Origin of the sequence: Collimonas sp. PA-H2, assembly GCF_002564105.1 — a bacterium.
GTDB lineage: Bacteria > Pseudomonadota > Gammaproteobacteria > Burkholderiales > Burkholderiaceae_D > Collimonas.
This window is the reverse complement of sequence record NZ_PDBX01000001.1, coordinates 800883-1262255: the sequence shown is the minus strand read 5'-3', so window position 1 is coordinate 1262255 and position 461373 is coordinate 800883. Positions and strand designations below refer to the sequence as shown.

At 58.9% G+C, this 461373-nt stretch carries 422 protein-coding genes, 7 tRNA genes, 8 pseudogenes and 2 riboswitches; of the genes and pseudogenes, 251 read left to right on the top strand and 186 right to left on the bottom strand.

The annotated features are described in order from the left end of the window. The first annotated feature begins 372 nt into the window (after window positions 1-372). Together BCF11_RS05730 and BCF11_RS05725 are read left to right on the top strand one after the other, a co-directional pair. Window positions 373-1458 carry a hypothetical protein gene (locus BCF11_RS05730; protein WP_143751262.1) on the top strand — a complete coding sequence of 362 codons (1086 nt, stop codon included), beginning with the start codon at window positions 373-375 and terminating at the stop codon, window positions 1456-1458. After that, entirely contained in the window at window positions 1455-2012 is a 558-nt protein-coding gene (locus BCF11_RS05725; protein WP_098493892.1) for a hypothetical protein, read from the top strand. The genes BCF11_RS05730 and BCF11_RS05725 overlap by 4 nt, the downstream gene beginning before the upstream one ends. Window positions 2013-2035: 23 nt before the next feature. Here BCF11_RS05725 and BCF11_RS05720 read toward each other — a convergent pair whose 3' ends face one another. Further along, window positions 2036-3061 (bottom strand): CDP-6-deoxy-delta-3,4-glucoseen reductase, encoded by a 1026-nt coding sequence (locus BCF11_RS05720; protein WP_098493891.1) that lies wholly within the window; start codon window positions 3059-3061, stop codon window positions 2036-2038. 11 nt (window positions 3062-3072) lie between these two features. Between BCF11_RS05720 and BCF11_RS05715 the strand changes: the two genes are divergently transcribed. From BCF11_RS05715 to BCF11_RS05680, 8 genes are all read left to right on the top strand, one after another. After that, a complete protein-coding gene (locus BCF11_RS05715) occupies window positions 3073-3999 on the top strand; it encodes a sugar nucleotide-binding protein (RefSeq protein ID WP_098493890.1) in 927 nt (308 codons plus the stop codon). Window positions 4000-4152: 153 nt separating this feature from the next. Continuing rightward, window positions 4153-4926: an ABC transporter ATP-binding protein gene (locus tag BCF11_RS05710; RefSeq protein ID WP_098497338.1), complete on the top strand. Its 774-nt coding sequence runs from the start codon at window positions 4153-4155 to the stop codon at window positions 4924-4926. After that, window positions 4923-5954 carry an ABC transporter substrate-binding protein gene (locus BCF11_RS05705; protein ID WP_233212384.1) on the top strand — a complete coding sequence of 344 codons (1032 nt, stop codon included), beginning with the start codon at window positions 4923-4925 and terminating at the stop codon, window positions 5952-5954. The genes BCF11_RS05710 and BCF11_RS05705 overlap by 4 nt, the downstream gene beginning before the upstream one ends. Window positions 5955-6009: 55 nt before the next feature. Then, window positions 6010-6768 carry an ABC transporter permease gene (locus BCF11_RS05700; RefSeq protein ID WP_098493888.1) on the top strand — a complete coding sequence of 253 codons (759 nt, stop codon included), beginning with the start codon at window positions 6010-6012 and terminating at the stop codon, window positions 6766-6768. Window positions 6769-6787: 19 nt separating this feature from the next. Beyond that, the gene (locus tag BCF11_RS05695; protein ID WP_098493887.1) at window positions 6788-7609 is read left to right on the top strand and encodes a transporter substrate-binding domain-containing protein; all 822 of its coding nucleotides are present in this window, start codon (window positions 6788-6790) and stop codon (window positions 7607-7609) included. Window positions 7610-7881: 272 nt separating this feature from the next. Beyond that, window positions 7882-8988, top strand: a complete 1107-nt coding sequence (locus BCF11_RS05690) for a branched-chain amino acid ABC transporter substrate-binding protein (RefSeq protein WP_233212383.1) — start codon at window positions 7882-7884, stop codon at window positions 8986-8988. 105 nt (window positions 8989-9093) lie between these two features. Next, window positions 9094-10104 carry a trans-3-hydroxy-L-proline dehydratase gene (gene lhpH, locus BCF11_RS05685; protein WP_098493885.1) on the top strand — a complete coding sequence of 337 codons (1011 nt, stop codon included), beginning with the start codon at window positions 9094-9096 and terminating at the stop codon, window positions 10102-10104. A 112-nt stretch (window positions 10105-10216) separates the two neighbouring features. Further along, complete coding sequence (locus BCF11_RS05680; RefSeq protein ID WP_098493884.1) at window positions 10217-11134, top strand: delta(1)-pyrroline-2-carboxylate reductase family protein; 918 nt, start codon at window positions 10217-10219, stop codon at window positions 11132-11134. Between the two features lie 18 nt (window positions 11135-11152). Here the strand turns inward: BCF11_RS05680 and BCF11_RS05675 are convergent, their stop codons facing one another. Continuing rightward, window positions 11153-11392, bottom strand: a complete 240-nt coding sequence (locus BCF11_RS05675; protein ID WP_098493883.1) for a hypothetical protein — start codon at window positions 11390-11392, stop codon at window positions 11153-11155. Between the two features lie 9 nt (window positions 11393-11401). After that, the gene (locus BCF11_RS05670) at window positions 11402-11632 is read right to left on the bottom strand and encodes a DoxX family protein (protein WP_098493882.1); all 231 of its coding nucleotides are present in this window, start codon (window positions 11630-11632) and stop codon (window positions 11402-11404) included. A 150-nt stretch (window positions 11633-11782) separates the two neighbouring features. Between BCF11_RS05670 and BCF11_RS05665 the strand changes: the two genes are divergently transcribed. After that, a complete protein-coding gene (locus tag BCF11_RS05665; protein ID WP_158229149.1) occupies window positions 11783-12277 on the top strand; it encodes a GNAT family N-acetyltransferase in 495 nt (164 codons plus the stop codon). Window positions 12278-12463: 186 nt separating this feature from the next. Here BCF11_RS05665 and BCF11_RS05660 read toward each other — a convergent pair whose 3' ends face one another. Further along, window positions 12464-12928 (bottom strand): rhodanese-like domain-containing protein, encoded by a 465-nt coding sequence (locus tag BCF11_RS05660; protein WP_098493880.1) that lies wholly within the window; start codon window positions 12926-12928, stop codon window positions 12464-12466. A 426-nt stretch (window positions 12929-13354) separates the two neighbouring features. Here BCF11_RS05660 and glnA point away from each other — a divergent pair, with 426 nt between their 5' ends. The 4 genes from glnA to ntrC all read left to right on the top strand — a co-directional run bounded on the left by glnA (window position 13355) and on the right by ntrC (window position 18467). After that, window positions 13355-14770: a type I glutamate--ammonia ligase gene (gene glnA, locus BCF11_RS05655; protein ID WP_092353756.1), complete on the top strand. Its 1416-nt coding sequence runs from the start codon at window positions 13355-13357 to the stop codon at window positions 14768-14770. Window positions 14771-14972: 202 nt separating this feature from the next. After that, window positions 14973-15491, top strand: a complete 519-nt coding sequence (locus BCF11_RS05650) for a DUF3450 domain-containing protein (RefSeq protein ID WP_233212382.1) — start codon at window positions 14973-14975, stop codon at window positions 15489-15491. 285 nt (window positions 15492-15776) lie between these two features. Further along, complete coding sequence (gene glnL, locus BCF11_RS05645; protein WP_098493878.1) at window positions 15777-16859, top strand: nitrogen regulation protein NR(II); 1083 nt, start codon at window positions 15777-15779, stop codon at window positions 16857-16859. Window positions 16860-16940: 81 nt separating this feature from the next. Next, window positions 16941-18467 carry a nitrogen regulation protein NR(I) gene (gene ntrC, locus BCF11_RS05640; protein ID WP_098493877.1) on the top strand — a complete coding sequence of 509 codons (1527 nt, stop codon included), beginning with the start codon at window positions 16941-16943 and terminating at the stop codon, window positions 18465-18467. Between the two features lie 32 nt (window positions 18468-18499). On the opposite strand, the gene BCF11_RS05635 is transcribed toward ntrC, so the two are convergent. Next, on the bottom strand, window positions 18500-18817 hold the full coding sequence (locus BCF11_RS05635) for a helix-turn-helix domain-containing protein (protein ID WP_098493876.1): 318 nt from the start codon (window positions 18815-18817) through the stop codon (window positions 18500-18502). Further along, window positions 18814-19155: a type II toxin-antitoxin system RelE/ParE family toxin gene (locus BCF11_RS05630; protein WP_098493875.1), complete on the bottom strand. Its 342-nt coding sequence runs from the start codon at window positions 19153-19155 to the stop codon at window positions 18814-18816. Before BCF11_RS05630 ends, BCF11_RS05635 begins: the two co-directional genes overlap by 4 nt. 467 nt (window positions 19156-19622) lie before the next feature. Here BCF11_RS05630 and BCF11_RS05625 point away from each other — a divergent pair, with 467 nt between their 5' ends. From BCF11_RS05625 to BCF11_RS05595, 7 genes are all read left to right on the top strand, one after another. Next, on the top strand, window positions 19623-20018 hold the full coding sequence (locus BCF11_RS05625) for a hypothetical protein (RefSeq protein WP_098493874.1): 396 nt from the start codon (window positions 19623-19625) through the stop codon (window positions 20016-20018). A 93-nt stretch (window positions 20019-20111) separates the two neighbouring features. Continuing rightward, entirely contained in the window at window positions 20112-21563 is a 1452-nt protein-coding gene (locus tag BCF11_RS05620; protein ID WP_098493873.1) for a bifunctional 2-methylcitrate dehydratase/aconitate hydratase, read from the top strand. A gap of 159 nt (window positions 21564-21722) precedes the next feature. Further along, complete coding sequence (locus BCF11_RS05615) at window positions 21723-23615, top strand: propionate--CoA ligase (protein WP_098493872.1); 1893 nt, start codon at window positions 21723-21725, stop codon at window positions 23613-23615. 115 nt (window positions 23616-23730) lie between these two features. Continuing rightward, complete coding sequence (locus BCF11_RS05610; RefSeq protein WP_199110762.1) at window positions 23731-24225, top strand: arsinothricin resistance N-acetyltransferase ArsN1 family B; 495 nt, start codon at window positions 23731-23733, stop codon at window positions 24223-24225. After that, window positions 24222-25118, top strand: coding sequence for an RluA family pseudouridine synthase (locus BCF11_RS05605; RefSeq protein ID WP_098493871.1), 897 nt, complete (start codon window positions 24222-24224; stop codon window positions 25116-25118). The genes BCF11_RS05610 and BCF11_RS05605 overlap by 4 nt, the downstream gene beginning before the upstream one ends. A gap of 48 nt (window positions 25119-25166) precedes the next feature. Next, the gene (locus tag BCF11_RS05600; protein ID WP_098493870.1) at window positions 25167-25424 is read left to right on the top strand and encodes a hypothetical protein; all 258 of its coding nucleotides are present in this window, start codon (window positions 25167-25169) and stop codon (window positions 25422-25424) included. A 7-nt stretch (window positions 25425-25431) separates the two neighbouring features. Next, window positions 25432-26061 (top strand): triacylglycerol lipase, encoded by a 630-nt coding sequence (locus BCF11_RS05595; protein WP_098493869.1) that lies wholly within the window; start codon window positions 25432-25434, stop codon window positions 26059-26061. A 3-nt stretch (window positions 26062-26064) separates the two neighbouring features. Here the strand turns inward: BCF11_RS05595 and BCF11_RS05590 are convergent, their stop codons facing one another. From BCF11_RS05590 to BCF11_RS05580, 3 genes are all read right to left on the bottom strand, one after another. After that, complete coding sequence (locus BCF11_RS05590) at window positions 26065-27372, bottom strand: MFS transporter (protein WP_098493868.1); 1308 nt, start codon at window positions 27370-27372, stop codon at window positions 26065-26067. Further along, window positions 27369-27818 carry a MarR family winged helix-turn-helix transcriptional regulator gene (locus BCF11_RS05585; RefSeq protein ID WP_098493867.1) on the bottom strand — a complete coding sequence of 150 codons (450 nt, stop codon included), beginning with the start codon at window positions 27816-27818 and terminating at the stop codon, window positions 27369-27371. Before BCF11_RS05585 ends, BCF11_RS05590 begins: the two co-directional genes overlap by 4 nt. A 388-nt stretch (window positions 27819-28206) precedes the next feature. Beyond that, window positions 28207-28821 (bottom strand): DUF2214 family protein, encoded by a 615-nt coding sequence (locus BCF11_RS05580; RefSeq protein ID WP_098493866.1) that lies wholly within the window; start codon window positions 28819-28821, stop codon window positions 28207-28209. A 1185-nt stretch (window positions 28822-30006) separates the two neighbouring features. Here BCF11_RS05580 and xth point away from each other — a divergent pair. Then, window positions 30007-30774 (top strand): exodeoxyribonuclease III, encoded by a 768-nt coding sequence (gene xth, locus BCF11_RS05570; RefSeq protein ID WP_098493865.1) that lies wholly within the window; start codon window positions 30007-30009, stop codon window positions 30772-30774. A 77-nt stretch (window positions 30775-30851) separates the two neighbouring features. On the opposite strand, the gene BCF11_RS05565 is transcribed toward xth, so the two are convergent. Continuing rightward, window positions 30852-32375: a leucyl aminopeptidase gene (locus BCF11_RS05565; protein ID WP_098493864.1), complete on the bottom strand. Its 1524-nt coding sequence runs from the start codon at window positions 32373-32375 to the stop codon at window positions 30852-30854. Window positions 32376-32413: 38 nt separating this feature from the next. Between BCF11_RS05565 and lptF the strand changes: the two genes are divergently transcribed. From lptF to BCF11_RS05550, 3 genes are read left to right on the top strand one after another with little or no spacing between them, the layout of a single operon-like run. Next, the gene (gene lptF / locus BCF11_RS05560; protein ID WP_098493863.1) at window positions 32414-33565 is read left to right on the top strand and encodes an LPS export ABC transporter permease LptF; all 1152 of its coding nucleotides are present in this window, start codon (window positions 32414-32416) and stop codon (window positions 33563-33565) included. Further along, on the top strand, window positions 33562-34695 hold the full coding sequence (gene lptG, locus BCF11_RS05555; RefSeq protein ID WP_098493862.1) for an LPS export ABC transporter permease LptG: 1134 nt from the start codon (window positions 33562-33564) through the stop codon (window positions 34693-34695). The genes lptF and lptG overlap by 4 nt, the downstream gene beginning before the upstream one ends. 18 nt (window positions 34696-34713) lie before the next feature. After that, a complete protein-coding gene (locus tag BCF11_RS05550; protein WP_098493861.1) occupies window positions 34714-35109 on the top strand; it encodes a sirohydrochlorin chelatase in 396 nt (131 codons plus the stop codon). Here BCF11_RS05550 and BCF11_RS05545 read toward each other — a convergent pair. After that, complete coding sequence (locus BCF11_RS05545) at window positions 35090-36001, bottom strand: LysR substrate-binding domain-containing protein (protein ID WP_098493860.1); 912 nt, start codon at window positions 35999-36001, stop codon at window positions 35090-35092. The genes BCF11_RS05550 and BCF11_RS05545 overlap by 20 nt on opposite strands. A 132-nt stretch (window positions 36002-36133) precedes the next feature. Between BCF11_RS05545 and BCF11_RS05540 the strand changes: the two genes are divergently transcribed. The 4 genes from BCF11_RS05540 to BCF11_RS27925 all read left to right on the top strand — a co-directional run bounded on the left by BCF11_RS05540 (window position 36134) and on the right by BCF11_RS27925 (window position 38174). Next, complete coding sequence (locus BCF11_RS05540; protein ID WP_098493859.1) at window positions 36134-36340, top strand: DUF3563 family protein; 207 nt, start codon at window positions 36134-36136, stop codon at window positions 36338-36340. Between the two features lie 559 nt (window positions 36341-36899). Beyond that, window positions 36900-37304: a hypothetical protein gene (locus tag BCF11_RS05535; RefSeq protein WP_098493858.1), complete on the top strand. Its 405-nt coding sequence runs from the start codon at window positions 36900-36902 to the stop codon at window positions 37302-37304. A gap of 327 nt (window positions 37305-37631) precedes the next feature. Further along, entirely contained in the window at window positions 37632-37841 is a 210-nt protein-coding gene (locus tag BCF11_RS05530) for a hypothetical protein (protein WP_098493857.1), read from the top strand. Window positions 37842-37997: 156 nt separating this feature from the next. Then, on the top strand, window positions 37998-38174 hold the full coding sequence (locus BCF11_RS27925) for a hypothetical protein (protein ID WP_158229148.1): 177 nt from the start codon (window positions 37998-38000) through the stop codon (window positions 38172-38174). 27 nt (window positions 38175-38201) lie between these two features. Here BCF11_RS27925 and cobA read toward each other — a convergent pair whose 3' ends face one another. The 7 genes from cobA to BCF11_RS05495 all read right to left on the bottom strand — a co-directional run bounded on the left by cobA (window position 38202) and on the right by BCF11_RS05495 (window position 45222). Then, complete coding sequence (cobA, locus tag BCF11_RS05525) at window positions 38202-38987, bottom strand: uroporphyrinogen-III C-methyltransferase (protein ID WP_098493856.1); 786 nt, start codon at window positions 38985-38987, stop codon at window positions 38202-38204. Between the two features lie 37 nt (window positions 38988-39024). After that, on the bottom strand, window positions 39025-40377 hold the full coding sequence (locus tag BCF11_RS05520) for a sulfate adenylyltransferase subunit 1 (protein ID WP_233212381.1): 1353 nt from the start codon (window positions 40375-40377) through the stop codon (window positions 39025-39027). Continuing rightward, entirely contained in the window at window positions 40377-41312 is a 936-nt protein-coding gene (gene cysD / locus BCF11_RS05515; RefSeq protein WP_098493855.1) for a sulfate adenylyltransferase subunit CysD, read from the bottom strand. The genes BCF11_RS05520 and cysD overlap by 1 nt, the downstream gene beginning before the upstream one ends. Before the next feature lie 76 nt (window positions 41313-41388). Then, window positions 41389-42132 carry a phosphoadenylyl-sulfate reductase gene (locus BCF11_RS05510; protein ID WP_098493854.1) on the bottom strand — a complete coding sequence of 248 codons (744 nt, stop codon included), beginning with the start codon at window positions 42130-42132 and terminating at the stop codon, window positions 41389-41391. Between the two features lie 2 nt (window positions 42133-42134). Next, a complete protein-coding gene (locus tag BCF11_RS05505) occupies window positions 42135-42680 on the bottom strand; it encodes a DUF934 domain-containing protein (protein ID WP_098493853.1) in 546 nt (181 codons plus the stop codon). Continuing rightward, entirely contained in the window at window positions 42667-44361 is a 1695-nt protein-coding gene (locus tag BCF11_RS05500; protein ID WP_098493852.1) for a nitrite/sulfite reductase, read from the bottom strand. The genes BCF11_RS05505 and BCF11_RS05500 overlap by 14 nt, the downstream gene beginning before the upstream one ends. Window positions 44362-44448: 87 nt before the next feature. Then, complete coding sequence (locus tag BCF11_RS05495; RefSeq protein ID WP_098493851.1) at window positions 44449-45222, bottom strand: sulfite exporter TauE/SafE family protein; 774 nt, start codon at window positions 45220-45222, stop codon at window positions 44449-44451. A 243-nt stretch (window positions 45223-45465) separates the two neighbouring features. Between BCF11_RS05495 and BCF11_RS05490 the strand changes: the two genes are divergently transcribed. Then, on the top strand, window positions 45466-46407 hold the full coding sequence (locus BCF11_RS05490) for a CysB family HTH-type transcriptional regulator (RefSeq protein WP_061943221.1): 942 nt from the start codon (window positions 45466-45468) through the stop codon (window positions 46405-46407). Window positions 46408-46474: 67 nt separating this feature from the next. Here BCF11_RS05490 and BCF11_RS05485 read toward each other — a convergent pair whose 3' ends face one another. The 3 genes from BCF11_RS05485 to BCF11_RS05480 form a co-directional block, all read right to left on the bottom strand. Further along, on the bottom strand, window positions 46475-46933 hold the full coding sequence (locus BCF11_RS05485) for a hypothetical protein (protein ID WP_098493850.1): 459 nt from the start codon (window positions 46931-46933) through the stop codon (window positions 46475-46477). Between the two features lie 158 nt (window positions 46934-47091). Further along, window positions 47092-47220, bottom strand: coding sequence for a hypothetical protein (locus BCF11_RS28495; protein ID WP_255407776.1), 129 nt, complete (start codon window positions 47218-47220; stop codon window positions 47092-47094). 162 nt (window positions 47221-47382) lie between these two features. Beyond that, window positions 47383-48978: an MDR family MFS transporter gene (locus BCF11_RS05480; protein WP_098493849.1), complete on the bottom strand. Its 1596-nt coding sequence runs from the start codon at window positions 48976-48978 to the stop codon at window positions 47383-47385. Window positions 48979-49202: 224 nt separating this feature from the next. On the opposite strand from BCF11_RS05480, the gene BCF11_RS05475 reads away from it, so the two are divergent. The 3 genes from BCF11_RS05475 (at window position 49203) to BCF11_RS05465 (ending at window position 52440) form a co-directional block, all read left to right on the top strand. Next, complete coding sequence (locus BCF11_RS05475) at window positions 49203-50207, top strand: J domain-containing protein (RefSeq protein WP_098493848.1); 1005 nt, start codon at window positions 49203-49205, stop codon at window positions 50205-50207. Between the two features lie 137 nt (window positions 50208-50344). Further along, complete coding sequence (locus BCF11_RS05470; RefSeq protein WP_233212380.1) at window positions 50345-51796, top strand: chloride channel protein; 1452 nt, start codon at window positions 50345-50347, stop codon at window positions 51794-51796. After that, entirely contained in the window at window positions 51793-52440 is a 648-nt protein-coding gene (locus BCF11_RS05465) for a trans-aconitate 2-methyltransferase (RefSeq protein ID WP_098493847.1), read from the top strand. Before BCF11_RS05470 ends, BCF11_RS05465 begins: the two co-directional genes overlap by 4 nt. A gap of 6 nt (window positions 52441-52446) precedes the next feature. Here the strand turns inward: BCF11_RS05465 and BCF11_RS05460 are convergent, their stop codons facing one another. The 8 genes and pseudogenes from BCF11_RS05460 to BCF11_RS05425 form a co-directional block, all read right to left on the bottom strand. Beyond that, window positions 52447-54708: a mechanosensitive ion channel family protein gene (locus tag BCF11_RS05460; protein ID WP_098493846.1), complete on the bottom strand. Its 2262-nt coding sequence runs from the start codon at window positions 54706-54708 to the stop codon at window positions 52447-52449. 134 nt (window positions 54709-54842) lie between these two features. Continuing rightward, window positions 54843-55820: a D-erythronate dehydrogenase gene (gene denD, locus BCF11_RS05455; RefSeq protein WP_098493845.1), complete on the bottom strand. Its 978-nt coding sequence runs from the start codon at window positions 55818-55820 to the stop codon at window positions 54843-54845. A 30-nt stretch (window positions 55821-55850) separates the two neighbouring features. Beyond that, a complete protein-coding gene (otnI, locus tag BCF11_RS05450; RefSeq protein ID WP_098493844.1) occupies window positions 55851-56639 on the bottom strand; it encodes a 2-oxo-tetronate isomerase in 789 nt (262 codons plus the stop codon). A gap of 22 nt (window positions 56640-56661) precedes the next feature. Further along, entirely contained in the window at window positions 56662-57984 is a 1323-nt protein-coding gene (locus tag BCF11_RS05445; protein WP_098493843.1) for an MFS transporter, read from the bottom strand. Between the two features lie 53 nt (window positions 57985-58037). After that, window positions 58038-58685: an aldolase gene (locus BCF11_RS05440; RefSeq protein WP_098493842.1), complete on the bottom strand. Its 648-nt coding sequence runs from the start codon at window positions 58683-58685 to the stop codon at window positions 58038-58040. After that, window positions 58682-59980 carry a 3-oxo-tetronate kinase gene (otnK, locus tag BCF11_RS05435; RefSeq protein ID WP_098497335.1) on the bottom strand — a complete coding sequence of 433 codons (1299 nt, stop codon included), beginning with the start codon at window positions 59978-59980 and terminating at the stop codon, window positions 58682-58684. The genes BCF11_RS05440 and otnK overlap by 4 nt, the downstream gene beginning before the upstream one ends. Window positions 59981-59998: 18 nt before the next feature. Continuing rightward, a pseudogene (gene ltnD, locus BCF11_RS05430) lies at window positions 59999-60895 on the bottom strand (L-threonate dehydrogenase); the annotation flags it as partial. 10 nt (window positions 60896-60905) lie between these two features. Continuing rightward, the gene (locus tag BCF11_RS05425; RefSeq protein WP_098493840.1) at window positions 60906-61664 is read right to left on the bottom strand and encodes a FadR/GntR family transcriptional regulator; all 759 of its coding nucleotides are present in this window, start codon (window positions 61662-61664) and stop codon (window positions 60906-60908) included. A gap of 267 nt (window positions 61665-61931) precedes the next feature. Here BCF11_RS05425 and BCF11_RS05420 point away from each other — a divergent pair, with 267 nt between their 5' ends. The 5 genes from BCF11_RS05420 (at window position 61932) to BCF11_RS05400 (ending at window position 68558) form a co-directional block, all read left to right on the top strand. After that, window positions 61932-63089 carry an ABC transporter substrate-binding protein gene (locus tag BCF11_RS05420; protein ID WP_098493839.1) on the top strand — a complete coding sequence of 386 codons (1158 nt, stop codon included), beginning with the start codon at window positions 61932-61934 and terminating at the stop codon, window positions 63087-63089. Between the two features lie 32 nt (window positions 63090-63121). Then, window positions 63122-64294, top strand: a complete 1173-nt coding sequence (locus BCF11_RS05415; protein ID WP_098493838.1) for an HPP family protein — start codon at window positions 63122-63124, stop codon at window positions 64292-64294. A gap of 43 nt (window positions 64295-64337) precedes the next feature. Next, a riboswitch (cobalamin riboswitch) is annotated at window positions 64338-64609 on the top strand. Window positions 64610-64694: 85 nt separating this feature from the next. Then, complete coding sequence (locus tag BCF11_RS05410; protein WP_098493837.1) at window positions 64695-66578, top strand: TonB-dependent siderophore receptor; 1884 nt, start codon at window positions 64695-64697, stop codon at window positions 66576-66578. 167 nt (window positions 66579-66745) lie between these two features. After that, a complete protein-coding gene (locus BCF11_RS05405; protein WP_233212379.1) occupies window positions 66746-67738 on the top strand; it encodes an iron ABC transporter permease in 993 nt (330 codons plus the stop codon). A gap of 10 nt (window positions 67739-67748) precedes the next feature. Continuing rightward, window positions 67749-68558, top strand: coding sequence for an ABC transporter ATP-binding protein (locus tag BCF11_RS05400; RefSeq protein WP_098493836.1), 810 nt, complete (start codon window positions 67749-67751; stop codon window positions 68556-68558). 122 nt (window positions 68559-68680) lie between these two features. Here BCF11_RS05400 and BCF11_RS05395 read toward each other — a convergent pair whose 3' ends face one another. The 4 genes from BCF11_RS05395 to BCF11_RS05380 all read right to left on the bottom strand — a co-directional run bounded on the left by BCF11_RS05395 (window position 68681) and on the right by BCF11_RS05380 (window position 71613). Next, window positions 68681-69532 carry a cobalamin-binding protein gene (locus tag BCF11_RS05395; RefSeq protein ID WP_098493835.1) on the bottom strand — a complete coding sequence of 284 codons (852 nt, stop codon included), beginning with the start codon at window positions 69530-69532 and terminating at the stop codon, window positions 68681-68683. Window positions 69533-69590: 58 nt separating this feature from the next. Next, a complete protein-coding gene (gene panC / locus BCF11_RS05390) occupies window positions 69591-70430 on the bottom strand; it encodes a pantoate--beta-alanine ligase (RefSeq protein WP_098493834.1) in 840 nt (279 codons plus the stop codon). A gap of 88 nt (window positions 70431-70518) precedes the next feature. Continuing rightward, complete coding sequence (locus tag BCF11_RS05385) at window positions 70519-71382, bottom strand: ScpA family protein (protein ID WP_098493833.1); 864 nt, start codon at window positions 71380-71382, stop codon at window positions 70519-70521. A 21-nt stretch (window positions 71383-71403) separates the two neighbouring features. Beyond that, window positions 71404-71613, bottom strand: coding sequence for a DUF3460 family protein (locus tag BCF11_RS05380; protein ID WP_098493832.1), 210 nt, complete (start codon window positions 71611-71613; stop codon window positions 71404-71406). 164 nt (window positions 71614-71777) lie between these two features. Between BCF11_RS05380 and bamE the strand changes: the two genes are divergently transcribed. Then, window positions 71778-72284, top strand: a complete 507-nt coding sequence (gene bamE / locus BCF11_RS05375; protein WP_098493831.1) for an outer membrane protein assembly factor BamE — start codon at window positions 71778-71780, stop codon at window positions 72282-72284. 19 nt (window positions 72285-72303) lie between these two features. Here the strand turns inward: bamE and BCF11_RS05370 are convergent, their stop codons facing one another. After that, a complete protein-coding gene (locus tag BCF11_RS05370; RefSeq protein ID WP_098493830.1) occupies window positions 72304-72783 on the bottom strand; it encodes a GNAT family N-acetyltransferase in 480 nt (159 codons plus the stop codon). Between the two features lie 8 nt (window positions 72784-72791). Continuing rightward, window positions 72792-74888, bottom strand: coding sequence for a methionine--tRNA ligase (gene metG / locus BCF11_RS05365; protein ID WP_098493829.1), 2097 nt, complete (start codon window positions 74886-74888; stop codon window positions 72792-72794). A 205-nt stretch (window positions 74889-75093) separates the two neighbouring features. Here metG and apbC point away from each other — a divergent pair, with 205 nt between their 5' ends. Beyond that, window positions 75094-76182 (top strand): iron-sulfur cluster carrier protein ApbC, encoded by a 1089-nt coding sequence (gene apbC, locus BCF11_RS05360; protein ID WP_098493828.1) that lies wholly within the window; start codon window positions 75094-75096, stop codon window positions 76180-76182. Between the two features lie 7 nt (window positions 76183-76189). On the opposite strand, the gene BCF11_RS05355 is transcribed toward apbC, so the two are convergent. Continuing rightward, entirely contained in the window at window positions 76190-76528 is a 339-nt protein-coding gene (locus BCF11_RS05355) for a cupin domain-containing protein (protein ID WP_098493827.1), read from the bottom strand. A gap of 149 nt (window positions 76529-76677) precedes the next feature. Here BCF11_RS05355 and BCF11_RS05350 point away from each other — a divergent pair, with 149 nt between their 5' ends. From BCF11_RS05350 to BCF11_RS05330, 5 genes are all read left to right on the top strand, one after another. Next, the gene (locus BCF11_RS05350; RefSeq protein WP_098493826.1) at window positions 76678-77085 is read left to right on the top strand and encodes a DUF4399 domain-containing protein; all 408 of its coding nucleotides are present in this window, start codon (window positions 76678-76680) and stop codon (window positions 77083-77085) included. Between the two features lie 98 nt (window positions 77086-77183). Continuing rightward, window positions 77184-78614, top strand: coding sequence for a glutamate--tRNA ligase (gene gltX, locus BCF11_RS05345; RefSeq protein WP_098493825.1), 1431 nt, complete (start codon window positions 77184-77186; stop codon window positions 78612-78614). Between the two features lie 71 nt (window positions 78615-78685). Then, window positions 78686-78761 (top strand) — tRNA-Ala (locus BCF11_RS05340). Between the two features lie 52 nt (window positions 78762-78813). After that, window positions 78814-78889, top strand: a tRNA-Glu gene (locus tag BCF11_RS05335). A 153-nt stretch (window positions 78890-79042) separates the two neighbouring features. Further along, window positions 79043-79118, top strand: a tRNA-Glu gene (locus BCF11_RS05330). 301 nt (window positions 79119-79419) lie between these two features. On the opposite strand, the pseudogene BCF11_RS05325 reads toward BCF11_RS05330, so the two are convergent. The 7 genes and pseudogenes from BCF11_RS05325 to BCF11_RS05300 form a co-directional block, all read right to left on the bottom strand. Then, window positions 79420-80742 (bottom strand): annotated as a pseudogene (locus BCF11_RS05325) (TolC family protein). A gap of 95 nt (window positions 80743-80837) precedes the next feature. Continuing rightward, window positions 80838-82976, bottom strand: a complete 2139-nt coding sequence (locus BCF11_RS05320; protein WP_199110759.1) for a peptidase domain-containing ABC transporter — start codon at window positions 82974-82976, stop codon at window positions 80838-80840. Further along, window positions 82973-84229 (bottom strand): HlyD family secretion protein, encoded by a 1257-nt coding sequence (locus BCF11_RS05315; protein ID WP_098493822.1) that lies wholly within the window; start codon window positions 84227-84229, stop codon window positions 82973-82975. Before BCF11_RS05315 ends, BCF11_RS05320 begins: the two co-directional genes overlap by 4 nt. 7 nt (window positions 84230-84236) lie before the next feature. Next, window positions 84237-84395: a hypothetical protein gene (locus BCF11_RS27920; RefSeq protein ID WP_158229146.1), complete on the bottom strand. Its 159-nt coding sequence runs from the start codon at window positions 84393-84395 to the stop codon at window positions 84237-84239. A gap of 390 nt (window positions 84396-84785) precedes the next feature. Continuing rightward, window positions 84786-85094 (bottom strand): hypothetical protein, encoded by a 309-nt coding sequence (locus tag BCF11_RS05310; RefSeq protein ID WP_098493821.1) that lies wholly within the window; start codon window positions 85092-85094, stop codon window positions 84786-84788. A gap of 143 nt (window positions 85095-85237) precedes the next feature. After that, window positions 85238-85762: a glycine zipper 2TM domain-containing protein gene (locus BCF11_RS05305; RefSeq protein ID WP_098493820.1), complete on the bottom strand. Its 525-nt coding sequence runs from the start codon at window positions 85760-85762 to the stop codon at window positions 85238-85240. A gap of 179 nt (window positions 85763-85941) precedes the next feature. Beyond that, window positions 85942-86850: a LysR family transcriptional regulator gene (locus BCF11_RS05300; RefSeq protein ID WP_098493819.1), complete on the bottom strand. Its 909-nt coding sequence runs from the start codon at window positions 86848-86850 to the stop codon at window positions 85942-85944. Between the two features lie 221 nt (window positions 86851-87071). Between BCF11_RS05300 and gcl the strand changes: the two genes are divergently transcribed. From gcl to pyk, 5 genes are all read left to right on the top strand, one after another. Further along, complete coding sequence (gcl, locus tag BCF11_RS05295; RefSeq protein ID WP_098493818.1) at window positions 87072-88847, top strand: glyoxylate carboligase; 1776 nt, start codon at window positions 87072-87074, stop codon at window positions 88845-88847. 18 nt (window positions 88848-88865) lie between these two features. Next, a complete protein-coding gene (gene hyi, locus BCF11_RS05290; RefSeq protein ID WP_098493817.1) occupies window positions 88866-89645 on the top strand; it encodes a hydroxypyruvate isomerase in 780 nt (259 codons plus the stop codon). Window positions 89646-89686: 41 nt separating this feature from the next. Beyond that, the gene (gene glxR, locus BCF11_RS05285) at window positions 89687-90574 is read left to right on the top strand and encodes a 2-hydroxy-3-oxopropionate reductase (RefSeq protein ID WP_098493816.1); all 888 of its coding nucleotides are present in this window, start codon (window positions 89687-89689) and stop codon (window positions 90572-90574) included. A gap of 170 nt (window positions 90575-90744) precedes the next feature. Then, complete coding sequence (locus tag BCF11_RS05280) at window positions 90745-92022, top strand: glycerate kinase (RefSeq protein ID WP_098493815.1); 1278 nt, start codon at window positions 90745-90747, stop codon at window positions 92020-92022. 174 nt (window positions 92023-92196) lie between these two features. Further along, window positions 92197-93618 carry a pyruvate kinase gene (gene pyk / locus BCF11_RS05275; RefSeq protein WP_098493814.1) on the top strand — a complete coding sequence of 474 codons (1422 nt, stop codon included), beginning with the start codon at window positions 92197-92199 and terminating at the stop codon, window positions 93616-93618. A 139-nt stretch (window positions 93619-93757) separates the two neighbouring features. Here pyk and BCF11_RS05270 read toward each other — a convergent pair whose 3' ends face one another. The 5 genes from BCF11_RS05270 to BCF11_RS05250 form a co-directional block, all read right to left on the bottom strand. Beyond that, window positions 93758-94540, bottom strand: a complete 783-nt coding sequence (locus tag BCF11_RS05270; protein ID WP_233212378.1) for a transferase spermidine synthase — start codon at window positions 94538-94540, stop codon at window positions 93758-93760. A 50-nt stretch (window positions 94541-94590) separates the two neighbouring features. Beyond that, on the bottom strand, window positions 94591-95376 hold the full coding sequence (locus tag BCF11_RS05265) for a fused MFS/spermidine synthase (RefSeq protein ID WP_098493813.1): 786 nt from the start codon (window positions 95374-95376) through the stop codon (window positions 94591-94593). Window positions 95377-95412: 36 nt separating this feature from the next. Next, window positions 95413-95766 carry a YkgJ family cysteine cluster protein gene (locus BCF11_RS05260; RefSeq protein ID WP_098493812.1) on the bottom strand — a complete coding sequence of 118 codons (354 nt, stop codon included), beginning with the start codon at window positions 95764-95766 and terminating at the stop codon, window positions 95413-95415. Between the two features lie 311 nt (window positions 95767-96077). Then, entirely contained in the window at window positions 96078-96272 is a 195-nt protein-coding gene (locus BCF11_RS05255; protein WP_098493811.1) for a ribbon-helix-helix protein, CopG family, read from the bottom strand. A gap of 184 nt (window positions 96273-96456) precedes the next feature. Beyond that, a complete protein-coding gene (locus BCF11_RS05250) occupies window positions 96457-97215 on the bottom strand; it encodes a 3-oxoacyl-ACP reductase family protein (protein ID WP_098493810.1) in 759 nt (252 codons plus the stop codon). Window positions 97216-97344: 129 nt separating this feature from the next. Between BCF11_RS05250 and BCF11_RS05245 the strand changes: the two genes are divergently transcribed. Next, the gene (locus tag BCF11_RS05245; protein WP_098493809.1) at window positions 97345-98268 is read left to right on the top strand and encodes a LysR family transcriptional regulator; all 924 of its coding nucleotides are present in this window, start codon (window positions 97345-97347) and stop codon (window positions 98266-98268) included. A gap of 76 nt (window positions 98269-98344) precedes the next feature. Here the strand turns inward: BCF11_RS05245 and BCF11_RS05240 are convergent, their stop codons facing one another. The 4 genes from BCF11_RS05240 to BCF11_RS05225 all read right to left on the bottom strand — a co-directional run bounded on the left by BCF11_RS05240 (window position 98345) and on the right by BCF11_RS05225 (window position 104177). Next, on the bottom strand, window positions 98345-99706 hold the full coding sequence (locus BCF11_RS05240; RefSeq protein ID WP_098493808.1) for an 8-oxoguanine deaminase: 1362 nt from the start codon (window positions 99704-99706) through the stop codon (window positions 98345-98347). A 28-nt stretch (window positions 99707-99734) separates the two neighbouring features. Then, window positions 99735-101495, bottom strand: a complete 1761-nt coding sequence (locus BCF11_RS05235) for an allantoate amidohydrolase (RefSeq protein ID WP_098493807.1) — start codon at window positions 101493-101495, stop codon at window positions 99735-99737. A 105-nt stretch (window positions 101496-101600) separates the two neighbouring features. Further along, window positions 101601-102995, bottom strand: coding sequence for a nucleobase:cation symporter-2 family protein (locus tag BCF11_RS05230; RefSeq protein WP_098493806.1), 1395 nt, complete (start codon window positions 102993-102995; stop codon window positions 101601-101603). 243 nt (window positions 102996-103238) lie between these two features. Continuing rightward, complete coding sequence (locus tag BCF11_RS05225; RefSeq protein WP_098493805.1) at window positions 103239-104177, bottom strand: LysR substrate-binding domain-containing protein; 939 nt, start codon at window positions 104175-104177, stop codon at window positions 103239-103241. A gap of 328 nt (window positions 104178-104505) precedes the next feature. Here BCF11_RS05225 and BCF11_RS05220 point away from each other — a divergent pair, with 328 nt between their 5' ends. After that, window positions 104506-105768: a urate hydroxylase PuuD gene (locus BCF11_RS05220; RefSeq protein WP_098493804.1), complete on the top strand. Its 1263-nt coding sequence runs from the start codon at window positions 104506-104508 to the stop codon at window positions 105766-105768. Between the two features lie 97 nt (window positions 105769-105865). Then, window positions 105866-107494, top strand: a complete 1629-nt coding sequence (gene hutH, locus BCF11_RS05215; protein WP_098493803.1) for a histidine ammonia-lyase — start codon at window positions 105866-105868, stop codon at window positions 107492-107494. 110 nt (window positions 107495-107604) lie between these two features. Here hutH and BCF11_RS05210 read toward each other — a convergent pair whose 3' ends face one another. The 4 genes from BCF11_RS05210 to puuE all read right to left on the bottom strand — a co-directional run bounded on the left by BCF11_RS05210 (window position 107605) and on the right by puuE (window position 110843). Beyond that, window positions 107605-107787 carry a 4-oxalocrotonate tautomerase gene (locus tag BCF11_RS05210; RefSeq protein ID WP_098493802.1) on the bottom strand — a complete coding sequence of 61 codons (183 nt, stop codon included), beginning with the start codon at window positions 107785-107787 and terminating at the stop codon, window positions 107605-107607. 23 nt (window positions 107788-107810) lie between these two features. Continuing rightward, a complete protein-coding gene (locus BCF11_RS05205; RefSeq protein WP_098493801.1) occupies window positions 107811-108557 on the bottom strand; it encodes a class II aldolase/adducin family protein in 747 nt (248 codons plus the stop codon). Between the two features lie 97 nt (window positions 108558-108654). After that, window positions 108655-109755, bottom strand: a complete 1101-nt coding sequence (locus BCF11_RS05200; protein WP_199110756.1) for a porin — start codon at window positions 109753-109755, stop codon at window positions 108655-108657. 128 nt (window positions 109756-109883) lie between these two features. Continuing rightward, window positions 109884-110843: an allantoinase PuuE gene (gene puuE / locus BCF11_RS05195; protein WP_098493799.1), complete on the bottom strand. Its 960-nt coding sequence runs from the start codon at window positions 110841-110843 to the stop codon at window positions 109884-109886. Window positions 110844-110999: 156 nt separating this feature from the next. Here puuE and uraH point away from each other — a divergent pair, with 156 nt between their 5' ends. The 9 genes from uraH (at window position 111000) to typA (ending at window position 123825) form a co-directional block, all read left to right on the top strand. Then, window positions 111000-111365 carry a hydroxyisourate hydrolase gene (gene uraH, locus BCF11_RS05190; RefSeq protein WP_098493798.1) on the top strand — a complete coding sequence of 122 codons (366 nt, stop codon included), beginning with the start codon at window positions 111000-111002 and terminating at the stop codon, window positions 111363-111365. A gap of 403 nt (window positions 111366-111768) precedes the next feature. Further along, on the top strand, window positions 111769-112746 hold the full coding sequence (scpB, locus tag BCF11_RS05185; RefSeq protein ID WP_098493797.1) for an SMC-Scp complex subunit ScpB: 978 nt from the start codon (window positions 111769-111771) through the stop codon (window positions 112744-112746). Further along, entirely contained in the window at window positions 112733-114775 is a 2043-nt protein-coding gene (gene rluB, locus BCF11_RS05180) for a 23S rRNA pseudouridine(2605) synthase RluB (RefSeq protein WP_098493796.1), read from the top strand. Before scpB ends, rluB begins: the two co-directional genes overlap by 14 nt. Window positions 114776-115182: 407 nt before the next feature. Further along, complete coding sequence (rimP, locus tag BCF11_RS05175; protein WP_098493795.1) at window positions 115183-115668, top strand: ribosome maturation factor RimP; 486 nt, start codon at window positions 115183-115185, stop codon at window positions 115666-115668. After that, on the top strand, window positions 115665-117224 hold the full coding sequence (gene nusA / locus BCF11_RS05170; protein WP_098493794.1) for a transcription termination factor NusA: 1560 nt from the start codon (window positions 115665-115667) through the stop codon (window positions 117222-117224). The genes rimP and nusA overlap by 4 nt, the downstream gene beginning before the upstream one ends. A 58-nt stretch (window positions 117225-117282) precedes the next feature. Further along, window positions 117283-120129, top strand: a complete 2847-nt coding sequence (gene infB / locus BCF11_RS05165) for a translation initiation factor IF-2 (protein ID WP_098493793.1) — start codon at window positions 117283-117285, stop codon at window positions 120127-120129. A 153-nt stretch (window positions 120130-120282) separates the two neighbouring features. Beyond that, window positions 120283-120672 (top strand): 30S ribosome-binding factor RbfA, encoded by a 390-nt coding sequence (rbfA, locus tag BCF11_RS05160; protein ID WP_038492268.1) that lies wholly within the window; start codon window positions 120283-120285, stop codon window positions 120670-120672. A 104-nt stretch (window positions 120673-120776) separates the two neighbouring features. Further along, window positions 120777-121730 (top strand): tRNA pseudouridine(55) synthase TruB, encoded by a 954-nt coding sequence (gene truB / locus BCF11_RS05155; protein WP_098493792.1) that lies wholly within the window; start codon window positions 120777-120779, stop codon window positions 121728-121730. A 259-nt stretch (window positions 121731-121989) separates the two neighbouring features. After that, window positions 121990-123825 (top strand): translational GTPase TypA, encoded by a 1836-nt coding sequence (gene typA / locus BCF11_RS05150; protein WP_098493791.1) that lies wholly within the window; start codon window positions 121990-121992, stop codon window positions 123823-123825. Between the two features lie 129 nt (window positions 123826-123954). Here the strand turns inward: typA and BCF11_RS05145 are convergent, their stop codons facing one another. Beyond that, window positions 123955-124797, bottom strand: coding sequence for a LuxR family transcriptional regulator (locus tag BCF11_RS05145; RefSeq protein WP_098493790.1), 843 nt, complete (start codon window positions 124795-124797; stop codon window positions 123955-123957). Window positions 124798-125433: 636 nt separating this feature from the next. Between BCF11_RS05145 and BCF11_RS05140 the strand changes: the two genes are divergently transcribed. From BCF11_RS05140 to sctV, 17 genes are all read left to right on the top strand, one after another. Continuing rightward, the gene (locus BCF11_RS05140; protein WP_098493789.1) at window positions 125434-126600 is read left to right on the top strand and encodes an FHA domain-containing protein; all 1167 of its coding nucleotides are present in this window, start codon (window positions 125434-125436) and stop codon (window positions 126598-126600) included. Then, window positions 126601-126852: a hypothetical protein gene (locus BCF11_RS05135; RefSeq protein ID WP_098493788.1), complete on the top strand. Its 252-nt coding sequence runs from the start codon at window positions 126601-126603 to the stop codon at window positions 126850-126852. It begins immediately after the preceding gene. A 78-nt stretch (window positions 126853-126930) separates the two neighbouring features. After that, on the top strand, window positions 126931-127131 hold the full coding sequence (locus tag BCF11_RS27445; RefSeq protein WP_092359572.1) for a hypothetical protein: 201 nt from the start codon (window positions 126931-126933) through the stop codon (window positions 127129-127131). 35 nt (window positions 127132-127166) lie between these two features. Further along, window positions 127167-127625 carry a tetratricopeptide repeat protein gene (locus tag BCF11_RS05130; protein ID WP_158229145.1) on the top strand — a complete coding sequence of 153 codons (459 nt, stop codon included), beginning with the start codon at window positions 127167-127169 and terminating at the stop codon, window positions 127623-127625. 40 nt (window positions 127626-127665) lie between these two features. Then, complete coding sequence (locus tag BCF11_RS05125; protein WP_098493786.1) at window positions 127666-128079, top strand: hypothetical protein; 414 nt, start codon at window positions 127666-127668, stop codon at window positions 128077-128079. Next, window positions 128076-128930: a type III secretion system inner membrane ring lipoprotein SctJ gene (gene sctJ, locus BCF11_RS05120; protein WP_098493785.1), complete on the top strand. Its 855-nt coding sequence runs from the start codon at window positions 128076-128078 to the stop codon at window positions 128928-128930. The genes BCF11_RS05125 and sctJ overlap by 4 nt, the downstream gene beginning before the upstream one ends. A gap of 13 nt (window positions 128931-128943) precedes the next feature. Then, window positions 128944-129780, top strand: coding sequence for a SctK family type III secretion system sorting platform protein (locus BCF11_RS05115; RefSeq protein ID WP_098493784.1), 837 nt, complete (start codon window positions 128944-128946; stop codon window positions 129778-129780). Further along, on the top strand, window positions 129758-130441 hold the full coding sequence (sctL, locus tag BCF11_RS05110) for a type III secretion system stator protein SctL (RefSeq protein ID WP_158229144.1): 684 nt from the start codon (window positions 129758-129760) through the stop codon (window positions 130439-130441). The genes BCF11_RS05115 and sctL overlap by 23 nt, the downstream gene beginning before the upstream one ends. 2 nt (window positions 130442-130443) lie before the next feature. Continuing rightward, a complete protein-coding gene (locus BCF11_RS05105; RefSeq protein ID WP_369827835.1) occupies window positions 130444-131766 on the top strand; it encodes a FliI/YscN family ATPase in 1323 nt (440 codons plus the stop codon). Further along, window positions 131726-132283: a hypothetical protein gene (locus BCF11_RS05100; RefSeq protein ID WP_143751261.1), complete on the top strand. Its 558-nt coding sequence runs from the start codon at window positions 131726-131728 to the stop codon at window positions 132281-132283. Before BCF11_RS05105 ends, BCF11_RS05100 begins: the two co-directional genes overlap by 41 nt. A gap of 2 nt (window positions 132284-132285) precedes the next feature. After that, window positions 132286-133125 (top strand): hypothetical protein, encoded by an 840-nt coding sequence (locus BCF11_RS05095; protein WP_143751260.1) that lies wholly within the window; start codon window positions 132286-132288, stop codon window positions 133123-133125. 122 nt (window positions 133126-133247) lie between these two features. Beyond that, on the top strand, window positions 133248-134306 hold the full coding sequence (gene sctQ / locus BCF11_RS05090; protein ID WP_098493779.1) for a type III secretion system cytoplasmic ring protein SctQ: 1059 nt from the start codon (window positions 133248-133250) through the stop codon (window positions 134304-134306). 15 nt (window positions 134307-134321) lie between these two features. Next, window positions 134322-134972 (top strand): type III secretion system export apparatus subunit SctR, encoded by a 651-nt coding sequence (gene sctR / locus BCF11_RS05085; protein ID WP_098493778.1) that lies wholly within the window; start codon window positions 134322-134324, stop codon window positions 134970-134972. A 14-nt stretch (window positions 134973-134986) separates the two neighbouring features. Continuing rightward, window positions 134987-135253, top strand: a complete 267-nt coding sequence (gene sctS / locus BCF11_RS05080) for a type III secretion system export apparatus subunit SctS (protein WP_092359553.1) — start codon at window positions 134987-134989, stop codon at window positions 135251-135253. Between the two features lie 11 nt (window positions 135254-135264). Beyond that, window positions 135265-136053, top strand: a complete 789-nt coding sequence (gene sctT / locus BCF11_RS05075) for a type III secretion system export apparatus subunit SctT (protein ID WP_098493777.1) — start codon at window positions 135265-135267, stop codon at window positions 136051-136053. After that, complete coding sequence (sctU, locus tag BCF11_RS05070) at window positions 136050-137117, top strand: type III secretion system export apparatus subunit SctU (protein ID WP_098493776.1); 1068 nt, start codon at window positions 136050-136052, stop codon at window positions 137115-137117. The genes sctT and sctU overlap by 4 nt, the downstream gene beginning before the upstream one ends. A 25-nt stretch (window positions 137118-137142) precedes the next feature. Next, entirely contained in the window at window positions 137143-139275 is a 2133-nt protein-coding gene (gene sctV, locus BCF11_RS05065; protein WP_098493775.1) for a type III secretion system export apparatus subunit SctV, read from the top strand. 74 nt (window positions 139276-139349) lie between these two features. Here the strand turns inward: sctV and BCF11_RS05060 are convergent, their stop codons facing one another. Continuing rightward, on the bottom strand, window positions 139350-140234 hold the full coding sequence (locus BCF11_RS05060; RefSeq protein WP_098493774.1) for a LuxR family transcriptional regulator: 885 nt from the start codon (window positions 140232-140234) through the stop codon (window positions 139350-139352). A gap of 683 nt (window positions 140235-140917) precedes the next feature. Between BCF11_RS05060 and BCF11_RS05055 the strand changes: the two genes are divergently transcribed. Continuing rightward, window positions 140918-144052 carry a LysM domain-containing protein gene (locus tag BCF11_RS05055; RefSeq protein WP_098493773.1) on the top strand — a complete coding sequence of 1045 codons (3135 nt, stop codon included), beginning with the start codon at window positions 140918-140920 and terminating at the stop codon, window positions 144050-144052. Window positions 144053-144209: 157 nt separating this feature from the next. Here the strand turns inward: BCF11_RS05055 and BCF11_RS27915 are convergent, their stop codons facing one another. Beyond that, the gene (locus tag BCF11_RS27915) at window positions 144210-144359 is read right to left on the bottom strand and encodes a hypothetical protein (protein WP_158229143.1); all 150 of its coding nucleotides are present in this window, start codon (window positions 144357-144359) and stop codon (window positions 144210-144212) included. Between the two features lie 424 nt (window positions 144360-144783). Between BCF11_RS27915 and BCF11_RS05045 the strand changes: the two genes are divergently transcribed. Further along, window positions 144784-148380, top strand: a complete 3597-nt coding sequence (locus tag BCF11_RS05045; protein ID WP_098493771.1) for a hypothetical protein — start codon at window positions 144784-144786, stop codon at window positions 148378-148380. 360 nt (window positions 148381-148740) lie between these two features. Here BCF11_RS05045 and BCF11_RS05040 read toward each other — a convergent pair whose 3' ends face one another. Then, window positions 148741-150084, bottom strand: coding sequence for an aspartate aminotransferase family protein (locus tag BCF11_RS05040; protein ID WP_098493770.1), 1344 nt, complete (start codon window positions 150082-150084; stop codon window positions 148741-148743). Between the two features lie 324 nt (window positions 150085-150408). Here BCF11_RS05040 and BCF11_RS05035 point away from each other — a divergent pair, with 324 nt between their 5' ends. After that, window positions 150409-151461: a M35 family metallo-endopeptidase gene (locus BCF11_RS05035; RefSeq protein WP_233212377.1), complete on the top strand. Its 1053-nt coding sequence runs from the start codon at window positions 150409-150411 to the stop codon at window positions 151459-151461. Window positions 151462-151523: 62 nt separating this feature from the next. Here BCF11_RS05035 and BCF11_RS05030 read toward each other — a convergent pair whose 3' ends face one another. Genes BCF11_RS05030 through BCF11_RS05010 form a run of 5 tightly spaced genes read right to left on the bottom strand, consistent with a single transcriptional unit; the run spans window position 151524 to window position 155990 of the window. Beyond that, a complete protein-coding gene (locus BCF11_RS05030; protein WP_233212376.1) occupies window positions 151524-152018 on the bottom strand; it encodes a DUF4405 domain-containing protein in 495 nt (164 codons plus the stop codon). Between the two features lie 3 nt (window positions 152019-152021). Then, window positions 152022-152843, bottom strand: a complete 822-nt coding sequence (locus BCF11_RS05025; RefSeq protein ID WP_098493768.1) for an FAD:protein FMN transferase — start codon at window positions 152841-152843, stop codon at window positions 152022-152024. Further along, window positions 152840-153379 (bottom strand): FMN-binding protein, encoded by a 540-nt coding sequence (locus BCF11_RS05020; RefSeq protein WP_098493767.1) that lies wholly within the window; start codon window positions 153377-153379, stop codon window positions 152840-152842. The genes BCF11_RS05025 and BCF11_RS05020 overlap by 4 nt, the downstream gene beginning before the upstream one ends. A gap of 9 nt (window positions 153380-153388) precedes the next feature. Continuing rightward, window positions 153389-154732 carry a hypothetical protein gene (locus BCF11_RS05015; RefSeq protein ID WP_098493766.1) on the bottom strand — a complete coding sequence of 448 codons (1344 nt, stop codon included), beginning with the start codon at window positions 154730-154732 and terminating at the stop codon, window positions 153389-153391. Between the two features lie 22 nt (window positions 154733-154754). Further along, window positions 154755-155990 carry a cytochrome-c peroxidase gene (locus tag BCF11_RS05010; protein ID WP_098493765.1) on the bottom strand — a complete coding sequence of 412 codons (1236 nt, stop codon included), beginning with the start codon at window positions 155988-155990 and terminating at the stop codon, window positions 154755-154757. A 1173-nt stretch (window positions 155991-157163) separates the two neighbouring features. Here BCF11_RS05010 and dusA point away from each other — a divergent pair. The 7 genes from dusA (at window position 157164) to maiA (ending at window position 163572) form a co-directional block, all read left to right on the top strand. Continuing rightward, window positions 157164-158210 (top strand): tRNA dihydrouridine(20/20a) synthase DusA, encoded by a 1047-nt coding sequence (gene dusA / locus BCF11_RS04995; RefSeq protein WP_098493763.1) that lies wholly within the window; start codon window positions 157164-157166, stop codon window positions 158208-158210. A gap of 236 nt (window positions 158211-158446) precedes the next feature. Then, window positions 158447-159559, top strand: a complete 1113-nt coding sequence (ribBA, locus tag BCF11_RS04990; RefSeq protein WP_098493762.1) for a bifunctional 3,4-dihydroxy-2-butanone-4-phosphate synthase/GTP cyclohydrolase II — start codon at window positions 158447-158449, stop codon at window positions 159557-159559. 156 nt (window positions 159560-159715) lie between these two features. Further along, complete coding sequence (ribH, locus tag BCF11_RS04985) at window positions 159716-160201, top strand: 6,7-dimethyl-8-ribityllumazine synthase (protein WP_098493761.1); 486 nt, start codon at window positions 159716-159718, stop codon at window positions 160199-160201. Window positions 160202-160349: 148 nt separating this feature from the next. After that, the gene (nusB, locus tag BCF11_RS04980; protein WP_098493760.1) at window positions 160350-160823 is read left to right on the top strand and encodes a transcription antitermination factor NusB; all 474 of its coding nucleotides are present in this window, start codon (window positions 160350-160352) and stop codon (window positions 160821-160823) included. Between the two features lie 117 nt (window positions 160824-160940). Further along, window positions 160941-162131 (top strand): pyridoxal phosphate-dependent aminotransferase, encoded by a 1191-nt coding sequence (locus BCF11_RS04975; protein WP_098493759.1) that lies wholly within the window; start codon window positions 160941-160943, stop codon window positions 162129-162131. A gap of 72 nt (window positions 162132-162203) precedes the next feature. After that, the gene (locus tag BCF11_RS04970; RefSeq protein WP_098493758.1) at window positions 162204-162899 is read left to right on the top strand and encodes a fumarylacetoacetate hydrolase family protein; all 696 of its coding nucleotides are present in this window, start codon (window positions 162204-162206) and stop codon (window positions 162897-162899) included. 10 nt (window positions 162900-162909) lie between these two features. Then, entirely contained in the window at window positions 162910-163572 is a 663-nt protein-coding gene (gene maiA, locus BCF11_RS04965; RefSeq protein WP_098493757.1) for a maleylacetoacetate isomerase, read from the top strand. A 50-nt stretch (window positions 163573-163622) separates the two neighbouring features. Here the strand turns inward: maiA and BCF11_RS04960 are convergent, their stop codons facing one another. After that, entirely contained in the window at window positions 163623-165251 is a 1629-nt protein-coding gene (locus BCF11_RS04960) for an FMN-binding glutamate synthase family protein (protein ID WP_098493756.1), read from the bottom strand. Between the two features lie 254 nt (window positions 165252-165505). Between BCF11_RS04960 and BCF11_RS04955 the strand changes: the two genes are divergently transcribed. From BCF11_RS04955 to BCF11_RS04940, 4 genes are all read left to right on the top strand, one after another. Then, a complete protein-coding gene (locus tag BCF11_RS04955) occupies window positions 165506-166057 on the top strand; it encodes a hypothetical protein (RefSeq protein WP_098493755.1) in 552 nt (183 codons plus the stop codon). Window positions 166058-166263: 206 nt separating this feature from the next. Continuing rightward, entirely contained in the window at window positions 166264-166896 is a 633-nt protein-coding gene (locus tag BCF11_RS04950) for a response regulator transcription factor (protein ID WP_098493754.1), read from the top strand. A 136-nt stretch (window positions 166897-167032) separates the two neighbouring features. Continuing rightward, a complete protein-coding gene (locus BCF11_RS04945; RefSeq protein ID WP_098493753.1) occupies window positions 167033-167461 on the top strand; it encodes a response regulator in 429 nt (142 codons plus the stop codon). 149 nt (window positions 167462-167610) lie between these two features. After that, window positions 167611-169683: a PAS domain-containing protein gene (locus tag BCF11_RS04940; RefSeq protein WP_233212374.1), complete on the top strand. Its 2073-nt coding sequence runs from the start codon at window positions 167611-167613 to the stop codon at window positions 169681-169683. A 43-nt stretch (window positions 169684-169726) separates the two neighbouring features. On the opposite strand, the gene BCF11_RS04935 is transcribed toward BCF11_RS04940, so the two are convergent. After that, window positions 169727-170167 (bottom strand): universal stress protein, encoded by a 441-nt coding sequence (locus BCF11_RS04935; protein WP_098493751.1) that lies wholly within the window; start codon window positions 170165-170167, stop codon window positions 169727-169729. A 343-nt stretch (window positions 170168-170510) separates the two neighbouring features. Here BCF11_RS04935 and BCF11_RS04930 point away from each other — a divergent pair, with 343 nt between their 5' ends. The 5 genes from BCF11_RS04930 (at window position 170511) to BCF11_RS04910 (ending at window position 175006) form a co-directional block, all read left to right on the top strand. After that, window positions 170511-171809, top strand: coding sequence for an NAD(P)/FAD-dependent oxidoreductase (locus BCF11_RS04930; RefSeq protein WP_098493750.1), 1299 nt, complete (start codon window positions 170511-170513; stop codon window positions 171807-171809). A 197-nt stretch (window positions 171810-172006) separates the two neighbouring features. Continuing rightward, window positions 172007-172438: a glycine zipper 2TM domain-containing protein gene (locus tag BCF11_RS04925; protein WP_199110754.1), complete on the top strand. Its 432-nt coding sequence runs from the start codon at window positions 172007-172009 to the stop codon at window positions 172436-172438. 166 nt (window positions 172439-172604) lie between these two features. Continuing rightward, window positions 172605-172805, top strand: a complete 201-nt coding sequence (locus BCF11_RS04920) for a hypothetical protein (protein WP_098493749.1) — start codon at window positions 172605-172607, stop codon at window positions 172803-172805. A gap of 132 nt (window positions 172806-172937) precedes the next feature. After that, window positions 172938-173696, top strand: a complete 759-nt coding sequence (locus BCF11_RS04915; RefSeq protein WP_143751259.1) for a c-type cytochrome — start codon at window positions 172938-172940, stop codon at window positions 173694-173696. A gap of 11 nt (window positions 173697-173707) precedes the next feature. Beyond that, window positions 173708-175006, top strand: a complete 1299-nt coding sequence (locus BCF11_RS04910; protein ID WP_098493748.1) for a cytochrome c — start codon at window positions 173708-173710, stop codon at window positions 175004-175006. Between the two features lie 278 nt (window positions 175007-175284). Here BCF11_RS04910 and BCF11_RS04905 read toward each other — a convergent pair whose 3' ends face one another. Beyond that, the gene (locus BCF11_RS04905; RefSeq protein ID WP_098493747.1) at window positions 175285-176262 is read right to left on the bottom strand and encodes an NAD(P)H-quinone oxidoreductase; all 978 of its coding nucleotides are present in this window, start codon (window positions 176260-176262) and stop codon (window positions 175285-175287) included. Window positions 176263-176442: 180 nt separating this feature from the next. Here BCF11_RS04905 and BCF11_RS04900 point away from each other — a divergent pair, with 180 nt between their 5' ends. From BCF11_RS04900 to BCF11_RS04880, 5 genes are all read left to right on the top strand, one after another. Beyond that, window positions 176443-177897, top strand: coding sequence for a diguanylate cyclase (locus tag BCF11_RS04900; RefSeq protein ID WP_098493746.1), 1455 nt, complete (start codon window positions 176443-176445; stop codon window positions 177895-177897). A gap of 255 nt (window positions 177898-178152) precedes the next feature. Next, window positions 178153-180012 (top strand): amidohydrolase, encoded by a 1860-nt coding sequence (locus BCF11_RS04895; protein ID WP_098493745.1) that lies wholly within the window; start codon window positions 178153-178155, stop codon window positions 180010-180012. Between the two features lie 22 nt (window positions 180013-180034). Beyond that, the gene (locus tag BCF11_RS04890; protein WP_233212373.1) at window positions 180035-180742 is read left to right on the top strand and encodes a YoaK family protein; all 708 of its coding nucleotides are present in this window, start codon (window positions 180035-180037) and stop codon (window positions 180740-180742) included. Window positions 180743-180820: 78 nt separating this feature from the next. After that, window positions 180821-181744 (top strand): DedA family protein/thiosulfate sulfurtransferase GlpE, encoded by a 924-nt coding sequence (locus BCF11_RS04885; protein ID WP_098493744.1) that lies wholly within the window; start codon window positions 180821-180823, stop codon window positions 181742-181744. Window positions 181745-181782: 38 nt separating this feature from the next. Further along, window positions 181783-182706: a LysR substrate-binding domain-containing protein gene (locus BCF11_RS04880; RefSeq protein ID WP_098493743.1), complete on the top strand. Its 924-nt coding sequence runs from the start codon at window positions 181783-181785 to the stop codon at window positions 182704-182706. 175 nt (window positions 182707-182881) lie between these two features. Here the strand turns inward: BCF11_RS04880 and BCF11_RS04875 are convergent, their stop codons facing one another. Both BCF11_RS04875 and BCF11_RS04870 read right to left on the bottom strand, forming a co-directional pair. After that, entirely contained in the window at window positions 182882-183961 is a 1080-nt protein-coding gene (locus tag BCF11_RS04875; protein WP_098493742.1) for an acyltransferase, read from the bottom strand. A gap of 464 nt (window positions 183962-184425) precedes the next feature. Next, window positions 184426-185127, bottom strand: a complete 702-nt coding sequence (locus tag BCF11_RS04870; protein ID WP_098493741.1) for a pirin family protein — start codon at window positions 185125-185127, stop codon at window positions 184426-184428. A gap of 393 nt (window positions 185128-185520) precedes the next feature. On the opposite strand from BCF11_RS04870, the gene BCF11_RS04865 reads away from it, so the two are divergent. From BCF11_RS04865 to BCF11_RS04755, 24 genes are all read left to right on the top strand, one after another. Next, window positions 185521-186126, top strand: coding sequence for a lytic transglycosylase domain-containing protein (locus tag BCF11_RS04865; protein ID WP_098493740.1), 606 nt, complete (start codon window positions 185521-185523; stop codon window positions 186124-186126). A gap of 563 nt (window positions 186127-186689) precedes the next feature. Continuing rightward, the gene (locus BCF11_RS04860) at window positions 186690-187838 is read left to right on the top strand and encodes an ATP-binding protein (RefSeq protein WP_098493739.1); all 1149 of its coding nucleotides are present in this window, start codon (window positions 186690-186692) and stop codon (window positions 187836-187838) included. A 114-nt stretch (window positions 187839-187952) separates the two neighbouring features. Then, window positions 187953-189479: a multicopper oxidase family protein gene (locus tag BCF11_RS04855; protein WP_098493738.1), complete on the top strand. Its 1527-nt coding sequence runs from the start codon at window positions 187953-187955 to the stop codon at window positions 189477-189479. Between the two features lie 10 nt (window positions 189480-189489). Beyond that, window positions 189490-191112 (top strand): multicopper oxidase domain-containing protein, encoded by a 1623-nt coding sequence (locus BCF11_RS04850; protein ID WP_369827730.1) that lies wholly within the window; start codon window positions 189490-189492, stop codon window positions 191110-191112. A gap of 24 nt (window positions 191113-191136) precedes the next feature. Next, the gene (locus tag BCF11_RS04845; protein ID WP_098493737.1) at window positions 191137-199944 is read left to right on the top strand and encodes a choice-of-anchor D domain-containing protein; all 8808 of its coding nucleotides are present in this window, start codon (window positions 191137-191139) and stop codon (window positions 199942-199944) included. Window positions 199945-200073: 129 nt separating this feature from the next. Beyond that, window positions 200074-200397 carry a hypothetical protein gene (locus BCF11_RS04840; RefSeq protein WP_098493736.1) on the top strand — a complete coding sequence of 108 codons (324 nt, stop codon included), beginning with the start codon at window positions 200074-200076 and terminating at the stop codon, window positions 200395-200397. 53 nt (window positions 200398-200450) lie between these two features. Beyond that, on the top strand, window positions 200451-200978 hold the full coding sequence (locus BCF11_RS04835) for a hypothetical protein (RefSeq protein ID WP_233212372.1): 528 nt from the start codon (window positions 200451-200453) through the stop codon (window positions 200976-200978). A gap of 60 nt (window positions 200979-201038) precedes the next feature. Beyond that, window positions 201039-201875: an outer membrane lipoprotein-sorting protein gene (locus BCF11_RS04830; RefSeq protein WP_098493734.1), complete on the top strand. Its 837-nt coding sequence runs from the start codon at window positions 201039-201041 to the stop codon at window positions 201873-201875. A 13-nt stretch (window positions 201876-201888) separates the two neighbouring features. After that, complete coding sequence (locus BCF11_RS04825) at window positions 201889-202767, top strand: hypothetical protein (RefSeq protein ID WP_233212371.1); 879 nt, start codon at window positions 201889-201891, stop codon at window positions 202765-202767. A gap of 56 nt (window positions 202768-202823) precedes the next feature. Beyond that, window positions 202824-204548: a cytochrome c gene (locus BCF11_RS04820; RefSeq protein ID WP_098497326.1), complete on the top strand. Its 1725-nt coding sequence runs from the start codon at window positions 202824-202826 to the stop codon at window positions 204546-204548. A 53-nt stretch (window positions 204549-204601) separates the two neighbouring features. Beyond that, a complete protein-coding gene (locus tag BCF11_RS04815) occupies window positions 204602-205234 on the top strand; it encodes an SCO family protein (RefSeq protein ID WP_098493733.1) in 633 nt (210 codons plus the stop codon). A 171-nt stretch (window positions 205235-205405) separates the two neighbouring features. Then, window positions 205406-205813: a hypothetical protein gene (locus tag BCF11_RS27910; RefSeq protein ID WP_158229142.1), complete on the top strand. Its 408-nt coding sequence runs from the start codon at window positions 205406-205408 to the stop codon at window positions 205811-205813. Window positions 205814-206092: 279 nt separating this feature from the next. Next, window positions 206093-206557, top strand: coding sequence for a type II secretion system major pseudopilin GspG (gene gspG / locus BCF11_RS04810; RefSeq protein ID WP_098493732.1), 465 nt, complete (start codon window positions 206093-206095; stop codon window positions 206555-206557). A gap of 9 nt (window positions 206558-206566) precedes the next feature. Continuing rightward, the gene (locus BCF11_RS04805; protein WP_098493731.1) at window positions 206567-207799 is read left to right on the top strand and encodes a type II secretion system F family protein; all 1233 of its coding nucleotides are present in this window, start codon (window positions 206567-206569) and stop codon (window positions 207797-207799) included. 5 nt (window positions 207800-207804) lie between these two features. Next, window positions 207805-209520: a GspE/PulE family protein gene (locus BCF11_RS04800; RefSeq protein WP_098493730.1), complete on the top strand. Its 1716-nt coding sequence runs from the start codon at window positions 207805-207807 to the stop codon at window positions 209518-209520. Continuing rightward, a complete protein-coding gene (locus BCF11_RS04795; protein WP_098493729.1) occupies window positions 209501-210331 on the top strand; it encodes a hypothetical protein in 831 nt (276 codons plus the stop codon). The genes BCF11_RS04800 and BCF11_RS04795 overlap by 20 nt, the downstream gene beginning before the upstream one ends. Window positions 210332-210343: 12 nt before the next feature. Beyond that, entirely contained in the window at window positions 210344-210883 is a 540-nt protein-coding gene (locus tag BCF11_RS04790; protein WP_098493728.1) for a PilN domain-containing protein, read from the top strand. Further along, window positions 210880-211437, top strand: a complete 558-nt coding sequence (locus tag BCF11_RS04785; protein WP_098493727.1) for a hypothetical protein — start codon at window positions 210880-210882, stop codon at window positions 211435-211437. Before BCF11_RS04790 ends, BCF11_RS04785 begins: the two co-directional genes overlap by 4 nt. A gap of 1 nt (window position 211438) precedes the next feature. Continuing rightward, complete coding sequence (locus BCF11_RS28135) at window positions 211439-211972, top strand: hypothetical protein (RefSeq protein WP_098493726.1); 534 nt, start codon at window positions 211439-211441, stop codon at window positions 211970-211972. Continuing rightward, entirely contained in the window at window positions 211972-214776 is a 2805-nt protein-coding gene (locus tag BCF11_RS04775) for a cohesin domain-containing protein (RefSeq protein ID WP_098493725.1), read from the top strand. The genes BCF11_RS28135 and BCF11_RS04775 overlap by 1 nt, the downstream gene beginning before the upstream one ends. Next, window positions 214773-215243, top strand: coding sequence for a type II secretion system protein (locus tag BCF11_RS04770; protein ID WP_098493724.1), 471 nt, complete (start codon window positions 214773-214775; stop codon window positions 215241-215243). The genes BCF11_RS04775 and BCF11_RS04770 overlap by 4 nt, the downstream gene beginning before the upstream one ends. A gap of 2 nt (window positions 215244-215245) precedes the next feature. Further along, window positions 215246-215668: a type II secretion system protein gene (locus tag BCF11_RS04765; RefSeq protein ID WP_098493723.1), complete on the top strand. Its 423-nt coding sequence runs from the start codon at window positions 215246-215248 to the stop codon at window positions 215666-215668. Continuing rightward, window positions 215646-216188, top strand: coding sequence for a hypothetical protein (locus BCF11_RS04760; RefSeq protein WP_098493722.1), 543 nt, complete (start codon window positions 215646-215648; stop codon window positions 216186-216188). The genes BCF11_RS04765 and BCF11_RS04760 overlap by 23 nt, the downstream gene beginning before the upstream one ends. Beyond that, window positions 216185-216940 carry a response regulator transcription factor gene (locus tag BCF11_RS04755; RefSeq protein WP_098493721.1) on the top strand — a complete coding sequence of 252 codons (756 nt, stop codon included), beginning with the start codon at window positions 216185-216187 and terminating at the stop codon, window positions 216938-216940. Before BCF11_RS04760 ends, BCF11_RS04755 begins: the two co-directional genes overlap by 4 nt. A 122-nt stretch (window positions 216941-217062) precedes the next feature. Here BCF11_RS04755 and BCF11_RS28275 read toward each other — a convergent pair whose 3' ends face one another. Both BCF11_RS28275 and BCF11_RS04745 read right to left on the bottom strand, forming a co-directional pair. After that, window positions 217063-217221 (bottom strand): high-potential iron-sulfur protein, encoded by a 159-nt coding sequence (locus tag BCF11_RS28275; protein WP_255407839.1) that lies wholly within the window; start codon window positions 217219-217221, stop codon window positions 217063-217065. Between the two features lie 221 nt (window positions 217222-217442). Then, entirely contained in the window at window positions 217443-218795 is a 1353-nt protein-coding gene (locus tag BCF11_RS04745) for a cytochrome C (RefSeq protein ID WP_098493719.1), read from the bottom strand. A 787-nt stretch (window positions 218796-219582) separates the two neighbouring features. On the opposite strand from BCF11_RS04745, the gene BCF11_RS04740 reads away from it, so the two are divergent. Both BCF11_RS04740 and BCF11_RS27435 read left to right on the top strand, forming a co-directional pair. Continuing rightward, entirely contained in the window at window positions 219583-219855 is a 273-nt protein-coding gene (locus BCF11_RS04740) for a fucose-binding lectin protein (protein ID WP_098493718.1), read from the top strand. A gap of 215 nt (window positions 219856-220070) precedes the next feature. Continuing rightward, complete coding sequence (locus tag BCF11_RS27435) at window positions 220071-220283, top strand: hypothetical protein (protein ID WP_143751258.1); 213 nt, start codon at window positions 220071-220073, stop codon at window positions 220281-220283. 279 nt (window positions 220284-220562) lie between these two features. On the opposite strand, the gene BCF11_RS04730 is transcribed toward BCF11_RS27435, so the two are convergent. The 9 genes from BCF11_RS04730 to BCF11_RS04690 form a co-directional block, all read right to left on the bottom strand. Then, a tRNA-Lys gene (locus BCF11_RS04730) sits at window positions 220563-220638 on the bottom strand. A gap of 89 nt (window positions 220639-220727) precedes the next feature. Then, the gene (gene ybgF, locus BCF11_RS04725) at window positions 220728-221474 is read right to left on the bottom strand and encodes a tol-pal system protein YbgF (protein ID WP_369827834.1); all 747 of its coding nucleotides are present in this window, start codon (window positions 221472-221474) and stop codon (window positions 220728-220730) included. Between the two features lie 2 nt (window positions 221475-221476). Continuing rightward, window positions 221477-221995 carry a peptidoglycan-associated lipoprotein Pal gene (gene pal, locus BCF11_RS04720; RefSeq protein ID WP_098493715.1) on the bottom strand — a complete coding sequence of 173 codons (519 nt, stop codon included), beginning with the start codon at window positions 221993-221995 and terminating at the stop codon, window positions 221477-221479. A 51-nt stretch (window positions 221996-222046) separates the two neighbouring features. Next, window positions 222047-223330, bottom strand: a complete 1284-nt coding sequence (tolB, locus tag BCF11_RS04715; RefSeq protein WP_098493714.1) for a Tol-Pal system beta propeller repeat protein TolB — start codon at window positions 223328-223330, stop codon at window positions 222047-222049. Between the two features lie 3 nt (window positions 223331-223333). Next, window positions 223334-224266 carry a cell envelope integrity protein TolA gene (gene tolA / locus BCF11_RS04710; RefSeq protein WP_098493713.1) on the bottom strand — a complete coding sequence of 311 codons (933 nt, stop codon included), beginning with the start codon at window positions 224264-224266 and terminating at the stop codon, window positions 223334-223336. 10 nt (window positions 224267-224276) lie between these two features. Beyond that, complete coding sequence (locus BCF11_RS04705; RefSeq protein ID WP_098493712.1) at window positions 224277-224708, bottom strand: ExbD/TolR family protein; 432 nt, start codon at window positions 224706-224708, stop codon at window positions 224277-224279. Then, a complete protein-coding gene (tolQ, locus tag BCF11_RS04700; protein WP_061942953.1) occupies window positions 224708-225409 on the bottom strand; it encodes a protein TolQ in 702 nt (233 codons plus the stop codon). The genes BCF11_RS04705 and tolQ overlap by 1 nt, the downstream gene beginning before the upstream one ends. Before the next feature lie 223 nt (window positions 225410-225632). Further along, a complete protein-coding gene (ybgC, locus tag BCF11_RS04695) occupies window positions 225633-226088 on the bottom strand; it encodes a tol-pal system-associated acyl-CoA thioesterase (RefSeq protein ID WP_098493711.1) in 456 nt (151 codons plus the stop codon). Window positions 226089-226202: 114 nt separating this feature from the next. Continuing rightward, window positions 226203-226949, bottom strand: a complete 747-nt coding sequence (locus BCF11_RS04690) for an SDR family oxidoreductase (RefSeq protein ID WP_098493710.1) — start codon at window positions 226947-226949, stop codon at window positions 226203-226205. Between the two features lie 446 nt (window positions 226950-227395). Here BCF11_RS04690 and BCF11_RS04685 point away from each other — a divergent pair, with 446 nt between their 5' ends. The 12 genes from BCF11_RS04685 to BCF11_RS04625 all read left to right on the top strand — a co-directional run bounded on the left by BCF11_RS04685 (window position 227396) and on the right by BCF11_RS04625 (window position 239472). After that, on the top strand, window positions 227396-229744 hold the full coding sequence (locus BCF11_RS04685) for a TonB-dependent receptor (RefSeq protein ID WP_098493709.1): 2349 nt from the start codon (window positions 227396-227398) through the stop codon (window positions 229742-229744). A 196-nt stretch (window positions 229745-229940) separates the two neighbouring features. Beyond that, window positions 229941-230068: riboswitch (ZMP/ZTP riboswitch) on the top strand. 87 nt (window positions 230069-230155) lie between these two features. Then, window positions 230156-231403, top strand: a complete 1248-nt coding sequence (gene glyA, locus BCF11_RS04675; RefSeq protein ID WP_098493707.1) for a serine hydroxymethyltransferase — start codon at window positions 230156-230158, stop codon at window positions 231401-231403. A gap of 216 nt (window positions 231404-231619) precedes the next feature. Next, window positions 231620-232087, top strand: coding sequence for a transcriptional regulator NrdR (nrdR, locus tag BCF11_RS04670; RefSeq protein ID WP_098493706.1), 468 nt, complete (start codon window positions 231620-231622; stop codon window positions 232085-232087). Between the two features lie 94 nt (window positions 232088-232181). Then, entirely contained in the window at window positions 232182-232724 is a 543-nt protein-coding gene (locus tag BCF11_RS04665) for a GspH/FimT family pseudopilin (protein WP_098493705.1), read from the top strand. After that, on the top strand, window positions 232718-233629 hold the full coding sequence (locus tag BCF11_RS04660; protein WP_098493704.1) for a PilW family protein: 912 nt from the start codon (window positions 232718-232720) through the stop codon (window positions 233627-233629). The genes BCF11_RS04665 and BCF11_RS04660 overlap by 7 nt, the downstream gene beginning before the upstream one ends. Before the next feature lie 260 nt (window positions 233630-233889). Next, window positions 233890-234975: a bifunctional diaminohydroxyphosphoribosylaminopyrimidine deaminase/5-amino-6-(5-phosphoribosylamino)uracil reductase RibD gene (ribD, locus tag BCF11_RS04655; RefSeq protein WP_098493703.1), complete on the top strand. Its 1086-nt coding sequence runs from the start codon at window positions 233890-233892 to the stop codon at window positions 234973-234975. Between the two features lie 16 nt (window positions 234976-234991). Further along, window positions 234992-235615, top strand: a complete 624-nt coding sequence (locus BCF11_RS04650) for a riboflavin synthase (RefSeq protein ID WP_098497325.1) — start codon at window positions 234992-234994, stop codon at window positions 235613-235615. Window positions 235616-235629: 14 nt separating this feature from the next. Beyond that, complete coding sequence (locus tag BCF11_RS04645; protein ID WP_098493702.1) at window positions 235630-236289, top strand: Pr6Pr family membrane protein; 660 nt, start codon at window positions 235630-235632, stop codon at window positions 236287-236289. Window positions 236290-236427: 138 nt separating this feature from the next. Further along, complete coding sequence (locus tag BCF11_RS04640; RefSeq protein WP_369827729.1) at window positions 236428-236763, top strand: hypothetical protein; 336 nt, start codon at window positions 236428-236430, stop codon at window positions 236761-236763. 138 nt (window positions 236764-236901) lie between these two features. Continuing rightward, complete coding sequence (locus tag BCF11_RS04635) at window positions 236902-237126, top strand: hypothetical protein (protein ID WP_098493700.1); 225 nt, start codon at window positions 236902-236904, stop codon at window positions 237124-237126. Window positions 237127-237290: 164 nt separating this feature from the next. Continuing rightward, window positions 237291-238886, top strand: a complete 1596-nt coding sequence (locus BCF11_RS04630) for a GMC family oxidoreductase (protein ID WP_098493699.1) — start codon at window positions 237291-237293, stop codon at window positions 238884-238886. A gap of 28 nt (window positions 238887-238914) precedes the next feature. Next, window positions 238915-239472 carry a GNAT family N-acetyltransferase gene (locus BCF11_RS04625; RefSeq protein ID WP_158229141.1) on the top strand — a complete coding sequence of 186 codons (558 nt, stop codon included), beginning with the start codon at window positions 238915-238917 and terminating at the stop codon, window positions 239470-239472. Between the two features lie 463 nt (window positions 239473-239935). Here BCF11_RS04625 and BCF11_RS04620 read toward each other — a convergent pair whose 3' ends face one another. The 5 genes from BCF11_RS04620 to BCF11_RS04600 form a co-directional block, all read right to left on the bottom strand. Next, complete coding sequence (locus tag BCF11_RS04620) at window positions 239936-241708, bottom strand: M14 family metallopeptidase (protein WP_098493697.1); 1773 nt, start codon at window positions 241706-241708, stop codon at window positions 239936-239938. Between the two features lie 88 nt (window positions 241709-241796). Beyond that, complete coding sequence (locus tag BCF11_RS04615) at window positions 241797-242093, bottom strand: 4Fe-4S dicluster domain-containing protein (RefSeq protein WP_098493696.1); 297 nt, start codon at window positions 242091-242093, stop codon at window positions 241797-241799. After that, window positions 242086-242397 carry a hypothetical protein gene (locus tag BCF11_RS04610; protein ID WP_098497324.1) on the bottom strand — a complete coding sequence of 104 codons (312 nt, stop codon included), beginning with the start codon at window positions 242395-242397 and terminating at the stop codon, window positions 242086-242088. Before BCF11_RS04610 ends, BCF11_RS04615 begins: the two co-directional genes overlap by 8 nt. Window positions 242398-242415: 18 nt before the next feature. Next, on the bottom strand, window positions 242416-242988 hold the full coding sequence (locus BCF11_RS04605; protein ID WP_233212369.1) for an RNA polymerase sigma factor: 573 nt from the start codon (window positions 242986-242988) through the stop codon (window positions 242416-242418). A gap of 83 nt (window positions 242989-243071) precedes the next feature. Further along, entirely contained in the window at window positions 243072-243500 is a 429-nt protein-coding gene (locus tag BCF11_RS04600; protein WP_098493694.1) for a VOC family protein, read from the bottom strand. Between the two features lie 130 nt (window positions 243501-243630). On the opposite strand from BCF11_RS04600, the gene BCF11_RS04595 reads away from it, so the two are divergent. Together BCF11_RS04595 and BCF11_RS04590 are read left to right on the top strand one after the other, a co-directional pair. Beyond that, window positions 243631-244026 carry a DOPA 4,5-dioxygenase family protein gene (locus BCF11_RS04595; protein WP_098493693.1) on the top strand — a complete coding sequence of 132 codons (396 nt, stop codon included), beginning with the start codon at window positions 243631-243633 and terminating at the stop codon, window positions 244024-244026. Between the two features lie 54 nt (window positions 244027-244080). Then, a complete protein-coding gene (locus tag BCF11_RS04590; protein ID WP_098493692.1) occupies window positions 244081-244929 on the top strand; it encodes an aldo/keto reductase in 849 nt (282 codons plus the stop codon). 105 nt (window positions 244930-245034) lie between these two features. Here BCF11_RS04590 and BCF11_RS04585 read toward each other — a convergent pair whose 3' ends face one another. Then, window positions 245035-246405 carry a PLP-dependent aminotransferase family protein gene (locus BCF11_RS04585; RefSeq protein ID WP_098493691.1) on the bottom strand — a complete coding sequence of 457 codons (1371 nt, stop codon included), beginning with the start codon at window positions 246403-246405 and terminating at the stop codon, window positions 245035-245037. A gap of 61 nt (window positions 246406-246466) precedes the next feature. Between BCF11_RS04585 and BCF11_RS04580 the strand changes: the two genes are divergently transcribed. After that, entirely contained in the window at window positions 246467-247159 is a 693-nt protein-coding gene (locus BCF11_RS04580) for an aspartate/glutamate racemase family protein (RefSeq protein WP_098493690.1), read from the top strand. Between the two features lie 182 nt (window positions 247160-247341). Here BCF11_RS04580 and BCF11_RS04575 read toward each other — a convergent pair. The 5 genes from BCF11_RS04575 to BCF11_RS04555 form a co-directional block, all read right to left on the bottom strand. Further along, window positions 247342-247417 (bottom strand) — tRNA-His (locus BCF11_RS04575). A gap of 100 nt (window positions 247418-247517) precedes the next feature. Beyond that, a complete protein-coding gene (gene murI / locus BCF11_RS04570) occupies window positions 247518-248384 on the bottom strand; it encodes a glutamate racemase (protein ID WP_233212368.1) in 867 nt (288 codons plus the stop codon). 12 nt (window positions 248385-248396) lie between these two features. Further along, complete coding sequence (locus BCF11_RS04565) at window positions 248397-249935, bottom strand: fumarate hydratase (RefSeq protein WP_098497323.1); 1539 nt, start codon at window positions 249933-249935, stop codon at window positions 248397-248399. Between the two features lie 75 nt (window positions 249936-250010). Then, complete coding sequence (locus BCF11_RS04560) at window positions 250011-250625, bottom strand: YqhA family protein (RefSeq protein ID WP_098493688.1); 615 nt, start codon at window positions 250623-250625, stop codon at window positions 250011-250013. 119 nt (window positions 250626-250744) lie between these two features. Next, window positions 250745-251641, bottom strand: coding sequence for a DMT family transporter (locus BCF11_RS04555; RefSeq protein WP_098493687.1), 897 nt, complete (start codon window positions 251639-251641; stop codon window positions 250745-250747). A 143-nt stretch (window positions 251642-251784) separates the two neighbouring features. Here BCF11_RS04555 and acs point away from each other — a divergent pair, with 143 nt between their 5' ends. The 8 genes from acs to BCF11_RS04520 all read left to right on the top strand — a co-directional run bounded on the left by acs (window position 251785) and on the right by BCF11_RS04520 (window position 258872). After that, a complete protein-coding gene (gene acs, locus BCF11_RS04550) occupies window positions 251785-253767 on the top strand; it encodes an acetate--CoA ligase (protein ID WP_098493686.1) in 1983 nt (660 codons plus the stop codon). Between the two features lie 164 nt (window positions 253768-253931). Further along, window positions 253932-254022: transfer RNA gene (locus BCF11_RS04545), tRNA-Ser, on the top strand. A gap of 179 nt (window positions 254023-254201) precedes the next feature. Beyond that, window positions 254202-254699: a hypothetical protein gene (locus tag BCF11_RS04540; RefSeq protein WP_098493685.1), complete on the top strand. Its 498-nt coding sequence runs from the start codon at window positions 254202-254204 to the stop codon at window positions 254697-254699. A 242-nt stretch (window positions 254700-254941) separates the two neighbouring features. Beyond that, window positions 254942-256054 (top strand): hypothetical protein, encoded by a 1113-nt coding sequence (locus BCF11_RS04535; RefSeq protein WP_098493684.1) that lies wholly within the window; start codon window positions 254942-254944, stop codon window positions 256052-256054. Between the two features lie 172 nt (window positions 256055-256226). Further along, entirely contained in the window at window positions 256227-256538 is a 312-nt protein-coding gene (locus BCF11_RS27430; RefSeq protein WP_143751257.1) for a hypothetical protein, read from the top strand. A 49-nt stretch (window positions 256539-256587) separates the two neighbouring features. Then, window positions 256588-256983, top strand: coding sequence for a transposase (locus BCF11_RS04530; protein ID WP_098493683.1), 396 nt, complete (start codon window positions 256588-256590; stop codon window positions 256981-256983). Continuing rightward, on the top strand, window positions 256980-257327 hold the full coding sequence (gene tnpB, locus BCF11_RS04525; protein WP_098493682.1) for an IS66 family insertion sequence element accessory protein TnpB: 348 nt from the start codon (window positions 256980-256982) through the stop codon (window positions 257325-257327). Before BCF11_RS04530 ends, tnpB begins: the two co-directional genes overlap by 4 nt. Before the next feature lie 30 nt (window positions 257328-257357). Continuing rightward, on the top strand, window positions 257358-258872 hold the full coding sequence (locus BCF11_RS04520) for an IS66 family transposase (RefSeq protein WP_098493681.1): 1515 nt from the start codon (window positions 257358-257360) through the stop codon (window positions 258870-258872). Here BCF11_RS04520 and BCF11_RS04515 read toward each other — a convergent pair whose 3' ends face one another. The 7 genes and pseudogenes from BCF11_RS04515 to BCF11_RS28130 form a co-directional block, all read right to left on the bottom strand. Next, complete coding sequence (locus tag BCF11_RS04515) at window positions 258873-259241, bottom strand: hypothetical protein (RefSeq protein ID WP_098493680.1); 369 nt, start codon at window positions 259239-259241, stop codon at window positions 258873-258875. 1144 nt (window positions 259242-260385) lie between these two features. Further along, a complete protein-coding gene (locus BCF11_RS04510; protein ID WP_233212367.1) occupies window positions 260386-262482 on the bottom strand; it encodes a dockerin in 2097 nt (698 codons plus the stop codon). Between the two features lie 901 nt (window positions 262483-263383). Then, on the bottom strand, window positions 263384-263701 hold the full coding sequence (locus BCF11_RS04505) for a hypothetical protein (RefSeq protein ID WP_233212366.1): 318 nt from the start codon (window positions 263699-263701) through the stop codon (window positions 263384-263386). Between the two features lie 353 nt (window positions 263702-264054). Next, on the bottom strand, window positions 264055-265266 hold the full coding sequence (locus tag BCF11_RS04500) for a hypothetical protein (protein ID WP_233212365.1): 1212 nt from the start codon (window positions 265264-265266) through the stop codon (window positions 264055-264057). Between the two features lie 342 nt (window positions 265267-265608). Beyond that, complete coding sequence (locus BCF11_RS04490) at window positions 265609-266328, bottom strand: hypothetical protein (RefSeq protein WP_098493677.1); 720 nt, start codon at window positions 266326-266328, stop codon at window positions 265609-265611. A 170-nt stretch (window positions 266329-266498) separates the two neighbouring features. After that, window positions 266499-267536: a hypothetical protein gene (locus BCF11_RS04485; RefSeq protein ID WP_233212364.1), complete on the bottom strand. Its 1038-nt coding sequence runs from the start codon at window positions 267534-267536 to the stop codon at window positions 266499-266501. Window positions 267537-268071: 535 nt separating this feature from the next. Continuing rightward, window positions 268072-268290 (bottom strand): annotated as a pseudogene (locus tag BCF11_RS28130) (Tn3 family transposase); the annotation flags it as partial. Between the two features lie 496 nt (window positions 268291-268786). Between BCF11_RS28130 and BCF11_RS04475 the strand changes: the two are divergent. Beyond that, a complete protein-coding gene (locus BCF11_RS04475; protein WP_233212363.1) occupies window positions 268787-271147 on the top strand; it encodes a discoidin domain-containing protein in 2361 nt (786 codons plus the stop codon). 85 nt (window positions 271148-271232) lie between these two features. Here the strand turns inward: BCF11_RS04475 and BCF11_RS04470 are convergent. Beyond that, window positions 271233-271643, bottom strand: a pseudogene (locus BCF11_RS04470) (Tn3 family transposase); the annotation flags it as partial. A gap of 182 nt (window positions 271644-271825) precedes the next feature. Further along, the gene (locus tag BCF11_RS04465; protein WP_098493673.1) at window positions 271826-273886 is read right to left on the bottom strand and encodes an autotransporter; all 2061 of its coding nucleotides are present in this window, start codon (window positions 273884-273886) and stop codon (window positions 271826-271828) included. Window positions 273887-274667: 781 nt separating this feature from the next. Between BCF11_RS04465 and BCF11_RS27425 the strand changes: the two genes are divergently transcribed. Further along, window positions 274668-274865 (top strand): hypothetical protein, encoded by a 198-nt coding sequence (locus BCF11_RS27425; RefSeq protein ID WP_143751256.1) that lies wholly within the window; start codon window positions 274668-274670, stop codon window positions 274863-274865. A gap of 271 nt (window positions 274866-275136) precedes the next feature. Here BCF11_RS27425 and BCF11_RS04455 read toward each other — a convergent pair whose 3' ends face one another. After that, window positions 275137-276456, bottom strand: coding sequence for an MFS transporter (locus tag BCF11_RS04455; RefSeq protein ID WP_098493671.1), 1320 nt, complete (start codon window positions 276454-276456; stop codon window positions 275137-275139). A 90-nt stretch (window positions 276457-276546) separates the two neighbouring features. After that, window positions 276547-277323 carry a substrate-binding domain-containing protein gene (locus BCF11_RS04450; RefSeq protein ID WP_369827833.1) on the bottom strand — a complete coding sequence of 259 codons (777 nt, stop codon included), beginning with the start codon at window positions 277321-277323 and terminating at the stop codon, window positions 276547-276549. 135 nt (window positions 277324-277458) lie between these two features. Here BCF11_RS04450 and BCF11_RS04445 point away from each other — a divergent pair, with 135 nt between their 5' ends. Next, window positions 277459-278364 (top strand): LysR family transcriptional regulator, encoded by a 906-nt coding sequence (locus BCF11_RS04445; RefSeq protein WP_098493670.1) that lies wholly within the window; start codon window positions 277459-277461, stop codon window positions 278362-278364. 693 nt (window positions 278365-279057) lie between these two features. Here the strand turns inward: BCF11_RS04445 and BCF11_RS04435 are convergent. Then, a complete protein-coding gene (locus BCF11_RS04435) occupies window positions 279058-279942 on the bottom strand; it encodes a LysR family transcriptional regulator (protein ID WP_098493669.1) in 885 nt (294 codons plus the stop codon). 108 nt (window positions 279943-280050) lie between these two features. Between BCF11_RS04435 and BCF11_RS04430 the strand changes: the two genes are divergently transcribed. The 6 genes from BCF11_RS04430 (at window position 280051) to BCF11_RS04405 (ending at window position 283683) form a co-directional block, all read left to right on the top strand. Next, window positions 280051-280983: an NADP-dependent oxidoreductase gene (locus tag BCF11_RS04430; protein ID WP_098493668.1), complete on the top strand. Its 933-nt coding sequence runs from the start codon at window positions 280051-280053 to the stop codon at window positions 280981-280983. 25 nt (window positions 280984-281008) lie between these two features. After that, window positions 281009-281581: an SRPBCC family protein gene (locus BCF11_RS04425; RefSeq protein ID WP_199110752.1), complete on the top strand. Its 573-nt coding sequence runs from the start codon at window positions 281009-281011 to the stop codon at window positions 281579-281581. Window positions 281582-281685: 104 nt separating this feature from the next. Further along, window positions 281686-282555 carry an SDR family oxidoreductase gene (locus BCF11_RS04420; RefSeq protein ID WP_098493667.1) on the top strand — a complete coding sequence of 290 codons (870 nt, stop codon included), beginning with the start codon at window positions 281686-281688 and terminating at the stop codon, window positions 282553-282555. Between the two features lie 30 nt (window positions 282556-282585). After that, complete coding sequence (locus BCF11_RS04415) at window positions 282586-282786, top strand: AtaL-like protein (protein ID WP_098493666.1); 201 nt, start codon at window positions 282586-282588, stop codon at window positions 282784-282786. 159 nt (window positions 282787-282945) lie between these two features. Beyond that, complete coding sequence (locus BCF11_RS04410) at window positions 282946-283257, top strand: DUF2471 family protein (RefSeq protein WP_143751255.1); 312 nt, start codon at window positions 282946-282948, stop codon at window positions 283255-283257. A 45-nt stretch (window positions 283258-283302) separates the two neighbouring features. After that, window positions 283303-283683 (top strand): VOC family protein, encoded by a 381-nt coding sequence (locus tag BCF11_RS04405; protein ID WP_098493664.1) that lies wholly within the window; start codon window positions 283303-283305, stop codon window positions 283681-283683. 29 nt (window positions 283684-283712) lie between these two features. Here BCF11_RS04405 and BCF11_RS04400 read toward each other — a convergent pair whose 3' ends face one another. From BCF11_RS04400 to BCF11_RS04380, 5 genes are all read right to left on the bottom strand, one after another. Further along, window positions 283713-284759 (bottom strand): P-loop NTPase fold protein, encoded by a 1047-nt coding sequence (locus tag BCF11_RS04400; RefSeq protein ID WP_158229140.1) that lies wholly within the window; start codon window positions 284757-284759, stop codon window positions 283713-283715. Window positions 284760-284769: 10 nt separating this feature from the next. Next, window positions 284770-285947 (bottom strand): IS3 family transposase gene (locus BCF11_RS04395; RefSeq protein ID WP_098493662.1). Its coding sequence is split into 2 segments (ribosomal slippage): window positions 284770-285686 and window positions 285686-285947, totalling 1179 coding nucleotides; the frame shifts between segments, so codons are not numbered across the junction. A 28-nt stretch (window positions 285948-285975) separates the two neighbouring features. Continuing rightward, complete coding sequence (locus BCF11_RS04390) at window positions 285976-286503, bottom strand: P-loop NTPase fold protein (RefSeq protein WP_098493661.1); 528 nt, start codon at window positions 286501-286503, stop codon at window positions 285976-285978. Window positions 286504-286625: 122 nt separating this feature from the next. Continuing rightward, a complete protein-coding gene (locus BCF11_RS04385) occupies window positions 286626-286952 on the bottom strand; it encodes a hypothetical protein (protein WP_098493660.1) in 327 nt (108 codons plus the stop codon). 218 nt (window positions 286953-287170) lie between these two features. Continuing rightward, window positions 287171-287542 carry a PAAR domain-containing protein gene (locus BCF11_RS04380; protein WP_233212362.1) on the bottom strand — a complete coding sequence of 124 codons (372 nt, stop codon included), beginning with the start codon at window positions 287540-287542 and terminating at the stop codon, window positions 287171-287173. 356 nt (window positions 287543-287898) lie between these two features. Between BCF11_RS04380 and BCF11_RS04375 the strand changes: the two genes are divergently transcribed. The 4 genes from BCF11_RS04375 (at window position 287899) to BCF11_RS04355 (ending at window position 293101) form a co-directional block, all read left to right on the top strand. Continuing rightward, window positions 287899-288555: a hypothetical protein gene (locus BCF11_RS04375; RefSeq protein WP_143751254.1), complete on the top strand. Its 657-nt coding sequence runs from the start codon at window positions 287899-287901 to the stop codon at window positions 288553-288555. A gap of 346 nt (window positions 288556-288901) precedes the next feature. Beyond that, window positions 288902-289639, top strand: a complete 738-nt coding sequence (locus BCF11_RS04370) for a sensor histidine kinase (RefSeq protein WP_143751253.1) — start codon at window positions 288902-288904, stop codon at window positions 289637-289639. Window positions 289640-290270: 631 nt separating this feature from the next. After that, window positions 290271-292517, top strand: a complete 2247-nt coding sequence (locus BCF11_RS04360) for a serine/threonine-protein kinase (RefSeq protein WP_098493655.1) — start codon at window positions 290271-290273, stop codon at window positions 292515-292517. Further along, on the top strand, window positions 292514-293101 hold the full coding sequence (locus BCF11_RS04355; RefSeq protein WP_098493654.1) for a hypothetical protein: 588 nt from the start codon (window positions 292514-292516) through the stop codon (window positions 293099-293101). Before BCF11_RS04360 ends, BCF11_RS04355 begins: the two co-directional genes overlap by 4 nt. 32 nt (window positions 293102-293133) lie before the next feature. Here the strand turns inward: BCF11_RS04355 and BCF11_RS04350 are convergent, their stop codons facing one another. Beyond that, entirely contained in the window at window positions 293134-294669 is a 1536-nt protein-coding gene (locus tag BCF11_RS04350; RefSeq protein WP_158229139.1) for a sigma 54-interacting transcriptional regulator, read from the bottom strand. Window positions 294670-295040: 371 nt separating this feature from the next. Here BCF11_RS04350 and BCF11_RS04345 point away from each other — a divergent pair, with 371 nt between their 5' ends. Next, complete coding sequence (locus BCF11_RS04345) at window positions 295041-296006, top strand: hypothetical protein (RefSeq protein WP_233212361.1); 966 nt, start codon at window positions 295041-295043, stop codon at window positions 296004-296006. A 57-nt stretch (window positions 296007-296063) separates the two neighbouring features. On the opposite strand, the gene BCF11_RS04340 is transcribed toward BCF11_RS04345, so the two are convergent. The 7 genes from BCF11_RS04340 to BCF11_RS04310 all read right to left on the bottom strand — a co-directional run bounded on the left by BCF11_RS04340 (window position 296064) and on the right by BCF11_RS04310 (window position 306908). Continuing rightward, window positions 296064-297302 (bottom strand): Vps62-related protein, encoded by a 1239-nt coding sequence (locus BCF11_RS04340; RefSeq protein WP_098493652.1) that lies wholly within the window; start codon window positions 297300-297302, stop codon window positions 296064-296066. A gap of 474 nt (window positions 297303-297776) precedes the next feature. Then, window positions 297777-298709, bottom strand: coding sequence for a glycoside hydrolase family 25 protein (locus BCF11_RS04335; RefSeq protein ID WP_098493651.1), 933 nt, complete (start codon window positions 298707-298709; stop codon window positions 297777-297779). A 37-nt stretch (window positions 298710-298746) separates the two neighbouring features. Beyond that, a complete protein-coding gene (locus tag BCF11_RS04330; protein WP_098493650.1) occupies window positions 298747-299580 on the bottom strand; it encodes a hypothetical protein in 834 nt (277 codons plus the stop codon). 50 nt (window positions 299581-299630) lie between these two features. Beyond that, window positions 299631-301739, bottom strand: coding sequence for a hypothetical protein (locus BCF11_RS04325; protein WP_143751252.1), 2109 nt, complete (start codon window positions 301737-301739; stop codon window positions 299631-299633). Between the two features lie 114 nt (window positions 301740-301853). Beyond that, the gene (locus BCF11_RS04320; RefSeq protein WP_098493648.1) at window positions 301854-303881 is read right to left on the bottom strand and encodes a hypothetical protein; all 2028 of its coding nucleotides are present in this window, start codon (window positions 303879-303881) and stop codon (window positions 301854-301856) included. A 36-nt stretch (window positions 303882-303917) separates the two neighbouring features. Continuing rightward, complete coding sequence (locus BCF11_RS04315) at window positions 303918-304808, bottom strand: hypothetical protein (protein WP_098493647.1); 891 nt, start codon at window positions 304806-304808, stop codon at window positions 303918-303920. A gap of 963 nt (window positions 304809-305771) precedes the next feature. After that, the gene (locus BCF11_RS04310; protein ID WP_098493646.1) at window positions 305772-306908 is read right to left on the bottom strand and encodes an NAD(P)/FAD-dependent oxidoreductase; all 1137 of its coding nucleotides are present in this window, start codon (window positions 306906-306908) and stop codon (window positions 305772-305774) included. Between the two features lie 68 nt (window positions 306909-306976). Between BCF11_RS04310 and BCF11_RS04305 the strand changes: the two genes are divergently transcribed. Continuing rightward, complete coding sequence (locus tag BCF11_RS04305; RefSeq protein WP_098493645.1) at window positions 306977-307426, top strand: MarR family winged helix-turn-helix transcriptional regulator; 450 nt, start codon at window positions 306977-306979, stop codon at window positions 307424-307426. A 380-nt stretch (window positions 307427-307806) separates the two neighbouring features. Here BCF11_RS04305 and BCF11_RS27420 read toward each other — a convergent pair whose 3' ends face one another. Both BCF11_RS27420 and BCF11_RS27415 read right to left on the bottom strand, forming a co-directional pair. Beyond that, complete coding sequence (locus BCF11_RS27420) at window positions 307807-308472, bottom strand: lysozyme inhibitor LprI family protein (RefSeq protein WP_143751251.1); 666 nt, start codon at window positions 308470-308472, stop codon at window positions 307807-307809. 109 nt (window positions 308473-308581) lie between these two features. Further along, on the bottom strand, window positions 308582-308941 hold the full coding sequence (locus BCF11_RS27415; protein WP_143751250.1) for a hypothetical protein: 360 nt from the start codon (window positions 308939-308941) through the stop codon (window positions 308582-308584). A gap of 457 nt (window positions 308942-309398) precedes the next feature. Here BCF11_RS27415 and BCF11_RS04290 point away from each other — a divergent pair, with 457 nt between their 5' ends. Beyond that, window positions 309399-309749, top strand: a complete 351-nt coding sequence (locus BCF11_RS04290; protein WP_199110749.1) for a nuclear transport factor 2 family protein — start codon at window positions 309399-309401, stop codon at window positions 309747-309749. A gap of 208 nt (window positions 309750-309957) precedes the next feature. On the opposite strand, the gene BCF11_RS04285 is transcribed toward BCF11_RS04290, so the two are convergent. From BCF11_RS04285 to BCF11_RS04270, 4 genes are all read right to left on the bottom strand, one after another. Continuing rightward, the gene (locus BCF11_RS04285; RefSeq protein WP_098493642.1) at window positions 309958-310290 is read right to left on the bottom strand and encodes a hypothetical protein; all 333 of its coding nucleotides are present in this window, start codon (window positions 310288-310290) and stop codon (window positions 309958-309960) included. 116 nt (window positions 310291-310406) lie between these two features. Next, a complete protein-coding gene (locus BCF11_RS04280) occupies window positions 310407-311015 on the bottom strand; it encodes a hypothetical protein (protein ID WP_098493641.1) in 609 nt (202 codons plus the stop codon). A 69-nt stretch (window positions 311016-311084) separates the two neighbouring features. Further along, complete coding sequence (locus BCF11_RS04275; RefSeq protein ID WP_143751249.1) at window positions 311085-311918, bottom strand: hypothetical protein; 834 nt, start codon at window positions 311916-311918, stop codon at window positions 311085-311087. An 811-nt stretch (window positions 311919-312729) separates the two neighbouring features. Beyond that, a protein-coding gene (locus BCF11_RS04270; RefSeq protein WP_098493244.1) for an IS3 family transposase occupies window positions 312730-313907 on the bottom strand; the annotation gives its coding sequence in 2 pieces (ribosomal slippage) (window positions 312730-313646 and window positions 313646-313907; 1179 coding nt in all). A gap of 369 nt (window positions 313908-314276) precedes the next feature. Between BCF11_RS04270 and BCF11_RS04265 the strand changes: the two genes are divergently transcribed. Further along, the gene (locus BCF11_RS04265; protein WP_098493639.1) at window positions 314277-315518 is read left to right on the top strand and encodes a M20/M25/M40 family metallo-hydrolase; all 1242 of its coding nucleotides are present in this window, start codon (window positions 314277-314279) and stop codon (window positions 315516-315518) included. 560 nt (window positions 315519-316078) lie between these two features. Here the strand turns inward: BCF11_RS04265 and BCF11_RS04260 are convergent. Beyond that, on the bottom strand, window positions 316079-316483 hold the full coding sequence (locus BCF11_RS04260; RefSeq protein WP_098493638.1) for a GFA family protein: 405 nt from the start codon (window positions 316481-316483) through the stop codon (window positions 316079-316081). A gap of 21 nt (window positions 316484-316504) precedes the next feature. Then, the gene (gene prpR / locus BCF11_RS04255; RefSeq protein ID WP_098493637.1) at window positions 316505-318145 is read right to left on the bottom strand and encodes a propionate catabolism operon regulatory protein PrpR; all 1641 of its coding nucleotides are present in this window, start codon (window positions 318143-318145) and stop codon (window positions 316505-316507) included. Window positions 318146-318431: 286 nt separating this feature from the next. Between prpR and prpB the strand changes: the two genes are divergently transcribed. The 8 genes from prpB (at window position 318432) to BCF11_RS28540 (ending at window position 328740) form a co-directional block, all read left to right on the top strand. Next, window positions 318432-319319, top strand: coding sequence for a methylisocitrate lyase (prpB, locus tag BCF11_RS04250; protein ID WP_098493636.1), 888 nt, complete (start codon window positions 318432-318434; stop codon window positions 319317-319319). A gap of 43 nt (window positions 319320-319362) precedes the next feature. After that, on the top strand, window positions 319363-320526 hold the full coding sequence (gene prpC / locus BCF11_RS04245) for a 2-methylcitrate synthase (RefSeq protein ID WP_098493635.1): 1164 nt from the start codon (window positions 319363-319365) through the stop codon (window positions 320524-320526). A gap of 207 nt (window positions 320527-320733) precedes the next feature. Next, window positions 320734-323328 carry a Fe/S-dependent 2-methylisocitrate dehydratase AcnD gene (gene acnD, locus BCF11_RS04240; RefSeq protein WP_098493634.1) on the top strand — a complete coding sequence of 865 codons (2595 nt, stop codon included), beginning with the start codon at window positions 320734-320736 and terminating at the stop codon, window positions 323326-323328. A gap of 351 nt (window positions 323329-323679) precedes the next feature. Next, on the top strand, window positions 323680-324870 hold the full coding sequence (gene prpF / locus BCF11_RS04235) for a 2-methylaconitate cis-trans isomerase PrpF (protein ID WP_098493633.1): 1191 nt from the start codon (window positions 323680-323682) through the stop codon (window positions 324868-324870). A 415-nt stretch (window positions 324871-325285) separates the two neighbouring features. Beyond that, window positions 325286-325687 carry a cupin domain-containing protein gene (locus BCF11_RS04230; RefSeq protein ID WP_199110747.1) on the top strand — a complete coding sequence of 134 codons (402 nt, stop codon included), beginning with the start codon at window positions 325286-325288 and terminating at the stop codon, window positions 325685-325687. A gap of 88 nt (window positions 325688-325775) precedes the next feature. Continuing rightward, window positions 325776-326963 (top strand): class C beta-lactamase, encoded by a 1188-nt coding sequence (gene ampC / locus BCF11_RS04225; RefSeq protein ID WP_098493632.1) that lies wholly within the window; start codon window positions 325776-325778, stop codon window positions 326961-326963. Between the two features lie 70 nt (window positions 326964-327033). Then, window positions 327034-327897, top strand: coding sequence for a penicillin-binding transpeptidase domain-containing protein (locus tag BCF11_RS04220; protein WP_098493631.1), 864 nt, complete (start codon window positions 327034-327036; stop codon window positions 327895-327897). Window positions 327898-328155: 258 nt separating this feature from the next. Then, window positions 328156-328740, top strand: coding sequence for a glycine zipper 2TM domain-containing protein (locus BCF11_RS28540; protein ID WP_098493630.1), 585 nt, complete (start codon window positions 328156-328158; stop codon window positions 328738-328740). Between the two features lie 136 nt (window positions 328741-328876). On the opposite strand, the pseudogene BCF11_RS28575 reads toward BCF11_RS28540, so the two are convergent. Then, a pseudogene (locus tag BCF11_RS28575) lies at window positions 328877-328948 on the bottom strand (IS3 family transposase); the annotation flags it as partial. Between the two features lie 117 nt (window positions 328949-329065). Here BCF11_RS28575 and BCF11_RS04210 point away from each other — a divergent pair. Then, on the top strand, window positions 329066-330091 hold the full coding sequence (locus BCF11_RS04210; protein ID WP_098493629.1) for an aldo/keto reductase: 1026 nt from the start codon (window positions 329066-329068) through the stop codon (window positions 330089-330091). Between the two features lie 60 nt (window positions 330092-330151). Here the strand turns inward: BCF11_RS04210 and BCF11_RS04205 are convergent, their stop codons facing one another. Further along, window positions 330152-331060 carry a hypothetical protein gene (locus BCF11_RS04205; RefSeq protein WP_098493628.1) on the bottom strand — a complete coding sequence of 303 codons (909 nt, stop codon included), beginning with the start codon at window positions 331058-331060 and terminating at the stop codon, window positions 330152-330154. A gap of 59 nt (window positions 331061-331119) precedes the next feature. Further along, window positions 331120-332247, bottom strand: a complete 1128-nt coding sequence (locus tag BCF11_RS04200; RefSeq protein ID WP_098493627.1) for a DUF2827 family protein — start codon at window positions 332245-332247, stop codon at window positions 331120-331122. Window positions 332248-332436: 189 nt separating this feature from the next. Here BCF11_RS04200 and BCF11_RS04195 point away from each other — a divergent pair, with 189 nt between their 5' ends. Beyond that, a complete protein-coding gene (locus tag BCF11_RS04195; protein ID WP_098493626.1) occupies window positions 332437-332652 on the top strand; it encodes a hypothetical protein in 216 nt (71 codons plus the stop codon). Window positions 332653-332737: 85 nt separating this feature from the next. On the opposite strand, the gene BCF11_RS04190 is transcribed toward BCF11_RS04195, so the two are convergent. The 8 genes from BCF11_RS04190 to BCF11_RS04155 all read right to left on the bottom strand — a co-directional run bounded on the left by BCF11_RS04190 (window position 332738) and on the right by BCF11_RS04155 (window position 338623). Beyond that, window positions 332738-333373, bottom strand: a complete 636-nt coding sequence (locus BCF11_RS04190) for a hypothetical protein (protein WP_143751248.1) — start codon at window positions 333371-333373, stop codon at window positions 332738-332740. Window positions 333374-333422: 49 nt separating this feature from the next. Next, a complete protein-coding gene (locus BCF11_RS04185) occupies window positions 333423-333656 on the bottom strand; it encodes a helix-turn-helix transcriptional regulator (RefSeq protein WP_098493624.1) in 234 nt (77 codons plus the stop codon). 8 nt (window positions 333657-333664) lie between these two features. Then, window positions 333665-334231, bottom strand: coding sequence for a DUF2975 domain-containing protein (locus BCF11_RS04180; RefSeq protein ID WP_369827728.1), 567 nt, complete (start codon window positions 334229-334231; stop codon window positions 333665-333667). Next, on the bottom strand, window positions 334228-334455 hold the full coding sequence (locus tag BCF11_RS04175) for a hypothetical protein (RefSeq protein WP_098493623.1): 228 nt from the start codon (window positions 334453-334455) through the stop codon (window positions 334228-334230). The genes BCF11_RS04180 and BCF11_RS04175 overlap by 4 nt, the downstream gene beginning before the upstream one ends. 71 nt (window positions 334456-334526) lie before the next feature. Continuing rightward, window positions 334527-335462: a DMT family transporter gene (locus BCF11_RS04170; RefSeq protein WP_098493622.1), complete on the bottom strand. Its 936-nt coding sequence runs from the start codon at window positions 335460-335462 to the stop codon at window positions 334527-334529. Window positions 335463-335612: 150 nt separating this feature from the next. Further along, the gene (locus BCF11_RS04165; RefSeq protein ID WP_098493621.1) at window positions 335613-335936 is read right to left on the bottom strand and encodes a hypothetical protein; all 324 of its coding nucleotides are present in this window, start codon (window positions 335934-335936) and stop codon (window positions 335613-335615) included. Between the two features lies 1 nt (window position 335937). Beyond that, window positions 335938-337272 (bottom strand): acyclic terpene utilization AtuA family protein, encoded by a 1335-nt coding sequence (locus tag BCF11_RS04160; protein WP_098493620.1) that lies wholly within the window; start codon window positions 337270-337272, stop codon window positions 335938-335940. A gap of 52 nt (window positions 337273-337324) precedes the next feature. After that, window positions 337325-338623, bottom strand: a complete 1299-nt coding sequence (locus tag BCF11_RS04155; RefSeq protein ID WP_098493619.1) for a CitMHS family transporter — start codon at window positions 338621-338623, stop codon at window positions 337325-337327. A gap of 147 nt (window positions 338624-338770) precedes the next feature. On the opposite strand from BCF11_RS04155, the gene BCF11_RS04150 reads away from it, so the two are divergent. Then, complete coding sequence (locus BCF11_RS04150; protein ID WP_098493618.1) at window positions 338771-339691, top strand: LysR family transcriptional regulator; 921 nt, start codon at window positions 338771-338773, stop codon at window positions 339689-339691. A gap of 42 nt (window positions 339692-339733) precedes the next feature. Here BCF11_RS04150 and lepB read toward each other — a convergent pair whose 3' ends face one another. Further along, window positions 339734-340399, bottom strand: coding sequence for a signal peptidase I (lepB, locus tag BCF11_RS04145; RefSeq protein WP_098497316.1), 666 nt, complete (start codon window positions 340397-340399; stop codon window positions 339734-339736). A 148-nt stretch (window positions 340400-340547) separates the two neighbouring features. Here lepB and BCF11_RS04140 point away from each other — a divergent pair, with 148 nt between their 5' ends. Next, window positions 340548-341096, top strand: coding sequence for a GNAT family N-acetyltransferase (locus BCF11_RS04140; RefSeq protein ID WP_098493617.1), 549 nt, complete (start codon window positions 340548-340550; stop codon window positions 341094-341096). Window positions 341097-341120: 24 nt separating this feature from the next. Here the strand turns inward: BCF11_RS04140 and BCF11_RS04135 are convergent, their stop codons facing one another. Both BCF11_RS04135 and BCF11_RS04130 read right to left on the bottom strand, forming a co-directional pair. Next, a complete protein-coding gene (locus tag BCF11_RS04135) occupies window positions 341121-341582 on the bottom strand; it encodes a cupin domain-containing protein (protein ID WP_098493616.1) in 462 nt (153 codons plus the stop codon). Window positions 341583-341602: 20 nt separating this feature from the next. Beyond that, window positions 341603-342214: a cysteine hydrolase family protein gene (locus BCF11_RS04130; RefSeq protein ID WP_098497315.1), complete on the bottom strand. Its 612-nt coding sequence runs from the start codon at window positions 342212-342214 to the stop codon at window positions 341603-341605. A 163-nt stretch (window positions 342215-342377) separates the two neighbouring features. Here BCF11_RS04130 and BCF11_RS04125 point away from each other — a divergent pair, with 163 nt between their 5' ends. The 8 genes from BCF11_RS04125 to BCF11_RS04090 all read left to right on the top strand — a co-directional run bounded on the left by BCF11_RS04125 (window position 342378) and on the right by BCF11_RS04090 (window position 347884). After that, on the top strand, window positions 342378-343358 hold the full coding sequence (locus tag BCF11_RS04125) for a GlxA family transcriptional regulator (protein WP_098493615.1): 981 nt from the start codon (window positions 342378-342380) through the stop codon (window positions 343356-343358). Window positions 343359-343426: 68 nt separating this feature from the next. After that, a complete protein-coding gene (locus BCF11_RS04120; protein ID WP_098493614.1) occupies window positions 343427-343933 on the top strand; it encodes a hypothetical protein in 507 nt (168 codons plus the stop codon). A 248-nt stretch (window positions 343934-344181) separates the two neighbouring features. After that, window positions 344182-344625: a hypothetical protein gene (locus BCF11_RS04115; protein WP_098493613.1), complete on the top strand. Its 444-nt coding sequence runs from the start codon at window positions 344182-344184 to the stop codon at window positions 344623-344625. A 38-nt stretch (window positions 344626-344663) separates the two neighbouring features. Next, window positions 344664-345458: a DUF2145 domain-containing protein gene (locus BCF11_RS04110; protein WP_233212359.1), complete on the top strand. Its 795-nt coding sequence runs from the start codon at window positions 344664-344666 to the stop codon at window positions 345456-345458. Window positions 345459-345528: 70 nt separating this feature from the next. Beyond that, window positions 345529-345942 carry an inner membrane protein YiaA gene (yiaA, locus tag BCF11_RS04105; RefSeq protein WP_098493611.1) on the top strand — a complete coding sequence of 138 codons (414 nt, stop codon included), beginning with the start codon at window positions 345529-345531 and terminating at the stop codon, window positions 345940-345942. A gap of 190 nt (window positions 345943-346132) precedes the next feature. After that, the gene (locus BCF11_RS04100; protein WP_233212358.1) at window positions 346133-347041 is read left to right on the top strand and encodes a DNA/RNA non-specific endonuclease; all 909 of its coding nucleotides are present in this window, start codon (window positions 346133-346135) and stop codon (window positions 347039-347041) included. Next, the gene (locus BCF11_RS04095; RefSeq protein WP_098493609.1) at window positions 347034-347279 is read left to right on the top strand and encodes a hypothetical protein; all 246 of its coding nucleotides are present in this window, start codon (window positions 347034-347036) and stop codon (window positions 347277-347279) included. Before BCF11_RS04100 ends, BCF11_RS04095 begins: the two co-directional genes overlap by 8 nt. A gap of 29 nt (window positions 347280-347308) precedes the next feature. Continuing rightward, on the top strand, window positions 347309-347884 hold the full coding sequence (locus tag BCF11_RS04090; protein WP_098493608.1) for a hypothetical protein: 576 nt from the start codon (window positions 347309-347311) through the stop codon (window positions 347882-347884). Here BCF11_RS04090 and kynA read toward each other — a convergent pair. From kynA to kynB, 3 genes are all read right to left on the bottom strand, one after another. Further along, the gene (gene kynA / locus BCF11_RS04085) at window positions 347879-348721 is read right to left on the bottom strand and encodes a tryptophan 2,3-dioxygenase (protein ID WP_098493607.1); all 843 of its coding nucleotides are present in this window, start codon (window positions 348719-348721) and stop codon (window positions 347879-347881) included. The genes BCF11_RS04090 and kynA overlap by 6 nt on opposite strands. A 184-nt stretch (window positions 348722-348905) precedes the next feature. Next, the gene (gene kynU / locus BCF11_RS04080; protein ID WP_098493606.1) at window positions 348906-350168 is read right to left on the bottom strand and encodes a kynureninase; all 1263 of its coding nucleotides are present in this window, start codon (window positions 350166-350168) and stop codon (window positions 348906-348908) included. After that, entirely contained in the window at window positions 350165-350827 is a 663-nt protein-coding gene (gene kynB, locus BCF11_RS04075; protein ID WP_098493605.1) for an arylformamidase, read from the bottom strand. Before kynB ends, kynU begins: the two co-directional genes overlap by 4 nt. Window positions 350828-350968: 141 nt before the next feature. Here kynB and BCF11_RS04070 point away from each other — a divergent pair, with 141 nt between their 5' ends. Both BCF11_RS04070 and BCF11_RS04065 read left to right on the top strand, forming a co-directional pair. Then, window positions 350969-351445 (top strand): Lrp/AsnC family transcriptional regulator, encoded by a 477-nt coding sequence (locus tag BCF11_RS04070; protein WP_098493604.1) that lies wholly within the window; start codon window positions 350969-350971, stop codon window positions 351443-351445. Between the two features lie 35 nt (window positions 351446-351480). Then, complete coding sequence (locus tag BCF11_RS04065) at window positions 351481-351708, top strand: hypothetical protein (protein WP_061942834.1); 228 nt, start codon at window positions 351481-351483, stop codon at window positions 351706-351708. Between the two features lie 473 nt (window positions 351709-352181). On the opposite strand, the gene BCF11_RS04060 is transcribed toward BCF11_RS04065, so the two are convergent. The 8 genes from BCF11_RS04060 to BCF11_RS04030 form a co-directional block, all read right to left on the bottom strand. Continuing rightward, window positions 352182-352592 carry a VOC family protein gene (locus BCF11_RS04060; RefSeq protein ID WP_098493603.1) on the bottom strand — a complete coding sequence of 137 codons (411 nt, stop codon included), beginning with the start codon at window positions 352590-352592 and terminating at the stop codon, window positions 352182-352184. A gap of 50 nt (window positions 352593-352642) precedes the next feature. Continuing rightward, entirely contained in the window at window positions 352643-353170 is a 528-nt protein-coding gene (locus tag BCF11_RS04055; RefSeq protein WP_098493602.1) for an SRPBCC family protein, read from the bottom strand. 30 nt (window positions 353171-353200) lie between these two features. Then, a complete protein-coding gene (locus BCF11_RS04050; protein WP_098493601.1) occupies window positions 353201-353635 on the bottom strand; it encodes a YciI family protein in 435 nt (144 codons plus the stop codon). A 221-nt stretch (window positions 353636-353856) separates the two neighbouring features. Beyond that, on the bottom strand, window positions 353857-354012 hold the full coding sequence (locus BCF11_RS27900; protein ID WP_158229138.1) for a hypothetical protein: 156 nt from the start codon (window positions 354010-354012) through the stop codon (window positions 353857-353859). Window positions 354013-354112: 100 nt separating this feature from the next. Further along, window positions 354113-354418, bottom strand: coding sequence for a hypothetical protein (locus BCF11_RS04045; RefSeq protein ID WP_098493600.1), 306 nt, complete (start codon window positions 354416-354418; stop codon window positions 354113-354115). A gap of 21 nt (window positions 354419-354439) precedes the next feature. Then, the gene (locus tag BCF11_RS04040) at window positions 354440-355939 is read right to left on the bottom strand and encodes a DegQ family serine endoprotease (RefSeq protein WP_098493599.1); all 1500 of its coding nucleotides are present in this window, start codon (window positions 355937-355939) and stop codon (window positions 354440-354442) included. Between the two features lie 122 nt (window positions 355940-356061). Further along, complete coding sequence (locus BCF11_RS04035; RefSeq protein WP_098493598.1) at window positions 356062-357384, bottom strand: HAMP domain-containing sensor histidine kinase; 1323 nt, start codon at window positions 357382-357384, stop codon at window positions 356062-356064. 7 nt (window positions 357385-357391) lie between these two features. Further along, a complete protein-coding gene (locus tag BCF11_RS04030) occupies window positions 357392-358048 on the bottom strand; it encodes a response regulator transcription factor (RefSeq protein WP_098493597.1) in 657 nt (218 codons plus the stop codon). Window positions 358049-358728: 680 nt separating this feature from the next. Here BCF11_RS04030 and BCF11_RS04025 point away from each other — a divergent pair. From BCF11_RS04025 to BCF11_RS04015, 3 genes are all read left to right on the top strand, one after another. Beyond that, window positions 358729-360072 (top strand): SGNH/GDSL hydrolase family protein, encoded by a 1344-nt coding sequence (locus tag BCF11_RS04025; protein WP_199110745.1) that lies wholly within the window; start codon window positions 358729-358731, stop codon window positions 360070-360072. Window positions 360073-360357: 285 nt separating this feature from the next. Continuing rightward, the gene (locus tag BCF11_RS04020) at window positions 360358-360582 is read left to right on the top strand and encodes a VF530 family DNA-binding protein (protein ID WP_098493596.1); all 225 of its coding nucleotides are present in this window, start codon (window positions 360358-360360) and stop codon (window positions 360580-360582) included. Between the two features lie 148 nt (window positions 360583-360730). Continuing rightward, entirely contained in the window at window positions 360731-361141 is a 411-nt protein-coding gene (locus tag BCF11_RS04015; RefSeq protein WP_158229137.1) for an SRPBCC domain-containing protein, read from the top strand. Window positions 361142-361159: 18 nt separating this feature from the next. Here BCF11_RS04015 and BCF11_RS04010 read toward each other — a convergent pair whose 3' ends face one another. Beyond that, the gene (locus BCF11_RS04010; protein WP_098493594.1) at window positions 361160-362227 is read right to left on the bottom strand and encodes a zinc-binding dehydrogenase; all 1068 of its coding nucleotides are present in this window, start codon (window positions 362225-362227) and stop codon (window positions 361160-361162) included. Between the two features lie 93 nt (window positions 362228-362320). On the opposite strand from BCF11_RS04010, the gene BCF11_RS04005 reads away from it, so the two are divergent. The 7 genes from BCF11_RS04005 to BCF11_RS03975 all read left to right on the top strand — a co-directional run bounded on the left by BCF11_RS04005 (window position 362321) and on the right by BCF11_RS03975 (window position 368549). Then, on the top strand, window positions 362321-363226 hold the full coding sequence (locus BCF11_RS04005; RefSeq protein WP_233212357.1) for a LysR family transcriptional regulator: 906 nt from the start codon (window positions 362321-362323) through the stop codon (window positions 363224-363226). Window positions 363227-363534: 308 nt separating this feature from the next. Further along, on the top strand, window positions 363535-364797 hold the full coding sequence (locus BCF11_RS04000) for a hypothetical protein (RefSeq protein ID WP_098493592.1): 1263 nt from the start codon (window positions 363535-363537) through the stop codon (window positions 364795-364797). 104 nt (window positions 364798-364901) lie between these two features. Further along, window positions 364902-365849 (top strand): cupin-like domain-containing protein, encoded by a 948-nt coding sequence (locus BCF11_RS03995; RefSeq protein WP_098493591.1) that lies wholly within the window; start codon window positions 364902-364904, stop codon window positions 365847-365849. 50 nt (window positions 365850-365899) lie between these two features. Further along, entirely contained in the window at window positions 365900-366667 is a 768-nt protein-coding gene (locus BCF11_RS03990) for an AraC family transcriptional regulator (protein WP_098493590.1), read from the top strand. A gap of 38 nt (window positions 366668-366705) precedes the next feature. Continuing rightward, complete coding sequence (locus tag BCF11_RS03985; RefSeq protein ID WP_098493589.1) at window positions 366706-367161, top strand: DUF962 domain-containing protein; 456 nt, start codon at window positions 366706-366708, stop codon at window positions 367159-367161. Next, a complete protein-coding gene (locus BCF11_RS03980) occupies window positions 367161-368174 on the top strand; it encodes a 2-dehydropantoate 2-reductase (protein WP_098493588.1) in 1014 nt (337 codons plus the stop codon). Before BCF11_RS03985 ends, BCF11_RS03980 begins: the two co-directional genes overlap by 1 nt. 120 nt (window positions 368175-368294) lie before the next feature. Next, a complete protein-coding gene (locus BCF11_RS03975; protein ID WP_098493587.1) occupies window positions 368295-368549 on the top strand; it encodes a hypothetical protein in 255 nt (84 codons plus the stop codon). A gap of 396 nt (window positions 368550-368945) precedes the next feature. Here the strand turns inward: BCF11_RS03975 and BCF11_RS27410 are convergent, their stop codons facing one another. Further along, window positions 368946-369134, bottom strand: coding sequence for a hypothetical protein (locus BCF11_RS27410; protein WP_158229136.1), 189 nt, complete (start codon window positions 369132-369134; stop codon window positions 368946-368948). 260 nt (window positions 369135-369394) lie between these two features. Between BCF11_RS27410 and BCF11_RS03970 the strand changes: the two genes are divergently transcribed. Beyond that, complete coding sequence (locus BCF11_RS03970) at window positions 369395-369685, top strand: PsiF family protein (RefSeq protein ID WP_098493586.1); 291 nt, start codon at window positions 369395-369397, stop codon at window positions 369683-369685. A 629-nt stretch (window positions 369686-370314) separates the two neighbouring features. Next, window positions 370315-370755: a surface-adhesin E family protein gene (locus BCF11_RS03965; protein ID WP_098493585.1), complete on the top strand. Its 441-nt coding sequence runs from the start codon at window positions 370315-370317 to the stop codon at window positions 370753-370755. Between the two features lie 89 nt (window positions 370756-370844). Here BCF11_RS03965 and BCF11_RS03960 read toward each other — a convergent pair whose 3' ends face one another. The 11 genes from BCF11_RS03960 to BCF11_RS03910 form a co-directional block, all read right to left on the bottom strand. After that, window positions 370845-372488: a diguanylate cyclase domain-containing protein gene (locus BCF11_RS03960; protein ID WP_098493584.1), complete on the bottom strand. Its 1644-nt coding sequence runs from the start codon at window positions 372486-372488 to the stop codon at window positions 370845-370847. 153 nt (window positions 372489-372641) lie between these two features. Next, the gene (locus BCF11_RS03955; RefSeq protein WP_233212356.1) at window positions 372642-373205 is read right to left on the bottom strand and encodes a MepB family protein; all 564 of its coding nucleotides are present in this window, start codon (window positions 373203-373205) and stop codon (window positions 372642-372644) included. Continuing rightward, the gene (locus BCF11_RS03950) at window positions 373202-373987 is read right to left on the bottom strand and encodes a glycosyltransferase family A protein (protein ID WP_098493582.1); all 786 of its coding nucleotides are present in this window, start codon (window positions 373985-373987) and stop codon (window positions 373202-373204) included. Before BCF11_RS03950 ends, BCF11_RS03955 begins: the two co-directional genes overlap by 4 nt. Before the next feature lie 131 nt (window positions 373988-374118). Further along, window positions 374119-374194: transfer RNA gene (locus BCF11_RS03945), tRNA-Thr, on the bottom strand. A gap of 71 nt (window positions 374195-374265) precedes the next feature. Then, window positions 374266-375756 (bottom strand): xylulokinase, encoded by a 1491-nt coding sequence (xylB, locus tag BCF11_RS03940; RefSeq protein WP_098493581.1) that lies wholly within the window; start codon window positions 375754-375756, stop codon window positions 374266-374268. A 185-nt stretch (window positions 375757-375941) separates the two neighbouring features. Beyond that, the gene (dalD, locus tag BCF11_RS03935; protein ID WP_098497313.1) at window positions 375942-377342 is read right to left on the bottom strand and encodes a D-arabinitol 4-dehydrogenase; all 1401 of its coding nucleotides are present in this window, start codon (window positions 377340-377342) and stop codon (window positions 375942-375944) included. 76 nt (window positions 377343-377418) lie between these two features. Further along, the gene (locus BCF11_RS03930) at window positions 377419-378564 is read right to left on the bottom strand and encodes an ABC transporter ATP-binding protein (RefSeq protein ID WP_098493580.1); all 1146 of its coding nucleotides are present in this window, start codon (window positions 378562-378564) and stop codon (window positions 377419-377421) included. Window positions 378565-378647: 83 nt separating this feature from the next. Further along, complete coding sequence (locus BCF11_RS03925) at window positions 378648-379352, bottom strand: HAD-IA family hydrolase (RefSeq protein WP_098497312.1); 705 nt, start codon at window positions 379350-379352, stop codon at window positions 378648-378650. A gap of 20 nt (window positions 379353-379372) precedes the next feature. After that, window positions 379373-380188 (bottom strand): carbohydrate ABC transporter permease, encoded by an 816-nt coding sequence (locus tag BCF11_RS03920; RefSeq protein WP_098493579.1) that lies wholly within the window; start codon window positions 380186-380188, stop codon window positions 379373-379375. Then, window positions 380185-381114, bottom strand: a complete 930-nt coding sequence (locus BCF11_RS03915) for a carbohydrate ABC transporter permease (protein WP_098493578.1) — start codon at window positions 381112-381114, stop codon at window positions 380185-380187. Before BCF11_RS03915 ends, BCF11_RS03920 begins: the two co-directional genes overlap by 4 nt. A gap of 178 nt (window positions 381115-381292) precedes the next feature. Continuing rightward, on the bottom strand, window positions 381293-382573 hold the full coding sequence (locus BCF11_RS03910; RefSeq protein ID WP_369827832.1) for a sugar ABC transporter substrate-binding protein: 1281 nt from the start codon (window positions 382571-382573) through the stop codon (window positions 381293-381295). A gap of 260 nt (window positions 382574-382833) precedes the next feature. On the opposite strand from BCF11_RS03910, the gene BCF11_RS27895 reads away from it, so the two are divergent. Both BCF11_RS27895 and BCF11_RS03900 read left to right on the top strand, forming a co-directional pair. Beyond that, entirely contained in the window at window positions 382834-383010 is a 177-nt protein-coding gene (locus BCF11_RS27895; RefSeq protein ID WP_158229135.1) for a hypothetical protein, read from the top strand. Beyond that, the gene (locus BCF11_RS03900; protein ID WP_098493575.1) at window positions 382994-383971 is read left to right on the top strand and encodes a sugar-binding transcriptional regulator; all 978 of its coding nucleotides are present in this window, start codon (window positions 382994-382996) and stop codon (window positions 383969-383971) included. The genes BCF11_RS27895 and BCF11_RS03900 overlap by 17 nt, the downstream gene beginning before the upstream one ends. A 523-nt stretch (window positions 383972-384494) precedes the next feature. Here the strand turns inward: BCF11_RS03900 and BCF11_RS27405 are convergent. The 3 genes and pseudogenes from BCF11_RS27405 to BCF11_RS03890 form a co-directional block, all read right to left on the bottom strand. Further along, entirely contained in the window at window positions 384495-384779 is a 285-nt protein-coding gene (locus BCF11_RS27405) for a DUF6587 family protein (RefSeq protein ID WP_143751246.1), read from the bottom strand. Continuing rightward, window positions 384776-386625: pseudogene (locus BCF11_RS03895) on the bottom strand (ferrous iron transporter B). Before BCF11_RS03895 ends, BCF11_RS27405 begins: the two are co-directional and overlap by 4 nt. Before the next feature lie 10 nt (window positions 386626-386635). Beyond that, on the bottom strand, window positions 386636-386860 hold the full coding sequence (locus tag BCF11_RS03890) for a FeoA domain-containing protein (protein WP_233212355.1): 225 nt from the start codon (window positions 386858-386860) through the stop codon (window positions 386636-386638). An 814-nt stretch (window positions 386861-387674) separates the two neighbouring features. Here BCF11_RS03890 and BCF11_RS03885 point away from each other — a divergent pair. From BCF11_RS03885 to BCF11_RS03785, 21 genes and pseudogenes are all read left to right on the top strand, one after another. Continuing rightward, the gene (locus tag BCF11_RS03885; protein ID WP_098493573.1) at window positions 387675-388805 is read left to right on the top strand and encodes an ABC transporter substrate-binding protein; all 1131 of its coding nucleotides are present in this window, start codon (window positions 387675-387677) and stop codon (window positions 388803-388805) included. 314 nt (window positions 388806-389119) lie between these two features. Then, a pseudogene (locus BCF11_RS03880) lies at window positions 389120-389288 on the top strand (GTP-binding protein); the annotation flags it as partial. Between the two features lie 241 nt (window positions 389289-389529). After that, on the top strand, window positions 389530-390261 hold the full coding sequence (locus tag BCF11_RS03875; RefSeq protein WP_098493572.1) for a metal ABC transporter ATP-binding protein: 732 nt from the start codon (window positions 389530-389532) through the stop codon (window positions 390259-390261). After that, window positions 390258-391163 (top strand): metal ABC transporter permease, encoded by a 906-nt coding sequence (locus BCF11_RS03870; RefSeq protein WP_369827727.1) that lies wholly within the window; start codon window positions 390258-390260, stop codon window positions 391161-391163. Before BCF11_RS03875 ends, BCF11_RS03870 begins: the two co-directional genes overlap by 4 nt. Before the next feature lie 20 nt (window positions 391164-391183). Beyond that, entirely contained in the window at window positions 391184-392056 is an 873-nt protein-coding gene (locus tag BCF11_RS03865) for a metal ABC transporter substrate-binding protein (protein WP_098493571.1), read from the top strand. A gap of 655 nt (window positions 392057-392711) precedes the next feature. Then, window positions 392712-393182 (top strand): transposase, encoded by a 471-nt coding sequence (locus BCF11_RS03860; protein WP_098493570.1) that lies wholly within the window; start codon window positions 392712-392714, stop codon window positions 393180-393182. A 439-nt stretch (window positions 393183-393621) separates the two neighbouring features. Next, entirely contained in the window at window positions 393622-395265 is a 1644-nt protein-coding gene (locus BCF11_RS27890; RefSeq protein ID WP_098493569.1) for a glycosyltransferase, read from the top strand. A 67-nt stretch (window positions 395266-395332) separates the two neighbouring features. Beyond that, window positions 395333-396658 carry a glycosyltransferase gene (locus BCF11_RS03850; protein WP_098493568.1) on the top strand — a complete coding sequence of 442 codons (1326 nt, stop codon included), beginning with the start codon at window positions 395333-395335 and terminating at the stop codon, window positions 396656-396658. A gap of 5 nt (window positions 396659-396663) precedes the next feature. Continuing rightward, window positions 396664-397539: a class I SAM-dependent methyltransferase gene (locus BCF11_RS03845; protein WP_098493567.1), complete on the top strand. Its 876-nt coding sequence runs from the start codon at window positions 396664-396666 to the stop codon at window positions 397537-397539. A 14-nt stretch (window positions 397540-397553) separates the two neighbouring features. Then, window positions 397554-398747, top strand: coding sequence for an acyltransferase (locus BCF11_RS03840; RefSeq protein WP_098493566.1), 1194 nt, complete (start codon window positions 397554-397556; stop codon window positions 398745-398747). A 1-nt stretch (window position 398748) separates the two neighbouring features. Then, window positions 398749-399591: a bifunctional 2-polyprenyl-6-hydroxyphenol methylase/3-demethylubiquinol 3-O-methyltransferase UbiG gene (locus BCF11_RS03835; protein WP_098493565.1), complete on the top strand. Its 843-nt coding sequence runs from the start codon at window positions 398749-398751 to the stop codon at window positions 399589-399591. A 52-nt stretch (window positions 399592-399643) separates the two neighbouring features. After that, a complete protein-coding gene (locus BCF11_RS03830; protein WP_098493564.1) occupies window positions 399644-400585 on the top strand; it encodes a GDP-mannose 4,6-dehydratase in 942 nt (313 codons plus the stop codon). Between the two features lie 40 nt (window positions 400586-400625). After that, window positions 400626-401603 carry a GDP-mannose 4,6-dehydratase gene (locus BCF11_RS03825; RefSeq protein ID WP_098493563.1) on the top strand — a complete coding sequence of 326 codons (978 nt, stop codon included), beginning with the start codon at window positions 400626-400628 and terminating at the stop codon, window positions 401601-401603. 12 nt (window positions 401604-401615) lie between these two features. After that, the gene (locus BCF11_RS03820; protein ID WP_199110740.1) at window positions 401616-403097 is read left to right on the top strand and encodes a mannose-1-phosphate guanylyltransferase/mannose-6-phosphate isomerase; all 1482 of its coding nucleotides are present in this window, start codon (window positions 401616-401618) and stop codon (window positions 403095-403097) included. A gap of 20 nt (window positions 403098-403117) precedes the next feature. Then, window positions 403118-403927 (top strand): ABC transporter permease, encoded by an 810-nt coding sequence (locus BCF11_RS03815; protein WP_098497310.1) that lies wholly within the window; start codon window positions 403118-403120, stop codon window positions 403925-403927. Beyond that, a complete protein-coding gene (locus BCF11_RS03810) occupies window positions 403927-405183 on the top strand; it encodes an ABC transporter ATP-binding protein (protein ID WP_098493561.1) in 1257 nt (418 codons plus the stop codon). The genes BCF11_RS03815 and BCF11_RS03810 overlap by 1 nt, the downstream gene beginning before the upstream one ends. Further along, window positions 405180-406580, top strand: a complete 1401-nt coding sequence (locus tag BCF11_RS03805) for a glycosyltransferase family 1 protein (protein WP_098493560.1) — start codon at window positions 405180-405182, stop codon at window positions 406578-406580. Before BCF11_RS03810 ends, BCF11_RS03805 begins: the two co-directional genes overlap by 4 nt. Next, the gene (locus BCF11_RS03800; protein ID WP_233212354.1) at window positions 406555-407697 is read left to right on the top strand and encodes a glycosyltransferase family 1 protein; all 1143 of its coding nucleotides are present in this window, start codon (window positions 406555-406557) and stop codon (window positions 407695-407697) included. The genes BCF11_RS03805 and BCF11_RS03800 overlap by 26 nt, the downstream gene beginning before the upstream one ends. 124 nt (window positions 407698-407821) lie before the next feature. Beyond that, on the top strand, window positions 407822-408970 hold the full coding sequence (locus BCF11_RS03795; protein WP_098493559.1) for a glycosyltransferase family 4 protein: 1149 nt from the start codon (window positions 407822-407824) through the stop codon (window positions 408968-408970). 161 nt (window positions 408971-409131) lie between these two features. Further along, a complete protein-coding gene (locus BCF11_RS03790; protein ID WP_098493558.1) occupies window positions 409132-410925 on the top strand; it encodes a diguanylate cyclase in 1794 nt (597 codons plus the stop codon). 72 nt (window positions 410926-410997) lie between these two features. Further along, a complete protein-coding gene (locus BCF11_RS03785; RefSeq protein WP_098493557.1) occupies window positions 410998-412749 on the top strand; it encodes a DUF885 family protein in 1752 nt (583 codons plus the stop codon). Window positions 412750-412793: 44 nt separating this feature from the next. On the opposite strand, the gene BCF11_RS03780 is transcribed toward BCF11_RS03785, so the two are convergent. Then, on the bottom strand, window positions 412794-413693 hold the full coding sequence (locus tag BCF11_RS03780) for a LysR family transcriptional regulator (RefSeq protein ID WP_098493556.1): 900 nt from the start codon (window positions 413691-413693) through the stop codon (window positions 412794-412796). A 171-nt stretch (window positions 413694-413864) separates the two neighbouring features. On the opposite strand from BCF11_RS03780, the gene BCF11_RS03775 reads away from it, so the two are divergent. After that, window positions 413865-414872: an aldo/keto reductase gene (locus BCF11_RS03775; protein WP_098493555.1), complete on the top strand. Its 1008-nt coding sequence runs from the start codon at window positions 413865-413867 to the stop codon at window positions 414870-414872. Window positions 414873-414914: 42 nt separating this feature from the next. On the opposite strand, the gene BCF11_RS03770 is transcribed toward BCF11_RS03775, so the two are convergent. Next, entirely contained in the window at window positions 414915-415796 is an 882-nt protein-coding gene (locus tag BCF11_RS03770) for a LysR family transcriptional regulator (RefSeq protein ID WP_098493554.1), read from the bottom strand. 5 nt (window positions 415797-415801) lie between these two features. Continuing rightward, a complete protein-coding gene (cadR, locus tag BCF11_RS03765) occupies window positions 415802-416257 on the bottom strand; it encodes a Cd(II)/Pb(II)-responsive transcriptional regulator (protein ID WP_098493553.1) in 456 nt (151 codons plus the stop codon). Between the two features lie 119 nt (window positions 416258-416376). Here cadR and BCF11_RS03760 point away from each other — a divergent pair, with 119 nt between their 5' ends. After that, window positions 416377-418671 carry a heavy metal translocating P-type ATPase gene (locus BCF11_RS03760; RefSeq protein WP_098493552.1) on the top strand — a complete coding sequence of 765 codons (2295 nt, stop codon included), beginning with the start codon at window positions 416377-416379 and terminating at the stop codon, window positions 418669-418671. 39 nt (window positions 418672-418710) lie between these two features. Here BCF11_RS03760 and BCF11_RS03755 read toward each other — a convergent pair whose 3' ends face one another. Continuing rightward, window positions 418711-420324 carry a bifunctional protein tyrosine phosphatase family protein/NAD(P)/FAD-dependent oxidoreductase gene (locus tag BCF11_RS03755; RefSeq protein WP_233212353.1) on the bottom strand — a complete coding sequence of 538 codons (1614 nt, stop codon included), beginning with the start codon at window positions 420322-420324 and terminating at the stop codon, window positions 418711-418713. A 386-nt stretch (window positions 420325-420710) separates the two neighbouring features. Here BCF11_RS03755 and BCF11_RS03750 point away from each other — a divergent pair, with 386 nt between their 5' ends. Next, window positions 420711-421580: an MBL fold metallo-hydrolase gene (locus tag BCF11_RS03750; protein WP_098493550.1), complete on the top strand. Its 870-nt coding sequence runs from the start codon at window positions 420711-420713 to the stop codon at window positions 421578-421580. Window positions 421581-421585: 5 nt separating this feature from the next. Here BCF11_RS03750 and BCF11_RS03745 read toward each other — a convergent pair whose 3' ends face one another. The 5 genes from BCF11_RS03745 to BCF11_RS03725 all read right to left on the bottom strand — a co-directional run bounded on the left by BCF11_RS03745 (window position 421586) and on the right by BCF11_RS03725 (window position 425103). Next, window positions 421586-422188 (bottom strand): DUF924 family protein, encoded by a 603-nt coding sequence (locus BCF11_RS03745; protein WP_098493549.1) that lies wholly within the window; start codon window positions 422186-422188, stop codon window positions 421586-421588. 78 nt (window positions 422189-422266) lie between these two features. Beyond that, a complete protein-coding gene (locus tag BCF11_RS03740; protein ID WP_098493548.1) occupies window positions 422267-422497 on the bottom strand; it encodes an RNA-binding S4 domain-containing protein in 231 nt (76 codons plus the stop codon). Between the two features lie 30 nt (window positions 422498-422527). After that, complete coding sequence (locus tag BCF11_RS03735) at window positions 422528-422815, bottom strand: hypothetical protein (protein ID WP_098493547.1); 288 nt, start codon at window positions 422813-422815, stop codon at window positions 422528-422530. A gap of 168 nt (window positions 422816-422983) precedes the next feature. Continuing rightward, window positions 422984-423871 carry a neutral zinc metallopeptidase gene (locus BCF11_RS03730; protein WP_098493546.1) on the bottom strand — a complete coding sequence of 296 codons (888 nt, stop codon included), beginning with the start codon at window positions 423869-423871 and terminating at the stop codon, window positions 422984-422986. Between the two features lie 113 nt (window positions 423872-423984). Then, window positions 423985-425103: an SDR family oxidoreductase gene (locus BCF11_RS03725; RefSeq protein ID WP_098493545.1), complete on the bottom strand. Its 1119-nt coding sequence runs from the start codon at window positions 425101-425103 to the stop codon at window positions 423985-423987. Window positions 425104-425618: 515 nt separating this feature from the next. Between BCF11_RS03725 and BCF11_RS03720 the strand changes: the two genes are divergently transcribed. The 4 genes from BCF11_RS03720 (at window position 425619) to BCF11_RS03705 (ending at window position 429735) form a co-directional block, all read left to right on the top strand. Continuing rightward, window positions 425619-428117 (top strand): acyl-CoA dehydrogenase, encoded by a 2499-nt coding sequence (locus BCF11_RS03720; RefSeq protein ID WP_098493544.1) that lies wholly within the window; start codon window positions 425619-425621, stop codon window positions 428115-428117. Between the two features lie 41 nt (window positions 428118-428158). Continuing rightward, window positions 428159-428695, top strand: coding sequence for a spermidine N1-acetyltransferase (gene speG, locus BCF11_RS03715; protein WP_098493543.1), 537 nt, complete (start codon window positions 428159-428161; stop codon window positions 428693-428695). A 122-nt stretch (window positions 428696-428817) separates the two neighbouring features. Beyond that, window positions 428818-429387: a PadR family transcriptional regulator gene (locus tag BCF11_RS03710; RefSeq protein WP_098493542.1), complete on the top strand. Its 570-nt coding sequence runs from the start codon at window positions 428818-428820 to the stop codon at window positions 429385-429387. Window positions 429388-429408: 21 nt separating this feature from the next. Continuing rightward, complete coding sequence (locus tag BCF11_RS03705; protein WP_098493541.1) at window positions 429409-429735, top strand: DUF3861 domain-containing protein; 327 nt, start codon at window positions 429409-429411, stop codon at window positions 429733-429735. A gap of 155 nt (window positions 429736-429890) precedes the next feature. Here BCF11_RS03705 and sbcB read toward each other — a convergent pair whose 3' ends face one another. Beyond that, the gene (gene sbcB, locus BCF11_RS03700) at window positions 429891-431324 is read right to left on the bottom strand and encodes an exodeoxyribonuclease I (RefSeq protein ID WP_098493540.1); all 1434 of its coding nucleotides are present in this window, start codon (window positions 431322-431324) and stop codon (window positions 429891-429893) included. Window positions 431325-431673: 349 nt separating this feature from the next. On the opposite strand from sbcB, the gene BCF11_RS28265 reads away from it, so the two are divergent. Continuing rightward, a complete protein-coding gene (locus tag BCF11_RS28265; protein ID WP_231880138.1) occupies window positions 431674-431847 on the top strand; it encodes a DUF3563 family protein in 174 nt (57 codons plus the stop codon). A gap of 229 nt (window positions 431848-432076) precedes the next feature. On the opposite strand, the gene BCF11_RS03690 is transcribed toward BCF11_RS28265, so the two are convergent. Then, window positions 432077-432379: an antibiotic biosynthesis monooxygenase gene (locus BCF11_RS03690; protein WP_098493538.1), complete on the bottom strand. Its 303-nt coding sequence runs from the start codon at window positions 432377-432379 to the stop codon at window positions 432077-432079. A 148-nt stretch (window positions 432380-432527) separates the two neighbouring features. On the opposite strand from BCF11_RS03690, the gene BCF11_RS03685 reads away from it, so the two are divergent. Continuing rightward, complete coding sequence (locus BCF11_RS03685; protein WP_098493537.1) at window positions 432528-433046, top strand: DUF1269 domain-containing protein; 519 nt, start codon at window positions 432528-432530, stop codon at window positions 433044-433046. Window positions 433047-433280: 234 nt separating this feature from the next. Continuing rightward, a complete protein-coding gene (locus BCF11_RS03680; RefSeq protein WP_098493536.1) occupies window positions 433281-434576 on the top strand; it encodes a solute carrier family 23 protein in 1296 nt (431 codons plus the stop codon). Window positions 434577-434650: 74 nt separating this feature from the next. Here the strand turns inward: BCF11_RS03680 and BCF11_RS03675 are convergent, their stop codons facing one another. Continuing rightward, entirely contained in the window at window positions 434651-436234 is a 1584-nt protein-coding gene (locus tag BCF11_RS03675; protein WP_098493535.1) for a BCCT family transporter, read from the bottom strand. A 274-nt stretch (window positions 436235-436508) separates the two neighbouring features. On the opposite strand from BCF11_RS03675, the gene betI reads away from it, so the two are divergent. From betI to betA, 3 genes are read left to right on the top strand one after another with little or no spacing between them, the layout of a single operon-like run. Next, window positions 436509-437102 carry a transcriptional regulator BetI gene (gene betI, locus BCF11_RS03670; RefSeq protein ID WP_098493534.1) on the top strand — a complete coding sequence of 198 codons (594 nt, stop codon included), beginning with the start codon at window positions 436509-436511 and terminating at the stop codon, window positions 437100-437102. Between the two features lie 41 nt (window positions 437103-437143). After that, a complete protein-coding gene (betB, locus tag BCF11_RS03665; RefSeq protein WP_098493533.1) occupies window positions 437144-438616 on the top strand; it encodes a betaine-aldehyde dehydrogenase in 1473 nt (490 codons plus the stop codon). A gap of 60 nt (window positions 438617-438676) precedes the next feature. Beyond that, window positions 438677-440347 (top strand): choline dehydrogenase, encoded by a 1671-nt coding sequence (gene betA, locus BCF11_RS03660; RefSeq protein ID WP_098493532.1) that lies wholly within the window; start codon window positions 438677-438679, stop codon window positions 440345-440347. Between the two features lie 246 nt (window positions 440348-440593). On the opposite strand, the gene BCF11_RS03655 is transcribed toward betA, so the two are convergent. Further along, entirely contained in the window at window positions 440594-441853 is a 1260-nt protein-coding gene (locus BCF11_RS03655) for an MFS transporter (protein ID WP_098493531.1), read from the bottom strand. A 140-nt stretch (window positions 441854-441993) separates the two neighbouring features. Between BCF11_RS03655 and BCF11_RS03650 the strand changes: the two genes are divergently transcribed. Further along, window positions 441994-442908, top strand: coding sequence for a LysR family transcriptional regulator (locus BCF11_RS03650; protein ID WP_098493530.1), 915 nt, complete (start codon window positions 441994-441996; stop codon window positions 442906-442908). A 142-nt stretch (window positions 442909-443050) separates the two neighbouring features. Then, window positions 443051-444243 (top strand): annotated as a pseudogene (locus tag BCF11_RS03645) (ISL3 family transposase). A 265-nt stretch (window positions 444244-444508) separates the two neighbouring features. Here BCF11_RS03645 and BCF11_RS03640 read toward each other — a convergent pair. From BCF11_RS03640 to BCF11_RS03615, 6 genes are all read right to left on the bottom strand, one after another. After that, window positions 444509-445018 carry a DUF1993 family protein gene (locus BCF11_RS03640; RefSeq protein ID WP_098493529.1) on the bottom strand — a complete coding sequence of 170 codons (510 nt, stop codon included), beginning with the start codon at window positions 445016-445018 and terminating at the stop codon, window positions 444509-444511. Between the two features lie 93 nt (window positions 445019-445111). Further along, window positions 445112-445696: a DUF4429 domain-containing protein gene (locus tag BCF11_RS03635; RefSeq protein ID WP_098493528.1), complete on the bottom strand. Its 585-nt coding sequence runs from the start codon at window positions 445694-445696 to the stop codon at window positions 445112-445114. A 200-nt stretch (window positions 445697-445896) separates the two neighbouring features. Then, window positions 445897-447672: a glutamine--tRNA ligase/YqeY domain fusion protein gene (locus tag BCF11_RS03630; protein WP_098493527.1), complete on the bottom strand. Its 1776-nt coding sequence runs from the start codon at window positions 447670-447672 to the stop codon at window positions 445897-445899. 191 nt (window positions 447673-447863) lie between these two features. Further along, a complete protein-coding gene (locus BCF11_RS03625) occupies window positions 447864-448658 on the bottom strand; it encodes a LytTR family DNA-binding domain-containing protein (RefSeq protein ID WP_098493526.1) in 795 nt (264 codons plus the stop codon). Continuing rightward, complete coding sequence (locus BCF11_RS03620) at window positions 448655-449767, bottom strand: sensor histidine kinase (RefSeq protein WP_098493525.1); 1113 nt, start codon at window positions 449765-449767, stop codon at window positions 448655-448657. The genes BCF11_RS03625 and BCF11_RS03620 overlap by 4 nt, the downstream gene beginning before the upstream one ends. Beyond that, window positions 449764-450048, bottom strand: coding sequence for a 2TM domain-containing protein (locus BCF11_RS03615; protein ID WP_233212352.1), 285 nt, complete (start codon window positions 450046-450048; stop codon window positions 449764-449766). Before BCF11_RS03615 ends, BCF11_RS03620 begins: the two co-directional genes overlap by 4 nt. Window positions 450049-450266: 218 nt before the next feature. Between BCF11_RS03615 and ugpQ the strand changes: the two genes are divergently transcribed. The 6 genes from ugpQ (at window position 450267) to BCF11_RS03585 (ending at window position 457324) form a co-directional block, all read left to right on the top strand. Beyond that, on the top strand, window positions 450267-451043 hold the full coding sequence (ugpQ, locus tag BCF11_RS03610) for a glycerophosphodiester phosphodiesterase (RefSeq protein ID WP_098493523.1): 777 nt from the start codon (window positions 450267-450269) through the stop codon (window positions 451041-451043). Window positions 451044-451167: 124 nt separating this feature from the next. After that, a complete protein-coding gene (locus BCF11_RS03605) occupies window positions 451168-451755 on the top strand; it encodes a hypothetical protein (RefSeq protein ID WP_098497308.1) in 588 nt (195 codons plus the stop codon). 62 nt (window positions 451756-451817) lie between these two features. Beyond that, a complete protein-coding gene (locus tag BCF11_RS03600) occupies window positions 451818-452042 on the top strand; it encodes a hypothetical protein (RefSeq protein WP_098493522.1) in 225 nt (74 codons plus the stop codon). Window positions 452043-452316: 274 nt separating this feature from the next. Beyond that, a complete protein-coding gene (gene alaS, locus BCF11_RS03595; RefSeq protein ID WP_098497307.1) occupies window positions 452317-454941 on the top strand; it encodes an alanine--tRNA ligase in 2625 nt (874 codons plus the stop codon). Window positions 454942-455064: 123 nt separating this feature from the next. Next, entirely contained in the window at window positions 455065-455619 is a 555-nt protein-coding gene (locus BCF11_RS03590; RefSeq protein ID WP_098493521.1) for an NUDIX domain-containing protein, read from the top strand. Between the two features lie 115 nt (window positions 455620-455734). Next, window positions 455735-457324 carry a rhomboid family intramembrane serine protease gene (locus BCF11_RS03585; RefSeq protein WP_098493520.1) on the top strand — a complete coding sequence of 530 codons (1590 nt, stop codon included), beginning with the start codon at window positions 455735-455737 and terminating at the stop codon, window positions 457322-457324. Here the strand turns inward: BCF11_RS03585 and BCF11_RS03580 are convergent. Further along, window positions 457321-458682: a DUF4013 domain-containing protein gene (locus BCF11_RS03580; protein ID WP_098493519.1), complete on the bottom strand. Its 1362-nt coding sequence runs from the start codon at window positions 458680-458682 to the stop codon at window positions 457321-457323. The genes BCF11_RS03585 and BCF11_RS03580 overlap by 4 nt on opposite strands. Window positions 458683-458948: 266 nt before the next feature. On the opposite strand from BCF11_RS03580, the gene BCF11_RS03575 reads away from it, so the two are divergent. The 3 genes from BCF11_RS03575 to BCF11_RS03565 all read left to right on the top strand — a co-directional run bounded on the left by BCF11_RS03575 (window position 458949) and on the right by BCF11_RS03565 (window position 461349). Further along, window positions 458949-459176: a sulfurtransferase TusA family protein gene (locus tag BCF11_RS03575; protein WP_038491550.1), complete on the top strand. Its 228-nt coding sequence runs from the start codon at window positions 458949-458951 to the stop codon at window positions 459174-459176. Between the two features lie 400 nt (window positions 459177-459576). Then, window positions 459577-460329: an electron transfer flavoprotein subunit beta/FixA family protein gene (locus BCF11_RS03570; RefSeq protein WP_098493518.1), complete on the top strand. Its 753-nt coding sequence runs from the start codon at window positions 459577-459579 to the stop codon at window positions 460327-460329. A 90-nt stretch (window positions 460330-460419) separates the two neighbouring features. After that, window positions 460420-461349: an electron transfer flavoprotein subunit alpha/FixB family protein gene (locus tag BCF11_RS03565; protein WP_098493517.1), complete on the top strand. Its 930-nt coding sequence runs from the start codon at window positions 460420-460422 to the stop codon at window positions 461347-461349. Window positions 461350-461373 lie beyond the last annotated feature (24 nt).

Sequence of the window (461373 nt, the reverse complement as noted above, 5' to 3'; positions counted from 1 at the left end):
AAGGGCAAAAAAAAACCACAGGCATCGCCTGTGGCTTCGTGATCAGACAGCGTTCACGCGCACGGCTTACCTGGCAAAGGTAATGAAATATGGCGTCGCAACAAGGTCTGGATCATGTTCATGACGCAAATATTAGGACTTTTTGTGTGGTGCGTCAAAAAAAATTTACGGACTTGTTGCAGCTCATCCGGACGCATGTCTTGAAGTTTCCCCTCGACGCGAGTCCGTGCTGGATCGCAGGATTGTCAAAATAGTTCTTAAAAGCAATCAAATCTGATATCTTGCATTATTATGACTTTGATCATGGCGCCGCTCGATGCTGGAAGTTATGGTGCAACGCCGCCGCTCTGACCATTCGCGAGGAGGTGCGATGTGACATTTCCGCCTAGTAAAACGTTGAAGTCGTCGCGGCCGTTGGTGATGCATCACCTGATGTTGCTGCAAGGGACACAGTTTGCCTGGATCGGCCGCTCGGCCCTGGCGCAGGGCAGCAATCTCTGGAGCGGCGAGCCGAAGCAAGAGCTGGCCACTCGTTCCAATCCTTTGTTTGCTGTCGCCGATCTGTTCGAGCGCACGCCGCGTGGCCGTTTGAAACGGGCTGACAAGCTGACCGTGCTGCTGGGCTATCCCTATGTGAAGCACGCGGTGCTGCCGTGGCAGGCCGGGCTGACCAACTCAGCGGACTGGCAAAGGTATGCCAATGCAGTGTTTGATGCGCAGGATGGCGTTGCCAATCTGCGGCGCCAGGTGGTGGTCGATCCGGCGCCGTTCGGCCAGCCCCGGCTGGCGGCGGCAGCCGATACCGCGCTGATAGAGGGATTGCAGACGCTGGCCAGGCTGCACAAATTGCGCCTGGTTTCTTGCACCTCATTGTTGACCGCTGCGGTGCAGCGGCACTGGAACTTGCTGGAAGACGATTGTGTCCTGAGCCTGCCGCAACCGGAGGCTCTCGAATGTCTGTTCAGAAAGCGGGGGGCGTGGCAGGGCGTGTGCGGCATGGCGGTCGCGCCGGATGCTGAATTGGCCGCTAGCGTCGCCGCTGCCGCGATGCTAAGCAGGGCCACTGTGGCAACCGAGAGTACCGTTTCCCTGCTGGCAGTGACGCCGTTCTTGAGTGCTCCTAGCCATCCGCAGGAGCAGAGGCATCCTGTGCGCTGGCTGGGGCCCGCGCATCCCTGGCTGACAGGCAGCCGCGGCCTTGAGCGCCTGCATGGTTTCGCGCGCGGCCTGGCGCTGGCCGGACCAGCTGTTGCCGACGCGCCGGCTGTGGATCAAGCCGACGCCAGGGGCTACAAGTGGGGATACTGGACGGCCGACAATCTCATGGCGGAGCAGTCCGGACGCTATGGCGCATGGGGCAAGCAGACATCGCGCCATCCCCTTAACTGTTCCAGCTTCAGCGTGATTTATTTCAGGCCGCGGCCGCCGGCTTCCCAGCGGACAAAGGGGTTGCGATGAGCGATCACCCCTTGACGCTGCGGACTGCGGACGCCAGCCCGGTGCTGGATTTTGTGCGGTCGCAAACGCGTCCCAGCCCGCGCTTATCGTTGATACTGTTGACGGTACTGGTGGCGGGTGGACTGGCATGGCAGGGAGGACGGGTGTGGACGTCAAGCAAAATTGCTGCCGCCATGCCTGAAAAATCCATGAAAATACTGGCGGTCGTTGAGAAGAACAGCGATGTGCCGGCGCTGGCAGAGGAAAACGATCGCGCTCAGCTCGCGGCGGGGGAGCAGGCGTTCGCCGAAAGGCAGGACAAGCCTGCCGTCGCCGCCGCATTGCGGGCACACGATAAGACAAGGACAGATCTTGGAGCACGACCAGCACGACCGCGGCCGGTGCCGCATCCACCATCACGCGTGATGGTGGCAAGCGGAGAGAAGCCGGTCGATCATGCCGGCGCGGAAGCGTTGCCGGCAAGCGCAGGGCGGCCCGAACCGCAGCAAGCGATCGTCATGCCTGAAGTGACGCTCAAAAGCCATGTGCGCCTGACGGGCGAGACGCTCAATTAAATGCGCCGCGCGGCCGTGCCTGCCTAAGCGGCCAGATCTGCTTCCGAAGTAAACGAATCCGCATAAAATTCATCCGCCGGCAATTTGCACTGGGCGACAAAATCGCGCTGCGCCGATTCCACCACCACCGGCGCGCCGCAGGCATACACCTGGTAGGCGGACAGGTCCGGCAGATCGTCGATCACGGCCTGATGCACGAAGCCGCTACGGCCCTGCCACTGGTCTTCCGGCAGCGCATTCGAAATCACCGGCACGAACTTAAAGTTCGGCAGCGTCGCCGCCCATTCCTCGCATAGCGCCATCATGTACAAGTCTTGCGGCCGGCGGCCGCCCCAGTACAAGGTGATCGGACGTTGCGAGCCAGTGTGGGCGCATTGCTCGACCAGCGCCTTGATCGGCGCGAAGCCGGTGCCCGAAGCCAGCAGCACCATCGGCTTGTCCGAATCTTCGCGCAGGAAGAAAGTGCCTAGCGGGCCTTCCAGGCGCAGGATGTCGCGCTCTTTCAGGGTGCTGAATACCTGGTCTGTAAACAAACCGCCCGGCATGTGACGGATATGCAGCGTCAGATGCTCATCCTTGTAGGGGGCGTTGGCCATGCTGTAGCTGCGGCGCTTGCCATCACGCAGGATGAATTCGATATATTGGCCGGCCAGGTATTGCAGGCGCTCATTGGCCGGCAGTTGCAGCGACAGCACGACTACGTCGTCGGCCACCTTGTCGATCTTGGCTACCCGGGTCGGCATTTTACGCACCGGGAATTCACCGATGCCGGCGACTTCGCGCGCCTCGATGGTGACGTCGGAATGCGGCGTGGCGCAACAGAACAGGGCGAAGCCCAGCTGTTCTTCTTTCACCGGCAGCGCTTTTTCCTGGTGCGCGCCATGGCTGATCTCGCCGTCCAGCAGCTTGCCCTTGCAGGAACTGCAGGCGCCGTTCTTGCAGCCGTAAGGCAGGCCGACGCCGGCGCGTATCGCCGCGTTGAGGATGGTTTCGCCGTCGTCGCAAGTAAATTGTCGGCCGCTAGGCTGAACCGTTATCTGAAAACTCATACAATCCTGTAATGAAAAATATAAATGTAAAACCGCACCATGGCCATAAGCTTGGCAAGCCGCGCCTGCTGATTCTCGGCTGCGGCGATGTCGGGCTGCGTTTGTTGCGGCTGCTGCAACACCGGTTCCGCGTCTTCGCGGTCACCAGCCAGCCGGCCCGCTGCGCCGAGCTGCGCGCCGCCGGGGCGATTCCGCTGGTGGCGGATCTTGATCAACCGTCAACATTAGGGCGCCTGGCGCGTCTGGCGCAGATAGTCGTGCATCTGGCGCCGCCGCAGTCTGCCGGCGAAAAAGACCGGCGCACCCGCAATCTGGCCGCCATTTTACCCGAGCGCGCCACTCTTGTTTATATCAGCACCACTGGCGTCTACGGCGATTGCGGCGGCGCGCTGATCGACGAAACCCGGTGGTTGGCGCCGCACAACGGCCGCGCCAAGCGCCGTGTCGACGCGGAACAGGTGTTGCGCGCCTGGGCCCGGCGCCGTAATGGCCGGCTGGCGATCCTGCGCGTGCCCGGCATTTACGCGGCCAACCGCCTGCCGCTGGAACGCTTGCACAAGGCAACCCCAGCCCTGATCGCTGAAGACGACGTATACACCAACCATATCCACGCCGACGACCTGGCGCGGATTATCGCCGCCGCGCTGTTCAAGGCGGCGCCGTTACGGGTTTACCACGCCAGCGACGATTCCTGGCTGAAGATGGCGGAATATTTCGACCTGGTGGCCGAGACCTTCGGCCTGCCGCCACCGCCGCGCTTGCCGCGCGCCGAACTGGCGCAGGTAGTGTCGCCGATGTTGCTGTCGTTTATGTCGGAATCGCGCCGTCTGCAAAATCGGCGCATCAAGCTGGAGCTGGGGGTGCGCCTGCGCTTTCCTGACGTTGCAGCGGCTTTGCCGGCGCTGGCGGCGGATCAGCAAGCCAAGCCTGGCGGCTAAAGTCTGCTTCTATGCGAAGGTTTATATCTGTTTTTTGCATAAGCATAGAAGTTATAAGTTGTTGTAAGGCGGAAAGTTGACCGATAAAGTGAAAAGTAAATAAAAAATCCACTTTATATGCGCCTGCCGATTAAGCGGCGCTGCAACTTCCCCATGAAATTATCTTTCAAGCACGTCAACAAGCAGTTTTCCGGCTTGCCGGTGATAGCCGATTTCAGCCGAGAAATCGAAGAGGGCGAACTGGTCGCGCTGGTCGGACCTTCCGGCTGCGGCAAATCGACGCTGCTGCATCTGGCGGCCGGCCTCGGCGCTCCTAGCAGCGGCGCGGTGCTGGCCGACGGCAAGAGCATCAAGGGGCCGCACCCCGAACGCATGCTGATGTTCCAGGAAAATGCCTTGTATCCGTGGCTGACGCTGGAAGCCAACGTCGCGCTGGCGCTCGAGCTGCAAAAAGTCGGCAAGGCGAGCGCCCGCCAGCAGGCGCGCGACTGGCTCGCCAAGGTCAGCCTGCAGGGTTTCGAAGCCTACTATCCGCACCAGGTATCCGGCGGCATGCGGCAGCGGGCGGCGCTGGCGCGCGCTTTCATCAGCAAGCCGAAAGTGCTGTTGCTTGATGAGCCGTTTGGCGCGCTCGACGCCTTGACCCGCATGACCTTGCAAGATTCCCTGCGGCAGCTGATCCGGGAAGAACGTCCGACCGTGCTGCTGGTCACCCACGATGTCGACGAAGCCTTGTTCCTGGCCGACCGCATCCTTGTGTTCAGCCCGCGTCCGGCCACGGTGCTGCGCGAGTTCAAGCTGAACCGGCATGAAAAGACCCACGATCTGTCCGAATTTGCCGCCACCCGGCGGGAGATTCTTTGCCTGCTCGGGATTCACGCCGAGCAGGACGCATTCGCCAAAAAACTTGAGGATATCGCCGCATGAGACTTATAAACTTCGTCATTAACTTCGTCGACCTCAGATTCAAAGCTGTATTGCTGTTGCCGGCGCTGTTGCTGGCGCTGTCAGGCCATGCCGCGGCCGCGGAAAAATTCAAGATCGGCTATCTGCGCGTGATGGACGATGCGCAGGCGATCGCCGCGTTTGAAGGCGGCTTCTACAAGAAACATGGCCTGGATGTCGAACTGATCGAATTCAAATCCGGCACCGATCTGATCAAGGCCATCGTCGGCGGCCAGCTGGATAGCGGTGTGCTCGGCTTTACCAATGCCGCGGCCTGGGCTTCCAAGGGCGCCGACCTGAAAGTGGTGGCCGGCGCCCAGCACGGCTATCACGCGCTGGTGGTGCGTGAAGACAGCGGCATCAAGGATGTCGCCGGACTCAAGGGTCATACCCTGGCTTCGCAGGCGGAAGGCAGCACCGCCGACACCGTGCTGAAAGGCGTGACGCTGAAGAACGCCGGCCTCAAAGCCGATGACGTCAACATCCTTGGCGTCAGCCCGCAGGTAGCGGTGCAGTCGCTGGTCGGCAAGCGCGTCGATGCCGCTTTCCTGTTCGAACCGCAGGCCAGCATTGCGAAACTGGTGGCGCCGGTCAAGCAGATCTATGAAGTCGGCGAAGTCTGGCCTTTCCCTTGCATGGTGGTGATCACTTCCGGCGAGACGCTGGCGAAACGGCGCGAAGCAGTCTGGAAATCGCTGGACGCGCAGCGCGAGGCGATCAATCTGCTGCAGAAAGATCCGGCCTCGGCGTCGAAACTGATCGCAGGCTATTTCATCGCCGACCCGACCCTGAAAACCCTGAAGCAGGGCGATCTGCCGCGCGAAACGGTGATCGCCGACGCTATCAAGAGCCAGACTTTCAGCGCTGTGCTGACGGCCAAGGAACTGGCGCGCATGCAGGAATTGGCGAACATCCTGCAACAGCAGGGTTCATTGAAAACGCGCGACGGCAAGCCGTTCAACGTTAACGCGATCATCGATCTCGACTGGCAAAAAGACCGCAAGCTGTGACCTGCCCGCGGGCCACTGGTTTTTCTCAACAACGACGTATTGTTCTGGTTCATCTATGAGTACTCAAAGCCGGCTGCTCGGTTACCGCAAAAAGCTCGCCATGCTGCTGGCCATCGTGTTCATCTTCCTGCTGTGGCAGATCGCCGCCTGGTCCTTGCCGGATTTCCTGATGCCGGGCGTGCTGCCGGTGCTGGGACGTTTGTGGCAAGAGGCGCAGACTCCTGAGTTCCGCACCGCTTTGTGGGGTAGTCTGACCCGTCTCGGCGGCGGCTATGCGGCGGCGATGCTGTTCGGCATCGGCTTCGGCCTGGTGGGCGCGGTGCTGTTCTTCTTCCGCGAGGTGCTGAAATCGGCCATCATCATCCTGCAGTCTATCCCCTCGATTGCCTGGGTGCCGCTGTTCCTGATACTGATGGGTTTCGGCAACCTGCCGATCATGGTGGTGGTGGCGCTGGCGGCCTTTTTCCCGGCAGCGCTGAGCGTCATGAACGCCACCGAAAGCGTGCAGCAGGTGCACGTCTCGGCAGCGCGGGTAATGGGCGCAACGCGCTGGGACATGTTGAAGCGGGTGTACCTGCCGGCGGTCATGCCGGAGCTGATCACCGGCGCCCAGCTGGCGTTCGGCAATGCCTGGCGCGCGCTGATTTCGGCCGAGATGCTGATCGGTTTCGGCAAGGGCCTGGGGCGCACCCTGGCTTATGCAGGTGAAACCGCCGACATGGTCGGCGTCATGACCAACATCCTGGCGGCGCTGATCGACCAGTTCATCCTGGAAAACCTGAAGCATCGCGTGTTGCGCTATCAGTACGTCTGACGGTGTCTGGCTGATTTCCATGAAAGCTCTGTCGTGCTTCTGCTCTCGTGCCGCTCTCTTCCTGCTGCTGGCTTGCGTCTTGCATGCCGGCGCCGGCGCGGCGAGCTTGCCGCAGATCAGGCAGCGCGGCACATTGCTGGTCGGCGTCAGCCATGTGCCGCCGCCATACGTTGCCGGCGCCAAGTACCGCACCCAGGAAAGTTTTGACCAGACCGTGGCGGCGGACCTGGCGCGGCGGCTCGGCGTGCGCCTGCAGACGGTCGCGCTGACGGCGCAAAACCGCCGCCAGGCGCTGGCGCAAGGGCAGGTCGACTTGTTGCTGCTGAACCTGCCGGATGCCGAGGCCGTTGCTTTGCGCGCCAGCGCCAGCCTGTCGCCGACCGCCTACCAGGCCGGTCCCAAACTGATCATGCGCAACGACACCGACATCAAGCGCCTGGCGCAACTCAAAGGGCGCAGCGTCTGCCTGGCGCAAGGCAGCGCCTATGCCGGAACCATGGCGGCCAATTACGCTGCGCGGGAAAAAATCTACCCGGCGCCAGCCGATGCCTTGCTGGCGCTGCGGACCGGCGCCTGCGATGCTGCGGTACATGACGACGCCGTCCTCAACGGTATGCTGGCGCTGCCTGAGTGGAAAAAATTTTCGGCCAGTTTGCCGCTCAAGGCTATGCCGGTGCGGCTGACCTTTGCGGTGCGGCAGGAAGATGATGAGCTGCGTGCCTATCTGCAACGGCTCAACCGGGAGTGGGGCAGCAGCTACTGGCCGGCGCAGCAAAAAAAATGGATCAACGACGTCGCCTTCGAAGTCTACCTGGACCAGAACGTCCCCGATTGCCACTGAATTTCATTCAGCTGGCACTTCTCTGCATGCAGCCGATTTATTTCCTATTGCCCTGGATAGCAACTAAAATCCAAGATAGATCGCGTCTTTTTTCCATCGAATCTACGGAGAAGCCGTCGCATAAAAGAATTTAATGTGGCGGCGTCCCTGCTAGGATTCGATCTGCAAGAGCCGTCCCCGGACTCCCACGCCTAACGATGGGTGCCGTTATTAAAAAAACATTATATTAAAGACAGACGAAAGGAAAAGCCATGTACGCACGGACCAAATTGATGATGGTTATGTTGGCAGCATTCCCAGCGCTCGCAATGGCGCAGGAGACACAGGTAGTAAAGATCGGCTTTAGCAGCCCGCTGACCGGCCCTCAGGCATCGGCCGGCCGCGACAACCAAGGCGGTCTGGCCATGGCGATCGACAAGCTGAATAGCCAGGGCATGGTTATCGGCGGCAAGAAAATCAAGTTTGAAGCGCAAATGGAGGATGACCAGGCCGATCCGCGTGCCGGCGTCGCCGTAGCGCAAAAGCTGGTTGACATGGGCGTCAAGGCGGTGGTCGGTCCGTATAATTCCGGGGTGACGATTCCTGCGTCGCGCGTGTATAACGATGCCGGCATCGTCATGGGCACTGTCGCCTCCAATCCGAAAGTGACTCTGCAAGGCTTCCACTCGGTGTTCCGCGTGGCTGCCAGCGACAGCCAGCTGGGCGGCAAGATGGCGCTGTATGCGGCCAAGGAACTGAAGGTCAAGACAGTCTCAATCATCGACGACCGTACTGCCTACGGCCAGGGCCTGGCGGAAGAGTTCTCGAAGGTCGCCAAGGCGAACGGCATCAAGGTGCTGGGCAACGATTTCACCAACGACAAGGCGACCGACTTCACCGCTATCCTGACCTCCATCAAGGCCAAGAAGCCGGATGCGATTTTCTTCGGCGGCTACTCGCCACAGGGCGGTCCTATGATGCGTCAGATGAAACAGCTGGGCGTAGACGTCAAGTTCCTGGGCGGCGATGGCATTTGCGCACCGGAAATGGGCCGCCTGGGCGGCGATGCGATTACCGACCAGGTGTACTGCACCCAGGGCGGCGCCTTGCTGGACAAGCTGGCTTCCGGCAAGACTTTCGCAGCGGATTACCAGAAGCGTTACAGCCGTCCTGCGGAAACCTATGCAGCCTCGTTCTACGACGGCATGATGCTGATCGCCCAGGCGATGAAAGACGCCAACTCGGTCGATCCTAAGCAATACGCCGCGGCGCTGGAAAAGATCCACTACAAGGGCGTTGCCGGCGTATATGAGTTCGACGCCAACCACGACCTCAAGCAGTCGCCAGTGACGGTGTACCGCTTCAAGGCTGGCGCACCAGAAGCGCTGACCAGCTACTAAGTACTACCGGGGCCGGCCGCGCTAAGCGTAGCCGGCCTTTTTTCTGAGGCTGCCGCATCGTGTCGCCGGCCATGCAGTTCTTTCTCGTTTCTCCAAAAAATTCCCATGCTAAGTTACACACGCACCATCCATACGGTCGACGCGCACACCGGCGGTGAGCCGCTGCGCATCGTGATTTCCGGCTTGCCGTCGGTGCCCGGCAAGACCATCCTGGAACGCCGCAGCTGGCTCAGGGCGCAGCGCGACGACCTGCGCCAGTTCCTGATGAACGAGCCGCGCGGCCACGCCGACATGTACGGCGCCTACCTGCTGCCGCCGGTGACCGAGGCCGCGGATTTCGGCGTGATTTTCATCCATAACGAAGGCTATAGCGACATGTGCGGCCACGGCATCATCGCGCTGGGCAAGGTGCTGGTCGAACTGAATCATGTCGAGCGCACGGTGCCGTTGACACGCATCGGCTTCGACACGCCGGCCGGCTTCATCGAAGCCCAGGTCGAGTGGGACGGCCAGCGTGCCGGCGCCGTCACCTTCCGCAACGTGCCGGCCTTCATCTATCAGCGCGATGTCGAAGTCGAGACGCCGAGTTTCGGCAAGGTCAGCGGCGACATCGTGTTCGGCGGCGCCTTTTATTACTACATGAATGGCGACCAGGCCGGCGTCAAGATCAAGCCGGAGCAGGTGCGCCAGCTGATACAGCTGGGCGCGGAAACCAAGCAGGCGGTCAAGGATAAGGTGAAAATCCAGCATCCGCAGGAGCCGGGCCTGGATACTCTGTACGGCACCATCATCGACGGCGCGCCGAACGATACGGCGGCGGACCAGGCCAACGTCTGCATCTTTGCCGACCGCGAAGTGGACCGCTCGCCTACCGGCACCGGTACTTCCGGCCGCGCCGCGCAGCTGTTCCTGCGGCAGAAGCTGGCCCTGAATCAGACGCTGGTGAATGAAAGCATCGTCGGCAGCTGCTTCCGCGTGCGCGTGACGGCAACCGCCAAGGTGGGCGGCTTCGACGCCGCCATTACCGAAGTCACCGGCAATGCGCATATCATGGGTTTCAACCAATGGGTGCTGGAAGACAGCGATCCGTTCCCGCAAGGTTTTTTCTTGCGTTAATATTTTTCTTCGCAGCTCAAGCGTTTTCTCTGATCAGTTGAGGACAGAGTAATTCGCCACGCTGCGGTGGCTCTTAAACCCTATCCGGGCGACTCTGTCCCACAAAAAATAAATGAAAATTTTTGACGCCGAACAGACCGCCGCTGCACTTCCTTATGCTGAACTGGTGCCGGCGCTGGTCAAGGTTGCGCAGCAGCTGCGCGAGGGCAGGATCAATGCGCCCGAGCGCATGGTGGTGGAAATCGACAAGGCCAGCGTGCTGTTGTGCATGCCGGCGGTCGCCGCCGACATCGGCATGACCAAGCTGATCACGGTGCACGCCAACAATGCCCAGCATCACTTGCCGGCGATCCAGGGCGAGGTGGTGGTGTTCGACGCCGCCAGCGGCCGTCGCCTGGCGCTGCTGCATGGGCCTACCGTCACCGCGCGCCGTACGGCGGCGGTTAGCCTGCTCGGCATCGAGGCTCTGCTGCCGCGCAAGCCGCAGTCCGCGCTGTTGATCGGCACCGGCGTCCAGGCCATCGCCCATGCCGACGGCCTGGTTGATTATTTTGGCGTCAGCGAATTCTGGGTATCGGCCCGCGACCTGGCCAAGACCCAGGCTTTTTGTGATCTCCTGCAGCGGCGTCATCCGCAGATCAAGATCGCTCCGTTGGCCGCTGTGGCGCTGGCCAGCGAGCTGCCGCATACCGACCTGGTGATTGCCCTGACCACCTCGCGTACGGCGGTGATCCCGCCGCATATCGCGGCGGATACGCTGGCGATAGGCGTCGGCGCATTCAAGCCGGACATGGTGGAATTCCCGGCCGAGCTTTTGCATAGCCGCACCATAGTGGTCGACTGCCTGGCCGGCGCCAAGCATGAAGCCGGCGACCTGATACAGGCGCAGATCGACTGGAGCAAGGTGCGCGAGTTGCCTGACGTTCTGGCGCACGGCTTCGTCCAGCAAGCGCAGCTGCCGGTGTATAAAACGGTAGGCCAGGCCGCCTGGGACCTGGCTGCGGCGCGGGTAGCGATTGCCTCTTTGTGATCCGTCCGGTTTCGGGTTTTATAGAAAACGCTGCAAGGCCGGCCAGCGTTTTGTCATGAGCTGGTCAGCCCCAAGGCGGCCGGCGCCGGCGCACCATATCCAGAACAGCAGCAAGCCGTAGAGCACTTCGGGCAGGTAGAGAAACCAGTCGTACCAGTCGAGCGGGCCAAGGCCGGCGGGGATCTTGTGGATGCCGTCGGTGAACGTTGCGACGCTGACGATCGCCAGCAGGATCAGTGCACTCGGCCTGGTCAGCAAGCCCAGGCTCTATAGGGCGCCGAATACAAACTCAAGCAGGGCGACGAACACCGCATTGAATTCCGGGAAGGGAATGCCGGCATGCTGCATGGTGTCGAGCATGGCGGCCTGGTTGGCCGGCACGAACAGTTTGTTGTAGCCGGAAATCGAGAAAAACAGCCCGACGTTAACGCGTGCAAACAGCAGCGGCAGCCAGTGCAGGGACTGGCGCATTTGGGTGAGGCGATCAATTACAATCATGCGTTTTCCGGTGATAAGACATTGATGACTGTGCAGGCTGCCACTGTCGCTGAGCGATAGTAGACTGTCATCAGCTGCGATTAGTTGCAGGCGCCGGACGCGCCGTCGCCGATGGCCGGCGGCGCACGACACAACACTAAGGAGATGAATTTGATTCGCGACGCCACAGCCGCCGATTGCATGAGCCTGACCGCCTTGTCGATACAAGTCTGGCTGCACACCTACGCAACGGAAGGCGTCAGCGATGACCTTGCGCGCGAAGTGCTGTCGACCTTTACGCCCGCCTATTTCCACGACCTTATTGGCGATCCCGACTACCGTCTGTTCGTCGACGTCGACGAAGAAAATGTGCTGGGCTACATCCTGCTCGATCTGGACTCGCCCTGCGCGGCTGAAAATTACGGTGGCGTCGAGGTCGACACACTCTATGTACAGGAACACTTTCACGGCCGCGGCATCGGCCGCGCGCTGCTGGACCACGCTATACAGAACGCCGGCGCGCGACTGTGGCTGACGGCGTGGGCCGGCAATGCCCGGGCACTGGGTTTCTACAAGGCCTACGGTTTCGCCGACATCGGCATGACCTGGCACGAGTTTGAAGAGCAGAAGTACGAGAACCGCATCCTGGCCTTGCAAGCATCTTAGGCCGACTCCATTGCGTAAGGCAATCTCTCATAACGCCGTCATCCCCGCGAACGCGGGGATCCATTTTTATTGCCATAGTCAGTAATTTGGATTCCCGCGTTCGCGGAAATGACTGGGCCGCATAGGCGGCGTCGCCTAGACCGGGGGGCGTAGCCTGGGGGCGCCAATGTCGGAATAGGGTTGTCGCTAAGCACCCATCCAGGGCAAGCCGGCCTTGCACCAGCCGTTGACGTTCTTGCGATGGCCGTTATTGTCCTTGTCACCCTCGAAGCCTTCCAGGATATTGAAGCAGTTGCTGTAGCCATGTTCGGTCGCCAGCTTGGCCGCATGTTGCGAACGCACGCCGGAGCGGCACAGGAACAGCAGCGGTGTGCCCTTTTCCGCGATCTGCGCCAGTTGCGCCAGGAAATCCGGATTTTGCACACCGCCCGGATACTGCGACCATTGCACCGCTGCATGCTGCGCGTTCTGGATCGCGACACGGCCGACCCAGTCGCGCTCGGCATTGGTGCGCACATCCACCAGGATCGTGGCGGGTTCCGCTTCCAGCAAGGCGAAAGCCTCGCCCGGCGTCACCGCGCCGGCGTAGGGGAGTTGCTCATTCTGGCCGCGCTGCCTGGCGGTGGTGAGGAGTTCGCTGCTGGTGGCCATGATGTTTCTCCTGAAATTGTGGGTTTATCAAGTATTCGATTTAATTACTATCTGTTTGCACCAAAATCGAACAAAATAACAACACATCGCAATATTTGCACAAAAATAGTGCTGTTGCGAGGCCTCGCACCGATGTGGTGACTTGTCTTTGTCGCAACGATACGGCCAAGTGGCCTCAAAAGCGATGAATTCAGCCTTCCGGACAAGCAAATTACAATACCGACTATGGGCCGTTTCGTGAAAGGATGGTGGCATGGATTCTGCTATCATCCTGCCTGAGTTCTGGTCGTACCGAGTTGCTGTCCGGTCATAGTTTCTCACTACCTGTTCATGATGTTACTGCGACGCTGAGTTTGCGCGCAACAGATCCTGGACCGGTGCGCACAATTCAATTCGCAATATTTTCATATTCCTTAGGAGATTCACATGGCAATGACGGCCGCAGAAGTCTTGAAAATGGCAAAAGACAACGAAGTCAAATTCGTTGATTTTCGCTTCGCTGACACCAAAGGCAAGGAACAGCACGTAACTGTCCCGGTCTCTCATTTCGATATCGACAAATTCGAATCGGGTCATGCATTCGACGGTTCTTCTATTGCTGGCTGGAAGGGTATTGAAGCTTCCGACATGTTGCTGATGCCGGATCCTAATACAGCGAACATCGATCCGTTCATGGAAGAAACCACATTGTTCATGCAATGTGACGTCATCGAGCCATCCGACGGCAAGGGCTACGACCGCGACCCGCGTTCGATCGCCAAGCGCGCCGAAGCCTACCTGAAATCGTCCGGCCTGGGCGACACCGCCTACTTCGGTCCAGAACCAGAATTCTTCATTTTCGACGACGTCCGCTGGGGCGCCGACATGTCGGGCTGCTTCGTCAAGATCGGTTCCGAAGAAGCATCGTGGAGCACCGGCGCCAAGCTCGAAGGCGGCAACACCGGCCATCGTCCAACCGTCAAGGGCGGTTATTTCCCAGTACCACCGGTCGACAGTTTCCAGGACATGCGTTCGGAAATGTGCCTGATCCTGGAATCGCTGGGCATCCCGGTTGAAGTGCATCACCACGAAGTGGCCGGCGCTGGCCAGAACGAAATCGGCACCAAGTTCTCGACCCTGGTTGAGCGCGCTGACTGGACCCAGAACCTGAAATACGTAGTCTGGAACGTGGCCCACACCTACGGCAAGACAGCGACTTTCATGCCTAAGCCTATCGTTGGCGACAACGGTTCCGGCATGCACGTGCACCAATCGGTATGGAAAGACGGCAAGAACCTGTTCGCTGGCGACGGCTATGCCGGCCTGTCCGAATTCGCGCTGTTCTACATCGGCGGCATCATCAAGCACGCCAAGGCGCTGAACGCGATCACCAACCCAGGCACCAACTCGTACAAGCGCCTGGTGCCAGGCTATGAAGCACCGGTCAAGCTGGCTTACTCGGCACGTAACCGTTCGGCTTCGATCCGTATCCCGCATGTGGCGAATCCAAAGGGCCGCCGCATCGAAACCCGTTTCCCGGATCCGCTGGCTAACCCGTACCTGTGCTTTGCAGCCTTGCTGATGGCAGGTCTGGACGGCGTGCAGAACAAGATCCATCCAGGCGAAGCAGCATCGAAGGACTTGTACCATCTGCCGCCGGAAGAAGACAAACTGATCCCTACCGTTTGCGCTTCGCTGGAAGAAGCACTGGAAGCGCTGGACAAGGATCGCGAGTTCCTGACCCGCGGCGGCGTATTCAGCGACAGCATGATCGATGCTTACCTGGATCTGAAGATGCAAGAAGTTCAACGCTACCGCATGACGACTCACCCGATCGAATTTGACATGTACTATTCGGTATAAGTCGATACGTAAATCCTGATGGCCGGTCTTGCGCATTGCAGGGCTGGCCGGCAAGATAAAAAGGACAGGAGATTTTTCCTGTCCTTTTTTTATGTGCTTGCTTTTTCCATATTCCCGTCATAAGTAATAATATGTAGGATGGTTTGTCATTGGAAGTTTCTTGACATAAACTAGCGACTCCATTGAATTGCGAAGAATAACTATGAAGCGTCTCATGTTGCGTTTTTCCCCGGGATTCCTGCTGCTGGCAGCCGTCAGCATGCTTGGCAGTGTCGCTCATGCCCAAAGCGAAGTGTTTCTGTGCGTAGACCAGAACGGCGTCAAGGAGTACAAGAATACCGGCGACACCAAGGGCTGCAAGCGCGTCAGCCTGCCGCCGCTGACGGTGACTTCGTCTGGCGGCGGCAGCAAGCCGGCGCCGCGCGAAGGCACCGCCAGCAAGCCGGCGGCATCGACTCCGACCGATTTCCCGAAAGTGGACAACGGCACACAAAAGGCGCGCGACAACGATCGCCGCCAGATCTTGCAGGATGAGTTGAGGAGTGAGCAACAGCGCCTGGAAAATCTCAAGAAAGACTACAACGACGGCACGCCTGAGCGCCAGGGCAACGAGAAGAACTACGCCAAGTACCAGGACCGCGTGGCTTCGATGAAGGAAGATATCTCGCGCAGCGAGAAAAACATCGACGCGCTCAACCGGGAACTGACGAATCTCAAGTAATTCTGACGCATGGTATCAACCTTGCTTAATGCATAAGGCCGCAATTGCGGCCTTTATTTTTGCCTATCCGGCTTAAGATAGAGCAGGGCTGGAATGCACCACATTGTGGCAATCCGGCATATTACAGACCGACATCGCTTACAAAGCTTGTTATGCTCGGAAAATGCACCATTTCAATCACCAGGATACTTCCCATGACAGCAGCGCAATGCGCCTTGCTGCCTGCAGCCTCGTTGCTTGCACGCGGCGCCAGTCGGAACCAGGTCTTTTCATGAGGATGCCCGGATGCCAATAAAAACCGCCGAACGTAACGTGCTCGCCAGCCTGGATCTGTTGGCTTCGGCCGTGCTGGTGCTGGATCCGCATGCGCGCTTGGTGTTTGCCAACGCCGCCGCGGAAAACATGCTGGAGAGTTCCTGCCGCTTGCTGAAGCAGCAAACCTTGTCTGACCTGTTCCTTAATCCCGAGCAGCTGCTGGCGATTTTCCGGCAGGCGCTGGAACACCAGTTCGATGATTCGCGCCAGGACCTGATCCTGGAGCGGGTGGGGCGCGAACCGCTGTGGGTCGACACGATCGTCACTGCGCTCGACAATCCCGAGATGCCGGTGCTGATCGAGCTGCGCGAGAACGTGCAGCAGCTCAAGCTGGAGCGCGAAGAGCGCCTGATCGACCAGAGCCAGGTCAACAAGGAGCTGGTGCGCAACCTGGCGCATGAAATCAAGAATCCGCTGGGCGGCATCCGCGGCGCGGCGCAGCTGCTGGAGCTGGAGTTGCCGGAGCGTCACGTCAAGGAGCTGCGCGAGTACACCCAGGTCATCATCAAGGAAGCGGACCGCCTGCAGACCCTGGTGGACCGCCTGCTGGCGCCGCACCGGCTGGCGCAGATCGTCGGCGATGTCGACATCCATGAAGTGTGCGAACGGGTGCGCAGCCTGATCGTCGCCGAGTTTCCCAGCGGGCTTGCCATCAAGCGCGATTACGACCTGTCGATCCCGGAGTTTCGCGGCGACAAGGAACAGCTGATACAAGCCATCCTGAATATCGCCCACAACGCCGCGCAAGCCTTGAGCGAACGCATCAAGGCCGGCGACGCCGAGCTGATTTTCCAGAGCCGGGTAGTGCGCCAGGTGACGCTGGCCAAGGTGCGTTACCGGCTGGCACTAGACTTGCATATCATCGACAATGGACCCGGCATTCCGGCCGAGATCCAGGAACGCATTTTCTATCCGCTGGTATCGGGACGCGACGGCGGCAGCGGCTTGGGCTTGACGCTGGCGCAGACCTTTGTGCAGCAGCACATGGGCGTTATCGAATGCGAAAGTCGGCCGGGATGCACGGATTTCAGAATTCTTATACCACTGCCTTGAAGTCTGTTTTTATCGCCATGATGGCGAGAACGAGCGGCTTATATCCGGTAAGTGTTTAGCGTGGCATATAGAGAAAAAATCATGAAACCAATCTGGATTGTTGACGACGACGAATCGATACGATGGGTGCTGGAAAAAGCGCTGGCCCGCGAGAATCTGACGACCAAGAGTTTTTCCAATGCGCGCGACGCCATTGAAGCGCTGCAAACCAATACGCCGCAAGTGCTGGTGTCCGATATCCGCATGCCGGGCGCCTCCGGCCTTGAATTGCTGCAAACCATCAAAGCCAAGTTTCCCGGCGTGCCGGTCATCATCATCACCGCATTTTCCGATCTCGATTCCGCAGTAGCGGCATTCCAGGGCGGCGCCTTTGAATACCTGGCCAAGCCGTTCGACGTCGACAAGGCAGTCGAGCTGATCCGCCGTGCGCTTGAGGAGAGCCTGCGCGAAGCGAATGTCGAACAGGCCTCGGCCGAGACGCCGGAAATCCTCGGCCAGGCGCCGGCCATGCAAGACGTGTTCCGCGCCATCGGCCGCTTGTCGCAATCGAATGTGACGGTGCTGATCACCGGCGAATCAGGCACCGGCAAGGAGCTGGTGGCGCGCGCACTGCACAAGCATAGCCCGCGTGCCTCGCAGCCGTTCATTGCGCTCAACACCGCGGCGATTCCAAAAGATTTGCTGGAGTCGGAATTGTTCGGCCATGAGCGTGGCGCATTCACCGGCGCCCAGGCTTCGCGCCGCGGACGCTTTGAACAGGCTGAAGGCGGCACCTTGTTCCTCGATGAAATCGGCGACATGCCTTTCGATCTGCAGACGCGCTTGCTGCGGGTGCTGTCCGACGGCCATTTCTACCGTGTGGGCGGCCATCAATCGCTGAAAGCCAATGTCCGCGTCATCGCCGCCACTCACCAGAACCTGGAAACCCGGGTGCGCGAAGGCTTGTTCCGCGAAGACTTGTACCACCGCTTGAACGTGATCCGCCTGCGCCTGCCGAGCTTGCGCGAGCGGCGCGAAGACATCCCTATCCTGACCCGCTATTTCCTCAGCCAGAGCGCCAAGCAGCTGGGCGTGGAAAGCAAGCGCGTCTCGGACAATGCCATGCGTTTCATGAGCGGCCTGGAATTGCCGGGCAATGTACGCCAGCTGGAAAACCTGTGCAACTGGATCACCGTCATGGCGCCCGGCCAGACGGTGGAGATCAAGGACTTGCCGCAGGACCTGGTGAGCGGTCGCGAACAGGGCACGCAGCTGGAAAGCCCGGCTAACCGGCCGGTAGCGTTTGATCCGCATCTGTCGGTCTCGACTGCCGGTAGCGGCGTTGCACAATATGCCGAGCCGGCGCCAGCCATGGTTGCGGCGCCAGGCGCCGGCGAGAAGCAGAGCTGGATCGCCTTGCTGGAAACGGAAGCCGCTAGCATGCTCAGCAATGGCGATGCCGACGTGATGGATGTGTTGGGCCGGCAGTTCGAATCGGCCCTGATCAAGATCGCCTTGCGCCATACGCATGGCCGCAAGAACGATGCCGCGGTGCGCCTGGGCATAGGCCGCAATACCATCACGCGCAAGATCCAGGAGCTGGGGATCGCCGGCGCCAAGGACGATTGAGGATAGGGACGCGCGCCAGCGTACAGTGATTTTTATTTCACTATACGCAGTGCGCGTTTCAGCTCCCGTAGCGCTGCAAGAGGATAAAGATGCGATGTGCCAACGATGGATGAAGCGGCGACTTTTCCTTGTTTGCAGTAGCGGCGAAATGTCGCGATAGATACGCCTAGATATTCCGCGGCCTCATCCACTGTGAATTCGCTCCCCTGCAAGTGCCCGAACAGTTCGGCATGGCTGAGATTGTCTCCGCTGGAGAAGGCTCGTCTGGCAATCAGCGAGAAGAATTTTTCCCGTTCATGCGAGGACATTTGCTGCAAGCTGATGAAAAGTGTTTCAGCTGTCAGTGTCATTTGTACCATCCGTTCGCTCTTAAATAAGCTTTGAGATCATCGTAGAAATTTTCGTGCGTGCCCAGCTTGTAAAAATCGATGAATAGAAAATCAGGGGACCGGTGTTCAGCCTTGTTCCCCATTTTTTGAGCCGGAACGTGATAGGCCATTAGATACTCCTGCGTCTTGTGTTTGAATTTATGGACATAAATCCCCGTCAAGTCGCTGCTCTTGGCTTCGCCAATGTCCGGCTTCGCGCACACCCGTAGCGTTTCATCTTCAATCACAGCCTGGAAAGGCTTGTGCTGTTTCTTCACAAAGGCGGAAAAGGGTTTCTTGTAGTTCGGCAGATAGGGCATGGGTATGTCTCATCTTTGTCAATTATGATATAGATCGCTATCAATCGCAAGTCGCAAGCAGGCGTGGAGATACAGCCCCATATTAAAGAATGCGGAGATGCGCAGAATTAAGGAAATCCGTAAGCAGGAAGCCGGAAACGCTGAAATGAGATAGCGGCTTCTACTTCAATTGGGGGGGGGCTACAAGGCAGCGCAGCTGATTTTCATGTATTGTGCGCCGCGGCGCCGAGATCGCATGCACTTCTGACTGGCGGGCCTATCATCGAGCAACGCATCGATAACAAGATTATTCGTCCGTCCACGAATCATGTGGGTCCAGAAGCATTAAAATTTGTCCCGATTGGTAAACGCAAATTCTGCTTGTGGTCAAAGTGACAATTCAGGCATGTGAGCGAGCCAACAGGTGGCTGCGTCGCCGTTTCTGCGATGTTGCCTATGCTTACTAATTGCCTTAGGGCAGGGACCACATGATCGCTCGTAACTACCTGAATTACCGTATTGCCTCCGCCCTGACGCTCACAGCCTTGCTGGCCGCTTGCGGCTCCAGTGTGCCGCTGGCCGAAACCAAGCCGGAACCGGCCTTGCCGAACCTGCTCAAGCCGGCGCCGGCAGCGAATCTGCTGACCGGTAATTTCTACTGCGAGCTGGGAAACCGGGTTGATCTCGCCAGCGGCACCGATGGCGCCGTCAAGCTCAGCTGGAAAGGCCGCAGCTATCCGATGACCACGGTCAGCACCACCACCGGCGCGGTGCGCCTGGAAGACCAGGCCAGCGGCCTGGTATGGATACAGATCCCGGCCAAGTCGATGTTGCTCAATTCCAAGCTTGGCCAGCAGCTGGCGAACGAATGCAAGCTGCGCTGATTGCCTGAACGGGCAAAACGTTCGAGTTGAGAGTACAAATAGAAGCATTGCGGTTCCTGGTTTTCCGTGTTGATTTTTACTTCAAGGAAAATAATGTCGGCTCCCATCTCCAACGTCCGCCCGAAATACGACAAGGTGCTGGTCGACATCGTCGACTACGTGAGCAAATACAAGATCACTTCCAAAGTGGCGTACGACACCGCGCGCAACTGTCTGATCGATACCCTTGGCTGTGGCCTGGAAGCCTTGGAATATCCCGCTTGCAAAAAGCTGATGGGCCCGATCATCCCCGGCACCGTGGTGCCTAACGGCGCCAAAGTGCCAGGCACGCAGTTCCAGCTCGATCCGATCCAGGCTGCCTTCAATATCGGCGCAATGATCCGCTGGCTAGACTTCAACGACACCTGGCTGGCAGCCGAATGGGGGCATCCGTCGGATAATCTGGGCGGCATCCTGGCGACTGCCGACTGGCTGTCGCGCAACGCCATCGCCGCCGGCAAGAAGCCGCTGACGATGAAAGACGTGCTGACCGCGATGATCAAGGCGCACGAAATCCAGGGCTGTATCGCCCTGGAAAATTCCTTCAACAAGGTCGGCCTCGACCACGTGGTGCTGGTCAAGGTCGCCTCGACTGCGGTGGTGGCCGAAATGCTGGGTCTGACCCGCGAAGAAATCCTCAATGCGGTATCGCTGGCCTGGGTCGACGGCCAGCCGCTGCGCACCTACCGCCACGCGCCGAATACCGGTTCGCGCAAATCCTGGGCGGCCGGCGATGCGACTTCGCGCGCAGTGCGCCTGGCGCTGATCGCCAAGAGCGGCGAAATGGGTTATCCATCGGTGCTGAGCGTCAAGACCTGGGGCTTCTACGATGTTCTGTTCAAAGGCCAGCCATTCAAGTTCCAGCGCAAATATGCATCGTATGTGATGGAAAACGTGCTGTTCAAGATTTCCTACCCGGCCGAATTCCATGCGCAAACCGCGGTGGAGGCGGCCATGATCCTGCACGCGGAGCTGGCCAAGGCCGGCCTGTCGGTGGACGACATCAAGAAGATCACCATCCGCACCCACGAAGCCTGCATCCGTATCATCGACAAGAAGGGACCGCTCGACAATCCGGCCGACCGCGATCACTGCATCCAGTACATGGTGGCGCTGCCGCTGATTTTTGGCCGCTTGACTGCCGCCGATTATGAAGACAAGATCGCCGCCGACAAACGTATCGACGTCTTGCGCGACAAGATCGTCTGCGTTGAAGACCAGGTTTTCACCAAGGATTACCACGATCCGAAGAAGCGTTCTATCGCCAACGCGCTGACAGTGGAATTCAAGGGTGGCAAGAAGCTGAAGGAAGTGGTGGTCGAATATCCGATCGGCCACGCACGCCGCCGCAAGGAGGGTATCCCGCTGCTGGAAGCCAAGTTCAAGATCAACCTGGCGCGCCAGTTGTCGCTCAAGCAGCAACAAAAGATCCTGGACGTCTCGCTGGATCAGAAAAAACTGGAAGACATGGCGGTCAATGAATATGTCGACTTGTATGTGATCTGAAAATTGCGCCGGTCAGAGCGGGGCGCAATTTTATTTGCACTTATTTGTACGAGGGCGCCCGCAGAGGCGTAGTGTGGGCAGCAGTGCCGACGCGTAATTTCGGCAATGTGTGGGCAAGATTTCCCCACCCGACGATTTTTAAAAAAACGAGGAGACAGCATGAGTTTCGCCACCTTTTACCAGCGCTCGATCGATGAACCGTCAGCGTTCTGGACCGAGCAGGCGCGCCGGATCGACTGGCACCATCCATTCTCGCAAGTGCTCGACGACAGCCGGCCGCCGTTTGCCAGATGGTTTGTCGGCGGCACCACCAACCTGTGCCATAACGCGGTCGACCGCTGGGTAGCGACGCGCGGCGAACAGCCGGCGCTGATAGCAATTTCGACTGAAACCAATACAGAGAAGACATACTCCTTCCGCGAACTGCATGCGGAAGTCAACCGTACCGCGGCCATCATGCAGTCGCTCGGCGTCGGCCGCGGCGACCGCGTGCTGCTCTACATGCCGATGATCGCCGAGGCAACCTTCGCCATGCTGGCTTGCGCCCGCATCGGCGCCATCCATTCGGTGGTGTTCGGCGGCTTTGCCTCGCACAGCCTGGCGAGCCGCATCGACGACGCCACGCCGAAGCTGATCGTTTCCGCCGACGCCGGCTCGCGCGCCGGCAAGATATTGCCCTACAAGGGCTTGCTGGACGAGGCGATCAAGCTGGCGCGGCACAAGCCGGAGCACGTCCTGCTGGTCGACCGCGGCCTGGCTGCGATGGATACGGTTGCCGGCCGCGATGTCAATTATGCCGAGCAGTGCCAGCTGCACATGGACGCCAAGGTGCCGGTGACCTGGCTGGAATCCAACGAGGCTTCCTATATCTTGTACACCTCCGGCACCACCGGCAAGCCCAAGGGCGTGCAGCGCGATGTCGGCGGTTATGCGGTGGCGCTGGCGACTTCGATGGACGCCATCTTTTGCAGCAAGGGCGGCGGCACGTTTTTCTGCACCTCCGACATCGGCTGGGTGGTCGGCCATTCCTACATCGTTTACGGCCCCTTGATTGCAGGCATGGCGACGATTTTGTACGAGGGTTTGCCGATCCGGCCCGACGCTGGCATCTGGTGGAGCATCGTTGAGAAATACAAGGTCACGCGCATGTTCTCGGCGCCGACGGCGATCCGGGTATTGAAAAAGCAGCCGCCCGAGCTGATGCAAAAATACGACCTGTCGTCCTTGCAGGCGCTCTATCTGGCCGGCGAGCCGCTGGATGCAAGCACCTCCAGCTGGATCTCCAGCGCGCTGGGCGTGCCGGTGATCGATAACTACTGGCAGACCGAGTCCGGCTGGCCGATCATGACTATCGCCAAGAATATCGAAAACAAGGCGAGCAAGCTGGGCAGTCCCGGCCTGCCTATGTATGGCTACAAGGTGCGGCTGCTGAATGAATCCACCGGCGCGCTGTGCGGCGCCAACGAGAAGGGCGTGGTGGTGATCGAATGGCCGCTGCCGCCGGGCTGCCTGCAAACCATCTACGGCGACGACCAGCGCTGCGTCGCCACCTATTGGACAACGCAAATGCCCGACAGCGGCCGCCCGGCCTACTCGACCTTCGACTGGGGTATACGCGACGAGGATGGCTATTACTTCATTCTCGGCCGCACCGACGACGTCATCAATGTCGCCGGCCACCGGCTCGGCACGCGCGAAATTGAAGAGAGCATTTCCAGCCATCCGAATGTGTCCGAGGTGGCGGTGGTCGGCGTCGAGGACAAGCTGAAGGGCCAGGTGGCTGTGGCTTTCGTGATTCCCAAGGTGGCCGAAAGCAGCGCTGAAGGACGGGGCCGGCTGGAGGCGGAGATCATGCGCGTGGTGGACCAGCGGCTTGGCAGCGTAGGCCGGCCGGCACGTGTCTACGTGGTCGGCCTGTTGCCGAAAACCCGCTCCGGCAAGCTGTTGCGCCGTTCCATACAGGCGCTCTGCGAAGGGCGCGATCCCGGCGACCTGACCACGATCGAGGATCCCGCTTCGTTACAGCAGATCAAGGAAGCCTTGCTTGGCTGAGGCTATCAGGGCAATGCCATGGCGCGTATTTGAGCAATGCGGCGCCGGCGATGCAGGTTTGCGCGGTATGATGGGGGATCAGCTCTTGTAACCTGCTTTTATATCCATCCCAGCCATGACTCACATCATACGCCCGGCCACCATCGCCGATGCAGCAGCTATCTGCCATATCTACAATCCCTACATCCTCGATACCGTCATCAGCTTTGAAACCGAGCCGGTGACGGCCGAGCAGATGAGCCAGCGCATCCTCGACATCACAGCCAACCTGCCCTGGCTGGTGTGCGTCGAAGGCGACCAGGTCCTGGGCTACGCCTACGCCACCAAATGGCGCGCGCGCGCAGCTTACCAGCACGCGGTGGAAAGCTCGGTGTACCTGTCGCCGCTGGCCGCCGGCAAGGGGCTGGGCAGCGCGTTGTACCGTGCACTGATCGCGGAACTGGAAAAATTGCCGGTGCATACGGTGATCGGCGGCATCGCCTTGCCTAACGCCGCCAGCGTCGGCCTGCATGAAAAGATGGGCTACGTCAAAGTCGCGCATTTTGCCCAGGTCGGCAAGAAATTCGACCGCTGGATCGATGTCGGCTATTGGCAACGGGTATTGCGATGAAACGGGAGACAGCGCCGCCGCTGCCGATTGTCGACGGCGTGGCGCCCAGCTATCTGTGGCTGCCGGTGGAAACCTGGCCGAACCTGCTGGCGTTCCTGGAGCAGCGCTTTCCTGCGATTTCCGCTGCGACCTGGATAGAGCGTATGGCGCGCGGCGAAGTGGTCGACGGCAAGGGCGCGCGGCAGGCGCCGGACAGCCCGTACCGCCGCGGTACCTGTATTTTTTACTATCGCGAGCTGGAAGCCGAGACACCGATTCCATTTGAAGCAACCATCTTGTATCAGGACGAGCGGATACTGGTGGCCGACAAGCCGCATTTCCTGCCGGTGATCCCGACCGGGCGCTTCCTGCATGAGACCTTGCTGGTGCGCCTGAAAAAGAAGACCGGCCTGGCGCAGCTGACGCCGATCCACCGGCTCGACCGCGAAACCGCTGGCGTGGTGATCTTTTCCCATGACGTCGCCAGCCGCGGCGCCTACCAGTCGCTGTTTCAGCAGCGGCTGGTCGACAAGACCTATGAAGCGCTGGCACCGACCCGGCCGGAGCTGGCATTGCCGCTGGTGTATCGTAGCCGCATGGTGGACGGCACGCCTTTTTTCCGCATGCAGGAAGAGGCCGGCGAGGCCAATTCGGAAACCCGCATCGAGCTGATCGAAGAACGGCAAGGCTGCAGCCTGTACCGTCTGCAGCCGCTGACCGGCAAGAAGCACCAACTGCGTGTACATTTGGCGGCATTGGGGATACCGATTATCAACGATAGCTTTTATCCGGATGTCTATCCCTGCAAGGGCGACGACTGGTCGGCACCGCTGAAACTGCTGGCACGGGAGATTGCTTTCATCGATCCCGTGGACGGCCGCCGGCGCCATTTTGCCAGCCAGCGCCAGCTTTGAAATCACATAAGGAATTGACCAGCAGATGAGCAATATCAGGAGAACGCAATGAGATCAACCCGAGCTACGGCGGCGGTCGAACGTCTCAATGCCCGCAGCACCGAAGTACGGTATTCGATGGTGCGCACCGCGGAAGAGCTGTTTTACCTGACGCAGAACGCCGGCTTTGATGCGCCCGTCAAGCTTAGCGACGCGCTGGAGCTGGATGACTTCGTGCGCTTCGTCAACGCCTACGGCCCGCAAAAGCCCAGGCGCATCAGCAAGCTGGACGTGGCTTTTGAAAAGCAGCTGAAGAAAAAAGAGTAGCAGCGCCATGAGCGATCAAGCCGCCGGCAAAGTACACGCGATCCTGGTGCATGGCATGGGCCGCACGCCGGTCTCCATGCTGCTGCTCTCCAGGCGCTTGCGGGCGGCCGGCATCACTACCCATCTGTTCGCTTATTCAGCCGCCTTCGAGCGCTGGCAGCCTTGCCTGCAGCGCCTGCGCAAATTTATTGTGAGCCGTGCCGGCGATGAACGTTTCATCATGGTCGGCCACTCGCTGGGCTGTGTGCTGACGCGCGGCGTATTGCCGCAGCTGGATCACGCGCCGGAAATGGCCTTCCTGTTAGCGCCGCCGACCCGCGCCTCCAGCTATGCGATCAAGTTGTCGCGCTGGCGCCTGTTCCGTTTGATTACCGGTGAGATGGGGCAGCTGCTAGCCAGCCAGGATTTCATGGACAGCCTGCCGGTGCCATCTATTCCGCTGCACGTGTATGCCGGCATCAAAGGACCGCGCGGCAGCTGGACGCCGTTCGGCGACGAGCCCAACGACGGCATCCTGTCGGTCGGCGAAGTGCAGCTGGGAACGCTGCCGCTGCATCTGCTGCCGACCATACACACCGTCATCATGAATTCACGCCAGGTGGCCCGCGATATCGTGGCCACCGTCAAGTCTTCGTAAATCTTAGCGGGCCGGCACCGGAATGCCCGGGATCAGGTCGCCGCCGGTCTGATGGCCCTTGATCCGCAGCACCAGTATCGCTGCGATGATGCAGGCTGCGCCCATCAGCATCGACGACAGGGTATAGCTGCCCAGGCTGTTGCGCAGCGAACCCGCCAGCATGGTGGCGCTGGCAGCGCCCAGCTGATGGCCGGCAACGATCCAGCCGAACACGATAGGCGCCGCCAGCCGGCCAAACACGTCGTTGGCCAGGCGCACGGTCGGCGGCACGGTGGCGATCCAGTCCAGGCCATAAAACAGCGCGAAGACCGGCAAGCCGAAATAGCTGAGGCCGAAGGCATGCGGCAGGAAAATCAGGGCGATGCCGCGCAGGCCGTAATACCAGAACAGCAGCACGCGCGGATTGTAGCGGTCCGACAGCCAGCCCGACATGGTGGTGCCGACCAGGTCCAGCATGCCCATGGCGGCCAGGATGCTGGCGCCGCCTACGGCGCTGATCCCGTAGTCGCCGCACATGGCGATGAAATGCGAACCGATGTAGCCGTTGGTGCTCATGCCGCAAATGAAGAAGCTGAAGAACAGCAGCCAGAAATCGCGGATCTTGACCGCCTTGGCTAGGGCACCAAAGGCGATCGTCAGCGGATTCTTGCCTTTGCTGACGGCTTCCGGCGGCAAGTCCTCAAACTGGCCGTAACGCTTCATGCCGATATCCTGCGGCCGCTCAGGCAGGAAGATAGCCACCAGCGGAATCGCCAGGGCCGCTACGCTGGCCACCAGGATCGCCACCGAACGCCAGCCGAAATGCTCGACCATGTAAGCCATCAAGGGCAAGAACACCATCTGGCCGGTGGCGGAGCTGGCGGTCAGCAATCCCATTGCCAGCCCGCGCCGCGTCTCGAACCAGCGGCCGACGATGGTCGCCGCCAGCGTGTTGGCGGCGACGCCGCTGCCGGATCCCACCAGGATGCCCCAGGCCAGCACCATATGCCACGGCATCGTCATGAACGTGCTGGCGAAGGTTCCCACCGCCAGCAGCACCAGCGCGCCCAGCACGATAGGCCGGATGCCGTAGCGCTGCATGGCTGCCGCCGAGAACGGCCCGATCAAGCCGTACAGCGCGATATTGACTGAGATGACGAAGGAGATGGTGGTGACGGTCCAGCCGAATTCGTGCTCCAGCGGCAGTATCATCACCGACGGCGTGGCGCGGATGCCGGCAGCGGAAAGCAGAACCAGGAAGATGATGCCGACGACTATCCACACATAGCTAAAACGAAGGCGCGCCATGATGGCTTGGATGGTGGTGTTCATGGGATGGAGTGCTCGTGTTGTTCAAACTTGAGGTTGGCGTTGTCGACCAGATTCATCAAGGCACGATGCGTCTCGTCGCCCAGGATTGCATTGATTTCGTTTTGCGCCTTGCGCCAGTTGGGCATGGATGCCTGCCACTTTTGGCGGCCGGCGGCAGTCAGGCTGACGCCGAAAGAGCGCTTGTCGGTCAGCATCTCCAGCGGCAGGTCGACGGTCGCTATCCAGCCGAGCGCGATCAAGGGCTTGAGCGTGCGGCTCATGGTGCTGCGGTCCATGCCCATGTTGGCAGCCAGCGGGATTACGCCGATCGGCCCATATTTGCCTATCCTGGCTAGCAAAGAGTACTGGCTGATGGTCAGTTCATCCGCCGCAAGATAGTGATCGTAGATATTGGTCATCTTGCGCGTGAGCTGGCGCAAGGTTGAGCAGCTGCATTGGCTTTGCATGTTTTACCTGTTTATTATGTATATACATCGATGCATATGCATAATATTGCTGAAGCAAACGCTTGTCAACATGCTTGTTGCAATTTGAGCTCAGGATATTTGGTGGGAAGTGCGGCCGTGACGGGGATCCTGATTTCGATCAGGTAATTGTGCCTAAACCTGGCAGCCGGGAAGTAAGGGATATGGGGCGGGGCGGTAGCAGCGAGTCGCGCGATTCAGGCCCGCGCCGAATGATTTATGCAGCAAGGCTCTTGTAGAGCCGCCCAGTTCTGAGATCGCCGATCCTTCAATTCACGCGTTTGCAAACGGCGCCAGATCTTCATCTCATTCTGGGGCGGAGAAGTGCGTACAGGGCGCTTGTTCCTTCGCACCCCGTACGCACATTAATTTACTTCATCGTTCTGGAGTGCGCCTCAGCAAACTGGGAGAAATCCAGGTCGCTGCGGTATTTAGACCAAACTGTGAGCGTTACCATTGCAATGAATCCGGTCACGATCAGAGCGGGGTAGGCGGCCAGCAATTGCACTATCGAATATTTCCAGGCCAGTGGACGGCCGACACCCAGCATTGCTGCGTAAAACCAGGATACGGCTGACACCGCTCCGGCGAAAATTGCCAGCATGCGTTGATTGAATGCCATTTGCAGCAGCGAACCCGCCTTTTCCATCGCAGGCATCACCGCACTGTGGAGAACGAAGCCGTTAAGCGTCAACAGCGCCACGATGGTTAATTTGGCTTGCATTTTTGGATTGGAAAAATACGCAGCAAATCCTTTGACTGAGACGTCAAGCCAAACGATTGCAATCCCGGTTATCCATAACGCGACGAGTGCCAGAGTAACTGTCTTTTTAAGAGAGTTCAATTGCTCGGTTTCTTGCTTTTCTGCAGTATCGCCTTTGATAAGTTGTTTGACCATGGCGATGTCGCTGGTGAGAACAAGACCGATCGCTACACAGCAGGCGATAAGATGAAGATATACGATACTCAGACGAAATAATTCCATTGGGAATCCTTATTTAAATCATAAACATAATAATAAAATGAGAACTGCCTTTTTATTTTACAAATTCTTACAAATTAAGAGACGGCATTTTTTAATTTCTCGTGAAAGAGCAATATTTAATATTGCGGAATTAAAACTATTGCGAATAGTTGTTAATTCCATCAAATGGGAATTGAGGCATTCGATCTCCTTTTAATTTAATAGTGAAATGCCCAGCTGACACGTATATTCACTAGGGGGATTCATCAAAAATCTGAGCGTGGAAATATATAAGCTCAAGGATAAAATTACCGGCACGAAATGAAAATAGGCACGTGTCGAAAATTTTTGAAGAATATATCACGATTTAGTTCAAATTAATTCCAATTAATAATTCAATGATTTTGTTAATGGAAACTATTATTGCTGAATTAATATTCTATGTTTGAATATTTTCAATTTCATGTGAGTAATTTATTTCTTATTCTTGTTAATTATTATTTATAATATTTCAATTTAAAGATATTAATTATTAATTTGTATTTATTTAAATTCATCTTAAATTCATTTGTTGAATATTGAGAATATCAAAGGCTTCCTTGCATAAATAATCGCCGGCCGTGACGCCCTTTTATCAGGCAAATTTAGGGTGTTGAGATGATCGTCGCCGTGCTCAAGTGGGTGGGGCGACTCAGTTTGACTGGGCAGACTTGCAGCTGGGCGACTTGCCGCTCAAAGTCGCGCGCCATAATCAACTCGTATTTGTCAGAGCGCACGACCCCTTGCCCGATCCAGTCATTAAGGGCCAAGAAATGCTTTTGCAGCGGCATTAGCTGATTACGCGCAAATACGCGAGCGGCAGGTTCAACAGCGCCGAAGCCGCCGGCATTGGCTCCGCATGATTCGCTTCAGTTGCAGCGCTACGCTGTGGATGGCAAGAACATCGTGGCGGGTTATGCCCTAGTCGCCGCCGCAAGTTCGTTGATGCGCGCGTGGTCAGTCGTCAGATCCGCGCCAGAGACAATGCGATGGGCGGCACCGCTGAAAGTATCGACGCTTTGATCAGACATGCCCCGGCCGGGTAGCGGGTGCGGTAACATTGCTGCCTGTCACGCTGGGTAGTCATACCTGGATCAATTGGGTAGCCAGAGATCTGAAATTCGCCGGATACTCTCCGAAACCCGCGCCAAATAAGGATGTGTAGTAATGAAAAAGATCGCAACGTGGAACGTCAACTCCCTCAAGGTACGCCTGCCGCAAGTGTTGCAATGGCTGGCCGACAACCCGGTTGACATCCTGGCCCTGCAGGAAACCAAGCTGACCGACGATAAATTCCCAGCAGCGGAAATCGAAGCTGCCGGCTACCACGTGGTGTTCAGCGGTCAGAAGACTTATAACGGCGTTGCGATTTTGTCACGCCACCCGATTACCGACGTGGTCAAGAACAACCCGCTCTACGAAGACCTGCAGCAGCGCATCATCGCCGCCACCATCGACGGCATCCGGGTGGTGTGCGCCTATATCCCCAACGGCCAGGCGCCTGATACGGAAAAATATCAGTACAAGCTGAAGTGGCTGGACGCCTTGCACGACTGGCTGCAGAGCGAGCGCCAGCAGCACGCCAAGCTGGTGCTGCTGGGCGATTACAATATCGCACCGGAAGACCGCGACGTCCACGATCCGGCGGCCTGGGTGGGACAGAACCTGGTGTCGCCGCCGGAGCGGGCGGCGTTTGCGCGCTTGCAGGCGCTGGAGTTGACCGATGCTTTCCGCATGTTCGAGCAGCCGGAAAAGCTGTTCAGCTGGTGGGATTACCGGCAGATGGGCTTCCGCCTCAACCGCGGCATGCGGATCGACCATATCCTGCTGTCGCCGCCGCTGGCGGCGCAATGCACCGCTTGCGTGATCGACAAGGTGCCGCGCAAGTGGGAGCAGCCTTCGGACCATGCGCCGGTGATTGCTACGCTGAGCTGATTTTACGGCTGCAGAAATAAAAACGGGGTGCTGGCAGTCATGCCAACACCCCGTTTTCCATGCTGTCTACTGAATGATTATTTGGCCGCAGCTGCGCGGTTCATCAGGAAAGTGGTCAGCAGGGCCACCGGACGGCCGGTAGCGCCTTTGGCCGCGCCGCTCTTCCATGCCGTGCCGGCGATGTCGAGGTGGGCCCAGGTGTATTTCTTGGTGTAGCGTTCCAGGAAGCAGGCTGCGGTGATGCTGCCGCCGGCCGGGCCGCCGATGTTTGCCATGTCGGCAAAATTCGACTTCAGCTGTTCCTGGTAGCTGTCTTCGATCGGCATGCGCCATGCGGTGTCGCCGGTCGCCTTGCCGGCGCTCAGCAACTCGTTGGCCAGGGCGTCATGCGCGCTGTCGTGACGGGTGAACAGACCGGAGTTGTGGTGGCCGAGGGAAGTCACGCAAGCGCCGGTGAGCGTCGCGATATCGACCACGGCAGCCGGCTTGAAGCGTTCCACATAGGTCAGGGCATCGCACAGCACCAGGCGGCCTTCGGCGTCGGTGTTGAGGATCTCGATGGTCTGGCCGGACATGGAAGTGACGATGTCGCCTGGCTTGGTAGCTGTGCCGGAAGGCATGTTTTCCGTGGCCGGGATCACGCCGATGACGTTCAGCTTCAGCTTCAGTTCAGCGATGGCGCGGATGGTGCCCAGCACCGAACCGGCGCCGCACATGTCGTACTTCATTTCATCCATGCCGGCGCCGCCCTTGAGCGAGATGCCGCCGGTGTCAAAGGTGATGCCCTTGCCGACCAGTACGGTCGGAGCATCCTTGGCTTTGCCGCCGAGGTGCTTGATGATGATGAACTTCGGCGCTTCGCCGCCGCCGCGCGCGACCGACAGGAAACTGCCCATTTTCAAGGCTTCGAGCTGCTTGCGGTCCAGTACTTCGACCGACAGCTTGAATTCCTTGGCCAGTTTCTTGGCGGTGTTGGCCAGATAGGTCGGGGTGCAGACGTTGCCAGGCAGGTTGCCCAGTTCCTTGGTCAGGTCGATGCCGTTGGCCAGGGCCAGGCCTTCAGCCACGGCTTGCTTGGCGGCAGCTGCCTTGGCGGCAGCGACCAGGAAGATGACTTTCTTGACGCCGGATAGTGTTGTCTCTTTTTTACTTTTCAGGGTATCCGAACGATAGCTGTTATCGCGCAGCACCAGGATGCTGTTGCGGATGGACCATGCCAGGTCGCGTTCCGGGGTTTGCTTGACCAGGCCATCGAACGGCAGCGCCAGCAGGGCGTCGTTGCCGCCCAGGGTAGCGATGACGCGCGCCACGCACAGAGCCGCCATGGACATGGCCTTGTCGTTCAGCTCGCCGTCCGGGCCGAGGCCGATCAGCAGCACGCGCTCGGCGGCGACGCCGGCGACTTTGCGCAATAGCAAAGTGGAGCCTGGTTTACCGGAAATATCTCCGGACTTTAGTGCAGCAGTGATTTCACCAGATTTGTCAAGAGCTTGCGCTTGTGGCGAGAGTTTCTTGTTTTCATAGATCCCGACTGCGATACAGCCGGCTTTCAGAGAGGCAATTGAGGTTTTTGCGTCAATGGTTTTTATGCTAAAGTCCATCACTTACTCCTTTTTTTGATCCGCAATTATATTCCCCAATGATCTTTCAGCGCGCACTCCGACGCGAATTAATTAGTACCGCCGGCGCAGTTTTTACTACGCTCTTCACAATTATCGTCACGGTAATGTTGATCAAGATTCTGGGACAAGCAGCCGGAGGACAGATTGCGTCCCAGGATGTGGTCGCGCTGATTGGTTTTCAATCCCTCAACTACATGCCGATCCTGCTGATCCTGACCGGCTATATCTCGGTGCTGCTGGTGGTCACGCGCAGCTACCAGGATTCCGAAATGGTGGTCTGGTTTGCCTCCGGCCAGAGCCTGGTGCGCTGGGTCCGGCCTGTGCTGGAATTCGGTTTGCCGATCATTATCCTGACAGCCATCCTGAGTTTCGTGGCGACGCCCTGGGCTAACAGCCAGAGCGCGCAATACCGCGAGCGCTTTGAAAAGCGCGAAGATATTTCCCGTGTTTCTCCCGGCAAGTTCCAGGAATCGGCCGCCGCCAACCGCATCTTTTTCGTTGAGGGCGTTTCCGGCGACAGCACCAAGGTCAAGAACGTCTTCGTGAATACCCAGCAGGATGGCAAGAACAGCATCGTGGTGGCCAAGGAAGGCAATCTGGAAATCGACAAGAACGGCGACAAGTTCCTGATTCTGTCGAAAGGACGCCGCTACGACGTCCTGTCCGGCAAGAACGAATTCCGCCAGATGGAGTTCGAACGCTACGGGGTGCTGGTTGCCAGCAATTCGCAGGCCGAGAATGGCGATCGCTCGGCGCAGGCCTTGCCGACCGCCGATTTGCTAAAAGATCGCAACGGTTTCAATCTGGGCGAGCTGCTGTGGCGCTTGTCGCTGCCGCTGATGGCGCTGTGCCTGATGCTGCTGGCGATACCGCTCAGCTTCGTCAACCCGCGGGTGGGCCGTTCCGCCAGCCTGCTGATCGCGCTGCTGCTGTACGTTTCCTACAGCAACGTCACCAGTATTTTCCAGGCTGCGGTGGTGCAGGGCCGCCTGTCGTTCTTGCTGGCCTGGTGGCCCATGCATCTGATCGTGCTGATCATTGTCGGCCTGCTGTTCATGTGGCGCCTGAACGTCAACAGCCGCTGGCATCCGCTGGTGATGTGGTCTGCAATCAAGCATGCACGCCTACTTAAAAATAGAAAATCGACTAAAAAATCGGCGGCAGCATGAAGGTATTGCAACGTTACTTTACTTCCGAGATTGTCCGTTCGGTCTTGTTTACGCTGGCGGCGTTCCTGGCGCTGTTCGCGTTCTTTGACCTGACCACCGAGCTGAAGTCGGTCGGCCATGGCGGCTACAAGCTGCAGCATGCCTTCGTGTTCGTCCTGCTGGGCCTGCCCAGCTACGCCTATGAACTGATGCCCATCGCGGCGCTGATCGGCACCATCTACACCTTGTCGCAGTTCGCCGCGCGCTCTGAATTCACCATCATGCGCGTGTCCAGCATGTCGACCTTCATGACCGCCAAGATCCTGATCAAGATCGGCTTGTTGTTTGTGGTGGCGACGGTACTGATCGGCGAATTCGTCTCGCCCAAGAGTGCAGAGTTTGCCGAAAAGCTGAAGCTGCAAGCCAAGGGTTCCTCGATTTCGCAGAAATTCAAGACCGGCCTGTGGAGCAAGGACGTGATCCGCACCGACGGCACCAGCGGCGAAATCACCGGTTCGCGTTTCATCAACATCGCCGAGATCAAGCCGGATGGCCAGCTGGTCGGCGTCAAGCTGTATGAGTTCGACCGCAACCTCCACATGACCGGGTTGATCCAGGCCGGCCACGCCGACTATAAGGGCCAGCACGTCTGGCGCCTGGATGACGTGGTGCAGACCGACTTCGTCAACGGCAGCTCGACCGAAGACATCACCACGGCGATCGCTACCAAGAAATTCCCCAGCAAGGATCTGGTTTCTGAAATCACGCCGGAGATCCTGTCGGTCCTGTTTGCCGATCCGGACCATATGTCGGCCTACAATTTGTGGGCCTATTCCAAGCATCTGGAAGAAAACAACCAGCACAGCGAACGCTACGACATCGCGTTCTGGAAAAAGCTGGTGTACCCGTTCTCGGTATTCGTGATGATGGCGCTGGCCTTGCCGTTTGCCTACCTGCATTTCCGCACCGGCGGCGTCAGCCTGAAGATCTTTACCGGCATCATGATCGGCGTCAGTTTCCAGCTGGTCAATACGTTGTTCTCTCATTTGGGTTTGCTGAATACCTGGCCGCCGTTCTTTACCGCGGCCTTGCCCAGCACCCTGTTCCTGCTGATTGCGATCGGCGCCTTGTGGAAGATTGAGCGGCAGTAGCGCCGCTCAGGTCAGCGTATGTCGCAAACATCTCCGGTCCCACAACAAGCGCTTATCCTGTTTGCCCATGGCGCGCGGGATCCCTTGTGGGCGACACCGTTTGAAGCCTTGCAGCAGATTCTCCGGCAGCAGCGGCCGGCGTTGCGGGTCGGCCTAGCCTTCCTCGAATTGATGCAGCCGGATTTACCGGGATTGCTGCAGCAGCTGGCGGCGGAGGGCATCCGCGAAGTGAGCGTGGTGCCGGTATTCCTCGGTCAGGGCGGCCATGTGCGGCGCGATCTGCCGGCCCTGATCGCGCAGGCCCAGCAACTGCACCCGCAATTAGTTATTACGGTAGCGCAGGCGGTGGGCGAGCAGCCGCAGGTGCTGGATGCAATCGCCGCTTATTGCGCTTCTACTCTGCCGCAACCTTGATACTTTCCGAGGTTTGCCTGCCCTTGGCCCGCAGCCAGGCGATGAAGTTGCTCAGCACTGGATCCTGCAGGCTGGTACGGTACAGCAAGTGAAACCCTTTGTCCTGCAAGTGCAAGTGCGGAAACGGCGGCAGCAGGCTGCCGTGCGCCAGATCCTCTTCCATCAGGGCCAGCGAACCCATGGCCACGCCGAGATCGGTGAGCGCCGCCTGCAAACTCAAAAAGAAATGTTCATAGATCTGGCCCGGCAGCTGGCCTTTGATCGGCACGCCGACTTCGCCAAACCAGCGGGTCCAGGTTTCCGATCGGCTTGACAGATGTAGCAGGGACGCCTGCAGCAGATCTTGCGGCTGCTTGAGCTGATGCTGCTGCAGGTAGCGCGGCGACGCCACCGGCGTCAGCACATCGTCCAGGAAGCGTATGCATTCATAGTCGGCCCTGTGCATCGGGCTACGCCGTATCAACACATCGAACGGTTCCTTGATCGCTTCCACCGCCACGGTCGAGGTGGTGACGCGGATTTCCACCCGCGGATTCTCTATCTGGAACGACGACAGCCGCGGAATCAGCCAGCGCATCGCCATCGACGGCGTGCAGCTGACGCGGATGATGCGCACCTTGCCGGTATTCAGCAATTGCTCCGCGCCCAGCGCGATGCGGTCCAACCCGGCTTTGACGTCGGTGAAAAACAGCCGCGCCGCCTCGGTCGGCTCGACCCCGCGCTGTCCCCTGGCAAACAGGGTGACGCCGAAATGCTGCTCCAGCAGCTTGATCTGCTGGCTCACTGCGCTGTGCGTGATGTGCAGTTCGGCGGCGGCCTGGGTCAGGCTGCCGGTGCGTACCACGGCTTCGAATACGCGCAGGGGCTTGAGCGGAGGGAGTCTGGTTTTCATGTTAAATAAACTTATATTGCGGATAGAAAATACGGCTTTCAGTCTAAACTTGATGAGCCTATTCTACAAGCATTGTTCCTGAGGATTTGGCTTTCCTGCAGGGAGTTCTTGGTGCTTATATCGAGGTCTTGTATGTCGCTATCCAATAAATTTTCTAATATTAAGGGTTACTGGAAAAGAACCGCTGCCGGCACCGGCATAACGCTGCCGGAGGCGGAGCAGGCCTATCTTGCCGCGGCAGCGGATCATCAGGATCTGGAGCGCCGCATGCGGGTGCTGGACTGTCGCCACGGTTCGGTTTTGCATACGCTGCGGGTGTTGAAGATCAATTCTTACTGAGCTGCATCCGGTAGCGGCCAGCGGCGAACGCTGTGGCGATTTCCCAAGCGCCGGAGATGTGTTGGCAAGGCACAAATTTCAGGGAATGTAAAGTCATTTACTTGACATAATAGCCAGTCAGAAATATAATCTTGGTATTGCATTGTATGGAGGTCCATATTTTGGACAGTTGTTCTAGTAGTAGCGGTGGATGGGTCCTCAGCCCGGCACATTACGCATAGTCTTTAGCAGACCTCCGTCGTCGGCTGCAGCTTGCGTCTATGCGAGCTGTAGTATCGTAAAATTTTATCGTCGGTTTTCGCGGTAAATATCGTAGCAATGTTGTAGCAGATAACGCCGCAACGATACTCCCATCCTGTTTTTGTAATACCGATTGTTCGTGCTGCCATCTGGCGGATCGCGTGCGGCCGTGTATTTCCGGTTCCGGATCTTCCCGGGCTTGGCGTTTTTCCTGTGCATCTTGCAGGTCAGGCGTTCAGCCAGGCGACGATCCTGGCAGGAAATGCATCCTTGCGCCCGACCGGCAGGCAGGAACAACGGAAGTGGGAAGGAAATCGCCATGCCATTCAATAAACTGCATGCATTTTTAAAAAAACACCGTTCTTCGTTCGCCGTATCGCAGCAGGATCACGATTCTGCTCTGCCGTACCGCATCGTGACCACTTGCCGCAGTTCGGAAGTGGCGCATCTGGAAGACTTGATGCGCCGGCTGCTGGCGAGCTATGAGGTTACCTATCAAGCCAACGAACCTGCCGTGCAGGCTAACCTGACCGCCATCACGGTGGAAGTGAAATGCTCAGTGCGCGAGCGTGCCGGACTGGTGCAGCTGGTGACCCGTTTGGCGCAGGAAATCAGCGTTCGCAGCGTGCGCTGGGAAAGCATTCCCCAACGCTCGGCGCGGACGGCGAAGGCCGCTTATGAACCTTCCACGCGGGGTGGTAGTCCAACGATACAACCGGCTTGATCAGGTTTGATCAGGCATTTTTGAATCAGGAGCTTTTGAAATGGACTGTTCCAGTTGTCCGGCTTACCGGACCAGAAATACAGTAGCAAAAATACGTAAAGCAATTGTCTGCTTGCAGTGGTCTGAACCAGTCTAGCTAGCCTCCACTTTTCCCGTGTCGGTTAGCCAGGCTGTTCAGCTTGCAATCGACTGGCGGAATGTCTCTCTTTCACCGTCGCTGTCGTGCGTGCCTCAACGGGCGCGTTGCACAATCGCTTTCCATGATGTTTAAGCGCTGCCGGCGTTGTCGTTCATGCGACACCTGCGCAGCAAGCATGAAGAGGTGAAATGATGACTATCAAAACATTGCTGGGTCTGGCATCCGGCAAACAAAACAAAGCAAACAGCGGCGGCAGCAACTGGACCTTTGGCTGGTCGCCCAGCCAGGCTTCGGCGCATTCCAGCAACGCAAAGCCGGTCAAGCGCAGCGCCGCTTCCAGCGACCGTGCGGTCGGCATGTACGGCGTGCTGGCGACGCGCAGCGGCAACGGCCGCTAAATAATCGAAATGAAGAAGGGCAGTTCCGCCGCCGCAGAATCTGGCAGCGGGCTGCTGCTATTGGAATGCGTTGGTTTTCCGGTAGCGCTGCCTAGGTGTTAGCGCAGACCGGCAAGCGTCAGAGTCAAAGGAAATATCGCAGGTAAGGAGTCAACAATGAAATGGGAATTTTTGAATAAAAGAGTAGCAGTATTCTTGGTATTGACCGTAGTGGCCGTCGGCCTGGTCAGCTGGATCAATGTCTTGTCACCGGAAGACCGCCTGGATCAGTCGGGGCCGGTCTTGCAAAAAGCGCTGGCGTCGGAAGCCCACGTCAAGCCTATCGTTCGTTAAGCGTATATCCGACGCCGGCGGCCTGCTTTAGGCCGCGTTCCTGGCCTTGGCCGATCCAGATTGTTCGATTGCCAGCGGCTGTTCGGCGCGGCTGGCCAGCGCCTCGCCTATCATCACCAGCACCGGACCTTCACATTGCTGCAAGCCTTGCTCCAGATGATCCAGGCGCAGGCGCAGGATGCGCTGATTGTCGCGGCTGCAGTTTTCCACCACCACCACCGGCGTTGCCGCGGAGCGGCCTTGCGCCAGCAGCCGCTGCGCAGTGGCGGCCGCTTCGCGGCCGCCCATGTATTGCACCAGCGTGTCGCAGTTCGGCATATTGACCTGCTCGGATTCGCCGGGCGCGGTGCTGGAAGTAAAGAAAGCAACGCTACGCGCCACGCCCCGCTTGGTGAGCGGCTGCTGTGATGTGGCTGCGGCCGCCAGCGCGGCGCTGATGCCAGGCACCACTTCGACCGCGATGCCGTGCTTTTCCAGCGCCCGCAATTCTTCATCGGCACGGCCGAACAGCATCGGATCGCCACCCTTCAAACGCACCACCACGGCATATTTGCGGGCATTGTCGACCAGCTGCTTGTTGATGAACTGCTGAGCGGTGGAGAGCTTGCCGCAACGCTTGCCGACCGCGATCTTCAAGGCTTGCGGGCAGAGCGCCAGCATGTCTGCCGTCACCAGGGCATCGTGCAGCACGACGTCGGCCTGCGCCAGCAGGCGGGCGCCGCGCACCGTGATGAGATCGGCGGCGCCAGGGCCGGCGCCGATCAGATAGACTTTGCCATAGGTGGCTTGAGCGCTGGCGTGGGTGGCTTGCATGACGTGTTCCGGTGCGTGGGTGAGGGTTAGCGTTGGCTCAATCGAGACGGATCATGCCTGCGGCGACGGTCTGGTGCGTGACTTCGTCGATCAGGATGAAGGCGCCGGTGGCGCGGATCTCATCGTAGGAATCGGCAGCGATGGCTTGCTGCAGATTGAGCGAGACGCGGGCGATGTCGTTCAGCTTGAGCGATTCCGCCGGCCGCCGCTGCTGGGTATTGATGTCGAGCAGCGTATCGATCTTGGTGATGCGCGCCGCGGTTTGCTTGGTGCTGTGCTTGAGCCAGTATTTGCGGCGCAGGTCGAGCGCATCTTCCGACAGCCAGCAGAGATCGGCGCTGACGGTCTTCAGCAGGGCCGGGGCGCGCTCCACCGAAGTCAGCATGTCGCCGCGCGAAATATCCAGGTATTCCTCCAGCAGCAAGGTCACCGACTGGCCGACCGCGGCCGACGGCAGCGAGCCTTCCAGCACCAGGATGTCTTTCACGGTGGCGCTCTGACCGCTAGGCTGCACGATCAACTTGTCGCCCTTGCTGACCTTGCCGGCCTCGATGCGGCCCATGTAGCCGCGGAAATCGTTGGCTTCGTGGCCGTTGTGGCGCGCCACCAGCTGCACCGGAAAGCGGAACGGCTCGTCATGCGACTCGTCGTAGACGCTGAGCGATTCCAGCAGCTCGATCAAGGTCGGGCCTGTGTGCCAAGGCATCTTGTCGCCAGCCGCCACCACATTGTCGCCGGCCAGCGCCGACAGCGGGATCGGGCGCACGTCGCGCAGGCCGAGCTGTTCGGCGAATTCCTGGTAGGCGGCCACAATGCGGTCGTACACGGTCTGGTCGTAGTTGACCAGATCCATCTTGTTGACCGCCACCACCACGTGCTCGATCTGCAGCAGGTGCGCAATGGTCGAGTGGCGCTTGGTCTGGGTCAGCAGTTCGACGCTGCCGTCGTCGCCCAGTTTTACCTTGGAGACGTCGATCAGGATGATCACCGCATCAGCAGTCGAGGCGCCGGTCACCATGTTGCGCGTGTATTGCTCATGGCCAGGGGTGTCGGCGATGATGAACTTGCGCTTCGGCGTGGCGAAATAGCGGTAGGCGACATCGATGGTGATGCCTTGCTCGCGTTCGGCTTCCAGGCCGTCGGTCAGCAGGGACAGATCGATGGTGTCGCCGACCGTGCGTTTGTGCTTGGCGCGCGACATGGCGTCCAGCTGGTCGGCGAAGATGCCTTTGCTGTCGAACAGCAGGCGGCCGATCAGGGTGCTCTTGCCGTCATCCACCGAGCCGGCGGTAATGAAGCGCAGCAAGCCGCGCTCTTGGCCGCGTTGTTGTGGCGTTGTACCGGTGTCGGTGTTCAAGTTGCTGTTCACGTTATTAACAACGGCGTTCATCAGAAATATCCTTCTTTTTTGCGTTTTTCCATCGAGGCTTCCGAGGTCTGGTCATCCATCCGGGTAGCGCCGCGTTCGGTGATCTGGGTTACCGCGGTTTCGGCGATGATGGCTTCGACTGTAGCCGCATCGGAGGCTACCGGGCAGGTGCAGGAAATGTCGCCGACGGTGCGGAAGCGCACTTCCCGGGTTTCCACCACTTCGCCTTCGCGCGCCGGGGTCAGGTCGGTCAGCGGCACCAGCAAGCCGTTGCGCGGGATCACCTGGCGCTGATGGGCGAAATAGATGGGCGGCAGTTCCAGCTTTTCGCGGGCGATGTATTGCCAGACGTCGAGTTCGGTCCAGTTGGAGATCGGGAACACACGCATGTTTTCGCCCGGATGCACGCGGGTGTTGTACAAGTCCCAGAGTTCCGGCCGTTGCGCCTTCGGATTCCATTGGCCGAATTCGTCGCGGAAGGAAAAAATGCGTTCCTTGGCGCGCGCCTTTTCTTCATCGCGGCGGGCGCCGCCGATGCAGGCGTCGAACTTGTGTTCGGCAATGGTTTCTAGCAGGGTTACGGCTTGCGCCGCATTGCGCGAATCGGTCTGCGGATTGCGCAGACGCACGGTGCCGCGCTTGATCGAATCCTCGACCGAGCCGACGATCAGGCGTTCGCCCAGTTCCGCCACGCGCTTGTCGCGGAAGGTGATCACTTCGGCGAAGTTGTGGCCGGTATCGATATGCACCAGCGGGAAAGGGAATTTGCCGGGGCGGAAAGCTTTTTCCGCCAGGCGCAGCATCACCACCGAATCCTTGCCGCCGGAGAACAGCAGCGCCGGATTGCCGCATTCCGCCGCTACTTCACGCATGATGTGGATGGCTTCCGATTCCAGCCAGTCGAGATGGCGGTTAGCGGCTTTGTCCAGGAAAAAATTTTCAACAACTGTGTTCATATCGGTTCTTGTCTTTTAATCAAGCGATGCATCGGGACGGGATGTAGTGACATCAGCGATGTAATGATTCAGCGATTCAGGCGCTCTGCTGCGAGATGGATTTGATGCGTATCAGTTTGCCGTCCACCACGTGCAGCCCGCATTCCTTGGATTCCGGATTTTCCCACCACCAGCGGCCGGCACGTACGTCTTCGCCCGGCTGGATGGCGCGCGTGCAGGGTTCGCAGCCAATCGAAGGATAGCCTTTGTCGTGCAGTGGATTGTACGGCACATTGTTGTCACGGATGTACTGCCAGACGTCATCTTCCGACCAGTCGGCCAGCGGATTGAACTTGCTCATGCCATGTGCTTCATCCTGCTCCTGTACATGCAGCTCGGCGCGGGTCAGCGATTGCGCCCGGCGCTGGCCGGTGATCCAGGCCTTGTTGCCGGCCAGGGCACGGTTAAGCGGTTCGATCTTGCGGATGCGGCAGCACTCCTTGCGCATCTCGACGCTGTCGTAGAACGCGTTCAAGCCATTCTGTTCGACATAGGCCGCCACCGCTTCCGGCTGCGGCCGGTACGGCGTGACGTCGTAATCGTAGGTTTCCTTGATGCGCTCCAGCATGCCCAGCGTTTCCGCATGCAGGCGGCCGGTTTCCAGGGTGAAGATGGCGATCCGGTCCTGCAGCTGGTTGCGCAGGATCAGGTCGGTCAGCACCATGTCTTCGGCCGCCAGGCTGGAGGCGAATACCGCCGGCGTATATTCGGCGGCGATTTTTTCCAGTGTGGCCTTGGTGGCGGCTACCAGTTCCGGCAAAGAGGGAGTCGGGCTGCTCATGATCAATCCTGGCTGACTGCTTGGCGATTCACACGGCGGAACAGCGGCGTTTTTTCGTCCCACGAGGTCTGGTATTTTTCCGTGAAATCGGTGAGACCCTTGAGGGCGTCGTGGATGTTCTTGTCGGCGCGTACCGCAAAGGCATTGAAGCCGACCCGCTGCATGTAGAACAACTGGTCGCGCAAGACGTCGCCGATGGCACGCAATTCGCCGCTGTAGGCAAGGCGCGTGCGCAGGTTGTAGGCGATCGAATAGCCACGGCCATCGGTAAACTTAGGAAAGTCGACGGCGACCACGGCGAAATGCGCCAGGTCGTCCTTCAGCTCGTCAGCCTGGGCATCGCTGCTCAGCCATACGCCGATAGCCGAACGGTCCTGCAGCTGCACGCGCTGGGCTTGCCAGACGCCGAACGGGACGATGACCTTGCCGGCCGGGATGCTGACGCTTTCGGCGGTTTCGCCTTCGTGCAGGCGCAAGACGCTCCAGTCGTCGCTGACCACTGCACGGTTCTTGATAATTTCAACGTTATCAATATTAGACACAGGCATCCTCCCCATGGGTGTAACCGGTCGGGATCGGACTGGCGTAGACGTATTCCTTGAACGGCGCGACGCCGAGACGCTGCACGGTATCGATAAACAGTTCTTCTTCGTGGCGCTGCTTGACGTAGACATCCAGCAGACGCTCAATGACGACTGGCATCTGCTGCGCCGAGAACGACGGCCCGATGATCTTGCCGATACTGGTGTTGTTGCCCTGGGCGCCGCCGATAGACACCTGGTACCACTCGGAGCCGTCCTTGTCGACGCCGAGGATGCCAATGTTGCCGACGTGATGGTGACCGCAGGCGTTGATGCAGCCCGAGATGTTCAATTCGATCTCGCCAATGTCATGCTGGAAATCTAGGTTGTCGAATTTCTCGGCGATGGCTTGCGCGATCGGGATCGACTTGGCGTTCGCCAGCGAACAGAAATCACCGCCAGGGCAGCAGATGATATCGGTCAGCAGGCCGATGTTCGGTGTCGCCAGACCTTGCGCCTTGACTGCCTGCCATACTGTGAACAGATCGCTCAGCTTGACATCGGCCAGCACCAGGTTCTGCTCGTGGGTGATGCGCACTTCGCCGAAGCTGTACTGGTCCGCCAGATCGGCGACAAAGTCCAGCTGGGCGGCAGTGATGTCGCCTGGCGGCACGCCGGTTTTCTTGACCGACAGGATCACGGCGGCATAGCCGCTCACCTTGTGCGCCTTGACGTTACGCAGCAGCCAGTTGGCGAAGCCCTTGTTTTCCGCCTTGTGCGCCTCGAAGCCGGCATCGCTGGCGGCCAGGGTCTCGTACGGGGGCGGAACGAAATACTGGGCAATGCGCTGCAATTCTTCTACTGTGAGCGTAGCAGGGCCATCCTTGATGTCAGCCCACTCGGCTTCCACCTGGCGGCCGAATTCTTCGGCGCCCAGCGCTTTCACCAGGATCTTGATGCGCGCCTTGTATTTGTTGTCGCGGCGGCCGTACTGGTTGTATACGCGCAGGATCGCTTCCAGGTAAGTCAGGGCGTGCTGCCATGGCAGGAATTCGCGGATCACGCTGCCGATGATAGGCGTGCGGCCCATGCCGCCGCCGACCAGGAAACGAAAACCGACTTCGCCTGCGGCGTTCTTGACGACGTGCAGGCCGATGTCATGCACCGCCGTGGCGGCGCGGTCCTGCTCGGAACCGCTGATGGCGATCTTGAATTTGCGCGGCAGGAAAGCGAACTCCGGATGGAAGGTGCTCCATTCACGGATGATTTCAGCATACGGACGCGGGTCGATGATCTCGTCGGCGGCGACGCCGGCCAGTTCGTCGGACGTAGTGTTGCGGATGCAATTGCCGGAAGTCTGGATCGCGTGCATTTCCACCGTCGCCAGTTCCGCCAGGATGTCCGGCGACTGTTCCAGGTTGATCCAGTTGAACTGGATGTTCTGCCGCGTGGTGAAGTGGCCGTAGCCGCGGTCGTAGGTGCGAGCGATATGGGCGAACATGCGCACTTGCGGCGTGGACAGCATGCCGTAAGGCACGGCGATGCGCAGCATGTAAGCGTGACGCTGCATGTACAGGCCGTTTTGCAGGCGCAGCGGCAGGAATTCTTCTTCTGTCAGTTCATCTGACAAACGGCGGCGTACCTGGTCGCGGTATTGTGCGACCCGTTCCTTGACTATCTGGTGATCGTATTGATCGTAGCGATACATCTTTGTCTTCCTTATGGGTTGTGGCTAGCTGCGCCACGCCTTTATGACTATTTCAAAACGGATGCAAGAGCCGCAAACTGCTGCTCCCTAATAAATCAGTTTCACTGCGACGCTGGTCAACGTCAGCGCCAGGAGGCCGCGCAGGAATTTTTCCGGCACCGCGCGCGCTGCCAGCGAGCCAAGCGTGATGCCTGGCACGGAGCCGAGCAGCAGCGCACCGAGCAGGCTCCAGTCGATCGATCCCAGCCACCAGTGGCCGAGCGCGGCGATGGCGGTCAGCGGCACTGCGTAGGCGATGTCGGTGCCGGCCACTTCGGCCGGCGACAGGCGCGGATACAGCAGCACCAGGATGGTGGCGCCGACCGCGCCGGCGCCGATCGACGACATGGTGACCAGCGCACCGAGCACGATGCCGGCAATCACGGTGGCGCTGGTCAGGTTCCTGCCCTGCAGCTGCTTTTCCGGATGGGCATTCAGCCACAACTGGAGCTTGCCCTTGAACAGCAGGGCAACCACGGTCAGCAGCACTGAAATAGCGATCGAGTAACGGATGATCTGGCCGATTTCAGTGCTGATGCCGCCTAAATACTTGAGGATCAGCGCGGTGGCGATGGCGGCCGGCAAGGCGCCCAGCGACAGCAGCCTGACGATGTCCCAGCGGACGGTTCCTTTGGAGCGATGCGCGACCGTACCGGCGACCTTGGTCACTGACGCAAACGCCAGGTCGGTGCCCACGGCAACGCTGGGATGGATGCCGAACAGCAGGGTCAGCAAAGGCGTCATCAGCGAGCCGCCGCCGACACCAGTCAATCCCACTAACAATCCGACGGCAAAACCGCTCACTACATAAGAAACAGTCATATCACCTCGTACTAAACACCTCGAATCGTAATAAACTTCGCATATATGTCCAACTACAGACTATTTATTTGCTTATATGCGTATTTGATATATGTAAATACAGGGAGCGCGTTTGCTACTGGCGGGACTTTGAGTGTAGCAGGGAGTAATACAGGTAGATAGTTGCCGGGATGAAATTGTGTTTTCATCAATATTCCGGCCGTGCTGCACGGATTCTTATTAAAGAAAAAACAAGGAAAATTCATGAATCTCCATCAGTTCCGCTTCGTCCGCGAAGCGGTGCGCCAAAATTACAACCTGACCGAGGCAGCCAAGGCGCTGTATACCTCGCAGCCGGGCGTCTCCAAGGCGATCATCGAGCTGGAGGAAGAACTTGGCGTTGATATTTTTACACGGCACGGCAAGCGCATCCGCGGACTGACCGAGCCGGGGCGGGCGGTGCTGAAGTCGGTCGAGCTGATCATGCAGGAAATCGATGGCCTCAAGCGCATCGGCAACGAATACGCCGCGCATGACAGCGGCAGCTTCACGATTGCCACCACGCATACCCAGGCGCGCTATGCCTTGCCGAAAGTGGTGCAGGCCTTCACCCAGAAATTTCCCAAGGTGCGCTTGTCGTTGCTGCAGGGCAATCCCAAGCAGGTGGCCGACATGGTACGCAACGATCAGGCCGACCTGGCTTTGGCGACCGAAGCCATCGTCAATGCGGATGGCCTGGTGACCTTGCCTTGTTATCAGTGGGAGCACGTGGTGGTGGTGCCGCCCGATCATCCCTTGCTGCAGTCGAAGGCGATCACGCTGGAAGAGATTGCTGCCTTCCCTTTGATTACCTACGACAGCGCTTTCACCGGCCGCACCAAGATCGACCATGCGTTTTCATTGCGCAACCTGAAGCCGGATGTGCTGTTGGAGGCGATCGACGCCGATGTGATCAAGACCTATGTCGAACTGGGCATGGGGGTAGGCATCATCGCCGGCATGGCGTTCGACGCCGAGCGCGATACCGGTCTGCGTTCGATTCCGGTCGGCCATCTGTTCGGCACCAATATCTCGCGGGCGGCGGTCAAGCAGGGCGCCTATCTGCGCAGCTATGTGTATACCTTCATCGAACTGCTGGCGCCGACCATGAACCGCAAGCTGATCGAGCAAGTAATGAATGGCGAGAAGGATATGTACGAGCTGTAAACCGGCCGGCAAAAAGGAAAAGGGGCAAGCGTGACGCTTGCCCCTTTTTGTTTCAAAGCTTCAATTCTCAATAACCGGCGTCGCGTATTGCATTTTCGGTAGCATGCTTGGCCGCCTCGATGCGTTGCATGGCGTGCTGCTGCAGTCCGAACACGCGCGGATCGTCTTCGCGCTGGCCGACGTCATTGCGGGCGCGTTCCAGCGCTTCCACCGCATCATGCAGGCGGCCGCGGCGTTCCGGACGGGCATCCGGCTGTTCTTCACGATAGACATCCTTGCCGACGTCCATTCCAAGCTGGGTGATCTCGCGCGTGGCGGCATCGATCTCGGCCAAGGCGATCTGTTCGCTGCGGCCCATGACCCAGTTATCGCCTGGACGATGGTCGATCAGCCAGCGCGCCACGTGCAGGTCCGCCAATGCATGTAGATAGGCGCCGTGATGGCCGGGTTCGTCGGCTTGCGCGGCGAGCGGCAGCACCGCTGGCGCCAGCAGCAGGGAAAGGACGAGTTTGTGGATCAGTTTCATAAAGGCTCCGTGTTTATTTTTGTATGGCAATGTATTCGAACGGAAACTCAAATCTTGTTCAATTCAATAATTTCCGGCTGGAAATTATACCGATGCTCTCGCATTGCATAAGCCCGCTTACTTCTACTTACTACTTGATAAAGATCGACAGCGAGCGATCAATAGCGGTCGTACGGATGGTAGTAATGTGGGCGGTAATAACCGGGGCCGACTGGCGCCACGATACAGCCGCTCAGCAAGGTGCTGAGGATGGTGCCAAGCACCAGTGAGGCAATAAGTTTTTTCATGATGTCCGTCCTGAGTGAAGTAAGTTACCAGGACTTCAGGATGCCACCGTCGGATTGATACAGGTGCTTCGAGACGGTGTGAGATGTAACGCTTTGTGAGGCAGTGTTAAAGCAGATGTGCAGACCGTGCGAGCTTGCTGCAAGCCCGGCCTGCGCCACTTTTTACTCGGTGACGGCGTCTGCCGCGGGCTTGATGTGCAAGGTAATCGGCGGCACCTTGCTCACCAGCCAGAGGGCAATGCCAGTGACCACCACAGCGAGGCCGACGCCCATGTGGATTGCACCGATCAATGCCTCGCGCGCCGCTTCCAGCAACAGCTGGCCCTGATGGCCGGCGCCGGCCAGCTGCGCCAGCACGGTAGTCTGGGTCTCATGGCTGATGAGGATTTGCGGGTCGGCGAAACTGGCGAACCAGTCGCCGGCTTTCTGCTCCGCCAGCGCTTGCTGCACGCTGCCGGCATACATGTGGTTGATCAGGGTGCCGATGATGGCGGTGCCCAGCATGCTGCCGATCATGCGCAAGGATTGCATCAGGGCGGTGGCGATGCCGAGATGCTCGCGACCGGCTTCCTGCTGGATGAAGATGGTCAGGTTAGGCAGGATGAAGCCCAGCCCCAGGCCGCCGGTCAGCATGAAGCCGACGATCACGCTGTGCGAGGTCCAGCGGTTGGAAATCACCACGCCCAGGCAAGACAGCGCCAGCAGGGTGAAGCCGATGTACAGCATGATGTTGGGATTCCTGAGGCGCGGGATGATGCGGCCGTTGGAAATGCTCCCCACCATGATGCAGGCCACCAGCGGGGTGATCAGCAGCCCGGCTTCCTGCGGCGACAGACCGAAGCCGCCCTGGTAAAGCAGCGGCGCATAGAACATCAGCGAAAACATAGAGAAGCCACTTAGCACCGACAGCAGGAACAGGGTCGACAATTTGCGGTCGAGCAGCAGATCGAAGGGCAGGATAGGCTGGGGCGTGTGATGCTCCCATTTCCATAGCGCGACGAAGCTGACGACGCTGGCCGCCAGCAAGCCCAGCATGCCGAGCGACAAGCCGTGCTGCGGCAGCATTTCCACGAACAGCTGCAGGCAGCCGAGAGAAGCGGTGATCAGCAGGGCGCCAGGCCAGTCGAGGCGGATCTTGGCGTCCGGGTGGGTATGGCGCAGATGCGGCAGGTATTTATATACGAAGAAGAGGGACAGCACGCCGACCGGCAGGTTGACATAGAACACCCAGCGCCAGCCCCAGTACTGTGTCAGGAAGCCGCCCAGCGAGGGTCCGACCGCGGTAGCGATGCCGAAGGCGGTGCTCATCATGACTTGCCAGCGCAGGCGCACGTGGGCGCCCGGGAACAGGTCGGGGATGCAGGCAAACGCCGTGCCGACCAGCATGCCGCCGCCTATGCCTTGCAGGCCGCGGGCGATCACCAGCCACAGCATGCTGTCGGCCATGCCGCACAGGATGGAGGCGGCGGTGAACAGGATGATGGAGACCAGCACAAAGGGTTTGCGGCCGTAGAAATCGCCCAGGCGGCCGAAAATCGGCACCGTGATCACCGAGGTCAGCAGATAGGAAGTCGCAACCCAGGCATACAGCTCGAAGCCTTTCAGTTCGGCGACGATGGTCGGCAACGCGGTGCCGACCACGGTCGAATCGAGCGCCACCAGCATCACCACGAAGGCGATGCCCAGCATGGCAAGCAATGATTCACGGAAGGGTAAAACCTGGTCGCTCGAATGGGCGGAGGCGGAATGGATAGCCATATGATTTTTATCGGCGGAGTCGCCGCTTGGTGGGACAGGGCATGGAAATCTGTAAAAAATTGCTGCAAGGCACAGCCGAATACGGAGGAATACTTATTGCGAAGACAAGATCATACGCCCCTTGGCCGGTTTCTGCTGCGCGCCGCCGGCGGCAACTTATAATCACGCGCTACGCCATATTTTTCATCTGAAAAAACAAACACCGACACGCAGTAAAGCAAGCGATGAAAAAAACAGAAACCAAGGCGCTCAACATCGTCGAACAGCACGGGCAGGCCAGCCTGTCGCCAGGCCAGAAAATCTTCAATGCGCTGATCAAGAAACTGGAGACCGAGCGCCAGCTGCTGGCGGCCTGGCAAGAGATGATTCCGCTGCACCAGCAGCACTATGTCAGCCAGTACCAGCCTCTGATACGCAGCTATCACGGGCTGGTGGCGCAGCTGGTGCGCTTGCTCGACGACGCTTATTCGGCAAAGGGCTTGAGCCGGCACGACCAGGAAAAAATCAGCCACATCATCTGTTCGGTCAGCGCCGCCGTCATCGGCGACAGCGATGCCGCGGACTTGAAACGGATTTATCACATGCATGGCGGCGCCGATGCCGATGCAGCGGAAGGGCAGCGGGACGACTCTGAGGAGTCCGCGCAGCAGGCGGAGGCCGACGCCAATGCGTCGGCCGAATACGGCCGTGAAGGCGCCGGAAAACGCAGGAAATCGGCCAAGGCCGCGGCCAGGGAAGCCAGGCAGCAGGAAGAACTGCAAAACGCCAGCCAGTCGGTGCGCGAAGTCTATCGCAAGCTGGCCAGCGCCCTGCATCCTGACCGCGAGCAGGATCCCTTGGAACGCGCACGCAAGACAGCGCTGATGCAAAGGGTGAATATCGCCTATGACAAGAAGGACCTGCTCGGCTTGCTGGAGCTGCAGCTGGAAATCGAGCAGATCGACCAGAGCCGTATCAATTCCCTGTCGGAACAGCGCCTGCAGCACTACAGCAAGGTGCTGACGGAGCAGTCGGCTGAACTGCGGGATGAGATTGCCGGACTGGAGGCGGATTTCCGCAGGCGCTGCAATTTCGGGCCGCAAGAGGCCTTGTCGCCGGCGCTGGCGATGCGCCGCCTGAAAAGCGATATCAAGGGTCTGCAACAGCATATCGCTGCGCTCAAGAACGACTTGCTGGCGTTTGCCGATGTCAAAAACATCAAGGCCTGGCTGAAAAGCTATCAAATCTAGGCCGGTCGCTTTCCCGGGTTGTGACAATCTATCAAGGCGATAGGCGGCATTCTGCTGCATTTGCGCCGGTTTCGCTGACATCCCGATGGCTGCCAGTGGCCTATTTAGGGGGAATTGCGCAGGGATAATTTATAATCATGTCTTTGCGCCCAATTCCAATGAATCCGCTGCCCCCGAGTTTGTCCGACCAGACGCTGCGCCAGGTGCGGCGCGCCTGGCGTAAATACGGCATTTTGTGGATGGGGGCGGTGCTGGTTGGCTTGGTCGCGGTGCTGTATGCGTGGCTGATGGATGTCGGCTTCGGCATGTTCCGCTCCATGCAGCAATCGCATTTCTGGCTGCCGCTGTTCATCACGCCGGCAGTCGGCGCTCTGTGTGTATGGGCCACGCGCCGGTATTTTCCCGGCGCCGAGGGCAGCGGCATTCCGCAAGTGATCGCTACGCTGGAAGAGGACACTACCCGGCGCGGCCAGTCGCTGCTGTCGATCAAGCTGTTGCTGGGCAAGATCGGCGTCTCCTTCATCGGCATCCTGGGCGGCTTCACCATCGGCCGCGAAGGACCGACAGTGCAGGTTGGCGCCGCCCTCATGTTCAATTTGCGGCGCCTGTATCCGCGCGCCAGTGCGGCGCTGGAGCGGCGCCTGATACTGGCTGGGGCCGCGGCCGGCTTGTCGGCCGCATTCAACACACCGCTGGCGGGGATTGTGTTTGCGATTGAAGAATTGACGCGCAGCTTTGAACACAGGGCCAGCGGCGTCGTGATTACCGTGATTATTTTTGCCGGTGCGGTAGCCTTGGGCTTGAACGGCAACTACACTTATTTCGGCACCATTCATATCAATAGCGCGCTGACCGACATGCTGGCGCTGGCGGTACTGGTGACCGGGATTCTTACCGGCATCGCCGGCGGCTTTTTTTGCTGGCTGCTGCTCAACACCAAGCGCTGGATTCCGGCCCGGCTGCAGCATCTGCGCAGCAACCGTCCGATTGCCTTCGGCGCGCTGTGCGGCCTGGCGGTTGCGCTGATCGGCATCATTGCCGGCGGCGCCACCTTCGGTAGCGGCTATGTCGAAGCCAAGGGTTTGCTGGAAGGGCACCAGCAGCTGTCGGTGTTTTATCCGTTCCTGAAGATGGCGTCGATGGTGTCGTCCTACCTGCCGGGGATTCCGGGCGGCATTTTCGCGCCATCCTTGTCGATCGGTGCCGGTTTCGGCAACTTGCTGCACCAGGTGTTCGGCAATACCTCCCTGGAGATGCTGATTGCGCTGGCGATGGTGGGATATCTGGCGGCGGTGACGCAGTCGCCGATCACCGCCTTCGTGATCGTGATGGAAATGATCAACGGCCACGCCCTGGTGATCTCGCTGATGGCGACGGCGCTGATCGCCAGCCGCGTCTCGCGCTTCTTTGCGCCGCCGCTGTATGACGCGCTGTCGGAGCGTTATCGGGTGGCTTGCGCCGAAGCGATGCCGGCTAACGCCGAAATAGAACAAATGAAGTTGAAAGAAGTTGGGGAAGTTAAAGAAGTGAAGGAATTGAACAATGAGCAGAATAGTGACAGTGAACTTGGAAGCGGAACGCAAAAATGATTAATACCGATATGGTGGCTTACTACGCCAAACGTGCTGCGACTTACGAAGAGATCTACCAGCGCCCCGAGCGCCAGGACGAGTTGCTGACCCTGCAGGTCAGGGTGCAGGAATTGATGGAAGGCCACGACGTGCTGGAACTGGCTTGCGGCACCGGCTTCTGGACCGAACAGATTGCCGCCACCGCGAAATCGGTGCTGGCGACCGACATCAATCCGGAAATGATTGTACTGGCCGAGGCCAAGCAGCTGCCGGCCGGCAAGGCAACGTTTGCGTTGCAAGACATTAACACTTTCCAGACCGAGCGCAAGTTCACCGCCTGCTTCCTGGGTTTCTGGTGGTCGCATGTGGGACGTCAGGACCAGGTCCGTTTCATCGCCCAGCTGCGCGAAAAACTCGGCAAGGATATCTTGCTGGTGATGATAGACAACGGCTACGTCGAAGAGCAGAGCACGCCCATCGCCCGAACCGATGCCGATGGTAATACCTACCAGTTCCGTACCTTGCCCGACGGCGAGCGCTACGAAGTCATGAAGAACTTCCCGACCGACAGCGGCTTGCGCAAGAAGCTGGCGCCGATCACCCGCGAACTGCGCATCCTGCGGCTGGAGTATTACTGGCTACTGAGCTGTCGCATCAAGTAAGCTTCGTTACGCCTTGTTGCCGGCGCCGGCCGCGGGCAGCTCCGGCGAGCTGTTTTCTGCCGCTGCCGGCGGCTCCACCGCGGTCAGCGGGAAATTCGCCCATTCGTTGGCGAAGCGCACCTTCGGATCGTCATCCACCTTTTTCTTGATGCGCAGATTGAAGCCGCGCGTGACTTCGTTCTGGGTTTGCGGCTTGGTGCGGATCCCGGCCAGCAGCGCCACGCCGTTCAGGTCGAAGCCGTTGACGCCGTAGATCTCGATCGGCTGCAGCAGCAGCCGGCGCAGGCGCCGGTCTTCCAGCATCTCGGCGCCGGTTTCCCGCATCAGGCGCAGTGCCTGGTCGACGTCTGAATCGTGGGTGATGCTCAGCTTGAGCGAAGCATAAGTGTATTCGCGCGAATCGTTCTTGATCGCGGTGATTTGCGAAAACGGTACGCTGTGCACCGAGCCGTTGCTGTCGCGCAGGCGCACGGTGCGGATGGTCAGGTTCTCGACGGTGCCGGCATGGCCGTTGCCGACGTCGACCCAGTCGCCGACCGACATCGAATCCTCCATCAGGATGAAGACGCCGGTGATCAGGTCTTTCACCAGCGATTGCGAGCCGAAGCCGAAGGCCAGCCCGACCACCCCGGCGGAGGCCAGCAGCGGCGTCACATTGATGCCGAGGTTGGCCAGCGTGGTGATCACGGTGATGGTCAGGATCAGCAGCATCAGCGCGTTGCGCAGCAGCGGCAGGATAGTGCGCATGCGCGTGCTGGGATTCTTGCGCGCGTAACGGCTGTTGCGGGTCGGGTTGATGGCTTCCTGGATGAAGGTGTCGAGCAGGATCCAGACCAGCCAGGCCATCACCAGAGTGAGGCCGATCTTGCCCAGCGCCGAGACGATCATCTTGCCGATCAGGGTAGCGTTGGCGAATTCCAGCAGCGAGTGTTCCCAGATCCTGGTCAGCAATTCGAAGAAACCAATCCACAACGCCAGCTGTAGCAGGCTGAAGCCGACGTTGCTAAGGCGCAGGATGTAAGGCGATTGGCGCCGTGTCACCCCCGCAGTCGTCTTGCGGGCGCGTATGCGCTGCAGCAGCGCACCGATGAAAAACATGGCGATCAGCAATGCCGCGCTGGCCAGCGCATGATTGAGCGCTGAGTTGTTGCTCGACAAATCGAGGATGGTGGCGACGCTGACGGTGATGCTCAGCAGCAGTATCGGCATGTACCAGAAGGCGGCGACTATTTCCAGCGTTTCCATGCGTGCCGGATGGTCGCGCCGCACCGCCAGCGGCCGGTTGCGGATGATGTGCGCTACCGGGCGCCGGAACAGCAGGGCGAACACGCCGCCCAGTATTGCCGCCACCAGGCTGGCCAGGGTTGCCGCCACGCCGGCCAGGTGGACGCCGATGATCTGGTTCACATGGGGATTGTCCAGGGCATCGCCGAGCCAGCCGGCGCAGCCGATCACATACAGCAGGTTGAAGCCGCGCTGGTACAGGATATGCACCGCGACCATGCGGTGACCGCCGTGCGACAGCGAAAAAATGATGGCGCAGATGGCCTGGAACAGGCGTGCGCCGACCAGGGTGTACAGCAGCACGGTGGCCAGGGTCCGCCCCAGCGACTGCCCGTGCGCCGTATCCAGGCTGATGGTCACCGAGATTTCCACCACCAGCGCCAGTAGTATCGGCGCGATGTGGCGCCATATATACAGCAGCAATTCCTTCATGCTGGGATCGGATGACAGCTTCGTCTCTACATTGAAATGCCGTTGCACTCGCCTGCCGATATAGTGCAAGGCGATAGCGACCGCGCCGAACAAGGCCAGCATTTCGAGAAAGCCTGCAAGCGCCTGCCATCCTGTTTCCGACTCCTGGCGCTGCAGGATGGTCGACAAGTCTTGCCAGGCCAGCGAAAACTGCTGGTTCCAGAATTTTTCCGGTGTAATCACCTGCTGCAGATGTGCCTGAAAAGCATCGAGACTATTGGAAATCAGGCCGATGAAGCCCTTTTGCTCGGGTGAGGCCTTGCTGTTCTGCTGTTCGGCCTGGATCAGCGTCGCCACCAGGCTGCCGGTGGCGGGGTTGCTTTGCAATACCTTGGACAGCGAGTCCAGCGGCGAGGGCGCGGCGGCGGGAGCGGCAGGCGCGCTGGCGGCCGTGTCGGTGCTGGCGGCGGCTGCAGCTGCCCGGGCCGGAGCGCCATTTGCCAGCAGCAAGCACAACAGCAGTAGAGAGGCCGATAGCAAGCGGACTAGGTGCTGGAAAGAGCTGGTCTTCATGTCGGCTTGGCAAAAGTCATAAAGTGACAATCTTACCGTACCGAGGACAAGCCGAGGACAAGTTCAGACCGAATCGGCGCATGTCAAAAAAACATCGCGCGGCAAGCTGTCACAGGCAGCCAGCCGCGCTTGCTTCATGCCGCCGGCAAATCGTCTTCGATATAGGCGCGCACCACATCGTCGAAGCTGCTTTCGCCGATAAAGCCGAGATCGACGGCGCGGCTGGCGTCCCAGGCGCCCGGCCAGCTGGAAATGATCCTGTCTATGGCCGGATCGTGTTTCCATTCAATGCGCGCCACGACTTCCTTGCCGGCGACGCGTTCCAGCGCCGCCACCATCTCCGCCACGGTGACCGAGATCCCCGGCAGGTTGATGGTGCGGCTTTTGCCCAGCACATCGGCCGGCAGCGCATAGCCATGGATCAGGCAGGCGATCACCTTGCGCGGCGACAGCAGCCACAGGTGCACATCTGGCGCTACCGGGCAGATCGCCGGCTGGCCGTTGAGCGGCTCGCGGATGATGCCGCTGGCGAAAGAGGAGGCAGCCTGGTTGGGTTTGCCGGGACGTACGCTGATGGTCGGCAGGCGCAGCACGCGGCCGTCGACAAAACCCTTGCGGCTGTAATCGTTGAGCAGCAGTTCGGCGATCGCCTTTTGCGCGCCGTAGGACGATTGCGGATTGAGCGCGGTATGGTCTTGCACCACTGCCGGCAGGACGCCGCCGAATACAGCCACCGAACTGGTGAAGATAACCCGTGGTACATGGCCGCAAGCGCGGCAGCGTTCCAGCAGCAGGCGCGCCGCATCCAGGTTGATGCGCATGCCGAGATCGAAGTCCGCTTCGGCCTGGCCGCTGACAATCGCCGCCAGATGGAAGATCGCCGCGGTCTGGCTGGTGATCACGCGTTCCAGCAGGGCGCTGTCGGTGATGTCGCCGGTGACTTGTTCGATCCGGTTGTCGTCGAAGCCGTTGGCGGCAACCACGTCCACCAGGACGATCTTGCTGATGGTTTGCGGCTGGCCGCTGCGGTCGGGCAGGCTGCCCTGTTGCAGCAGGCTGCGCGCCAGGCGCTGGCCGAGGAAGCCGGCGCCGCCGGTGATGACTACTTGCATGATGATCCTTTGTTGAATAATGTTCGGGTTCTACAGCCAGGGCTTGAGCCAGCCCAGGCCGGCGGAAGTAGCGCCGCGCGGCCGGTATTCGCAGCCGACCCAGCCCTGGTAGCCGAGCTCGTCGATCAGCTCGAACAGATAGGGATAATTGATCTCGCCGCTATCCGGCTCATGCCGCTCCGGCACGCCGGCGATCTGGATATGGCCGATGCCGGCCTGCGGGCGCAGCATGTCGCGCTTGAGCTTGACTGCCAGGTCGCCCTCGACGATCTGGCAGTGGTACAGATCGAACTGCACCTGCAGGTTAACGGCGCCGACCTCGGCGCAAATCGCCTGCGCCTCGTCCTGGCGGTTCAGGAAGAAGCCGGGAATGTCGCGCGTATTGATCGGTTCGATGACGATGGTGATGCCATGGGCGGCCGCCTGGGCCGCGGCATAGGCCAGGTTCTCCAGGTACACCGCGCGATGCCGGGCGCGCTCCTGCTGCGGTTGGATCAGGCCCGCCATCACATGCAATTTACGGTTGCCCAGCACTTGCGCATATTCCAGGCCGGTGGCGACGCTGCGCTTGAATTCATCTTCCCGTCCCGGCAGGGAGGCAAGGCCGCGTTCACCGCTCGCCCAGTCGCCAGGCGGCGCGTTGAACAGCGCCTGAGCCAGGCCATTGTCCTGCAATCTTGCCTGCAGTTCAGCGGCGCCATGCTCGTAAGGGAACAGGAATTCAACGCCCTTGAAGCCGTCCCTGGCCGCGGCCGCGAAGCGGTCGAGGAAGGCGTGCTCGTTGTACATCATGGTGAGATTGGCGGCGAAACGTGGCATTGCAAACTCCTAAAAACAAGCGTTATCGATTGACCATTTTAGGCGGTGTCTTCAGGATCGCAATGGCGCCGATCACCAGCATCCCGGCCAGCATGAACATGCCGGTCTGGTTGTTATGCGTACTGTCCTTCAGCCAGCCGACCAGGAACGGGCTGGCGAAGCCGGCCAGGTTGCCGACCGAGTTGATCACCGCAATGCCGGCGGCCGCGCCGGTGCCGGACAGGAAAGCCGTCGGCAGCGACCAGAACAGCGGCGAACAGGTCAGCACGCCCATCGCCGCCAGCGACAGGAAGGCGATGGCGATCACGGTATTGTCGGCGGCCAGCGCCGAAACGATGAAGCCGACCGCACCCAGCAGGGCCGGCACGATCAGATGCCAGCGCCGTTCCCGCAGGCGGTCCGAGCGGCGGCCGATCAGGATCATGGCGAACACCGCGCAAAGGAAGGGAATCGCACTGATCAGGCCGATCTTGAAATCGCCCACTACGCCGGAGGCCTTGACCAAGGTCGGCAGCCAGAACGTCAGTCCGTACTGGCCCATGACGATGCAGAAGTAGATCAGGCACATATGCCAGATACGGATGTCCTTGAATACGGCCGCGGTGGTTTTCGGGCTGTGCTTGTCCTTCTGGTCGGCGCGGATTTCCGCTTCCAGGAAATCCTTCTCTTTTTCAGTCAGCCACTTGGCCTTGCGGATGCTGTTGTCCATCACGAAGAACACGGCGATGCCTACCAGTACCGCTGGCACCGCTTCGATCATGAACATCCACTGCCAGCCGTGCCAGCCGCTGGAGCCATGGAAAGCCTGCATGATCCAGCCCGACAGCGGATTGCCGAAGATGCCCGAGATCGGAATCGCCGCCATGAAAGTGGCGACCACCTTGGCGCGCCGGTGCGAGGGAAACCAGTAGGTCAGGTAGAGGATGATGCCGGGATAGAAGCCGGCCTCCGCCAGACCCAGCAGGAAGCGCAGGACATAGAACTGGGTGGGCGTCTGCACCCAGGCGAAGCAGGCCGACAGCAGGCCCCAGGTAATCATGATGCGGGCGATCCACAGCTTGGCGCCGACCCGGTTCATGATCAGGTTGCTGGGCAGCTCGAACAGGAAGTAGCCGAGGAAGAAGATGCCGGCGCCGAGGCCGAAGATGGTTTCGCTGAAGCCCAGGTCCTGCGACATCTGCAGCTTGGCGAAGCCGACGTTGACGCGGTCGAGATAGGCCACCACGTAACACAGCATGATGAATGGCACGAAGCGCCAGAATACTTTCTTGTACAGATTTTCCGCTTGTTCAGCCGGCAGGCTGACGCTGGCCTGTGCGGCCCTATTGTCTATCGTTGCTGACATCTTGTCTCCACCAATGTGATTTTATGAATGCCGACGTTTCTATTGTTTGAAACTTACCAGCGTGCGCCAAATACCCGATACAGCTCATCCAGGGCCGCGGCGCTGAGCGGCTCCGGTTTGTTTATCAACATCAACCACAGCCGCGCGGTTTCTTCCAGCTCTTCCAGCGCGAACGCCGCCTGCGAAACGCTCTCATGCCACAGCACCGGCCCCAGCCGTTCCAGCAGGACGCCGCGCACCGAAGCCGCCAGCAGCTTCACCTGTTCCGCTACCTGCGGATCGCCGGGACGGCAATAGGGAATCAAGGGAATCTGTCCCACCTTCATCACTTGATAAGGCGTAAGCGGCGGCAGCACGCATTGGTCGTGCCAGACGCCGGCCAGCGACAGCGCTACCAGATGGGTCGAATGGGTGTGCACCACAGCTTGCGCCTGCGGATTGTTGTCGTAGACCGCGCGATGCAGGGCCAGTGTCTTCGACGGCTTGTCGCCGTTGACCCATTTTCCGCTCAGGTCGACCTTGGCGATCTGCGCCGGCGTAAGCCTGCCAAGGCAGGCATCGGTCGGCGTGATTAGCCAGCCATCTTTCAGCCGGGCGCTGATATTGCCAGCCGTGCCGACCGTGTAGTTGCGCTGATACAGGCTGGCGCCGGTTTCGCAGATTTCCGCACGCAGCGCCTGCTCTTTCAATGTGCTGTTCATAGACGGGTTTCGCCCAGCTGACGGAGCGCCTTTTCAAAGAAATCCGTGGCGCCGAAGTTGCCTGACTTCAGCGCCAGCGCCAGCGCTGGGGAGCCGTCAGCGGCGATCGATGCCGTCGCCGGCACACCCGGATCGATTTGCGCGCCTATGCGCAGTGCGCGTACGCCTAGCGCCTTGACCACCGCGCCGGAAGTTTCGCCGCCGGCAATCACGAAGCGCCGCACGCCGCCGGCCTGCAAGGCGGCGGCGATATCGGCCAGCGCCTGCTCGATCAGCAAGCCGGCGCGTTCCACGCCGAGCTCGGCCTGCACTTGCTTGACCTGCTCAGGCGTGGTGGTTGCGTAGATCAATACCGGCTGTTGTTCAAGATACTGTTTGGCGAAAGCCAGCGCCTGCGCCACGACGGCTTCACCACGCGCCAGCGCCAGCGGATCGAGACGGAAGGCCGGACGCTTTTCCATCCATGCAGCGACCTGAGCATTGGTCGCCTTCGATGCACTGCCGGCCAACACCACCGACCAGCCTTCGACGCTCGGCAATTCGCTAGCCTTGGCGCCTTGCTGCGGTTGCAGCAGGCCGGCCCTGACGAAATTGGCTGGCAGGCCGAGTGCGATACCCGAACCGCCCGTCACCAGCGGCAGGTCCGCGCAAGCGGCGCCGATGGCGTACAGGTCCTGGTTTTCCAGCGCATCGACGATCGCCATCCGCACTCCTTGCCGGCGCAGCGCGGCAATTTCCGCATGAATCTTCTCGCTGCCTTGAGAAACCACCGGATAGCCGATCAGGCCGACCTTGGACGGAGTCTGCTGCTGCAGCACGCGCACCAGGTTGGCGTCGGTCATCGGCGTCAGCGGATGATTCTGCATGCCGGATTCATTCAGCAGCTGGTCCTGGATGAACAGGTGACCCCGATACAAGGTACGCCCGGTTTCCGGGAATACCGGGCAGGCAATGGTGAAATCGCTGCCCAAGGCCTGCAGCAGGGCGTCGGTCACTGGACCGATATTACCCTTGGCGGTGGAATCGAAGGTGGAACAGTATTTGAAGAAGAATTGGCGGCAACCCTGCTGCTGCAGCCATCTTAATGCGGCCAGCGAATCCGCCACCGCTTCGGCGGCAGGAACCGTGCGCGATTTCAGCGCCACCACGATGGCGTCGACATCCTGCGGCGCGGCTTCCGGCACGCCGATAGTCTGCACGGTGCGCATGCCTTCGCGCACCAGCATGTTGGCGAGGTCGGTGGCGCCGGTAAAGTCATCGGCGATGCAGCCGAGCAGGGGGCGTGCCGTTGTCATTGATTGCTCCGGCATGGCTTACTCCTGCGCCGTCGGCAGCGTGATTCCGGGGAAAATCTTGATCACCGCGGAATCGTCCTCGCCGCCATGGCCGGCGGTCGACGCCATCATGAACATCTGATGGGCGGCGGCGGACAGCGGCAGCGGGAATTTGCTGGCGCGTGCGGTATCCAGCACCAGCCCCAGGTCCTTGACGAAGATATCGACCGCCGAGAGCGGCGTGTAATCGGCTTTCAGGATATGCGGCACGCGGTTCTCGAACATCCAGGAATTGCCGGCGCTGTTGGTGATGACTTCGTACAGCGCGTCGGCATCGACGCCTTCGCGCAGGCCCAGCGCCATCGCTTCGGCGGCGGCGGCGATATGCACGCCGGCCAGCAGCTGGTTGATGATCTTGACCTTGGAGCCGACGCCATGCGCATGGCCCAGGCGGTACACCTTGCCGGCGATCGCCGCCAGCACCGCTTCGCCCTTGGCGTAGGCGGCGGCCGGTCCGGACGTCATCATGGTCATATCGCCTGAAGCAGCGCGCGCGGCGCCGCCCGAGAGTGGCGCATCCAGCAGATGCAGTTGCAGCGTGGCCAGCCGTTCGCCCAGCTGGACCGCATAGTCGGGAGCTACAGTGGCGCTGGCGATCACCAGGCTGCCAGGGCGCATCGCCGCCGCCGCGCCTTGTGCGCCGAACAGCACCTGTTCGGTCTGTGCGGCGTTGACCACCACGGTAATCACCACATCGCATAAGGCGCCGAGTTCGGCCGGCGTGCTGCAGGCGATGCCGCCTTCGCTGGCGAACTGCTGCAAGACTTGCGGGCGGATGTCGCATGCATGGGTACGTAAATCCGCGCGCAGTAAAGAACGGGCAACGCCCAGGCCCATGGCGCCAAGGCCGATAACACCTACATTGATAGTCATTTGCTGGTCCTGATTAAGGTTTTTTTGAAGTGCTCTTGGTTTTGGCTGGCGCCGCCGCTTTGACCGGCACCGCGCCTAGCGACAGGCGGCGCGCCGCGTTGAACATATGGTTTTGCGCGGCATTGCGCGCGCCCAGCGCATCGCCGGCGGCGATGGCGGAAGCGATGGCGGCATGCTCTTCATAGACCTGGCGCATGAAATCGTCGCGCCGCGCTTCGTTGCTGCGGGTGACAGCGGTAGCGGCTTCCAGGTACTGGCTGAGGAAGGCCAGCGTCTGCAGCAGGAAAGGATTGCCGGTGGCCTCGGCGATGCTGCGATGGAACATCACGTCGGCCATGACGCCGTCGCCGCCGGCGTTGACATCGGCTTCGATGCCTTTCAATGCGGTTTCGATGGCTTTCAGCTGGCGCGGCGTGCGGCGGGTGGCGGCCAGCGCTGCCACTTCGGCATCGATGGCGCGGCGCAGCTCGACGATCTGCAGCACAGCGTCGGCCGAGGAAGCCTGGTCGAACTGGATGCGCAAGGGCCGCAGATGGCCTTGTTCGCTGACATATACGCCGCTGCCCTGGCGCGGCTCTACCGCACCTTCATTCTTCAAGCGGGAAATCGCTTCGCGCACCACGGTGCGGCTGACACCGAACTGCTCCGACAGCGCCGGTTCGGTCGGCAGCCTGGCGCCGGGGCCGAACTCGCCGGTTTGTATTTTTTTCAGCAATTCCTGGGCCACGGTATCGCTCAGGGAAGTACGGTTGGCATTCAGTTTATTGAACATATCGTCTCTTCCGTCTGCATATTTTTATCGTAATGTGACCATATCATCATATGAATTATTGGAAAAATCAAGATTTGTTTCAACGTTCTCTGACAATTGATTACTTGCTTTGGGTCAATGATTGTCTTGGTTTTAACGGTTAACATTCGGCCGAGAAATGGAAAGCCTGGTACCGGTGCTGCCTGCGGCCCGGCACATTCCAGTAGAATCCTGTCCTTGTGGAAACGTAGCTACAACTATTGTCATCGCCATCAGGATCGCCATCCAATGAATAAACTTACGCGCTGCTGTTTTGCTTCCATCGCCGTGCTGGCCGTCTGCGGCCGCGCCAGCGCGCAAATCAAAATCGGTGTCGACATCGCCGTCACCGGCCCGGCAGCCGCCATCGGCGCACCCACTAAAAACGCCATCCTGCTGTGGCCGAAAGAGATCGCTGGGCAGAAGGTCGAGTACATCATCCTGGACGACGCCTCCGATCCGACCAATGCCGTGCGCAATGCGCGCAAGCTGATCAGCGAAGAAAGGGTCGACCTGATCGTCGGCCCCAATACCACGCCGGCGGCGCTGGCGCTGCTGGATGTGGTGGCTGAGTCCGGTACGCCGATGCTGGCGCTGGCGGCTTCTGCCTCGATTGTCGAGCCGCAGGACGCCAAACGCGCCTGGGCCTTCAAGCTGCCGCAAAACGATTCGCACATGGCCACCATCCTGACCCAGCACATGGCCGCTAACGGGATTAAAACGGTCGGCTTCATCGGCTTTGCCGACGCCTACGGCGACAGCTGGTGGCGCGAGTTTTCGCATTTGGCCGAGCTGCGCAAGATCAAGGTGGTCGCCGGCGAGCGCTATAACCGCAACGACAGCAGCGTGACCGGGCAGATCCTCAAGATCATGGCGGCGCAGCCGGACGCGGTATTGATCGCCGCTTCGGCGACGCCGGCGGTGCTGCCGCAAAAGACCCTGGTCGAACGCGGCTACAAGGGCCGGATCTACCAGACCCATGGCATCGCCACCGCCGATTTCCTGAAGGTGGGCGGCAAGGATGTCGAAGGCACTTTCTTCCCCACTGGCCCGGCCGTGGTGGCCAAGCAGCTGCCGCTGTCCAATCCAGTCAGGAAAACCGCGCTGGATTTCACCCGCCGCTATGAAGCCGCCTATGGCGCCGACACCATGACGCAATTCGCCGCCGATGCCTGGGGCGCTTATATGTTGATCGCCAACGCCGTGCCGCAGGCGCTGACAGCGGGGGCGCCCGGCAGCAAGCAGTTCCGCGCCGCGCTGCGTAGCGCATTGGAAAACACCCATGACCTGACGATCCCGCAAGGCGTGGTCAACATGAGTTCCAAGGATCATGTCGGACTGGACCAGCGCTCGTGCGTGATGGGGCGCATCGTCAATAATAAATTCAGCTACGCCTACGGCGGTTGAGCCCTAATCAAGAACCTCGAAAGCAAAATAAGATGAATTCGTTTGGTTTGTGGTTGCGCGGTTTTATTCCAGGTCCTGTGGTGGTCAACGCCACCGAACGCTTGCGCGCCTGTTGCGGCGCTTTGCTGGGGATTTTGCTGACCGGGCTGGTGAGTCACTGGGTACTCGGTGCGGGTGCTCCCTTGCCTTTGCTGATCGCGCCTATGGGTGCTTCTGCCGTGCTGCTGTTCGGTGTGCCGGCCAGCCCGCTGGCGCAACCCTGGTCTATCATCGGCGGCAATCTGGTGGCCGCCGTGATCGGCGTCGCCTGCGCGCGCTGGGTCCACGATCCGGTGTTTGCCCCGGCGCTGGCGGTGTCGCTGGCGATCGGCGCCATGTTTGCCTTGCGTTGCCTGCATCCGCCCAGCGGCGCGGTGGCGCTGACGGCGGTACTGGGCGGACCGGCGGTGACCAGCCAGGGCTTCCATTTCGTCCTGACGCCGGTGTTGCTGAATTCCTTCCTGTTGCTGCTGGTGGCGCTGTTGTTCAATAACGCCACCAAACGCCGTTACCCGCACAGCGCCCATCAGGATCCGGCCAAGCTGCACAAGACCAGCGACCAGCCCAGCGGAACCCGAGTCGGTTTCACGCAAGAAGACCTGGACTACGTGTTGCAGCAATATAACCAGGTGCTGGATGTCAGCCGCGACGACCTGGAAAGCCTGATCCTGCAGACCGAGATGCACGCCTACCAGCGCCGCTTCGGCGCCATCACTTGTGCCGACATCATGTCGCGCGATGTGGTGAGCGTCGAGTACGGTACTTCGCTGGAGGATGCCTGGGCCTTGCTGTTGAAGCACCGCATCAAGGCCTTGCCGGTGATTAACCAGGCACGGCGCCTGGTCGGCATCGTCACCCAGACCGATTTCATGCGCCAGGTGGATTTGCAGCTGTACGCCGGCGTCGATCAGCGCCTGAAACAGTTCTTGCGGCGTACCACCGGCATGTATTCGGACAAGCCGGAGGTGGTCGGCCAGATCATGAGCGCCGCGGTGAAGAGCGCGGCTTCGGCTATGCATATCGTCGAGCTGGTGCAGCCGCTGTCCGATTCCGGCATCCACCATATTCCGATTGTCGACGATGAGAACCGGCTGGTCGGCATGGTGACCCAGTCCGACATGGTGGCTGCTTTATACCGGGGCAACGCAAACCTGACTGCGCTTTAACCACACTTTAGACCGCGGCGATTGCCGCCAAGCCGCGCCGGCCTTACAATGGCGGGGTTTTGGTGCACGCGGACATGTCCATGTCCGCAGTTAAACGGGAAACACGGCGCCAGGTGGTCATACTCCGCCAGCCAACGTGTGCTGCCCCCGCAACGGTAAAACAAGCGTCGCCAGTCCGTCCTCAACCAGGGGGCGGTCGGCGGCAGAACGCATCTTGTACCACTGTGCTATGAAGTGAAATACTTTACTAAGCATGGGAAGGTTATGTGTTCCGACTTGTTAGCCCGGATACCGGCCAGATCAGGGGGAGCGAGGCAGCGGCAAATCGACGCCGATTCCTTGCGACTGTTGCAACCGGGCTTGCGGGGAAGCAGGCCGGGGACTCTTATCGTATCCAAACATGACTTTATCTTTATCACGCCGCTCCGGCGCGACCCTGAAGCCGCTCGCGCTGGCTTCCGCCATTCTTTCCTGCAGCTGCGGCTCTGCTTTCGCCCAAACCGTTCAGGACCAGAATCTGGCGCCGGTAGTAGTGACCGCCGCCCGCGTCGCGCAGCCGCAAACCGATGCCTTGCCGCACACCACGGTGATCAGCGCCGAAGACATCCGCAATTCGCAAGCGCCTGATTTGCCGGCCTTGCTGGAGCGCCAGGCCGGTATCCAGATTACCCGCGTCGGCGGCCCTGGCCAGCAGGCCTCGCTGTTCATGCGCGGCGCCAATACCACTGAAACGCTGATCCTGATCGATGGCGTGCCGATCCGCCGCCAGGCTTCCTACGGCTCGCCGGCGCTGGAAAATATCCTGCCTGACCAGATCGATCATATCGAAATCGTGCGCGGCAATGTCTCGGCGATCTACGGCTCCGGCGCCATCGGCGGCGTGGTGCAGATCTTCACCAAGCGCGGCAATGGCGCACCGGCCTTCAATGCTTCGGTCGAAGCCGGTTCGCGCGGCACCTATCAAGGCAACGTCGGCGTCAGCGGCAAGAGCGGCGACACCCGTTACGCCCTGGCCCTGACACGTTTCAAGACCGACGGCTTTTCGGCGCAGAACCCGTTGCAGAGCCCGAACGTCAATCCCGACCGTAATGGCAACAGCAACACCAGCGTCTCGGGATCGGTATCGCAGGAATGGAGCAAGGGCAGTGAAGTCGGTGCCCGCATATACGCCAACGACGCCAAGTACACCTATGACGATGCCTACGGCATGCCGACCGACCAGAACCGCGGCCATTCCAAGAGCCAGTCGATTGCCGTGTTTTCCAAGAATAACTTTACCCAGGACTGGACTTCCACACTGACGCTGTCGCAAAATGTCAACCGCGACAACCTCGACGGCCTGACCTTGTTCGGCAACAGCAGCAATGGCTACAAGAGCACGCAAAACCTGTTGCAATGGGCCAACGAATTGCGCGTGTCGCCAATGTGGACAGCTACTGCCGGTGTCGACGCCGGCCGTGAAAAGGCGGACGTCAATTCCAACAGCAGCTTCGGCAATTCCAGCAACAGTTTTTCGCGCTCGACTTCCAGCGTGTATGCCGGTGCGCTTGGCAAAATCGGCGCGCATCAGCTGCAGCTTAATCTGCGCCATGACGATGTCGGCGGTTCCGGTTCGGACAATACCGGCTACCTCGGCTACGGCTATGCGCTGACCGACAGTGTCAAGCTGATCGCTAATGCATCGACCGCATTCAACGCGCCGACGCCGGTGCAGTTGTTTGACCCGCTGTACGGCAACGCCAATCTCAAGGCCGAGCGCTCCAAGTCCTATGAACTGGGTGTGCAGTACGCTGCCGGCGCGACCTTGTTGCGCGCCACCTTGTTCGATACCCGCACGCACGACCAGTTCGGCTACAATCCTGCGACTTTCCGGGCCATCAATATAGCCCGTTCCAAGAACCAGGGACTGGAGCTGAGCGCCAGCGCCACGCTGCTTGAAATCGACTGGCGCGCCAGCCTGACCTTGCAGGATCCGAAAGACGAATCGACCGGCAAGACCCTGGTGCGCCGCGCCAAGACACTTGGTTCCTTCGGTGCGGCGAAAAGCTTCGGCGCCTGGCGTCTCGGCACTGATGTGCAGTACACCGACAGCCGCTCCGATATCCCCGGCAACCCGCAGCTGGCGCCGTACTGGCTGACCAACGCCAATGTCCGCTATCAGCTTACCAAGCAGACGTCGCTGTTCGGTCGTATCGAGAACCTGTTCAACCGCGACTATCAAACCGCCTACGGTTATAACCAGCCGTCACGCGGCTTGTTTGTTGGTGTAAATTGGCAGCAGTAACTCTTTAGGCCTACTGCGCGCCTCAATCTCCGGCCTGCGATGCTCACTGTACTAAAGTACAGTTGCGCTTCTCGGCCAGACCTTGAGGCGAAGTCAGCGTAGCTGAGGTTACGGCCTAAAGAGCTACTGCAATTTGCGAATACATTCACTGCGAAGCGACTCGTTCATTGACTAGCATCACGACACTGCGCCGCGCCATCCTGATCCTGTGCTGCCTGACGGCAGTCGCGGGATTGGCGCTGTCGCTCGCGGTGCTGTGCGGCAGCAGCGGCTGCGGGCGGCCTTTGGTTGCAGACCAGATCTATCTTTCCTTGCGCCTGCCGCGGGCGCTCACGGCTTTCGTCGTCGGCGGCCTGCTGGCGCTGGCCGGGGCGTTGATGCAGGTATTGCTGCGCAATCCCCTGGCCGATCCTTATGTACTGGGCTTGTCCGGCGGCTCGGCCGCTGGCGCCTTGTCGGCCTTGCTGGTGGCCAGCCATTTCAATTTCATGGGTGATACCGCCGCTGCCATCGGCGCTGCTCTCGGCGCGGGGTTGGCGGTATCGCTGTTGTTCGGGCTGGCGCGCCAGGCTTTGCGGCGCCTGCCCAGCGTGGCCCAGCATAGCGGCCATCGCTTGATTCTTACGGGCGTGATGATCGCCGCCGGCTTCGGCGCGATCGTGACGCTGGTGCTGACCCTGGCGCCCGATGCGCAGCTGCGCGGCATGCTGTTCTGGCTGATGGGCGACCTGGAAGACGGCCGCCTGCTGTTGCCGGCGGCGCTGCTGTTGCTGCTGCTCTTGCTCTGGAGTGTGTTCAAGGCGCAGCAGCTCAATTTGCTGGCGCGCGGCGAAGGTTTCGCCCAGCTGCTTGGCGTGCCAGTTTTGCGCTTGCGCTGGATGACCCTGGCGGCGGCGTCGCTGGCGACCGCAGCAGCGGTGACGGTGGCCGGTACGATCGGTTTTATCGGACTGGTGGTGCCGCACGCGATCCGTCTGCTGGTCGGCAACGACCAGCGCATCCTGCTGCCGGCCAGCGTGCTGGCGGGCGGCGCCGCGCTGGCGCTGGCCGATCTGGCGGCGCGTACCGTGGTGGCGCCGACACAGTTGCCGGTGGGCGTGATTACCGCCCTGGTCGGCGTGCCGGTGTTCCTGTGGCTGCTGTCGCGCAGCCGCGCATGAGGGTGCAACCATGAACGAATTCAGCGCATCGTTGCTTTCTGCCGAACAGCTGAGTGTCAGCGTCGATCATAAAATCTTGTGCACGCGGCTGGACTGGCAAGTGATGCCGGGCCAGTTCTGGTGCGTGCTGGGCCGCAACGGCATCGGCAAAACCACGCTGCTGCATACACTGGCGGGTCTGGTGCGGCCAGCCAGCGGCCGCGTGGAGATCCAGGGAAATCCCATCGGCAGCATCAAGCCGCAGCAGCTTGCGCGTCTGCGCGGCTTGCTGGCGCAGCAGCAGGCCGATGCCTTTTCCAGCAGTGTGCTGGCGGCGGTGATCGCCGGCCGCCATCCCTATCAGTTCGGCTTCGGCTGGGATCGCGAGGAAGACCGCGCCCAGGCCATGCAAGCCTTGCAGCGCGTCAGGATGGACGCCTTCAGCGAGCATGACGTGATGCGCTTGTCCGGCGGTGAGCGGCAACGAGTGGCGCTGGCGACGCTGCTGACGCAGGATCCTTTGCTGCTGATGCTGGATGAGCCGACCGCGCACCAGGACGCTGCGGCGCAAATCGTGGTGATGGAATTGCTGCACAAGATAGTCAATGCGTTGCCGCGCAAAAAAGCGGTGATCGCCGCCTGCCACGACATCAACCTGGTGGCGCGCTACGCCAGCCATGTGCTGCTGCTGGGAGATGGCCAGACCTGGCAGGGCAGCATCGACAAGGTGCTGCAGCCTGAGCTGTTGCAAGCGGCGTTCGGCTGTGCGTTCGAAGTACTGGATAACGGTGCGCGGCGCATGTTCATGCCGCTGGCCGATACTGTTTCCGCATCAGCTTGAGATGTTCGCGGCTTGCGGTTGGCGCCATTGCGTTTGCGTGATCCGGTAAGGCACGCGGGCTTTCCAGTTCCAGGATGTCTGTCATCAGGAGCCTCCACGACGATGGGCCAGCTGGTTGAGAGCTAGTGCCGGTGGCTGCGCGCCAGGTCCAGCTTCTGGCATAGTTCGGCGGCGCCGTCCAGTATGCGCGGGCCGGGCCGGCTCATCCAGTCCGGTGTCAGCGCAAACAGATTGTCGCCGGCTACCGCCGCCAGTTTGGGAAAACGGCGCCAGCCGGTATCCGGGGCATTGCCGCCATCGGCAGCGAAGATCACTTCCGGATTGGCCGTCAGCACGGCTTCGGTGCTGACCGTGGGCGCCAGCTGTGGCAGCTGGCCGAACACGTTTTCGCCGCCGCACAGGCGGATCACGCTGGACACCATGTGGCTACCGTTGAGGGTCATCAGCGGCTTTTGCCAGATCTGGTAAAACACCCGCACCGGCGGCCGTTGCTGATAAGTTGCGGTCAGCTGCGCCAGCCTGGCGCTGAAGGCCTTGGCCGCCGCCGCGCCGCTATCCGGGACGCCAGCCAGTTGCCCCAGGCGCTGCAGCGACGAGGCGATTACTTCCAGCTGGCGCGGTTCGCTTTCAAACACGGGAATCCCGAGCGCGCGCAGCCTGGCGAGCTGGCTGGCGGAATTGCCGCTGCTCCAGGCTATTACCAGGTCCGGCTTGAGGGCGGCGATGCGCTCGATGTCCAGCGCGCTGCTGCTGCCGATCGAGGGGAGTTGTTTGGCGGCTAGCGGATAGTCGCTGTAGTCGCTGACGCCGACTACATAGCCGCCGGCGCCGGCGGCGAACAGCAGTTCGGTGGCGTGCGGCGCCAGGCTGACGATGCGCTGGGCCGGCTGCGGCAGGGTGACCGTGTGGCGGGCGTCGTCTTGCACCGCGATGGGAGCGGCGAACACGGCAGGCGGAGCCGCCAGGCTCGCCATGCAGAATGCGGCCGCGGCTGCCAGCTTTTGCGTACTGCGATGGCAGGAATGGCGCAGCTTATATCTCCAGGTTGTCGATCAGGCGCGTGGTGCCGAGCTTGGCAGCGGCCAGCACCACCAGCTTTTCACCCTGCGCCAGGTCGCCGGCGGCCGGCGCCTGCAGGTCGCAGCGCTTGCGGATCGAGATGTAGTCGGGCTTCCAGCCGCGGCTGCCGAGCTGCGCCATCGCTTCTTTTTCCAGCTCGAAGATGTCGAGATGGCCGGCACGTACTTCTTCGGCAACCTGGTTGAGCGTCTTGAACAGGGCCGGCGCTTCTGCGCGTTCCTCGGCCGACAGGTACATATTGCGCGAGGACAGCGCCAGGCCGTCGTCGGCGCGCCAGGTTTCGGCGGCAATGATTTCGGTCGGCAGGGCGAACTGCTTGGCCATGTTGCGGACGATCATCAGCTGCTGGTAGTCCTTCTTGCCGAACACCGCCACGCGCGGCTGCACGCAGGAAAACAGTTTCAGCACCACGGTCGTGACGCCGGTAAAGAAGCCCGGGCGGAATTCGCCCTCCAGCGTATTGCCGAGATCGTCGGGCGGCCGCACGCGGAATTCCTGCGGTTCCGGATACAAGTCTTTTTCGGTCGGAGCGAAGAGGACGTAGACGCCTTCCTTTTCCAGTTTCTCGACGTCGGCGGCGAAGGTGCGCGGGTATTTATCGAAATCCTCGTTGGGGCCGAACTGCAGGCGATTGACGAAGATGGAAGCGACGATAGGATCGCCGTGCTTCTTGGCCAGGCGCATCAGCGACAGGTGGCCCTCATGCAGGTTGCCCATGGTCGGCACGAATGCGGTGCGCAATTGGCCGCGCAGCTGGTCGCGTAGCTCTTCGATCGAGGAAATGATTTTCATAAATAATATATTTGCGAGACTGAGTTGATGCGCCGCCTGGATAACACCTGCGGCAAATCAGCCTGGCCTCAACTGGCTAAAAAAAGAATTATGCCGGAGCGTAGCTTGGCGAATAGGCTAGCCGCACGTAAATAGGCGCAAAAGGTTCGGCCTGGGTAATCTCGATCAGGGTTTCCTTGGCCAGCTCCAGCAGGGCGATGAAGTTCACCACCAGCACCGGCACGCCGCGCGCAGGATCGAACAGTTCGGCAAATTCGACGAAGCGCGCCGATTGCAAGCGCCGCAAGATCCCGGTCATGTGCTCGCGCACCGACAGTTCTTCGCGGCTGATGGTGTGGTGGGCGGTGAGTTTGGCGCGCTTGATGACGTCGGCCCAGGCTGCCTGCAAATCGTCCATGTTGACGTCCGGCCAGCGCGTGACCGTGTTCTGCTCGATGTAGATCTGGGTGCGCACATAGTCGCGCCCGAGCAGCGGCAGGGCGTCGATCTCGCGCGCCGCCAGCTTCATCTGCTCGTATTCCAGCAGGCGCCGCACCAGCTCGGCGCGCGGGTCCTCGGCTTCTTCGCTGTCGGTCTTGCGCACCGGCAGCAGCATGCGCGACTTGATCTCGATCAGCATGGCCGCCATCAGCAGATACTCTGCCGCCAGCTCCAGGTTGGTGATGCGGATCTGGTCGACGTATTCCAGGTATTGCAGGGTCACCTGCGCCATCGGGATGTCGAGGATGTTGAAATTCTGCTTGCGGATCAGGTACAGCAACAGATCGAGCGGACCTTCGAATGCTTCCAGGAAGACTTCCAGTGCATCCGGCGGAATGTACAGGTCGGTCGGCATGCGGAACAGCGGCTCGCCGTACAGGCGCGCGTAAGCGACGCCGTCGATCACGTTCGGGGTCGAATCGGGTTGGCCTTCCAAGGTCAGTTCGGCGGCATCCGACGAATTCTGGCTCATCTGATCGTTACCAGGACTGGATTAGTGATTGTTTTGATACACGTAGGGTTGCTGGTCGACGCGGGATTCCTCAGTCCGGTTCTGGCTGTCCAGGTCGATCGGGGTCTTGTCCCACAGCAGGGCGCGGCCGGCCAGCTGCTGTTCTTCCAGCTTTGGATTCTTTTCCTTGAGTTCTGCAACGAACTTGGTGATGTCGGATTGGTAACCGTAAATTTGTTTGGAAAATTTCATGGGTGCTTTGATAATGGGCTGGGATTAGCCGCTATTTTATGCTATTTCGGAGTCGCCCAACGGTTTGTCGTCGGCAGCGGCAAGGATAGTTGCATGTTTTTTTGGTAACTGTGTAGTGGAAAAAGGACGGTATACTTGGATAATCACAGTAAGCAGGAGGCGGCATGAAATCATGGGCACGCAAGGTTTTGTTATTGCTGACGCCATTGCTGGTCGCGGCTTGCGATCAGAATGGCAACTTCGTACAGGAGGCGGGCTTGGAAAAACTCAACCGCGGCGTATCGTCGGAAGCCGACGTACGCAACGCCATGGGCCAGCCGGATACGGTCTGGGAAAAGGAAAACGGCGAGCGTACGCTGGAGTATCCGAAAGGCCCGGCCGGCACTCGCACCTGGATGTTCTATATCGGCCAGGATGGCAAGCTGGCCGACTACAAGCAGGTGCTGACCGAAGAGAATTTCGCCAGGATCAAGGCCGGCATGCGCAAGGAAGAAGTCAGGCAGATGCTGGGCAAGCCGCGCACCGTGGTGCAGTTTACCCGCAAGAACGAAGAAGTCTGGGACTGGCGCTACATCCAGAGCGACGCCAGCCAGGCTTTCTTCAATGTCCACATGGATATCACCAGCGGCCTGGTGACGGGCACTTCAGTGTCGCAAGTCTACGGCCATTGATTGCGTAGCTGGCGAGGGCCTAGCGCCTGAGCCAGCGCCGCATCACCGTCGGCGGCTCTTGCAGCGGATTGGCGCGGGTGTATTCCAGCTCCGGCGCCAGTTCGAATTCAAACACGGCATACAAGTCGACCACGCGCGCCTGGTCGGCGCCCACCGCCAGCCGCAGCTCATGCACATCGGCGCCTTGGGCGCGATGAATGATCGCTTCCATCAAATGCTGGGACAGGCCTTGGCCGCGATAGGCCGGCAACACGCCCATGCGCAGGATTTCCCATACCTCGGTTTCGGTATCCGACGGCAGCCAGCGCACCGAACCGGCTGGCTGGCCATCCAGCAGCAGAATGAAGCCGCCGCCACGCTGCAGGTCTTGCCGGACCCGCTCGGTTTGTTCGCGATGGCCGCTGGAACTGGCGGCGACCCGCTCCGTCCAGCAAGCGCGGGTCAGCTCGGCGATCAGTGCGGCATCGTCGGCGCTGGCTTCACGCACCTGCAGGCTCATCGCCGCTCTTAGCTGACCCGCATGCCCGGCTCGGCGCCAGGCCACGGGGCGAGCACGTAGATGCCAGGGTTGGCCTTGCCATCCGTGGCCGAGGCCGCCAGCACCATGCCTTCGGAGATGCCGAACTTCATCTTGCGCGGCGCCAGGTTGGCCACCATCACGGTCAGCTTGCCGACCAGTTCTTCCGGCTGGTAAGAGGATTTGATACCGGAAAACACATTGCGCAAGCGGCCTTCGCCGACATCCAGCGTCAGCCGCAGCAACTTGTCGGAACCGTCTACGTGTTCGCAGTTGACGATCTTGGCGATGCGTAGGTCGACCTTGACGAAATCGTCGATTTTGATCTCGGCGGCAAGCGGCTCGATGCTGCTGGCGGCTTCCGCCACTGCTGCTGGCGCGTCTGCAGCGGCGGCCGGCGCCGGCGCATCGAACAGAGCGTCCAGCATCTTCGGCTCGACCCGCGTCATCAGATGCGCGTAGGCGTTGATGGCGTGGCCGTCAGCCAGCGGCTTGGCGACATCGCTCCACACCAGCGGCTGGATCTGCAGGAAGGCTTCGACTTGCGCCGCCAGCGCCGGCAACACCGGCTTCAGGTACAGGGTGAGGATGCGGAAGGCTTCCAGCAGGCGGCTGCAGACTTCGTGCAGCAGCGCTTCCTTGCTCGGGTCCTTGGCCAGTTCCCATGGCTTGTTGGCGTCGACGTAAGCGTTGATCAGGTCGGCTTGCTCCATCACCGCGCGCAGGGCCTTGCCGTATTCGCGGCTGTCGTAGAGCGCCTGGATATCGGTCGCGACCGCGCGCAGTCTGGCCAGGAACGGATCGCTGTCGGTGGCCCAGGCGGTGCTGAGCTTGCCGTCGAACTTCTTGGCGATGAAACCGGCGGCGCGGCTGGCGATGTTGATGTACTTGCCGATCAGGTCGGAGTTGACGCGCGCGACGAAGTCGTCCGGGTTGAAGTCCAGGTCTTCCACCTTGGCGCTCAGCTTGGCGGCGATGTAGTAGCGCATCCATTCCGGATTCATGCCGAGGTCGAGGTAGCGCAGCGGCGAGATGCCGGTGCCGCGCGACTTCGACATTTTTTCGCCGGAGACCGTCAGGAAGCCGTGCACGAAGACATTGTTCGGTACCTTCAGGCCAGAGAAATGCAGCATGGCCGGCCAGAACAGCGTATGGAAATAGGTGATGTCCTTGCCGATGAAGTGGTACTGCTCGGTCTTCGGATCGGCCATGAAGGCGTCGTAGTCGCGTCCGGTCTTGCCGAAATAGTTTTTCAGCGAAGCCAGGTAGCCGACCGGTGCATCCAGCCAGACGTAGAAATACTTGCCCGGTTCATCCGGGATCTCGATGCCGAAGTAGGGCGCGTCGCGGCTGATGTCCCAGTCGCCCATGCCGCCGTCGCTTTCCAGCCATTCCTTGGCCTTGTTGGCGACTTCCGATTGCAGCCTTGGCTTGCCGTCGACATTGCCGAGCGCCCAGCCGCGCAGGAATTCCACGCATTGCGGATCCGACAGGCGGAAGAAAAAGTGTTCCGAGGATTTCATCACCGGCGTCGCGCCGGTCAGCGTCGAGTACGGATTCTTCAGGTCGGTAGGCGCGTATACTGAGCTGCACACTTCGCAGGAATCGCCATACTGGTCCTTGGCGCCGCATTTCGGGCATTCGCCCTTGATGTAGCGGTCCGGCAGGAACATGTTCTTGACCGGATCGAAGAATTGCTCGATGGTCTTGGTCGAGATGAAGCCCGCCGCTTTTAGCTTGCGATAGATGTCGCGCGACAGTTCGTGGTTTTCCGGACCGTCGGTCGAGTGCCAGTTGTCGAAGGCGATATGGAAGCCGTCCAGGTACTGCTTGCGGCCGGCCGCGATCTGCGCCACGAATTCCTGCGGCGTGATGCCGGCTTTCTCGGCGGCGATCATGATCGGCGCGCCGTGGGCGTCGTCAGCACCGACGAAATTGACTTCGTGGCCCTGCATTCGCTGGAACCGCACCCAGATGTCGGCCTGGATGTATTCCATGATGTGGCCGATATGAAACGCTGCATTGGCGTAAGGCAGGGCGGTGGTAACGAATAACTGGCGTGGAGTTGAAGTCAAAGTAATGCTCATTTGGCAATGAATTTGCAACGTCAAGCGCTGCTGGTTGGAATAAAGGGTTGATTTTAGCAGTGCCGGGGCGGTTTTCGCTTTAGTCGTGCTCGATTAACCATATTTAGAGGCAAGCGGAAAGCCCACTTCTATCCGCCTTGAGCGTGAAAGCGGCGATTTGGTTTAGACTTGCCGCATCTTATCAAGAACGTGCAGAGGAAAAGTAATGAGCGTCACGATTGAAGCGGTCAAGGCAGCGTTATCCAGCGTCATCGACCCGAACACAGGCAAGGATCTGATCAGCAGCAAGTCGGCCAGGAATATCCAGCTGGACGGCGCCAACGTCTCGTTCGACGTTGAGCTGGACTACCCGGCCAGGAGCCAGTTTGCGCTGATCGGCGCTGCCGCCATTGATGCGGTAGCTGCGCTGGCGGGCATCGGCCAGGTGCGTCCGAATGTCTATTCAAAAATACAATCGCATGCGGTGCAGCGCGGCATCAAGCTGATGTCCAACATCAAGAACATCATCGCGGTAGCGTCCGGCAAGGGCGGCGTCGGCAAGTCGACCACGGCGGTCAACCTGGCGCTGGCGCTGGCGGCGGAAGGGGCCCAAGTCGGCATCCTGGATGCGGATATCTACGGCCCTTCGCAGCCGATGATGATGGGTATCAGCGGCCGTCCGGAAACCAAGGACGGCAAGACCATGGAGCCGCTGGAAAACCACGGCCTGCAGGTATCGAGCATCGGTTTCATGGTCGATCCGGACGAGCCGATGGTGTGGCGCGGTCCGATTGTGACCCAGGCTTTGCAGCAGTTGCTGGACCAGACCAATTGGCGCGACCTCGATTACCTGATCGTCGACATGCCGCCCGGCACCGGCGACATCCAGCTGACTCTTTCGCAAAAAGTGCCGGTCACCGGCGCCGTGATCGTCACCACGCCGCAAGACATCGCCTTGCTGGATGCGCGCAAGGGCTTGAAGATGTTTGAGAAAGTCGGGATTCCTATCCTCGGCATCGTGGAAAACATGAGCACCCACATCTGCTCCAATTGCGGCCATGCCGAAGCGATTTTCGGCGAAGGCGGCGGCGCCCGCATGTGCGGCGAATACGGCGTCGATTTCCTCGGCGCCTTGCCGTTGACCATGTCTATCCGCCAGCAGACCGATTCCGGCACGCCGACCGTGGTGGCGGAACCGGATGGTCCGGTGGCTCACATCTACAAGGAAATCGCGCGCAAGGTGGCGATCAAGGTAGCGGAAAAAGCCAAGGACATGAGCAGCAAGTTCCCGACCATCGTCGTCAAGAACGATTAAGTCTCAACTAAGCCTCAACTTCATGATGGATCGCCAGCCAGACGGTCGGCTGCGCGCCATCGGTCCATTCTATGCGGTGGCGGCAGCAGGCGGGGATGTGCAGCCACGCCCCAGCCTGCATCACATGCTCCACGGCCGCGCCCTCTAGCGTCAGGCCGGCGCTGCCGCTCAGCAGCAATACCCACTCCTCCTGCGGATTGTCGTACCAGAAACCGGGCGGGCTGGCCTGTCCGCTGGAAACGATGCGTTCGATTTTCAGGCCGGTGCGCTGGTGCAGCAGTTCAAACACTTCTTCCGAACCGGCTGGCGGCAGCGCGGTCAATAGATTGCCGCTTGCGATTTGCATGGTGTCCCTCCTGAAAGCGGTGCCGGCGGCATCCCTGTATTATTACATTTTCATTATTGCATTCAGTAAATTGTATGTGTCTGTAATGTCTGTCAGAAGCGCACCGGCATTATCTGTTTTCCACTTATTTTCACTCAAAGGATAAGACAATGAAATCACGATTTTTTTCCGTGCTGTTTTCCATTGCCGTGCTGAGCGCCGGCCTGTTGCCGCAGATGGCCCATGCGGCTTCGGTCTCTTTCAAACAGCCGGCTGACGGCGCGGTGGTCAGCAGCCCGTTCATCGTCGAGTTCGACGTCAGCGGCATGGAAGTCAAGCCGGCCGGCGATAAGACACTAGACAGCGGCCATCATCATTTGCTGATCAACGAAGACAGCATTCCGGCCGGCCAGCCGATTCCTGTCGATGAAAAACATATACATTTTGGCAAGGGCCAAACCGAAACCCAGCTGACGCTGCCGCCGGGTCAATACAAGCTGACCATGCAGTTTGCCGACGGCACTCATCATTCTTACGGCCCGGAGCTGAGCAAAAGCATCAATGTGACCGTCAAATAAGCTCGCTAGGGCCAGCGGTTCCATCCGCTGCTGCAACGCGGTAAAATGGGGTTTTCCTTGATAACGGCTTTGGCATGCCAAGGCCGTTTTTATTTATCATGACTGCTAGCACTCCAGCTTCAACTTCCCCGGCCACCAAGGTCCGCACCCGTTTTGCCCCTAGCCCGACCGGCTACCTGCATCTGGGCGGCGCCCGCACCGCGCTGTTTTCCTGGGCTTTCGCGCGCCATTTCGGCGGCACTTTCGTATTGCGCATCGAAGATACCGACCTTGAACGTTCGACGCCGGAAGCGGTGCAGGCGATCGTCGACGGCATGCAATGGCTGGGCCTGGAACATGACGAAGGTCCGTTCTACCAGATGCGCCGCATGGACCGCTATCGCGAAGTGATCGCGCAGATGCTGAAGGACGGCACGGCCTACCAATGCTATTCGTCGCCGGAAGAAGTCGAAGCGATGCGCGAACGGATGCGCGCCGCCGGCGAAAAGCCGCGCTACGACGGCACCTGGCGTCCTGAAGACGGCAAGACTTTGCCGCCAGTGCCGGCCGACCGCAAGCCGGTGGTCCGTTTCAAGAATCCGCTGGACGGCGAGGTCAGCTGGGACGACGTCGTCAAAGGCAACATCACGATTTCCAACCGCGAGATGGACGATCTGGTGATCGCCCGTCCGGATGGCACGCCGACCTACAATTTCTGCGTGGTGGTGGACGATTGGGACATGGAAATTACCCACGTGATCCGCGGCGACGATCACGTCAACAACACGCCGCGCCAGATCAATATCCTGAAAGCCTTGGGCGCCACGCTGCCGTTGTACGGTCACGTGCCGATGATCCTGGGCGCCGACGGCGAAAAACTGTCGAAGCGCCACGGCGCGGTCAGCGTGATGGATTATCCGGCGCAGGGTTATCTGCCGGAAGCCATGCTGAACTACCTGGCGCGCCTGGGCTGGAGCCATGGCGACGAAGAGATTTTCAGCATGGAGCAGTTTTGCCAATGGTTCAATCTCGACCATCTGTCGAAATCGCCGGCGCAATTCAATCCGGAAAAGCTGGCGTGGATTAACAACCACTACATCAAGCTGGCCGACAACCAGCGCCTGGCCGCCATGGTCAAGCCGCTGATGGAACAGGACGGCGCCGATTTCAACGGCGCGCCGGAGCTGGCGAAAGTCATCGGCCTGCTGAAAGAGCGCGCCAACACCGTCAATGAAATCGCGGTTGCGGCCATGCTGTTCTATCGCCAGCCGGCGCCGGATGCGGCTTTGCTGACGCAGCACTACACCGACGCCATCAAGCCAGCGCTGGCCGATTTCGCACAGCGCTGCGCCACGGTCGAATGGAACAAGGAAAGCCTGGCGCCGATGATCAAGGAAGTGCTGGCTGCGCACAAGCTGAAGATGCCGCAGTTCGCCATGCCTCTGCGCCTGATGGTGACCGGACAATTGCAGACGCCGGCGATCGATGCCGTGCTGGAATTGTTTGGCCGTGAGGCCGTGACAACACGTTTGCAACCTTATCTGCTGTAAATCTGCAATAAATCTGCAAATCGGGATTTACAAGCGCTAAATAAGCTTGCTATAATCTCGCTTCTGCAAACGGGGGTATAGCTCAGCTGGGAGAGCGCTTGCATGGCATGCAAGAGGTCAGCGGTTCGATCCCGCTTACCTCCACCAGCAAATTGGTAGCAGAAGTAGTAAGGTAGTAAAGCTAGTTGGACAGCTTGCTGTCCCCATCGTCTAGAGGCCTAGGACATCACCCTTTCACGGTGAGTACGGGGGTTCGAATCCCCCTGGGGACGCCAGAATTCTTTTGGCATCGACAGGAAAGCAGTCAGAAAATGGCTGCAGGAAATTGGTGTTGAGTGTTTTCGATACAATCGATAAGGCCGCCAAATGCGGCCTTTATTGTTTTTTGCAAGCAGCAGTAGAAGCAAGGCCAGTACGGACAGATTACTGTCCCCATCGTCTAGAGGCCTAGGACATCACCCTTTCACGGTGAGTACGGGGGTTCGAATCCCCCTGGGGACGCCAGAATAAAAAGGCCCGCGCAAGCGGTAATGCCGTTCAGTTAAGACTGAGCGGCATTTTTATTTGCGGAACTCGTAGGGTGGGCACTCCGTGCCCACGCGGACGGGCCGGGGCGCGTAGCCGGGGCACGAATGTCAGGGACACGAATATCCATGATACTGCGTGGGTACGGAGTGCCCACCCTACGCCATGTCGTTCTGCCCTAACTGAACAGCATTACCGCGCATGCGGGTCTTTTTTTTTTGTCGAATTCAAACTGAAGCAAATTCGAAGCCGCTTATTGCGGCTTTTTTATTTTGCGCAGTCAAAGACCATCAATCCGCAACCGGCCAAGACTCGCGGCAAGACGCAAGCGCGCGGTCTGCCAGCTGGTCAGCGACAGGATGCGCTGTTGCTGCGCGCTCGCCAGATCGCTTTGCGCCTTCAGCAATTCCAGGATATTGCCGACCCCGGCCTTGTAGCGTCCCTACGCCACTTCAAACGATTGGCGCGCGCTGCGCAGCAGGATGTCGGTGCTGTGCAGGTTTTCCGCTTCGGTGCGCAAGGCCTGATTGCTTTTCCATACTTCCAGCGTGACCTGCTGCTCGACGCCGGCCAGTTCCGCTTCCTTGCTGTCGGCCTGGGCCTGGGCGCCGCGCGCCTTGTACTTGCGGCTGAAGCCGTCGAACAGCGGGATGCTGATCTGCAAGCCGATGCTGCGGCTGTTGATGGTTTGCCGAGACGAGACCTGGGTGATCGGCGTGTCGCTGCGGTCGCCGGTGGCGAACAGCGACAGCGTCGGCCGGCCATCGGCGCGGGCGGCGTCTGCTTGCGCCTGCGCTGCCTTCCATTGCGCTTGCGCCGCCAGGATTTTCGGATGGCTGCGCACGGCGTCGGCGATCAGCTGGTCGACCGCTTGCTGCAACAGCGGCGCATCCGTGGCGTCGCCCAGCGCCGCCAGCATCAGCGGCGTGTTGGGACGCCAGCCCATGACGATGGCCAGGCTGCCCAAGGCATTCTGCAGATCGCCGGCCGCTTGCGCGCGTTTCAGGCTGGCCTGGGCGTGGGCGGTCTGCGCCTGCAGCTTGTCGGCCAGGGTGCCGGCGCCTGCCAGGTATTTGGCGGCGCTGGCCTTGAAGCTTTGCTCGGCAGCCTGTTCGGCTTCCGCGGTGGCGGCCAGCAGCGCCTGCGTCGCCTGCGCTTCGTAAAAGCTTTGCACGGTGCTGAGAAATATCGTCTGCAGCATATCGTCCTGTGCGGCATTGGCGGCGTTCAGCAATTGACGCGCGTTCTCCAGGTTGGCGGCGCGCAGGCCGAAGTCGTACAGCACCCAGCTCAGGTTCAGGTTGAGGTCGCTGCTGTGGGTCGTGAGCGAGGAATCGTTAGCCGGAAAATCGGGATAGCTGGTGCGATTGTCAGCCTTGCTCCAGGTGCCGCCTGCTGTCAGAGTGGGCAGGTAGGCAGCGCGGCTGACGCCGACCGCGGCCGCCTGCGCCTTGACGTTGGCCCAGGCCTGGCGGGTTTGCGGGTTGCGGCACAGTGCGCGCTCGATCGCATCCAGCAGCGTCAGAGGATCCGGCAGCCGGACGTCGAAGCTGCAGCCGACGCCATAGCCGGTGCTGACCGGCGTGGCGGAAACCCCATGCATGGTGCGCAACGGATCGGACCAGAGCGGTTCGGCGCGCAACGGTGCGGCAGCCATCGCCGCCAGCGCCAGCAAGCAGCAGGCACGCAGCGCGCCGCTCATGCCGGTGCCGCTTCCTGTGCTTGCAGCGCCTCCATATCTATCACCTTGCCGCCGGCCAGCACGATCGCGCGGTCGGCGCTGTTGATGGTCTCTGGCCGGTGGGCCACGATCACGCGCGTGATGCGCATGCTGCTGATTGCGTCGTTGACCAACTGCTCGCGCTCGATGTCGAGATGGCTGGTGGCCTCGTCCAGGAACAGGATCTGCGGCCGCTTGTACAAGGCGCGCGCCAGCAGGATCCGCTGTTTCTGCCCGCCCGAAAGGATGGTGCCCATGTCGCCGACCAGGGTGTTGTAGCCCATCGGCATGGCGCCGATATCCTGCTCGATGGCGGCCAGCCGCGCGCATTGCCGGATCCAGGCCTGGTCGGCCTGCGGATCGAAGAAGCTGATGTTGTCGGCCAGCGAACCGGCGAACAGCACATCGTCCTGCAGCACGGTGCCGACCATGCGGCGCAGGGTATCGAGGCCGACCTGCTGCACTGGCTGGCCGCCGATCAGCACTTCGCCCTGGCTCGGCGCCAGTATTCCAAGCAAGACATTGACCAGGGTGGTCTTGCCGCCGCCCGAGGGGCCGACGATGGCTACCGATTCGCCGGCTTCGATGCGGAACGAAACGTCGTCCAGCACATACGGTTCCTGCTCGGCATAACGGAAACGCAGGCCGCGCACTTCCAGCGACGGCAGCAACGCCGCCTCAGGCTCGCCCAGATTGCGTCCTTGCGTGGTTTCCGGCGGCTGCAGCACGATGTCGGCCAGCCGTTCGCCCTGCAATTGCAGCATCTTGAGCTCGACGAACTTGTCGATCAGCGAGCTGACACGGCTGTCGAACTGGCCCTTGTAGGCGCTGAAAGCCATCAGCACGCCGACTGTGAAATTGCCATCCATGACCAGGCGCGCGCCTAGCCAGATGATGAGGATGTTCTCGATGCCGAACAGTACGCCGTTGAGGGTCTTGTAGAGCAGGCTGAGTTTCTGCGTGCGCAGGTCGGCGTTGATCTGGTCCACCAGCAAAGATAACCAGCTGGAACGGCGCTCGTCCTGGCGCTGGAACAATTTGATGGTCTTGACGCCGCGGATGGTTTCCAGGAAATGGGTCTGCTGCTTGGCGGCGTGGATGATCTGTTCTTCGGTGGCATGCCGCAGAGGCGCGAACCAGGCCCAGCGCCCCAGCCCGTACAGCAGCATGGCGCCGATCGCGATCCAGGCCAGGGTCGGGCTGTAGATGAACATCAGCGCCAGCGTCACCATCGTCATGACGCCATCCAGGATCGCTTCCAGGAAAGAAGTGGTGAGCGTGTGCTGGATGATGCCGACCGCGCCGAAGCGCGACACCACATCGCCCAGGTGACGCTTCTCGAAATAGGCGACTGGCAGGCGTAATAAATGTGTGAAGACATTGGCTTGCCACTGCACGTTGAGGGTGGTGCTCATGTACATCAGCACCCAGCTGCGGCCAACGCCGATCGCCTGCTGCATCAGCATCAGCAAGCCGAAGCCCAATGCCAGGGTGGTGAGCAGGTCGCGGTCGGCTGAGACCAGCACATTGTCGATCACCCATTGCAGGAAGAACGGGCTGACGACGGCAAACACTTCCAGCGCCAGCGACAGCAGCAGGATCTGGCTGAACGAGCGGTACAGGCCGGTGATGCGGCCAAGCAGGTGGCGCAGCGGCACGCTCTGCACGGCGCTGGCCGGCTTGAAGCCGGGATTCGGCCACAGTTCCAGGGCCACGCCGGTAAACGCTTTGGCGACTTCATCGAGGGACAGTTTGCGGATGCCGAAAGCCGGGTCGTATATTGTTAGCGAACGGAGGCCGATTTCCTGCAGCACCACGAAGTGATTGAAATTCCAGTGCAGCACGCAGGGCAGCTTGAGCTGGCCCAGATCGCCGATCTCCAGTTTCAAGGGACGCGATGCCAGCTCCAGCTGCTCGGCAATGGCGATCAGGTCGCGCAAGGTGGAACCCTTGAGCGAGACCGGAAAGCGGCGCCGCAAACTCGCCATGTCGGTGCGGTAGCCGTGATAGCCGGCCACCATGCCGAGGCAGGCCAGGCCGCATTCGGTGGCCTCGGTTTGCAGCATCAGCGGCAGGGTGGCGTTGATACCGAAGGCAAGTCGATTGAACATGGTCACAGTTTGCCGGTCAGGCTGTAGAGAGGTTCCAGCACCCATTCGTAGAGGCGCAGCTTTTCCTGCTGGACGTCGGCGTCGAGCAGCATGCCGGCCTGCAGCGGCTGCGGCCGGCCGTAGGCTTGCACCTGCTGCGACGCCAGCCGCACGGTGATGCGGTACATCGGCTCGCTGCCGTTGCCGCCGGCAGGGACGCCGATGGCGTTCAATTCATTGTTCGGCAAGGCAGTCCTGGCGACCGATTCGACCACGCCTTTCTGGTGGCCGAATTTTTGGTAGGGATAAGCCTGGTAGCGGATCAGCACCTGGTCGCCGGGGCGCACGAAGCCGATCGCGCGGCTCGGCGCATACAGTTCGGCGCGCAGGGTGGCGCCGGCCGGCACGATGCTGAGCAGAGGCCGATTGCCGTCGACGGCCTGGCCGGCATCGGCCAGCACGGCGGTGGCGATGCCGGCTTGCGGCGCGCTGACGACGATGCGGCGCTTGGCTTCGCTTTCGCTCAGCTCCTGGCCGGTGCTGGCCAGCGTGCGGTCGATCTGCGCCAGCTGGTTCTGCTGCTTCAACGACAAACCGCCCAGCTCGCTCTGCTGCGCCGACAGTTCGCGGCCGACGCTGATGCGGTCGCGTTCCAGGCTTTGCTGGCGATTCTTCTGGTCGAGCAGGTCTTCCTGCTTTTGCTGGAATTGTTCGCGCGAGATGTAGTCTTGCTGCAGCAACCCCTGGTAACGCTGCAAGGCATCCTCTGCCAGCTTGACGCGGTCCTGCTGGCCGGCGATCTGCTTGTCCAGCTTGGCCAGCTCATTGCCGAGGCCGGCGATCTTGTTGTTCAGGCCGCTGCGTTCTTCCTGTTGCAGCAGGCGGGTCTTTTGCAGTTCATCGCGCAAGCTGGCTTGGCGCTGTTCGACCTGGCTGCTGATGGCGGCCTGGGTGGCGCCCTGGGTGCTGCTTTGGCGCTCGCTCGACAGCACATACAGGATCTCGCCGGCCTGCAGCGCCTGGCCTTCCTTGACATGCTGCTGGATGACGATGCCGCTCTGCGGCGCGTAGACCTTGATCAGGCCGCTGCTCGGCAGCAGCTGGCCGCTGACGGTGCTGTGCTTGGTGTAGCTGCCGCAGGCCAGGAAGGCGCACACCAGCAGCGCCAGCAAGGCGGCGCAGGCGGTCAGGAAGGCAAACGACAGCGGCCGTATCAGGACGATGTCGCCCAGCCATTTGCTTTGTTGGGCGGTTACAGCCTGTTCGCGGAATAAACTCATGATGTCTTTAAAATGACAAAAAACACGGCAGCCGGCTGCCGTGTTTTTTGTCTGGAAATCGAGCCGCTTTTAGGCTGGTTGCGGTGGTGTTGGCGGTGTCGGCGGCGTTGGCTTGTTGCAGTTCGGCTTGCTTGGCATGCAGTTCTTGAAGAAGCTGCTGAAGCAAGACGAGAAGAACCTGCTGAAAAACAGACAGCAGCCGCCGCTTACCTGATCGATTTCCTGTGCTGATAATTGCTGAATTGCCATATCTTCTCCCTTTGGATTAAAAAACAGCTGGCGGTGAATTCCAGTTACGGTTAGTCGCCAGTGAAATCCGGCACATGCCGAAAATTACATAAAAAAACATTAATTAATTATCGTATTGATATTATTGTTTTGCATTCAATGCGAATGCAATTCATTAATTGCAAATATAACAATAATTAACAATTTCTTTTTGGAATGTAAAATTGATTTGGAGTACCCAGGGACGAGCAGCGACAAGGCTTGCGGCTGCCGGCGGAAATAAAAAAGGCCGCATGAGCGGCCTTTGATTTTCCTGGAGAGCGGCTGTCTAGCGATGCGCGCCCAATGTCATTTCGCGTGCACGCTGCATGTCGCGGTCAAAATTGACGCGGGCTTCGCGTTTGCAATCGGCAGCTTCGCGTCCGCGCATGGCGCGGCAATCGTTCATGGCCTGGGCATAGGCATTGGTATTTTCTTTTTTCATGGATGCAAAGCGCGCCTGCGGCGTCCGGTCCGGCGCGCTCCAGCGTGGCGGATCCCGGTACTGGACGTTTTCTTCAGCCGCATTGACGTGCAGCGCGAAAGCATTCGCGGCGATAAAAAAAGCCAGCGATAAAGGCTTGATGTGCATTTTCATGATGCCTCCTGGTTGTGTCGCATTTAGCAAGACAGGCAATGCGAAGCTACTGATAGGACCAATGAAATCTACTTCTCGGTTGAGCCCGGCGGCGCCTCTGGAGCGCCGCCGGTCTTCAGGTGCTGCCCGAAAAAACGGATGCCTTAATAGCGCGAAATCTGGCCGTTGTCGACGCGCACCCGGTCGCCCACCCGCAGATCGCCGGGATTGCTGACGCTGATGGTCTGGTAGCCATTGTTGTTCATGCGTATGCGTACATTGTAGGAAGTGGAGCCCGGGCTGTTGCGCGCTTCCAGCTGGTTGCCCACCACTGCGCCGCCGACCACGCCGGCGATAGTGGCCAGGGTATTGCCGGTGCCGTGACCGACCTGATGGCCGACCACGCCGCCCAGCACGCCGCCGACCACCGCGCCGCCTATGCCTTGGCTAGGCGTGTTGACGGCATCGATAGCATCGACCACGCCATAGTTGCTGTTATTGTTTTGCTGGTAGCCGCCCTGCTGGTAACCCGGATAAGTTTGCGGAGGCGGATTGCTATAACCTTGGTTGCCATAGCCTTGGTTGCCATAACCTTGTCCGCCATACGGCGCGGCGCAGCCGCCGAGCAGCAGCGTGCCGCCGATGACTGCAGCCAGCATGGCTTGTTGAGTTGTTTTGCGGATTGTCATAGCTGCCTCATGATGTTGGTTGATATATTCAGTGTAGTACTTCGCAGCTGTGGTGCATGTGCGATTCACCACACTAAAACGATGTTGCAGCCGGCCCGGTTGACCGGCGCGCCATGAGCAAGGCGGATTGTTACGGAACTTACATTTCAGCAATCAATCCTGTTTTCCGGCAGGAATTTTCAACCCTTGCTCCAATAGTCCGGCTGCGCATAAATCGATTTCAGGCGGTCGATGAAGAAACGCACTTTGGCCGGCAGGTGCCGCTGCTGCGGATAGACCGCCATGATGTCGTAATGCGGCAAGGCGAATTCATCCAGCACCGTCAGCAGTTCGCCAGAGGCCAGCTGCGATTCGATTTCCCAGGTCGAACGCCAACCCAGGCCAAGGCCCTCGCTGACCCAGCGGTGCAACAGCTCGCCGTCATTGCAGTCGAGGTTGCCGGCAGTCTTGATGATCACGGGCTTGCCGCCTTGCTGGAAATACCAGCCGCGCTGCTGGCCGCCTTGCAGGTTGAAGGACAGGCAGTTGTGCTTGGCGATGTCTTCCAGCGTGCGCGGGATGCCGTTGCGATGAAAGTATTCCGGCGTGCCGCACACCACGCGGCGGTTGCTGGCCAGCTTGACCGCGACGAAGTTCGGATCGATGGCGCCGCCGATGCGGATGCTGATGTCATAGCCTTCGCGCACCAGGTCGACCACGCGGTCGGTCAGGTTGAACGAGATCTGCACTTCCGGATTGGTGGCGATAAAGGCCGGCGCATGCGGCGCCACATGCTTGCGGCCGAAAGCGGCCGGCGCCGACACCACCAGATGGCCGGTAGCCTTATGGCGGCCTTCGGAGATGATTTTTTCGGCAATATCCAGCTCGGTCAGCAGCTTGCGGCAATGGTCGAGGAATACCGTGCCTTGCTCGGTCAGCGTCAGGTGGCGGGTGGTGCGGTGCATCAGCTTGGTGCCGAGCCGCTTTTCCAGCGCGTCGATGCGCCGCCCCAGCATCACCGGGGTAATGTTCTGCTCCAGCGCCGCTCCTGCCAGGCTGCCTTTTTCGACCACACTGACGAAGGCTTCTATCTGTTTGAGTTTGTCCATGTCTCTTCCGGTTCGCTTATCTGTATTTTACTTTTTTACTTAGTATTCCATACTTGACGTATCGAATAAAGCGATTGTTTGTGTTCTTATCAAACAATATGTTTGGTTATAGGATGTGTCTCATCCACTCGGCAGTCTCCATACCAACCCTTGAAACGGGGCAAATTCGGAGCGGTCCGCAGGCAGTGGCAATAATTCACATTCTGTAATTCGGAGGCAACATGGCAAAGATGAAGGCAGTTGACGCAGTAATGCACGTATTGGCGAAAGAGGGCTGTGTGCAAGCCTTTGGCGTGCCAGGCGCCGCAATTAACCCGTTCTACTCTGCCATGAAAAGGCATGGCGGCATCGAGCACGTACTGGCGCGCCACGTTGAAGGCGCATCGCACATGGCGGAAGGCTACACCCGCGCCAACCCGGGCAATATCGGTATCTGTATCGGTACCTCCGGCCCAGCCGGCACCGACATGATCACCGGCTTGTACTCGGCCCAGGCGGATTCGATTCCTATCCTCTGCATTACCGGCCAGGCGCCGCGCGCCCGTCTGTACAAGGAAGATTTCCAGGCCGTCGATATCGAATCGATCGCCAAGCCGGTCACCAAGTGGGCGGTCACCGTGCGTGAGCCAGCCCTGTTGCCACGCGTGTTCCAGCAGGCTTTCCACGTCATGCGCTCCGGCCGTCCAGGCCCGGTCCTGATCGACATGCCGTTCGATGTGCAGATGGCCGAGATCGAATTCGATGCGGACACCTACGAACCTTTGCCAGTCTACAAGCCGGCTGCTTCGCGCGCCCAGATCGAAAAAGCATTGACCATGCTGAATGAAGCAGAGCGTCCGTTGCTGACCATCGGCGGCGGCGTCATCAATGCCGATGCGGCCGACCTCGCGGTTGAGTTCGCCGAGCTGACCGGCGTGCCGGTGATCCCGACCTTGATGGCATGGGGCGCGATCCCTGACGATCATCCGCAAATGGCGGGCATGGTCGGTCTGCAGACCAGCCATCGCTACGGCAACGCCACCATGCTGGCGTCCGACTTCGTGCTCGGCATCGGCAACCGCTGGGCCAACCGCCACACCGGTTCGGTGGAAGTATTCACCAAGGGCCGCAAGTTCGTCCACGTCGACATCGAGCCGACCCAGATCGGCCGCGTGTTCGGTCCGGACTATGGCATCGTATCTGACGCCAAGGCCGCCTTGAAGCTGTTCGTCGAAGTCGCCAAGGAATTGAAGGCCGCCGGCAAGTTGCCGGACCGTTCGAAATGGCTGGGCGAGTGCCAGGAGCGCAAGCGCACCATGCAGCGCCGTACCCACTTCGAAAACGTGCCGGTCAAGCCGCAGCGCGTGTACGAAGAAATGAACCGGGCTTTCGGCCGCGACACTTGCTACGTCAGCACCATCGGCTTGTCGCAGATCGCCGCCGCACAGTTCCTGCACGTGTACCACGCGCGTCACTGGATCAACTGCGGTCAGGCTGGTCCTCTGGGCTGGACCATTTCGGCGGCGCTGGGTGTCTGCGTAGCCGATCCGAAACGCGAAGTGGTGGCGATTTCCGGCGACTATGACTTCCAGTTCATGATCGAAGAGCTGGCGGTAGGCGCGCAGTTCAACCTGCCTTACCTGCACGTGGTGGTGAACAACTCCTACCTCGGCCTGATCCGTCAGGCGCAGCGCGGCTTTGAAATGGATTACTGCGTGCAGCTGGCGTTTGAAAACGTCAACGCGCCGGAACTCAACGGCTACGGCGTCGACCATGTCGCGGTCGTCGAAGGCTTGGGTTGCAAGGCGATTCGTGTCACCGATCCGAACGGTATCCAGGATGCCTTCGCCCAGGCCAAGCGCTTGATGAAGGAATTCCGTGTGCCGGTGGTGGTGGAAATCATCCTGGAACGTGTCACCAACGTTTCCATGGGCACCGAGATCGACGCCATCAACGAGTTCGAAGAACTGGCCACCAGCCGTGACCACGCACCGACCGCTGTGTCCCTGCTCGACTGATTCTTGAAGAGAGATAACATGACAAAATTAGCGGCCAACCTGACCATGCTGTTCACCGAGCTGCCGTTCCTGGAACGCTTCGATGCTGCAGCCAAGGCCGGGTTCAAGGGAGTCGAATTCCTGTTCCCGTATGCCTTCCGCGCCGAACAGATCGCCGACAAGCTGGCCACCAACGGCCTGGAACTGGTCTTGCACAATCTGCCGGCAGGCAACTGGGAAGCCGGCGAGCGCGGTATCGCTTGCCATCCGGACCGCGTCAGCGAATTCCAGCAAGGCGTCGACGACGCGATCCGCTATGCCAAGGTGCTGAACGTCAAGCAACTGAACTGCCTGGTCGGTATCGTGCCGGTCGGCGTCAGCAGCGAGCTGGCGCAGGCTACCGTGGTCAGCAACCTGAAATTTGCCGCCGAAAAATTGCAGGCAGCGGGTATCCGTTTGCTGATCGAGCCGATCAACAGCTTCGACATCCCCGGCTTCTTCCTGACCGGCACGAAACAGGCGCTGGACCTGATCAAGGCAACCGGTTCCAGCAATCTGTTCGTGCAGTACGACATCTATCACATGCAAAGAATGGAAGGCGAGCTGGCCAACACGATCAAGGCCAACCTGGCGCAGATCAAGCATGTGCAGCTCGCGGACAATCCGGGCCGTTTCGAGCCGGGTACAGGCGAAATCAATTATCACTTTCTGTTCAAGTTCCTGGAAGAGATCGGCTACGACGGCTGGATCGGCTGCGAGTACAAGCCGAAGGCCGGCACGGTAGAAGGTCTCGGCTGGCGCGCAGCGCACGGCCTGTAAATTCCGCGAACAACTCTTTTAAATAATTACGGAGAAATATCATGGCAAAAGTTGGCTTTATCGGACTCGGCATCATGGGCGCCCCTATGGCGGAAAACCTGCAGCGCGGCGGTCACAAGCTGTATCTGCATGACCAGAAGAATCCACCGGCAGCATTGATCGATGGCGGCGCCACGGTCTGTACTTCCGGCGCCGAAGTCGCCAAGCGCGCTGACATCATCATCGTCATGGTGCCGGACACCCCGCACGTGGAAGCCGTCCTGTTCGGCGAAAAAGGCGTGGCCGAAGGCCTGACAGCCGGCAAGACCGTGATCGACATGAGTTCGATTTCGCCGATCGCCACCAAAGGCTTCGCCAAGAAGATCAATGCTCTGGGTTGCGAATACCTGGATGCGCCGGTCTCCGGCGGCGAAGTCGGCGCCAAGGCCGCTTCGCTGACCATCATGGTGGGCGGCTCGGAAGGCGCGTTCAACGACGTCAAGCCTCTGTTTGAACTGATGGGCAAGAACATCACGCTGGTCGGCGGCAACGGCGACGGCCAGACTACCAAGGTAGCCAACCAGATCATCGTCGCGCTGAACATCCAGGCGGTTGCAGAAGCGCTGTTGTTTGCATCCAAGGCCGGCGCCGATCCTGCCCGTGTACGGCAGGCGCTGATGGGCGGCTTTGCTGCTTCGCGTATCCTGGAAGTGCATGGCGAGCGCATGGTCAAGCGTACTTTCAATCCGGGCTTCCGCATCGAACTGCACCAGAAGGACCTGAACCTGGCCTTGCAAGGCGCCAAGGCGCTGGGCGTATCGCTGCCGAACACGGCAGCGGTGCAAGAACTGATGAACTCCTGCGCAGCCAACGGCTTGAGCGGGCTCGATCACTCGGCGCTGTGCCGCGCGGTCGAAATCATGTCCAACCACGAAATCGCCAAGGTGTAATATATATCGCGTAGGTGGGCACACTGTGCCCACGCGTGAACTATCAAAGTCTGCATGTTTTATTCGTACGGCGTGGGCACGGTGTGCCCATCCTACGGTTGCAGATGCAGCACAAGAATAAATACAAGAATTTTCAGAGACACCCGCTTCATAGATCAAGGCATAACAGCATGACTACCCTCAAGCCCCGCCAGCTCCTCCTCGATATGTACCAGGCCGCGGTCGACGCCGTCAGCGCCGCCAAATGCCTGCCGGAATACCTGGCCAAGATCCAGGCGCCGTCCGGCCAAGGCCGCACACTGGTGATCGGCGCCGGCAAAGGCGCGGCAGCGATGGCCAAGACAGTGGAAGAGCATTGGCAAGGCGAACTGTCCGGGCTGGTGGTGACGCGCTATGAGCACGGCGCCGACTGCAAGCGCATCGAGGTAGTGGAAGCGTCGCATCCGGTGCCGGATGAAGCCGGCCGCAAGGCTGCCGCGCGCATGCTGGACATGGTGCAAGGTTTGACTGCCGACGATCTGGTGATTTGCCTGATTTCGGGCGGCGGCTCGGCCTTGCTGGCGCTACCGGCGGCTGGTATTACGCTGGAGCAGAAACAAGCGATCAACAAGGCGCTGCTGAGAAGCGGCGCCACCATTTTTGAAATGAATTGCGTGCGCAAGCACCTGTCTGCGATCAAGGGCGGCCGGCTGGCGCTGGCCTGCGCGCCGGCGCGGGTGGTGACGCTGATGATTTCCGATATCCCGGGCGACGATCCGGGCATCATCGCCAGCGGCCCGACCCTGGCCGATCCGACCACTTGCGCCGACGCCCTGGCGGTGCTGCGCAAATACAATATTGAAACGCCCGACGCTATTCTCAAGCACCTGGAATCCGGCGCCGGCGAAAGCGCCAAGCCGGGCGATCCGCGCCTGGAACGCAATCAGCACTATGTGATCGCGACCGCCCAGGATGCGCTGGATGCGGCAGCGGCCACCGTGGTTGCGGCCGGACTGACGCCCTACATCCTGTCCGACGAGATGGAAGGCGAGGCACGCGATATCGGCCTGGCGCATGCAGCGCTGGCGCGCCAGATCGCCCGCCGCGGGCAGCCGTTCAGCAAGCCATGCGTAGTGATTTCCGGCGGTGAAACCACCGTCACCGTGCGCGGCAAGGGCCGCGGCGGCCGCAATGCCGAATTCCTGCTGAGCTTGGCCATCGCGCTCGACGGCTTTCCGGATATCCACGCGATTGCCTGCGATACCGACGGCATCGACGGCTCCGAAGACAACGCCGGCGCCATCTACCAGCCGGATTCGATGCGCAAGGCGGCGGAACTGGGATTGCGTCCGCGCGCCATGCTCGACAACAACGACGGCTATGGCTTCTTCAGCGCGCTGGGCGACCTGGTGGTCAGCGGGCCGACGCGCACCAACGTCAACGATTTCCGCGCCATCGTGATTCTCTAAGAAATTGCTCTTCAGTTTTCTTCAGATGAAGAATCGCAATACATAGTCATCCCCGCGGACGCGGTCGCCTAGGCGGGGAATCCAAGTTACGTACAAACAATGGATTCCCGCGTTCGCGGGAATGACGTCCCGTAGTTTGTCTGATTCATTGCTTGATTTTTAAAGAAACTAAATATGCGCCGCCAACGTAAAGCAAAAATCGTCGCCACGCTCGGTCCCGCCAGCGCCGACCAGAGCACCATCCAGGCCTTGTTCGAAGCAGGCGCCGACGTCTTCCGTTTCAATTTCAGCCACGGCAGCCATGCCGACCACCAGCAGCGCTACGAGATCGTCCGCGCGGTGGAAAAAGCGGTCGGCCGGCCGATCGCCATCCTGGCCGACCTGCAAGGTCCGAAACTGCGCATCGGCCAGTTCGCCGACGGCAAGATCGAACTGCACGCCGGCCAGGAATTCACGCTGGACCGCGACACCACGCCAGGCAGCAGCCAGCGCGTCTGCCTGCCGCATCCGGAACTGTTTGCAGTGATCGCCGGCGGCCAGGCTCTGCTGCTGGATGACGGCAAGGTGCGGCTGGAAGTACAGTCCTGCGACGGCCAGTCTATCCGCACCCGGGTGGTCAACAGCGGTACTTTGTCGGACCGCAAAGGCGTCAACGTGCCGGATGCGGTGCTGCCGATCCCGGCGCTGACTGAGAAAGACAAGCGCGACCTGAAATTTGCGCTGGAACTGGGCGTCGACTGGATTGCATTGTCCTTCGTGCAGCGGCCGGAAGACGTGCTGGAAGCGCGCGCCCTGATCGGCGACCGCGCCAGCATCCTGTCGAAGCTGGAAAAGCCGGCGGCGCTGGAACAGCTGGACGCCATCGTGCAAGTTTCGGACGCCATCATGGTGGCGCGCGGCGACCTCGGCGTGGAACTGCCGCCGGAGCGCGTGCCGGGTGTGCAAAAGCGCATCTTGCGCGTCTGCCGCCAGCACGGCAAGCCGATCGTGATCGCCACCCAGATGCTGGAATCGATGATCACCTCGCCGGTGCCGACCCGCGCCGAAGCGTCCGACGTCGCCAGCGCCATCTATGATGGCGCCGATGCGGTGATGCTGTCGGCCGAATCGGCCAGCGGCGCTTATCCGCTGCCGGCCGTCTCCATCATGGACCGCATCATCACCGAAGTCGAGCGCGATCCGCTGTACCAGAACATGCTGGATGCGCAGCACGAAACGCCGTTGCCGAACCGCGGCGACGCCATCTGTTCGGCGCTGCGCGATGTGACCCGCATCATCGGCGCCAAGGTCACCGTGACTTACACCAGTTCCGGCCACACCAGTCTGCGTGCTGCGCGTGAACGGCCGATGGCGCCTATCCTCAGCATCACGCCGAAGCTGGCCACCGCGCGCCGGCTGGCGCTGGTATGGGGCGTGCATTCCACCATCAGCGAGCAGGTGCACAACGAAAGCGAAATGGTGACTGCCGCTTGCCAGACCGCCTTCAAGGAAGGCTTCGCCAAAGTTGGCGACCAGATCGCGATCACCGCCGGTATGCCGTTCGGCCAGCCGGGCAGCACTAATCTGTTGCGTCTGGCGGAAATCTGGGCGCAGTAAATGCTGTCAGTCATGTGCCTGGGGAAAATCCAGCTTGATTGACGCAGCAGTCGGATTAATGTTTCGAGATTGAAATAGCCGCCGAAAAATATCCCCCGCACGCAAGTGTTGGGGATATTTTTCATTGCAGGTAATGCATTTATACCGGCTCTTGTTCCGGATTATCGCAGACCAGCTGGAACGATGGCATCAGTTCCGACAGCTGCAATCCAAAGCGCGCGTCCAGTTTTTTTGCGCGATGGAGCATTACCGGCCTGAAGGCTGGCATGACGCTGCCTTTGACAAAGAAGGCGATGCAGTTGTGGCTGTCGCTGGTGCGGCACCACCATATGCGCCAGTCGGAGGCGGTCAGCGCCTGGGCGATGGCGTGCACCAGGAAATCCGGACGGTCCCATAAATTGGAGACCAGGATGCCTCCAGCGCTAAGGTTGCGCAGGCAAGCCGCATAGAAGCTACTGGTGCTGAGTGCTTCGGCCGGACCGTCGGCGGAAAAACCGTCCAGCATGATGATGTCCGCGGTATTCCCTTGCAGTGCCTGCATGTAGGCGGCGGCGTCGGCATGGATCACCCGGAAGCGCGCGTCGTCGGGGGGAATCATGAACTCGTCGCGCAAGGCGATCACTTCTGCGCTCAGTTCCAGCACGGTGATGCGGGCGCCGGGTAGGTGGCGATAGCAATATTTGGCGAGCGAGCCGCCGCCCAGGCCGACCAGCAAGATGTGTTTGGGAGCAGCCTGAAACAGCATGAAACCCATCATCGCCCGGGTGTAGCTCAGCAACAATTTGTCGGGCGCCGCAATCGACATCGCGCTTTGTACGTACTTATGGTCGAAATGCAGCGTACGCATGTCGCCATGGTCGAAGACAAAGGGTTGTCCGCCGCTTTTTTCGAGCAATTGTTCAAAGGAGCAGGGTACGTTCATGATGCGTAATAGTGAGCCGGTCGCTGCGTCAGTTGCAATAGGCCGGGCGCTCAAGCGAACGTCGCGGCCAGCTTATCGTTCCTGCGTTGCTGCATAATGTTTTGTGCAGTCAGGCGCAGCATCAGCGCATGACGCGGCGGCAGATCTTTCAACTGTCTTAGCAAGCTTTGTTCCGCGGTGTCGAGCCGCTCTCCTTTGCATGCGAACACGATCCGGTTGCCGGATTCCGTGGCATCGACAGCAATCGCCGCGCCGTCAAAGCTGCGTTGAATGCGATCCAGATACAGGTCCGTATCGTTACTGTTGCCGAGCAGGTTGACCACCATCATACCGTCCTGCGCCAGCGACTGGTAACAGTCGTCATAGAATCCCTGGCTGCATAGCTGGGGCGGCTGCCCGGAGCGGTCAAATCCGTCCACCAGCAGGACGTCGTAGTCGTTCTCAGCGTCGCGCACCAGTTGGCAGCCATCCAGGCAGACAATCTGCAGTCTGTGGTCGTCCTGGGGTATCTCGAAATGTTTTCTCAGGGCGATCACTTCCGGGTTGTTCTCGGCCACCACGATGACGGACTGCGGCAGGTGGCGATAACAATACTTCACCAGCGAGCCGCCGCCCAGACCTACCATGGCGATCTTCTTCGGCGCATCGTTGAAGAGTAGAAAGCCCATCATCGTGATGGTGTAGCCCAGCAGCAATTCGTCCGGTTCACTCAGGTACATCTCGCTCTGTACCGCGCTGCTGTCGAACAGCAGCGAAATCGAGTGTGTGTTCTTATAAATGACAGGACGGCCGTCGGCGGAAAATTTAGCGAGGTCGAAAATATTGTCTAGAAACATGGTCGTCTTTTCAATGGCTTCAGGTAAAGCCGGGTGTCAAACCAGCACATGGCGCGTCTGCGTGAAATAACGGTAGATCCGCTCTTCTATCAGCGGATCGATCATCGCCGCAGGCCGCTTGCCATTCGGGCAGGCAAGCCTGGGCGTGGTGCCGAACAGCCGGCAGACCAGCGGACGCTCGTCATACACTTGGCAGCCGTCGGCGCCCAGATGCGGACAGCTCAGCGCTGCCAGCGCGGCATCTTGCTCCTGCGCGCTCTTGCGCGGCAGCCTTGCCATCTCTTCGGTTGAGGCCAGCACCGGTCCGCAGCAGTCATGGCAGCCTGGCACGCAGGTAAATGCCGGGATCCGCTGGCGGAAGAACTTGACTATGTGTACATTGTTTTTCATTATAATGCCATTATCATGAAATGATCATATCACACCCATTCGACGCAATTTGAAAGCTATTGCCGAGACGCCAGCTTACCAGTGGCGGATAGCGGTTGCAGGCAGCCTCATCCTGATAGCGATGCTGGTGGTGGGCAAGCAAGATTTTTGTCGCCTTGTAGTGCACGCTGGCGCGTTCCTGGCATCCTGAAAGCAGGGCTGTGCCGGGTTCGTTGGCGCAGAGGGCGGAGTTGCCGGTTTTGCAGGAAGGATATACGGCGCGCAGAAGCGCAAGGTGTTGCCGCCCACGGCTGTGAGCGGCGGCTGTGCATCTACTTGTTATTTGGCTTGGGTGTCCTGGCGACGGCTTTGGTCGGGTAATCGACATGATGGCGCTCCAGATATTCGCGGATCATTTGCCGTATCACCTGCGATGGCGTCAAGTCTTGCGCAAGGCACAGCTCGTCAAACGCTTTCTTCTTCACGGGATCAATCAGGATGGTTAGTCGCGCAGTTTTTGATTCCATGGGATGGGCAGGCTTTTATGATAATGAGATTATCATTATACACATCGGAAAGCATGCAATCTGAGGCCGGTAGCCGGCCTGCGCGGATCGTCCGGGACAGAAAATATGCGAAATCTGCGAAAAAAGGCGGTTCAGTATCACGATACTGAACCGCCTCTTGCATTCAAACCCATGCAGGGGACTGTCAGGCGGCAAATCCGCCATCGATGGTGAGGCTGGCGCCGGTAATGTAAGCCGCTTCCGGGCTGGCCAGGTAAGCCACGAAGCCGGCGATTTCCTCATCCGTGCCATAACGGCCGAGCGGCATGATTGACTTCAGCGTGGCGGCGAATTCGCTGCCGGCCGGATTCATGTCGGTGTCGACCGGGCCCGGCTGCACATTGTTGATGGTGATGCCGCGCGGACCGAGGTCGCGCGCCAAGCCGCGCGTCAGGCCGACCAGCGCCGACTTGCTCATGGCGTAGGGGCCGCCGCCGGCAAACGGCACACGGTCGGCATTGGTGCTGCCGATGTTGATGATGCGGCCGCCGTCGCCCATGTGGCGCGCTGCTTCCTGGCTGGCGATGAAGACGCTGCGCACATTGATCGCCAGCGTGCGGTCGAAATCCTCCAGGCTGAACTCGGCCAGCGGCGCAATCGCCAGCACGCCAGCGTTGTTCACCAGGATGTCGAGCCTGCCGAAAGTACTGACAGTCTTGCCGATAGCCGCCTTGATCTGTTCGGCATCGGCGCTGTCGGCCTTGATTGCCAATGCTCGTCCGCCGGCTGCTTCGATGTCCTTGACCACATGCGCGGCCCGTTCCGGCGAGCTGACATAGCTGAAGGCGACGGCGGCGCCATTTTTTGCCAGGCGCCTGGCGATGGCGGCGCCGATGCCGCGTGAACCGCCTTGGATGAAGGCAACTTTGTTATCGAGTACGGCGTTTGCTTGATTGATCGTCATGATGATTCTCCTGTTGGTGACGCTGCCGGCCGAAGTGACAGGGAGCGGGTTGACAGGCACAGTATCGGACGATCATTATGTCGTTACTAGTCATCAATCGGCATAATCAATTAATACCAAAGGTTTAAAATGGAAACCATGATCGGCATGCAATGCTTCGTCCGCAGCGCCGAAGCCGGCAGCTTTTCCGAGGCGGCGCGGCGGCTTGGCATGACTTCGGCGGCGGTTGGCAAGAACGTCGCCAGGCTGGAAGCGGGGCTGGGCGTGCGGCTGTTCCAGCGCAGCACGCGCAGCCTGACCTTGACCGAGGCTGGCGAAAGTTTTTTGCATGAGATCAAGGACAGCCTGCTGGCTATCCAGGCCGCGGTCGACAATCTGGCCAGCGCCGGCGGCCAGCCGGCCGGCATGCTCAAGGTCAGCATGGGCACTGGCTTCGGCCGCGCCTACATGGTGCCGCTGCTGGCGCCTTTCCTGGCGAAGTATCCCGGCATCTCGCCCGACTGGCATTTCGATAACCGCCAGGTAGATTTGATCGCGCAAGGCTTCGACGCTGCCCTCGGCGGCGGTTTCGAACTGCCGCCCGGCGTGGTGGCGCGCGTACTGGCCCCGGCGCACCGGGTGCTGGTAGCGGCGCCCGGCTATTTCAACGACAGGAAGGCGCCGGCGTCGCCGGCCGAGCTGGATGCCTTCGATGGCATTTTCATCCGTTCGCCGCAAACCGGACGGGTGCGCCCCTGGCCTCTGCGCAACCGCGCCAACCAGCAAGCGCCGGTGACGCTGCGCACGCGCATGACCATGAGCGACCCGGAAGCGGCTTGCGAGAGCGCGCAGATGGGACTGGGCATCGCCCTGGTCAGCATGCCGAACGCCTTGCCCTTCCTGCGTGCGAAAAGCCTGGTGCGCGTGCTGCCGGACTGGTATGTCGACGGCGGCACTTTGTCGCTCTACTTTGCGGCACAAAAACTGCTGCCGGCCAAGACCCGGGTGTTCGTCGATTATGTGGTGGAGCATTTCCGCCAGGAGCGCCTGGCAGAGCAGTTTTCAGCGATTTGAAAACGCCTGATGCAAAAGAAAATGGCCACGGATTGCGCCGTGGCCATGGTCCTTACTTACTGCTGGCAAATGCTGATCAGCGCGCCGCTTCCGCCAGCGATAAAGCCAGCTTGTTATGCCGTTCCAGCACATTGCCGAGATCGACCGTGGTGAACTGGCCGTTGCGCACCACCACCCGGCCGTTGATGATGCTGTAGGCGACATCCGCCGGCGTGCAGAACACCAGCGCCGCCACCGGATCATGCCAGCCGCCGGCAAAGCCGACCTTGTTCAGATCGAACAGCACCAGATCAGCCGACATGCCTGGCTTCAAGGCGCCGATGTCGTCGCGGTTGAGTACCTTGGCGCCGCCCAGCGTCGCCAGTTCCAGCGCCTGGCGTGCGGTCATGGCGTCGGGGCCGAAGCCGACCCGCTGCAGCAGCATCGCTTGCCGCACTTCGCCCAGCATGTGGGCGCCGTCGTTCGAAGCCGAACCGTCGACGCCGATGCCGACAGCGACGCCGGCGTCGACCATCTTGCGGATCGGTGCGATGCCGGAGGCCAGCCGCATGTTGGAGCAGGGGCAGTGGGCGATGCCGGTGCCGGTGCGGGCGAACATGTAGATGCCGTCGTCGTCCAGCTGTACGCAGTGCGCATGCCAGACGTCGTGCCCGACCCAGCCGCAATCCTCCGCATACTCGGCCGGCGTCATGTTGAATTTTTCGCGGCTGTAGGCGATGTCGTTGACGTTTTCCGCCAGGTGGGTATGCAGCGAGACGCCATGATGACGCGCCAGGTTGGCCGATTCGCGCATCAGGTCGCGCGATACCGAAAACGGCGAGCAGGGCGCCACCACGATGCGCTGCATCGCATGGCGGCTGCTGTCGTGATAGGTTTCGATCAGGCGCTGGGTATCTTGCAGGATCGCCTTTTCATCTTCCACTACACGGTCCGGCGGCAGGCCGCCTTTCGACTGGCCGACGCTCATCGAACCGCGCGCGGCGTGGAAGCGCATGCCGATCTGCTGCGCGGCTTCGATGCTGTGATCGAGCTTGCAGCCGTTCGGATAGATGTACAGATGGTCGCTGCTGGTGGTGCAGCCGGACATGATCAGCTCCGCCATCGCGGTCAGGGTCGAGACCTGGATCATCTCCGGCGTCAGGTTGGCCCAGATCGGATACAGGTTGGTCAGCCAGTTGAACAGCTCGCCGTTCTGCGCTGCCGGGATCACGCGGGTCAGGCTCTGGTACATATGGTGATGGGTATTCACCAGGCCCGGGATCACAACATGATTGCCGGCGTCGATGACTTCGTCGGCAGTCTGCGGCAGCTCGGCGCTGGCGCCGACCTGTTCGATCACGTTATCGCGGATGAAGACCGCGCCGCCGGCAATTTCACGGCGCGCATCGTCCATGGTGACGACCACGCGCGCATTTTTTATCAATAGAGTTTTAGACATGAGAAATTAACTAACCGAAAGCGCTGGTTCAAGACTTTGGTTTGAAGTGACGCAGGAAATCCAGCAAGATTTGCGCCGATACTTCGGCATCGTCCGCAGTCATTGTTTCCAATGGGTTGTGACTGATGCCACCGTTGCCGCAACGCGTGAAAAGCATGGCGACATCAGTTATTTTAGCGATGGTCATGGCGTCATGGCCAGCGCCGGAAGCGAGTTTGAACGGTTTCACGCCAGCCCGTTCGGTAGCCGCAGACAGTTGTTCCATCAGCCATGGTGCGCACGGAGCTGCCGGCGCCGAGACCATTTTCTCGACATTGGCTTCGACGCAGCGGCGCGCGCAGACTGCCTCGATATGGCGCAATACATCTTCCACCGCGGCGTCGCGGATGCCGTCGTCGGCAGCGCGGATATCCAGCGAGAATATGCAGGCGCCAGGGATTACATTGGTCGAACCGTTAGGCACCTGCAGCTGGCCGACAGTGCCGACCAGGGAGGCCTGCTGGTCCTGCGCGCAGCGCTGTTCCACATACAGCAGGATTTCAGCGGCGGCGGTGGCGGCATCCTTGCGCATCGCCATCGGCGTGGTGCCGGAATGGCTGGCGACGCCTTTCAGCTGCACCATGTAGCGGCAGCTGCCGGCGATCGAGGTGACGATGCCGACCGGCAGGTCGCGCTGCAGCAGCACCGGCCCTTGCTCGATATGCACTTCGACATAGCCCAGCAGATCCGCCGGGTTGCGCGCGATGGCAGAGATTGCCGCAGGGTCGTGCCCGGCCTGCAGCAGGGCGTCGCGCATGCTGACGCCGTCGCGGTCGAGATTGTTCAGCAGCTCCAGGTTGAACTGGCCGATGATGGCATTGCTGCCCAGGAAAGTGCTCTTGAAGCGCACCCCTTCCTCTTCCGAGAAGGCGACGATTTCAAAATGGAAGGGCAGTTTTTCGCCGCGCTCGTGCAGATGCTTGACGATGGCGATCGGCAGCAGGATGCCTTCGCGGCCATCGTACTTGCCGCCGTTGCGCACGGTGTCGTAGTGGGAGCCGGTCATCAGCGTCTTCGCCGACGCATTATCCGACAGGTAGCGTCCGACCACGTTGCCGACCGCGTCGATCTCGGCCTGCATGCCGGCTTCGCGCATCCAGCCGGCGATCTGGACGGCTGTGCGGCGATGGCTGTCGGTCATGTAGGCGCAGGTGAGGCCAGTCTCGTCATCGCTCCAGGCGCCGATCTGTTCAGCCCATTGCATGATGGTTTTTCCGAGTTGCGGCGTGTAGCCGAGCAGGTCGTTGCTGCGCATTTCTGCGATGCGGCCAATCTGGCGCAGGGCTTCTCCCAGTTCGTCGTCGAACTGGTTCTTCAGGCGCCGGCTGAAAGTGGCGATGATGGCCTGGCGTGACAAGCCCTGGCCGTCGGCGCCCTTGACCGCAAGAATGAACGGAAAGCCGAATTTGTTGTTGTAGTCGGCATTCAGTTTTTGCAGGGTGGCGAACTCTTCAGGACTGCAATTGTTGAGGCCGGCCTTGGCTTGCTCGCCAGTCGATTCGATAGTCAGCTCGCCGGAAATGGCTGCCTTGCCGGCCAGCTCCGGGTGGGCACGGATCAGGCCCAGCTGTTCCTCCCGGGTGGCTTTGCTGACGACAGCCTGCATGGCCTGTTTCAACGCGGTAATGTTGGCAAATGGCCGTTGCGCGGCGGCCCGTTCCGGGATCCACGGCGAATGCTCGTAGACGCCATGCAGCGTTGACACGAAGGTTGTTACATCGTTGCTATTCAGTTGTTCTAAAGTTGTCATTTGTGTCATTGGCGGGTCCGACCCGCTTCATCCTTGGTTAAATCGCTTCTGTTTCAAATACGGGTTGGACCCACATCTACTTCAATTTACTTCAAAAAAACGGTTTTAGTGATCAGAGCTTTGTGCCGCCGCCAATGCGTGCGAGCGGCTGTCTTCGTCGGAGCCCTTGCCGTTGAAAAACAGATTCAACAGGACCGCCATGCTGGACGCCAGCAAAATGCCGCTGTGCAGGATGGTCGACATGAAAACCGGCATCTTGTCGAAAAAAGTCGGCGCCACGATAGGGATCATGCCGGCGCCGAAACTGACGGCGACGATGAACAGGTTATTGCGGTTGTGCTGGAAATCGACTTTCGACAAGATCTTGATGCCGGTTGCCGCCACCATGCCGAACATGACGATGCCGGCCCCGCCCAGCACGAATTGCGGAATAGAGGCAGCCACGTGCGCCATCTTGGGGAACAGGCCGAACAACATCAAGATCACGCCGGCCGCGGCGCAAACGTAGCGGCTGCGCACGCCGGTGACGCCGACCAGGCCGACGTTCTGCGAGAACGAGGTGTAGGGAAAGGTGTTGAAGATGCCGCCGATCACGCTGCCCAGGCCGTCGACGCGCAAGCCGCGCGCCAGGGTCTTGTCGTCGATTTTCTTGCCGACGATTTCACCCAGGGCAATGAACATCCCGGTCGATTCGATCATGGTCACTATCATCACCAGGCACATGCTGACGATCGATCCGAGGTCGAATTTCGGCCAGCCGTAGTGAAACGGACGGATAAAGGAAAACCATTCCGCATCGCCCAGGCCGTAGAAGCTGATCTTGCCCATCGCCATGGCGATGACGAAACCGATGATCATACCGCTCAGTACCGAGATGTTGGCGATAAAGCCTTTGACGTATTTGGTGATCAGCAAGATCGAAATCAGCACTACCAGCGCAATGCCGAGACTGGTCGGTGAACCGTAGTCGGGATTGGGGATTTTGGTGAAAACGCCATCGACCAGGGTGCCGATCACCGGCTGGCCGCCAGCCGCCCAGTTGATGCCGACGCCCATCAGCGAAATGCCGATGACGCTGATCACGGTGCCGGTCACCACAGGCGGGAAGAAGCGCATCAGGCGGCTCATGTAGGGCGCCGCAAAGACGCAGAAGATGCCGGATACAATCACCGCGCCATAGATGTGCACGATGGTCAGTTGCGGATTGCCGGCCATGGCCACCATCGGGCCGACGGCGGCGAAGGTGACGCCCATCATGACCGGCATCTTGATGCCGAACTTCCACAAGCCAAGGCTCTGGATCAAGGTCACCAGGCCGCAGCAGAACAGGTCGGCGCTGATCAGGAATGCAATGTCGCTTTTTGCCAGGTTGAGTGCGCCGCCTATGATCAGCGGCACGGCGATCGCGCCGGCGTACATCACCAGCACGTGCTGCATGCCGAGTGCTGCGAGCTTACCTACGGGAAGTCTTTCATCTACCGGATCTGTGCTGCTGGTCATCGTGTGTCTCCTAAGTACTATTTATAGTTAGTGCTTGCGGCGACATCAATCCGGCGTTTGGTATTCCTGCCCGCCCGGCCTGCTGCGCCACAGCCTTCACAAGTCACCTGATGCTGGAACTGGGCTCGTGCTGTCCGATACTACTTTGCCCAGCTCCTCACGATATATAGCTTGCCTGATAGTTGATTTAGGTATTTGGATATATGCTTAAAACCCGTTGTCGTAGAGAACTACATTGCTTTTTTACTTCGCCAGCATGCTCTTGGCAGCAATCCCGATCTGCTCGCGCAGCCATTTGTGCTCGGTGGCCTGGTGCACTCTTTCATGCCACAGTTGGTAAAAACGCATGGGCGGAAACTTGATCGGCAGGGTGAAGCTTTTCAGCGACAGCGTCTTTTCATAGAAGCGGGCGAACTGGCGACCGGTGGTCAGCACCAGGTCGGTCTGCGCCACCATGTAGGGCAGCATGCCGAAGTAGGCCGATTCCACCACCACGTTGCGGTTCAGGTTCTGGCTGTCGAGGAAAGAATCGATGATGCCGTGGTAGCCGGGCAACACCTGCCACGGCGCCACATGCGGCAGCGACAGGTAGTCTTCCACCGTCATCTGGTCCGGCCCGGTGCGCTTGGCGTAGGCGCTGTCGGCCCGCATCAGGCAGACGATGGGGTCGTCGAACAGCTTGGACAGGTGCAAATGGGCCGGCGGTTCGTCCCAGTTGGCGATCACCAGGTCGAGGTCGCCGTCGGACAGCAGCCTGACGTAGTCGGTTTCCGGCCCCAGGGCGTGGATCACGATGCGGCTCTTGGGCGATTCGCGGCGCAGGCGCGCCACCACTTCCAGGAAGAACGGCGTATTCATGTAATCCGGGGCTGCGATATGGAAAGTTCGCGCCTCGGCCTGGGGCACGAAGGCGGTCTTTTGCACGAACAGGCGTTCGGTCTCTTCGAGGATGCGCTTGGCCGGCTTCAGCAGGCTTTCGCCGTGCTGGGTCGGCACCATGCCACGGGCGCCGCGCACCAGCAGGGGATCGCCGGTGAGTTCGCGCAGCTTGCGCAGCGAGGCCGAGATCGACGGCTGCGGCTGGTTGAGTTTCAGGGCTACGCGCGAGACGTTCTTCTCGCACAGCAGCAGATACAGGATGCGTATCAGGTGGATATCCAGGTGATCCGGAAGCTTGGCCATGTTGTCTCCTACATTTTATATTTATTGGTTTAGTATTTATATGTACTGTCGGAGTTCATTTTGTTATATGGATATGCGTATGTCAAATATATCTGAATATCCATGTTTTAAAACCCCGTAGCGTTTATCTTGCGTGAATCTGGTGTGCTTTCGCGTTGAGCACAGGCAGGGGAAGATGAAGGATGGGCAGGCAGGTATCTTGCTTATCGGATCATGTTGGCCGTAGCGGAGCTGAGTTGTTAAAAAAGTTCGCGGCCGTGTTGGAGGACGTACCTCTTTCGTTTGCAGAGCCCGCGGTGGCAGACGAGTAATAATCGTTGGGGAAGACATGGATGCATTGTTAGTTTCATACGGAGTCGAATGGCTCAATCTGCTGGTCCGCTGGCTGCACCTGATCACGGGTATCGCCTGGATCGGCGCATCCTTTTATTTCGTCTGGCTCGACAATTCGATCCGGCCGCCGAAGCCTGGTTCCGACCTGGCCAAGAAGGGCGTCTCCGGCGAGCTGTGGGCGGTCCACGGCGGCGGCTTCTACAATCCGCAAAAATACCTGGTGGCGCCGGCGGAACTGCCGGACGACCTGCACTGGTTCAAATGGGAAGCTTACGCCACCTGGCTGTCGGGCTTCGCCATGCTGTTCATCGTCTATTACTTCAATGCTTCGGCCATGATGATCAACAAGGATGTGGCTGATCTGAATACCTGGCAAGCGATCGGCGTCGGCCTCGGCACGCTGGTGGTCGGCTGGACCGTCTACGACGTGCTGTGCCGTTCGCCGCTGGGCAAGCGCGAAGGCCTGCTCGGTATCGTCATGTATGTGTTCATCGTTGCCGCAGCCTTTGTGCTGACGCATCTGCTGAGCGGCCGCGCCGCCTATATCCATGTCGGCGCCATGATCGGCACCATGATGGTGGGTAACGTGCTGATGGTGATCATTCCGGGGCAACGCAAGCTGGTGGAAGCGATGCGCGTCGGTAAATCGCCGGATCCGATCTACGGCAAGAAAGCCAAGCAACGCAGCGTGCACAACAACTATTTCACGCTGCCGGTGCTGTTCATCATGATCAGCAACCACTACGGCATGACTTACAACCATTCATATAGCTGGCTGATCCTGGCGGCGATTATTGCTGCCGGCGCGTTGATCCGTCACTTCTTCAACCTGCGTCATGCCGGCCGTGTTTCGCTCGGTTACCCGATTGCCGGCGTTGCCTTGCTGTTGGCAGTGGCGATTGCGATTGCACCGAAGCCGGTCCAGCCGGTGGCGCCAGTTGCCAAGGCAGACGTTGCCGTAGCTGCCGGCGGCTCCACTCCGGCAGCCGCCGCCGCTCCGACCGCCGATATGGCGCATATCCAGGAAATCATCGGCCAGCGTTGCGCCACTTGCCACTCGGCGCAGCCGACCCAGCCGGGCTTTGCTACCGCTCCGGCCGGCGTGATGCTGCAGACGGCGGACCAGATCCGGCAACACGCCGACAAGGTCTATCAGCAAGCGGTGCAGCTGAAAGCCATGCCGCTGGCTAACCTGACGCATATCACCGACGAAGAGCGCGCCCTGATCGGCAGCTGGTACACCTCCGGCGCCAAGTAAGTCCGGCGCTGCCGTCCTGAAAGCCGGAAGCCGATTGAGCTGCCATGCTCGATCGGCTTCCGCGCTCGACCTCATTTAAGAAATCTTTGGAGTTCCCATGTCCCAAACCATCACCATCGACGGCTTCAACCTGAGCGCCCAGCAAGTGGTCGACGTCGCCCGCGCGCCGCACTTGCCAGTCACGCTGGCCGCATCCTCGCGCGCTGCATTGAAAGAAAGCCGCGACTACATCGAATCGACCTGGATGCACGACGAAGCGCCGATGATGTACAGCTTCAACACCGGGGTCGGCCTGCTGAAAGACACCCGCATCAAGGTGGAACATATCGAACTGTTCCAGACCCAGCTGATCAAGGCCCATTGCGCCGGCCTGGGCGAACCGTTCTCGGAAGAAGTGAGCCGCGCCACCATGCTGTTGCGCGCCAACGCTTTCGCCAGCAATTACTCGGCGCCGCGGGTTGAAGTGGTGGACCGCCTGCTGGCCTTCCTGAATGCCGGCATCCATCCGATCATGCCGCAAAAAGGCTCGGTCGGCGCCTCCGGCGACCTCGCGCCTTTGTCTTATCTGGCGGCGGCGATCGCCGGCTTCGATGAAGCCGAAGTGATGTACCAGGGCCAGCGCATGAGCGCGCCAGAGGCGATCATCAAGGCCGGTGTCGGCGAGGTCAAGTTCGACCTGAAAGCCAAGGACGCATCGGCCCTGATCAACGGCTGCACCGCTTCATTGGCCGTGGCCGTGCTGGTGGCGCACGATGCGCGCAACCTGCTGAGCGACGCCTGCCTGTCGCTGGGACTGACCCTGGAAGCCATGCGCGCCGAAATGGCGGCTTTCGACCATCGCATCCAGCAAGCCCGTCCGCACGCCGGCCAGATCAAGACCGCCGCCATCATCCGCAAGCTGCTGTCGGGTTCCACCCGCACCACGCATGAAGCGCGCTCGGTGCAGTTTCCGGAAGAATCGCGCCGTACCGACATCCCTTACAGCTCACGCATCCAGGACGTCTACTCGCTGCGCTGCTCGCCGCAAGTCTACGGCCCGGTATTCGATGCGCTGGACTATATCGATAACATCGTCGACAAGGAAATCAATTCCGCCACCGACAATCCGCTGATTTTCGACAAAGAAGGCGGCGGCTTCGAGATCATCTCGGGCGGCAATTTCCACGGCCAGTACCTGGCGCAGGCGATGGACTTGCTGGCGATTGCGATCGCCGATCTGGGCAGCATCTGCGAACGCCGCATCGCCCGCCTGATCGACCCGACCCTGTCGTGGGGCTTGCCACGCAACCTGATGAGCGGCGTGCGCGGCGTCAATACCGGCTATCCGGTGGTGCAATGCTCGATGAGTTCGCTGGTGATGGAAAACCGCACCCTGTGCATGCCGGGCAGCGTCGACAGTATCCCGGCCAAGGGCAACAGCGAAGACCACGTCTCCAATTCGACCTGGTGCGCACGCAAGGCTGCCACCGTGGTGGCCAACACGCAATACATCATCGGCGTCGAAATGCTGCTGGCGGCGCAGGCGCTGACCATGACGGAAGACCTGCTGCCAGGCTTTGTGCTGGGAACGGGCACGCAGGCGGCCTACCAGGAAATCCGCCGCCAGATCCCGGCCTGCCTGGACGGCGACCGCTGGTTCCATAACGATATCGCGGTGGCGCAGTCGTTCGTGGTGAGCGGTTCGGTGCGGAATGCAGTGGTTGAGAAGATCGGCGCATTCGCCTGATCGGGGTAAGGCAGGGCAGGGCGGTCAGCTGATCGCCTTTTGCCTGGTTAAAAAAATGGAGCCGCGATCAAGCGGCTCCATTTTTTATGCCTGCGATATTTATCGGGCCTTTATTCCGACCACAGCTTGCCGGCGGTGGCCCAGTTTTCGCGTTTGACTTCCTGGATGATGATGTCCACCGATTCCGGCCCGCAGTCCAGGGTCTTGCAAGTAACTTCGGTGATGGCATGGACGAAAGCGCGCTTTTGTTCGGCGCTGCGGCCTTCGAAAATTTGCACGTTGAAAGTCGGCATGAAAATTCCTTTCTATAAAATGATCAGTATTGATAGCCGGGGTCGATGGCATCCAGCTGGCGCAGCAGGGCGGGCCATTCCAGCAAGCCTTCCGGGCTGCCGTCGCCGAGAAGCTGGTCGCGCGTCTTGCGGCAGACTTCCTGCGACGGCATGTTCAGCCGGCTGCCGCCGGCATTCACCTTGAGCTGGATTTCGCAAGCTTTGTCCAGCGTATCCATGAGGACGTAGGCTTCGGCCACGGTGCGGCCGCATATCAGGCTGCCGTGGTTGCGCAGCAGCATGGCGGGCAATTGAGCCAGGCGCTCTACCATGCGTTTCTGTTCTGTCGGCGTCAGCGCCAGTCCCTCATAGTCGTGATAGGCAAGCTGTTCATAAAAGCGCAGAGCGTGCTGGGAAATCGGCAGTAAGCCGTCGGCCAGGGCGCTGACCGCCACGGCGTTGACATTGTGCAGATGCATGACGCATACGGCGTCCGGCCTGGCCGCATGGACTGCGCCGTGAATGGCGAAGCCGCTGACATTGACCTGGTGCGGCGAGTCGCCGACTACCTGTCCGCTGGCATCGATCTTGACCAGGTTCGATGCGCACACTTCGTCGAAGCGATGGCCGAACGGATTCAGCAGGAAATGCCCGGGTTCATCCGGCACCGAGGCAGAGATGTGGGTGTAGATCAGGTCGTCCCAATGCTTCAAGGCGCACAGGCGGTAGCAGGCTGCTAAATCCTTGCGTACCTGCCATTCGGCGCTGCTGATGGTGGAGTCTGCCGGCATAGGAATCCAAACGTTAAAACGCGCGCCGATCGGCTAGGCGATCGACGCGCATCGGGTGCAACTACTGTATCAGCTTATTTATTGCATTGCCCGCCGATCAGAAACGGTGGCGGATGCCAAAGGCAATACTGTTGCCGACGGTTTGCTCGGTGATCTTGTCGTACATGTAGATCGCATACAAGTCGGTGCGCTTCGACATATTGTAGTCGTAGCCCAGCGATGCCGTATTGCGCTTGAGCGATTCGCCCACCGCGGCGCCGGAACGCTTGGTGTTGGCCCACGAGGCCAGCACCGCGCCTTGGCCCAGCGGGATGCTGGTGCCGAGTTGCAGCGTCTTGTCTTTCAGGTCGATGTCATGCGAGGTCTGGTCGTAGGTGGCGAACAGCTTGGCGACGGTGAAGTCGTAGGTAGCACCGAGGAACCAGGCCGACTGGCGCGCCGCTACCATGCCGCTTGGCAGGGGGATATTGGTGGACGGTTGCACATTGCCTGGCGACAGTTCCAGCGGATTGTTGACCTTGACCCGTTGATAGTAAGCGGTCAATGCCAGCGGTCCGTGGAAGTACAAGACATTGGCGCCGATATTGTTCTTGCCGTTGTTGCCCGCCTGTTCGCCGAACTGATAGTGGAAGTTGGCTTTGAGGCCGCCGAAGTCTGGCGTGGTGTAGATGACTTCATTGCTCCAGCCGGTATCGCCTGCCAGCGAACTGGTCCAGCCGGAAGCGTTGAACCAAGGCACATCCAGGTGCAGGATCAGCGGCGACAGCTGGAAGGAATCGCCGAACGGGTTGAACAGGATGGACGGCAGAAAGTTCGGCGCCAGGTCGCGGCCCAGCGAAACCGCACCGAAGTTGCCCATCAAGCCGACATTGGCGTCGCGCGAGAACATGGTTTCATTGCCGTCGAAGCGGCCGGTCTGGCCGGTGTCGGCGCGGAAGAAGGAGGTCAGGTTGAACTTGGCCTTGAGGCCGCCGCCGAGATCCTCGGTGCCTTTGAAGCCGATCCAGGAAGTGGTCAGGCCGCCGCTGTTGACGACGCTGGTGCGTCCCGAGTCGCCGCTGTATTTCATCGAGCCAACGTAGGTGTCGACCAGGCCTGTGACCTGGACCGACGTCTGGGCCATGGCTGGCAGTGCAATCGTCGCGCCGAGGGCCGCCACGAGTTGCAGTTTTTTCAATTTGTTTTTAACTGGGTACATCCCTGTCTCCTGATTTTTATAAGATGGTAAATAAGTAGTAAATAAATTTCCGGTTTTATTCATCTGAAACAACACGCGTCCGTGTTCAAGCAAGGTCCGTGGAACCGCCACGGCGGGTTGAAAAAGCGTTATGCCGAAAACGGATGCGTCGCCCGCCAGTGGTCGGCGATGTCGATACGCCGGGTAATCCATACCTGGCCGTGGCTCTGCACATAATCGAGGAAGCGCGCCAGCGCCGCAGCGCGTCCGGGCCTGCCGACCAGGCGGCAGTGCAGGCCGACCGACAGCATTTTCGGCTGGTTCAGGCCATGCGGATCGCCTTCGCGGTACAGCACGTCGAAGGCGTCTTTCAGGTAATCGAAGAACTGGGTGCCGGAATTGAAGCCTTGCATGGCGGCGAAGCGCATGTCGTTGGTGTCCAGGGTATAAGGCACGATCAGTTGCGGTTTGCTTTGCGCCTTGCCGTTGCCGTCCTTGAAGCTGACCTGTTCCCAGAACGGCAGGTCGTCGCCGTAGTGGTCGGCGTCGTAGCTGAAGCCGCCGTGTTCCATCACCAGGCGGCGGGTGTTGGGCGAATCGCGGCCGGTATACCAGCCGAGCGGGGCGCTGCCGGTCAATTGTTTGATGACGCTGACGGCTTCGGCGATATGCGCGCGTTCGGTGGCTTCGTCGATATTCTGGTAACTGATCCAGCGCAAGCCGTGGCAGGCGATTTCATGGCCAAGTTCTTGAAAAGCGGCGGTCGCTTCCGGGTTGCGCTGTAGCGCGCGCGCAACACCGAACACGGTCAGGGGCAGGCGGCGATCTTCAAACATGCGCAATAAACGCCAGACGCCGGCGCGCGAACCGTATTCGTACAGCGATTCCATGCTCATGTGGCGCGCCGGGAAGCTCTGGGCGCCGACGATTTCGGAGAGGAAGGTTTCCGACCCGGCGTCCCCGTCCAGCACGCAGTTTTCGCTGCCTTCTTCATAGTTCAGCACGAACTGCAGGGCGATCCGGGCCTTGTTCGGCCATTGCGGGTGGGGCGGCTTGCGGCCGTAGCCGGTCATGTCGCGCGGGTAGTGAGGATCGGTGTTGATGGTCATTGCTGGGCCTGGAGAGTTCGATTGATCTGAATGCGTTGTAGGAATTATGTGCGCTGCAGCCATGATTAATATATGCCGGATAGTATATTGACCTGGACCCTGCGGTATATCATTTGATCGATACTCGTTTTCAACTAATCGATATAGGGAACTGTCATGGGAAACGCCGTTGGAAAATTAAGTACGCACGTTCTGGATATTACCCAGGGCAAGCCGGGCGCAGGTGTCAAAATCGCACTCTACTCCGTTACCGCTGCCGGCCGCAGCCTGTTAAAGAGTGCAGTGACCAACCAGGATGGGCGGGTTGACGTGCCTTTGCTGCAGGGCGAAGAGATGCAGACCGGACAATACGAGCTGGTGTTTTCGGCCGGGGACTATTTCGCTTCGCAAGGAATTGACCTGCCAAGTCCGCGTTTTGTTGATCGCGTCACGCTGGCTTTTGGCATTGCCCATGCCGATCAGAACTACCACGTGCCGCTGGTGGTGTCGCCATGGTCGTATTCTACCTATCGCGGCAGTTAATTACTCCTGCCAATCTGCCCAACGGGGTACGCCGGCCAGGCCTGCCCCGCATAGCGATAGACCCTGGGTTTATCGTCAAATAACCACATCAGCAAGATCAATCCGCCCTCCCTATAAGCTTTGTGCTAAACTGTGTCTCAACATTTTTCGATAAATGACGGACCGGTTGCAGCTTTAGCCCGGCCGGCTGGATTGAAATCTAAGGAACGAGCGGTGCACCCGTGGTGCGGCTGTCTTATTCATGTCTTATTGTCCCCGCCCTCATTAATCCTCCTCTAACGGGCGCTGGACAGCAGTATCAACAGCTTTTTCTTTGACCGGGCATCAGGCGGATTAACGACGCCTGCCGTTGAACATAAGCTCTGCGAATTTTTTAATAAAATTTAAATAAACTACGTCGTACATGAATACTATTGAGGCCAAGAAAGTCCTCGAAACTGCATTGCTCTGTGCTCACGAGCCGCTGTCGCTTAACGACTTGAAAAAGCTGTATTCGCGCAATGGCGACGATAGCGGCGAGGAAGACGGAGAAATCAATGCGGATACGATCAGGTCCATGCTGGAGGAGCTGCGTTCGGACTGGGCGGACAAGGGCATCGAGGTAGTTGCCCTGTCGACCGGCTGGCGCTTTCAGAGCCGCCCCGAGATGAAAGTCTATCTGGAGCGCCTGAACCCGGAAAAGCCGCCGAAATACTCGCGCGCCACCCTTGAAACCTTGGCAATTATTGCCTATCGTCAACCGGTAACCCGCGGCGATATCGAGGAAATCCGTGGCGTCACAGTCAATTCGCAGACCGTGAAAATGCTGGAGGAGCGCGGCTGGATCGAGGCCATCGGCCATCGCGACGTGCCAGGACGGCCGGCCTTGTTCGCCACCACCAAGCATTTTCTCGACGATCTCGGCCTGACCTCGCTGGATCAGCTGCCGCCGCTGCAACAGGTTGCCCGCAATGACATGCAGGAAGGCAATCTACTCGAATTGCAGGCGCTGGAAGCGGATCTGGAAGCGAGCATGGAGGCCAGGGCGGTGCTGGATGCCGCTGCAGCCAGGGAAGCAAGTGACGTACAACTGGAGTCCGAGCTAGCCGCGCAGGATGTGCAAGATCAACAAGATCGGCTGGAAGCGCATATAGCAGCCGACGGCTCTGCGGACGCAAGACAGATTGAAGAACCACTGGCGGAAGATGTTGTCGATGGAGCCATCGGCGAATCGGAAGCCATGACGGAAAATGCAGCGGAAACGGCTGAGGAAATCATTGCTCAGCCGCAGGAAACAACCGTTGCATCGAATGAAACCCACACCAACGACCAAGCGCCCGCATCGGATGATGAAGCCACGCCAGGTCGGCATAACCAACACCTGAATAATGAACCCACCTAGTTCCAATGATGCACCGGTCGTCGACGTGACAGCCGCCACTGAACCGAAGCCAGCCAAAAAGCCGAGAGCGCGCAAAGCCGCGGCTGAAGCGCCGGCCGTTGCAGAGACGCCCGTTGCGGCTGAGCCGGTCAAACGTGTACCGCGTGCGCCGCGCAAGAAAGTAGCTGCGGCCGCCGACGACAGCAGCGTTGCATCGGAAGTTGTTGCTGTAAGTGCAACTGAGGCGCCAGCGCCGGCCAAACCTAAAGCTGCCCCGCGCAAGAAAGCGGCAGCGGCTGCCGAACCAGTCGTCAGTGTCGAGGCGCCTGCCCCGGCAGCGCCGGTGGTGGTGGAAGCGGCGCCGTTCGTTAATACAACAGAAAATCAGGAAACCGTGCCGCGCGAGCGGCCGGCCAAGCGCGGCGTGCGCGGTCCGCGCGCCTTGCGCAGCAACCGTGCCGCCCAGCGTGCGCAAGAGTCTTCGGCTGCCGCTGAAGCCGCAGCCGAGGGCGGCAATCTGGCCGCCGCTGACGGCCAGCCGGCTGTAGCTGTAACCCAGGCGGGCGATGCGGGTGAACCGCGCCAGCCGCGTGGCGAGCGCAACAATGGCCGCAGCGGCGAACGCAATGGCGAACGCGGCGCTGACCGCAATTCGCGCGACCGCCAGCAAAAAGGCAAGAAGCCGCAAGCACAGAATGGCAAGCCAGGCCAACAACGTAACGGCAAGCCGGGCGGCCGCGGCGCCGACGCCGATGAAGTTTTCTCTTTCGTTACCTCCGAGTCCTTCGATACGCTGGTGACCACTGAAGACGCAAATGACCGCCGCCAGGCTGCACAGAAAGTTGTCCGGCGCGACCTGACCGCCGAAGATGATGCGCCTAAGCTGCACAAGGTGCTGGCGGAAGTCGGCCTCGGTTCGCGGCGCGACATGGAAGAACTGATTATCGCCGGCCGGGTATCGGTCAACAGCGAGCCGGCCCATATCGGCCAGCGCATCCTGCCGACCGACCAGATCCGTATCAATGGCAAGTTGCTGCAACGCAAGGTCAGCAAGCGTCCGCCACGAGTGCTGGTGTACCACAAGCCGGCTGGCGAGATCGTCAGCCACAACGATCCGGATGGCCGTCCATCGGTATTCGACCGTTTGCCTAATATGAAGGCAGCCAAATGGCTGGCCGTCGGGCGCCTGGATTTCAACACTGAAGGTCTGCTGCTGTTTACGACTTCGGGCGACCTGTGTAACCGCCTGATGCACCCGCGCTACGGCATCGATCGCGAATACGCGGTGCGTACCCTGGGCGAGCTGGAGCAAGGCATGCGCCAGAAACTGCTGGCCGGCGTCGAGCTGGAAGACGGCCTGGCGCAATTCACCAAGATTGCGGATGGCGGCGGCGAAGGCATCAACAAATGGTATCGCGTGGTGATCGGCGAAGGCCGTAACCGTGAAGTGCGCCGCATGTTCGAGGCTATCGGCCTGACCGTGTCGCGTCTGATCCGTACCCGTTACGGCGCCATGACGCTGCCGCGCGGCCTCAAGCGTGGCCGCTGGGAAGAGCTGGATGAGAATGCGGTGCGCGACATGATGGCGGCGTACGGGCTGGACAAGCCGGCCGCCGGCCAGAATGCCGGCGGTGGCAAGGGCCGTCCCGATTTCAACAAGGATCGCGGCGAGCCTAACGGTAATCGCGCCGACAGCGCGCCGCAAGGTCCTGGCGCTTACCGCGACCCGGGTTTTGGCGGCCAGCCGCGTGGTAACCAGGGGCGTGGCCCGGGTGGCGGCCAAGGTCGTCCTCAGGGTGGTGGTCAAGGTCGTCCGCAAGGCGGCGGCCAAGGCCGCCCGCAAGGTGGTAGTGGTGGCGGTCAGCCGCGCAGCCGCCAGCCGGATCCATTGCAAACCGCGTTGGGCTTCCCGGATGCCGGGCAGCACCGGCGCAATGGCGGTGGCGGTGGTTTTGCCCGTCCGGCGCGTCCTAACAAGGCAGCTGGCGGACCAACCGGCGGCGGTCATTATGGCGCCCAAGGCGTGCCACGCCGGCGGCCGCGCGGCTAATCAGTGTTCTTGTCCCTGGCGGTTTTTGCCGCTCTGGACGATGTGGAAAGAAGTGGCGGGAAGTGTTGCAATAATGATTAATTTACCGTCTGTTGGCGGCCGATTGTCAATAAATGCAAACTTCCTGCATTGCGGTACATAGCCCAATCGTTTATAATTTACAAGTTAACAGAAGTCATTAACGAGATTTAAAGCGGAATTAAATTGAATATTGCTTGAAGAATTCGATTTGATGCGCAGCCGGTCTCGCGAAACTGCTTGAAATGACAAACGATAAGAAGATGGGCAGATGCCCATTTTTTTTTTGCTTTTCGTTTTTAGCGGTTTTTAAGTCGTGCTTGCCGCTTGTGCGTATTTATTCGGGCCTGCAATTGCCGGGCCGGTAGCTATATTTATAGGGAGTTGCCTTGCAGTTGCTGGAGCTGATTGAAACAACCGTGGTTGGCATGGGCTACGAGCTGGTCGAATTCGAAAAGGCCGCGCGTGGCTTGTTGCGCGTATACATCGATTTCACGCCGGAAAACGCCGAGCAGGGCCCGATCACGGTAGAAGATTGCGAAAAAGTGACGCATCAGCTGCTGCACGTGCTGACGGTGGAAAACGTCGTGTACGAGCGGCTGGAAGTCTCGTCGCCGGGCCTCGACCGGCCGCTGAAGAAACTGGCTGACTATGTACGTTTTGCCGGCAAGGAAGCGATCGTGAAATTGCGTGTGGCGATGCCGGGCGCAGCACATCGGAAGTCATTTCAAGGTGTCCTCGGCGAACCCGACGGCGAGAACTTGAAAATCGAATTTGAAACAAAAGATGGGTCGGCGGTGTTGGATTTTACGCTCGCTGACGTAGATAAGGCACACCTGGTGCCGCAAGTGGATTTTAGGAGTCGCAAAGCATGAGTCGCGAAATTTTATTGTTGGTCGATGCGCTCGCGCATGAAAAAAACGTCGATCGGGATGTTGTGTTCGGTGCGCTCGAACACGCGCTTGGACAGGCAACCAAAAAACGCTACGAGGGCGACGTCGATATCCGCGTCACGATCGATCGTGAAACCGGAGAGTTCGAATCCTTCCGCCGCTGGCACGTAGTGCCGGATGAAGCGGGTCTGCAATTGCCGGACCAGGAAATCCTGCTGTTCGAAGCCAAGGAACAGATTGACGACGTCGAAGTCGACGACCACATCGAAGAACCGATCGAATCGGTTGAGTTCGGCCGCCGCTTTGCGCAAGACACCAAGCAGGTCGTGCTGCAACGGATCCGCGACGCTGAACGCGAACAGATCCTGGCCGACTTCCTGGAACGCGGCGATTCGCTGGTCACCGGCACCATCAAACGGATGGAACGCGGCGACGCCATCGTTGAATCGGGCAAGATCGAAGCACGCTTGCCGCGCGACCAGACGATTCCTAAGGAAAACCTGCGTATCGGCGACCGCGTCCGCGCTTTCATCCTGCGTATCGACCGCAATGCCCGCGGCCCGCAAGTGATCCTGTCGCGCACCGCGCCGGAATTCATCATGAAACTGTTCGAACTGGAAGTTCCGGAAATCGAACAAGGCTCGCTGGAAATCAAGTCGGCGGCACGCGACCCTGGCGTACGCGCCAAGATCGCTGTGTTTACCGCGGACAAGCGCATCGATCCTATCGGCACCTGCGTCGGCATGCGTGGTTCACGCGTGCAGGCCGTGACTGGCGAACTGGGCGGCGAACGGGTCGACATCGTGTTGTGGTCGGAAGACCCGGCGCAATTCGTCATCGGCGCACTGGCTCCTGCTAATGTTTCTTCGATCATGGTTGACGAAGAAAAGCACGCCATGGATGTGGTCGTGGATGAAGAGAACCTGGCGATCGCCATCGGCCGCGGTGGCCAGAACGTGCGCCTGGCGGCAGAACTGACCGGCTGGCAGATCAACATCATGACAGCGGAAGAATCGGCCGACAAATCGGCCGTGGAAACCGCGGCGATCCGCACCCTGTTCATGGAAAAACTGGACGTCGACCAGGAAGTCGCCGACATCCTGGTGGAAGAAGGTTTCGCCAGCCTGGAAGAGATCGCCTACGTGCCGATCACCGAAATGCTGGAGATCGATTCGTTTGACGAAGACACTGTCAACGAACTGCGCAACCGGGCGCGCGATGCCCTGGTGACCGAAGCGATTGCCTCGGAAGAAGGACTGGAAGGCATGGAAGATGCGCTGGTTAACTTCGAAGGCATGGACCGGGTTACCGCCGGCAAGCTGGGCCTGGCGGGAGTCAAGACCTTGGCTGCCTTCGCCGCCCTGGCGTATGACGAGTTTGGCGCGATCCTGGCTTTGCCAGCCGAGCGTGCGCGTCATTTGATTGAAGAAGAGTTTAAAGATGTGACCGACGATGAGATGAAACTCATCGATGCCAAGTACGATGATCATGCCAAGGCCCTGCAAGCCAAGGCATGGAATACAGCGGAAGCCAAGTGATCGAGTGATCCGAGAGGTTCCGTATCGTCTGCCGCGCCACATAGAAAAAGAGGACTGAATGGCGAGTAACAATGTAGCCCAATTTGCCACCGAGCTGAAAATGCCAGCGGACTTACTGCTGACACAACTGCAATCGGCTGGCGTCCAGAAAAATTCGACTGACGACGCCTTGTCGAAAGAAGACAAGGATCGCCTGCTGGAACACCTGCGCCGTTCGCACGGTGCGGTGCCAGATAGCGAAAAGAAGAAAATCACGCTGACCCGCAAGGAAACCACCGAGATCAAGCAGGCTGACGCCACTGGCAAGTCGCGTACGATCCAGGTTGAAGTGCGCAAGAAGCGTACTTTCGTCAAGCGTGACGAGCCGGTTGCCGAAGTAGCGGCAGCACCGGTCGCGCCTGCCGCGCCCGTCGTCGACGAAGCGGAACAGGCACGCCGGGTGGAAGAAGCTCGCCGTCAGGCAGAATTGATCGCTCGCCAGGAAGCCGAATTGCTGGAAAAACAGGAACGCCTGGCTAAGCTGGAAGCTGAGAAGGAAGCGCAAGCCAAGGCTGCGCAAAAAGCCGAAAGCGACGCCAAGAAAGCTGAACTGGAAGCCAAGAAAGCCGCTGCGCAAGCACCGGCCCCGGTGGCTGCCAGCACCGATGCGCCGGTCAAGCAGGAAGATCCGGCAGCAGAAGAAAAGAAACGCCTGGCCAGCGAAGAAGCCAAGCAGAAGGTTGCGCAAGCCGCCAAGGAAGCTGCCGAGAAATCCGCTGCCACCGAACGCGCTCGCAAGGCCGTGCAAGATGAAGTGGCGCAGATCAAGGCCATGATGAATGCGCCGCGCCGCGTGATCAAGGCTCCTGAGCCGGTAGCGCCAGTCGCTGCCCCGGCCAAGACCGCTGAAGGCACGCTGCACAAGCCAGCCGACAAGAAGCCGGGCGAGAAGAAAGACGACAAGAAGGTCGTGGTCGACAAGAAGTCGATCAAGTCCGCTAACGTCTCTTCGACCTGGCAGGACGACGCCGCCAAGAAGCGCGGCCTCGGCATCAAGACCCGCGGCAATACCGGCGGCGGGCGCGATGGCTGGCGCGGTGGTCCTAAGGGCCGCCGTGGTTCGCATAACGACGATCACGAAAGCAATTTCCAGGCGCCGACAGAAGCGGTCATCAAGGACATCTATGTTCCTGAAACCATTACTGTCGCTGAACTGGCGCACAAGATGTCGGTCAAGGCTTCGGAAGTCATCAAGCATTTGATGAAACTGGGCCAGATGGTCACCATCAACCAGGTGCTGGACCAGGAAACTTCGATGATTCTGGTCGAAGAAATGGGCCACACCGCGCACGCTGCGAAACTGGACGATCCGGAAGCATTGCTGGTCGACGGCGAAGAACATGCCGACGCCGAATTGCTGCCGCGCGCACCGGTGGTCACCGTCATGGGTCACGTCGACCATGGCAAGACTTCGCTGCTGGATTACATCCGCCGCGCCAAGGTTGCCTCCGGCGAAGCCGGCGGCATTACCCAGCACATCGGTGCATATCACGTTGAAACTCCGCGTGGCATGATCACCTTCCTCGACACCCCGGGCCACGAAGCGTTTACCGCGATGCGTGCCCGCGGCGCCAAGGCGACCGATATCGTCATCCTGGTGGTGGCGGCCGACGACGGCGTGATGCCGCAAACCAAGGAAGCGATCGCCCACGCGAAAGCAGCCGGCGTACCGCTGGTGGTGGCGATCAACAAGATCGACAAACCGGGCGGCAACCTGGATCGCGTCAAGCAGGAACTGATCGCGGAACAAGTGGTGCCGGAAGAATACGGTGGCGAATCGCCATTCGTGCCGGTATCGGCCAAGACTGGCGAAGGCATCGACAACTTGCTGGAGCAAGTGCTGCTGCAAGCCGAAGTGCTGGAGCTGAAGGCCGCGGTTGCTGCCCCGGCCCGTGGCCTGGTGGTGGAAGCGCGTCTCGACAAGGGTCGCGGTCCGGTAGCAACCATCCTGGTGCAGTCCGGCACCTTGAAGCGCGGCGACGTCGTGCTGGCGGGTTCGGCTTATGGCCGTGTCCGTGCAATGCTGGATGAAAACGGCAAGGCGATTTCCGAAGCCGGTCCATCGATCCCGGTCGAAATCCAGGGCCTGACAGAAGTGCCGGTTGCCGGCGAAGAAGTCATGGTCATGGCAGACGAGCGCAAGGCGCGCGAAATCGGTCAGTTCCGTCAAGGTAAATACCGTGACGTCAAGCTGGCCAAGCAGCAAGCCGCGAAGCTGGAAAACATGTTCGACCAGATGGCCGAAGGCGAAGTCAAGAACCTGCCGATGATCATCAAGACCGACGTGCAAGGTTCGCAAGAAGCTCTGGTGCAATCGCTGCAGAAGCTGTCGACCAGCGAAGTCCGGGTACAAGTGGTGCACGCCGGCGTCGGCGGCATCAGCGAGTCGGACGTCAACCTGGCAGTCGCTTCCAAGGCCGTGATCATCGGCTTCAACGCCCGCGCCGATGCACAGGCTCGCAAGCTGGCGGAAGCCAACGGCGTCGACATCCGTTACTACAACATCATTTACGATGCGGTGGACGAGATCAAGGCAGCGATGTCCGGCATGTTGTCGCCGGAGAAGCGCGAACAGAACCTCGGCCTGGTGGAAATTCGCCAGGTGCTGCTGGTCAGCAAAGTCGGCGCGATTGCCGGTTGCTACGTGCTCGAAGGCCTGGTCAAGCGTGGCGCTTCGGTCCGTCTGCTGCGCGACAACGTGGTCTTGTGGACAGGCGAGCTGGATTCGCTGAAACGCTTCAAGGACGACGTCAAGGAAGTCCGTTCCGGCTTCGAATGCGGTCTGACCCTGAAGAACTTCAACGACATCAAAGAAGGCGATCACCTCGAAATCTTTGAAGTCGAAGAAATCGCGCGTACCCTGTAATAGTCAAAGCACACGCACGCAACTCAGGTGCGTAAGGCAGGAAAATCGGGCCTAAAAGCCCGATTTTCATTTGGCGGCAAGTTGTGTCATGTTGGTAAGTTGTTGGTAGTTCATTTGTGAAAGATATAGCGCGTAACAGCGCCGAATAAAAGTATGGCTAAACATAGTAAATCCATCCCCGGCCGCGGCCTGCGCGTTGCAGACCAGATCCAGAAGGACCTGTCCGAGATCATCGTTTTCGAGCTGAAAGACCCGCGGGTCGGCATGATCACGATTACCGAAGTGCAGGTGACGCCGGATTACGCCCATGCCAAGGTGTTTTTCACGATGCTGAACGACGACCTGGAAGCGATTGCGAATACCGTCAAGGGCCTGACCCAGGCCGCCGGCTTCCTGCGCAACCAGCTGGGCCGCCGCCTGTCTATCCACACCCTACCGGCCTTGCATTTCATCCATGACAATTCGACCGCCCGCGGCGTCGAGATGTCGCGCCTGATCGACTTGGCGAACGCAACCCGTTCCAAGGATGACGGCCAGGAATAAATGACTTCTTGATCAGATTTGATCGGCAGTCATTGTCAACCATTTGATGCGGCTTGCTGGCAACAGCAAGCCGTTTCCGTTTCTCCCTTTTTTGCATTGCTACCATGGCATCACGCCCACCTAAAAGAATCCGTGTCCCCTTGAATGGCGTCCTGCTGCTGGACAAGCCTGTCGGCTTTTCCAGCAATGACGCGCTAATCAAGGCCAAAGGCTTGCTCAATGCGCAAAAAGCAGGCCACACTGGCACGCTCGATCCGTTTGCGACCGGCGTGCTGCCGCTGTGCTTTGGCGAAGCCACCAAGTTCGCCCAGGATCTGCTGGATGCCGACAAGACTTACGAAACCTTGATACATCTGGGAGTGAGTACTACCACCGGCGATACCGAGGGCGAGATCCTGGAACGCAAGGACGTCGACGTCAGCCGCGAGCAGATCGATGCCGTGCTGGCGCAGTTCCGCGGCCCCATCAAGCAGGTGCCGCCGATGTACTCGGCGCTCAAGCGCGACGGCAAGCCGCTCTACGAATACGCCCGTGCCGGCATCACGCTGGAACGCGAAGCGCGCGACGTAAGCATTCACACACTCGAATTCCTGGCCTACGAAGCGCCGTTCCTGCGTCTGCGCGTAGCCTGCAGCAAGGGCACCTACATCCGCGTGCTGGGCGAAGACATCGGCGCCGCGCTGGGTTGCGGCGCCCATCTGCAAGAGCTGCGCCGGATCCAGGTGGGCCACCTGACGCTGGACGGCTGCGTCACCCTGGAACAACTGGCGGCCACCGAGCCGGACCAGCGCAGCGCCTTGCTGGCGCCGGTCGACAGCCTGCTGCTGACGTTTCCGGAAGTGCTGCTGTCGGATGCACTGGCCAAGCGCTTCCTGCAAGGCCAGCGCCTGACGCTGGCGAAAGAAGGCGTGGCCCTGCCGGTGCAGGCTGGGCGGGTGCGGGTGTACCTGCAGCCGGCCGATGATGTATCTGTTAGGCAACTACTGGGCACCGCCCAGCTACACGAGTATGGCGTCCTGGCACCCGAACGCCTGATTGCCACAGCACAGCTCGTGTAAATGCCTTTTGAGCAACGCTTGTGCTGCGTTTGAGACAGCAACTCGTTGAAATTACAAGGCTTTTCATAAAGTAGTGCGGCGCGTCATGCTATAATGCGCGGCCTCCCAAATTCCGCTACATCTGCCGTGCTTCCGTGCAGTGCCTTAGCGAGCATGTTTGGCCGCATTTGTAGCAATAAATAATCTCGCAATAAATATTCTGCGCAATCGTAACCGTAACTCTGCGCACTTACTAAGTTCTTCAATCTCCAAACTGACCATGTCAAACACACCTCGCGCTATCCGCAACATTGCCATCATTGCCCACGTTGACCACGGCAAGACCACTCTGGTTGACCAATTGTTGCGTCAATCCGGCACTTTCCGTGACAACCAGCACGTCGATGCACGCGTGATGGATTCGAACGATATTGAAAAAGAACGCGGCATTACCATTCTGTCGAAGAACTGCGCAGTCGAATACAAGGGCACCCACATCAACATCGTTGATACCCCGGGCCACGCCGACTTCGGCGGCGAAGTCGAGCGCGTACTGTCGATGGTCGACAGCGTTCTGCTGCTGGTTGATGCGCAAGAAGGTCCGATGCCGCAAACGCGTTTCGTGACACGCAAGGCGCTGGCGCTGGGCCTCAAGCCTATCGTCGTGGTCAACAAGATCGACCGCGAGAACGCTGATCCGCAAAAGGCTGTGAACGCTACTTTCGAACTGTTCGACAAGTTGGGCGCAACGGACGAACAACTGGATTTCCCGATCATCTACGCATCGGGCTTCAAAGGCTATGCAGGTCTGGAAGACACCGTCCGCGACGGCAACATGGAACCGCTGTTCGACGCGATCCTGAAGCACGTTCCTGCGCGTGAAGATGATCCTAACGGCCCGCTGCAACTGCAGATCACATCGCTGGAATACTCTTCCTACGTCGGCAAGATCGGCGTTGGCCGTATCCTGCGCGGTAAAGTCAAAGCCTTGCAAGACGTGGTCTGGATGAACGGCCCGGACGACAAGCCAACCAAGGCCCGCATCAACCAGGTGCTGACTTTCCGTGGCCTCGACCGCGTGCTGGCAGATGAAGCGCTGGCTGGCGACATCGTGCTGATCAACGGTATCGAAGAAATCAGCATCGGTTCCACCATTTGCGCACCGGACTCGCCAGAAGGCTTGCCGATGCTGAAGGTCGACGAGCCGACCCTGACCATGAACTTCATGGTCAACAACTCGCCGCTGGCTGGCCGCGAAGGCAAGTTTGTCACCACCCGTCAGATCAAGGACCGCCTGGACCGCGAACTGAAAGCCAACATGGCGCTGCGCGTGGTGCAGGCTGAAGGCGATGATTCGACCTACGAAGTGTCGGGCCGCGGTGAATTGCACCTGACCATCCTGATCGAAAACATGCGTCGCGAAGGCTACGAGCTGGCCGTTTCGCGTCCACGCGTGGTGTTCAAGATGGTCGATGGCGTGCGTCAAGAGCCATACGAAAACCTGACTGTCGACGTGGAAGAAGCCAACCAGGGCGGCGTCATGGAAGAACTGGGCCGTCGCCGCGGCGACCTGCAAAACATGGAACCGGACGGCAAGGGCCGTGTCCGTCTCGAATACCGCATGCCAGCACGCGGCCTGATCGGCTTCCAGGGCGAATTCATGACCCTGACCCGCGGCACCGGCCTGATGAGCCATGTGTTCGACGAATACGCGCCGGTTGACACCTCCAAGGGTGAACTGGGCGGCCGTCGCAACGGCGTGCTGATCTCGCAGGACGACGGCGCAGCCGTTGCCTACGCTATCTGGAAACTGCAAGATCGCGGCCGTATGTTCGTCAGCCACAATGACCCGGTCTACGAAGGCATGATCATCGGTATCCACTCGCGCGACAACGACCTGGTGGTCAACCCGATCAAGGGCAAGCAGCTGACCAACGTCCGTTCGTCCGGTACCGACGAAGCGGTGCGCCTGGTGCCGCCAATCGAAATGTCGCTGGAATATGCAGTTGAATTCATCGACGACGACGAACTGGTCGAAGTAACGCCGAAGAGCATCCGCCTGCGTAAGCGCTACTTGAAGGAACATGAGCGTAAAAAGGCTTCGCGCGACGCGTAAGCTGCTCAGTGCACCGGACCTGCTGGTCCGGCCACTAAAAACCCGTTGATTTGCGAGATAACAAACTTGCAGATCGACGGGTTTTTTCTTTTCGGGTTTTGCCCGGGTAGCAACGACAGGCTGCAGCGCTCATGCGAGCATCAGGCGGCCGACCACGTAGGCGAGTTGCACATGATTTCGCACACCGAATTTCTTCCGAAGCTGGAGAATGTGGTAGTCGATGTTTTGCGGCGACGTATCGAGACGATGGGCTATCTCGCGTCGACTCACGCCATTGATGACCAATTTCAGCGTCTGGCGCTGGATCTCCGTCAAGTCGATCTGGAGCCCTGTTCTCAAATTCTGTTGTACGTGGTGAGTCAGCAGCTCATGGATCTTTAGTCCCACAGCATAAGTCTGGCCCACAACGCTGTCGACAATCCATTCCTTGGTGGGTTTAGCCGAATAGAAGCTGACGAAGGCGCGTTCCACGGTATTGGGATTGGAGATGCCGAAGGCAATCCCGCTTCGCACGCCCGCATGCTCAGCTTCGGCCAGAAATTGCCTGAACCGCTTTGCCAATCTATCTACGCTCCCTAAATTATTCAGGGACGATAAATCCCATACGAACGGCAATTCGTGCCGGAACGCGAAATGCACGCGCGGGTCGACCTCGTAATAACGCTGTTCGACGTAGCGCTTTGCCCAAGGAGGCAAGACGAAATGACCGAAGAAATCAACGATTTGAATGGTGTCGCCCAAACGAGAATATCGCCCGTATCCGAATCCGTCCAAGCCAATCGATTTCAATGCCGTGTGAGCAGTTTGGTCTATTTCTTCGGCGTTCCGTTTTGAATTGATCCCAATGATCGAGGCGACAGGGCGAGCAGGGAGTGCTTTTTCCGGGAACGCACTTTCAAAATCTTTTTCGATTAAATCTCCTTCGTCGGGCGGCGCGGGGCTGCCTGACTGGCTGGCAAGGTGTAAGTACATGGCGAGGCCTTTTCAGATCGGATGTGGAATCTGTGTACGAGAATTGTCTGCAACAGTGTTGCTGTTCCGTTCATGCACGGGATCACTTGGTGATGACGTATTGATACTTTTTCTGCATAAGTTTGAATGCAAAGACCAATTTCATCAGCATAGTTGTCTTTTTTTGCTAATAAGATCAGTTTCTCGTAGCCGTGTGGCTTCTATCGGCTAGCCATGAACGAATTGACTACAGGTTTTCGGCCCGGTCGTACTGCGCTCAGTGCTATGCCAAATGGCGTTGAGGTCATCTTGGATGGCCGAAAGCGGGTATCGATTACAGCCACCCCATTGAGCCGATCGGGACGGCGCTGAGCTTGCCAAAGCAGAGATCTCCTGGGAGATTTGTGATTTTTATTGCAATTAAGTTCGGTTTTTCGTAGCGGACTACATCTATCAGCCAGTCATGAACAATCGCCTACGGTTTTCCGGTCGTGGCCGAAATACGTTCGGTTTTATTCTATCCAGATGGCGAGGCGTCTTGACTCTGTGGACGCAAACAGATCCAACGACATATTGAGAACTCAGGACGCGCGGCGGCTATTTAGACGGTTCTGAGTGGTTTCTGCTTTTGGTACATGACGGCATTGCAAAAAAATCATGATACAAAAAACGCTCAGAATCCTTAGCGGATTTAATCAAGGAGCAGAGATCAGCCTGGAGCTTGGCGTGCCCTTCATTTTGGGTTGCCAGTCCGATTGTTCTCTGGTGCTGGTAGACGAGGGCATTGAAGCCCAGCATTGCCAGTTGCTACTGACGGTCGCGGGCCTGATCTGTACCGCGCTCAATGGTTCGCTCACGCTTCAGGACAAAGAGCTGACTCCAAGTGAAACGGTAAAAGTCGCCTATATGCAGTCGGTACGCTGCGGCAGCATAGATTTTGTTGTGGGCGATAAAGGCGCTGACTGGACCCAGTTGCAAACTGATAGTGCCGTTGCAGCGCTGATGGCAAATAACAAGTCAGGGCGCTCTTGGCGATCCGGTTTTTCTGAATTGGTATCAATGCCACGCTGGAAGCGCAATGTGGTTCTGGGAGGTGGAGCAATCGGCTTTTTAGCCGTGATGGGGATTGCCTATGCAGCAATGCTGCCTTCATCCGCATATATGTCGCAATCCTATCTCACCGAAGCTCGGCTCTGGTTGAAGTCGATTGCGCCGGCAGGCAGTGAGCTACGCATCGAGCGTACCCAAAGCGGTGAGCTCGCCTTGAGCGGATACGTGGGAAGCAATTATCAAAATGAATTGCTGACCATGGCAGTGCATAACTCAACCTATCATCCAAAAATCGAGGTGTATTCCGTCGAGCAGATGGTGTCTTCATTGTCGCGCCTGGCAAACCTTGAAAATTTGCCTTGCATTGTCAATTACCGGGGAGCAGGGCGCCTCGGTTGCAATAACGAAATAGACGAGCAAGCGCAGGCCGTGCGCTTGCAAGTGCTGGCGCGGCAGGTTGTGGGCGTGAAGGCGCTGGAGGCGCGTGTACGTCCGGAACAAGCGGGTGACGTTGTGACGCCTGAAATTTCTCCTGTACCAGAGACGCCGCGCGTGGCGCCTCCCGCATCTGCCGGGATTGGAACGATCGCTAATTTCCCTCGCAAGCTTTCTATTTTGATGAGCAAACGTGGCCGCTACGTCATTGACTCGAGTGGCTTGAAATTTTCGGAAGGCGACGTGGTCGACGGCTTTGCGCTGGTTGCGATCGAAATTGATCAGGTCGAGCTGGAACGTAATGGGCAACGGTTTCTGGTCCGGATCGGAAACAACTAGATGATGAAGATCAACGACAGTGTGCAAGAGTCAATGATGACCCCGCTCGCGCAAAGCCTGATGCAGGACCACCAAGGCATCCTCAAAGATCGCTATTGCCATGTTTTTGAGGCATTGCAAATTCAGGCAAGCGCAAATCTGCGGCAGCCGATGTCCGGTGAAGAGTGCGCGGTCAATCAATCCGCGCTTGAAATAGCGGAAATAGCGGCGCAAGTGATAACCCGCTTTTGGGACAGGTGCCACGTCAAATAGATTTTTACGCAGCAGTCACCCGACTGTTGTTTTTTATGAGTGATCCCGTCATGGGACTTTTTCTTTGTGGAGTTAACTATGTCAGTTTCAGGCGTAAATACCAGCGGTCTGACTAACCAGTCAAATGCATTGCAAAGTGCTATTGCGGATTTGAACAGCAACACGGATCCAGCAAAAATTCCCGCGCTCGCAGCCAATGTATCGGTGATTTCCGCTGCACTGGAATCGCTTAAGAAAGCACAGGACGATTCAAGTAAAGCGCAGGCAGGCCGGGCTTAAGCTTCACCGAAGACATGAACACGGACGGATATCCCATGACACAAAGCATAGAAGTCTTGACCCTCTCAGCTATGCAGCATTTAGCGGAAGTGGGATTTCTTGCCAGTGAAATGGGACTATCCGACCAAGCGGTCACGATTTTTTCCGGCCTGGCAAAAATCAGGCCCGAACAACCTCATTCCGGAATTAATCTGGCGCTCGTCTATGCCCGTTATGACAAAGCGGATGAAGCGATCGAATTGCTGCAATTCCTGCAAAAAAAATTTCCAGATAATCAGATGGTCATGTCGGTGTTGGGAGTCTGTCTGGTGCAGCAGGAAAAGCCGGGAGCGCTAGCTTTATTGGATCAGGTCCTGAGTCGCCAAACCGACACAGATGCAATGAATGTCGCCCGTTCCTGTTATGACCTGGCCAAACAGCAACAAGCTAGCCGGGAGCATAAGACTCCCACCGAGGGTTTGCAGTTTTTTCGGCACTACAACCATCAGATTTGATGAGGTGCTGTTGCCTGGCATGTTGAATCGAAACGTGAGGATGAAAATGAGTGGAGCACAAATATACAATCAGGTCGATTTCAGCGCATTGAATAAATTGACCGAGCAGCATGAGGCAAGTTGGGTTAACCAGCCAGTCTCTGCCGGCACCGTTGAACGTTTCCAGGTTTTGCTGAATGGCCGCCCAGAGCAGGCCGGCGTGGCGTCTGGCCAGAGCAGTGCCGCCAATAGTCCAGCAACAGCCGACAATGGGAAAAGCGGTTTGGACGATGTCTTTCATCGTGAAGAATTGATGCAGGCGGTTGCTGCCATGAGTAATTTGAAGCCGCATGAAATACCGGCTGCGGCGGCCAGGGTAACCATGATTTCCCTGGATATGCAGATGAAAGTCGACGCCGTCAAGCAGGGTTCGAAAAGCAGTGAAGATTCTGTGCAGAGCATGCTGCGCGCATGAAATATCCGTTTTCTTCATTTGATGTCAAAAGGTGGTTGGTGCTTACCGGTCTCGTTGCATCATTGGCTTTTTTATCCGGCTGCAAGGAGGCGGTTTATAACCAGTTGAGTGAACGCGAAGCCAACAATATTCTGCTGACCCTGCTCAAAGGCGGCGTTGAGGCAGAAAAGCGCGCGGATGGCGAAAAGGGATACAGCATCTGGGTCAGCGATAGCAAGATGGCGCTCGCTATCGAATTGCTGAAGATGAATGCGGAGCCGGAAGAACCTTATCGCACCATGGGCGATCTGTTCGCGCGCAATCAGTTGATCGCGACTCCCGCCGAGGAACGGATACGTTTCATCTATGGTATTGAACAGGGACTTGCCGCGACTTTGTCAAAGATTGACGGCGTACTGGTTGCGCGCGTGCATATCGTCATGCCAGACAATGATCCTTTAGCCAATCAGGTCAAGCCAACCTCAGCATCTGTTTTTCTGAAACATCGCGCCGACATGAACATGCAGGTGATTCTGCCTGCCGTCAAAGATATGGTTGTGCATAGTGTCGAAGGCTTGACGGTCGATCGTGTCGCGGTGACTTTGTTTCCCGCGACTGCAACCTCGACCACACCTGCCGATGTTCCCATTACCCGCTTCTTTGGCGCATTGGTGGCCGCTTCCAGCGTCTCTACCTTGTGGATGCTGCTGGGCTTGCCTTGGTTGCTGGCTGCCCTGCTGGCGCTCGCATTGTTTTTTGCGACCCGCTTGCGCCAGCTGCTCTGGAGCTATCTCAAGCCATCGTCGTCCAGGATGGATTCCAATGAGCCAGGCGAACGACCGGTGGCAAGCACTAAGACCAGATTCCGCTGAATAAGAGGACAAGATGGAGGTTAACGAGGCCAGGCATTTGGACCATGTGGAGCAAGAGATGCGCTTGGCTGAAATGGGATACGCATTGCCGATCGTAGGTGATCGATTCTTTGATTCGATTCTTAAATTCAATCTCTTCCCTGCGTTATACGCTCATCCTGAGCAGATCAGCTCACTCGATGTATTGCCAGCTGCCGTACTGCAAGATGACATGTTGCAAGATGAGACTCTGTTGACCGCAAGCGGAAATGATTGGAACCCATACTGGCTGCGCTGCCTTTCAGACGCTTTATTGCGATCGAGCCGACTGGAACCGCATTATGATTTTGATTTTTCAGCCCGGGAAAAAAGATTGATGCTGCTAGATGCATCGGCGCTCATCCAGCTAGGACGGCATGTCGCAGCAATTTTGCTGCAACCCTATTTGCGCAAGGTCGTGCTGGGGGAACGCGTGAGAGAAATCGAACAGGTCATGGGCGCGGCATGCCGTGAATTCGGATTGCGTTGGGTTGCCGGGCAAGATGTCGCGCTAGTGCAGGTAGCGGCAGCTTTGCAAGGCTTGGGCGATGCCGGGATCGAAGCGCTTGGTACTGAAGAGGACTGGCATCAGTTCGTGTTTAGATTGATTCTGTCGGCATTATCGGAAAGCGACATCGCGGTGCGCGGCAGATTGAAGCTCAAATTTTCGCCCGCATTGCAGCAAGTAAAGTCATTCCGGCTGCAAGAAGGCAAGAGAAATTTACTGGTCACATTGTTCTTTGATGTGCTGAACAAGACCTTTCCCGCCTGGCATGATCAGGTTGCCATTGAATTGCCTGGAGAGCTTCATGCAAGGACTGACTCTGCTTGATAAGCGTGCGCTTGCCGTCAGTGAAGGCAAAGTAGTCAAGGCGGAAGCGTACGCTACCTCGATTGAGGCCGCTGCTGTCCTTGCAGAAGCGTGCGCCTATGCAAAGCAACGGCGCGTCAGCGTCGATGCTGAAATCGCGCGGGAGTGTGAGGCGGGCTACCAGGAAGGATACGCTAAAGCCAGCCAAGACTTCGCGGCACGCATGGTCGATAGTGTCATGCGCTTGGAGTCGACCTATATTGGGTTGGAAGCGCGCCTGGTCAATACGGTAATGAACGCCTTGAAGACAGTACTGGGTTCGCTTGACGAAAGCCTGCTAATCGAAAAACTGGTGCGACAGGTAATTCATGCTGCAGGCCAGGAAAAAAAATTGTGCTTGAGGGTGGCGGCAAATCAGTTTGAAGAGGTCAATGAAATTCTGCAAAAAATTCTTCGCGACTATCCATACGTTGAATTTATCGATGTCGCGAAAGATCCTCATATGCGCTTCGGAGATTGTGTACTCGAAACAGAATATGGCGCGGTGGATGGCGGTCTGGAACATCAGCTGAATGCCATCCGCCAAAGCCTGATTAGTGTGTTTGCCGGCAGACGGGCAGAGTCCAGTGGATCGCCAACTTCTCGGCATCTGTCCGTAGAGTCGTTGCAGGAGGACAACTGATGTTGAACCAACAGGAATACTTCGCCGAGATATTGGATACTGCATCGCATAGATTGCAACCCCTGGAAATCAAGGGAAGAGTGACTCAGGCCGTAGGCACCTTGATCAAGGCAGCTGGAATTTCCGCGCGGATCGGTGATGTCTGCCAGCTCTATAACCCAGGCAGCGACTGGCAGCTGTCGGCAGAAGTAGTCGGTGTTACACGGGATGGCTTGCTGTTGATGCCCTACGGCGAATTGACGGGATTATCGGTGCAGACGCATGTCCAAAATCTGGGGCACGTGCCGTCTATCCGTGTCGGCCCCGAATTGCTGGGACAAACATTGGATGGTTTTGGGGCGCCGCTAAAAAAAGATTTGATTACGACAGATATGGTGAGCTACCCGATACTCGCTGCTGCGCCTAGTCCATTCGAACGCAGGCCGGTTAGCGAGGTTTTTCAAACCGGGGTGCGCGCCATCGATGCCTTGCTGACCTGCGGCAGAGGACAGCGTATGGGCATATTTTCGCCGGCGGGTTCGGGTAAGAGCACTTTATTGTCCATGATCGCGGAAGGCGCCGATAGCGATGTCAATGTCGTGGCGCTGGTGGGCGAGCGGGGTAGGGAAGTCAGCGAATTCATCGAGCATTTTGCCAATACCGACAAGATACGGAAAACCATATTTGTGGTGACAACCTCTGACCGTTCTGCCGCGGAACGTGCCAAGGCGCCATGTGTTGCGATGGCAATTGCAGAGTATTTTCGCGATCAGGGATGTGCGGTTCTGCTCTTGATGGATTCTGTGACGCGCTATGCGCGCGCATTGCGCGAGATCGGTCTTGCCGCCGGCGAGCCACCCACCCGAAGGGGATTTCCTCCCTCCGCATTGACCGCCCTGCCAAAATTATTCGAACGCGCCGGACAAAATGAGCGGGGCTCGATCACCTCGTTTTTTACTGTCTTGCTGGAAGACGATATTGCCGGCGACCCGATTGGAGAAGAGATGCGCGCCACCCTGGACGGTCACATTATTCTTTCACCTCTGCTTGCCAACGCCAACGCATTCCCTGCCATCGATATTCCACTGAGCCGCAGCCGCGTGATGCGCCAGGTGGTATCGGACGCGCATTATGAAAATGCCGGAATGCTGCGCGAATTGATGCGGAAATATGAATCTGTCGAAATGCTGCTGCAAATGGGAGAGATCCAGCATGGCAACGACAAGTTCGCCGATAAAGCGATTCGCACTCACGAGCCCATGCGCCATTTTTTACGGCAAAAGGTCGGGGAAATAGGCGATTTCGATGACAGCATCGAGCAGCTCGCCCGGCTGGCTGGAGACTGAGATGCAGACAGATTGCGTGGCATCCAGATTGCTCAATTTGATTCGCGTATATCGCTTGCGCATGGACAGAATCGAGATACTCAGGTCCGCAGGAATCAGCGACAGGAACAACGCGGATAGGCTGCTCCTGCTGCTGCGCGAAGATATGAAACTGGTTTCCGATCAACGGCAGGAATGGCAGTCTCAATGGCAAAAATGGTTGCAACAAGGTGGCACTCTCGGCAACGGCCGCAACTATAACGCGCATCATATGCAACTGCAGGAAATCGAGAATCTGCTCAGGCAGCATCAGGCAGGAATGGAAGCCCGGCACGCTGACATACAGTTGCGGATCGCGGCGTTAAACCGCGACTTGATGCGTTACCAGGAAAAGATCCGTTTTGTAGAAGAGCAACAGGCCGAGTTGCAAAACCAGGATGCAAAAATAATACGCCGCCATGACTCAGACCAGAATGAGGATACGGGTTTGAGAAAGTGGCTATCTGAACAGCTTACACCTGTAGAAATGAGATTTTGAACATGCCAGCCTATCCAGCCCTGCCCAATGCCACACCGATATGCAGCGACGCGCCAGATAGCCATTCTGCATCTTCGCATGCGTCGTACATGCTGCCGCCTGGCAAACCAAGCGCCGCTGCGATTCAACTGTGGAAAGCAGCCGGACATGGACAGAAGGACTCTGGCTTAGCCAATCAGCTAGCCCCCGACGATATGCAGCAGAGCGACACGGAGCCTGTTACGGCCGCGCCAATATCTGGCTTGCCGGACTTGGATTACCACGCACTTGCACGGGCAACCAAAGATTTGACGATCCAGCAGTTCAGGGAAAGCTATCGGGATAGTTATCGTCAAAACCCGTCGCCACAGCATGAACAGCATGCTGCGAAACCAACTGTGATCGATGTAGCCGTCCCTGAATCGCCTATGGGAATGGGGCCGCCGTCGGCAGCCTCGCATGAGGATGTTTTGAAAGGCTTGCCCGGTGGTTTTCCGGTGGCCCAAGCGCCATTGCCGACGCTAAATCCTCCCATGGCGCCGGCCGCGTCTTCTGCAAACGGCGCGGCGCCCATCGTCAATGAAGCCGAGTTGCATGCTCTTTTAGAAAATTTCTGCCAGTCGCTGTATATGGGAAACCAATCCGGTTCGAACAGCTTCGGCAGCGTGGTGCTGGACGTGGGCGCGATACTGCCTGGTGCAATGATTGAAATGTCACGGCAAGGAGCCTCGTTGCAGGTTCGCCTGTATGCGTCAGACAAAGAAACATTGCTTGTAATGCAGCGGGAACGCGAAAAACTCAATGCAAGCCTTGCTGCGTCAACTAATCTGGTGGTCAAGGTGGACGCGATTGCACGTGGTTGACACGCTCAGGTCTTGGCCGCGCCTCGGTTTAGCGAGGCTACCGGCGATGCTGGCCATCGCGCAAAATATAACATCGGACCTGATAGAAAACACTCTCATTTTTGAAATGGCAGAGCAAGAATATGCTTGTTGAACAGTGTCTCCCGGTTTTGTCTGACGCATGGCTGGAAGAGACCAATCAGTGGCTCTTATGGCGTTCCGATATTCGCTTTCAGCTTGCCAGCGGCCAGCTTGAGCTGAAATGGATTGAACCGCAATCGGAAACGTCTCAAGTGCGAATTCTTTTCAAGCTGGGTGACCACCGATGGGCAATCAGCCTCAATCGGCTTGGCGCATTGGATGCGCGCCTGATTGGCGCACCGTTTGAAGAAATGCCGGAAACATTGCGCACGCTCACTTTGCAAAAAATATTGTCCGGCTTGTTGGAAAAATTCCCATCAAGCGTGACTAACGATCTGGATTCCGCCGAAGTGGCGTGGCATCCCCCGCACGGATTTGAGGGATGGCAGTCGTTCTCATTCGAACTGACGAATACGGTACAGCAGACCAAATCGACCGGTGCATTTGCAGTTTGCTCGCCGCGGACACTGGCTTGGTTCAGGCAGCATCTACCTGGCGCTCGAAAAGAACAATCTGTCCTTATCGGTCAATTGCAGGTACGGGCGAGGCTTCAAGTCGGTATCACAAGATTGCATGCCGGGCAGATCGCCGAACTGTCATTGGGCGACGTGATATGGATGGATGCGGCTAGCCTGAGCAAGCATGGGCTGCGGGTCGACTTTGAGATCGGCAGCGGCAAGACTTTTTTTTACGCAAATTGGAAGCAGAAATTATTGACCGTGATTTCCCCACCCACGGATTCAACGCCAGGATTTCAGGATCTGGCCGCTAATTTTTCGGAGAATGCGCACATGCACATTGACATGAATCAGCTTGAATTGCCTGTTTCATTTGACCTCGGCGAGTTGTCGTTGCCGGTGTCTGAGATTGCGCATATCGGGCCAGACTACGTCTTCCAGTTGCCGGATGAAGCCGCCGATGCGGTCGTGAATGTCCGGATCCACGGTAAGTTGATCGCCCAAGGCAATCTGGTTCTGGTGGGAAGGAGACTCGCGGTCCGGCTGACAAAGATTCGCCAGCCGGACAATCTACCGGATGCAGACGGCGTTCCGTTGGATTGATAAATAAAGAAAAAAATGCTGAATCAAGATCCGCTCGTCCTCATTATCAGCCTTGCCTTACTTAGCCTCGCTCCTTTTATCGCGGTCATGGTGACTTCATTTGCCAAGCTGGTCGTGGTGTTCAGTCTGGCCAGGAACGCAATAGGCTTGCAGCAAGTACCTCCTAACCTGGTTGTCAATGGCCTCGCGCTCATATTGTCGTTCTATATCATGGCGCCGGTTGTCAATCAGATGTCGGATGTTTCGCAAGCGCAGATAAGCAACGGCAGCTTACGCATCAGCGGGCTGATTGAAATCATGAATCAAGGGCGCGAGCCACTGAGAGCCTTCCTCGAAAAACATGCGGAACAGCGGGAGCGGGAATTTTTTGTGCGTTCAGCGCAAAAGATATGGCCGCCGGAGCAGGCTGCCAAGCTAAAAAATAATGACTTGCTGGTGCTGGTGCCGGCTTTTACCGTCACTGAACTGACTGCGGCTTTCAAGATCGGATTTCTGATTTATCTCGCGTTTGTGATTATCGATCTGGTTGTGGCAAACATCCTGTTAGCGCTCGGCATGATGATGTTCTCTCCCACCGTGGTCTCGGTACCGCTCAAATTATTGCTGTTTGTCATGCTGGATGGCTGGGCCAAGCTGATTCATAACCTGATTCTTACTTATCAGTAGGTTGTAGCGTAATCATGAATATTGCGACACTCGCGACAGATGTAAAGCAGGCGCTGATGCTTGTACTCTTGCTCTCAATGCCGGTGGTCCTGGCGGTTGGAGTGACTGGCTTGTTATTGGCGTTCCTGCAGGCCGTCACTCAAATGCAAGATCAAACCATGGCGTTTGGCATCAAGCTGGTAGTCGCTGTGATTGTGATTGCCTTGATGTCGGGCTGGCTGGGGGGCGAATTGTTCACCTTTGCAGATGGGCTGTTTGCATCCATTGCTTTGGTGAGGTAAGCGGAGCAGCCATGGTAGACCAATACCAGAATCTTGAATCCTCGCTGATAGGTCTCGGCCTGCTAATGGTACGCATGTTGTTGGCATTTTCATTCATGCCGTTTTTTTCTACGAAAGTAGTCCCGCTCACGGTACGGCTGAGCTTCGTGGCCGGCTTGAGCTTATTCCTGTTTCCGCTATTGCAATCTCAACTGCCTCTATTCGAGGCGGACTGGCACATTCTTTTTCCATGCTTGCTCAAAGAAGCCGGATTAGGCATGGTGCTCGGCGTGTTCGCCAGTCTTTCATTCTGGGCCTTTCATACGGCGGGAGTCATCATCGAATATCAGGCCGGTTTGACCATGAGTGTCGCTATCGACCCATTGTCCGGAGAGGAAGATTCATTGATTGGCGGACTCTTCATGCAGCTACTGACGGTTTTCTTTTTTATTTCCGGCGGTATGAGGCAGCTGGTGGACATGCTTTTTGAAAGTTATGTCATCTGGCCAATCAACAAGATGCTGCCCATCGTCGGCAATCTTAAGCTGATCACCATGTTGATGGCGGCAATCATGCAGATGATAGTCCTGGTCGTCAAAATTGCCGCACCCTTTGTCATTCTCATGTTGCTGGTCGAACTGGCGCTAGGCTTGTTGTCTCGCTTTGCTCCGCAATTGAATGTGTTCTTCTTGTCGCTGCCTCTCAAGGTGGGAATCCTTGCAGTGTTACTTCTTATTTATAGCTCTCTATTGTCGGACGGAATGCAGTTATTACCCAATTTCCATGAGTTGAACAAGACATTGGAAGGGGTGCTTCGATGAGCGATTCGAGCAGCAGTCAAAGCAAGACAGAGCAGCCCACTCCCAAGAAGCTGCGCGATTTACGCCTGAAGGGCGATATCCCGGTGAGTCAGGATCTGGTTTCAGCATTGTCGATGCTGGTCGTCAGCGTGACACTGGCGATGGCTGGAAAATCATTTATTCAAAACATGATGGGGCTTATCAATCAGGCCTTGAATATGGATTGGCGCTCGATGAGAGATCCGGATGCAGTCCTCCACGCCACAAAAATCATGTTTGTCGAAGGTATTGGTTTCAGTTTGCCTTTGATTGCCCTCCTGATATTTACATCGATAGCGATCGGCTTGCTCCAGAGCCGCGGCTTGCTAGTGATGACACGCGTCATGCCGGATTTGAAGCGGCTCAATCCTATTGCCGGATTGCAGCGCATTTTTTCTCTGCGCACGATTTTCGAGCTGTTCAAGCTGTTGTCCAAAGCAATTTTGCTGGGCCTGATTGTATTTTTGTTGACGCGTCAAATACTAGGCATCCTGTTTGACGCCCGTTTCCTGCCGATCGCTGGCGTTCTTTTGCTGGCAGAAAGAGTCGTCGGCCAACTGTTCTGGATGGCGCTTGCGGCATTCATTTTGTTTGCTATTGCCGATTTCAGTTTCCAGCGCTGGGATTTTATCCGTAAAAACCGCATGACAAAAGACGAGGTCAAGCGCGAATATAAAGAGATGGAAGGCGATCCTCATCTGCGTGCCAAGCGCAGGCAACTGCAGCAGGAATTAAGCATGCAGAGCATGCTCGACAACGTCCGCAAAGCCAATGTTGTCGTGGTCAATCCAACCCATATTGCCGTCGCGCTGTACTACCAGCAGGACGAAACGGCGATCCCGGTTGTTCTGGCCAAAGGTGAAGGGTTCATCGCGGAAGAAATACGCCGGATAGCACAAGAGGAGGGCATTCCGATATTACGGGATATTCAGTTGGCAAGGCAGTTGCAGGCGCAAGTCCCGGTCAATCACTATATTCCTGACGACTTGATTGAGCCGGTCGCGGCGGTATTGCGCTGGGTCCGGGACATCAAGTCGGATGCATGAACGTTTAATCTAAGTTGAGGCAGACATGGCATTTTTAAAGTCAGCATGGAATAGCTTGAGCAGCCCTGGGGCAACTGGCTCGAGCACGCGGTTTTCCCGCTTGGGGCGTCATTACGACCTGATGCTGGTGGCGCTGATTGTAGCGGTGATCGCGTTGCTGGTATTGCCCTTGCCGCCGTACGTGCTCGATACATTGATTGCATTCAATCTTACCGTCTCCGTTACCTTGCTGATCGTTTCACTCTACATTGCTTCCCCGCTCGGCCTGTCGACTTTTCCTTCCCTGTTGCTGTTTACCACGCTGTTCCGGCTGTCGCTGAACATAGCATCGACCCGTCAAATACTGTTGCATGCTTATGCCGGCGACATCATCTCCACCTTTGGCAAATTGGTGGTTGGCGGCGATGTCATTATTGGCATGGTGGTGTTTGCAATCATTGCAATTGTCCAATTTATCGTCATTGCCAAAGGTTCCGAACGAGTCGCCGAAGTAGCTGCCCGTTTCAGCCTTGACGCCATGCCGGGTAAGCAAATGAGTATCGATGCCGATCTGCGCGCTGGCATTATCCACAAAGATGATGCGCGTCAGCGCCGGCGGACGCTGGAGAGCGAGAGTCAGTTATATGGCGCTATGGATGGCGCCATGAAGTTTGTCAAAGGAGATGCAATTGCCGGCATCATCATTGCGTTGGTAAATATCTTTGCGGGCATCATGGTGGGCATGTTACGCAAGGACATGAGCCTGGATACAGCCTTGCAAACCTATTCTGTCCTGGCAGTGGGCGATGCCCTGGTTTCGCAAATTCCTTCGCTCTTCGTTTCAATCGCAGCCGGCATCGTCATCACCCGTGTTGCACGTTCCGATAGCATCGAGGCGATTCCCCTTGGTAATGAGATCGCACAGCAAATCAAGGCGCACCCGAAAGCGCTGGTGGTGACCGGCATTGTAGTGTTTGGCATGCTGCTGGTGCCTGGGTTTCCGAAATGGCAGTTTCTGGCACTGGGCCTGACGGTAGCGTTGACTGGCTGGAATCTAGGGGCAGGCAGGCGCGGTAAGGCGCGCAACCCGTCAGAGGTGTTGATGCCGTCAATGTCGCGAGAAGGAAGTGATCGGGTTCCGGTTTTTATCGATGATGCCGATCATCTGATGACGATACCGATCGTAATGGAGGTATATCCGCAGATTGCACAGGATGTTAATCCACTCAAGCTCGATTCTGGATTGGAAAATGTGCGGCGGCATGTCGCGCATGACTTGGGCATTCCTTTTCCCGGGATGGTGATTCGCTCCGCTGCTCGCCTAAGCGCGGGGCAATTTGTCTTGTATATCAACGAAATCCCGATGCTGCAGGGCTATCTCATGCCGGGACACGTGCTTTGTCTTGAGGAAGAATCGAATTTAACAGCTGCAGCTATTCCCTATGTGACGGCGGAAGGCATGTTTGGCGGCAGCGGTCTGTGGGTGCCATTCAATCAGCAAGGCAGTTTGACAGAAAATAAATTCCGGGTCTTGTATGCGGAACAAATTCTGGCGCAGTATGTTCTGCGCGTGATCAGCCGCCATGCGCATGAATTCATGGGAATTCAAGAAACCCAGTTGCTGCTAAAACGTCTTGAGGACTCCTATCCGGATCTGGAAAAGGAATTGAAACAGCAAGTGCCCTTATCCCGCTTCGCGGATGTGCTGCGCCGGTTAGTGCAAGAGCAGATACCGATACGCGACCTGCGTCTTATCGCTCACGCGCTGATTGAAACTGCCGCGCGTGAAAAGGATAATGTCATGCTGACTGAATACGTGCGTAACGCCATGGTTCGTTCAATCAGTTATCGCAACACTTTGCGCAACGGCAGGCTGGCCGCAATTGTCGTCGCGCCTGGTTTTGAGGATCAGATCAAACAGTATCTGAAACAAAGCGGCAGCGGCAGCGTTTTGCTATTACCGGAGACTCTGCGCCTGTCTATCCACTCTCAGATATTGCAAATCACGAGCGCCAGGCAGGCAGATGATTTTCACAAGCCTGTGTTATTGGTCAATGCAATTGAAATACGTGCTCATCTGCGATCGATACTGGTCGTCGATTTTCCTGATTTGACAGTACTTGCCTCACCGCAGGTCGAAGGTTCGATCCGGGTCGACATCCAGGGGCAGATTCAGTAATAGGGCTAGTTCATTTTTCCGAGAAGGAGGATGATCGGGCATTTGTGCGTCGCATGACAGCGCCGTTTTCCCCTTCAAACAATCGCCAGCCGGCCGATTGTATAGGCTAGTTGCGCACGGTTCGCTGCGCCATACTTTTTCCGCAAATAGCGCAGATGATAATCGACATTGTGAGCAGTGGTTTTCAGATTTCGCGCTATTTCTTTATCACTTAATCCGTTGGCCAGACATTCGAGTATTTGCTTTTGTATATCGGAGACGGCGTCCAGGCCAGGGTGGTGCATCAATTTTTCAACGCAGCCTGAGATGAACTCGTGAATCGACAGGCCAAGAATCAACGCTTGCCCGATAACGCTTGTGGTGATCCAGTTCTTGGACGGATTGGCAGAATTGAATCCTACGACAACTTGCCGATGGGTTGCCGGATTAATGAAGCCAAAGGCGATGCCGCTGCACATCCCCGCATGAGCCATGTCTTCCAGGAATCCACGCGCTCGCGCATCGTGCGCCGGAACCAGGCGGGCTTTCGAAAAATACTGTAAATCCCAGACGAAAGGGAAGGGAGAGTTGAGACATGCGCTTACTCTTGGATCCAGATCGCAATAATGTTTGCGTGCATATTGATTCGCCCATTCGCCGGGGACATAGGTCTTGAGAAAGTAGTGTTCGCGATTGCCGTCGTTGGTGTTTTGCACGGCCTCGTATTGCAGGAAATTGAATCCAAGGACCGACAGCATGCTTCTGATATTGGCCATTCGCGCTTCTGGCGTCGATGCTGCTATAAGCTCACTGGCGATGCGCGAAGGCACATGATCTTCTTTCTTTCTCATGTCAAAGACCAATTGCTGCTCTTCAAAAAAACTTATTGCGGGGCGTTGTCCATCGCTTCTGACTTGGCACCAGTTCTGGGGTGTAAATTCATCTTCGAAAGGAACGAGAATTTCAGCGGCGTTTGTCATTTTTGTCTTTGTCTACGTTAGCTGTCAGACGTATTTAATTTTCCTTCACCAAGCGAATTTTCATTGCGCATGAAAGTATGTTGACGTTCTCAGATCATCGCAAACGACGGCCGGTGAATTCGTGTGGAATTTCAATGTTAAACATTGCCCTAAGGCATGGTTTGAGCCTGCTAAATCACTTTAGTTCGTTTGTTTGCGCAATTAGTGTCGACGCTGCGATCATGTCGGTTTGGCATCGACGCTGATGGAGTTCAGGCCCGGTAAGGCCGGCTCCAACCTTGTATTTGTTCGCCGCTGGTCAAATAGGCGCAGATCGGCAGTGTTGCGTCTAAGTTAATTTATTGTCTTTGAGCAACACTATTATCATAACACGGACCTTTTTTGCGGGTTCGACGAATCGTTCGGTAGCCGCCAGATTTATCTCCTGACAACCTTTATCAGCCGATGATCGCGACCGGGAATCGGCTCAAATACTGGCCCGCGAATGTTTATTGCTCATCGATGCGCGCGGTCCTGCTACAGCCGGGATTTCATACGGAGGTAATAAACAATTGGTGTAATGGGATCTGAATCTTCTATGGCGATTTGCTGACGTTTGCGCGGACGCTGGGAGTATCGGAAAGGTCCCAGACATCTCTTTGCAGAATCTGCCGTTACTCACTTCCCGAGATTGCATCTATCCGATGTCACTCTATATATATCCAAAATCGCTCGCAAGTTCAGATGACTTCGCCGCTGTTGACACGTCTCTGGATACGCCGCCGCAAGCCCCGCCTTTGCCAGACCCGGCAGCAGACACGGTAATCTCGCATATTGTCGGGCAGGGCGAAACCCTCAATGAGTTGGCGGCGCGCTATCGCGTGCCGGTGCAGGACATCATCGACGCCAATCCCGCACTGATGGATATCGGCCAAATCAATCCAGGTGAAACGCTCACGATTCCGCTGCAGAAGGGAGGGGAGCTGCTGCCTGCGCTGTATTCAGTGCAGAGCGGCGAGAGCTTGCATCAAATCGCCGCGACGCACGGCGCTGGCGTTGGCGAAATCGCGCTAGCCAACAACATGCTTAATCAGGACCTTATCTATCCGGGCGAGAAAATCTGGATTCCTGGCATGGGCGGCCAGGCCCGGCCTGGCGCGGCGAGCACGAACGGCGATGCTGTCACGGCGGCCGCCTTGATTCCCGAAACGCAAAAGATGAACCGCGCGCTGCGGCAGGCAAATGCTACACAGCGGACATTGGCGGCGCTCAAGGACGACGCAGCCCAAGGCAGTGGCGCCGCGCACGCCGAGCTGCGCGACGGCTTCGCGCAAGAAAATGCTGACGATGCGCTGAGCAAGCTCAAAGACGCCGTCAACGACGCGATCGGCGCGCAGGTCGGCGCCAAGACCGATGACGCAATGTTTAACAAGGCCGGACAAGAGCTGGCGGCGCCCTACATCCGGGACCCGGCTGCCTACAGCTTGCTTGACAAGGCCATCGCCCAGGTACACGTCGAGCGCCAGGTACAAGCGATCCTCGGCGGCGCCCAGGCGCAGAACGATCCGCTGCAAATGCTGCGCACGCTCAATACCGGCTACAGCAATGCGCCGCAGAATGTAAAGGACGCGCTGCTGACTGACTCGCATGTGCAGGAAATGCTGGGCGTTGTCGCAGCGTGGGCCAACCGGCCGCTCACGCAGAAGCCTGACAACGGCGCCATGCCGCAGGCGCAAACCGTGGCGGCGATCAGGCGGCTCGATCAGGCGACGCAAGGCTTGGATAAAATATTGGCCAGCGCTGTAGTTGATCGTGCGGTGCCCGCTTACGAAGCTTTCTACAAGGATCCTGAGCACGGCGGCTCTTCGCTATTCGGCAACCAGGGCATGACCGTCTTGATGAACTTGTCCGGACGCATCACGGGCTGTACGCAAGGCGACGATGCGATAGCGCGATTTGCCGTTACCGATGCCTGGAACAGCGACGCAGTGCAAACCGCTATTGGCGCCGGCGCAGACCCGGCTTACGCAATCGCGCTGGCGAGCAGTATCAAGGCGGCAGGGCAAGAACCGGATATCGTGGTCAAGGTCATCAATGACAGCATCGCATTGCGGGACCAGAAAAATATCGCTGGCGGTGGCGATCCGCAACCGACTCTCGATGTAGCCAAGCGCTTGCAGGCACCGGGGCTCGATGGCAATGGCGTCATGAAAGTCGTGACAGACGGCATGCAGCAATTCAAGGGCATTGTCACGGCCGACGTGACGAAGCTGGCGCTGCACGATGCCGAGATATCCTGGCTGGTGCAGAACCTCGGCCCCGGCATGACGCCGCAACAGCTCAGCCAAGCTGTCGCCGACTACCGCACCAAGAAGGGGCCCGATTGGCAAGCTGAAGACGACAAGTTGCGTCAGCAGATCGTCACCGACGGCAATAAGTTGATAGCGCAAATGATCGCAGTCAACCAAACACCGCAGACGTCGGGGACGCGCGCATTGATCGATCCGGTGCTGCAGAAGATAGTCAATGATCCAGCCGCGGGTTTGGCGATTTCCACGGCGATCCAGGCCGATCCGAATTTGACGGATGCGTCGCACGCCAAGGATATGGCGGACTTGTTCTCCTTGTCGAAGATTGGTGATATCGGGCGCAAGTACTCTAGCGAGGCCGCCTCTGCCTACTTGCGACGTAACGTACTTGCCCAAGTGCAAGGGGTCAAACTGAACGATCCTGCTAGCGTCGAACAAGCCAAGCGGGCGATCAGCAGCTTGCATAGTGAAAATTTTGCACGGCTGCTGGGCGTGACGCCGAGCGATCTCGACAAAGCTGTCAACGCGGTGCAGGGAGCTGCTGACGATATGACTAACGCCACGACGGCGGAAGAAGAGAATGTAATACTGCAAAATCTGAACAAGACACTTAACACCGACGCAACGCTATCGAAGACTTTTAACAAAATGACGGTGCCTGGTCAGCTGCTGCGCGGCGTTGCCGTGGCCTTCGCCGGCGCCAGCCTGATTAATTCGGACAACAAGTTCAACGCCAATCCGTCGGATCCGCAGAACGGCATCAAACTGTTGCTCGACTCTGCGGGCTTTGCCCAAAAGAACACCGAAGTACTGATTGGTTTGGGTCGCATCGACAAGAGTTCGCTGCTGGGCCAATTTGGAGGTGAGTGGAAGCTGTTCGGCCGGGCGTCCGTGGGTGATCTGATTGGAGGCGTGTCGAGTGTGCTCGACAGCGTTAGCGCGCTGAGGTCGGGATTCGGTCTCGGTACTCAGCAAGATGATGTCAGCGCGGCGCTGTCGGCGACGACCGCCGTTGGCGGTGCGTTGACGGTAGCGCCGGCTTTCGGCGCCGCAGCGTGGCTCGGGCCAGTGGGCTTGGGCGTGACTGCCGCCGGGGTGATCGGCAAGGTGATCTACGAATCGGATAAAGATGCGCACAAGTATGAAAGCGCATCTAAGCGATTCTTGAAATCGGCAGGTTATGATGACTTTGCCGCAGAGGCGTTGAGCAAGCAAGGAGGCTTGATCTCCGACGCCACGGGAGCCAGTCAGATACCATTCCTGGCGAAATACGGACAACTCAAGCATATGACGCCTGATCAACTACAGAAATGGGTCAACAGCCTGTCTGCCGATCAGATCAATGCGGTCGCCAATCGCCTGCAGCAGACCGCCAGCGATAGCAGTGGAAATCCGGAGAATTTCATCGATGGTCCCCGGCAAACTGTCTATATCGCTAGCGCAGATGGCTATGCCGCACCAGTGACGCGGGCTAACACACTGAGCGTATTCGAGGAATATCTGAAATACGATCATGTACCGCTTGGGTAATCAATGGCGCTACATGCGAAATGCTGCGTTAGCATGAAGATAACCGTCGTTGACAAACGAAAAAGTGAGTAATGAATATCTGTCCACATTGCAGATCCGAACCCTGTTTGCCCTTGTGGCGCAAGCTCTGTCTTGGTCCGGCGGGCTCCTCATGCTGTCAAATCTGCGGTTGCAAGGTTGGCGTCGATGTTGTTCGCGCCTGCTTGGCGATGTTGCCGACCATGTCGCTGGTCATCGTAACCAGCATCGGTTTGGTGCGCAATCCGTTGATCTTGGTTGTCTCGTTGTTGCTGTGTCTGGCCAGCATGTTGGTGCTCTATGCGGTCTGGGTGCCTCTGCGGCCAGATGAGTTGAGTAATGCGAGCATGGTAGCAAACGGTCGGGCGCGCATCACCGCTGCAAAACAAGCCGCCAGGCAGGTAAAGGACAGTCAAGGCAAATAGGTCGGGGCATCTCGACTTATGCCGAACTGTTGATCGGGTAGCGGAATCGCCAGAGTAAAAATCAATTTCTCTTTCCAACGCATCAAGTTAACTGCGTCCCTGCGGGAAAACCGTAACCCCGGCCCATTCTCAGCCGCTAACCATCCGAAAACTACGGTTTTTTGAGGCGGTGAACAAGTCATTCGAACATAGAATAAATCAACTGTCATACCTACGTCACAATCGGAGGAGTGGCATACATTTCTATCTAACTTCGAAAAAGCTGCATAAATATCAAGGAGAATGTTGATGGGTATTCTTGTAGATGGGGATTTTTCGCCGCGATACCGGCCCGTGATACTTCCTGCCGCAGCGCCCGCCTCACCTCCAACGCAGCTCCCCACGACATCCGATAATCCGCCTTCGACTGTCACCATCGGGCAAAATGGCGATAACAATCTGTTTGCGATTTTTGTCAACCATCGTAATCAATTACTGACGCTGGATGAACAGACCAAGCTCACCTATGATCAGCAATTTCTGCTGGTATTCAAACGGCTCGGCGAGTTCAACAAGGGTCAAAATTTCGATATGAGGCTGGTGGATAGCCGTCTACCTGGCCCACCCAACCCAAATGCGCCTGCGCGCGATCCTAACAAACTGGACCTGGGCGACACAATCAATTTGGCCGCCGCCAGTGTGTCGACGCCAGCAGTGCCTTCCGCTCCGGTGATTCCACCGCTTACACCGGCGCAGACTGCAGACGTCAATGCGGTTACGCCGCCAGTACCTCCGACCTTGCCTACGCTGGCCGATATCAACTCGCACAAGATCGACGGTCAAACGCTGCCCGAAGCCGCCATGACCGCATTGGTCACGCAATACAGCAACGCCGACCACAATTCTGATCAGTATAAATGGGCGATGGCTGTCAGGGCGCAATCAATGGCGCAAACCGGTGTGCCGGTGGATCAGAAGGCTTACAAAACTGACGCCATGCCGGGCTTTACTGTTACCAACGGGATTATCGACTTGCCAAAAGTTCAAGCAAGTCTGCTCGCTTACAGCAAAAATACGGCGTTTACAGATCAGATGGGTAAAGACTATCAAGCCATCACCGATGGCTTGACCGTGAAATATTTTCCGACGCCGATCAGCACCACGCAAAAACCCTTGTTATGGGCCGCTGTGAACGGTGATCCGGTTCCTAAGGCGCCAGCTATCATTCCGGTCCCGGCGCAGACAGGCCCGGTTCCTACGCCGTCAGGCAGTTCGCCTGCTGCTCCTGCGCCAACAGCGAGTCCAACTACCCCTGCCCCTGTGACGTTGACCCCTGTCTCGCCAGACACGCAAAACCGCGGCAATATTGATCTGAAATCTTTGACCATTAGCGGGCTCATCAATGGCATGATCAATCCGCAAGCACTGGCCGCTGCGCCGCAAAAATATTTATCGGGCGGGCTGTTCAACCCAGGTTTGTTACAAGGTGTGCCCGCAGCAAAAGCGATAATTGACCAGCCCGATCTGGCCAATGTCAGTCTCGATGTGGTGGCCAATATCCAGACCACGGCGAACGCTCACGCCATGGCAATTTCGCTCAGCGTTAAGCCTTACGGCGTGAATGCGCAATTAGCGTATCTGGCGAAGACGCATCCAGAATTGACTGCGCAACAGCGCTCCGATGCTGTCAACCAGGCTTTCGAGTTGATGGGCATATCGAACCGGCAAGCCATTGAATATGCCAAAGCAGTAGCGCCTTATCTGACAGCGCCGGCCAGCCCTGCAGTGTCCAACGGATTGCCAACGGCAACTCCTGGCCCGGCACCTGTTGTGCCTGGGACATTACCTCAAGGCGTCGCCCTCAGTGCCGATGCGCCAGCTTCGGCGAAGGCCGCTTGGGATGCTTTGCACAAAGTTGCAGAGATGCGCGCCGCGCTGGACGATACCAGTGGAGCCCAGCCGACCGACCTGGCGCTCACCAAAAACCTGGACCGGGCATCGCTGGAGACTGCCATCAATCAGGGTGCCAGTACGCAATTTAACTCCACCAATGTTGCGCAGGGCTGGTCCGACTACATTACTTCGCCTGCGTATACAAAATGGCTTATGACGCTGCCAGATGATCAGCAAAAACAGCAGATAAATGACGCTTTGGCGACCATACGCACATTCAATCCTAAGATTGCCGATACGGCAGCTGAAAAGCTGGGACTGAACCTGTATCACGAAACTTATGACGTCAAGCTTGGCACCGTTGATCCCAAAGCAGGCGCCGCGGCCGCTTATTTTGTATTGAATATGTCGCGCTGGACCGCACGCCTTGGCGGCTTCTTGGCCGGGACGTCGGACAGCGACATGAAGCAATTTGCCAAATACATGTTCACGATGATGCAACGCATTCAAGCCAGAGGCGCTGATCCTTCCAGCTATACCGAATTTTTAGACGAGGCTCGAAAAGACGGATCGGCACCTACTAAGCTATTGCCTCTGGCGGAGACATTGAACAAGGCTGGCGCATGGGGCAGTATTGCCGGTGCCATCGATGTGCTTTCAGGGATCAAGCGTTTGGGAGATACTGACTTCCAAACTAAACTGTTAAATGGCGATCCGGATGCCACTGTCGCCTGCATCAACTATATCGATATCTTCGGTTCCTATGCCGAGCATTACGTTAGGCTCGGTATGATCCTCGCTTCTCCGGAAACGAAAAACAAGATAGCGCTGTACCAGACTTACGGAGAAATTCTGCCGGAACTTAAGGAAAACCTGCGCCCCGATGTGAAAACGTTGACCGCGGCCTTGGATAAGGTGGATCCGACAGACAAGGATGCGGTTAAGGCCGCGCTTGACAATGTACTTAGCAAAAATGGTCAATTGCAGAAATATTTTCCAGGCATTAAATATGACACGAAATCCTTTGCTGAGCGCTATAGCACGGCGGCGAAGAAGCTGAGCGCCGATGAGCTGGCAGCGGTCCAGAACAAATACACGGCCAGGCTGGGATTTTTGCTCGATAGCCCGGCTACCGGCGCCGCTGGCGGTGCCCAGACACCGCTTACCCAGGAAATCAGCAAGCAAGCGAAAGCCTTGACCGGCGTTAATTTATCGGATCAAGCCGCAGTTAAGGCTGCCTTGATCAATAATGGTAAATACTCGGTTAGTGAAGCTGATTTACTGTCAGACCGGATTGCAGCCACCGTGACCAAGGGCGGTGCACGTACTGAGACGACCTTGGAAACCTATGGCCGCTTGACGATCAATACCTATTCAAGCGCACCTGTCTATTCAGACCCGGCGATTCAAAAGGCGGCAGTGCAAGCCAGCGAAGCTGGCGGTAATGTGGCGCTGACGGGAACGATTGATGTCACCACTGAAAAAGTCGCGTCGGGATTGACCAGAGGATTAGGCTACACGGGCTTGGTGCTCAAGGCCGGCGTTGCAGGATTGGATATTTTGTCCGGACCGCTTTCTATCTATTCGGGTGTCAGGGATATATACAGAGGTTTCAACGAGAAAGATGCGTATGGCAATTCCTTGGGGAACAATTATGGCGTAGTTGGCTTTGGCGCGGTAGAAACCGCAGGAGGAGCGTTCTGGGGTGCTGCAGGTTTTGTGGAAGCCGCCACCTTTGTCGATATGGCTTCAGGACCGTTCTTTCTGGTCGCACTGGGGTTGACCGCGGTTGGCGCCGCGGGTGTGTATGTTTCGGAGAAGATTTTTGAACCCAGTAAATCCGATCAGAATAAGCAAGCCATGGAAGAATTTTTCAAACCTTACAATGAAATCGGATTGACCAGCCCGGATTGGAAAAACAATGCCGATAACTGGGTAATGACGGAGCAGAAAGGTTACGCTATTATCGCTCCGGGGCTGCACCCTTCAAACAGTCTTTATGGGGTAGCATGAAGACGCGCGCAATCTGGCTGCCAGCGATCCGGACATCATTGTTCTGTTTCGTTTGCAGCAAAACTACCAAAGCCCCTGTGCCACCATAAATCACTCGGATCAATTAGGGATTCATACCTATGCGATCTAGGGGAAGGGGTGTCGATGAGAAGTCGGATATTGGAACAGGAGCAGATAGCTAATGGATACCGACCACTTCGTCAGATTTGCCTAACCATCTCATTGGCGAGAACTCGTAGGGTGGTCACCCGTGCCCACGCAGAAGGTCGATCATTTGAGGAGTGAATTCAGCGTGAGCAGAAATCTGCCCGCGCTATTTATTGCTACCCCGCAGTCCGTGATGAGCCATTTTTTTGACGCTCAGGCGACAGTAGGGCTTGCCGCATACTGCGCCTTCAGCACGTCGCCGATCGCCGTGAACAACTGATCAATCTGTCCCGGCTCGATGATCAGCGGCGGCGACAGGGCGATGATGTCGCCGGTGGTGCGGGTCAGCACGCCTTTTTCCCAGAAACACTTGAGGAAGACATCGAAGGCGCGCGCGCCCGGCTTGCCAGCAATCGATTCCAGTTCAATCCCGCACACCAGTCCCAGATTGCGCACATCCTTGACGAAAGGCAGGCCTTTCAGGCTGTGCGCCGCCTGCTCGAAATACGGCGCCGTGGCGGCGGCGCGGTCGAACAGGTTTTCGCTCTTGTAGACCTCCATGGTCGCAACTGCTGCGGCCGCCGCCAGAGGGTGGGCGGTATAGGTATAGCCATGGAAGAATTCGATGGCGTTCTCGTTGGCGGCGCTCATGAAGGCGTCGTGGATATCCTGGCGCACGATCACCGCGCCCATCGGCACGCTGGCGTTGGTGAGGCCCTTGGCGCAGCAGATCATGTCCGGCACCACGCCGAAATAGTCGGCTGCAAACGGCGCGCCGAGGCGGCCGAAGCCAGTGATCACTTCGTCGAAAATCAGCAGGATGCCGTACTTGTCGCAGATGGCGCGCAGCTTTTGCAGGTAGCCCTTGGGCGGCAGGATGACGCCGGTCGAGCCTTGGATAGGTTCGACGATCAGAGCAGCCACGGTGGCTGGATCGTGCAGCGCCAGCAGGCGCTGTTCAAACTCGTCGGCGATCTCGGCGCCGTGCTCCGGCAAGCCGCGCGAAAACGCATTGCGCGCGATATCCAGCGGATGGCGCAGATGGTCGACGCCGGCCAGGGTCGGCCCGAAGTGTTTGCGGTTGCCGGCGATGCCACCGACTGCAATGCCGCCGAAGCCGACGCCGTGATAGCCGCGCTCGCGGCCGATCAGGCGCGTGCGCATGCCGTCGCCGCGTACCCGGTGATAGGCCAGCGCGATCTTCAGCGCGGTATCCACCGACTCCGAGCCGTCATTGCAAAAGAACACCCGGTTCAAGCCTTCCGGCGCGATGGCAACCAGTGCGCTGGCGGCTTCGAAAGCCACAGGGTGGCCCATCTGGAACACCGGTGCAAAGTCCATGGTTGCTGCCTGCTTCTGGATCGCCTCGACGATCTTCGGATGGCAGTGGCCGGCATTGCTGCACCACAGGCCGGCCGTACCGTCCAGGATCTGGCGGCCGTCGTCGCTGGTGTAGTACATGCCTGATGCCGACACCAGCATGCGCGGCTTGCTCTTGAATTGGCGGTTGGCGGTAAACGGCATCCAGAAATGGTCGGTATTCAGCGGGCTGGGCATGGGGTCTCCTTGATGGTCGGCTGCGGCGGATCCGGCGCCGGCAATTGAGCCAATGGCGGATCCCTGTTAACGATGTTAGTCCGTTTGTGCTGCTTGCGGTAGAGCCACTTGGCGCCGTCGATTCTGGAAAGCGGCATGCCTGCGGCGACTCTTCCGGGCGTGCGCAGACGGCCGTGACATCCTGTTAACTTTGCCAGGATGCCAACTACCTCCCTTGTGCTATAGCATAAATTTACCCGTGTTCATAGGGCAAGGGTCCATTTAACTCTTCAAGAGGGGTAATCCATGGTCAGTTTTCAGAGATGGTTGGCAGGCGTCACGTGTGTGGCGGCAATCGTTGTAAGCGGCTCGGTTTACGCAGCAAAGGCCGATATTCAGGTAACGATCCAGGAAGCGAGTGCGAAAGGCGATGCGGGCGCAGGCAAGGTGCTGTACACCATCAGCAACACCAGCGCGGCGCCTTTGCACATTTTGAATTGGGAAACGCCGCTGAACGGCGTCAGCGGCGATTTGTTCAGCGTCGCGCTGGGCGGCCAGCCGGTGCGCTATGTGGGACGGCTGGTGAAACGCAAGCCGGCCACCGACAAGGACTACATCACGCTCAAGCCGAATGAAAGCCGGGCGGTCGAGGTCGACCTCAGCGCTTACTACGAGATGTATCGCGGCGGCCAGTACGTAGTCAAGTACAAGCGCACCGCCGAGACCTTGGTGCGGGAAGCCGGCAATGCAGTCCAGGCCAAGACCGGCGGCGCTGGCGGCGGCATTACGCTGGAAACCAATGCGTTGCCGCTGACCGTCGACGGCGGTCCGGCGCCTTCATCCAAGCAGACTTCCGGCGACCTGCTGGGAGCGATCAACGCCAGCGGCTCGACCAGCTTCGCCAGCTGCAGCAACAGCCAGAAGACCGCGCTGACCACGGCCCGCGGCGACGCCGCCTCGATCGCCACCAATGCCAAGAGCTACCTGGCTGCCAACAAGACCGGCAGCCGCTACACTTGGTGGTTTGGCGCTGTCACCAGCGGCCGCTATGCGACCGCGACCAGCCACTACGGCAATATCAGCAGCGCGCTCGGCGGCCAGTCGTATAAATTCGATTGCAGCTGTTCCGATTCCGGCACTTACGCTTATGTCTATCCGGACCAGCCTTACACAGTCTACCTGTGCGGCGCCTACTGGCAAGCGCCGGCTAACGGCACCGACTCCAAGTCCGGCACGCTGGTGCATGAAACCAGCCACTTCACGGTAGTGGCCGGCACCGGCGACCACGTCTACGGCCAAAGCGGCGCGCACAGTCTGGCCACCAGCGATCCGGATTCAGCATTGGACAATGCCGATAACCACGAGTATTTCGCGGAAAATAATCCAGCGTGGCAGTAAGTCGGACACAAGGCGGTTCGAGATGCTGCTGGTCTTGTCTTGAACCGCCGGTTCCGCGGATGCTAGCGGCGGGCAGCGCGCCGCCCCAGGACGATATGCAATACCAGCAGCAGCGGCAGCAGCAGGCCAGGGACCCAGTGGCCGGCTGACCAGAGCGGCCGGCTGGCTTCGCTGGCCAGGTAGTATAGGGCATAGCCGCTCAGCGTCAGCCAGGCCAGCAGCGTCGCCATGCTCCAGCCGGAATAACGGTTGCGGCGTGCATGATGGGCGCGCCGGATATGGTTGTTCAGCAGGCTGCCGACGAAAAACAGCGTCGCCATGGCGGCGGCGCCATGCAGTTTAATGGCCCATGGCTCAAGCGGATGGACGGTTTCGCCGAACTCGCCGGCGCTGCGCAGGAAATAGCGGGCCAGCAGCCACAGGATGCCGCTGGTGACCAGCAGGCCGCTGATGCCGTACAGGCTGAAGCGATGCCAGCGCTCCAGCCGGAAGCGCATGACGTGCGAGCGCAGGCCGGGGTGATGCAGGCTGCTTTTAGGATGTTTTATTTGGCGCATCGCTCAGATTATAAAAGCAGTCGCGCCAAACTGCTGCAATAAAGGATGTTGCGGGTCGGCGCTGAGCAGCACCAGCTTGGTCAAGGCGTCCGCGGTCATGCAGTCGGGCGCCTGCACCGTGGCGCTGCGGCTGTCGACCAGCGCATTGCCGCTGCCGGCGTCGACCAGCGCCGAACGCATGCATCCATCCACCATCTTTTGCGAAAAATAGCTGCCTGAGGTAGCCAGCGCGCCGTCTTTCAGGTCGATGCGGGCGCCGCTTCGGGTAGGCGAGCGCGGATCGCGGATCATGACTGGATAAGGGGTTTGCCCTAGCACCCGCAAATCGCCGCCGGCATTGACGCAGGCCGAAGCAATATGCAGCGCGCGCAGGGCCTCTACCGCCAGGTCCACCGCATAGCCCTTGGCGATGCCGCCGAGGTCGATCAGCAGCGGCGCCGGCTTGTGCACCATGCCTTGTGCGTCGAGGTGCAAGCGGGCGCCATGGTGCGCAGCGGCGGGCGGGCTGGCGGCCGGCAGCAAGCCCCATGCCACCAGCCTGGAGGCGCAAGCGATGTCGAACAGGCCGCCGCTTGCCGCTTGCATCGCCAGCGCCATCCGCAGCACGGTCGCGGTATGCGCATCGACAGCGATAGCACCGCCGGGCGCCAGGCGATTGATGCGGGCCACATCGCTGGCGGCATCGTGAAAGCTCATCAGGCGATGCACCGTGGCGATCGCCGCGAAAGCGGCGTTGAAGGCTTGCGCCGCTTCTGCTTCGCCCAGGCTGTCGGCCAGCGTCACCTCGACCAGGGTTCCCAGCCAGGGTTGCGCCCGCCGTCTCATTTTTTCAGGATCACCTGGGCGATCGCAGCGATGCGCCGCACGCCGTCGGTCACATGGGTGCAGGAGAGGGTAGCGCCGCTGATGCTGGCGATGCCGTCGCCTATGCTGAGGCCGCCGGCGCCGGCGCTCTTGCCGACGAACTGCTTGCGCCATGCCGGGCTCTTGATTTCAAAGCCGTGGCTCTCGCGGTAGGCGAGGATTTCAATCTGCTTGATGCTGGCGTCGGGATTGACCGCCACCGCATACGAGATCAGTTCAAACTTGCCGACCACGTCATCCAGGATCACGTAACCCAGCTGGGCGTCGCCCTTGTAGGCGGCAAACACCCGCCAGCCGACCGAACGCACCGGCAGGCCGGAGAGCTTTTCAACCTGCTTGATCTGCTCTCCCGACAACTGCAGGCTGGCGTCCTTGAAGCCGGAGGCATCTGGAAACATGGCTTGCTGCGCCTGCTCCACCGTCAGGTACTGGGTGGCGAAGGCGCTGGAGCTGGCGCCGACGGCGACCGCCAGCGTGGCTATATGGCTTGATTTCATTATTTAAAATCAGAAAGCATAACCCAGACCGAGGTTGAAGCGGTCGCGGGCTGTGTCGACCTTGAATTTCTGGTAATCGGCTTTCAGCACCACGCCTTCGCCGACATTGAAGTTGAGGCCGGTAGTCCACACGCCTTCGTTCGGTCCGGTGGCGACTGCCAGGCCGGCCGGCATCGCTGCGTAGCCGTTGGCGGTGTTGAAGCGTTCATAGCGCACAAACGGCGTCAGAGCGTAGTCGGAATTCTTCCACAGCTGGTAGGCGGCTTGCGTATACCAGCCGTAGAACGACGACGGCACCGGCGTCGGCTGGCCGGCGAAGGTTTGGTTCAAGGCTTCGGTGTTGCTGATGGTGCCGCGCGCGTAGACCGCCGACAAGTCCCACTTGCCCGGAGTATAGCGGGCATGCAGATCCCACAAGGTCAGGCGCGCATCCTGGGCCGCGAAATCCGGCGTCTTTTGTCCGACTTTGCCGGTAAACACCGAACCGCCCAGCAGCAAGCCTGGCACGCCGCGCCAGTTCAAGGCGCCGAACACGCTCAGGTCGTGCGACTTGGCCATCTGGCCTTCCTGGTGGATGCTGCCCAAAGGCGAAGTACGGCCGTCGGTCGAGGACGCGTCCCATTTGCTCAGGTCGAAGCCGGTGGTCAGACCGGTGTCCCAGCTCAAGCCGTTGTCCAGCGTCTGCGACAAGCCCAGCCCGGCTTCGCGCCAGGTCGATGGAATGATCGCGGTTTCGACAAAGTTGCGATAGACGCCGTAATAAGCGGTCGGTTCGTGGTTGGTGTTGAGCAGGCCAGCCGGGATCAGGAACAAGCCGCCCTTGGCGCGCAAGCCGTTGTTGAATTCGCGCTCGACATACAGCTGCTCGACCTCAGTCTCGCCCTTGTCGCTGGCCGAAGTGACGGCGTGCTCCCATTCGAACTCAGCCACCATCTTGGTCTTTTCGTCGAAGCGATGAGTGATGCCGATCACGGCGCGGGCAACGTCGGTCTGGGCCTTGCTGCTGTCATGACGCGGGCGGGTGTAATTGACCTCGCCGTAACTTGACAGCACTGTATTCGGTCCCAGCATGGTCGCAGGCGAAGCTGCTGCCATCGAGACCGGCGCAGCGGCGGCTGGTGCCGCAGCGACCGCGACCGCTGCTGGCGCAGCCGGCGCGGCTGCCAGCGCATCCTGACGTTGTTCAACCGTGTCGGTTTTCTTCTTGGTGGCGGCCAGCTCGGCCTTGAGCTGCTCGACTTCAGCAGCCAGCTTGTCGAGCCGCTTCAGCAATTCCGCTTCGCTGGCGGACGCTGCCAGCGGACTTGCCATCAAGGCCAATGCAATGGCTTGCGCCAGAATATTTTTTTTCATGATATGGATTTCCCCTTAAGTTTTATTGTGCTTTGTAGCCATCGGTTAGCGTGCCGAGAAATTGCACGACGTCGTCGACTTCGCTGTCGGACAATGCCGGCGGCATGTTCGGTTGCCGGTTATATGGCACTTCAGTGACATTCACGTTCTTGCGGTATTGCTCGGGCAAGTCGTTGAATTTCTGAGCGACGCCACTGGCGTCGGCCGGGTACCACAGCTCCGGATTGGTATCGCGCTTGACGTAAAAACTGACCGCCTCGCGCAGGGTCTTGAAGTAGCCGTTATGGAAAAACACCTTGCGGGTGGCGACATTGCGCAGGGTCGGCACCTTGAATTTGCCGCACAGTTCGCTGCGGTTGCTCAGGTCGGTGCGGTCTGGTCCGCACAGGCCGAGATCGTAGTAAGCAGGATCGGCGGTGGCGGCAATCGCCGGATTGCGCGGCACGCCCAGGTTGTCGAAGGTGAAGTCGGTAAACAGCGGCGACGAGCCGTCGCTGCCTTTGGCGCTCAGGTGGCAGGCGACGCAGTTGCCCTTGGTCGGATTATTGAACAGCGCCAGCCCGCGCAACTCAGCGGCCTCCAACGGCACTTTACCGGCCAGGAATTGATCGTATTTGGAATCGTAAGGATGGAACTCCGCGTCTTCTTTTTGGTACTGCTGCAGCGCCAGCTGGATACGGTTGAAAGCGTCGTCGCTATTGTCCAGGATGGCGGCGCCGAACACCTGGCGGAATTCTTCGACATACGCTGCCTGCTTCAGTTTGACGATCACATCGGCCTTGCCGCCATTCGCCATTTCATGCGGCGCCAGGAATGGCCGTTGCGATTGGTCGGCCAGCGTATTGGCGCGGCCGTCGCGGTTGAAGCCGCCGGTCGGGGTACCGTCGCTGGCAAAAAAGAAAGCCGGGGTCAGGTTCAGGTAGCGCAAGGACGGCACGGCGCGAAAGCCGGGCACATCGAGGTTGGCGCCGCCCAGCTGCACTGCCAGGTCATTGCTCTGTGCGTGCGCGTTGTCGGGATTGTGGCAGGTAGCGCAAGACTGTTTGCCGGAGGCCGACAGGCTCTGGTCGCTGAATATTTTCTTGCCGAGGCTGGCGACCTGACTGAGCCCGCTGTCCGGCGCCGGCGTAATCGGCGTGCTGGCGCTGTTGCCGCCACCGCCACCGCATGCCGCCAGCAGGCCAGCCATTGCAAATGCCAGCGGCAAGCCGATTTTTTTCCGGACGCGGATCTGCGCCGCGACATTGTTTTGTGACATGTGGATTGTTTTTTTAGTTGATTTGAACACGCATGGCGCCGGCAGGAATGTGACTCCGGCCTCGCCTCCCCGAGTGCTTCATTGTTATATTTTCAAGCGAAACATTGTGAAATGTCAGGATACGAATGGTATTGAGAATGATTGCAATTAGCAATTACTATCAATTCCAATAGGCAATTTCTGCGAAATGTGTCTTTTTCTTCCAACAGCAGGCCGGGTGCGGACCAGTGCCTTGAAATTCTCGGAAATCTTAGCCCGGCGCGTATGGTTTATCGGCCAGTTGCTAGGCCGGGAATTGCAGTGAATTGGGGGACGATTGGATGGGAGAGCAAGAGATTCGGCATCTGCTTGTGGTCCGCAGCGCAGATGCCCGGCGGGCGAAATTTGAGGGAAATTTTGCTGCGCTATACAATAATTATTATATTCAAGGGGCACCATGCTGACATTCAAAATGACCACTGTCGGTTCATCAGAAGGTTTTATCCTGAACAAGGAGGCGAAAGCGCGCCTGAATGTCCAGAAGGGCGATAGCATCAAAAAATGCGCACAGTCTTTCTATTTCCTCCTGAGTTGGTCGTCAGTCTCGTTCTTTTGATTTTGTCGACAGGCCCAGATAATGCATATTTGCTCGTGCCTGGGAGATGAAGTCGGTATTTACAGGAAGGCGCCATAGCTGTTTGGTAACTTTTAGAACGCTACCTAAATAAGACAGCTCGACTGCAATGGTCACGCCGCCAGCAGCTTTTTTAGTTGGTGTTGCAGCGCTCCTGGCTTTTATGTGGTCAATAAGTCGGTCAGCCGTGAGATTGGGGAGCGTCAGAGCTCCTAAGCTAATTTCAGTGATTTCAGGACTGCCGCTTTGTTTTTCCCAAATGGCTTGGTCGGGCCTATCTCATCCGTGTACCGGTCTATCAAGGTTGATAGCGTCATGTCAGATATAATGCGTTCATCCTGATATTTGAGCGCTCGCATGTCGGCTTCCGTCTTAGAGGCCCATTCCTGAGCCCTCGCTTTGGTATCGAACGTCTGTGTTGCGTCCGGAAATCCTTTGCGGCGAATTTGAGCCCGCCAGTGCTTACCTATTTTAATTATCGAGGCCATGTTTTCGTAGCAATTCTGTAGCAATAAAACATGATGCACCATGATAAAACGTGAATTGTAGTGAATATTGAAATGCTATCAAATCCCCTTGAAGCCCGCGTAAGCACTGAGAAATCAAGTAATTACAAGGGTAGGAAAATATCTGTTGCCCCGATGATGGACTGGACCGACCGCCACTGCCGCGTCTTCCACCGTCAAATCACAGCCCACACATGGCTATACACCGAAATGGTCACCACCGGCGCCTTGCTGCACGGCGACGTCCCGCGCCACCTGGATTTCGACCAGATCGAGCATCCGGTCGCCTTGCAGCTGGGCGGCAGCGAGCCGGCCGACCTTGCCAGGAGCGCCAAGCTGGGCGAGCAGTGGGGCTACGACGAGATCAATCTGAATTGCGGCTGCCCTTCGGAGCGCGTGCAAAAGGGCGCATTCGGCGCCTGCCTGATGGCGGAATCGACGCTGGTGGCCGATTGCGTCAAGGCCATGCGTGATGCTGTGGCTATCGACGTCACCGTCAAGCACAGGATCGGCATCGACCAGACCGAATCCTATGAATTCGTGCGCGATTTCGTCGGCACGGTGGCGCAAGCCGGATGCCAGACTTTCATCGTGCATGCGCGCAACGCCATCCTGAAGGGGCTCAGCCCCAAGGAAAACCGTGAAATCCCGCCTTTGAAGTACGAATACGCCTATCGGCTGGCGCAGGATTTCCCCGAGCTGGAAATCATCATCAACGGCGCCATCAAGACTACCGCCGAGATCGATTTCCACCTGCAGCATGTCGATGGCGTGATGCTGGGGCGCGAGGCTTATCACAATCCCTACCTGATGGCGGATTTCGATGCCCGCTATTATGGCGCCGCCGAGGCGCAGCCGAAGACGCGCGCCGAGGTGATCGAGGCCATGCTGCCGTATATCCGCAGCCAGCTGGCCTTGCACGGGCGCGACGGCCACGGTTTGCGCCTGAACAGCATCACCCGTCACATGCTGGGACTGATGGCAGGCGTGCCGGGCGCCAAGTCGTTCCGGCAGGCGCTGTCCGACTCGAAACGGCTGGCCCTGGGCGATCCTATGCTGCTGGTCGAGGCATTGGCAAACATGCAACCATTGGCGGCCTGAGCAAGCTTGTCCGGCAGCCGCATGGGGTTTTAGCGTAAAACTACCGAAAGTAGTGTCCGTAAAACATTTTCAGTCTGCTAAATCCTTTAAAATAGCTACCTCTGGCTTACGCTTGGATAGCCAAGGGCGGCGACGCTGCCGCCGCCACAATTCAGCTTAAAGTTTTAACCTAAACATACCCATGCCCCGCGGACCGGCTCACAAGGCGTCCGCAGCGGCTGTCTTCAAGGCGAAACATGTCAATTGCAACTACAGAGGAAATCATTGCTGAACTCCGTGCTGGCCGCATGGTGATTCTGGTGGATGAAGAAGATCGTGAAAACGAGGGCGACCTGGTGCTGGCCGCCGATTTCGTCACGCCGGATGCGATCAATTTCATGGTGCGCCATGCGCGCGGCCTGGTCTGCCTGACCCTGACCGAAGAGCGTTGCGACCAGCTCAACCTGAGCATGATGACCAGCCGTAACGGCACCGCCTACGGCACCAATTTCACGGTATCGATCGAAGCCGCCGAAGGCGTCACTACCGGCATCTCCGCCGCCGACCGCGCGCGCACCATCCAGGTAGCAGTGGCGGCCGACGCCAAGGCTGGCGATATCGTGCAGCCGGGCCATATCTTTCCGATCAAGGCGCGCAAGGGCGGGGTGCTGATGCGCGCCGGCCATACCGAAGCCGGTTGCGACCTGACCGAGATGGCGGGCTTGACGCCGGCCGCGGTGATTTGCGAAATCCTGAAGGAAGACGGCAGCATGGCGCGTTTGCCTGATTTGCTGGAGTTTTCCAAGGAACACGGCTTGAAGGTCGGCACCATCGCCGACCTGATCCACTACCGCGGCCAGCACGAAAGCATCGTCGAACGCCTGGCCGAGCGCACTACGCATACTGCGCAAGGCACGTTCAAGACCATCGCCTACCGCGACACGCCTAGCGGCGGCGCCCATCTGGCGCTGCTGCACGGCACGCCGTCGCCGGACGTGGAAACGCTGGTGCGGGTGCATCAGCCGGTCTCCATCCTCGACTTGCTGGAAACCGAGGCTACCAATCACTCCTGGAACATGGCCTCGGCCCTGGCTGCGATCGCGGCTTCGCCGTGCGGCGTGGTGGTGCTGCTCAACTGCGAAGAATCGGCCGACCAGATCTTCGCCAAGTTTGCGGCGCTGGAAGCTGCCTGCAGCGGCGTCAAGCCGCCGCCGCCGCGAGTCGACCTGCGCACCTACGGCATCGGCGCCCAGATCCTGAAAGATCTCGACGTCGGCAAGATGAAATTGCTGGCCAGCCCGCGCAAGATGCCGTCGATGACCGGCTATGACCTGGAAATCACCGGCTACCAGAACAAGCCGAATGCCTGATCGGGCAGGCAGCAAGCATTAACAATTTTTAGCAGTGCCCGCGCAACAGCAGCAAATGGTAGCACCCGGCAGCAACCAGCAGCAGCGATGTGTAGCAAGGCATTTTTGTAATCAATTTGAATGAAAAAAGCGCCTGGTGCGCATAAGAGGAAAGCCATGACAGTCGGAGTTTACGAAACCAACCTGGACGGTGCTGATCTGCGCATCGGCATCGTGCAAGCGCGCTTCAACGAGGATGTCTGCCACGGCCTGCTGGCGGCCTGTCTGGCGGAACTGAAGCATCTGGGCGTGGCGGATGAGGATGTCTTGCACGTTACCGTGCCGGGCGCCCTGGAAATTCCGCTGGCGTTGCAGAAGATGGCGGAAACCATGCAGTTCGACGCGCTGATCGCCATCGGCGCCGTGATCCGCGGCGAGACCTACCATTTCGAGCTGGTGTCCAACGAATCCGGCGCCGGCATCACCCGCGTCGGCCTCGATGCCGGCATCCCGATCGCCAACGCCGTGCTGACCACCGAGAACGACGAGCAGGCGGAAGCGCGGATGGAGGAGAAGGGCACCGACGCCGCCAGAGTCGCGGTGGAAATGGCCAATCTGTCGATCGCGCTGGAAGAACTGGCTGAAGCCACCAGCGAAGAATAAGATGGCTGCGCGGGTGTGGCGCTGTCGACGCGCTTGCCCGCGCTGTGATTTTCAATACGTTCAGATGATCTGCAAGCTTGCGGCCAAGCCGGCCGCCGGCGAGAGATGAAATGCAGATAAACAAGAAGCAACCCAAGCTGGAAAAATTATGACCACCACTAAAACTTTGCACGCCAATCCGAGCAAGAGCCGCACGCCGCGTCACCGCGCGCGCGAATTCGCGTTGCAGGGCCTGTATCAATGGCTGTTGAACAATGAAGACGTGACTGCCATCAGCGAGCATATCCGCCAGGCGCACGGCTTCGACAAGGCCGATGCCGAACATTTCAATTCGCTGCTGTACGGCGCGATCAAGGACGTCGTCACTTTGCGCGCCGGCCTGGCGCCGCTGATCGACCGCAAGATCACCGAACTGTCGCCGGTGGAGCACGCCGCCTTGCTGATCGGTGCTTTCGAGTTGCAGAACCACGTCGAGATTCCTTATCGCGTCGTCATCAACGAAGCCGTCGAACTGACCAAGTCCTTCGGCGGCATCGATGGCCACAAATATGTAAACGGCGTGCTGGACAAGTTTGCCGCCAAAGCGCGTGTGGATGAAATCAGCGCCGGCAAGAAATCCTGAATCCGTCTTTGCAAGCGGGACCGCCCTACATCGTGCATGATGTAGGGCGGTCCCTGATGTTTCAGGCGATCTAGCCGCGTACCACAGGGCGCGGTTCGCCAATCGGAAAATCTGTTCATGACATTCTCGCATCTCGCTTCACGTCTCGATAACATCGCCCCGTTCCACGTGATGGAACTGGCAAAAATGGCGGCAGCGCTGGAACAGCAGGGCCGCCATATCATCCACATGGGCATCGGCGAACCGGATTTCACTGCCGCGCCGCGGGTGATCGAGGCCGCGGCCAAGGCCATGGCCGACGGCAAAATGCAATACACCTCGGCCACCGGCCTGCCGGCGCTGCGCGAAGCGATCTCCGGCCACTATCGGCAAGTGTATGGACTGGATATCGCACCCGCCCGCATCGTCGTCACCGCCGGCGCCTCGGCCGCGCTGCTGCTGGCTTGCGCGGCCCTGGTGGAAAAGGGTAGCGAGGTGCTGATGCCTGATCCTTCCTATCCATGCAACCGCCATTTCGTCGCCGCCTTCGACGGCCGCGCGAAGATGATACCCAGCGGTCCGGCCGAACGCTTCCAGCTCTCCGACCAGATGGTGCGCGAGCACTGGGGCGACGCTACGCGCGGTGTGCTGCTGGCTTCGCCCTCGAATCCGACCGGCACCTCGATCCTGCACGGTGAACTGGGCAAGATCATCGCCACCGTGCGCGCCAAGGGCAGCTTTTCCATCGTCGATGAAATCTATCAGGGCCTGAGCTACGACGAGGCGCCGTTTTCCGCGCTGTCGCTGGGCGACGACATCATCGTCATCAACAGTTTCTCCAAATATTTCAACATGACCGGCTGGCGTCTCGGCTGGCTGGTGCTGCCGCCGCAACTGGTGGCGCCGATCGAAAAGCTGGCGCAGAACCTGTTCATCTGCCCTTCCTCGATTGCACAGCATGCGGCGCTGGCCTGCTTCGAAAAGGACTCGCTAGCCTTGTACGAAGCACGCAAGGCTGAGTTCAAGCGCCGCCGCGACTACCTGGTGCCGGCCCTGGTCGAACTGGGCTTCAAGGTGCCGGTGGTGCCGGACGGCGCCTTCTACGTGTATGCCGATTGCAGCGCGCTGCTCAAGGACGGCGGCGACGCCGACCAGCTGGTCAAGGATATCTTGAACCAGGTTGGCGTCAGCATGGTGTCGGGCCTGGATTTTGGCGCCCACACCGCGCAGCGCTATATCCGCCTGTCGTATGCAACCTCGATGGAAAATCTGCAGGAAGCAGTGCGCCGGCTGGACCAGTACATCAGCCAGAATCAACAACGGACTTAACTACGGAATTAACTACGGAATTGAGACATTGTCCGCTGCCGGCATCTCGGCAGTATTGAAAAAGGAGCTCCCATGCACTTCGTTTTTCCGCCCAAACCGGCAGCTGCGGTACCCGTAGCCGGTAGCGATCAATTGTTCCCGGTGCACAGAATCTACTGCGTTGGCCGCAACTATGCCGAGCATGCCAAGGAGATGGGCAGCAGCGGCCGCGAAGCGCCGTTTTTCTTCATGAAGCCGGCGGATGCGGTATTGCCGGTAGCGCAGGGCAGCATCGGTGAGATGCCGTATCCGCCGATGACGCAAGACCTGCATCACGAAATCGAACTGGTGGTGGCGCTGTCCACCGGCGGCAAGAACATTCCGGCGGCGGAAGCCATCAAGCACATCTGGGGTTATGCGGTCGGACTCGACATGACGCGCCGAGATCTGCAAGGCGAAGCCAAGAAACTGGGGCGGCCGTGGAGCACGGGCAAGGGCTTCGACCATTCGGCGCCGATTTCCGCGATCCAGCCTGCCGGCCCCAGCGGCCTGATCGAACAAGGTGATATCCGCCTGAACGTGAACGGCGTTTTGCGCCAGCAAGGCGATATCAGCCAGATGATCTGGAACATCGCTGAAACCATCGAGCAGTTGTCCGCTTACTTTGAATTGCAGGCCGGCGATCTGATTTTTACCGGCACGCCGGCAGGAGTGGCGGCGGTAGGCAAGGGCGATCTGCTGGAAGGCTCGGTAGCCGGCGTCGGCGAGTTGCGGGTGCGCCTGGTCTAGGTAGATATAAATGAAACTGTATAGCTATTTCCGCAGCTCCGCCGCTTATCGCGTGCGGATTGCCCTGAACCTGAAGGGGCTGCCTTACGATATCGTGCCGGTGCATCTGCTGAAGCACGGCGGCGAGCAGCTGAGCCAGATGTACCGCACCCTGAACAGCGACGGCCTGGTGCCGACCCTGGTCGAGGAAGATGCCGCGGGCGGCCAGGCAGTGCTGACGCAATCGCTGGCGATCCTGGAGTACCTGGAAGAAGTCCAGCCGGCGCCGGCCTTGTTGCCGGCGACGGCGCTGGATCGTGCTTTTGTGCGCAGCATCGCGCTGGCTATCGCCTGCGACATCCATCCCATCAACAATCTGCGCGTGCTGCGTTACCTGGTGCACGAACTGAAGGTCGACGAGAATGCCAAGAACACCTGGTACCGCCACTGGTGCGAGAGCGGCTTGGCAGCGCTGGAAACCACGCTGGCGCGCGATGGCCGCAGCGGCAAGTTCTGTTTCGGCGACACGCCGACTTTCGCCGACTGCTGCCTGGTGCCGCAGATATTCAATGCGCAGCGCCTCAAATGCGATCTGGAGGCGATGCCGACGTTATTGCGGATTTACCAGAATTGCCAGGAGCTGGATGCCTTCATCCAGGCGGCGCCGCAAAGCCAGCCGGACGCCGAAGCCTAGGGCAAGGCTGAACAAAAAAGCCAGGATTCGCGAGAGTCCTGGCTTTTTTTTCAGGCCGCGGCCTGGATCGGCTCGGCCAGAATCGGCTCGGCCGGATGAAAACTCTCGGCGCGCGCGATCGGCCAGTATTTCGCAAACACCGGATAGCGGTAATTCTGGTTTAGCAAATCACCCGGCTTCAGGTAAGGCAGCAGGTCGGACATCAGCTTCACTTCATGGTCGGAAGTGCGTCGCACGATGTGATGCGCGCGCAAGGCGGAAGCGTGCGGCAAGCCCGCGGCTTGCACCAGTTCCTGCAGCGCATGCAGGGTGCTCTCGTGGAAACGGTGCACGCGTTCGGCCTTGTCCGGCACCACCAGCGCCTTCTGGCGGCCGACATCCTGGGTCGCCACGCCGGTCGGGCAGCGGTCGGTATGGCAGCTTTGCGACTGGATGCAGCCCAGCGAAAACATGAAGCCGCGCGCCGAATTGCACCAGTCGGCGCCGATCGCCAGCGTGCGCGCCAGGTCGAAGGCGGTGATCACCTTGCCGCTGGCGCCGATCTTGATACGGTCGCGCAGGCCAGCTCCGACCAACGCGTTATGCACCAGCAGCAAGCCTTCCTGCAAGGGCATGCCGACGTGATCGACGAATTCCAGCGGCGCCGCGCCGGTGCCGCCTTCGGAGCCATCCACCACGATGAAGTCAGGCAGTATGCCGGTCTGCAGCATGGCTTTGACGATGCCGAAAAATTCCCAGGGATGACCGACGCACAGCTTGAAACCAACCGGCTTGTCGCCCGACAGGGTGCGCAATTTCTGGATGAATTCCAGCAGGCCGATAGGATTCGAAAACGAGGAGTGGGTAGCCGGTGAAATGCAGTCCACACCCATCGGCACCCCGCGCGTCGCCGAAATTTCCGGCGTGATCTTGGCCGCCGGCAGTACGCCGCCATGGCCTGGCTTGGCGCCCTGCGACAGTTTCACCGTGATCATCTTCACCTGCGGCGAGGTCGCCTGCGCCACGAATTTCTCTTCGTTGAAGCTGCCGTCGCCGTTGCGGCAGCCGAAATAGCCGGAAGCAATCTGCCACAGCAGGTCGCCGCCGAATTCGCGATGATAGGGCGAGATCGAACCTTCGCCGGTGTCATGCGCAAAGCCGCCTTTTTTAGCGCCGTGATTGAGGGCGCGGATGGCGTTGGCGGACAAGGCGCCGAAGCTCATCGCCGAGACATTGAACACCGACATCGAATACGGCTGCGCCCGCTCGGCGCCCACCGTAACGCGGAAATCGTGGCTGGCGATGATGGTCGGCGACAGCGAGTGGCCGACCCATTCATAGCCGCGCATCTTGACATCCAGTTCGGTGCCGAAGGGCCGGCTGTCTACATCGCCCTTGGCGCGCTGGTAGACCAGGCTGCGTTCCTTGCGCGTGAACGGCGCACCGTCGTTGTCGCTCTCGAAAAAATACTGCCGCATTTCAGGGCGGATCATTTCAAACAGAAAGCGGAAATGCCCCATCAATGGATAGTTGCGCAGGATGGCGTGGCTGCGCTGGTTCATGTCCCAGATGCCAAGTGCGCTCAGCAGCGCCGGCGCCACCGCCCACCACCAGGTAATTTTTCCAAGCGCGGCGCCGGCGGCAAGCGCCACCGTCAGCAGCAGCACTATCCAGAAACTTAGGTAACGACTGACTTTCATGATTTCTTCCTTTTATCGCTGGTGATTGCTGCTGCGAGACGACCCGCCTATGGGAGCGGCGCTTCGGCAGTGGCAAGCTGACAATTTTACACACTCATGGCTCGCTCTGGGCTGGCGCAGCTTCCGTTTGTCCTACAAGCCTATCCGTTGCCGTCCTATATGCCTTCTGGCCGGGCTTGGTTAGTATGGATACAAGTTAGCGCCGGTGACATGCCGCGGCAGCGGCATTTCCACACTATGCAAAGGAGCAGCTCATGAAAATCAAGAAAATCATCGCGGGCGTATTGATTGGCGTCGCTGGTTTCAGCGGCGCTTCGCTGGCATTGGCGGCAGATGGCTCCAAGGCCAGCTACAGCGCTGCGCAAGATGCGGCAGATGCTACATACAAGGCCGATAGAGCCAGGTGCGATTCGCTCAGCGGCAACGGCAAGGACGTATGCGTCAAGCAAGCCGAGGCAACGCGCGAACACAGCAAGCAGGACGCCAAGGCGGAATACAAGAACACTCCCAAGGCACTGGCCAGTGCGCGCAAATCCGAAGCGGATGCCGACTACGCGGTAGCCAGGGAAAAATGCGACAGCCTGGCGGGCAACGCCAAGGATGTCTGCATCAAGCAAGCCAAGGCTGGACAAGCCAATGCAGTCGCCAACGCCGATAAGCAGCTGGAGATCACCAAGGCCAATGCCGACGCGCGTGAAGAGCGTGCCGACGCGCGCTACAAGGTTGCGCTTGCCAAGTGCGATGCGCTGGCCGGCGCTGCCAAGGACGATTGCGTAACGACCGCCAAGGCCGCATTGAACAAGTAATCGGAGGGCGGCCGCGCTGGCGCTTTGCGCCGCTGCGGCCTCACATGGCTGGGAAGAGTTGATTTTTACGAATTTGTTTACATTGATGCCGGGCGGCCGCACACTAAACATCATGCAATGCCTTCCGCTTTGTCCCGAGCCTGCTGCTTGCAAGCGCCAGGCTGCGACAACGCTGAATAACCTAACTGATTGTGACGGTTGAACAGATGATAAAAATCCTGGTGGTTGATGATCATGCTGTGGTGCGTGCTGGCGTCCAGTTCTTCGTCGCTGACATTGCGGAGTACGAGATCGCAGGCGAAGCTGCCAATGCGCAAGAAGCGATACAGCTGGTCCGTGCCAATGACTATGACATCGTGCTGCTGGACATCGCGATGCCGGACAAGAGCGGGGTGGAGGTGCTGAAGCAGATCAAGCGCGAGAAGCCGAAGCTGCCGGTGCTGATGCTCAGCATGCACCCGGAAAGCCGCTATGCGGTGCAGGTGCTGCGCAGTGGGGCTGACGGCTATGTGCAGAAGGAGGCGCTGGCGACCGAGCTAGTGAAGGCGATCAGTACGATATTGCAAGGCCATAAATACATCAGCTATGGCGTCGCCGAATTGCTGACGGCGGACCCTGCAAGCAATGAAAATACGCCCTTGCACGAAACCCTGTCAGCGCGCGAGTATGAGATCTTTTACAAACTGAGCCAGGGCGAAGGGGTGACCAAGATCGCAGAGGAATTGTGCCTGAGCGTAAAAACCATCAGTACCTATCGCACCCGAGTCCTGCAGAAAATGAGCATGGCCAGCAACGCCGATATTATTTATTATGCAATCAAGAATAATTTGATCGACTAGAAGTTTAATTTATTCAAAGGACAGCAAGCCGCACTGCAATCATCCGCATGATGCCGTACCGAGGGACTTGCCAGTCCCTAGCACCCAGTTCTGGCGCAATGCATGAAACAAATGAGTTCACCCGTCGTCAGCCAATATGGACCATACAACAGCTTCCAATACCATCAGATCGGGCGTCGCGCCGCTGCGGATTTTTCTTGTGGAAGATTCGGTCGACGTGCGCGATCTGATGATTGAAACCTTGAGCGAAATTCCAGGCGTGGTATTCGCTGGATTTTCCGAAGAGGAAGACGATGCCTTGCAAAAGATCGACGCCGACTCTTTCGATGTGCTGATCCTGGATATCGAGCTGAAGAAGGGCAATGGCATGAGCCTGCTGCGCACGCTGTCAAAATCGGCGAAACCGCTCAATTCGCTGAAGATCATTTTCAGCAATAACGTCAGCAACGCCTTCAGGCGCGCCGGAGAACAATACGGCGTGCGGTTTTTCTTCGACAAGAGTTCTGAATTTACCAAGCTGCGTGATTTGCTGGCGGCCTTGGGAACCGGTTTGCCGGATCATTGATTGTTCCGCGGTCGTTCCGGATATCATTGGTCATATCAGCCCGCTCGGCTTGAGCGGGCTTTTCATGTTTCTGAAACCGCGGATTCATCCCGCTGCCGCGCGGATCCTTGATGCCGGCATGCACATGCAGCGACGTTCCTGGAGGCGATTTGGATAATATAGAGCGCGAAGCAGGCGCGAGCGGCAATCCGCATTATCATGATTTGCTGAAGACGCGCGCGCTGGACAGTCTGGCGGCGACCAAAACCTATGTCTGGCGCACCACCGCGGCCGCGCTTGCGGTGAGCATGCTGGTGCTGGCGGTTTCGGCGCTGGTGCTGGCCGCCTGCCTGTATCAGATCACGCTGCCGTTTTCCGAATCGCAGCCGCCGCTCATGCGCGCCAACACCGCGGCCGGATTCCTGCTGGCCACCGTCAGTCTGATCGTGCAATGCCTGGTGGTCGGACCGCGGCGGCTGATCACCCTTTTCGGCCAGTTGCTGGCGCTCTTGCTGCTGGTGCTGGCCGCCGCCGCCCTGATGCAAAATTTCATGGGCAGCGCCGGCTGGCTCGATACCGTTCTCGTCCAGCTGGCGCTGCAGCCGAGCGTGCGCCTTGCCAGCGGCTTGCATCCGATGGTAGCCATCGGCTTCATTTTTGCGGGAAGCGCGCTGCTGCTGCTCGATTTCCGTCTCGGCAAAGAACAGTACGTCGCCGAGTACCTGGCGATCTTCCTGCTGTTCCTTAGCGCCATTCCACTGCTCGGCTATCTGTACAACGTTGCGGCCATGACCCAGATGGTGTATGCCACCAGTATCCCGCTGCTGTCGGCGCTGGCGTTCCTGCTGTGCGGCCTGGCGCTCATGATGTCGCGCCCGCGCCACCGGCTGATGGCGATCATCACCCGCCATGCCCCGGGCGGCCAGATGCTGCGCCGTTCCTTGCCGCAGATGCTGATCCTGCTGGTCGCCTTGCACTGGCTGGCGGACTGGGGCGCGCGCCATGACTTATACGACCGCAGTTCGCTGCCGCCCTTGCTGACGCTGGTCGACGGCGTGCTGGTGCTGTTCATTTTCTGGCGCGCCGGCGGCAAGGTCGACCTTGAATACGGCGCGCGCCTGCAGAGCGCAGCCGAGCTGGCCGAAGCCACCGCGCTGCTGATCGCGGTCAGCGACAACACCAACGATCCGATCTTCGTCAAAGACCGCCTGGGGCGGCTGATTTTTGCCAATCCGGCCTGCCTGCGCCGGCTGGGGCTGAGCTGGGACCAGGCAAAATACCGGCGCAGCCGCGAGATCCTGCCGCTGGCCGAAGATGCCGACAAGGTGGATCAGGATGATATCCGCATCATGAATGGCGGCGTCTCGGAAACACTGGCGCAAACCATGCAGCTGCCGGAGGGGATCGTGACCTTCCAGACCACCATCTCGCCCTGGTTCGATCAGCAAGGACAGGTCATGGGCGTGGTCGGCATCGCCACCGACATCAGCGAGCGCAAGCGCGCCGAAGACTCGCTCAAGCAGCGCGAGCTGGAACTTGAGCGCACCATCGCCCAGCGCACCGCCTTGCTGCGCGAACTGGCCAACCATATGGAAACCATCCGCGAAGAAGAGAAACGGGCGATTGCGCGCGAGCTGCACGACAATATGGGGGCCTCGCTGACGGCGCTCAGCATGCACCTGGAAGGCGTCTACAAGATCCTGCCGCAGGATGCCCACTGGCAGAACCGCCAGGGCCAGATGCAGACTTTGCTGAGCTCGCTGGTGGCGACCACGCGGCGCATCCAGACCGAGTTGCGGCCGAACATGCTTGAGCTGTTCGGCTTGAAGGCGGCGATCGCCGAACAGCTGGAAGATTTTGGCGCGCGTACCGAAATCCTCTGTAGATCCAGCTTGCCGGATGAAGACATTACGATCGACCACCGCATCGAAATCGCGGTGTATCGCATGCTGCAGGAGATCCTGAACAACGTGTCCAAGCACGCTCATGCCAGCCAGGTGGAGGTGATTCTGGATATCGATGAAGACCGGCTGGCGCTGACGGTGCGCGACAACGGCGTCGGCATGTCGCAGGAGCGTTTTGAAAACACCAGCACCCACGGTTTGCGCGGCTTGAATGAAAGAGCGACCTACCTCGGCGGTAAAGTGCGCTTTTCCGCGGGAAAGGATAAAGGCACCGCGGTGGTGATCGAACTGCCCATTTCGGTGCAAGTGCAAAACAGCGGCGAGCAGGCTGATACCTGACAAGGCAGCTGGCCGCCGGGCTGAAGATCAGGATAAGCGTGTCTCAGGTCGGACAGATATCGGTCGCCACCAGGACGCTGCACGGCACCTTTTCAACCAGCATGGTGTCCACCGAGCCGCGCCACCAGCGCGTCGCCAGCGGTTTCTTGCGCGAGTGGCCGACGATCACCAGGTCGATGCCCAGTTTGTTGACCAGGTCACTGATAACATTGACAGGTTCGCCGCTTTCAAAGTGGTCGATCGGCTTGAGGCCGGCGTCGGTGAGGAGTTTGTGACCCTTGATCAGCTCTTGTTCGAGCAGGGTTTTTTCCGCCCTGATTGCGGATTCGGCGACAAATTCGCCCGCCATCAGATAGGTTGCGAGATTGATGACGCCCAGCAGATGGACCTCAACTCCGGGGCCGGGCGCCAGCTGGATACAGGAATATAAAGCAGAACGACTTTCAGGCGTGCCATTGTAGGCGACGAGAATTTTCCGGTACATATGCATGCCCTCCTGAAAATTGTATTTGCAATGGTGTCTGTCTTCATCATAGCGCAGACTTGAGCTGCGAACCAGCAGCCATTGCGCTAATTCCAAAGTGAATTTCGCTGGGCGATTTTGTGTGCCGGAAGCGGATTCCCGCGCCGGCCAGGGTAGGGCGTTTTATCCGGTGGCGTTCTTTCCCGAATACTGCAAATTGGCGTGGCGTGATCAATAAAGCGCAAAAATACGTCACTATTGCGCGTTGCGCCAATATAAAAGTAGACTTACTGCGTACTTTGCTGCCGCGCGGATCGAAGAATGCCGAAGCGCGATTGATTAATGAATAGGTGAAGGAAGATGGATGTCGGATGAAATCGTGATTGTAGGCGGTGGCGCGGGTGGGCTGGAGCTGGCTTGCAAGCTTGGCCGCAAACTGGGAAGCGGTCACGTGACCCTGGTCGATCGGGCGCTGTACCACATCTGGAAACCGTCTCTGCACGAAGTCGCAGCAGGCACCCGCGATATCCATCAGGAAGGCCTGTCTTACCAGATGTTGGCACACGACAATAAGTTTCGCTTCGTGTACGGCAACATGACGGCACTCGACAGCGCCAGCAACACCATCACCGTGGACGCCGTCACCGACGAGTCGGCCACCGAACTGCTGCCACCGCGCCAGATCGCATTCAGCAAGCTGGTGATAGCGGTCGGCAGCGTCTCCAATTATTTCGGCATTCCGGGCGCCGAGCAAAACACCATTTCGCTGAATTCGACCGAAGATGCCGAACAATTCCGAGTGCGCCTGCTGAAAATGCTGGCGCTGGCGGATTTGAAGAAAGAAAAAGATCCGGATGCCGGCGTCGATATCGTGATCGTCGGCGGCGGCGCTACCGGGGTCGAGCTGGCGGCCGAATTGCGCGATGCCAGCAGCGTCTATACCGACTACGATTTTCCGCATCTGAACCCGAACCGCGATGTCCGCATCACCATCCTGGAAGGCGCGCCGCGGCTGCTGGCGCCGCTCACAGAACGCGTTTCCAAAGCCGCCAGCAAGCTGCTGCAGGAGCGAGAGGTGAAGGTGGTGACAGATTGCCGCGTCGCCAGCATCGCCGAGAATTTTGTCACCGACGCCAACGGCAACAACTACGCTTCCGACCTGTGCGTCTGGTCGGCCGGCATCAAGGCGCCGGATTTCCTCAAGGGGCTGGGGCTGCCGGTGATCAAGTCCGGCCAGCTGGAAGTGGATGGCTTGTTGAAGGTGGCCGGTTCCGCCAATATCTATGCGCTGGGCGATTGTGCAGCCTGCATCGGCAGCGACGGCAAGATGGTGCCGCCGCGGGCGCAGGCGGCGCATCAGCAGGCTGACTACCTGGTCGAGATGTTCGTGCGCGCCAGCAAAGGCCAGGCGGCATCCGATGCGCCCTATATCTACAAGGACCATGGCTCGCTGGTGTCGTTCGGCAGGAATACATCGGTCGGCACGCTGATGGGTTCGCTCACCAAGCTGGGCTGGTTCGTCGACGGCTTCTTCGCGCGCATGATGTACACCAGCCTGCACCTGATGCACCTGAACGCCTTGCTGGGGCCGGTGCGCACCGGCGTCACGGCCGCCGCCAGCGGCTTGATGAAACACGCCAAGCCGTCGGTCAAGCTGCATTGATTGTCAGTCCAGCGGACAGTTGTTGGTCGTTACGTCAGGTGTAACCATGTTGTGCAAATGTAAAAGTATGTATCGTTTGCAGGCATTTGACGGCGGCTCGGCTATAGTCCAACTTAACAACCGTGGCTTCGCAGTTGGCGAGGTAGCGGTTTTTTGATGGTGTTATTAGGGCCGTATGTCCCTTGAAGGATGCAATCATGCTGCACAAAAAATGGATCTGTATTGCTCTGCTGGCTAGCTCTGCCGCCGTAGTGTCTACCTCGGCCATGGCTTACGATGACGGCGCCAATACCGCGATCGGCGCAGTTGCCGGCGCAGTGATCGGCGGCGCTGTCGGCGGCCGCAACGGCGCGATTGTCGGCGGCGTGCTCGGCGCCGCGGTGGGCGCGACTTCCGGCGGCTATCGCCAGGGCGGCTACTATGAGCGCGACGGCTATTACGATCGTCCGGCAACCTACTATCAGCCTGCTCCCGTGTATTACCGCCCAGCTCCGGTCTACTATCGTCCTGCGCCGGTGTACTATCAGCCAGCCCCGGTCTACTACCGTCCGGCGCCGGTCTATGTCGAGCAACGCCGCGACGACTATTACTACCAGCAGCCGTATCAAGGCGGCTACTACGAACGCTGAGCGCTGCCAGGCCAGAAACAAGTTATCTCCCCGCGACGCCGGTCCAGATGTGAATCTGGACCGGCGTTTTGCATGGGCCGGCAAGATTCTCAGCTATCAGGCGGCGACACTAGGTCCTATAGTGAAAGATGACGACAAGCCCGTCGCCGCCCGAGAAGGAGACGCCATGTCCAAAACCAGATTGCCTGCCGCTGCCGCCAAGCCTGTCACAGAAAAGAAGAAGCAAACCGTCAATCCGGCGGATCGCTGGACCGGCCACGCCCTGGATGGCAGCCAGCAGATGGATATCGTGGAAGAGCAGATGTATGTGAATGAGCCCGGGTCGACCAAAGACCAGCCCCTGGTACAGCCGCAGCCCTCCAAATAGAGCACAGACGACATGTTATTCAATGTTGTACCATGTTAATAAATTTGCTAGCTTATAATCGGACCTGGTGTCCTGACTAAGGACGCTGGATACCTTCCCGAAAAATGCAGCAGCATAAAAAACAGGAAAATCATGTCGATTCATTTGCAGGGAGCGGGGGCAACACGCGCTGTGCGACGGTTGCGCTCCGGCTTGCTGCTTGTGCTTGCCGGCGCCATGTTCGGCGTCGCGGCGCAGGCGGCTGAAGTCGATTCCGCCGCGGTTCCGGACACCATCAAACAGCGCCTCACCGCCTGCACCGCCTGCCACGGCGAACAGGGCCGCGCCACCAACAACGGCTACTACCCGCGCATCGCCGGCAAGCCGGCCGGCTATCTCTACAACCAGCTGCACAACTTCCGCGAAGGGCGGCGCCAGTATCCGATGATGACTTATCTGGTCGATCATCTGTCGGACGCCTACCTGCAGGAAATCGCCGCCTATTTTGCCGACCAGCACCCGCCTTATCCGCCGCCCCAGCCTTACGATCCGTCCGAGGCCGCCCGTGCCCGCGGCGAAATGCTGGTCAACAAGGGCGACGCCGGCAAGCAGATCCCGGCCTGCATCGCCTGCCATGGCAGCGCCATGACCGGCGTGCTGCCGACCACCCCGGGTTTGCTCGGTTTGCCGCGCGATTACCTGGTCAGCCAGATCGGCGCCTGGAAAAACGGCGCGCGTCATGCGGTGGCGCCGGATTGCATGGCGCAGCTTGCGCAGCGCTTGAGTGCTGAAGATATCGGCGCGGTGGCATCCTGGCTGGCGGCGCAGCCGGTGCCGGCCGGCGCCGCCGCGGTTGCCCCCGGCTCCGTCAAACTGCCGCTGGCTTGCGGCAGTGTCCCTGTCCCGAATTGAGCGGAGCGAACATGAAACGATTACTGATGTGGCTGGTGGGCGCAGCTTTGCTGCTGATCGCCGCCGCGTTCGCCGTGCTGGCGCTGCTGAATGCCGATGACGATAGTGGCGCGGCAAGGCCGCCGGCGACGGCCGTGGCGGATCCTGCCGCACAGATTGTCAAGGGCGCCTATCTGGTGCGCAGCGGCGACTGCATTGCTTGCCATACCGCGCGCGGCGGCAAGGAACTGGTCGGCGGGCGCGCCATACAGACCCCGTTCGGCGCCATCTATTCGCCCAATCTGACGCCGGACAAGGACACCGGCATCGGCAGCTGGAGCGCCGAGGATTTCTGGCGCGCGCTGCATAACGGCAAATCGAAGGACGGCAGCCTGCTGTATCCAGCCTTCCCCTACACCAATTACACCAAGGTCACGCGCGAAGATGCCGACGCCATGTTCGCCTATCTGCGCAGCGTGGCGCCGGTGGCGCAAAAGAACCTGGCGCCCGCTTTGCGTTTTCCCTATAACAACCGGAACCTGCTGTACGGCTGGCGCGCGCTGTATTTCCGGCCCGGCGTGTATCAGGAAGAGAAGGGCCAGTCGGTGGAGTGGAATCGCGGCGCCTACCTGGTGCAGGGCCTGGGCCACTGCAGCGCCTGCCACACCACCCGCAACGCGCTCGGCGGCAGCGACCTCAAGGCAGAACTGGGCGGCGGCTTTATCCCGGTGGTGAACTGGTATGCGCCATCGCTGACATCGGATGATGAAATCGGCCTGGGCGACTGGGATATCGAGCACATCACCGGCTTGCTGAAAAACGGCGTCTCGCCGCGCGGCACGGTGCTGGGGCCGATGGCGGAAGTGGTGGGCGCCAGCCTGCAGCACTTGAGCGACGCCGACGTCAAGGCCATGGCGGTCTACCTGAAATCCTTGCCGCGCCAGAAGGAAGCGGAGCCGGCCAAGGAACGCGCCAGCGCGGATGAGGTGGCGCGGGTGCTGGAACAGGGCGGGAAGATCTACAAGAACCATTGCGCCGATTGCCACCAGGCTTCCGGCAAAGGCACATGGCCGGCGTATCCGCCGCTGGCCGGCAATCATGCCATCACCATGGCGTCGCCGGTGAATGCGATCCGGGTGGTGCTGAACGGTGGCTTCTCGCCGAGCACGGCAGCCAATCCGCGTCCCTATGGCATGCCGCCTTACGGTCCGGCTTTGAGCGACGGTGAAGTGGCGGCGGTGGTTTCCTACATCCGCAACAGCTGGGGCAACAAGGCGCCGATAGTCAATTCAGCCGAGGTCAACCGCTATCGCGCCATTCCTCTGGATTAAAGCGATCCCGGGTTAAAGAAAAGCAGCATGAAGGTCATTGGCGACCCCAGCTACGCGCCCCGGTCTCGGCGACCCCGCCTCGTCGGCCACGTCTAGGCGACCCCGTCCAGGCGATCCCGTCCAGGCGACCCCGTCCAGGCGACCCCGTCTCGGCGACCCCGTCATTCCCGCGAACGCGGGAATCCATTTTGATTATCCGGCTCAGCAACATGGATCCCCGCGTTCGCGGGGATGACGGGGGCGCCGAGCTGGAGTTGGCGCGTCGATTGCATGCGGATTCAGGTAGCCAGCATGATCTTGCCGATATGCGAGCTGCTTTCCATCAGCGCATGGGCTTGCGCCGCCTGTTCCAGCGGGAAGGTCTGGAAGATCACCGGCTTGATTTTCCTGGACGCCAGCAGCGGCCAGACGCGCTCGCGCAACTGCGCCGCAATGGCAGCCTTGAAAGCGATCGGGCGCGGCCGCAGGGTGGAGCCGGTGATGGTCAGGCGCCGCATCAGCACCTGGCGGAAATCGATGCTGGCGCTGCTGCCGCCGAGCGTGGCGATGAATACCAGGCGGCCGTCGTTGGCCAGGCAGCTGATTTCGCGCGGCACATAGTCGCCTGCCACCATGTCGAGGATGACGTCGACACCCTTGCCGTCGGTCGCTGCCTTGATCACGGCGGCGAAATCTTCCGTGCGGTAATTGATTCCGCGTTCGGCGCCCAGCGCTTCGCAGGCGCGGCATTTTTCATCCGAACCGGCGGTCGCAAACACGCGGTGGCCGAGCGCCGTGGCGATCTGGATCGCCGCCGCACCGATGCCGGAACTGCCGCCTTGCACCAGCAGGGTTTCACCGGGGCTGAGACGGGCGCGGTCGAAGACATTGCTCCACACCGTGAAAAAGGTTTCCGGCAGCGAAGCCGCTTCCACCGCGCTCCAGCCCTGCGGCAGCGGCAGGCATTGCGCCGCCGGCGCGCTGCAGTATTCGGCATAGCCGCCGCCCTGCACCAGGGCGCACACCAGGTCGCCCTTTTTGAAGGAAGTGCCACTGAAATCGCCATCGACGATTTCGCCGGCGATTTCCAGACCCGGCAAATCGGAAGCGCCCGGCGGCGGCGAATAATTGCCGGTGCGCTGGAATACGTCGGGCCGGTTGATGCCAGCGGCCTGCACTTTGATCAGTACTTCGCCGGCCTTGAACGACGGCACAGGGCGTTCGCAGATTTGTAAAACCTCCGGGCCGCCGGGTTGGGTAATTTCGATAGCGCGCATGGCATGGTCTCTTGGGGAAAACGGTCATTGTATGACAAACACGATTTTCTCTTTTGCGAGCGGCAGTGATAGCTTTTCTGTATTAGCTAGGGATAGCCATTCAAGTTATTATTTTGATGCTTTTGGGCAAAATTTACCGTAAGGTAAGCTGTAGTTATCCGGGCATGGTTAAAACAGCCAATGATCGACCGCGCAACTATTGCACGCAACAAGGCCGCCTCCAAGCCGGCGTGGACCAGCAAAAGCGTGTCGCCAGCGACGCGCCAGGCCAGCACGCGCCAGCGCCGGCGCGCGCTGTGGGTCTGTATCGGCCTTATTTTAATGACATTGCTGCTACTGCCAGTCGCCAGCGTCATGGGGCCGGTGTTCCCGTTTTTCCTGCCTTCCTACCAGACCGCGACCGTAGTCGCCTACGTCATCATCACCTACCTGATTTTCGGCCACTATCGCGCCACCAAGGAAGTTGATCTGCTGTACATCGGCGCCGGCTGCTTCTATGCCGCGGTGATCCTGATCATGCAGTTCCTCGCCATGCCGGGCGCCTTCGTGCCGCAGGAAGGGCTGCTGGGTGGCGCCCAGACCACCATCTGGCTGTGGTTCCTGTGGCATGCCGGCCTTGCGCTCAGCATCCTGCTGTATGCGGTCAGCCGCTGGTGGAGTCCTTCCTGGCTGGCCAGCCATCCCGAGCGCATGCCGGGCTGGCTGATCGCGGTGGTGCTGGCGGCGCTGGCGGCGAGCTTGTTGCCCGTGATCGTATTCCATTCGGAATTGCCGAAGCTGATCGAGCACGGCAACTTCCATCGCGTCACCACCAGCGGCCTCGGTTTCCTGCTGCAGACCCTGACGGCGCTAGCCATGCTGATCCTGTGGCGCGCCACCGGCTTCAGGGCGGTGCTGCATGTGTGGCTGGGAGTGGCCCTGGTCGCCCTTCAATGCGACAACGTGATCACCATGGCCGGCGGCAGCCAGTTCTCCATAGGCTGGTATCTCGGCCGCTGCAACGCCCTGATCGCGGCCACGCTGCTGCTGCTGATCTATTTGCGCGAAATGAACCAGGTCTATCTCAAGACCGTGCAGGACGCGCGCTTGCTGGCGCTCAACAACGCCATGCTGGAAGTGCAGATGGACCAGGTGCGGCTGGATGACCTGACCGGCCTGCCCAGCCGTTCGCTGTTCCTGGAACTGGCGGAAACCTTGCGCGGCCGCGGCAGCGTCAGCCGCCAGGCGGTAGCGCTGCTGTTTATCGATCTCGACGGCTTCAAACGGATCAACGACAACCTGGGCCATGAGCGCGGCGACGCCGTGCTGGTCGAGGTGGCGGCGGCGCTGCGTCTGGCGTTGCGCGACAGCGATATCGCCGGCCGTGTCGGCGGCGACGAATTCGTGGTCTGCCTGGTGGCGCCGGCCTTGTCCATCAAAGCCATTGCGACCGCGGTGGCGAGCCGCATCGTCAGCCGCGTCGCCGAGATTGGCGACGGCATCGGCTGCAGCATCGGCATCGCCCTGTGCCAGGCGGAACACCTGGAATGGGACTCGGCCTTGCGCCAGGCCGACGAAGCTATGTACCAGGCCAAGCGGCAGGGCAAGAGCCGTTTTACCGTGTACGGACATTCCCTGCTTGACGAAGTAGCCTGAGCCGTTGCACTGCGGTTCGCAGTCGCCGGCCGGCAGTTGCCGGGCTGGTTGATGTCAATAAATTAATGATCGAGGAATTCGATTGTTGAACCTTATATTTTCCGTTTTTCATTTGATTTTCTGTCAGCCATACTGCCTTGCATCCGCGCTAGTCATGAATGTAATCTGGGAATCATAGAGTTTGGCGGCGCCGGCTTATGTTCAAATTATTCAACAGTTAATGCTTAGCCAGCTCAGCCAGCTCAGGAGAACAGCATGCACGCAGACATGATTTTATTGAACGGCCGTTTTCATACGGTCGACCAGTCGCAGCCGCTGGCGACGGCGGTGGCCATCCAGGATGGCAGGTTCCTTGTCGTCGGCGACGCCGAAGAAGTCATGCGGCAGCGCGGGCAGGACACGCAAGTGATCGACCTGCAAGGGCGTACGGTGATCCCCGGCCTGAACGATTCCCACCTGCACCTGATCCGCGGCGGCCTCAACTACAACCTGGAGTTGCGTTGGGAAGGTATGCCCTCGCTGGCCGATGCCTTGCGCATGCTGAAGGAACAGGCGCTGCGCACGCCGCATCCGCAATGGGTGCGCGTGGTCGGCGGCTGGACCGAATTCCAGTTCGCCGAAAAGCGCATGCCGACGCTGGAAGAAATCAACGCCGCCGCAACCGATACGCCGGTATTCATCCTGCACCTGTATGACCGCGCCTTGCTCAACCGCGCGGCCTTGCGCGCGGTCGGTTATACCAAGGACACGCCAAATCCGCCCGGCGGCGAAATCCAGCGCGATGCCGCCGGCAATCCGACCGGCATGCTGATCGCCAAGCCGAACGCCATGATCCTGTACGCGACGTTGGCGAAAGGACCGGCGCTGCCGCGTGAGCAGCAAGTCAATTCGACCCGCCAGTTCATGCGCGAACTGAACCGCCTCGGCGTCACCAGCGCCATCGATGCCGGCGGCGGTTTCCAGAACTACCCGGAGGACTACGCCATCATCGACCAGCTGGCGCGCGACCGGCAACTGACGATACGCATCGCCTACAACCTGTTCACCCAGCGCAAGGGCCAGGAGCTGGAAGATTTCGAGAAATGGACCGGCATGGTCAAGCCTGGCGATGGCGACGATTTTTACCGCCATAACGGCGCCGGCGAAATGCTGGTGTTTTCCGCCGCCGACTTTGAAGATTTCCTGGAGCCGCGGCCGGAGCTGGCCGCCGGCATGGAAGGCGAGCTGGAAAAAGTGGTGCGTCACCTGGTGTCGCAGCGCTGGCCGTTCCGCCTGCATGCGACCTACGACGAGTCGATCAGCCGCATGCTGGATGTGTTTGAAAAAGTGAACCGTGAAATTCCTTTCGACGGCTTGCACTGGATCTTCGACCATGCCGAGACCATCACGCCGCGCAATATCGAAAGAGTGCGCGCGCTCGGCGGCGGCATCGCGATCCAGCACCGCATGGCGTTCCAGGGTGAATATTTTGTCGAGCGCTATGGCGCCGACGCCGCCAGGCACACGCCGCCGGTGGCGCGCATGCTGGAGATGGGCGTGCCGGTCGGCGCCGGCACCGACGCCACCCGGGTCGCCAGCTACAACCCGTGGACGGCGCTTTACTGGCTGGTGTCGGGACGCACCGTCGGCGGCATGCGCTTGTACGATGCGGCTGGCCAGTTATCGCGCCACACCGCGCTGGAATTGTGGACCGCCGGCAGCGCCTGGTTCTCCAGCGAGCAGGGCAAGAAAGGCCGCATCAAGCAAGGCCAGCTGGCCGACCTGGCGGTGCTGTCAGCCGACTTCTTTGCGGTCGACGAAGACAGCATCAAGGCGCTGGAATCGGTGCTGACGGTGGTCGGCGGAAAAATAGTCTACGGCGCTGCAGAATTCAGTCCGCTGGCGCCGCCGCCGATTCCGGTGCTGCCGGATTGGTCGCCGGTGAAAGCCGTGCCGGGCCATTATCGCCAGCTGCGGCACACGCAACAGCAGCAGCGCCAGGCTCTGCCGCATCAATGCGCCGGCGCCTGCGGCGTGCACGCGCATGCACACGATGCGGCGCGCAAGTCGGCGGTGCCGGTGTCCGACTATTCCGGCTTCTGGGGCACACTGGGTTGCAGCTGTTTTGCCTTTTGATTTTTTACAGCAAAGGAAGGTCATGCCTGACATGAATAATCTGCGGACCCGGCAAAGCATTGCCTTGAGTTTTTTGGCCGGCTATGTCGATACTGTCGGCTTCATTGCCTTGTTCGGCTTGTTCACGGCGCACGTCACCGGCAATTTCGTGCTGATCGGCAGCGAGCTGGCCAATCCCTCGCACGGCGTGCTGATCAAGTTGCTGGCCTTTCCTGCGTTTATCTTCGCCGTGGCGCTGACGCGCATGGTGGTGATCTGGCTGGAGCGGGGCGGCCGGGCGCCGCTGTTCTATCTGCTGTTGCTGCAACTGGTTTTCCTGCTGGGCTTCATGCTGGCCGGTTATCTGGTCGAGCCGGTCACCGATTCGCGCGCGCCGCTGGCGCTGCTGGCCGGCATGCTGGGCGCCGCCGCCATGGGCGTGCAGAACGCCAGCAGCCGCCTGCTCCTGCAGCATCTGACGCCGACTACCGTGATGACAGGTAATGTCACGCAGGTGATCATCGACCTGGTCGATATCGCGCGCGGCGCGGCGACTGAGGAGATACGGCAGCGCTGCAGCAAGTTCTTCTGGCCTATCGTGGCGTTCGGCGCGGGGGCCATCGGCGGCGCCTTCGCCTACAAGCATCTGTTGTTTCTGGCGCTGCTGCTGCCGCTGGCGCTATTGCTCTGGCTGAGCATCAAGGAATATCTTTCGGAAAAGAGCGGAGCCGCTACGCCATCAACTTTATAATATCTATAGATATTTACCGCATTATTGTGAAATTGCCAATCTGGCGATCACGGCTATGGATATGAGGCGACGACAGCGATGACCTATTTGTTTCATTTGATCGAGCAATACGGGCTGATCATCGTCTTTTTCAACGTGCTGGCCGAGCAACTGGGCGCGCCGGTGCCGGCCTATCCGACGCTGGTGATCACCGGCGCGCTGATGCATCGCGGCGAATACTCGGCGCCGGTGCTGTTGCTGACGGCGGTGGCGGCGGCCCTGATCGCCGATTTCTTCTGGTACATGGCGGGCCGCCGTTACGGCCGCAAAGTGCTGTCGACGCTGTGCCGCATTTCCTTGTCGCCGGATTCCTGCGTGCGCCAGACTGAATCGATCTATTCGCGCTGGGGCGCGCGCTCGCTGCTGGTCGCCAAGTTCATTCCCGGTTTCGCTTCCATCGCCAGCGCGCTGGCCGGCACGGTCAACACCAGGCGCGCCACCTTCATTCTCTACGACGGCCTGGGGGCCGCCGTGTGGGCCGGCCTGGCGATCTACCTCGGCTCGCTGTTCAGCACCACTATCGATGATCTGCTGGGCGTGCTGACCGAACTCGGCCAGTACGGCATGATGCTGGTGGCGGCCGCCTTTGCCGTCTTTGTCGCCAACAAATGGTGGCAGCGCTGGCGCTTCCGCCGCTCCCTGCGCATGGCGCGCATTTCGGTAGCCGAGCTGGACCAGCTGCTCAAGCAGGGCTTGACGCCGGCCATCGTCGACATACGCTCGCCGGCATCGCAGCAGAGCGGGCGCATTCCCGGCGCGCTTGCCATCTCGCACAAGGAAATCAATACCTTTGTCTTTGACGCGCCGATAGACGAGGAAGTGATCGTCTATTGCGCCTGCCCCAACGAAGCATCGGCGGCGCTGGTCGCCAAACAGTTGATGCAGCGCGGCTACAAGAAGGTGCGGCCACTGTCGGGCGGCATCGATGCCTGGATCGCCGCCGGCCACGCGATCGATTCCTAGTCATCTGCGATACAACGCATCTCTTTAGCGGGAGTTCCATGTTCCGAATCAGTCTCGATGCACTGCTGATCCTCGACGCCATCGACCGCCGCGGATCGTTTTCCGCCGCCGGCAGCGAGCTGCACCGGGTGCCTTCGACGATTTCCTATACCGTCTCCAAGCTGGAGCAGGACCTTGGCGTGCAAGTGTTCGAGCGGCAGGGGCCGAAGGTGGCGCTGACGCGCGCCGGCGCGGAACTGCTGAAGGAAGGCCGCTATCTGCTGAAGGCGGCGGAAGACCTGGAACACCGTGTGCGCCGGGTGGCCTCCGGCTGGGAAACCGAATTTACCATCTGCATCGATTCCTTGTTTTCCGTCAGCGCGCTGGAATCCGATATCCATGCCTTCTGCAGCGTCGCCGACAAGACCCGCTTGCGCATCGCCCGCGAATCGCTGGCCGGCACCTGGGAAGCCCTGCTGGAGCGCCGCGTCGACTTGCTGATCGGCGCGCCGGGGCAGGGGCCGGCCGGCGGCGGCTACGTCGCCGAACAGATGGGCACGATATCGTTCGTGTTCGCGGTGGCGCCGAATCATCCACTGGCCAAGGTGAAGAAGGTATTGGGCAAGGCCGAGCTGCATCCTTATCGCGCCATCAGCGTCGCCGATTCGGCGCGCAAGATGCCATCGCGCACGGTGGGTTTGCTGTTCGGGCAGGATACGCTGACGGTGCCTGACATGCGCAGCAAATATGCCTTGCAGCTGGCCGGCATCGGCTTCGGCTTCCTGCCCGAGCCATGCGCGCGCGCGGCGATCGCCTCGGGGGCCTTGATCGTCAAGCAGGTGGAGGAGCCGAAACCCGATGAAACGTTTTCGATGGCATGGCGCACCGGCGAAGAAGGCGCAGCGTTAGCTTGGTGGATGGACCGCGTGCGCTATACCGATGCCATGGCGCGCCTGGTCCAGCACGTGCCCGGACAGTCTTGAAAACAGGCCGGCAAGCAAGCGTTTGCCGTCACGTGCCGCAGGCCTGAAGATCAGAAGGGCAGGTCGAATAGCGCAATGCTGGCCAGTAAAAACTCATCATAAAGAACAAAGAGCTACTCGCATTTCTGTAAGTAGCTCCGGCGTGCTTGCGACACGTGACGTGTAGTGGCAGGGTTTATGTGGCGCTTATCGCATGAGCTTGATTAGCTTGCCAGTTTTTCAGTTTGAGAAAGGGTTTCTCAATCACATACCAGCTTGCGGTGCCAAGTATGATGCAGATCAAAGTGGTGAGAGGCACTAATGTGTGAGCAGATATCCCCGGGTAATACATGATCAGTAATTTTGTCACAGGCCATGCGGATAAATATAGGCCATACGAGACATCCGGTAGTTTGTTGAACCACGACAAAGCCGATATGGGGGTGAGAGCAAAATAAAACAACAAGTATCCACCAAGCGTTGCCAGTGCGATCTCTGCCGTTGCAATCCTGAAAAGGGCAGTCAGCAGTAGTGGAACCAGCACCACCAAAAATTTCTTGTCATATCGCAGAGAGTCGCGATAGAGATAAAAACTGCCGCCAGCGAAAAAAAACATACTTAGGCGATATATCGGGTTCGCCAGGTCACAGAAACCGGCGCAGGTGGTTTGTACGCCAAAATTATGGATCGCATTGAGCGCCAAAAGAATCAATGCAGTTGAGAGCCATGTAATCCTGTGTCGCAGGAGCCCGGAAACCCCAAATGCCAGGACTGCCAGATAACACTTAAATTCAAAGCTGATCGTCCACATCGAACCATTGAGCAGGGCATAGTGGCTGCCCATGAAAACGAGGGGTGTCCGAGGCACCTGGAGCGTCAGCATGTTCCAAACGAACATCGGAATATCAAATTGAATGAAATATCTGGGACCTGCGGCTAAGGGGCCGACGATTACAGCGGAAATCAACGACCAGGCAACGAAGGCAGGAAATATCCGCAATACTCTTTTCTTTAAAAAAGAAAATGCCTGTGGAGTTTCGTGCCAACTTTGAACAATTAGGTAGCCGCTTATCAAAAAGAAGCCATCTACGGCGAACTCGCCAAACGATATGGTGTGGAATAGCTGGGTCAGCAATTCTCTGTGCCTATTTCCGTCGATTAATTCGGGTCCATGAGAAACGATGACTAGAATCGCCAGCACCAGGCGGCACAAATTGAAATTATTGGTGCGTTGTAAGCGTAAGGCAGATGGTGTGTTTCCGGTTTCTGGGTGCATTGGTGCAGTCGAATCAGCGAGAATCGAAAATTCGCTAACTATAGCAATATTTTTATATGAAGAGATATTTTTTGATCTGACTGAGTCATGCAACTTTATTACTTACGTTGGCTTGGACATTGCATGAGTATGCCCAGAATGGTGGATGCACGCTGCTTATGTTAAATCAGGGTAAGAAGACCAACATAAATCGATCGGTAATTAAAAACCGGCAAAGCCATTAATGCCGTTCAGTTAATATCCCTGAATCTCCCTTGAGACGTCTAGGCGGCCCCGACATTCCCATGGATGTGGGAATCCATTTTGATTACTCTATTCGGCAACTTGGATTCCCCACCTTGGTGGCAGCGTTCGCAGGAATGGCGGAGCTGTCGTGTGGGGCCTGCGCAATGTCATTTGAATATTAACTGAACGGCATTGCGACAAAGTGATCGCTTTGCCGTCCCGTGCCGCAGGCCTGAAAATCAGAAGGGCAGGTCGAACAGCAGTACTTCTGCGTCTTCCGCATGAGACAGCGTGACCAGGCTTTCGGCTGTCACTTTCATGGCATCGCCGCCTTTCAGTGTCGTGCCGTTGACGTTCAGCTGTCCGCGGATCAGGTGCACGTAGGCAGTACGTCCGGTAGCCAGCGTGTGCTGCAGAGCCGGATCGCCATTCAGGATCGCTGCGTAGATGGCTGCATCCTGATGTATCAGCACCGAATTTTCACGGCCGTCGGATGAGGCGATCAGGCGCAGCTGCCCTTGTTTTTGCGCAGCCGTGAAATGCTTTTCCTCATAGCTGGGCGCAATCCCCTTGACGTTCGGCTGGATCCAGATCTGCAGGAAATGCACAGGCGCTGTCTGCGAGTGGTTGAACTCGCTGTGGCGCACGCCGGTGCCTGCGCTCATTCTTTGCACATCGCCATAATGCAGCACCGAACCGGTACCCATGCTGTCCTTGTGTTCCAGCGCGCCCTCCAGCACATAGGAAATGATTTCCATGTCGCTGTGGCCGTGCGTGCCGAAGCCCTGGCCGGCCTTTACGCGGTCTTCATTGATCACCAGCAGGGGGCCGAAGCCGGTGTGCAGTGGATCGTGATAATGGCCGAACGAAAATGTGTGATGCGAATTCAGCCAGCCGTGATCGGCGACGCCGCGTTCTGTGCCTTTGCGAATTTGAAGCATGGTTTTTCTCCGTCGGTTGCCGCAGTTGCCGCCTAGGCCGGGTATCGGCCTGGCAGGGCAGCTGCGGTGTTGAATGAACTGGAATGCAGTATGCGCGTTGCCAAATCAAAAGAAAAACGGAAAAAATGCCGGTATATATTCGAAATTATCGATGATTGAAGACGGGCCTTGATTGTAGGGAGAATCAGTCTGCTGGAAAGGTGTTTTCGGGCCCTTTTGCGAGAAATGACACGGGACAGCAACGTAAAATTCGAATATCGCGCAATTCAGCGGACGATTTTCATTCTTGTTTGAGAAGTAGTAATAGTACCCATATTGAATAAAGGGATTGCATCAGGTGCTTTGCTCCGAAAATTTGCCTATATCTGAGCTATTGGCGCAATGGGAGCAGTGATGAAAATTAAAATACCGCCATTCTTTATTCTGTCGTGCTGGGTGGCGGCATCAATCGCACCCGGTATTGCGTACGCCCAGATATATAGCGGCACGAGCGCGGCGGGGACCGTCGTTCTTTCCAATTTCAGTAGCCCTGAGGCAAGGGTGCTATTGATCGCGCCATCGCGCGGAGGCTATGAAGCCCCTGCTTCAACCGCTGTCGCCTCAAAAAGCATTTCCGCGATTCCAAGCGCTTTCAAAGAGATGATAGAGGACGCAGCCCGCCAGCATGACCTCGATCCTAACCTGCTGCATGCGATGATCAAAGTCGAATCGGGCTATAACCCGCAGGCTTTATCTGCCAAGGGTGCGCGCGGACTAATGCAGCTGATGCCCGACACCGCCCGCCGGTTTGGCGTTTCGGACGCCTTCAATCCGAAAGAAAACATTCGCGCCGGCGCCGAATACGTCCAGTGGCTGCTCAAATTGTTCCAAGGCGATGTAGAGCTCGCACTGGCCGGCTATAACGCCGGCGAGCAAGCCGTCATCCGGGCCGGCTACCGGATTCCCAACTATGGCGAGACGCAGAAATATGTTCCGAAGGTGATGGCGCATTACAAATAAGGGCAACGCTGGCAAGCAGCGGCAGGGTAGAACGGATGCGCCATGGCTTTTAGCTGGGCTTGCAGATACAGGATATTGCAGTATTCGATATATTTTTCATAAGTTCATATCGAGCTGACGATTGTTCGCCTAAACTAAATTTTAGGCGGGCATACCCTACCGGATTCTGGGGGTGTTCATCCACTGACGGATGGCGCCGGATGAAGCAAAGTGGTAGGTATGAGCGAATGCCATAAAAAGTCCAAACGGAAAAGGCATTCCACAGGGAGAGCTGGCATGCTGAGCTATCGTCGTGTAAATGCGTCTTGGTTACCTGTGGCCGAACTGCGCCGCGGCCAGCCGTGCGCTGACGTCCTGATCTGCATCGCCGCAATTCCAGGCAACGCTGCCTCACCGGCAGGCATCCGGGCCGCCGCCTCTCTCCGCATTCTTTACCACATTCTTCATCGCAGTCATCGATCAGTATCCCTTCCCCGTTTCCTGGCGCCGCGGCTTCGATGGTAGACGCCCGGTCGTCGGCAGACGGAGCGGTCAGATAAGAAAAGCCTACAGGGAGTACGGCTATGTTGAAATTGCAGCAGGTGCTGGGTGTCATGCGAAAAATGCGCAGCGAGATCGAATTGTCGGAGCCGCAGTTCGGCGAGCTTACCGACCTGTTCGGGATATCGTCCCTCGTTATCGATAACGAGGGCGCTATTTCGAGCATCAACGATACTGCCGCCGATATGCTCGGCTTTAAAGTGCAGGAATTGCTGGGCACCTTGCTGATGCGCCTGGTTGTGGATGGCGACAGAGCGCTTAGCCATCTGCTCCATCAGGGTTCCAAGAGCAGCAGCTTTGAGCCGTTCGACCTGGTCCTGCATGGCCGTAGCGGCCGCAAGAGCGCAGTGTTTGTGGTGCCGGTACCCATCGACCAGGTCGACGGCGTCGCCTGTTCGATCATGTTGATGCTGACGGAAAAGGCCAAGCGCCAGGCTTCGTCGCATACGCTGCAGCACTCAGAACTCGAACTTCAGCATTTTGCCAATCGCCTGATTGTCGCACATGAGGTTGAGCTGAAACGCGTTTCGTCGGAGCTGCACGACGGCATCGGGCAGGTGCTGGCGATGATCAAATTCATGGTCGAAGATGCTTCGCGCCGGCTGAAGCAGGGCAAGGTGCAGGAGGGCGCGCACATTCTCGACGAAACCGTACAGCGCCTGCGCGATGCGATGGATGACGTAAGACGCCTTTCCAGCGAGCTGCGGCCCAGTACGCTCGATGACCTGGGCTTGCTGCCGACCGTGGAAGGGCACTGCCGCAAATACGAGGATGCCTACGACAACATCAAGCTGGAGCGCCATCTGAACGTCGCAGAAGCGGAGATTCCTGCGCATCTCAAGTCGGAGATATTCCGCATCATCCAGGAGGCGATGAACAATGCCGCCAAGCACGCTTGCGCCTCGACCGTCGCGGTCTCGATGCTGAGCGACCATGGCAACCTGATCCTGGGCGTCCAGGACAACGGCGTCGGCTTCGATACCAAGCAATTTACAGGGGGTCACGTCAGCCAGCAGGGCATCGGCTTGCGCAGCATGCGCGAGCGGGCGGAGTCCACCGGCGGATTTTTTGCAATCAAATCCTCTCCCGGCAGCGGCACGACGGTAGAGGTGCGCTGGAAGCTCCACTCAGTGGTGATGCGTGGAACGGCCAACGGCATGCAGTCGAATTGATGAGGGCATGGCGCAGGGTTAGCCAGAACAACGGCAATCGGCGGCCACGGTGGCAGATGAAGTAGATGGCAGCGCTCCGAGCGCATCGCGTTGGCGGAGCATGATGGAGGTCATATGTTCAGCACACAGTTATTTAGCCGCGGCATGCTTGCGCTGCTATTGCTTGCTTTCGCAGCGCCTGTATTTGCCCAGTCGTTCCGGGTCCAATGCCCGCCGGTTACGACGTTGCACCCGACGCCGCCAGCTACTAATCCTAATCCTGCCGGCGGTTCGGTCAAGTGCCAGCAAATCGGCGGCGGCGATGGCTACGCGACGATGGGCGACGGCACCCAGACCTACCTGTTCGCCTTCGGCCCGCTGTCGGGGCTGGTGGATATTGTGCATGGCCTGCCGGGGACGGAGCCGGCGTCGGTGTTCAACCAGGTTTCCACCGGCGTCGGCATCGGCGATCCGTCTCCGAGCACGACCTTCAACGGCGCGGTCGGGCTCACCCCGGATCCGGATTCCGTACCGCCTAACCAGTTGACGGGCCATGTTGATCCGCGACCGATCATGGATGTCGGCGTCATGAACGGCAACATGCCGGCGCCAACCATGGCGATCGACGAGGACGACGAATTCTTCCTCACCCTGACCAATGTCGGCATGATCATGCGCCCCGACCTGTTCGAGCAGCACACCGTGCACTTCCACGGCTATCCGAACGCCTCGGCATTCTATGACGGCGTGCCGGATGCGTCGGTCGCGATCAACATCGGCGGCAGCTTCACTTACTACTACCTGGCGCCGGACGCAGGAACCTATTTCTGGCATTGCCACATCACGCCGCCGGAACACCTGCAGATGGGCATGGTTGGCCAGATCTATGTGCGGCCGCGCCAGAACCGGGTCGCCAGCGGCACGCTGTACGCCGGCCTGGTGGCGCAGCAAACCGATTTGCGGACCAAGTGCGGTGGCGACATCTTGTGTTCTTCGCCGCTGCCGCCGGTCAATTCAACCACGCACGTCAACAACAAGGCTGGCACCCCGACGCTATACGCCTATAACGACGGCGATGGATCTACTGCCTACGACGTCGAGTATCCGGTGCAGATCCACGGCTTCGATCCGAACTTTCACTTCGTCGGCATGACCTTCAATCCAGAGCCCTTTACCGACATGAAGGATAAACACTTTCTGCTGAACGGCAGGAGCTATCCGGACACGGTGAATCCGAACGCCATGCACACGCCGGCAGCAGACGGCACCGAGCATTTCTCTCAGCCGCTACCAACCATCATCAACATTCCTGTCGGCGGCAAGGCGCTGCTCAGGATCTCGGATCTCGACGTCTCCGAGTTCCAGACCCTGGCCTCGCTCGGTATCCCGATGCACGTGATTGGCGTCAACGCCAGGTTGCTGCGTGACTTGTCCGGCAACGACCTGACCTATAACACCAACTCGATCACGCTTGGCGGCGGCGAGTCTATCGACGTGATCCTGGATGCCAGCGACACTACCAGGTACCCGGCGGGGCGCGTGTACTACCTGTATACACCGAACCTCGACCACCTTTCGAATGATGCCGAGAACTTTGGCGGCTTGATGACCGAGGTTCACATCTGCAATAGCGTGAACCCGAACACCAAGTCTTGCGCCTAGGAGAAGAGCCGTGAGCCACATCATTAATAACAACTGGAATGCGAAGTCTGCTTGGCTCGCCACGGCTGCGCTCGCCGCAATGCTCTCGATGTTTTACGTAGCGCCGGTGCGAGCCGCCGCCCCCGGTATTACCGGGACCAGTTTCAATTTCAGTGCGGAAGCCAACCGCATCAGCCAGCCGGACGGCGCTAGCGTCTACTCCTGGGGCTACGGCTGCCGCACCGCGCCGGCCGGTTTTGCGCCGGCGGCGATCGCCGGCGCAACTTGCCCTAGCATGCAGATCCCGGGGCCGACGCTGATCGTCCACCAGGGGGACCAAGTGACGGTGACGCTTACCAACAACCTGCCGGCGGCGGCAGGCAACACCTCGATCCTGTTTCCCGGATTCCAGGTTTGCGCGGCCGTGATGAACCCGGATGGCAGTTGTCCCGCCGCGCCAACCGGCGTCCCTGGCCTGCTGACGCGTGAAGCCGCTCACGGCGGTTCGGTCACCTACAGCTTCATCGCCAGTACCGCGGGCACCCATAACTACTACAGCGGCACCCAGGGCGACTTGCAGATCGAGATGGGGCTGTATGGCGCAATCATTGTGTTGCCGACAGCGGTGCCGGCCGGTTGCCGCGCCGTCGCTTCGACGCTGCCGGACGGCCAGACCGACTACCGCAACGCTGCCGCGGCTTACAACCACGCAGCCAGCTGCTATGACCGCGAGTACCTGTTCCAGTTCTCGGAGATGGATCCACGCATCCATTCGCAGGCGGAAGACCAGGCTGGCGCGGCATGCACCCAGCCCGGCGGTTGCATGGCGGTCGATACCGAACCCTACCATCCGGCCTATTTCATGATCAACGGCCGCTCCATGCCGGACGACATGGATCCGAACTACGCAGTGCAGTATCCGCACCAGCCATACAACGGCAATCCGCACATGCATCCGGGCGAACTGGTGCTGTTGCGCATCATCGGCGCCGGCCGCTGGCAGCATCCGTTCCATGAACACGGCAATCACGTCCGCATCCTCGGCCGCGACGGCAACCTGATCCTGAGCCAGACCGATGCGACCAAGCTGGCCGGACCGCTGCTGTTCACCACGACCACCACGCCGGGCCTGGCGATGGACGGTATCTTCTACTGGACCGGCAAGGGCTTGAACTGGGACGTCTACGGCCACAGCGCCGGAGGCTTGTACACCGATGCGGCTTTCCCCGCTTACCTCGGAAAACCGGTCGTCTGCATTCCGGATGCCAATGGCTATTACACGGCAGATCCGCTCGCGCCCAACTATTACGAGTGGTGCCAGGATCATAACAAGCCGCTGGAAGCGCATCCGTTCGGCGCTGTCGGCAGCGGCGGCCCGGTGACGCTGCCCGATGCGAACATCCTGACCAACGGTTCCTGGTATGGCGGCAGTCCTTATCTCGGGCCGGATGCGACCACCCGCGCGGTCGGCCCCACCGGTTCCACTCCGCCGTCCGGCACGATCGCGAACTCGCCAACGGGCGAAGCGGGCTTCGCCTTCATGTGGCACTCGCACAATGAGCGCGAGATCACTACCAACAATATCTTCCCCGGCGGAATGATGATGATGATGCTCGTTGATCCACAGGCGTACCTGATTAACGAAGCCAACTAAATAAAATAAAGCGGGAGAAACGCGATGAGAACCAATCAGTTCAACACCAGGTTCTTCGACTTGGTCAAGGCCGGATTAGCGGCGTCGATTCTCTTCATGGCGAGCGGCGCGGCCATTGCGCAAAGCGTCAGCCTGACCGCGAAGGCCGTGAACACCACGCTGCCGGATGGCCAGGTGGTGCCGATGTGGGGCTACGCCTGCAGCGCCGCCGCGGTCGCTCCGGCCACTTGCGCCGCTGCCAATCCGAACGCTGGGACGGGCTGGTCGCCACTGGTGATTACTGTACCGCCGGGTAACCTGATCATCAACCTGACCAACAATCTGCCGGTGCCGCCGAGCGCCACGACAGGTGTGCCGACCTCGCTGGTGATCGTGGGTCAGCTTGGAGGTGGTTTAGGCACTACAGCGACAACCACTGCGAGTCCTGTGCATGCGACCCAGAGCGCGACCTGGCCTATCGCCGGAAGTTCGACAGGTCCGCAATTCACACCACCCGCCCAGGCGCCTCGCGTGCAGTCGTTCGCCACCGAAGTTGCGACCGGTGCAACTGCGGTGTTGAGTTGGACCAACCTGAAGCCAGGCACCTACCTGATCGAATCGGGAACGCATCCCTCGATCCAGGGCCCCATGGGCTTGTATGGCGTGCTGATCGTGACGACTGCCGCCAGCGGCGCCACCCCGGCTCAGGCCTACCCGGGCGTCAGCTATGACGCCAGCCTGCCGCTGGTGCTCAGCGAAATCGATCCTGCGCAAAACGCCGCCGTGGCAACGGCAGTGGCGACTGCCGGCTTCAGCGAAACCAAGGTATGGTCCGGCCAGCCCGGCGGTTGCGGCAATCCCGCTTCACCGTCGACGGTTCTCCACACTTGTTATCCGCCGGCAGTCAACTACGATCCGCGCTACTACCTGATCAATGGCGTCTCCTTTGACCGCACCAACGAAACCAAGTCTCAATTCTCTATTGCCGCACCTGCCGCCACTGGCAGGATTCTCGTGCGCTTCGTGAACGCCGGCCTGCGCATGCACGTTCCCAGCGTGGTTGGCGCGCAAACCGGCAGCCCGGCGGCTTCCGGTTTCGGGCTGGTTGCGGAAGACGGCAATCTCTTGCCAGGCACGCGGCGGGTCCAGAGCGAAGCATTCATGGCCGCAGGCAAGACCTACGACGTGCTGATGAATGCGCCGGCGACGGGAGCCTTGGCGCTGCCCGTGTTCGACCGCCAGCTCAGCCTGTCCACCAACAATCAGCGCGACGGCGGCATGCTGGCCTATATCAGCGTCAATGGCGGCGCCTTGCCCGTGGCGGCCGGCACGCAAAATGCAATTGCCAATCCGGACAATTATTTCCTGGTGCCAGGCAACACCCTGACCATTACAGATCCAGCCAAGGGCGTGATCGCCAACGACGTTCGGGTCTATGGCGTGAAGGTGGCGACAGCGCCATTGCACGGCACGCTTACCTTGAATCCTGACGGTACGTTCTCCTATGTGCCGGCCGCCGGCGCCACCACCGACAGCTTTACCTATATGGCGAACGGCAATCCGGCCCTTACGGCGACGGTGACGCTGGCCGCCTGTACCGCGGGTTCGGGTTGCCTGGGCGGCGCTCCGATTGCCAACAACGACAGCTACACCAGCACCATAGCATCGCGCCTGCAGATCGGCGCGCCAGGAGTGCTGACGAACGATAAGGATCCTGCCGGACACCCGCTGAAAGCTTCTGCGCCTAGCAGCATCACCGGCGGAACCGTAACATTGAACACGGACGGTTCTTTCACGGCGATGCCGGCCACCGCTCCGGTTGGTGCGGCTACCGCCACGGTGACATTCAAATACGCTGCCGTGAATACGCAAAATACGTCCTCGGCGCTGGCCACCGTCACCGTGACTTTCAAGGGCGCTAGCGGCCTGGCTGTCAAAGTGTTTGACGGGCCCAGCATGAAGACCGCCACGCCGGTGCGTGTCAACGACTACCGCTGGATCATCGAGGAAGACCGCAGCTTCAATATCGATCCTGCCTGTCAGGTCAATTCAAGCACGCGGCCGGCCAATTGCCCACCGCTGCCGGTTCCAACCATCGGCACCAGTTTCCATACCAGCTACATGCCAGTGGTGGCGGCCGGCTGCGTCGGCGCCATCGCTTGCGAAGCCGGACAGAAAGTCCAAGGTACGCCGGCCGTGTGCGACATCGGCAACGGCGTGTGCCGGACGACTGCCGCGCAACAGGTTGCGGTCGACCCCAGCCAGGTTGCGCTGGACCCGACCAAGCGCTATTACATTTCGATTTTGCCGGGCGATGCCGGCAACACCTTCTCCGCAGGCGCAGGTGGTCCTTCGCCGGTCGATCCAAACAATCCCAGCGGACCGCAGCGACAATTCAGCATTGCCCTGGATTGCCCGTCGGGCCCAGGCGGTGCGGATTTCGCCCCGGGAACCGGAACTTGCGGCCATGGCATGGGCGGCGCCCCGATTGCGCCAGCCATGACGGCTGTCAACGTGCTCCTGCAACAAACACCATTCCAGACGGCGAAGGTCTCGGTGTTTGTGTTCGAGGATGACGCCCCGCTGAATGGCGAAGTCGACGTCAGCGGCGGCGACGGCACTTTCTCTACAGCCCGCGAGCCGGGACTGGGTGGATTTGAGATCAAGCTCTTCGACGATGCCGGCGGCACCGGCGATGCTACCGGGCAGATGACCTATGACATGTTCAACATGCCGCTGTCCAATTCTTTGCAAGGGATGATCGATCCGACCACCGGCGCCAATGCCTGCCCGATTTCAAAGTCGACCGATGGCCTGGTCGGCATGATTCCGACTTGTCCGAGATACGAGTCGGATGGCGTCACCCCCTCGCCCCTGGTCGGCCAGGCCGTGATTGCCAATCTGATGCCCGGCAGATACGGTGTGGTCGCCACACCGGCAGCCGATCGCATCGGCAGGGGAGAAGAATGGCTGCAGACCAACACCTTGGACGGACAAAAAGCTCATGACGCTTTCATCAAGATAGCCGGGGCGGCTTACTTCCAGGAATTCGGGCCGGCCGGTTTCCACGTCTCCGTTGGCTTCGCCAATCCGAAAATAATCAATGACCGCCGCACCAATACGATGGCCAACGGGCTGTGCGACCCGACTCCAGCCGGCAGCGGCATCTCGTGCACCAATTCGGTCACCGGCAGGATCACCAACCTGCATTACAGCCGTCCGCCGAACCAGAATCTGTACGGCAGCGGTTCGCGCACTTCTCTGGGTTTCACCCAATGCTATGTGAGCCTGGGCGATCCGGACAGCGAAGACATTGCATTCACCAAGTGCGACGCCAACGGCAACTTCACCTTTAGCGGCATTCCCAACGGCACGTTCAGATTGACCGTGCTCGACCAGTGGAACGACCAGATCGTCGACGGTCTTGCGACGGCGGTGCAACTGACCGGAAACCAGAATAAGAACGTCGGCGACCTGCCGGTGCTGCAATGGCATACCAATCTCTATACCCGGACCTACATCGACCTCAACGGCGACGGCGTCTCCCAAGGCACCGAACCGGGGCTGACGCTGGTGCCGACCAATATCCGTTTCCGCGACGGCAGCTATTCCACTTTCAACAATACGGACCTCAACGGCTTCGCTGGATTCAACGAAATATTCCCGCTGTTCAACTGGTATGTGGTTGAGGCTGATACAACCCGCTTCAAACAGACTGGCGTGCACGTGGTCTATGATGCCGGCGGCCCGCCGGACGGCACGCCAGGCGGTGGAAACTCGTCGATTGCCGCGAACTATGCCAACACGCTGGAATCGGCTACGGCCCACCTCCCTGTCGCTCAGCGGGTGCCGGGAGCGGTGTATTGCGACAATGCGGATTGCACCGGCTTTTCGATCCAGAACGGTCCGGGCAGCAGTGCCGCCAATCCTTCCACCGGCCGCATCGATCCGCCGTGGGTAACTACAGTAGGCTGGCAAGGCTTCTCCGGCCAGAGTTCGTTCATCGAATTCGGCAAGACGCCGTTCGCCGCAACTGAGAATGGCGGCATCAAGGGCGAGGTGATTTACGCTTCGACCCGGCCATTCGATGACCCGGCGCTGCTGATCCATACCAGCTGGACGCCGAACGTGCCGAACGTCACCATCAATCTGTATCAAAAAGGCACGGCCGCGGATGGCAGCTCCAGCCTGACGCTGGTCGACACCACCCAGACCAGCAGCTGGGACGATTGGGCGCAAGGCTTCCGCTCTGACGGCGTTCCTAACATGAACTGCCCCGGCCAGGAAACCACCGATCCCTACTTCTTTACGCTGAAGGACAGCACCCAGTGGCTCGACCCGCTGAAAAGGGCGCTGTCTGCGCACGCACAGTTCAAATGCTACGACGGCATGCACGCCTTCAACCATCTGCAGCCGGCGCCCTATGACGGCATGTACAAATTCCCGAGCGTGACGGCCACCAGTCCGACCACCGGCAAACCGACGGCCAGCAACTGCACGATCTGCGTACCGAATCCAACCGGCGACGGCACCGTCATGCTTCCGGCCGGCAAGTACGTAGTGGAAATGGTCTTGCCGCCGGGCTATGAACTGGTGAAAGAGGAAGACAAGAACATCCTCATCGGCGACAACTATATCGCACCGGTGACGCAGCAGTTCGCCGGCCTGGGTAGTATCTTCATCCTGCCCGACCAGGCTGCGGTCAATAGCGCGTATAACGCGAACAATCCGCAGAACCCGACCACGGATCTCGGCTCTTCACCCCGTCATGAAGGCGACACCGGCAGCGTCGAAACCTTCTGGCCCTGCGCCGGCGCGCTGCGTATCGTGCCTGACTACATCAGCCTGTTCCCCGGCTCGCAAGAAGTGGCGCCGTTCGCGGGTGCTTCGCGGCATCTGTGCGATCGCAAGGAAGTGCGGCTCGATCCTCAAATGTCGGTGCTGGCAAAATTCTGGGTGTTCAGCTCAACCCACGTTGCGGCGCACTACACCGGCTTCATGCTGGACGATTTCTCTTCTGAATTCGACCCGTATTCGCCGCAATTCGGCGAGAAGTTCGCCGTCCCCAACGTGCCGATATCCTTCAAGGATTTCACCGGCGTTGAAATTTCCCGTGTGTATTCCGATCAGTGGGGTATCTACAATGGCCTGACTTATTCGACCTGGGAAGTCAACCCGCCAAATCCGACCGGGTATGCACCGACCATGATGGTCACCTGCATGAACGACCCCGGTCCGATCCCTGATCCGGCGCACCCTGGCCAGACCATGACCGACCCCTTGTTCAATCCGGCCTACAGCCAGTTCTGCTACGAGATTCCGTTCATGCCTGGACAGACCCAGTATATGGATACGCCGGTGGTGCCGGTCTCGGCCTTCGCCGAAGGCTACAACCCGCCTGACTGCGCCTATCCGGACGCCACCCCTGCCATCGCCAAGGTGACCGGCACTGCCGTCGCCGGCGGCGCCGGCCCCTGGGTCAATGTGGCCGGTAGCGTACTGACGATCACCGCGATCAATAACACCGGTGACGCGACGGTGCTGAACCATGCCTATTCCGGACCGGCAGCCACCACTGCGCCGTATAACCAGAAGTTCATCACGCGCCACTATGGTTTCGGCGCTACCCAGGGCAGCGGCACGGTAACTATCGGCGGCGTCAATGCGGCGGTGACTTCATGGAGCGATACGCAGATCAAGGTGCTGGCGCCTTTGCTGACCTCGGCGCAGTCGAGTTGCCCGGTCCAGCAACGCGGCACACTGCTCCCTGCCACTTGCGGCGAACTGGTGATCACGACCGGCGCCGGCAAGAAATCGATCGACACGGTGACCGTCACCATCGGCGGCAATACGCCGAAATACATCAATGGCGAGAATGCCGCGGGCAATGCCATCCAGAGCGCGATCGACAGCGCCACCCCGGGCGACATGCTCATGGTTGGCCCCGGCATGTATAACGAAATGCTGCTCATGTGGAAGCCGATCCGGTTGCAAGGCGTCGGCGCTTCGTCAGTGACTGTCAACGCCAACACCCATCCGTCGGGCAAGATGGATCCGTGGCGGCGCCAGGTTGACTGCCTGTTCGGCGTGGCAATCAACGGTGGCCTGATCTCATCGGCCAACCCGTTTGACCCGACCGGCACCTACACTTGTCCATCGACGATGCAGCGCAAGGTGGATGTGATTCCGCTTGAACCTGCTCTCGGTTGGGACAGCAGTCTCAACGGCAATTTGAGCGAGCTGCTGGTGGAGCCATCACTGATGGGCGCCTACGAAGGTGCGGCCATCACGGTCTTTGCAAAAGGCGTGCCAGACGTGTTGGTGGGCGGGGTGTTGCAAGCCGATCCCAACTGCGTCTCAGTTGACGGCGCCACCTGCACCCCACTGACGAACAGCAATTCGGATTGCACTACCTACCCAAGCAATTTCCTGTGCAACCCGTCACGTATCGATGGCATCAGCTTTAACAACAGCTCTCAAGGCGGCGGCGGCATCTTCGTGCATGGCTGGAACCACAATCTGGAAATTGCCAACAACCGGATCTACGGCAATGCCGGCACCCTGAGCGGCGGGATTGTCGTTGGCCAGCCCGAGGTTCCGGACGCGATCATCGCTGCGGATGGCGTGACCCAGCCACCGTTCGGCTACAACAAAGCTATCAATGTGCATCACAATTCGATCACATTGAACGCTTCCTATGGTGACGAAATGAACTCCACCACGCCGTCGGCGGCCGGTGGCGTCACCTTCTGCACAGGTGCCGACAACTACCACTTCAACTACAACTGGGTGTGCGGCAACATGAGCAGCGGCGATGGCGGCGGCATTTCGCACTGGGGCTTCAGCTATAACGGCGACATCTCGCACAACTGGGTGCTCTTCAACCAGAGCAATAACCCGACGCTGCCGACCTACGGCGGCGGCATCATCGTCCAGGGCGCTCAACCGGACGGTACTTTCTGCGAGAACGCCACGGTCGACCAGGATTGTGCGCCTCAGCTTAGCGACGGCGTTGGTCCCGGCATGAAAGTTGACGCCAACCTGATCGTCGGCAACACCGCTGAAAGCGGCAAGGGCGGCGGCCTGCGCTTGCAGAACATCAACGGCACCGACGTGCAGCGCAGCCCTAACAATGCGAATGCGTGGTATCAAGTCTCCGTCACCAACAACATCATCGCGAATAACGTCGCCGGCTGGGCCGGAGGCGGTGTCTCGATACAGGATGCGGTGCGGGTCAACCTGGTCAACAACACCATCGTATCCAACGACAGTACCGCTTCGGCCGGCGTGTTGTTCAACACCGACGCCGCCACCAAAGCCAATGTCGGGCCGCCTAACTGCACCACGGTCGGCTCCACTACAACCTGCAGCCCGGTGACCACCTCGCAATATGAACCGGCAGGCCTGGAAACTGCACGTCATACCACCAACCTGATCACGGCGTTCACCGTGCCGAGCGTGGCTTGCCCTGCCGGTCTGCCAAACTGCACGACATTCTCCAACCCGGTGCTGAGCAATAACCTGTTCTGGCAGAACCGCTCGTTCTATATCACGGTGGGCGGCCTCAATCCAGCGATTCCGGGCATGCAGAATGTGGTGACGCTGAATCCGACCTTGAACCAGGCCGGCCACGCAACGGGCTATTGCGACCCTAACGCGATCTACTGGGACATAGGCACCTTTGGCGACACTGCACCGAACAACCATGCCTCGGGATTGACGCTCAGTCCGAAATTCTCGATCCTGACTGACGCCGCCGACTATCCTGGTGCAAGCAACCTGGGCACCAATCCAGCGGTGGTAAGCCAGTACTGCAATGGTTCGCGGGTGCCGCCGGAAGGTGGCGGCAACGGCTTCGCAGTGCCTCCGGGCATTGCCGATGCGGTACTGCCTAACCCCTTGTTCACCTTGATGCCTGCGGCAACGCCGGATGAGGGCAACCAGTGGATCAATATGTACTACGGGCCGCTGTCCTTGACCAATTCAGCGATTGTGTCGGGCAGTGCAGGCTATGGTTTGCCGCTTGGTAACTACGCCATTGCATCGGGTTCGCCGGCGATCAATACCGGGACTTCAGCCAATGCGCCTACCAAAGACTTCTTCGGCACCACCAGGCCGCAGGGCGGCAGCTTCGATATCGGTGCGGTCGAGTTTGTGTCGGTGCCGACGGCCGCCGCGAACGTCACGCCGACTTCGTTGACATTCGGCAGTACGATAGTCGGTGGCACCAGCGCCTCGCAAACCCTGACGCTGCATAATACCGGCAGCGCCACGCTGACAGGCATTACCCTGACGTTCACCGGCAGGTTCGCCCGGGCGGCATCAGGCGGCAACTGCACCACGACCCTGGCTGCAGCCGGCACTTGCACCATCAACGTGGTGTTCGTGCCGACAGCGACGGGTGCTGCGAGCGGGACGCTAGCCATCGGCGCCAACGTCCCGGTCTCGGGCTCGCCGGTGCCGCTCACCGGTACAGGCGCCGCAAGCGTGGTCAGCGCAAGCTTGACTCCGACCACGTGGGCTGCGCCCAGCACCGCGGTATTGCTGAGCTCGGTATTAGGGCCGCTTCAGAGTTTTACGCTGACCAATACCGGCAACGTACCGCTCACCGGCATCACCAACGGAACGTTGGCAGGCACCAACCCGGCTGACTTTGCCGTCAACGCGTTGGGGTCGACTTGCGGTCCTCTCGTCCTGGGTCAGCTGACGACGATTACAACGTTGAATCCGGGTGCGACTTGCGTAGTTTCCGTGCGATTCCAGCCGGGCTCGATCGGCGCCAAGAGCGCAACGGTGTCTGTAAATGATGCGGCAGGCAAGCAGACGTCGACTTTGACGGGAACGGGCAGATGACATCCGGCGCAAGACGGCGCTGCTCGCGGGAAGTTGCCGTGGGCAGCCGGCAATCTGCCGTTGGCGGGCTGAGAGAGAGCTATTCTCCTGGCTGTCTCCAGCGGCAATCTGTTGGGAGGCAGGGATAACATGAAACTTTCTTTACTGGTTTCCTGGTGCGCGGCAGCCGGCTTTTCGCTGACGGTAACTGCTGCGCAAGCGGTGGATGGCATAACGCTTGGGCAGATGGAAGCCGTGGTTGCCCATTGCAGCCAGATCAAGCCGGCGGACAGCGCCAGGTACCGGGAATTGCTGGCGCCCCTGACCGTCGATGTATCTGCTGAAGACCTCGCGGCTGTGCGCAAGACCAAGGAGTATCAGCGTGGCTATGAATCTATCGCCGGACAATTGGCGGTGGCGAAAAAAGAGGAAGTGATTGAGGCATGTGCCGGCGCCCTGGAGTCAAATAACTAGTGCAAGAATGGGCAGGGTAAGCCACGCAACCAGTGTGGCCAACAGGGAAAAACATGAACACGTCCAGAGAGACAGTGAAATTAGCGACCATGGCGACGCTGCTGGCGTGCAGCCTGTGGAGCGCTGTCGCCCTGGCGCAAGCTGCCCAGGGACAGCAGGCGCCATCAGCTATTCCTGGCGCCGCGCGCGGGTCGACGCCCAAGTCTTCTCCCTATCAGCCGGTGAAGATACCGAAGCACGCCAAGGCTTTCTACCAGGCTTATGGCGGCGTCGACAACCTGAGCGTGCGTCAAACCGCATCAGGCAACCTGATCCGCTTCAGCTACCGCGTTACCGACCCCGCCAGAGCAAAAACATTGGGTGAAAAGAATGCGGAACCTTACATGATCGGGCAAAAGAGCCACGCCTTGCTGCAAATCCCGGTCATGGACAAAATCGGCCAGCTGCGGCAAACCGGTACGCCGGAAATCGGACAGGAGTACTGGATGGTGTTTTCTAATAAAGGCAATCTGATCAAAGCGGGGGAGCGGGTCAATGTAGTGATCGGTTCCTTTCATTTTGACGGACTGCTGGTCGAATAAGCGCCTGTGGGCAATCTGTGATGGATGAGTTGAGATAAACAAGCTGAGGAGGATGCACTCATGAACCGATTTCTCTGGCTGGCCTTTGGCCTGGCCTCACTGGCGGCCACGCCCGCCATGGCAGTTACCGCGGCTGCCAATGCCACGGCTGGCAAAGCCGTCAAAGCCGCAGCAATAGATAAGGCCCCGGCCAGCCGCCTGAGTGCGGCGCAGATCGTCGACAGGAATGTGGCGGCGCGCGGCGGACTGCAAGCCTGGCGTGCGATCGGCAGCGTCAGCATGACGGGGAAAATCGATGCCGGCGGCAAGAAGGAAACCGCGCTGCCGTTCGTGATGACCATGAAGCGGCCGCACAAGAGTCGCTTTGAGCTGCGCTTCCAGGAACAAACGGCAGTGCAGGTATACGACGGTACGCAAGGCTGGAAGGTCAGACCTTTTCTGGGACGCGATGAAGTCGAACCCTACACGCCTGCCGAAGCCAGATCGGCCGCTACCTTGGCGGATTTGGACGGTCCGCTGATTGACTATGCTGCCAAGGGCACGACGGTTGAGTTGCTGGGCATGGAGCCGGTGGAGGGACATAGCGCCTACAAGCTGAAGCTGACGATGAAAGACCACGTCCAGCGGCGCATGTGGATAGACGCCAAAAGTTTCCTGGAGCTGAAAATCGACGGCGAACCACGCAAACTCGACGGCAGGATGCACAACGTCGCCATTTACTACCGCGACTACAAGACCGAAAACGGCCTTACTGTGCCATATCTGATGGAGACTGTGGTCGAGGGCGCCAAAGCGAGCCACAAGATAAGCATTCAGCGTGTGACGCTGAATCCGCCGGCGGACGACGCCATGTTTGCGAAACCGCAGTTGACGGTGGCCAAGGTATCCAGCCAATAGAGGATGGTCGACTATGAAACTGCCTTCAAATCAGATCGCGGTGCTGGCGTTTGCCGCTTGCATGGCGGCAGGCCCTTCAGCGCCTGTCTTGGCGCAAGGGACGGCACAAGAATCGGCGGCGGGGCAAGGCAGCGAGCATGGTTTGAGCGCGGCCCAGATTGTCGAAAAGAACGAAGCGGCGAGAGGAGGGGTGGATGCCTGGCGCAAGATCCAGACCATGGTCTGGGTCGGGCATGTGGAGAGCGCGAATGTTGCTGTGTCGACTCTGCCGTTTGTGCTCGAGTTGAAACGTCCAAACAAGACGCGCTTTGAAATCACAGCGCTCAACCAAGTGGCCGTGCGCGTCTATGACGGCACCAATGGATGGAAATTACGTCCGACCCGCGGCGGCAAGCCGGACTTGCAAGCCTACACGCCGGATGAGCAAAAATTCGCGCATGAGGAGCAGGTCATCGATGGTCCCTTGATCGATTACCAGGCCAAGGGGATAGCCGTCAGCCTGGACGGTCTTGATGAAGTGGAAGGCAACAAGGCCTATCGGTTGCGCGTCAAATTGCCGTCTGGCGCCAGTCATCACGTGTGGATCGACGCCCGGACTTTTCTGGATATCAAATACGACCGTGAAACCCGCAGCGTGATCGGCCAGACAGCGACGATATCGGTGTTTTACCGCAATTACCAGAATGTCGAAGGTTTGCAGATTCCGGCCACTATTGAAACCGGCCTAGGTACAGGCCAACCCAAGAATAGGCTTGTGATCGAAAAAATTGCGCTCAATCCGCCGCTGGAAGACTGGAGATTCGCCAAACCGGGCACGCAGGGACGTAACGAAGCGGTTTCGATAGGCGGCGCTTCGCAGGCAACCCGGGAAACCGGTCGGCCGGCCCGCTAGCCATGGCTGCGCAACTGTCGCGGCTGAATGTGGAGCCGATCTGGCCGGCTCCGCGGATGGGCGACGGGGAGCGCGCTTGTGTCAGGATAAAAAAAATTTTTCGTGGAATTGTTTTTGCACGAGTGCAGCGACCCGCATCGCTTGCGCTTGTGCTTTTTTTTGTATTGGCGCTTGATGCCGGCACCTTATCTGCCGCGCCGGCAACACTTGCAAGCGCCAGCGTGAGCAGCGGTGGCAATCCGGCGGCAGACGTCGGCGAAGCGATCTTCCGGCGCGGCATACAGGGTTCGGGCGAGCCGCTCGAGGCCACCCGCGAGGCTGGCGTACGGCTGCAGGGGGCGGATGCGGCCTGCATCAATTGCCATCGCTCCAGCGGTCTTGGCGCCAAAGCCGGCCGCAACACCATTCCGCCGATCACCGGCCGCTATCTGTTGCATCCGCGCAGCAAAAATATGGAGGACATGGATCTGCCCTACGTCGACGGCATACGCGTCGATCGCGATCCGTATACCGATGAGACCATCGCCAGGGCCATCCGCGCCGGCCTCAATTCCGAAGGCCAGCCGCTTAGCTATCTGATGCCGCAGTTCGCGCTGAACGACACCGACATGACGGCCTTGATCGCCTATCTGAAGCGTCTCGACAAACGCAGGCCGCCTGGAGTCACGGATACGGTATTGCACTTTGCCACCATCATCACGCCAGATGCCGATCCGGTGAAACGGCGCGGCATGCTGGATGTGCTCGAGCACTACTTCGCCGACAAGAACGCATCGCCGCTCGGTGCAACTCCGCGCCTGCGCAGCTCGCGCAAAATGATGTTCATGGTGAATCGCCGCTGGCAGCTGCATGTCTGGGACCTGACCGGCCCTGCGGCAGGCTGGGAGCAGCAGCTGAAACAGCATCTGGAAGCGGAGCCGGTGTTTGCGGTGGTGTCGGGATTAGGCGGCAAGACCTGGGCGCCGGTGCACGCCTTCTGCGAACATGAGGAAATACCCTGTCTCTTTCCGAACGTCGAGACGCCAGTCGACGCCGGCAGCGGCTCTTATTCCCTGTATTTTTCCAAGGGGGTCATGCTGGAAGCGGATCTGATCGCAAAGAAGATTCTCGACGCGGGCAATGGCGCTGTAGCAAAGAGCGTGCGTCAGATCTATCGCGCCGACGACAACGGCGAGGCTGGCGCCCGGGAACTTGCCGCGGCATTGAAACTTCATGGCATTGCTGTCTCAAGCCGCGTGCTGGCGCCTGGCGAGAGCGTGGCCAAAGCGGTGCGCGGGTCAGCAAACGTGGATGCGCTTGTTCTGTGGCTGCGTCCAGCCGATATTGCTGCGCTCGCCAACACGGCAGCGCCGGCCGTTGTATTCATGTCTGGACTGATGGGCGGACTCGAACGCTCGCCGTTGCCGCCGAGCTGGCGCGGCGTCACGCGCCTGGCCTATCCCTTCGACCTGCCGGACCGCCGGCGCGTCCGCGTCGACTATGCGCTCGGCTGGTTCTCGATCCGGCGCATCCCGGTTGTCTCTATCCAGGTGCAGGCAGATACCTATCTTGCATGCGGCCTGCTTGCAGAAACGCTGAGCCATATGGTCGACACGTTTGTCCGCGACTACCTGGTCGAGCGCATTGACGACATGCTGGAACGCCGGATCCTGACTGGCTATTATCCGCGCCTGACGCTTGCATCGGGTCAGCGCTTTGCCTCCAAGGGAGGATTTATCGTCCGTTTCGCCGAACCTGACGGCGTGCGGCTGGTGGCTGACGGCGACTGGATTGTGCCGTAGCGGCGAGATGGCGCGAGATCGATGAAGTTGGTTGAATTTTAGGAGTAATTGCCATGAATACAGTCATCAAATCCTTGGCTGCTAGCGTCGCGCTGGCGGTGCTGGGGAGCATTGCGCCGCTGGCCCTGGCCGCTAGCGTGTCCGCTGTAAACGCGCCTGATCCGCACGCTCACCATCATCATATGATGTCGGAGATCATGCGTTCGACGGTGGACTATACGCCGCCGCCGGTCTCGCTGACGAGGGAGGACGGTAAAGCCGTGTCGTTTATCAATGAACTCAATGACGGCCGGCCGGTCATCCTGACTTTTATCTATACCACCTGTACTTCGATCTGTCCGATGATCAGCCAGACTTTATCGCAGTTGCAGACTGACCTCGGCAGCGATCGGGACAAGGTGCACATGATGTCGATTTCGATCGATCCGGAGCAGGATACGCCTGCGCGTCTGAAAGAGTACGCAAGGAAATACGGAGCGGGACCTGAATGGCAGCATTACACCGGGACGGTGGCGGCGAGTATTGCAACGCAGCGTGCCTTCGATGTCTATCGCGGCGACAAGATGAACCATAACCCGGTGACGTTGCTGCGTGCGGCGCCTGGCAAGCCTTGGTTGCGGATCGATGGTTTTGCTACGGTGGCTGAGCTGCTGGGCGCCTACCATGAATTGGTAGCGTCGAAGTGAGGGAATGGTACTCTCCAATTAAATAAGGCGGTAGTTAAATGGGGTCGGAGTTTTTTTTCGCGGTCTTTTGCGAAAATTACTCCGACCCCATTTAACGGGCTACGGAGTACGCGCGGTTGCAATCGACGTTAGGTTCGTGCGTAACTAAAACGGTTGCTACTCCGTGGATGCTTGCCGGGGGTAGCCCGGCAGCTAGTCACTTTTTCTTGCTTCGCCCCCTCGCCGGGCGCAAGAAAAGTAACCAAAAAGAAGGGCTGGAGCACCGCTCCTGCCGAAGCCGTCACCTCCGCAGGAGGTCCCCAAATCCGGCGCGTGCCAGCCGGGTGGGGGACAAACTCGCCTTCGGCTCAAACATGTCCCCCACAATTCCCGGCTGCCACGCGCCGGATTTGGCAACGTCTCAATGCGGAATTCAAAACCAACTTCAAAAGCAGCGTCAACTTCAACTTCAACTTCAACTTCAACTTCAACTTCAACTTCAACTTCAACTTCAACAGTAACTTCAACAGCAAATCGGCCATCGATTTTTATTGGTTGCTTGAGGAGAATATTTCGCAGTTGCTGGTAGCTGGTCTTTAGCTACTTGCTTGCCCTACCTTGCAAAGCGCGGCGGGAGTAAACGCGAGGCGTTTCCGAGGGCTTTATCGGGCGTGCTTCATTGCGGAAAGCAGGTCGATTTACCAGGCTGAGGATAACTACCCATACACCCCCTAAATGGAGGGAATATACCCAGTAGCTTTTAAGACAAGCCGTAGTAATCTACAGATCATAGGGGTCGGTCTCGCAGGGTCTTCTAAAAAATAAAGCATAGAAGAACCGTCGAAAAAAATACCATACGCCGGCCTAGGGAGAATAATAATGACGCGTCTCGCTGCCGCCTGTTTGGAGCATCCTGCGCCGGCCCCTAACCAACGGCGCGCAGGTTTCACGCTGCTTGAACTGCTCGTCGTCATCGTCATCATCGGCCTTCTCGCCGGGATGGTCGCTCCCCGTTATTTCGACCAGATCGGCAAATCCAATACCAAAATCGCGCGTGCCCAGATTGTGTCTCTGGAGAAAGCGCTCGATCAATACCGGCTTGACATGGGGCATTACCCCAGTACCGACGAAGGCCTCGACAGCCTTTTCGTGAAACCCAACAACGAAGAAAAATGGCAGGGGCCGTATCTGAAGAAGGCTGTGCCCATGGATCCATGGGGCCGTCCTTATATCTACAAATCGCCTGGCGACCATGGCGAACTGGACCTGAGCACGCTGGGCGCGGATGGACAGCCTGGCGGCAGCGGCGAGAATGCCGATGTCGGCAATTGGATGTCTAACTAGGCGGCCGCCATGAACAATCCGCCCGTCACCCGCGTCGCCGAATTCGACATTGTAGCTAAAGCCAAGGCTGGTGCGATGCGCTCGCTGCGATTAGCCGCCATCGATGCGGCGGCGGCGACCCGGCTCGCCGAAAGAGAGGGCTTGCGTGTCCTGTCCTGCACGCCGCACCGCAACAGTTTTTCCTGGGGCGGCCGGGGCGTTGCCGGCGTCACCCGCACACGCCTGGATATCGCTCTGTTCGCACACGAACTGGCGTCGTTGCTGGACGCGGGACTGGGAATCATCGACGCCCTCGAAACCCTGGCCGAAAAAGAGCGCCTGCTGGAAACCAGGCGCGTATTCGAAAAAATGGTGCAGGCGCTGAAGGAAGGACGCAATTTCTCCGCAGTGATGGGCGAACGGCCAGATGTCTTCCCGCAACTGCTGGTCGCCAGCATCTCCGCCAGCGAGCAGACCGGCGACATGGCGGCAGCGCTGCGCCGCTACTCCGCCAATTTCGAAACCCTGCGCACGATCCGCTCCAAGGCGCTGGGGGCGGCAGTATACCCATTGATGCTGCTGGGGGTAGGGTCGCTGGTGGTGTTGTTCCTGCTGGCGGTGGTGGTGCCGAAATTCTCCACCTTGATTGAGTCTACCCGGGGCGAGATCCCGTTTGCTTCGCAGGTCCTGATACAGCTCGGTAAAACCATCCATGCCCACCCGCAATTGGTCGCCGCTTTGTTTATCGGCGTCTTCCTGGCGCTGATCTGGGCGATCCGCCATGCTTCGCGTGCGGGCTGGAACCTGCCTGTGCTGCAGCGCCTGCCCATCGTCGGGCCGCTGATCAGGATGTTCCGCCACGCCCAGTTTTATCGCACCAGCGGCATGCTGATCGAAGGCGGCATTCCCGTGGTTCGTGCGTTCGACATGTGCGGCTCGCTGCTGACGCCGGAAGACAACCGCAAGCTGGTCCGCGCGGTGGCGTCGATTCGGGAAGGGGGCGCCATCGGCCCGGCCTTGCAGCAGGTCGGCCTGGCCGATCCGGTGGCCTTGCGCATGCTGATGGTGGCGCAACGCACCGGCAAGCTGGCCGAGATCCTGGCGCGCATTGCCGCTTTTCAGGAGGCAACCCTGAGCCGCGCCATCGATGTGGCGACACGCTTGTTCGAGCCGGTGTTGATGCTGTGCATCGGCCTCGTTATCGGCGCCATCGTGGTGCTCATGTATTTGCCGATTTTCGACCTTGCATCCAGTATTCAGTGACCGCCATGGACAACGTCTACACTCCCGCTTTCCGTCCCGCCAGAAGCGCCTTGGATGCAGAATCCATCCGCGAGATACAGGAACAGACCGGCTCCACGCAGCAGACAATCGAACAGATTGCGGAGGGCTTCGGCGACGATGCCGCCGCTTATCTTGTGGCGGCCGCGGCTTACTTCAGGATGCGGCCGGTGACGATGGTGATGATGCGGCAGCTTAAGCCGGATTTTGAACTGCTGTCGTTCATCGAGGCCGGCAAGCGCCTGTGCGTTGCGTTCATCGAACCCGCGGGGGAATTGCTGCTGGTGACGACGGATCCTTTGGATGTGCGCACCCGCGCCTGGATCAATGCGCGCTTACGCAATCGCCCCGAACAGCCGGTCAACTGGGGTATCGCCACTACCGGCGATGTGCGCTCTTACCTGGCAGTCATCGAGAAAACGGTGCGGGCAATGGATTCGGTTGGTATTGCCGACACCGTCAACACGATTGACCACAGCGCCTTGTCGATCTCGATCGAAGACATCAGCAGCACCGAGAGTACTATCGTGCGCCTGGTCAATTCGACCATCTATGACGCATTGCGCGCCGGCGCCAGCGATATCCACCTCGAAACCCAGCCGCAAGGCCTGAACATCAAATACCGGCTGGATGGCGTCCTGAGCATGATCAAGCGCCTGGACGGCAGCGATCTGGCGAACCAGGTGCTGTCGCGCATCAAGGTGATTTCCGAACTCGACATTGCGGAGCGCAGGATTCCTCAGGACGGCCGCTTCAAAGTGCTGGCCGAAGGGCGCGAAATCGATCTGCGTGTCTCGATCATGCCCAATCTGTTCGGCGAGGATGCAGTGCTGCGTGTGCTCGACCGCTATCATTTGTCGGGCGAACTGCAAACCTTGAGCCTGGAAACCCTGGGCTTCGCCGAGCCGGCCAAGGAATTCGTACGCCGGCTGTCGCAACTTCCCTACGGCTTGCTGCTGGTGACCGGACCTACCGGCAGCGGCAAGACCACCACCATCTATGCGGCAATTACGGAAATCAATACTGGCCTCGACAAGATCGTGACAATCGAGGATCCGGTCGAATACCAGTTGTCCGGCGTGCTGCAAATCCCGGTCAACGAAAAAAAGGGGCTGACCTTTGCGCGCGGACTGCGTTCGATACTGCGCCACGATCCGGACAAAATCATGGTGGGTGAAATACGCGATCCGGAAACCGCGCAAATCGCGGTGCAGGCGGCGCTTACCGGTCACCAGGTATTTACCACAGTGCACGCCAATAACGTGTTCGACGTCATCGGACGTTTCACCAACATGGGAGTCGATTCCTATAGTTTCGTCTCTGCCCTCAACGGCATCCTGGCGCAACGGCTGGTGCGCATCAATTGTCCGATGTGCGTCACCGGCGATCACCCTGACAAGGAACTGATAGTGCGCTCGGGCCTGGGTACTTCCCCCATGGCCCTGTCCAGTTTTGATTTCAAGCACGGAGTAGGGTGCGCGCATTGCCGCGGCAGCGGGTTCAAGGGCCGGCGCGCGATCGCGGAGACGCTTTCGCTGAACGACACTTTGCGCGATTTGATGGTGGAGCGCGCCGCCATTTCCAAGATCAAGCATGCGGCCCGGCAAAACGGCCTGAAAACGCTGCGCGAAGCGGCGGTTGCCCTGGTGGCGGCAGGTATGACCACTCTTGAGGAGATCAATCGTGTTACGCCTGTGGAATAAGCCGCTGCAAATCGTGATCGAGCCGCATCAAGTGACGGCGTCGATGTCAAAAACCGGCCTGCGGCAGGACGACATCGTCGTGCCGGTCGCCAAGCCCGAAGCTGCGCCAGCTACATACGATGGCATCGGCAAGGCGATTCGCGACATCTTGCCGCAGCTGGGCAGCAGATCAGAGCGCGCCGTGTATGGAGCCAGGCTGAATGTCGAAGTGGCCGATACCCTGGTTCACTACGATGTCCTGAATATTGATGCACGCCGCCTGCCGGCGGACGAGCTGGATCGCCTGGCTGCGCTTGGCATGGCGGATACCTTGGGCATCGATTCCAGTTCGCTGGTGATGCGTTGTTCGGTCCAGCTGGATGGTTTGAGCGCGGTCGTGTGCGGCATGCCGGCGGCCCTGACGGATGCGATCAGGCTGGCCTGCGACGATGCCGGATGCCGCCTGAACCGGCTGGAGCCGGGCTTCGCGGCATTCTGGAACGGTTACTTTGCACGCAACAAGAACCACAGCGCACTATTGGCGCGTTTGCGCGGCAGCGCTTTAATGCTCGGCTGGCTGCAGGACGGCAAATGGCAGGCGCTTGCCGCTGAACGCTTATCGGAAAATGACTGGCCCGCCTTGAGCGACAGCTGCGAGGCATTTTGCCGCCGCCTGTGCGTGCCGGACTACGCTGGATTGCCGATATATTTCGACGCCGACATAGGCGATATCCCGGCCGCGGCGCGCAGCCGCTGGCAACGCCTGTCGCCGCGGCCGGAGGTGGCTGCCGCAGCCGACACAACATCCGATTTGGCCTCGAATTTCGCCTAGGAGCCAAATATCATGGCCTCTCTCCAAAAACTGGATCTGGATTTTTCCACCGAGCGTCGCAAATTGCCGTCGATCGGCGTGGCGCTCCTGATGGCGGGCGCCGTGGCAAGCATCTATGCGGGTGTGCAGCTGTCATCGGCTTATAGCGCGCGCAAGGCCCAGCAGACGGTGTATGACGCCATGGTGCTGCGCCTCCATTCGGTCAAGAATGCCGACCAGGTTGGCGCCAAGGTCACGCCGGCCGAGCTGCAGAATTTTAAGAACGCGGCACAGATCGCGGGCCAGTTGAACACACCGTGGGATCGCCTGCTCAAAGTACTCGAATCGGCGCCGATGGAGCATGTGGCCTTGTTGTCGGTGGAGCCGGTCGCTTCACGCCGGCAATTGCACCTGGTCGGCGAGGCGAAAGATCTCGCCACCATGCTGGATTACTTGTCCTATCTCCAGGGCCAGCCAGGCTTGCAGCGCGTCGTCCTGACTTCGCACCAGATACAGACGCAGCCCGGCTCGCCGGTCCGCTTTCAAATCCAGGCGCATTGGGAGGAGCAATGAACCGCATAAGCTCAATCGCGCTGGTGCTGCGTTATGCGCTTGCGCGCCGCATCGGCTGGCCAGGCGCAGTGGGCATCCTGATGCTAGCCCTGACCTTGATCGTTGCTCTGGCAGTGGCGCCGCGCTGGGAAAAAAATGCCGGCGAGATCAAGCTGCAGACCGGCGCCGCGCTGGTCGATCTGAACCGGGCCCGGCTCGAACATCGGATCCAGCCAAAAACCAGCGAGCAGTTGCTGCGCTTTACCGCCTGGTTTCCGACGATTGACCGCAACGCAGGCGATCTGCGGCGCTTGATGGAGCAAGCTGAGCTGGCCAAGCTAGATCTGGTCAAGGGCGAATATCACATTTCGGATGCGCAGGGCGCGGCCTTCGTCAGCTATGAAGTGGTGCTGCCGGTGAAAGCCAGCTACGACACCTTGCGCGGCTTTATTGCCGGCGTGCTCAACGCCATACCCAATGCTTCGCTGGCCGAACTGCATATCGAACGCGCGGCGGTGAACAGCACGATCCAGGATGCGCGTATCCATTTCACTTTTGTCTACCGCGGAGCCTGACATGCGCAACCGATTCTCACGGCGGCAAATAGGACTGGTGCTGGTTGCGGGCGCGCTGGTTTCCTATGGCGCCATGGTGTTTTCGGGCGGCTCTGCCGAATCCGGAGTGATTGAGCCGGTGACGCGAAGCGCAGGCAATCATCAAGCGGGGACCGGCAAGCCGGGCGCGGCAGAGGCCACTCTGCCAAAAACGATAGCGCCGCCGGTACGGAGCAGCCTGGATCAGACCGCAGCAAACAATTTATTCGCCGCCAACAGCTGGCTGCCGCCGCCACCGCCGCCGCCCAAGGAGTTGCCGCCGCCACCGCCGCCGCCGCCGACCGCGCCGCCCATGCCTTTCAATTTTGTCGGACTGCTGCAGGATCAAGCCAAGCCTACCGCGTTTTTGGCGAAGGACGACCAGTTATTGCTGGTGACCACGGGAGACACCGTGGAGGGCACCTATCGCATCGATTCCGTCAGCGCCAAGGAAATTGTCCTGACCTATCTTCCGCTCAACCAGCGGCAATCCATTTTGATTTCCGGGGGGCTGTAATGCGCCTTATCCAAACCATGTCAAAAAGCTGGCATCGTCCGGCTGCGCTGCTGCTGATCATGGGCGCGCTGGCCGGTTGCGCGACCCAGCAGCTGCACTCGGACGGCCAGCGTCAAATCAAGGAAGGCCATGTCGCCGAGGGACTCGCCAATATGCGCGAAGCGATGCGGCAGGATCCCGGCAACCTGCCGTACAAGCTTGACTACATCAACCGTCTCGACGAAGAAACAAAAAAATTGATACGGCAAGGTGATGAGCAGCGTTCGGCCGGCGACACCAAGGAAGCGCGTAATTCTTATCTGGAGGCGCTGCAGCTTGATGGTTCCAACGAGCGCGCCCGCCGTGGAGTGTCTGACATAGACATGGACGTGCGCCATAGGGACATCCTGGCCGAAGCCGAGAAAATGTACGCCGCCGGCAAACTGGATATGGCGCGCGAACGCACCATGGTGGTGATACTGGAAAATCCATCCAACCCCAATGCGCAGCTGTTGCTGCGCAAGGTGAATACCGAGATCGATTCCCAGCATCGCGCCAAAGAGGCATTGACTGCCTCGCAATCGGTGATGAAAAAGCCGGTCACGCTGCAGTTCCGCGACGCTAATCTGCGCATGGTGTTCGAGGCTTTGTCTCGCACTACCGGCCTCAACGTGATCTTCGACCGCGACGTGCGCCCCGATCTGAAAACCACCATCTTTGTACATGAAGGCTCGGTCGAAGACACCGTCAATCTGATCCTGCTGCAGAACCAGCTCGAAAAGAAGGTACTCAACGTCAATACGATGTTCATTTATCCGGCTACCGCGGCCAAGCAAAAAGAATATCAAGAGCTGAAAGTACGCACCTTCCATATTTCGAACGGCGATGCGAAATACATCCTGACAGTGCTCAAGTCGGTGCTGAAGATCAAGGATGCCCTGGTCGACGAACGCACCAACACGCTGGTCTTGCGCGATACGCCGGAGGCGCTGGATGTCGCCGCCAAGGTCATCGCGGCTCACGATCTGGCGGATGCAGAAGTGATGCTGGAAGTCGAAGTGCTGGAAATTTCCCGAGATCGCCTGACCGACCTCGGCATAAGCTGGCCCAACAGCGCCACCATATCGACCCCGACCGGGGCCGCCGGCGCGCTGACGCTTGGCGCCCTCGGCGATCTGACGCGCGGCCAGCTGCAGGTCACGCCATTCTCGCTGGGCATAGGTTTCAAGCTGCAGGATACCGATGCCAATCTGCTGGCCAGCCCGCGCATCCGCGTGCGCGACCACGAAAAGGCGAAGATCCTGATCGGCGACAAGGTGCCTATCATCACCAATACCGTGACGCCGGTGCAGACCGGCGCCTCGGTGGTCACCGGTTCGATCCAGTATATCGACGTCGGCATCAAGCTTGAAGCCGAACCGCATGTCTATCCGGAAGGGGAGGTCGGTATCAAGCTGAACCTGGAGGTCAGCAATATCGTCAAGGAAATCTCTGGGCCTTCCGGCTCGCTCGCCTATCAGATCGGCACCCGCAGCGCATCGACCAGCCTGCGCCTGCGCGACGGCGAAACCCAGGTGCTGGGCGGCTTGATCAGCGATTCCGATCGCAATGCCGCCGCCAAGGTTCCCGGCCTCGGCCAATTGCCTATCATCGGACGCTTGTTCTCCGAGCATAACGGCGACCATACCAAGACCGAGATCGTGCTGTCGATCACGCCCCGTATCGTGCGCGCCCAAGGTATTGCCGAAGACACCATGCGCGATGTCTGGTCCGGTACCGAAACCACGATTCACTCTGGCCAGTTCCGCCTTGATCCGATTTCCAGCGTGTCAGGCACCAGTAGCGGCGTAAGCAGTAACATGCCGCGCGCCGACGCTGCGCCGGCGCCTGTGCCGGCAGCTGCGATAATGCCGCCGGCGGCGCCGGTCGCGGTATCCGCACCTACGGTGCCGCCGGTTACTCCAGCCATCCTGAACGGTGTGGCGCCGAGTGCGCCGGCGCCATCGGCGACGCAGCCGCAAGGAGTCGGGACAGTCGTCAATCCAGCCCCGTCCGATGGCGCCTATCCGTCTGCGCCCATGTCTGCACCGCCTGCGCCAGTGCCGGAATCCGCCAAGCCGCCGATGGATGAGTCGGCGCTCCTGTCGCCCGATAATGCACCGGCCGCAGCGCCCGTCGCCGCCACGGCGGCGATGCCTGCGGCTGCGCCGGTCGCCGAGATGCCTGCGGCAGCCATCGCCGCCGCGCCTGCAAGCGCCGCACCGGTCGTGGTTGCAGCTGCCATCCCGGCAGTAGCGGCAGATACCGCAAACAAGAACGCTCAATCGGCCAGTCCGGCAGTAAGCCTGGCGCCGATGGCGGGCGCCAGTGCGAATACGAGCAACGGTAGCGCTAACATTTCCAATGGCAGGCCGCAGATCACTTGGGGCAAGCTTGAAAACGTCAGGGCGGGGGATCAATTCAAGGTCACGCTTAACGCCGCAAGCTTCGATGGCGTTCATTCGCTGCCGGTCTACATCCGCTACGATCCGCGGGTGCTGTCCTTCGTCAGCGCCAGCCCGGGAGAGGTCAGCAGCCGGGTCGGCGTCAGTAACATCGATCCCGTCATCAACGATGCCGCCGGCCGCATCAACATGACGCTGGACGCCTCCGCCGGCAAATTCTTTGCCGGCTCGGGCGCGCTGATGAGCCTGACATTTGCCGCCAAGACATCGAGCAAGCAGACGCAAGTGGATATGCAGCTGGCGCAGCTCGGCATCGCCGGCGGCAGCGCTTTGCGGAATATATCCCGGCCACAACCGCTGATGCTGAAGATCGAGCCATGAAAACGCGCGGATTTACGCTCATAGAGCTGGTCATCACGCTGGCCCTGGTTGGCCTGGTGGCGCTGGTCGCCTTGCCGCTCTATGAAATTTCGGCAACGCGCCTGAAGGAAACCGAGCTGAAACTGGCCTTGCGCCAGATCCGTATCGCCCTGGATAACTATAAAACCGCAGCCGATACCGGCCAGATTACGAAAGAATCCGGCGACTCCGGCTATCCGCCTTCGCTGGAGGTATTGGTGAACGGCGTCGAAAATGCCAAGGATGTGAATCATTCGCGCCTGGTATTCCTGCGCCATGTTCCGCGCGACCCGTTCTACCCCGATCCGGCCCAGCCGGCGGAACAAACCTGGGCCTTGCGCAGTTATGGCAGTCCGCCTACCGACCCGGTGCCGGGGAACGATGTGTACGACGTCGCATCGCTCTCTGCCGGCAAGGGCTTGAACGGCATCGCCTACAAGGAGTGGTAGCCATGTTACGACCATCGCCACTCTCTCGCAGCAAGCCTCCCGGCTGGCAATCCGGCGGCAACCGGCATGGCTTTACGCTGATCGAAATGGTGATCGTCATGGCGGTGATCGGTCTGCTGTTGACGCTCGCCGTGCCGCGCTATTTCGTCGCACTTGATAACGGCAAGGTCAAGGTGCAGCAGCAAAACCTGGCAACCATGCGCGACGCGCTCGATAAATTCTTCGGCGATCAGGGCCGCTATCCGGAAACACTCGAGGAACTGGTGCAGAAGCACTATTTGCGTAGCGTCCCGGTAGACCCGGTTACGGAGAGCCCGAACTGGATCGCCATTGCTCCCGTCGATCCCGCCTTGAGCGGCGTTTATGACGTGCGGAGCGCGGCAAAGGCAGCGGAGAGTGAGAATGTTAGCGCAACCACAAATTAAGCGCACCGCGCGCGGCATCGTCTTGCTGGCGCTGCTGTTGACCCTGGCGCTGATGGCGGTGGCGCTGATGGGAGCGGTCGAAGTCTGGTCGTTCGAGCGGCAACGCGAAACCGAGGCGGAGTTGCTGTATGTCGGCGACCAGTACCGGTTGGCGATCGAACACTACTATTACGCCACGCCCGGGGCCGGCAAGACGCTGCCGGCGAGTCTTGACGACCTGGTTGAAGATCAGCGTTTTCCGGTGCCAGTGCGGCATTTGCGGCGCGCCTATGCGGATCCGGTCAGCGGCCAGGCATTTGAATTGCTGCGCAACGGGGAGCAGATCAGCGGCGTGGTCAGCGGTTCGACCAAGACGACCATCAAGCGCAGTGGCTTTTCTCGCGCCGATAGTGCATTTGAGGGATTTGAGACCTACAATCAATGGAGATTCCTGTTTAGTCCACCTGTAGCGGGGAAAAGCAGCCGTAAATTGCCGTCGCCATTGTCGCATCCACCCGTAGCCAGCGGAGGAAAGCCATGACCTACCGAATTCTGATAGTCGAGGACCACAATCTGCTACGGCACGGGCTGCGCTCAATGATCACGGCGTTGCCCAGTTATGAGGTGGTGGGCGAAGCGCGCGAAGGAAAAGAGGCCATCCGCGAGGCGCTGTCATTGCATCCGGATATGATCCTCATGGATCTGTCGCTGCCTGGCATGAACGGCATCGAGGCCACGGCGCAGATAAAAAGGCGCATGCCGGATATCCGCGTGCTTGTGCTGACGGTCTACAAGACCGACGAATATGTGACGGAAGCGCTGCGGGTGGGGGCGGACGGCTATGTCTTGAAAGATGCCTCGTACGATGAGTTCGTGATTGCGATCCAGACGGTCATCAGCGGCAAGAAATATATTTGCCCCGACGTCTCCATGCACTTGATCAACGATTTCCTGCATCGATGCGATACGCCGAAGGCGGTGACGCCCTGGAACAAACTGACCGCGCGTGAGCGCAGCATTCTCAAGCTGGTCGCAGAGGGACGCACCAATCGCATGACCGGCGAATTTCTCAATATCAGCGCCAAGACCGTCGAAAAGCATCGCGCCAATCTGATGCACAAGCTCGGTCTGCACAATTCGGCTGAACTGATCCTGATGGCGCTGGACATGGGGTTGATCGAGCATGTCAGCCATTCCTCGCACGGCATCAACGGAGCGGCCGGCGGCCCGGCTTTGTCGTCAGATATCTCTTCTAAGAAAAAGCCTGACAGCACAGCGACTCCGCCGGAATGACCGTCCGGCGGCGGTTACTAAGTACTGCTTCAGCTCCGCGGCAACTTGCCGCGGGCAATCCGGCCGTCATTACCGTTCGCAGAAAATCTTGATGCTCTCGCCGCAGCTTGCGGCGCTATCCTTTAGCGGTGCGAATATGCCATGCACCAGCCATTAGGATTGACCGGTCCTGTCACGACTTTACAAGTGCCAGTATCCGCCCCTGGCGATGCTGGGGGAGTGTATGCCGCACAGTCGGAGCACATTTTTCCATCCTTGGGGACGTCTTGGTAATGGAGCATCCCCTTGTTCATGGAGCCGGCCTTGGCCGGCGGCGAGTGAGTCGCGAGAGGAGTCAATATGATCGCGCCCAGCACGACGCCGCTACGGCACAGCATATTCCGGCGCGAGTATTTTTTGTTCTGATTCATGACGTTTCCTCCCCAAGTGAAATAATGCGACTTGGACAGCCCACATCAATCCATTGCGCTCGCGTTGAGAATCGGTAAACGCCTGACTGCCGTCAGAACATAAACCACGCGTACGCATAAAGAGTGTTGTTATCCTTGGCGTCTCTGAGCGTCCCGTCGTAGTTTGTTTTGCTGCCGTTGAACTTGGTATAGCCGGTGTATTGCAGTCCGAATCGGACAGTCATCTGGGGATCCCAGTCGAGCCTGAAGCTCGGCCAATAATTCAGTTCGACGATATAACCCGAGGTATCCGGTTTGCCGTTGTTGGTCCCGAATCTCGTGAAGTCGGCGTCGCCGCTGACATTGAATACGGCGCCTGTAATGCCGTAAGTGCGGTCACGCAGATAAGTCACCTTGGCCCTGGTCGAGCGCAGATGCGAGGAGGGATTATCGTTGCTGGCGTTAGGGAAGCCAGTCCGCCACTCGGCTCTCTCGCTGATGGTGGAAGCCTGGGCCGTAATGATATGGTGATCGTCTTTGCTGAAGTACTGGTACTGCATATCGAATCCCAGGTCGCGGAAACGATCTCCCGGAGTCAGTTGGTCCGGGGTGTTGACCGAGGCGATGGCGCCGAAATGGCCGACCGAGAAATTCTGCTGGTCGTTGCCGAAAGTGTAGGCGATGCGCCAGTAAGGATTGCTGCCTGAAAGCGTGACCCTGTCAGCAATGGCTGTACCGGAGCGCAAGACCGAGAGCGCGCCCTTGGCGGTCTGGTAGGAAGTCGCTTCTAGATACAGCGAGTCGAGCACGTACGCGTATGCGCCAAGGCCGGCTACCCGGGAACCCGATTCGAGGAATGTCGATGGGCCTAAGCCTGGAGATGCGACGCTCGGGGCATAGTATGGATAACTCCAGGCCGGCACCGAATTGAAGACGTCTTGAACGGTAGGGTTATTGTGCAATGTCAGGCCAATAAACGATGGCTTTTCTTCGGGGCCGAACATTTTCACCAGGCGCAGATCAACGTTGTCGACCGCACCGTGGTGATGAAATGTATGATCGTCATTCGTTGCGAGATTTTCGTAGGTCCATTGGACAAAGCCGCCCGCATTCTCGGTGAATTTACCACCTGAGAAAAGGCTGACAACCTCTACGACAGCTTCGCGGTTCTTGCCGTAAAGTTGTTCGCCGGTTGATTTGTCCGTATTGTTCCGGATCGAATTGGCGGAAATGACCGTCATCAGGGCCAGCGGAATTTTCTCGCGTTCGCCCAAGGTATATCCGCCCAGCTTGAATTTTCGTCCAAACGGCGTTAGCTCGGGAAAGATGGTGTGGCAGGAAGCGCACTTTAAGGCAGTTTGCCGCGCATATAGAGGAATGGCGTCAGCGTTAGAGATTAATCCCAAAGGAATAAGCAGCCACAACGTAATTGCAACGCGTTTCAGGAACGTGTACATATTGTTCATTGTGAATCTCCCCTGATCATTGGATTGCCGGCACAGCGCAATACACAATCGTATGAGTAGAAATTAGGCCGTCTGAAGCGACATGTCATTGGGGGGATGTACTACGATTGCTTCGTCATGCTCCCCCATAACGATGCGCAAGATCTGCGCCTCGTTTGACTCAAAATGCGTTTTCAGCAGCCAGGAGGGATCGGTGCTGCATGATCCTTGTAGGCCAGATTACATTGTTGCAATGAGGAAATAAAGTGTATTTGTAAATTTTCCCTGGCCGTGGCGACGTGCAGTATGCAATTGTCTGCAGGGTGGGGGGGGCTGGGACGACCGGAATTTACAGAGGGGACCTGGTTTGTCATTGCCTAACCTCGAGCCAGAAATTTTCTGTTCTATAAACTGGCATTACATTTCATTCGACTCTATTTCTATTTTTCCGGGCCGCTAGATGACGCGCGAAAAAAACCACCGGCCAAGTGGCTTTTTCAAAATTCATATTGTTTGAGTAGATCTGGTTGAGCGCTTCATATGGCATGTTTTTCCGCCGAAGCGTTCACCATGGAAATTTGATGGCTCATCATTTCTCACCCAGCCAAACTGTATTGACCCCGGATCCAGCGTTCGCAAGCTTATGCCTGCATCCGCTAGCTGCGAAAATTGATAGGTATTTTTGACAGGTATTTATTTCGCCAGTCGCTTGCTACTCTGAATGAGCATCATCACAGTGACGCGTATGTCGTGATCACTGAAGTGTTTTAGTTCGTCACTTTACTCAACTCATCCTAGGAGTTTAAAAATGTCAACTCAAACTGCCGCCGTTTCGTGGGGAACCAGCTCGCCGTCGATCCGTGTTTATACTTCCAATGGCTCTACAATCACTGAACGTTGCTACGACGGATCGAAGGGTTGGTACACGGGCGCCTTTAAGCAACCAGGTGAAAATGCCTCTGCAACCAGCTGGTTGAACGGAAGCGCTATCCATATCCGCGTCTATGCAACCACGGGTAGCCAAACGACCGAGTGGTGCTGGGATGGTGAAGGTTGGTACAAGGGTGCTTACACCGGCTAGTTTTGTGCCAATGAAGCGCGAAACAAATCAAATTCCACGCGCTCATCGACAATAGGCGAAGCCGGGTCTTGCAATGACACCGATGCTGTTCGTCGCTGACCTGTTTTTTGCCTATAAATAAAATCAGCTCCGTAGTCCGTAAATTGCCCTGGGCAAGGAGCTGATTCTTCACATGCTACCGAGTCGTGCGAACGTTACAGAATCGGCTCACCAACATGTCGTTTCGTGGTGCGTTCGACCGAGTACGCGATGCTGCTTGCTTAGCGCATCCAGAATTATTTGATCAAATCCGGGTGTTTCAATTCCATGATTTGCGTGCGAAAGCTGGCACCGACAAGGAAGAGAGCAATTGCATTGAAGCGGCGCCAAATCAACTTGGCCACGCTACGCAAACAATGAGGGTGGGCATCACCGAGGAAAATTGGTGAAACCAACAAAATGACGCCAGAATTCATTCGGCGAAGATCGCTATATTGATTTGATGAGGCTCACAGAAATGCGGGCCTTTTTTGTTTTTAATTTCTGCGCATGCGTTGTTGCATGCTAACGACAAACATTGCTCGAAACAGTCAGGTTGAGCAAATCGAATAGAGCAGAAATGACTAGCCAATTCAAATTTTGCGGAACTGTTTAAAAATTGCGGAACTGAGTAGAGGACAAAGAAAAAGGCCCCCATTGCTGGGGGCCTTATCTGTACTGCTTATTCGTGGTAGGCCGTGCGGGATTCGAACCTGCGACCAACGGATTAAAAGTCCGCTGCTCTACCAGCTGAGCTAACGACCCGAAAGACCGCTATTATAGACAAAGTGCATATCAGGTGTCAAACCCATATGCGCTTTTATTTGCGAAATCCGCAAAATAATATTCGGCGCCTACTTCAGCGCGGCCAGACGCTCTTTGCCCGTCTGTGCTGCCTGCGTGTTCGGATACTGCGACAGCAGTTGTTCCAATGCGCGCTTCGCCTGCGGCTTGTTCTTCAGCTCGGTGTAGTTGCTGGAGATGCTCAGCAGTGCATCCGCGGCCTTTGGGTTGTCGGGATACTTCGTCACGACCACCTGCAGGGCTGCGATTGCATTCTTGTAGTCGCGCAAGGCATAGTAGGCGCTACCCAGAAAGTATTGTGCTGACGGCGCCAGACCTGAGTCCGGGCTGCTGCGCACAAAGTTGGAGAGACCTGTGATTGCCGTCTTGTAGTCGCCGGACTTGAGGGGCGCCAGCGCTGCGTCATAAGCTTTCTGATCGTTGGCGCCGATGTTGACTTCCTGGCCGTCGACGCTGACCTTTTGCGGTTCCAGCTTGCGCAGGCGGGTATCCAGGTCGACGTAGAAATCTTTCTGGCGCTGCTGCGTATTGGCCAGCTCATTGGTCAGCACTTCGATTTGTCCGCGCAGCTTGGCCAGTTCCTGATTCAGGCGCTCGTTCTGGTCCGACAGGCTGAGCGAACTGGTTTTGTCCGCCTTGGCGTCGACCCGTGCATTGACCGCGTCAATCTTGGCGCGTATGTCCAATATCGCCCGACGTGCTTCATCGTCGTCAAACAGCCCGGCGTGGGCGGTCGGCGCGGAAAAAACCGCGGCCAGCATGGCCGCGGTCATCGTAGCTTTGAAGAACGTCCGCATCATTATTGATAAACGATATCTGAACGGCGGTTTTCAGCGTAGGAAGCTTCGTCGCTGCCGGTTGCCTTAGGCTTTTCCTTGCCCAGCGAAACTGCTTCGACCTGGGTGTCGGATACGCCTAACAATACCAATGCCTTGCGAACCGCTTCAGCACGTTTTTGTCCCAGCGCCAGGTTGTACTCGCGGCCGCCGCGGTCATCGGTATTGCCTTGGATGATGATCTTGCGGCTCTTGTGGCTGTTCAGGTACTGGGCGTGCGCTTCGACCACGGCCTTGAATTCATCCTTGACGATATAGCTGTCGAAGTCGAAGTAGATGCTGCGCTTGGAGAGGATGCCGCCTGGCTGGTTCAGCGGATCGCTGGAGCCGGCGTCAACCGTATTGACCGAACGTGCGTCTGCGCCGGTGGCGCCGCTATCGACTACCGGAACTGCCTTGTCGTCCAGCTTGACAGGGGATGAGCAGGCAGCCAGCAAAATGGCGCTAGCAACGATAAGGGCAAAGTTTCTGATATTTAGCATTTTTTAATTCTCCAGAGTGGGAAACGAACGTCGATTCAAAGTAAAACCTGATTATTTCATGAAAGGACCCCAAGTAGGCTCCCGTATATCGCCTGCCTGCATAGTTAAACGCTGTTTCACGCGGCCGTCAACTGAGACCACTGCCAACGAACCGCGGCGCCCTGATTCAGTGGCGTACATGATGTATTTGCCGTTGGGTGAAAAACTTGGGGATTCATCCTTGACCGTATCTGACAAACGCTGCTCCTGGTTGTTGGTCAGGTCCAGCGCGTACAGCTGGAAGCGGCCGCCGCGCTGCGAAATATACGCTAATGTCTTGCCGTCCGGTGAAATCCGCGGGCTGATGTTGTAGCTGCCGCCGAAGGTCACGCGCTGGGCGTCGCCGCCGTTGGCGCTCATCTTGTAGATTTGCGGGCCGCCGCTGCGGTCGCTGGTGAAGTAGATGCTCTGGCCGTCAGCCGAAAACTGCGGTTCGGTGTCGATGCCGTTGGTCTGGGTCAGGCGGCGCAGGTTGCCGCCGTCGCTGTTTACCACGTAGACCTGGGTCAGGCCGTCGCGCGCTAGCGCAATCGCCAGCTTGCTGCCGTCCGGCGACCAGGACGGCGCCGAGTTGCTGCCCTTGTAGTTGGCCACCACGATGCGCTGCTTGGTAATCAGGTTCTGCACATACACCACCGGCTTCTTCGCTTCAAACGAGACGTAGGCCACCTTGGTGCCGTCCGGCGACCAGGCCGGCGAGATGATCGGTTCATTCGAGCGCAAGGCCACTTGTGTGCCTTCGCCGTCGGAGTCGGCTACTTCCAGCCGGTATTCCTTGCCGGCCTTGATGATGTAGGCGATGCGGGTAGCGAAGGCGCCGCGCGCGCCGATCAGTTTTTCGTAGATGTCATCGGCGATCTTGTGAGCGGTAACCCGCGTGTACTGTGGCGCGGCAGCCATCGCCAGGGCCGATAGCTGGGACGATTTGACGGTATCGAGCAAACGGTAGCGCACATCGAAACGGCCGTCGGCCAGGCGCTGCACGCTGCCCACCACCAGGGCGTCGGCGCCGCGCGCTTTCCAGTCGGGCAGGTTGACCTGGCTGGCTTCGGAGATGACGTCACCGGTATCGATGATCTTGAAGAAGCCGCTGCGCGCCAGGTCGGCCTTGATGATGGCGGTGACCTGTTGCGGCGCCAGGTTTTCATCGCTGAAGCCGGCGATGGCGATCGGGATCTGGCTGGCGCCGACGCCGGAAGTTTCGATGCGCAGCTGGGCGCTGGCCGGGACGCTGGCAACCAGCGCGCTCACCGCAAGTCCGAGGACTGCGAATATTTGATGCAATTTGTTTTTCATGGCTTACTGATCTTTCGGTCTATGAGTTCCGATAAAGCTGGATGGTACAGTACCGGTCTTGTCTTTCGGATAAGGCGCCGCTTTCTCAATCGCGCGTTTCACCGCTTCGTCAAAGCCGGATACCCCGGAGGATTTCTTCAGTCGAATGCTTGCCACCGAACCGTCGGGAAGCAATTGGACATCGAATTGCACGTCAGGGTTTCCGGCCAGGCTTTCAGGCACATTAAAGATAATGTTCGACTTGATCTTGGCGCCTACCTTTTGTCCATAGCCAGGATCGCCGCGCGGCCCTTGCGACTGGGCAGCGGTGCCGCTGCTGTTGGCGCCGCCGTTGCCGACCGCCTGGCCCAGCATGCGCTTCATTTCATCGCTGCGGCGCTTGGTTTCAGCAGCGGCATCGGCAGCCTGTTTCTTCTTGGCGGCGTCGGCTTCCAGTTTCCTGGCAGCGTCCTGCTTCTGTTTTTCCTGGGCAGCGGCCTTGTCCTTGGCGGCTTTTTGCTCGGTCTCCGCTTTCAGCTTGTCCTTGCGCTCTTCTTCAGCTTGCTCTTTTTGCAATTTCTGTTGTTTTTCCAGGTCTTCCTGACGTTGCTGGTCCTTGCGCTCCTGTTCTTTGCGCTTCTTTTCCCTTTCCAGGGCGATTTCAGGATCCGGCTGCGGCGGCGTCACCACCTTCGGCGGCGCGGTTTCCTGCACCACCGGCTCCGGTTTCGGCTCGGGCGTAGGCTGCGGCACAGGGGTCGGCTCCGGGGCTGGCGGCGCGGCTTCCTTGATGTCCGGGCTCCAGACTTCAGCTTCCACGGCGATCGGCTGCTGGCTCTGCCAGTGAATGCCGAACCACAGGAATGCAAACAGGGCGGCATGCACTGCCGCTGCAAGGATGATGGCGCGGATGCTGCCGGGTTCTTTTGGTACGGAATACGGGGAGTTGCCTGTCATAACCAGATCGTCACTTTGTCGCCAGTCCGACGCGGTTAATGCCCAGCATCTTGGCCTCGGAAATGACCTGGATCACTTCATCGTACTTGATGTCCTTGTCGGCCGAAATCATCACCGGCATGTCGGGTTTGTCGGCGTGCAGGGCTTGCAGCTTGCGTTTCAGACCGTTGCGCGGCACCGTTTCAGCGACGCTGGTGCCGCTCTTCTGGCCGTTGATGCGCAGGCTGGTCTGCTGCTCAGGCTTCAGGGTGATCTCGATATATTCGGTCGGCGGCGTCGCCGATTTCGCCGCATTCGGCAGATTGATGACGCTCGGATTGGTGAGCGGCGCCGAGACCATGAAAATCACCAGCAGCACCATCATCACGTCGATATACGGCACGACGTTGATTTCCGCCTTGAATTTGCGGGGGCGGCCACCGCGCATGGAGGAGCCGGACATCAGCGGGCCTGACGCTGCAAGATGTTGGAGAATTCTTCGATGAAGCTTTCGAAGCGGATCGCCAGACGGTCGACGTCATGCGAGAAGCGGTTGTAGGCAACCACCGCAGGAATCGCGGCAAACAGGCCGATTGCCGTGGCGATCAGGGCTTCGGCGATACCCGGCGCGACCGCTGCCAGGGTAGCCTGTTGCACGTTGGCGAGGCCGCGGAATGCATTCATGATGCCCCACACGGTGCCGAACAGGCCGACGTACGGCGACACCGAACCGACCGAAGCCAGGAACGCCAGGTGCGATTCCAGTGCATCCATTTCGCGCTGGTAAGCCGCGCGCATCGCGCGCCGGGCGCCGTCCAGCAGTGCGGCCGAGTCGTTGCCGCCTTTGTGGCCGAGCGAAGCCTTGACCTTGTTGAACTCGTCCATGCCTGCTTCGAAGATGCGTTCCAGCGCGCCGGTCTGGCTGGCGCCTTTGCGGCGGTTCGAGGTAGCGTCCTGGTACAGGGTGGCCAGGTTGCCGCCCGACCAGAATGCGCGTTCGAACTCTTCCGTCTGGCGGCGCGCGCTGCGGATGGCGAACATCTTGCGGAAAATGTAAGTCCAGCTCATCACGGAGACTGCCAGCAGCAGCGCCATGACCAGTTGTACTAGTACGGAGGCATTGGTAATGAGGGTGATAAACGAAAGATCTTGGGTGACAGTCATGGATAGCGGTCTTGAGGAATGGTCTTAGGTTTAAGTAAAAGACTTAAACAGTGAATTGTAAACGTAAAGTGCTTACCGCAAAATTAGCAATTGCTGAAGGAATTGTTACCGGACGTTATCGCTTACCCTGGATTTCTTGCAATGTTGCTCAGACCATACATGGGGTAGGAAGGTTCAAGAATTGCTGCGGTGAACTATCTTGTCGAGTACATTAAAGCAAGCTTCATGCCGCTGCCGGTGTCTTATGGCTGGTGGGCTTGATCTGGTGCAGTACCTGCTTCGGAATGCCTTGCGGCCGGAAGGTGGCGGCATTGACGCAGGCCACGCTGATGCGGCCGGTCGCCAGCAAGGTCGGCTTGTCCTCCCCCAGGCGCCAAGCCTGCTGGATGAAGTCGACGCTGGCGCGGCCAAGGCGCTCGACCACGACCGTCAATTCCAGCTCATCATCCAGTTTGGCCGGCGCGTGATAGTCAATGCTGGTGCTTTTGACGATGAACATGACGCCGTCAGTCTGTTCCAGGGTGCGCTGGCCAACGCCAGCCGCGCGCAGCCATTCAGTGCGCGCGCGCTCGAAAAATTTCAAGTAATTGGCGTAAAACACCACGCCGCCGGTATCGGTGTCTTCGTAATAGACACGGATGCGCCAGTGAAAGTCCGGGTGAGAAGTTGTCTGGCTCATCGTCTGTCGTGCTTCTGTCGTAGGGAGGAATCAGGAAGGGCTGGCTGCAGCCTGGAATTGCGCTGCAGCCGCTTCGGGTTGGTTTTGCTTAGTTGCTTTACTTAATTGCGTTACTTAATTGCGTTTGATGCTCATGCCGGCAAAGCCCTGGCAGGTCGGCATCATTTCAATCCGGTTGATGTTGATATGCGGCGGCAAGGTGGCGACCCAGAACGCGGTATCGGCGATGTCGCCTGGCGTCAGCGGCTGCGTGCCTTCATAGACCTTGGCTGCGGCTTCATCGTTGCCGCGGTAGCGCACGTTGGAGAATTCGGTGCCGCCGCACAGGCCGGGAGCGATATCGGTGGCGCGCACGCCGGTGCCGACCAGGTCGGCGCGCAGGTTCAGCGTGAACTGTTTGACGAAAGCCTTGGTGGCGCCGTACACATTGCCGCCCGGATACGGATATTCACCGGCGATCGAACCGAGATTGATGACCGTGCCGCGGCCGCGCGCCACCATGCCTGGCAGCACCAGGCGAGTCATGGTCACCAGCCCCTTGCAGTTGGTCTCGATCATGGTTTCCCATTCTTCCAGCGAAGCCTGCTGCGCCGATTCAACGCCCAGCGCCAGGCCGGCATTGTTGATCAGGACATCGATATCTTGCCAAGCCGCCGGCAGGGCGGCCAGCGCGCTGCTGATCGAAGCCTTGTCGGTGACATCCATGACGATAGGCAGGACTGCCGCGCCGAGCTCGGCGGCCAGCTGATCCAGCCGGTCCTTGCGGCGGCCGGTAGCGATCACCTGATGACCGTTTTTAGTGAATTTACGTGCCATTTCGGCACCGAAGCCAGCCGTTGCGCCAGTTATCAAGACAATCATGATCCATGCTCCTATTGTTGCAATACTGAGGCCCCGTTAGGCAATAAGTTGGGCATTTGTGCTGGCCGTAGCTGGCGCGCTGCTGCGTTGCCCACCGCTTGCAGTGCTCGCACTGCGGCGCGGCGGGCGCCTTGCATCGCATCCGGCTACGGCCGCCCAAATGCCCAACTTATTGCCTAACGGGCCTGAAGCGGGAAATTGTAGCCCAATTCGGCGAGCGCGCCGTTGACAAACTGGGCAGGCCCAGGCTGGAACGGCCGATCCTGCGCTTTCATTAGAGGTCCAACGATGTTTGCTTTGGTGCAAGTTGCACCAGAACATGACAGCAGATGGCGGCGGCGCTATCGATTCGGACGGATCTGGTGAAAACTTGCGTGGCATAAATATTGCTGAAATGAGGTTTCCAGCGCTGGGCATTGCTGAATGTTATAGGGGAGACCAGAACGATGATAAAGAAACGCTATTCCAGAAGTTTAACCTCGCTTGCCATGGCCGTCGCCTCGTCGACCTTGTGGGTGGCCGGCGCCGCCGCGCAGCAGGCGGCAGACGGCGCCGCCGATACGGCTGACGCGCCTGGCGCAAAAAAATCGGCGCGCTCCAGCGAGCAGATCGAATCGGTGCTGGTCACCGCGCAAAAGCGCAAGGAAGATGCGAGCAAGGTACCGCTGAGCATTTCGGTGATCAGCGGCGAAGACCTGCAGGCTTCGCACATCAACGATTTTTCCGACCTGACGCGGGCCATGCCGAATATTTCCTTCTCCGGCGCCAGCGGCTCCGGCGCCGGCCTCAGCAATATCGAAATCCGCGGCATCAGCTCGGCGGCCGGCTCGGCCACGGTCGGCGTCTACCTGGACGATGTCTCCATGACGACGCGCAATCTGTACAGCCTCGGCAGTTCCGAACCGAAGTTCTTCGACATCGACCGCATCGAAGTGCTGCGCGGTCCGCAGGGCACCTTGTACGGCGCCAGCTCGATGGGCGGCACCATCAAGTTCATCAGCAACCAGCCCAACCTGAAGGAGCGCGAAGCCAGCGTCTATTCGGAAGTGTCGGGGACCGCCGGCGGCGGCACCAACTACACCGTCAACGGCGTCGTCAACCAGCCGCTGATCCCGGGCGAACTGGCGCTGCGCGTCGGCGTCCAGACTGGGCACCAGAGCGGTTATATCGACCAGGTCTCGCCGACTACTGGCAATGTGATTGCAAGCGGCATCAACTCGCAGGATTCGAGCGTGGTCAAGCTGGCCATGAAGTGGGCGCCGACGCCGCAGCTCAGCCTGACGCCTTCGGTGTTCTACCAGGAAGTCAATTCCAAGGATATCGACGCCTCCTACCTGGCACTGCCGAAGAACCAGACCAGCAAGCTGGTGCGCGAGCCGGGCAACGACCGCCTGCTGGTGCCCAGCCTGACTGTCAATTACGACATGGGCATGGCCGACCTGATTTCGGTCTCCAGTTTTTACCAGCGCACCTTCAATCGCACCCAGGACGGCACCACCGTCAACAACCTGGGATTTGCAGTGCCGGCTACGCCGCCAGGCCTGGCGGCGGCGATCGGCGCCTTGCCGTCCGCGGTCTACCTGCAAAACCAGGTGCGGCAATTCTCGCAAGAGTTGCGCGTCACTTCCAAGCCGTATGACCAGAAGGTGTCGCCGTTCACCTGGCTGGGCGGGGTTTACTACGCCAACCTGCATACCAACGTCACCGACAACGAGCCGATTTTCGGCCTCAATGCGACCTATGCGGCGTTCGGCGCCAATCCGGCCGATCCGGGCCAGCTCGGCATCGCCTTTCCCAACGATAATTCGTATTTCAGCGAACGCCACTACCGTACCGAGCAAGAGGCGGTATTCGGCGAGCTGAACTACTATTTCATGCCTAGCTTGCACGCCACGGTCGGCATGCGCTACCTGCAAGCCACCGACAGCCTGAGCCGCAACGGCGATTTTTACTGGAACGGCGGCCCGACCAGTTCCTCTGTTACCAACAAGTCGTCGGCGTTTACGCCGAAATTCTCGCTGAGCTGGGAAGTCGATCCCAACAACACCGTGTACACCTCGGCCACCGAGGGTTTCCGCCTGGGCGGCAACGACCGTCCGATCCCGGCTTCGCTGTGCGCGGCGGATTTCAACAATCTCGGCATCACCGCGGCACCGACCTCGTTCAAGTCGGACAAGCTGTGGAGCTACGAGCTGGGCAACAAGTCGCGCCTGCTGGGCAATCGTCTGCAGGTCAATGCCGCCTTGTTCTATATCAAATGGAATGGCTTGCAGCAGGATATCCAGCTGCCGGGCTGCGGTTTCGACTATGAAACCAATGTCGGCAACGCCAGCAGCTATGGCGCCGAGTTCGAGATCAAGGCCAAGCCGACTTCGAATATCGTGCTCGGCCTGTCGGGTGGCTATACCAATGCCACTTTGTCATCGGATGTGCCATCCCTGCATGCCCATGCAGGCGACCAGATCCAGGGCGTGCCTAAATACAACGCCACCCTGACCGGCCAGTACAATTTCAACCTACCCGGTGACTACTACGGTTTCGCGCGCGCCGCCGCGCACTGGACCGGCAGCAGCCACGGTACCTTGGTGGCGACCGACCCGGATTATCAGCGGCCGGCCTACAGCACCTTCGACGCCAGCGTCGGCGCCACCTTCGACCGCTGGGAGCTGACGCTGTTCGTCAAGAATGCTTTCAATAACGACAAGGTGATCCAGCGTCCTAACGTGCAGTCGGTATCGGAAGGCTATCGGCTTGAGCCGCGCACCATAGGGATCAGCCTGGCTGGCAAGATATAACAATTAAGAATTGTTTTACGGAGCGGGCGGATAGGGTGGAGCAGAGCAATCTGCTCCGCCATATCCGCCTTTTTTATTGGCAACGGTATTTATTTGTCAATACATCCAGGCTCTGCGCCAGCACCCGCCAGGCCCGCGTCCACGGCGCCGACATTCTTGCTCAAATTGAGTGCTTCGCTTACAATAAGCGCACCATTTCGTCTCACGTGACTGGCGAAAAAACCATACCGCCGCAGGTTCAAAAAATCGCGGCAGGCATTGGTAAAAGGTGGGCATCCACCGGGAAGCGTGAGATTTCATCCGCCGTGCGCCTGGGCAGCCCGAATGGAAAGTACGACTGAGGCTGCCGCATTCCCCTAATTTTCTGGCCCTCATTCGATTTAGGCTCACCCTTATCGATTGGAGTATTACATGTTCGAGAAAAACCATACCATCGCCAATGTCGATCCAGAATTGTGGAGCGCCATCCAGAAAGAAAACCATCGCCAGCAAGAGCACATCGAGCTGATCGCGTCGGAAAACTACACCTCGCCAGCCGTCATGGAAGCGCAAGGCACGCAGCTGACCAACAAGTACGCTGAAGGCTATCCAGGCAAGCGCTACTACGGCGGCTGCGAATTCGTCGACATCGCCGAGCAGCTGGCGATCGACCGCGTCAAGCAGTTGTTCGGCGCTGAAGCCGCCAACGTGCAGCCGAATTCCGGTTCACAAGCCAACCAGGGCGTGTTCTTCGCCATGCTGAAACCAGGCGACACCATCATGGGCATGTCGCTGGCGGAAGGCGGCCACCTGACCCACGGCATGGCATTGAACATGTCCGGCAAATGGTTCAACGTGGTGTCCTACGGCTTGAACGAAAAAGAGGAAATCGACTACGAAGCATTCGAGCGCCTGGCGCACGAAAAGAAGCCGAAGCTGATCATCGCCGGCGCTTCCGCCTATGCCCTGCGCATCGACTTCGAGCGCATGTCTAAGGTAGCCAAGGCCGTCGGCGCCTACTTCATGGTCGACATGGCGCACTACGCCGGCCTGATCGCCGCCGGTGAATATCCGAATCCGGTGCCGCACGCCGACTTCGTCACTTCGACTACCCACAAATCCCTGCGCGGTCCGCGCGGCGGCATCATCCTGATGAAGGCCGAGTTCGAGAAAGCCATCAATTCGGCGATCTTCCCAGGCATCCAGGGCGGCCCGCTGATGCATGTCATCGCCGGCAAGGCAGTGGCGTTCAAGGAAGCGCTGACGCCGGAATTCAAGGCTTACCAGCAGCAAGTGGTGAAGAATGCCGACGCCCTGGCGAAGACATTGATCGCGCGCGGCTTGCGCATCGTTTCCGGCCGCACCGAATCGCACGTCATGCTGGTCGACCTGCGCGCCAAGAAGATCACCGGCAAGGAAGCCGAAGCGATCCTGGGTTCTGCCCACATGACTTGCAATAAGAACGCCATTCCTAACGATCCGGAAAAGCCGTTCGTCACTTCCGGCATCCGTGTCGGCAGCCCGGCGTTCACCACCCGTGGCTTCAAGGAAGCGGAAGCCGTCAAGGTCGGCAACCTGATCGCCGACGTGCTGGACAATCCGCACGATGCCGCGACCATCGAAAGAGTCAAAGCCGAAGTCAAGAAACTGACTGACGCGTTTCCGGTGTACGCAGCTTAATACCGTAGTCTGATGTACTGATTGCCGGCAAGCCTTTGGGCTGGCTGGCAGTCAGGGAAATCCTGGGCCCGTTGCAGCTTCAACTCTGCACGGGCCCTAGTACCAAGTAAGCCTCTATGAAATACCGGTTCTCAGCGACCGGCGCGTGGCCCCGAATAGGAATAATGTAGAGATGTCGACCCAGTCAGCCGCAATCACCTTCGGATTACTGCCATCATGAAATGTCCATTCTGCCAGCATGAAGAAACCCAGGTGCTCGACACCCGCGTGTCGGAAGAGGGCGATTCGATTCGCCGCCGGCGCCGCTGCATGCATTGCGACAAGCGCTTCACCACCTTTGAACGGATCGAGCTGGCGATGCCGGTGATCGTCAAGAAGAACGGCAGCCGTACCGATTTTGATCCGGTCAAATTGCGCGCCAGCCTGATGCTGGCGCTGCGCAAGCGCCCGGTCTCGGTGGAGGCGCTGGATGAGGCTTTGCAGCGCATCAAGGACAAGCTGCTCTCCAGCGGCGAGCGCGAAGTGCTGTCCGGCCATGTCGGCGAGCTGGTCATGCGCGAGTTGAAGCGGCTGGACAAGATCGCCTACATCCGTTTCGCCTCGGTCTACAAGAGTTTTGAAGACGTCGCCGAATTCCAGAACATGATCGAAGAATTCTCCGGACCGCCGAGCCGAAGGAAGTAATTGCTTAAATAAGCCAGCGCCGCGACTAGCGGCGCTATTTTTTTGCCAGAATGCTTGTCTGAAATGAAATTTCCGGATAAGCAGGAGGCGGCCGATGTCCTTTCCACTATCGCCTGAGCAGGTCTTGCCGCGACAGGGCGGCATAACGTTGACTGAGGCCTTGGTCACGCTGGCGATCATGGGCATCCTGCTGGCCATGGCGCTGCCGTCCATGCGCGCATTCGTGATCCAGAACCGGCTGGCGGCGGAAAGCCGCCTGCTGATCGCCGCGCTTACCCTGGCGCGCAGCGAAGCCGTCAAGCGCGGCCGCGCGGTGCAGGTCTGCCGCAGCAGCACTGCCGATGCGGCTGGCGCGCGCTGCAGTGGCGCCGCCAGCGACGATCGCGACGGCGCCGACTGGGCCGCCGGCTGGCTGGTGCTTGAGGCCGACAGCCGCCGGATACTGCTGCGGCAAGGCGCGCTCGGCGCCGATACCCAGGCCCCTGCCGGCCGCGCCACGATTACCTATCACGCCAGCGGCAATGCCAGCTCCAGCTACACCAATGTGAAATTCAGCCACAAGGGCGAGTTTGCGCGCACGGTATGCGTCGCCAGTTCCGGCCGCATCAGCCTGAAGAGCGATAGCGACCAATGCTGAAACTTGCTTTCTGCCGCGGTTTTTCACTGGTGGAACTGCTGGTGGCGATGGTGCTGGGTGCGGCGCTGATATTGTTGAGCACCACCCTTTATCTCAGCAGCAAAGCCGGCTTCCGCCTGAACGATGAAAAACTGCGGCTGCAGCAGGATGGCAGCCATGCCATGGGTTTGATGGAACAGAATTTGCGACAGGCCGGCTTCGGCAACCTGGTGTCGGCGGGCAGTGTGGCCGTGACCGATTTCATCGAAGCGGACGGCCAGCCGGCGCAAGGCTTGCGGGGCTGCGCGCATGGCTTTACCAGGCCGCTTGGTCCTGGCAAGGATTTTTCCTGCAGCAAGGGGCCAGGAATGGCGGCTTTTGAAGTCGCTTACCGGACTGACGATTACGCGGATTCGGCCAGCGGCGCCGGGGTGGATTGCAATGGCAGCAAGGTGAAGCCGATGGCGGTGCCTGGCGATCATCCGGCCTACCGCCTGGGGCCGCAGGTCAGCATCGCGCGCAATCTTTTCTTTGTCGCCAGCCGTCCCGGCAGTTCGGCCAGCGCCTTGTATTGCCAGGGCAACGGCAACAACAGCGCGCAGCCGCTGCTCAATAACGTCGAACAATTGCAGCTGACGTACGGCGTGGCGGCGGCGGGAGAGGCGACGCCGGGCCAGCTGCTGGACGCCAGCCAGGTCGCGGCGCTGTCGGAGGACCAGCAGGCCAACTGGAAAAGAGTGGTCAGCGTCCGGCTGTGTTTGCAGATCCGCGGCGAGCAGTTGGTCGGCGCCGCGCCGCAGCGCTATGTCGATTGCGACGGAACTGCCCGGGTAGCGGGCGATCGCAGCCTGCGCCAGGTATTCATCCGCACCGTCACGCTGCGCAACCAGGCCGCCGCCAGCCTGGTGCTGCTGCCGGCGCCATAAGAGCCAAGGCCCCGTTAGGAAATAAGTTGAACATTTGTGCTGGCCGTAGCTGGCGCGCCCCACCGCTTGCAGTGCTCGCACTGCGGCGCGTTGGGCGCCTTGCATCGCATCCAGCTATGTCCGCCCAAATGCCCAACTTATTCCCTAACGGGCCCTTATCCTCTATATCAGATTTTAATTAACGGTGGATACGGCATATTTTGTACAATCAATACATATTTTCTTTCCGATCGCTTACCTATGATTTTCGTGCTCACCCCATGACCCAGGCTGAAATCTTCATGTCGCAAGCCTTGCTGCTTGCTGAGAACGGCCGGCTCTCCAGTTCGCCCAATCCCGCGATCGGCTGCGTGATCGTCAAGGATGGCCAGGTGATCGGCAGCGGCTTTACCCAGCCGCCGGGTGGCAACCATGCCGAAATCCAGGCCTTGCAGGATGCCGCCGCCAGGGGCCACGATGTGCACGGCGCCACGGTGTACGTGACGCTGGAGCCGTGCAGCCATTTCGGCCGCACCCCGCCTTGTGCCGATGCGCTGGTGCGCGCCGGCGTCGGCAAGGTGGTGGCGGCGCTGGAAGATCCTAATCCGCTGGTGGCCGGGCAGGGCATGGCGCGCCTGCAGGCGGCCGGCATCGCCGTCGAGTCTGGCGTGCTGGCGGCGCCGGCGCGCGAACTGAATATCGGTTTCTTCACCCGCATGCAGACCGGCAAGCCCTGGGTCCGCCTCAAGGTGGCCGCCAGCCTGGATGGCAAGACCGCGCTGCATAACGGCCAGAGCCAGTGGATTACTTCCCAGGCGGCGCGCGACGACGGCCATATGTGGCGCGCCCGCGCCGGCGCCATCCTGACCGGCATCGGCACCGTCAAGGAAGACAATCCCCAGCTCACGGTGCGCACCGTCAAGCTGGCGCGACAGCCGCTGCGGGTGATTGTTGACAGCAAGCTAAGCATCAGCCCGGACGCCAAGATCCTGATCGGCGGCGGCAACCTGATCTTTACCGCGACTGTCGATGCCGCCAAGCAAGCCATGCTGGAGCAGCAGGGCGCCGAGGTGGTGGTGCTGCCGAATCCAAGCGGCAAAGTGGATTTGCCGCAAGTTATCCTGGAGCTGGGCAAGCGCGAGGTCAATGAACTGCACGTGGAAGCCGGCTCCAAGCTGAATGCTTCCCTGATCCGCGAGCATTGCGTGGACGAGCTGCTGGTCTACCTGGCGCCGGCCATCCTGGGCGACGGCCGCGGCATGTTCGGCCTGCCCGCGCTGGAAAACCTGCAGGATAAAATTGCCCTGAAATTCCACCAAATCGAGCAAATCGGCGAGGATTTGCGTATCCTTGCACGATTCCATTAATTTTTTGATTGCTATCATGTTCACTGGTATCGTCGCCGCCGTCGGCAAAATCACTTCCGTTAAACCACTGGGCAGCAGCGCCGAAGACGGCGTCCGGCTGGCGGTTGACGCCGGCGGCCTGGCGCTGGCCGACGTCGCCCTGGGCGATTCGATTTCGCTCAACGGCGCCTGCATGACCGTGGTCGCCAAGACTGCCGACACCTTTGAAGTCGATGTCTCGCGCGAAAGCCTGAACCGCACTGTCGGCCTCGACGCCAGCGGCGAGATCAACCTGGAAAAGGCGCTGACCCTGGCCGACCACCTCGGCGGCCATCTGGTGTCGGGCCACGTCGACGGCCTCGGCCGTGTCGAAAAATTCGAGCCGGTGGGCGAGTCCTGGGAACTGGTGATCAAGTCCGCGCGCGAGCTGGCCAAGTATTTCGCCTACAAGGGTTCGGTGGTGGTCAACGGCGTCTCGCTGACGGTCAACCGGGTCGACGACGTCGCCGACGGCTGCCTGTTTTCGATCAACCTGATTCCGCATACGATCGAAGTGACCGCGCTCAAGCATCTGCAGGTCGGCAAGCAAGTCAACCTGGAGGTGGACCTGATTGCCCGCTATGTGGAACGCATGCTGAGCCTCGATCAGGGCGTCGCCTGAATCCAGGCCTGACTATGATGAATAAAAATACTGCTCTTGCGCCGCGTTTGCTGCTGCTCCTGATCGCGCTGATTGCGTGGTTTGCCATCATCGCGCAATTCTCGATTTCGATTCCCTTGCTGCTGTCTCAAGGCATGACTTATGGCGAAGCGGTGTGGCGCATGTTCGGCTACCTGACCATCCTCACCAATATACTGGTAGCGGTGGCCTGCAGCGTGCTGCTGCTGAAACCGGACTCGCTGCCCGGCCAGTATTTTTCCCGGCCCGGGGTGCAGACGGCGGTGACCCTGTACATCATCTTCGTCGGCCTCGGCTACAACCTGCTGCTGCGCAACCATGCGCCATTCACCGGCCTGCACCGCTTGTCCGACGAGGGCTTGCACACGGTCGTGCCGCTGCTGTGCGTGCTGTACTGGTCGCTGTATGTGCCAAAGCAGGGTTTGCAGGCGAAGGACAGCTTGCTATGGCTGATCTATCCGCTGGCGTATTTCGTGATGGCGATGCTGCGCGGCGGTTCGTCCGGCTTCTATCCTTATCCTTTCCTGAATGTCGCCAATCTGGGCTACCCCCGGGTGATGGGCAATGCCGTCATGCTGCTGGCGGGGCTTTTCCTGATCGCGCTGGGGATGGTCTTTGTTGCCCGGTTCAAACGTAGCGAGCTGGCGGTCGATTAGCTTCCGGCTGTGCCTAAAATGCCACGGTTTGGCAATGGCGATACATGTTGTTACAGGCCTTACGACTTCTGCATGGCGATATGTCTGGAATTTAGGTTAAATATAGTCATGTTTAACCCAGATACATCGAGAGCTGCCATGAAAAAGACTACACGCGAGACCATGCGCGTTACCTTGCTTGGATTGTTTGCCGCTGCCGGCCTGATGTTCTCGGCCGCGCCTGCCTTTGCCGGCGTCAACTGGTCGGTGAATGTCGGCGTGCCGGCTTATTACCCACCGCCACCGGTCTATTTAGCACCGCCGCCGGTCTACTATGCACCGCCGCCGCCAGTCTATGTGCGGCCGGCGCCAGTCGTGGTCTACGGCGCTCCGGGCTACTATCCTCCCGGCTACTATGGCTATGGCCGTCCGGCCTACTGGCGCGGACGCGGCTGGCACGATCACTGGCATGACCGAGGCGGCTGGCGCCGTTGATCTTGCCGCGCTGGCTGGCACGAGAATGTGGTAATTTAGCGCGGCGTGACTAAAAACAGACACGCCGCATTTTACTGTATGCATGTACAGTAGTTATGGTACAGTTCAATCTCCTTCAACGAGATTGGAATTGCTGCCATGACGAACTTGGATATTACCTCCGGCTCCCGCTTTGGTATGGAGTCTACCCCTTCCTCAATCATGATGCGCTTCGGCAAGCGCGAGCTGTTCATCTGCCGCGATTTCTACAAACGCCTGTACCGAAGCAATCCTGTAGTCGAGTGCAATGCCGGCATCCAGGCCGGACATCTGGAAATCCTGCTGTTCCGCAAATGGCTGGTAGTCATGTCAAAAGCGCACTGAATCCAGTAAATATAGTCCCGATCGTTCATGTAATCGTTTTACGTAATTGAAACAATTGCTCTAGCTCACCACGTAGCGTGATTTTCCCGTAGCTGTTAAATTTGTTGCATCGGCCGGCTAAGCCAGCTGCACGCAATACCTATAACAAGACGGGGAGACGCGACGTGGATGAAGAGTTCGACTTTGTGGTGGTAGGCGGCGGTTCTGGCGGCTGCGTTATGGCGGGCCGTCTGACGGAAGATCCAGCAGTGTCGGTATGCCTGCTGGAGGCTGGCGGCAGCGGCGACAGCTGGGCAGTGAAAATGCCGGTCGGCGCGGTCAGCATGGTGCCCACCAGACTCAACAACTGGGCCTTCGAGACCGTGCCGCAAGCCGGCTTCAACGGCCGCCGCGGTTATCAGCCGCGCGGCAGGACGCTGGGCGGTTCTTCCGCGATCAACGCCATGGTCTATATCCGCGGCCATCGTTCGGACTACGATCACTGGGCGCAGCTGGGCAACAGCGGCTGGTCTTTCGACGATGTGCTGCCGTACTTCAAGAAATCAGAACATAACGAACAGTTTTCCAATGCCTGGCACGGGCAGGACGGTCCTTTGTGGGTCAGCGACCTGCGCACCGACAATCCCATCCACCAGCACTATCTGGAAGCCGCGCGCCAGGCCGGTTATCCGCTCAGCACGGATTTCAACGCCGAGCAGCAAGAAGGGCTGGGCATATATCAGGTGACGCAAAAGAATGGCGAGCGCTGGAGCGCGGCGCGCGCCTATCTGCTGCCGCACCTGGGGCAGCGCAGCAACCTGAGCGTGCAAACCGGCGCCTATACCGAGCGCCTGATCATGCAGCAAGGGCGGGTCGTCGGCGTCGAAGTGCGTCAGGGCGGCAAGCTGCGCACCGTGCGCGCGCGGCGCGAAGTGATCTTGTCGGCCGGCGCTTTCCAGTCGCCGCAGATCCTGATGCTGTCGGGCATAGGCGACGGCACCGAGCTGCGCAAGCTGGGCATCCAGGTGCAGCATCATTTACCCGGCGTCGGCAAGAATCTGCAGGACCATCCCGACTTCGTGTTTTGCCATAAATCGGACAGTCTGGACACCTTTGGCATTTCCGCCAGCGGCTCGCTGCGCATGTTCAAGGAACTGCAGCGCTTTCGCCATGAGCGGCGCGGCATGCTGACCAGTAATTTCTCCGAATGCGGCGGCTTTTTGAAGACGCGTCCGGAGCTGGCGGCGCCGGATCTGCAGCTGCACTTTGTTATCGCCTGCGTCGAAAACCACGCCCGCAAACTGCATCTGGGACACGGCTTTTCCTGCCACGTCTGCCTGCTGCGCCCTCGCAGCAGAGGCGAGGTCAGGCTGCGCAATACCAATCCGCAGGATGCGCCGCTGATCGACCCGAATTTTTTCGGCGATCCGCAAGACCTGGAAGATATGGTGGCCGGCTTCAAGATGACGCGCAAACTGCTGGATGCGCCGGCGCTGGCGGCCTATAGCAAACGCGATATACGTACCGCGGGAGTGGAGTCGGACCAGCAGATCAGGGACGTGCTGAGGACTTATACGGATACGGTCTACCATCCGGTCGGCAGCTGCAAGATGGGCACCGACCAGGCCGCGGTGGTCGATCCCACCTTGAAAGTGCATGGCATACAAGGTTTGCGGGTGGTCGACGCATCGATCATGCCGACCCTGATCGGCGGCAATACCAATGCGCCGACCATCATGATTGCCGAAAAGGCCGTGGATTTTATCCGGCAGGGGCGATGATGGCGGACGCTCACCAGCAGGATTACCCGTGACAGAACCTGATTTGAAGCCGGCCGAAACGATCTTGTCGACTTCGCGCCTGATCCTGGAGCCGCTGCTGGCCCGGCATGCGGAGATATTGTTTGCGCATCTTAGCGACGCCGCGCTGTATACCTATATGCCGCATCAGCCGCCGGCATCGGCGGCCAGCCTGGCCGAGCGCTATCAGCGCCTTGAAAGCCGCCGCTCTGCCGACGGCTCGGCGATATGGTTGAACTGGGCGGTGCGGCTTGCCGGCGGCGAGGAATATGTAGGCTATGTCCAGGCTAGCGTCGAAGCTGACGGCCAGGCAATGCTGGCGTATTTTGTGTTTGCGCCATATCAACGTCAGGGTTATGCGGTGGAAATGTGCACCAAAGTGCGGGACTATCTGTTCAGCGCCTTTGCCGCCAGTTCGGTCTGCGCACTGATCGATACGCGCAACCGGGCTTCCATTGCGCTGGTAGAGCGCATGGGCTTCCAGCGCGAAGCCGTGCTGCCAAACGCCGATTATTTCAAAAATGCCAATAGCGACGAGTACCGCTATCGCTACGCGAAATCTACCTGAGCAACAAGTTGTATCTGTCTGTGTGGGTGCAAAACAACGCTATGTTGCGGCGCATGATGACTGTTAAAGTTTTTTAGCTCAGTATCACTTTCACGCAAAAAAGAGTCCATCTCTCTAGAGGTGAGGAGACAGGGAAAGCCCGCATCGTTAAAGATAGCGGGCTTTTTATATGGGAAAACAGGTTTGTTGGAGCGGTGTTATTCACGAAACTGATAGTAGGCATCAGAAATAAGAATTGGCCATATGTGCAGCGTTTTTATATGCTGCAATGCATCAACACTGATTCTATTCTTTCGGAGCCCTGCCATGACCTTTCTTCAAACTTTGCCGCTGCTGGCCGTTGTCGCTGCTTTCGCCCTGCGTTTCTACCTGTCCCGCAAAGCCGGCGGTACGCAAGAGTAAATCGTTGCTGCGCCGGCAGTAATCCCGGGCGCAACAACAAAACCAGCGTTCAGCGCCGTTTTCACCCCGGTACTACATCGGTGCGCAGCACCGGGTACAGATTGAACCGTTCGTCCCAGGAAGAGTGCCTGCGCGCGAAGAACTCCAGCCGCGCTGCCGGATCCTTGGCGAACTCAGGATCGTCGGCCAGCTTCTTCTTGAACTCCGCCGCCAGCGCAGGATCCGCCGCCAGTTGCGCGCGCGCGACGTCTTCCGCTACATACGCTTCCATATATTCCTTCTTTTCGAAGGCATTGTTGAATCGGCCCCAGGCTGCCAGCGAATCCGGCGCCTGCGGTTCCAGCAAAGCCATCACCAGCCGCGCCTTGGCCTGGGCGATCGGCACGAACAGGGCGCCGGCGCCGAGGTCGCGCGTTTCGTTATGCCACGCGCCCTGCAGCTTGAGCACCTGATGGCTTTCCATCGACTGCGCATCAAACGTGGTTTTGGTGGCGCGGAAGGTTTCCAGCTCGACCCGGTTCAGCGCCGCGGGTAACACGCGGAAAGCGATCCCGTGCTGCTGCAGTTTTTCCCCGACCCAGGCGGCGTGCGCCGCCGGCACCAGATAACCGGCCAGCGGCGCGTTGACGCTCAGCTCCGGCTGCAGGTCGTCGCGCACCGTGACATTCCAGATCTGCGGCTTGCTCTCATCGTAGCGCGTCATCAGCGCACCCGAGATGTCCGACTGGGTGCGCGTATATTCATAACCGCGGAACGCCACCGGGCGAGTCTTTTCGCTTGCCTCATAGCTCAGTGCAACCGGCTGGCCAGCCAGCTTGGCAGCCCGCAGGTCAGCCTGCTGCGCCGTCTTTAGCCAAGCGTCGCCGTGCGCGGCGATCTGCGCCATGATCGAGACGATGGTGTTGTGGGTGATGCGCACGCGAGTCGGATAATCTTTCCAGGAATGGGTCTCGACCAGCATCCCGAAGCGGTTGCGCAGATGGAAATAGCCAGTGGAAAAGCGCGGCGGCGTGACGCCGTCGACAAAGCCGGAACTAGGGTCGTCGTCGACCTTGAACGACATGTAGAACGGCAGCGGCAGCGAGCCCTGTTTGGTCAGGTCGCTGATCACGGCGTCGCGCAGCGCCTCGCCATCCTTGCGCTGAGCGAGGTCGCTGGCATGCACCGGCTCGACCTGGATCGAGACATCGTGTTCGAACTTGGCGCCGTCCGTGACATGCAGGTCGATATAGGCCAGCGGATCCCACTGGTTGACCAGCTTCAGCATGGCCTGCATTTCTGGCGCATCGGCTTTCGCATAATCGCGATTGAGGTTGAAGTTCTGGCCGGTGGTGCGCCAGCCCATTTCTTCCGGACCGCGCTGGTTGGGACGGTTCCAGCGGCCGAAGCGCTCATGGCCGTCAATATTGAAGACCGGCACGAAGACCAGCACCTGCTTGCTGAGCGGGCTGTCGGCGGATGTATCCTGCAAGGCTTCGCGCAAAGCCAGGAAGCCGGCATCCTTGCCGTCGATTTCGCCGGCATGGATGCCGCCCTGCACCAGCAGTACCGGCAGGCCGCGTTTGTGGGCCTCTGCAGCACTGAGCGCACCGCTGCGCGAGACGATCAGCGCCAGCATCGGCCGGCCCTCCGGCGTGCGGCCGAATTCAGTGCAGCGTACTTGTTTCGGATAAGTTTTCTGGAAGGCGGCGCACAGCGCTATGACTTCTTCGTAGCGTCCGGTCTTCTGGAAACCGGAGCGCTCGGCGATCGTGCTCAAGGGATCGCTGGCGGCGTTGACGAGGGGAGTGACGGTGAGAGTAAGCAAGGCAGACAGCACGGCAGAACGCAGCATGAATCGGGCTCCAAAGTTTCGGATGACATGTAACGGAATGTAGCCGCGATTTTAGCGCGCCTGCCAAAATATTGCTGAGAGGCACTTATCAAGCCACGCGCGTCAGGCTGATCGCCTTCTCCGGGCAGGCTGCCACGCACAGGCCGCAGGCCCGGCAGGCATCGGCGTTCGGCGTATAAGCCACCTGCATGCCGTGCACCCGCAGCTTGAATTTATTCAGCGCTCCCAGCGGCTCGTAATCGGCGGCGTCGATGCGGCGGATTTCAAACACGTTTTCCGGGCACACCGCCACGCAATCGGCCTTGCCTTCGCAGCGCTTGAAATCCACCAACGGCACGATGACGCCGGGCAGCTGCTTGCAGTTTGCCGCAGTCGGCTTACTCATGCCACTTACCGCGGCCGCGGAACATGCGCATGCCATCCTTGAATTTTTCTCTTTCTTCTTCCGTCATCTGTTCCCAGCGCTGGCGGTGATGTCCGCCATGCCAGCCGCCGCGGCCGCGGAAGCCGCCGAACAGGATGCGGCACAGCACCAGCAGGCCGATGGCGCGCAGGTAGTCGATCTGCTGCACGCCGGCGAACAGCGACGGCAGCAGCCAGTTCCACAGCGACATCACGATCCAGCCGAGGACGGCGACGCCGAGCAAGACCAGCAACGCGATTTTCAGAAACTTCCTTTTTCCGCCCATTTTCATTTCTCCTTCATATTACAAATCGAATTCGTCATAGATTTCCTGCAGGCGCTGGCGCAGATGCAATACCGCGTAGCGCTTGCGCGCCAGCAGCGTGTTGACGCTCTCGCCGCTGTCCGCCGCCAGCTCCTTGAAGCTGCGCCGTTCCAGTTCGTGGGCAATGAATACATCGCGCTGCTTGGGCGGCAGTTCATCGAGTGCGTCGGATAGCGCCGCTAGCAGCACGCTGCGCGCATAGGTAGTTTCCGGACCTGCATTGTCCATAGGCAGCAACTCGGCTATGCCGCTATCCTCGTCGTCGAGCTGTTCCGTGTCCGGCAGCTGCTGTTCCCTTTTCTTGCGGAAGCGGTCGACGATACGGTTGCGCGCCACCCGGAACAGCCAGGCGCCGACCTGTTCTATTGGCTGCGGCAGCCGGCTGGCTTCGACCAGTTCGTGGAATACGTCCTGCAGCACGTCTTCCGCCTCGTTAGCGTCCGGCATGCGCTGGCGGATGAAGCTGCGCAGCCGCGCCGTTTCGCGCAAGACGGTATCGGTGATTTGCTTGTCGGATGCAGCCATCAGGTCAGGGGTCAGCGTCGTTGCCATACTGTGAAGACGTATCACAGGCGGAAATATTGTATCTGCCGGAGATTTAAATGCCGGCAGACGGAGGCTGCCCGGGGAGGGGGTTATTTGGCGAACAACTGCTGCAGATCCTTGAACGCCTTGAATTCCAGTGCATTCCCGGAAGGGTCGTAAAAGAACATGGTGGCTTGTTCGCCAGGCTCGCCCTTGAAGCGGATGTAGGGTTCGATGACGAATTTTATTTGCGCAGCCTTCAACGTCTCCGCCAGCGCTTCCCACTGCGTCATGCTCAGCACCACGCCGAAATGGCGCACCGGGACATTCTTGCCATCCACCGCGCCGGTGGCGGCGATTGCGGTTTCGCCGGGAGCAAGATGGGCGACAATCTGATGTCCGTACAAGTCGAAGTCGATCCAGGCATCAGAGCTGCGGCCTTCCGGACAACCCAGCAGGCCGGCGTAGAATTCACGCGCTGCAGCGAGATCGTTGACCGGGAAGGCGAGGTGGAATGGGGGAATCGATTTGTCAGTCATGGTATTTCCTCGTCGGCTGGTTGAGGGGAAGGGAAGTACAGGATAGGTGATTCAAAATGCGCTGTAAAATGATTTGCGTCTCAGGCTAGTCACGGCAGCTTCATCATATAACCTTCAAACTGAAAACAACATGGATGATAAAAACGCTCCTTACCACGCACATATCTACTATCAGCTCGCTGATCGCGTAGCCGCCGAAGCTTTGCATCTGCGCCTGAGCGGATTGAAAGAAGCTGCAGGCGCTGCGCCGATTCTTTATGTCGGGCAGCTGCGGGACCGCAAGGTCGGCCCGCATCCGATTCCCCAGTTTGAAATTCATTTTATAAAAGCCAATCTGGAAGCAATTGTTCCCATCATCGAATCCTCGGGGCTGACGGCGCTGGTGCATCCGCTCACCGATGACGACGTCGCCGACCATACCAGCCTGGCGCGCTGGATAGGAGAGCCGATCGAACTCGATCTGGCGCCGCTCGATCCTCCAGGCATGAACAAGGGGGTCGCCCGTTTCGGCAAAACCGATTTTTAGCACGTGTGCAATGAACAGACCATCGCAGCGGATGGAAGATAGAGGGGCCAGCTAATGAAAACTTTGCTTTTGCCGTCAGGCGCCGCCATCCCCGTACTGGGACAGGGAACCTGGTACATGGGAGAAGACCGGGCGCAGAAAAAGCGCGAAATCGAGGCGCTGCGGCTGGGCCTCGATCTTGGCATGACCCTGATTGACACCGCCGAGATGTATGCCGACGGTGGCGCCGAGAAGGTCGTGGGCGAGGCCATTGCGGGACGGCGCGACGAGGTTTTCCTGGTCAGCAAGGTCTATCCGCACAACGCCGACAGGCGCGGCATGCAAGCCGCTTGCGAGCGCAGCCTGCGGCGGCTCGGCAGCGACCATATCGACCTCTACCTGCTGCACTGGCCCGGCTCGGTGCCGTTGGCGGAAACGCTGGCAGCATTCGAATCGCTCAAGCAGGCAGGGAAGATACGCGACTTCGGCGTCAGCAATTTCGACAGCACCGGCATGCAGGAAATGAGCGAAATGCCTGGCGGCGGGCAGGTAGCGGTCAACCAGGTACTCTACAACCTGAAGCGGCGCGGCGTCGAATGGGATCTGCTGCCCTGGTGCCGCGAACACGCCGTGCCTGTGATGGCGTATTCGCCGCTCGAATCCTCCGCCGACGAGCAGCGGCGCATGCTCGGTAACCCGCAGCTACAGGCGGTCGCCAGGCGCCACGACGCCAGTCCGGCGCAGATCGCCCTGGCCTGGCTGCTGCAGCAGGAACAGGTGATCGTCATTCCCAAGGCGGTCAATCCGGCGCATGTGCGCGAGAACCGCGCCGCCCTGGATATCCTGCTCACGGCGCAGGACCTTGTTGCGCTTGACCAGGCCTTTCCGCCGCCGCTGCGCGGCGCTCCGCTGGACATGCGGTAGGCGCGGCTGTTCCAATGAATGAAAACGGGCCACCCAATCGTCTTGATGGACGATGGCGATTTTCGCTCCTCCAGCAGCAGCCGGGCCCTTACAACCTTTGGCAAGTCAGGCTCCCGCCAAGACATGGCGCATTACTGCCGCGACCTGTTTGAGCGTCTTGCGATTGGCGGCGGCGCCGACTGCAATGCGGATATGCTGATGGCGTTGCGCTGCCATGCCAATCGCAAAGCCCTCGCCGGCAACGACACGGATACCGCTGGCGTTAAGCGATGCAACGATTTCCATGGCGTTCAGCGGCGGCGGCAACGCCAGCCAGCGATGGGGCGCCCATGCCTGCGTATTCCCGGCGTCATCTGCTGTGCCATCCAGCACGGCATCAAACAGCTGATTGCGCAGCCGCAGTTCGCGCCGCTGCCAGGCCAAGCGTTTTGCCGCCGCGCCAGAGCGGATCAAACGATTGGCGATCTCGGCCGTCAAGGGGCTTAAATACCAGCTCGTGGTATGCAGCGAATCCGTAAAGCGTGCCGCATGCCCGGGCGGCGGCGCCAGTATTCCAAACCGCAATCCCGGGATCACGGTTTTGGATAGCGACGTAATGTAATAAGTATGAAGCGGAGCCAGCGTTGCCAGCGGCGGCGGGGCATCCGGCAACAGCAGTCCGTAGACATCTTCTTCAATGATGGTCAGATCCCGGGACATAGCGATATCGGCAATTGTCTGGCGGCGCGCTAGCGACATGGTGGCGCCGGTCGGATTTTGCAGGGTAGGTGAAATGACCAGGACACGTAAGCCTTTCTTGCTGGCTTTTAATATTGCCGCCGGTGTTACGCCCTCGTTATCCATGTCTAAAGGATGCAGCTGATAGCCGCGTTCTCGCGCTAGCGCCTTCATTCCCGGATAGGTAAAACATTCGACGCCGATGTCCATCCGGTCTACCGATGCAGACAGCGCCACCGCCAAGGCATGCTGCGCACCCGCACACAAGACAATGTTTTCAGACGCTGTCGGCAGGCCGCTGATCTGTAGCCATTTCGCCGCGGATTCGCGCAACAGTTCCCAGTCGCTGGCTTTTTGATAACGCATCAAATGACCGAGACCGCCATCGCGCTGCAATTCGCCGATGATGTCTTGCACCGAGCGATCGTGCGGGTCATGTGCCGGCGTATTGGTCGACAGATCGATCAAGCTGTCGTCGTCGCGATACGGCAATCCAAACAAGGTCACCACTTCAGCACGCGCCAGCACCACCGTCCCGCGGCGCGTGTTGCCGCCAATCAGACCGCGCTTTTCTGCCTCGCGATAGGCGCGGGTCACCGTACTCAGATTGACGCCCAGAAAATCCGCCAGCAATCGTTGTGTGGGCAGGGCATCGCCGGTACGTAGGCGCCCGGAACGAATGGCAACTGCAATCGCCTCGGCAATCGCCAGGTATGCCGGAGCGGTGGATTTCGAGAGATCAGGCAGCCAGTTTGTCATGCAGACAATCGCTAAAAGAATGCATACATACTAGCAGTTCTTTAGTGAAGGGAAAACGCAGATGAAAACGATCGGTCTTATCGGCGGAATGAGTTGGGAATCGTCGGCGGAATATTACCGCCTGATCAACCAAGGAGTGAAAGCCCGGCTCGGCGCGCACAACAATGCCAAGAGTTTGATGGTGACAGTGAATTTCCAGGAAATAGAAGAGATGCAACGTGCAGGCCATTGGCACGCCGCGGGAAATCTGCTGGCATCAGCCGCGCGCCAACTTGCATCAGGCGGCGCTGACTTCATTGTGCTGTGTACCAATACAATGCATAAACTGGCCGCCGCGATTGACAGCGCGGTCACGATTCCATTGCTGCATATTGCCGATGCTACCGGAACTGCTATCCAACGCGCCGGGATCAAGCGTGTGGGCTTGCTGGGGACACGTTTCACCATGGAGCAGGATTTTTACAAGGGACGCCTGCGAGAAAAATTCGGCCTCGATGTCATCACTCCGGACGAGGCGGACCGGCTGCGCGTCCACACGATCATCTACGACGAACTTTGTCATGGCCGGATAAATGAGAGCGACCGGAGAGAGTATCAACGCATCATCGCCTCGTTTCAGGCCGACGGCGCGGAAGGGGTGGTTCTCGGATGCACCGAAATCATGCTTCTCATCAAATCCAGCGACGTCTCACTGCCGATTTTTGATACTACGCAGTTGCATTGCGATGCGGCGATTGACGCGGCGTTGAAGTAAAGCCGTCAGCAAGGTTTGGCCTAAATCAGGCTCTCCGGGCTGGGAAATAGATATATGAAGCGAGGGCAAAACAAAAAAGCCCGTCATGGCGACGGGCTTCGTTGTGAAATCGTGATTTTGTTGCCAATTTCACGATGTGAAAATCAAACATCTAGCTAACTATTTGATTTCATTCAATTCTTTGGGGTGGCTGACGGGACTCGAACCCGCGACAACAGGAATCACAATCCTGGACTCTACCAACTGAGCTACAGCCACCATTGCATTACTTCTGCAACACCTCACTACTTGTTCAGCAGTAAGGCAGCTGGCTATTATACAAACTAACCTGCTGCCTGGCAAATCAAATAATGCAGAATTACGATATTCCTTCCGGCAGGGCGATCGTTGCCACTTGCGACACCGGTGGATGCAGCTGCAACAGGCTGGCAAATGTCGTTTTTATCATCGACGGGCTGCCGGTGGCAAAGGCGGCAACGCTGCCGGGACCTGCCTGCGTTTGCAGCAGACCGTTTTCATCCAAGACCCTGGCCAGCTGGCGGCAGACGGCGTCGCCGGTATCGATGATGGCTACCGGACCGCTGCCCAATTCCTGCACCACGTTTTCGATCAGCGGACGGATGAAAGGATAGTGGGTGCAGCCCAGCACCAGCGTATCCGCACCCTGTTCCAGCAGCGGTGCCACATAGCGCCGCACCAGCAGGGCGGTCTGGGGCGAGCGCAGTTCGCCTTTTTCGATCTGGTCGACCAGGCCGACGCAGGGCTGCAGGATAAAGCGGACGCCGCTGGCGGCGACTATCTGTTCCTGCAGCGCCAGCAGGCGGGCGCTAGACACGGTGGCCTTGGTCGCCAGCACGCCGACGATCTTGCTTCGGGTTTGCGCCGCGGCCGGCTTGAGGCCGGGCTCGATGCCGATCACCGGCAGCGCCGGGTAGGCCGCGCGCACTGCCTTGATGGCGGCGGTGGTCGCGGTGTTGCAGGCCACCACCAGCGCCTTGGCGCCGCTTTGCAACAGGAATTCTGTCACTGCCAGTGTGCGCGCAGAAATCGCCGCTTCCGATTTGTCGCCATAAGGCGCGTAGGCGGAATCGGCGAAATATAAAAGGTTTTCGTGCGGCAGGTTCTGGTGGATGTGGCGCAGCACTGACAAGCCGCCGATGCCGGAATCGAAAATGCCGATGGGCGCGCTGGGCGCCATCGGCATGGAGTTACTGCTGGCTGTCATGGATTTGACGGATCAGATGGTGGTCACGGGGATTTTCGACAGCGCTGCATGCGCGATCTTTTCCTGCCATTCCTTCGGTCCGGTGTTGTGCACCGAGATACCGTTGGAATCGACCGCTACCGTCACCGGCATGTCCTTGACGTCGAACTCGTAGATCGCTTCCATGCCGAGGTCGGCAAAGCCCAGCACTTGCGCCGACTTGATCGCCTTCGATACCAGGTAAGCGGCGCCGCCGACTGCCATCAGATAAGCCGATTTGTGCTGCTTGATCGATTCGATTGCAACAGGGCCGCGTTCCGACTTGCCGATCATCGAGATCAGGCCGGTCTGTTCCAGCATCATGTCGGTGAACTTGTCCATGCGGGTTGCAGTAGTCGGGCCGGCCGGGCCAACCACTTCGTCGCGCACCGGATCGACCGGGCCGACGTAATAGATCACGCGGTTGGTGAAATCGACCGGCAGCTTTTCGCCCTTGGCCAGCATCTCCTGGATACGCTTGTGGGCGGCGTCGCGGCCGGTCAGCATCTTGCCGTTCAACAGCAGAGTCTGGCCTGGCTTCCACGAGGCCACTTCTTCCTTCGTCAGCGTATTCAAATCGACGCGTTTCGATTTCTCGGTGTCCGGCACCCAGTGCACTTCCGGCCATTCCGACAGCGATGGCGGTTCCATATAGGCCGGGCCGGAGCCGTCCAGCACGAAGTGGCCGTGGCGGGTCGCCGCGCAGTTCGGGATCATCGCCACCGGCTTGGACGCCGCGTGGGTCGGGTGCATCATGATCTTGACGTCGAGCACGGTGGTCAGGCCGCCTAGTCCCTGAGCGCCGATGCCGAGCGCATTGACCTTCTGGAACAGCTCGATGCGCAGTTCTTCGGTCTTGTTTTGCGGGCCGCGCTTGAGCAGGTCGTACATGTCGATATCTTCCATCAACACTTGCTTGGCCATCAGCATCGCCCGTTCGGCGGTGCCGCCGATGCCGATGCCGAGCATGCCCGGCGGGCACCAGCCGGCGCCCATGGTCGGCACCGTCTTCATGACCCAGTCGACCAGCGAATCGGAAGGGTTCAACATCACGAACTTGGTCTTGTTTTCCGAACCGCCGCCTTTGGCGGCGATCTGCACATCTACCGTATTGCCCGGCACCAGTTCCATGTGCACCACGGCTGGCGTGTTGTCCTTGGTGTTCTTGCGCTCGAACTGCGGATCGGCCACGATCGAGGCGCGCAGCATGTTGTCCGGGTTCAGGTAACCGCGCCGCACGCCTTCGTTGACCGCATCGGTGATCGAGCCCTTGAAGCCTTCAAAGCGCACGTCCATGCCGATCTTCAGGAAGACGTTGACGATGCCGGTGTCCTGGCAGATCGGCCGCTTGCCTTCGGCGCACATGCGCGAGTTGGTCAGGATCTGCGCGATCGCGTCCTTGGCGGCAGGATTCTGTTCCTGCTCGTAGGCGCGCGCCAGGTGCTGGATGTAGTCGACGGGATGGTAGTAGCTGATGTACTGGAGCGCAGCGGCTACCGACTCGATGAGATCTTCTTGCTTGATCGTGGTCAGGGTGGCTAGAGTGGTCATGGCGTATCTCTTTAAGATGCTCTGTCAGAAAAATACAAAAGGGTAATGCGGTTAATGTCAGTGGTCCTGGCTGGCCTGGGCCTGGGTCGCCGTCATGATGCGGTCGCACCAGGCGATCGCCAGCGCCGACAGCAGGAAAGTGATGTGGATGCCGGTCTGGGCGATCAGCGTCTTGACGTCATAGGCGTTGGCGTTGATGAAGGTCTTCAGCAGATGGATAGAGGAAATACCGATGATCGCCATCGCCAGCTTGACCTTCAGCACGGAAGCATTCACGTGCGACAGCCATTCCGGCTGGTCGGGATGGCTCTCCAGGTTCATGCGCGAGACGAAGGTTTCATAGCCGCCGACGATCACCATGATCAGCAGGTTGGAGATCATGACGACGTCGATCAGCCCCAGCACCACCAGCATGATGGTGGCTTCGGTCAGCTTGGTCGGACGCACTGCGCCCTCGATAGTGACCACATCGAGGATATGGTCCAGCGAGGCCGCATTGCCGAACACCGCGCCGATCAGGTCGGTCAGTTCGACCCAGAAATGAAACACATACACGCACTGCGCCAGGATCAGGCCGAGATACAGCGGCAATTGCAGCCAGCGGCTCATGAAAATCAGGTTCGGCAGGACGCCTATGGCTTTTTTGACCGGGGAAGTTGGAGTATTGCTCATTGGTATTGTTTGGTGTGGCGATGGTGATATTAATTTTGTAACCGTTGTTGCAACAACGAGCTGCAATAACGCGCTGCCATTACGATGCGATAGCGGCGCAATAGCCGAAGCGCGCTATTTTACACTTCTTGCACCGCTTTCACGGACCGCGGCCAGCTGGCCACCGCGATTCCGGTCAATACCAGCGCCAGCGCCACGAAATGCGCCCAGCCCAGGCTCTCATGCAGGAACACCACGCCGATGAAGGCCGCCGCCAGCGGCATCAGGGCGGTGAAGATGCCGGCGACGTTGGCTTGCACATGCTTGGTGCCGGTCAGCCAAAACCAGAACACGATCACGCTGGCCGCTACCGCATACCAGATAATCAGCAGCCACATGCTGGCAGTGACCACGCTGAAATCGAAAGACAGGGCGGCCGTCAGGCCGATGGGCAGCATCAGCAGCAAGCCGAACAGATGGCTGTAGGCAGTGATGCGCAGCGGCGACAGGGTTTGCGCCAGGCGCTTGGACAGCACCACATAGGTGGCTTCGCACAGCACCGCGGCGATGATGAACAGGTTGCCCACCAGCGGAGTGCCGCCGCTGTCGCCGCTATCGCTCTTGCTCAGGTTGAGCACGGCGATGCCGGCGATCGCCAGCACGATCGAGGCCAGCGTGCGCGCTTGCAGCTTCTCCTTGAGGATCAGGCGCGACAAGATCGCCACCGCCGCCGGCAAGGTGCTGGTGATCACGCCCGCTGCGGTAGCGGTGGTGTGCTGCACGCCGTACAGCATGCATAGCGTAAACAGGAAGGTACCGAAGAAAGCCTGGCCGAACAAGGTCAGCCATTCATGGCGCGCCAGGCGCGGCGCCGCTTTGAAGAACTGCGGCGCCATCACGATCACGGCAATCACGAAGCGCAGCAGGGCGAACACCAGCACCGGCACGACGGCGATGACAGCCTTGCCGAAACCGATATTGGCGCCCACCAGCATCATGGCCAATGCCAGGTAAACGTAGGATTTTGTGTGATGCATGGGCTGTAGGAATAAGCTGAATGTGCGATGATATCCGATTGTGGCGCTCTGGTAGCGCTAGCATTGCTGTGCGTGAGAGCACGTAAGGCTTGAGTAAGTGTAAAAGTTTATGTTTAGCTTCAACTATTAAAGCAGGAGACAGCATGGCGAACATCGAAACCTTTGGCCAGGAAACCCGCATTTTTCCGGCCCCGGCAGAATTTTCCAAGACTGCGGCGATTTCCGGCATGGACGCCTATCGCGCCCTGGCCGCCGAAGCCGAGCAGGATGAGCAGGGCTTCTGGGGCCGCCTGGCCCGTGAAAACCTGCAATGGCACAAGCCCTTCACCAAGGTGCTGGATGAATCCAATGCGCCGTTCTACAAATGGTTCGACGACGGCCAGCTGAACGTCTCCTACAACTGCCTCGACGTCCATCTGACTAACGGCAACGCCGACAAGGTCGCGGTCATCTTTGAAACCGACGGCGGCGATGTCAGCAAGGTCACCTATCGCGAACTGCACCAGAAAGTCTGCCAGTTCGCCAACGGCTTGAAATCGCTGGGCATCAAGAAGGGCGACCGCGTCGTCATCTACATGCCGATGTCGGTTGAAGGGGTAGTGGCGATGCAAGCCTGCGCCCGCATTGGCGCCACCCATTCGGTGGTGTTCGGCGGCTTCTCCGCCAAGTCTCTGCAGGAACGCATCATCGACGCCGGCGCGGTCGCAGTGCTGACCGCCGACGAACAGGCGCGCGGCGGCAAGCGCCTGCCGCTCAAATCCATTGTCGACGATGCGCTGGCGCTGGGTGGCTGCGACACCATCAGGAACGTAGTGGTCTATAAGCGCACCGGCGGCGACATCAATTTCGTCGCCGGGCGCGACCTCTGGCTGCACGAGCTGGTGGCAGCGCAAGCCGATGTGTGCGAACCGGAATGGGTCGACGCCGAACATCCGCTGTTCATCCTGTACACCTCCGGCTCGACCGGCACGCCGAAGGGCGTGCAGCATTCCTCCGGCGGCTATCTGCTGTGGGCGGCGCTGACCATGAAATGGGTGTTCGACATCAAGCCCGACGATGTCTACTGGTGCACCGCCGATATCGGCTGGATCACTGGCCATACTTATATCGCCTACGGCCCGACCGCGGTCGGCGCCACCCAGATCATCTTTGAAGGCGTGCCGACTTTCCCCAACGCCGGCCGTTTCTGGGACATGGTGCAAAAGCACAAGGCCACCATTTTCTACACCGCGCCGACCGCGATCCGTTCCCTGATCAAGGCCGCCGACGCCGACCAGAACATCCATCCTTCCAAATACGACCTGTCGTCGCTGCGCTTGCTGGGCACGGTCGGCGAGCCGATCAATCCGGAAGCCTGGATGTGGTACCACAAGAACATAGGCCGCGAGCGTTGCCCCATCGTCGACACCTTCTGGCAAACCGAAACCGGCGGCCACATGATCTCGCCGCTGCCGGGCGCGACGCCGCTGGTGCCGGGCTCCTGCACTTTGCCGCTGCCAGGCATCCAGGCGGTGATCGTCGATGAAGCAGGGCATGAACTGCCGGACGGCGTCGGCGGCATCCTGGTGGTCAAACGTCCATGGCCTTCCATGATCCGCGCCATCTGGAACAATCCGGAACGCTACAAGAGCGCCTACTTCCCGCCTGAATTCGGCGGCAAGCTGTATCTTGCCGGCGACGGCGCCATCCGCAACAAGGACACCGGCTACTTCACCATCACCGGCCGCATCGACGACGTGCTGAACGTCTCCGGCCACCGCATGGGCACCATGGAAATCGAATCGGCGCTGGTCGCCAACCCGATGGTGGCCGAAGCCGCGGTAGTCGGCAAGCCGGACGAAACCACCGGCGAAGCCATCTGCGCCTTCGTCGTCCTCAAGCGCAGCCGCCCCACCGGCGACGAAGCCAAGCAGATCGCCAAGGAGTTGCGCGACTGGGTCGCCAAGGAAATCGGCCCGATCGCCAAGCCCAGGGAAATCCGCTTCGGCGACAACCTGCCGAAAACCCGTTCCGGCAAGATCATGCGGCGTTTGCTGCGGGTATTGGCGAAAGGGGAGGAAATCACCCAGGATATTTCCACTTTGGAAAATCCAGCGATCCTGGAGCAGCTCAAGGAAACCCAATAGTTCGCGGGTTTGTCAAGTTGGGCGAAGTTGCAGGAGGATGCTGCGGCTTTGCCGGCAAATCCATGAAAGTGGGCGGCTTGAAACAGAAACCTCTACTTCTGCCCGATTTGTTGCTATAATACGCGGCTTCGTGAAATTCAAATTTGACGAAATGTTGTAATGCAGGAGAGATGGATGAGTGGTTGAAGTCGCACGCCTGGAAAGCGTGTATAGGTTCATAGCCTATCCGGGGTTCGAATCCCCGTCTCTCCGCCAAGTATTGGTTTCAAGTAGGTCTAAGAAGTCCCAGAACCCGCATATCTCACTATGAGAATGCGGGTTTTTCGTTTCATGGCGTCTCAGTTGGTTCATTGACATCCCAAAAAATCGGGGGTACTTTCGGGGGTATCAAAAGCACCCCATGGGGGTACTCATATCAACCCTGATCCAATGAAATGATGGCACTGACAGACGCAGCCTGTAAAAACGCAAAACCAAAAGAGAAACCCTATAAGTTGGCCGATATCGGCCAATTGCAGACGGTCGAAAGTGTCTGTCAAACTGATGGCGATTCAGACAGAATATGTGTTTTCGGAAAAAGGAATATGAAAAATTTCAATAGCCAACAGAGCGAACCTGTCGGGCAGATGATTAATCGGGTTCGGGCTGTCGTGAAAGGAATTCCGATAGGCGCTGCCGTCGATGTCGTATTGGATGTCCTTGGGGAACCGGATAACAGAACGCCCGGACTGCTAGGTTACTTGCCCGCCAATGCGCAGAAAAATGTCAACGCAATTCAATCGCTATTTGAAGTTCACGAACCGATTGCAGACGAGACATGGATATATGTAAATCCATATCGTTCGACAATTATGCACTTCCTTGCTGTTTCAGGTGGCAAAGTTGAGCGAGTTTGGGAAGTTCAAAAAACAGCCAACACCGAATCTTTATAATTTCGAAGATAGCGAAAGTTGCCTTTGGGCCGAATTGAGTCTGTCGCGATTGGCTCAAAACGGTCAGAAGCTGCCGGTCAACGACCTTCTCAATTTGATTTTTTTTGGCAAATCTTTGGTGGCAGCATAATCACACTAATTTGCAATCCTTGCGCTAGCAGCAGAGATTTTTATCTGCGGTTCAGACAAGGGGACATAGAAGTCTTCAAAGACTTCGCTAAAGCAAAATCAAGGGAAAGACCATGCCAACAGGGGCAATCATTGCGTTTGAAATAGGGTATGCAGCAATATTTTTGCTGATGTTTCTCCCACCGATTCTAATCCTGCTTACCTCCAAGAAGGTTGGTCTTTTGAGGTGGATTTGGGCAGGAATTGCCGCTGCCCCCTCTATCATTGCCCTCTCAATTTCGTACAAAGGGCCGCCCGACACCATCGTCATCGAGGCGGCGTGGCTTATTTATTGTGCCTTTTTGTACGCCTCACGGAGACGTGCTTCGCCAGAGCCAATCAAGAGACGACGTATGTTTCTGCATATTGCAAGTGTCGGCTTCGCTGCTTTGCTGGCATACCATGGGACGACTTTTGTATTGAAAATTGAGGATGGCACGAAGGCGCATATGCTGAACTGGCCGATGGATGAGCACGGGGCGCAATGGGTCAAGCTGCGTATTCCTCCTGGTTACGTCTATTCGCCTCCACAAGTGCTTCTCAATCCTAGTGGCGAAGGCAAGAGCCGCACCTTTGTTTACGAATATCTATCGCTTGATGCACTCTGGCCGGAAATGGCATTGCACACAAGAGCGAATGATGCAGAGTTCCGGAAAATCGCCAACGGTAGGGTGATTCATGCCACAGTCGATTCTGGCGCTATCAGAACTGTCGATGGAAAGTATTATGACCCCCTACAACACAAGTTCAGTATCTCGCTTAATGGTGCAAAGCATGTTTGCATTGCGCCATATGACCTTTCTAACGCGCATGCCACCACAGGCCAAGCTATATGCCATGACCGCGATTGGCCAGATGAAAAACCACCAAAGTTCGGGCTGAGGCGACTCGGCGTGGATTTCAAAAAGCATCCAGATGCTCCTGTCACGGATTATGGAAGCATCTCGAACGAAGACATCTTTTATGCTCCGGGACTCGGCAACGAAATGCGTACACTAATCACATGTCCAGCCGAAGAAGCAAAGGATTCGCAATATTTCATCCCGCATTGCACGCATGAATTTATCTTCAAGCCGCTAAACGCAAGGGTTTCTATCACCTACCGGCGAATTTACCTCAAAGACTGGAAAGAAATTCAAGCTATCTTGGAACAGCGCTTGCAGTCATTTATCGTAGAATTAAAATAGGAGTAAAAAGTCCGCTTTGGGGAAGCGCGAATGACGGCAACGGGTCGAAATCGACCTATTGCGGCCGGCTCAAAACGGCCATGAGCGGATATCTGCATGTGACCAATAGGTGATGAAAAACTTCAAGTCTCATCGGCAACGTGACTGAAATTTATAATTATTAGGATAAGAAATGCCATCACCACTGTCGACAAAAAATAGGAAGTTACTGGACTATACTTTTCTTGCATTTTTAATTCTTATTCTTGGGGCTGTCGCAGGCGCTTTTATTGGACCGCCAAGTATCACGAAATCGTGTCTGGGAGTATTTTCCGCGGGCACCGGCTTATTGATACTGGCGGGCTGTATTCGAGCCATTTTTACCGGCGAATATAAATATGGACAGCCGGGTCTTTGGAAAAATATAGAAAAAAAAGAAGATAGACCGTTCGGATTTTGGGTAAGCGTCATCCCAGTACCGTCTGGACAAGGCATGCTGAGTTGAGGATGATTGAGACTGAAGGCACGAATCGATTGTGCCCACAAATTCAATCATGGGCACAATTATTCAGTCGGTCACTCCAAAGCGCGGCACTTATCGACAACACCCGGTCGCATTCAAACGCGCCGTTGTTGAACAATCATTGACCTCTGGCGTTTCCGTAGCGCGCATCGCTCGCCAGCATGATGTCAATGCCAATCAAGTTTTTGCATGGCGCAAGCTGTTCAAAGAGGGACGGCTCGGGGAGGCCGCCGACACTGGCTGCCAGCTGCTGCCGGTGCTACTAGCTCCCTCTCCGGTGAGTGCCGTACCACCAACCGGTAGCGATGGTCCGGCAGCACCAGGTACTGGGGTGATTGAATTGGTGGTCGGCGCAGCGAAGCTCCGTCTTGAAGGTCATGTTGATACGGCTGTCTTGTCTCTCGTGCTGGAACACTTGCGGCCATGATCGGCCTGCCGGCGGGTACTCGTATTTGGATTGCGGCGGGCGTGACCGATATGCGAAGCGGTTTCAATGGTTTAGCTGCCAAAGTGCAAACGGCGCTGGCCGAAGATCCCTTCAGCGGTCATGTGTTCGTCTTCAGAGGTCGACGCGGCGACATCCTCAAGATTCTGTGGTGGAGCGGCGACGGGTTATGCCTGCTCTCCAAACGCCTCGAACGCGGACGGTTCATTTGGCCACAGGCCAGCAGCGGCACTGTCTCGCTGTCCCAAGCGCAGCTCTCCATGCTGCTCGAAGGCATCGATTGGCGACGTCCGGAACGCACGCAACGTCCACAGTCGGGGTTGTAAACATCCCTGCATTTGCGTAAACTCCATAGCATGCCAACGCACGCCGACCTCCCTGATGACATCGATGCCCTGAAGGCCATGATCAGGGAGCGTGACGCGATCATCGCCACGCATACCACGGAGATCGAGCAGCTCAAACTGCTCATTACTAAACTCAAACGCATGCAGTTCGGGCGCAAATCAGAGAAACTTGATCTTCAAATCGAGCAGCTTGAGTTGCGGCTGGAAGACTTGCAAGCGGATGCCGGTGAATCCGCGGCTCAGACGCAGCGGGATCTCACACCTCGCACGTCAGCGCAGCGCAAACCGTTGCCAGAGCATCTGCCCCGCGAAGAGCGGGTGTATCCGCCAGCAGCTCAAGCATGCCCGTCCTGTGGCGGTGGCTTGCGTTACCTAGGCGAAGATGTCTCAGAACAGCTCGAATTCATTCCGGGCAGCTTCAAAGTAATCCGCCACATCCGCCCGAAGATGGCTTGCGCTTGCTGCGATGGTATCGTGCAGGTACCGGCGCCGAGCCGTCCGATCGAGCGCGGTCTGGCCGGTCCTGGCTTGCTGGCTCATGTGCTGGTATCGAAATATGCCGATCACTTGCCACTGTATCGACAATCGGTCATCTATGCCCGTGAAGGCGTGGAACTGCGTCGCGGGCTGCTGGCTGATTGGGTTGGTGCTACCAGTGCTTTGCTACGCCCCTTGGTTGAAGCAATTCGGCGCCATGTGATGGAGGCCGACAAGATCCACGCTGATGACACGCCGGTTCCTGTGCTCGCTCCTGGCAACGGTAAGACCAAGACCGGGCGGCTGTGGACGTATGTGCGCGATGACAGACCGTCCGGGTCGCTAACTCCTGCTGCGGTATGGTTTGCTTACACACCGGATAGCAAAGGCATCCACCCGCAAACGCATCTGGCCGACTTCTCCGGCACGCTGCAAGCCGATGCCTACGCCGGTTTCAATGCCATCTATGACAGCGGCAAGGTACAAGAGGCCGCATGCTGGGCGCACGCTCGACGCAAGTTCTACGACTTGCATGATGCGCGCCCCTCGGCGGTGACGACCGAAGCACTGCGCCGTATCGGCGAACTCTACGTTATCGAGGCAGAGATCCGGGGCAAGCCGCCGGATGAACGATTGCTGGCACGGCGTACCCGATCACGCCCCTTACTCGATGAACTTGAAACATGGTTACACACCACCATGGCAACGCTGTCGCGCAAATCCGATACAACGGCGGCGATTCTGTACGCGCTCAATCGCTGGCCGGCGCTGATCCGTTTTTGCGAGGATGGCGCGATTGAAATCGACAATTCAGCGGCAGAGCGAGCGCTGCGCGGCGTTGCCATTGGTCGTCGCAACTATCTCTTCGCAGGCGCCGACAGCGGTGGCGAACGTGCTGCAGCAATCTACACCCTTATCGGAACGGCCAAACTCAACGGCATTGATCCCGAAGTATGGCTACGCTACGTCCTTACTCATATTGCCGATCATCCCGTCAACAAGGTTGATGACTTCCTGCCCTGGAATATCGTCGGGCAGCTTGCCTGATCAATCCCAGTCTTCGTGCTCGATCGCTTCCTGCATCATATCCCACAGCATCGGATGGTAATGGATATCAAACCACTCCTTGAACATCTTCAGGCTGCGTTTCTGTGGCCACCACGATTCTTCGGTGTACCAATCGTTTAACTGCAGCTCGAAAAACATCTTCCAGCGGCGGTAGACCCAACTCTTGGCATCCTCGGTAGTCTCAATGCTCTCTTGCGACACCAGAAAACCGTCCTGTTCCCGACGAATTTCCTCAAGCGTCAAATTCGATGGGATAGGATCGACCCGTATGATCCAGTCGAGAACGGGCTGCTTCGGCACGAGAATGATCATGCCGCGATTGATTGTGAAGCGAGGATAGTCGTCCATGGCTGAATAACTTGTACAAAACCGCCATTTTAACGTCCGCCACAAATAACCCCGTCAAGACGGCTCAGAGAGGACGCTTACCCACCAGGTGGAAAAACCACTTAACAAATCAATGCCGCAGGCCGCTAAAGCACCGCCTGATTGAAGCGTTAAATGTCCGTTTTGAAGTACGTCGACGGGAGGCTGTAGGTCGCTTACTGCCCGTTGCAAGTCGTAGCAATCAGTCATGCACGGACTGTAAGTTCAACGCACCTATCAGGATAGATCAGGTCAGCCGGAACCGGCGCAGCGATCAGTTTGCAACTAATGCCAGCAGCAACACTAACGAGCAATTTAAAATTACCATAAGGCAATAAATTGGTGGTTTTTACTGACTATCGCTAAAATAAAGTACCCCTCGGGAAAACCATAACCTTTATAACCTTTTGCAGAAATCGGCTGAAAACCCTTGTTGCATAAGGCTTTGCAAGACTCGGCCAACTATAACCTCGGCATAACCTTGGCATAACTAGGTTATAAAATTAAAGATAACTTCTTTAAAAATAAATAACTATATAAATCAATGACTTGGAATCTGGTTATGTTTTAAGTTATCAAAAGTTATAGTTCAACTATAACTACATAAAGCTATATAAATCAACGACTTACAGCGTATAAAATCGCTTGGTTATAAAGGTTATGCTTTCCCCGAGGTCAAACCTGAAATCGGCTTTTCATCGCTCACACCACAACCCCATTTTTCCCCCTCTGCGTGCGTCGTTTTGCGTCACTTTTTTGCGACGTATTTGCGCCCTTCGACGCTAGGTTTCTCCTATGTGCGTCACTTCAAAAAATTTGAGTCGAAAGCGACCAATTTAGCGGGCAGGCGTGGCGGGGGGATGACTGCGCGCGCAGGCTCATGGTGTCGGTTCAATCCTCTAGTTTGGCTCATTAACTGAGGTTCTACGCTCAAACCGGCGGAAATTTCAGAATCCCGTTTTTCTCACCGTTCCAACAGCTTTGACCGTCTTGCCGTAGCACGCCATCTGGGCCAAGATGCCGGGCAGATTGCGCCAGGGCGTCAACCGCGCCAGCGTCGCTATCCAGCGACCCAAAATAACAAGGGCGACCGCAGCCGCCCTTGTCCACCCGCGATCAAGCGATCTTAATTGGAATACAGCAAGCCGCGGCCCGTGCCATTGACGTAGATCCGGCCGTAGATGTTCCAGTCAGCCGCCATCGCGCCGATGCCGCCGAACTGGTGGGCATCGTCGTTAAAGCGGGTCCAGGTGCTGCCTGCATTGTCGGAAGCCCACACGCCCCACTGGCCGTTGATCACGCCCACCACGTAGATTGCGGCCGAGTACGGCGCGCCAACGGCTGCCTTGCCCAGGGCCACCACGCTGGCACCCTGCGCGTCGGGCGACCCGTTGCCGTTGCTGAAGATAGACGCGAAGTTGTTGAGCTTGGTCCAGGTGGCGCCCGAGTCAACCGAGTGATACACGGTATCGCCGTCAGTCAGCCAGACATCGCCCTCGACGTTCGGATTGACGGCCATCGAGGTGGCGTGCCACGGATTGGCGCGCAGCCCCGCCGACACCGAGCCCTGGCTCAGCGTGAAGGTATGGCCGCCATCCGTCGAGACATAGACCCTGCCTGGCGTTCCCGACCACCATACACCGCCCGAATCGTAGGCATAGACCTTGTTCGGGTTCTTGCGGTCCGCCGCGAGCCGGTAGGCGCGCGTCCAGCCGCCGAACATCGTCAGCGCGGGGAGATTCGTCGCCGTCCAGCTGGCGCCGTTGTCGGTGGTGTAGGACGGCACCGCATTGGACGGCGCCCAGATCGCCTTGTTGCGTGCGGTGACAACGATGTTGGACGCTTCGCGCCCATCGGCCGCGGCGCCGGCAGGCAGGGTGGCGAAGTTCGTCCACGTGGCGCCGCCGTCGCCCGACCAGTATCCGTATCCTGCGCCACCGGACCCGTTCGTGGTGGCGACAGCGGCAATGTATTGCGGATCGGACCAGCTCATGTCGGCCGAATTGCCATTGGTCCAGCCCGTGGTGGGGCCTTTGGTCGGCATCGTCGCGAGGTCCGTCTGGACCCAGGTGCCGATGTCGCCCCCGCTGTTGATGAGCTTGTACGTCGCACCGGCTGGCGGGGTGATGACGGCCAGGGTGACAGTCTCCTCGATGCCGTTCACCTTCAAGGTCCAGCTCGGTGTCGCCGACGAGGCGTTCATCGTCTCCCAGATGCCGGGGCCGTCAAGGTGCATGATGTGGTCGCGGTTGTTCGGATCGATCTCGACGTCATCATTCCAGCCCCAGTACCCGGAGGTGGTCTGCGTGTGGGGCATCTGGGACTCGATTTCGCGCCAGGTGCTGCCGGCGTTGTCGGACAACTGGGTGATCTTCTGCCCGGGGAAATCGGTCCAGGTATTGGTCACAGCCAGCGCGACGCGGGTGGTCGGGCCGCTGCCATAGACGGACACGCCGCCGTAGCCGCCCGCGGTGGTGCTGCTAATCAAGGTCCAGATACCGCCATTGTTACCGCTAAACTTATAGAGGTAGCCGGGACCATCGCCGCCCGGGCCCGCGTTCTTGTTGAATACTACGTAGTACATGCCATCGGCGGCGCGCGCGAAGTGCGGGATGTAATACCCGACGACCGCGGCCGGCACCGCGACCGGCGTCCATGAAAAACCGCCGTTGCTGGACCTGTAGAAGGTCGAGGTCAGGCTCGCCGCGTTGGCGTAGTCGGGGGCGACCGCAGCCCACATGTTCCAGGTCGTCTGGCCGCCGCCCACGTTCCCATTGTCGAAGATGATCTGCTCGACGCCGACCGCGGCGGTGTTCATATTGAGGGAAGACAAGCCCGTGACCTGCGCCCAGGTATGGCCCGAGTCCGCGCTCTTCCACAGGCCGGCATTGCGTGAACCGTAGAACATCGTCGACGGATTGGTCGGATCGAGCATCAGGCGCTCGCCGATCGCCCGGCCCTCAGCGTTGCCGTTCACCATGAATGGCAGGCTGACCCACGTCCAGCTGTTGCCCCGGTCGCTGGAAGCATACAGCCGACCGTTGCCGCCATTGCCCCCGACCAAGTAGACGAGCTGGTCGTTGGTGGGGTCGAGGGCGATGCTTTCGACGTCGTGGAAGGCGGAGTCGGCCTGGCTGAAACCCAGGCCATCGGTAATGGGCACCCATTGCGACGTGGTCTGGTTCCAGCGGTAGGCGCCGCCAACGTCCGTCCGGGCGTACAAGACGTTAGGCGACGTCGGATGATAGATCAGGCCGTCGACATAGCCGCCGCCGCCCCACTTGACGCTGGTCCAGGTGGCCGCCGCGCTGCCAGTCGAGGTACCACCGGATCCATTATTTGGCGTAGACCCCGTGCCGGTTGGCGTGGAACCCGTGCTGGCTGGCGTAGAGCCCGTGCCGGTTGGCGTAGACCCCGTACCGGTTGGCGTAGACCCCGTACCGGTTGGCGTGGAACCCGTGCCGGTTGGCATAGAGCCCGTGCCGGTTGGCGTGGAATCTGTGCCGGTTGGTGTAGAGCCCGTACTAGCTGGAGTGGCCTCCGTGCCGGTTGAGGAAGAGCCTGTTCCGGCATCACTCGTGCCGCCACCACACGCGCTGAGTATCAGGCAGGCAGAGATCGTGATAAAGAATTGTTTTTTAAAAAGAGATGTCATATTTTTCGCATGCGATAGTTGTCGTGCGGAAACGTTATGAGCACTATCCGTGCCACATCGAATACCGAACGCGCAGTAGAACGAATTCAGGCGAAAAGGCCGAAGGTGATTCGAAGTTGTGCCACCAGAATATGGACAGAAAATTGACCTCAAAATAAAAAAACTGACAAATTTTGTTAGCGCTAACACCGACTGGGCAGTCTCGTTTAACTTGAACAAGCCCAAATAACTGCACTCAAAATTCGAAACAACGAAAATCCAGTTTGTTCTTTTGCTTGCTGAATTGACTCGGTCAGTTTGAACCGCCCGCCATACCCCGGCGAAGGCTGCCGCCCTGTCGGAATATCCGTCGAAACTCACATCCCGCAGATCCTGATGGATCTGTTTCAAGGCGCGTCGTTGTTTGCATGACTTTATCGCCTCGGTTTTGAGCAACGCCAAAAGTTGAAACACGCATTTGGCGCTTGCACTAGGTGTATAGCCATCCGCACAGGATGGACCGGTGATTTCCGAGCGGAGATATCCAGTTTCCCCATGGAACATACGATTGCGCCTCAAAAAAACTCTTCAGTTCGGCAATGGAAAGATCGCTGGTTTCATGGAGGCTGATCAGCATGGATGCGCCGACCCACAGCCGGCCATGGCGGATTTTGCTGATGACAGGCGGAGCCACTTCGAGGCAACGTGAAAGTGCGACGTCGTTTTTTAGTCCCAGCTTGGCGATGATGGCGTCCAGCATCTTGTTGGCATTTTTAATGTACTCATCCACGCCGTCTGCATTTTTCATTACTTGCCTTCGGTTGTTAAGATGAAATTAGATACATTTGAAAAAATGCTATTTTATTTTTATATTCCCTTAGCAGAAATGCTAATCGTTCCGAGGAGCGGAGGGCGTTAGGAAATCATGATTTTCAAGTGAGCGCGCGAGAAACCGCCGTCAGGAATTCATTACGCCGCGTCAATTGGATGGCGACAGAACGGCCTACCATCCGGCATGGCCGATCTTTTTGTCATAACTTGATTGCCGGGCTGACGGCGCGCGACAACCATACTTCGGAACGTCGCATCCTTAGTTCAAGCCGGTGCCCCAAGTTGTGACGCTTGGGCAACCAGGTCGCCGCCGATAGCGCACTGTCATCGCTATCGTAGGGTGGCGCCGCCTTGCGCGAGATACTGACTCAGGAGACGGAAAAATTGTCCACCGTCAGTGTTGATCGTGGTTTGGAAGGATCCCCCTGCGCTGAAGACGATTGCGAAGGTATGGATATCGCCGTATTCCTGTGTGTTGCGCAACATGTAGTCAACATGGTTGTCGCGATAGTGCTGATTGGTACCGCCTGGCGTAGAGGACGGTACGCCCATCGGCGTCTGCCACCACAGGATCGGGAGTCCATTGCTCAGCGCAGTACGATAGTCCGAGATCGCGCTCTGCGATTGGTGGAAATTCGGTGTAGCGATATTGTTTTCGTCCCAATAGAACGACCCGGTTCGTCCTGCGCATTCCGCTGGAGGCGATGCGACTTCCAGGCAGCCGGCGTCCCGATCGCTCGTCTGGGAAACGATGAAATCCGCCTGATGTGCTCCAACCGCTTTCATTTCGGCGCCAATCTCAGCCGGGGAGCCAGACCAGAACGAGGGCGGGAATCCGAGCAACGCATTAGGTGCGATCTTCCTGCCCATCTGCACCAGGCACTGGCCGATGCCGGCAGCGGTATTCGGCAATCCGCTACATTCGGCCTGGCTGCTGACGACGGCTGGTATCTGCGCTGGATCATGCCCGGGCGCCTGCGCCCATACGAAACCCCAGAAATCCGGCTCCAGATTGATCAGAACGGGTGCATTGAGCGCGGCAATGCGTTGATACATCAGCCGGGCCTGCCCCCAGTAGTTATTCATGAACGTCGCATCGTTGATTCCGCTCAAGTTGCCGCCGCCGTTCTGCGCCATCTGATAAAACGTGAACATCGGGGTCGCACCATAGGCCTGGATGGCCTGCGCGGTGTAGGTGATGTAGGCGCCGTCGGGACTGTTCCAGGTAGGCCACGCGCCCGCGCCGACGCCCACCAGATAGGTGTCGACGATATCCGGGTGAATGCTTTGGCTTTGCATTTGCGGCAAGGAATTGCCAGCACCAAGTCCGACCAGCACCCGAGAAGGTTTGCCGAGCTTGGCCACCAAAGCGACAGAAGCCGCGGTACCTGAGGTACCGCCACCTGAAGTACCACTGCCTGAAGTACCAACACCTGAAGTACCACCGCCTGAAGTGCCGTCGCTTCCGCCACCGCCACCGCAACCGAAAAGGAGGAATGCAAGCAGTAGCGCAGCAGTACGTCGCAGGGTAAACATAGTCATCTAAAACTCCGTGAAATTGAAGGAATACCAGTCGCCGCACGCGTCGCCGGCACTGGTTCCGGATATTGACCGGCGATCCGGATCAAGCTTCAACTTGAAGCACATCCCGAACCGCAGCCTATGTAAAGTTTTGCCAGGAGGTTCGCTGCGGGCATTTGTGTCTAAAGACGCGTCGTTGCATTGCCTGGCATGTTCCTCATCGCCCTCACGCATAGGCACGAACCATGCCTGTTTTTGCAATAAAGTCAGATCTCTCGCTTCGTCAGAAAAAGTGACGCAAAGCGTCCTTCTTGTCTTGAACAGTCACAGATAAGATGCATGCTCCCTGGCTAGCCTACGGACTCACTGACTGCGTCGACCTGAGGTTCCCTGCATAGAAAATTCAACAGGTAACGTCGGCAAGGAAATCAGATTATTCAATCCTGCCCGTTCTACCGCAGTAATCATTGCTTGATAACTTTCTTTATCATCCCGGTACAGCAATACAACAGAAAATTCCTTATCCGCCGGATCGTTCGACGCCAGGACGATAGCTTCGGCTCCAGCCGCACAGAGTTGCGAAGCAATTGCCTGCGCGCGCTGTTCAAAGGCAAATATAACGCCCACATGTCGACGCTTGGCGACTGCTTCTTGTTGGCTATGGATGAATTTTGCAGATGAAGAAAGTGTCGTCGCCGGTTCTGACGTGACAATTTCTGGGGCATGCGGAGCCGCGGCCTGATCGCTGAACGTATTTGAATTTGCCTTCTCTATCTGATACTCATTGCCATCAACAAGCAGCAATCTCAGCCTTTGTTCCCGAAGTGATTTTTGGAACAGGACAAAAATCTCGTCCGGCGAGAGCGGCTCGCTTGAGGCAAGATTAATTGTTCCACCCACGTCTGGCGCCAAACGAATCGAACGGCCTGAATACTGACTGACAAGACGTGTTGCATCCGGCAATCCGATATCTCGCCAAATGACATAAAACCGGTCTTCACAAAAGGCTGCTGTTGCGTACGAAAACAATAGAAGCGTCAATAAATACGTCGCGATCTTTTTTAATATTGATATCTGAACCATAACTCCCAACAATTAGCGCGGCATCACCGCAAACGCATTCCGCAGGCAAATTTTTCATCAGAGCTTGATTGCCGACATTAGCCACAGTGAACCCTTTGCTGTCGACGCTTTTCACGTTCTGGCAATAATTGCTGCACCAGGGTGGCTATGCGACAGCACGCAGGGACACGCTATTTGAGCGGCGTGCCCCCTGCATTGCGATAGGCGATCGTCTTCGCGAACAGGTTGCCGCCGTCGGTTTCAGCCGTGGTCGATAGGTCCGATCCTTGGCCGAACATCAGAGCCCCGACATGGGCGCTCGCGACCTGGCCCATGTGCGAGAACAGCCAGTCCACCTTGTCGTCCTGGTAGTGGTAGTCGGTGTTGTTCTGTGCCATGTTACCGATCGGGATCTGCCAGACGACGATCGGGTGGCCGACCGCCTCGGCCATCTGTTTCCAATAGGCGAGTTGCGTGGCCCACTTCTGGTCGCTCCAGAATGAGTTGCCATTCCCCAGCTTGGCGTTGAGTCCGGCGTCCGTGGATTCAACCTCCCCGACGAGGAAGTCTGCACCCTTTCCCCCGAGGGTCACGTAATCTTTGGCACATTTATCCACGTTGCCGGGCCAGTCCCAGCAGGTGAGGTGCAGGCCGACGGCCGTGTTGGGAGCGTACTTGCGGGTCATTGCGATCAGGCAGTGAGCCAGACCCGCCACAGTGTTCGCCTGGTCTCCGCAGTCGGTCGGATTCGCAGCCGTCACCTGCGCCGGGTCCTGGTCCAGAGGGCCGTACCCTCGCGCGAAACCAAAAAAATCGGGTTCGAGATCAATCATGTCGTGCGAGGTGCCGATCTTCTGGAGGAAGAAACGGTAGTCGTTCAGGTATTTGGTGAGGAGGTCGACCTGGTTGACCGCCGTCACCTCGTCCTGCCACTTGTTCACGGGCGCCAGGAGGCCGAGTTCAAACCATGTCCACATCACTGTCTGCGGATACGATTTACCCAAGTAGGTGGCCTGCGCAGCGCGGGCTTCGACGTTGGGGATGAGCCTCCCGATGCTACCGCCCGCGCATCCCCACCAGTTCGTCCCATTAGGGCAGGACGTCGCCGTGTACAGGTCGCTCGACGGTGCCGGCGGACTGACGACGTATTGGTACTGAGCGTCGAATGGTGCGGCAACCGAAAGAGCATCAATCGACGTTCTTCCGATCAACACCGTGCTCTTGCCCATGAAAGTGACATTTGGCGTAGAGCCCGTGCCGGTTGGCGTGGACCCCGTGCCGGTTGGCGTAGACCCCGTGCCAGCTGGAGTGGCCCCCGTGCCGGTTGAGGAAGAGCCTGTTCCGGCATCACTCGTGCCGCCACCACACGCGCTGAGTATCAGGCAGGCAGAGATCGTGATAAAGAATTGTTTTTTAAAAAGAGATGTCATATTTTTAGCATGCGATAGTTATCGTGCGGAAACGTTATGAGCACTATCCGTGCCACATCGAATACCGAACGCGCAGTAGAACGAATTCAGGCGAAAAGGCCGAAGGTGATTCGAAGTTGTGCCACCAGAATATGGACAGAAAATTGACCTCAAAATAAAAAAACTGACAAATTTTGTTAGCGCTAACACCGACTGGGCAGTCTCGTTTAACTTGAACAGGCCCCAATAACTGCACTCAAAATTCGAAACAACGAAAATCCAGTTTGTTCTTTTGCTCGCTGAATTGACTCGGTCAGTTTGAACCGCCCGCCATACCCCGGCAAAGGCTGCCTCTCTATCGTAATATCCGTCGAAACTCACATCCCGCAGATTCTGATGGACTGGTGATTTCCGAGCGGAGATAGCGCCGAACGGTGTTTCTGGACATCCCCAAGGCACTCGCGGTCCGCTCCAGATAGATCGTGTTCCACAGCATGACGGCCGCCGTCACCAGGTTGAGGCCGCTGGCCCGGCAGCACTGCGGCTCAAAGCCGAGGTCACGGATTTTGCCCAAACCAAAATTTGTCGGCTTTTTCGTCCTTCAGTCAAAGTTACTTCACGGTTTCCGCATGTTCTTCTGATTCATCCGGCTTCGTATTGGGAATTCGATATGGCACGGATTGTGCTGAAGGTGTCGCCCGAAGATGACTGTGCACGTATCGACTCCGCACCTATTACCATTCGAAATTCCTTCTGGAAAAATAACTTTTCCCCTTTTGACAAGATGGAAAAATTATTCTTACGGACACCTTTTTCTTTTGAATAAAATGAATTTTTTTTTGAAAAAACAAATTTTTACAACGCTCACTATCTGCCTGATACTTAGCGCTTGCGGTGGCGAACAGATGGGAATTACCTCTGTGGAAGGCGGCCCCGCGGGAGGTGCGCCAGCGGAAGGTGCTCCAGTGGGAGGTGCTCCAGTGGGAAGTACTCCAGTGGGAAGTACTCCAGTGGGAAGTACTCCGGTGGGAAGTATTCCGGTGGGAAATACTCCAGTGGGAAGTGCTCCAGTGGTCCGCGTTATCAAGCATCCAGGCGCTCCGCTCACCCTCTCGGATCTCCAAACTCTCAAGGCGTACGTCGATCAGGGCAAGGAGCCGTGGAAGTCCGCCTACGACCTGTTGGCGAATGACGGCAAGGCCCACCTCACCTATGGCATGGCAGGCCCGTTCGCGAAAGTGAGCCGCGCCCCCAACGAGAATCTCCAGGCTTGGCGCAACGACATGGTCGCGATCTGGAATCTTTCGCGGATGTGGTATTTCACCCAGGACGACCGATACGCGAAGAAGGCGCGCGAGATCCTTATCGCGTGGGCCAGCACCCAGACTGAATTCTCGGGTCGCGAGTCGATGCTCGATCTGGGCGACTACGCTTACCTGTTCGTGGGCGGCGCGGACATCCTGCGCGGCACATGGCCGGGCTGGACGGAGGCCGACACGGCGATCGTCAAGAAGTACTTCAAGGACGTCCTGATGCCGGGAGCGAATCCCTATGGCGATAGCTCCTACGGGGCCGCCAACAAGGGCGCACTGGCCCTCGCCGCTCTTGGACTGATGGCGATCTACAACGACGACCTCGAGACATTGGACAAGGTCGTCTATCAGACTCGTACGCTCGCCCATGTCGGATTGCGCAATTCCAACGACATTGGCATGCTCGGCGACTACCTTCGCGACCAAGGGCACGCCTATGGGCAGATCAAGTCGCTGACTATGCTCGCCGAGGCGCTCTGGAGCCAAGGCATCGACATCTATTCCGATCTTGACAACCGCCTGCTGGCGGCGGGTGAGTATTTCGCGAGAGTGAACGAGCTCGTGCCCACGGCAGCGCTTCCTTTCGGCACCACCGATCGCTACTACCTCACCGACATCACCGGGCACGGCTGGAACGGCGCCAATGGCGGGAGCGTGGCGCTGACCCAGATCTATGGCGCCTACGCCCTCCGCAAGGGCCTCCAGGCACCCTTCATCGCGCAGAGACGCCTCTGGATGCCGGTGGACGGCGACAGCTTCATGTTCCTCAAGGATTCCGACACCTCAAAGGCGACGCCGCCGCCGGCGCTGCCGATTCCGTCGACCACCTCGATCACCTCGGGATTCAGCAATGCTGACATCGGGGGCGCCGCCCCGGCGGGCGGGGCCACATACGCCAACGGCAAATGGATAGTGCAGGGAGCGGGTAACGATATCTTCTGGGGCGCGCAAGACGCTTGCCACTTCACCTACAAGGCCATCACCGGCAACGGCGCCATCATCGCGAAAGTCGAGTCCGTCCAGAACACCAGTCCGGCCGCAGTGGCGGGCGTGATGATCCGCACAAGTCTGGAACCAGGGGCTCCGCGCGCCTGGATGGCCATCGCCAGCAGAGGCAACGCCGAACAGAACATGCAGAAACTCGCCGTGTATGGTGGCGCGAACTATGGCACCAAAGCCCTGGGCATCGCCAGCGCCACGGCCTCGTACTGGGTGAAGCTCGAGCGCATCGGGAACATCATCACCGGCTACGTTTCTCCCGATGGCACCAATTGGGCTGCCACCGACGTCGGCCGCATCGACGCCCCCGTTCCCGACACAATCTATGTCGGCCTGGTGGTCTCCTCAGTCGCCAATGGCACCCTGAACAGCTCCACCTTCAGCAACGTGCAGATCACCGGCGGCGACGGTGGCGCGCCGAGCGTCATCCCCGCGGCGCCCGCCATGCTGCTCGCCTCGCCGGGCGATGGCGCCGTCCCGCTGCGCTGGCAGGCGTCCTTCGGCACCACCAGCTACACGGTCAAGCGCTCCGCCTTCAGCGGCGGCCCATCCTCAACCATCGCGTCGGGTGTCACGGGCAGCAGCTACACGGACAAGTCGGTGATCAACGGCACGACCTACTACTACACCGTCACGGCGACCAACGCCGCTGGCACGAGCGATAATTCTGCCGCGGACAGCGCTACGCCGATGCATCCGATGGTGAACGTCGCCACCGGTGGCACCGCAAACGACAGCGCAAGCAACGCGGCCAATGCCAGAAGCGCCTTCGACCAAAACTCGGCGACGGAATGGTTCTACTCAGGCGTGACCGGTTGGCTGCAGTACGACCTCGGCCACACGGAGCGCGTCCAGCGCTATACGGTCACCAGCTCCAATGACAGGGTCCCACGCGATCCGAAAGACTGGCAGTTCCAGGGCTCCACCGACGGCTCTACCTGGACCACGCTCGACACGCAAAGCAACCAGGTGTTTGCCACACGCTTAAAGCTGAAGACCTACACGATCGCGAGTCCGGGCTCCTATCGCTACTACCGGCTTAACATCACAGCCAATAATGGCGATAGCACCTTTACGGATCTCGCCGAAATTGGGCTGTTCGCAGCCAAGCCGCAGTGAAGCCGTAGCGCCGATTCAAGTGCACATGCCGCCATGCGACCGGCGAAATCGACTTGAGCAGCGCCAATGCCTTTCGTTGCAGCTACCGCAGCGTGTGGATACTGCGCACCAGCCGGTCGTATTCAAAGATCGCCCGACGCGTCGGGTTCGCATCGGTGTAGGTGCTTAGCTAGCGGATCTGTGAGCCCTGAGTTGTCTCCTTTAACCCCAGCGTGGCGACGACGTAGTCGATGTTCTCTTTTCCATCGAGGATCGTCGGCAGGTCGATTCGCCCTGACGGCTGGATGAGGCAATGCACGTGCAGCGCCGAATCGGCTGCGCAGTAAATTTCGCCAAGTTGCACATTGAGATCGGTGAAACGTGGCTCATAGCGTGGCCCGAACCAGTGCAGGATCGCAAAATTCACTTTGTTCAAGCTGTGCATGTCCCCTGTGATTGCGGTTGACACGATGTCCGACGTGTTGCGGTACTAGATGTCGAACACATGGTGGGCCTCGACTAATCGAACTGGGGGAAATTCTTTCCGCCGAGCAGTATCGAGCTACTTCCATTGAGCACCGCCAAGACGTTAAGAAATAGCCTTAGTCATCTGCCCCAGTCGCATAGGTACATTCCATTGCTGGCCGGATCGAGCAACAACTTGTCTTGGTGTCTGCTAACGACGTGCTAGTTGCAGCTTTACCTCACTGTCGCATACAAAACCCCTCCATTCAACGTGATGTCGACGGCAGGCCCAGAACTCGTAACATTGCTGAAAGAACCGGTGATGCCGCCACCGGCATCGATCAATGTAAATTTCTGGCCGCTCGTGAAAGTGCCGCTGAAGTTTAACGCCAGGACACCACCCAAAACAACCGGGCCGGCTACCGTCAGATGGCCGTAGTCGACGCCTTTGCTGATACCGTTGATTGGCAATGTCAAAGAACCGTTTGCGTTTTGTTGATAACTGCCGGCCAACGTCAGTTCAAACTGCGCGTTTCCTAGACTGAGGCCAGCGTTGTTGATCAGGTTGCCGCTGCCGAAAGCATTTGCGCTGGCCGCCAGTACGCCACCGCTGTTGATGATGGCAGCTCCGCTGAAGCTGTTGTTACGCAAGGTAGTGCTGGCTGTACCGTTCTGCAGAAAAGTCCCGGTACCGCTGATATTGGAAAGTGTGATGGCATCGGTCGTGTTTTGAACAATCAGGCTGCCGTCGTTCACGATGCTGTCGGTCGATGCGCCACTTGCCGACTCTGCCGTCAGCAAACTGCTGTCGCCGCTGTAAGTTGCTTGCAACGTCGTGCTCTTGGCGTATTGTTGAGTCGAGCTGTTGTAGACCAATTTATCGTAGTTCAAAGGCTGCGGCGAGCCAGCTCCCAATCGTAAAATTGCCTTGGCACCGATGGTTGTAATGCCATTGTAATTTTGCGGCTGGCTAAAGGTAACATCGTTGCCGGTCGTCGACATGATGGTGACATTACCCACTCCTGTACTGCCGTCCCGGTCAGGGCCACCGCCGCCGCCGGTGATACCCGCGTTCAGCGAGACCGGACCATTGTAGTTCAAGGCCAGAGTGCCGCCTCGATGCAGGTTGATATATGCATTCTTTGCCCCCAGCGCCGGGCTCACCGCGAACGGCGACGGCGCGGAGGGCAGGAAAAAGTCGTGCGTCGTGCCGTCTCCCCACTGGACCGTGCCGCCGCTTTCGATATTGATGCCTCTATAGCTGCCGTCGTTGCCATTGACGTCATTCGGGCCGCCGCGGTAAATCACTTTCGCCAGATTCAGGCTGGCGTCGCTCAAACCGGGGTTGAGCAGATTAGGGCTTCCGTGCGGGCTGTTATCCGTGTGGCTATAAACGCCACGCATGATGATTCTCGAATTGCCGATGGGATGGAAATTGATATCCCCGCCAAAACTCGCCTCGTAGATATTCTGCGTGACAGTCACAACGCTGTTGGGTGCACTCCGAACCAGCCACGACCCTTCATTGACCACTGCCTTGGCGTTGGATATCGATGGGCTGACGTGATTCGTCCCGAAATCCTGTCCGGCGCTCAACGCCAGCACCCCAGAGAATGGGTTGACGCCACCCATGGAATTGCCGCCCCAAGCGTTCGGCAATTGTGAGATAGAGCCGCTGCCGCTGATTTCACCCAGCAAAATGAACTGGGCACTGTTCAGCACGATAGCGCCATTGTTGAGAATATTGTTGAGATTAAGCTCCCCATTAACCACACTTGCCAGGTTTTTACTGTCCGAGGTGGCGATAATATTCGGCGAGTTATCTGCGCTCGTATTGCTGCCGATTTGCAGCGTTACGCCAGGATTGATAGTCAACACAGGAGGATTACTTCCGGTAATGCTGAGAGCATATCCCATACCAGGATAGACGGATTTTGTCACTGTCTCAATCTGACGACTGTCGGGTAGCATAAATGTGCTGGCCTGAGTGAGGACAAAAGTGCTCGGATGGCTACTGCCTGCGGCAGGATTTAAGAGCAGCGTTCCTTGGCCCGAGATCACTCCAGTATAAGTAGTGACGCCGGCTGGTAGATTGATAACGGAGTCGGTGCTGAGCGCGATGTTCTGATTGGCGAGGATAGCCGCGGTAATATCGACAACCGCCGTTGTGGTGTCGGCGTTACTGTTGGTCTTGCCGCTCGTTGTACCGCCATCGCCACCGCCGCAGCCGGCAGCTGCAAGGGAAACGATCAGTGCAGCAAGGTAGTTCCTGGTCAAAAAATGTGGGGTAGGCATGAGAAATAGAAATAAACGAGTTGGATAGAAAGATCGACGTCGAATTGATTAGTAGGCCGCATTGTGAGTGGACTATTGATATCATTTCTCCAGCACTTGAAGAAGAAGTCAGATTAGCCTTTAGTTGCCTTACTCCTCCTGCATTGTGTCTAATGAGCAGCTCAGGTGACGGAACTGAGATTGTTTTACAAGAAAGAAAAATCTATTTTTTTCGTTATTCGGGTTCCCCCTAAAGGGCGTGCTCACAATAAGGATAACCAAGCCGACAAGCACATAGCCACCGCCGCCAACCGAGAACAAAACTCCCCACAGTACTATTTTCTTGAAACCATTCCTTAAAGAAAATTGTAGAGTGCAAAAGCAATAAATGGGCCTGGCAATATAATCAAACCGATTACCATCAATTAATAACCAAGTCGGTTGGTCAGAAAAACACCTTAGTTTTTTTAATCGCGCAGGATTCGATTCCTGCTGCACGCCCCGTCGATGTGATCCAGTCTCCTTGCAATGGCTTCAACGTGATCCAGGATCGGCAGCGAGTTCGTTGGCCCTCGCCAGGAATGTATGAGCAAACCATGCAGAAAGCGATTGCCGCATTTCGCGCCGGAAAGCAGTCAGCGTTAGTCGATACGATAACGGCGATGATTCTGATATCTTAGGGAAAATTCAAATTGAACTACAGGACGATGAAGTCCGGGCCAAAATGAAAACGGACCAGCTGCTAAAGCTAGTAGCTGGTTCGTCTTCTATTGGTTGCAGGGGTACCTTCGCGAATCCCAAGATGTGTTTGATCACCCCGAACGCATGTTCTGCCCTGGCGCGCACGCTCGCCTTGCGCTTGTTCGTCATGGGCTCGTCTTCGGTCAACGCGTGGCTGCGTGTACCGCGACGGTTGGTGAAATCGCGGGCGTTTGGCGTTACCTTGCTGAACGTTTCTTTCTGGCCGATGTACGCCAAATCGCTCCACACGCGTGTCTAGGCACCGTGCAGCAATTGGGACAACGGCGGGCGGTCGCGAGTGTTGACCGAATGGGATGGTCAGCAGTATGAACACGGCGAGGCCGACTCCTGCCAGCCACATTGGAAAAGTTGGTGATGATCAACAGGGAGTCTCCCAGTTGCGTTGCAATGGTTGCTGCGGCAAGCAATACAGGGAAGGGTAAATTGACGGCCTGAACTTCCTTTACCGCCTCCGAAAATTTGAATCTGCCAAAGATACCTATATTGCAGCAATCGGCCTCCGTCCTTCTTTAAGAAGCGTTTTGGATGGAACATCGCTCCTCAGAATCTGCCCGATATTTAACGCTACCTTTGCGGTACAGTACCAACGTTGCGATCAGGCCGCACACAGCAGCAAATGTCATCCATAAGCCCGGTGCGGCCTTATCGCCTGTCGCTTCGATCAACGCGGTGGCGATGGCCGGCGTGAAGCCGCCAAAAATCGCTGTCGCCAGACTGTAAGCCAGGGAAAAGCCAGCCGTGCGCACCTCGACCGGCATCACCTCGGTCAGCGCAACGACCATAGCCCCGTTGTAGCTGGCATACAGGAATGACAACCACAGCTCGACGACCAGCATCTTCTCGAAGCTGGGGGCACAGGTTAGCCATGTCATGGCCGGATAGGCGCTCAGAATGGTCAGCGCGGTGAAAAAAATCAGGATAGGGCGGCGACCGAGCCGGTCCGACAACGCACCCATGATCGGCAGCCAAATAAAGTTGGAAATACCAACGCACAGGGTCACGATCAGGCTGTCGGTAGTACTGAGTTTGAGTACGTTCTTGCCGAAAGTAGGTGTGTAAATCGTGATCAGGTAGAACGAGACGGTGGTCATCGCCACCAGCATCATCCCGGTGATCACCAGGCCCCAGTTATCGAGCATCGAACGGAAAATGGCGCGCGCGTCGGGACGCTGCTTGCGCTTCATGAACTCTTCCGTTTCCTGCAAGGAACGGCGGATCATGAACAGTACGGGCACGATCATGCAACCGATGAAGAACGGAACACGCCAGCCCCAGGAACCGATTTGCAGCGGGCTCAGCCAGATATTGAGTGCGTAACCCAATGCCGCCGCGACGATGATGGCCACCTGCTGGCTGGCCGATTGCCAGCTGACATAGAAGCCCTTGTTGCCTGGCGTTGCCATCTCAGCCAGATAGACCGAGACACCGCCCAATTCGACACCGGCGGAAAAGCCTTGTAGTAAACGGCCGATCAGCACCAGGAATGGCGCCAGATAGCCGATGGTCGCAAAACCCGGTACGAAAGCAATCAGAACGGTACCAAGCGCCATCAGGGCCAGGGTCACGATCAAGCCTTGGCGGCGGCCGACGCGGTCTACGTAGGCGCCGAGCAGGATGGCGCCGAGCGGACGCATCAAAAAGCCAGCGCCGAAGGTCATGAAAGTCAGCATCAGTGAGGCGAATTCATCGCCCGAGGGGAAGAAGGTTTTGGAAATGTAAGTGGCGTAAAATCCGAACAGGAAAAAGTCAAACATTTCCATGAAATTGCCGCTGGTGACACGGAGGACCGTGCCGAACTTCGACGGAGTTGCTGCTGCGATGGCTGTCATTTTGATCTCATAAGCGATTGGGGCCCTGCGCCTCACGGAAGGACATGGCGCAGACTTCTACGAATACCTTGGCTAATAGCGCGGACGGAGTTATTGCTTCGGATCCAGTCCGCTTTTGATCACTTCATCGCGCGCTCCGGGCGAGGCTAGGTAACGGATCAGTGCACGAGCAGCGTTCGGATGTTTGGCGCCGACCGGTATCCCGGCCGAGAAGATGGTGACACTTTGGACCTGTTCCGGAATTTTCGCGACAAAGTCGACACCTTGCACGGGCAGAATTTCGCTTACCTGCTGGAAGCCCAACTCGTATTCGCCGCTGGCAACCAACGACCCGACGGGGGTTTTCTGGATCATGCGTGCTTTTGGTTTGACTTGTTCTTCAATACCCAGCTTCTTGAACAGCTCGCGCTCGATATAGACGCCACTTGCGCTGTCAGAATAGGCGATCGATTTAGCGTTGAGCATGGCTGATTTCAAGCCCTCCACCGTGCTGATGTCTGGCTTCGCAGCGCCGGCCTTGACCGCCATGCCGATGCGGGAATCGGCCAAGTCGACGCGACTGTCGGCGTCGACTTTACCTTGCTTGATCAGGTCGCTCAGTGCATAACCGACCATGATCACGACATCGGCCGGTTCGCCATGTTCGAGGCGGTTGGGAATCGCCTCCGGCGCCTTGCCCATTGAGGGGCCGAAGGCGGTAGACAAGGTGTTGCCGGTAGCCGCCTCGAATTTAGGCGCCAATGCTTTGTAGGCTGCGGTGAAGCCACCCGAAATCATCACGTTAATCTCTTCAGCCTGAGTCGTGCCAGACAACAGGACTAGACTGACTGCGCCGAGAGCGAACAGTCGGTAAATTGCTTGTTTGATTCGCACTTTCTTTGTCTCCTGTTTTTTATGCAACTACGCTGCAATTGAGGTTTTATCGGGCAATTATCACGAACCCGATTGATAAAGTAAAATGCATAAATACTTACTTTTGATGCGTTAAAGGTATCAATAAAAATGTATCAACTACGTTTTGATTTAAGCGACCTGCAAGCCATGGTGGCGGTTGTAGAGCAGGGCGGTTTCCGGGCGGCGGCGTTGGCGCTGAACATCTCGCAGCCGGCGCTGTCACGCCGCATCGGCAAACTGGAAGACGCACTCAACGTCAAACTGTTTGAACGTACCACCCGGCGTGTGGCGCTAACTCTGGTAGGGCGTGAATTTTTTGCCAAGGCAGTCGAGATCCTCGATGGCGTCGAAACGTCTTTGCACAACATCAGCGACATTTCCTATACGCATTTTGGGCAAATCACCGTGGCCTGCGTGCCTTCGATAGCGCACAATTTTCTAGCACCGATCCTGCAGCGCTTCAATGCGCAATTTCCTACGATTCGCATACGTATCGTGGATGAAGGCGCACATGAAGTGCTGAACAATGTTGCGCGCGGAGATTCCGATTTTGGCATCAATTTTCTCGGTGCGCAGGAACAGGGCATCGACTTCGAACCTATCATGCAGGAGAGTTTTGTGTTGGCCTGCTTACCCGACCACCCGTTGGCGCGCCGGCGTGCTGTCAATTGGCAGGATATCGGCAAGTATCCCTACATGACGGTGGCCAAATCGAGTGGTAATCGGATGATGCTGGATATGGCGATGGCACCGTCAGAAAAGCAGCCCGCTTCGTTCATTGAAGTGCGCCATGTTTCAACGTTGCTTGAGATGGTGAAGGCCGGGCTCGGTATTGCCGTGGTGCCGCAACTCGCGATGCCGTCGGATCGCTCAAGCGTACTGCGCGCAATCCCGCTCAAGGAGCCGGCTATCACGCGTACATTGGGCATTATTCGCCGGTCCGGCCGCGTGTTCTCGCCAGGTGCGCAGAACCTCTATGAAATGTTGAAAGAGGCGTCAGCATTGTCAACTTAAAACTGAATCGCCGCCAATTTTCCAGGCATTCATCGTCTATTCAAATTACAGCTGTTTGCAGTACCCCGTAAGCTACGCGGGGAAATTACCGGCAACGGTGTGATATAAAATAACGCTTTTTTTGCGTCACGCCGTTGCAACCAATTTCCTTCGAAGGCTCCTAATAAACGGGGGAAGTTGCTGGTTTTCCGAATTGCGTTAAAACCAGTGCATTTAACCGAGTATTCTCATCAAACCGGACACTCATTCTCATCTCAATCCGGACAGCCAATAGCACTTGAAGTCGGACACCTGCTGGCATCGCAAGCCGGACAGTGATTCTCCTATCCAGACACCTGGGGCGCTGCCGACACTCCGCCGCCAGCCAACGCTCTCGTCCGCTATGGATCGCCGGAGGAGGACATCGCGCCGGTCGTCTTGTTCCTCGCCAGCAAGGATGCACAGTTCCTGACGGGATACAGCCTGACTCCTGATGGCGGCATGATTATCGACAGCGCGCTAAGCAGCAAGGGAGCGAAAACGAAGGAGCGACCGGAATAACGCTAGCATTTGCCAGCTCCTTCCTGTGTGTACAGGGCGGTGTGCCCAGCATCACGTCTAGCGCATTCATGGCTGTATCCAGACCTGTTTCGAGGACCGGTAACCGAACGGCGGCGAAGTCCTCAGCCTAATCGCGTCACAGTCTAATTCAATTCATCGGATTGGAATGGTGAACGACCCATTGGGATATTGCTTGCACATGAAATCCACGAAGGCCCGGACTTTAGGACTCTGCAAACGGCGAGAGGTGTGCAGGACCCAAAGCTCAACTTCGTCCCCGGCAATTCCCCACGATACCAGCTCGCCTTTTTCCAACAAGCCTCCGATGATGGACTGCGGCAGCATCGCTGCTCCTGCGCCGTCGACAATAGCATCCCGAACCATCAGGAGCGAAGACAGACGCAGAACAGGTCGCGGCTCGATGGTGAACTGACCATTACGAACGGACCAGATGTCCCCGTCGCGATAGCTCGGCGTGACCACCGCTGGAACGGGAAACGGCTTGTCACGATCTCCCTTCGGCATCTGAATGGATGGTGCGGCCGCAAGGACCAGCCGGTCTTTGGCAAAGCATCTGCCGACCAATGTACTGTCTTTGCTCGGATTGATCCGTATGGCGACATCGAAATGCTCGTCTACTAGATTGACGAGACGGTCCTCAGCCACGGCTTCGATCTGCACTTCAGGGTAGCTCGCCAAGAAACGGGCGGCAATTCGCCCCAGGGCCAACTGCGAAAACAGGAGCGGCGCTGCGATACGCAGACGCCCCCGCGCCGTCGCAAGGCCGTCTCGTGCTGCAGCGACCGCGTCGGCGACCTCGTGCATTGGTCCCTCCGTTCTGGCGCGTAGCAGTTGGCCTGCTTCGGTCAACTCCAGGCTACGAGCGCCCCGCTCGATGAGCCGTATACCCAATGCTTCTTCGAGGTCAGCAACACGACGCGACAGGGTCGCTTTAGATCGCCCGCTGGCGCGGCTGGCTTTTCCAAAGCCGCCATGAGCGGCCACTAACTGGAAGTCTTCGAGGGCATTGAAATCCATGATGTCTCACTTTTGAAACGAAGTGTCTATATTTTACAGTCTTTGTTTTGTATGTGGAGCCACCTATTATTTGTTCGTACGCAACCCACATCTCAAAGGAGTTTAGTCATGAACAATATCCGTGCATTGATTCTTACCGAATACGGCGGCCCATCCGCCATCAAGATTTCGTCCATCAAGGCACCGATGGCAGGAAAAGGCCAAGTGCTGGTCCGCGTCCAGGCCGCAGGTGTCAATGGACTGGACTGGAAGGTCCGAGAAGGTTATGTCCGGGACGCTTTCCCGCTGCAATTGCCGACTGTCTTGGGCATCGAACTGGCCGGAGTCGTCGAAGCGGTGGGTGCGGGCATCACCCAATTGCGTAAAGGCGATCGCGTCATGGGGCCTCGCGGTGGATTGGGCGCCTATGCCGATCTGGTAGCGATAGACGAGGCCAATCTTACCCTGATGCCTGACTCGCTGAGCTTCGTGAACGCGGCGGCCTTGCCTGTGGCGTCCGTGGCGGCATGGCAAAGCCTGAACTTTGCCGGTCCGGTACAGGCTGGCCAGCGCATTCTTATCCACGGCGCTGCTGGCGGTCTTGGGGGATTCGCGGTGCAGTACGCGCATCAGGCAGGCGCTGTAGTGTTTGCCGCTACCTTAGAGGCGCATGCCGACTACGTTCGCGGCCTAGGCGCTGACCACGTCATCGCCTACGACAAAGAGCAGTTCGAAGCCTCGGCACGCGATATCGACCTGGTACTCGACTACGTCGGCGGCGAGGTGTTGAACCGCTCATGGTCAGTCCTTGCGGAAGATGGCGTCATCGTCAGCACCGCATCGCCGGCCATACTGGCGAGCACCCCCGCAGGGCGCCGTGGCCTGTGGTTCATGAACACACCGGATGCAGCACGGCTGCAATCGATCGCAGAGGACGTGGCACACGGACGCTTACAGTCGAAGGTCAACGCCGTCGTGCGCTTCGACGAACTGCCTGAAGCGATCGAGCGTAATCGGACTCAGCCGCAAATCGGCAAGACCGTAGTGAATTTCTCCCTTTAATCAACTTCCCTAAAAGGAGAAGGACATGAGCACTGCGAACACCATGCACGCCGATCCTGAATCGAGCGGCAGACATTTGGGCAAAGACGGTGGCCATCCTACCGTCGTTCGCACGGCGCGGTTGGAGGTTGCTGTCACGCGGGAGATGTTCATTCCTGGCGACATCAGCGACGTTTTCGACTTCGTTGCCGCGCAAGACGTTCTGCCGAAGATCCTGACGGGTTACGGGCTTGTACCTGGCGTCGCGTCAACGTCGAACGTCTCTGGTCCGTGGGATCAGCCCGGTTCAACCCGTACCGTGCATCTACTGGATGGCAGCACTGTGAGCGAAGGTATTACACACTACGACCGTCCCTCCTATTTTGCATACCGCGTCAGCAATCCGAGCTTTTCGCTGAAACATCTGATGTCTTATGCACGCGGACAATTTTGGTTCACACCCACTGAAGGCGGCACTCAGGTGAAGTGGATATATATGTTCCGTGCCAGAAACAGCTTTACCAAGATTCCGTTGAGGCTATTTGTCGGGACCCAATGGAGAGGGTATATGGACGTCTGCTTGAAGAATGTCGCCAAGCATTTTGCCAATCTCCTTTAACGCTACGAGCACCAGCATGGCTTTCTGTGGATAGAGCTGTGTCTCGTTGATCGAGGACCTCTATTCATCTTTGAATTTACCAACCAAACCAAGGAGTAATCATCATGACTATTATCGTTACCGGCGCTACCGGCACTGTCGGTCGCCAAGTTGTCGAGCAACTCGTGAAGCGTGGCGCCGATGTTCGCGCTCTCGTTCGCGACCCGTCGAAGGCAAACTTCCCAACAGGCGTCGACGTCGTCCAAGGCGATCTGCTCGACGTCGACTCGCTGCGCAGCGCCTTCTCCGGCGTCTCAACGCTGTTCCTGCTCAACGCGGTGGTGCCTGACGAATACACTCAGGCGCTGATTGCGCTTAACGTTGCACGCGAGGCCGGCATCGAGCGAATCGTCTATCTCTCGGTGATTCATAGCGACCTCTACGTGAACGTACCGCATTTCGCAGGCAAATTCGGCGTTGAACGCATGATCGAGCGAATGGGACTCAACGCAACCATTCTGCGTCCCGCCTATTTCATGGGCAACGACCTCACGATCAAGGATGTGGTAACCGGCTACGGCATTTATCCGATGCCGATCGGTAGCAAGGGTCTGGCAATGGTCGATACAAGTGACATTGCTGAGATCGCGGCCATCGAACTTATCCGCCGAGAACGAACCTCCGTCCCACTTCCTCTGGACCGGATTAATCTCGTTGGCCCTGACACCTTGACCGGCGCAGACGTCGCTGCGATCTGGACAGACGTCCTGGGTCGTCCGATCGCCTATCCGGGCGATGACCCCGCCGGGTTCGAGAAAAACCTTCGACAGTTCATGCCGAGCTGGATGGCCTTCGATATGCGCCTGATGAGCGAGCGTTTTCTCACTGAGGGGATGATTCCAGAAGCCGGCGATGTGGAACGTTTGACCGCGCTCCTGGGACGTCCTCTTCGTTCCTATCGCGACTTCGCTTCCGAGATTGCGACTTCAGCCTAACGGCTGAACATCAGGCCAAGGAACATCATCATGATCTACTCGACCACCACCGTTCCGGTGAACCCGAGAGGTGAAATTCCGTTGACCCGTTTGCAGGCATGGAGTGGGCTGGTTCTCAAGGCTCGCGACGCACGTGAATTTCTTCCGTCTAACCTCTGCACGCGATGCGATATCGTGGAGGAACACTCTACGCACATCGTGCGCGAGGCGCCGATTGGATGCTCTCTTTGACATGATGCTGCTCCTTTTGGTAAAGGCACAGCAAGCGTATCAAATTCTTCCCCCTACCTGGTCCAGTCGCAGGGGTTCACTCCATTTGCGCCGGTTTTTTGCAAAAACTCGATAAGCGTTTATACTGTACATATATACAGTAGTTGTACTTTGGAGAATATGATGCGCCTTACCAACATGAACGAATTTGATGCAGTAATTGCCCGAGCAGAACCCATTATTGCCACAATAGTTACCCGCCACCGCACCGAGGGGCAGCCCCTTACTTGGCGGTTAATTCATTCGATTGAAGGCGAGGTACTGGCCGAATTGAACCGCGCCGACGACCTCCAGCCGGCCTACATCAACTTGATTAGGCATTCCGGGGTTTTCAACTATCCGCTGAATGACGACCCGGTCGACTTTGGCGAATCAAGTGCGATTGCCTGCGCGTTTTCAATGATCTACGACGCATTTCACAGGGTTCATTGATTCGCTTAAGATGCAATAAAAATTCACTAACAAATTAGGATAGACATGCTCCACCATCTTTCAATTGGCGTACGCGACTTGGCACTTGCCGCAAAGTTCTACGATGCAGCGCTTGGCGCTCTCGGGTTTAAGCGTGTGTTTGAGCACGACACGGCAATTGGCTACGGAGTCGAAGAGGACAAGGATCTGCTGTGTCTGAAACTACGTCCGGATGCGGCAGCGCCCGGTCCGGGATTTCATCTCGCGTTCGCCGCGCCTTCCAGGTCATCAGTGGCTGCTTGCCACGCAGCCGCGCTGCAAGCGGGCGGTCGTGATAACGGTGCGGCTGGCTTGCGACCCGATTATGGCCCCAATTATTACGCGTGCTTTCTGATCGATCCAGACGGCCATCATATCGAAGCAGTAATCAATGCTCCCCTTCCTTGATGACCTGTCTTGAAGACGGATGCCGGTAACTATTGCTTAATAAATCCACCGGCATGTTGGACTAGGTGAAAATAGATGGAGTAATCTGGCGTAAATGTGCCCCCGCTTTGTGCACCCTTTATATCGTAGACTAAATTCTGCGGAAAAGTTCGAACGTTGAGCTGCTTCGAATTGCGAGCGCTATAGCTCAGGTTAAGATCATCGAAATAAATTTTCGCTATCTGATTCAACGAAGTTATATTAACTGTGGATCCGTCATCGCTCATTAATGCTATGGATCCAAATCCAGCAACTCTATCAAGAGTTTTGAATCCGGTTTCATCCGACAGATTTCGTGTCTTCGCTATTTTTTCAAAAACCGCTGGATTTTTTTGATATATGACGGTTAAAAATATCAAGAAAAATATGTGAACTGGTTTTCCTTCCAGACTCAAAAAAGCAGCTTCCAAAATAGTCGCAATCTGAAGTTGGTCGCGTAGGCCCAATGCAAAAGAATCCGCGTGCATTTCGAGAACTAAGCTTAATATTTCGACTGGAGTTTGCCCGATTGGAACTTGGCCGTTGGGCGCATGACTGTAGCTCAAACCATGAACAATGTTCTGGATCTCTGGAAGTGCCATCCTGTTGAACAGTAAATTCGCAAATTGAATATTGCTCGGCTCTCGCAAAGAATATTGTAAATCAAAGAACCTTTTCAAATATCGCTGGCCGTCAAAGCCTGTGCCATAAACTGCTTTCACAGATTCGCCGAGTTGTTGGATATTTGTGGCAATGATGAAAAAAACTCCAGGTACACCGAAAAGATGTTTAATCCCTTCGAGTAACTCAATGGCGTAATCGGGTCTGCAACGATCCAATTCGTCGACAAAAATTAGTAGCGGCAATTGGACGCCGCTAACTTTTTCCAACGCTTCAATTAGCTTTGATAATTTCTCTTTGAACTCTACGATTGATCTTTTTATTGTGTTGTGTCCCTCGAGCGCTTTGTCGATAGCCTTCTTTAATTTTTGTTGAACGTCCTTAAATTCACTTGCCGCGCCTTCAATATGAGGTTCCCTCTGTTTTTCGTCTTCCAACAGACGACTTCTATGCAGCTCGTTTTTCCTGATTCTGTTCACTGATCCAGCGCTGTAGAAACTGGAGCGGCGATTTATAACCGAGGGTCGAATGCTGCCGCTTGCGATTGTAAAACACCTCGATGTATTCGAAACTGGCCGCCCTCATTTCAGTCTGGGTGGTGTAGCGCAGGCCATGGTAACGTTCGTTCTTGAAACTGTTGAACCAGCTCTCAGTCGGCGAATTGTCCCAGCAATTTCCCTTGCAGCTCATCGAACACGTCATACCGAACTCACGCAACTTGTCCTGGTAGGCCTGACTGGCGTACTGGCTGCCGCGGTCCGAATGATGCAGGACGCCGGGCGCAGGACGTCGGCGGAACCAGGCCATCGTCAGCGCGTCTGCCACCAACTCAGTCGTCATACGCGGCTTGAGCGACCAGCCGATCACTTCCCGATTGAACAGATCCAGAACGATGGCGAGGTACAGCCAGCCTTCATCGGTCCACAAGTAGGTGATGTCGGCCGTCCAAACCTGATTCGGCGCCGCCGGCGCGAAATCGCGGTCAAGCAGGTTTCTCGCCACTGGCAAACCGTGCTTCGATTCGGTCGTAACCCGGTAGCGCCGCTTGTGGCGCGCATGAATTCCGTGCGTGCGCATCAACCGCTCTACGCGTCCCTTGCTCGCCGTGTAGCCCCGCCACCGCAACTCGCGGATCATCCGAGGACTGCCATAAGCACCTTTTACCTCGGCGTGGATGGCGCGGATCATGGCCAGCGTCTGGCCGGCCGTCAGGCGCTTGCGATCGGGCGTGCCGCCACTCTTCCAGGCTCGGTAACCGCTGATGCTCACGTCGAGCGTATCGCACATTTCCCTCAGCGCGAATCGATTAGTCTGCGCATCGATCCAGGCGTACTTCACAGAACATCCTTCGCGAAGTACGCCGCTGCCTTTTTTATGATTTCGTTCTCCCGCTTGAGCTTGGCATTCTCGGCACGTAAGCGCGACAATTCCATCTCTTCCGGTGTCACAACCTTGCTACCAGCGCCGTTCAACTTGCCAGCCTTAGCGGCCTTGACCCAGTTGCGCAGCGTTTGTTCGCTTAGACCAAGTTCCTTGGCTGTCGCCGCGAAGGACTCGCAGGCATTGACCCGTCTGACTGCCAATTCCTTGAATTCCGCCGTGTATGAACTTCTTGAAATCTTCATTTCTTGCCTTCCCAAAGTAACGTCAATTTTACGTCACCTGTGGAAGACGAAATTTCAGGGAAAGCTCAATATTCTCCATCTGACCATCGCTATCGGCGGCAGAAATCAGAGCCTGAATATGGGTCGCTGACATGCCGACCAAATGCTTGGCTGCAGCACTGGCAAGTACGGTCAATACTGGCTTATAGACATTTTTTATTTTTTTGATTGCAGCCGTTTTTACTTTATCGCCGACGGAAATATGTTTGAAATATTCTTTGAGACCTGTATCAAATTCAGCAATAAAAGCTAAAAGTGGATCTTCGGTAAAATCGTTTTGCCAAGCGTTGAAGAACACTGTTGGATGCATCTCAAATAAGGCCTGGTCCTTCCACCGTTCGAGCATGAACGATTTTCCGTATCCCCATTCGGCGTTGACCGCAAGCACAAATCCAGGTTCTTTCTTTTTTGCTCCGTAGCGCTTGACCAAATATTTCTGTAGATAGAATGCGTCCTCTTTCCGCTCAAGGACATCGTCTTGCCAAATATCTTTGTCGGAAGCGCTTTGATCTGGCATTCATCTCTTTCTGAGAACATTTAAAATGGGATCCGCTGTACTGCTTGAGTAGTAACGACTTGAAGTCGTCAGCAAAAATTTAGAGGCCGCCTGCCGGAACTAGGCCGCTGATGCGGCTTTTTCTATTTTTCGGATCCAGTTTTGTGTTTTATTTTTTGTCTTCGGGTTAACAATAGCCCACATAACACCGCAAAAAAGATACCGCCTGTCAGGCCGCTCCCCAGCGCAAACTCTAAGGCTTTCCCGCCGCATTCGTCGCCACATTCAACCGTTGATGGCGGAAGCGCTGCGTACAGACCAACCAAAGCTGCAACGATAGCCGGATCTTTGCAAGGTGCGTCGTGCGGAAATCCTGTCCATAGCTCTGCAAAAGTGACTACTTTCAGCGGGACTTCTTTAACGGAATTCTTCGTCGAATTTGTTTGCACTACCGTTTTCTTGTTCGGCATATTTTAGATTCCGTCCTGTTTTACTAGGGCTTCGTCACCCCAGTACACGGTGTAGGTGTCAGCACCATTGGTGGCAATGCGAGGAAGATTTCCACTTTCATCAGTACAACCCGAAAATGTTCGACCATCTGAAACTTCAATGAAATAGGGATAGTCACTGACAGCGGCACCGCTAGCGGAATGCTTTGGTGCGACCATCTCGTCAAAGATGTGGTGTTCTAGGGGGGAGACGCGGATCCTGCACTAGTCAGCAAAGTACTAACTGCGGCGGTCGCGCTTGGCGCTATTCCTGCTCCTTGAGCCATATCGTCATATTGATGGGTGCTCGTGGATGTGGCGATCATTCGCGGCGGCTTCGGACATTTACAGAGCAAAATATCGTGATCCAGCGCGATTTCGCCCATAAAATTCATCCTTCGTGGACTACCTGCTTTGGCGATCATACCAATGCTTTTGCAGGCCTCGCAGTATGCTTTGCTGCCGATTAGTGCGGCGCGAATGTTGTTTCCAACGGTCACTGTGATCGCAGGGTTCGGGAGGATGTAACCACCAGTTTCTGGCTTATCCGGCTCACACAGCCAATTTCTCATTACCATGTCACGCCTGCTTTCTGATGTGTATCAAAAACCCAATTCTGCCACGGTAATGGATATTTGCTAAGATTTCTCACGGGGAATGTTGCGAGTATGCGAATTTCCATAGATGTTGAGGCCCTCAGCCTTCAGCCATCACTGAATTGAGTTGCTAACGTAGCGTAGACTTCTTACTGGCAGGGGACAACCGCGTATGTGTTTTCGAGGCGACGTCCGTGGATGGCGACCATGTAACACGAACAAGGAGGGAGCACGTGACGTTCTGACGTTCAGTAAGGATGAGCTTTCAATTATTGCCATGTAGAATGCTGCGAAAACACCTAATTATCATTTAATAAGAAAACGGGGGCTTTATGCAGTGGGTGATGGGAGGATTCCAGTGGCTATCGACTAACGTAGAGTGGGTTTTCAGCGGCGTAGGACTTGCTGTGATCACTCTCATATGGAAGTTGTTGACTAAGAGCGGAAAAGCAGTGTCGCTCCCCTTGGCGGCGGGGGGACATACAACCAACGTGAATGTGCATCAGGCCGTAAATCAAGGAAATTCGTCTCTCCAGCATGACCAAGAATACAATCCGGTCAAGTCAGACAAAGCGCGTACATTCGTCGATCGACCTGCCGCGATGCATTCGGCGCACATCCTATTCATCGATGACCAGACCGATTTTCAGCTTATTAGCATCCTAATAAAGGCTGGTTGGCAAAACGTGAAACTCGTTTCCGACGTTCCGACTTTTAACTCTCCAGATATTCTATATGCGGATGTGATTTTTGTTGATATTCAAGGCGTTGGCCGTGCTTTGGGTTTCAAGGACGAGGGCCTTGGGCTTGCCAAAGCCCTCAAAACACAATTCGGAAATAAGAAGAAAATCGTCATCTATTCTGCGGAGCCAGTGGGGCTTCAGTTTCACGATGCATGGTCACTTTGCGATCACCGCTTGTCGAAGACAGCGGACCCCTACCAGTACATGCAAATGCTGGATACGTTACTGGGTGTGAGTGATGACTGACCACGTACTGATTCTGGACCCTCAAGGTGACCGACTGTTCGTCAAGATGGACCCGGGCTGCGAACCATGCTTGAGGCAATGTTCGAAGCCTACAGAGGTGGTTACAACATGTGGAAAGGCTGAGCGCCGACGTCGAGGGATGCACCAGTCTCCATTGGGCACTGTTTATCTGTGCACGGATGACCGCGATGACGTGAACAGCAATAAACACTTTAGAACCAGAATTGAAATCATGGGTGGTGCTATCCAAATGCTTCTGGATACTAGAGAGGCTGCGAGAGCTGAGGGACGAAAGGAGGCAAATAGGCTCACTCACAATTTGCGTACCCTATGCAGCAAAACTTCCTTGGAACTGTTCAATATCGCGAGCCAAGAGCAACTGGTTAGCGAGTCTGATGCCCTATCTCAAAGGGGAGTCTTCAAAGGCGCTCTGCTGAAAGACCCTGACGAATCTGCCGCTGTACTATTGCGAGTGTTAAAAAACACTCAAGCAATGGCGCACGAATTTTCTGTTTTTGAACGGCTGGATGCTAGCCGTGTTGCAGACATTCAGCCCATGACCCACACTTTGCACAAAGTGGTGAGAAACATAGTAGCTTCGTTTTATCAGGATCTTCAGAATAAAAGTATCACGGTGCGATTGTCTGCTAGCGAAACGCGAGCTCGTTTCGATTACGAGACTTTCAGCGTCGCGTTGTACTACATTCTTGATAATGCGTCTAAATATTGTGCGCATAGCTCATTGTTGAACATCAGATTTGAGAATGTCGGAGGATTAAAACTACTTCTTGAAATGACTAGCTTGCAAGTTGATGAGTTGGAGAAGGAGGAAATATTCACCGAAAACTACTCTGGCCGTGTCGCGATACGTATAAAAATGCACGGAAAAGGTATCGGCATGTATCTTGCCAGGCGTCTGCTGTCTTTGAGTAATATCGGAATTCGTTTTATACCCGGACCGTTGCTACAAGCAAGCTTTAAAGATGCCGGATACGCGCATAACACCATCGAAATCCATTTTCCTGAATCTTCGGTTATGGCCGATGGTGCCCAAAACCGACATCCTAATGGACGTGTAGTGTAATGGGGGAGAGTTTTGAGCAGGCAAATCTGCTCTGCTTTCGATTACTGTTCTATCAGAATCGCACTATTCAGAAAAGCCGCTCTCTTTCAAATCAAGTACTTACCTAATGCCATCCTGCCCAACAATAGTACGCTTATCTTGATCTAACTCATTGAATTAAAAATAGAAACTGATTTTAGCGTAATAGCTTCATAGCCTATCCGGGGTTCGAATCCCCGTCTCCCGCCAGAATTACTAAGCCCTTGAAATCAAGGGCTTTTTTACGCCTATTTCCCTTGAATTCCAAGTGCCGGCTACCATTCTTTTGCGCTTCTGGGTTAGCTCAGGGTTAATTTCGTTCAGCGAGACCGCAATTTTGTCCATCTCGCGGTTGTCGTCATCGCTTGTGATCCAGTTCGCATAGACATCAAAGAACATCCGCAGGCTGCGGCCGGGAATCTGCGAATCCCCATGGAAATAGATGTTAAAAGTCCACGCAAGCCATGCTTTGCGCTGCAGTATGCATTAGAATGAAATTCGATTGCCGCATGGAAAATTTTGGCAATCATCTTCTTTTCAGAACGCCCTCGTGATCCGGGATACGCCTTCTGGCTGGACTGCATAGCGCTACGACGATACCGTCAGATAAATCATGGACGCCATCCCAATGCATGCTCGAGTCACACTTCCCGCAACGGAACACTATCAATTTCTGCGATTGCTGGGAGAGGGTGGCTTTGGACAAGTGTACGAGGCGTGGGACGCCAAGTTGTGCCGCAGCATAGCGGTTAAAAGATTGAAGTCAGCATCGGCGCCATTGCGTCCTGACAGCTTGCTGCAGGAAGCGCGGCTGGCGGCCTCGCTCAAGCACCAGGCTTTCGTCACGGTGTTTTCGATCGACGGCGACGGCGCGCAGCAATCGATCATCATGGAGCTGGTGCAGGGAGACACCCTGCGCCAGTTGTCGCAGGAACGCCCGCTGAGCGTGTCAGCAGCGTTGGACATCGTTGCTCAAATTGCGGAGGCGATGGAAGAGGCGCACGCTGCGCATCTGATCCATGGCGATATCAAACCATCGAACTTGATGGTCGAAGCCTCAGGCAAGGTACGTATCCTGGACTTCGGCCTGGCGCGCCAGATCGATCCGCTGGCGACCGAATCCCTGGCGCATGAAGATACACAAGGCACGATTGCCTATCTCGCGCCCGAACGCTTGCAGGGTGAACGGCCGGGAGCGCCGAGCGACATTTATTCTCTTGGCGTGGTGCTCTATGAACTGCTCACCGGCGAACGCCCCTTTGCCCAGCTGAACGGCCTCGCGCTGGCCGCCGCACATGTCCAGTCCTCGTCCGCACTGTGGCCGTTCCCGCCTCAGATCGATGCTGCCGTCGTAGCGCTGGTGCGCATGATGACCGCGCGCGAGACGGCGCGACGTCCACCTTCGATGCGCGCCGTGCGGGAAGCTATTCTGGCAATCAGCGGGCGCACCGTTCAGCCGATACAAAGCGCCGGCATCGCATCTGCAGCGCCTTGGCGGCGCTTTGCCAGGCTACGCACGGCAATCGGCAAAATCGGCAGGCTGACGCCGGCAAGCTACCGGGCTAGCGGCCGTTTGACCCTGTTGATCCTGCTCTTGGCAACCATCGTCGGCCTGTGGCAGTTGCATGACTCCGATCAGCATGGCAAGCCGCCGCTCCCGCCTTATTCGGAAACGGCGACGATGCAATCCGGCTTGACGGCCTTGCGCCAGTTTGATCGTCCCGACAGTTCGGAGCTGGCGATACGCGATTTCACCAGCGTGCTGGAGCATCGCCCCGGCCATGCGGCGGCGGCGGCTGGCCTGTCGCTGGCCTACAGTTTGCGTTATGCGAGCGACCAGCGGGATGAGGTCTGGCTGCAGCGCGCCGACGCTAGCGCGCAGCTAGCGCTGAAACAAGACGACCAGCTGGCCTTAGCCTATGTGGCGCAAGCCTGGGTCAGGGTGCAGCAAGGACACCTGGAGCAAGCCGTGCCGCTGGTCGACCAGGCGCTGAAGCTGGATCCGCTGGACCTGTATGCGTTGAATGTCAAAAGCGAACTGCTGCTACGCATGCATCGCTTCGATGAGGCCGAACGCGGCATCCAGGCTGCGATCGCGGCCTATCCGCAAGAACGCCTGTTCGCCGATCTGCTCGGCATCCTGCGCTACCGCCAGGGCAATTACCCCGCCGCCGAGCAAGCATTCAGGCATAGCATAGAATTGCAGCCGGATGCGATACAGGCGTATGCCAATCTGAGTCAGGCACTGTTGCGGCAAAACCGGGGCGACCAAGCGCTACGCGTTTTACAGCAAGGTTTGCAAATCCGGCCCAACGGCAGACTGTATAGCAATCTGGGAACAACCTTGTTTAGCCGGGGTGACTATGTCGGCGCCGCGCAAGCCTTCGAACATGCGGTGTCCGCAGATAAAGGGAGCCCCGGCGATTATCTGAAATGGGCCAATCTGGCCGACACCTTGCGTTGGATACCCGGGCGCGCCGCTACCTCGCGCGCGGCTTACGCCAAAGCAGCTGAATTACTCAAGCCGCTGCTCGAACACGCTCCGGCAGATCCTACCGATATATCGAGGATGGGCCTGTACTCAGCCAAGCTGGGCGAGCGCGAAGCTGCGGCCAGGCTGAGCCGGCAGGCGGTGGCGGCGGCGCCGTCCAATGCAGACGTCCATTTTCGCGCGGCCGTGGCCTATGAAATCAACGGCGACCGCGCTGCCTCCCTGGCAGAACTAAGACAGGCCGAAACCCTCGGCTACCCGGCCAATCTGATCCGTGCCGAACCAGATCTGATGGCCCTCCGGCGTGACTCCGGCTATTACATCGCTCTCCACAATTCTCCACCCACCCTGAATGAAAGTGCAAAATGACAGAGCCGGTAAAAACCGTTATTTTTTACGTCAACTTCGATGTCGATCAAATCAGCGCCAAATTGGACTGGAGCACTAGCGGCGGCAGCAAGCCGCCGACCGGCCCGCATTCAGGCTCGGTATTCTTCAATCAAGGCGATCAAGTCGGCATAGTCGTCACCGGCGGCGGCAGTCTGATACAAAACCCCGAATACCGTCCTCCCCTGAAATCGTTCGAAATCACGGATTTCACGATTATCACGCGGCCGCAGATAGTCCAGTGCGGCCAGGGTTTGTTGACCACGTATGCTCCGCCTTCGTTGTTCTCGGATTGCTTGACTGCGTGCTTGCGATTACCGCTGTCTTTCGATGAAAAGACAAGCGACAAGCATCACTATCGGGAAATCACTCAAACCTGGACTCCTCCTGCGCCGCCTGCACCCCCTTTTCCTCCGCTGACTATCGGCAAGCAGAACGGCCGCTGGGAAGTCTCCATGTATATCACCGTGAAAATATACAGGGAAGGAGTCGCTACCCCGTTCCATCGCGTGTTCTATTTCGACCCGGAGGGTGAAGTCGGCACTGGATTGATGATGCCGGATTAGAGAATCATCGGCCGCCTGGACGGCCTGGATTTTCAACTGTCTGAATGTTCCAGGCCCAGTCCGAGCACATGTCGCCGCAGTGCTTCGCTGGGCGTTTTCAGGCTGGCTGCACAACGGCTCAGGTCGCCGGCGTGTTCTTGCAACACGCGCCGGATTTCTTCCAGCGGGATCGACGCCGCGGGACGAATTGCCGGATGCGCCGCCAGCAATTTGTATAGCGATGGACGAGAGATGCCCAGTTGCTGCGCAGCGCCGCGAATTTGCCAGGCATTGTCTTCCATCGCGCTCATGATGTCGTGCGGCGTCAGTCCGGATAATTTTTTCCTGGGCGGTTTTACCGCTGTCTGATGCGACGCCGGCGCGCCGGCCAGGCCGATGACAGGCGCAATGCCGGCTTCGCTGGCGCTGGTCTGCGGCAGGTTTTGCATGCGGATAAACGATGCCAGAGTTAGTGCTTCGCCGGCGCTGGCCGCCATGGTCGCGCGCCGCAATACGTGGGCAAGCTGACGCACGTTGCCGGGCCAGTCGTGGTTGCAGATGTCGCTGATAAAGGTCATCGGCAATGCGATCGCTTGATTGGATAGATCCGGCCGTGTTTGCAAAAAATGCAGCAGCAGGACGCCGATATCTTCACGCCTGTCGCGCAAAGCCGGCAAGCGAATCACGAAAGCTTCCAGGCGGCGCAGCAAGGCTTGATTGAAGGCGCCGCCTTCCAAGGCGCGGTCGGTTGCGGTAATCAGGCGCGCGCCGGATTGCTGGTTGCGGCTGGCGCCTAGCGGCCGGTATTCGCCGCTTTCCAGCACCCGCAACAACATCGGCTGTATCAGCCCCGGCATATCGCCGATTTCATCGAGGAACAGGGTGCCGCCTTCGGCTTCGGCAAACAAGCCCGGACGCTGCGCATGGGCGCCCGTATAAGCGCCCTTGGCTGCGCCAAACAGGTCGGCCGCGGCCAGCGATTCATTCAGCGTGGCCATGTTGACCGCCACGAATGGGTGCCCGGCGCGTTTGCTGAGGCCGTGAATCGCCCGCGCGGCAACATCCTTGCCGCTGCCGGTTTCACCCAATAGCAGTACCGGCAAACTAGTATGCGCAACCTGGCGGATCAGGTCACGTACGATGATCATGGCGCTGCTGACTCCCAGCAGGCCTGGCAAATCATTCGACTTGGGCAAACAGCGTATCCAGTGCAGGCAAACCAGCACCAGGCCTCCCAGGCCAAGCACAACCCCCCGTTCGATTTGTGCGCGCGGCAAGTACGCCGCGTCGGTGACGCTTTTGCCGTTCACCTCCACCGCCATGCGGCTGTCCGGCAAGGTGATGGCGACGCCGTCGCCGCCATCGCGGCAGATCCTGAGCGGGGTACGGGCGATGCAGCGATGGCCGAGCGCCAGGCCATCCTTGCCGGGAGCGCGAAACAAGGGGGAAAAACGATTGAGTTCGAGCACGCCCTCGCCGCCAGGGCCGATGAATTGCTGGCCGATACGCTCCGGCTCCGGATGCCACAGAATTGTCAGGCCCAGCAGTGGGCTCTGATCCGACTCCAAGGCCGACATGGGTGTGGTCAATGTCTGTTCGGAATCATTCACTGGTTGGGATGAGTACTTAATTAAGCGATTAAGCGATGATCGAACGGCCCCCGAGCTGGTCGGGATTGCCGGGATTATCTGAGCGGGAACGAATTGAAATTGATTATAGATCAAAGGCAACAGTTGCTGACATGTAAAAAGACATGCCGTTGACATGTCAAAACAGACGCAACGTGCAGGTTTCGGGGCATTGTACGCACTAAGCTTGCCGTTTTGTCATGGCATGGAATTTGAGTAGAAGAGGGAGCGGCACCTGATTCCTGAAAGGATCTTGGCAGCCAACGCTGAACGGTGTTTCGACCGCTCAGACATACTTAAATCGATTCGCAAGAACATGCCGGGGTCGCAAGGTGAACAAAACCAGTCTCAATGCATGGCCGCAGGATAGTAAAACCATCCCGGTCCTGATCCAGGGCTTCGACCTGCTATGGAAAAACAGCGCAGGGCCGGTTGCGGCTTACTTCGCCGATGCGCCGGCACTCGCGCCGCCAAGTGCGATCGATGCCGGCGCCGTCTCAAGCGGACGCATGCGCCCGGCCGCCGTGATTGAAGATGAACAGCACGACGCCGCTGCCATTCCGGTGCAACAGATCCAGTCGACGCTGACACTGATCCTGGCGAGCGGCATCTTTTCGAAAGCGCAACGGATGCGCCACCTGTTGCGCTTCCTGGTGGAGCAAGCGCTGGCAGGCACGATCAGGGACACCAATGAATACGCCATCGGGATCGAGGTCTTTGGCCGCGATCCGGCCAGCTACAATACCTGCGACGATCCGATCGTCCGGGTCCAGGTCGGCCGCTTGCGGGAAAAACTCAAGATCTACTACGCCACCTCGGGAGAGCAGGACGATCTGAGGATTGTCATTCCTGTCGGCAGCTACATGCCGGCCATCCATCGTTCGAGGCATCGTCGCAGCGCGGTGAAACGCAAGCCCATGCTCGCTATCCTGCCGCTTAAAAACATCACGACCCAGGCTGGCGGCGATGCTTTTACACAGGGCTTGAGTGAAGAATTGGCGTATCAGTTGTTCAAGGAGTTAGGCGATACGGTGGTGTCGTTCGCCTCGTTTGACAGTATCCATGAAATGGCAGCGCCGAAGAATGCGCAGGAAGCCGGTGCCAGCTATATCCTTGAAGGCAGCGTCCGGGTCGAAGGCGAACGCCTCAGGATATCGATACGCTTGCTTGATGCAGCGGCACGCTGTATTGCATGGTCAGAACAATTCGACCGCAGTACTGCTCTTGATATCGCGCTTCAGGAAGAACTTGCCCAGGCAATCCGGACTGCCTTGATCAGCCATTTTTGCCAAGCTTGATTTGCGGGTCCAATGCACGCCTTGCATTGGACCTGCATCTCCTCCTGGCGCAGAACCTTAGCGGCGCTTTACCTTGGACAGGCTATCCGGGAACTGCGTATCGTAAGTGCTCGAAGGCACGCCAAAGTCCGGGGTGACGGTCTGAATGCGCTTGCCGTCTTGCCGGTAAATATCATAGGTGCTGTCGAGATAGTAAGCGGCGGCGGCGCAGTGCGGAAGCACGTTGAGCATATCGTTCATGCTCTTCTGTTCCTGCATGCCCGAGCTTGAACTGGTGGTATAGGTGAAATTGTAGCTTAACTTCGCCGATACCTTGAAGCCGATTGCGTCAGAACCATATTCCATACCCAATTCGATGCCGACCGAATGCGCAAACGATTCAACCGATTCCTTGCTGACGCCCTCAAGCCAGGTGTAGCTTTGCGTTTGCAAAGTGCCGGTGGTGTTGTTCTTGAACATGGAAAGCTTGTACTTATCTGAGCGCACCATGGTGTAGACCGGTGATTTCAAAATCCGCTCCGGATCCGACATCGAAGGATCGCTGACCGCAAACCAAGGCATCTTGACGATGTAGGACACGGTCTCGCCATCCTGCGGCGGATTTTTGCTGCTAAGTACCGGCGGTTTCGCATATTCGCTCGGCGGCACATCGGTAAACGGAATCTGTAGTGCATTGAATCCTATCGGACCGGGAGTGTCGTAGCTTGGGATCGCAATGAAAGTTCCCGGGGAAAAGGCGACGTTGCCTGCCGGAGCGCTAGGTGGAAGGATGTTCCAGCAACTCAGGTCATCGTTCTTGCCGCTGCCACTGTCGTTATAAACCTGGTCGCCAACCAGGGCCGGGATCACCAGATCCGCTCTGACGCAGCGATAGTTATCCGGCGACAGGCTGCCGCTGTCCCATGCCGCTACACCGCCCAAGGCAACATAGCCGTCTGGCGCCATCAGCATATACACCTGGCTGCTCCATACGTATTGAAAGCCAGTTGGCGGCATCAGCGCAGGCTGCCCAACGCCCGGGTCGGACAGTGATTTCACCAGCAAGCCGACGTGCTTCCCGTTCGGATCGTCGTAATTTCCAAACAACACGTCGCCAACGGAATAGAAGCCCACCTGGGCGTCGGACGCTAGCGGCCGCCAGGTCGACGCATCTTCGTGGGCGCCGGATCCCTGATCGTTCCAGGTTTGCACAAACTGGGTCGTGAAATCCATGGCCAGGTCCTGGAAGACCAGCTGGCTGGTCTCGGTCAAGCTTTCCTGGGGGGCTAGCAGATACTGCTTTTCGTATGCACTCATGTTGATTCTCCTGTCGGGCAACTGCAAAAGAGGAATGGCGGCGTATGCCGTTTGCTGCGTGAGGCAGCGCTATAGCATCGATAGCCGACACCCCACAGTCGCAAGATATGCCCGCTGTGCCTGCAACATAAGTATCTTCAGGTAACGATACGGCCGCGTTACCGTAACATCGCCGTAGCAATACGCAGCTGACTTCGGCGCCAGTGGTTTAACTGTCGATCGGTTTAAGATATGGACTTGAAACCGCGTCGTCCGCCAAAAATCGGTGTGCCTTGATTTCTGATCGCAAACGGTCCGCTGCTCAGATAGCTATCTGGGGTAGCAAGAAAAGGCGCTCGATCATCAAATGATTAGTTTGATTATCAAGCGTTTTTTTGGGGGCGGCGGCTCGGGTCTATGGGGGTTCCCATACAAATCCAGTGCAATACAAGTCTGTACGAGAACTGCAAGCGGCGCAGTCAGGCGCATGCGCATTCAGGACGCCCATTGTGAAGCTAGTGTCGCGGCATCGCCATCGAAGTAGTCGCAATCCAGGCGTCCTTTTGAATCCCCTGCAATCCCGGTCACGGCGCGGCAGCCGGGCGGACCGCTGTCGCCATCGGTATATTGCCACAGCCAGAAGGTGTCCCAACTGCTCTGAACGGTGGGGCTTGCGCCATATTGCGCTAGCCAGAGGCGATGATCACTGAAAAATGGATCCTTTGCCGAACCCAATGCCGCTTTCATCGTGTCGCCGCTATAAATCACCGGGCGTCTCCCCAGTCTCGTGTAGATCTGTTCGCAAAACGCGCGCGCACCATCGATCGTCATCTGGTTCCCTGGCGTGGGTTCGAAATCCAGCGCGACCAGCATGTTTTTATCTTGGTCTGCTTTCGTCCATGAGATGAAATTTTCAACCTGATCCCCCACCGCGGCTGCCGTTCCCCAATGATATGCACCCCAAAGAAGTCCGGCCTTCCGGGCTTCGTCACGGCGCGCCGCATGGGCGTCGTCTTTGCCTGTGGCTCCTGTGGTTGCCTTATGTATCACTCCGACCAGGCCTGCGTTTTTGGCGTCCTGAAAACTTATCACGCCGTCGCCATGACTAATGTCTATGACCAGGGGCACCTGGTTCAAGCGGGCAGATCTGTCCGGCGGACCGGCAAGCGGCTGTGCCGGAGTTGTCGTGGGGTTCTGTTGCAAATCGCTGCAAGCCCCGGCCCAGATGTAGGTGTCGGCCGAGATGCGGTACCAATGGGCGTTACCGTTGACAGATTCGCCAACCGCCAAGGCGGCCACCTGAATTGTCGTACCGGGGTCAAATTTTCTAAGGACGGGGGCAGCCGTACTTGGCGAGCCTTGCCGGACATTGACGCGCACATTGTTCTGGACGGTTCCCGAAATAGGAATTTCGATGGTATCGCTCATGATAGATTCCTGCTCCTCGTCGGCTTGTCTTTGCTAACTATCCAACACTGTTGTCTTGCAAGGCGGGCGTTTGAGAACTACCCGCCGGCGCTGTGCCGCTGTCATGGGGCGCCGCCTTGTAGGCGAGGTAACCGGCGTGACTGATCCCTATCAGCCACGCCATGTTCGCGCTGAATGCGGGCAGAGTTTCCATGAAGGTGGTGCCGGCTTGCGTGGGCTGGTTCGCGCCAAACAGATGCCAGAGCTGGATAGAGTAGATGCTCAGGGTCACCACGGTAATCAAGAACTGCTGAAGCTTGCCGAGATCGGGCGTGGCGGCGTTGCTGACTTCTTCGCCGCGAAAAATATCCAGCCATTGGGCGTCGCCGGAGCTGTTGCGCGCATAGACTTTGCCCGCCGGTACCACGTTGTTCGGATCATCCCCCAGCATCAGCGCGGTTCGTTGCGCCTGTCCCGGGGGCGCTGCTTCGTTGCTTTTGAGGCTCAACACGATCGGCGTAGCTACCAGCGAGGTGGCCGAAATTCCCATCACGGCCAGTAGTTCCTGGGGAATGTTGACGGCAATCGGATTGGGGAGATTGAGCTTGATACGCGCAATCGCGGCCGCCAGAAACGCTGATAGCACCAGCACCGACCAAGCGCTTGCCTGTAGTTTTGAAAGGCTGACCCGGTTCCGGTTGTCGATGACGAGACCATTGAAATGGCCGCTGACGCCATAACCGATACCTGCGCAAAAAGCCAACAGCGCAGCAGCCGTCCAGAGCCAGGCCCAGGACGGATCCGGGACCAGTTCCGCTGCGGCGATAGCAGCGATCAGGCTTGCCACGGCTATCGCGCTGCCTACGGATGCATATCGTTTCGTCGATTCCATGTCATATCCTCTTTGTTCTGAAACGCTTGAACTGTTTTGCTCATGGCGGTTTAGACGTGGCCCGCCATGTTTTGATCGATGTCGCTTTGCAGAAGAACCAGCACCGGCTGGGCAGTAAAATCATTTTGCAGAGTGAACTTCAGATCTGGCGTGGTTCCATCCGAAAATTTGATCGTCAAATCGACTTCCCCTGGCAGGGAGAACACGGCGTTTTCCAGCGGGATCACGATATGCGTACTGTCGGCATGAATGTGCTTGCTCAGGGTCAGCACCTGCGGCGCGACGGCCGGCAAGGTGGCGAACGTGATGCTTGCCACGATGGAATCGTATTTATTGAAAGTGACGCTGCCGGCATCGATGGCGATAACGTATTGCGTTTCTTGCACGTCGGCAGTCTGGAAATTCAGGAATCTTGCGACGTCCGCTTTCATCATCGGCGCCGGCAGTATCAATTGCGCATCCTCGGCAAGCGATAAATCGGCATGCTCGGCCGGCAAAGGAATCGACACCGCCGCCCCTGCCGGCAGATGGAGCGGCACGGAAGCCACCGTTATTGAGGACGCTGAAACAAATGCATAGCGCGCAAGCTGCAGATCCAAGGGCGATTGGTTGCTTAATTTAATTTGCGCCGAGGCCTCGTCGATTTGAAAATTCAGCTCGTCCGAGCCGGTCGTATGTGCAAAATTCAAGACCAGGATGGATGGAACCGGCATAGAGTAGCCATCGTCGAGTTTCAGATTCAGCGTACCGATCAGCCCAGCACCGATATTCGAGCACAGTTGCATGATGAATAGATTGGCATTCGCAACCGACGGTGTTTGCGCTCCTTCGTCCTGGATGGAAACACTGACTATGAAGGTATGCGCATCTGACCCGGCCGAGAATTGCGCGCTGCTCTTGAATGCCGTCTGCAGGTTGGAGGGCAGGCCGTCCTGCAAGAAATCAGGAAACTTGAGTTTGTAATCCTTGAGATCCGGATTATTCGAAATCTCCTGTGCAAATTGGAGGAACTCGATCCGGCTGACCTCGGGGGCGACGGTGAAATCGAACTCGAATTTGCACTTGCTGCCATTCGACGCTGCGCTGTCCACCAGGGCCATGCACACTGCTGCGCAGCCGATACGGCTGCGTACGATGGAATAGTGGTCGGGAATTACCACAATCGTGCGGCTGAAAGAACCGACATAGGCTCGGCTCAAGGTCGGGTACCTTTGACCGATGTCTCCCAAAGCCTTGAGTTCGCGAAACTCAGAACCCCCGCGCGTGAAGTCGCGCAAGTCATTGGCGTCGCGAATCACGCGGTTCGGAATTTGATCGGTCGACACAGTGTATTTCAATTGATAGCCGTCCTGGCGATACTTCAGCGCCAGCGGCAACAGGTTCTCGCACAACTGACGCGTTTGTATCAGCGGCACACCTGGCTGTGGATCGACGGGTCTTGTCGTCTGCAGTGCCAGCGGAGAAAACAAGCGCATGCGCGTATCCGGCGCAGCACGCATAGGCTGCTGCACCGTGGCGGATAACAGAGCAAGTTGCGGCCGTACAAAGGTCATTTGATTTTGCGGCGCCCAGGCCTGATAAGACGCGGAGAGCTTGATTTGCGTCTTTCCAAACACGGTGAGGTCCTGGTACAGGCCGAGCACGGATAAGCCCATAATTGGCGTAAACGTCAGCAGCAGGTTGCCATCGCCATTGTCTTTGACCGTGCCGATCACATCTCGTTGCTTCGCCTGGCCTTCCTCGTCAGTATAGAAACTGGTCAAGATTGCCGTCATTTCGGCCAGCGGAATTTCGCGTAGCGTCGCCGCCGGATTAGCCTTGGAAAAATCGCCGACGTCGCTTGGCTGCAACTTGTGCATCGTCAGGCGGAGCTGCGCGGTATAGAAAGGATTGCCACCCTCATCCTGGCCCGATTGGCTGGCGGCAAAGGCGAAACCGGGATCGATGTCGTCGCGCAACTGGAATCCGGCAAGATACCAATGCAGCGTGGGGTCGACCCGGTCCGCAAACAGATTGCCGGTTCTCGAGCTGAGCAGCGGCAAACTCACCGGTGGCGGCTCGCTGGGTGCAACAGTCATCTGCAGCAGAGCGGCGCGATTGCTCGTGTTCGCGACAACATCGATGCGTTTCGCCGCCGTGTTTTCTGCGGCTGGCGGCATGCTATTCGATGCGGCGACTGCTTCGCTCCGAATAGCTGAAGCGCCAGCAAAACGAACAGCGCTGCTTGCCATGAACTGATTCATCTGAAAGCCTCCGGCGGAGAAAATCGGCCATCACTTGGCAGCAGCTTCCTTGAGCGCCTGCAGAATGTATTGACTGACCAGAGCGCTCTGCTCAGGGTCGGTCAATGCCGGCACCACGATCTTGCAAGGCACGATCCGCTTGATCCGTCCGAGGTTGAGCGGAATCGCCTGGTTGCCGCTCCATGTCACCGCCGTACCTGCGAAATTGGAGGCCGGAGGAGCGACCTCGACGTCAATCTTCACCTTGGCAATCGTCTCGTTGAAATATTTGTCGGACCACAGCTGCCAGATGCCCACCGGATTGGCCTTGGGATCGTCGTTGCTGAGGACGATGACGTCGCTTCTGCTGCCAATCTGGATGGTCAGCGTGACCGTGATGTTGGGCGCCTTGATCGGCCGATCCAGGAAGAATTTGATGTAGACGTAGCCGACTTCCTCGGGACCGATCACCGGGTTGTGTTCGAGCGTATTGGTTTCAATCACCAGCTTGGTTGAATTATTGGAGAGATCCACGCGGGCATCGTCGGACTTGTAGACCAGCGTCTTGGTGATCTTGACCTTGTCCTTGTCCCAATCGGGCGGACTGGGCTTATCCAGCCGTAAACGAGAGAAGTTGATCAAGTCATCTGGATTGTCTCGACTCCATCGCCCCAGGGTTACCGGCGCGGTAGCATCGATTTTTCCCGGGGTGTAATGGAATCCCTCGGCAACCGGCACCAGTTTCACCTTGCCGTCGCTGCCGACCGGATTATCGAAGTCGACAAAGCTCACCTGCACCAAGGCTTCACTGATCGGATCGGCGCTTACGCCATCGCCGAAGTCGATATTCGGCGACGCGACAACCTGGATTTTCTTGAAGAACTCGCCGATGTCGACGATCGAAAGGTATTTATCCAGATTCGCCTTGATTGCCGGTTCAAGCGAGTTCAGCGTGCCGGAGACAGTGTCTTCTTTCGAGATGGTCTGATTGAGTACAAACTGGTTATCAAACTTGACGCCGTGTTTCTGGTAATTCATTTTGAGAGAGATCGCCGCTCCGCCGCAAGCGCCGGTGCTCGCCTTGGCTGGATCGTCGGGTTTCGGCTGCCAGTCGAAAATCTCTGTCTTGACCAGATTCCATGCCTTGTCCTGCATGTCCGATACTTGTTTGTCGATCACCTTTTTCATGTCGGCGTCGACGTCAGTGCCATTCTGTTGAATGATCGTCGTGATGGCGCCGTTGGTGATGCAGGATTGATAGTTGGCGGACAGGTCGGCCTGCACCAGGCCCATATAGTTCGCCGCGAACGCGCCTGAAAACTGCTCGAAGGTCTTGTCTACATCCACGTGCATCTGGATATCGCAAGCGTTAATGTAGAACAGCAGCTTCATGTTGTAGTGCACGATGAACGGGCTACGCCCGTCTTTGAGCGCGCCTACGATTGCCCCTGCCGCCATCTGATTACACGACACCAGGAAGCTGCTGATGCCGGACGCCTCGATGCTGCCGTGCCCGGCGCCCTGTGCACTGATGAACCAGGGCGACTTGTTGTCGCCGGCGCCCGGCAGCTGCGGAACCTCGACCGTGACATTGTTGTCGACGATCGGCACGATGCCCAGCAATGGCGCCGGGCTGGCCGCGTCGCGCTGGAAAAAGCCGGCGATCCTGGCTGGCGGCGGTTCGTGATCCTGCGCCTTGAGTTTTGCCAAGGCTCCCGCGACGACGCTATCCGGAACCGCCATCGTGGTCGAGAACGACATGAATGCGCCGCCGGCGTCGACTTCGCCATTCACGCTCGGCGCACCACCTGGCATCAAAGAATCCTCCGCCGTCATCAAGCCTTTGAACAGGGTGACGCTGAAATCGAAATCGGTAGGCGAATCGGGCCGCTTGGCCAGGTAAATCTGCTTGGGCATATAGTAGAACTGGGTCGCCAAACCGCTCTGTTTCAGCTGCGGATTGGCGGCATCTGGAAAAATTTCCAGCGCATAGGTGGTATTGGTCTGATCATTGATTTCGATCGTGATGAAATCCGGCCCGAACAAGGGACCCAGTGCGTGAATGCTGTTGTCGATCATGATCGCTGCCTCCAATGCGTTGGCGGAGAATATCCCTCAAGGAGATGTCGAAAAAAGCGTTGCCTGTTTCCAGGTGTCGGCGGCCGACAGAAACGTTTGCGTGTCGTCGCTGGACGCCGCCTTGCGCACCACGTTGTTGCCTTCAAAGCACATGCAGTCGCTGCCTTTGCATACTTTTTTTACGACGTCCAGGTCCATCAAGCCATTCTTGCCTGCGCCACTCATCACATTATTCAAGGCTCCGGCGATTTTGTCGCCGAGCGGCGCCGTTACCGTCGCTGAGCTAAACGTGCTGTCGTCAGCAAACTGTATATAGATGATGCCGGTGCCATCTATGCAATCGCTGTTGAAATTCTGGCTGATCCAGCTTGTGTACATCGTGGTTTCCAGCAGTTCCGTTTTGGGCGGCCGTACGGTTTGCATGGCCGTCAGTTCATTCTGAATACCGCCGATATAACCTCCGCGTCCACCTTCGTCATTCTGGTTATAGGCGTCTTCGATAGTCTTGCGCAGCGCGCTTCCTGTCTGATCCTGGGCATAGGCGTTGGTTACCGCGGTGCGGACAGTCTTGATCCAGTCGGCCACCGCGAGGTTCTGGGCGGCTTTTGCGGCACGGTCGATTTCATCCGAAATTCCATGCAGCAGATCGACCAGCGGTCCAAGGTCTGCGCCGGTGGCATCCTTCACAGCGGAGACAGCGGTTTTCTCAGCCATCTTCAGGCCTGCCTTTAAAACTACAGTGAGAAAATCCGGCTTGGCATCCGCTGGCGAGGCGGACTGGACCGTAGTCTGGAAATTGTCGATAGCCGACAGGTGGACGGTAGCGATCTTGGCCTTCGCTTCGACCACGGCTTGAACGTAGTCGCGGATGGTCTGCATGTCGGTATCATAATTAACCGCTGAAGTATCTACGGTGGTATCTGGCATCGTGTTCTCCTGTCGTTGGTCTAAGCAATAAGCTGAAGCCGTGCGAGATATTTCCTGATTTCTGTTACGACTTGGCGTTGTTGGCCGCGAACGCCTGGTTCGAGGCTGCTGCTGGCGGTTGTTGGCAAACTGCCAGCCGATTCCGTTTTGGAAATGTATTGCTGAGGGGGCTGCCGAGCCAGCGGCGCTCTGGCTCGGCGCTGGGCATGGTTTTCCTTATGGACAGGAAAATTTGCATGTCGAAATGCGGGGAAATAATGTGCCAACAGCCTATTCATGCTGGTCCCCCAATTGACTACCCGACATTGCAAGAACAATTTTGCTTTAGACCCAGGAGAACGTTGATGCGATCAAGCTATTCGCTGATCATCATCGGATTCATGCCAATTGCATACCGCCGCAAGGAGCGGAAATAGCGGCGCTGAACTGGGAAATGCACTGGTCAATTTCGATTGACATGTTGTCCTGTTTTTTTTGTAATTTCATAGTTCCATGAGGCAACTATTTCTAAATTACAATAGGATATGTTTGCACTACATTCAAGCCGAACTTTTGTTGCCGATGAAATTAACTTGGCAACAAAACATGACGGATCGTGACGGCGCGTGCTAACACTTCTGGAAACGGATCTGGTGCTGTTCCAGATTTGACTATCACGCTATCAACCGGTGCGGAAAAAGTGATAGCCCTCAACTCGAGCACGGCCAAGGCTTCGCTGAAAGAGTCTGACCACGTTAGGAATCGTGGCATACCTCAACCGCCGGTAAGGTCCCAAGCTTCCTCATTCATGTCTGCACACTTGGGATAAGTGACGGCTGCGTAGATGAAAGTCCAGCGGGGGCGCCGGCGGATCCAGTGTGCGATAAGTCACATTTCGTGGTGGGAAATCCAGATTTTTGCATCCGGCGGCGGCTTTGCAAATCCTGCGCGTGTTGCCGAATTTTCTATCTGCGTTGTGCTGCGTCAGCCGGCGTGGCTCCGATGCATTGCCAGTGTCAGCTCCGGGCCGACATGCGACAGCTGGGTTGCGGCGCCTGCGGCCGCTCCTTCGGCAGACTCGACAACACGTGCAAACATCAGCGCCTCGTATTCGGCTACAGCCTCAACCCAGTCGGCGCGCTCGATCAGCAAGCGCGCCAGCTCGGCGGCATCGAACATGGCGTTGTTCACGCCGTCGCCGCCAAAAGGCGACATGACATGCGCAGCATCGCCGAGCAGCGTGAGACCGCGCCGGCTGGGCCAGCAGTGCCCGACCGGCAGCGCACAGATCGAACGTATAGCGAAGTTGTCGTTGCTGGCCCGGAACAGATCGAGTATCTCGGGAGCGAAACCGTCGAACTCCTTGATCAGCTCCGCGCGCATGGAAGCAGGGGAGACAAGGTCAAACCGCCGCGCCGCCCAGTCGGCCGGCACGCGGAAGATGGCATAGGCGCGGATGTGCGCATTGCCATTGCGCTGGGCGATGATTTCCTTGCCATCGGCTTCAACCCCCATCTTGCCACGGCCAACCAGTTGCGACAGCGCGGGATGGCGGCGGTCGACGTCGTCGATGCCGAATTCGATGAAGGTGAGGCCGCTGTATTGCGGCCGGTAAGGCGACAGTAGCGGCCGTATCCGCGACCACGCGCCGTCGGCGCCGACCACCAGGTCGAACGGCCCCTCGCTGCCATGATCGAAGGCCAGGCTCCAGCGGCCGTCATCCCGCACCTGCACCTCGCGCATGGCGCAAGCCCAGCGCATGCAAGCGGCGGGCAATGCCTGCAGCAACATGGTGCGCAATTCCGTGCGATCCACCTCGGGACGGTCGCCGCCGGCGGCGTCCTGATCCTCAAACAGCACCTTGCCTGACTTATCCAGCAAGCGCGAGCCCTGGTCTTCGTAGCGGGCGATGGCCAAGAACGCATCCGTCAGCCCAGCCTGCCTGAGCGCCTGCAAGCCCGACTCCTCATGCAGATCGAGGGTACCGCCCTGCGGCCGCTCCAGCGGATGGGATTCCTGCTCGAACACCGTCACGGCGATGCCGTGCAGATGGAGGATACGGGCAAGGGTCAGGCCTCCCGGGCCCGCGCCGACTATGGCGATGTGTAATTGCGTATTCACAAGATGGATAGCTTCAGTTATGATAGGTACCTATATATAAACATAGCTACCTATGAAATGTCAACGCCATGAAAATTGATCTGTCGAACAACCCCATGAAACTCGTCGGCCAGGTTTATCGCACTTCCATGCGGCTGGTCGACGGCCCGTTGCGCGCGCTGGGGTTCAGCATGGGACAGCTGCCGGTGCTGGTGGCGCTCAAGACCAGCGGCGCCTTGTCGCAAGCCGAGCTGGCGCGCATTGCGCAGGTCGAGCAGCCCAGCATGGCGCAACTGCTGAATCGCATGGAACGCGACGGGCTGGTGCAGCGGGTTCCCAATCCTGAGGACAAGCGCAGCCAGCTGGTTTCGCTGACTAGCGATGCTTCTGAGCGGATGCCGAAGGGAAAAGCTGTCATGGAAGCCGCCAGCCGGCAAGCCTTGACGGGGTTTACCAAGGAGGAGCGGGATCAGTTGATGGCATTGCTACTACGCGTAAATGCCAATCTTGATCGTGCGGTTGACGAGACAGAGAGTTGAGGCGGAGTTTGGAGTGTTTTACTTTTCCGTAACTACTCCGACACTGCGGTGCAGCTGCTTGCCATGTACGATGTCGAGGGTGCGTCCACGTAGCTCGATCCCCAGAGCGGGGGCTTTTTCATTTGCGCCGATTCGGGCTTCGTCAGACAGAAGACGTACGATTTTGTCAAGCTTGGGCCAAGCTCGGGTCAAGCTCTGTAGAGTCGAATATTACGTGGGATCCTTCTTGAAAGCGACCGTGCCAGGCGGCAGTTGAACCCATGGATGCCTGCGGCAATCGTAGATTGAAAGCTGAGGTGGCGGAAAATCCAGCACACCCTCATCCCGCCACGCCTTTTATTGAGCCCCCGCAAAAAAACATTCGGCGCAGCGGGCTCATCCTAATGTTTGTAGGTTCCAGAAACTTCCACTCCATATCCACACATATCAGAGCAATTGGTGGCCGTTACAACAAAATCTTGCCCCACTCGCTTCGTCTCCACGCTGCAGCGCGGCAGACTGCTATCGTTGGAATCGACTGGGAATATGTATTTCAGGGTGCCGCTCTGGAGTGGCGCCCGAAATGTGAGATTGCATTGATTGTACGAGGGCGCGCCCCGGCTGGCATTGATGCTGACAGCAAGGTTCTGTCCAGGAAAAAGTACGGCCTCAAGAACGCCGGCCTCGTTTGAGTATCGTCCCGTTATATGTGTGCTGTCGTAAGGCTTTGCGATTTCCATGAAGCGTGCGCGATAGCTTTTGTCCAGGCAACTCTTAATTTTTTCTTCTGATCCGCTGCATTGATTCCTGCGTGCGAGCCAAGCTCGCTGGCTTGCGCGCACCGTATCCGCTTGTGATCCTGCTGCGATTAATGCATCTTTGTAAAGCGCGCTCATCGTTTGGTCGAGCCATCCCATTCCAGAATTGCCGAAATCACAGAGCGTATGCTCCACCGCAGTGCGTGCGCGGCTGCAATCGAAACTGGGTTCTTCTTGCGCCCATGCTGGAGCGCTTGAGACAGATAGCCAAGCCATGAAGATAGCGGTGCGAAGTTTTACGATTTGCATATCTGCCTCATTTGACTGATGCTCGGAACACAAACACACAGGGGCCGATGGTTGAAGCCCAAGACATGGCCATTAACCAACACCTGCCGGTGCCGGTCGTATCGGCGCACTAATGACCAGTTGAACAAGTCGATGACGACGAGCCGCCGGTAATCCCCCACAACGATATGGAGCCCCCCGAGGAACGGCACGTTCCTTCAGACCATTTCATCGAGTCAGAAGACCGGTTTTCCCGTTCCATGGCCCAGTTCATTTGCTGCTGGCGCTGAAAAGCGGCCTGCTGGTCCTTACGATGCATATCTGCTTCCATCATGCAGTTGGCAAATGCGTCGGAGCCTTCGGCAAAACCGTAGCCAGCACATTTTCCTCTGTCAGCAGCCGCAATTTCTCCCGGAGATGCGCACGCCGTTACCAAGATTGCGGATAGGGCTAATGCAATGAAAGTGTTAATATTTTTCTGAGTAATCATGGCAGCAATTCATCAGAGTTCAGGTTGTTATATCTTTGCATAAACTCTGACGAGGACCAAATCCTCTGATGTTTCTGCGCAACAACATCAGCCTCAGCGCAAAGGAGACCTCGCTACCAGATATCCATTTAACACTTTATCTAGGGTGATTGGGGAGCCGTTAAAGCATTAGGTCGCTCCTTCGAACCAGAACAAGCTCTCGGTCTTAATAACCATTTTCTTTAATTTGCAGCTACGATAGCAGGTAACATTCGTTGTCAATTTGGTAAATATATTTCTTGACGATGTAGTGAAATGGACTTAAATTATTTCTGCATTTCAATGATCTACTATATCTATTTCAGATTGATTTCTCGAAGCCGATGAGTCAATGGCGACGAAGAATTCACCAGAAGTACCATCGACGCTAATCTAGGAAACCCTCATCGAAACCAACAAGCAAATTGCCCTTCGTGCATTGACCGGAGCATTCATTGACCGGGATCCAACTGTCGTCGACAAATACTTCGCGGCGGACTATATCCAGCATAACCCCTCTATCCCGAGTGGTCCGGCTGCGATAAAGGATTTGATCCCAAAATTGCCTAAAGACTTTTCTTACCAGCCAGGTATGGCGGTCGCCGAAGGCGATCTGGTAATGGTTCACGGCCGTTACGTTGGTTGGGGGCCGAAGCCAATGGTCGCCGTCGACATGTTCCGCTTGAAGGACGGCAAGGTGGTTGAGCATTGGGATGTTATGCAAGAGGAGGTTCCAGCGTCATCCACTGTTAGTGGCAACGCCATGTTTTCTTCATCAGAAGCGGGATGAGTAACCTGATATGGCGTCAGGATAAGATATGGCTGTAACCCGCATGGATATTGGACCTACGAGGAATTTGTCGAATATCTATGCGGAATATGTCGATTTGTTTTCAGGGCATAGAGTTTTGCTATCTAGTAAATATCAGACACTTTCCCTTCAAATTTCCTTGCAGTTGTAAGGCTCTGGAAAAGCAATTTATTTGCAGGGACAATACTCAGATGGTTTTGCAAGGGGATAGCCCGTGAGTTCTGAAGATATCGATCTGATCGAGTGGTGCCGGCAGGGGCAGATGGAGGCCCGCCGTCAGACTGAGCTGTTTAGGTCGGGAGGAGTGAAAGCTCTCCTTCAGATGCCCGACGGCAGGACCCAGGACATCACGACTGGTGTTCTTGAGCATCAAATCGAGAATGTGGCCGTTTTCGAACGCCTGATTTCCGCTCTTAAGTATCGTTAGGGGGAACCAGTATGAACGAGTCACATCTAGACGTGCTTCAATATCCGCATCGGTCAAGATTGGCTCACCAGGTTGCTTGTCCGCATACTCCATCTTGCAGCTCCTTACTCAGCTTACTGGCCGCCGGTTCTCGACTTATCTAGTGCAGTTCAAAGCAACCCGAACGGAAGGGCTTTGCCTCATAGGATGCGGCGACATGGATCTTCGCTTCAATCCCCTAACATTGGTACCGTGAATATGATTTTCTTGTGGTTCACCGTAAAGCGGTGAACCAACGGCTGTCCCTGACCTCTTTTCGGCACTTCGGTTTTCAGCAGAATCTCGTCGCCGTCAGAGTCGGTGAAACGATTGCCTGCGATTTCGGAAAAGGCAAGCCGTGTGGCGATCACCGGAGCTGAAAACGGTATATCGTTCCCGTCATTTTTGCTGCCCTTCAGCAGCAGCATCTTGTTGTTCCAGATCGTGCGGTTGGCCAGTTTCGCCTCGTACATGTAAGGCAAGCCGTGAATGTGAGACACGCGCTGCACGAAATCGTGATCGTGGCTGAGTTTCTTCTCGATCTCCCGCATCGACAGTGGCGTCGTGTTCTGTACTTCAAGGCAGCAAAACGTATCGATTTCACCGCCAAAATCCTTTAATGCGGTAAATACCGCGGGGGTCGCCAGTTTTTGATCGGTAAAAATGAAATGCTGGTGGGATATCAGTTGCAATGTGTCGTCGTCGATGGCCACTACGTCTTCCCATAATCCTACCGCCGGCGCAGCAGCACAGGCTGTCATCGGCGCTGAGAGGAACAGCAAAGCAATGATCGGTTTCATGAGGCTGGGCTCCGGTGGATGCGAAAATCCGCTGTTGACAATACCGGTTCACGCCGGCTGGCTTGATATCTAATTTCCATCGGCAGACCAGTGCACGCTATCTTCGGGGCCGTACCAGAGCACGCCGTACGTGGCGCCGACCGACTTCAGGTCGATGAAGCTTTTGACTTCCCTGGATTTTCCCTTTGCATCGACGATGGTTTTCCCGGCGAAACCCGAAATCATCATGTCGATGGCTTGAGAAAAATTGTGCGCTGAGTGGCCGGGTTTGCTGACCGGGGTCGAGCCTATGCCATAGCCAAGCACCATCTCGCGCGCTGCAGATTTTGCTTTGGCAAGATCGGCTTTGGAACCGCTGTGGTCCCGGTGTACCCAATCGATGTTGACCCCTCGCCACGGCGGCACGGTGGCCGGCGCTTCCTTGTTGCGTACGATCTGCGTTGAATAGTGCATCAGGTAAGAACGTTCTTCGGGCCGGTAGGTCGTCGTAATCACAATGCGCATGCCCGCCTGGACCATCGCAGCGTAGAAGCGCTGCAGGTTTCCTTTGAAAGGTTCTTTCAGATCCTCAATGCGGGTACTGGGAGCAAAGCGCAGAACCCATGGCCTGCCGCTGGGTTCGAGCATGAATGGAGCAGGTGCAGCTTTGGAGGTTTTGGTACTGGCTGAGGAAGTGTTATTCGCAGCCGTCGCTTTTGTTTTCTGTTCCTCTATGTACTGCATGATCTGGGCCGGGGTCCATTGCGACCTGTCTTGCGCGCATGCGTCAGGCAGCGAATAGCATACCCAGGCAAACATAGTCAAGGGCAGGGCGGCAAATGCAGTAACGGTCTTGATGTTTTTTTGAACGTGCTTGAACAAGTGGTAAAAATCAAAGCGGCGCATGATTTTTGTTGTTTTCAAAAACGTTGGACGGCACCTATTTTATCCCTTTGGTAAAAACTAGCAGGATTGGCGGTAATGCCGTTCAGTTAAGACTGAACGGCATTTTTATTTGCGGAACTCGTAGGGTGGGCACTCCGTGCCCACGCGGACGGGCCGGGAGGCGTAGCCGGGGCACGAATGTCAGGGACACGAATATCCACGATACTGCGTGGGCACGGAGTGCCCACCCTACGCCATGTCGTTCTGCCCTAACTGAACAGCATTACAGAATTGGCTGTTGCTTTGCTTATTCTTTGCGGGGATAAAAATGAAAAATTTCCACTTATTGATATTTTCTTAAATTACGACAAACCATCCGTAGGGTGGGCACTCCGTGCCCACGCGGACGCGCAACCTGGGACGCAAATGTCCGCAGCACTGCGTGGGCACGGAGTGCCCACCCTACGCCATGTCGTTCTGCCCTAACTGAACAGCATTACAGAATTGGCTGTTGCTTTGCTTATTCTTTGTGGGGATAAAAATGAAAAATTTCCACTTATTGATATTTTCTTAAATTACGACAAACCATCCGTAGGGTGGGCACTCCGTGCCCACGCGGACGCGCAACCTGGGACGCAAATGTCCGCAGCACTGCGTGGGCACGGAGTGCCCACCCTACGACATATTTTTTTGGGAGGATGGCTAATCCTGTTTGATCAAGTTCTCAATAATTGAGAACCTGGATTATCATGGATTGTAATGATTGATGGCACAAAACGCGTCTCGCGCAGCCGCCTGCTGGGGCGTGATGTGAGGTTCCCTCTGTTTTTCGTCTTCCAACAGACGACTTCTATGCAGCTCGTTTTTCCTGATTCTGTTCACTGATCCAGCGCTGTAGAAACTGGAGCGGCGATTTATAACCGAGGGTCGAATGCTGCCGCTTGCGATTGTAAAACACCTCGATGTATTCGAAACTGGCCGCCCTCATTTCAGTCTGGGTGGTGTAGCGCAGGCCATGGTAACGTTCGTTCTTGAAACTGTTGAACCAGCTCTCAGTCGGCGAATTGTCCCAGCAATTTCCCTTGCGGCTCATCGAACACGTCATACCGAACTCACGCAACTTGTCCTGGTAGGCCTGACTGGCGTACTGGCTGCCGCGGTCCGAATGATGCAGGACGCCGGGCGCAGGACGTCGGCGGAACCAGGCCATCGTCAGCGCGTCTGCCACCAACTCAGTCGTCATACGCGGCTTGAGCGACCAGCCGATCACTTCCCGATTGAACAGATCCAGAACGATGGCGAGGTACAGCCAGCCTTCATCGGTCCACAAGTAGGTGATGTCGGCCGTCCAAACCTGATTCGGCGCCGCCGGCGCGAAATCGCGGTCAAGCAGGTTTCTCGCCACTGGCAAACCGTGCTTCGATTCGGTCGTAACCCGGTAGCGCCGCTTGTGGCGCGCATGAATTCCGTGCGTGCGCATCAACCGCTCTACGCGTCCCTTGCTCGCCGTGTAGCCCCGCCACCGCAACTCGCGGATCATCCGAGGACTGCCATAAGCACCTTTTACCTCGGCGTGGATGGCGCGGATCATGGCCAGCGTCTGGCCGGCCGTCAGGCGCTTGCGATCGGGCGTGCCGCCACTCTTCCAGGCTCGGTAACCGCTGATGCTCACGTCGAGCGTATCGCACATTTCCCTCAGCGCGAATCGATTAGTCTGCGCATCGATCCAGGCGTACTTCACAGAACATCCTTCGCGAAGTACGCCGCTGCCTTTTTTATGATTTCGTTCTCCCGCTTGAGCTTGGCATTCTCGGCACGTAAGCGCGACAATTCCATCTCTTCCGGTGTCACAACCTTGCTACCAGCGCCGTTCAACTTGCCAGCCTTAGCGGCCTTGACCCAGTTGCGCAGCGTTTGTTCGCTTAGACCAAGTTCCTTGGCTGTCGCCGCGAAGGACTCGCAGGCATTGACCCGTCTGACTGCCAATTCCTTGAATTCCGCCGTGTATGAACTTCTTGAAATCTTCATTTCTTGCCTTCCCAAAGTAACGTCAATTTTACGTCACCTGTGGAAGACGAAATTTCAGGGAAAGCTCAATCATCACCAATCAAAATAGCCTCTTTGGCTGGCATGATATCTGCTGATTTGGGTTGGCGTTCGATTCAGTTATTGGATGAAATTACTTAACAAGTCGCTCCAAAAGCACAGAGAGAACGCTGTTTTGATCAAGGACCGCCAAGTTATCGTATTCTGTGTGATGTGTGCCGGCAATCGGGATGCGCTTGCAGAGTCCTGGTATTAGTCAAAACAAGATTTATTTAACTAAATGCAGCAGCTCGGGGCGATATCCTGTATTCCTCTGGAATTTAATCTTAATTTAAACGGGAGATCACAATAATGTTTTTTCTTGCACGATCCGCATTCATATCGAGCCTGGGTTTAGGTATTGTTCTTGGTTTCACCACGCCATCCTCTATTGCTGCGCCAGACAAGCAGGTTTATGAAACAGCCGAGAAATATAAGGGCGAAGCCTTGAAGTTGCTGGAACGTTTAGTAAATATTGACTCGGGCACCGGCGACGAGCAGGGATTGAGCCAGGTCGGCGGGATAGTGATCGAGGAACTAAAAAAGATCGGGGCGCGCGTTGAAACCTATCCGGCTGCACCGGCGCTTGGCAATAACGTCGTAGCGACATTCAGTGGCAGCGGCAAAGGAAAAATTTTGCTGATGGCGCATATGGACACTGTTTTCAAACGCGGTGCCGCCGTAGCCAAACCGTTTTATGTCAAGGGCAACAGGGCCTATGGCCCAGGCGTCATGGATGACAAAGGCGGCGTGGTCGCTGGCCTGTATGCGTTAAAAATCCTGCAGGAACTGGATTTTAAAGACTATGCCCAGATTACCTTATTACTCAACTCTAACGAAGAGACCGGCTCGACCGGCTCACGCGCACTGATCGAAAAAATCGCCAAGCAGCACGATGTTGTGCTGAACCTTGAACCGGGGCGGCCGGCCGACGGTTTGGTGGTATGGCGAAAAGGCAGCGGCACGGCGCAGGTCGAGGTCATCGGCAAGGCTGCGCACGCCGGCGTGGCGCCCGACAGCGGCCGTAATGCGGCGATGGAAGCCGCACACCAGATATTGCAGCTCGGCCAGCTCGGCGATCGCGAAAAACAGACTACCGTCAACTTCACAGTGATAAACGCTGGGGGCTCGACCAACGTCATCCCGGATCATGCGACCGCCTTCGGCGATGTGCGCGTCGCGGTGCCCGAAGAATTCGACCGCGTCGAAAAAGACATGATCAAGGTGTCGCAGAAAAAACTGATTCCTGATACGCAGGTAAGCACGCATTTGACCCGCGGTTTTCCACCGATGCCGGCCAATCCGCAATCGGAGGCGCTGGCCGCCAAGGCACAGGCCATTTATGGCGAGTTGGGTAAAAAGCTGACGCTTGAGGGCAGCGGCGGCGCTGCGGATTCTAGCCTCTCGGCTGGCGTCGGGATCCCGACGCTGGATGGCTTCGGGATTGTCGGCGGCGGCATCCATACGCCGGACGAATATGCCGAGATCGACAGCATTGTGCCGCGCTTTTATTTGCTGACCCGCATGCTTATGGATCTGGGCAAGCCCAAATAAGACCCGAAGTGGCCAAAGGGATAAATGGCGGCGGCTTCGACGTCCGCCGCCTCCACCATGACAATATGGAACATCGAGCAATTCAATGAGATCCATTCTGCGTCCCACAGATTCATATTGAGACGCGAGTTGCACGTCGAGCTGGTGCGGCTTGAATCGCTTTCGTATTATTGATATTTTCTTAAACTACGACAAATCATCCGTAGGGTGGGCACTCCGTGCCCACGCAGTACTGCGAATATTCACTTCCCGGACTGCACGTCCCGGGCTCCGCGCCCCGCCACGTCCGCGTGGGCACGGAGTGCCCACCCTACCGGTGATTTATCGTAATTTAAGTACTGCAAACATTCGCGTTCCGGACACACGCGCCTCGGGCTCCGCGCCCCGCCAGGTCCGCGTGGGCACTCCGTACCCACGCGGACGCGCAACTCGGGTCGCAAATATCCGCAGCAATGCGTGGGCACGGAGTGCCCACCCTACGACATCGATTTTTAAGATGACGGCTTGTCCTGTTTCATGAAATTCTGAATAGGCTGGCCGCCGCATGCCAGGGCTGGATATTACGGAGGATCCTTCTTGAAAGCGACTACGCCAGGCGGCAGCTGAACCCACGGATGTCTGCGGCAATCGTAGATGGACAGCCGAGGCGCCGGAAAGCCAGGGTCGGCAAACGCGCCGACGGCGACGCTTACGCGCCCGGCTACCCCTTCTTCTGTGTGGAACAGGTTGGTGCCGCAGACCGGACAGAATCGGAAAATGAACCTGGCCCCTTGGTCGCCGCTACGGACATACTCGGTAGCTGAACCGGTGACCTTGTAGGGAGCGGCAAAGCCGGCCAGGGCGGCGAAGACGCTGCCGGTTCTTTGTTGACAAGCAAGGCAGTGGCAGAGCCCGACGCCGCTAGGCGCACCTTGGACTTCAATGCTTAGCTGACCACAAGTGCAAGAGGCTGTTCGCGTGGGCATGGGCGTCTCGATGGATGGTTTTCATTGATCCTTGATTTTACGCCACAACGTGGTGCGGCTGATGCCGAGGTGCCTGGCGGCAGCTGCCCGGTTGCCGTCGAAACGGGCCAGCACTTGGGCGATGTTTTCCGCGGCTTGCGCTGCGGCGTCTGTTGCTGTTGTTGCTACGGCCGGCGTTGCTGCCGCCTGGGCGAATTCCGGCGCGATGCTGGCGATGAAGGCGGGCGACAGCGCCTGCAGCGGTTCGGCCGCCAGGAACAGCGCCAGCCTGTCCATCATGTTGCGTACTTCGCGCGCGTTGCCGGGCCAGGCGTAGGCGCTAAGCAGGGGCGCGCAGGCCATGATTTCGGCATGCAGGTTCGGATGTGGGCGGGCGCCCAGCGCGGCCAGCGCCTTTTTCAGGTACCACTCGGCCAGCGCGATCAGGTCTTGCGGGCGTTGGCGCAGCGGCGCCAGCGTCAGGCGCAGCACGGCCAGGCGATAAAACAGGTCGGCGCGGAAACGGCCTTCACGGATGCGCTGCTCGAGGTCGCAATGGGTGGCGCTGATGATGCGCACCTCGACCGCAATCGGCCGCGTGCCGCCAACCCGCACCACTTCGCGTTCTTCCAGCACCCGCAGCAAACGGGTTTGCAGCGCCAGCGGCATTTCGCCGATTTCATCCAGGAACAGCGTACCGCGGTGCGCTGCTTCAAACAGGCCGGCATGGCCGCCACGGCGCGAGCCGGTGAATGCACCTTCTTCGTAACCGAACAGCTCCGACTCCAGCAGCGATTCCGCGATCGCGCCGCAGTTGACCGCGACGAACGGTTTGTTGCCGCTGAGGGCGCGCGGATTTTCGCGGTGGATCGCTTGCGCCACCAGCTCCTTGCCAGTGCCGGTTTCACCCCGGATCAGCACGGTTGCCTGCGATTTTGCGTACAGCACGATGGACTGGCGCAGGGTTTCCATCGCTGGCGAGTCGCCGCGCAAATCGTTGATGCCGTGCTTGGCGCGCAGGGTATCGGCCAGCGGCGCGCTGGCGCGGCCGCGGTTGGCTTCCAGCTGGGTCAGGCGGGCGATTTCCAGGGCATCGTCGAAGGCCTGGCGGATCGATGCAGCGGAATAGACGAAGACCGCCGCCAGCCCGGCTTCCTCGGCCAGGTCGGTGATCAGGCCGGCGCCGACAATCGCCTTGACGCCGCTGGCCTTGAGTTCATTGATTTGCGCCCGTGCATCTTCTTCGGTGGCGTAGTCGCGCTGCAGGATATTGAAGCCGAATGCATCCCGGAATTCCTTGAGCGCCGGCATGGTCGATTGATAGGTGATGATGCCGATGTCGGGCGTGATCTTGCGCGCGCGCGCCAGGGCCTGCAGCACGTCGAAACCGCTGGCCTTGGCGATCACCACCGGCACCGATAGCCGGCTTTTCAGGTAGGCGCCGTTGGAGCCGGCTGCGATCACCGCGTCGCAGCGCTCGCTTTCCATCCGTTCGCGGATATGGCGCGCGGCTTCGTCGAAGCCCAGCTCGATCGGTTCTATCGTCGCGCGGTCGTCGTATTCCAGCGTGATGTCGCGGAACAGGTCGGACAGGCGCGACACCGAGACGGTCCAGATCACCGGTTTCTGGCCAGGGTCGCTGGCGTTGCCGCCATCGCGGCGGGCAGGGGAAGAGGGTGGCATGTTTCAAATGCGTTTAACGCATGTGTTTCAATTTGGATAAATGTAACACAGGATGAAACATTTCTATTGTTTTATAAAGCGTAAAGTGAATTTGATTTATTACTATTTAATTTTCTAAGTTATTGATTTCATTTTGTTATTTCTATTTTCCTCATGGTCCGCCCCTGGTTCCGGCCTGGTTTGGCACGCTGATTGCTCTATAGTAGAAAAGTCCCCGTGCAGCAAGCTGCATGAAACAGCACGCCAACGGTGTGCCCGTAGTGTGCAATTTTTATCAGGAGAAGACATGAGTTCATATTCCGCAGGCGCGGCCTTTCGCAAGGCGGTGCAGGAAGAGTCGCCGCTGCAGGTGATCGGCGCGATCAACGCCAACCACGCCTTGCTGGCCAAGCGCGCCGGCTTCAAGGCGATCTACCTGTCCGGCGGCGGCGTCGCCGCCGGTTCGCTCGGCCTGCCCGACCTCGGCATCTCCAACCTGGACGACGTGCTGACCGATGTGCGCCGCATCACCGATGTCTGCGACCTGCCTTTGCTGGTCGATGTCGACACCGGTTTTGGCGCCAGCGCCTTCAATGTGGCGCGCACCGTCAAGTCCATGATCAAGTTCGGCGCCGCGGCGATCCACATCGAAGACCAGGTCGGCGCCAAGCGCTGCGGCCATCGCCCCAACAAGGAAATCGTCAGCAAGCAGGAAATGGTCGACCGCATCAAGGCCGCGGTCGATGCCCGCACCGACGACAATTTCGTGATCATGGCGCGCACCGACGCGCTTGCGGTCGAAGGGCTGGAATCGGCGCTGGAACGCGCAATCGCCTGCGTTGAGGCAGGCGCCGACATGATCTTCCCGGAAGCCATCACGGAGCTGGCGATGTATAAGCAATTTGCCGCCGCCGTCAAGGTGCCCGTCCTGGCCAACATCACCGAATTTGGCGCCACGCCGCTGTTCACGGTGGACGAATTGAAAGCGGCCGATGTCGGCCTGGTGCTGTATCCGCTGTCGGCCTTCCGCGCCATGAACAAGGCGGCGGAAAACGTGTATGCCGCGATTCGCCGCGACGGCACGCAAAAAAACGTGCTCGACACCATGCAGACCCGCATGGAATTATATGAGCGGATCAACTACCACGAATTCGAGCAACACCTGGATGCGCTGTTTGCGGCCCAGAAGAAATAAAATAATCCATTACATCGATTCTTTTCCGTCAGGAGATTACGCAATGAGCGACGCTTCAGCAAACGAACAAACCAGCGCTTTCAAACCAAAGAAATCCGTCGCCCTGTCCGGCGTCGCCGCCGGCAACACCGCCCTGTGTTCCGTCGGTAAAACCGGCAACGACCTGCATTACCGCGGCTACGATATCCTGGATATCGCCGATACTTGCGAGTTCGAGGAAATCGCTTACCTGCTGGTGCACGGCAAGCTGCCGAACAGCGCCGAACTGAAGGGTTACAAGACCAAGCTGAAAGCCCAGCGCGGCTTGCCGGCCAACGTCAAGGCCGCGCTGGAAGCGCTGCCTGCCGCGTCGCACCCGATGGACGTGATGCGCACCGGCGTCTCGGTGCTCGGCTGCGCCTTGCCAGAGAAAGACGACCACAACGCGCCCGGCGCGCGCGACATCGCCGACCGCCTGATGGCGTCGTTCGGCTCCATGCTGCTGTACTGGTATCACTTCAGCCATAACGGCAAGCGCATCGAAGTCGAAACCGACGACGATTCCATCGGCGGTCATTTCCTGCACTTGCTGCATGGCGTCAAGCCGTCTGCCTCGTGGGAAAAAGCGATGCACGTCTCGCTGATCCTGTACGCCGAGCACGAATTCAATGCCTCGACCTTTACCAGCCGGGTGATTGCCGGCACCGGCTCCGATTTCCACTCCGCCATCACCGGCGCCATCGGCGCCTTGCGCGGTCCGAAACATGGCGGCGCTAATGAAGCCGCGTTTGAAATCCAGAAGCGCTACGACAATCCGGATGAAGCGGAAGCCGATATCCGCAACCGGGTCGCGAACAAGGAGGTGGTGATCGGTTTCGGCCATCCGGTGTATACCGTCTCCGATCCGCGCAACAAGGTGATCAAGGAAGTGGCGCGGAAATTGTCGGTGGAAGCCGGTTCGACCGCGATGTTCGATATCGCCGAACGGCTGGAAAGCGTGATGTGGGAAGTCAAGAAAATGTTCCCCAACCTGGACTGGTTCTCCGCCGTGTCGTACCACATGATGGGTGTGCCGACGGCGATGTTTACGCCGCTGTTCGTGATTTCCCGCACCTCCGGCTGGGCCGCGCACGTGATCGAGCAGCGCATCGACAACAAGATCATCCGGCCGTCGGCCAATTATGTCGGCCCGGACAACCTGGCGTTTGTGCCGATCGCCAAGCGCTAGCGCTAAAAACCCGTTTAGGCGACTCCGGCTACGCGCCCCGGTCATCCCCGCGAACGCGGGGGATCCATTTTCCTGCCATCGCCAGCAATTTGGATTCCCGCGTTCGCGGGAATGACGGGGTCGCCCAGACGTGGCCGACGAGGCCGGGGCGCGTAGCCTGGGGTCGCCTAGATGTAACCAGATGATGCTTCCTTTCCCGACTGAGCCATGAACACAGCAAACCGCAAACCTCTACCCGGCACCCAGCTGGATTTCTTCGACACGCGGGCCGCGGTCGATGCGATCCAGCCTGGCGCTTACGACAAACTGCCGTACACCTCGCGCGTGCTGGCCGAGAACCTGGTGCGCCGCTGCGAACCGGCGACCCTGAGCGCTTCGCTCAAGCAATTCATCGAGCGCAAACGCGATCTCGATTTCCCGTGGTTCCCGGCGCGCGTGGTGTGCCATGACATCCTCGGCCAGACTGCGCTGGTCGACCTCGCCGGCCTGCGCGACGCCATTGCTTTGCAAGGCGGCGACCCGGCGCTGGTCAACCCGGTGGTGCCGACCCAGCTGGTGGTGGACCATTCGCTGGCAGTCGAATGTGGCGGCTTCGACGCCGACGCCTTCGACAAGAACCGCGCCATCGAAGACCGCCGTAACGAAGACCGTTTCGATTTCATCAACTGGACCAAGAAGGCGTTCAAGAACGTCGACGTCATCCCGCCAGGCAACGGCATCCTGCACCAGATCAACCTTGAGCGCATGTCGCCGGTGATCCAGGTGAAAGACGGCGTGGCCTTCCCGGATACCCTGGTCGGCACCGACAGCCACACGCCGATGGTGGATGCGCTGGGCGTGCTCGCCATCGGCGTCGGCGGCCTTGAAGCCGAAAGCGTGATGTTGGGCCGCGCCTCCTGGATGCGGCTGCCGGACATCATCGGCGTCGAGCTGAGCGGCAAGCCGCGGCCGGGCATCACGGCAACCGACATAGTGTTGGCGCTGACCGAGTTCCTGCGTGCACAAAAGGTGGTGTCTTCCTATCTCGAATTCTACGGCGAGGGCGCCTCGCACCTGACGCTGGGCGACCGCGCCACCATTTCCAACATGGCGCCGGAGTTCGGCTCGACCGCAGCCATGTTCTACATCGATGAGCAGACCATCAAATACCTCAGGCTCACTGGCCGCGACGAGGCGCAGGTCTTGCTGGTGGAAAACTACGCCAAGCAAGCCGGCCTGTGGGCCGACAGCCTGCGGAACGCCGAGTATGAACGCATCCTCAGCTTCGACCTGTCTTCCGTGGTGCGCAACATCGCCGGACCGTCCAATCCGCACAACCGCGTGCCGACCTCCGAACTGGCGGCGCGCGGCATCAGCGGCAAGGTAGAGAACGAACCGGGACTGATGCCGGACGGCGCCGTGATCATCGCCGCCATCACCAGCTGCACCAACACCAACAACCCGCGCAACATGATCGCCGCCGGCCTGCTGGCGCGCAATGCGAATGCCCGCGGCCTGCTGCGTAAGCCATGGGTAAAGAGCTCGCTGGCGCCAGGTTCGAAGACTGTCGCGCTGTACCTGGAAGCCGCCGGCCTGCTGCCGGAACTGGAAACCCTGGGCTTCGGCGTCGTCGCATTTGCCTGCACCACCTGCAACGGCATGAGCGGCGCGCTCGATCCGGTCATCCAGAAGGAAGTGGTGGAGCGCGATCTGTACGCCACCGCCGTCCTGTCCGGCAACCGCAATTTCGACGGCCGCATCCATCCTTACGCCAAGCAAGCCTTCCTGGCTTCGCCGCCTCTGGTGGTAGCTTACGCGATTGCCGGCACCATCCGTTTCGACATCGAAAAAGACATCCTCGGCATCGACGCTGCCGGTCATGCGGTGACCTTGAAAGATATCTGGCCGTCCGATGAAGAAATCGACGCCATCGTCGCTGCCAGCGTCAAGCCGGAACTGTTCCGCAAGGTCTACGAACCGATGTTCGCGGTGGTCGCCGATGACGGCGAGAAGGTCAGCCCGCTGTACGACTGGCGCCCGCAGACCACCTACATTCGCCGTCCGCCTTACTGGGAAGGCGCGCTGGCCGGCGCCCGCACCATGACGGGCATGCGGCCGCTGGCGGTGTTGGGCGACAACATCACCACCGACCATTTGTCGCCGTCGAACGCCATCATGCTCGATAGCGCAGCGGGAGAGTACCTGGCCAAGATGGGCTTGCCGGAAGAGGACTTCAATTCCTACGCCACCCACCGCGGCGATCACCTGACCGCCCAGCGCGCCACCTTCGCCAACCCGACCCTGAAAAACGAAATGGTACTGGAAAACGGCAAGGTGAAAGCAGGTTCGCTGACCCGCGTCGAGCCGGAAGGGAAGGTCACCCGCATGTGGGAAGCCATCGAAACCTACATGGAGCGCAAGCAGCCGCTGATCGTGATTGCCGGCGCCGACTACGGCCAGGGATCGTCCCGTGACTGGGCCGCCAAGGGCGTGCGCCTGGCCGGCGTGGAAGCCATCGCGGCGGAAGGCTTCGAGCGCATCCACCGCACCAACCTGGTCGGCATGGGCGTGCTGCCGCTGGAGTTCAAGCCCGGCGTCAACCGCATCAGCTTGCAGATCGACGGCAGTGAAACCTTTGACGTGCTGGGCGAGCGTACGCCGCGCACCACGTTGACGCTGGTCATCAACCGCAAGAACGGTGAGCGCGTGGAAGTGCCCGTGACTTGCCGTCTCGATACGGCGGAAGAAGTGTCGATCTACGAAGCCGGCGGTGTGCTGCAGCGTTTCGCCCAGGACTTCCTGGAATCGTCGACGGCGGCCTGACAAGGCGGCTGCCGATCAAAACCGTAACCCGGTTTTTCGTTGCGTCTTGCACACGCAGCTAACTGGGGTCAGGGTGTAGTTCTGCGCGTTTTTTGCAGAAACTTCACTCTGACCCCACTTAGCGGGCCACGGAGTACATGCCGCGTCGTTAGAAAGAAAAACCATGAATGCGCTTTTTCTTTCTCCGAATCCGTCATGTGGGGTCAGAGTCGAGTTTCGCGATAAAGCGCCGCGAAAGTCGACTCTGACCCCAGATGACTCCTGACCCCAGATGACTCGGATCCCAAATGACTCTGCCCATTTTCTGCGACTATGTCATGAATGATGAAACTCTCAACAGGAAAGCATGAAATGACCCACGCACCCCAGATCAGGATCGCCGCCACCTACATGCGTGGCGGCACCAGCAAAGGCGTGTTCTTCCGCCTGCAGGACCTGCCCGCAGCAGCGCAGACGCCCGGCCCCGCGCGCGATGCGCTGCTGTTGCGCGTCATCGGCAGCCCCGACCCTTACGGCAAGCAGATTGACGGCATGGGTGGCGCCACCTCAAGCACCAGCAAGACGGTCATCCTGTCCAAGAGCAGCAAACCGGATCACGATGTCGATTACCTGTTCGGCCAGGTCGCCATCGACAAGGCATTTGTCGACTGGAGCGGCAACTGCGGCAACCTGTCCGCCGCGGTCGGCTCCTTCGCCATCGCCAGCGGCCTGGTGGACGCCAGCCGCATTCCGCAAGACGGCATGGCAACCATACGCATCTGGCAGGCCAATATCGGCAAGACCATCATCGCGCATGTGCCCATCACTAATGGGGCGGTGCAGGAAACCGGCGACTTCGAGCTCGACGGCGTCACCTTTGCCGCAGCGGAAGTGCAGCTTGAGTTCATGGACCCGGCCGCCGACGAAGACGGCGCAGGCGGATCCATGTTCCCCACCGGGAATCTGGTTGACGAGCTCGAAGTTCCGGGAGTCGGCACGCTCAAGGTCACCATGATCAATGCCGGCATCCCGACCATCTTCGTCAATGCCGAAGCGCTCGGCTACAGCGGCGCCGAGCTGCAGGACGCCATCAACGGCGATGCCGCGGCGCTGAAAAAATTCGAGACGATACGCGCGCATGGAGCGCTGCGCATGGGCCTCATCAAGCAGCTGGATGAAGCCGCCAACCGCCAGCACACCCCGAAAGTGGCTTTCGTCGCCAAGCCGGCCGGCTACGTTTCCTCCAGTGGCAAGCAGGTCGCCGCCGGCGATATCGACTTGCTGGTGCGGGCGCTGTCCATGGGCAAGCTGCATCACGCCATGATGGGTACCGCAGCTGTCGCCATCGGCGCCGCCGCGGCGATACCAGGCACCTTGGTCAACCTCGCTGCCGGCGGTGGCGCGCGCAATGCGGTGCGCTTCGGACACCCCTCAGGCACGTTACGGGTGGGCGCGGAAGCCAGCCAGGTCAATGGCGAATGGAGCGTGACCAAAGCCATCATGAGCCGCAGCGCCCGGGTGCTGATGGAAGGATGGGTGCGCGTGCCTGGCGATGCGTTCTGAATGATCCATGCGGTACCAGAAAAAATACATGAAACGGGCTTGAAGGGCGTCGCAGGCCTGGGCCTGTAACGCCTGCCCGTGTTGGCACTCTCGGCACATTGTTAGCCAGCCCCGGAAGCGCCGCAAGACAGTCACGTCACATTCACGCCGACACATAAGATTTTCTTTTGTCTAGTCAAAATTATTCTCGCTTGTTGCTTATTCGCCGAGATGCGATATTGACGCCTTCGCAATGTTTCGGAATTTCTCGCTGCCTGTCGCGGCGGCTTCCGATAGCCTTGGCTTGCCGCGTTGAGACCGATAGGACCTATCCCGATTTTCTGAAAATGACTTCTGGAAGGTTATGCTCAGATTTGGCGGTAAAACTGCGAAGTATTAGAAATTTTGATTAATCGAGTCGCCATGAGGAGCCTTCGTGAAAACCCACCGCTCTATCCCTGTCCTGCTGGCGGCCATCCTGGCCGCGCATTCCGTGGGGGCTGCCGACAAGGCGCCTGATGCAAAACAGACGCAAGTCTTGCAAAGAATCGGCCTGGAGGGCAGCGATCGCCAGATGGGCATGGGGATTGCCGTATTCCCTCCCAATGCCGCAAAGCCGCGGCACATGGCCACCGGCCCCGAGCTCGCCTACGTCCTTGAAGGTGAGTTGATCGTCCAGATAGACGGCAAACCAGACCAGGTGCTGCATGCAGGCGGCAGCTATCAGATGGCGGCCAACGTGGTGCATGTCACCAAAGCCGGGCCGGCAGGCGCGAAAGTTATTGCGAGCTGGGTGCTGGCGCCCGGCAAGCCATTTAATATCCTGGTTCCGAAGTGATTGTGCATTGCACGGTCCAGGCCATGCGCCACACCACAGATCCGCTTGCGGAAAATCTCTTAAATCACGTTCAGAGAGGCATCTAATCATGCATAGAAAAGTTACGGGCATGTTGAAGGCAATAGCCGTTTCAAGTTGTTTTATCGCCGCCAGCAGTCACGCTGCCGGCGATATCGATCAGTCCAGGGTCAAGGAAATCGTCGATAGTGCCGTGCAGCCGCTGCTGCAGAAATACGCGATCCCGGGCATGGCGATCGCCGTCGCCGTCGACGGCAAGAATTATTTCTACAACTATGGCGTGGCGTCCAAGGAAACCGGGCAGCCGGTGACCAATGAGACGCTGTTTGAGATCGGTTCCGTGAGTAAGACATTTACGGCGACATTGGCTTCTTACGCCCAGGTCAATGGCCAGCTTTCATTGAGCGGCAACGTCAGTAAATATTTGCCGGCCTTGCGCGGCAGCAGCTTCGACCATGTCAGCCTGCTCAATCTGGGTACGCATACGGCCGGCGGTTTCCCGCTGCAAGTTCCGGATAATATCCATGACAACGATCAACTCATGGATTATTTCAAGCACTGGCAGCCTGCGTATGCCGCCGGCACCGCCAGGACTTACGCAAATCCAAGCATCGGCCTGCTCGGCGTGATTGTCGCCAAGAGCATGAATGAATCTTACGAGGATGCGATTGAAAAGAAATTATTTCCTGAATTAGGCATGAAGCACAGCTACATCAAGGTGCCGGCCAGCCAGATGAAAAATTACGCGCAGGGCTACAACAAGACGGATGCGCCGGTCAGGTTGAATCCCGGTGTGCTGGCGGCCGAAGCCTACGGCGTGAAAACCAATACCACCGATTTGATACGTTTCATTGACGCCAACATGCAGGTGCTCAAGCTGGATGAAAAATTGCAGCGCGCGATAAGCGACACGCACACAGGATATTTCAAGACAGGCGAAATGACGCAGGGTTTGATATGGGAAATGTATCCTGATTCGGCCAGCCTTGGCCAGGTGCTGGCAGGGAATTCCGATGCGATGATATATCAGACCAATAAAGTCACCAGGTTGAGCCCGCCGGCGCCGCCCCAGGCTGACGTGCTGATCAACAAAACCGGTTCGACCGGCGGCTTCGCGGCATACGTTGCCTTTATTCCGGCCCGCAAGATAGGCATTGTGATGCTGGCCAATAAATCTTCCCCCGCCGATCCGCGAGTGACTGCCGCCTATCAGATATTGAAGCAGCTGCAGGGTAGCCAGCCGGTATTGGAAAACTGATCGTCAGCCACCTGCTTTCCTGGCGCTGCAGCCAGGCGGCGCTCACGTCATCAACCCAACAGGACACAATATGAAACGATGGACTAGATTATTAGTTTGCGGCTTGCTGGCCGCAGGCAGCACGCTGTGCCTGGCGGTGCCTGTCGATGCAGGCGATGAAAAATACGCAAAGCTGTTCGATGGCTACGACGCCTGCTTCATGCTCTATAACGTCGGCGCACATAAGATGATGAGCGAATACAATCCGCACGACCGCTGCAGCGAGCGCCTTGCTCCCAATTCCACCTTTAAAGTGCCATTGTCGCTGATGGCGTTTGACCAGAGCCTCATCGACCAGAAGACGGTTTTCAAATGGAATGGGGAAAAATATGACCGCCCCGAGATCAATCGTGATCAGACGCCGCGCAGCTGGTTGCAAGACTCGGCGCTATGGGTGTCGCAGGAAATCGCACCCCAACTGGGGGAGGCCCGCATCAAGCATTATCTGGACGGCTTCCATTACGGTAACCAGGATTTCAGCGGCGATCCAGGCGCCAACAACGGCTTGACCCATGCCTGGCTAAGCGGCAGCCTGAGAATTTCAGCGATGGAGCAACTGGCCTTCCTGCAGGCCATGCTGGCCAACAAGCTGCCGGTCTCCCAGGCCGCGGTGGCTGACACCAAACTCAATATGTACCTGGGCAAGCTTGATGGCGGGGCCGATTACTACGGCAAGACTGGCGCCGGCCGGCACAAGATGCGTGCCGCCGATCCCGGTCCCAGCAAGTTGCGCGACGGCTGGTTCGTCGGTTTCGTAGAAAAGGATGGGCAGCAATACATATTCGTCAGCAACCTGACCGACAAGCAGATTCCTGGCCCGAGCGCCAAATCGGCTGGCAGCGTTATCCTCAAGCCCCTCGTCCTGCAATTATTAAACGAACGCTTTGCCAAATAAAATGACGGCCCCTTGTGTCATCAGGGCACCATTGCGATGACAAGGCATATCCCTGCGTGCGCACCGTCTGGGAAAATTCAGGACCTCGCGGCGGAAGCGTCTTAATAGCTGTAGACAAGCCATATTTGATTACCCCTTGCCGTCGTCAGATGAAACAACACTGTGTTTCAATTCGAAACACTTGATACACAATCAAGCTGGGTTGGCGGCCGATACGTTTGTAGAATCAAGTCACTGTCAACGTCGAAGGAGAATCAAATGGAAGCCAGCCAAACAACCAGCCGTCTGCATCCCTTGGTAGCGGGCGCTGCCGCATCCCTTATCCTGGTGAGCTTGCTTGGCGTCGCAGCGATGACCGGCTTTCTGCCTAGCTCTCACGGCAATGCGGTTGGCGCGCAGGCCCCGGAGGCAAGCCCTGCCATGCAGCAGCCGACGGCAAATGCCGCCGCGCCGATGACGCCGGCAGGCGCCGCGCCGGTACTGGTGCAGACCGCGAACGGCTATCAATACATGCAGCCGCTGGCAACGCAGCCAGTCGCCGGCTACCAGGTTGAACCGGCTGCTCGTCCGGCGCCCAGGCAAAAAACGATAGTGCATCATGTCTATCGCAACCAGGGCGCAAGCTATGCGCAAAACCAGGCTGCGCCGCAATACCAGGCTCCGGTCGAGCAAGCCCGCCCGGCAGCGTCGGTAAGTCCGCTGGGGATAGCTACCGGTGCGGTAATCGGCGGCTTGCTGGGACATCAGGTGGGTGGCGGCAGCGGCCGTACCCTGGCGACGGTAGCGGGCGTGGTTGGCGGCGGATACCTGGGTAATACAGTGGCTAAAAATTACGGTTATTAATGCTGCTACGGATATGAATTCGCATCCAATGAGGGCTTGTCTGTCCATCGCTTGAATGCAAATTGTCTGTGAATTCGACGAAGCTGCCGCCGATATGAACTGACTCCGATGAGTTGGACGGTTTGGTTTGCCAAGTGGCCAAGGGCTGGGTTCTATATTGCACAGGACCCAGCCCTTTTAGTTTCAGCTTGATGCGGTCGTGATGATGGTTTTGCCGCGCTGCTTGCTGATATGCCGTCCGCCGCCATCCATTTTTGTTGTGGGGTATGATTGTCCAGGGGAGTTACGAGCGGCGCTTCGAAGCCGTTTTTTTTAAAGGACAGCTATGGAACACCGACGTTTAGGCGCCTCCGGATTCAAGGTGCCGGTTCTCAGTTTTGGTACAGGCACGTTTGGCGGCAAAGGCGAATTTTTCGGCGCCTGGGGCAATACCGATGTCGCCGAGGCGAAGCGGATGGTGGATATTTGCCTCGATGCCGGCCTGACCATGTTCGACAGCGCTGATGTCTACTCCGATGGCGCCGCGGAGGCGGTGCTGGGCGAGGCGATCAAAGGCCGGCGCGAGCGCGTGCTGCTGTCGACCAAAGCCACCTTCCGTTCCGGCGATGGGGCGAATGAGGTGGGATCTTCGCGCTTTCACTTGATCCAGGCTTGCGATGCCGCGCTCAAGCGCCTTGGCACCGACTATATCGACCTGTTTCAGCTGCATGGATTCGACGCATTGACGCCGGTTGAAGAAGTATTGTCGACCCTGGACGACCTGGTGCGCGCGGGGAAAATCCGCTATGTAGGCGTGTCGAATTTCTCCGGCTGGCACTTGATGAAATCGCTGGCCGTCGCCGACCGCTATGGCTATCCAAGGTATGTCGCCAACCAGACGTATTACTCGCTGATTGGCCGCGACTATGAATCGGAATTGATGCCGCTGGGCCTCGATCAGGGCGTAGGCGCGGTGGTCTGGAGTCCTTTGGGCTGGGGCCGGCTGACCGGCAAGATCCGGCGCGGCCAGCCTTTGCCGGCGAATAGCCGCTTGCACAAGACGGCAGACATGGGACCGCCGGTGGCGGACGAGTTGTTATACAAAGTGGTGGACGCCTTGCAGGAAATCGCCGATGAAACCGGCAAGAGCATCCCGCAGATCGCTCTCAACTGGCTATTGCAGCGGCCCACCGTTGCCACCGTGGTGATAGGCGCGCGCAGCGAAGAACAGTTGTTGCAAAACCTCGGTGCTGTCGGCTGGAGCCTGAGCGCCGAGCAGGTCGCCAGACTCGATCTCGCCAGCAAGGTGACGCCGGCCTATCCGTACTGGCACCAGCGCGGATTCACCGAACGCAATTCCTTGCCGGTCTGATCGCTGCGGCCGGGCGGCGGGAGTTTCCACCTGGTCCGGTGCTCTGCCGCCATGGCGCCGCTAGAAGGGATAGTCGGCCAGCCGCTTGATTTCATCGAGCGGCGTAGTCACGATCCAATGGCAGTACTGGTTGATTTTGCTCCGGTCCAGCGTCTGCGGATCGATGTGCGCGTATTTTCCGGCACGATAGTGGTGCTTGGAAAAATAATCGTCGGTATGGATCCCGTGGATATGAAAAGTCATCTGGTCGATGGCGCCGACGCTGTAGCTGGGCACATCCAGGATCTGTGTCTTGCCGTGTTCAAGAAACGCGCCATAGTGATGGTTCGCCACGATCTCGGCCGCGTACATGGTCGTCACGCCGCGGAACCAGCCCGGCCACTGGCCAGTGTTGCTGCCGAAATCCCGCAAGACCAGTTCGGACACCCGGGTCTGTTCCCTGACGAAGAACAAGACGTGACCGCTGGGCGCCAGCAGCGAATGGCCGCAGCCGAATACGCGATGGTGCTCAAAGCCGTGGCGCTGGCAGAAATCCAGCATCTTGTCCCATGCTTCCTGCGTCGTATACAGGTACTGGCCGTTGCCGTGGACCGGCGTGTTGGGCCGCAATCCGCAGAGATGCTCGGTCAGGAAGACGTCGGCATCGGTCCTCAGCAGCCATTTGTAGCGCTGCTGCAGATCGTCGGTGTGCGGGCCGCTCAGGCAAGCGATGGAATTGATGAACGGATAGCCCTGCCAGATGCTGCCTTCGACCGCGACCGGTTCAAATGGAATCTTGATGACGCCGGGATCGTCGCCGGGCAGTTTGTCCAGGACTTTCGGATTGCACACCGCGACCAGGTCGGAGTTGCGCCAGTTGCCGCTATAGATCCAGCTTTTGTAGATCCAGCTGAAATCCTCCAGCATGTTGGGATGGTCGTCGATATACATCAGTATCCCGAGCGATTTTTGGTTGTCGTCGCTATTCATTGCTTTATTTCCCCTGGAACAATTTTTTCTCGCGGCGCTGAATGCCGCGCCGGATCAGGTCAGCGCGGGCCGAACAGGGCGCCGATGCGCTGCGTATACGCGGCGACATTTGCCTCCGCTGTGGCGTCGACGCTGTGCAGGAATGCCTGCGCTTTTGCCGTGTAAGCGGCGCTGTTTTCATCGTGCGACAAAGCTGCCTCGGCTAAAGCCCTGGCGCCATCGGCGACGTCGAAATCGCGGTAGTAATAGCCGACCTCGCTCAGGTACGGCGAATTGTGCACCAGCGGATAGCCGCCATACAGCGCGTCATAGAACAGATAGTTGAGGCCGTTTTCCCATTGATGGGAAATCACGATATCGGTGTGCTCGGCGGCGAAGGCGCAGAACGGAAAGCGGTGATCGGCGGTGGCCTTGCCGTCCTTGACTATCTCCAGACCCAGGGCGAGGTGCTTGAATGCGCTGTTTTCCTTGAGCTGGAAAGTATTCGTCATGAACACATGCGCCAGCAGCCCGGGGTGTTCGATATAAAACTGATTGGTTGCCAGCATCGGTATCAGGGTGCTCTTGACGACATTGATGTTCGGTTCGAAAATCGCCACCCGCTTGGCTGTTCCGTGGTTGCGGTAGCCCCATTTTTGCCGCAGTTCAGGATTTGCCGTCAGCGCAGCTTCGATGAAATAGGGCGCCCAGATGTGCGGCAACACATGCACCGGCGCCTTGTAGACGCTTTCCCAATAGCTCTTGCAGGTGTGGACATGCTGGGGATTGGTCCACAGCTCGTCAAACGTGACCCGATGGGGGTTGGGCTGCCACTGGTCGCGTCCGAAGGTCATGGTCTCGACGGCGATCACGTAGTCGTTGCCAAAGCGGAACGACACGGCCTTGCCCTTGCGCCGGCGCACCCGTTCAACTTGTTCCGGCGACACGAAGCCGTTCATCTCGACCAGCAGGTCGGTCTTGTCCAGCACGCTCGAAATGGGCCGCAGCGCGCGCTGCAGGTCTCCCATCAGCAGGCCGGCAGGGTAATTCTTGATGCCGTCGCTGTGCACTAGCCAGACATGGTCGACCAACGGCGACTTCCGCAGCAGCTGGTACAGGAAAAAACAGTTCTGGTTGGCGCCGTTATACCAGATCGATTGCTGCGGATCGTCACTGATGTTCAGGGTGATGGCGACGTTTATCTTCATGATGGTAGCTTTGAGTGGGCGGAATGCTTGATGGCAAACTTACCATGAGCCTGCATTTTTCTGAAGAAAAATTAATCAGGCATGGAAATTTCAAGGGGCGCGGCTGGTTGCAGCCGACTTGCCGGCAAGATCGATTGGCCTGGTATGCATGCATGCTAATATCAGGCCACGATCACAATGGAGAGCAAAATGGCCTTTAAAGAAACCAAGGGAAACAAGACGGTCGAAGCGCGGGTTGCTCCAGCACCGGGAGGCATGTTCAAGGGCGTGATCCAGGTATCGACGCAGCGCGGCGATCAGGTTTTCGTGCAAACCATAGGTAAAGGCTGCGGGCGGCCGGTAAAAACCGAACAGGCAGCGCTGGAACTGGCCGAGCGCGAGGCGCGCCGCGTTATCGGCGTGTGATCCCAACGGGCCATCTCTTACCTTTCGGTAGGAGCGTCCCTGCCGGGTGTGAACATTCCATCCCGGCACATCAATCTGCAGCTGCCTACCATTTGCAGCCCCCGTCTTTTTTTGACGTCACTGCATCGGCAATCAGGAACAGCGGCGCCAGCAACCCCTTTGAGCTTTGACTTTGCAGGCAATCGGCGCGTGCGCCGCGCTGTATGTCTTGCGCCAGGCGGCTGTCGGGATTGACCGCTTCCAGCGGATGGCTTTTCAATTGAGCGACTGCTCTGTCGTCGTGCATGCTGTCTGGATCCCTGGCGATCTTCCCGGCCATTCTCACTGCAGCATCCAGATCCAGGCGAGGCCGCGGTTCGGGCAGCGCCGGCTGCTCTTTTGCCTCAGCGTGGATTGCCTCATTGACGATCGGCGATGCAGCCAAGGGCTGCGTCACGTTTTTCTTGCTGCTATCGGAACCGGGCCGACGGGAATTGCGCTGCGCTGGCTGCGCCGCAGCGGACTCCAGGCGCTGCACCTGTGCTGGCGGCAGCCTTGGCTGCGGCGTCGGCAGCAGGAACAGCGTCATGTCCGCGAATGCGCTGCGGGCCGCTGCGGGCGGCGCCGGTTGACGATGCAAAAACATTTGCAGCAGCACGGCGTGCAACAGCAGGGAGGCGAGGATGCCCCAACGCATTGCACGCGAATAGGGAGCTGAAGGCCAGCGGCTTGCGTCAGGCATATTATCTTCACACAATGATTGACCGGTTGCGGTAGCCAGCCCGGCAGGCTTACTCTGCGCCGGCGTCAGGCACGGCGTGGTCCGGCTGGTAGCTCAGCAGGTCGCCCGGCTGGCAGTCAAGGTAGCGGCAGATCGCTTCCAGGGTTTCCAGCCGCACGCCTTTCACCTTGCCTTGTTTTAAGAGCGACAAATTCTGTTCGGTAATGCCGATGGCGGCCGCCAGGTCTTTCGATTTCGCCTTGCGTTTTGCCAGCATGACGTCCAGCGTGATCACGATACCCATTTACTTCCTCAGACGAACTGCCGGTTTTCAGCGTCGACTTCGCTGGCGCGCTGCAGGATGCGGGCAATCACGGTGATGGAGGCGGCCATGAACAGGGAAACCACTTCGCTGCTGCCAAAGCCGACGTTGACCAGGCGATGGCCTACCGGCCGCATGATGGTCAGCCAGATGCTGGACAGCGGCTGGCAGAGAACGCCCAGCACCACCCACCAGGCCAGGCTTTGGCCGACCCTGCCCAGGTGGATGGCTGCCGCCGCCGAAAAATATTCACCGCGTGCATAGCGCTGGAACAGAGCGCGCAGCTGATACAAGCCATAGCCGAGCGCCAGCAAAGGGATATTGGTGATAACGATAGCGCCCGCAAGCTGCCATGCAGGCAGGCTGGCCGGATCGATGCCGAGCTGGGTGGCGGCGTTGGAGTAATCGCTGAAGCGGATAAATTCATGCGGAAACAGCCAGCCGCCAATGCTGAAAACCAGCATGGCGATCAGCAGCAGCATGGTGACGCTTGCCATGCGCTGGCTGGTCTGGGCAATACGATCCTGTTGCAGGTTCGGTCTTTTAGGCGCTGTCATTGTGGATAATTCAGATGAATGAAAATATGGAAATTGAAAGCGTTGCCAAGGCTTGCCATGGCGCGGTCGGCCGCGGCGGCATGGAAACCCATTTTCACGGAACCGTGGACGCCAAGGTGCGGCATGACCTTGCAGCCGAGGTATAGCGCCATGATGGCGATGGCCAGCCACGAGCAAAGTGTCGCCAGGTAACAGCGAGCGAGAGTAATGAAATCCGGCTTCACGGCGCTTCCTTGTTGATAGGATTGCCGTATTCTAGTCTAAAATTATCGTAAAACAATAATAAATTGTGATTTTATGGTAATTTATTATTGATTTTTATTTCCGAGGACAGTCCTTGCTCAACCCTCAGGCCGCCTTTGCGCCTTCCTCCGAGCAGATTTTCCAGCTTGCCGCTGGCCAGCGCAGTCCCCAGCAGCACGACGGCGCAGCCGGCCAGCATGGACGGTGTCACCTTTTCGCCGAGAAACAGCGCACCCCATATAAGCCCGAAAACCGGGATCAGGAACGTTACCGATGCCGCATACGCCGCACCCACGCGCTCGATCAGGCGGAAATACAGGATATAGGCAAGGCCGGTGCAGACCACGCCGAGCGCCGCCACGCACATCCAGGTTGAGGCGGCGATAGCCTGCCGCGGCCAAAACGGCAGGGCGACCGGCAACAGCACGATGGCGGCAAAGAACTGGCTGCCGAAAGCGACCACCAGCGGCTGTATGCCGGCCAGGTGGCGTTTGGAATAATTCACTGCAAAGCCGTAGCAGACGGTGGCCAGCAGCGCGGCGGCGATCGCCAGCGGCACGCCGGCAATGCCGGCGCCCAAGGTATCCCACACCAGCAGCACCACCCCGGCCAATCCCAGCAGCAAGCCGGCGATCTGCCGGCGGCCGAGGCCGGCCTGGAACCAGGCTGCCGCGATAAGGGCGGTCCAGATCGGCGTGGTGGCGTTCAGGATGGCGTCCAGGCCGGCGTTGACATACAGGGTGGAATAGGCAAACAGGCCGAACGGAATCGCCGAATTGCTGATGCCGACCACCAGCAGCGGCCATGCCTTGGCGCGCAACTGGCGGCGCGCCGGCGCGGAGCGCAGCACCGGCGTTAGCACCAGGGCGGCAATGCCGACGCGCAGGGCGATCAGGGCCAGCGGGCCGAATTCCGGCGCGGCGATGCGCAGGAACAGGAAGGAGGCGCCCCAGATCGCCGCCAGCAGGCACAGTTCAATCAGGTTCATGGCGTGTATCTTTCAAGTCGAGCGGCAGGCGCCGCGAACTTGAAAGATACTGCTTGTCCCGCACCAGGGAACTCTGGTTCTTGCGGTGGAATTCAGGATTGCGAGGGTTTGTTTCGCTGACTTGTCTGGTTGAGTTATTACGCCGGATTGTCAGGCGGCCTGGTACAGAGCATCGGGGATCTCCAGGTTCATAATCGCTGAACTCAGGCATTTTCCATGCGCGTCCAAGGCCAGCGAACGCGTCACGCCGCCGCCCAGGGCGCGCTGCATGACGAAATTCAGGGCGCCCAGCTGAGGCAATGCGTAGCGCGTGACGTCGCCATCGACAATCTCCGAGAAATGCTGCTTCACGCGCTCCGGCGTGAGATAGCTTTCCAGAAAAGCATAATCGCTTTCCCGATAGGCAATCACGGAAATATTCGAGATGTCGCCTTTGTCGCCGGCGCGGGAATGAGCAAGTTCGCGTAGTTTCATGTCAATCCTCTGCAAAATGAATGGCGGTCTGCACCAGTTGCCGCGGCAGCAGGGTGGACTGCACGGCGATTACTTCCCTGGCCGTTTTGGTGACGCCGCCGCCGGCCGCCGGACCGCAGGTGTACAAGGTTTCGACTTCGTTGCCGATGCTCGCCGCGCCGTGCATGCTATCGCTGCGGGCGGTCACCCGCAGCCGTACTTCGTAGGGCGCCGCCGCCTGTGCCGACAATGCGGCGCCGTGGATGGCGTCGACGCCGAGCAGGTCGTAGCGGATTTCATCAAACCTGGCGCCGCTCAGCTGCAGCCTTTCCGCAACGATATCCAACGCCAGCCGCCCGCGCGCCAGCGCGCCCGGCCCGGCATAGGAAATCTGGCCTTCCCCTATGTAGCCGTCGACATAGCCTATCGATACCTTGAGCGTATCGCTCTTTGCGCGCCCGCTCGCGCCTTGCACCAGCACGCGGTCCTGGCCGATTTCGGTTACGCTCACGGCGGAAAAATCCGCCACCACGTCCGGCGTGAAGTAAGCGCCGGGATCATGGATTTCATACAGCAGCTGTTCCTTGCAGGTGGCTGCCGTTATCTGTCCGCCCGATCCCGCCACCTTGGTGATGACGACCGCGCCGTCTGCCGCCACCTCGCCGATCGGGAAGCCCAGGCGGCCCAGTCCTGGCACATCCTTGTAGCCGGGATCGGCAAAGTAGCCGCCGCTGATCTGGCCGGCGCATTCAAGCAGGTGGCCGACCAGCGTGCCTTGTCCCAGGCGCTGCCAGTCGTCCATGGCCCAGCCGAATTCATGGATCAGCGGCGCCAGGAACAATGAGGGATCGGCTACGCGGCCGCAGATGATGACGTCGGCGCCCTCGGCCAGTGCGGCGACCAGCGGCGCCGCGCCGATATAGGCATTGGCCGACAGCAGCTTGCCTGCCAGCGCATTCAGCGGCTTGCCCTGGTCGCTGGCATAGGCGCCCGCCTTGATTATGTCCAGCACGTCGTCGCCGGTGACCGCCGCCACCTTGAGGTCGAGCTGCATGGCGGCGGCAATCTGCCTGACCTTGGCGGCGGCGGCGAGGGGATTGGCGGCGCCCATGTTGGTGATGATGCGGATCTTTTTTTCACTGCAGGTGCGCAGCACTGCTTGCATGCGCTGTTCCAGCAGCGGGTCGTAACCTAGCGCTGGGTTTTTCATTTTCGCTTGCTGGGCGATGGCGATGGTGCGTTCGGCCAGGCACTCGAACACCAAGTAGTCGAGCTGGCCTTTTTCAGCCAGTTCGACAGCGGGTTCGATGCGGTCGCCGGAATAGCCGGCGCCGGCGCCGATTCTGATGGGTCTCACGATAATCTCCTGGGCTGGTCCTGCTTTTATGTCCTGCTCTTATGTCCTGCTCTTACAAGGGAAAGACGCCGATCACGACACAGGTGATGGTCATGATGACGGATGCTGCGAACAGGTATTTGAAAGTGTATTTCTGGTGATCGGCGAGATCGATTCCAGCCAGTCCGGCCACCAGGAAAGTGGCCGGGGTCAGCGGGCTGACCGGAAAGCCGGTGGTCATCTGCCCGAGCAACGCTGCTTGCGCCACATGCAAGGGTTGCACGCCCAGCATGTGGCCGACCTCGGCGATCACCGGCAGTACGCCGAAATAAAAGGAATCGGGATCGAACAGCATCGACAGCGGCATCGACAACAGCCCCAGCACCACCGGAATATGCGAGGCCATGGACGGCGGCACAAAGCCGACCGCCATTTTGGCCATGGCCGACAGCATGCCGGATTTGCTCATGATGCCGGTGAACACGCCGGCCGCGAACAGGATGCTGGCCATCAGCAGGGCCGCTTTGGCATGGGCGTCGATGCGGGCCCGCTGCATGTCGACGTCGCGGTAATTGATCATCAGCGCCAGCACTACGCCGAGCATGAACATCACTACCGGATCGATCTTGCCGCTGATCATCACTCCGAGTACCAGCACGGTCAGGATGATGTTGATCCAGAAATTCTGCGGACGGCGGATTTTTTTCTCTTCTTCCGATAATTCGCGTGCTTGCACGAAGCTGCTTGCAGCGCCTTTGGCCAGGCCTAGCCGGCGCTCTTCCTTGATGCCGAGATAGAAGGCGACCGAAAAGACGAACACCAGGCCGACCAGCTGCACCGGAATCAAGGGCATGAAAATCTCGCTGATCGGGATATGCAAGGCAGCCGAGGCGCGGATCATGGGGCCGGTCCAGGGCAGGAAATTGACGCCGGCGGCGAGCGAGGCCACGCAGGCCAGGATGCGCTTGTCGATTCCCAGCCGCTGATACAGCGGCAGCATGGCGGGAATGGTCACCAGGAAAGTGACGGCGCCGGAGCCGTCCAGATGGATCAGCAAGGCCAGCAAGGCGGTGCCGGGGACGATGCGGCTGGGGCGGCTGCCGACGATGCGCAGGATGCCGGCGATGATCGGATCGAGCATGCCGGCGTCGGTCAAGATGCCGAAAAACAGGATCGCGAACACGAACATGCCGGCCACCGGCGCAATCTTGGTAATGCCGGAAACGATAAACGTCGAAGTTTCGAGGCCGAAGCCGCCGATCAGGGCGGCGGCCACGGGGATCGCGATCAGCGCCACCAGCGGCGACATCCGTTTCGTCAGGATCGCCGTCAGCAGTGTGAAGATGGTGATGAAGCCGAGCAGTGCCAGCATGTTGTCTGTCTCCTATCCTGTGGATATTTTTATGGATATTTTTGTTATTGCTTTGTATTTACCTGGATTCTGGCGGCCCGGCTTTGTGCTGTAAAATGGTTTTTTCCGATAGATTGATCGGAAAAACAGATGAATAGGCAATCTGCCATGAACCTGAATATTTCCACCCGTTCGCTGCACGCCTTCCTGGCGCTGCAAGAGTGCAAGCACTTCACCCATGCCGCCGAGCGCTGTTGCATGTCGCAATCGGCATTCAGCGTGATGATCCAGAAGCTGGAAGAAAGCGTCGGCGCCAGGCTGTTTGAGCGCGATACCCGCAATGTCATGCTGACGGCGGAAGGCGAGCTGTTCGCGGAAGTGGCGCGCGCCTTGGTCGGCGACATCGAATCGGCGTTCGCCGACATGAGCGATTACGTCGCGCGCCGCAAGGGCAGGGTGGCGATTGCCGCCTTGCCGTCGCTGGCGGCGCATGGCTTGCCGGCGGTGATCGCCGAATACAGGCAGGCTTATCCTGGCATCACCGTGCAGCTGTTCGACGCCTTGTCGGACCAGTGCCTGGCCCTGCTGCGCCAGGGCAAGGTGGATCTGGCTTTGACCGCGCCCGCTTCCGGCCTGACGGAATTCGACACCAAGACCTTGTGCAGCGATCCCTTTTACCTGGTGTGCCGCCAGGATCACCCGCTAGCGGGCAAGCGCCGCATCCGGCCGGCCGATCTGAGCGGTTGCGAATTGATTCACCTGGCGCGCTCCACCAGCGTGCGCCAGCATGTCGAGCTGTTGTTGCGCGGTATAGCGGTCAAGAATTCGGGACTGGAAGTGGAGCACCTGGCGACGGTGGCCGGCCTGATTGAAGCGGGACTGGGAGTCAGCATCGTGCCGGAGCTGACCCTTTTCCAGTTCCGCAAGATGAATCTGCTGAGCATTCCGATGCAGGCCGGCGACGTGGTGCGGCCTATCTTGATCGTGAAAAAGAAAGAGCGCGCGCTCTCGATTGCGGCGCAAGGGATGTCGGAACTGATTGAAAAGCGGCTGCAAACGACGAGCAGCCGCGCAGTGCTGGCGGGGTAGGGAAGATGGGACGGGCGCCGAGTCAGGCGCGCCGAACTAGCGTCATTGCAGGGCCATGCCGAAGCGTTCCGTGCGCGGCATCCAGTTGCCCTTGATGTCGGCCGACACCAGGATCCGTTCGGCGCGCCCGATCAGCAGCTCGCGCGGCACGAAGCCGAAGTGGCGGTAGTCGCCGCTATTGTCGCGGTTATCGCCCAGCATCAGGTAGTGGTCCTGCGGCACCGTGATCGGGCCGAAACTGCGGTTGGCGTTGACCTCTGGCAGGACCTGGATGCGGTGCTGCTCGCGGCCCATTTTTTCGTTGAGGCGCAGGGCGACGATGCTGCCGTGGTCCATCGGCTCAGGCGCGCTGTCCAATACCGCATAGCTGGCTTGCTTGCCGTTGATGATCATCTTTTCATCGCGCATTTCCACAGTGTCGCCGGGCAGGGCGATGACGCGCTTGATCAGCCGGGTGTCGTCCAGCGGCGAAAAGAAGGTGACGATATCGCCGCGCTTGGGCTCGCCCAGATGGCCCAGCACGATATTGGTCAGCGGGACTTTCAGGTTGAACGCCAGGCGGTTGACGAACACCACATCGCCTTCCAGCAGATTGGGACGCATGGAGCCGGACGGGATCGGATTCCAGTCAGCCACCGCGGTACGGAAAATCCCGAAAAGCAAAAGGAACAAGATAAATCCCTTGTTGAGCCGGATCCAGTTTTTCATTTTCATTCCGCCTTTGAGTGATTGCTGACGCATTCCCCGGGAGCCCGTTTGCATGGCGCTCCCAATCTCTTTGAAGCCGTATTAAAGCCGTATTAAAGCTGTATTAAAGCTATATCATGGCGCATATTTGCTCCCGGATCCGCACAGTATGCCACCAAATTCACCGGCCATTCTTTACTCCGCGCGGCTGGCCTTGCGCCGTCCCAGCAGCCAGGATATTTCTGCTTTGTTCAGCATCTATGGCGATCCGGCCACCAATACTTTCAATCCAGCCGGACCTTATCAAACGGTGGCGGTAGCTGAGGCCACCATGGGCCGCTGGCTGGCCCAGTGGCAGCAGTACGGCTACGGGCAATGGGCGTTGAGTTTGAGGGAAGATCCCGGGCAGGTCATCGGTTTTGACGGCCTGACTCATGCGCTGTTCGGACAGCAGGAAAAGGTCAACCTGGGCTACCGTTTTTCCACGCAGGTCTGGGGGCAGGGGCTTGCCACGGAATTATCCGCAAAAGCGCTGGAGTTCGGCTTCGGGCCCCTGGACCTGGAGGAGATCTGGGCCATGGTCAGAGAACCGCATCAAGCCTCGCGCCGCGTGCTGGAAAAAGTCGGCTTGAGGCAGGTGGACAAGGTTGCCGAACCGCTGGGCGGCGCCGGCAGCATCGTCTTTGCCCTCAACCGTGCCGATTACAAGCCGGCGTAAGGGCCCGCCAGCAACGCGCTACGGCTAGCTTTTCGGCGTCTGCGGCAGCAAGTCGAAATGGTCAGCCTGGTACTGGAACAACAGGCAGTCTTCGCCTTTATTGCAGCCGCTGTAATGCGGGAGCCTGGCCGGCAGGTTATAGAAAGAACCGGCCGGATATTCCACGCGCTGGCCGTCGATCACCGCATAGAAGGTCCCTTTCAGCACCACCGTCGGCAAATTCTGCGAATGTGTGTGGAAGGGATTGTCTTTGCCCGCCGGGAAAATCACGAACGCTTCGTAAGGCCCCTTGCCGCTCAGATTGCCGTGGACGTTGGCGTACTTGATGCCGCCGCTGCCGGGGATGTCGGTCCACTGCAAATCCGCTGCCGGCAGGGATATCAGTGCGCCGGCATGTTTTGCATGGCTGCCGCCTTCTGCTGCAAGCAGCTGGCTGGAGAGCAGGAGCGAGCCCAGGGCCAGCAAGATTTTTGATAAATTTTTCATAAGATGCTTTCGTTTTTTTGTTAAGCCAGTGGCAGTTGCAGGATCTGTTCGGTGCTCATCAGCGCGCCGAAGGTGTCGGCGATAGAGGCTAGCGCTGCGCGATGCAGCACGGTATGCGGCAGTACGCTGCCGTCGGCGCTGTCGAGATCGCGGGTGGCGCAGGCGTCGTCCGCCACCACTACTTGATAGCCGAGCGGCACGGCGTCGCGCGCCGCTCCGGCTACACAGGCATGCGTCATCAGGCCGCTGACGATCAGTGTCTTGATGCCGGCCGCCTTGAGGCGCTGGTCGATATCGGTAGTCGGAAACACGCTGACGGAAGTTTTTTGCAGCACGCTGTGATGCGCCGCAGGCTGCAGCTGGTCGTGGAACTGCACGTTAGCGCTGTCTGAGGCAAACACCGGCGCGCCGGCCGGGCTCAGATGCTGGACATGGAACACCGGCATGCCGGCCTGGTCCGCCAGGGCGACCAGGCGGCGGGCGTTGCGCAATGCGCGCATGCCGTCAGGAATCGGCATCTTGCCGTTGAAGTATTCGTTCTGGAAATCGATCACCAGCAGGGCGGTGCTGGCGGCTTCGAACTTGCCTGGCGCTGCTGCGCCTGCCATGGTGCGGATGGTTGGATGGTTCATTGCGATACTCCCGGTCGGTTTCAGGCGCGATGAACGCCCATCGTTCATCGCTGCCTTGCCGTCGCCCTTGCTTGCTGCGTGGGCGGCGGAACAGGACGAAGTATCGGCGGCTGGCGGCAAGGGCGAAAGTGTCCCGATAGACATAATGTGATAGGATCGGGCCATGTCGATTTCCGCCCCCAATCCAAAGCAAGCGCACACCGTTGCGGTGGTCGCCTTTGATGGTATCAGCCCGTTCCACTTGTCCGTGCCCTGCATGGTGTTTGGCGACGACCTGGCGCGGCTAGGCGTACCACGCTATCGCTTGCTGATCTGCGGCACACGGACTGGCCTGGTGCCGACCATGTCGGGATTCAATATCGAGGTGGAGCATGATTTGTCGGCACTGGAACTAGCCGATACCGTGATCGTGCCGGCTTGGCGCGATCCGGACGAACGGCCGCCGGAGCTGCTGCTGCAAGCCTTGCGGGCTGCACATGAGCGCGGCGCCCGCATCGTCGGCCTGTGCCTGGGAGCCTTCGTGCTGGCCGAGGCCGGTTTGCTGAATGGCCGCGCCGCCTCCACCCACTGGGTCTGGAGCGAGGACTTCGCCCGCAAATATCCCAAGGTCAAGCTGGACCAGAAAGTCTTGTACATGGACGACGGCGACATCCTGACCTCGGCTGGCACAGCCGCCGCCATCGACTGCTGCCTGCACCTGCTGCGGCGCGACCATGGCGCCGATGTCGCCAACCGCATCGCCCGCCGCATGGTGGTGGCGCCGCACCGCCATGGCGGCCAGGCGCAATACATCGAGCAGCCGTTGCCGCCAAGCGGCGGCAGCGATGCGCTGACCGTGACGCTGGACTGGGCCATCGAACACCTGGAGCAGCCGCTGTGCCTGGATGTGCTGGCGGCCAGGGCGGCCATGAGCCGGCGCAATTTCACCCGCCGCTTCAAGCAGAAGACCGGCGCCACCGTCTCGCAATGGCTGCTCAACCACCGCCTGGCGTCGGCGCAGCGGCTGCTGGAAACTTCCGACAAGGCGATAGACCGGATTGCCGAGCTGGCCGGCTTTGGCTCCACGGTGTCGCTGCGCCAGCATTTCACCGCTGCCTTTGCCATATCGCCCGCCGCCTACCGCAAGCAATACCGGCGCGCATGAGCGTTTGCGGCCGGTGCTATACAATGCGTCTTCCCGCATTTTTTGCCGCTTCCTGACTTTCCGACGCAATGACAGACCACTCCGCAGCATCCCCCGAAGAATTCGCCGACGCCGATCACAAGACCCAGGAACCGCGCCTGTGGCAAGACGACGGCTGGACCGCGCGCATCATCAAGAACGACGACGATGACGGCTGGGCGGTGGCGATGATCAAGGATGGCGAGCCGGAACCGGCCCTGATCGGTCCCTGGACCATGGGCCGCGACAAGAAGAATCCGAAACCGCTGGATCCCTCGGCCTTCATTACCCTGGTCAAGACCGCCTCCGAATTCGTGCGCCGCCATGAGCAGCAGCTGCATGCGATGCTGCACAAGACCGTCGCTGTCAGCGACGGCGCCGCAACCATCAACGTTACGCTCGACATCGTTCCCGACGATGATTTTCCCTACGCGCTGCTGACTGCCCATGATGAAGACCGCGAGCAGCTGGCGCAGGTGCGCGTCGCCGCCAGCTTCAAGTTGAGTCCAAGCAGCGCCAGCGCCTGGGTGGACAGCGGATTCCGCAAGCCCAACTGACAGCATCTTCCCGCTGATTTTTATCGCCGGCGCGGCATGGCCGGGATAAAGTCACGCGCTCGGATTAGTCCCGCATGGCGGTCTGGCTGAGGTTTTTTCCGCGCCCCAGGATGCAAGACATAGCCGGTTAGAGTAAATAATCCATATCATTGCCTATTGTAAAAAATGACAGGTATGATTGCCGGCGCAATTAAAACTTTGGCAAAACAACGCCAACAAAACTACGTTTTAACTACACCGAGGACATCATGCATCTGAAAACTCTGCGTAACACTCTGCTTGCGCTGGCTGCCTGCGCCGCGCTGCACGCGCCAGCCCAGGCTGCCGACGGCAGCAAGGAAGTCAGCCAGGGCGCGGTCAGCATGGCGGCATCGCCGCTGGGCTCGATCGACGGCGGACCAATTGCCGCCAGCGCCTATTTCGCGGTCGGCGCCTCCTTCGTGGTGATCGGCATCGGCACGATAGTCGGCGATGCGATGGAAGTCATCATCCAGAACACGGTGGACGGCAGCAAGGCCGTGGTGCGGGGCTCGGCCGCGGTGGCGCATCAGGTCGGACTGTCGGTCGGCAACGGCATCAAGGTGGTGGCCGAATCGACCGGGTATACGCTGGTCGCCTCGGGCAAGATCCTGGCCTTCGTGCCCAACGCGGTCGGCAAGGAATTGCTGTACCAGTCCAAGCTGTCGCAATGATGGGGCTGCGCCGTATTACTTGCGCCATTGCGTGCGCCATGACGCTCGGCCTGGCCCTGCATGGCGCGGCGATCGCCGGGCAAACCTGTTCCGAGACGCCACCGCGTCCGGATTCCGTGCGCATGGCGTTCAGCAGCGCCAGCGCGCTTTCCGCGGCGCTGGATCAAGCCCAGCCTGAGGTTGCGCTGGTGGCGCGGGTAGGCCAGGATCTTTCGAAGTACGGCTTGCGCTATTCGCATATCGCCTTTGTGCTGAAAGACCCGGCAGCAGGGCAGTGGCGCACCATGCATCTGCTGAACGCCTGCGGCACGGCGGATTCAGCGATCTGGCAAGAAGGCCTGGCGAATTTTTTCCTCGACGATCTGTTCAGCTACGAATCGCTGCTGATCATCCCTTCGCCGGCGGCGCAGCATAAGATCCTGGCCCGGCTGTCCGACCGTTCTCAGTATCTGGCGCTGTTCACGCCGCACTACAATATGCTGGCCTATCCCTTCTCCACCCGTTACGAAAACTCTAATCAATGGGTGCTGGAGCTGCTCACCAAGGCCTATGCCGACAATAATATCCAGATCGACAGCCGCGACAAATCGCAGCAGTGGCTGAAGCTGATGGGTTACGAGCCGACCACGCTTGCGCTGGGACCGATGACGCGGCTGGGCGGGCGCATGTTCCGCGCCAATATCGCCTTCGACGATCATCCCAACGAGCGGCGTTTTGCCGACAAGATCGATACCGTGACCGTGGTGTCGATGACGCAGTTCCTCAAGAAAATCGACCCTGCCACCACGCTGACGGTGGTGCCGGAGCCGAAGCTGAATGCCTTGCCCAATTAAGAGGCGGCGAGCTGCGTATCTGATGCAGGAATAATTTTCTGATTATTAAATTACAAAGGGAGGTCCATCCATGCAGCATCCGTCTCAACAACCGTCGTTCGCCTTCGTTGCCGCTTCCTGGACGGCATTGCTGGCAGGTTTCATCGCTTTCCTGGTCGGCCTGTTCAACGCCAATATGCAGCTGAACGAGCGCGGCTATTATTTCACCTTGCTGGTGTACGGCCTGTTCGCCGCCATTTCCGTGCAAAAAAGCGTGCGCGACAAGGTCGAGGGAATTCCGGTGACCGGCATTTACTACGGCTTGTGCTGGCTGTCGGTGCTGCTGGCCGTGCTGCTGCTCGCTATCGGCTTGTTCAACGCCAACCTGGCGCTCAGCGAAAAGGGTTTCTACGGCATGTCTTTTGCCCTGGCCTTGTTTGGCGCCATCGCCGTGCAAAAGAATACGCGCGACATGCAATCGGCAAGGCCGGTCGTCGCCGACTAGGAAATCAGGCAAGCTTGATGAAATAATCCGCTTGCATGCGAGGGTTTGTACAGGCATGCAAGCGCTTTTAAAAATCACTGGAAATCCGGATAATGCTTGGTGCGATTTAAGTTAAACCTTATACTGGGTATTTATACAGTTTTGGTGAACAATGCCGCACAAGTTTCGTCGTTTTCTAGTTGTTGGCTTATTGCTGACATCTTCTGCCTTTGCTACAGATTGCCCCTCCCATTACGCCGCCGGACAGGCCCCCAGGATTCTCAATGACAAACTGGCGCGCCAGACGCAAGAGCTGTGCTTCCAGGCTTTTGCCGTCATGCATTCCGGCGTCACGCGCACGCCTTTGTGGTCGGCCGAACACCTGACGCGCGATAATATCGACGCCGCGCGCACGCTGTCGCGCGAAAACTCCTTTCATCCCGAGCCGGCCCTGCTGATCAACGGCCGCGCCGAGCTGAAAGACTATTCCCGTTCCGGCTTCGACCGCGGGCACATGAGTCCGAACGGCGACATGGCCAACCGCACCTCGCAATATGAAAGTTTCAGCCTGGCCAACATGGTTCCGCAGAATCCGCAGAACAACCGCCATATCTGGGCCGAAATCGAGAGCGCGGTGCGGCGCCTGGCCGTGAAGGAGGGTGAGCTGTACGTGATCACCGGGCCGGCCTTCCTCGGCCAGGACCTGCAAAAAATCGGCAATGTGCTGGTGCCTACCTATATCTATAAAGTCGTTTATAGTCCCAGGAGACAGCAGGCCGCCGCCTATTTCATCCAGAACGCGGATACCTCGCACTACCAGACCTTGTCGCTGTCGCAGCTGGAAAACACCTTGCGCATCGACCTCTTGCCGGGTGTGTCGAAGCGCGTCAAGGATGTGGCGATGGCTCTGCCCGCTGCCGGCGGGCGCGGCAGCGGCAGCGAGCGCTACGCGGCAGACAAGAGCGCGGCCGAGCGCGGCACGCCGGAAAGAAGCGCCGAGCCGGCTGCCCAGATCAAGAAAATAGAGAAGGACTTGCTGTCCAAATTGATGGATGATGTGCTCAAGATGCTGGTCAATTTCGTTACGAACCTGATAAACAAAGGATGGTCGCATGTCTAAATTTGTACCGTTTGCAGATGAAAGCGCAACCCTCGCCATCGGCAAGATGAATGTGGAAAACCGGCTGGACCGGGTCAGCCTGTTCGGCGATCTTGATCTGACCTTGGATCAGGTTGGACTGGAGCAGGCAAAGACCCTGCAGTCGCTGGTCAACAGCGTGGTGGAAACGCTCGAATCGAGAACCTTGCCGGACAAGGTGGCGACAGCGCCGGTAGTCAAGGTCAGCAATCCGTTTTGAATGCAAGGTTGAAAACAAGAGGCAGAGAGATGGACGAAGCAGCAGGCAGCGATACCGGCTTAAGCGATGTCGGCATGCTTGGCAATGGCGCGCCGCAGAGCCAGGTGCTGGAGCAGGTGGCCATGCGCAAGCACGGCGTCGACGGCTGGGAGCCTTTTCATTACGAGAAGATTTCCGAGACGGAGTACGAGGTCAGCGGCGGTGTGCCGGCGCTGGTCGGCGGCGTCAAGAAGTGGCCCGGGCCGCACAGCGCCGTAGTGGTGACCCAGGCTGAGCTGGAACTGGCCAGCGCGCCCGTGGCGATCGTCCATGTGCAGCCGCAAACCGCAGCGCTGTTGACGCCAGCTTTGCCGCTGCAGAACGCTGACGGCGGCGCGGCGCCAAATTTCCTCACGGTGGTGTTGCAGCTGCCGGCCGATGAAGCAGGCCGCAAGCGCATTTGCAATGCGCTCAGCCTGGATGCAAGCTTCTTCGGCGCCACAGTAACCGCCACCTCGCTGGCCGACGAAATCGCCGTCAACCAGCTGCTGGAACTGCGCTGCGATCCGGCCGACGTCAAGCAAGCGCGCGAACGCGCCGCCAGCCGCAAGCCGGCTGTCTCATAGAGAGGTGCGCAGGGAGAACAATTCCGGAAACAGCACCACGTCCAGCATCATCTTCAGATAGCTGGCGCCTTCCGTGCCGCCGGTGCCTTTCTTGAAGCCGATGATGCGTTCCACCGTGGTCAGATGGCGGAAGCGCCAGTAGCGGAACGAGGTTTCCAGGTCGACCAGCTTTTCCGCCAGTTCATACAGTTCCCAATGCGTGTCCGGCGCCTTGTACACCGTCAGCCAGGCGGCCTCCACCGATGCATCGGCGGCAGTCGCCTTGCTCCAGTCGGCGTTCAGGCGCGCCGGATCCAGCGCCAGGCCGGCACGCGCCATCAGCATCACCGCTTCATCGTAGATCGACGGCTGCAGCAGCGCGTCTTGCAGGCGCGCATAGGATTCCGGCGACTGCTGGTGCACCTGCAGCAGGGCGGCATTCTTGTTCCCCAGCAGGAATTCGATTTCCCGGTACTGGTAGGACTGGAAGCCGGATGATTGACCGAGGTAGGGGCGGATCGCGGTGTATTCCGGCGGCGTCATGGTCGCCAGCACATCCCAGGCGTGCACCAGCTGGTCCATGATGCGCGCTACCCGCGCCATCATCTTGAATGCCGGCGCCAGTTCGTTGGCGCGCAGCTGCTGGCGCACCGCGTGCAGCTCATGCAGCATCAGCTTCATCCACAGTTCGCTGGTCTGGTGCTGGATGATGAACAGCATTTCATTATGGTTGGGCGAGAGCGGCCGCTGCGCCGACAATACCTGGTCCAGCGCCAGGTAGTCGCCATAGCTCATGTCTTCCTTGAACTCCATCTGCGCGCCATGCCAGCTGTCGTTCGGTTTGTAGGGGCATTCCATTTTGTGTCTCCTAGTGTCCTGAGTCAGAAGTTCGTTGAATGAGAAAAGTGATGCAATTGGCGCCAGGCTAGGCGGATGGCCGCCCCGCACAAAACGGAGCAAGGGTGGCCCCCTTGCGAGTATTTGCAACGACGCATGGCGCCAATTGCATCGCTTTTCTTCAACGAACTTCTGACTCAGGGCACTAAGTGACGGCTTCTTGTTGCGCGTCGATTTGATATTCTTTGTTCACCAGTATCTGGCGCAAGGTCTCGACAGCGTCCCAGACATCGCTGAAGCCAATATAGAGTGGCGTGAAACCGAAGCGCATCACTTGCGGTTCGCGATAGTCGCCGATGACGCCGCGCGCGATCAGCTCGCGCATGATGCCGTAGCCGTGCGCGTGGGCGAAGCTGACATGGCTGCCGCGCTCGGCATGCGCGCGCGGCGTCGCCAGCGTCAGGTCGAGGCCGGCGCAGCGGCTCTCCACCAGGCCGATGAACAGATCGGTCAGCGCCAGCGATTTCTTGCGCAGCGCTTGCATGTCGGTTTGCGCAAAGACGTCCAGGCCGCATTCCACCAGCGCCAGCGAAACGATAGGCTGGGTGCCGCACAGCGCGCGCCGGATGCCGTCCACCGGGGCGAATCCGGGCTGCATTGTGAACGGTGCGCGATGGCTCCACCAGCCCGATAGCGGCTGCCGGAACTGCGCATGGTGGCGCGGCGCGATCCAGGCAAAGGCCGGCGCGCCCGGGCCGCCGTTGATGTACTTGTAGGTGCAGCCGACGGCAAAATCGGCGTTCGCCGCATGCAGGTCGATCGGCAAGGCGCCGGCCGAATGCGCCAGGTCCCACAGCACCAGTGCGCCTTGTTCTTGCGCGGCTGCGGTGACCGCCTGCATGTCATGCAGGTGGCCGCTGCGGTAATTGACATGGGTCAGCATCAGCACCGCGGTTTCGGCGTTGACCGCGCTGGCCAGCTCCTGCGGCGAGTCGATCAGATGGATGCGGTAGCCGCGCTCCAGCCATTCCGTGAGGCCTTGCGCCATGTAGATGTCGGTCGGGAAATTGTCGCGTTCGGTGACGATCACCTTGCGCGTCGCCGCGTCCGGCTTGGCGGCTTGCAGCTGCAGGGCGCCGGCCAGCAGCTTGAACAGGTTGATCGAGGTGGAATCGGTGATCACCACTTCGTTGTCCCGGGCGCCGATCAGCGGCGCCAGCTGGTTGCCGAGGCGGCCTGGCAGATCGAACCAGCCAGCCTTGTTCCAGCTGCGGATCAGGTCGACGCCCCATTCCTGCTCGATCACTTGCTGCGCCCGTTGCAACGAGGCGCGCGGGCGGGCGCCGAGCGAATTGCCGTCGAGGTAGATCACGCCGGGCGGCAAGTCGAACTGTGCGCGCAGCGGCGCCAGCGGGTCGTTGGCGTCCAGCGCCTGGCAGGCGGCGCGGTTGTCGATGGTGTTTGTCATGGATGGATTCCTGATGATGAAGAGGGCGCAGGATGGCGCAAGATGGCACGTACGGGGCTGGCGTCCATGCCGGCCAGGCGCAAGGGCAGGGCGATCAGTTCGTAGTCGCCGGCGGCAACCGCATCGAGTACGATGCCTTCGAGGATGGCCATGCCGTGCCGCCGGACGGCGTGATGGGCGAGCATGGTTTTGGATTCCTGCGGATCGAGCGAGGGCGTGTCGATACCGACCAGGCGTACGCCGTGCTGCGCCAGCAGGGCGATGGTTTCCGGCGCGACGGCGGCAAATGCCGGATCCCATTCTTGCTGCGGGGCCTGGGCGTAGGTGCGCAACAGCACGCGCGGCGGCGCATCGGCCAATGCGTGCGCGATATCCTCCGGCCTGACCGGCGCGGCGCCGATGCAATGGATCACGCGGCAGGGACCGATATAGGCATCCAGCGGCACTTGGTCTATCGCCACGCCTTGGGCGTCGTAGTGGCTGGGGGCATCGCAGTGGGCGCCGGTGTGGGTGGAGAGCGTGATGCGGCTGACGTGCACCGGGCAGCCGTCGGCGATTTCCCAGGTGGCCTGGGCGCTGAAGGGGGTGTCGCCGGGCCATACTGGGATGCTGGCGGCGAGCAACGGGCTGATGTCCCAGATTTGTTGTGCGGTAGCGATGGCTTTCTCCTGTTGCCGGACTGAATCGGTGGAATTATTTTAGGCGAGCTTATTGGAATTTTTATACGAAATTGCTATACAATTTCAATTAATTTTAGAATTAATCTGGATATTAACAATAAATATTGAAAGATAATTTCAATGCAGCTCGATGCCATCGATTTGAACATCCTGACGCTGTTGCAGCAGAATGGCCGCATCAGCAATCAGGATCTGGCGGAGCAGGTGTTCCTGTCGCCTTCGTCGTGCCTGCGGCGGGTGCGGATCCTGGAGGAGGAGGGCATCATCAGCCGCTATAGCGCCTTGCTGAGTCCTGAGAAGCTGGGCCTAGAGCTGGATGTGTTCGTGCAGGTGACGATGCGGCGGGATGTGGAGAGCTGGCATGAGAATTTCATGCAGGCGCTGCAGAATTATCCGGAAGTGGTGGGATCTTATATCATCACGGGCGACGCTAATTATCTGTTGCGGGTGAAGGCGCGCAACCTGAAGCATTATTCGGCGTTCGTGCTGGAGAAGCTGTACAAGATTCCTGGCGTGCAGGATATCCGTTCGAATATCGTGCTGCAGGCGATCAAGGAAACCTATGAATTGCCGCGTGAGTTATTGCGCGATGCTTGATGATTTAACTGGCACTGTAAAAGTAGATTGAAACCATGGCAAAGACGATTGACGAAATTCGCGATAGGCAAAAGGACGGTGCGCAGTTCGTGCTGTCTGCGGCGATGCTGGGGCTGGAGGTCGAGGAGTTCGACACCGTTGCGCGGATTTGGGTGGCTGAAGGTGGCCCGGGATTCAAGGTGGCCGGCGTGCCGCACCGGAAATGCATAGACGGCGAATTCTTCATCGACCGCGTAACCGTCACCAAAACACCACTGCTGTAGTCAATTGGGGTCGGAGTTTTTTTTCGCGTTCTTTGCGAAAATTACTCTGACCCCATTTGACGGTCTACGGAGTACGGCTAGTGGCATGCTACGAAAGGTTGGTGCGTTGCTAAAACTGTTGCTACTCCGTGGAAGCTTGCCGGGGGTGGCCCGGCAGCCAGTCACTTTTTCTTGCTTCGCCAAGAAAAAGTAACCAAAAAGAAGGCGACCGCAAAGCCGTTGCCCTCCCTTCGGGAGGGTCCCCAAATCCTGCGCGCACCAGCCGGGTGAGGGGCAAAACTCGCCTTCGGCTCAAACATGCCCCTCACAATTCCCGGCTGACACGCGCCGGATTTGGCAACGTCTCAATGCGGGGCAAGTCAAAAACAACGACAACGTCAAAAACAACGGCAACTTCAAAAACAACCCCAACGTCAAAACCGCAGTGCAATAGTCAATTGACGGACCACGGAGTACGTATCGTTGCGCGGCTATCAGTTGTCTTTCTCGCAGTTGATCATCCAGGGCGTGCCGAACTGGTCGGTCAGCATGGCGAAGCGGATCGCCCAGAAGGTTTTTTCCAGGGGCATCTTGACGGTGCCGTTTTCTTTCAGGGCATTGAACACGCGCTCAGCCTCGGCGATGTTGTCGACGTTGAGCGAGAGCACCGTGCCCTGGGCTTTTTCGAAAAAATCAGGCGGGCAATCGGAGCCCAGCAGCACCATGCTGCCGGATTCCAGCCGCACGTGGGCGATCTGGTCTTGTGAACCCGGGGCGCATTGCTCGGCCATCGGGGTTTCGCCGAAGCGCAGCTTCAGGGTGATTTTCCCGCCCAGGACTTTTTCATAGAACTTGAACGCGGCGTCGCAGGTGCCGTTGAAATTGAGGTAGGGGTGCAATTGCATGACATGCTCCTGTATTGAATGATGGAAATGCGGAAAGGGATAATCGTCGCTTATTTTTCTGCAGCGTTTTTCAGGTTGGCAAGGCCGCTTTCAAAATCCTTGCCTATCATGCTATCCATGCTGAAAAAGATGCCCATCACCTTGGCGACATAGGGCGATGGTCCATACATGGCCCAGGTGACCTTGCTGCTGTCGCCCTGGGTGTCGATGGTGAATTCGGCCGTGTTGTGGCCTTCCAGCGGTTTCGTGAAATCCAGCTTGATGAGGATCCTGGAAGACGGCGTGGACTCTTGGATCTCCATGCTGCCGGCGCCGGCCTTGCCTGAGCTGTCCCAGGCATAGGCCGCGCCCTTGCCGCTGGCGGCGCCGCTGAAAGTGCGCTTCATGCCCGGGTCGAGTTTTTCGAACGGCGACCAGCTTCCCCATGCGTGGAAATCGTCGATCAAGGCGAAGATCTTTTCCGGCGGCGCCTTGATCGTGGCTGAGCGCTGGACGCGGAAATTGTCCGGCCTGACGGCGGCGTAGCCTAGTATCAGGGCGAGCACGACGACGATAACGATGGCGATGGTCTTGAACATGGGCTTCCTCGATGGTCAGTGGTCGGGTGATCAAGACTTGGCGTTATCGATGCTCTGGCGGCGCAGGCGCTCTTCGGTTTCGCGCAGTTCCGGCGTCAGCTCGTCGCCGAAATCTTCCGCTTCGAACACCTGCCGTAATTCCAGCTCGACGCCGCCGTTGGCATCCAGCGGCGGCCAGCGCTTGACCCATTCGAGCGCTTCCTGTTTCGACTTGACCTGGATCATGGTGAAGCCGGCGATCAGTTCCTTGGTTTCAGCGAAGGGGCCGTCGAGCACAGTCGGCTTGCCGCCGGCGAACTTGATGCGCGCGCCCTTGGCGCTCGGCTGCAAGCCTTCGCCGGCCAGCATGACGCCAGCCTGTATCATTTCTTCGTTGTACTTAATCATTGCCGTCAGCAGTTCTTCGCTGGGCATTTCGCCAGCTTCGGTAGCTTTGTCAGCCTTGCGTATGATCATGAATCGCATCTTGATATCTCCATTGGGTAGTGGTTGCCGGTCTGGCCGATTAAATCCTGAATCTGCTAACTAGTCGAAGGGCGCAAGCTTGAATCGACAGCAGGCGAATATTTTTTTAATTATATTTGCTGACGATGCAATGCTTGTTAAATAATTAAATTTTTTTGCCTTGATGGCGATGCAGGGTAGTGCTGTGCAAGTTGATGGTGAGCGCTTGTGCAGGCGCTCACTCACAGCTTAGTCAAGTCTGTCCGGCCAATCAAACTGATCGATCGCTCAAATTTCAAGCGTTGCCTGAAGAGGCGAATTGCAACAGCGCCATTGCTGTTTTTTTCAGCACTTTGCCCAACATCGCGCACAACATTAAGCACGAGAGAAAAATCCATATAGATCAACTACATAGAAGATGTTGATGGAGGTTATCAACAGGACTATCCACAGATTCTGTGAATAACTTTAGATGAATGAGAATTCAATCCGGAATGTTCAGTCAATCACGACCGCCATGAAGACGGTGGAGAGACTGAGCAGGGTGAGGCCGAAGATGAAGGCGATGTCGGCGTATTGTTCGAGCCGTGTGCTCTGGCGCGAGCGCATCGATGCATAGGAGAGCACGCCGCTGGTGAGGAACACCAGGCTGTTCAGCGCCAGCAGGTGGCTGAGCCACATCGCCAGGCCGCTGAATCTTGCGAGTTTGATAATCGATAGCGCGGTGATGCAGACGCCGATCATGGTGGCGGAAGAGGGCAGGATGTGCTGCGATAAATTATTACCCGTTATCGGCTTGATCATCGCTGCCCCGCTGTCCGGGTCTTAGCCCAGGTTCAAAGGAACGAAGATCTTGTCCTTGTCACGCTGCACCAGCAGCGCGACGTTCTTGCCCGCCTTGCCGACCAGCTGGCGCAACTGCTCGACGCTGCTGACCGGCTTGCCGTTGAGCGACAGTATCACGTCGCCGCGCTGGATACCGGCCAGCGCCGACGGCCCGCTGGCGTCCAGCACCACCAGTCCGCCGCGGATGCCGACCTGCTGCTGCTCGTCCGGGCTGAGTTCGCGCAACGCCAGGCCCAGCCGTCCCTGCGAATCGCCGCCATTGTCCTTGCCGGCGACCTTCAACGGCGTGGCTTCGGTCAGCTTGACGGTCAGCGTCTTGCTCTGGCCGCCGCGCATCACTTCGACGCTGCTGGAAGTGCCGGGGGCGGTATCCGCCACCAGGCTCGGCAGGTCCGAGGAATGATTGATGGCCTGGCCGTTGAAACGCAGAATCACATCGCCGGGCTGCATGCCGCCTTGGTCGGCCGGGCTGCCTTTGTCGACCGAGCTGACCAGGGCGCCGGCGGCGCTCTTCAGGCCGAACGATTCCGCCAAAGCCTGGTTCACTTCCTGCACGCTGACGCCGAGATGGCTGCGAGTGACCTTGCCGTGCGCCACCAGCTGCTGCTCGACCTTGGTGGCGACGTCGATAGGAATCGCAAACGACAGGCCCTGGTAGCCGCCGGTCTGGCTATAGATCTGCGAATTGATGCCGATCACTTCGCCCTTGATGTTGAACAGCGGGCCGCCCGAGTTGCCGGGATTGACGGCGACGTCGGTCTGGATGAACGGCACATAGGTATCGTCCGGCAGCGAGCGCGACTTAGCGCTGACGATGCCGGCGGTGGCGGTGTTTTCAAAGCCGTAGGGCGAGCCTATCGCTAGCACCGGTTCGCCGACACGGGTCAGGGCCGGATTGCCGATCTGTACCGTCGGCAGGTTCTTGGCGTCTATGCGTATCACGGCGATATCGCTTTGCTTGTCGGAGCCTAGTACCTTGGCTTTGAACTCGCGGCGGTCGGTCAGCTTGACGGTCACTTCCGAGGCACCCTCGACCACGTGGGCATTGGTCAGGATCAGGCCGTCGGCGCTGATGATGAAACCCGAGCCTTCGCCGCGCATGATCTGCGGATGGCGCGGGATTTGCAGCTGCGGGCCGAAGCGCTTGAAGAATTGTGAGAACGGATCGTTCGGATCCAGCCCGGAATCGTCATCCTGGTCGGATACGGCGCTTTGCTTGGCCTTGCCGGTGACGCTGATGTTCACCACTGCCGGTCCGGCGCGTTCGACGATGCTGGAAAAATCGGTGGCTACGGCGACCGCCGGCGCTGCATTGCTGAGCGGCGCTGGATTGTTGACTGGCGCCGCCACGGCAGCCGGCACTGCGGCGTTGGCGTTGTCGACGCCGATGTCGTTATTTCTGGAATGCAGATATGCACCGCCGGCCACTACCAGAACGGCGACGGCAATAGTGCTGCGGGTAAGGTTCAGACGGCTCATGTATTGCTCCTTTGCTGATGGCATGACACACAGCATAGAGAGCCAGAATTAAAGCAAACTTAAAAAATCCAAAGTATTTTGCTGGCGCCTGACGCCATGCCTGGCAGGCGGCGGCAGGCGTTTCAAGCCGGGAAGCGTACGCTGGCGAGCAAGCCGTGGCCGGTATTGCGCAGGCTGACGCTGGCCCGGTGGGCATCGGCGATCTGCTTGACGATCGCCAGGCCGAGGCCGCTGCCGACCGTTTGCGACTGGCTGCCGGCGGCGCGGTAGAAGCGGTCGAACACGCGTCCCAAATCCGCCTCCGGGATGCCGGGGCCATGGTCTTCCACCGCCAGCGTCACGCCGTCGGCGCCGCTGGCTAGCGAGACATCGATGCTGCTGCCGGCCGGGCTGTAGCGCAACGCATTGTCGATCAGGTTGTTGAGCAGGATGCGCAGGGCGTCGCCATTGCCGTTGACGCTGGCCGGCGTCTCGGCGCTGATGCCGAGGTCGACCTGGCGGTCATTGGCGGCCAGCGCAAAATCGCTGACCACGCTGTGCATCAGCGCCCCCAGGTCGACCTCGACATGGGTTTGTTCGAAGGCGCCGGGCTCCTGCCGCGCCAGCGTCAGCAACTGTTGCAACAGATGGGTGGCGCGCTCCAAGCCATGCTTGAGGTCGCCGAAAGCAGCCTGCCGTTCGCTATCGTCGCTGGCGCGTTCCGCCAGCTGCACCTGCAGCCGCAGGGCGGTCAGTGGCGTGCGCAGCTCGTGCGCGGCGTCGGCGACGAAGGCGCGCTGGGCATTGATCGATTGTCCCAGGCGTGCCAGCAAGTCGTTCAAGGCCTGCGTCAGCGGCTGGATTTCCTGCGGCAGCGTAGCGTCGGGGATTGCTGACAGCGCGTGCATGTCGCGCGCCTGCACTTCCGCGGCGGCGCGCTTGATCGGCGCCAGGCCGCGGCTGACCGCGATCCAGATCAGGATGCCGAGCAAGGGAAACAGCAGCAGCAGCGGCGTCACGGTCTTGACCGCCATCTGCGCGGCGATCTGGTTACGGGCGCTTTGCGGCTGCGCGATCTGCACCACGGTGTTGCCGATCTGCGCGCTGTAGACCCGCCACAGGCCGCTGTTCAGGCGTACGTTGGTGAACCCCAGTTCCGCCTGCAGCGGCAGGAAATCCTGGGCGTGCGAGTGATAGATGACGACGCCGGTGTTGTCCCAGATCTGGATCATGATCTGGTCATCCAGCCGCGGGCCGTTGACGCTGCCGTCGATGATCGGTGGAAACGCCTGGCGCGGCAGCGAGGCGACAATCTGCCGCATCTGGTAATCGAACAGTTCATTGGCTTCGCCGCGCGCCTGGAAGTACAGGGCCAGCCCGGCCAGCAGGATGCCGCCGCCGAGGCCGACCGCCAGCCAGCGCAACAGGCTCTTGCGGATCGATGGTAGCGACGTTGTTGTCCTCATGTTGCTCTCATTTAGCCACCATGTAGCCGATGCCGCGCACATTCTTGATGAAATTGCTGCCCAGCTTTTTGCGCAAGGCGTGGATGTAAACCTCGACCGCGTTGCTTTCTATGCTGTCGTCCCAGCCGTACATTTTTTCTTCCAGCTGGGCGCGCGACAGCACCACGCCGGGGCGGTCGAGGAAAGCCCGCAGCAGGGCGAACTCGCGCGCCGACAGATTGACCTGCTGGCCGTCCAGCGTGACTTCGTGGGTGGCCGGATTGAGGATCAGTCCTCCCAGTTCCACCAGCGGTTCGGCGCGTCCCGACTGCCGCCGCAGCAGGGCGCGGATGCGTGCCGCCAGTTCTTCCAGGTCGAACGGTTTGACCAGGTAATCGTCGGCGCCGGCGTCGAGGCCGGCTACCCGGTCCGACACCGCGTCGCGCGCGGTCAGGATCAGCACCGGAAGCTGGTTGCCGCCGGCGCGCAGCGACTTCAGCACTTCCAGGCCATTCTTGCGCGGCAGGCCGAGATCCAGCAGCAGCAGCTGATAATCTTCCTGCGCCAGCGCGCTCAGTGCGGCGACGCCGTCCTGCACCCAGTCGAGCGCAAAGCCATCCTGGCGCAATCCCTTGCGCACGGCTTCGCCCACCATCAGGTCGTCTTCCACCAACAGCAAACGCATAGCTCCAGCTCCCTAGAAAAAAACCGCGGGCGCTGATTTCCACGAAATCAAATCATGGCGCCGCCAATTGCAGCAGTTTAGCCGGATTGAATTAAATGATTCTTAAACAAATGCCGGCGCCGCCGGAAGCGGCTTGCGCCGTAATCTGAGCATGGCTAAAAATCCTATACAGATCAGTCACTTAGCTAAATCACTTGGTAGTTATCAACAGGACTGTCCACAAAATCTGTGGGTAAGTATACAGAGTGAAACTGAGCAACGATAAAAATTCCTTATAAATCAATGGCTTAATTAAATTACCCGGTAGTTATCAACAATGCTGTCCACAAAATCTGTGGGTAAGTCCGGAGGCAGAAGCTGAGCAGTGAGAAAAATCTTATAAAAATCAAGCATATAGCTAAATTGCAGCAAGGTTATCAACAATCCTGTCCACAAAATCTGTGGGTAAGTATTCGGTAAAACGGGAATTAGAAGCAAAAATCTAATGGCCGATATTGTCAATTTTTAATTGTTGCTACGTGCCAATATTCGCCCGGGCATGCCTTTGCTGCCGTCTTGCGACCGCCAATTGCGCTCGTGACCGGCGACAGTGTGCCGTTTCGTTGCCGGCGCTGGCATTGCAGCCTGCGCCGGACCTTCCAGTGATCCAAAGATAGCAAGACAAAACAAGGAATCCAGCAATGAAAACTCTGTTTGTATTTTGTGCTTTGTGTTCGAATATGGCGATGGCGCAAGTCGCCGCCGATGTGAAACCCGATCCCGCCTACACCCATCATCTGTCGTCCTCCGGACCGCTTTCCAAGGAACAGCTGCTGAAGCAGAAGCCGGCCCGCAAGCCGGCTGCGCGCAGCCTGACTACCGGCGCCGCGGTGGCCAATGCCACCAGCACCAGCACTTACACTTACCTGCGCTGCTGGTACCGCACCGGCAACGATGCAAGCAAGCCGACCACGACTTATGCCTGGGGCCTGGATCCTTCCAGCGGCGACTACTACCGCATCAACGGCTACTGGTGGGCAGGCGGCTTGCTGAACTGGGAAAACATGTTCTACAGCGATGTGGCGCAAAGTACGCTGCAATCGGTATGCCAGAGCACGCTCAGCGCCAAGGGCATCAGCCAGCCGGTGGCGATGGTGGCCGCCGCCGACAATGCGCTGTCATTCAACTACACGGTCTGGACCAACGACAGCGTGGCGCAGAACGGCATCAACAAGATCGTCGCCTTTGGCGACAGCCTGTCCGACACCCAGAACATCTTCAACGCCTCGCAATGGACCTTGCCGAATTCAAGCAGCTGGTTCCTCGGCCGCTTCAGCAACGGCAACAACTGGGTGGAGTATTTCGCCAACAACCTGCAGCTGCCCTTGTATAACTGGGCCATCGGCGGCGCCGGCGTCGACACGCAAAAATTGGTGATTCCAGGCGTGATCCAGCAGGTGCAGTCGTATGTCAGCTATATGCAGAAGGCGCAGAACTACCAGCCGCAAAATACTTTGTTCACCTTGCTGATCGGCGGCAACGACCTGGTCAATTACAACAGCACGGTGGACCAGGTGATCAGCGGCGAAACCCAGGCCCTGCAAAGCTTGATCCAGTCCGGCGCCCGCAATATCCTGCTGCTGAAGCTGCCGGACGTTTCCAAGGCGCCGGTGTTCGGCATCAAGACCACCGGGCCGACGGTGGCGGCGCAGGTGATCGACCTCAACAACCGCCTGAGCGTGCTGGTCAGCTCGCTGCAGGCGCAATACGGCAGCACCCTGCATATCCAGCTGTACGATACCTATGCCTTGTTCAACGACCTGCTAGCCAATCCGGCCAAATACCAGGTCAGCAACACCACCCAGTCCTGCCTCAACATCAATACCGATTCCAGCACGAACTATCTGAGCAAGCAGAGCGCGCGCTCACAGTGCAGCAATCCGGATAGTTTCGTGTTCTGGGACACCCTGCATCCGACCACGCATACGCACAAATTGCTGGCCGATGCGGTGACGGCCTTCTACAGGGCCAATCTGCAGCCTTGAGCGCTTAGCGCCGGATCGTGTTCTGTTTCAGTGGCCGGGTTGGCAAGTTTTTTTGCCCACCCGGTTTTCGACAGGCTGTTCAGAAGAGCGATGCATGCTGCGCTGTTTCAGACATGCCGGTCCAGATTGCCGCCGGCGCCAGACCTTTTCGGATAAGTGTCATTCAGCTAACGACAAATTCCACGACTTCTTTAATACTGTGTGCATCGGCAAGGAAAGCGGCAATGCGCCGCAAACGGCAGGCGCAGAAGTAAAATGCCAGTCTGAATCCCGATCGAGAAGCACATGACACAAAATACACATAACCACCTGCACGGCGTCACGCTGGAAGCGATGCTGACTGAACTGGTCGAGCATTACGGCTGGGAAGGCCTGGGCCAGCGCATCGACATCCGTTGTTTCAAGAGCGACCCCAGCATCAAGTCCAGCCTGACATTCCTGCGCAAGACGGTATGGGCGCGCGAGAAGGTGGAAGCCTTGTACGTCGGCATGCGGCGGGCAATGAAATGAACTTCCTGAAAATAGGGTAAAGTTTTGTCGCAGCTGCCTTCATCGTCGGCGGCAAGGAATTGCTTGTTGCGCCATTTGCAGGAAATCCGGATAGTCCATGGCGCTTGTTGATCTGATGCTTCGCCTATCGCCTGAAGGAAGAACCAGCATGCGCAATGTGATTTATAAAACCGTGGTCCTGAAGGCGTCGGCGGAAGCACTGTTCGATATGTATCTCGATCCGCAGCTGCACCAGGCCATCACCGGCTTGCCGGCAGCCATAGGCGCCGAAGCCGGCGACCAGTTCCAGGCCTTCGACGGCGCCCTCAGCGGCGTCATGCTGCAGGTGGTAAAGCCGCGGCTGATCGTGCATACCTGGCGCTCGCCGGCGTTTGCCGCCGACGATCCGGACTCCATCCTGTTCCTGTCCTTCCATCCGCAGGGCGAGCACGGCCGCATCGACCTGGTCCACTTGGACGTGCCCGAGCAGGATTACGAGGAGGTCAAGAAAGGCTGGCGCGAAAAGTATTTCGAACCCTGGCGCGAGTTCCTGGCCAATGAATGGTCGGCCACGCGCTAGCGCATCTCCCGCCGTCGCTCAAAACAGCGCCACCGTCGCCTGCAGGCCCTTCATCTGCGCGGCATGGTCGATCGCCGCTTCCAGCGCGGAAAACGCAAAGGTTTTCAGCTCCACGGCATCCAGCGGCAGCAAGCCAGCCCGCACCAGCGACAGCAACGCCAGATAATCGGCCGAGCTGTACATGAAGTGGCCTATCAATTCCCAGTTATTCAGCAGCATCTCGCCATACGGCAGCGGCAGGTTCACCTGCATGCTGCCCATCAGCACCAGCCGGCCGCCGCGCTGCAGACTGTGCAGCAGTGCCAGGGTGCTGTCGGCATCGGCGGCCTGGCCGACCATGTCCAATCCCAGCGCGACGCCGCCGCCGGCAGCGGCGCGGATGGCCGCCGCATCGCCTGCAACCTCGCCAGTCAGCAGCACCGCCAGCACCCGTCCTTTGCCCAGTTCTACCAGTTGCTGCAAGGCTTGCGCATTGCGGCCGAGGGCGATCACCCGGGCGGCGCCCAGCGCCAGCGCGGCCAGCACGGCGGCGGAGCCGAAGTAGCCGCCGGCGCCGTTGATCGCCACCGTTTCGCCGGCGCTGAGGCGGCCGCGGCGCAAGCCGCCGAAGGGGATAATGAATTTCGCCAGCAGCGCCAGCCGTTCCGCCGCCACGTGATCGAGCCCGTCCAACGGCAGCAGGGTGGAGGCAGGAAAATCCGCAACTTCGCGCCAGCTGCCGTGCGGGTATTCCGCCAGCATGGGGGCGCTGTCGGCACTGATGCCGGTCAGTCCGATCAATACTTGCGGCGGTTCCGCCATCGCCTCGTCGGCGATCCAGTAAGGGTTGACGGCGACTCGCTGTCCCGGTCGCAGCGACCGCACGCCGGCGCCGACCGCGACGATGCGGCCGATGCCGTTGGTGCCCGGGGTAAACGGGCTGGGCGGGTAAGCGTAGGGCAGCTTGCCTTGCACATAATTGCGCGTATAGCTCAGCAGTGGCACCGCCTCCATGCGCACCAGCGCGGCGCCGGCGCGCAGTTCGGGTTGCGCCGTATCCTGCAGCGCCAGTGTCAGTTCGTTACGGTTGAACATCCATGCTTTCATGCCGCTCTCCTGTGTAATTGTGATGACGATGATTGAACTCTAAGGCGCGCCGACGTATATTTGAAATCAATTAATGACATAGGACCTATCAAGGTGATTGATCTTCGTGGGATAGACTTGAATTTGCTGGTGTCGCTCGACGCCTTGCTGGAGGAGTGCAACGTCACCAAGGCGGCGGCGCGCCTGCACCTGACGCAGCCGGCGGTGTCGACCCAGCTGGCGCGCTTGCGCAAGGTGTTCGATGATCCCTTGCTGATACCGGCCGACAGTGGCCGCGGCATGACCCCGAGTGCACGCGCGCTGGGACTGATTGCGCCGCTGCACGCCGCGCTCAGCGATCTGCAGATGGTGATCAGGCGGCGTCCTGCCTTCGATCCCTGGCAGGACAGCCGCCGCTTCGTGATTGCCGCCAATGACAACGCCACCGCTGTGCTCGGCCTGCGCCTGATGGAGCAATTGCCGCAACTGGCCGGCAGCGGCGTCAGGCTCGCTTTCGTCAGCGCCGACCAGCGCCAGGTGGCGAGCCAGCTGGAGCGCTCCGAGATCGATCTGCTGCTGGGTTCGGAGCGCATGGTGCCGGCGTCCATGAAGGTCCGCAAAATCTATGACGAGCACTTTGTCATGGCGCAGCGCAAGGGCCATCACCGCGGCGCCGGCGCGCTCGACCTGGATCAGTACTGCGCGCTGCAGCACGTGCTGGTGTCCACCAGCGGCGGCAGCTTTCACGGTTTCATGGACGAGCATCTGGAATTGCTGGGACGGCAGCGCGAGGTCATGTTGTCCGTGCAGAATTTCACGCTGGTGCCGGACTTGTTGTGCAACAGCGACTATGTGGCGACCTTGCCCAGCCGCTTTTTACAGCGTCATCGCGACCGCCTGGATGGTTTTGCCTTGCCGTTCCCCGCACGCGGTTTTTCCTTGTTCGCTTGCTGGCACCCGCGCAATCAGAACGATCCTGCCCTGCTATGGCTGCGCGACGCCATTGCAGCGCTGGCATGACTACTTTAATACTATCGGAAACGAATTGTCGATTAGTAAATGAATGACAGGATTCCCGATTTGTAAACCTGTTAAATATGACAGGTGTGGCGAGGCTTGATTCTTACTAGAATGAGTTGTCTATCGGAGCCTATCCTCTCCTATGTTGATATTTAGCCCGTTGCCGCAAGGTGGCGGGCTTTTTTTATCTGCAGCTTTTCCAGCCTCTTTATACGTACCTGTAAAGATTGCGCGCGCTTTTGCTTCCGCTTAAGATCTGCCATTGCTCCATGCCATTGATGCAACGCGAGCCATTAACAGGAAAATGCATGCAAAAAATCAGGACCGCCTTATCTGCCTTGTTGTTTTTCGGCTGCGTGCTGCTGCTGGCCGGTTGCGCCTCCTTGTCGACTTCGATTTCGCAGTTTGAAAAAGGCGACTACGTCGCCAGTGTCAAATCGACAATTTCTTATCTCGATGAGAAATACAAGAAAGCCGGCTACGACGACAGCGATGAGCGCAACGGCATCCGCGAACGTTTCCGCATCATTGAATCCAGCTACGAATCCACCCTCCTGCATGCCGCCGATCGCGAGTACGACAAGAAAATCGCCGCCTATTCGGCCTTGCTGCAGATCCGCACCTTACTGGCGAGCCGCAGCTATTACGCCAAATACACCGATCTGCCGGAGCGCTATCCGGAACGCGTGCTGCGTGAAAACCTGGCCGGCCAGTACTACTTGAAAGCTACCGCAGCAGCGGCCGTCAAGGATAACCGCCAGGCCGCCATCGGCTTCGCCGCCGCCGCCGACACGTTTCAAGTGTATGGCCCTTACAAGGACGCCGCCAAGCTGGCCGAAAAATACAAATTCGCCGCCGATAACCAGGACGCAGGCGAATTCTACAAGCAGGGCCAGGACCTGGTGGCGCGCAACCAGCAGCGCAGCCGCGCCATGTACCGCGACGCCGGCCAGGCTTTCTACAATGCCTACACGGTCTACCGCGACCACGGCGCTTACAAGGATGCGCAAACGCTGGCCGACAAATACCGCACCATGGGCACGGTGGTGCTGCAGGTCAGCAGCAACGAGCCCGGCAGCGACATCACCCGCAGCGTGCTGGCGCTGTTCGATCTCGGCTTCACCCGTTTCCAGTACCAGAGCGGCGGCGCGGCCGACCTTGGCATGTACCTGAATACGTCCTACCTCTACTATCCGCCCAAGGTGCGGCAATACGTGGAAGCCGTCAGCGAGAATGTCGACGTCAAGAATCAGGACGGCACGACAGCGGTGCGCACCTATCGTTTCAACCGTCGGGTGGTGGTGGAAGAAAACTCGATGCAGATCAGCCTCGACCTCTCGGTCACCAGGGTGCCTAACCTGGACCTGCGCTATAACGAAGTGGCGGAAAGCCGCCGTACCACCATCAGCTATTACGGCGACGTGCCCGGCAACGGCAGGTACGGCTATCGCACCGAAGGTTACCTGATGGACCGCGACCAGCTGTGGCAGGCCGCGCAAGCCCAGCTGATCAACCGCCTCAACAGCGACAACCGGATCCGCATGATCCAGGACGATATCCGCAATTTCTGAGCGCGGCACGGTCATGTGCCGGGGAAACGCCGCAGGCAAAAATTCCCCGACGCATCCTGCTAAACTAAAGGATTGAGCCTGCTCTACTTTCTGCTTATTTTTCTATGACTCCGATCCGCGGTCCATCCTTCCAGCTAGTCGACCAGATCGACGCCGAACAGCTTCAGCGCGACGGCGGCTTCGGCGCCCGCACCCGGCCGTTGCTGGTGAAAGGCGCATTGCGCAACTGGCCGGCGCAGCACAACTGGTCGTTCGAACAGATGGCGGCGCTGCGCTACAAGGACGGCGGCGAGACGCAGGTAAAATTCCAGAACGGCCTGGTGGAACAGGGTCAGACCCGGCACCGGCCGGTGATGCCGGTCGGCCCCTATCTGCAGGAGCTGGCGCAGCTGGCCAGGCAGCCGCTGGCGGACGATGTCGGCTTGCTGTCGGACCGCCGTCGCCATCTGCTGTCGGCGGGAGAGAAATTCTTTCTCGACTGGTCGCATATGCAATCGTTCCAGCCGGACCGCATGTATCTGGCGCAGTGGAACATCCTCGACGAATTTCCGGCGCTGCGCCACGATTTCTCGATCAAGGATCTGTGGCCGGGCTGGCGCTGGACCTGGGAATACGTATTCATGGGGCCGGCCAACACCGTCACCGGCCTGCACTACGACTTCCCGCACAACTGGTTTTGCCAGGTGCGCGGCAGCAAGGAGTTCATCCTGTTCCCGCCCGAGAATACGCCGCACATGTGCATCTCCCAGAAATTCGATTGGGGCGCGATCCTGAGCGACATCAATATCTCGCGCCTGGACCAGCAGCCGGAACAGCTCAAGGAATTTGAAAAGACTCAGGGTTTGTATGCCAGGGTGGAAGCGGGCGACGCCTTGTTCATTCCCAAGCGCACCTGGCATGCCGTGGTGGCGCTGGAGCCGTCGATCAGCCTCGGCGTGTTCGGCCTGACAGCGCCGGAAGTCTTGTTCGGCGGCGTGCCGAACGAGATCAAGCACATCTTCCACAAAATGCATCTGTACCGCTGGGGCAATTGCACCTGCCACAAATTCTGATCGGCTGTTACAGTCCACCGACGTGTTTTCCTGCGAGGACGGCAACACTGATGAATCAGCAACACTCGCATCTGTTTCTCTGGCGCGGCCGTTCCCTGGTGATCGGGCCCGGCATCGACTCGAAGTTCCACGCGCATTTCGCCACCCAACTGACCTGGGGCCTGGATGCGCCGTTCCAGGCCCGCCTGTCGCCCGAGCTGCCGTGGACCACCACGCGCGCCGCCATTTTCTTTTCCAACCAGCCGCACCAGATCCATTGCGAGTCTACGCTGCTGGCGCACCTGTTCATCGAATTGCCGCAACGCTCGCCGGCGGCGCAAAGCGTGCTGCTGGCCGACTATCGAAATGCCGAGGGTTTCGCGCCAGTGCGCGCCGGCTTGGCCGTGGCGCGCACTGGCGGCCTCGATTTGCAGGGCGCTGAACAGCTGACCCAGGACTGGCTGGCATGCAGCGCTTTGCTTGAGCGCGCACAGCCGGGTTTCGACCAGCGCATCAGCCAGGCGCTGGCCGCCATCGCCGCCCATCCGCGCGATACGCTCAACGGCGCCGCACTGGCCGCCGCCGTGCATTTGTCGGCCAGCCGCTTTACCCACCTGTTCCGCCAGCAGACTGGCCTGTCGCTGTCGCGCTATCTGCTGTGGTCGCGCCTGTTGGCTGCGGTGGAGGCGGTGGCGCGCGGCGATAATATGACGCACGCCGCGCACGCCGCCGGGTTTGCCGACCTGGCGCACATGAGCCGCACCTTCCGCAATACCTTCGGAGTAGTCCCCTCGGAGCTGCAAAAGATGGCGATTGCGTTCAAGCGCGAGGAAAAATGATGGTCTAAGATGGTCGTATACCAAGAACGGAGACCTTTATGAACCAGAACACACAGCCGTTAACCGACCGGGCTATCGACAACCTGCTCGCCAAATATTCCGAAAGCCACCTGAACCCGGTGAATGAAGTGATCCACTTCATCTGCGTGCCGGTGATCGTCTTCACGCTGCTGGGTTTGCTGTGGGCGATCCATCCCTGGGTAGCGCTGGCCGGGGCGCTGGCTGCCATGCTGTACTATTTTTCGCTGTCGGTGCCGTTCGCCGTTGGCATGCTGCTGATGTCGGCAGCGATGCTGGCGCTGCTCTACCTGTTGCCGCCTCAATGGGTGCTGCCGCTGTCGATCACGGTGTTCGTGCTGGCCTGGATCGGGCAGTTCATCGGCCACAAGATCGAGGGCAAGAAGCCGTCCTTCTTCGATGACCTGCGCTTCCTGCTGATCGGTCCCTTGTTCGTGCTGGGCTTCCTGTATCGCCGCCTGCACATCGCTTATTGATGGCCAGGATCGCAGTGTTTGGCGCCGGCTCGGTCGGCGTCTATATCGGCGCCTCGCTGCATGCCGCCGGCGCCGATGTGGTCATGATAGGCCGCGCCCGCACGCGCCAGCAGATCGCCAGCCAGGGCGTGCTGCTGAGCGATCTCGACGGCCGCCGGCAACAGCTGGCCGCGGCCGGCTTTCCCTACCAAGAGAATCCGTTTGCGCTGACTGATGCGCAACTGATCCTGGTCACAGTCAAGAGCGCCGACAGCGCCGCTGCCGCTGCCATCATCGCGCAGCACGCCAGGCCGTCGGCGCTGGTCGTCAGCCTGCAGAACGGCGTCGGCAATGCTGCTGTGTTGCGCAGCGCCTTGCCGGGCTGGCAGGTATTGGCGGGCATGGTGCCGTTCAACGTGGTGCAGATGGAGGGCAGCCGCTTCCATCGCGGCAGCGGCGGCCAGCTGATGGTCGAAGCCAGCGCCGCGCTGGAGCCATGGCAAGCCGTCTTCAGCCAGGCCCATCTGCCGATCCAGCTGTGCGCCGACTTTGACGCCGTCCAATGGGGCAAGCTGCTGCTGAACCTGAACAATGCCGTGAATGCGCTGTCCGATCTGCCGCTCAAAACCGAGTTGTCGCAAAGCGCCTACCGGCGCTGCCTGGCCTTGCTGATCGAGGAAGCGCTGCGGCTGCTGCGCGCGGCCGGCATCCGTCCGGCAAAAATCGCCCGGGTCGCGCCGCAACTGCTGCCGCTGCTGCTGCGCTTGCCCGATGCGCTGTTCAAGCGGGTCGCCGCAGCCATGCTGAAAATCGATCCGCAAGCGCGTTCCTCGATGTGGGAAGACTTGCGGGCAGGGTGCCTGACCGAAGTCGATTACCTGAATGGGGCGATTGTCGGCCTGGCGCGGTCGCTGGGCAAGGATGCCCCGGCCAATCGCCGCATCACGGCGCTGATCCATGCCGCCGAGGGGGCTACCTTGCAGTCCTGGCGTGGTGATGCGCTGTATCGGGCCTTATGCACTCAATCTCCATAAGAAGTCATTGGAGAACGGAACGTATCGGCTTGGACAAGACTCGAATCCAGGTCGTTGAATCGGTGTGATGCGGTAGCAGAAATTCCTTTGTTGATGAATTCATTGCGAAAGGTTCGATATATGAAGAAGCTATTGAGCATGCTGGCGCTGTTGCTGGCGATTGCCCCCGTGGCGCATGCGCAGGATGCGCCGATGCGGCCGCAGCCGGGCGTGGGACTGGAAGGCCATCCGGACGCCAGGAACGACCGCCGCCAGGAATCTTTTTACGACGGCAATCACCGCATGAATACGCACAGCGTCATGCGTTGCAAGGACGGCGCCATGCGCAAGGCGCGCGCGGATGCCTGTCGCGGGCATAACGAATCGCGCAAATGACGAGAGATATATAAATATCGAATATCTGTTATCAGGTAAATAAAGCAGACACGCATGCTGCGTTGCCATATAGTTACACCTGTCTCCTCCAACACCTCCTAAGGTTTGGATTCAGCCCGCAACCGCAAGGTGAGCGGGCTTTTTTTTGCCTGTGGCAAATATGGAGGCCAGGCATGGGCCAACCGAAGCGTTAGCGAGGTATCAGCCGTGCTCTCTGACCCGGCCGCATGCAGGCATTAAAAATCGATATAAATCAAGCGCTTGGATTGTTAGCAGCAAGGTTATCAACAGGCTTGCGCACAATTTCTGTGGGTAACTCGGCATCGCTGGCTTTATTGCGGGCAATAAAAAAGCCCCGCAGGCGGCGGGGCTGGTCGGTACAGCAGGCGTTCTGTATCAGAAGCGCAGGAAGGAACCGCTCATTCTTTTGTAAGGCGCGCTCCAGACCGTCAGGATTTTGTCGAGCAGACCCGGTTCTTGCTGAACTGCGCTTTTGTGGCTGAATTTGCGTGCTTCCAGACGCGCTTGCGCCTGCATTGTGTGTGCGATGGAGCGTGCCGACATCGGCAGTGGAGGAGAGATCATAATTTGCCCTTTCATTTCGTCTTCTATGTTGCATTGCAGTATAGAGATGTTGAAATGACTAATCCAATTTCGGTTTCACATACGAGTCATGCAATTTGTGAATATCATTATGCGATAACGATGCAAACAGGCTCTTATGCCGGCGTCGCATATGCATATAGCTAACATATTGGCAGCCGACAATTTTCGTGCTGTAATGCAGCAAGCCTTACTGCATTCGGTCGGGCGGTCTAACCCAACTGTTGGAAACGGAGAAAACCATGAAAAAAATGTCAGCTCTGGCACTGCTCGCTTGCTGCTTTATCTTTAATCCAGCATTTGCCGCAAATACGCAGCAAAGCAAGATGGCAACCTGCAACAAGGACGCCGCCGGCAAAGCGGGCGATGACCGCAAGGCTTTCATGAAAGATTGCCTGAGCACAAAGCCGGCAGCCGCCGCTCCCATGACACAGCAGGAAAAAATGAAGTCATGCAATGTCGACGCCAGCGGTAAAAAGGGCGACGACCGCAAGGCATTCATGAAGCAATGCCTGTCGAAACCTAAGGGCTAAGCCGATTCCCAGCAGCAAATCAGCGCTGCTGACAAAAAGCCCGGCCGCGTGCGTAATGCTGTTCAGTAAGGGCAGAACGACATGGCGTAGGGTGGGCACTCCGTGCCCACGCAGTGCCGTGGAGATTTACGTCCCTGGGCATTCGCACCCGGGTTGCGCGCCCCCGTCCTATCCGCGTGGGCACGGAGTACCCACCCTACCGGTGCTTTGTCGCGAACTCAGGAAGCCCGCAGCGCTTATCGCGCCGAATGCGAACAGCAGCGCCATCAGTTCGACCACATAAGCAGGGGCACAGCAACTGGCCGGATACAAAATTGCTACACAACTAATCATTCCTTACTGAAAATCGCTGCCGTAGGGTGGGCGCTCCATGCCCACGCAGTATCATGGATATTCGTGTCCCTGGCATTCGTGCCCCGGCTACGCGCCCCGGCCCGTCCGCGTGGGCACGGAGTGCCCACCCTACGAGCTCCGCAAATAAAAATGCCGTTCAGTCTTAACTGAACGGCATTACCGCCGCGTGCGGGGTTTTTTGATTTTCATTTTGTTACCAATTCGCCGCCTCACGGCGGGAATTAATGTTTACTATGCGAAGTCGAACCTTGCACGCACCTTATAAGGAAAACCACATGAAGAAATTAGCGCTCACCCTGACTCTCGGCCTCGCTTGTGTAGCGGCCAACGCCGCCGACTGGCAATCCGTCGGTTCCAGCGATACTTCCGAACTGAAGCTGGACCAGGCATCGATCAAGGAAACCAAGGGCATTCGTGAAGCATGGTCCATGTGGAACTTCAAGGAACCACGCAAGAACGACGGCGACCCCAAGGCGCTGGCGACTTTCCAGTCTTACCAGGATTTCACCCAGTACGATTGCAAGGCCAAGACCCTGCGCCTGAGCAAGGAAATCTTGTTTGCTGAACTCGACGGCGGCGGCGCCAAGGTCGATCACAGCGACGCCCTGAAAAACTCCACCTATGTCAAACCGGCTGCCGGATCGGTCGCCGAAGTGATGATGAAATTCGTCTGCGGCTTCCAGCTGGATGACAAACCGGCTCCTGCCAAGAAATAAACCGTAGCGTGGGCATCTGTGCCCACGCGTGCGCATCGCGATAGCGCATGGGCAAAATTTGCCCACTCTGCAGCATGCCAGCCCTTGCGCTAAACGCGAAAGGGCTCCAGCGACTCCTCGAACACACAATACTCATTCTTTCCCGCCCGCTTGGCCTGATACATGGCGATATCGGCCTGTGACATCAGCTGCGAAGTGGAAATCCCAGCCTGCGCATGCAAGGCAATACCGATCGAAGCGCTCAGTTCGAACAGCTGGCCGTCGATATTGAACGGGATGCCGATCGCATCCAGCAATTGCCGGGCGACGCTGATCGCGCCCTCGCGCGCATCGCTGAGATCGCTCAGCAAGACGACAAATTCATCGCCGCCCAGGCGCGCCACGGTATCTGTGCTGCGGCGTTCGTCCAGCAGGCGCGCCGCCACCTGGCGCAGGATGGCGTCGCCGGCCTCGTGGCCGAAGACGTCGTTGATCGGCTTGAAATCATCGAGATCGCAAAACAGCAAGGCAAAATGAGAACCGTCGCGCTGCGCCCGCGCCATCGCCTGCTGCAGACGGTCTTCCAGCATGGCCCGGTTGCACAGGCCGGTCAGCGCATCGTGGTGCGCCATGAACGCCATGCGCGCCTCGCTCGCCTTGAGCGCCGCTTCCTTGTCGCGCAGCCGCTCCACCAGGTAATTGAAACCGAGCACCAGGCTGCCGACCTCGTCGTGCCGCTGTACCGGCAGCGGCGCCAGCTGGCGCTTGCCGTCCGCCATCTCGCGCATCGCATGGGCGGCATCGGTCAGCGGCCGCAAAGTGCGCGGCAACAGCAGCAGCATGATGATGATCATGCCGGCGACGATCGCCAGCGTGTTGCGCAGATAGAAGCCGAGCATGGCGTTAATTGGATGGAATACCTCGGCGGTCGGGATGCGCGCCACCACGAACCAGCCGGTGCCGGGCACCGTCACCATCGCCGACAGTTCTTCCACGCCCTTGGCGTTGATGGTGATGCCGGTGCCACGGTAACCGGCCATGGCACGGTCGTGCAGCAGGTTGACGCCGGGTGGCGGGGTCGGCGTCAGCACCATCGCCGGATCGCTGGCGCCGACGAACAGTTTGTCGGCCGGCGACACCAGCAGGAAGCCGCCGCCGGCGCCGAGCCGGGTTTCCTGCAGACGGTCGAGAAAGCCGGGTGTGTTCAGCACCACCACGCCGGCCAGCACCGCCACTACCTGGCGCGCGCTGTTGCGCACCGGCGCCGCCATGATCATGATCGGCTCGCCGTTGGCGCGTCCGCGCCGCGGCCGCCCCATCACCGGCGCATCGGCCTGCAGCGCCGCGCCGAACCAGTCGGCATCGGAAAACACCAGGCTGCCGCGTCCGGCCACTGTCGGATATTCCGCCAGCAGCCCGTTGCCGTCCGGCCGCACCACCAGCAAGCCGCTGTTGAACAAGGGATTGATGCGCTGCCGTTCACGCAGCCAGGCCGTCAGCTGTTCCGGCTTCGACAGCAGCGCCGGCGGCAGCACCGAACTCAGTTCGGCGAGCAGCGCGCGGCGCGCCTGGATGCTATGGCCGATGTCGCGCGCGACATACGACGCCACCGACAATTGCTGGGCCGCCACCTCGTCGCGCAGCAAGCCTTGGGCAAAAGGCAGCGCAAAAAACAGGCGCAAGCCGATGCCGGCCGCGATAATCAGGATACCGAGGCCAATCAGGCGGAACTTGATGCTTTGGAACATTGGCATGGGGGAATGATACAGAAATCGGCAGTTCCCTAGTGCCACGGTGCGATGCCATCATGCAGTATGTGGTTTTAAAGCCGCAGCCGCCGTGGTCGGCAGCGGTAACGGAGGACGCTTGTTTGCGCCCGTGCTCCTGATGATTGCTGCTTGAAATTATTATCGCTCTTGACGATACAGCAAGCGTGCCCGTTCGTAGTCTATGGCGCCGCTGTGCGGCAGCTCCAGGAAATAGGCTAGCTGCCAGGCCTGGGTTTTTTGCGCCTGCCGGTTGGTGGCCAGGTCCCAAGGCGGATAGACGCGCATAGCGCGCTTGCCGCCGGCGCCGTTTTCAGAAACCACATCCTGCGCGCGCAATACCGATTTTGGAAAAACGAATTGTCCGAAAAACTCCTCCGTGCGCGTGCATACGATAAAAAAATCGACTGCATCCGCCATGTCGTAAGGCTGGATCGGACCTTTGCCGACGCGCTTCCACAGAGTCACGAATTGTCCGGTTTTGGTGGGCGTGATTTTGGCCGTGCGAAAGCGCATGGCCAAGCCATTCAGTTCGAAGGCATAGGCGCCGTACTCGGCGCTTTCCGCTTCCATCCGCGGTTCTGTACTGGTGAACTGGCAAGTGTCATACACCAGATCCCTGCTGGCCAGCAGATCGCGATGGATAGCGTCGGCGCCAGCCCAGGCAGAATGAGGCAGATGCATGAAACAAAGGGAATCAGTCATTCTTGGCGAACCGCACATGACTGACATTCCCGCGCGATGCGTGCGATGTCGGCCAGGAATACATCCAGAGCAGCCTGTAATTCACCACTGCGTTCGAGTTCAGTTGCTTCGATGTGAACTGTATCGTCGACTACCTTGCTGCGTTCCAGAAAACCCACGGTTGTGCCGCCTTCCTTGGCCCAATGCCTGAGGGCAGGGAAGTCGCAGCGCGCGCCATTCCAGTGGCGCATCAAGGCAGTGCGGTACACGCCATCCTCACCTGCAATGGGCGAGCGCCAGATCGCTGCCGTGGGGAAGCCGCTAGAGGCCAGAAACACGCTGCGGCGACAGACGACGTTTGTCATGAACACCAGGCTCAGGCCCCTGATCCTCAAGTCGGTCTCATCTATGCCGAACCGCGCCGGGATATCCATCACGCGCGCATGTCCGGATAACGCGCCCAGCTGCGGCTGCAACCGAAAGACCTCCACTGCGGCTTCGTACCATCCTTCGCAGTGCTCATCGTCCTGATCCAGAAACGTGATAAAGGGAGCGCGCGCAATCATTGCCCCTATATTCCGCGCCGCACTTTGCCCGCCATTTTCCGGCAGAAGAAACGGCCTGATGCGCTCATCGCGGCGAGCCAGTTCCAATATGAAGTTGCGTGTTTCGTTATTGCTGCAGTCGTCTACTATGACGACTTCTACATTTACTCCTTGCTGGTTCAATGCCGACTGCACGGCGGCGTCTAGCCGCTCCATGCCATTGAAAGAGGGAATGATGCAAGAAACGTCAGGGTTCATATGCTTTTATCTCAGGTTTTGAAAAATACTATGGCTTGTCGCGACTGGCGCCGATCGCAGATGAAAAAAAGCCGAAAACCATGTTTTTACCTGGTTTTCGGCGTTTTATGATGATTTCCTGAAATTCCTTGTGGTGCCGGAGAGAGGAGTCGAACCCCCGACCTCTTCATTACGAATGAATTGCTCTACCAACTGAGCTACACCGGCACTGCTTCCGCAATAGATACCGCAAAAGCTGACAATGATTTTATCAGCAATCAATCAAAAGTGAAGCCCAGTCAATGCAGGCTCAGATCAGGGTCCGCAACGCGTTGCGGCCGGCAGCGGTAAATCTCCCGATAAGCCTCCAGCCGCGGCAGCAAAGCCGCATGGCGCTGTGGGTTGGGCGTGAATGCCTCGCGCTGCGGCGGTTTGGCGCAAATGGTGGCTTCCTTGTCGGATTGATCATTGGCCGCCAGCCAGGCCAGCCGTGCAGCGCCAAGCGCGCCGCCGGTTTCGCTGCCGATGTGGGTCACCATCCGCACGTTCAGCGTATCGGCGATCAGTTGCGCCCAGTAGGGGCTGCGCGAGCCGCCGCCTACCAGCGATAATTCGGTCACTTCGGTACCTGCCGTATGCAAGGCATGCAGGCCGTCGGCCATGCCGAAGCTGACGCCTTCGATCACGGCGTAGCCCAGGGCGGCGCGGCCGTGGGCGTGCGACAAACCATGGAAGACGCCTTGGGCGTAGGGGTCGTTGTGGGGCGTGCGTTCGCCGGACAGGTAGGGCAGGAACAGTGGGGCGTTTTCCAGTTCGGCCGGGCCTAGCGCCGCGATTTCGTTGAGCAGGGTGGCTTCGTCGACGCTGACCAGGCGGCAGAACCAGCGCAGGCAGCTGGCGGCGGAGAGCATCACGCTCATCTGGTGCCAGCGGCCGGGCAGGGCGTGGCAGAAGGCGTGTACCGCCTGGGCGGGATTGGGGCGGAAGCGGTCGTTGACGACGAACAGCACGCCGGAGGTGCCTAGCGATATGAAGCCGTCGCCGGGATTGACCGCGCCGATGCCGACCGCGCTGGCGGCGCCGTCGCCGCCGCCGCCGGCGACAATGACTGCAGGCGACAAGCCCCAGGCCTTGGCTACTTCAGGCAGCAGCGTGCCGGAAGATTCGCCGCCTTCCACCAGGCGCGGCATATGCGCGCGCCGCATGCCGGTGGCGGCCAGCAGTTGGTCGGACCAGTCGCGCTTGGCGACATCCAGCCATAACGTGCCGGCGGCGTCGGAGGGTTCGGAGACTTTGTTGCCGGTGAGTTTCAGGCGCAGCCAGTCCTTGGGCAGCAGCACGGTGGCCATGGCGGCGAATATCTGCGGTTCATGGCGCGCCAGCCAGAGCAGCTTGGGGGCGGTGAAGCCGGGCATGGCGAGGTTGCCGGCGATCTGGTGCAGCTGCGGCGCGCGGGCGGTAAGTTCGGCGCATTCGCTGATGCTGCGCAGGTCGTTCCAGAGTATCGCGGGACGCAATACCTTGTCTTTGGCATCGAGCACGACCGCGCCATGCATCTGGCCGGACAGGCCGATGGCGCGCACCTCGCTGAACTGCTGCGGCGCCTTGGCGCGCAGCTTGGCGATGGTGTCGCCGGTGGCTTGCCACCACTGCTCCGGATCCTGCTCCGACCAGCGCGGCTGCGGCCGCGAGACAGTGAGTGCGGAGCCGGCGTCGGCCAGCAGATTGCCGGCCTGGTCCATCAGGACTACCTTGACTTCCGAGGTGCCCAGGTCTATGCCCAGATACATTTTCCAATTCCTCTACGCGTAGGGCGCTTTGTTGCGAGCGGCTGGGCCGGCTTGGACTATCCGGCGCACGCGCTCGCAAACAACATAAACAACAGATAGATTAAACAACTAGATTAGTTTTCAGCGCACGCAGGCGCTGGCCGGGCGAACCCGGTCGACGGCAGTAGTTGCGGTATCCAGCCGGATCAGCTTTGTTGCGCCAGCCAATCCTGGACCCGGATGACTGCCTCGCGCAGCGGTAATTCCAGCTGCGCGCTGCCAGCTAGTTTGCCCCATAAGGCGGTATCGGCGCAATAGGCGCGCAGAGGGTCGGCGCTGGCCAGCATGGCGCGGGTGGCGGTGGCGTCGAACACGCCGTCCTGGTAGGCGTAGGGCAGCTCGCCGCTGGCCCAGCGTTGCAGGAACAGGAAGAACAGCGCCGGCAGCAGCAGCGTGGCATGCGGTACGGCGCCGCGCGCCAGGCATTCCTGCAAGGTCGGTACGATGAAGCCAGGGATCTTGGAGAAGCCGTCGGCGGCGACGCGCTGGTTGCTGTCCTGGATATTCGGATTGCTGAAGCGTTCCAGCACGGTATCGCGGTAGCTTTCCAGATTGAGCGGACTGGGCGTCAGGCAGGGGATGACGTCTTGCGTCACATAGTCGAAGGCCATTTTGCGGATATCCGGGCGCGCGCAATCCTGGTCGATATAGGTAAGCCCCACCAGCGTGCCGGCCCAGGCGACGCAGCTGTGGGTGGCGTTGAGTATGCGGATCTTGGCTTCTTCATAGGGCAGCACCGATTTCACCATTTCGACGCCGACTTTTTCCAGCGCCGGACGGCCGGCGGCAAAGTCATCCTCGATCACCCACTGGATGAACGATTCGGCCATGATCGCGCATGGATCGGGCTCGCCGCATGCCTGCGCCACGCGCGCCCGCACTTCGTCGGTAGGGCGCGGCGTAATGCGGTCGACCATGGAATTGGGGCTGCGAGTATGTTCCTTTACCCATTGCTGCAAGGCGGTCTCGCCGCGCAGTGCAAGAAACTGCAGCAAGCCGTCATGGAAGCGTTCGCCGTTATGGCGCAGGTTGTCGCAGTTGAGCAGAGTCACCGGGCCGCCGTTGGCCGCGGCGCGGGCGCGCAGGATGGCGGTCATGGCGCCGTAGATGGTGTTCAGTTCGCCTTGCAGGTCGGCGGCCAGATCGGGATTGGCGGTGTCGAGGCGATGCTGGTGATCGAGATAGTAGCCGCCTTCGGTGACGGTGAAGGAAATCACCTTGGTGCTGCTGCGGGCGCCGATGGCGGTCAGTTCCAGCAGCGCGGCGTCCCACGGCACGATGGTCTTGATCGAGCGGATCACTTCATAGCTGCGGACGCCGCCGGGCGTGACGGTTTCCAGCGTATAGGCGCCGTCCTGCTGTTCCAGCGCATCCAATAGCGGCGTCATGTCGTCGCGGATGTTGGCCAGCGCCAGCGACCAGCTGCGGTCGCCGCTCTCCATCAGATGATGAAGATAGACCGCCTGGTGGGCGCGGTGGAAAGAGCCTGCGCCTATGTGCAGCCAGATCTGCTCGGATCCATTGGCAGCGGAGGAAGTGACTTGCATGATGAGTCCTGATAAATATTGATAAACGCGAATGACAAAAGCGCTGTTCTCGATAGTCGGCTGGCTGGCGGTGGTTTTACGCCACCTGGGCAGCTGCGCGGCCCTGGTCCGCCGCTGCGGCGCCTCCAGCGGCATCCAGCCGGGGCAAGGCACGGCCGCTCTGGTCGAACAGATGGCAGCGCAGCGGATCGGCCGAGACGCCGATCTCGCTGCCGCGCTGCATGCTGACGGTATCGGCCACGCGCAGCACCAGCGGTTCCTCGGATGCTGTCGAATCGGCGTACAGATAGGAGAAATCGCCAAGCGCTTCCAGCACCGTGAATCTGGCCTTGAGCATCGGCGTCTGCGCATCCAGCATCAAATGTTCGGCGCGCACGCCGATGCTGACCGCGGCGCCGATCTGCAAGCTGCTGCCATCCACCGCGACCGACTGGCGGCCGCCGCTGGCTAGTTCCACCAGCACGCCGTTGCCGCCGATGGCAACTACCTTGCCGTCGATGAAATTCATCTTCGGCGAGCCGATGAAGCCGGCCACGAAACGGTTGGCCGGATGATGGTAAAGCTGCTGCGGCGAGCCGATCTGCTCGATGCGGCCGGCCGACAGCACCACGATCTTGTCGGCCAGGGTCATGGCTTCGATCTGGTCGTGGGTGACATAGATCATGGTGGTCTTGAGCTGGTCGTGCAGTCGTGAAAATTCCAGGCGCATCTTGACCCGCAGCGCCGAATCCAGGTTGGACAGCGGTTCGTCGAACAGGAATACGCTGGGTTCGCGCGTGATGGCGCGGCCGATGGCGACGCGCTGGCGCTGTCCGCCGGACAGGGCCTTGGGTTTGCGGTCCAGCAGATGGTCGATATGCAGGGTCTTGGCCGCCTTCTGCACGGCGGCGTCGATCTCGGCTTTCGACTTGCCGGCGATTTTCAGGCCGAAAGCCATGTTGTCGTACAGCGTCATGTGCGGGTACAGCGCATAGGACTGGAACACCATGGCGATGCCGCGCTTGGCCGGCGGCACGTCGTTCATGCGGGTGTCGCCGATGAACAGGTCGCCGCTGCTGATGTCTTCCAGGCCGGCGATCATGCGCAGCAGGGTGGATTTGCCGCAGCCGCTGGGGCCGACGAAGACCACGAATTCGCCATCGTCGATATCCAGGTTGATGTCGCGCATGACTTCATTGTCGTCGTAGCTCTTGATGAGGTTCCTGATTTTTACGCCTGCCATGATGGTCTCCTTCTGTTTTATTCTCGAATCACCTTGCCGCTCAGCGCCAGGGCGATGACTGAAATCGTGTAAAAATTGTGCAACTAAGCCGCCAGCAGGCCGGGCAGCTGTTGCATGTCCTCGAATACCTGCTCGGCGCCCGCCGCCAGCAGGCGCGCGGCAGCCTGGCCGCGGTCGTGCGCAACGCCGGTAAAGCCGAACACGCGGATGCCGGCGGCGACCGCGGAACGGACGCCGGTGACGCTGTCGTCGATGGCGATGCAATGCCGTGGCGCGACCTGGAAGCCGGCGGCGGCCGCCAGGTAGACATCCGGCGCCGGCTTGGGCGTGCCCATGTCGTGGCCGCTGTGGATATGGCCGTCGAACAGTTCCAGCAAGCCGCAGCGCCGCAAGCCGGCGTCTATGCGCAACAGGCTGCTGTTGCTGGCGACGGCCTTGGGCAAGGGGATCGCCGCCAGCACTTCGATCACGCCCGGCACCGCCGTGACTTCTTCGCTGCAGGCGCGGCTGACAGCCATGTTGATGGTGGAGTAGTCGGGCGCCAGCAAGCCGAGGCTGAACTGGGCGTTGAGTTCATCCAGCAGTTGGTCGGTCATCATGCCCAGCCGTTCCGCAATCGCGCCATGCAGCGCCAACTCGAGCGCCAGTTCGTTCTGGCCGTTGCTTTGCACTACGCCACGCGGCAGGTAGCTGCTCAGCTGCCGATGCAGGACAGCGAGGGCGATGCTTTCACTGTCCAGCAGGACGCCGTCGCAGTCGCAGATCAGGTGAGTGATATGTTGGTTCATTGCGGGATTCGTCATCAGCGTCATTTCACCGCGCCAAAGGTGAGGCCGCGCACCAGCTGCTTTTGCGCCAGCCAGCCGAGCACCATGATCGGCGCGATCGCCAACAAGGATGCCGCCGACAGCTTAGCCCAGAACAAGCCTTCCGGATTCGAATAGGAAGCGATGAAGACGGTCAGCGGGGCGCCGCTGACGCTGGTCAGGTTGATGCTCCAGAATGCTTCGTTCCAGGACAGGATGATCAGCAGCAGGGCGGTCGAGACCAGTCCCGGCATGGACGTCGGCAGCAGCAGGTACAGCATTTCCTGCCAGGCGTTGGCGCCGTCTATGCGTGCCGCTTCCAGGATTTCCTTGGGCACGTCGTTGAAATAGGTGAACGCCATCCACACCGCGATCGGCAGGTTGATCAGGGTATAGATGATGGTCAGGCCGGTCACGGTGTCGAGCAGGCCGCTGTTCTTGGCCAGCAGGTAGATCGGGATCAGCACGCCGACCGCAGGCATCATCTTGGTCGACAGCATCCACAGCAGCAGTTTCTGGGTCTTGGCGGTCGGGAAGAAGGCCATCGAGTAGGCTGCCGGCACCGCGATCAGCAGCGCCAGCACGGTGGAGCCGAGCGAGACGATCAGCGAGTTGCTGACGAAGTTCATGTAGCTGCTGCGCGCCAGCACTTCGTGGAAGCTTTCCAGCGTCGGCCAGAAAATCAGGCTAGGCACATAAGCCTGGTGCTCGGTCTTGAAGGCGGTGATCGCCACCCAGAAGATGGGGAAGAACAGGACAATGGCGCAGGCCCAGGCCAGCACGCCCAGCCACAGGCGATTGGTGTTTTTAGCTTTCATTTTTCGTTCGCTCCTTTCAGGTTCTTGGCCATCATCCGTACCAGGAAGAACGACACTATGTTAGCCAGCACCACGGCGATGATGCCGCCGGCCGAGGCGATGCCGATGTCGAATTGCTGCAGGCCGATCGAATACACCAGATAAGCCAGGTTGGTGGTCGCCGTGCCGGGGCCGCCAGCGGTAGTGGTGAAGATTTCGGCGAAGATCGACAGCAGGAAAATGGTTTCGATCATGATGACGACCGTGATGGCGCGCTTGAGATGCGGCAGCACCACATACCAGAACACCCGCACCGGCCCGGCGCCGTCCAGCTGCGCCGCTTCCTTCTGTTCCATGTCCAGCGACTGCAGTGCGGTCAGCAGGATCAGGAAGGCAAACGGAATCCATTGCCAGGCGACGATCATGATCACCGACAGCATCGGGTATTCAGCCAGCCAGTCGACCGGTTCCAGGCCGACCAGGCGCATAGCCCATGCCAGCAGGCCGTAGACCGGATGCAGGATCATGTTTTTCCAGATCAGGGCGGCTACGGTGGGCATTACGAAGAAGGGACCGATCACCAGCAGGCGAGCAATGCCGCGGCCGAAGAAGGGCTGGTCGAATAGCACCGCCAGCAAGGTGCCGCCGACCACGCTGATGACCAGCACCGAACCGATCAGCACCAGCGTATTGAGGATCGACGGCCAGAATGCCGGATCGCTGAGCAGGAAGGCATAGTTGTCCAGGCCGACGAAACCGGTAGCATCCGGCATCATCAGGTTGTAGCGGATGACCGAGAAGTACAACGTCATCGCCAGCGGCACGATCATCCACAGCAGCAGCAACAGCACGGAAGGCGTTTGCAGCAGCCGTACCGGCTTGAACTTGCTGGCGCTGGGCCGCGCCAGCACGGCCGCGCTGGCAGCCTGGGCGAAAGGAGTTGACATGATTTACCTCTTACATTTTTGTCGCGCCGATTGGCGAGAAGGGGTAGGGTGGGCACTCCGTGCCCACGCGTGGATGTACTCCGCGTCTTTGCCTGCTTTGCTGCCGTGTGAGTCTGTACTCCGGCTATCACGGTCACGCGTGGGCACGGAGTGCCCACCCTACGGATTACTTGCGCATTTATTTAATATAACGCCCTTGACGCATTACCCGGTCCGCTTGGCTCTGCGAGGTCTGCAACGCGACGTCGACGGTCGACTTGCCCGCCAGCGCTCCGGCAATCGCCTGGCCGACTACCGTGCCGAGCGACTGGAACTCGGGAATCGTCGCAAACTGGATGCCGGTGTAAGGCACTTTCTGCAAGGTGGCGTCCTTGGTGTCGGCAGTCTGGATCGCGCTCAGGACGAAGTCGGAATACGGCGCGGCCTTCTTGTAGTCAGGCGAAGCGTAGGTCGACATGCGGGTGCCGGGAGGAACCAGGCCCCAGCCTTTTTCCTTGGCTACCAGCTGGATGTATTCCTTGGAAGTGGCCCAGGCGGCGAATTTCTTGGCGGCGTCTTGCGATTTCGACGACTTCGGAATCGCCAGCGACCAGATCCACAGCCAGTGCGCGCCCTTCGGCGTGACGGCCACCGGCGCCGGCGCAAACGCGACCTTGCCTACGACCTTCGATTCCTTGCTGCTGTAGATCATGCCGGCGGCGACGGTGGCGTCTATCCACATACCGCATTTGCCGCTGGAGAACAGCACCAGGTTTTCGTTGAAGCCGTTGGAAGTGGCGCCTTGCGGACCGTATTTGCGCAGCAGGTCGACATAGGTGGTGACGGCGTTTTTCCATTCCGGCGTATTCAACTGCGGCTGCCATTTTTCATCGAACCAGCGGGCGCCGAAGGTATTCACCATGGTGCCGACCAGCGCCATGTTCTCGCCCCAGCCGGCGCGGCCGCGCAGGCAGATGCCGGCGATGCCGTTCTGCTTGTCGGTGAGTTTTTCAGCGAAGCCGGCGATGTCCGTGTAGGTCGGATGCTCAGGCATTTTCAAGCCCTTTTCTGCAAACAAGTCCTTGCGGTAGTAGGTCATCGAGCTTTCGGCGTAGAACGGCAGCGCGTACAGCTTGCCGCCTTCGGTCAGGCCGTCGCGCACGGTCTTGATCAGGTCGCCTTCATCGTAGCTGGCAGGCAGGCCTTCCATCGGCGCCAGCCAGCCTTTCTTGGCCCAGATCGGCGCTTCATACGCGCCGATGGTCATCAGGTCGAACTGGCCGCTGCCGGTGGCGATGTCGGTAGTGACGCGCTGGCGCAGGACGTTTTCTTCCAGCACCACCCAGCGCAGCTTGATGTCGGGATTGGCGGTTTCGAAATTGGTGGAAAGCTTTTGCAGTTCGATCATGTCCGGATTGTTGATCGTTGCGATGTTGACGGTAACCGGGGCGGCCCAGGCGCTGCTGCAGAGCATTGCCATGGAAAGAGGGGCCAAGATGGCTGCGAACGGGCTGTTGCCGATGCTGCGACGTTTCATGTTTGTCTCCGTGGTAGGAATCATCAATTAGCCATGCCGACTTGCGCGGCTTCGCTTTGTCACTTTCTTCGGCACGCCGCGCTTGCGCCGGCCGCCTGAAAGCTGTTGTAACGCTGTCCCTTGTTCTGCATTTTCGTGCGCTTCAGTGAAAATATTGAGCAAAAGACTTCTCGTTGAGCAAATAATCATTCATGATCCAAGTCATGTCAAGATTTTTTTTGCCGAATAAATCCCTGCCGAATGCTTATGTTGCGGTGCGCTATCTGGGACAATTCGTGATCGCATGCCGTACGCAGGCGGCGGCTGCAGTGCACTGCAACAAGAGCTCAGCGTTGCCGCACGCCGACGAAAAAGGGACATCAAATGGCATCAAGAAATGAAAAACTGGATCTCGCAGCCCGGGCTGCGTGGATGTATTACGTGGTTGGCGATACCCAGAATGAGATCGCCGACCACCTGGGTATTTCGCGGCAGATGGCGCAGCGGCTGGTGGCTTATGCGCGCGAATCGGGGCTGGTCAAGGTGCGGGTCGAGCATCCGGTATCGGAATGCCTGGAGCTGGCGGCAGCCTTGCAGCAGCGCTATGGCCTGGAGCAGTGCCATGTGGTGCCGAGCATGGGTGCGGCCGATAAGGTGGCCAATAAGATGGTGGACGATGCCGGCGTGCAGCAGATGCTGGCGGTGGTGGGCGCCGAGGTTGTCGAGCGCTACCTGCAGCAGGAAAATCCGCTGGTGGTGAATGTCGGTTCCGGCCGCACCCTGAAGGCGGTGCTGGAGGCGGTGAGTGAAATGGACAGGCCGCAGCACCGGATTGTGTCGATGGTGGGGGCGATTGCGGCGGACGGTTCGTCGAACCGCTATGACGTGGCGCTGACGGTTGCGGATAAAACGCAGGGGCGTTTCTTTTTGCTGCCGGCGCCGCTGGTGGCGGACAGCGCCGAGGATATGCGGCAGTGGTGTCATCACCGGGTGTACCGTATCGTAGCGGATCTGGCGCAGCAGGCGGATGTGACGTTTATCGGGGTCGGTACGATTGCGCCTGGCTGTCCTATGCATGAGGATGGCTTTCTTACCGCGGCGGAGGTGGCGCAGTTGCAGGCGCATGGGGCGGTGGGGGAGATGATCGGGCATGCGATTGCGGGGGATGGGCGGCTGATTGCTTCGCCTATCGAGGAGCGGGTCACCAGTTTGCCGTTAAGATCGCCGCCGTCGAAGCCGGTGATCGGAATGGCGGGTGGGGCGAAGAAGGCGGAGGCGATCCGGGCGGTGTTGCGGGGTGGGTGGTGGTCGGGCTTGATCACCGACGAGTATTGTGCGCGGTTTGCCCTGCAGGATGACTAGCCAACCGTAACTGAACGCAAAAGCAGTCAAATGGGGTCAGAGTTTTTTTTCGCGGTTTTTGCGAAAATTACTCTGACCCCATTTGACGTTCTACGGAGTGAGTGCGGTGGCATGCTAAGAACGGCCTGAGGGTTGCTAAAACGTTTGCTGCTCCGTGGATGTTTGCCGGGGGGGCCGGCAGCCAGTCACTTTTTCTTGCTTCGCCCCCTCGCCGGGCGCAAGAAAAGTAACCAAAAAGAAGGGCTGGAGCACCGCTCCTGCCGAAGCCGTCACCTCCGCAGGAGGTCCCCAAATCCGGCGCGTATCAGCCGGGTGGGGGACAAAACTCGCCTTCGGCTCAGACATGTCCCCCACAATTCCCGGCTGACACGCGCCGGATTTGGCAACGTCTCAATGCGGGGTACTTCAAAAGCAACCCCAACTTCAAAATCAAAAGCAACGGCAGCGTCAAAAGCAACCCCAGACACCACAGCCTCTATGGGTTTCCGCAGCTGCTGCAGTTTTTACTTTATTCGCTAGGTCGTTAGTGAAATTTAACGGGTTGTTCTTCTGTTGTTGGGGAGCTTGTGCTGCAGCCGGTGGAGCATGAGCCACATCCGCTGCCGCAGCCGCCTGCCATGGCTGTTGGCTGTAGCTGTTCGCCTAGCTTGCGCAACAGGAATGGGCTTGCCGGTTGGCTTAGTGATGCTGCGAGCCTTGTCTGCACACGCTGGCTGGTGGCTGGCATCAGGCGGCGGCAGGCGTAGATCAGGCTGGCGATTACCGCCAGGCTGATGACGATGGCTTGGATGATCAGGAACGGGGTCATGTCAGCAGCCTTGTGATTTGATAAGTCAGGAACGCGGCCAGGTAGGCCAGGCCGAACAGGTAGGCAGTGGCGGCTGCGACCACTTTCCAGGAGTTGGTTTCGCGCCGCATCACCGCCAGCGTCGACATGCACTGCGGAGCGAACACGTACCAGGCCAGCAGCGCCAACGCGGTCGCCAGCGACCATATTGGCGGGCGATCATCGGGCCCAGCTGCGACGTGATCGCCTCTTCGCTGCCGGACATGGCGTACACCGTGCCGAGCGCAGATACGGCCACTTCACGCGCCGCCATGCCGGGCACCAGCGCGATGCAGATCTGCCAGTTGAAGCCGATCGGTGCAAACACGTATTCCAGCAGGTGGCCGATGCGGCCGGCCAGGCTGTAGTCGATGGCCGGCAGGGTGGCGCCTGCGGGTGGGCCGGGGAAGGTCGACAGGAACCACAGCAAGACGGTGAGGGCGAGGATGATGGTGGTGACGCGGCGCAGGAAGATCAGCGCCCGCTCCCACAGGCCGATGGCGATATTGCGGGCGCCGGGCAGGCGGTAGGAGGGCAGCTCCATCAGCAAGGCATGCTCGCTCTTGTCCTTGCGTACGCGCTTGATGACCCAGGAGACCGCCAGCGCGCTGACGATACCGGCCACATACAGCACGAACAGCACCATGCCTTGCATGTTGAACAGACCCCACACGCTGGTGTTGGGAATGAAGGCGGCGATCAGCAGCGTATACACCGGCAGGCGCGCCGAGCAGGTCATCAGCGGCGCCACCAGGATGGTGGTCAGGCGGTCGCGCGGATCCTGGATGCTGCGCGTGGCCATGATGCCGGGAATCGCGCAGGCAAAGCTCGACAGCAGCGGGATGAAGGAGCGGCCGGTGAGGCCGGCCTTGAACATCATGCGGTCCAGCAGGAAGGCGGCGCGCGGCAGGTAGCCGGATTCTTCCAGCACCAGGATGAAGAAAAACAGGATCAGGATCTGCGGCAGGAACACCAGCACGGTGCCGAGGCCGCCGAAGATGCCGTCGCTGATCAGGCTGCGCAACAGGCTTTCCGGCATCGCCGCCGTGACCCAGGCGCCGACGGCGCTGACGCCGGCCTGGATCGCCGCCATCAGCGGCTGCGCCCAGGAGAACACCGCCTGGAAAATAAAGAACATGATAGCGGCCAGCAGCGCCAGTCCCATCACCGGATGCAGCACCCAGCGGTCGATGGCGTCGTCGATTATCGAAGTATTGCGCGGCATGGTGACAGCCGCGGCCAGCATCGCACGTACCTGTGCGTGCAAGTCATCGTCGCTTGTTCCGGCCGCCGTGGCTGCCAAGGCCGGCGCGCCGGCCTGGTCCAGGTGCTGGATCAGCGCGCGGGCGCCACCACTGCGCACCGCCACCGTCTCGATTACCGGAATGCCAAGGCGGCGTTCCAATTCTTCACGGTCGATGCCGATGCCGCGCTTGCGGGCGGCGTCCATCATGTTCAGCGCCAGCACCATCGGCCGGCCCAGCCGTTTCACTTCCAGCACGAAACGCAGGTGTAGGCGCAGATTGGTGGCATCCGCCACGCACACCACCAGATCGGGCAGCGCCTCGCCCGGCATCTGGCCGAGGCAGACCTTGCGCGTGATCATTTCATCCGGGCTGGTCGCTTCCAGGCTGTAGGCGCCGGGCAGGTCGAGCAACTGGAACACGCGGCCGGACGGTGCGCTGAAACGGCCCTCCTTGCGTTCGACCGTGACGCCGGCATAGTTCGCAACTTTCTGGCGGCTGCCGGTCAACTGGTTGAAGAGGGCGGTCTTGCCGCAATTGGGATTGCCGACCAGGGCGATGCGCAGGGAGCTAGTGCTGGACATGGTGCTTGATTCAGGAAGCCAGGTTGACATGCACCCGGTGCGCTTCGGCGCGACGCAGGGCGAAACGGGTGAAGCCGATTTGTATCATCAGCGGATCGGCGCCCACCGGGCCGCGCGCTACCACGCTGACCGCTTCGCCGTTGACGAATCCCAGCTCGCGCAAACGTTTGGCGATAGGGTCCGCAGCCAATACATCTTCTACCTGTTCGATGACTGCAGGTGTAAACGGGGTCAAGTCGCAAAGTCTCATACAAAAACACCATTACTAATAATGATTCTCATTATAACCATTGAAGGTCGCCCGCATGCGCTTCGGTTACAAAACAAAGGGATTGCGGCCGGTGACTGGCATAAAAATACCAACAGGAAATAAATTGAATTGCTCGTGTTTTTTGCCAAGCGCTGCTGCTCAAAGAGTTATCCGACGTTGCGCTCCCGCCGCCAGTTTTATGATTTTTGCTTCGCCAGTCATGTCGGTTGCAAGAAATATTTTTGCACTTCGTGCGCCAGTTCCTCGGACGACAGCAAGCCCTAATAGACTGCTTGTCTAGCTGCTGCTTTTTGAGTGCATTCACGACATCGCGGTAGTCGCTGGCATTGATGCCCTGGCCCTTGGCGACTATCGGTGCGGTTTGCGCAACGTGCCCACATCATATTGGTAATGTTGTTAGGTGGCAATTTCGCTCGAATAGTGAGGCTTGCCTACGCTATTCCCCGTGAAATATAGCGATAACTGTTTCTCTGTTTTTTAGCGACGAATATGCGTCGCTTGCTTGACAGCATTACCTGCTTTGCGTTTTACTTAGCGAAATTTTCTGCACTGCAACAAACCATGCGCTCGTTTTTGCTATTGCCTGCGTGCTGATTCAGGTTGCAGCGTGCAGGCAAATCGGCTTTGCCATCGCCTGATCTCGCGCTCATTTCGCATTACGAAGTAAACATTGGGCCGCACAATTTCGGGCGTCGTTTTACGCGGTTTTCAGGTAGCGCTAACATCGGCTGGCCTTGCAGTCTCTATCAACTCAATTCCTGTGAAGGATCGGATTCCCATGCGCTTCAAAAAAATACTTGTCCTCTCATCGCTGTTGCTGACGGCCGCCATCTGCCAAGCCGAAACCGGCGTCACCGCCAGCACCATTACCCTGGGACAGTCAGCAGCGTTTTCCGGTCCGGCGAAGGAACTGGGCAAGGGCATGCATGACGGCGCCCAGGCTTATTTCGATCAGGTCAACGCCAGCGGCGGCGTGTTTGGCCGCAAGATCATCTTGAAGACCCTGGACGACGGCTACGAGCCGGACCGCGCCGCCGCGAACACCAAGCAATTCATCGAGCAGGATGAGGTGCTGGCCTTGTTCGGCTATGTCGGCACACCGACTTCAAATGCTTCGATTCCGGCAGTCAGCAAGGCCAAGGTGCCGTTCTTCGCACCGTTTACCGGCGCGCAATCGCTGCGCGAACCGTTCAACCGCAACGTCTTCAATATCCGCGCCAGCTACTTCGCCGAGACCGAGAAGATCGTGCAGCAGATCACCACCTTGTCGCTGAAGCGGATCGCAGTGTTTTACCAGAATGACGCCTACGGCAAGGCTGGCCTGGAAGGCGTCACGCGGGCCTTGAAGAAGCGCGGCATCGAAGTGGCCGCGCTCGGCACGGTGGAACGCAACAGCGTCGAGGTCAGCGATGCCGTCGCCAAGATCCGCGCCAGCAAGCCGCAGACGGTGATCATGGTGTCGGCCTATAATTCCAGCGCCGCCTTCATCAAGGCCATGATCGCCGCCGGCAGTCCGCCCTCGTTCTGGAACATCTCGTTCGTCGGCAGCCAGCAGCTGGTGACCGCGCTCGGCAAGGATGCCAGCGGCGTGCAGATCGCCCAAGTGATGCCAGCGCCGTGGGACGAGACCCATGCCATCGTCAAGGAATACCGCAAATACTATCTGCAGGACGGCAAGAAGCAATGGGACTACGTCAGCATGGAAGGCTTTATCGCCGCCAAGGTGTTTGTCGAAGGCTTGCGCCGCGCCGGCAGCAACCTGTCGCGCGATAGCCTGATCCGGGCGCTGGAAACCGTCAGCCATTACGATGCCGGCGGCTATTTCATTACCTTCAGTCCAAGCAGCCACAACGGTTCGGAGTTCGTTGACCTGACCATGGTGGCGAAATCGGGCAGGTTCCTGCACTGATATATAACCTTGCCTTGCTGTCCGCCTGAGTAGCTGATCTCGGCGCGCAGCAAGGCACTTGCTTGCATTCCGGCCGTCCAGCTCTGGACGGCGCCTTCCATTCTCTGTCTCCCTGCTATCGGCAACGCCGTCAAATTCCTCTGACATGAGGTAATCCGTGCAAATGCAACATAGTTGCATTACAATCTCGATATGCAACTGAGTTGCATTTATGCGGAGTGCCGCGTCAGCGCTGGAAATTTTCATGTCCAAGCCAGCTGGCCCCGGGCTCGCCAGGCAAGCAGTCCGACCGCTGTTCAATTCCAGAGACCGTTATGAGTCAACTAAAAAACCTTCCTGTCATCGTGTTGTCGGGTTTCCTTGGCGCCGGCAAAGCCATCTTGCTGAATCACATATTGCGCAATCGCGAGGGCAAGCGCGTGGCGGTGATCGTCAATGACATGAGCGAAGTCAGCATCGATGCCGGGCTGGTGCGCGGCGGCAGCGCGGCCGCTGGCGGCGGCCTGGCACAGCTTCGACGATCCGTTTCCAGGTTGGCACAGAAGCGCCGAGGGAAGTCAATGATCATGCCGCGCATCGATCAATCGCAGGCGCAACAGGAAGCGGCGCCGGCGGCCCGCGCCAGCATCCTGGCGCGTTCGGCATGGCGGCGGTTGTTGCTGGTGCTGCCGGCTTGCCTGCTGCTGTGGCTGGGCGTGTGCTGGGCGCTGGCGGGAGAATTCCGATGAAGCCGGTGATCGCGCTGCACGATGTGAGCGTCGCTTATCGCCGGCAAGCGGCGCTGCAGCATGTCAGCGGCGTTTTTACGCGCGCATCGTTGACGGCGGTGGTCGGACCTAACGGCGCCGGCAAGAGTACTTTGCTGAAGGCCATGCTGGGCCTGTCGCCTGTTGCCAGCGGCTGGGTAGAAATGCATGTCGCGCGCAAGCTGATCGCCTATCTGCCGCAGCAGGCGGAGATCGACCGCAGTTTCCCGATCTCGGTGCTGGATTGCGTCTGCCTCGGCTATTGGCAACGCCTCGGCGGCCTTGGCGGCCTCAGCTCGGCGCTGGCGGAAGGTGCGCAAGACGCTCTGCGGGCAGTGGGTCTGCAGGGCTTCGGGCAGCGTCCCCTCGGCAGTTTGTCGGCCGGGCAGCTGCAGCGGGTGCTGTTTGCGCGCATCCTGGTGCAGGACGCCGATGTGATACTGCTGGATGAACCCTTTAGTGCGGTTGATGCCAGGACCAGCGAGGACCTGCTGGCGCTGATCCACGGCTGGCACGCGCAGCAGCGCACCGTCGTCGCGGTGCTGCATGACCAGGAGCAGGTGCGCCGGCATTTCCCGCAAGCGCTCTTGCTGGCGCGCCAGCTGGTGGCCTGGGGCGAGACCGGACAGGTGCTGAGCGCAGCCAATCTGCAGCGTGCCAGATATATGCCTGAGACGGGCGCCGGATCCTGCCTGCCGGAGGCCGCGTGACGCTGCTTTCATGGCTGCATGCGCTGCAGCAGCTGGCCTGGGCGCCGTTTGCCGAATTTGCCTTCATGCGGCGCGCCTTGGCCGGCGCCCTGGCGCTGGCGCTCAGCAGTGCGCCGCTGGGCGTGCTGCTGACCTTGCGCCGCATGAGTCTGTTCGGCGATGCGCTCAGCCACGCGGTGCTGCCGGGCGTGGCGATCGGCTTCATCCTGTTCGGCCTGTCGCTGCCGGCGCTGAGCATAGGCGGCTTTCTGGCGGGCGTGACCGTGGTCGCCGTGGCGACCCGCATCAGCCGCACTACCGGCCTGAAGGAAGACGCTAGCCTGGCTTCGGTCTACCTGATTGCGCTGGCGCTCGGCGTGATGCTGATATCGATGAATGGCTCCAAGCTGGATCTGCTGCATATCCTGTTTGGCAACGTGCTTGGGGTCGACCGCAGCGGCTTGTTGCTGGTGGCAGGCGTCAGCACCTTCAGCCTGATGCTGGGCGCGTTGGCTTACCGCGGCTTGCTGCTGGAAAGTTTCGATCCCTCCTATCTGGCTGCAAGCGGGGCGCGTGGCGGCCTGTTCCAGCATCTGTTTCTGATGCTGGTGGTGATGAACCTGGTTGCTTCGTTCCAGACCCTGGGCACCTTGATGGCGGTCGGCCTGATGATGCTGCCGGCGGTTTCCGCGCGCCTGTGGCACGACACCTTGCCGGCGCAGCTGCTCAACAGCGCCATGCAGGCGGCGCTGGCGGCTTACGCCGGCTTGCTGCTGTCCTATTACACTGCGGCCCCATCCGGCCCGACCATCATCATTTGCGCTGCGGTCTGCTACCTGGTTTCGCTGCTGATCGCGCCGCGCGGCTGTCTGCCGCGCCTGTGGCGCCGCCTGCCTGTTTCTCAACCTCAGGAGTTATCGTGAAAAGGTTCATCCAATTGTTAATGACGGCGTTGCTGGCGATCAGCAGCAACACCGTGGCGGCGGCAAGAATCCCGGTAGTCGCCAGCTTCAGCATCCTGGGCGACATTGTCAGTACCATCGGTGGCGAGCGGGTGACGGTGTTGACGCTGATCGGTCCCGACCAGGACGCTCATGTGTTCGAGCCAACGCCGGCCGATGTCAAGGCGATTGCCAGGGCGCGGCTGGTGGTCGTCAACGGCCTCGGTTTCGAAGGCTGGATGGAGCGTCTGGCCGGCGCTGCCGGCTACCGCGGCAGCCTGCTGGTCGCCAGCACCGGCGTGGCGGCGCGGCAGCGGCCGGGGCCAGGCGCAGATGCCGCCGCGCGGCCCGATCCGCACGTCTGGCAGGATCCGGCCAACGTGATGATCTACACCCGCAATATCGTTGCCGCCTTGAGTAAACTCGATCCGGCCGGCAGCGCTGAATACAAGCTCAACGGCGAACGTTACCTGCGCGCCCTGGCCGACCTGGATCGCTGGGCGCTGCTGCAATTTGCCGCGATTCCAGAGCAGCGGCGCATGGCGATCACTTCGCACGACGCCTTTGAATATTTCGGCGCGCATTATGGCGTGCGCTTCCTGGCGGCCCAAGGCATCTCGACTGAAAGCGAAGCCAGCGCGCGCGATATCGCTGCGTTGATCCGGCAAATCAGGCAGCTGGATATCAAGGCGGTTTTTTTTGAGAACATGAGCAATCCGCAACTGCTGCGGCAGCTTAGCCGCGATGCCGGCGTCACGCCGGGCGGCAAGCTGTATGCCGATGCGCTATCGGCGCCGGACGGGCCGGCGCCAACTTACCTGCGCATGATGCGTTATAACATTAGCCTGATTCTGGCTTCTTTGCGACGCGGCTGAAGCATCGGCGGCGGTAATGGCGGCGTAGGGTGTAATGCCGTTCAGTTAAGACTGAAGGCATTTTTATTTGCGGAACTCGTAGGGCGGGCACTCCGTGCCCACGCGGATGGGCCGGGCGCGTAGCCGGGGCACGAATGTCAGGGACGCGAATATCCATGATACTGCGTGGGCACGGAGCGCCCACCCTACGCCATGCCGTTCTGCCCTAACTGAACAGCATTACGGCGCAGGGTGTCATTTTTCCGGCTGGCGAGGGTGGCTATGATAAGGTGAATTGTTAACTTTGAATTTCCGGATTGTGAAACATCGTTATTGTTTTTTTTGAAAAACCGATGACCAAAAAATGTTATCCAAAAGAAATAGTTAAATCATTTAGTTTTCTTGTGGAAATAATGAATGTGCATCTAACCCCATTTTAGGGTTAAATATCGTTAATTTATGTGAACTATAGTTAAAAATCCAATTTTTCAGTGGTTTCATAAGGCTCTTGCTTTTACTCTTTGCATGTATGCAGCCGCCAAACTTAACAAACCGGCGGACGCATAGCGACAGGGTTAACCGATTGAATATGATCCGGCGATTTCCAAAAGAAAAAGATTTGCCGAAAGGAAAATCGAGCTGCCTGATTCAAGTTCAACAATCAAAGAGTAGATAGATGCAGAAAATTAACCGCGTTCTTCGAGATGATCAATGGGAGAAACTGGAGCCTTTGCTGGTAGGGCGGCCAGGGGATTCCGGCATGTGCGGCCGCGACAATCGCCTGTTCATGGAAGCGGTGCTGTGGGTGGCGCTGAAAACCGGCACATGGAGCAACCTGGCGCCGGAATTCGGCCGCTGGAGGACCAGCTACATGCGCTTCCGGCGCTGGACCAAGGCCGATGTCTGGCGGCGCGTGGCCGAGAGCCTGGCCGACCACCATGAATTACAGGTGATCTTGCAAGCCATCATCGTGCTGGGCGACGAGCACACCCGCCTGAATACGGAAAGATCGATCAGGCGGGCCAATGTGAAAACCTATGGCCGCGCCCTGGCTTCAGCCAGCGGCGCCGGCGCCAAGCCGGCACGCGGCGATGAGCTGTCGTCATCGTGGGTATGGCTGGTGAGTGACGACGTCCAGACCAGCTGATCGCGCAGCAGACAACAACAGCCCCTAAGGCTGCCGGCGCCAAGTGGTATCTCCCATGCGCCAGCGGCGGCCTGCGCATATCGACAAATGACATTGTTGGTTGCGCCGCGCCATTTTCCTTCCGCCAGCAATTCCAGCGTGTTTTTTGCCTATGAATCCGGCAAGAAATTAACGTATCGGCAAGCCCTTCCATAATAGGGGCTACTCTCTAAAGCCCTTCCTCATTTGACTACCCCCGTGCGGTATCAGGTATCATCGCCCAAGGGGAATGTGTGGCAGGAAACTTCTTGGCGTATGGCAGCTCCTGCGTTTTCCCCACGATAAAAAAGAATGGCCTCGACGAGGAGGCTGAGACAGGTCTGAAGCGGCGCGATGGCAGGCGGTAAGTGGCCAAAGCAATGATGCGGACGATTAACATTCGATTAAAAGTACGATTTTGATGAATTTCATTCTGTATTCGGATATTGGCGAAAGTACAATCAACAAAAGCCTTGGTTTGCCAGAGTACAGCTACTACTTTGTCTTGAAAGCTTTTCGCACTGTCTTGCAGGAGCTTGGCACGGTGACCGTGGTGCGGCAGCCGGAGACCGAAGTCGATCCACTGTTCGACGCCTGCCGCGAGCGCGGCGAAGAATGCGTTTTCCTCTCCTTTTCCCCGCCCAACAAAACCTTGATCGACTTGCGCTGCCCGACTGTATCGGTGTTCGCCTGGGAATACAGCAACATTCCCGACGAGCTGTGGGATGAGGATGTGCGCAACGACTGGCGGATAGTGTTTGGCCGCCACGGCAGGGCAATCACCTTGTCTAGCTATACCGCGCGCGTCGTCCGGGAAGCGATGGGGCCGACATTCCCGGTGTTGGCGGTGCCGGCGCCATTGTGGGAACAGTTTGCCGCTCCGCGGGCGCGCTTCGGATCCAGCCTGCCGCCCGCTCAAAGCCAGCTGCAGGTGCGTGGCATCGTGATCGATAGCCATGTTCTGGGTTTGTCTGCCGATGGCCTGATCGCACATGTCAAGCTCCCGCAAGCGTCGGACGAGCTGGATGAGCCCGATGAGGCGCCGCTGCCGCTGCCAGTCCAGCCGGAACCTGCGCCGGAACCGGTTGCGCCACCGCCCCAGCCTGAACCCGTGGTGGCGCCCAAGAACCTGCGCTATCGGCTGGCAGTGACCAAGCGCCATCTGCTGACCTGGTACCGGGAAGCGGTACGCGACCTGCTGCCTTTATGGCTGGCCCGCGCGGTGGCGCTCAGCGGACGCAGCGGTAATACCGTTGCGCGCGCCGTCATGGGCTACGAAAGCCGTACGCTTGCGCCAGTGCAGCCCTTGGCGGCAGAGCCGCAGGCGCAGCAGCAAGCGGCGCCGGCCGCGCCGCCAGCGGCAGCAGCCGTTGCGCCGGAGCCGCCGCAAGAGCCCGCGGTGAGCGTCAATCTGGAAGGGGTGGTCTATACCTCTATCCTCAGTCCCAAGGATGGCCGCAAGAACTGGTTCGACATGGTGACCGCATTCTGCTGGACTTTCCGCGATGTCGAGGATGTGACGCTGGTGCTGAAGATGAATGAGCGCGATCTGTCGCTGTATCACAACACCCTGCTGACTTTGCTGTCGCAACTGGCGCCGTTCAAGTGCCGGGTCCTGACCTTGCATGCCTATCTCGATGACGCCACCTATGAAGAACTGATAGGCGCCACCAGTTTTTACGTCAATACCTCTTTGTGCGAAGGCCTGTGCCTGCCGCTGATGGAATTCATGAGCTGCGGCAGGCCGGTCATCGCGCCGCGGCATACGGCGATGGAAGATTACATCGACGACGGCGCCGCCTTCATCGTCAAATCCAGCCTCGAGCACAATGTCTGGCCGCATGATCCGCGCGACCTGTTCCGCACCCTGCGTTACCGCCTGGATTGGGAATCGATCTGCAATGGCTATGCGGAGAGCTATCAAATAGCGAAACAGCATCCTGAAAAATACCTGGCGATGGGCCGGCACGCTATCGCGCGCATGCAAGCGTACAGCGCGGGCGCGGTCGTCAAGGAACAGCTGCGCGACTTTTTCCAGCAAGAAGCTGTGGAGGAACAGGCATGACGCTGTCCTCTTCACGCTGCGTCAGCGGCGCCGTTCATCCTCGCTCTTACCTGAAATCCGGCGCCAGATGATTATCATTATTTATTCCGAAACCAACTCCGGTTCGATTGCCTCGAACCTCGGCTTGCCTGAGTATAGCTACTACTTCGTGCTGAAGGAATTTCGCCCGGTGCTGGAGCAGCTCGGCATCGTGGTGACTGTCAGCGATCCCGCGCGTGAAGTCGACGACATCTACCGCAGCGCCGCCGCGCACGGTGAATCCTGCGTATTCCTGTCGTTCTCGCCGCCGCATAAAACGGTGGTCGGCCTGGCTTGTCCGACCATTCCTGTGTTCGCATGGGAGTTCAGCACGCTGCCGAACGAGGTCTGGTTAGGCGAGCCGCGGCATGACTGGCGCTATGTCTTCGACAAGGTCGGCAGCGCCATCACGCATTCGGTATTCACCGCGGATTCGGTGCGGCGCGCGATGACGCCGGAGTTTCCGGTGACCTCGATACCGGCTCCGGTATGGGACCGTTTTTCCGCATTGCGCGAAAAACTGTCGATCGCCAATCATCCCGACGGCGTCGACCTGCATGTTGCAGGCACCGTGGTCGATAGCCGTACGGTGGATCTTTCTCCTTACAGCGTGCCGCTGCGGCGCTTCCCCAAGCCGAACCTGGTGCGGCCGCCGGTGCTGGCGCAGCGCGAACCGGCCAGGGTGCATATCGACGGCGTGGTATATACCTCGGTCTTCAATCCGTATGACGGCCGCAAGAACTGGTACGACATGATCAGCGCCTTTTGCTGGGCCTTCCGCGATACCGAAGATGCTACGCTGGTGTTGAAACTGACCCACCACGACGTCCGCATCGGCGTCGACAATCTGCTGGAGAACGTCTACAAGCTGACGCCGTTCAAGTGCCGTGTGCTGTTGATCCACGGCTATCTGAGCGACGCCGACTACGAAAAACTAGTGTCCGCCACTACCTATGTACTGAATACCTCGCACGGCGAAGGCCAGTGCCTGCCGCTGATGGAGTTCATGTCTTGCGGCAAACCGGCGATCGCACCGGTGAATACCGCGATGGCTGACTATATCGATCGCGACAACGCTTTCGTGCTGGACTCCAGCACGGAGCCGAGCCACTGGCCGCACGACCCGCGCCAGGCTTATCGCACCTTGCGCTACCGCATCGACTGGGGTACTTTGCTGGCCGCCTACAAGGATAGTTATCGGGTAGCTAAACAGGATCCGCAAAGGTACTGGCAAATGGCGGACCATGCGGTGGAGCGCTTGCAGCAGCATTGTTCGCGCGCGGTCGTGAAAGAACGCTTGCTTGCCTTTCTGTCGGCGCGCGGGCAGGCGGACGCGCATCGGCCTGTGCCGGCGGCAGAACAGGCCGTCCCATGAGAAACATGATCAGAGCCCTGGCTGGCTGGTTGCGGCCCGTCCCGGCTGCGCCGACGGTCGAGCTGCCGCAGCTGGTGTCGGCTGAGGGCGTGGTTGATTCGCGTATCTGCGGCCTGGTCGATAATGTCCAGAGCGGCTGGTTCCGCCAGGAAAGCGGCGAGCTGCTGGAAGGTTTTGCGATCACGCCGGCAGACGTGGTGCTGGATGTCGGCTGCGGCGAAGGCGGCGCCACCATGTTTGCCGCCCGCTGCGGCGCCCATGTGATTTTTTCAGACACCGATGCGGCGCAAGTCGCGCGGCTGGCGGCCAAAGTGGCGGCCAGCCCGGCGCGCGGCGCGCAGGCGCTGGTCTGCGATACCGATCCCTTGCTCTTGCCGGATGCCTGCGCCAGCCGCATCATCGCCATGGAAATGCTGGAGCACGTGGACGATCCGGCGCAGGTGCTGGCCGAACTGGTGCGTGTCGGCAAGCCAGGCGCGCTGTACCTGCTGACCGTGCCTGATCCGGTGGGCGAAGGCTTGCAAAAGCAGCTGGCGCCGCCGTCGCATTTCCAGAAACCTAACCATATCCATGTGTTCGAGCGCGACCAGTTCGCCGCGATGGTGAGCGCTGCCGGCCTGGAGATCGAACGGCGCCACGCGTCGGGCTTCTTCTGGTCGCTCTGGATGTGCCTGTACTGGGCCAGCGATGCAGGCGCCAGCGGCGCCGACGCCGCTACGCGGGACAATATCAAGCCGCCTTACCCGCCCTTGCTCAACCAGTGGGCGAACACCTGGCACCAGCTGATTTCGCTGCCGGAAGGCGCCAGGATCAAACAAGTGCTGGATAGCGCCATGCCCAAGAGCCAGGCCATCATCGCCCGCAAACCTGGCCGCAGCTAACATTTGGAGTGCAGATGAACCATCGGATAAAAGACATCGAACTGTTGCGCGGGATCGCGGTGCTGTTTGTGCTGTTCGAACATTCCCGTTTCAATCTGTTCAGCCAGCCGTTTCACAAGCAGGAGCTCCTGTACGCCTATTTCGGCGGCTGGACCGGCGTCGACCTGTTCTTTGCAATTTCCGGATTCGTGATTGCGCGCGACCTGATTCCGCGCCTGGACCGCCACGCCGACCAGCCGTTTTCTGTCATGCTGAGCTTCTGGGTGCGGCGTGCAACCCGCCTGTGGCCGTCGGCCTGGCTATGGCTGCTGCTGATTCTGGTGGCGACTGTCGGCTTCAATCATTCCGGCGTCTTCGGCTTGTTGCAAACCAATCTGGATGCAACGCTGGCCGGGGTTTTCAACTACGGCAATTTCCGTCTGCAGGCAGTGTTTGGCCATTCCGAGTACGGCTCCAGTTTTCCTTACTGGAGCCTGTCGCTGGAAGAACAGTTCTATTTGCTGCTGCCATTGGTGGCGATCATCATCCGCCGCCGCTGGCTGCCATGGGTGCTGCTGGCGCCGGCCATCTACCAGCTGCTGGCGAATCGCCACATCAGCCTGCCGCTGATGACAACCCGTTCCGACGCCTTGCTGCTTGGCGTGCTGCTGGCGATGTGGAGCGTGAAGGACAGCTATCGCCGCTGCGAGCCGACCTTCCTGCAAAACCGGCTATGGCTGCGCTGGGTCGTGCTGGCGGTGCTGGCAATCGGCCTGGCGGCGATGGGATCCTCGCATTTCGAAAATTTCCGCTTCTGGGTCGGCTGCGTGGCGCTGATCTCGATTGCACTGGTATTCATCGCCTCTTATGACAAAGACTACCTGATGCCGGACAACCCTCTGAAGAGGGTTTTCCTGTGGTGCGGAAGCCGTTCCTACGCCCTGTATCTGACCCATATGCCTGCGTATCTGGCCAGCCGTGAGATCTGGTACCGGATTGCGCCGCCTGACACCATATTCGACCGCACCTACAACCTGCGCCTGGGGCTGACGGCGCTGCTATTGCTGCTGGCCTTCAGTGAACTGAATTATCGTTTCGTCGAAACACCGTTCCGCGCCTACGGCAAGAAGCTTGCCCAGCGTGTCAGCCTGCGCCAGGACTGGTTCCAGGGCTGGCTGTCAAGGTTCGGCAACCGGTCCGCGCTCACCGCCGACAGCGAGAAAACATAGCATGAAGAAATTTTTCAGCAAGCTGTTCGGCATCGGCAAGAGCGAGCTGGCGATCCCTGCGCCTGCGCCGGCAAGCCAGGCAGCGCCGGCGGCGCCCGTCGATTCCTTTCATATCGGCTTGCGCGACGCGCTCGCCAGCGGCTGGTATCTGCAGGAGAGCGACGAGCTGTATCGCGGTTTTGTGATTCACGCCGATGACGTGGTGCTGGATATCGGCTGCGGCGACGGCGGCAATTCGCTGTTTTGCGCGCATCGCGGCGCCCACGTGATCGTGGCGGATATCGATGCCGGCAAGGTAGAGGCTACCCGGCAACGGCTGGCAGGGACGCCGGCGCGGCTGGTGCAAGGCGTGGTGGGCGATGCTAATCCGCTGGCGCTGGAAAGCGGCATTGCATCCAAGGTGATCTGCATGGAAGTACTGGAGCACGTCGACGATACGGCGCAGTTCCTGAGCGAGCTGGTGCGGGTCGGTAAGTCCGGCGCGCACTACCTGTTGTCGGTGCCCGATCCGGTGCAGGAGCATTTGCAAAAGAAAGTGGCGCCGGCTTCGCATTTCGAGAAACCCAACCACATCCGCATCATCCAGCGCGACGAATTTGAAAAAATGGTAACCGACGCCGGCTTGCTGGTCGAGCGGCACGAGTATTACGGCTTTTACTGGTCGGTCTGGTGGCTGTTTTTCTGGGTCTGCAAGGTTGACCTGAGCGACGCCCGCCATCCCTTGCTGGAAAGCTGGGCCAGGACCTGGGAAACCTTGATGGACAGCCCGAATGGCGAACAGGTCAGGAATACCTTGAATGACTTCATGCCGAAGAGCCAGGTCATCATTGCGCGTAAGCCATGATGGCTGCGGCGCAGGTTTTTAAACGCACAACTGCAGGGAAGGAACGACTGCAATGAAACGACTATTTATCACCGGGCAATCGGGGTTTGTCGGCCTTGCCTTTGAGCGCTTGCGCGACCATGCTGTCGCCGCGCACGGCTGGCAGCTGGTAGCCGCCGACCATGCCTACGATTTGCTGGATCGGGCAACGCTGGACCAGGTGCTGCAGCAGGCGCGCCCCGATGCCGTGATCCATCTGGCGGGGCAGACCTTTATCCCGGAAGCTTTCCGCGATCCGGCGCACACCCTGGACGTCAACCTGAAGGGCACGCTGAACCTGCTGCAGGCATTGCAGCGCAACGGCTTCGGCGGCACTTTTCTGTATGTCAGTTCGGGCGACGTCTACGGCAAGGTCGATCCTGCACTGTTGCCGGTCAGCGAGCAGCAGCCGGCGCGTCCGCAGAATCCTTACGCGGTCAGCAAGGCGGCGGCGGAACTGCTTTGCTATCAATGGAGCTGTAATCTGCCGTGGCGCATCCTGGTGGCCCGGCCGTTCAATCATATCGGCCCTGGGCAGCGCGAAGATTTCGTGATCTCTAGCGTCGCCCGCCAGCTGGCGCGTATCAGGCTGGGACTGCAAGAGCCACGGATACTGGTCGGCGACGTCGACGTCAGCCGCGATTTCCTGGATGTGGAAGATGTTATTGCTGCCTATCTGGCCTTGCTGGCAAGCGGCCAGAATGGCGAAACCTACAACGTCTGCTCGGGCAAGGAATATCTGGTCCGCGACATGATCGCCAGCATGCTGTACCTGACCGAGACCGATGCAGCAATCGAGCAGGATCCGGCGCGTTTGCGGCCTTCGGACTTGCGCCGGGTAAAGGGCAGCAACCAGAAAATCACGCAGGCCACGGCGTGGCAGCCAGCCATTCCCATGCAGCAGACTTTATTGAGCGTCCTGGCGGACTGGGATGCCAGGGTAGCCGCGGAGAGCGCAGCGCAAACGCGGTCGTGACTCAAGAACAGATAAAAACAGATATTTGGAGATACAGGCTATGACAAAGACAGCATTGATTACCGGCGTCACCGGGCAAGACGGCGCTTACCTGGCCAAGCTGCTGCTTGACAAGGATTACAAGGTGTACGGCCTGCTGGCAAGGCGCAGCAGCGACACTTTATGGCGCTTGCGCGAACTGGGGATCCTGGAGCGGCTGCAATTCATAGAAGGCGATCTGGCGGACGCCACTTCCGCCATACGCGCCGTGTGCCAGTCGCGTCCCGACGAAATCTATAACCTGGGTGCGCAAAGCTTTGTCGGCACCTCCTGGAACCAGCCGGTGGTGACCGGGATGGTGGATGGCCTGGGCGTCACCCACATGCTGGAAGCGATTCGCCAGTTCTGCCCGGCGGCGCGCTTCTATCAGGCCTCCACCAGCGAAATGTTCGGCCTGATCCAGGCACAGCACCAGGACGAAAACACGCCGTTCTATCCACGCAGCCCGTATGGCGTCGCCAAGCTTTACGGCCACTGGATCACCGTCAATTATCGTGAAAGTTTCGGCCTGCACGCCTCCAGCGGCATCCTGTTCAATCATGAATCGCCTTTGCGCGGCATCGAATTCGTTACCCGCAAGGTGACCGACGCCGCGGCGCGCATCAAGCTCGGCAAGCAGCGCGAGCTGCGGCTGGGGAATATCGACGCCAAGCGCGATTGGGGATTTGCCGGCGATTACGTGGAAGCGATGTGGCTGATGCTGCAGCAAGAGCAGGCAGAGGACTACGTGATCGCCACTGGCGTCACTACCAGCGTGCGCGAGATGTGCCGGATTGCGTTTTCCCATCTCGGTCTGGATTATGAAGAGCACCTGGTGATCGACCCGCAACTGTTCCGCCCGGCTGAAGTAGACGTCTTGCTTGGCAATCCGGCCAAGGCGCTGCGCAAGCTGGGCTGGAAGCCGAAGACCGGACTGGAACAATTGATGCAGCAAATGGTTGACGCCGATATGCGCCGCCTAACCTTAGCTAAAGAGTAGAGGGAGACCAAGATGCGTACGCCAGAACCCGGTATTCCATTGACAGCGACGGCAGTGATCGTGCCGGTAGTCCTTTCCGGCGGCGCCGGCACGCGCTTGTGGCCGGTTTCGCGGGAAGGGCATCCGAAGCCATTCATCAAGCTCCCGGATGGCAAAAGCCTGTTGCAGAAAACCTATCAGAGGGTGGCTCAGTTAGGCATCCGCGGCGATATCCTGAGCGTGACGAATCGCGATTATTATTTCCAGAGCAAGGACGAATTCATCTCGGCTGACCTGGGAATCCATCATCGCCCGCATTTCATGCTGGAACCCGCCGGCCGCAATACGGCGCCGGCGATCGCGGCGGCGGCAGTGTCACTGCGCGCCTTGCATGGCGATAACACCATCATGGTGGTGATGCCGGCGGATCACTTGATCAAGGACGTTGAGTGCTTCGCCGAAGCGGTGCGGCATGCAGTGGAAGTCGCCAAGCAGGGCCATCTGGTGACCTTCGGCGTGCGGCCGCTGACGCCTGAAACCGGTTTTGGCTATATCGAGTGCGGCGCCGAGATCGACAGCGCTGGCGCTGCACAGGTAAAGCGTTTCATCGAAAAGCCGGATGCCGAGCGCGCCGCCGCCTTTGTCAGCAGCGGCAAGCATCTGTGGAATGCCGGCATTTTCTGTTTCTCGGTGTCAGCCTTTCTAGCCGAACTGGGAAAGCATGCTCCCGAGATCCTGGCGGCGGCTACCGCTTGCATCGAAGCCAGCCCGGCCGGTCCTTCAGCGGGCGTCCTGCTGCAGGAACTGGACAGCGCAAGCTTCATGGCGATGCAAGACATCTCGATCGATTATGCGGTGCTGGAACGCTCCGACAAGGTGGCGGTGATACCGGCCGGCTTCGACTGGAACGATATCGGTTCCTGGGGCGCCTTGCGGCAGCTGGTGGAGCCTGACGAACAGGAAAACCGGGTGCTGGGCGAGGCGGTGCTGATCGACAGCAAAAACAATTACATCTATTCGGAACAGCGCCTGGTGGCGACTGTCGGCGTCAACAACCTGATCGTGGTGGACACGCCCGACGCTTTGCTGATCGCCCATCCGGATCATGTGCAGAACGTGAAGAAGGTGGTGCAGCAGCTCAAGAGCAGCGAGCACGATACCTATAAACTGCATCGCACGGTGTTCCGCCCGTGGGGCAGCTATACCTTGCTGGAGCAAGGCCCCAACTTCAAGATCAAGCGCATCGTGGTCAAGCAGGGCGCATCGCTGTCGCTGCAGATGCATCATCACCGCAGCGAGCACTGGGTCGTGGTGCACGGCATGGCCAAGGTGGTCAACGGCGACCGCGAAATCTACGTCAACACCAACGAGTCGACCTACATCCCCGCCGGCACCCGGCATCGCCTTGAAAACCCTGGCTTGCTGGAGCTGGTCATGATCGAAGTGCAGAGCGGCGCCTATCTGGGCGAAGACGATATCGTGCGCTTTGACGACAAATACGGCAGGTGCAAATAGTGCTGAAAGTGCTGACCATTATGCAGAAGAGCAAGGCGCAAACGTTGTTGCGTTCGATCTGGCACTATCGCGGCTTCATTGGCGGCAGCGTCAGGCGCGAGTTCCAGTCGCGCTATCGCAATTCGATGCTGGGCGCCGCCTGGATGGTGCTGAATCCGCTGGCCATGATCGTGGTCTATACGGTGATTTTTTCGCAGCTCATGCATGCGCGTCTGCCGAATGCCGGCAGCCAGTTCGCCTACGGGATTTATCTTTGCGCAGGCTTGCTGACCTGGGGTTTTTTTACCGAGACGGTATCGCGCATGCAGAACGTGTTCCTGGAAAATGGCAACATGATCAAGAAGCTCAATTTTCCGCGCATCTGCCTACCCATCATTACGGTGCTGAACGCGGGCTTGAATTTCTCCATCATCTTCGCCTTGTTCCTTGGTTTCTTGCTGGTTTCTGGCAATTTCCCTGGCTGGGTCTTCTTCGCGATGCTGCCGCTGCTGCTGATACAAGTGCTGTTTTCGGTTGGCCTCGGCATTGTGCTCGGCGTGTTGAACGTCTTCTTCCGCGATATCGGCCAGCTGTTCGGCATCGTGCTGCAGTTCTGGTTCTGGTTTACGCCGATTGTCTATACGGTGTCGACCCTGCCTGCCGGCGTGCAGACCTTGCTCAAATTTAATCCGATGAGCGCACTGATCGTCGCTTACCAGGGTATTTTCATCAGCGCTGCATGGCCGCATTGGAGCGACCTGTGGGCGGTTGCCTTGCTGAGCGTCGCCTTGTGCATTTTCGGGATGTTGCTGTTTCGCAGGCACGCCGGTGAAATGGTGGATGAACTCTGATGGGTAAAGTTACGGTTAAAGGGCTCGGCAAGGCCTATAAGACATATGAAGGCCGCTGGGCCCGCCTGGCCGAATGGATCTCGCCGTTTTCCAGGGCGCGGCACCAATTGCACTGGGTCTTGCAGGATATCGATTTCCAGCTGGCGGCCGGCGAAGCGGTCGGCATCGTCGGCATCAACGGCGCCGGCAAAAGCACTTTGCTGAAACTGATTGCCGGTACTACCCAGGCTAGCGCGGGCACTATCGATATCCAGGGGCGGGTGGCGGCGCTGCTGGAACTCGGCATGGGCTTCCATCCCGATTTTACCGGCAGGCAGAATGCGATCATGGCCGGCCAGCTGCAAGGCTTGCGGAACGACGAAATAACGGCCTTGATGCCCGCGATAGAGGCATTCGCCGAGATTGGCGAATACATCGACCAGCCGGTGCGCACCTATTCGAGCGGCATGCAGATGCGGCTGGCGTTCAGCGTCGCCACGGCCAGCCGGCCGGACGTGCTGATTGTCGATGAAGCCTTGTCCGTCGGCGACGCCTATTTCCAGCACAAGAGTTTTGAGCGGATTCGCGAGTTCCGGCGCGCCGGCACTACCTTGCTGATTGTCTCGCATGACCGTTATGCGATCCAGACCATTTGCGACCGCGCTATCCTGCTCAATCGCGGCCGCCTGGAAATGCAGGGCGATCCGGTGGATGTCATGGATTTTTATAATGCCATGCTGGCGGAGCGCGAACAGCAGACCGTGCGCCAGGAACGTCTTGACGACGGCCGCTTGAGAACGATTTCCGGCACCGGCGAAGCCAGCATCGTGTCGGTGAATTTGCTGGATGACGCAGGCAAGCGGCTGGATGTGGTGGAAGTCGGCGCCTACGCCACGCTGGAAGTACGGGTTGCGATCAATGCCGAAGTGCCGCGCCTGGTGATGGGTTACATGATCAAGGACAAGCTCGGGCAGTCGATCTTCGGCATCAACACGCACCGGCTCGAGATGCCGCAGACCGACTTGCAGCCCGGCGAAAACGTCACATACCGCTGCCGTTTCCCGATGAACCTTGGCAAGGGCAGTTATTCGATCGCCATTTCCCTGTCGCGGCTGGACTCCCATCTCGACACCAACTATGAGTGGCGCGACTACAGCGTGATTTTTCATGTGATCAATACCCGCCATCCCGATTTTGTCGGCTGCGCATTCCTGGACGCGGAGATTGCGGTTGAACGGTCGTCTGCAAGCATGCGCCCGGATGGAGTGGCGGCATGAGCAGACTGCTGATCGAATGTACCTATGTGTTCCATCATCCTGAAATGAATTCCGGGATACAGCGCGTGGTGCGCAATATCATCAATCATCTGCCGGCAGTGCAAGATGAAGCGGTTTGCATTCCCGTCATCTTCAAGCAGGGGAAAATACTCGAAGTCACGCAGCTGACGCCCAGGCATTCCGATGAGTGGCGCAGCCGCGTGCAGAAGAAACTGGAGAAGGTGGCGCAGAAGCTGGTGCAGGTGCGTAACCGTTACTGGCTGATCCACTCGCGCCTGTTGCGCTTCTGGCCATGGCGGGCATCGCATAACGTAAGGCGGGTGACATACGTGCTATGCCGTCTGCTGAGTTTCTCATTCATGCTGCCGCTGTATCTGACCGAGAAGATCCTGGAAAACATCGAGCTGCAGCCGCGCGCCGTTGAAATGGAGTGCCGCGCCGACGATATCCTGGTGCTGCTCGATTCCTCCTGGCATGCCGATTTCTTTCCGGTGGCGGAAAAACTGCAGCGGCAGGGCGTCTCCATCGTATCGGTCATCTACGATCTGATTCCCTTGACCCACCCGCAATTTTGCGATGGTCCGCTGGTGCAGGTATTCGATCGCTGGTTTGAATGGATCGCCAATACCGCTAACGGCTTCATCGCAATATCCGGCACCATTCGCGACGAAGTGCATGCCGAGGTGCGGCGGCGGCTGGGAAGCGAGCAGGCCCGCGGCCGCTGGTTCGATTTTTTTCACCTGGGTTCCGAACTCGACCAGATTGACGCCGGCAGAGCGGTGCGTCCCGCGCTACAAAAACTGTTCTCGTCCGGCCGCTCTGTCTACCTGATGGTCAGCACCATTGAACCGCGGAAGAACCACGCCTATTTGCTGGATGCCTTTGAGCGGCTGTGGGAAGAGGGCAGCGACGCGGTCCTGTGCTTTATCGGACGCATCGGCTGGAAAAATGAACGCCTGATCGAACGCGTAAGGAAGCATCCGGAATTGAAGCGGCGGTTGTACATGTTCAATGATCTTGGCGACGCCGAGCTGGAGTATGCCTATAGCCATGCGAAAGCGCTGGTCTTTCCATCGTTCGTGGAAGGTTTCGGTTTGCCCCTGGTGGAAGCCATGCAGCGCGGCTTGCCGGTGATGGCCAGCGACATTCCCGTTTTCCACGAGATCGGCGGCGACTTCATCAGTTATTTCGATTTGAACCAGCCGCAATCGCTGGGCCGGCAAGTCGCACAATTTGAAGACAGCGGCATCTTTCCCGCATTGCAGGAAATGAAAGACTGGTCCTGGCTCAGCTGGGAAGATTCGGCGCGGCAGCTGGTGCAGCGCGTTCTGCAGCAGGTGAAACCCCAAAAGCATGTGCAAAGTGTCTGCGATGAAACTGACCATTGCACTGAATAGCAAGGTGCTGCTGGCGCCTCGCACCGGCATCGGCAACTATGTTGCCGAGCTGGCGCAGGCCTTGCAGCGGCATCCTGAACTGGAAATGCAGTATTTTTACGGCGCCGGCTGGCGACCTGCGCTGGCCGCCGCGGCCATGCCTGGATATGCGCGCTGGGCCGGCGCCGCCAAGCGGCTGCTGCCGGCTGCCTACCGGATGCGGCGGCTGCTTGAGCAGCGCTGCTTCGACCGCGGCGCGCGCAGGATCTGTCCACATGTCTATCATGAACCGACCCTGTGGCCGCTGGATTTTGCCGGACCGACCGTGATGACTGTGCACGATCTGACGCATATTCATTATCCGCAAACCCAGCCGCAAGACCGCTTGAAGGAAATTGAAAGGCGCCTGCCGGCCGCCGTGGCGCGCGCCAGCCGGATACTGGTTGATTCAGCCTATATCGGCGCAGAGCTCAGGCAGCAGTTCGGCCTGCCGCCAGAGAAGGTGGTGCTGGCGCCGCTGGCCTGTTCTGACATTTTCCAGCCGCGCGACGAACGCGAACTGCTGCCGCGCCTGCAAGCAATGGGCCTGGCTTATCGCCGCTTCATTCTTTCTGTCGGGACGCTGGAGCCGCGCAAGAACCTGCTGCTGACGCTCAAGGCGCATGCGGGCCTGCCGCCGTCGCTGCGCGCGCGTTTTCCTCTGTTGGTAGTCGGCATGGCGGGCTGGCAGGCGGATGAGCTGAAGGGGGCGCTCGCGCAGGCGGTGAGTGCCGGCCATGTACGCTTTGCGGGTTATCTGGACCAGGCCGATCTGGCTTGCGTCACGGCAGCCGCCAGGATCATGGTGTTCCCTTCACTATACGAGGGCTTTGGCCTGCCCTTGCTGGAAGCGATGGCTAGCGGCACGCCGGTGATCGCATCGGATTGCGCCAGTTTGCCTGAAGTTGCCGCCGCGGCCGCTACTTATGTCCATCCCCAGGATGACATCGCCCTGACTGAACAGATGCGGCGCTTGATGGAGGATGACGTACTCTGGGCAGAACGGCGCGGCGCTGGCCTGCTGCGCTCGCAGGAGTTTTCCTGGACAAGATGCGCAACGATCACCGCTGAGGTTTATCGGCAAGCAGCAAACAGTTAAATAACATTTGTAGATATTAAATAACATTAAAAGATATAGACTGGTGCAGAGACCGCAGTCGACGTCAACAGAAAATAGCCCTTCTCGTCGCGACAGCGATGCGGCAGAATTATAAGAGGATGCAATGCGAGTTCTTCATTTTTACAAGACTTATCAATCTGAATCGTACGGCGGCATCGAGCAGACCATATTTCAGTTGTGTAAATGCTCGCCTGCCAGCGGCGTTGAAAGCGAAGTGCTGACTCTGAGCGAAGCGCCGGATCCGGCCGAATTGCAATTTCACGGACACACGGTGCATCGGGTCAAGCTGGACTTGCAGGTTGCCTCCACCGGTTTTTCCCTGTCCGCCATCAGACGCTTCGCGCAGCTGGCAGAGGATGTCGATCTGGTGCACTATCATTTCCCCTGGCCGTTCATGGACCTGGCCCATTTCGTCACACGCATGAACAAGCCGAGCGTGGTCACCTATCATTCCGACATCGTGCGCTACAAAGTGCTGCTGCAGCTCTACCGGCCCTTGATGCATCGCTTCCTGAGCAGCGTCGACGCTGTCGTGGCGACTTCGCCTAACTACCTGCAAACCAGTTCGGTGCTGGCAGGTTACAGAGAAAAAACCCAGGTTATCCCTATCGGTCTCGATAAAAGCAGCTATCCGACGCCATCGGAAGCCGTGACGGAGCAATGGCAACAGCGCATAGGCGGCCGTTTCTTCCTGTTCGTCGGCGCCATCCGTTACTACAAAGGCTTGCACATCCTGCTGGATGCGGCGCGCGGCACCGATTATCCGATCGTGATCGTCGGCGCCGGTCCGATCGAGCAGGAGCTCAAGCAGCGCGTCGCCGAGCAGGGCTTGAGCAATGTGATATTCCTGGGCATCGTCAGCGATGAGGACAAGGTCGCGTTGCTGCGGCAATGCTATGCACTGGTCTTTCCATCGCACCTGCGTTCGGAAGCCTTCGGCATCTCCCTGCTGGAAGGCGCTATGTATGGCAAGCCGATGATTTCCAGCGAGATCGGCACCGGTACCAGTTATATCAACAACCACGGCGAAACCGGCATCGTGGTTCCACCCAGCGATCCCGACGCTTTCAGGGCGGCCATGCAACGCTTATGGGATAACCCGGACCAGGCGCAGGCGATGGGGACGCGTGCGCAGGCACGCTACCAGAAATTGTTTACCGCGCGGGTGATGGGCGAAAGTTATGCCTCGCTATATCGCGATGTGCTGGCAATACGCGGAGTGACGGAGCAGCCCGCCAGCCTGGGCGCCTGAGCTCACGGCCGGATCTCGTCTTGGCATATTAGCGTTTTGTGATACGATCATTTAATAGATAAGCTATTGATTATATTTTTCAAATAGTGTTTAACTATTAAAAACTATAAATTACATTCGCACTCGATTTCGGTGCGTGCGGATGTCATTTCGTAGGTCGTATGTCGCTAAATCGCTTATTCGGGATCATTTCCCTGCTGCTGATGTTGCTGTTCCTGGCTCTCGCCGGCAAAATTGTCGATAGCGAGTGGACTGTGTATGAGCGCAGTACGGAAAGCATTCCGGTAATCAGAAAACTGCATCTTGCGCTGCAGGTGGAGGAAAAGCTGGTCGTCGAGCGCGGGGTCACCAATTTGCTGCTCCAGCAAGACTTGCAGGACGGAGAAGCAGTACGCGCCAGGTTGGCGCCGGTGCGTGTCGCCAGTGATGAGGCTTTACGCAACCTGCAGCAGGCTTTGCGGGACCAGGCCAGTCCTTGGCTGGCGCTGGTGATGAGGAACGTGCTGCTGACAGAGCAGGCGCTGGCCGCTACGCGCCAGGATGTGGATTTGCTGGCGGCCCAGCCAAAAGCGCAGCGCGATCCGGGAACGGTCGTTGTCGCCACTGGCATGATCATGAACACCATGGATGTTTTTGCGCCGGCCGTTGCCGCTCTTTCCAGTGTCGCCATTCAGTCGGATCAGCAATTCCATGACGGTGTGGACAGCGCGCAACTGGCTTCGAGCCTGCGCGATGTCGCCGGCCAGATGGTCTCGACCCTGACCGCGCCGATTGTCGCCCGCCGGCCGCTGACGGAGCAGGAAAGGTATACCTTCGCCAAACTCTCTGGGCAGGCCGACCAGCTGTATGCCGTGATTGAACTGCAGCTGCGCGGCTACAGCCACAAGCCGGATTTCAAGGCTGCGCTGCAGACCATTCGCGATCATTCCCTGGGCGAGGGCTTGGATCTCCTGACGAACCTGTTTGTCACTGGACGCAGCTCGGGAAACTACGACCTGAGTCCGGATGAAATGGTCGCCAGCTACGTACCGCGGATGGCGGCGATTCCCCACCTGCGCGATCTGATCGTCACCGACATGATTCGTGAAGCCGAGCAGCGCAACCTGCGGGCGCGTAATTTCTTGCTGGCGACAGTCAGCCTGGCGCTTCTGGCCCTGGGCACTTTCGTGCTGCTGCTGCGCGTGATACGGCGGCGCGTCCTGAGGCCGATCATCGACGCCACCGATTTATTCGTTTCCCTGGCCAACGAACGCCTGATTACTGCCATCCCGACGCCACGCTACGACGATGAAATCGGCGACATGATGCGCGCGATCCATGTATTGAAAGCGCATAGCCAGGAAAGAATTTGCCTGGAAAAAGAACGCGAAGAGATGATCGCTCAACTGCAGGCCACTTCCGATACGGATTTCCTGACCGGCCTGTTGAACCGGCGTGCATTTTTTGCGCAAGGGGAGCAGCAGTTCGGCATCGCCCAGCGTTACCGGCGACAGCTGAGCCTGATCCTGATGGATGTCGATCACTTCAAGGCCGTCAACGACCAGCATGGCCATCAGGCTGGCGATCAGGTGCTGTGCAAGGTGGCGGAGCTGAGCGGGCGTTGCCGGCGCAAGGTTGACCTGCTGGCGCGTTACGGCGGCGAAGAGTTCTTGCTGATGCTGCCTGAAATCGACCTGGAGCAGGGGCGCGCCGTTGCAGAGAAACTGCGCGGCGAGATTGAAGCCTGCCATTTCCAACTGGAGGAGGGTGTGTCTATCAAGATCACCGCCAGTTTTGGCGTGGTCGCTTTTGATCATGACGACACGCTGGAAAACCTGATCGTGCGGGCCGACCAGGCTTTGTACAAAGCCAAGGATGGCGGCCGCAACATGGTCACGGCCATGCCGCGCGAGCCAGGGCAGGGCGCTCGCGGCAGCGCTCAGGATGGCCATGACCGGGGCCGCGCCAGCGCGTAAAGGAAAGGAGTTGGCGATTTCCATTGAGAAATGAATCCGGCTAGAATAACGGACTAATCTCCGGAGACATGCATGCATAAAATCGTTTTTGTCCTTGCTCTTTTACTGGCGCCGTTCAGCAACGCGGCGACCCCTCGGCAACAGCTCGACACACTGTTCGACAGCGACTGGCAATGGAGTCTGCGCAATGCACCGGAGATGGCGACAGCAGTCGGCGACAACCGCTATAACGACCGCTTGTCGGACGCGTCGCTGGCCGCCAGCCTGGCCGCCAACACCCATCAGGAACAGATGCTGGCGAAAGCCAGGCGCATCGACCGCAGCAAGCTGAGCGGCCAGGACCTGCTCTCCTATGATTTGTTTGTCTACGAGAAGCAAAAGAATATCCGGGCCGCCGGATTCTATCCCTACGACCCGTCGCCGCTGACGCAGCTGAGCGGCGTCCAGTTCGCTTTCCCGCAGCTGGTGGCGCAGACGCCGTTCAACAACGCCAAGGATTACCGCAACTACCTGGCGCGTCTGCGGGCGCTGCCCAAGTACGTCGACGGCGTGATCGCGCAATTGCAGCAAGGCGTCAAATCCGGCTGGGTAGCTCCCAAGGCGACCATGGGAGTGGTACCTGGGCAGTTGCAGGAATTCGTCGCCAAGCTGGATAGCAGTCCGCTGGCAGCACCGTTCAAGGACATGCCGGCGTCGATCCCGGCGGCGCAGCGCACGCAGCTGGCGCGCCAGGGGCAGCTGCTGTTGCAGCAGGGTGTGGCGCCGGCTTTCCGCAAGCTCGATGCCTATATCAGCAACACCTATCTGCCGGCCTGCCGCGACAGCATTGCAGCTTCGAGCCTCCCCGGCGGCGCCGCTTACTATGCCTATAAGGTCAAGGAAAACACCACCACCGACATGACGCCGCAGGAAATCCACCAGGTCGGCCTGCAGGAAGTGGCGCGGATTCAGGCCGAAATGAAACTGGTGATGCAGCAGACCGGCTTTACCGGCACGTTCGCGGAATTCATCACTTTCCTGAATACCGATTCGCGTTTTTATTACACTAAACGGGAAGACTTGCTGAACGGCTACAAGGACATCATCAAGAAATCGTCGGCGCAGCTGCCGCGCTTTTTTGCCGATATTCCCAAAGCGCCGGTCGATGTCAAGCCTGTGCCTGACGTCGGCGCGGAAAACCAGGCCGGCGCCTATTACGAACCCGGCACACCAGACGGTTCACGCCCCGGCTATTTCGTCGCCAATCTGTCGAAACTGGAAACGCGGCCGAAATGGGAAATGGAAACCCTGACCCTGCACGAATCGGTGCCGGGCCATCATCTGCAGACCGCGCGCGCCCAGGAAATCAAAGGCATGCCTGAATTCCGCCGCTTCGGCTGGTATGTCGCTTTCGGCGAAGGCTGGGCCTTGTACGCGGAAAGCCTGGGCGGCGAAATGGGCTTCTATACCGATCCCTACTCGAAATTCGGCCACCTCAACGACGAGCTGTTCCGCGCTGCGCGGCTGGTGGTGGATACCGGCATGCATGCGCTGGGCTGGACGCGCCAGCAGGCGATCGACTACATGAACGTGAACACCGCCAATCCGCCGCACGACAACCAGGTTGAAATCGACCGCTACATCGTCGATCCGGGCCAGGCCCTGGGCTACAAGATTGGCCAGCTGAAGATCAAGGCGCTGCGCGAAAAGGCGCAAGCGGCGCTGGGCGACAAGTTCGATTTGCGGCGCTTCAACAATGCTGTGATCGACAACGGCGCCTTGCCGCTGGAGATGCTGGAGACGCAGATCGACGGCTGGATTGCACAGCAAGCCAAAGCCGGATAATTTTTCGGGCGGCGCCGGCCGGGAAGCGTCCCGCCGGCGCCGCTTTATGCGTAACGGGCCGCCAGCAGCCTGGCGATCCAGTCGACAAACACCCGTACCCGCGGCGACAGATGCCGGTTGTGGGCGTACACCACCGATACCGGTAGCGGCGCCGGCTTGAAATCCGGCAGCACTTCTTCAATCTCGCCGCTCGCCAGCAATGCTTCCAGGCCGAACCGCGGCGCCTGTATCAATCCCAAGCCGGCGCTGCAGCTGGCCAGGTATGCATCGGAACTGGCCACCGAGATCAAGCCCGGCAGTTTCAGGAAACGCACTTCGCCATCCACCATGTATTCCCAGCCCAGGTCGCGCCCGGTGCGGCTGGAAAAATAATTCACCACCATGTGATGCTGCAGATCGTTCAGGGTTTGCGGCCTGCCGTGGCGCTCCAGATACGACCTGGCGCCACAGTTGATCTGTTCCATGCTGCCGATGCGCCTGGCGATCAGGCTGGAATCGCTGAGCGCGCCGACCCGCACCACGCAATCGACCGCTTCGCCGATCAGGTCGACAAAGCGGTCGGTGGCGCTCAGCTTCAAGCGCAGCTGTGGATAGAGCGCGAAAAATTCCGGCAGCGCCGGGATCACAACCATGTGCGCCAGGCGCTCCGGCAGGTCGACCCGGATCACGCCGCGCGGCTGCAGCTGGTCATGCTGGAACAAGGCGTCGACATCTTCGAATTCCGTTAATAATTGCGTGCAACGATCGAGGTAGGTGATGCCCTCGTCGGTCAGCGTCACCTTGCGCGTGGTCCGGTGCAGCAGCCGCACGCCCAGATGCTTCTCCAGCGCCTGCACCGCATTGGTGACGGTCGCGGCTGGCAGGTTAAGCTGTTCCGCCGCGCGGCTGAAGCTGCCCAGTTCCGCCACTCTTGCAAAGACTTCCATGGTCTGGATGCGGTCCATTGTGCTCTCTCACATATCAAGGGATATCAAGGGATTATTGGCGATTTTCGAATAAAGAAATCATTTTATGCCCATTTATTCGCTGGCGGGGATGGACAATAATGGTTTCAAGGCAGCCGAACCCGGTCTTGCCTGTTCGCTGCATCTGGATAAACCAACCAAGGATTCAATATGAAAACCCGACAACTAGGCAGTACCGGTCCGCAATCCTCGATCATCGGCCTGGGCTGCATGGGCATGTCCGATCTGTACGGCCCGGCCGACGAAAACGAAAGCATCGCCACCCTGCACGCCGCTATCGATGCCGGCATCACGCTGCTGGACACCGGCGACTTCTACGGCATGGGCCACAACGAAATGCTGATCCGGGAAGCGCTGCGCAGCCGCAAGCGCGAGCAGGTCCTGCTGAGCGTGAAATTCGGCGCCATGCGCGATCCCGCCGGCGCCTGGAGCGGCATCGACGGCCGTCCTGAAGCTGTGAAGAATTTCCTGTCCTACACTTTGCGTCGGCTGGGCACCGACCATATCGATATCTACCGTCCGGCGCGCCTCGATCCGAACGTGCCGATCGAAGAAACCGTAGGCGCCATCGCCGATCTGGTGAAGGCTGGCTATGTGCGCCATATCGGCTTGTCCGAGGTGAGTGCGCAAACCATACGGCGGGCGCAGGCGGTGCATCCGATTTCCGATCTGCAGATTGAATATTCGCTGATCTCGCGCGGCATCGAAGCCGAGATCCTGCCTGTGTGCCGTGAACTCGGGATCGGTATCACCGCTTACGGCGTGCTGTCGCGCGGCTTGATCAGCGGCCACTGGAACCAGGACAAGACGCTGACGCCCGGCGATTTCCGCAGCCGCAGTCCACGCTTCAGCGGCGACAACCTGGCGCACAACCTGTCTCTGCTGGATGCCTTGCGCGCCATCGCCGACAGCAAGCAGGCCACCGTGGCGCAGATTGCCATCGCCTGGGTGATGTCGCGCGGCAGCGACATCGTGCCGCTGGTCGGCGCCCGCCGGCGCGATCGCCTGGCCGAATCGCTGGGGGCAGCGAATGTTCAGTTGAGCGCCGACGATCTGGTGCGCATAGAAACCGCGCTGCCGGCCGAAGCCATCGCCGGCGAACGCTATGCGCCGGTGATGATGGCGCACCTGGATAGCGAGCAGTCGCACTCGAAGTGAGTATTTGCCGGCCAGCCTTGAAGAGCTGGGCCGGCCATGAACTCACAGTTTCAATTGCAGGAAATCGAGGAAGCAGCTGATGCGCCGCGCCAGCTGGGTGTTGCGGTAATACACCGCATGAATCTGCTGGCGGTAGCCATTGTTAAAAGGCGCCAGGATGTCGACCAGGGCGCCGTGGGCGATATCTTCGCGCACCATGAAGGCCGACAGGCAGGCGATCCCCAGTCCGTGCAGCGCCAGCTGGCGTATGGTTTCGCCGCCGGACGCCAGCAGCGTCGGACTGATGCTGAGGTTTTCATCCTGCTGATGACGCAAGGGCCAGGTATTCAAGGAATCAGGCTGGGTAAAGCCGAGCAGCTGATGCTGCCTGAGCTGCGTGGCGTCAGCCGGTGTGCCGTGCAGGCGCAGGTAGGCGGGGCTGGCGACAATGTACAGCTGGCTCGCTCCCAGCCTGCGTGCATGCAGCATCGAGTCTTGCAAGGCGCCGTGGCGGATGGCGATATCGGTGCGCTGCTCCAGCAGGTCGATATTCTGGTCGTTGCTGGTGAGTTCCAGCGTGATGTCGGGGTAGCTGCTGCGGAATTCGGCAATGTGCGGCACTATGCAATGCAGCATGAAGGGCGGCGAGGCATCTACCCGCAAGCGTCCCGACGGCCGCTGGTGACGCACCTGGATCGTTTCTTCCGCCTCTTCCATCGCCGTGATGATGGTGCGCGCCTTTTCCAGGAACAGATGGCCTTCTTCGGTCAGTTCCATGCGGCGCGTGGTGCGCGTCAGCAGCGAAGTGGCCAGCTTCTGTTCCAGCCGCGACAGAGCGCGGCTCAGGCCCGAGGTGGTTTGGCCCAGCTGTTCGGCGGCGGCGCTGAGCGTGCCGCAGTCAACCACGGCGATGAAAATCCGCAGATCGTCGGAGTGAATATTCATCCGGCTCAGTGCACGCCGCCGCCATGGCTGCCCAGATTGGCAGGCGCTTCATCGTCCATGCTGGCCAGACCCTGCAGGATGCCGCAATCCTTGGCCGCCTGGGTTTTCTGGCATTGCTTGCGCAATTGCTTCAGCTGCGTCTGCAGCGCCTTCAATTCCGTGATGCGGGCGGCCACGTGGTCGATATGGTGATCGAGCAGGGTGTTAACTTCTGCGCAGTTGTCTTCTGGTAAGTCGCGAAATTGCAACAAACGGCGTACTTCATCCAGCGTCATGTCGAGCGAGCGGCAATGGCGGATGAACTGCAGGCGCTCGATATGCGCCTGTCCGTACAAGCGGTAATTGCTTTGCGAGCGGGCCGCCAGCGGCAGCAGGCCTTCGCGTTCGTAATAGCGGATAGTTTCCACTGGGCAACCGGCATGCGTGGCCAGTTCGCCGATCTTGAGTGCAGTAGCAGTCATGGATCTGCTCCTTTCCTGATTATTTCACGTAAATCCTTGACCTTATAGTAGCTACAGGGTTTTAAATATGCAAGGAGTATGCGATTTGCATCAATAGAACCAGCGACAAGGAGAGCATCATGGCCAGTTGCCAGCATGAACATAGCGATCGTCCCCACGATCATCATGACCATCACGGTCACCAGCATGACCACGCGCGCAGCCATGAACATGCACAGGCGGATGCTGGCCCGGCTGCCAGCCGCCCGGTCCTGGCAGCCGGCGCGCACGAGGCGGTGTTCCTGATCCAGAAGATGGATTGCCCGACGGAGGAAAAGCTGATCCGCGACCGCTTCAGGCAGATGGCCGGCATTGAGGCCATGCAGTTCAACCTGATCCAGCGCGAGCTGACAGTCCAGCATCGCCTGTCCTCTGTCGATACGATCGTCGCCACCCTTAAGGCGCTGGATATGGAACCGGCGCTTAAATCGGATACGCTGACCGGCGCCGTCGGCCTCACCGAAGGCCTGGGCGACGGCGCGTTCAAGATATCGCGCAAGAAATGGCTGCTGATGGCGATCTCCGGGATCACTGCGGTCGGCGCCGAAGTAGTGGTCTGGAGCGGCGGCCAGGACAGCTCGTGGCTGGTGATCGGCCTGGCGCTGGCCGCCATCCTGACTGGCGGCCTGGATACCCTGAAGAAGGGCTGGATCGCGTTGCGCAATTTCTCGCTCAACATGAATTTCCTGATGTCGCTGGCGGTGATCGGCGCGGCCATCATCGGCCAGTGGCCGGAAGCGGCGGTGGTGATTTTCCTGTTCGCGCTGGCGGAAATGATCGAAGCGCTGTCGCTGGACCGCGCCCGCAACGCCATCAAGGGTTTGATGGCGATGGCGCCGGACTTGGCGACGGTGCAAGGCGCCGACGGCGAATGGCGCGAAACGGTTACCGGCGAGGTGAAGCTGGCGGCCCTGATCCGCGTCAAGCCGGGCGCGCGCGTGCCGCTCGATGGCCTGGTGACGGAAGGGCAGACCACCATCAACCAGGCGGCCATCACCGGCGAAAGCATGCCGGTCGCCAAGCAGGCCGGCGACCAGGTGTTTGCCGGCACCATCAACGAGCGCGGCTCGTTCGTCTACCGGGTCACCGCGCTGCAGGCCAATTCGACGCTTGCGCGCATCATCAAGAGCGTGCAGCAGGCGCAAGGCGAACGCGCCCCGACCCAGCGCTTCGTCGACCAGTTCGCCCGCTATTACATTCCGGTCGTGGTGCTGGCGGCGATCCTGGTGGCGACCTTGCCGCCGCTGCTGATGGGCGCGGCTTTCTATCCATGGCTTTACAAGGCGCTGGTGCTGCTGGTGATTGCCTGTCCCTGCGCGCTGGTGATTTCGACGCCGGTGACGGTGGTCAGCGGGCTGGCGGCTGCGGCCAAGCACGGGATACTGATCAAGGGCGGGGTCTACCTGGAAATGGGACGCAAGATCAAGGCGCTGGCGCTGGACAAGACCGGCACCCTGACCCTGGGCAAGCCGCGCGTCACGGATGTGCAGCTGGTGCAGCCTGTAGCTGACGCCGACGGCCGCCTGCTGCGCCAGTTGCAGCATCAGGCGGCAAGTCTGGCGGGCCGCTCCGACCATCCGGTATCGACGGCGGTGGTGGCGCATTGGCAAGCGGCCGAGAGCCTGCTTGAGGTCAGCGCCTTTGAAGCGCTGACCGGCCGTGGTGTGCAGGGCAAGATCGGCGGCGAACAGCTTTACCTGGGTAATCACCGGCTGGTGCATGAGATGAACATCTGCAGCCCGGCGCTGGAGGCGCGCTTGTCGGCGCTGGAGAGCGAAGGCAAGACCACGGTGGTGCTGTGCTCGGCCTCGCAGCCTCTGCTGATACTGGCGGTGGCCGATACAGTGCGTGATACTGCGCCGCAAGCCGTGGCCGCACTGCGCGCGATCGGCGTGGAAGCGGTGATGCTGACCGGCGACAATGCACACACCGCGCAAGCCATCGCGGCCCAGGTCGGCATCGGCGATGCTCGCGGCGACCAGCTACCGCAGGACAAGCTGGAAGCGATCAATGATTTGCGCGCCCGCTACGCCTGTGTCGGCATGGTGGGCGACGGCATCAACGATGCGCCGGCGCTAGCGCAAGCCAATATCGGCTTTGCCATGGGCGCGGCCGGCAGCGACACGGCGCTGGAAACCGCCGACGTGGCGCTGATGGACGACGATCTGCGCAAAATCCCGGACTTCATCCGCCTGAGCAAAAAGACTTACGCAGTGCTGATGCAAAACATCACGCTGGCGCTCGGCATCAAGGCCATTTTCCTGGTGCTGGCGCTGAGCGGCGAAGCGACGCTATGGATGGCGGTGTTCGCCGACATGGGCGCCAGCCTGTTGGTGGTGTTCAACGGCTTGCGGCTGCTGCGGGCGCTGCGCTAAGATTACGTTGGCATGCGTAGTGGCGGAAGAATACCGGCGCTACGGATATTCTTTGGCAACCGAGGATTTGGTGAGCCACTCCCGGCCTTTCAGCATCAGGGTCCAGTAGACCCAGGGCAGCACCGTGGTTTTCAGGAACCAGTTGCTGCGGCGGGCAATGGTCGGATCGAGCGGGAAGGTCGGCAGCAGTTTGCCGCCATAGCCGAATTCGGCCAGTATCACTTTGCCTTTTTCCACCGTAAGCGGACAGGCGCCATAGCCGTCATAGCGTGCGCTCAGAGGCTGGCCTGCGCAAGCCGCCAGCAGGTTGGCGGCCACTACCACGGCTTGCTTGCGGATGGCGGCGACCGTTTTTGCATTGCCGGTGGAGCTGATGTCGCCGAGCGCAAAGACATTACGGTAACGGACATGGCGCAGCGTTGCCGGATCGACTTCGCACCAGCCGTCGAGATTGGCCAGCGGGCTGTTGCGGACGGCGTCGGGCGCCACCTGCGGCGGCACCACATGCAGCATGTCGAAGGATTTTTCCTGGCGCACGATATTGCCGGCGCGGTCCTTGACATCGAACCAGGCCAGCTTGCGGTCGCCATCGACCTTGACCAGATTCGACTCGAATGCCAGCTGCGCCTGGTATTTTTTGACGTAGGACATCAGCGGCGGCACAAACGCAGGAACCCCGAACAAGGCGACGCCGGCGATATTGAATTCAACCGCAATCTTGTTGAGCACGCCTTTGCGCAGCCAGTGGTCGCATGACAGGTACATGGCTTTTTGCGGGGCGCCGGCGCACTTGATCGGCATGGCTGGCTGGCAGAACAGTGCCTTGCCTTGTTTTAACTGCGACACCAGCTGCCATGTATACGGCGCCAGCTCGTAGCGGTAGTTGGAAGTGACGCCGTTGCGGCCGAGGGTCTGCTCCAGGCCCTCTATCTTTTCCCAGGCCAGGCGCAGGCCGGGGCAGACAATCAATTGCTGATAGGCGATCAGGCTGCCGTCGTCGAGCCGGACGCGATTATGGTCCGGCAGGAATTCCGCCACCGACCGCTGCAGCCATTGCACGCGCTCCGGCATCACCGAGGCCATCGGCCGTACCGTCTTTTTCTGCGCGTAGGCGCCGCCGCCAACCAGGGTCCAGGCCGGCTGGTAGTAGTGCTGGCTGGCGGGGTCGATCATGGCGATCTGCATATTCGGTGCGCGCCGCAGCAAGCTGGCGGCGACGGCAATGCCGGCAGCGCCGGCGCCTACGATCACGACTTCAAATTGCCTGGGCCTGTCGTCCGCTGTTCCGGCCTGAAGTGCGGGAGTGACTATCTCGGCCGCATTCGCCAGGCGGAAGATGTTGGTGGAGCGGTTGCCGGTGCGGCAATAAGCCAGGATAGGGGGCGGCATGCTGACCAGCAGCCGGCGCAAGGCGGCGCCATGTTCTTTGCTGAGATGGGTGGCGTCTGCCGGCAAATAGCTGAAGGCCAGTCCGAGTTTTTCAGAGGCGGCCGCCAGTTCGCCGCTGGGGACATGACGGCCGCCGTCTTCGGCATCGGGCCGATTGCAGATCACGGACCGGTAGCCGGCCGCTGCGATCTCGCTCAAGTCTTCCTTGCCGATTTGACCGGTAGTTGAAAATAACTCGCTATGCTTGATGATATTAAGATTCATAGGTGCTGCTTCCATCGTGACGGGTGAATGGCGCTGCTTCTCTGCTCATTATTTGACTGGCTGGTTTCTTTACTCGCGTGGCCAGCGGCTCAGATATCGATATGCACCAGTATCGCCACAGGTCGCAAATGTTTAAGATGGCGAGACAAATGCGCACAGATGGAATGACCGGGGCCAGGCATGCTCTGCGGTTTACCAATGCGTTTAACAATTTGCGATCATTTTGCGACTGGCCGCGTTATATCGACTGTTCCAGTGAAGTATTGTGCTAATTGCTAGATTGTTACTTATTTAATTGTTAATAATATAGAGGTGGATTAAGTATTTGTCAATGTTATATATTTTTATATATAGTTACCTATTGTTAAGTTTAAGGATGTGATTTGATGCCTAGTCCTCAGGTAGAAGTGATTTTTGATCAGGGTACTGCCACGTTTACTTATGTTGTGTACGAGAAGGCGGGCAGCGAATGCGCGATCGTCGATTCAGTGCTCGATTACGATCCGGTGGCAGGCCATACCTCGACCGCGGCTGCCGACCGCGTGATTGAATTCGTGCGCGCCAAGAATCTGAAAGTGCAATGGCTGCTGGAAACCCATGCCCACGCCGACCACATTTCCGCGGCCCCCTATCTGCGCCGGCAATTGGGCGGCGCCATCGCGATCGGTGACCAGATCCGAGTGGTGCAGGGGGTATTCAAGAAGGTCTTCAACCTGCAGTCGGAATTCCTGCTGGACGGCGCCCAGTTTGACCATCTGTTTGCGGCCGACGAGATTTTCCATATCGGCAATTTGCGCGCACAGGCGCTGCATGTGCCCGGCCATACGCCGGCCGACATGGCTTATCTGGTGGAGCAGGAAGTGGCGTTTGTCGGCGATACCTTGTTCATGCCGGACCTCGGTTCGGCGCGCTGCGATTTTCCTGGCGGCAGCGCCAGCAGCCTGTATCGCTCGGTCAGCAAGCTATTGCAGCTACCGCCGGCGACCCGGCTGTTCGTCTGCCACGACTATCCGCCGGAGGGGCGGGCGCCGGCCTGTGAGGCCACGGTCGCCGAGCAGCGTGCAAAGAATATCCACGTCGGCGATGGCATCAGCGAAAGCGAATTCATCGCCATGCGTACCAGGCGCGATGCCTGCCTGGGTTTGCCGACCCTGATGCTGCCGTCGATCCAGCTGAATATCTGCGCCGGGGTATTGCCGGCGCCGGAAGAGAACGGTGTCAGCTATCTGAAGATTCCCTTGAATGTCGCCTTGTAAGGCTCTTAGAAAGAGGATCCAGGCTGTTGCAGGAATGCCAGTTCCTGCGCCGTCGAGGGCCGCTGCAGGATGCGGTTGCGATGCGGGAAGCGGCCGAAGCGGGCGATGATGTCGCGGTGCCGGACCGCAAACGAGAGGTAGCCGGCAAAGCATTCCTTGTGACTGGCGGGGACTTGCTCGACCAGCGCGGCGGCAAGCGCCACCGCCTGCTCCTGGTCGGCCAGCAGTTCTGAATGGGTCAGCGGCAAATGCAGGAAACTGCGTTCGATCGGGCGCAAGGCGTTATAGAAGCCGGGCTGCAGGCCAAGCCGGCAAAAACCGCGCGCCTGCTCATCGAAAGCAAACGAGCGCGGCGTCTCGCGATACATATTGCGCGGGAACTGATCGCTCAGCAGCACCAGCGCGAGTACGCCGTGCGGTGTTGTTTCCCAGTCGGACAACTGCTTGTTTTCAACTGCCAGCAGTACGCTTTCAAAGCGTTCTCTGATCTGCTGGTCGATGGCCGGGTTCTTGCTCCACCACAGGGCCGATTGCTGGCTGGAAGTGGCGGCGTCATCCGGATTGTCGCCAAACCAGAATTGCCTGATCGTCAGAACATCTTCTGCCATTTTGTCTTCCCCTCGATACTTGCGCTTGCTTATCTTGCCGGGTTTTCCCTGCATCGTTGCGATGCCGGGAAATGCCGATCAGTTTGTCCCGCGCCGCGGCAGCACGTAGATCAGAAGATCGCCGATGGTGACCTTTTGGCCGGCCACGATCTTGCAGGTCTTGCGCAGCTCGACCTTGCCGTCGACCGACACCACGCCGCTGGCGACCAGTGCCTTGCCGGCGCCACCGCTGTCGCAGACGCCGGTCAGCTTGAGCAATTGATTGAGTTCGACATAATCGCTGTTGAGGCGTAATTCCAGTTGTTGCATAGTATTCCGATGATGGTAGTGATGAAAAAATTAAAGACTGGCGCTCTTTTGCAGCGCCAGCTGCGCCTGATCGAGCCAGGCGCCCAGATGATCGAGCAGGTCTTGCCGGCTGTACGAACAGCTTTCTTCCGAGAACAGGCTTGCGGCTTCCAGCCGGCCGAGGAAATTTTCCGCCACCTCGGCAAAACGCGGCGGCAGCGCCGACAGCAGGGCGGTCTGCGCGCGCCAGGTTCGGGCCAGGGAGGCGATTCCCGAGGGAGCGCCTGGCATCGTAGCGAGGGCGGTGCGCAGTAATTGAATGGTTTCTTGATGTGACATGCTTGATGAGTCGCGATGAATGTTTGAGGGGGCGCGCTTGGCCTCAGGGCTTAGCGGCTGGTCCCGGCCAGCCCATCTGGTTTTGACAGCTTGCCGCCCTGTCTTGACACGGTTGCGTTGCGGAGCGCTTGCGCAAGCCGGGCATGCCGGCTTGCCATGTGTCGTCAATTAAAGCGTCTTCACTTCAAAGGTATTGCAGGATTTGACTTCGCCGCTGCTGACGCCCTGCTTGAACCAGCGCACCCGTTGCGCCGAGGTGCCGTGGGTGAACGAGTCCGGCACGACATAACCCTGTTCCTGTTTTTGTAGGGCGTCGTCGCCGATGGCGGTGGCCGCGTTCAGCGCGCCTTCGACATCGCCTTGTTCCAGGATGCTGCGCGCCTGGTTGGCATGGAAGGCCCAGACCCCGGCCAGGCAATCGGCTTGCAGCTCCAACCGTACCGACATGGCGTTGGCCTGGGCCTTCGACATTTGCCGTTCGGCGCCGTTGACCTTGTCCATGATGCCCATCAGGTTCTGTACATGGTGGCCGACTTCATGGGCGATCACGTAAGCTTGGGCGAATTCGCCGGAGACATGGAAGCGCTGCTGCATCAGCTGGTAGAAGCTGAGGTCGATGTAGACCTTGCGGTCGCCCGGGCAGTAGAACGGTCCGGAGGCGGTCTGGCCGGTGCCGCACGCAGTCTGGGTGGCGCCCGAAAACAAGACCAGCTTTGGCGGCGGATAAGTTTTGCCGTTGGCGCGGAAAATCTGGGTCCAGACATCTTCGGTGTCTGCCAGCACGGTCTTGACGAACTTGGTCTGACGGTCTTCCGGCTGGTTGGCGCGCTTAGGCGCAGGCGCTTGCTGGGATTGCGGCTGGCTGACCGGACCGCCGCCGCTCAGCAGGCTGATGACGGTGGTCGGGCTGATGCCGAAGAAGTATGAGGCGACCAGGGCAATCGCAATGGTCCCGAGGCCTATCGAGCGGCCGCCAAATCCACCGCCACCGCCGCCGCCGTCATCGCCGCGGCGGTCTTCGACGTTGTCACTTTCCCGATTGCCTTCCCATTTCATGGTCGTTACCCCTGTTGATTTTGTTGTCCGCGAGGAGCCAATTCTAACGGAAAGCAGTGCTAATTAGGGGCAAGCGATGAATGCAAAAGATATGTGGGGCCCGATGGCGAAGACTATTTAAAGTCCCATTTCATTTGTTCTGCTATCGGGATGTGCTTTGCCGACTCGACGCACAGCGGGATGTAGTCGGTAAACAGCGGTGCAGGGCGGATGCCTTCTGCCAGCAGGTTGCTGTTGTCGAACACATAATTCAGGCCGGCGAATGCGCCATACAATTTGAGCGCGCGCAGCAACAGGCGGTCATTGCATTCCGGCACGCATTCGCGCATGCGCGGCAGCAGGGTGGCGATGGCGTCCGGCGTGATCTGCTTGTAGGTGGCGCCGATAGGTTCGATGCCGCGTGCCGCCGCCAATGCCAGGTCGATTTCGCGGAACGATACGCAGGAACCCTGGCCAGCCGAGATATGGAATACATTGTGCGTCAGGGTTTCCTTTTGCGCCAGGTCGATGATCGCTTGCGCGCACCAGTCCACCGGCACCACGTCCACTTTTTCATCGAGGGCGGTGGTCAGCGCGCCCAGCAGCTGCCACACCATGAAGACCCAGAAAATGCTTTGCGACGGCGCGCAGCCGAGCCGGGTGTGGCCAACGATGATCGATGGCCGCACGTAGATCACCGGCAGGTCGGGATAGGTGTCGCGCAGTTTCTTTTCACCCATGGCCTTGGAGCGGGTATACGCCACCAGGTGTTCGTCGCCCAGCGGCAGGTCGATTCTTTCCTTGACCACGGCATTGATGCCGGCGCCTTCGCCGCAGGCCATGGCGGTGCCGATGTACATGAAGCGTTTCAGGGCAGGGCGGCGGTGCATCAGCTTGCCCAGCGCCAGGGTGCCATCGACGTTGATCTTTTCCAGCGAAGGATGATTCGAGAAAGTCGCCAGTGCCGCCGAATGGACGACCACCGATACCTGGTCCAAGCGCGGATCGCCGGCGACGCTGTCGAGCTCCGACAAGTCCGAGCAGAGGATTTGTTCGACGCCGATCTGTGCGATGTCGGCTGCGCTGGCGCCCAGCAATTGCAGGTTCTTGATTACCCGGGCGTGCGCTGCCTCAGGGGTGTCCGCGCGAGCCAGCAACAACAGATTTTTGCCCAGCCCTCGGTGGATTGCCTCGACAGCGTTTGCGCCACCTAGAAAGCCGGTCGCGCCGGTCATCAAAATTAAATTATTCATTAACGGCGTGTGCTCTTGTAACTGGTCTGATACGGGTTGGTGACTCGCCTGCGGGCGGGCTGGCTACGGGGTACGCATTGCAATATGGGCCGAGCGCTCAGGCTAGGAATTGGTTTTACTAGGTTTTCCCATAACAATGCGTAACTATACGGAGGTCTAACGCGCGATTGTATAGTATGGTTGACAAATGGATACAAAGATTTACAAAGGGTTGCATGTTGTTGATTCCATATCTTTTCAATTGTTCCCTCAAGCGCTGCATAGAATAAGCTAACTTGTTGTTGTTTAACATTTAAATTTGCTGTTCGTGAACTTTTCGTGTCCAAAAAGTGACCAAAGGATAAAGAATTACCTTATTTCTTTAACTGGGCCATGGTTTTTCCGGGCAATGCCTTTGTGTACTCATTATGCGCCCATCTACATTCAGTCACGTCCTGTCTTCCTGACCGCGTTCCGCTTGGCGGCGGTCATGCGCAAGATTCGCCGCACGAACAACAGTCAAATTGGGAGCAAGCATGTTCTATTGGATCGCAGCGCTGCTTATCGGCGCTTTGGCATTGATGCAGTTGCGCGTCAGCGCCTGGGTTTGGCTGGGCGCCATGCTGCTGTGGATAGCGGGCGGTTTCCGGCTGGCCGGCATCGGCGCGCTGGCGGCCATATTGCTGTTGCTGCTGTTGGTGATCCCAACCTTGATCGTAGCCATCCGGCCGCTGCGTTACCGCCTGCTGAGCGGGCCGCTGCTGCAGATGTTCCAGCGCATCCTGCCGCGCATGTCGCAGACCGAACGCGACGCCATCGAGGCCGGCACCACCTGGTGGGATGCCGAACTGTTTTCCGGCAAGCCGACATGGGATAAATTGCTGCAGCTGGCGCCGCCCAGGCTGACGTTGGAGGAGCAGGATTTTCTCGATAATGAAGTCGAGCAGCTGTGCGGCTTGGTCAGCGACTGGGACAGCACCGAAATCTGGCAAGACCTGTCGCCGCAGGCCTGGCAATTCGTCAAGGACAAAGGCTTTCTCGGCATGATCATTCCGAAGCAATACGGCGGCAAGGAATTCTCCGCCTACATGCATTCGCAGGTGATCATGAAGCTATCCTCGCATTGTTCCGCGGCGGCGATTTCAGTGATGGTGCCAAATTCGCTGGGACCGGCCGAGCTGCTTCTGCATTACGGCACCGAAGTGCAGAAGGACTATTTCCTGCCGCGTCTCGCTGCCGGTGAGGAAATCCCGTGCTTTGCGCTGACCAGTCCTTACGCCGGTTCCGATGCGGCCTCGATTCCGGACGTCGGCGTGGTGTGCGTGGGCGAATACGACGGCCAGGAAATGCTGGGCTTCCGTCTCACCTGGGACAAGCGCTACATCACCCTGGGTCCGGTGGCGACCGTGCTGGGGCTGGCGTTCCAGGTGCAGGATCCGGATCATCTGCTGGCCGCGGGAGACAGTAGTGCGGCAGTGGATCTTGGCATCACCTGCGCCTTGATTCCCACCAGTCATCCCGGCGTGGTCACCGGCCGCCGCCATTGGCCGCTGAACGCGGTGTTCCAGAACGGTCCGACTTCTGGCAAGGACGTGTTCATTCCGCTGGACTGGGTGATCGGCGGCCGCGAACAGATCGGCAAAGGCTGGCGCATGCTGATGGAATGCCTGGCGGCAGGCCGCGCCATTTCCTTGCCGTCCTCCACTGTCGGCTTTTCCAAGCTGGCGGTGCGTGGCACCAGCGCTTATGCGGCGATACGCAATCAGTTCAGGATCCCGATCGGCAAGTTCGAAGGCATCCACGAAATGCTGGCGCGCATGGGCGGCAACCTGTACCTGATGGATGCGGTGCGGCGGCTGTCGGCGCTGGCGGTGGATGCCGGTGAAAAGCCATCGGTGATTTCCGCGATCTCGAAATACCATGTCACCGAACGCGGCCGCATCCTGGTCAATGCCGGCATGGATGTATTGGGCGGCAAGGGCGTCTGCATGGGACCGAACAATTTCCTGGCGCGCAGCTACCAGCAGATGCCGATCGCCATCACGGTCGAAGGCGCCAACATCCTGACGCGTTGCCTGATCATCTTCGGCCAAGGCGCGATCCGCTGCCATCCTTATGTGCTGAAGGAAATGGCGGCGGCGGGCGAGGCCGACCAGCAAAAGGCGCTGGCCGATTTCGACCAGGCATTCTTCGGCCATATCAGTTTCGTCTTCGCCAATTTTTCGCGGACTCTGGTGGCCGGCCTGTCGGGCGGCAGTTTCCCGGCGGCGCCGAGCGCGGCGCCGTCCGAGCTGCGCCATTTTTACCGCGCGGTCAACCGCATGTCGGCCGCGTTCGCCCTGCTGAGCGACAAGTCGATGTTCGTTTTCGGTGGTTCGCTCAAGTTCCGCGAACGGATTTCCGGACGCCTGGGCGATATCCTGTCGCAGCTCTACCTGATCTCCAGCGTGCTCAAGCGTTATGAGGACGATGGCCGTCCGCAGGAAGATCTGCCCTTTGTGCATTGGGCGATCCAGGACGCCCTGCACCAGGCGCAGGAAGCTTATCTGGGCGTGCTCGATAATTTTCCGAACCGGCTGCTGGCGGTTTTGCTGCGGGCCATCGTGTTCCCTTTCGGCCGGCCTTACGACAAGCCCTCCGATGCGCTCGACAGCGCAGTGGCGAAAGCCATGCAAACCAATGGCGCCAGCCGCGACCGCCTGGTCGGAGGAATCTTCATGCCCAGCGCCGAGCAGTCGCCGCAAGCTTTTGGCGAACTGGCGTTCCAGCTGATTCCACAAGTGAATGCGATCGAAGCGCGGCTCAAGCCCTCGTTCAAGGCCGGCACCCTGGCGCCGATGCCGCAAAGCCTGATCGAGATGCAAGGCTGGATCATCACGGTGGCGGCCACTGGCGCGATCACCGAAGAAGAACAGCAGGTGCTGCAGGATTTCGCCCGTTATGGCGACATCAGTGTGCAGGTGGACGACTTTCCGCAAGACTTCAACCGGCTTGAGTCGATGCAGGCAGGCCGCAATAATTCAAACCGTCAATAACGATAATCGATAATTTTGGCAACAAACAAGAAAGACGTTTTATGACTACCCTCGTGCAACCGGGCCTTAAATTGCGCCCCTTGGAACGCAACGATCTGCACTTTGTGCATCAGCTCGACAATAACAGCCACATCATGCGCTACTGGTTCGAAGAGCCATACGAAGCTTATGTTGAACTGACGCAACTATATGACCAGCACGTACACGACCAGAGCGAGCGCCGCTTTATCCTTGAAAGCGATAACGGCGAGATGGTGGGACTGGTCGAACTGGTCGAGATCACCCACATCCACCGCCGCGCCGAATTCCAGATCATCGTGGCGCCGAGCGCCCAGGGCCGGGGCTATGCCGAACGCGCCACACGGCTGGCGATCGAGTACGCGTTTTGCGTGCTCAACCTGTACAAGCTGTATCTATATGTGGACAAGGAAAACCACAAGGCGATCCATATTTACCAGAAGTGCGGATTTGAGCTGGAAAGCGAATTGAAGAGCGAGTTTTTCATCAATGGCGTGTATCGCGATGCGATCCGCATGTGCATGTTCCAGCCGGAATACCTGGCCAAGCGCCAGCGCTGATGCTGTTTTTCTGGTTTGCCGGCTTGGGCTTGATCGGATTCGCAAAAAAACATAACTCAATCTTGACTTAGTAGTTTCTAAGATATATCTTATTATCTCATTCAACGAGATAAGGAAGAACCATGTTTGGTCATCGAAGAGGCTGCGACCACAGCCGTATGCATCAAGGTCATGAAAGGCAACATCGGGGCGGCGGCTTGTTTGAGCGCGGCGGCCGGCGTGAAGGCGGCCGTGGCGGCCGCATGTTCGAGCAAGGCAGCCTGCGGCTGGTGATACTCAATCTGTTGCAGGAAAAGCCACGCCACGGCTACGAAGTCATCAAGGCGATCGAAGAACTGGTCGGTGGCGATTACAGCCCGAGCCCCGGCGTGATCTATCCCACCCTGACCCTGCTGGAAGAGCTGGGCTATGCAGCTATCGAAGCAGAAGCGGGCGGCAAGAAATTGTATCGCCTGACGCCTGAAGGTGCGGCCTTCCTGGCAGCCAACAGCGAAGCCTTGAACTTGGCGCTGCAACGGCTGGAAGCCGCGCAACGCGCATCCGGCAGTTCGGCGCCTGAATTGAAGCGCGCTATCCAGAACTTCAGGATGGCGATACACACCCGGCTGGAAAAAGGCGAACTCACGCAAGAACAGATCCACGCCATCGTCGATGCCATCGACCTGGCTGCGGTGAAGATTGAGCGCGCCTGAGATTGGCAAGAAGGAGTCGCCATGCGTGAACACCGCTACCGCATTACCCTGGAACACCTGGCCACGCCGAAGCAGGGCGAGCCGGCCCATGCTGCCATCCATTTTGAAAGCGGCAACCACGACGATCTGTTTGCGATTATCGGCAAGGTGCGCACCAGAGACCAGTTTGACGAGGATACCGCCGCGTCGCTGGCGCTGGGTTTGAAATTGTTTACCGAAGTCATGCTGAAAAACCGCAGCGATCCGCTGTTCACCGAGATTCAGCAGCCGATGCGCGATTTCATCCAGAAATTGAAAGCGCGGCCGCAGGCAGGAGAACCTGAAACGGCGCCAGCGTCGGAAACCTAGAATTAAAGCAGGGATTGCCCCGGCGGGACGCCGTCCGGGTAATGTACAAGGAGCGGGGCCAGGATAATTTTCGTCTGAACAGGCGAAAATTATCCTGGCCCCGCTTTGTTGTGCGTCGTTTTCATCGCGCCGGCGGCACACTGCCGGTAGTGCTGCTATGCGCGCGCCGGCGCAATCATCTCGGCATATTCGTAGAGCGTTCCGAGGATTTCTTCGCCGCGCTCGTCGGCGCTCTCCGACAGATTGTCGATTTCTTCAAACAGCATGTCGACCGTACGCGCCTTGCCTTCGCCGTCGAACAGGCGCGCCGCGCGATGCTCTTCCCAGCGCTCCTGATCGGCCGGGGCCAGGGTGTCGGGAAAGTTGCGGGCGCGGTAGCGGAAGGTCAGTTCTTCCAGCCGCTGGTCGTCGAAACTGATGTGCGCCGCCGCCAGCTTTTGCGGCGTCATGGCGCGCAGCTCGTTCAGCTTGCGCCTGTCGTTATTGCCGACAAAGCCGCCGTACAAGTCCTCGTCGACATCGCTCGCGCCTTCGTCCGAACGCTGAAACACCTGGCGCCACAAGCCGCTCAGGTCGGGCGCCTGCGCCGCGATTTCCGCGTGTTTCAGAGCCTGAGGAATATCGATGCCCCAGTGCGCCGCCATGTCGGCCGACAGGGTTTGCAGCTTGTTGATCACCATTGGCGATTTATTCAGGTGCACCGATTTCAAGGGCAGCCGCGTGACGCCTTCCGGCAGGTCGGCCGATTTACTGAACAGGCGGGTGCGCACGGTGTCGGCGTCGAGAGCAAACAGTTCGCTCGGATCGTAGGCCAGGTCCCAGGCCAGTATTTCATTCTTGTTGGTCGGATGCACGCCGAGCGGCCACATGACGGCGAGGCAGCCGTGCTCGGCCGGGAACATGCCGGAAATATGCAGGAAGGGGCGCGGCGTCGGCAGGCCGATTTCAGCGCCGGCGCGGTCTTTCTTGTGCAGCGCCAGGCAGAAGTCGAACAGCTTCGGCTGGTGCTGCCGGATCAGGCGCGCCAGGGCGATCGTCGCCCGCACGTCGGACAGCGCGTCATGCGCCGCTTCGTGGCTAAGGCCGTTGGCCTTGGTCAGCAGTTCGAGGCGGAAACTGGGTCGTCCTTCGTCATTGATGGGCCACTGGATGCCGTCCGGCCGCAGCGCATAGGCGGTGCGCACCACATCCAGGATGTCCCAGCGGCCGCATTGGTTTTGCCATTCGCGCGCATAGGGATCGATCAGGTTGCGCCAGAACAGGAAGCGCGTGACTTCATCGTCGAAGCGGATGGTGTTGTAGCCGACGCCGATGGTGCCGGGTTCGGAAAACGCTTTCTCAATCCGGGCGGCGAACTGGTGCTCTGGAATGCCATGCTGCAGGCAGTGCTGCGGCGTGATGCCAGTGATCAGGCAAGACTGCGGATCCGGCAGGAAGTCGTTTGCCGGTTGGCAATACAGCATGATCGGTTCGCCGATTTCATTCAGCTCGGCGTCGGTGCGGATCGCCGCAAACTGGGCCGGGCGATCGCGGCGCGGCTGCACGCCGAAGGTTTCGTAGTCGTGCCAGAGGAAGGTGTGGGTAGACATCGGGCTAAGCAGGTAAGGAAGGTGCTGCAGTTTACAGGCATCTTTCCATGCCTGTATAGCAGTTTTACAACACATTAAGACAAATCCTAGTAGCCGCCAGAAAACCGCGTGTAGCCCCTTAAATTCACAAAACTGATAACTGCTATTGGCAATCGAAATTGGATAATTAATGGGGAAACGCTATTCTGATTGTGCGACGCAACAATTGGCTTGCGGTGAACGCAAAACGAAAGAGGAATTCATCATGTCTACAATGACAATCAGCAACAATTCTAGTATTGCCCGTCCAGCACCACGTGCGGCCGCAGTTACCCGTCCTGCAGCGCCAGCCGTGCAAAGCGCCAGCTCGCTGAGCAAGGTCGCCGCATTCTTCAAGCGTCTCGGTACCGCCTACGAGCGTTCGGAAGCTGCGCGCAAGGAAGCCTACCTGGCAGAAGCCGTCGATCTGTACGACCTGGAATACCGCATGCAACGCCTGGACCGTGAAAGCGCCCAGACTGCAGCATGGATCAAGGGTTTCTAAGGCCGCATGGCAGTGTGAAGTCAAGCTTGGGCGTTATTGCCGGAATTGCCGGCAATTGATAGGCAGCTGCAGTCGTTTGCACTGAGTAGTATAGCTTTAGCAGTAGTTTCAACATCTCGTAGTACATCGTCGCTGCGTAGCAGTCGGGCATCCCGTCGGCATTAGCCGTCAGATCGGGTTGCCCTGCTGCTCACACAGTGCACGTCTTCTTACTTTCCCCGACTTGCAATTAATGCGATTCTGTCAAGAGCGTAAAGTGCTCGACGGTCGGCGCCACGGCAAAAAACGGCCCTACCAGCGCCCGCCAGTCGGTAAATGCCGGCGATTCGCGGAAATCCACGGTGTGGTTTTCCAGGGTTTGCCAGAGAATGGTCAGGACATAGCGCTCCGGCGATTCAATTCCCTTGTGCACCTTGTAACCGGCAAAGCCCTTGGCCTTACTGATGATTTGCTCGACTCCGCGCTGGATCGCGGCGTCGAATTCCTGTTGCTTGCCCGGCTGGATGCGGATATCGGCTAATTCGAGGATCATGGGGTTTCTATCGTGATTGGTTGGCTGAGTGGCGATTGTCGCATTTTTCCCTGTTTGGGGCAGGCCAGGGCCGCGGCCGTCAATCAGACTTTGTGGATTCCATCCCGATTGACTATGCTGAAGGCATAACCAGTCATAGGAGACCATCATGTTGGGCAGACAAAGGCTTTACTTCATGTTGCCGGATGTTCCCAGTGCGCGCGGTATGCTGGACGAATTGTTGCTGGCGCGGGTAGGGATCCGGCATATCCACTTCTGGGCGGCCGACGGCAAATTGCCGGCCGATATGCCGGAAGCCAACGTGTTGCATAAAACCGACCTGGCCAACGGCGCGGAAGTTGGCTTGCTGGCCGGCGGCGTGATCGGTCTGCTGTTGGGTATGTGGCTGGTGTATTTCCCGCCCGAGTGGGTGCATCTGAACTGGCTGGCGCTGGTTGCGCTGACCCTGGCCGGCGCGGTGCTGGGCAGCTGGATGTCAGGCATGGCGGCGGCCGCCTTGCCGAACTCGCGCCTGAAAGCCTTCCATGCCGGCATCGAAGAAGGCAAGATCCTGCTGCTGGTCGACGTCCCGTTCAAGCGCGTGCCGGAAATCGAGGAACTGCTTGAAAAACGCCATCCGGAAGCATCCTTTGCCGGCGTCGAAAAACATATTCCGGTTTTTCCATAACTTAGCTGAACTGGCGATGCAAAGGCACCGTGCCGCTGGCCGGTGCTTTTTTTATGTCGGCTACCTCAATATAGTCCTGCTTTCTGCCTAATTTCCCCTGATCGCGATTGTTATTTTATGGCCGCCTTCGTACACTAGCTTCCGGTTAAAAACAAAATCAATCACACGATACAGTCGTGCTGCGCCAGTCCGCAGGCGGCGGCATTTGACTGATCGGAACTCAGGGAGGAACTCATGGCAGGATCTTATTTTCCCACGTGGCGTTTGCGCGCCAGCACGGCGGATGAAAAAGGGCAGGTCATCGCCGCCGATGAACGCTTGCCTTGGGCGCAGACTTTTGCCATGGGCGTGCAGCACGTGGTGGCGATGTTCGGTTCGACCGTGCTGGCGCCGCTGCTGATGGGTTTCGATCCCAACCTGGCGATTTTCATGTCGGGCATCGGCACCTTGCTGTTCTTCGTACTGGTGGGCGGCCGGGTGCCGAGCTACCTCGGCTCCAGTTTTTCCTTCATCGGCCTGGTGATCGCCGTCAGCGCGTATGGCGGACATGGCTTGAACGCCAATCTCGGCGTGGCGCTGGGCGGCATCATTGCCTGTGGCGTGCTGTATGCGCTGATCGGCTTGCTGGTGATGGCGATCGGCACGCGCTGGATCGAAACCCTGATGCCGCCGGTAGTCACCGGCGCGGTGGTGGCGGTGATCGGGCTGAACCTGGCGCCGATCGCGGTCAAGGGCGTCAGCGGCAACAATTTCGATGCCTGGATGGCCCTCGGCACGGTACTGTGCGTCGGCATGGTCGCCGTATTTGCACGCGGCATGCTGCAGCGCCTGCTGATCCTGGTCGGCCTCATGCTGGCTTATGTTATCTATGCCGCGCTGACCAACGGCGCCGGCCTTGGCAAGCCGATTGACTTTGCGGTGGTCGCCAACGCCGCCTGGTTCGGCATTCCGCATTTCTCGGCGCCGGTATTCAAGGCCGACGCCATGGCCTTGCTGGCGCCTATCGCGATCATCCTGGTGGCGGAAAACCTCGGTCATATCAAGGCGGTGGCCGCCATGACCGGGCAGAACCTGGACAAATACATGGGCCGCGCCTTCGTCGGCGACGGCCTGGCGACCATCGTCTCGGGTAGCGTCGGCGGCACCGGTGTTACCACTTATGCGGAAAACATCGGCGTGATGGCGGTCACCAAGATCTATTCGACGCTGGTGTTCGTGGTGGCGGCCTGCCTGGCGATCATCCTGGGCTTCTCGCCGAAATTCGGCGCCGTGATCCAGACCATTCCCGGTGCGGTGCTGGGAGGCGTCTCGATCGTGGTGTTTGGCCTGATCGCGGTGTCGGGTGCACGGATCTGGGTGGAGAACAAGGTGGATTTTTCCGATAACCGCAACCTGATCGTGGCGGCAGTGACGCTGGTGCTGGGCGCCGGCGACTTTACCCTGAAGCTTGGGCAGTTCTCGCTGGGCGGTATCGGCACCGCGACTTTTGGGGCGATCATCTTGCACGCTCTGCTACGGAAGAAGTCTTGAGGCGAAAGTTCGATTTCATTTGCTTGTAAAAAAAGCTGCGCATTGCGCAGCTTTTTTTACGGCTAAGCATGTGGCTATGCTTGCCTGACTATCTTTGCCGTGGCCGCAGGAGCAACCGCGGGTTTGAATTCCATCCGCAGACTCTTCAGCAGGCACACCATATACAGCACCAGCACCAGCGAAAACGGCAGGGAAGCCAGCACGATGGTGGTCTGGATGGAACTGATGTTGTCCGCGAACATCAGGCCCACCGTCACCGCCATGATCAGCGCCGACCAGAAAATGCGCAGCCAGTGCGGCGCGTCGCCTTCGTTGCCATTGCTGCTGTCGCGGATCGACAGGTTGGCCAGCATCACGGCGCCGGAGTCGGCCGGCGTCAGGAACAGCACGAAGCCGACGAAAATCGCCACGCCCGACATGGCCGTGCCAAACGGATAGTGCGCCAGCAGTTTGTACATGGTCATGGCCGGCTGCTGCAGCGCGCTCTGGCTCAGCTCGGCGGCGCCGTGGTTGATCAGCAGGTCGAGCGCACTGTTGCCGAACACCGACAGCCATACCAGGGTGAAGGCCAGCGGCAGCAGCAGTACGCCGGTCACTACTTCGCGGATGGTGCGGCCGCGCGAGATGCGGGCGATGAACAGGCCGACGAACGGCGCCCAGGAAATCCACCAAGCCCAGTAGAACAGGGTCCATTTGCCGAGCCAGTCGCTGGGGCGGTCATAGGCATACAAATCGAAAGTCTTGCCGACGAAATTGCTGACGTAGTCGCCCAGGTTCTGGATCAGGGCGTTCAGCAGGTGCAGGGTTGGGCCCATCGTCAGGGCAAAGATCAGCAGGCTGGCAAACAGCACTACATTCAGGTTCGACAGGCGGCGTATCCCTGTCTCGATCCCTGAAATGGCCGCCAGCGTGGCGACGATGGTCATCACGATGATTACTGCCAGCAGCGTGCTATGACTGTTTGGCAAGCCGAACAGATGTTCCAGGCCGGCGCTGATCTGCAGCGAGCCGATGCCGAGGTTGCTGACCAGCCCCAGCACCGTCACCACGATGCCGAAGCAATCCACCGCATGGCCGGCGGCGCCATGCACCCGTTCGCCCAGCAAGGGATACAGAGCAGTGCGCAAAGCCAGCGGCTGCTTGTGGCGATACGCAAAATATCCCAGCGCCACCGCGATCAAAGCGTAGATGGCCCAGCCGTGCAGGCCCCAGTGCAGGAAGGTCAGGGTCATCGCCTGGCTGGCGGCTGCCGGCGTCGCGGCCGCGCCCTGAGGCGGATACAGGTAATGCGTTATCGGTTCCGAAGCGCCGAAGTAGAGCAGCGAAATCCCGATCCCGGAGGAGAACAGCATGCCGGTCCAGGCGCCGTAGCTGAAGGCCGGTTGTTCGTCATCCGCCCCCAGCTTTATCTTGCCGTAGGGCGAGGCCGCCAGCCAGACGATGAAGCCGAGGTAGGCGGCGACCACCAGCATGTAATACCAGCCGAAACTGTTGGCCAGCACCACCTGGGCTTGCGACAGCCAGCTGGTCGACGCTTGCGGGAAAGCGATGATGACGATGGTGAAGGCGATGATCAGCAGCGCCGAGGAAAAGAATACCGGGCGGTTGAGCCCGATCTTGGCCGGCGGGCTGCCGGCGATGGTAGTCGCCGCGCTCATAGGCATTGCCCGCGGCTTGTTGGCATGGCTGGTTGGCGTCTCGCTGCATCCATGTTTGCTTGTCGTTGCATTTGAATAAACCTCATTCCGATTCTGTTGCCGGGCATGGATATTGTTTCCAAAAGAAATATTGTGTTGTCACTGACATCACAATGAGAGCCTAAACTTAAATTGATTGAACGTCCAATCAATTTAAATTATACTGATTTCACGCAGCGGATAGGGCCGCTTTCCGCGAACGCAATGGGAGAGTGAGTTGAGAAAAAGAAACGAGATGCTGCCGCTGCGCCGCAAGCAGCTGATCCAGGCGACGCTGGAAGTGATCGACCGGGTCGGTCTGGCGGACGCCACGATTGCCTTGATCGCCAGGCAGGCGGGCTTGTCGACCGGCATCATCAGTCATTATTTCGGCGACAAAAGCGGTTTGCTGGAAGCCACCATGCGCCAGATCCTGCACGACCTGAGCGCGGATACCCGGCGCCGCCGCAACGAGCTGACGACAGACAGCGCCGCCGCCCATCTGCGCGCCATCGTCGACGCCAATTTCAACGACAGCCAGGTGAGCGGGCCGGTGATGAAAACCTGGCTGGCGTTCTGGTCTTCCAGCATGCACCAGGAATCGCTGCGCCGGCTGCAGCATGTGAACGACCAGCGCCTGCGTTCCAACCTGTGCTGCCAGTTTCAGCGCGAACTGCCGCTGACAGAGGCACGCCAGGCTGCGCGCGGGCTGGCCGCCATGATCGACGGACTATGGCTGCGCGGCTCCTTGTCCGGCGCGGCTTTCGATGCTGATGCGGCCCGGCAGCTGGCCTACGAATATCTGGATTACCAACTGGCAAAGAGCACCGGCGCTAAAGCTGCGGCCTGATCTTTGACCTATCTGACAGCAACCCATTGAGGAGAATCTGCATGCCTGTTTTCAAGCAACAACAACTTTACATCGGCGGCCGCCGTGTCGACGCCAGCGGCAGCGCTACCTTCCAGACTATCAATCCTGCCAACGGCGAAGTGCTGGCGGAAGTCCAGCGCGCCACCAAGGAAGACGTCGACCGCGCTGTCGCCAGCGCAAAGCAAGGCCAGCGCATCTGGGCCGCGCAAACCGCGATGCAGCGTTCGCGCGTGCTGCGCCGTGCAGTAGCCATCCTGCGTGAACGCAATGACGAACTGGCTGAGCTGGAAACCCTGGATACCGGCAAGGCGCTGTCGGAAACCCGCGCGGTCGATATCGTCACCGGCGCCGACGTGCTCGAATACTACGCCGGCCTGGCGCCGTCTATCGAAGGTACGCAAATCCCGCTGCGCGAAAGTTCGTTTGTCTATACCCGCCGTGAACCGCTGGGCGTGGTGGCCGGCATCGGCGCCTGGAATTATCCGATCCAGATCGCCCTGTGGAAATCGGCGCCAGCGCTAGCGGCAGGCAATGCCATGATTTTCAAGCCGAGCGAAGTGACGCCGTTGAGCACGCTCAAGCTGGCTGAAATCTACACCGAAGCGGGCCTGCCGGACGGCGTCTTCAATGTCCTGACCGGCAGCGGCCGCGAAGTTGGCACCTGGCTGACCGAGCATGCCGGCATCGAAAAAATTTCCTTCACCGGCGGCACCGCCACCGGCAAGAAGGTGATGGCCAGCGCTTCCAGCTCGACCCTGAAGGAAGTGACGATGGAACTGGGCGGCAAGTCGCCGCTGATCGTGTTTGCCGATGCCGACCTGGAGCGTGCCGCTGACGTCGCCGTCATGGCCAATTTCTACAGCTCCGGCCAGGTCTGTACCAACGGCACGCGGGTCTTCGTGCACAGCTCGATCAAGCAGGCGTTCGAAGCCAAGGTGCTGGAACGGGTGGCGCGCATCCGTCTCGGCATGCCGCTCGACGCCAGTACCAACTTCGGTCCGCTGGTCAGCTTCCCGCACATGGACAGCGTGCTGTCCTACATCGAATCCGGCATCGCCCAAGGCGCGCGCCTGCTGAGCGGCGGCAAGCGCGAAGTCAGCGGCGCCTTTGCCCGGGGCGCGTTCGTGCAGCCGACTGTCTTCACCGACTGCCGCGACGACATGAAGATCGTGCGCGAAGAAATCTTCGGCCCGGTCATGTGCATCCTCGGCTTCGAGGAAGAAGATGAAGTGGTACGCCGCGCCAACGATACGGAATATGGCCTGGCGGCCGGCCTGATGACTGAAAACCTGAGCCGTGCCCACCGCGTGATCCATCAGCTGGAGGCCGGTATCTGCTGGATCAACACCTGGGGCGAATCGGCGGCGGAAATGCCGGTGGGCGGCTACAAGCAATCCGGCGTCGGCCGTGAAAACGGCCTGACCACGCTGGAGCATTACACCCGCATCAAATCGATCCAGGTGGAACTGGGCGCCTATACCTCGGTGTTTTAGAATAAACCGTCGCGTTTCATCACCCTGCCGCGCGAGCGGCAGCGGCCAGCAAGGAGCATCATGCAACAAGCAAAAGAATACGACTACATCATCATCGGCGCCGGCTCGGCCGGCAATGTACTGGCGACCCGCCTGACGGAAGACGCCGGCACCACCGTGCTGCTGCTGGAAGCCGGCGGTCCCGACTACCGTTTCGATTTCCGCACCCAGATGCCGGCGGCGCTGGCGTTTCCGCTGCAAGGGCGGCGCTATAACTGGGCCTATGAAACCGATCCGGAACCGCACATGAACGGCCGCCGCATGGAGTGCGGCCGCGGCAAGGGCCTGGGCGGTTCCTCGCTGATCAACGGCATGTGCTATATCCGCGGCAATGCGCTGGACTACGATCACTGGGCCAGGCGCGAAGGCCTGGAAAACTGGTCTTACCTGGATTGCCTGCCTTACTTCAAGAAGGCCGAGACGCGCGACATCGGCGGCAACGATTACCACGGCGGCGACGGTCCGGTCAGCGTCACCACGCCGAAGAGCGGCAACAATGTGCTCTACCATGCGATGGTGGAAGCCGGCGTGCAGGCAGGCTATCCGCGCACCGACGATCTCAACGGCTACCAGCAGGAAGGCTTCGGCCCGATGGACCGCACCACCACGCCGCATGGACGGCGCGCCAGCACCGCGCGTGGCTACCTCGACCAGGCGCGGGCACGGCCGAACCTGACCATCGTCACCCATGCCTTGACCGACCGCATTCTGTTCTCCGGCAAGCGCGCCGTCGGCGTCGCCTGGCTGCACAACGAGCAGCCGCAAACGGCGCAGGCCCGGCGCGAAGTGTTGCTGTGCTCGGGTGCGATTGCTTCGCCGCAGATCCTGCAGCGTTCCGGCGTCGGCCCGGCGGCGCTGCTGCGCCAGCATGACATTCCCGTGGTGCTGGACCTGCCCGGGGTTGGTGCCAACCTGCAGGACCACCTGGAAATCTATCAGCAATACGAATGCAAGCAGCCGGTATCGCTGGCGCCTGCGCTCAAGCCATGGAACCAGCCGCAGATCGGCGCTGAATGGCTATTGATGGGCAAAGGCATCGGCGCCAGCAACCAGTTCGAAGCTGGCGGCTTCATCCGCAGCGACGACAGCTTCGAGTGGCCGAATATCCAGTATCACTTCCTGCCGGTGGCGATCAATTACAACGGCAGCAATCCGATCAAGGTGCACAGCTTCCAGGCGCACATGGGATCGATGCGTTCGCCCAGCCGCGGCCGCATCCATCTGCGTTCCAAGGATCCGCGCCAGCATCCGAGCATCCTGTTCAACTACATGTCGACCGAGCAGGATTGGCAGGAATTCCGCAACGGCATCCGCATCACGCGCGAGATCATCGCCCAGCAAGCCTTGTCCGCCTACGCCGGCCGTGAAATCTCCCCGGGCGTGCAGGTACAGACAGATGCCGAACTGGACGCCTTCGTGCGCCAGCATGCGGAAACCGCTTTCCATCCGTCCTGCTCCAACGCCATGGGCTACGACGAGATGGCGGTAGTGGACAACCAGGGACGGGTACATGGCCTGGATGGCTTACGGGTGGTGGATGCTTCCATTATGCCGCTGATCACCACCGGCAACCTGAATGCGCCGACCATCATGATCGCCGAAAAAATCGCCGATCAGATCCGCGGCCGCAGTCCCTTGCCGCGGGTGGAAGTGCCGTATTACGTCGCCGGCAGCAATCCGGCCAGGAAATAAGCGGCGCGCTCGGTTTTTTCTCCGGCGCGACACCTTGCCGACGCAAGGTGATAAAACTGCAACCTGGTTTTCGTCGCGCTAACACACGAAGCTAACTGGGGTCAGAGTGAACTTTCTGCGCGGTTTTTGCAGAAACTTCACTCTGACCCCACTTAGCGGATCACGGAGCACATGCCTCTGTCCATTTTGTGGCGATGCCATGGATCATGAAACTCTCAGTAACTTGCTGCGCTGTGTGCCTACGATTCAATGTTTCTGCAGCGCGCCAATCACCAACGTCGCCATGGCGTAAGCAATACCCAGCAAGCAAACCGAACCCCAGCCACCATTGACCCAGGCTAACGCCGCGCTGGCCGCTCCGAGCGCGCCGCCGACGAAAAAGATCCCGACAAATAAACCATTCAATCGGCCACGCGCTTCTGGCTGCAGCAGGTTGATGGCGCGCCGGCCTAGCGTCTGGTCGGTGGTGACGCCGGCATCCAGGCCGATGGCAGCCAGCACCAGCATGGCGATCGCCGGCAAGGGATGCGCCGCCACCGCAAATCCGCCCCAGCCGGCGCCGGCGACGCCTGCCAGCAGCAGGGCTCCGATCATCAGCAGATGCGCCGCATGGCTGGCGGGACGGGTCCAGCCGCGGTCGCCGATACGGCCGGCGAGCGGCGCGGCGATGGCGCCGGCGGCGCCGGCCAGCGCAAACAGGGCGATATGACGCTGGTCCAGATGGAAGGGCGCTTGCGTCAGCAGCAGGGCGACGGCGGTCCAGAACAGGCTGAAGGTGGCCATCGCCAGCGCCGCGGTCAGGGCGCGCCGGCGCAGCACCGGCTGGCTCAGCAGCAACTGCCACAGTGATTTGATCAAGGCCAGGTAAGACAAGCCGGCGAACGGTTGCCGCCTCGGCAACGTGCGGCTCAGGGTGGCCGCCACCAGCGCCACCGATAGCGTCAGCACCAGGTACAGCAAGCGCCAGCCACCGAGATCCACCAGCAGGCTGGCCAGCGGCCGCGACAGCAGGATCCCCAGCATCAGGCCGCTCATCACATTGCCGACCACGCCGCCACGCTGCGCTTCGGGCGCCATCAGGGCGGCCAGCGGCACCATGATCTGGATTGCGCTGGAAGCGCTGCCGGCCAGGAAGATCGCCAGCAGGAACAGCCAGCCGGAAGTCGACACCGCGGCAGTCGCCAGGGCCAGTGCGCAGCAGGCCAGCAGGTGCACGATCAGCCGGCGGTTTTCCAGCAGGTCGGCCAGCGGCACCAGCAGGATCAGGCCGGCGGCATAGCCCAGTTGCGGCAGCATGGCGACCATGCCGCTCAGGCGGGCATTGAGGCCCAACGCCGCTGCGATAGTGGCGATCAGGGTCTGGGTGGCGAACAGGTTGATTACGGTGACGCCGACCGCGGCGGCAAACAGTAGCTGCAGCGTGACTGTGATGCCGTCGCTGGCGGCGGGGACGCTGCTGGAGCGTGTCGCCGGGTAGGCGGCGTTGGGAGGCAAGGGTGCATTCATGGCATTTTTCACATGGCAAGGCTGACAGCGGGAGCGGCGGAGTCCGTTCCCTGGCAAACGGTTTTTCATTGCAGTGATTGTGCATCTGCGATCTTTATGCTACAAGTGAATTATTATCATAACTATTATGCGAGTTTGTTATGAATACCCATGATATCGAAGCCTTTGTCGCCGTGGTCGAAACCGGTTCGATCATTGCAGCCGCTACCCGCCTGCATCTGACCCAGCCCGGCATCAGCCGGCGCGTCCAGAGCCTGGAAGACAGGCTGGGAGTGGCGCTGCTTGAGCGGCAGTCGAAGCCGCTCAAGCCTACCGCGGCAGGCAGGGAAGTCTACGAGCGCGGCCGCCGCGTGTTGGGTTCGGTAGCCGATCTGCTGGCCGGGGTAGAACCGGGTTCGCAAGCGAGCGGCGAATTCCGCCTGGGGGTGGCGCCGTTCCTGGCGGAACTGGCGCTGACCCATCCGATTGATTGCCTGCGCAGCGAGTTCACCAAGCTGACCTTGCGCATTACCACCGGCTGGTCGCCAGCCTTGCTGACTCTGCTGGAAAGCAATGCGATCGATGCGGCGGCGGTGGTCTTGCCGGACGATGTCATGCCGCCTAATACCCTCACGGCCCATCTGCTTGGGCATCAAATGCCCTTGATCGTCGCCAGCCAGGCATCGTCGTTGTGCAGCAATGGCAGCGTATCTTTGGCGCAACTGGCAACTCATGCCTGGGTGCTGAACCAGGATGGCTGCGGCATACGCCGCTCCATCCGGCACACGCTGGATGCGGCGCGTTTGCCGGTCGATGTTGCGGTCGAAACCTTCGGCACCGAGTTGCAGCTGTCGCTGGTGGCGCGCGGCATCGGCATCGGCATGATCATGCCGGGGGCATGGGCGCGCAGCGCTTTCCGCGATCAGCTGAAAGTGCTGGAGGTGCCTGAGTTCAAGGGCGGCGTGAACACCTGGCTGATGCATGCCAGGACTCCCGGCCGGCTGGCGGCGCCGATCGAACGCTTGCGGCTGGACATGAGTGCGATGCTGGAGGAAGAGCTGCATCTGCTGTCTTGAATGGTGAAATGCCGTGACAGCGGACAGCAATAAAAAAGGTTCTTCACGGATTATCGGGAAGTAATCTAGAAATGGGAAAGCGGTGAAGTAAGTTTAAACTTGTTGTGCGACCAACAGTTTCTACCCAACCCCACCGCTTTCAATGACGGATAATAATCTTGACCTCCCATTCTGGGAAGGCTTTCGCGTCTGGAATTTTGACCGACGCGACGACGACACTTGGATCAGCCTTGTGCCCACTGACGGCGCGCCAATGATTTGCTCCGGCTGTGAGCAATCTTGTTCCCAAGTTCACGAGACCTCATACGTGACATGCCGATGCTCGGCGATTCTGTGTGGCTGCAGGTGAATCTTCGGCGGCTGCGCTGCGATTCCTGTGGCACACGCACCGAGCGTGTGAAGTGGCTGGATCGGCACGCACGCATTACTCAGCGTCTGGCCCAATTCGTTGGTCTATGGTGCGAGAAGCTACCTGCGGCTCACGTCTGCAAGCTGTCCGGGCTGCACTGGGAAACGGTGCGCAAGATCGACCGACAACGCCTGGAGGGTAAATTGGCTGAGCTGCCTGACGCCCAGCCAACCAGGCTAGTGATGGATGAATTCGCGCTGTTCAAAGGACATCGCTATGCCACGGTTGTCCTCGATGCCGACACGCGCCGCGTTCTCTGGGTTGGCGAGGGTCGTAGCAGAGAGGCAATTCGCGTGTTCTGTGAATGGCTAGGGCCGGCGCGTTGCGCCGATATAAAGGCAGTGGCCATGGACATGAATACGGCTTTCGACCTCGAAGTCCAGCTGCATTGCCCGCAAGCCAGAGTGGTCTACGACCTGTTTCATGTGATTGCCAAATACGGTCGGGAGGTGATCGACAGGGTGCGCGTGGACGAGGCCAATCGCCTTAAAGGCGATCTCCCTATGAGGCGTGTCGTCAAGCGCGCCCGATGGCTGTTGTTGCGCAATCGCAGCAACGTGCCGTCCGAGCAGCAGCCGAAATTGGACGAACTGCTAGCTGCAAACAAAGCATTGATGACGGTCTACATTATGAAGGCCAGTCTGAAGGAACTATGGCAGGCCACTAGCGCTTGGCATTGGCGCAACGCCTGGCGCGCCTGGCTAAAGATGGCCCATGACAGTAGCATCGAGCCACTACAGAAATTTGCCAAAAAGCTCAAAATCTACTGGCGTGGAATCATAGCCAGGGTACGCTGGCCGATGCACACAGGGCAGCTCGAAGGAATTAACAATCGCATCAAAGTGATGAAGCGCATGGCATACGGATACCGGGATAGCGCCTTCTTCTTCCTGAAGATTAAAGCCGCCTATCCCGGTAATCCGTGAAGAACCATAAAAAAGCGGCCCGCGGCCGTAATGCTGTTCAGTTAGGGCAGAACGACATGGCGTAGGGTGGGTACTCCGTGCCCACGCAGTATCATGGATATTCGTGTCCCTGCCATTCGTGCCCCGGCTACGCCCCCCGGCCCGTCCGCGTGGGCACGGAGTGTCCACCCTACGAGTTCCGCAAATAAAAATGCCGTTCAGTCTTAACTGAACGGCATTAGGCCCGTGGCCGCTTTTTCAAATCAACAGAAAAATCCTGTCGGGCTTAGTAAGCGCCCATGAAGTCGCGCTTGCCGATTTCCACGCCGTTGTGGCGCAGGATGTCGTAGGCGGTGGTGACGTGGAAAAAGAATTGCGGCAAGCCGTAGCCCAGCAGGTAAGTTTGGCCGTTCAGTTTCTTTTCTTTCGGCGTGCCAGGACGCAAGACGATTTCCAGCGTTTCGCTGCCATCGATTTTTTCCGCCGGCAAGCCGTCGATAAATGCCAGCGTCTTCTGGATGCGGGCATGCAGGTCGGCAAAGCTTTGTTCGCTATCTTCATAGGAAGGAACTTCGGCGCCGGCCAGGCGTGCCGGCACGCTCTTGGCGAAGTCGGCGGCGATCTGCACCTGGCGCACCAGTGGGAACATGTCCGGGAACAGGCGTGCCTGCAGCAGCGCGTTCGGATCGATCTTCTTTTCAGCGACGTGCGCTTCGGCTTTTGCCAGGACGTCGCTGAGGGCGTTCAGCATTTGCTTGAAGACGGGAATGGAAGTGCTGTACATGGAGATGGTCATGAGTATTCCTTGGTTGGTGGTCGCGTGATGCGGGAGGAAAGGTGCATGATTATAGTGCTTGCGTGGCGAGTCCGCTGAGCGCGGCTCAAACTGCTAAAGACCCAGCAATTTGCGCTTGGCGGCGACCCAGTCGGCGCGTGAAATCAATCCCTGCTTGTACTGTTCCGCCACCCGGTCCAGCTCATCGAAATCGACCGGCAGGCGTTCTGCAGGGATTATCAGGGCAGCAATTGCAGGTGTAATGATTGCAGGAGCGGTCATTTCGGGCGTGGTTGTCTCGGATGCCGTTATTTCAGGTGCAGTTGCTTCGGCTGCTGTTATCTCTGGCGCCGGCAACAGCAGCATCGGCGCTGGCTGGTTAGCCGCGATCTTTTTTTCAACAGCGGTTTTCAGCAACGTGAAGCGGGACAGTTGCCGGCCGCTAAATAATACGGTGTTGCCATCGCTGGCGGCGCGGATCAGGCTGGCGTCCACTGCTTCGTCATCGACCAGGAAAAAGCGGATATAGCCGTTGCTGAGGAGGTTGGGCAACTGGATGCGGACCCCGTTCAGCTCAGTCAGCAAGATATCCTTGTCGCTATTGCGGGCCTGTGTCAGGCGGGCCATGGCGCCCGCGCGCTTGATCTGAATCCGGTCACTGAGTAGCGTTACCTGGCCGTTAACGCCCCGTACTTGCATCTCTACCTGTATAACCGCTAGCCCCACGTCTGCTTACCTTGTATTTACTTTTACTGTCTATTTGGCGTTATATCAGCGCATAACGTTGATGCTTATAGTCAGTTAATGTAACACCGGCTGCAAAATGAATAAAGACGCCAGACCGAATTTACGGTCTGGCGTCTTTCTTTATTGCTGCATGGAAAAACTGAGGCAGGCTGTTACTTGCTCCAGCTATCCTTCAAGGTGACAGTCCGGTTGAACACTGGCTTGCCAGGCACCGAGTCAACGCGGTCGGCGATGAAATAGCCATGCCGTTCAAACTGATAGCGCTGTTCCGGCTTGGCATCCTTTAGGCCCGGTTCGAGATAGGCGGTGATCACTTCCTTGGCGTTCGGATTCAGGGTCGCCTTGAAGTCCTTGCCGCCGGCATCCGGATGCGGATCGGTGAACAGGCGGTCGTACAGCCGCACTTCGGCTTCCAGCGCATGGGCCACGCTGATCCAGTGGATATTGCCCTTGACCTTGTAGTTGGCGCTGCCTTCCGTGCCGCTCTTGCTGTCAGGAAAGTATGTGCAATGGACGGCACTGACCTTGCCGTCGGCGTCTTTATCGAAGCCGGTGCACTCGACCACGAAACCGTGACGCAGGCGGACCCGGCTGCCAGGCTTGTCGGCTGTCGGCGGAAACAGGCGGAAATAGCCTTTGACCGGCGTTTCCATGAAATCTTCCTGCTCTATCCATAGCGTGTTGCTTATCGGAAAATGACGCAGTGCGGTAGCGTGTTCCGGATGCGCCGGCGGATAGACCGGTGCATGGCAGGCCACTGTCTCGCCTTCAGGGAAATTGTCGATGATCAGTTTCAGCGGCCGCAGCACCGCCGACGCGCGCGGCGCCTTCGGGTCGAGGTCTTCGCGCAGCGCGCCTTCCAGCGAACTCATGTCGATCCAGCCGTCCGACTTGGTGACGCCGGTGCGGTCGCAAAACAGTTGCACCGACTCAGGCGTAAAGCCGCGGCGGCGGATGCCGACCAGGGTGGGCATGCGCGGATCGTCCCAGCCGTCGACGATGCGTTCGTCCACCAGCTGGCGCAGCTTGCGCTTGCTGGTGATCACATAGGTGACGTTGAGGCGCGAGAATTCGTACTGGTGCGGCACTGGTTTTTGCAGGAAGCCGGCGCTGCTCAGGTGTTCCAGGATCCAGTCGTAGAACGGCCGGTGATCCTGGAATTCCAGGGTGCAGACCGAGTGCGAAATGTTTTCCAGCGCATCGGAAATCGGATGCGTGTAGTCGTACATCGGGTAGATGCACCACTTGTCGCCGGTACGGTGATGGTGGGCATGGCGGATCCGGTAGATGGCCGGGTCGCGCAGGTTCATATTGGGCGAGGCCATGTCGATCTTGGCGCGCACGATGTGTTCGCCATCCTTGAACTCGCCGGCTTTCATGCGGCGGAACAAGTCCAGCGACTCGGCAGCAGAGCGGTTGCGGAACGGTGAGTCCTTGCCGACTTCGCCGAAATTGCCGCGGTTGGCGGTCATTTCGTCGGCGCTCTGACTGTCGACATAGGCCAGGCCGGCGGTGATCAGGTACTCCGCCATTTCATACAGCTTGTCGAAATAGTTGCTGGCGAAATAAAGATGCTCGCCCGTGCTGTCTTTCCAGTCGAAGCCGAGCCAGCGCACGCTGTCGATGATGGTGTCGACGTATTCCTGTTCTTCTTTTTCCGGATTGGTGTCGTCGAAGCGCAGATGGCAACGGCCGGCGTAATCGCGCGCCAGGCCGAAGTTGACGCAGATCGACTTGGCGTGACCGATATGCAGGTAGCCGTTAGGTTCCGGCGGAAAGCGCGTGACCACTTGCGGCAATGGCTGACCCTGGCTGTCCTGGCGGCCGGCATAGGCGCCAGCCGTCAAATCGGTTTCGATGATGCCGCGCAGGAAATTGGACGAGGCAGGGGCAGGTGGGGTGTGGCCGTTGGTGTGATCTGTGCTCATGGAGGATTTATTTATACGCTTTGCAGAATGAGGTGATGACTCATTTTACCGTAGCGTGGCGCTTTGCAGGCAGCCCACTAGGGATTTTGTTGCACTGCGGTTTAGCAATCGCAAAAAGGCTGATGGGGCGCGCGAATTTGTTGTCAAAACGATATCCCGGCCGCCATCAGTCCCGTGCAAAGCGCTGTCCCCTACATTTGCTTGAAAAGATACGCGAATACCCGGCTGACCGCCAGGCTTTCGCCACGGCCGCGCAGTTTCAGGGACAGCTTGCCGCTTTCGTCGCGTATCGCCATCTGGATGCACTGGTGGTTGACGATGGTGCCGCGGTGCACCTGCCAGAACTGGCGGCTGTCGATCTGCGGCAGCAATTCCTTGAGGCTGGTGCGTATCAGCGATTCGCTGTCGGCGGTGACGACGTTGATGTATTTGTCGCTGGCTTCGAAATAGATCACCTCGTTGATCGGGATCATGCGGATCTGGTTGCCGACTGCGGCGCGTATCATGGTCAGCGGTTCGGTATTGGTGCGGGGTTGCATATTGTGCAACTGGCCGATCAGGCGGTCGAGCGCGGCATTGCCGTCGCCGTTTTGTTGCAGGCGCTGCTGCAGGCGGGCGATGGTCTTGCCCAGGCGGGCATCGCTGATCGGCTTCAGCACGTAATCGGCGGCGGCATGTTCGAAGGCGGAGATCGCATATTCGTCGTAGGCGGTGACAAACACGATCAGCGGGAACGCTTCATTCTCCGGCCATTCCTCAGCCAGTTCCTGGGCCGCTTCCAGGCCGCTTTTGCCGGGCATCTTGATATCCAGGAACAGGATGTCGGGACGCTGCTTCAAGGTTTGTTCGACCACCGCCAGGCCGTTGTCGACGCTGGCGACGATCTGCAGTTCCGGCCACAGGCGCTGCAAGGCTTGCAGCAGCGCCGCCGCCAGGATCGGTTCGTCTTCGGCTATCAGGGCGCGCAGATTGGATGGTGTAGTCATGACAGGACAGGTAGTTGGAGTTGGGCGGTGACGCCATGCGGCAGATTGGGCTTGACGCTCAGGCTGGCCTGCGAACCGTACAGCGCCTGCAGACGTTCGTGGATATTGCTGAGGCCGATGTGGCTGCCGTGGCTGGCAGGCGTCTGTAGCGGTTCGGCCGCCAGCCCGAGGCCGGTATCGCTGACGTCGAGCAGCAGCAACTGGCCCTGGCGGCTGGCGCTGACTTCGATGCGGCCGCCTTCGATCTTCGGTTCCAGGCCATGCTTGATGGCGTTTTCCACCAGCGGCTGCAGCAGCATCGGCGCAATCACGGTATCGCGCAGCGCCGCCGGCAGTTGCAGTTCGAAGCTGAGGCGGCTGCCCATGCGCAGCGACATCAGTTCCAGATAGGCTTCCATCAGGCTGAATTCCTGCGCCAGCGTGGTTTGCTCGATGCGCGAGGAAGACAGCGAAGCGCGCAGGAATTGGATCAGCTGGTCCAGCATCTGCTGCGCCCGTGGCGCATCCAGCGCGATCAGGCTTTGCAAGGTGGCCAGCGTATTGAACAGCATATGCGGTTCGATCTGCGCCTGCAGCATCTGCAGCTGCGCCTGCAAGGCTTGTTTTTCGACGGCGACGGCGCGCGCTCTTTCGGTGGCGGCCTGGTTGCGCAGTTCGGCCAGCGTGCTGAGGTTCCAGAAAAACAGGGTGGCGCCGACGCAGACCGAAACTGTCAGGATAACCAGGCCGAGGCCGCTTACATTCATATACATAGAAGAAAAATTATCTGTGGGCAGTCCGAGCAGCAGGTCGGCCAGGCGGATGCCGATAAATTGGGCGATGCCTGCCGCCACCAGTATGTAAGCGAGGAAATGCACTTTGGGCGGCGAAGCGTTGCGCCAGACCAGCGAGCGGCCGGCTTCAATCAGCACCATCGCCGTCAGGCCTATGCACAGCGAAAACACCAGGTTAGGCAGGAACTGGTCGCTGAGGCGCATCACGTAAGTCACAATCACGGCGCACATGACGTCGATGCCGAGATTGATGTACAGGGTGCGCAGCAGACGCCGCGCCAGCGGTTCGGCGGTGGGCGGCAATGCGCTTGGCGGTGTTGTAGTGCTTGGCTTCATGTTGGCGGAGTAGGGTGATGTTTTTGTAATTCTCGTTCTATCATGCGCTGCTTCCACTGCGCACCCGGGTCTCTGAGGAACACCGCCAGGCCGTGAAACAGCAAGCCGATGCCCCAGCCCAGGAGCGGTCCCAGCACCCAAGGCTGACCGGGATTATGCAAGAAATTCAACAGCAACAGGCCGCTGTTTACAATCAAATAGACCGCCAGGTGCAGATAAAAGCCGATTTTCCGTTCGACCTGGCGGCGGGCGTCCTGCAAATTCTGGTTGGCGTCGTTCATGGCAGTCCTTGCTGGAGTGGGAATGAGGCTATTCTGGGCCGGCTCGCTATCGCCAAAAAGCGGTATGCGACGAAAGCGGGATTGCATGGCGCGAATCGCCGCCGGCAGTCGCCGATTGCCAAAATACTTAAATCCATTAAGAATGAGGTTAACGACAGCAGCACATGCTTGCAAAATACGCCTGTCATTCTTGTTTATTCGATAGAAAGAGAAGATTCATGTGGCCTTATCCCAAAATAGTCGCGCATCGCGGCGGCGGTACGCTGGCTCCGGAAAATACCATTGCGGCCATGCGCTGCGGCCTGGAGCACGGTTTCCACGCGGTCGAGTTCGACGTCATGCTGTCGCGTGACGGCGTGCCGATCCTGATGCACGATGCTGTGTTCGGCCGCACCGTGCGCGGCGTCGGCAAAGTCGCCGATTTCAACGCTGACCAGCTGACAGCCATGGATGCCGGCAGCTGGCTGGGGCCGCAGTTTGCCGGCGAGCGCATCTGCACTTATCGCCAGGTGCTGGACTTCTGCCGCCAGAACGCGATCTGGATGAATGTCGAAATCAAGCCGGCCGAGGGTTTTGAGATAGAGACCGGACGCGTAGTGGCGCAGCTGACCGAGGAAGTCTTCGAGGCCGAACTGGCGGCTCACGCAGCAGCAGGCCAGGGCACCTGGCCGGATCCGGCCTTGCCCTTGTTTTCTTCGTTTTCCTTTGATGCGCTGCGCGCCGCCCAAGTCGCGGCGCCGGACATCCCGCGCGGTTTCCTGAGCGACGCCATCGAGGACGACTGGCAGCAACGGCTGGTGGAGCTGGATGCGGTGGCCCTGCATACCAATCACAAATACCTGTCGCCGATGCAGGCCCAGGCGGTCAAGCAGGCCGGCTACGGCCTGTTTTGCTATACCGTGAATACGCCGACGCGGGCGACCGAGATACTGGGCTGGGGCGTGGACGGTTTGTGCACCGACCGGATCGATCTGATTGCGGCCGACTTTGCCTAATATTTGGTTTTACGATTCGTTACATGGCTTACAAATCCTTGGTCGGCGTACCGTCATGGCTGGCGTTTAAGGTCACATGAGCAAGCTGCTCATCAGCCCAACCAGCCTAACCGAAAGGATTACCATGAAAACCACAAAATCGATCTCCTTCCTGCTGACCGCGCTCGTGACCACCTTGTTGGCAGCGCCGGTCTTCGCCCAGACCGCCGCCAGCGAAACCCAGCGCAACGTCAACCAGCAGAACCGGATCGAAAGCGGCCTCAAGTCCGGCCAGCTGACCACGCGCGAAGCCGGCCAGCTGGAGCATCAGGAAGCCCGGGTCGACCGCACCGAAGCCAATGCCCTCAAGAACGGCAACCTGAGCCCCGCGGAAAAAGCCCGGATCCAGGGCATGCAGAACAAGGTCAGCCAGAATATCAATGCAGACAAGCATAACGGCGCGGTCGGCAATCCGAACTCGGTCTCCAGCCAGCGCATGCAGGCCGATGTGCAGCGCAACGCCAATCAGGAGCAGCGGATCGAAAACGGCATCAAGTCCGGCAGCCTGGACAAGCGCCAGGTCGGCAATCTGCAGCGCGGCGAAGCGCATGTCGACCGCACCGAAGCCCGCGTTGCCCGCAACGGTCATGTCAACGCAAATGAACAGGCCCGCGTTAATCGAGTGCAGAACCGAGTTTCAGGTCGTATTCATCGTGACAAGACGAATGGCTGATCCTGTGTTATCTTTAGTGCAATAAATTCACTTGTTTTTATTTAACTGAAAAGGATTTCAAAATGAAGATCAATAAATTGCTGGCTGCCGTAGTTGTCGCTGCTTTCGCTCTGCCAGTCATGGCGCAAACCGCTGCTCCAGCCCCGGCTCCAGCGCCTGCAGCACCGATGGCCGCTCCTGCTGCCGCTGCTCCGGATGCAGCTCCAGCCGCAGCCGCGAAAAAGCACAAAAAGCATCACCACAAGAGCCACAAGATCACAGCCACACCAGTGAACAAAGGCGCTTAATAGCGCGCAGTACGGCTGCGCAGTGCAGCGGATACCGGGGCGGATTCAGGCCGGATTTATCTGAATTCCTTACCTGATATCATTGAAAGCCCGCCGGGAGTGATCCCGCCGGGCTTTTTTCATGCACTTCCTGCTGAATCGCCCGGCAGGTATCACGTATAATCGAAGGTTTGCAAAAGTACTTATTTGGCAACGCCGTATGGACCGGCCTCCGGTTTCGTCGCGCTGTCGAATGTCGATTGCCTTTATTCCGTTTCATTTTTTGCCCAAGAACATGAACTCAGCCGAAATCCGCGAAAAGTTTCTCAAATTCTTTGAATCCAAAGGGCACACCATCGTGCGCTCGTCGAGCCTGGTCCCCGGCAACGATCCGACCCTGCTGTTTACCAACTCCGGTATGGTGCAGTTCAAGGACGTGTTCCTGGGCACCGAAAAGCGCAACTACGTGCGCGCCACCTCGGTGCAGCGCTGCCTGCGCGCCGGCGGCAAGCACAACGACCTGGAAAACGTCGGCTATACCGCGCGCCACCATACTTTTTTCGAAATGCTGGGCAACTGGTCGTTCGGCGACTACTTCAAGCACGATTCGCTGGTCTGGGCCTGGGAGCTGCTGACCAAGGTGTACGGCCTGCCGGCCGATAAACTGTGGGCCACGGTGTATGAAACCGACGACGAAGCCTACGATATCTGGCACAAGGTCATCGGTCTGCCGAAAGAACGCATCGTGCGCATCGGCGACAACAAGGGCGCGCCTTACGCTTCGGACAATTTCTGGCAGATGGCCGACACCGGTCCGTGCGGCCCTTGTTCCGAGATTTTCTACGACCACGGTCCTGACGTCTGGGGCGGTCCTCCGGGCAGCCCGGAGCAGGACGGCGACCGCTACATCGAAATCTGGAACAACGTGTTCATGCAGTTCGATCGCCAGATCGACCCGAAAACCGGCGCCGCCACCCTGACGCCGCTGCCTAAGCAATGCGTCGACACCGGCATGGGCCTGGAGCGCCTGGCCGCGGTGTTGCAGCATGTGCACAGCAACTATGAAATCGACCTGTTCCAGCGCCTGATCAAGGCCGCCGCGCGTGAAACCAATATCACCGACCTGGCAAACAATTCGCTGAAAGTGATCGCCGATCACATCCGCGCCTGTTCCTTCCTGGTGGTCGACGGCGTGATCCCCGGCAATGAAGGCCGCGGCTACGTGCTGCGCCGCATCATCCGCCGCGCGCTGCGCCATGGCCACAAGCTGGGCCAGACCAAGCCGTTCTTCTACAAGCTGGTCAAGGACCTGGCGCTGGAAATGGGCGCTGCCTATCCCGAGTTGCCGGCGGCTGCCGAGCGCGTCGAGCAGATCCTGAAGCAGGAAGAAGAGCGCTTCGGCGAAACGCTGGAACACGGCATGAAGATTCTGGAGGCCGAGCTGCTCAAGAATCCGAAGAAACTGAGCGGCGCCACAGCGTTTACCTTGTATGACACGTTTGGCTTCCCGCTGGATTTGACGGCGGATATCTGCCGCGAACGCGAAATCGAACTGGACGAAGCCGGGTTTGCGGCAGCCATGGAACGCCAGAAAACGGCAGCGCGCGAGGGCGGTAAATTCAAAATGACAGCGGCTGTGGAATACAGCGGCGACAAGACCCGTTTCGTCGGTTATGACGAGCTGGCGCATGAAGCCAAAGTGCTGGCCTTGTACGTGGATGGCAGCGCGGTGCAGAAAATCGAAGCCGGCCAGGACGCCATTGTGGTGCTCGACACCACGCCGTTCTATGCTGAATCTGGCGGCCAGGTCGGCGACTGCGGCGTGCTGGAAGCCGCCGGAGCGCTGTTCGCAGTGACCGATACGCTGAAAATCCAGGCCGAAGTATTCGGTCATCACGGCAATCTGCGCAGCGGTTCGCTGGCGGTCGGCGACAAGCTCAACGCCAAAGTCGATATCGCGGTGCGCGGCCGCACCATCCGCAATCACTCGGCCACCCACCTGATGCACAAGGCATTGCGTGAAGTGCTGGGCGCGCATGTGGCGCAAAAGGGTTCGCTGGTCGACGCCGACAAGACCCGTTTCGATTTCAGCCACAACGCGCCGGTCAGCGCCGATGAAATCCGCCGCATCGAAGAAATCGTCAACCGCGAAATCCTCGCCAACGTCGCCACCGAAGCTAAATTGATGTCGTTCGACGATGCCGTCGGCGCCGGCGCCATGGCCTTGTTCGGCGAAAAATACGGCGATGAAGTGCGGGTGCTGTCGATCGGCACTTCGCGTGAATTATGCGGCGGCACCCACGTCAGCCGCACCGGCGATATCGGCTTGTTCAAGATCGTCGGCGAAGGCGGCGTTGCCGCCGGTATCCGCCGTATCGAAGCGGTCACCGGCGAAGCCGGCCTGGCGCTGGTGCAAAGCTTGAGCAACCGCGTCAGCGAAGCTGCCGCTGCATTGAAAGCGCAGCCGGAAGAACTGACCCAGCGCATCGCGCAGGTGCAGGATCACGTCAAGGCGCTGGAAAAAGAACTGAGCAGCCTGAAGTCGAAGCTGGCGGCCAACCAGGGCGACGAGCTGGTGCTGCAGGCGGTCGACGTCAACGGCATCAAGGTGCTGGCGGCGACGCTGGAAGGCGCCGACAGCGCCACTCTGCGCGAAACCATGGACAAGCTGAAAGACAAGCTGAAAACCGCGGCCATCGTGCTGGCTGCGGTCAAGGATGGCAAGGTCAGCCTGATCGCCGGCGTCACTGCCGACGCCACCGCCAAGGTCAAGGCCGGCGAGCTGGTCAACTTCGTCGCCCAGCAAGTGGGCGGCAAGGGCGGCGGCCGTCCTGACATGGCGCAGGCCGGCGGCACCGATCCGAGCGGCCTGGCGGCGGCCTTGCAGGGCGTTGCGGCCTGGGTCGGCGAACGGGCCTAAAGCGGCTCTGAGCCAGCGGTCCTGAAAGCGGGACCGACAAAGCGGGAGGCATCAAATCGCAGTAGTATCGCGGATTGGTTCTTCCCGCTTTTTTCATTCCGTCTCCAACCAATAACAACCATCATGAGTGAATTCAAATACTGTCCGGTCTGCGCCGCGTCGCTGGTACAACGTGCTGATGAAGACGAAGGCGGCAAATTGCGCCTGGCTTGTCCCGAGGGGCACTGGACGCATTGGGACAATCCGCTGCCGGTGCTGGCCGCGATCGTCGAGATCGACGGCAAGATCCTGCTGGCGCGCAATGCGGCATGGACGGAGGGCATGTTTGCGCTGATCACCGGATTCATGGAACGCGATGAAACGCCGGAGCAGGGGATTGCGCGCGAGCTCAAGGAAGAAACCAACCTCGACGCCCAGCAGATCAGCCTGGTCGGCGTGTATGAGTTCATCCGCAAGAACGAACTGATCATCGCCTATCACGTCAAGGCCACCGGCACGGTCCGGCTATCACCAGAGTTGCTGGAATACCGCCTGCTGGAACCAGCCGCATTGCGGCCGTGGCGCGCCGGTACCGGCCATGCCGTGGCCGACTGGATGCAGGCCCAGGGTTTGGCGGTGGAGTACGTCGAGCGGCCACTGTTGCAGCCGGCGCAGCCTGAACCGGCCTTGAAAGCGTGAGGCAGGACGTCCGGCCAGGCCGGAAGAAAGCCGATGCGTAAAAAATAACGGTGCCGGGTGGCAATGACTGGGTAAAATCACGCTATCGAAAATTCTGACCTGCTCCTGAGCCGCCATGCTGATCATCCCGGTAGACCGTAAACCAGACTGGAGGCGTCCGCCGCTGGTCACGATCCTGCTGGTGCTGGTCAACCTGTTGATCTATTTCGGTATCCAGTGGGGTGAACGCAGCCATATGGAGCCGGCTGCCGAGTATTACCTGGTCGAGTCGCGCCTACCGGAATTCGAATTCCTGGCCTATGCCCGTTTCCTGGAAAACCAGAACAAGCCGGAGGCAGGCGCCGCCATGCGCAAGGGGCTGGAGCGCTGGCGCCAGATACGGACGCGCGCCGAGCTGGCCACTGCACGAGACGGCAGGCAGGCTTCCCTGAAAGACTACCAGTCGCTGATCGAGCGCTGGTATGTGCTCGACGCCGACGGTAAATTCGGCGCCTTGATGCTGCAGCCCAAGCCACCGCTGCTGGGCACCGTCGATGCCGACGACCTGGCGGAGTGGAAAGAGCAGCGCGAACACTATTTGACCATACGCAGCCGCAGCTTCACCGAGCGCTATTCGCTGATCCCGGCGCAAGCCGGCGAGCGGCCGCTCACCTTGCTCACCCATATGTTCCTGCACGCCAGTGTCGAGCATGTGCTGGGCAACATGGTGTTCCTGGCGATGGTCGGCTATGCGGTGGAAATATTGCTTGGAGGCGGCTGGTTCCTGCTGTTCTACCTGCTTTCCGGCCTGCTTTCAGCGGCGTTCTACCTGCTGTTCGAAGGCGACAGCATGGTGCTCTCGCTGGGTGCTTCCGGCGCCATTTCCGGCGTCATGGGCATGTACACGGTGCTGTACGGCTTGCGCAAGATCCGCTTCTTTTACTGGTTTCTGTTTTATTTCGATTTCTTCAAGGCGCCGGCGCTGATCATGCTGCCGATCTGGGTCGGCAAGGAAGCCTTCGACCTGCTGTTTGGCGGACCCACGAACACCAATTACTACGCCCATATCGGCGGCCTGCTGGGCGGCGCCCTGCTGGCCTTGATCTATCGGCTGCTGGCGCGCGGCAAGCTGGCGCAGGCGCACGCCAGCTACGTCTCCAATGGCGACGACGACAAGCTGCTGCGGAGCTTGCAGCAGAGCGCCTATGCGGCCCTGGCCCGGCTCGATTTCGAACGCGCCCGGCGCGACTTCAGCAGCCTGGTCAGCAAGACGCTGGCGCAGCACAAGACGCCGCAGCCGGACTGGCTGCTGCAGCTGTTCAATCTATCGAAGGGCGCGCCGTCCTCGGCGGCTTTCCACAAAAGCGCTGAGATGCTGCTGTGCCTGCCGAAAGGACGCTTCGACGAAGAAAAAATCCATCAGGTTTATCTCGACTATGTCGCCAGCGCGGAACCGCGGCCGCTGCTTAGCAACGACCAGTCGCTGGCGGTGGCCCGGCGTTTCGCCATGAACGGCCAGCCGCAAACCGCCGCCGCCATCCTGCAGATCCTGCTGGTGACTGCGCGCCAGCACCAGCAGCTGCCGCAGTTGATACAGTTTGTCGCCCGCGGCTTCATGACAGCGGGCAGGAAGGACAAGGCGCAGCACTATCAGCAGCTGTTGCAGCGGCAATTTCCCTTGAGCGAAGAAAGCCGCTGGGTTTCCAGTCCCGGCAACCGTTATTAAACCGTGCCTGAGGCAGGTTCCGAAGTCTGGGTCAAGCCCTCGATCACTGTTTTGTATTGCAGTGCTTCGGCGGCGGCCGGGCTGCCCGGCCATTGTGCAATCACATGGTTGAACAGTGTCAGGGCGCGCGCATCCTGGCGCAGATGGTCGGACAGCAGTTTGCCGGCCAGCACCAGCACCGCCGCTACATCCTTGTGGCGCGGCGCGCGCTTGTGGAAACCTGAGACGATTTCCAGCGCGACCTGGTGGTCGCGCACGCCGGCGGCAGCGGCGGCAATCTCCAGCACGTGATCGGGATTGTCGATTTTGAATTCCGGATTGAGCCGGCGCGCCTGCTGCCATGCTTCGCCGATGCGGCCGGCTTTGCCTGCATGCGCCAGCGTGAACAGATGGCGCGGCGCATATTCCAGTTGCTTGCTCTTGTCGCCTTTCAACAGAAGCAGCTTGGCATAATGCGCCGACAGTTGCGGATTGAACTGATCGTAGCGCAGTTCTTCCCAGATCATTTCCATCGCCATATCGATATTGCCGTCGCGAATCAGCGCGCCGACCTGCTGCGCCAGGATGTCGTCGTCGCTCAAGGGGCGGTTATTGCGGCTGCTGGCAAGCGCATTGATTTCAAAATTGCGGTCCGGCGAATAGCCGATCTCTTGATGGTATTGGTACATCGTATAACCCATCAGATTGAAGCCGACCAGAGTGAAATAAGCGCACGCGAAAATAGCCAGTGCGATCAGCACGGCGAGTGGTAATTTACCGACAAACAGCATGATGACAATCGGCGCGCATTGGCCTAGTATGAAACTAAAGACCCATAGCGCCAGATAGGGCCAGCCGCAGGCCTTGATCATCTTGAAGACCCTGAGTGGATTGATGGCGTCGCTGAAGCTATGGGTGTAGCCGAGCACCATGACGCTGGCCGGCAGCATCAGGTTGGCGATGGCGGCTGCCAGCAGTCCCAGCATGGGATGGAACGAGGTCAGGACGCCAACGAAAAAGCCTTGCACCATCATGATCAGCAGCAGCTTGTACGGCGACATCTTGTGGGCGTCGTCAGCCTCGTCAAAATCGGCGCAGCGTAAATTGCCGAGCGAGGTTTGTTCCAGGATGCGAAACGCCAGGCGCGTCAGGTCGATGGCAAAGCCGATGCCGACCAGGATCGCAATGGTGAGAATAAAAGGGGAGAAGCCGCCATCTTCGTCGTTGCTGCCGAGCAGCCAGAGGCCGGTGCCGATCAGGGCGTAGACTGCCGGGTGCCAGATCAGCTGGCCCTGTAGAGGGTAGAGGAAAAATTGAGGCAAGCGCTGCCAGAACGGTGTGATGTTGCTGAAGGGCTTTTCGCCATGGCTGTCCCGCATGCTCGTTTCCTCGGAATTTGTCACTAGACGGGAGCTGGGAAGCCCGGCGACTGTGCTTGTTATTATGTTTATTGCAGTGCGATACTTGTCAGTTGGATATTAGCATGTAGATGCGCAGAAAGATTGTATTAAAGACATATTTGCTATTCGCCATGCTGTTGTAAAAATGATTGATGGTATGTTGCGATGCGTCAAACGCAGCATCGTTTGGAGTAGAATCAGTAAATAGCAGCAAATGTTAAAAATCTTTACATTACGAAGTGGTTATGGAATTTAATAAAGAACTCGACGCCCGCGGTTTGCACTGCCCACTGCCGATTTTGAAAACCAAGAAGGCGTTGGCGGACATGCTGAGTGGAGAAGTACTGCGTGTGCTGGCTACCGACTCCGGTTCAGTGCGCGATTTCCAGGCATTCGCAAAGCAGACCGGCAATGATTTGCTGGAACAGAGTGAAGAAAACCGAGAATTCATTTTCTTCATGAAGCGCAAGTAAGCAGCCAGCTGCTTGAACCGGCGCTTGTCTTTTCCTTGATCATCGTGTCATTGTTGTGAACGATTACCGCACGGCCTGCGTTCTGTAGGCCGTACCTTGCTTGAACTGCAGCCTGCTTTTCCCTCCTCTGTCTTTCCTTTTCGTCGCCTGCATCCCAGGCCGGCAGCCATATTCCCAAGCTGAACATTGCCTTGAAAGTGTCTTGTTTTACAAGATCTGGGTGCGATTAGGTGATTTGCTCTAAGATTTAATAGAACGATCGTGCTAAATTTCAGCGTCGAACCGAATTCTCTCTTATAATTCCCAATTGAGATTTACGTAAACGTTAACCTTGCGTCACCGCGACTATCCGCGTCAATTCAGGTTCCAGATTTTTTTATTTCAATAAAAAGGCATAACGATGAAAGTATTAGTACCAGTCAAGCGTGTCGTCGACTACAACGTCAAGGTGCGGGTCAAGTCCGACGGCAGCGGTGTAGATATTGCCAACGTCAAGATGTCGATGAATCCGTTTGACGAAATCGCGGTGGAAGAAGCCACGCGCCTGAAAGAAGGCGGCAAGGTCACTGAAGTGATCGCGATTTCCTGTGGCGTCGCGCAATGCCAGGAAACCCTGCGCACCGCGATGGCGATCGGCGCCGACCGCGGCATCCTGGTCGATACCGCAGACACCGACCTGCAGCCGCTGGCAGTGGCGAAACTGCTGAAGGCCGTGGCCGACAAGGAACAGCCGCAATTGATCATCCTCGGCAAGCAGGCGATCGACGACGATTGCAACCAGACTGGCCAGATGCTGGCCGCGCTGCTGGGCTGGCCGCAAGCGACTTTCGCATCCAAGGTGATGCTGGAAGACGGCAAGGTGATTGTGACGCGCGAAGTCGACGGCGGCCTGGAAACCATCGCCCTGACGCTGCCGGCGATCATCACCACCGACTTGCGCCTGAACGAACCGCGCTACGTGACGCTGCCGAACATCATGAAAGCCAAGAAGAAAACCCTGGACGTGTTCAAACCGGCCGATCTGGGTGTGGACGTGACGCCGCGCCTGAAGACACTGAAAGTGGTGGAGCCTGCCAAGCGCAGCGCCGGCATCAAGGTGCCTGACGTAGCAACGCTGGTCGCCAAGCTGAAGAACGAAGCCAAGGTCCTGTAAGCGCAGCAAGCGCACTTACCGGACACTCATCAAGAACCAGGCGCAGCGCTGCAAGAATGCAGGCGCGCGTCAACAAAATCAGGAGCCCACATGACAGCCTTAGTCATCGCTGAACACGATAATGCCTCGTTAAAAGGCAGCACTCTCAATACCGTTACCGCCGCCAGCCAATGCGGCGGCGACGTCCACGTGCTGGTCGCCGGCAGCAACTGCGGCGCCGCCGCGCAAGCCGCCGCCCAGCTGGCCGGCGTCAGCAAAGTACTGGTCGCCGATGCGGCTTATTTCGCCGACGGCCTGGCGGAGAACGTCGCCGAGCAAGTATTGGCCCTGGCTGCGGCCTACAGCCACATCCTGGCGCCGGCTACCGCCTACGGCAAGAACATCCTGCCGCGCGTAGCCGCCAAGCTGGACGTCGGCCAGATTTCCGAAATCACCAAGGTCGACAGCCCAGACACTTTCGAGCGTCCGATCTATGCCGGCAATGCGATCGCCACCGTGCAATCGAGCGACGCGGTGAAAGTCATCACCGTCCGCACCACCGGTTTCGACGCGGCTGCCGGCGGTGGTTCCGCTGCCGTGGAAAACATTGCTGCAGCAGCCGACTTCGGCAAATCGGCCTTCGTTTCGCGCGAACTGGCGAAGTCGGACCGTCCTGAGCTGACCGCCGCCAAGATCATCGTTTCCGGCGGCCGCGGCATGGGCTCGGCGGAAAACTTCAAGATCCTGGAACCGCTGGCCGACAAGCTCAACGCAGCGATGGGCGCCTCGCGCGCCGCGGTCGATGCCGGCTTTGTGCCGAACGACTGGCAGGTCGGCCAGACCGGCAAGATCGTCGCCCCGCAGCTGTACATCGCCGTCGGCATTTCCGGCGCGATCCAGCATCTGGCCGGGATGAAGGATTCCAAGGTCATCGTCGCCATCAACAAGGATGAAGAAGCGCCGATTTTCTCGGTGGCGGATTACGGCATTGTCGGCGACCTGTTCGAGATCGTGCCGCAACTGGTGGCTGAGCTGGGTTAAGCCGACGGGCCTTAGACGGGCGCC

What these genes read in the sequence shown, in the direction of transcription:
- BCF11_RS05725 (WP_098493892.1), top strand. Translation starts at nt 1,455, where the DNA reads ATGAGCGATCACCCCTTGACGCTGCGGACTGCGGACGCCAGCCCGGTG.
- BCF11_RS05720 (WP_098493891.1), bottom strand. Translation starts at nt 3,061, where the DNA reads ATGAGTTTTCAGATAACGGTTCAGCCTAGCGGCCGACAATTTACTTGC.
- BCF11_RS05715 (WP_098493890.1), top strand. Translation starts at nt 3,073, where the DNA reads ATGAAAAATATAAATGTAAAACCGCACCATGGCCATAAGCTTGGCAAG.
- BCF11_RS05710 (WP_098497338.1), top strand. Translation starts at nt 4,153, where the DNA reads ATGAAATTATCTTTCAAGCACGTCAACAAGCAGTTTTCCGGCTTGCCG.
- BCF11_RS05705 (WP_233212384.1), top strand. Translation starts at nt 4,923, where the DNA reads ATGAGACTTATAAACTTCGTCATTAACTTCGTCGACCTCAGATTCAAA.
- BCF11_RS05700 (WP_098493888.1), top strand. Translation starts at nt 6,010, where the DNA reads ATGAGTACTCAAAGCCGGCTGCTCGGTTACCGCAAAAAGCTCGCCATG.
- BCF11_RS05695 (WP_098493887.1), top strand. Translation starts at nt 6,788, where the DNA reads ATGAAAGCTCTGTCGTGCTTCTGCTCTCGTGCCGCTCTCTTCCTGCTG.
- BCF11_RS05690 (WP_233212383.1), top strand. Translation starts at nt 7,882, where the DNA reads ATGATGGTTATGTTGGCAGCATTCCCAGCGCTCGCAATGGCGCAGGAG.
- lhpH (WP_098493885.1), top strand. Translation starts at nt 9,094, where the DNA reads ATGCTAAGTTACACACGCACCATCCATACGGTCGACGCGCACACCGGC.
- BCF11_RS05680 (WP_098493884.1), top strand. Translation starts at nt 10,217, where the DNA reads ATGAAAATTTTTGACGCCGAACAGACCGCCGCTGCACTTCCTTATGCT.
- BCF11_RS05670 (WP_098493882.1), bottom strand. Translation starts at nt 11,632, where the DNA reads ATGATTGTAATTGATCGCCTCACCCAAATGCGCCAGTCCCTGCACTGG.
- BCF11_RS05660 (WP_098493880.1), bottom strand. Translation starts at nt 12,928, where the DNA reads ATGGCCACCAGCAGCGAACTCCTCACCACCGCCAGGCAGCGCGGCCAG.
- glnA (WP_092353756.1), top strand. Translation starts at nt 13,355, where the DNA reads ATGGCAATGACGGCCGCAGAAGTCTTGAAAATGGCAAAAGACAACGAA.
- BCF11_RS05650 (WP_233212382.1), top strand. Translation starts at nt 14,973, where the DNA reads ATGAAGCGTCTCATGTTGCGTTTTTCCCCGGGATTCCTGCTGCTGGCA.
- glnL (WP_098493878.1), top strand. Translation starts at nt 15,777, where the DNA reads ATGCCAATAAAAACCGCCGAACGTAACGTGCTCGCCAGCCTGGATCTG.
- ntrC (WP_098493877.1), top strand. Translation starts at nt 16,941, where the DNA reads ATGAAACCAATCTGGATTGTTGACGACGACGAATCGATACGATGGGTG.
- BCF11_RS05635 (WP_098493876.1), bottom strand. Translation starts at nt 18,817, where the DNA reads ATGACACTGACAGCTGAAACACTTTTCATCAGCTTGCAGCAAATGTCC.
- BCF11_RS05630 (WP_098493875.1), bottom strand. Translation starts at nt 19,155, where the DNA reads ATGCCCTATCTGCCGAACTACAAGAAACCCTTTTCCGCCTTTGTGAAG.
- BCF11_RS05625 (WP_098493874.1), top strand. Translation starts at nt 19,623, where the DNA reads ATGATCGCTCGTAACTACCTGAATTACCGTATTGCCTCCGCCCTGACG.
- BCF11_RS05620 (WP_098493873.1), top strand. Translation starts at nt 20,112, where the DNA reads ATGTCGGCTCCCATCTCCAACGTCCGCCCGAAATACGACAAGGTGCTG.
- BCF11_RS05615 (WP_098493872.1), top strand. Translation starts at nt 21,723, where the DNA reads ATGAGTTTCGCCACCTTTTACCAGCGCTCGATCGATGAACCGTCAGCG.
- BCF11_RS05610 (WP_199110762.1), top strand. Translation starts at nt 23,731, where the DNA reads ATGACTCACATCATACGCCCGGCCACCATCGCCGATGCAGCAGCTATC.
- BCF11_RS05605 (WP_098493871.1), top strand. Translation starts at nt 24,222, where the DNA reads ATGAAACGGGAGACAGCGCCGCCGCTGCCGATTGTCGACGGCGTGGCG.
- BCF11_RS05600 (WP_098493870.1), top strand. Translation starts at nt 25,167, where the DNA reads ATGAGATCAACCCGAGCTACGGCGGCGGTCGAACGTCTCAATGCCCGC.
- BCF11_RS05595 (WP_098493869.1), top strand. Translation starts at nt 25,432, where the DNA reads ATGAGCGATCAAGCCGCCGGCAAAGTACACGCGATCCTGGTGCATGGC.
- BCF11_RS05590 (WP_098493868.1), bottom strand. Translation starts at nt 27,372, where the DNA reads ATGAACACCACCATCCAAGCCATCATGGCGCGCCTTCGTTTTAGCTAT.
- BCF11_RS05585 (WP_098493867.1), bottom strand. Translation starts at nt 27,818, where the DNA reads ATGCAAAGCCAATGCAGCTGCTCAACCTTGCGCCAGCTCACGCGCAAG.
- BCF11_RS05580 (WP_098493866.1), bottom strand. Translation starts at nt 28,821, where the DNA reads ATGGAATTATTTCGTCTGAGTATCGTATATCTTCATCTTATCGCCTGC.
- xth (WP_098493865.1), top strand. Translation starts at nt 30,007, where the DNA reads ATGAAAAAGATCGCAACGTGGAACGTCAACTCCCTCAAGGTACGCCTG.
- BCF11_RS05565 (WP_098493864.1), bottom strand. Translation starts at nt 32,375, where the DNA reads ATGGACTTTAGCATAAAAACCATTGACGCAAAAACCTCAATTGCCTCT.
- lptF (WP_098493863.1), top strand. Translation starts at nt 32,414, where the DNA reads ATGATCTTTCAGCGCGCACTCCGACGCGAATTAATTAGTACCGCCGGC.
- lptG (WP_098493862.1), top strand. Translation starts at nt 33,562, where the DNA reads ATGAAGGTATTGCAACGTTACTTTACTTCCGAGATTGTCCGTTCGGTC.
- BCF11_RS05550 (WP_098493861.1), top strand. Translation starts at nt 34,714, where the DNA reads ATGTCGCAAACATCTCCGGTCCCACAACAAGCGCTTATCCTGTTTGCC.
- BCF11_RS05545 (WP_098493860.1), bottom strand. Translation starts at nt 36,001, where the DNA reads ATGAAAACCAGACTCCCTCCGCTCAAGCCCCTGCGCGTATTCGAAGCC.
- BCF11_RS05540 (WP_098493859.1), top strand. Translation starts at nt 36,134, where the DNA reads ATGTCGCTATCCAATAAATTTTCTAATATTAAGGGTTACTGGAAAAGA.
- BCF11_RS05535 (WP_098493858.1), top strand. Translation starts at nt 36,900, where the DNA reads ATGCCATTCAATAAACTGCATGCATTTTTAAAAAAACACCGTTCTTCG.
- BCF11_RS05530 (WP_098493857.1), top strand. Translation starts at nt 37,632, where the DNA reads ATGATGACTATCAAAACATTGCTGGGTCTGGCATCCGGCAAACAAAAC.
- BCF11_RS27925 (WP_158229148.1), top strand. Translation starts at nt 37,998, where the DNA reads ATGAAATGGGAATTTTTGAATAAAAGAGTAGCAGTATTCTTGGTATTG.
- cobA (WP_098493856.1), bottom strand. Translation starts at nt 38,987, where the DNA reads ATGCAAGCCACCCACGCCAGCGCTCAAGCCACCTATGGCAAAGTCTAT.
- BCF11_RS05520 (WP_233212381.1), bottom strand. Translation starts at nt 40,377, where the DNA reads ATGAACGCCGTTGTTAATAACGTGAACAGCAACTTGAACACCGACACC.
- cysD (WP_098493855.1), bottom strand. Translation starts at nt 41,312, where the DNA reads ATGAACACAGTTGTTGAAAATTTTTTCCTGGACAAAGCCGCTAACCGC.
- BCF11_RS05510 (WP_098493854.1), bottom strand. Translation starts at nt 42,132, where the DNA reads ATGAGCAGCCCGACTCCCTCTTTGCCGGAACTGGTAGCCGCCACCAAG.
- BCF11_RS05505 (WP_098493853.1), bottom strand. Translation starts at nt 42,680, where the DNA reads ATGCCTGTGTCTAATATTGATAACGTTGAAATTATCAAGAACCGTGCA.
- BCF11_RS05500 (WP_098493852.1), bottom strand. Translation starts at nt 44,361, where the DNA reads ATGTATCGCTACGATCAATACGATCACCAGATAGTCAAGGAACGGGTC.
- BCF11_RS05495 (WP_098493851.1), bottom strand. Translation starts at nt 45,222, where the DNA reads ATGACTGTTTCTTATGTAGTGAGCGGTTTTGCCGTCGGATTGTTAGTG.
- BCF11_RS05490 (WP_061943221.1), top strand. Translation starts at nt 45,466, where the DNA reads ATGAATCTCCATCAGTTCCGCTTCGTCCGCGAAGCGGTGCGCCAAAAT.
- BCF11_RS05485 (WP_098493850.1), bottom strand. Translation starts at nt 46,933, where the DNA reads ATGAAACTGATCCACAAACTCGTCCTTTCCCTGCTGCTGGCGCCAGCG.
- BCF11_RS28495 (WP_255407776.1), bottom strand. Translation starts at nt 47,220, where the DNA reads ATGAAAAAACTTATTGCCTCACTGGTGCTTGGCACCATCCTCAGCACC.
- BCF11_RS05480 (WP_098493849.1), bottom strand. Translation starts at nt 48,978, where the DNA reads ATGGCTATCCATTCCGCCTCCGCCCATTCGAGCGACCAGGTTTTACCC.
- BCF11_RS05475 (WP_098493848.1), top strand. Translation starts at nt 49,203, where the DNA reads ATGAAAAAAACAGAAACCAAGGCGCTCAACATCGTCGAACAGCACGGG.
- BCF11_RS05470 (WP_233212380.1), top strand. Translation starts at nt 50,345, where the DNA reads ATGTCTTTGCGCCCAATTCCAATGAATCCGCTGCCCCCGAGTTTGTCC.
- BCF11_RS05465 (WP_098493847.1), top strand. Translation starts at nt 51,793, where the DNA reads ATGATTAATACCGATATGGTGGCTTACTACGCCAAACGTGCTGCGACT.
- BCF11_RS05460 (WP_098493846.1), bottom strand. Translation starts at nt 54,708, where the DNA reads ATGAAGACCAGCTCTTTCCAGCACCTAGTCCGCTTGCTATCGGCCTCT.
- denD (WP_098493845.1), bottom strand. Translation starts at nt 55,820, where the DNA reads ATGCAAGTAGTCATCACCGGCGGCGCCGGCTTCCTCGGCCAGCGCCTG.
- otnI (WP_098493844.1), bottom strand. Translation starts at nt 56,639, where the DNA reads ATGCCACGTTTCGCCGCCAATCTCACCATGATGTACAACGAGCACGCC.
- BCF11_RS05445 (WP_098493843.1), bottom strand. Translation starts at nt 57,984, where the DNA reads ATGTCAGCAACGATAGACAATAGGGCCGCACAGGCCAGCGTCAGCCTG.
- BCF11_RS05440 (WP_098493842.1), bottom strand. Translation starts at nt 58,685, where the DNA reads ATGAACAGCACATTGAAAGAGCAGGCGCTGCGTGCGGAAATCTGCGAA.
- otnK (WP_098497335.1), bottom strand. Translation starts at nt 59,980, where the DNA reads ATGACAACGGCACGCCCCCTGCTCGGCTGCATCGCCGATGACTTTACC.
- BCF11_RS05425 (WP_098493840.1), bottom strand. Translation starts at nt 61,664, where the DNA reads ATGTTCAATAAACTGAATGCCAACCGTACTTCCCTGAGCGATACCGTG.
- BCF11_RS05420 (WP_098493839.1), top strand. Translation starts at nt 61,932, where the DNA reads ATGAATAAACTTACGCGCTGCTGTTTTGCTTCCATCGCCGTGCTGGCC.
- BCF11_RS05415 (WP_098493838.1), top strand. Translation starts at nt 63,122, where the DNA reads ATGAATTCGTTTGGTTTGTGGTTGCGCGGTTTTATTCCAGGTCCTGTG.
- BCF11_RS05410 (WP_098493837.1), top strand. Translation starts at nt 64,695, where the DNA reads ATGACTTTATCTTTATCACGCCGCTCCGGCGCGACCCTGAAGCCGCTC.
- BCF11_RS05400 (WP_098493836.1), top strand. Translation starts at nt 67,749, where the DNA reads ATGAACGAATTCAGCGCATCGTTGCTTTCTGCCGAACAGCTGAGTGTC.
- BCF11_RS05395 (WP_098493835.1), bottom strand. Translation starts at nt 69,532, where the DNA reads ATGGCGAGCCTGGCGGCTCCGCCTGCCGTGTTCGCCGCTCCCATCGCG.
- panC (WP_098493834.1), bottom strand. Translation starts at nt 70,430, where the DNA reads ATGAAAATCATTTCCTCGATCGAAGAGCTACGCGACCAGCTGCGCGGC.
- BCF11_RS05385 (WP_098493833.1), bottom strand. Translation starts at nt 71,382, where the DNA reads ATGAGCCAGAATTCGTCGGATGCCGCCGAACTGACCTTGGAAGGCCAA.
- BCF11_RS05380 (WP_098493832.1), bottom strand. Translation starts at nt 71,613, where the DNA reads ATGAAATTTTCCAAACAAATTTACGGTTACCAATCCGACATCACCAAG.
- bamE (WP_098493831.1), top strand. Translation starts at nt 71,778, where the DNA reads ATGAAATCATGGGCACGCAAGGTTTTGTTATTGCTGACGCCATTGCTG.
- BCF11_RS05370 (WP_098493830.1), bottom strand. Translation starts at nt 72,783, where the DNA reads ATGAGCCTGCAGGTGCGTGAAGCCAGCGCCGACGATGCCGCACTGATC.
- metG (WP_098493829.1), bottom strand. Translation starts at nt 74,888, where the DNA reads ATGAGCATTACTTTGACTTCAACTCCACGCCAGTTATTCGTTACCACC.
- apbC (WP_098493828.1), top strand. Translation starts at nt 75,094, where the DNA reads ATGAGCGTCACGATTGAAGCGGTCAAGGCAGCGTTATCCAGCGTCATC.
- BCF11_RS05355 (WP_098493827.1), bottom strand. Translation starts at nt 76,528, where the DNA reads ATGCAAATCGCAAGCGGCAATCTATTGACCGCGCTGCCGCCAGCCGGT.
- BCF11_RS05350 (WP_098493826.1), top strand. Translation starts at nt 76,678, where the DNA reads ATGAAATCACGATTTTTTTCCGTGCTGTTTTCCATTGCCGTGCTGAGC.
- gltX (WP_098493825.1), top strand. Translation starts at nt 77,184, where the DNA reads ATGACTGCTAGCACTCCAGCTTCAACTTCCCCGGCCACCAAGGTCCGC.
- BCF11_RS05315 (WP_098493822.1), bottom strand. Translation starts at nt 84,229, where the DNA reads ATGAGTTTATTCCGCGAACAGGCTGTAACCGCCCAACAAAGCAAATGG.
- BCF11_RS05310 (WP_098493821.1), bottom strand. Translation starts at nt 85,094, where the DNA reads ATGAAAATGCACATCAAGCCTTTATCGCTGGCTTTTTTTATCGCCGCG.
- BCF11_RS05305 (WP_098493820.1), bottom strand. Translation starts at nt 85,762, where the DNA reads ATGACAATCCGCAAAACAACTCAACAAGCCATGCTGGCTGCAGTCATC.
- BCF11_RS05300 (WP_098493819.1), bottom strand. Translation starts at nt 86,850, where the DNA reads ATGGACAAACTCAAACAGATAGAAGCCTTCGTCAGTGTGGTCGAAAAA.
- gcl (WP_098493818.1), top strand. Translation starts at nt 87,072, where the DNA reads ATGGCAAAGATGAAGGCAGTTGACGCAGTAATGCACGTATTGGCGAAA.
- hyi (WP_098493817.1), top strand. Translation starts at nt 88,866, where the DNA reads ATGACAAAATTAGCGGCCAACCTGACCATGCTGTTCACCGAGCTGCCG.
- glxR (WP_098493816.1), top strand. Translation starts at nt 89,687, where the DNA reads ATGGCAAAAGTTGGCTTTATCGGACTCGGCATCATGGGCGCCCCTATG.
- BCF11_RS05280 (WP_098493815.1), top strand. Translation starts at nt 90,745, where the DNA reads ATGACTACCCTCAAGCCCCGCCAGCTCCTCCTCGATATGTACCAGGCC.
- pyk (WP_098493814.1), top strand. Translation starts at nt 92,197, where the DNA reads ATGCGCCGCCAACGTAAAGCAAAAATCGTCGCCACGCTCGGTCCCGCC.
- BCF11_RS05270 (WP_233212378.1), bottom strand. Translation starts at nt 94,540, where the DNA reads ATGAACGTACCCTGCTCCTTTGAACAATTGCTCGAAAAAAGCGGCGGA.
- BCF11_RS05265 (WP_098493813.1), bottom strand. Translation starts at nt 95,376, where the DNA reads ATGTTTCTAGACAATATTTTCGACCTCGCTAAATTTTCCGCCGACGGC.
- BCF11_RS05260 (WP_098493812.1), bottom strand. Translation starts at nt 95,766, where the DNA reads ATGAAAAACAATGTACACATAGTCAAGTTCTTCCGCCAGCGGATCCCG.
- BCF11_RS05255 (WP_098493811.1), bottom strand. Translation starts at nt 96,272, where the DNA reads ATGGAATCAAAAACTGCGCGACTAACCATCCTGATTGATCCCGTGAAG.
- BCF11_RS05250 (WP_098493810.1), bottom strand. Translation starts at nt 97,215, where the DNA reads ATGACGATCAATCAAGCAAACGCCGTACTCGATAACAAAGTTGCCTTC.
- BCF11_RS05245 (WP_098493809.1), top strand. Translation starts at nt 97,345, where the DNA reads ATGGAAACCATGATCGGCATGCAATGCTTCGTCCGCAGCGCCGAAGCC.
- BCF11_RS05240 (WP_098493808.1), bottom strand. Translation starts at nt 99,706, where the DNA reads ATGTCTAAAACTCTATTGATAAAAAATGCGCGCGTGGTCGTCACCATG.
- BCF11_RS05235 (WP_098493807.1), bottom strand. Translation starts at nt 101,495, where the DNA reads ATGACAACTTTAGAACAACTGAATAGCAACGATGTAACAACCTTCGTG.
- BCF11_RS05230 (WP_098493806.1), bottom strand. Translation starts at nt 102,995, where the DNA reads ATGACCAGCAGCACAGATCCGGTAGATGAAAGACTTCCCGTAGGTAAG.
- BCF11_RS05225 (WP_098493805.1), bottom strand. Translation starts at nt 104,177, where the DNA reads ATGGCCAAGCTTCCGGATCACCTGGATATCCACCTGATACGCATCCTG.
- BCF11_RS05220 (WP_098493804.1), top strand. Translation starts at nt 104,506, where the DNA reads ATGGATGCATTGTTAGTTTCATACGGAGTCGAATGGCTCAATCTGCTG.
- hutH (WP_098493803.1), top strand. Translation starts at nt 105,866, where the DNA reads ATGTCCCAAACCATCACCATCGACGGCTTCAACCTGAGCGCCCAGCAA.
- BCF11_RS05210 (WP_098493802.1), bottom strand. Translation starts at nt 107,787, where the DNA reads ATGCCGACTTTCAACGTGCAAATTTTCGAAGGCCGCAGCGCCGAACAA.
- BCF11_RS05205 (WP_098493801.1), bottom strand. Translation starts at nt 108,557, where the DNA reads ATGCCGGCAGACTCCACCATCAGCAGCGCCGAATGGCAGGTACGCAAG.
- BCF11_RS05200 (WP_199110756.1), bottom strand. Translation starts at nt 109,755, where the DNA reads ATGTACCCAGTTAAAAACAAATTGAAAAAACTGCAACTCGTGGCGGCC.
- puuE (WP_098493799.1), bottom strand. Translation starts at nt 110,843, where the DNA reads ATGACCATCAACACCGATCCTCACTACCCGCGCGACATGACCGGCTAC.
- uraH (WP_098493798.1), top strand. Translation starts at nt 111,000, where the DNA reads ATGGGAAACGCCGTTGGAAAATTAAGTACGCACGTTCTGGATATTACC.
- scpB (WP_098493797.1), top strand. Translation starts at nt 111,769, where the DNA reads ATGAATACTATTGAGGCCAAGAAAGTCCTCGAAACTGCATTGCTCTGT.
- rluB (WP_098493796.1), top strand. Translation starts at nt 112,733, where the DNA reads ATGAACCCACCTAGTTCCAATGATGCACCGGTCGTCGACGTGACAGCC.
- nusA (WP_098493794.1), top strand. Translation starts at nt 115,665, where the DNA reads ATGAGTCGCGAAATTTTATTGTTGGTCGATGCGCTCGCGCATGAAAAA.
- infB (WP_098493793.1), top strand. Translation starts at nt 117,283, where the DNA reads ATGGCGAGTAACAATGTAGCCCAATTTGCCACCGAGCTGAAAATGCCA.
- rbfA (WP_038492268.1), top strand. Translation starts at nt 120,283, where the DNA reads ATGGCTAAACATAGTAAATCCATCCCCGGCCGCGGCCTGCGCGTTGCA.
- truB (WP_098493792.1), top strand. Translation starts at nt 120,777, where the DNA reads ATGGCATCACGCCCACCTAAAAGAATCCGTGTCCCCTTGAATGGCGTC.
- typA (WP_098493791.1), top strand. Translation starts at nt 121,990, where the DNA reads ATGTCAAACACACCTCGCGCTATCCGCAACATTGCCATCATTGCCCAC.
- BCF11_RS05145 (WP_098493790.1), bottom strand. Translation starts at nt 124,797, where the DNA reads ATGTACTTACACCTTGCCAGCCAGTCAGGCAGCCCCGCGCCGCCCGAC.
- BCF11_RS05140 (WP_098493789.1), top strand. Translation starts at nt 125,434, where the DNA reads ATGATACAAAAAACGCTCAGAATCCTTAGCGGATTTAATCAAGGAGCA.
- BCF11_RS05135 (WP_098493788.1), top strand. Translation starts at nt 126,601, where the DNA reads ATGATGAAGATCAACGACAGTGTGCAAGAGTCAATGATGACCCCGCTC.
- BCF11_RS27445 (WP_092359572.1), top strand. Translation starts at nt 126,931, where the DNA reads ATGTCAGTTTCAGGCGTAAATACCAGCGGTCTGACTAACCAGTCAAAT.
- BCF11_RS05130 (WP_158229145.1), top strand. Translation starts at nt 127,167, where the DNA reads ATGACACAAAGCATAGAAGTCTTGACCCTCTCAGCTATGCAGCATTTA.
- BCF11_RS05125 (WP_098493786.1), top strand. Translation starts at nt 127,666, where the DNA reads ATGAAAATGAGTGGAGCACAAATATACAATCAGGTCGATTTCAGCGCA.
- sctJ (WP_098493785.1), top strand. Translation starts at nt 128,076, where the DNA reads ATGAAATATCCGTTTTCTTCATTTGATGTCAAAAGGTGGTTGGTGCTT.
- BCF11_RS05115 (WP_098493784.1), top strand. Translation starts at nt 128,944, where the DNA reads ATGGAGGTTAACGAGGCCAGGCATTTGGACCATGTGGAGCAAGAGATG.
- sctL (WP_158229144.1), top strand. Translation starts at nt 129,758, where the DNA reads ATGCAAGGACTGACTCTGCTTGATAAGCGTGCGCTTGCCGTCAGTGAA.
- BCF11_RS05100 (WP_143751261.1), top strand. Translation starts at nt 131,726, where the DNA reads ATGACAGCATCGAGCAGCTCGCCCGGCTGGCTGGAGACTGAGATGCAG.
- BCF11_RS05095 (WP_143751260.1), top strand. Translation starts at nt 132,286, where the DNA reads ATGCCAGCCTATCCAGCCCTGCCCAATGCCACACCGATATGCAGCGAC.
- sctQ (WP_098493779.1), top strand. Translation starts at nt 133,248, where the DNA reads ATGCTTGTTGAACAGTGTCTCCCGGTTTTGTCTGACGCATGGCTGGAA.
- sctR (WP_098493778.1), top strand. Translation starts at nt 134,322, where the DNA reads ATGCTGAATCAAGATCCGCTCGTCCTCATTATCAGCCTTGCCTTACTT.
- sctS (WP_092359553.1), top strand. Translation starts at nt 134,987, where the DNA reads ATGAATATTGCGACACTCGCGACAGATGTAAAGCAGGCGCTGATGCTT.
- sctT (WP_098493777.1), top strand. Translation starts at nt 135,265, where the DNA reads ATGGTAGACCAATACCAGAATCTTGAATCCTCGCTGATAGGTCTCGGC.
- sctU (WP_098493776.1), top strand. Translation starts at nt 136,050, where the DNA reads ATGAGCGATTCGAGCAGCAGTCAAAGCAAGACAGAGCAGCCCACTCCC.
- sctV (WP_098493775.1), top strand. Translation starts at nt 137,143, where the DNA reads ATGGCATTTTTAAAGTCAGCATGGAATAGCTTGAGCAGCCCTGGGGCA.
- BCF11_RS05060 (WP_098493774.1), bottom strand. Translation starts at nt 140,234, where the DNA reads ATGACAAACGCCGCTGAAATTCTCGTTCCTTTCGAAGATGAATTTACA.
- BCF11_RS05055 (WP_098493773.1), top strand. Translation starts at nt 140,918, where the DNA reads ATGTCACTCTATATATATCCAAAATCGCTCGCAAGTTCAGATGACTTC.
- BCF11_RS27915 (WP_158229143.1), bottom strand. Translation starts at nt 144,359, where the DNA reads ATGCTGGCCAGACACAGCAACAACGAGACAACCAAGATCAACGGATTG.
- BCF11_RS05045 (WP_098493771.1), top strand. Translation starts at nt 144,784, where the DNA reads ATGGGTATTCTTGTAGATGGGGATTTTTCGCCGCGATACCGGCCCGTG.
- BCF11_RS05040 (WP_098493770.1), bottom strand. Translation starts at nt 150,084, where the DNA reads ATGCCCAGCCCGCTGAATACCGACCATTTCTGGATGCCGTTTACCGCC.
- BCF11_RS05030 (WP_233212376.1), bottom strand. Translation starts at nt 152,018, where the DNA reads ATGCGCCAAATAAAACATCCTAAAAGCAGCCTGCATCACCCCGGCCTG.
- BCF11_RS05025 (WP_098493768.1), bottom strand. Translation starts at nt 152,843, where the DNA reads ATGAGACGGCGGGCGCAACCCTGGCTGGGAACCCTGGTCGAGGTGACG.
- BCF11_RS05020 (WP_098493767.1), bottom strand. Translation starts at nt 153,379, where the DNA reads ATGAAATCAAGCCATATAGCCACGCTGGCGGTCGCCGTCGGCGCCAGC.
- BCF11_RS05015 (WP_098493766.1), bottom strand. Translation starts at nt 154,732, where the DNA reads ATGAAAAAAAATATTCTGGCGCAAGCCATTGCATTGGCCTTGATGGCA.
- BCF11_RS05010 (WP_098493765.1), bottom strand. Translation starts at nt 155,990, where the DNA reads ATGTCACAAAACAATGTCGCGGCGCAGATCCGCGTCCGGAAAAAAATC.
- dusA (WP_098493763.1), top strand. Translation starts at nt 157,164, where the DNA reads ATGCTATCAAATCCCCTTGAAGCCCGCGTAAGCACTGAGAAATCAAGT.
- ribBA (WP_098493762.1), top strand. Translation starts at nt 158,447, where the DNA reads ATGTCAATTGCAACTACAGAGGAAATCATTGCTGAACTCCGTGCTGGC.
- ribH (WP_098493761.1), top strand. Translation starts at nt 159,716, where the DNA reads ATGACAGTCGGAGTTTACGAAACCAACCTGGACGGTGCTGATCTGCGC.
- nusB (WP_098493760.1), top strand. Translation starts at nt 160,350, where the DNA reads ATGACCACCACTAAAACTTTGCACGCCAATCCGAGCAAGAGCCGCACG.
- BCF11_RS04975 (WP_098493759.1), top strand. Translation starts at nt 160,941, where the DNA reads ATGACATTCTCGCATCTCGCTTCACGTCTCGATAACATCGCCCCGTTC.
- BCF11_RS04970 (WP_098493758.1), top strand. Translation starts at nt 162,204, where the DNA reads ATGCACTTCGTTTTTCCGCCCAAACCGGCAGCTGCGGTACCCGTAGCC.
- maiA (WP_098493757.1), top strand. Translation starts at nt 162,910, where the DNA reads ATGAAACTGTATAGCTATTTCCGCAGCTCCGCCGCTTATCGCGTGCGG.
- BCF11_RS04960 (WP_098493756.1), bottom strand. Translation starts at nt 165,251, where the DNA reads ATGAAAGTCAGTCGTTACCTAAGTTTCTGGATAGTGCTGCTGCTGACG.
- BCF11_RS04955 (WP_098493755.1), top strand. Translation starts at nt 165,506, where the DNA reads ATGAAAATCAAGAAAATCATCGCGGGCGTATTGATTGGCGTCGCTGGT.
- BCF11_RS04950 (WP_098493754.1), top strand. Translation starts at nt 166,264, where the DNA reads ATGATAAAAATCCTGGTGGTTGATGATCATGCTGTGGTGCGTGCTGGC.
- BCF11_RS04945 (WP_098493753.1), top strand. Translation starts at nt 167,033, where the DNA reads ATGGACCATACAACAGCTTCCAATACCATCAGATCGGGCGTCGCGCCG.
- BCF11_RS04935 (WP_098493751.1), bottom strand. Translation starts at nt 170,167, where the DNA reads ATGTACCGGAAAATTCTCGTCGCCTACAATGGCACGCCTGAAAGTCGT.
- BCF11_RS04930 (WP_098493750.1), top strand. Translation starts at nt 170,511, where the DNA reads ATGTCGGATGAAATCGTGATTGTAGGCGGTGGCGCGGGTGGGCTGGAG.
- BCF11_RS04925 (WP_199110754.1), top strand. Translation starts at nt 172,007, where the DNA reads ATGCTGCACAAAAAATGGATCTGTATTGCTCTGCTGGCTAGCTCTGCC.
- BCF11_RS04920 (WP_098493749.1), top strand. Translation starts at nt 172,605, where the DNA reads ATGTCCAAAACCAGATTGCCTGCCGCTGCCGCCAAGCCTGTCACAGAA.
- BCF11_RS04915 (WP_143751259.1), top strand. Translation starts at nt 172,938, where the DNA reads ATGTCGATTCATTTGCAGGGAGCGGGGGCAACACGCGCTGTGCGACGG.
- BCF11_RS04910 (WP_098493748.1), top strand. Translation starts at nt 173,708, where the DNA reads ATGAAACGATTACTGATGTGGCTGGTGGGCGCAGCTTTGCTGCTGATC.
- BCF11_RS04905 (WP_098493747.1), bottom strand. Translation starts at nt 176,262, where the DNA reads ATGCGCGCTATCGAAATTACCCAACCCGGCGGCCCGGAGGTTTTACAA.
- BCF11_RS04900 (WP_098493746.1), top strand. Translation starts at nt 176,443, where the DNA reads ATGATCGACCGCGCAACTATTGCACGCAACAAGGCCGCCTCCAAGCCG.
- BCF11_RS04895 (WP_098493745.1), top strand. Translation starts at nt 178,153, where the DNA reads ATGCACGCAGACATGATTTTATTGAACGGCCGTTTTCATACGGTCGAC.
- BCF11_RS04890 (WP_233212373.1), top strand. Translation starts at nt 180,035, where the DNA reads ATGCCTGACATGAATAATCTGCGGACCCGGCAAAGCATTGCCTTGAGT.
- BCF11_RS04885 (WP_098493744.1), top strand. Translation starts at nt 180,821, where the DNA reads ATGACCTATTTGTTTCATTTGATCGAGCAATACGGGCTGATCATCGTC.
- BCF11_RS04880 (WP_098493743.1), top strand. Translation starts at nt 181,783, where the DNA reads ATGTTCCGAATCAGTCTCGATGCACTGCTGATCCTCGACGCCATCGAC.
- BCF11_RS04875 (WP_098493742.1), bottom strand. Translation starts at nt 183,961, where the DNA reads ATGCACCCAGAAACCGGAAACACACCATCTGCCTTACGCTTACAACGC.
- BCF11_RS04870 (WP_098493741.1), bottom strand. Translation starts at nt 185,127, where the DNA reads ATGCTTCAAATTCGCAAAGGCACAGAACGCGGCGTCGCCGATCACGGC.
- BCF11_RS04865 (WP_098493740.1), top strand. Translation starts at nt 185,521, where the DNA reads ATGAAAATTAAAATACCGCCATTCTTTATTCTGTCGTGCTGGGTGGCG.
- BCF11_RS04860 (WP_098493739.1), top strand. Translation starts at nt 186,690, where the DNA reads ATGTTGAAATTGCAGCAGGTGCTGGGTGTCATGCGAAAAATGCGCAGC.
- BCF11_RS04855 (WP_098493738.1), top strand. Translation starts at nt 187,953, where the DNA reads ATGTTCAGCACACAGTTATTTAGCCGCGGCATGCTTGCGCTGCTATTG.
- BCF11_RS04845 (WP_098493737.1), top strand. Translation starts at nt 191,137, where the DNA reads ATGAGAACCAATCAGTTCAACACCAGGTTCTTCGACTTGGTCAAGGCC.
- BCF11_RS04840 (WP_098493736.1), top strand. Translation starts at nt 200,074, where the DNA reads ATGAAACTTTCTTTACTGGTTTCCTGGTGCGCGGCAGCCGGCTTTTCG.
- BCF11_RS04835 (WP_233212372.1), top strand. Translation starts at nt 200,451, where the DNA reads ATGAACACGTCCAGAGAGACAGTGAAATTAGCGACCATGGCGACGCTG.
- BCF11_RS04830 (WP_098493734.1), top strand. Translation starts at nt 201,039, where the DNA reads ATGAACCGATTTCTCTGGCTGGCCTTTGGCCTGGCCTCACTGGCGGCC.
- BCF11_RS04825 (WP_233212371.1), top strand. Translation starts at nt 201,889, where the DNA reads ATGAAACTGCCTTCAAATCAGATCGCGGTGCTGGCGTTTGCCGCTTGC.
- BCF11_RS04820 (WP_098497326.1), top strand. Translation starts at nt 202,824, where the DNA reads ATGGGCGACGGGGAGCGCGCTTGTGTCAGGATAAAAAAAATTTTTCGT.
- BCF11_RS04815 (WP_098493733.1), top strand. Translation starts at nt 204,602, where the DNA reads ATGAATACAGTCATCAAATCCTTGGCTGCTAGCGTCGCGCTGGCGGTG.
- gspG (WP_098493732.1), top strand. Translation starts at nt 206,093, where the DNA reads ATGACGCGTCTCGCTGCCGCCTGTTTGGAGCATCCTGCGCCGGCCCCT.
- BCF11_RS04805 (WP_098493731.1), top strand. Translation starts at nt 206,567, where the DNA reads ATGAACAATCCGCCCGTCACCCGCGTCGCCGAATTCGACATTGTAGCT.
- BCF11_RS04800 (WP_098493730.1), top strand. Translation starts at nt 207,805, where the DNA reads ATGGACAACGTCTACACTCCCGCTTTCCGTCCCGCCAGAAGCGCCTTG.
- BCF11_RS04790 (WP_098493728.1), top strand. Translation starts at nt 210,344, where the DNA reads ATGGCCTCTCTCCAAAAACTGGATCTGGATTTTTCCACCGAGCGTCGC.
- BCF11_RS04785 (WP_098493727.1), top strand. Translation starts at nt 210,880, where the DNA reads ATGAACCGCATAAGCTCAATCGCGCTGGTGCTGCGTTATGCGCTTGCG.
- BCF11_RS28135 (WP_098493726.1), top strand. Translation starts at nt 211,439, where the DNA reads ATGCGCAACCGATTCTCACGGCGGCAAATAGGACTGGTGCTGGTTGCG.
- BCF11_RS04775 (WP_098493725.1), top strand. Translation starts at nt 211,972, where the DNA reads ATGCGCCTTATCCAAACCATGTCAAAAAGCTGGCATCGTCCGGCTGCG.
- BCF11_RS04770 (WP_098493724.1), top strand. Translation starts at nt 214,773, where the DNA reads ATGAAAACGCGCGGATTTACGCTCATAGAGCTGGTCATCACGCTGGCC.
- BCF11_RS04765 (WP_098493723.1), top strand. Translation starts at nt 215,246, where the DNA reads ATGTTACGACCATCGCCACTCTCTCGCAGCAAGCCTCCCGGCTGGCAA.
- BCF11_RS04760 (WP_098493722.1), top strand. Translation starts at nt 215,646, where the DNA reads ATGTTAGCGCAACCACAAATTAAGCGCACCGCGCGCGGCATCGTCTTG.
- BCF11_RS04755 (WP_098493721.1), top strand. Translation starts at nt 216,185, where the DNA reads ATGACCTACCGAATTCTGATAGTCGAGGACCACAATCTGCTACGGCAC.
- BCF11_RS28275 (WP_255407839.1), bottom strand. Translation starts at nt 217,221, where the DNA reads ATGCTCCATTACCAAGACGTCCCCAAGGATGGAAAAATGTGCTCCGAC.
- BCF11_RS04745 (WP_098493719.1), bottom strand. Translation starts at nt 218,795, where the DNA reads ATGAACAATATGTACACGTTCCTGAAACGCGTTGCAATTACGTTGTGG.
- BCF11_RS04740 (WP_098493718.1), top strand. Translation starts at nt 219,583, where the DNA reads ATGTCAACTCAAACTGCCGCCGTTTCGTGGGGAACCAGCTCGCCGTCG.
- BCF11_RS27435 (WP_143751258.1), top strand. Translation starts at nt 220,071, where the DNA reads ATGTCGTTTCGTGGTGCGTTCGACCGAGTACGCGATGCTGCTTGCTTA.
- ybgF (WP_369827834.1), bottom strand. Translation starts at nt 221,474, where the DNA reads ATGCGGACGTTCTTCAAAGCTACGATGACCGCGGCCATGCTGGCCGCG.
- pal (WP_098493715.1), bottom strand. Translation starts at nt 221,995, where the DNA reads ATGCTAAATATCAGAAACTTTGCCCTTATCGTTGCTAGCGCCATTTTG.
- tolB (WP_098493714.1), bottom strand. Translation starts at nt 223,330, where the DNA reads ATGAAAAACAAATTGCATCAAATATTCGCAGTCCTCGGACTTGCGGTG.
- tolA (WP_098493713.1), bottom strand. Translation starts at nt 224,266, where the DNA reads ATGACAGGCAACTCCCCGTATTCCGTACCAAAAGAACCCGGCAGCATC.
- BCF11_RS04705 (WP_098493712.1), bottom strand. Translation starts at nt 224,708, where the DNA reads ATGTCCGGCTCCTCCATGCGCGGTGGCCGCCCCCGCAAATTCAAGGCG.
- tolQ (WP_061942953.1), bottom strand. Translation starts at nt 225,409, where the DNA reads ATGACTGTCACCCAAGATCTTTCGTTTATCACCCTCATTACCAATGCC.
- ybgC (WP_098493711.1), bottom strand. Translation starts at nt 226,088, where the DNA reads ATGAGCCAGACAACTTCTCACCCGGACTTTCACTGGCGCATCCGTGTC.
- BCF11_RS04690 (WP_098493710.1), bottom strand. Translation starts at nt 226,949, where the DNA reads ATGATTGTCTTGATAACTGGCGCAACGGCTGGCTTCGGTGCCGAAATG.
- BCF11_RS04685 (WP_098493709.1), top strand. Translation starts at nt 227,396, where the DNA reads ATGATAAAGAAACGCTATTCCAGAAGTTTAACCTCGCTTGCCATGGCC.
- glyA (WP_098493707.1), top strand. Translation starts at nt 230,156, where the DNA reads ATGTTCGAGAAAAACCATACCATCGCCAATGTCGATCCAGAATTGTGG.
- nrdR (WP_098493706.1), top strand. Translation starts at nt 231,620, where the DNA reads ATGAAATGTCCATTCTGCCAGCATGAAGAAACCCAGGTGCTCGACACC.
- BCF11_RS04665 (WP_098493705.1), top strand. Translation starts at nt 232,182, where the DNA reads ATGTCCTTTCCACTATCGCCTGAGCAGGTCTTGCCGCGACAGGGCGGC.
- BCF11_RS04660 (WP_098493704.1), top strand. Translation starts at nt 232,718, where the DNA reads ATGCTGAAACTTGCTTTCTGCCGCGGTTTTTCACTGGTGGAACTGCTG.
- ribD (WP_098493703.1), top strand. Translation starts at nt 233,890, where the DNA reads ATGACCCAGGCTGAAATCTTCATGTCGCAAGCCTTGCTGCTTGCTGAG.
- BCF11_RS04650 (WP_098497325.1), top strand. Translation starts at nt 234,992, where the DNA reads ATGTTCACTGGTATCGTCGCCGCCGTCGGCAAAATCACTTCCGTTAAA.
- BCF11_RS04645 (WP_098493702.1), top strand. Translation starts at nt 235,630, where the DNA reads ATGATGAATAAAAATACTGCTCTTGCGCCGCGTTTGCTGCTGCTCCTG.
- BCF11_RS04640 (WP_369827729.1), top strand. Translation starts at nt 236,428, where the DNA reads ATGAAAAAGACTACACGCGAGACCATGCGCGTTACCTTGCTTGGATTG.
- BCF11_RS04635 (WP_098493700.1), top strand. Translation starts at nt 236,902, where the DNA reads ATGACGAACTTGGATATTACCTCCGGCTCCCGCTTTGGTATGGAGTCT.
- BCF11_RS04620 (WP_098493697.1), bottom strand. Translation starts at nt 241,708, where the DNA reads ATGCTGCGTTCTGCCGTGCTGTCTGCCTTGCTTACTCTCACCGTCACT.
- BCF11_RS04615 (WP_098493696.1), bottom strand. Translation starts at nt 242,093, where the DNA reads ATGAGTAAGCCGACTGCGGCAAACTGCAAGCAGCTGCCCGGCGTCATC.
- BCF11_RS04610 (WP_098497324.1), bottom strand. Translation starts at nt 242,397, where the DNA reads ATGGGCGGAAAAAGGAAGTTTCTGAAAATCGCGTTGCTGGTCTTGCTC.
- BCF11_RS04605 (WP_233212369.1), bottom strand. Translation starts at nt 242,988, where the DNA reads ATGGCAACGACGCTGACCCCTGACCTGATGGCTGCATCCGACAAGCAA.
- BCF11_RS04600 (WP_098493694.1), bottom strand. Translation starts at nt 243,500, where the DNA reads ATGACTGACAAATCGATTCCCCCATTCCACCTCGCCTTCCCGGTCAAC.
- BCF11_RS04595 (WP_098493693.1), top strand. Translation starts at nt 243,631, where the DNA reads ATGGATGATAAAAACGCTCCTTACCACGCACATATCTACTATCAGCTC.
- BCF11_RS04590 (WP_098493692.1), top strand. Translation starts at nt 244,081, where the DNA reads ATGAAAACTTTGCTTTTGCCGTCAGGCGCCGCCATCCCCGTACTGGGA.
- BCF11_RS04585 (WP_098493691.1), bottom strand. Translation starts at nt 246,405, where the DNA reads ATGACAAACTGGCTGCCTGATCTCTCGAAATCCACCGCTCCGGCATAC.
- BCF11_RS04580 (WP_098493690.1), top strand. Translation starts at nt 246,467, where the DNA reads ATGAAAACGATCGGTCTTATCGGCGGAATGAGTTGGGAATCGTCGGCG.
- murI (WP_233212368.1), bottom strand. Translation starts at nt 248,384, where the DNA reads ATGACAGCCAGCAGTAACTCCATGCCGATGGCGCCCAGCGCGCCCATC.
- BCF11_RS04560 (WP_098493688.1), bottom strand. Translation starts at nt 250,625, where the DNA reads ATGAGCAATACTCCAACTTCCCCGGTCAAAAAAGCCATAGGCGTCCTG.
- BCF11_RS04555 (WP_098493687.1), bottom strand. Translation starts at nt 251,641, where the DNA reads ATGCATCACACAAAATCCTACGTTTACCTGGCATTGGCCATGATGCTG.
- acs (WP_098493686.1), top strand. Translation starts at nt 251,785, where the DNA reads ATGGCGAACATCGAAACCTTTGGCCAGGAAACCCGCATTTTTCCGGCC.
- BCF11_RS04540 (WP_098493685.1), top strand. Translation starts at nt 254,202, where the DNA reads ATGATGGCACTGACAGACGCAGCCTGTAAAAACGCAAAACCAAAAGAG.
- BCF11_RS04535 (WP_098493684.1), top strand. Translation starts at nt 254,942, where the DNA reads ATGCCAACAGGGGCAATCATTGCGTTTGAAATAGGGTATGCAGCAATA.
- BCF11_RS27430 (WP_143751257.1), top strand. Translation starts at nt 256,227, where the DNA reads ATGCCATCACCACTGTCGACAAAAAATAGGAAGTTACTGGACTATACT.
- BCF11_RS04530 (WP_098493683.1), top strand. Translation starts at nt 256,588, where the DNA reads ATGGGCACAATTATTCAGTCGGTCACTCCAAAGCGCGGCACTTATCGA.
- tnpB (WP_098493682.1), top strand. Translation starts at nt 256,980, where the DNA reads ATGATCGGCCTGCCGGCGGGTACTCGTATTTGGATTGCGGCGGGCGTG.
- BCF11_RS04520 (WP_098493681.1), top strand. Translation starts at nt 257,358, where the DNA reads ATGCCAACGCACGCCGACCTCCCTGATGACATCGATGCCCTGAAGGCC.
- BCF11_RS04515 (WP_098493680.1), bottom strand. Translation starts at nt 259,241, where the DNA reads ATGGACGACTATCCTCGCTTCACAATCAATCGCGGCATGATCATTCTC.
- BCF11_RS04505 (WP_233212366.1), bottom strand. Translation starts at nt 263,701, where the DNA reads ATGAAAAATGCAGACGGCGTGGATGAGTACATTAAAAATGCCAACAAG.
- BCF11_RS04500 (WP_233212365.1), bottom strand. Translation starts at nt 265,266, where the DNA reads ATGACTATGTTTACCCTGCGACGTACTGCTGCGCTACTGCTTGCATTC.
- BCF11_RS04490 (WP_098493677.1), bottom strand. Translation starts at nt 266,328, where the DNA reads ATGGTTCAGATATCAATATTAAAAAAGATCGCGACGTATTTATTGACG.
- BCF11_RS04485 (WP_233212364.1), bottom strand. Translation starts at nt 267,536, where the DNA reads ATGGGCAAGAGCACGGTGTTGATCGGAAGAACGTCGATTGATGCTCTT.
- BCF11_RS04465 (WP_098493673.1), bottom strand. Translation starts at nt 273,886, where the DNA reads ATGCCTACCCCACATTTTTTGACCAGGAACTACCTTGCTGCACTGATC.
- BCF11_RS27425 (WP_143751256.1), top strand. Translation starts at nt 274,668, where the DNA reads ATGTGTTTGATCACCCCGAACGCATGTTCTGCCCTGGCGCGCACGCTC.
- BCF11_RS04455 (WP_098493671.1), bottom strand. Translation starts at nt 276,456, where the DNA reads ATGACAGCCATCGCAGCAGCAACTCCGTCGAAGTTCGGCACGGTCCTC.
- BCF11_RS04445 (WP_098493670.1), top strand. Translation starts at nt 277,459, where the DNA reads ATGTATCAACTACGTTTTGATTTAAGCGACCTGCAAGCCATGGTGGCG.
- BCF11_RS04435 (WP_098493669.1), bottom strand. Translation starts at nt 279,942, where the DNA reads ATGGATTTCAATGCCCTCGAAGACTTCCAGTTAGTGGCCGCTCATGGC.
- BCF11_RS04430 (WP_098493668.1), top strand. Translation starts at nt 280,051, where the DNA reads ATGAACAATATCCGTGCATTGATTCTTACCGAATACGGCGGCCCATCC.
- BCF11_RS04425 (WP_199110752.1), top strand. Translation starts at nt 281,009, where the DNA reads ATGAGCACTGCGAACACCATGCACGCCGATCCTGAATCGAGCGGCAGA.
- BCF11_RS04420 (WP_098493667.1), top strand. Translation starts at nt 281,686, where the DNA reads ATGACTATTATCGTTACCGGCGCTACCGGCACTGTCGGTCGCCAAGTT.
- BCF11_RS04415 (WP_098493666.1), top strand. Translation starts at nt 282,586, where the DNA reads ATGATCTACTCGACCACCACCGTTCCGGTGAACCCGAGAGGTGAAATT.
- BCF11_RS04410 (WP_143751255.1), top strand. Translation starts at nt 282,946, where the DNA reads ATGATGCGCCTTACCAACATGAACGAATTTGATGCAGTAATTGCCCGA.
- BCF11_RS04405 (WP_098493664.1), top strand. Translation starts at nt 283,303, where the DNA reads ATGCTCCACCATCTTTCAATTGGCGTACGCGACTTGGCACTTGCCGCA.
- BCF11_RS04390 (WP_098493661.1), bottom strand. Translation starts at nt 286,503, where the DNA reads ATGCCAGATCAAAGCGCTTCCGACAAAGATATTTGGCAAGACGATGTC.
- BCF11_RS04385 (WP_098493660.1), bottom strand. Translation starts at nt 286,952, where the DNA reads ATGCCGAACAAGAAAACGGTAGTGCAAACAAATTCGACGAAGAATTCC.
- BCF11_RS04380 (WP_233212362.1), bottom strand. Translation starts at nt 287,542, where the DNA reads ATGAGAAATTGGCTGTGTGAGCCGGATAAGCCAGAAACTGGTGGTTAC.
- BCF11_RS04375 (WP_143751254.1), top strand. Translation starts at nt 287,899, where the DNA reads ATGCAGTGGGTGATGGGAGGATTCCAGTGGCTATCGACTAACGTAGAG.
- BCF11_RS04360 (WP_098493655.1), top strand. Translation starts at nt 290,271, where the DNA reads ATGGACGCCATCCCAATGCATGCTCGAGTCACACTTCCCGCAACGGAA.
- BCF11_RS04355 (WP_098493654.1), top strand. Translation starts at nt 292,514, where the DNA reads ATGACAGAGCCGGTAAAAACCGTTATTTTTTACGTCAACTTCGATGTC.
- BCF11_RS04340 (WP_098493652.1), bottom strand. Translation starts at nt 297,302, where the DNA reads ATGAGTGCATACGAAAAGCAGTATCTGCTAGCCCCCCAGGAAAGCTTG.
- BCF11_RS04335 (WP_098493651.1), bottom strand. Translation starts at nt 298,709, where the DNA reads ATGAGCGATACCATCGAAATTCCTATTTCGGGAACCGTCCAGAACAAT.
- BCF11_RS04330 (WP_098493650.1), bottom strand. Translation starts at nt 299,580, where the DNA reads ATGGAATCGACGAAACGATATGCATCCGTAGGCAGCGCGATAGCCGTG.
- BCF11_RS04325 (WP_143751252.1), bottom strand. Translation starts at nt 301,739, where the DNA reads ATGCCGCCAGCCGCAGAAAACACGGCGGCGAAACGCATCGATGTTGTC.
- BCF11_RS04320 (WP_098493648.1), bottom strand. Translation starts at nt 303,881, where the DNA reads ATGATCGACAACAGCATTCACGCACTGGGTCCCTTGTTCGGGCCGGAT.
- BCF11_RS04315 (WP_098493647.1), bottom strand. Translation starts at nt 304,808, where the DNA reads ATGCCAGATACCACCGTAGATACTTCAGCGGTTAATTATGATACCGAC.
- BCF11_RS04305 (WP_098493645.1), top strand. Translation starts at nt 306,977, where the DNA reads ATGAAAATTGATCTGTCGAACAACCCCATGAAACTCGTCGGCCAGGTT.
- BCF11_RS27420 (WP_143751251.1), bottom strand. Translation starts at nt 308,472, where the DNA reads ATGCAAATCGTAAAACTTCGCACCGCTATCTTCATGGCTTGGCTATCT.
- BCF11_RS27415 (WP_143751250.1), bottom strand. Translation starts at nt 308,941, where the DNA reads ATGATTACTCAGAAAAATATTAACACTTTCATTGCATTAGCCCTATCC.
- BCF11_RS04285 (WP_098493642.1), bottom strand. Translation starts at nt 310,290, where the DNA reads ATGGAGTATGCGGACAAGCAACCTGGTGAGCCAATCTTGACCGATGCG.
- BCF11_RS04280 (WP_098493641.1), bottom strand. Translation starts at nt 311,015, where the DNA reads ATGAAACCGATCATTGCTTTGCTGTTCCTCTCAGCGCCGATGACAGCC.
- BCF11_RS04265 (WP_098493639.1), top strand. Translation starts at nt 314,277, where the DNA reads ATGTTTTTTCTTGCACGATCCGCATTCATATCGAGCCTGGGTTTAGGT.
- BCF11_RS04260 (WP_098493638.1), bottom strand. Translation starts at nt 316,483, where the DNA reads ATGCCCACGCGAACAGCCTCTTGCACTTGTGGTCAGCTAAGCATTGAA.
- prpR (WP_098493637.1), bottom strand. Translation starts at nt 318,145, where the DNA reads ATGCCACCCTCTTCCCCTGCCCGCCGCGATGGCGGCAACGCCAGCGAC.
- prpB (WP_098493636.1), top strand. Translation starts at nt 318,432, where the DNA reads ATGAGTTCATATTCCGCAGGCGCGGCCTTTCGCAAGGCGGTGCAGGAA.
- prpC (WP_098493635.1), top strand. Translation starts at nt 319,363, where the DNA reads ATGAGCGACGCTTCAGCAAACGAACAAACCAGCGCTTTCAAACCAAAG.
- acnD (WP_098493634.1), top strand. Translation starts at nt 320,734, where the DNA reads ATGAACACAGCAAACCGCAAACCTCTACCCGGCACCCAGCTGGATTTC.
- prpF (WP_098493633.1), top strand. Translation starts at nt 323,680, where the DNA reads ATGACCCACGCACCCCAGATCAGGATCGCCGCCACCTACATGCGTGGC.
- ampC (WP_098493632.1), top strand. Translation starts at nt 325,776, where the DNA reads ATGCATAGAAAAGTTACGGGCATGTTGAAGGCAATAGCCGTTTCAAGT.
- BCF11_RS04220 (WP_098493631.1), top strand. Translation starts at nt 327,034, where the DNA reads ATGAAACGATGGACTAGATTATTAGTTTGCGGCTTGCTGGCCGCAGGC.
- BCF11_RS28540 (WP_098493630.1), top strand. Translation starts at nt 328,156, where the DNA reads ATGGAAGCCAGCCAAACAACCAGCCGTCTGCATCCCTTGGTAGCGGGC.
- BCF11_RS04210 (WP_098493629.1), top strand. Translation starts at nt 329,066, where the DNA reads ATGGAACACCGACGTTTAGGCGCCTCCGGATTCAAGGTGCCGGTTCTC.
- BCF11_RS04205 (WP_098493628.1), bottom strand. Translation starts at nt 331,060, where the DNA reads ATGAATAGCGACGACAACCAAAAATCGCTCGGGATACTGATGTATATC.
- BCF11_RS04200 (WP_098493627.1), bottom strand. Translation starts at nt 332,247, where the DNA reads ATGAAGATAAACGTCGCCATCACCCTGAACATCAGTGACGATCCGCAG.
- BCF11_RS04195 (WP_098493626.1), top strand. Translation starts at nt 332,437, where the DNA reads ATGGCCTTTAAAGAAACCAAGGGAAACAAGACGGTCGAAGCGCGGGTT.
- BCF11_RS04190 (WP_143751248.1), bottom strand. Translation starts at nt 333,373, where the DNA reads ATGCCTGACGCAAGCCGCTGGCCTTCAGCTCCCTATTCGCGTGCAATG.
- BCF11_RS04185 (WP_098493624.1), bottom strand. Translation starts at nt 333,656, where the DNA reads ATGGGTATCGTGATCACGCTGGACGTCATGCTGGCAAAACGCAAGGCG.
- BCF11_RS04180 (WP_369827728.1), bottom strand. Translation starts at nt 334,231, where the DNA reads ATGACAGCGCCTAAAAGACCGAACCTGCAACAGGATCGTATTGCCCAG.
- BCF11_RS04170 (WP_098493622.1), bottom strand. Translation starts at nt 335,462, where the DNA reads ATGAACCTGATTGAACTGTGCCTGCTGGCGGCGATCTGGGGCGCCTCC.
- BCF11_RS04165 (WP_098493621.1), bottom strand. Translation starts at nt 335,936, where the DNA reads ATGAAACTACGCGAACTTGCTCATTCCCGCGCCGGCGACAAAGGCGAC.
- BCF11_RS04155 (WP_098493619.1), bottom strand. Translation starts at nt 338,623, where the DNA reads ATGCTGGCACTGCTCGGCTTCATCACCATCTTCACACTGCTGACGGCG.
- BCF11_RS04150 (WP_098493618.1), top strand. Translation starts at nt 338,771, where the DNA reads ATGAACCTGAATATTTCCACCCGTTCGCTGCACGCCTTCCTGGCGCTG.
- lepB (WP_098497316.1), bottom strand. Translation starts at nt 340,399, where the DNA reads ATGAAAAACTGGATCCGGCTCAACAAGGGATTTATCTTGTTCCTTTTG.
- BCF11_RS04140 (WP_098493617.1), top strand. Translation starts at nt 340,548, where the DNA reads ATGCCACCAAATTCACCGGCCATTCTTTACTCCGCGCGGCTGGCCTTG.
- BCF11_RS04135 (WP_098493616.1), bottom strand. Translation starts at nt 341,582, where the DNA reads ATGAAAAATTTATCAAAAATCTTGCTGGCCCTGGGCTCGCTCCTGCTC.
- BCF11_RS04130 (WP_098497315.1), bottom strand. Translation starts at nt 342,214, where the DNA reads ATGAACCATCCAACCATCCGCACCATGGCAGGCGCAGCAGCGCCAGGC.
- BCF11_RS04125 (WP_098493615.1), top strand. Translation starts at nt 342,378, where the DNA reads ATGTCGATTTCCGCCCCCAATCCAAAGCAAGCGCACACCGTTGCGGTG.
- BCF11_RS04120 (WP_098493614.1), top strand. Translation starts at nt 343,427, where the DNA reads ATGACAGACCACTCCGCAGCATCCCCCGAAGAATTCGCCGACGCCGAT.
- BCF11_RS04115 (WP_098493613.1), top strand. Translation starts at nt 344,182, where the DNA reads ATGCATCTGAAAACTCTGCGTAACACTCTGCTTGCGCTGGCTGCCTGC.
- BCF11_RS04110 (WP_233212359.1), top strand. Translation starts at nt 344,664, where the DNA reads ATGACGCTCGGCCTGGCCCTGCATGGCGCGGCGATCGCCGGGCAAACC.
- yiaA (WP_098493611.1), top strand. Translation starts at nt 345,529, where the DNA reads ATGCAGCATCCGTCTCAACAACCGTCGTTCGCCTTCGTTGCCGCTTCC.
- BCF11_RS04095 (WP_098493609.1), top strand. Translation starts at nt 347,034, where the DNA reads ATGTCTAAATTTGTACCGTTTGCAGATGAAAGCGCAACCCTCGCCATC.
- BCF11_RS04090 (WP_098493608.1), top strand. Translation starts at nt 347,309, where the DNA reads ATGGACGAAGCAGCAGGCAGCGATACCGGCTTAAGCGATGTCGGCATG.
- kynA (WP_098493607.1), bottom strand. Translation starts at nt 348,721, where the DNA reads ATGGAATGCCCCTACAAACCGAACGACAGCTGGCATGGCGCGCAGATG.
- kynU (WP_098493606.1), bottom strand. Translation starts at nt 350,168, where the DNA reads ATGACAAACACCATCGACAACCGCGCCGCCTGCCAGGCGCTGGACGCC.
- BCF11_RS04070 (WP_098493604.1), top strand. Translation starts at nt 350,969, where the DNA reads ATGCAGCTCGATGCCATCGATTTGAACATCCTGACGCTGTTGCAGCAG.
- BCF11_RS04065 (WP_061942834.1), top strand. Translation starts at nt 351,481, where the DNA reads ATGGCAAAGACGATTGACGAAATTCGCGATAGGCAAAAGGACGGTGCG.
- BCF11_RS04060 (WP_098493603.1), bottom strand. Translation starts at nt 352,592, where the DNA reads ATGCAATTGCACCCCTACCTCAATTTCAACGGCACCTGCGACGCCGCG.
- BCF11_RS04055 (WP_098493602.1), bottom strand. Translation starts at nt 353,170, where the DNA reads ATGTTCAAGACCATCGCCATCGTTATCGTCGTCGTGCTCGCCCTGATA.
- BCF11_RS04050 (WP_098493601.1), bottom strand. Translation starts at nt 353,635, where the DNA reads ATGCGATTCATGATCATACGCAAGGCTGACAAAGCTACCGAAGCTGGC.
- BCF11_RS27900 (WP_158229138.1), bottom strand. Translation starts at nt 354,012, where the DNA reads ATGGATTTTTCTCTCGTGCTTAATGTTGTGCGCGATGTTGGGCAAAGT.
- BCF11_RS04045 (WP_098493600.1), bottom strand. Translation starts at nt 354,418, where the DNA reads ATGATCAAGCCGATAACGGGTAATAATTTATCGCAGCACATCCTGCCC.
- BCF11_RS04040 (WP_098493599.1), bottom strand. Translation starts at nt 355,939, where the DNA reads ATGAGCCGTCTGAACCTTACCCGCAGCACTATTGCCGTCGCCGTTCTG.
- BCF11_RS04035 (WP_098493598.1), bottom strand. Translation starts at nt 357,384, where the DNA reads ATGAGGACAACAACGTCGCTACCATCGATCCGCAAGAGCCTGTTGCGC.
- BCF11_RS04030 (WP_098493597.1), bottom strand. Translation starts at nt 358,048, where the DNA reads ATGCGTTTGCTGTTGGTGGAAGACGACCTGATGGTGGGCGAAGCCGTG.
- BCF11_RS04025 (WP_199110745.1), top strand. Translation starts at nt 358,729, where the DNA reads ATGAAAACTCTGTTTGTATTTTGTGCTTTGTGTTCGAATATGGCGATG.
- BCF11_RS04020 (WP_098493596.1), top strand. Translation starts at nt 360,358, where the DNA reads ATGACACAAAATACACATAACCACCTGCACGGCGTCACGCTGGAAGCG.
- BCF11_RS04015 (WP_158229137.1), top strand. Translation starts at nt 360,731, where the DNA reads ATGCGCAATGTGATTTATAAAACCGTGGTCCTGAAGGCGTCGGCGGAA.
- BCF11_RS04010 (WP_098493594.1), bottom strand. Translation starts at nt 362,227, where the DNA reads ATGAAAGCATGGATGTTCAACCGTAACGAACTGACACTGGCGCTGCAG.
- BCF11_RS04000 (WP_098493592.1), top strand. Translation starts at nt 363,535, where the DNA reads ATGCAAAAAATCAGGACCGCCTTATCTGCCTTGTTGTTTTTCGGCTGC.
- BCF11_RS03995 (WP_098493591.1), top strand. Translation starts at nt 364,902, where the DNA reads ATGACTCCGATCCGCGGTCCATCCTTCCAGCTAGTCGACCAGATCGAC.
- BCF11_RS03990 (WP_098493590.1), top strand. Translation starts at nt 365,900, where the DNA reads ATGAATCAGCAACACTCGCATCTGTTTCTCTGGCGCGGCCGTTCCCTG.
- BCF11_RS03985 (WP_098493589.1), top strand. Translation starts at nt 366,706, where the DNA reads ATGAACCAGAACACACAGCCGTTAACCGACCGGGCTATCGACAACCTG.
- BCF11_RS03980 (WP_098493588.1), top strand. Translation starts at nt 367,161, where the DNA reads ATGGCCAGGATCGCAGTGTTTGGCGCCGGCTCGGTCGGCGTCTATATC.
- BCF11_RS03975 (WP_098493587.1), top strand. Translation starts at nt 368,295, where the DNA reads ATGAAGAAGCTATTGAGCATGCTGGCGCTGTTGCTGGCGATTGCCCCC.
- BCF11_RS27410 (WP_158229136.1), bottom strand. Translation starts at nt 369,134, where the DNA reads ATGATCTCTCCTCCACTGCCGATGTCGGCACGCTCCATCGCACACACA.
- BCF11_RS03970 (WP_098493586.1), top strand. Translation starts at nt 369,395, where the DNA reads ATGAAAAAAATGTCAGCTCTGGCACTGCTCGCTTGCTGCTTTATCTTT.
- BCF11_RS03965 (WP_098493585.1), top strand. Translation starts at nt 370,315, where the DNA reads ATGAAGAAATTAGCGCTCACCCTGACTCTCGGCCTCGCTTGTGTAGCG.
- BCF11_RS03960 (WP_098493584.1), bottom strand. Translation starts at nt 372,488, where the DNA reads ATGCCAATGTTCCAAAGCATCAAGTTCCGCCTGATTGGCCTCGGTATC.
- BCF11_RS03955 (WP_233212356.1), bottom strand. Translation starts at nt 373,205, where the DNA reads ATGACTGATTCCCTTTGTTTCATGCATCTGCCTCATTCTGCCTGGGCT.
- BCF11_RS03950 (WP_098493582.1), bottom strand. Translation starts at nt 373,987, where the DNA reads ATGAACCCTGACGTTTCTTGCATCATTCCCTCTTTCAATGGCATGGAG.
- xylB (WP_098493581.1), bottom strand. Translation starts at nt 375,756, where the DNA reads ATGTATCTGGGCATAGACCTGGGCACCTCGGAAGTCAAGGTAGTCCTG.
- dalD (WP_098497313.1), bottom strand. Translation starts at nt 377,342, where the DNA reads ATGCAAGTCACTTCCTCCGCTGCCAATGGATCCGAGCAGATCTGGCTG.
- BCF11_RS03930 (WP_098493580.1), bottom strand. Translation starts at nt 378,564, where the DNA reads ATGGCAGGCGTAAAAATCAGGAACCTCATCAAGAGCTACGACGACAAT.
- BCF11_RS03925 (WP_098497312.1), bottom strand. Translation starts at nt 379,352, where the DNA reads ATGAACCAACATATCACTCACCTGATCTGCGACTGCGACGGCGTCCTG.
- BCF11_RS03920 (WP_098493579.1), bottom strand. Translation starts at nt 380,188, where the DNA reads ATGAAAGCTAAAAACACCAATCGCCTGTGGCTGGGCGTGCTGGCCTGG.
- BCF11_RS03915 (WP_098493578.1), bottom strand. Translation starts at nt 381,114, where the DNA reads ATGTCAACTCCTTTCGCCCAGGCTGCCAGCGCGGCCGTGCTGGCGCGG.
- BCF11_RS03910 (WP_369827832.1), bottom strand. Translation starts at nt 382,573, where the DNA reads ATGGCAATGCTCTGCAGCAGCGCCTGGGCCGCCCCGGTTACCGTCAAC.
- BCF11_RS27895 (WP_158229135.1), top strand. Translation starts at nt 382,834, where the DNA reads ATGTCAAGATTTTTTTTGCCGAATAAATCCCTGCCGAATGCTTATGTT.
- BCF11_RS03900 (WP_098493575.1), top strand. Translation starts at nt 382,994, where the DNA reads ATGGCATCAAGAAATGAAAAACTGGATCTCGCAGCCCGGGCTGCGTGG.
- BCF11_RS27405 (WP_143751246.1), bottom strand. Translation starts at nt 384,779, where the DNA reads ATGACCCCGTTCCTGATCATCCAAGCCATCGTCATCAGCCTGGCGGTA.
- BCF11_RS03885 (WP_098493573.1), top strand. Translation starts at nt 387,675, where the DNA reads ATGCGCTTCAAAAAAATACTTGTCCTCTCATCGCTGTTGCTGACGGCC.
- BCF11_RS03875 (WP_098493572.1), top strand. Translation starts at nt 389,530, where the DNA reads ATGAAGCCGGTGATCGCGCTGCACGATGTGAGCGTCGCTTATCGCCGG.
- BCF11_RS03865 (WP_098493571.1), top strand. Translation starts at nt 391,184, where the DNA reads ATGACGGCGTTGCTGGCGATCAGCAGCAACACCGTGGCGGCGGCAAGA.
- BCF11_RS03860 (WP_098493570.1), top strand. Translation starts at nt 392,712, where the DNA reads ATGCAGAAAATTAACCGCGTTCTTCGAGATGATCAATGGGAGAAACTG.
- BCF11_RS27890 (WP_098493569.1), top strand. Translation starts at nt 393,622, where the DNA reads ATGAATTTCATTCTGTATTCGGATATTGGCGAAAGTACAATCAACAAA.
- BCF11_RS03850 (WP_098493568.1), top strand. Translation starts at nt 395,333, where the DNA reads ATGATTATCATTATTTATTCCGAAACCAACTCCGGTTCGATTGCCTCG.
- BCF11_RS03845 (WP_098493567.1), top strand. Translation starts at nt 396,664, where the DNA reads ATGATCAGAGCCCTGGCTGGCTGGTTGCGGCCCGTCCCGGCTGCGCCG.
- BCF11_RS03840 (WP_098493566.1), top strand. Translation starts at nt 397,554, where the DNA reads ATGAACCATCGGATAAAAGACATCGAACTGTTGCGCGGGATCGCGGTG.
- BCF11_RS03835 (WP_098493565.1), top strand. Translation starts at nt 398,749, where the DNA reads ATGAAGAAATTTTTCAGCAAGCTGTTCGGCATCGGCAAGAGCGAGCTG.
- BCF11_RS03830 (WP_098493564.1), top strand. Translation starts at nt 399,644, where the DNA reads ATGAAACGACTATTTATCACCGGGCAATCGGGGTTTGTCGGCCTTGCC.
- BCF11_RS03825 (WP_098493563.1), top strand. Translation starts at nt 400,626, where the DNA reads ATGACAAAGACAGCATTGATTACCGGCGTCACCGGGCAAGACGGCGCT.
- BCF11_RS03820 (WP_199110740.1), top strand. Translation starts at nt 401,616, where the DNA reads ATGCGTACGCCAGAACCCGGTATTCCATTGACAGCGACGGCAGTGATC.
- BCF11_RS03815 (WP_098497310.1), top strand. Translation starts at nt 403,118, where the DNA reads ATGCAGAAGAGCAAGGCGCAAACGTTGTTGCGTTCGATCTGGCACTAT.
- BCF11_RS03810 (WP_098493561.1), top strand. Translation starts at nt 403,927, where the DNA reads ATGGGTAAAGTTACGGTTAAAGGGCTCGGCAAGGCCTATAAGACATAT.
- BCF11_RS03805 (WP_098493560.1), top strand. Translation starts at nt 405,180, where the DNA reads ATGAGCAGACTGCTGATCGAATGTACCTATGTGTTCCATCATCCTGAA.
- BCF11_RS03800 (WP_233212354.1), top strand. Translation starts at nt 406,555, where the DNA reads ATGAAACTGACCATTGCACTGAATAGCAAGGTGCTGCTGGCGCCTCGC.
- BCF11_RS03795 (WP_098493559.1), top strand. Translation starts at nt 407,822, where the DNA reads ATGCGAGTTCTTCATTTTTACAAGACTTATCAATCTGAATCGTACGGC.
- BCF11_RS03790 (WP_098493558.1), top strand. Translation starts at nt 409,132, where the DNA reads ATGTCGCTAAATCGCTTATTCGGGATCATTTCCCTGCTGCTGATGTTG.
- BCF11_RS03785 (WP_098493557.1), top strand. Translation starts at nt 410,998, where the DNA reads ATGCATAAAATCGTTTTTGTCCTTGCTCTTTTACTGGCGCCGTTCAGC.
- BCF11_RS03780 (WP_098493556.1), bottom strand. Translation starts at nt 413,693, where the DNA reads ATGGACCGCATCCAGACCATGGAAGTCTTTGCAAGAGTGGCGGAACTG.
- BCF11_RS03775 (WP_098493555.1), top strand. Translation starts at nt 413,865, where the DNA reads ATGAAAACCCGACAACTAGGCAGTACCGGTCCGCAATCCTCGATCATC.
- BCF11_RS03770 (WP_098493554.1), bottom strand. Translation starts at nt 415,796, where the DNA reads ATGAATATTCACTCCGACGATCTGCGGATTTTCATCGCCGTGGTTGAC.
- cadR (WP_098493553.1), bottom strand. Translation starts at nt 416,257, where the DNA reads ATGACTGCTACTGCACTCAAGATCGGCGAACTGGCCACGCATGCCGGT.
- BCF11_RS03760 (WP_098493552.1), top strand. Translation starts at nt 416,377, where the DNA reads ATGGCCAGTTGCCAGCATGAACATAGCGATCGTCCCCACGATCATCAT.
- BCF11_RS03755 (WP_233212353.1), bottom strand. Translation starts at nt 420,324, where the DNA reads ATGAATCTTAATATCATCAAGCATAGCGAGTTATTTTCAACTACCGGT.
- BCF11_RS03750 (WP_098493550.1), top strand. Translation starts at nt 420,711, where the DNA reads ATGCCTAGTCCTCAGGTAGAAGTGATTTTTGATCAGGGTACTGCCACG.
- BCF11_RS03745 (WP_098493549.1), bottom strand. Translation starts at nt 422,188, where the DNA reads ATGGCAGAAGATGTTCTGACGATCAGGCAATTCTGGTTTGGCGACAAT.
- BCF11_RS03740 (WP_098493548.1), bottom strand. Translation starts at nt 422,497, where the DNA reads ATGCAACAACTGGAATTACGCCTCAACAGCGATTATGTCGAACTCAAT.
- BCF11_RS03735 (WP_098493547.1), bottom strand. Translation starts at nt 422,815, where the DNA reads ATGTCACATCAAGAAACCATTCAATTACTGCGCACCGCCCTCGCTACG.
- BCF11_RS03730 (WP_098493546.1), bottom strand. Translation starts at nt 423,871, where the DNA reads ATGAAATGGGAAGGCAATCGGGAAAGTGACAACGTCGAAGACCGCCGC.
- BCF11_RS03725 (WP_098493545.1), bottom strand. Translation starts at nt 425,103, where the DNA reads ATGAATAATTTAATTTTGATGACCGGCGCGACCGGCTTTCTAGGTGGC.
- BCF11_RS03720 (WP_098493544.1), top strand. Translation starts at nt 425,619, where the DNA reads ATGTTCTATTGGATCGCAGCGCTGCTTATCGGCGCTTTGGCATTGATG.
- speG (WP_098493543.1), top strand. Translation starts at nt 428,159, where the DNA reads ATGACTACCCTCGTGCAACCGGGCCTTAAATTGCGCCCCTTGGAACGC.
- BCF11_RS03710 (WP_098493542.1), top strand. Translation starts at nt 428,818, where the DNA reads ATGTTTGGTCATCGAAGAGGCTGCGACCACAGCCGTATGCATCAAGGT.
- BCF11_RS03705 (WP_098493541.1), top strand. Translation starts at nt 429,409, where the DNA reads ATGCGTGAACACCGCTACCGCATTACCCTGGAACACCTGGCCACGCCG.
- sbcB (WP_098493540.1), bottom strand. Translation starts at nt 431,324, where the DNA reads ATGTCTACCCACACCTTCCTCTGGCACGACTACGAAACCTTCGGCGTG.
- BCF11_RS03690 (WP_098493538.1), bottom strand. Translation starts at nt 432,379, where the DNA reads ATGATCCTCGAATTAGCCGATATCCGCATCCAGCCGGGCAAGCAACAG.
- BCF11_RS03685 (WP_098493537.1), top strand. Translation starts at nt 432,528, where the DNA reads ATGTTGGGCAGACAAAGGCTTTACTTCATGTTGCCGGATGTTCCCAGT.
- BCF11_RS03680 (WP_098493536.1), top strand. Translation starts at nt 433,281, where the DNA reads ATGGCAGGATCTTATTTTCCCACGTGGCGTTTGCGCGCCAGCACGGCG.
- BCF11_RS03675 (WP_098493535.1), bottom strand. Translation starts at nt 436,234, where the DNA reads ATGAGCGCGGCGACTACCATCGCCGGCAGCCCGCCGGCCAAGATCGGG.
- betI (WP_098493534.1), top strand. Translation starts at nt 436,509, where the DNA reads ATGCTGCCGCTGCGCCGCAAGCAGCTGATCCAGGCGACGCTGGAAGTG.
- betB (WP_098493533.1), top strand. Translation starts at nt 437,144, where the DNA reads ATGCCTGTTTTCAAGCAACAACAACTTTACATCGGCGGCCGCCGTGTC.
- betA (WP_098493532.1), top strand. Translation starts at nt 438,677, where the DNA reads ATGCAACAAGCAAAAGAATACGACTACATCATCATCGGCGCCGGCTCG.
- BCF11_RS03655 (WP_098493531.1), bottom strand. Translation starts at nt 441,853, where the DNA reads ATGAATGCACCCTTGCCTCCCAACGCCGCCTACCCGGCGACACGCTCC.
- BCF11_RS03650 (WP_098493530.1), top strand. Translation starts at nt 441,994, where the DNA reads ATGAATACCCATGATATCGAAGCCTTTGTCGCCGTGGTCGAAACCGGT.
- BCF11_RS03640 (WP_098493529.1), bottom strand. Translation starts at nt 445,018, where the DNA reads ATGACCATCTCCATGTACAGCACTTCCATTCCCGTCTTCAAGCAAATG.
- BCF11_RS03635 (WP_098493528.1), bottom strand. Translation starts at nt 445,696, where the DNA reads ATGCAAGTACGGGGCGTTAACGGCCAGGTAACGCTACTCAGTGACCGG.
- BCF11_RS03630 (WP_098493527.1), bottom strand. Translation starts at nt 447,672, where the DNA reads ATGAGCACAGATCACACCAACGGCCACACCCCACCTGCCCCTGCCTCG.
- BCF11_RS03625 (WP_098493526.1), bottom strand. Translation starts at nt 448,658, where the DNA reads ATGACTACACCATCCAATCTGCGCGCCCTGATAGCCGAAGACGAACCG.
- BCF11_RS03620 (WP_098493525.1), bottom strand. Translation starts at nt 449,767, where the DNA reads ATGAAGCCAAGCACTACAACACCGCCAAGCGCATTGCCGCCCACCGCC.
- BCF11_RS03615 (WP_233212352.1), bottom strand. Translation starts at nt 450,048, where the DNA reads ATGAACGACGCCAACCAGAATTTGCAGGACGCCCGCCGCCAGGTCGAA.
- ugpQ (WP_098493523.1), top strand. Translation starts at nt 450,267, where the DNA reads ATGTGGCCTTATCCCAAAATAGTCGCGCATCGCGGCGGCGGTACGCTG.
- BCF11_RS03605 (WP_098497308.1), top strand. Translation starts at nt 451,168, where the DNA reads ATGAAAACCACAAAATCGATCTCCTTCCTGCTGACCGCGCTCGTGACC.
- BCF11_RS03600 (WP_098493522.1), top strand. Translation starts at nt 451,818, where the DNA reads ATGAAGATCAATAAATTGCTGGCTGCCGTAGTTGTCGCTGCTTTCGCT.
- alaS (WP_098497307.1), top strand. Translation starts at nt 452,317, where the DNA reads ATGAACTCAGCCGAAATCCGCGAAAAGTTTCTCAAATTCTTTGAATCC.
- BCF11_RS03590 (WP_098493521.1), top strand. Translation starts at nt 455,065, where the DNA reads ATGAGTGAATTCAAATACTGTCCGGTCTGCGCCGCGTCGCTGGTACAA.
- BCF11_RS03585 (WP_098493520.1), top strand. Translation starts at nt 455,735, where the DNA reads ATGCTGATCATCCCGGTAGACCGTAAACCAGACTGGAGGCGTCCGCCG.
- BCF11_RS03580 (WP_098493519.1), bottom strand. Translation starts at nt 458,682, where the DNA reads ATGCGGGACAGCCATGGCGAAAAGCCCTTCAGCAACATCACACCGTTC.
- BCF11_RS03575 (WP_038491550.1), top strand. Translation starts at nt 458,949, where the DNA reads ATGGAATTTAATAAAGAACTCGACGCCCGCGGTTTGCACTGCCCACTG.
- BCF11_RS03570 (WP_098493518.1), top strand. Translation starts at nt 459,577, where the DNA reads ATGAAAGTATTAGTACCAGTCAAGCGTGTCGTCGACTACAACGTCAAG.
- BCF11_RS03565 (WP_098493517.1), top strand. Translation starts at nt 460,420, where the DNA reads ATGACAGCCTTAGTCATCGCTGAACACGATAATGCCTCGTTAAAAGGC.